This is a genomic window from Neokomagataea anthophila (genome assembly GCF_018122595.1).
GTDB lineage: Bacteria > Pseudomonadota > Alphaproteobacteria > Acetobacterales > Acetobacteraceae > Gluconobacter > Gluconobacter anthophilus.
In genome coordinates, this window is record NZ_JAGRQH010000003.1 from 57,672 (window position 1) to 409,568 (window position 351,897).

General features: G+C 50.4%; 337 protein-coding genes, 10 tRNA genes and 1 pseudogene (1 of these 348 cut by a window edge). 144 read left to right on the forward strand and 204 right to left on the reverse strand.

All coding sequences use genetic code 11. The annotated features are described in order from the left end of the window. The 30 genes from KB213_RS05465 to KB213_RS05610 all read right to left on the reverse strand — a co-directional run. Nucleotides 1-497, reverse strand: partial view of a Mu-like prophage major head subunit gpT family protein gene (locus KB213_RS05465; RefSeq protein ID WP_211681077.1) — the 5' portion only. Its footprint begins 439 nt before the window's first position; 497 of the gene's 936 nt are visible here — the first part of the coding sequence; its start codon is at nt 495-497; the stop codon falls past the left edge of the window. A gap of 2 nt (nt 498-499) precedes the next feature. Further along, on the reverse strand, nt 500-946 hold the full coding sequence (locus tag KB213_RS05470) for a hypothetical protein (RefSeq protein WP_211681079.1): 447 nt from the start codon (nt 944-946) through the stop codon (nt 500-502). Beyond that, nucleotides 946-1,914, reverse strand: a complete 969-nt coding sequence (locus KB213_RS05475) for a phage protease (RefSeq protein ID WP_211681081.1) — start codon at nt 1,912-1,914, stop codon at nt 946-948. The genes KB213_RS05470 and KB213_RS05475 overlap by 1 nt, the downstream gene beginning before the upstream one ends. A 188-nt stretch (nt 1,915-2,102) precedes the next feature. Continuing rightward, on the reverse strand, nt 2,103-2,612 hold the full coding sequence (locus KB213_RS05480) for a phage virion morphogenesis protein (RefSeq protein WP_211681083.1): 510 nt from the start codon (nt 2,610-2,612) through the stop codon (nt 2,103-2,105). Between the two features lie 141 nt (nt 2,613-2,753). Beyond that, on the reverse strand, nt 2,754-3,968 hold the full coding sequence (locus KB213_RS05485) for a phage head morphogenesis protein (RefSeq protein ID WP_346266672.1): 1,215 nt from the start codon (nt 3,966-3,968) through the stop codon (nt 2,754-2,756). Continuing rightward, complete coding sequence (locus KB213_RS05490; protein ID WP_249110288.1) at nt 3,961-5,712, reverse strand: DUF935 domain-containing protein; 1,752 nt, start codon at nt 5,710-5,712, stop codon at nt 3,961-3,963. The genes KB213_RS05485 and KB213_RS05490 overlap by 8 nt, the downstream gene beginning before the upstream one ends. Continuing rightward, nucleotides 5,709-5,933 (reverse strand): hypothetical protein, encoded by a 225-nt coding sequence (locus KB213_RS05495; RefSeq protein WP_211681087.1) that lies wholly within the window; start codon nt 5,931-5,933, stop codon nt 5,709-5,711. The genes KB213_RS05490 and KB213_RS05495 overlap by 4 nt, the downstream gene beginning before the upstream one ends. After that, nucleotides 5,930-6,160 (reverse strand): hypothetical protein, encoded by a 231-nt coding sequence (locus KB213_RS05500; RefSeq protein ID WP_211681089.1) that lies wholly within the window; start codon nt 6,158-6,160, stop codon nt 5,930-5,932. Before KB213_RS05500 ends, KB213_RS05495 begins: the two co-directional genes overlap by 4 nt. Beyond that, nucleotides 6,157-7,770: a hypothetical protein gene (locus KB213_RS05505; RefSeq protein ID WP_249110289.1), complete on the reverse strand. Its 1,614-nt coding sequence runs from the start codon at nt 7,768-7,770 to the stop codon at nt 6,157-6,159. Before KB213_RS05505 ends, KB213_RS05500 begins: the two co-directional genes overlap by 4 nt. Next, nucleotides 7,767-8,318, reverse strand: coding sequence for a DUF3486 family protein (locus KB213_RS05510; RefSeq protein ID WP_211681091.1), 552 nt, complete (start codon nt 8,316-8,318; stop codon nt 7,767-7,769). Before KB213_RS05510 ends, KB213_RS05505 begins: the two co-directional genes overlap by 4 nt. Beyond that, nucleotides 8,318-8,629: a hypothetical protein gene (locus KB213_RS05515; protein WP_211681093.1), complete on the reverse strand. Its 312-nt coding sequence runs from the start codon at nt 8,627-8,629 to the stop codon at nt 8,318-8,320. The genes KB213_RS05510 and KB213_RS05515 overlap by 1 nt, the downstream gene beginning before the upstream one ends. Before the next feature lie 126 nt (nt 8,630-8,755). Beyond that, nucleotides 8,756-9,040 (reverse strand): hypothetical protein, encoded by a 285-nt coding sequence (locus KB213_RS05520; protein WP_211681095.1) that lies wholly within the window; start codon nt 9,038-9,040, stop codon nt 8,756-8,758. Further along, nucleotides 9,040-9,393 (reverse strand): hypothetical protein, encoded by a 354-nt coding sequence (locus KB213_RS05525; protein WP_211681097.1) that lies wholly within the window; start codon nt 9,391-9,393, stop codon nt 9,040-9,042. The genes KB213_RS05520 and KB213_RS05525 overlap by 1 nt, the downstream gene beginning before the upstream one ends. Nucleotides 9,394-9,469: 76 nt before the next feature. Next, nucleotides 9,470-10,171 carry a glycosyl hydrolase 108 family protein gene (locus KB213_RS05530; protein WP_211681099.1) on the reverse strand — a complete coding sequence of 234 codons (702 nt, stop codon included), beginning with the start codon at nt 10,169-10,171 and terminating at the stop codon, nt 9,470-9,472. A 62-nt stretch (nt 10,172-10,233) separates the two neighbouring features. After that, entirely contained in the window at nt 10,234-10,620 is a 387-nt protein-coding gene (locus KB213_RS13100; RefSeq protein WP_211681102.1) for a helix-turn-helix domain-containing protein, read from the reverse strand. A gap of 84 nt (nt 10,621-10,704) precedes the next feature. Further along, nucleotides 10,705-10,974 carry a hypothetical protein gene (locus tag KB213_RS05540; protein WP_211681104.1) on the reverse strand — a complete coding sequence of 90 codons (270 nt, stop codon included), beginning with the start codon at nt 10,972-10,974 and terminating at the stop codon, nt 10,705-10,707. Beyond that, nucleotides 10,956-11,339 carry a regulatory protein GemA gene (locus KB213_RS05545; RefSeq protein WP_211681106.1) on the reverse strand — a complete coding sequence of 128 codons (384 nt, stop codon included), beginning with the start codon at nt 11,337-11,339 and terminating at the stop codon, nt 10,956-10,958. The genes KB213_RS05540 and KB213_RS05545 overlap by 19 nt, the downstream gene beginning before the upstream one ends. Before the next feature lie 7 nt (nt 11,340-11,346). After that, nucleotides 11,347-11,952: a DUF3164 family protein gene (locus KB213_RS05550; RefSeq protein ID WP_211681108.1), complete on the reverse strand. Its 606-nt coding sequence runs from the start codon at nt 11,950-11,952 to the stop codon at nt 11,347-11,349. A gap of 9 nt (nt 11,953-11,961) precedes the next feature. Further along, nucleotides 11,962-12,240, reverse strand: a complete 279-nt coding sequence (locus tag KB213_RS05555) for a hypothetical protein (protein ID WP_211681110.1) — start codon at nt 12,238-12,240, stop codon at nt 11,962-11,964. Beyond that, a complete protein-coding gene (locus KB213_RS05560; protein ID WP_211681112.1) occupies nt 12,237-12,797 on the reverse strand; it encodes a hypothetical protein in 561 nt (186 codons plus the stop codon). The genes KB213_RS05555 and KB213_RS05560 overlap by 4 nt, the downstream gene beginning before the upstream one ends. Further along, entirely contained in the window at nt 12,794-13,057 is a 264-nt protein-coding gene (locus tag KB213_RS05565; protein WP_211681114.1) for a hypothetical protein, read from the reverse strand. Before KB213_RS05565 ends, KB213_RS05560 begins: the two co-directional genes overlap by 4 nt. After that, a complete protein-coding gene (locus tag KB213_RS12825; protein ID WP_211681116.1) occupies nt 13,045-13,719 on the reverse strand; it encodes a transposase in 675 nt (224 codons plus the stop codon). The genes KB213_RS05565 and KB213_RS12825 overlap by 13 nt, the downstream gene beginning before the upstream one ends. Beyond that, complete coding sequence (locus tag KB213_RS05575) at nt 13,716-13,925, reverse strand: hypothetical protein (RefSeq protein ID WP_211681117.1); 210 nt, start codon at nt 13,923-13,925, stop codon at nt 13,716-13,718. Before KB213_RS05575 ends, KB213_RS12825 begins: the two co-directional genes overlap by 4 nt. Nucleotides 13,926-13,929: 4 nt before the next feature. Beyond that, nucleotides 13,930-14,922 carry an AAA family ATPase gene (locus KB213_RS05580; protein ID WP_211681119.1) on the reverse strand — a complete coding sequence of 331 codons (993 nt, stop codon included), beginning with the start codon at nt 14,920-14,922 and terminating at the stop codon, nt 13,930-13,932. Between the two features lie 63 nt (nt 14,923-14,985). After that, entirely contained in the window at nt 14,986-16,947 is a 1,962-nt protein-coding gene (locus KB213_RS05585; protein ID WP_211681121.1) for a transposase domain-containing protein, read from the reverse strand. Then, entirely contained in the window at nt 16,937-17,098 is a 162-nt protein-coding gene (locus KB213_RS05590; RefSeq protein WP_211681123.1) for a hypothetical protein, read from the reverse strand. Before KB213_RS05590 ends, KB213_RS05585 begins: the two co-directional genes overlap by 11 nt. After that, a complete protein-coding gene (locus tag KB213_RS05595; protein WP_211681125.1) occupies nt 17,095-17,547 on the reverse strand; it encodes a hypothetical protein in 453 nt (150 codons plus the stop codon). The genes KB213_RS05590 and KB213_RS05595 overlap by 4 nt, the downstream gene beginning before the upstream one ends. Next, on the reverse strand, nt 17,544-17,810 hold the full coding sequence (locus KB213_RS05600; protein WP_211681127.1) for a helix-turn-helix domain-containing protein: 267 nt from the start codon (nt 17,808-17,810) through the stop codon (nt 17,544-17,546). Before KB213_RS05600 ends, KB213_RS05595 begins: the two co-directional genes overlap by 4 nt. Beyond that, a complete protein-coding gene (locus KB213_RS05605) occupies nt 17,807-18,697 on the reverse strand; it encodes a ParB N-terminal domain-containing protein (RefSeq protein WP_211681129.1) in 891 nt (296 codons plus the stop codon). The genes KB213_RS05600 and KB213_RS05605 overlap by 4 nt, the downstream gene beginning before the upstream one ends. Further along, on the reverse strand, nt 18,694-18,999 hold the full coding sequence (locus tag KB213_RS05610; RefSeq protein ID WP_211681131.1) for a helix-turn-helix domain-containing protein: 306 nt from the start codon (nt 18,997-18,999) through the stop codon (nt 18,694-18,696). The genes KB213_RS05605 and KB213_RS05610 overlap by 4 nt, the downstream gene beginning before the upstream one ends. Before the next feature lie 251 nt (nt 19,000-19,250). On the opposite strand from KB213_RS05610, the gene KB213_RS05615 reads away from it, so the two are divergent. The 7 genes from KB213_RS05615 (at nt 19,251) to parC (ending at nt 29,618) form a co-directional block, all read left to right on the forward strand. Next, nucleotides 19,251-19,982: a LexA family transcriptional regulator gene (locus KB213_RS05615; protein WP_211681133.1), complete on the forward strand. Its 732-nt coding sequence runs from the start codon at nt 19,251-19,253 to the stop codon at nt 19,980-19,982. A gap of 15 nt (nt 19,983-19,997) precedes the next feature. Continuing rightward, on the forward strand, nt 19,998-20,561 hold the full coding sequence (locus KB213_RS05620) for a hypothetical protein (protein ID WP_211681135.1): 564 nt from the start codon (nt 19,998-20,000) through the stop codon (nt 20,559-20,561). A 382-nt stretch (nt 20,562-20,943) separates the two neighbouring features. Continuing rightward, a complete protein-coding gene (gene dnaE / locus KB213_RS05625) occupies nt 20,944-24,366 on the forward strand; it encodes a DNA polymerase III subunit alpha (RefSeq protein WP_211681137.1) in 3,423 nt (1,140 codons plus the stop codon). Between the two features lie 202 nt (nt 24,367-24,568). Next, nucleotides 24,569-25,357 carry a 30S ribosomal protein S2 gene (gene rpsB / locus KB213_RS05630; protein ID WP_068170722.1) on the forward strand — a complete coding sequence of 263 codons (789 nt, stop codon included), beginning with the start codon at nt 24,569-24,571 and terminating at the stop codon, nt 25,355-25,357. Nucleotides 25,358-25,453: 96 nt separating this feature from the next. Then, nucleotides 25,454-26,359: a translation elongation factor Ts gene (gene tsf, locus KB213_RS05635; protein WP_211681139.1), complete on the forward strand. Its 906-nt coding sequence runs from the start codon at nt 25,454-25,456 to the stop codon at nt 26,357-26,359. Between the two features lie 119 nt (nt 26,360-26,478). Next, nucleotides 26,479-27,237, forward strand: a complete 759-nt coding sequence (gene recO, locus KB213_RS05640; protein ID WP_211681141.1) for a DNA repair protein RecO — start codon at nt 26,479-26,481, stop codon at nt 27,235-27,237. A 173-nt stretch (nt 27,238-27,410) separates the two neighbouring features. Further along, nucleotides 27,411-29,618, forward strand: coding sequence for a DNA topoisomerase IV subunit A (gene parC, locus KB213_RS05645; RefSeq protein WP_211681143.1), 2,208 nt, complete (start codon nt 27,411-27,413; stop codon nt 29,616-29,618). Nucleotides 29,619-29,951: 333 nt separating this feature from the next. Here the strand turns inward: parC and KB213_RS05650 are convergent, their stop codons facing one another. The 4 genes from KB213_RS05650 to KB213_RS05665 form a co-directional block, all read right to left on the reverse strand. Beyond that, entirely contained in the window at nt 29,952-30,965 is a 1,014-nt protein-coding gene (locus tag KB213_RS05650; RefSeq protein ID WP_211681145.1) for a hypothetical protein, read from the reverse strand. Further along, a complete protein-coding gene (locus tag KB213_RS05655; protein ID WP_346266673.1) occupies nt 30,962-31,888 on the reverse strand; it encodes an ABC transporter ATP-binding protein in 927 nt (308 codons plus the stop codon). The genes KB213_RS05650 and KB213_RS05655 overlap by 4 nt, the downstream gene beginning before the upstream one ends. Next, a complete protein-coding gene (locus KB213_RS05660) occupies nt 31,885-32,247 on the reverse strand; it encodes a GntR family transcriptional regulator (protein WP_211681147.1) in 363 nt (120 codons plus the stop codon). Before KB213_RS05660 ends, KB213_RS05655 begins: the two co-directional genes overlap by 4 nt. Before the next feature lie 616 nt (nt 32,248-32,863). Next, nucleotides 32,864-33,577 (reverse strand): arginyltransferase, encoded by a 714-nt coding sequence (locus tag KB213_RS05665; RefSeq protein WP_211681149.1) that lies wholly within the window; start codon nt 33,575-33,577, stop codon nt 32,864-32,866. 130 nt (nt 33,578-33,707) lie between these two features. Here KB213_RS05665 and cls point away from each other — a divergent pair, with 130 nt between their 5' ends. After that, nucleotides 33,708-35,132: a cardiolipin synthase gene (gene cls / locus KB213_RS05670; RefSeq protein WP_211681151.1), complete on the forward strand. Its 1,425-nt coding sequence runs from the start codon at nt 33,708-33,710 to the stop codon at nt 35,130-35,132. Between the two features lie 124 nt (nt 35,133-35,256). Here the strand turns inward: cls and KB213_RS05675 are convergent, their stop codons facing one another. Both KB213_RS05675 and KB213_RS05680 read right to left on the reverse strand, forming a co-directional pair. Beyond that, nucleotides 35,257-35,892: an endonuclease/exonuclease/phosphatase family protein gene (locus tag KB213_RS05675; RefSeq protein ID WP_211681154.1), complete on the reverse strand. Its 636-nt coding sequence runs from the start codon at nt 35,890-35,892 to the stop codon at nt 35,257-35,259. Then, entirely contained in the window at nt 35,889-36,974 is a 1,086-nt protein-coding gene (locus KB213_RS05680; protein ID WP_211681156.1) for an AI-2E family transporter, read from the reverse strand. Before KB213_RS05680 ends, KB213_RS05675 begins: the two co-directional genes overlap by 4 nt. Nucleotides 36,975-37,122: 148 nt before the next feature. Here KB213_RS05680 and KB213_RS05685 point away from each other — a divergent pair, with 148 nt between their 5' ends. Both KB213_RS05685 and metC read left to right on the forward strand, forming a co-directional pair. Next, a complete protein-coding gene (locus KB213_RS05685) occupies nt 37,123-37,953 on the forward strand; it encodes a sulfurtransferase (RefSeq protein WP_211681158.1) in 831 nt (276 codons plus the stop codon). Beyond that, complete coding sequence (gene metC, locus KB213_RS05690) at nt 37,953-39,173, forward strand: cystathionine beta-lyase (RefSeq protein WP_211681160.1); 1,221 nt, start codon at nt 37,953-37,955, stop codon at nt 39,171-39,173. The genes KB213_RS05685 and metC overlap by 1 nt, the downstream gene beginning before the upstream one ends. Nucleotides 39,174-39,184: 11 nt before the next feature. Here the strand turns inward: metC and KB213_RS05695 are convergent, their stop codons facing one another. From KB213_RS05695 to KB213_RS05705, 3 genes are all read right to left on the reverse strand, one after another. Then, nucleotides 39,185-40,684 (reverse strand): YifB family Mg chelatase-like AAA ATPase, encoded by a 1,500-nt coding sequence (locus KB213_RS05695; RefSeq protein WP_211681162.1) that lies wholly within the window; start codon nt 40,682-40,684, stop codon nt 39,185-39,187. A gap of 36 nt (nt 40,685-40,720) precedes the next feature. Then, on the reverse strand, nt 40,721-41,968 hold the full coding sequence (gene serA / locus KB213_RS05700; RefSeq protein ID WP_211681164.1) for a phosphoglycerate dehydrogenase: 1,248 nt from the start codon (nt 41,966-41,968) through the stop codon (nt 40,721-40,723). Between the two features lie 104 nt (nt 41,969-42,072). Further along, entirely contained in the window at nt 42,073-42,885 is an 813-nt protein-coding gene (locus tag KB213_RS05705) for an inositol monophosphatase family protein (RefSeq protein ID WP_211681166.1), read from the reverse strand. A gap of 102 nt (nt 42,886-42,987) precedes the next feature. On the opposite strand from KB213_RS05705, the gene KB213_RS05710 reads away from it, so the two are divergent. From KB213_RS05710 to smpB, 4 genes are all read left to right on the forward strand, one after another. Next, nucleotides 42,988-43,722, forward strand: coding sequence for a 3-deoxy-manno-octulosonate cytidylyltransferase (locus KB213_RS05710; RefSeq protein WP_211681660.1), 735 nt, complete (start codon nt 42,988-42,990; stop codon nt 43,720-43,722). Further along, entirely contained in the window at nt 43,713-44,543 is an 831-nt protein-coding gene (locus tag KB213_RS05715; RefSeq protein WP_211681168.1) for a prephenate dehydratase, read from the forward strand. Before KB213_RS05710 ends, KB213_RS05715 begins: the two co-directional genes overlap by 10 nt. A gap of 72 nt (nt 44,544-44,615) precedes the next feature. Further along, nucleotides 44,616-45,494 carry a 4-hydroxy-tetrahydrodipicolinate synthase gene (dapA, locus tag KB213_RS05720; RefSeq protein WP_211681662.1) on the forward strand — a complete coding sequence of 293 codons (879 nt, stop codon included), beginning with the start codon at nt 44,616-44,618 and terminating at the stop codon, nt 45,492-45,494. Between the two features lie 4 nt (nt 45,495-45,498). Further along, nucleotides 45,499-45,993 carry an SsrA-binding protein SmpB gene (smpB, locus tag KB213_RS05725; protein ID WP_068170762.1) on the forward strand — a complete coding sequence of 165 codons (495 nt, stop codon included), beginning with the start codon at nt 45,499-45,501 and terminating at the stop codon, nt 45,991-45,993. A gap of 151 nt (nt 45,994-46,144) precedes the next feature. Here smpB and KB213_RS13005 read toward each other — a convergent pair whose 3' ends face one another. Further along, nucleotides 46,145-46,861: a cold-shock protein gene (locus KB213_RS13005; protein ID WP_068170765.1), complete on the reverse strand. Its 717-nt coding sequence runs from the start codon at nt 46,859-46,861 to the stop codon at nt 46,145-46,147. 302 nt (nt 46,862-47,163) lie between these two features. Here KB213_RS13005 and KB213_RS05735 point away from each other — a divergent pair, with 302 nt between their 5' ends. Next, nucleotides 47,164-48,186: a lipid A deacylase LpxR family protein gene (locus KB213_RS05735; protein ID WP_211681170.1), complete on the forward strand. Its 1,023-nt coding sequence runs from the start codon at nt 47,164-47,166 to the stop codon at nt 48,184-48,186. Nucleotides 48,187-48,230: 44 nt separating this feature from the next. On the opposite strand, the gene KB213_RS05740 is transcribed toward KB213_RS05735, so the two are convergent. Further along, nucleotides 48,231-49,814, reverse strand: a complete 1,584-nt coding sequence (locus KB213_RS05740) for a GGDEF domain-containing phosphodiesterase (protein ID WP_211681172.1) — start codon at nt 49,812-49,814, stop codon at nt 48,231-48,233. 71 nt (nt 49,815-49,885) lie between these two features. After that, nucleotides 49,886-51,982 carry an ATP-dependent DNA helicase RecG gene (gene recG, locus KB213_RS05745; RefSeq protein WP_346266674.1) on the reverse strand — a complete coding sequence of 699 codons (2,097 nt, stop codon included), beginning with the start codon at nt 51,980-51,982 and terminating at the stop codon, nt 49,886-49,888. 53 nt (nt 51,983-52,035) lie between these two features. On the opposite strand from recG, the gene mfd reads away from it, so the two are divergent. Continuing rightward, nucleotides 52,036-55,527, forward strand: coding sequence for a transcription-repair coupling factor (gene mfd / locus KB213_RS05750; protein WP_211681174.1), 3,492 nt, complete (start codon nt 52,036-52,038; stop codon nt 55,525-55,527). Nucleotides 55,528-55,603: 76 nt separating this feature from the next. Here the strand turns inward: mfd and KB213_RS05755 are convergent, their stop codons facing one another. Together KB213_RS05755 and KB213_RS05760 are read right to left on the reverse strand one after the other, a co-directional pair. Next, nucleotides 55,604-56,599 (reverse strand): pectinesterase family protein, encoded by a 996-nt coding sequence (locus KB213_RS05755; protein ID WP_211681176.1) that lies wholly within the window; start codon nt 56,597-56,599, stop codon nt 55,604-55,606. A gap of 9 nt (nt 56,600-56,608) precedes the next feature. Next, on the reverse strand, nt 56,609-57,463 hold the full coding sequence (locus tag KB213_RS05760; protein WP_211681178.1) for a DUF2125 domain-containing protein: 855 nt from the start codon (nt 57,461-57,463) through the stop codon (nt 56,609-56,611). Between the two features lie 95 nt (nt 57,464-57,558). Between KB213_RS05760 and KB213_RS05765 the strand changes: the two genes are divergently transcribed. Continuing rightward, nucleotides 57,559-58,380: a DUF1217 domain-containing protein gene (locus KB213_RS05765; RefSeq protein WP_211681180.1), complete on the forward strand. Its 822-nt coding sequence runs from the start codon at nt 57,559-57,561 to the stop codon at nt 58,378-58,380. Between the two features lie 96 nt (nt 58,381-58,476). Here the strand turns inward: KB213_RS05765 and KB213_RS05770 are convergent, their stop codons facing one another. The 3 genes from KB213_RS05770 to KB213_RS05780 form a co-directional block, all read right to left on the reverse strand. Beyond that, nucleotides 58,477-60,378 (reverse strand): cobaltochelatase CobT-related protein, encoded by a 1,902-nt coding sequence (locus KB213_RS05770; protein ID WP_346266675.1) that lies wholly within the window; start codon nt 60,376-60,378, stop codon nt 58,477-58,479. Between the two features lie 5 nt (nt 60,379-60,383). After that, nucleotides 60,384-61,400 carry an AAA family ATPase gene (locus KB213_RS05775; protein WP_211681182.1) on the reverse strand — a complete coding sequence of 339 codons (1,017 nt, stop codon included), beginning with the start codon at nt 61,398-61,400 and terminating at the stop codon, nt 60,384-60,386. Nucleotides 61,401-61,484: 84 nt separating this feature from the next. Further along, a complete protein-coding gene (locus tag KB213_RS05780) occupies nt 61,485-62,093 on the reverse strand; it encodes a DnaJ domain-containing protein (RefSeq protein WP_211681184.1) in 609 nt (202 codons plus the stop codon). A gap of 119 nt (nt 62,094-62,212) precedes the next feature. Between KB213_RS05780 and KB213_RS05785 the strand changes: the two genes are divergently transcribed. Continuing rightward, nucleotides 62,213-62,512: a BolA family protein gene (locus KB213_RS05785; protein WP_211681186.1), complete on the forward strand. Its 300-nt coding sequence runs from the start codon at nt 62,213-62,215 to the stop codon at nt 62,510-62,512. Further along, nucleotides 62,509-63,120: a LolA family protein gene (locus tag KB213_RS05790; RefSeq protein WP_249110292.1), complete on the forward strand. Its 612-nt coding sequence runs from the start codon at nt 62,509-62,511 to the stop codon at nt 63,118-63,120. The genes KB213_RS05785 and KB213_RS05790 overlap by 4 nt, the downstream gene beginning before the upstream one ends. On the opposite strand, the gene lipB is transcribed toward KB213_RS05790, so the two are convergent. Further along, complete coding sequence (gene lipB, locus KB213_RS05795) at nt 63,101-63,775, reverse strand: lipoyl(octanoyl) transferase LipB (RefSeq protein WP_211681188.1); 675 nt, start codon at nt 63,773-63,775, stop codon at nt 63,101-63,103. The genes KB213_RS05790 and lipB overlap by 20 nt on opposite strands. Nucleotides 63,776-63,859: 84 nt before the next feature. Between lipB and KB213_RS05800 the strand changes: the two genes are divergently transcribed. From KB213_RS05800 to KB213_RS05830, 7 genes are all read left to right on the forward strand, one after another. After that, nucleotides 63,860-63,946 (forward strand) — tRNA-Leu (locus KB213_RS05800). Between the two features lie 189 nt (nt 63,947-64,135). Next, nucleotides 64,136-65,008 carry a UTP--glucose-1-phosphate uridylyltransferase GalU gene (gene galU, locus KB213_RS05805; protein ID WP_211681190.1) on the forward strand — a complete coding sequence of 291 codons (873 nt, stop codon included), beginning with the start codon at nt 64,136-64,138 and terminating at the stop codon, nt 65,006-65,008. An 80-nt stretch (nt 65,009-65,088) separates the two neighbouring features. Continuing rightward, nucleotides 65,089-65,274, forward strand: coding sequence for a DUF3553 domain-containing protein (locus tag KB213_RS05810; RefSeq protein ID WP_211681192.1), 186 nt, complete (start codon nt 65,089-65,091; stop codon nt 65,272-65,274). A gap of 16 nt (nt 65,275-65,290) precedes the next feature. Then, nucleotides 65,291-66,052 carry a ComF family protein gene (locus tag KB213_RS05815; protein WP_211681668.1) on the forward strand — a complete coding sequence of 254 codons (762 nt, stop codon included), beginning with the start codon at nt 65,291-65,293 and terminating at the stop codon, nt 66,050-66,052. Between the two features lie 13 nt (nt 66,053-66,065). Beyond that, the gene (gene grxC / locus KB213_RS05820) at nt 66,066-66,326 is read left to right on the forward strand and encodes a glutaredoxin 3 (protein WP_211681194.1); all 261 of its coding nucleotides are present in this window, start codon (nt 66,066-66,068) and stop codon (nt 66,324-66,326) included. Next, on the forward strand, nt 66,323-66,802 hold the full coding sequence (locus KB213_RS05825; protein WP_249110294.1) for a DUF2147 domain-containing protein: 480 nt from the start codon (nt 66,323-66,325) through the stop codon (nt 66,800-66,802). Before grxC ends, KB213_RS05825 begins: the two co-directional genes overlap by 4 nt. Before the next feature lie 83 nt (nt 66,803-66,885). Beyond that, nucleotides 66,886-68,163 carry a lactonase family protein gene (locus KB213_RS05830; RefSeq protein ID WP_211681196.1) on the forward strand — a complete coding sequence of 426 codons (1,278 nt, stop codon included), beginning with the start codon at nt 66,886-66,888 and terminating at the stop codon, nt 68,161-68,163. A gap of 58 nt (nt 68,164-68,221) precedes the next feature. Here KB213_RS05830 and ubiG read toward each other — a convergent pair whose 3' ends face one another. After that, a complete protein-coding gene (gene ubiG / locus KB213_RS05835; RefSeq protein ID WP_211681198.1) occupies nt 68,222-68,989 on the reverse strand; it encodes a bifunctional 2-polyprenyl-6-hydroxyphenol methylase/3-demethylubiquinol 3-O-methyltransferase UbiG in 768 nt (255 codons plus the stop codon). Between the two features lie 176 nt (nt 68,990-69,165). Between ubiG and KB213_RS05840 the strand changes: the two genes are divergently transcribed. The 6 genes from KB213_RS05840 (at nt 69,166) to prfA (ending at nt 76,437) form a co-directional block, all read left to right on the forward strand. Further along, on the forward strand, nt 69,166-70,491 hold the full coding sequence (locus KB213_RS05840; RefSeq protein ID WP_211681200.1) for an aspartate kinase: 1,326 nt from the start codon (nt 69,166-69,168) through the stop codon (nt 70,489-70,491). Continuing rightward, entirely contained in the window at nt 70,488-71,528 is a 1,041-nt protein-coding gene (locus KB213_RS05845) for an NAD(P)H-dependent flavin oxidoreductase (RefSeq protein WP_211681202.1), read from the forward strand. The genes KB213_RS05840 and KB213_RS05845 overlap by 4 nt, the downstream gene beginning before the upstream one ends. Before the next feature lie 57 nt (nt 71,529-71,585). Next, on the forward strand, nt 71,586-72,875 hold the full coding sequence (locus tag KB213_RS05850; RefSeq protein ID WP_211681203.1) for a helix-turn-helix domain-containing protein: 1,290 nt from the start codon (nt 71,586-71,588) through the stop codon (nt 72,873-72,875). 99 nt (nt 72,876-72,974) lie between these two features. Next, complete coding sequence (gene ispG, locus KB213_RS05855; protein WP_211681205.1) at nt 72,975-74,120, forward strand: flavodoxin-dependent (E)-4-hydroxy-3-methylbut-2-enyl-diphosphate synthase; 1,146 nt, start codon at nt 72,975-72,977, stop codon at nt 74,118-74,120. A gap of 11 nt (nt 74,121-74,131) precedes the next feature. Continuing rightward, nucleotides 74,132-75,373, forward strand: a complete 1,242-nt coding sequence (gene hisS / locus KB213_RS05860) for a histidine--tRNA ligase (protein WP_211681207.1) — start codon at nt 74,132-74,134, stop codon at nt 75,371-75,373. Nucleotides 75,374-75,375: 2 nt separating this feature from the next. Continuing rightward, nucleotides 75,376-76,437: a peptide chain release factor 1 gene (prfA, locus tag KB213_RS05865; protein ID WP_068170824.1), complete on the forward strand. Its 1,062-nt coding sequence runs from the start codon at nt 75,376-75,378 to the stop codon at nt 76,435-76,437. Between the two features lie 2 nt (nt 76,438-76,439). Here prfA and KB213_RS05870 read toward each other — a convergent pair whose 3' ends face one another. Further along, nucleotides 76,440-76,892 carry a hypothetical protein gene (locus KB213_RS05870; RefSeq protein WP_249110296.1) on the reverse strand — a complete coding sequence of 151 codons (453 nt, stop codon included), beginning with the start codon at nt 76,890-76,892 and terminating at the stop codon, nt 76,440-76,442. A gap of 30 nt (nt 76,893-76,922) precedes the next feature. Between KB213_RS05870 and prmC the strand changes: the two genes are divergently transcribed. Then, nucleotides 76,923-77,783: a peptide chain release factor N(5)-glutamine methyltransferase gene (gene prmC / locus KB213_RS05875; RefSeq protein ID WP_346266676.1), complete on the forward strand. Its 861-nt coding sequence runs from the start codon at nt 76,923-76,925 to the stop codon at nt 77,781-77,783. 228 nt (nt 77,784-78,011) lie between these two features. Next, nucleotides 78,012-78,533 (forward strand): DUF4167 domain-containing protein, encoded by a 522-nt coding sequence (locus KB213_RS05880; protein WP_249110298.1) that lies wholly within the window; start codon nt 78,012-78,014, stop codon nt 78,531-78,533. Nucleotides 78,534-78,586: 53 nt separating this feature from the next. On the opposite strand, the gene KB213_RS05885 is transcribed toward KB213_RS05880, so the two are convergent. From KB213_RS05885 to KB213_RS05895, 3 genes are all read right to left on the reverse strand, one after another. After that, nucleotides 78,587-79,786, reverse strand: a complete 1,200-nt coding sequence (locus KB213_RS05885) for a glycosyltransferase (protein WP_211681211.1) — start codon at nt 79,784-79,786, stop codon at nt 78,587-78,589. Between the two features lie 24 nt (nt 79,787-79,810). Further along, nucleotides 79,811-80,680, reverse strand: coding sequence for a glycosyltransferase family 2 protein (locus tag KB213_RS05890; protein ID WP_211681213.1), 870 nt, complete (start codon nt 80,678-80,680; stop codon nt 79,811-79,813). A 36-nt stretch (nt 80,681-80,716) separates the two neighbouring features. Beyond that, nucleotides 80,717-80,791: transfer RNA gene (locus KB213_RS05895), tRNA-Met, on the reverse strand. A gap of 177 nt (nt 80,792-80,968) precedes the next feature. On the opposite strand from KB213_RS05895, the gene KB213_RS05900 reads away from it, so the two are divergent. After that, nucleotides 80,969-82,162, forward strand: a complete 1,194-nt coding sequence (locus KB213_RS05900; RefSeq protein ID WP_211681215.1) for a mechanosensitive ion channel family protein — start codon at nt 80,969-80,971, stop codon at nt 82,160-82,162. Between the two features lie 20 nt (nt 82,163-82,182). Here the strand turns inward: KB213_RS05900 and KB213_RS05905 are convergent, their stop codons facing one another. Together KB213_RS05905 and KB213_RS05910 are read right to left on the reverse strand one after the other, a co-directional pair. Next, nucleotides 82,183-83,652, reverse strand: a complete 1,470-nt coding sequence (locus tag KB213_RS05905; protein WP_211681217.1) for an APC family permease — start codon at nt 83,650-83,652, stop codon at nt 82,183-82,185. Between the two features lie 123 nt (nt 83,653-83,775). Then, complete coding sequence (locus KB213_RS05910) at nt 83,776-84,618, reverse strand: undecaprenyl-diphosphate phosphatase (RefSeq protein ID WP_211681219.1); 843 nt, start codon at nt 84,616-84,618, stop codon at nt 83,776-83,778. A gap of 183 nt (nt 84,619-84,801) precedes the next feature. Here KB213_RS05910 and KB213_RS05915 point away from each other — a divergent pair, with 183 nt between their 5' ends. Next, a complete protein-coding gene (locus KB213_RS05915; protein ID WP_211681221.1) occupies nt 84,802-85,266 on the forward strand; it encodes an MlaD family protein in 465 nt (154 codons plus the stop codon). 16 nt (nt 85,267-85,282) lie between these two features. Here KB213_RS05915 and KB213_RS05920 read toward each other — a convergent pair whose 3' ends face one another. Further along, a complete protein-coding gene (locus KB213_RS05920; protein ID WP_249110300.1) occupies nt 85,283-86,353 on the reverse strand; it encodes an ATP-grasp domain-containing protein in 1,071 nt (356 codons plus the stop codon). Between the two features lie 3 nt (nt 86,354-86,356). Further along, a complete protein-coding gene (locus KB213_RS05925) occupies nt 86,357-86,917 on the reverse strand; it encodes a DedA family protein (protein ID WP_211681223.1) in 561 nt (186 codons plus the stop codon). A 168-nt stretch (nt 86,918-87,085) separates the two neighbouring features. Between KB213_RS05925 and KB213_RS05930 the strand changes: the two genes are divergently transcribed. The 9 genes from KB213_RS05930 to KB213_RS05970 all read left to right on the forward strand — a co-directional run bounded on the left by KB213_RS05930 (nt 87,086) and on the right by KB213_RS05970 (nt 96,890). Continuing rightward, nucleotides 87,086-88,063, forward strand: a complete 978-nt coding sequence (locus KB213_RS05930; RefSeq protein ID WP_346266677.1) for a lytic murein transglycosylase — start codon at nt 87,086-87,088, stop codon at nt 88,061-88,063. 25 nt (nt 88,064-88,088) lie between these two features. Next, nucleotides 88,089-88,916, forward strand: coding sequence for a septal ring lytic transglycosylase RlpA family protein (locus tag KB213_RS05935; protein WP_211681225.1), 828 nt, complete (start codon nt 88,089-88,091; stop codon nt 88,914-88,916). A gap of 20 nt (nt 88,917-88,936) precedes the next feature. Next, nucleotides 88,937-90,220 (forward strand): D-alanyl-D-alanine carboxypeptidase family protein, encoded by a 1,284-nt coding sequence (locus tag KB213_RS05940; RefSeq protein ID WP_249110340.1) that lies wholly within the window; start codon nt 88,937-88,939, stop codon nt 90,218-90,220. Next, nucleotides 90,204-90,857 (forward strand): dTMP kinase, encoded by a 654-nt coding sequence (gene tmk / locus KB213_RS05945; protein WP_211681228.1) that lies wholly within the window; start codon nt 90,204-90,206, stop codon nt 90,855-90,857. The genes KB213_RS05940 and tmk overlap by 17 nt, the downstream gene beginning before the upstream one ends. After that, nucleotides 90,854-91,795: a DNA polymerase III subunit delta' gene (locus KB213_RS05950; protein ID WP_211681230.1), complete on the forward strand. Its 942-nt coding sequence runs from the start codon at nt 90,854-90,856 to the stop codon at nt 91,793-91,795. The genes tmk and KB213_RS05950 overlap by 4 nt, the downstream gene beginning before the upstream one ends. 49 nt (nt 91,796-91,844) lie before the next feature. After that, the gene (metG, locus tag KB213_RS05955) at nt 91,845-93,389 is read left to right on the forward strand and encodes a methionine--tRNA ligase (RefSeq protein ID WP_211681232.1); all 1,545 of its coding nucleotides are present in this window, start codon (nt 91,845-91,847) and stop codon (nt 93,387-93,389) included. Then, a complete protein-coding gene (locus KB213_RS05960; RefSeq protein ID WP_211681234.1) occupies nt 93,389-94,174 on the forward strand; it encodes a TatD family hydrolase in 786 nt (261 codons plus the stop codon). The genes metG and KB213_RS05960 overlap by 1 nt, the downstream gene beginning before the upstream one ends. After that, on the forward strand, nt 94,171-95,001 hold the full coding sequence (locus KB213_RS05965; RefSeq protein WP_211681236.1) for an MBL fold metallo-hydrolase: 831 nt from the start codon (nt 94,171-94,173) through the stop codon (nt 94,999-95,001). Before KB213_RS05960 ends, KB213_RS05965 begins: the two co-directional genes overlap by 4 nt. Before the next feature lie 488 nt (nt 95,002-95,489). Continuing rightward, nucleotides 95,490-96,890 carry a peptide MFS transporter gene (locus KB213_RS05970; protein ID WP_249110301.1) on the forward strand — a complete coding sequence of 467 codons (1,401 nt, stop codon included), beginning with the start codon at nt 95,490-95,492 and terminating at the stop codon, nt 96,888-96,890. 40 nt (nt 96,891-96,930) lie between these two features. Here the strand turns inward: KB213_RS05970 and KB213_RS05975 are convergent, their stop codons facing one another. The 16 genes from KB213_RS05975 to mutM all read right to left on the reverse strand — a co-directional run bounded on the left by KB213_RS05975 (nt 96,931) and on the right by mutM (nt 118,859). Next, on the reverse strand, nt 96,931-99,501 hold the full coding sequence (locus KB213_RS05975) for a cation:proton antiporter (protein ID WP_211681238.1): 2,571 nt from the start codon (nt 99,499-99,501) through the stop codon (nt 96,931-96,933). A 130-nt stretch (nt 99,502-99,631) separates the two neighbouring features. Beyond that, complete coding sequence (locus KB213_RS05980) at nt 99,632-100,252, reverse strand: thiamine phosphate synthase (RefSeq protein WP_211681240.1); 621 nt, start codon at nt 100,250-100,252, stop codon at nt 99,632-99,634. Next, complete coding sequence (locus KB213_RS05985; RefSeq protein ID WP_211681242.1) at nt 100,249-101,028, reverse strand: thiazole synthase; 780 nt, start codon at nt 101,026-101,028, stop codon at nt 100,249-100,251. The genes KB213_RS05980 and KB213_RS05985 overlap by 4 nt, the downstream gene beginning before the upstream one ends. Nucleotides 101,029-101,031: 3 nt before the next feature. Further along, nucleotides 101,032-101,229: a sulfur carrier protein ThiS gene (gene thiS / locus KB213_RS05990; protein ID WP_211681244.1), complete on the reverse strand. Its 198-nt coding sequence runs from the start codon at nt 101,227-101,229 to the stop codon at nt 101,032-101,034. Between the two features lie 25 nt (nt 101,230-101,254). Beyond that, on the reverse strand, nt 101,255-102,235 hold the full coding sequence (gene thiO / locus KB213_RS05995; RefSeq protein WP_211681246.1) for a glycine oxidase ThiO: 981 nt from the start codon (nt 102,233-102,235) through the stop codon (nt 101,255-101,257). 108 nt (nt 102,236-102,343) lie between these two features. Further along, complete coding sequence (locus KB213_RS06000; protein WP_211681248.1) at nt 102,344-103,897, reverse strand: hypothetical protein; 1,554 nt, start codon at nt 103,895-103,897, stop codon at nt 102,344-102,346. Then, the gene (locus tag KB213_RS06005; protein WP_211681250.1) at nt 103,894-106,863 is read right to left on the reverse strand and encodes an FAD-binding and (Fe-S)-binding domain-containing protein; all 2,970 of its coding nucleotides are present in this window, start codon (nt 106,861-106,863) and stop codon (nt 103,894-103,896) included. The genes KB213_RS06000 and KB213_RS06005 overlap by 4 nt, the downstream gene beginning before the upstream one ends. Nucleotides 106,864-106,929: 66 nt before the next feature. Continuing rightward, complete coding sequence (glmS, locus tag KB213_RS06010; protein WP_211681252.1) at nt 106,930-108,756, reverse strand: glutamine--fructose-6-phosphate transaminase (isomerizing); 1,827 nt, start codon at nt 108,754-108,756, stop codon at nt 106,930-106,932. Then, a complete protein-coding gene (glmU, locus tag KB213_RS06015; RefSeq protein ID WP_211681254.1) occupies nt 108,756-110,105 on the reverse strand; it encodes a bifunctional UDP-N-acetylglucosamine diphosphorylase/glucosamine-1-phosphate N-acetyltransferase GlmU in 1,350 nt (449 codons plus the stop codon). The genes glmS and glmU overlap by 1 nt, the downstream gene beginning before the upstream one ends. Before the next feature lie 108 nt (nt 110,106-110,213). After that, on the reverse strand, nt 110,214-111,029 hold the full coding sequence (locus KB213_RS06020) for a DUF3108 domain-containing protein (protein WP_211681256.1): 816 nt from the start codon (nt 111,027-111,029) through the stop codon (nt 110,214-110,216). Further along, nucleotides 111,022-113,466: a DNA topoisomerase (ATP-hydrolyzing) subunit B gene (gene gyrB / locus KB213_RS06025; RefSeq protein ID WP_211681258.1), complete on the reverse strand. Its 2,445-nt coding sequence runs from the start codon at nt 113,464-113,466 to the stop codon at nt 111,022-111,024. The genes KB213_RS06020 and gyrB overlap by 8 nt, the downstream gene beginning before the upstream one ends. A gap of 82 nt (nt 113,467-113,548) precedes the next feature. Next, nucleotides 113,549-114,652: a DNA replication/repair protein RecF gene (recF, locus tag KB213_RS06030; protein WP_211681260.1), complete on the reverse strand. Its 1,104-nt coding sequence runs from the start codon at nt 114,650-114,652 to the stop codon at nt 113,549-113,551. Nucleotides 114,653-114,661: 9 nt separating this feature from the next. Beyond that, on the reverse strand, nt 114,662-115,786 hold the full coding sequence (gene dnaN, locus KB213_RS06035) for a DNA polymerase III subunit beta (protein ID WP_068172581.1): 1,125 nt from the start codon (nt 115,784-115,786) through the stop codon (nt 114,662-114,664). Between the two features lie 108 nt (nt 115,787-115,894). Then, a complete protein-coding gene (dnaA, locus tag KB213_RS06040; RefSeq protein WP_408903729.1) occupies nt 115,895-117,310 on the reverse strand; it encodes a chromosomal replication initiator protein DnaA in 1,416 nt (471 codons plus the stop codon). A 340-nt stretch (nt 117,311-117,650) separates the two neighbouring features. Further along, nucleotides 117,651-117,920, reverse strand: coding sequence for a 30S ribosomal protein S20 (rpsT, locus tag KB213_RS06045; RefSeq protein ID WP_211681263.1), 270 nt, complete (start codon nt 117,918-117,920; stop codon nt 117,651-117,653). Between the two features lie 108 nt (nt 117,921-118,028). Continuing rightward, nucleotides 118,029-118,859 carry a bifunctional DNA-formamidopyrimidine glycosylase/DNA-(apurinic or apyrimidinic site) lyase gene (gene mutM, locus KB213_RS06050; RefSeq protein ID WP_211681266.1) on the reverse strand — a complete coding sequence of 277 codons (831 nt, stop codon included), beginning with the start codon at nt 118,857-118,859 and terminating at the stop codon, nt 118,029-118,031. Nucleotides 118,860-118,889: 30 nt separating this feature from the next. Here mutM and KB213_RS06055 point away from each other — a divergent pair, with 30 nt between their 5' ends. From KB213_RS06055 to KB213_RS06075, 5 genes are all read left to right on the forward strand, one after another. Further along, entirely contained in the window at nt 118,890-119,690 is an 801-nt protein-coding gene (locus tag KB213_RS06055; protein ID WP_211681268.1) for a class I SAM-dependent methyltransferase, read from the forward strand. 2 nt (nt 119,691-119,692) lie between these two features. Next, on the forward strand, nt 119,693-120,874 hold the full coding sequence (gene coaBC / locus KB213_RS06060; RefSeq protein WP_211681679.1) for a bifunctional phosphopantothenoylcysteine decarboxylase/phosphopantothenate--cysteine ligase CoaBC: 1,182 nt from the start codon (nt 119,693-119,695) through the stop codon (nt 120,872-120,874). 30 nt (nt 120,875-120,904) lie between these two features. Then, entirely contained in the window at nt 120,905-121,360 is a 456-nt protein-coding gene (gene dut, locus KB213_RS06065) for a dUTP diphosphatase (RefSeq protein ID WP_211681270.1), read from the forward strand. Nucleotides 121,361-121,495: 135 nt separating this feature from the next. Continuing rightward, nucleotides 121,496-123,142: an ABC transporter permease subunit gene (locus tag KB213_RS06070; RefSeq protein WP_211681272.1), complete on the forward strand. Its 1,647-nt coding sequence runs from the start codon at nt 121,496-121,498 to the stop codon at nt 123,140-123,142. Then, on the forward strand, nt 123,139-124,452 hold the full coding sequence (locus tag KB213_RS06075) for an ABC transporter ATP-binding protein (RefSeq protein ID WP_211681274.1): 1,314 nt from the start codon (nt 123,139-123,141) through the stop codon (nt 124,450-124,452). Before KB213_RS06070 ends, KB213_RS06075 begins: the two co-directional genes overlap by 4 nt. A gap of 125 nt (nt 124,453-124,577) precedes the next feature. Here KB213_RS06075 and msrA read toward each other — a convergent pair whose 3' ends face one another. Both msrA and KB213_RS06085 read right to left on the reverse strand, forming a co-directional pair. Beyond that, nucleotides 124,578-125,126, reverse strand: a complete 549-nt coding sequence (gene msrA / locus KB213_RS06080) for a peptide-methionine (S)-S-oxide reductase MsrA (RefSeq protein WP_211681276.1) — start codon at nt 125,124-125,126, stop codon at nt 124,578-124,580. An 80-nt stretch (nt 125,127-125,206) separates the two neighbouring features. Further along, a complete protein-coding gene (locus KB213_RS06085; protein WP_211681278.1) occupies nt 125,207-127,147 on the reverse strand; it encodes a CocE/NonD family hydrolase in 1,941 nt (646 codons plus the stop codon). Between the two features lie 154 nt (nt 127,148-127,301). Between KB213_RS06085 and ilvD the strand changes: the two genes are divergently transcribed. Then, the gene (ilvD, locus tag KB213_RS06090; protein WP_211681280.1) at nt 127,302-129,158 is read left to right on the forward strand and encodes a dihydroxy-acid dehydratase; all 1,857 of its coding nucleotides are present in this window, start codon (nt 127,302-127,304) and stop codon (nt 129,156-129,158) included. On the opposite strand, the gene KB213_RS06095 is transcribed toward ilvD, so the two are convergent. The 4 genes from KB213_RS06095 to KB213_RS06110 form a co-directional block, all read right to left on the reverse strand. Beyond that, on the reverse strand, nt 129,136-130,041 hold the full coding sequence (locus tag KB213_RS06095) for an alpha/beta fold hydrolase (protein WP_211681282.1): 906 nt from the start codon (nt 130,039-130,041) through the stop codon (nt 129,136-129,138). The two genes, ilvD and KB213_RS06095, sit on opposite strands and share 23 nt — an antisense overlap. 47 nt (nt 130,042-130,088) lie before the next feature. Next, nucleotides 130,089-132,755: a valine--tRNA ligase gene (locus KB213_RS06100; protein ID WP_211681283.1), complete on the reverse strand. Its 2,667-nt coding sequence runs from the start codon at nt 132,753-132,755 to the stop codon at nt 130,089-130,091. 104 nt (nt 132,756-132,859) lie between these two features. Continuing rightward, nucleotides 132,860-133,315 (reverse strand): DUF2497 domain-containing protein, encoded by a 456-nt coding sequence (locus tag KB213_RS06105; RefSeq protein WP_211681285.1) that lies wholly within the window; start codon nt 133,313-133,315, stop codon nt 132,860-132,862. A gap of 37 nt (nt 133,316-133,352) precedes the next feature. Next, nucleotides 133,353-134,750 (reverse strand): TolC family outer membrane protein, encoded by a 1,398-nt coding sequence (locus KB213_RS06110; RefSeq protein WP_249110344.1) that lies wholly within the window; start codon nt 134,748-134,750, stop codon nt 133,353-133,355. Nucleotides 134,751-134,965: 215 nt separating this feature from the next. Here KB213_RS06110 and KB213_RS06115 point away from each other — a divergent pair. Next, nucleotides 134,966-135,040, forward strand: a tRNA-Cys gene (locus tag KB213_RS06115). Between the two features lie 15 nt (nt 135,041-135,055). Here the strand turns inward: KB213_RS06115 and glk are convergent. Then, nucleotides 135,056-136,024, reverse strand: a complete 969-nt coding sequence (glk, locus tag KB213_RS06120; protein ID WP_211681289.1) for a glucokinase — start codon at nt 136,022-136,024, stop codon at nt 135,056-135,058. 86 nt (nt 136,025-136,110) lie between these two features. Then, on the reverse strand, nt 136,111-136,923 hold the full coding sequence (locus KB213_RS06125) for an SDR family NAD(P)-dependent oxidoreductase (protein ID WP_211681291.1): 813 nt from the start codon (nt 136,921-136,923) through the stop codon (nt 136,111-136,113). 121 nt (nt 136,924-137,044) lie between these two features. Between KB213_RS06125 and KB213_RS06130 the strand changes: the two genes are divergently transcribed. Next, entirely contained in the window at nt 137,045-138,232 is a 1,188-nt protein-coding gene (locus tag KB213_RS06130; RefSeq protein ID WP_249110302.1) for a hypothetical protein, read from the forward strand. Between the two features lie 67 nt (nt 138,233-138,299). Here KB213_RS06130 and thiL read toward each other — a convergent pair whose 3' ends face one another. Genes thiL through nrdR form a run of 3 tightly spaced genes read right to left on the reverse strand, consistent with a single transcriptional unit; the run spans nt 138,300 to nt 140,355 of the window. Further along, complete coding sequence (thiL, locus tag KB213_RS06135; RefSeq protein ID WP_211681683.1) at nt 138,300-139,244, reverse strand: thiamine-phosphate kinase; 945 nt, start codon at nt 139,242-139,244, stop codon at nt 138,300-138,302. 42 nt (nt 139,245-139,286) lie between these two features. Beyond that, complete coding sequence (gene nusB, locus KB213_RS06140) at nt 139,287-139,763, reverse strand: transcription antitermination factor NusB (protein ID WP_211681294.1); 477 nt, start codon at nt 139,761-139,763, stop codon at nt 139,287-139,289. A gap of 52 nt (nt 139,764-139,815) precedes the next feature. Further along, a complete protein-coding gene (gene nrdR, locus KB213_RS06145) occupies nt 139,816-140,355 on the reverse strand; it encodes a transcriptional regulator NrdR (protein ID WP_211681297.1) in 540 nt (179 codons plus the stop codon). 170 nt (nt 140,356-140,525) lie between these two features. On the opposite strand from nrdR, the gene KB213_RS06150 reads away from it, so the two are divergent. After that, nucleotides 140,526-140,924: a copper chaperone PCu(A)C gene (locus KB213_RS06150; RefSeq protein WP_211681299.1), complete on the forward strand. Its 399-nt coding sequence runs from the start codon at nt 140,526-140,528 to the stop codon at nt 140,922-140,924. Nucleotides 140,925-140,928: 4 nt separating this feature from the next. On the opposite strand, the gene recQ is transcribed toward KB213_RS06150, so the two are convergent. From recQ to KB213_RS06195, 9 genes are all read right to left on the reverse strand, one after another. Continuing rightward, nucleotides 140,929-142,746 (reverse strand): DNA helicase RecQ, encoded by a 1,818-nt coding sequence (gene recQ, locus KB213_RS06155; protein ID WP_211681300.1) that lies wholly within the window; start codon nt 142,744-142,746, stop codon nt 140,929-140,931. A 15-nt stretch (nt 142,747-142,761) separates the two neighbouring features. After that, nucleotides 142,762-143,181, reverse strand: coding sequence for an OmpA family protein (locus KB213_RS06160; RefSeq protein WP_211681302.1), 420 nt, complete (start codon nt 143,179-143,181; stop codon nt 142,762-142,764). A 75-nt stretch (nt 143,182-143,256) separates the two neighbouring features. Beyond that, nucleotides 143,257-144,912, reverse strand: coding sequence for a thiol reductant ABC exporter subunit CydC (gene cydC / locus KB213_RS06165; protein WP_211681304.1), 1,656 nt, complete (start codon nt 144,910-144,912; stop codon nt 143,257-143,259). Between the two features lie 8 nt (nt 144,913-144,920). Further along, nucleotides 144,921-146,606, reverse strand: coding sequence for a thiol reductant ABC exporter subunit CydD (gene cydD, locus KB213_RS06170; RefSeq protein WP_211681306.1), 1,686 nt, complete (start codon nt 146,604-146,606; stop codon nt 144,921-144,923). 310 nt (nt 146,607-146,916) lie between these two features. After that, the gene (locus tag KB213_RS06175) at nt 146,917-147,579 is read right to left on the reverse strand and encodes a sensor histidine kinase (protein WP_211681308.1); all 663 of its coding nucleotides are present in this window, start codon (nt 147,577-147,579) and stop codon (nt 146,917-146,919) included. 89 nt (nt 147,580-147,668) lie between these two features. Further along, entirely contained in the window at nt 147,669-148,385 is a 717-nt protein-coding gene (locus KB213_RS06180; protein ID WP_211681310.1) for a hypothetical protein, read from the reverse strand. Next, the gene (locus KB213_RS06185; RefSeq protein WP_346266681.1) at nt 148,369-148,494 is read right to left on the reverse strand and encodes a NepR family anti-sigma factor; all 126 of its coding nucleotides are present in this window, start codon (nt 148,492-148,494) and stop codon (nt 148,369-148,371) included. The genes KB213_RS06180 and KB213_RS06185 overlap by 17 nt, the downstream gene beginning before the upstream one ends. Before the next feature lie 277 nt (nt 148,495-148,771). Further along, nucleotides 148,772-149,338 carry a sigma-70 family RNA polymerase sigma factor gene (locus KB213_RS06190; protein ID WP_211681312.1) on the reverse strand — a complete coding sequence of 189 codons (567 nt, stop codon included), beginning with the start codon at nt 149,336-149,338 and terminating at the stop codon, nt 148,772-148,774. 83 nt (nt 149,339-149,421) lie between these two features. Continuing rightward, entirely contained in the window at nt 149,422-149,877 is a 456-nt protein-coding gene (locus tag KB213_RS06195; RefSeq protein ID WP_211681685.1) for a sigma-70 family RNA polymerase sigma factor, read from the reverse strand. Nucleotides 149,878-150,194: 317 nt separating this feature from the next. Here KB213_RS06195 and KB213_RS06200 point away from each other — a divergent pair, with 317 nt between their 5' ends. Together KB213_RS06200 and KB213_RS06205 are read left to right on the forward strand one after the other, a co-directional pair. After that, nucleotides 150,195-150,920, forward strand: coding sequence for a response regulator (locus KB213_RS06200; RefSeq protein ID WP_211681314.1), 726 nt, complete (start codon nt 150,195-150,197; stop codon nt 150,918-150,920). 57 nt (nt 150,921-150,977) lie between these two features. Beyond that, complete coding sequence (locus tag KB213_RS06205) at nt 150,978-152,789, forward strand: ABC-F family ATP-binding cassette domain-containing protein (RefSeq protein ID WP_211681316.1); 1,812 nt, start codon at nt 150,978-150,980, stop codon at nt 152,787-152,789. A 7-nt stretch (nt 152,790-152,796) separates the two neighbouring features. On the opposite strand, the gene KB213_RS06210 is transcribed toward KB213_RS06205, so the two are convergent. Further along, on the reverse strand, nt 152,797-153,780 hold the full coding sequence (locus tag KB213_RS06210) for a Gfo/Idh/MocA family protein (protein WP_211681318.1): 984 nt from the start codon (nt 153,778-153,780) through the stop codon (nt 152,797-152,799). Nucleotides 153,781-153,970: 190 nt separating this feature from the next. On the opposite strand from KB213_RS06210, the gene secD reads away from it, so the two are divergent. Both secD and secF read left to right on the forward strand, forming a co-directional pair. Next, nucleotides 153,971-155,512, forward strand: a complete 1,542-nt coding sequence (gene secD, locus KB213_RS06215; protein ID WP_211681687.1) for a protein translocase subunit SecD — start codon at nt 153,971-153,973, stop codon at nt 155,510-155,512. 5 nt (nt 155,513-155,517) lie between these two features. Further along, a complete protein-coding gene (gene secF / locus KB213_RS06220) occupies nt 155,518-156,450 on the forward strand; it encodes a protein translocase subunit SecF (RefSeq protein ID WP_211681320.1) in 933 nt (310 codons plus the stop codon). A gap of 107 nt (nt 156,451-156,557) precedes the next feature. Here the strand turns inward: secF and KB213_RS06225 are convergent, their stop codons facing one another. Both KB213_RS06225 and mscL read right to left on the reverse strand, forming a co-directional pair. Next, nucleotides 156,558-156,902 (reverse strand): hypothetical protein, encoded by a 345-nt coding sequence (locus KB213_RS06225; RefSeq protein ID WP_211681322.1) that lies wholly within the window; start codon nt 156,900-156,902, stop codon nt 156,558-156,560. A gap of 9 nt (nt 156,903-156,911) precedes the next feature. After that, the gene (gene mscL, locus KB213_RS06230; protein ID WP_211681324.1) at nt 156,912-157,364 is read right to left on the reverse strand and encodes a large-conductance mechanosensitive channel protein MscL; all 453 of its coding nucleotides are present in this window, start codon (nt 157,362-157,364) and stop codon (nt 156,912-156,914) included. A 203-nt stretch (nt 157,365-157,567) separates the two neighbouring features. Between mscL and rpmE the strand changes: the two genes are divergently transcribed. The 6 genes from rpmE (at nt 157,568) to KB213_RS06260 (ending at nt 161,191) form a co-directional block, all read left to right on the forward strand. Beyond that, nucleotides 157,568-157,792 carry a 50S ribosomal protein L31 gene (gene rpmE / locus KB213_RS06235; protein WP_068172002.1) on the forward strand — a complete coding sequence of 75 codons (225 nt, stop codon included), beginning with the start codon at nt 157,568-157,570 and terminating at the stop codon, nt 157,790-157,792. Between the two features lie 162 nt (nt 157,793-157,954). Beyond that, nucleotides 157,955-158,407 carry an Hsp20 family protein gene (locus KB213_RS06240; RefSeq protein ID WP_211681326.1) on the forward strand — a complete coding sequence of 151 codons (453 nt, stop codon included), beginning with the start codon at nt 157,955-157,957 and terminating at the stop codon, nt 158,405-158,407. A 191-nt stretch (nt 158,408-158,598) separates the two neighbouring features. After that, nucleotides 158,599-159,180: a DUF1013 domain-containing protein gene (locus tag KB213_RS06245; protein ID WP_211681328.1), complete on the forward strand. Its 582-nt coding sequence runs from the start codon at nt 158,599-158,601 to the stop codon at nt 159,178-159,180. Nucleotides 159,181-159,288: 108 nt separating this feature from the next. Further along, a complete protein-coding gene (locus tag KB213_RS06250) occupies nt 159,289-159,489 on the forward strand; it encodes a YdcH family protein (protein WP_211681330.1) in 201 nt (66 codons plus the stop codon). Between the two features lie 59 nt (nt 159,490-159,548). Then, entirely contained in the window at nt 159,549-160,073 is a 525-nt protein-coding gene (gene purE / locus KB213_RS06255; protein ID WP_211681332.1) for a 5-(carboxyamino)imidazole ribonucleotide mutase, read from the forward strand. Then, nucleotides 160,070-161,191: a 5-(carboxyamino)imidazole ribonucleotide synthase gene (locus KB213_RS06260; protein WP_211681334.1), complete on the forward strand. Its 1,122-nt coding sequence runs from the start codon at nt 160,070-160,072 to the stop codon at nt 161,189-161,191. Before purE ends, KB213_RS06260 begins: the two co-directional genes overlap by 4 nt. A 78-nt stretch (nt 161,192-161,269) precedes the next feature. Here the strand turns inward: KB213_RS06260 and radC are convergent, their stop codons facing one another. Next, complete coding sequence (gene radC / locus KB213_RS06265; protein ID WP_211681336.1) at nt 161,270-161,962, reverse strand: RadC family protein; 693 nt, start codon at nt 161,960-161,962, stop codon at nt 161,270-161,272. Between the two features lie 9 nt (nt 161,963-161,971). After that, nucleotides 161,972-162,664, reverse strand: coding sequence for a JAB domain-containing protein (locus KB213_RS06270; RefSeq protein WP_211681338.1), 693 nt, complete (start codon nt 162,662-162,664; stop codon nt 161,972-161,974). Nucleotides 162,665-162,691: 27 nt separating this feature from the next. On the opposite strand from KB213_RS06270, the gene KB213_RS06275 reads away from it, so the two are divergent. From KB213_RS06275 to KB213_RS06300, 6 genes are all read left to right on the forward strand, one after another. After that, nucleotides 162,692-164,929, forward strand: a complete 2,238-nt coding sequence (locus KB213_RS06275) for an ATP-dependent helicase (RefSeq protein ID WP_346266679.1) — start codon at nt 162,692-162,694, stop codon at nt 164,927-164,929. Then, a complete protein-coding gene (locus KB213_RS06280) occupies nt 164,929-165,831 on the forward strand; it encodes a 50S ribosomal protein L11 methyltransferase (RefSeq protein ID WP_211681688.1) in 903 nt (300 codons plus the stop codon). The genes KB213_RS06275 and KB213_RS06280 overlap by 1 nt, the downstream gene beginning before the upstream one ends. Further along, nucleotides 165,824-166,345, forward strand: a complete 522-nt coding sequence (locus KB213_RS06285) for a GNAT family N-acetyltransferase (RefSeq protein WP_211681342.1) — start codon at nt 165,824-165,826, stop codon at nt 166,343-166,345. The genes KB213_RS06280 and KB213_RS06285 overlap by 8 nt, the downstream gene beginning before the upstream one ends. Nucleotides 166,346-166,360: 15 nt before the next feature. Next, entirely contained in the window at nt 166,361-168,145 is a 1,785-nt protein-coding gene (locus KB213_RS06290; protein WP_211681691.1) for an aminopeptidase P family protein, read from the forward strand. 49 nt (nt 168,146-168,194) lie between these two features. Further along, entirely contained in the window at nt 168,195-168,950 is a 756-nt protein-coding gene (locus KB213_RS06295) for a transglycosylase SLT domain-containing protein (protein ID WP_211681343.1), read from the forward strand. A 61-nt stretch (nt 168,951-169,011) separates the two neighbouring features. Beyond that, nucleotides 169,012-169,341, forward strand: coding sequence for a DMT family transporter (locus KB213_RS06300; protein ID WP_267288063.1), 330 nt, complete (start codon nt 169,012-169,014; stop codon nt 169,339-169,341). A gap of 173 nt (nt 169,342-169,514) precedes the next feature. Here KB213_RS06300 and KB213_RS06305 read toward each other — a convergent pair. From KB213_RS06305 to gatC, 4 genes are all read right to left on the reverse strand, one after another. Beyond that, nucleotides 169,515-169,606: transfer RNA gene (locus KB213_RS06305), tRNA-Ser, on the reverse strand. Between the two features lie 93 nt (nt 169,607-169,699). Further along, on the reverse strand, nt 169,700-171,157 hold the full coding sequence (gene gatB / locus KB213_RS06310; protein WP_211681345.1) for an Asp-tRNA(Asn)/Glu-tRNA(Gln) amidotransferase subunit GatB: 1,458 nt from the start codon (nt 171,155-171,157) through the stop codon (nt 169,700-169,702). Next, complete coding sequence (gene gatA / locus KB213_RS06315) at nt 171,154-172,641, reverse strand: Asp-tRNA(Asn)/Glu-tRNA(Gln) amidotransferase subunit GatA (protein ID WP_211681347.1); 1,488 nt, start codon at nt 172,639-172,641, stop codon at nt 171,154-171,156. The genes gatB and gatA overlap by 4 nt, the downstream gene beginning before the upstream one ends. Next, nucleotides 172,641-172,928, reverse strand: a complete 288-nt coding sequence (gene gatC, locus KB213_RS06320; RefSeq protein WP_068172158.1) for an Asp-tRNA(Asn)/Glu-tRNA(Gln) amidotransferase subunit GatC — start codon at nt 172,926-172,928, stop codon at nt 172,641-172,643. Before gatC ends, gatA begins: the two co-directional genes overlap by 1 nt. A gap of 69 nt (nt 172,929-172,997) precedes the next feature. On the opposite strand from gatC, the gene ruvX reads away from it, so the two are divergent. Beyond that, the gene (ruvX, locus tag KB213_RS06325) at nt 172,998-173,474 is read left to right on the forward strand and encodes a Holliday junction resolvase RuvX (protein WP_068172035.1); all 477 of its coding nucleotides are present in this window, start codon (nt 172,998-173,000) and stop codon (nt 173,472-173,474) included. Nucleotides 173,475-173,496: 22 nt separating this feature from the next. On the opposite strand, the gene KB213_RS06330 is transcribed toward ruvX, so the two are convergent. Next, complete coding sequence (locus KB213_RS06330; protein ID WP_211681349.1) at nt 173,497-173,943, reverse strand: hypothetical protein; 447 nt, start codon at nt 173,941-173,943, stop codon at nt 173,497-173,499. Nucleotides 173,944-174,223: 280 nt separating this feature from the next. Between KB213_RS06330 and KB213_RS06335 the strand changes: the two genes are divergently transcribed. Beyond that, nucleotides 174,224-174,469, forward strand: a complete 246-nt coding sequence (locus KB213_RS06335) for a hypothetical protein (protein ID WP_068172160.1) — start codon at nt 174,224-174,226, stop codon at nt 174,467-174,469. A gap of 148 nt (nt 174,470-174,617) precedes the next feature. Here the strand turns inward: KB213_RS06335 and KB213_RS06340 are convergent. Then, a tRNA-Val gene (locus tag KB213_RS06340) sits at nt 174,618-174,692 on the reverse strand. 75 nt (nt 174,693-174,767) lie between these two features. Between KB213_RS06340 and KB213_RS06345 the strand changes: the two genes are divergently transcribed. The 3 genes from KB213_RS06345 (at nt 174,768) to KB213_RS06355 (ending at nt 176,533) form a co-directional block, all read left to right on the forward strand. Further along, nucleotides 174,768-175,613 (forward strand): N-formylglutamate amidohydrolase, encoded by an 846-nt coding sequence (locus tag KB213_RS06345; RefSeq protein WP_211681351.1) that lies wholly within the window; start codon nt 174,768-174,770, stop codon nt 175,611-175,613. Nucleotides 175,614-175,622: 9 nt separating this feature from the next. Further along, nucleotides 175,623-176,225, forward strand: coding sequence for a nucleoside 2-deoxyribosyltransferase (locus KB213_RS06350; RefSeq protein WP_211681354.1), 603 nt, complete (start codon nt 175,623-175,625; stop codon nt 176,223-176,225). 140 nt (nt 176,226-176,365) lie between these two features. Next, complete coding sequence (locus KB213_RS06355) at nt 176,366-176,533, forward strand: hypothetical protein (protein WP_211681356.1); 168 nt, start codon at nt 176,366-176,368, stop codon at nt 176,531-176,533. A gap of 318 nt (nt 176,534-176,851) precedes the next feature. Here the strand turns inward: KB213_RS06355 and KB213_RS06360 are convergent. Further along, nucleotides 176,852-176,926: transfer RNA gene (locus tag KB213_RS06360), tRNA-Val, on the reverse strand. Nucleotides 176,927-177,054: 128 nt separating this feature from the next. Here KB213_RS06360 and KB213_RS06365 point away from each other — a divergent pair. Further along, nucleotides 177,055-177,975, forward strand: coding sequence for an acyltransferase family protein (locus KB213_RS06365; protein ID WP_211681358.1), 921 nt, complete (start codon nt 177,055-177,057; stop codon nt 177,973-177,975). Nucleotides 177,976-178,129: 154 nt separating this feature from the next. On the opposite strand, the gene KB213_RS06370 is transcribed toward KB213_RS06365, so the two are convergent. Together KB213_RS06370 and KB213_RS06375 are read right to left on the reverse strand one after the other, a co-directional pair. Further along, the gene (locus KB213_RS06370) at nt 178,130-180,004 is read right to left on the reverse strand and encodes a hypothetical protein (RefSeq protein WP_211681360.1); all 1,875 of its coding nucleotides are present in this window, start codon (nt 180,002-180,004) and stop codon (nt 178,130-178,132) included. 14 nt (nt 180,005-180,018) lie between these two features. Then, nucleotides 180,019-180,951: a mitochondrial fission ELM1 family protein gene (locus tag KB213_RS06375; protein ID WP_211681362.1), complete on the reverse strand. Its 933-nt coding sequence runs from the start codon at nt 180,949-180,951 to the stop codon at nt 180,019-180,021. On the opposite strand from KB213_RS06375, the gene KB213_RS06380 reads away from it, so the two are divergent. Genes KB213_RS06380 through KB213_RS06390 form a run of 3 tightly spaced genes read left to right on the forward strand, consistent with a single transcriptional unit; the run spans nt 180,950 to nt 184,452 of the window. Continuing rightward, nucleotides 180,950-182,197: a DEAD/DEAH box helicase gene (locus KB213_RS06380; RefSeq protein ID WP_249110303.1), complete on the forward strand. Its 1,248-nt coding sequence runs from the start codon at nt 180,950-180,952 to the stop codon at nt 182,195-182,197. The two genes, KB213_RS06375 and KB213_RS06380, sit on opposite strands and share 2 nt — an antisense overlap. Nucleotides 182,198-182,243: 46 nt before the next feature. Continuing rightward, entirely contained in the window at nt 182,244-183,431 is a 1,188-nt protein-coding gene (gene argE / locus KB213_RS06385; RefSeq protein WP_211681366.1) for an acetylornithine deacetylase, read from the forward strand. Then, a complete protein-coding gene (locus KB213_RS06390) occupies nt 183,421-184,452 on the forward strand; it encodes a M14 family metallopeptidase (RefSeq protein WP_211681368.1) in 1,032 nt (343 codons plus the stop codon). Before argE ends, KB213_RS06390 begins: the two co-directional genes overlap by 11 nt. 31 nt (nt 184,453-184,483) lie before the next feature. Here KB213_RS06390 and glyA read toward each other — a convergent pair whose 3' ends face one another. Further along, nucleotides 184,484-185,788, reverse strand: coding sequence for a serine hydroxymethyltransferase (gene glyA, locus KB213_RS06395; RefSeq protein WP_211681370.1), 1,305 nt, complete (start codon nt 185,786-185,788; stop codon nt 184,484-184,486). 128 nt (nt 185,789-185,916) lie between these two features. Here glyA and KB213_RS06400 point away from each other — a divergent pair, with 128 nt between their 5' ends. The 3 genes from KB213_RS06400 to KB213_RS06410 are packed head-to-tail and all read left to right on the forward strand — an operon-like array spanning nt 185,917 to nt 188,767. Beyond that, complete coding sequence (locus KB213_RS06400; protein ID WP_211681372.1) at nt 185,917-187,359, forward strand: APC family permease; 1,443 nt, start codon at nt 185,917-185,919, stop codon at nt 187,357-187,359. Nucleotides 187,360-187,374: 15 nt separating this feature from the next. Next, the gene (gene hemB, locus KB213_RS06405; protein WP_211681374.1) at nt 187,375-188,373 is read left to right on the forward strand and encodes a porphobilinogen synthase; all 999 of its coding nucleotides are present in this window, start codon (nt 187,375-187,377) and stop codon (nt 188,371-188,373) included. Between the two features lies 1 nt (nt 188,374). Then, a complete protein-coding gene (locus KB213_RS06410) occupies nt 188,375-188,767 on the forward strand; it encodes a YraN family protein (protein ID WP_211681376.1) in 393 nt (130 codons plus the stop codon). Nucleotides 188,768-188,813: 46 nt separating this feature from the next. Here the strand turns inward: KB213_RS06410 and KB213_RS06415 are convergent, their stop codons facing one another. The 9 genes from KB213_RS06415 to purB all read right to left on the reverse strand — a co-directional run bounded on the left by KB213_RS06415 (nt 188,814) and on the right by purB (nt 195,766). Continuing rightward, the gene (locus KB213_RS06415; protein ID WP_211681378.1) at nt 188,814-189,125 is read right to left on the reverse strand and encodes a hypothetical protein; all 312 of its coding nucleotides are present in this window, start codon (nt 189,123-189,125) and stop codon (nt 188,814-188,816) included. Between the two features lie 190 nt (nt 189,126-189,315). Then, nucleotides 189,316-189,651 (reverse strand): Grx4 family monothiol glutaredoxin, encoded by a 336-nt coding sequence (grxD, locus tag KB213_RS06420; protein ID WP_068172074.1) that lies wholly within the window; start codon nt 189,649-189,651, stop codon nt 189,316-189,318. 111 nt (nt 189,652-189,762) lie between these two features. Further along, nucleotides 189,763-189,996: a BolA/IbaG family iron-sulfur metabolism protein gene (locus KB213_RS06425; RefSeq protein ID WP_068172078.1), complete on the reverse strand. Its 234-nt coding sequence runs from the start codon at nt 189,994-189,996 to the stop codon at nt 189,763-189,765. A gap of 2 nt (nt 189,997-189,998) precedes the next feature. Continuing rightward, nucleotides 189,999-192,203, reverse strand: coding sequence for a phosphoribosylformylglycinamidine synthase subunit PurL (gene purL, locus KB213_RS06430; protein WP_068172080.1), 2,205 nt, complete (start codon nt 192,201-192,203; stop codon nt 189,999-190,001). Then, nucleotides 192,200-192,901, reverse strand: a complete 702-nt coding sequence (purQ, locus tag KB213_RS06435; RefSeq protein ID WP_068172081.1) for a phosphoribosylformylglycinamidine synthase subunit PurQ — start codon at nt 192,899-192,901, stop codon at nt 192,200-192,202. The genes purL and purQ overlap by 4 nt, the downstream gene beginning before the upstream one ends. Further along, complete coding sequence (locus KB213_RS06440; protein WP_068172083.1) at nt 192,898-193,284, reverse strand: Rap1a/Tai family immunity protein; 387 nt, start codon at nt 193,282-193,284, stop codon at nt 192,898-192,900. Before KB213_RS06440 ends, purQ begins: the two co-directional genes overlap by 4 nt. Further along, on the reverse strand, nt 193,281-193,523 hold the full coding sequence (gene purS, locus KB213_RS06445; protein WP_068172087.1) for a phosphoribosylformylglycinamidine synthase subunit PurS: 243 nt from the start codon (nt 193,521-193,523) through the stop codon (nt 193,281-193,283). Before purS ends, KB213_RS06440 begins: the two co-directional genes overlap by 4 nt. Next, entirely contained in the window at nt 193,520-194,284 is a 765-nt protein-coding gene (purC, locus tag KB213_RS06450; RefSeq protein WP_068172091.1) for a phosphoribosylaminoimidazolesuccinocarboxamide synthase, read from the reverse strand. The genes purS and purC overlap by 4 nt, the downstream gene beginning before the upstream one ends. 150 nt (nt 194,285-194,434) lie before the next feature. Next, complete coding sequence (gene purB / locus KB213_RS06455; RefSeq protein ID WP_068172094.1) at nt 194,435-195,766, reverse strand: adenylosuccinate lyase; 1,332 nt, start codon at nt 195,764-195,766, stop codon at nt 194,435-194,437. A gap of 105 nt (nt 195,767-195,871) precedes the next feature. On the opposite strand from purB, the gene KB213_RS06460 reads away from it, so the two are divergent. The 6 genes from KB213_RS06460 to KB213_RS06485 all read left to right on the forward strand — a co-directional run bounded on the left by KB213_RS06460 (nt 195,872) and on the right by KB213_RS06485 (nt 201,403). After that, nucleotides 195,872-196,468, forward strand: coding sequence for a YjbE family putative metal transport protein (locus tag KB213_RS06460; RefSeq protein ID WP_211681380.1), 597 nt, complete (start codon nt 195,872-195,874; stop codon nt 196,466-196,468). Further along, the gene (locus KB213_RS06465) at nt 196,455-198,347 is read left to right on the forward strand and encodes a lytic transglycosylase domain-containing protein (RefSeq protein WP_249110304.1); all 1,893 of its coding nucleotides are present in this window, start codon (nt 196,455-196,457) and stop codon (nt 198,345-198,347) included. Before KB213_RS06460 ends, KB213_RS06465 begins: the two co-directional genes overlap by 14 nt. Beyond that, entirely contained in the window at nt 198,340-198,825 is a 486-nt protein-coding gene (locus KB213_RS06470; RefSeq protein ID WP_211681382.1) for a CinA family protein, read from the forward strand. Before KB213_RS06465 ends, KB213_RS06470 begins: the two co-directional genes overlap by 8 nt. A 97-nt stretch (nt 198,826-198,922) precedes the next feature. After that, nucleotides 198,923-199,735: a MetQ/NlpA family ABC transporter substrate-binding protein gene (locus KB213_RS06475; protein WP_211681384.1), complete on the forward strand. Its 813-nt coding sequence runs from the start codon at nt 198,923-198,925 to the stop codon at nt 199,733-199,735. Further along, nucleotides 199,732-200,763 (forward strand): methionine ABC transporter ATP-binding protein, encoded by a 1,032-nt coding sequence (locus tag KB213_RS06480; RefSeq protein ID WP_211681386.1) that lies wholly within the window; start codon nt 199,732-199,734, stop codon nt 200,761-200,763. The genes KB213_RS06475 and KB213_RS06480 overlap by 4 nt, the downstream gene beginning before the upstream one ends. After that, on the forward strand, nt 200,744-201,403 hold the full coding sequence (locus KB213_RS06485; protein WP_211681389.1) for a methionine ABC transporter permease: 660 nt from the start codon (nt 200,744-200,746) through the stop codon (nt 201,401-201,403). The genes KB213_RS06480 and KB213_RS06485 overlap by 20 nt, the downstream gene beginning before the upstream one ends. A 49-nt stretch (nt 201,404-201,452) precedes the next feature. Here the strand turns inward: KB213_RS06485 and KB213_RS06490 are convergent, their stop codons facing one another. The 12 genes from KB213_RS06490 to KB213_RS06545 form a co-directional block, all read right to left on the reverse strand. Beyond that, nucleotides 201,453-201,707 carry a hypothetical protein gene (locus tag KB213_RS06490; RefSeq protein ID WP_211681390.1) on the reverse strand — a complete coding sequence of 85 codons (255 nt, stop codon included), beginning with the start codon at nt 201,705-201,707 and terminating at the stop codon, nt 201,453-201,455. Nucleotides 201,708-201,787: 80 nt separating this feature from the next. Continuing rightward, nucleotides 201,788-202,240, reverse strand: a complete 453-nt coding sequence (locus KB213_RS06495; protein WP_211681392.1) for a type II toxin-antitoxin system RatA family toxin — start codon at nt 202,238-202,240, stop codon at nt 201,788-201,790. Next, entirely contained in the window at nt 202,240-203,244 is a 1,005-nt protein-coding gene (lipA, locus tag KB213_RS06500) for a lipoyl synthase (protein WP_211681394.1), read from the reverse strand. Before lipA ends, KB213_RS06495 begins: the two co-directional genes overlap by 1 nt. Before the next feature lie 3 nt (nt 203,245-203,247). Further along, on the reverse strand, nt 203,248-204,654 hold the full coding sequence (lpdA, locus tag KB213_RS06505) for a dihydrolipoyl dehydrogenase (RefSeq protein ID WP_211681396.1): 1,407 nt from the start codon (nt 204,652-204,654) through the stop codon (nt 203,248-203,250). 3 nt (nt 204,655-204,657) lie between these two features. After that, nucleotides 204,658-205,887: a pyruvate dehydrogenase complex dihydrolipoamide acetyltransferase gene (locus KB213_RS06510; RefSeq protein WP_211681398.1), complete on the reverse strand. Its 1,230-nt coding sequence runs from the start codon at nt 205,885-205,887 to the stop codon at nt 204,658-204,660. 5 nt (nt 205,888-205,892) lie between these two features. Then, the gene (locus tag KB213_RS06515) at nt 205,893-207,263 is read right to left on the reverse strand and encodes a pyruvate dehydrogenase complex E1 component subunit beta (protein ID WP_211681400.1); all 1,371 of its coding nucleotides are present in this window, start codon (nt 207,261-207,263) and stop codon (nt 205,893-205,895) included. A gap of 3 nt (nt 207,264-207,266) precedes the next feature. Continuing rightward, entirely contained in the window at nt 207,267-208,271 is a 1,005-nt protein-coding gene (gene pdhA / locus KB213_RS06520; protein ID WP_211681402.1) for a pyruvate dehydrogenase (acetyl-transferring) E1 component subunit alpha, read from the reverse strand. Nucleotides 208,272-208,429: 158 nt separating this feature from the next. Beyond that, nucleotides 208,430-209,353, reverse strand: a complete 924-nt coding sequence (gene trpC / locus KB213_RS06525; protein WP_211681404.1) for an indole-3-glycerol phosphate synthase TrpC — start codon at nt 209,351-209,353, stop codon at nt 208,430-208,432. Then, nucleotides 209,350-210,444, reverse strand: coding sequence for an anthranilate phosphoribosyltransferase (trpD, locus tag KB213_RS06530; protein WP_211681406.1), 1,095 nt, complete (start codon nt 210,442-210,444; stop codon nt 209,350-209,352). Before trpD ends, trpC begins: the two co-directional genes overlap by 4 nt. Next, entirely contained in the window at nt 210,441-211,031 is a 591-nt protein-coding gene (locus KB213_RS06535) for an anthranilate synthase component II (protein ID WP_211681408.1), read from the reverse strand. Before KB213_RS06535 ends, trpD begins: the two co-directional genes overlap by 4 nt. 67 nt (nt 211,032-211,098) lie before the next feature. Continuing rightward, entirely contained in the window at nt 211,099-212,526 is a 1,428-nt protein-coding gene (gene trpE / locus KB213_RS06540; protein WP_211681410.1) for an anthranilate synthase component I, read from the reverse strand. Beyond that, complete coding sequence (locus KB213_RS06545; protein ID WP_211681412.1) at nt 212,523-214,451, reverse strand: peptidylprolyl isomerase; 1,929 nt, start codon at nt 214,449-214,451, stop codon at nt 212,523-212,525. The genes trpE and KB213_RS06545 overlap by 4 nt, the downstream gene beginning before the upstream one ends. Nucleotides 214,452-214,632: 181 nt before the next feature. On the opposite strand from KB213_RS06545, the gene tpiA reads away from it, so the two are divergent. From tpiA to kdsA, 4 genes are all read left to right on the forward strand, one after another. Beyond that, a complete protein-coding gene (gene tpiA / locus KB213_RS06550) occupies nt 214,633-215,433 on the forward strand; it encodes a triose-phosphate isomerase (protein WP_211681414.1) in 801 nt (266 codons plus the stop codon). Continuing rightward, on the forward strand, nt 215,430-215,750 hold the full coding sequence (gene secG, locus KB213_RS06555; RefSeq protein ID WP_211681416.1) for a preprotein translocase subunit SecG: 321 nt from the start codon (nt 215,430-215,432) through the stop codon (nt 215,748-215,750). Before tpiA ends, secG begins: the two co-directional genes overlap by 4 nt. A gap of 80 nt (nt 215,751-215,830) precedes the next feature. After that, the gene (locus KB213_RS06560; RefSeq protein WP_211681418.1) at nt 215,831-217,462 is read left to right on the forward strand and encodes a CTP synthase; all 1,632 of its coding nucleotides are present in this window, start codon (nt 215,831-215,833) and stop codon (nt 217,460-217,462) included. After that, nucleotides 217,459-218,277: a 3-deoxy-8-phosphooctulonate synthase gene (kdsA, locus tag KB213_RS06565; protein WP_211681420.1), complete on the forward strand. Its 819-nt coding sequence runs from the start codon at nt 217,459-217,461 to the stop codon at nt 218,275-218,277. The genes KB213_RS06560 and kdsA overlap by 4 nt, the downstream gene beginning before the upstream one ends. Nucleotides 218,278-218,306: 29 nt before the next feature. Here the strand turns inward: kdsA and KB213_RS06570 are convergent, their stop codons facing one another. Next, the gene (locus KB213_RS06570; protein ID WP_211681422.1) at nt 218,307-218,774 is read right to left on the reverse strand and encodes a DUF3429 domain-containing protein; all 468 of its coding nucleotides are present in this window, start codon (nt 218,772-218,774) and stop codon (nt 218,307-218,309) included. Nucleotides 218,775-218,874: 100 nt separating this feature from the next. Between KB213_RS06570 and eno the strand changes: the two genes are divergently transcribed. Together eno and KB213_RS06580 are read left to right on the forward strand one after the other, a co-directional pair. Continuing rightward, complete coding sequence (gene eno / locus KB213_RS06575) at nt 218,875-220,152, forward strand: phosphopyruvate hydratase (protein WP_211681424.1); 1,278 nt, start codon at nt 218,875-218,877, stop codon at nt 220,150-220,152. A gap of 143 nt (nt 220,153-220,295) precedes the next feature. Further along, nucleotides 220,296-220,625, forward strand: coding sequence for an FtsB family cell division protein (locus KB213_RS06580; RefSeq protein WP_211681426.1), 330 nt, complete (start codon nt 220,296-220,298; stop codon nt 220,623-220,625). A 62-nt stretch (nt 220,626-220,687) separates the two neighbouring features. Here the strand turns inward: KB213_RS06580 and rpmG are convergent, their stop codons facing one another. Next, on the reverse strand, nt 220,688-220,855 hold the full coding sequence (rpmG, locus tag KB213_RS06585) for a 50S ribosomal protein L33 (protein WP_084366875.1): 168 nt from the start codon (nt 220,853-220,855) through the stop codon (nt 220,688-220,690). Nucleotides 220,856-221,112: 257 nt separating this feature from the next. Here rpmG and lexA point away from each other — a divergent pair, with 257 nt between their 5' ends. Continuing rightward, nucleotides 221,113-221,820, forward strand: a complete 708-nt coding sequence (gene lexA, locus KB213_RS06590) for a transcriptional repressor LexA (RefSeq protein ID WP_211681429.1) — start codon at nt 221,113-221,115, stop codon at nt 221,818-221,820. Between the two features lie 49 nt (nt 221,821-221,869). On the opposite strand, the gene KB213_RS06595 is transcribed toward lexA, so the two are convergent. The 4 genes from KB213_RS06595 to KB213_RS06610 all read right to left on the reverse strand — a co-directional run bounded on the left by KB213_RS06595 (nt 221,870) and on the right by KB213_RS06610 (nt 226,428). After that, the gene (locus tag KB213_RS06595) at nt 221,870-222,442 is read right to left on the reverse strand and encodes a hypothetical protein (protein WP_211681430.1); all 573 of its coding nucleotides are present in this window, start codon (nt 222,440-222,442) and stop codon (nt 221,870-221,872) included. A 99-nt stretch (nt 222,443-222,541) separates the two neighbouring features. Beyond that, nucleotides 222,542-223,120, reverse strand: coding sequence for a CDP-diacylglycerol--glycerol-3-phosphate 3-phosphatidyltransferase (pgsA, locus tag KB213_RS06600; RefSeq protein WP_211681432.1), 579 nt, complete (start codon nt 223,118-223,120; stop codon nt 222,542-222,544). 90 nt (nt 223,121-223,210) lie between these two features. Continuing rightward, nucleotides 223,211-225,124, reverse strand: coding sequence for an excinuclease ABC subunit UvrC (gene uvrC, locus KB213_RS06605; protein ID WP_211681694.1), 1,914 nt, complete (start codon nt 225,122-225,124; stop codon nt 223,211-223,213). Nucleotides 225,125-225,411: 287 nt separating this feature from the next. After that, nucleotides 225,412-226,428, reverse strand: a complete 1,017-nt coding sequence (locus tag KB213_RS06610; RefSeq protein ID WP_211681434.1) for a dipeptidase — start codon at nt 226,426-226,428, stop codon at nt 225,412-225,414. Between the two features lie 88 nt (nt 226,429-226,516). Between KB213_RS06610 and KB213_RS06615 the strand changes: the two genes are divergently transcribed. Beyond that, nucleotides 226,517-227,317: an exodeoxyribonuclease III gene (locus KB213_RS06615; RefSeq protein WP_211681436.1), complete on the forward strand. Its 801-nt coding sequence runs from the start codon at nt 226,517-226,519 to the stop codon at nt 227,315-227,317. 9 nt (nt 227,318-227,326) lie between these two features. On the opposite strand, the gene KB213_RS06620 is transcribed toward KB213_RS06615, so the two are convergent. Further along, on the reverse strand, nt 227,327-228,052 hold the full coding sequence (locus KB213_RS06620; RefSeq protein WP_211681438.1) for a response regulator transcription factor: 726 nt from the start codon (nt 228,050-228,052) through the stop codon (nt 227,327-227,329). A gap of 156 nt (nt 228,053-228,208) precedes the next feature. Between KB213_RS06620 and KB213_RS06625 the strand changes: the two genes are divergently transcribed. Next, nucleotides 228,209-228,727: a L,D-transpeptidase family protein gene (locus tag KB213_RS06625; protein WP_211681440.1), complete on the forward strand. Its 519-nt coding sequence runs from the start codon at nt 228,209-228,211 to the stop codon at nt 228,725-228,727. On the opposite strand, the gene KB213_RS06630 is transcribed toward KB213_RS06625, so the two are convergent. Next, nucleotides 228,709-230,535, reverse strand: a complete 1,827-nt coding sequence (locus tag KB213_RS06630) for a cation:proton antiporter (protein WP_211681442.1) — start codon at nt 230,533-230,535, stop codon at nt 228,709-228,711. The two genes, KB213_RS06625 and KB213_RS06630, sit on opposite strands and share 19 nt — an antisense overlap. 102 nt (nt 230,536-230,637) lie before the next feature. Here KB213_RS06630 and KB213_RS06635 point away from each other — a divergent pair, with 102 nt between their 5' ends. Continuing rightward, nucleotides 230,638-231,135 carry a GNAT family N-acetyltransferase gene (locus tag KB213_RS06635; RefSeq protein ID WP_211681444.1) on the forward strand — a complete coding sequence of 166 codons (498 nt, stop codon included), beginning with the start codon at nt 230,638-230,640 and terminating at the stop codon, nt 231,133-231,135. On the opposite strand, the gene KB213_RS06640 is transcribed toward KB213_RS06635, so the two are convergent. Beyond that, nucleotides 231,095-232,411, reverse strand: a complete 1,317-nt coding sequence (locus KB213_RS06640) for an RsmB/NOP family class I SAM-dependent RNA methyltransferase (RefSeq protein WP_211681446.1) — start codon at nt 232,409-232,411, stop codon at nt 231,095-231,097. The two genes, KB213_RS06635 and KB213_RS06640, sit on opposite strands and share 41 nt — an antisense overlap. Nucleotides 232,412-232,468: 57 nt before the next feature. Beyond that, nucleotides 232,469-233,950: an IMP dehydrogenase gene (guaB, locus tag KB213_RS06645; protein WP_211681448.1), complete on the reverse strand. Its 1,482-nt coding sequence runs from the start codon at nt 233,948-233,950 to the stop codon at nt 232,469-232,471. 241 nt (nt 233,951-234,191) lie between these two features. On the opposite strand from guaB, the gene KB213_RS06650 reads away from it, so the two are divergent. Continuing rightward, entirely contained in the window at nt 234,192-235,895 is a 1,704-nt protein-coding gene (locus tag KB213_RS06650) for a tyrosine-type recombinase/integrase (RefSeq protein ID WP_211681450.1), read from the forward strand. A 34-nt stretch (nt 235,896-235,929) separates the two neighbouring features. Here the strand turns inward: KB213_RS06650 and KB213_RS06655 are convergent, their stop codons facing one another. Both KB213_RS06655 and KB213_RS06660 read right to left on the reverse strand, forming a co-directional pair. Then, nucleotides 235,930-236,616 carry a hypothetical protein gene (locus KB213_RS06655; RefSeq protein WP_211681452.1) on the reverse strand — a complete coding sequence of 229 codons (687 nt, stop codon included), beginning with the start codon at nt 236,614-236,616 and terminating at the stop codon, nt 235,930-235,932. Between the two features lie 76 nt (nt 236,617-236,692). Next, nucleotides 236,693-236,908, reverse strand: a complete 216-nt coding sequence (locus KB213_RS06660; protein WP_211681454.1) for a hypothetical protein — start codon at nt 236,906-236,908, stop codon at nt 236,693-236,695. Between the two features lie 186 nt (nt 236,909-237,094). On the opposite strand from KB213_RS06660, the gene KB213_RS06665 reads away from it, so the two are divergent. The 3 genes from KB213_RS06665 to KB213_RS06675 all read left to right on the forward strand — a co-directional run bounded on the left by KB213_RS06665 (nt 237,095) and on the right by KB213_RS06675 (nt 241,132). Continuing rightward, nucleotides 237,095-239,632, forward strand: coding sequence for a replication endonuclease (locus tag KB213_RS06665; protein WP_211681456.1), 2,538 nt, complete (start codon nt 237,095-237,097; stop codon nt 239,630-239,632). Nucleotides 239,633-240,005: 373 nt separating this feature from the next. Beyond that, on the forward strand, nt 240,006-240,395 hold the full coding sequence (locus tag KB213_RS06670; RefSeq protein ID WP_211681458.1) for a hypothetical protein: 390 nt from the start codon (nt 240,006-240,008) through the stop codon (nt 240,393-240,395). Nucleotides 240,396-240,460: 65 nt separating this feature from the next. Then, nucleotides 240,461-241,132 (forward strand): MucR family transcriptional regulator, encoded by a 672-nt coding sequence (locus KB213_RS06675; protein ID WP_211681460.1) that lies wholly within the window; start codon nt 240,461-240,463, stop codon nt 241,130-241,132. Between the two features lie 204 nt (nt 241,133-241,336). Here KB213_RS06675 and KB213_RS06680 read toward each other — a convergent pair whose 3' ends face one another. From KB213_RS06680 to KB213_RS06695, 4 genes are all read right to left on the reverse strand, one after another. After that, entirely contained in the window at nt 241,337-243,040 is a 1,704-nt protein-coding gene (locus KB213_RS06680; protein WP_211681463.1) for a DEAD/DEAH box helicase, read from the reverse strand. A gap of 63 nt (nt 243,041-243,103) precedes the next feature. Beyond that, nucleotides 243,104-243,439 (reverse strand): hypothetical protein, encoded by a 336-nt coding sequence (locus KB213_RS06685; protein WP_211681465.1) that lies wholly within the window; start codon nt 243,437-243,439, stop codon nt 243,104-243,106. 285 nt (nt 243,440-243,724) lie between these two features. Next, complete coding sequence (locus KB213_RS06690; protein ID WP_211681467.1) at nt 243,725-244,051, reverse strand: hypothetical protein; 327 nt, start codon at nt 244,049-244,051, stop codon at nt 243,725-243,727. A gap of 177 nt (nt 244,052-244,228) precedes the next feature. Further along, nucleotides 244,229-244,498 (reverse strand): hypothetical protein, encoded by a 270-nt coding sequence (locus KB213_RS06695; RefSeq protein ID WP_211681470.1) that lies wholly within the window; start codon nt 244,496-244,498, stop codon nt 244,229-244,231. Between the two features lie 157 nt (nt 244,499-244,655). On the opposite strand from KB213_RS06695, the gene KB213_RS06700 reads away from it, so the two are divergent. The 4 genes from KB213_RS06700 (at nt 244,656) to KB213_RS06715 (ending at nt 247,522) form a co-directional block, all read left to right on the forward strand. Continuing rightward, nucleotides 244,656-245,195 (forward strand): type II secretion system protein, encoded by a 540-nt coding sequence (locus KB213_RS06700; RefSeq protein WP_211681471.1) that lies wholly within the window; start codon nt 244,656-244,658, stop codon nt 245,193-245,195. A gap of 299 nt (nt 245,196-245,494) precedes the next feature. After that, nucleotides 245,495-245,809, forward strand: coding sequence for a MobC family plasmid mobilization relaxosome protein (locus tag KB213_RS06705; protein ID WP_211681473.1), 315 nt, complete (start codon nt 245,495-245,497; stop codon nt 245,807-245,809). 22 nt (nt 245,810-245,831) lie between these two features. Next, nucleotides 245,832-246,680, forward strand: a complete 849-nt coding sequence (locus KB213_RS06710; RefSeq protein WP_211681475.1) for a relaxase/mobilization nuclease domain-containing protein — start codon at nt 245,832-245,834, stop codon at nt 246,678-246,680. A gap of 107 nt (nt 246,681-246,787) precedes the next feature. Next, entirely contained in the window at nt 246,788-247,522 is a 735-nt protein-coding gene (locus KB213_RS06715) for a hypothetical protein (protein ID WP_211681477.1), read from the forward strand. 191 nt (nt 247,523-247,713) lie between these two features. Here the strand turns inward: KB213_RS06715 and KB213_RS06720 are convergent. Then, nucleotides 247,714-247,787: transfer RNA gene (locus tag KB213_RS06720), tRNA-Gln, on the reverse strand. A gap of 160 nt (nt 247,788-247,947) precedes the next feature. On the opposite strand from KB213_RS06720, the gene KB213_RS06725 reads away from it, so the two are divergent. Both KB213_RS06725 and KB213_RS06730 read left to right on the forward strand, forming a co-directional pair. After that, nucleotides 247,948-249,081: a Ppx/GppA phosphatase family protein gene (locus KB213_RS06725; RefSeq protein WP_211681696.1), complete on the forward strand. Its 1,134-nt coding sequence runs from the start codon at nt 247,948-247,950 to the stop codon at nt 249,079-249,081. Continuing rightward, nucleotides 249,078-249,878 carry an RlmE family RNA methyltransferase gene (locus KB213_RS06730; protein ID WP_211681479.1) on the forward strand — a complete coding sequence of 267 codons (801 nt, stop codon included), beginning with the start codon at nt 249,078-249,080 and terminating at the stop codon, nt 249,876-249,878. Before KB213_RS06725 ends, KB213_RS06730 begins: the two co-directional genes overlap by 4 nt. Nucleotides 249,879-249,934: 56 nt before the next feature. On the opposite strand, the gene KB213_RS06735 is transcribed toward KB213_RS06730, so the two are convergent. The 4 genes from KB213_RS06735 to hpnD all read right to left on the reverse strand — a co-directional run bounded on the left by KB213_RS06735 (nt 249,935) and on the right by hpnD (nt 254,878). Beyond that, nucleotides 249,935-250,573, reverse strand: a complete 639-nt coding sequence (locus tag KB213_RS06735; RefSeq protein ID WP_211681481.1) for a phosphorylase family protein — start codon at nt 250,571-250,573, stop codon at nt 249,935-249,937. Further along, nucleotides 250,573-252,534: a squalene--hopene cyclase gene (shc, locus tag KB213_RS06740; protein WP_211681698.1), complete on the reverse strand. Its 1,962-nt coding sequence runs from the start codon at nt 252,532-252,534 to the stop codon at nt 250,573-250,575. The genes KB213_RS06735 and shc overlap by 1 nt, the downstream gene beginning before the upstream one ends. 146 nt (nt 252,535-252,680) lie before the next feature. After that, nucleotides 252,681-253,979, reverse strand: a complete 1,299-nt coding sequence (gene hpnE, locus KB213_RS06745; RefSeq protein ID WP_211681483.1) for a hydroxysqualene dehydroxylase HpnE — start codon at nt 253,977-253,979, stop codon at nt 252,681-252,683. A 23-nt stretch (nt 253,980-254,002) separates the two neighbouring features. Then, nucleotides 254,003-254,878, reverse strand: coding sequence for a presqualene diphosphate synthase HpnD (gene hpnD, locus KB213_RS06750; protein WP_211681485.1), 876 nt, complete (start codon nt 254,876-254,878; stop codon nt 254,003-254,005). Nucleotides 254,879-255,138: 260 nt separating this feature from the next. Here hpnD and KB213_RS06755 point away from each other — a divergent pair, with 260 nt between their 5' ends. Further along, entirely contained in the window at nt 255,139-256,317 is a 1,179-nt protein-coding gene (locus KB213_RS06755; RefSeq protein ID WP_211681487.1) for a pyridoxal phosphate-dependent aminotransferase, read from the forward strand. 56 nt (nt 256,318-256,373) lie between these two features. Here KB213_RS06755 and KB213_RS06760 read toward each other — a convergent pair whose 3' ends face one another. The 3 genes from KB213_RS06760 to hpnA are packed head-to-tail and all read right to left on the reverse strand — an operon-like array spanning nt 256,374 to nt 259,365. Then, complete coding sequence (locus KB213_RS06760; RefSeq protein ID WP_211681489.1) at nt 256,374-257,228, reverse strand: squalene/phytoene synthase family protein; 855 nt, start codon at nt 257,226-257,228, stop codon at nt 256,374-256,376. Beyond that, the gene (locus KB213_RS06765) at nt 257,225-258,370 is read right to left on the reverse strand and encodes a glycosyltransferase (RefSeq protein ID WP_211681491.1); all 1,146 of its coding nucleotides are present in this window, start codon (nt 258,368-258,370) and stop codon (nt 257,225-257,227) included. Before KB213_RS06765 ends, KB213_RS06760 begins: the two co-directional genes overlap by 4 nt. Beyond that, nucleotides 258,370-259,365, reverse strand: coding sequence for a hopanoid-associated sugar epimerase (hpnA, locus tag KB213_RS06770; RefSeq protein ID WP_211681493.1), 996 nt, complete (start codon nt 259,363-259,365; stop codon nt 258,370-258,372). Before hpnA ends, KB213_RS06765 begins: the two co-directional genes overlap by 1 nt. A 166-nt stretch (nt 259,366-259,531) precedes the next feature. Here hpnA and KB213_RS06775 point away from each other — a divergent pair, with 166 nt between their 5' ends. Both KB213_RS06775 and KB213_RS06780 read left to right on the forward strand, forming a co-directional pair. Further along, nucleotides 259,532-260,554 (forward strand): lysylphosphatidylglycerol synthase domain-containing protein, encoded by a 1,023-nt coding sequence (locus KB213_RS06775; protein WP_211681495.1) that lies wholly within the window; start codon nt 259,532-259,534, stop codon nt 260,552-260,554. Between the two features lie 27 nt (nt 260,555-260,581). Continuing rightward, nucleotides 260,582-261,460 carry a prephenate dehydrogenase/arogenate dehydrogenase family protein gene (locus KB213_RS06780; protein ID WP_211681497.1) on the forward strand — a complete coding sequence of 293 codons (879 nt, stop codon included), beginning with the start codon at nt 260,582-260,584 and terminating at the stop codon, nt 261,458-261,460. Nucleotides 261,461-261,504: 44 nt separating this feature from the next. Here KB213_RS06780 and pyk read toward each other — a convergent pair whose 3' ends face one another. The 4 genes from pyk to KB213_RS06800 form a co-directional block, all read right to left on the reverse strand. After that, nucleotides 261,505-262,935 (reverse strand): pyruvate kinase, encoded by a 1,431-nt coding sequence (gene pyk / locus KB213_RS06785; protein WP_211681499.1) that lies wholly within the window; start codon nt 262,933-262,935, stop codon nt 261,505-261,507. Between the two features lie 26 nt (nt 262,936-262,961). Then, nucleotides 262,962-263,858: an SH3 domain-containing protein gene (locus KB213_RS06790; RefSeq protein WP_249110306.1), complete on the reverse strand. Its 897-nt coding sequence runs from the start codon at nt 263,856-263,858 to the stop codon at nt 262,962-262,964. Nucleotides 263,859-263,966: 108 nt separating this feature from the next. Next, complete coding sequence (locus KB213_RS06795; RefSeq protein WP_211681501.1) at nt 263,967-264,344, reverse strand: DsrE/DsrF/DrsH-like family protein; 378 nt, start codon at nt 264,342-264,344, stop codon at nt 263,967-263,969. Then, nucleotides 264,344-265,123: a HesA/MoeB/ThiF family protein gene (locus tag KB213_RS06800; protein WP_249110307.1), complete on the reverse strand. Its 780-nt coding sequence runs from the start codon at nt 265,121-265,123 to the stop codon at nt 264,344-264,346. The genes KB213_RS06795 and KB213_RS06800 overlap by 1 nt, the downstream gene beginning before the upstream one ends. Nucleotides 265,124-265,213: 90 nt before the next feature. On the opposite strand from KB213_RS06800, the gene KB213_RS06805 reads away from it, so the two are divergent. Beyond that, a complete protein-coding gene (locus KB213_RS06805; RefSeq protein WP_211681503.1) occupies nt 265,214-265,780 on the forward strand; it encodes a DUF2939 domain-containing protein in 567 nt (188 codons plus the stop codon). A gap of 7 nt (nt 265,781-265,787) precedes the next feature. On the opposite strand, the gene KB213_RS06810 is transcribed toward KB213_RS06805, so the two are convergent. Further along, nucleotides 265,788-266,012, reverse strand: coding sequence for a DUF3126 family protein (locus KB213_RS06810; RefSeq protein WP_068168502.1), 225 nt, complete (start codon nt 266,010-266,012; stop codon nt 265,788-265,790). Between the two features lie 268 nt (nt 266,013-266,280). Between KB213_RS06810 and KB213_RS06815 the strand changes: the two genes are divergently transcribed. Then, nucleotides 266,281-266,877, forward strand: a complete 597-nt coding sequence (locus tag KB213_RS06815; protein WP_211681506.1) for a hypothetical protein — start codon at nt 266,281-266,283, stop codon at nt 266,875-266,877. 42 nt (nt 266,878-266,919) lie between these two features. Here the strand turns inward: KB213_RS06815 and KB213_RS06820 are convergent, their stop codons facing one another. The 5 genes from KB213_RS06820 to KB213_RS06840 are packed head-to-tail and all read right to left on the reverse strand — an operon-like array spanning nt 266,920 to nt 273,797. Then, nucleotides 266,920-267,630 carry a pyridoxine 5'-phosphate synthase gene (locus tag KB213_RS06820; RefSeq protein WP_211681508.1) on the reverse strand — a complete coding sequence of 237 codons (711 nt, stop codon included), beginning with the start codon at nt 267,628-267,630 and terminating at the stop codon, nt 266,920-266,922. Next, entirely contained in the window at nt 267,627-268,628 is a 1,002-nt protein-coding gene (gene pdxA, locus KB213_RS06825) for a 4-hydroxythreonine-4-phosphate dehydrogenase PdxA (protein WP_211681510.1), read from the reverse strand. Before pdxA ends, KB213_RS06820 begins: the two co-directional genes overlap by 4 nt. After that, nucleotides 268,625-270,037, reverse strand: coding sequence for a M20/M25/M40 family metallo-hydrolase (locus KB213_RS06830; RefSeq protein ID WP_211681512.1), 1,413 nt, complete (start codon nt 270,035-270,037; stop codon nt 268,625-268,627). The genes pdxA and KB213_RS06830 overlap by 4 nt, the downstream gene beginning before the upstream one ends. 3 nt (nt 270,038-270,040) lie before the next feature. Next, the gene (locus KB213_RS06835; protein WP_211681514.1) at nt 270,041-273,235 is read right to left on the reverse strand and encodes a glycosyltransferase; all 3,195 of its coding nucleotides are present in this window, start codon (nt 273,233-273,235) and stop codon (nt 270,041-270,043) included. Nucleotides 273,236-273,287: 52 nt separating this feature from the next. Then, nucleotides 273,288-273,797 (reverse strand): protein-export chaperone SecB, encoded by a 510-nt coding sequence (locus tag KB213_RS06840; RefSeq protein WP_211681516.1) that lies wholly within the window; start codon nt 273,795-273,797, stop codon nt 273,288-273,290. Nucleotides 273,798-274,145: 348 nt separating this feature from the next. Between KB213_RS06840 and KB213_RS06845 the strand changes: the two genes are divergently transcribed. The 8 genes from KB213_RS06845 (at nt 274,146) to KB213_RS06880 (ending at nt 282,600) form a co-directional block, all read left to right on the forward strand. Beyond that, on the forward strand, nt 274,146-274,475 hold the full coding sequence (locus tag KB213_RS06845) for a lipopolysaccharide assembly protein LapA domain-containing protein (protein WP_211681518.1): 330 nt from the start codon (nt 274,146-274,148) through the stop codon (nt 274,473-274,475). Nucleotides 274,476-274,488: 13 nt separating this feature from the next. Further along, the gene (gene pyrF, locus KB213_RS06850; RefSeq protein ID WP_211681520.1) at nt 274,489-275,199 is read left to right on the forward strand and encodes an orotidine-5'-phosphate decarboxylase; all 711 of its coding nucleotides are present in this window, start codon (nt 274,489-274,491) and stop codon (nt 275,197-275,199) included. A gap of 13 nt (nt 275,200-275,212) precedes the next feature. Then, on the forward strand, nt 275,213-275,869 hold the full coding sequence (locus KB213_RS06855) for a phosphoribosylanthranilate isomerase (protein WP_211681522.1): 657 nt from the start codon (nt 275,213-275,215) through the stop codon (nt 275,867-275,869). 18 nt (nt 275,870-275,887) lie between these two features. Further along, nucleotides 275,888-275,978: transfer RNA gene (locus KB213_RS06860), tRNA-Ser, on the forward strand. A gap of 181 nt (nt 275,979-276,159) precedes the next feature. Then, entirely contained in the window at nt 276,160-276,795 is a 636-nt protein-coding gene (locus KB213_RS06865) for a sugar dehydrogenase complex small subunit (RefSeq protein ID WP_211681524.1), read from the forward strand. Between the two features lie 4 nt (nt 276,796-276,799). Next, the gene (locus KB213_RS06870; protein WP_211681526.1) at nt 276,800-278,461 is read left to right on the forward strand and encodes a GMC family oxidoreductase; all 1,662 of its coding nucleotides are present in this window, start codon (nt 276,800-276,802) and stop codon (nt 278,459-278,461) included. A 42-nt stretch (nt 278,462-278,503) separates the two neighbouring features. Further along, a complete protein-coding gene (locus KB213_RS06875; RefSeq protein WP_282958317.1) occupies nt 278,504-279,880 on the forward strand; it encodes a cytochrome c in 1,377 nt (458 codons plus the stop codon). Nucleotides 279,881-279,966: 86 nt separating this feature from the next. Continuing rightward, complete coding sequence (locus tag KB213_RS06880; protein ID WP_211681530.1) at nt 279,967-282,600, forward strand: M1 family metallopeptidase; 2,634 nt, start codon at nt 279,967-279,969, stop codon at nt 282,598-282,600. Nucleotides 282,601-282,859: 259 nt separating this feature from the next. Here the strand turns inward: KB213_RS06880 and KB213_RS06885 are convergent, their stop codons facing one another. From KB213_RS06885 to KB213_RS06955, 15 genes and pseudogenes are all read right to left on the reverse strand, one after another. Further along, nucleotides 282,860-283,918, reverse strand: a complete 1,059-nt coding sequence (locus tag KB213_RS06885; RefSeq protein WP_211681532.1) for a pepsin/retropepsin-like aspartic protease family protein — start codon at nt 283,916-283,918, stop codon at nt 282,860-282,862. Nucleotides 283,919-284,201: 283 nt separating this feature from the next. Further along, nucleotides 284,202-284,739 (reverse strand): annotated as a pseudogene (locus tag KB213_RS06890) (IS6 family transposase); the annotation flags it as partial. 258 nt (nt 284,740-284,997) lie between these two features. Then, nucleotides 284,998-285,924 carry a 2-hydroxyacid dehydrogenase gene (locus KB213_RS06895; RefSeq protein ID WP_211681534.1) on the reverse strand — a complete coding sequence of 309 codons (927 nt, stop codon included), beginning with the start codon at nt 285,922-285,924 and terminating at the stop codon, nt 284,998-285,000. Between the two features lie 11 nt (nt 285,925-285,935). After that, nucleotides 285,936-286,811, reverse strand: coding sequence for a GNAT family N-acetyltransferase (locus tag KB213_RS06900; protein WP_211681536.1), 876 nt, complete (start codon nt 286,809-286,811; stop codon nt 285,936-285,938). After that, the gene (locus KB213_RS06905) at nt 286,808-287,311 is read right to left on the reverse strand and encodes an Lrp/AsnC family transcriptional regulator (RefSeq protein ID WP_211681538.1); all 504 of its coding nucleotides are present in this window, start codon (nt 287,309-287,311) and stop codon (nt 286,808-286,810) included. Before KB213_RS06905 ends, KB213_RS06900 begins: the two co-directional genes overlap by 4 nt. A gap of 31 nt (nt 287,312-287,342) precedes the next feature. Beyond that, nucleotides 287,343-288,797 carry an NAD-dependent succinate-semialdehyde dehydrogenase gene (locus tag KB213_RS06910; protein WP_211681540.1) on the reverse strand — a complete coding sequence of 485 codons (1,455 nt, stop codon included), beginning with the start codon at nt 288,795-288,797 and terminating at the stop codon, nt 287,343-287,345. Next, complete coding sequence (locus KB213_RS06915) at nt 288,794-290,617, reverse strand: ABC transporter ATP-binding protein (protein ID WP_211681542.1); 1,824 nt, start codon at nt 290,615-290,617, stop codon at nt 288,794-288,796. The genes KB213_RS06910 and KB213_RS06915 overlap by 4 nt, the downstream gene beginning before the upstream one ends. Before the next feature lie 2 nt (nt 290,618-290,619). Continuing rightward, complete coding sequence (locus KB213_RS06920; protein ID WP_211681544.1) at nt 290,620-291,426, reverse strand: ABC transporter permease; 807 nt, start codon at nt 291,424-291,426, stop codon at nt 290,620-290,622. Next, nucleotides 291,423-292,379, reverse strand: a complete 957-nt coding sequence (locus tag KB213_RS06925; protein WP_211681546.1) for an ABC transporter permease — start codon at nt 292,377-292,379, stop codon at nt 291,423-291,425. Before KB213_RS06925 ends, KB213_RS06920 begins: the two co-directional genes overlap by 4 nt. After that, the gene (locus KB213_RS06930) at nt 292,376-293,920 is read right to left on the reverse strand and encodes an ABC transporter substrate-binding protein (RefSeq protein ID WP_211681547.1); all 1,545 of its coding nucleotides are present in this window, start codon (nt 293,918-293,920) and stop codon (nt 292,376-292,378) included. Before KB213_RS06930 ends, KB213_RS06925 begins: the two co-directional genes overlap by 4 nt. A gap of 232 nt (nt 293,921-294,152) precedes the next feature. After that, nucleotides 294,153-294,872: an HAD-IA family hydrolase gene (locus KB213_RS06935; protein ID WP_211681549.1), complete on the reverse strand. Its 720-nt coding sequence runs from the start codon at nt 294,870-294,872 to the stop codon at nt 294,153-294,155. 20 nt (nt 294,873-294,892) lie between these two features. Further along, nucleotides 294,893-297,376: a TonB-dependent receptor gene (locus tag KB213_RS06940; RefSeq protein WP_249110309.1), complete on the reverse strand. Its 2,484-nt coding sequence runs from the start codon at nt 297,374-297,376 to the stop codon at nt 294,893-294,895. Nucleotides 297,377-297,549: 173 nt separating this feature from the next. Then, entirely contained in the window at nt 297,550-298,623 is a 1,074-nt protein-coding gene (locus tag KB213_RS06945; protein WP_211681551.1) for a tartrate dehydrogenase, read from the reverse strand. Between the two features lie 11 nt (nt 298,624-298,634). Beyond that, on the reverse strand, nt 298,635-299,774 hold the full coding sequence (locus KB213_RS06950; protein WP_211681554.1) for an amidohydrolase: 1,140 nt from the start codon (nt 299,772-299,774) through the stop codon (nt 298,635-298,637). A 3-nt stretch (nt 299,775-299,777) separates the two neighbouring features. Then, nucleotides 299,778-301,259 carry an aldehyde dehydrogenase family protein gene (locus KB213_RS06955; protein ID WP_211681556.1) on the reverse strand — a complete coding sequence of 494 codons (1,482 nt, stop codon included), beginning with the start codon at nt 301,257-301,259 and terminating at the stop codon, nt 299,778-299,780. A 212-nt stretch (nt 301,260-301,471) separates the two neighbouring features. Here KB213_RS06955 and KB213_RS06960 point away from each other — a divergent pair, with 212 nt between their 5' ends. The 3 genes from KB213_RS06960 to KB213_RS06970 are packed head-to-tail and all read left to right on the forward strand — an operon-like array spanning nt 301,472 to nt 305,508. Then, a complete protein-coding gene (locus KB213_RS06960) occupies nt 301,472-302,854 on the forward strand; it encodes an aminotransferase class III-fold pyridoxal phosphate-dependent enzyme (protein ID WP_211681558.1) in 1,383 nt (460 codons plus the stop codon). Nucleotides 302,855-302,888: 34 nt separating this feature from the next. Further along, nucleotides 302,889-304,220, forward strand: coding sequence for an MFS transporter (locus tag KB213_RS06965; protein ID WP_211681560.1), 1,332 nt, complete (start codon nt 302,889-302,891; stop codon nt 304,218-304,220). A 13-nt stretch (nt 304,221-304,233) separates the two neighbouring features. Next, a complete protein-coding gene (locus KB213_RS06970) occupies nt 304,234-305,508 on the forward strand; it encodes an NAD(P)/FAD-dependent oxidoreductase (protein ID WP_211681562.1) in 1,275 nt (424 codons plus the stop codon). 51 nt (nt 305,509-305,559) lie between these two features. Here the strand turns inward: KB213_RS06970 and KB213_RS06975 are convergent, their stop codons facing one another. Next, nucleotides 305,560-306,225 carry a haloacid dehalogenase type II gene (locus tag KB213_RS06975; protein ID WP_211681564.1) on the reverse strand — a complete coding sequence of 222 codons (666 nt, stop codon included), beginning with the start codon at nt 306,223-306,225 and terminating at the stop codon, nt 305,560-305,562. A gap of 217 nt (nt 306,226-306,442) precedes the next feature. Here KB213_RS06975 and KB213_RS06980 point away from each other — a divergent pair, with 217 nt between their 5' ends. The 3 genes from KB213_RS06980 (at nt 306,443) to KB213_RS06990 (ending at nt 308,759) form a co-directional block, all read left to right on the forward strand. After that, complete coding sequence (locus tag KB213_RS06980; RefSeq protein WP_211681566.1) at nt 306,443-306,796, forward strand: cupin domain-containing protein; 354 nt, start codon at nt 306,443-306,445, stop codon at nt 306,794-306,796. A 130-nt stretch (nt 306,797-306,926) separates the two neighbouring features. Next, entirely contained in the window at nt 306,927-308,252 is a 1,326-nt protein-coding gene (locus KB213_RS06985; protein WP_211681568.1) for an NAD(P)/FAD-dependent oxidoreductase, read from the forward strand. A 258-nt stretch (nt 308,253-308,510) separates the two neighbouring features. Beyond that, entirely contained in the window at nt 308,511-308,759 is a 249-nt protein-coding gene (locus KB213_RS06990; RefSeq protein ID WP_211681570.1) for a hypothetical protein, read from the forward strand. A gap of 92 nt (nt 308,760-308,851) precedes the next feature. Here KB213_RS06990 and KB213_RS06995 read toward each other — a convergent pair. The 8 genes from KB213_RS06995 to hisB all read right to left on the reverse strand — a co-directional run bounded on the left by KB213_RS06995 (nt 308,852) and on the right by hisB (nt 313,399). Then, nucleotides 308,852-308,927: transfer RNA gene (locus KB213_RS06995), tRNA-Glu, on the reverse strand. 48 nt (nt 308,928-308,975) lie between these two features. Continuing rightward, the gene (locus KB213_RS07000) at nt 308,976-309,341 is read right to left on the reverse strand and encodes a histidine triad nucleotide-binding protein (protein WP_211681572.1); all 366 of its coding nucleotides are present in this window, start codon (nt 309,339-309,341) and stop codon (nt 308,976-308,978) included. An 11-nt stretch (nt 309,342-309,352) separates the two neighbouring features. Further along, complete coding sequence (locus KB213_RS07005; protein ID WP_211681574.1) at nt 309,353-309,718, reverse strand: phosphoribosyl-ATP diphosphatase; 366 nt, start codon at nt 309,716-309,718, stop codon at nt 309,353-309,355. Between the two features lie 4 nt (nt 309,719-309,722). Then, on the reverse strand, nt 309,723-310,484 hold the full coding sequence (gene hisF / locus KB213_RS07010; protein WP_211681576.1) for an imidazole glycerol phosphate synthase subunit HisF: 762 nt from the start codon (nt 310,482-310,484) through the stop codon (nt 309,723-309,725). Continuing rightward, nucleotides 310,478-311,809 (reverse strand): 1-(5-phosphoribosyl)-5-[(5-phosphoribosylamino)methylideneamino]imidazole-4-carboxamide isomerase, encoded by a 1,332-nt coding sequence (gene hisA, locus KB213_RS07015; RefSeq protein WP_211681578.1) that lies wholly within the window; start codon nt 311,807-311,809, stop codon nt 310,478-310,480. Before hisA ends, hisF begins: the two co-directional genes overlap by 7 nt. Then, a complete protein-coding gene (hisH, locus tag KB213_RS07020; RefSeq protein ID WP_211681579.1) occupies nt 311,797-312,435 on the reverse strand; it encodes an imidazole glycerol phosphate synthase subunit HisH in 639 nt (212 codons plus the stop codon). Before hisH ends, hisA begins: the two co-directional genes overlap by 13 nt. Beyond that, nucleotides 312,420-312,761, reverse strand: a complete 342-nt coding sequence (locus KB213_RS07025; RefSeq protein WP_211681581.1) for a hypothetical protein — start codon at nt 312,759-312,761, stop codon at nt 312,420-312,422. The genes hisH and KB213_RS07025 overlap by 16 nt, the downstream gene beginning before the upstream one ends. Before the next feature lie 41 nt (nt 312,762-312,802). After that, nucleotides 312,803-313,399 (reverse strand): imidazoleglycerol-phosphate dehydratase HisB, encoded by a 597-nt coding sequence (gene hisB / locus KB213_RS07030; protein WP_211681583.1) that lies wholly within the window; start codon nt 313,397-313,399, stop codon nt 312,803-312,805. 98 nt (nt 313,400-313,497) lie between these two features. Here hisB and KB213_RS07035 point away from each other — a divergent pair, with 98 nt between their 5' ends. Genes KB213_RS07035 through KB213_RS07045 form a run of 3 tightly spaced genes read left to right on the forward strand, consistent with a single transcriptional unit; the run spans nt 313,498 to nt 316,320 of the window. Further along, a complete protein-coding gene (locus KB213_RS07035; protein WP_249110311.1) occupies nt 313,498-314,094 on the forward strand; it encodes a nitroreductase family protein in 597 nt (198 codons plus the stop codon). Nucleotides 314,095-314,097: 3 nt separating this feature from the next. Beyond that, nucleotides 314,098-315,282, forward strand: a complete 1,185-nt coding sequence (gene ubiM, locus KB213_RS07040; RefSeq protein WP_211681587.1) for a 5-demethoxyubiquinol-8 5-hydroxylase UbiM — start codon at nt 314,098-314,100, stop codon at nt 315,280-315,282. Nucleotides 315,283-315,309: 27 nt separating this feature from the next. Then, nucleotides 315,310-316,320: a zinc-binding alcohol dehydrogenase family protein gene (locus tag KB213_RS07045; protein ID WP_211681589.1), complete on the forward strand. Its 1,011-nt coding sequence runs from the start codon at nt 315,310-315,312 to the stop codon at nt 316,318-316,320. On the opposite strand, the gene KB213_RS07050 is transcribed toward KB213_RS07045, so the two are convergent. The 9 genes from KB213_RS07050 to KB213_RS07090 all read right to left on the reverse strand — a co-directional run bounded on the left by KB213_RS07050 (nt 316,307) and on the right by KB213_RS07090 (nt 323,987). Next, complete coding sequence (locus tag KB213_RS07050) at nt 316,307-317,737, reverse strand: glycosyltransferase family 2 protein (RefSeq protein WP_211681591.1); 1,431 nt, start codon at nt 317,735-317,737, stop codon at nt 316,307-316,309. The two genes, KB213_RS07045 and KB213_RS07050, sit on opposite strands and share 14 nt — an antisense overlap. A 35-nt stretch (nt 317,738-317,772) precedes the next feature. Then, nucleotides 317,773-319,227 (reverse strand): peptide MFS transporter, encoded by a 1,455-nt coding sequence (locus KB213_RS07055; RefSeq protein WP_211681593.1) that lies wholly within the window; start codon nt 319,225-319,227, stop codon nt 317,773-317,775. A 91-nt stretch (nt 319,228-319,318) separates the two neighbouring features. Beyond that, a complete protein-coding gene (locus tag KB213_RS07060; protein ID WP_211681596.1) occupies nt 319,319-320,200 on the reverse strand; it encodes a DnaJ C-terminal domain-containing protein in 882 nt (293 codons plus the stop codon). Next, nucleotides 320,197-320,364: a hypothetical protein gene (locus KB213_RS07065; protein ID WP_211681714.1), complete on the reverse strand. Its 168-nt coding sequence runs from the start codon at nt 320,362-320,364 to the stop codon at nt 320,197-320,199. The genes KB213_RS07060 and KB213_RS07065 overlap by 4 nt, the downstream gene beginning before the upstream one ends. Before the next feature lie 79 nt (nt 320,365-320,443). After that, the gene (locus tag KB213_RS07070; protein ID WP_211681598.1) at nt 320,444-321,949 is read right to left on the reverse strand and encodes an efflux transporter outer membrane subunit; all 1,506 of its coding nucleotides are present in this window, start codon (nt 321,947-321,949) and stop codon (nt 320,444-320,446) included. Nucleotide 321,950: 1 nt separating this feature from the next. After that, nucleotides 321,951-322,862: an efflux RND transporter periplasmic adaptor subunit gene (locus tag KB213_RS07075; RefSeq protein ID WP_211681599.1), complete on the reverse strand. Its 912-nt coding sequence runs from the start codon at nt 322,860-322,862 to the stop codon at nt 321,951-321,953. Nucleotides 322,863-322,935: 73 nt separating this feature from the next. After that, the gene (locus KB213_RS07080; RefSeq protein ID WP_211681601.1) at nt 322,936-323,130 is read right to left on the reverse strand and encodes a DUF1656 domain-containing protein; all 195 of its coding nucleotides are present in this window, start codon (nt 323,128-323,130) and stop codon (nt 322,936-322,938) included. Nucleotides 323,131-323,191: 61 nt separating this feature from the next. After that, nucleotides 323,192-323,626 (reverse strand): hypothetical protein, encoded by a 435-nt coding sequence (locus tag KB213_RS07085; RefSeq protein ID WP_211681603.1) that lies wholly within the window; start codon nt 323,624-323,626, stop codon nt 323,192-323,194. Between the two features lie 82 nt (nt 323,627-323,708). Then, nucleotides 323,709-323,987, reverse strand: a complete 279-nt coding sequence (locus KB213_RS07090) for a hypothetical protein (protein WP_211681604.1) — start codon at nt 323,985-323,987, stop codon at nt 323,709-323,711. 77 nt (nt 323,988-324,064) lie between these two features. Here KB213_RS07090 and KB213_RS07095 point away from each other — a divergent pair, with 77 nt between their 5' ends. The 7 genes from KB213_RS07095 to KB213_RS07125 all read left to right on the forward strand — a co-directional run bounded on the left by KB213_RS07095 (nt 324,065) and on the right by KB213_RS07125 (nt 328,536). Further along, nucleotides 324,065-325,210 carry an ABC transporter ATP-binding protein gene (locus KB213_RS07095; RefSeq protein WP_249110313.1) on the forward strand — a complete coding sequence of 382 codons (1,146 nt, stop codon included), beginning with the start codon at nt 324,065-324,067 and terminating at the stop codon, nt 325,208-325,210. 124 nt (nt 325,211-325,334) lie between these two features. After that, a complete protein-coding gene (locus KB213_RS07100; protein WP_211681606.1) occupies nt 325,335-326,372 on the forward strand; it encodes an extracellular solute-binding protein in 1,038 nt (345 codons plus the stop codon). Continuing rightward, a complete protein-coding gene (locus KB213_RS07105; RefSeq protein WP_211681716.1) occupies nt 326,369-326,785 on the forward strand; it encodes a hypothetical protein in 417 nt (138 codons plus the stop codon). The genes KB213_RS07100 and KB213_RS07105 overlap by 4 nt, the downstream gene beginning before the upstream one ends. Next, on the forward strand, nt 326,779-327,261 hold the full coding sequence (locus KB213_RS07110; protein WP_282958318.1) for a YcgN family cysteine cluster protein: 483 nt from the start codon (nt 326,779-326,781) through the stop codon (nt 327,259-327,261). Before KB213_RS07105 ends, KB213_RS07110 begins: the two co-directional genes overlap by 7 nt. Further along, nucleotides 327,222-327,959 carry a M48 family metallopeptidase gene (locus KB213_RS07115; RefSeq protein ID WP_249110314.1) on the forward strand — a complete coding sequence of 246 codons (738 nt, stop codon included), beginning with the start codon at nt 327,222-327,224 and terminating at the stop codon, nt 327,957-327,959. The genes KB213_RS07110 and KB213_RS07115 overlap by 40 nt, the downstream gene beginning before the upstream one ends. An 8-nt stretch (nt 327,960-327,967) precedes the next feature. Then, nucleotides 327,968-328,053: transfer RNA gene (locus KB213_RS07120), tRNA-Leu, on the forward strand. Nucleotides 328,054-328,146: 93 nt separating this feature from the next. Beyond that, nucleotides 328,147-328,536 carry a DUF6538 domain-containing protein gene (locus tag KB213_RS07125; protein ID WP_211681612.1) on the forward strand — a complete coding sequence of 130 codons (390 nt, stop codon included), beginning with the start codon at nt 328,147-328,149 and terminating at the stop codon, nt 328,534-328,536. A 195-nt stretch (nt 328,537-328,731) separates the two neighbouring features. Here the strand turns inward: KB213_RS07125 and KB213_RS07130 are convergent, their stop codons facing one another. The 8 genes from KB213_RS07130 to KB213_RS07165 all read right to left on the reverse strand — a co-directional run bounded on the left by KB213_RS07130 (nt 328,732) and on the right by KB213_RS07165 (nt 343,567). After that, nucleotides 328,732-330,681, reverse strand: a complete 1,950-nt coding sequence (locus tag KB213_RS07130; RefSeq protein WP_211681614.1) for a glycosyltransferase — start codon at nt 330,679-330,681, stop codon at nt 328,732-328,734. A 105-nt stretch (nt 330,682-330,786) separates the two neighbouring features. After that, on the reverse strand, nt 330,787-332,325 hold the full coding sequence (locus KB213_RS07135; protein WP_211681616.1) for a Hint domain-containing protein: 1,539 nt from the start codon (nt 332,323-332,325) through the stop codon (nt 330,787-330,789). Nucleotides 332,326-332,671: 346 nt separating this feature from the next. Continuing rightward, nucleotides 332,672-335,110: an FtsX-like permease family protein gene (locus KB213_RS07140; protein ID WP_249110316.1), complete on the reverse strand. Its 2,439-nt coding sequence runs from the start codon at nt 335,108-335,110 to the stop codon at nt 332,672-332,674. A gap of 97 nt (nt 335,111-335,207) precedes the next feature. Then, entirely contained in the window at nt 335,208-337,658 is a 2,451-nt protein-coding gene (locus KB213_RS07145; protein WP_249110348.1) for an FtsX-like permease family protein, read from the reverse strand. Between the two features lie 12 nt (nt 337,659-337,670). After that, entirely contained in the window at nt 337,671-339,071 is a 1,401-nt protein-coding gene (locus tag KB213_RS07150; protein ID WP_211681620.1) for a TolC family outer membrane protein, read from the reverse strand. A 5-nt stretch (nt 339,072-339,076) separates the two neighbouring features. Beyond that, nucleotides 339,077-341,533 carry an ABC transporter permease gene (locus tag KB213_RS07155; RefSeq protein WP_211681623.1) on the reverse strand — a complete coding sequence of 819 codons (2,457 nt, stop codon included), beginning with the start codon at nt 341,531-341,533 and terminating at the stop codon, nt 339,077-339,079. Nucleotides 341,534-341,546: 13 nt separating this feature from the next. Next, a complete protein-coding gene (locus tag KB213_RS07160; protein WP_211681625.1) occupies nt 341,547-342,230 on the reverse strand; it encodes an ABC transporter ATP-binding protein in 684 nt (227 codons plus the stop codon). A gap of 17 nt (nt 342,231-342,247) precedes the next feature. After that, a complete protein-coding gene (locus tag KB213_RS07165; protein WP_249110318.1) occupies nt 342,248-343,567 on the reverse strand; it encodes an efflux RND transporter periplasmic adaptor subunit in 1,320 nt (439 codons plus the stop codon). Between the two features lie 158 nt (nt 343,568-343,725). Between KB213_RS07165 and KB213_RS07170 the strand changes: the two genes are divergently transcribed. The 7 genes from KB213_RS07170 to KB213_RS07200 all read left to right on the forward strand — a co-directional run bounded on the left by KB213_RS07170 (nt 343,726) and on the right by KB213_RS07200 (nt 351,835). Beyond that, the gene (locus KB213_RS07170; RefSeq protein ID WP_211681627.1) at nt 343,726-344,922 is read left to right on the forward strand and encodes a sigma-54-dependent transcriptional regulator; all 1,197 of its coding nucleotides are present in this window, start codon (nt 343,726-343,728) and stop codon (nt 344,920-344,922) included. Continuing rightward, nucleotides 344,923-346,134, forward strand: a complete 1,212-nt coding sequence (locus tag KB213_RS07175; protein WP_211681629.1) for a sensor histidine kinase — start codon at nt 344,923-344,925, stop codon at nt 346,132-346,134. Between the two features lie 334 nt (nt 346,135-346,468). Further along, nucleotides 346,469-347,452, forward strand: coding sequence for a putative oxygenase MesX (locus KB213_RS07180; protein ID WP_211681632.1), 984 nt, complete (start codon nt 346,469-346,471; stop codon nt 347,450-347,452). Nucleotides 347,453-347,479: 27 nt separating this feature from the next. Continuing rightward, nucleotides 347,480-348,508, forward strand: a complete 1,029-nt coding sequence (locus KB213_RS07185; RefSeq protein WP_211681633.1) for a methionine synthase — start codon at nt 347,480-347,482, stop codon at nt 348,506-348,508. Between the two features lie 207 nt (nt 348,509-348,715). Beyond that, nucleotides 348,716-349,609 carry a LysR family transcriptional regulator gene (locus tag KB213_RS07190; RefSeq protein ID WP_211681635.1) on the forward strand — a complete coding sequence of 298 codons (894 nt, stop codon included), beginning with the start codon at nt 348,716-348,718 and terminating at the stop codon, nt 349,607-349,609. Between the two features lie 105 nt (nt 349,610-349,714). Next, nucleotides 349,715-350,686: an AraC-like ligand-binding domain-containing protein gene (locus tag KB213_RS07195; RefSeq protein ID WP_211681638.1), complete on the forward strand. Its 972-nt coding sequence runs from the start codon at nt 349,715-349,717 to the stop codon at nt 350,684-350,686. Between the two features lie 120 nt (nt 350,687-350,806). Next, nucleotides 350,807-351,835, forward strand: a complete 1,029-nt coding sequence (locus KB213_RS07200) for a carbon-nitrogen hydrolase family protein (protein WP_211681640.1) — start codon at nt 350,807-350,809, stop codon at nt 351,833-351,835. The last annotated feature ends 62 nt before the right edge of the window (nt 351,836-351,897 follow it).

Sequence of the window (351,897 nt, forward strand, 5' to 3'; positions counted from 1 at the left end):
CCCGCTGTTTCCGCTCCTTGAGGCGTGCTGATATTGGCGTAGCTGGTCGGTTTCCCATTCGCATCTGCCGTCAGATGATCCGTATCGAAATAATTCTGGCCATCCCAACACTTGGTAGTCGTGCCAGACTTGAGCAGTTTGAAAACCAATTCATCTGGGAACGCGCCAGCATTCACACCGAGTTGCTGCACACCAATATTGAAAATACCAAATTGGTCATCTTCAATATCATCGCGATCAATCGAAACGGTCAGCTCGAAGGTCTTATTAGCGATAGAGAAGCCACCCGTACTCAGACTATGGATCACACGATCACCAAGCCATTCCCGTAAACCTGGAATTTCATTGAGCTTTGGATAGAAGTTTTCCCGCGTCGTCGAATTGATCGTCATAGCGATCGTATCGAACATGGACGGAGCCGTTTGCAGAAACTGATTGAATTGGGTGCGCACACCCACATCCAACGTTTGCATAAAGGCAGATGAAATTTCAGCCATAATCAGATCTCCACGTACGGCGTGCCGTCAACGTCAAGGCCAGCAAAGACCCCAACCTGTAGGCGCGCTGTACCGCCTGACGGTGTTTGTGTGAGGGATACGGTCTGGTCATCGACCGCATAAACAGGCTGGCCCTTGTTGGCCCAGCTCGGCGCAGTATCAAACGGCAAAGCAAAACATCCTGTTTCGCATTCCACTGCCGTGGAACTGCCCACAAAATCCCCTGTGACCAGTCCGCCAGACGCCGGTAATTGTTGATGCTTGGCAATGCCGAGAATGGCGACAGGCGCAAAGAGCGGACTTTGTATCCCTGCGGGGACGAGCGTGCCATCAGCGCAAACAGCCGCAATTGATCCACGAAACAAGGCAGCGCCAGCGGCAACAGGTCCCGCGAACATGGCTCGGCGCGGGCCCATTTTGCGCAATAAGGTACGGTCAGCGGTCAGCATCAGACAGCTCCTCGCATTTTTTGCATGGCCTCAACGGACACACCGAGTTGCGCAGCGATAAACGCATCATGCCCATCCACAGAGCCCGCGTGCGGTGTGCGTGTATGCATCTCGATCTTGCCGCCCATCTTTGGCAGGCCAGAGATGATTTCCTCTGCTGCTTCCGGGTCTTGCATATGCAGATGCACTAAACGTTCGCGCATTTTGTCGGTGATGATCCGCCCCTCCGTTGAGGCGTCTTTCACAGCTTGTTCCGCTGCATGCCGCGCGGCTTGCTGACCCAGAACCTTCACTTGCTCTTGAAGCGCTGTGATCTGCTGCTGCGCGTGGGTTTCGACAGTTTCCGTGCGCGCACGCAGTCCTGTCACAATCGCTTCGACAGACGGCGATCCCTTCAAACCCGCCAGCGTGACAGCCTGCGTATGTAAGCTGAGGGCATCACGCGCCCGCTCCAAAGCCGTTTCAATCTCGCTCTGCGTAGACGTGATCGGGAGGCCAAGCCTCCGCGCGATGTCAGAGGGGTCCATCCCAATCTCCTGTGTATGTAGATGAGTCAGTGTTAGATTTGGCAAATTGGTCAAACTGGCCCGCGCAATACGCGTCACCTGCGCACCTTGGGCCGCAAAGGCCGGGGAGACACCGCGATACGCTTTGTCGCTCATCAGCGCACGGCCGGTTTTGGTCCAGTCCACACGCCCCCAAATGCCATCCTCTCGGGACTGCATCTCCACGATCCAACCAACAGCAGGCGCACTCCCACCTTTAAGAGCCGCTTTGTCGGTCGCATGATTTTCATCGAGAACAAGCTTGCCCGCTTGCATCGAATGCGTGATCACCTGATCCGCATTCGCCACCGTGTACGGACCACGTTGATCGACCCCACGGAACACACCTGCCGGAAGCAGGTGGATCCATTCAGGAACGTCATTGCTCTCCGGGAGCGCTGTATGGAAATGCAGATATGTCATTAAGGACACTCTGCACGGTCTCAACCATGAGCTTCAGAGGGGCAAACACTCCCCCCATATTTTCCCGCACAGAACGCTCAGTACCGACGTGGCACGTCCGGACATGCCGCAGCATTCCAAAATGCGCCACAGACCCGTCTTAAACCGTCTTAAACGCGTCTTAAAATTACCCTAGCACCCGTAGGAGACTATTTCGACTTAATAGCCCGTTCCAAAAACCCTTCCAACTCTACAACCACGTCCTCACGGTCCTGAGGCGTAAATGCGAGATAGGGGCGGGCAGGAACAAAAACACTATCCACGTGAAAGAGGCGTCCACCCATCTCAAAAGATAATTGCCGTTTATTCTTAGGCTGAATCACCGCACCAAACTGGTGCACACGCGCATACACCTTATTTGACCCCCAGCGTAGAACGTTGCCCGTCGCCTTAGCGGTCAACGACCCATACAGGCCATTTTGAAAATTAGGGCCGCGCAATATGCCTGGCCCTTCCTTCGTCAAAGCATAAACCGGGTTAAGCGGCGCAAATGCGCTGCCATCCGGCTGAACCTGTCGGCGGATACGATCACGGGTGGAATTCAGCACAATATGACCAACAGCCTGTAATACAGCTTGCGGATCCCGCCCAATATCCGCCACGCTCTTTAGAGACTGACGCATAGGGTCAAAACTTCCCGTTAGGGTGATACTCGCCATGCTTGATTTCCCCCCTATAACTTCGCTATTGAAATATACGCGACGCACGGTGACACGGTGATTAATCTACCGGCCGTAGGACCGGCCTTTTAGGCCGGGTTCGTTATGTGGGTTGAGTGGTAGGCCCACCCGTGCGTCGTATTAATCCTTTTCCGGTAGATCTTCACGCACCCCTAACAATGGACTTCGTTGCCGGAACAAGCGTTTTAATTCCTGCATTCGCAGACGTTGAAACGACACAATGTAATTATGCAAACGGTCATGCGTTCGCTTGACGATAATGCTGTACGTTTTTCCTTTGTAGTCCGACAGTAGTTTAAGGTGCCGCTCCGTATTCCCCTGGAATACAATGCTTGGTTTATTCACCAGCTGAGGCAATACAGGGTACAAACCATCCATATCCGAATGCTTTTCGGGATTCTTACCCAGCATATCACGCGATAAAAGAACATCAGGCGTCTCTGAGCCTAGAAGGGTCTGTACATTCTGCGGCAACGTAGCCGCCGTGACCTCTCCCTGCGCCTCCGGCTTCAACAACTGTATAATATCCTCAGCCTGCTGCTTCTCGCGCACCGCAGCTGGCACATGATGCACAGGCGTCGATCCAATATGGGTTCGTGGTTCCAATTTGGGCTGCACCGTCGCTTTTGCTGCCTGATGATCCTGCCACGCCTTACCGGGGTTATACGCAAAGGACGGATCAATCCCTTTCGGCACCATCTCCGTCTTGCCCGTCGCAGGGTTTTTCCATGGACGAAGATCTAACGGCGGCGCATCCGTAATCTGCCACTTATTGCGCCGCATATCAGAGCGCGTTACAGGCTCGACAGTGCAATGGCAGCGCCACCCATTCGGCGGGAAATGCGTGTTCCACCATGGGTCATCATTCGCCAACACCAAACCATCCCACGCCACATGTTCCGCACGCGGATGCGGGCACGCATGATGAATATACCGCCACGCGGGGAAAATATCGCGTGCTTCCGGCGTGGCCATCTGAGCATACTGCCCTGCGGCATAAGCCGTAGAGAGGTTGGTGTCGTAAATAATCTTCGCGCGCCAACCCGCATCACCGCCATGGTCCCAACCATGCTTTTTGACAATTTGGTCAAACGACTTTTGGAAATCTTTGAGAGTCGTACCATCCGTAATGGCACTGTTCACCGCGGCTTTTAAATCACGCAACAGAGCATCGGACGTTGCACCCGCAACGGCAAAGCCGCGTGAATGCGCCTCATTCATCACCTCGCCATAACGCTCCGTCGACACAAGCCCCTTTTGCCGGAAAAACGCAATCGCCTCACTCGGGGCTAACAGCGCGGCCTCCAGCAAAGCATGATCAAATTTATCAGTCACGACGTGTCATTCGTCCGCTCGTCATTTGTCCAAGCATCTGTGCTTGCCCTGCTAACTGTGAAATCGCAATCCCTTGCGCCATAGCCTCCGCAAAAGCATCGTCAGGAAGGTTCAATCGCCTCAAGCGGCGTTCCAAATCGTCAAAACTACTTGCTCTCTCAACAGCGTCACGCGCTGCGGCCGTTATTGCCCTCAGCCCTGAAGCTGCATCACGGGCCAAACGTTGTGTCATGAGTGCAACCAATTCTGGCCCCTCCGCCTGAACGTGCTGCTCCAGTAACTGCCCCAACTGCACATGCAGCGCCGTCTGCTCGGCTTGTCCTTCCCCCATAACCTGCGGCTGTTGCTGCGCTGAAGATGGTTGTTTCACGCTCGGCGGCACAACACTGCCCGGGCTGATCTTGGCTGGTTTCACAGTCGGCGGCACATCTTGCGGTGGTTCGACTGGCTGTGCAGCCGCCGTTTGGCCGACCACTACATCGCCTTCCTCCGGTGGTGTGAGAGCGTAACGATCATACAGATCCTGCGCCCGCACTTTCCATCCCTGCGGCCCCGCATATTGGATCGCTTGCATCAGCTCCTGCAAAGTCGGCTCATCAGGACGGCCAATGGCCACAATGGGGTACTGCGCCTGTGGCCCAAAGCTGAAATCCACCATCGGCTGCACGATCTGCTGACAAATCGTATGGGACAATAGCAGCGCATCCGCCCGCTCAATATCCTCCTGCACCAGCCGGTGCGTCTTGCTGGAGGCATGCGCCCCTTGATGACTATCCGCTGTGCCCGTCTGGCCAAGCACGGCTTTAGAGATCTGATCATCAAACCAACGAATGCGTGAGAGATGCAATTCATGCGATCCCGCACCACCTTTGGGCTCAATGAAATTGACCTCCATGCCCTTTGGAATAATGGCGGCACAAGAGCCTGCAATATCCGTCACAGCCTGCCACAGCACATCACGGTCTTCTTCTGAACTCTCCGGCCCATAAGTGCCAATCCGCATTGGCAGCCCATAATTCTGCACGAAGATGGACCAATCCCGCAGCGTGAACATCTTAAACATCACCGCCCATGCCACCGCGCGGGTCAAACCACTTTGGATCGTTAGGCCAGACCAGCTCGGGTGCTTATGGATGACGAATTTTTGGGCCACCATATCGTCAAACCCAAAGAGGGGTGGCCCACCCGGAATGCCCGGAACCTGACTGGCCCCATCCTCAGAGCGCAGCATGATCGTCTCACCATCCTGATAGCTCACCTCAAACCAGCGCTGCGGCTTAAACAACAAATCACGAGGGCGATTATTACCGGGCGCTAATGCCCAGTCGATCTCCATGACCGAAAAGCCCTTGCCAATCGCGTCGAGCATATCGAACAAGCTATGCCGCAGCAGACCCGTATTGACCCAATCACGGACAAAATCCGCGATCTTCTGACCGCGTTTGCTTTCATCTCCCGGCGTCACCGTAATCGGCAATTGTGACACGCTGCGCTTACGCGTCCCCAACACCCCGAGATAATGTAGGTCGCGTCGTTCAATCTCGGCTGCAATTAAGTGCCAGGCCAAACTGTCGCCCATATCCGCAGCACGCATTAAGCCGCCGAGTGACGCCGGGTTCAGCCCCGCAATGGGCGTACTGACCGCGGCTGGACGCATCCCAACCATCGTCGCCGGGGCTGCCGGCCGCTGGAGTGCTGCTGACGGGAATGGTCGCCCATTCTGATCCAAAAGTGCCATTGTCATTCTCTTCCCCGGCATCCGCGCGCCCACGCACGATACCCAGCATCTTCCTGCACAGCACGGGTTATAAATGGGCTTTTAGACGCCTCTAAATCCCGCATAAGAGCGCGTTGATCATCACGCGACCACGGCACCACCACCGGACATACGCTGTATTGTGATCGGGGCGCACACGCGCTCAAAAAGGTCATGGCGAGCAACAGCAGTACAGCAGAGCGCATCAAAACGTTCCATCCTGCAAAATCGTGTTCAGAGCCGTTTGCGTCGGGGCCGTCATCGCCTGCGTTTGATCCAATGCGGCCTGTTCATGCTGCGCATTTTGTGCCTCAAGCTTCTGAACAAGAGCTTCATGCTCAGCCTGCGCACGCATCGCCAAACGCGCTATCCAAATCAACATACCGCTGGCCAGCACAACAAAGCTGAGCAGAACGTAAATCACCACATCATTCATGACAGGCCTCCTCGCAGTCCAAAACTGTCTAGCCCCGTTCCACGCCGAGAGCGCTCATGAGCAATTTCGTCTTGCACACCCCATCCATGCACAGCGGGCGTACCATCCGCAGTTGCATAGGGAGAGCGCGCCGCACGGTAACCATACTCCTCCGGCTCCGCGCGACTGGCCGCATAGGCCATCGCAGCGGCGATCGCCGCATCACCATGACGCTTTCCTGTCTTATCTTCCGACCGTGTCTCTGGGATACGCGCAACGCCCCGGACGATCTTGAGAGAACGTAGGTCATCTTGCGTGTCACTATCGGCAGGGACCAAAAGCATCCCATCTTCAAAGGCTGCTTTGAAGGGCGGCATATTGTCACGGTACCACCCCTCCGTCAGCATCACGGCTTCCACGCGTGAGCCGTATCGCTGCACGGTGACTTCCGCCAACCACTGGCCGTTCCCACGCGCATCCAATTTAGCAGCTCGGAACCTCGGCAACCTGTCCAGGACAAACCAGAGGATCTGCTTTTGCTGTTCAAACGGGACATTGCGCAACTCCACCGTAAAGGGCGTCTTGCGGGTAAGGTTGGCGAGGATGGTTAAAGGCCAAAGAACGGTCAAATCACCGCTGCGCCCAAAATCTTCACCCAACACATGGGCCAACTTCGGGTCTAATTGGTCCAAAAGCGGGAGAAGTTCTGTGGAGCAGAAGTGAAGACACTCCCGTTTCCGCACATCCTCCGGCAAGAGCGCGAATGTGTTATCGCATGCCCAACGAACAACGTGTGCATCAGGCGTCTGGCATTTCTCAATTAATGCCAAAGAGAGGAATGCACCGGTGGAGGGGTTGGGAATACAAAAAAGCTCTTCGTCGGCATTATCTCCATATTGACGAACGATCTTCGCGCGCCATTCCCGCTCACCTTCTGCTGTCCACGTTTCGCCTTTTTTGAGGCAAATACGCTTGTACAACCCATCGGCAAGAGCATCGTCGAACGTGGTGCGGATCAGTTTATAGTCAGGCTTCTTACCCGCGCGGATGTCCTGACATAATTCATTGAACGGGTTAGCATCACCATTATGGCTAGAGATAATCACAATTTTACCGCCCCAAATAAGCAGGGCGAACGCAGCTTTTAGTACTGCTGCCAAATCGTCAATGAAGGCAGCTTCGTCAATAATGACCAAGCCTTGTTTTGATCGAAAAGCACGCGCAACGGACGGAAGGCCGAGCACCTCATGACGTGAGGCAAAATCGATCCGAAAGACTTTCATATCTTTGTCGGGATCGGTGAAAATATCTTCTTGTAGGTCTGATGCTGCAATCTCAATGAGCCGCGCATGATCGCCCGTATCGGACACGAACTGACGCGTCATGTCCTTTTCAAAACCCATATAGAAGACGTCCATACCGCCTTCAGTCGCCTTCAGAGAAGCGACCAGCACAGCAACCCAGCTAATGCCCCACGACGCACCAATACGACGTGATTTTTCCCAGACCACAACATCATGTTCCAGAATGACATCATTGGCATCCTGCTGATATTTCAACAGGGCATAATGACCGTCATCTTGTGCATTATCCCATACATCCGGGAGAAGGGCTTCGGCGTGGTCGGTCATTTCATCCCCAGTACGCGCTTGCGGATAATGGCTTGTGACTCTGCTGTAAGACCCTTTTCCTTGATGACTTGTTTGAGGCGCTGTTCCTGTTCAGCCTTGATCCGCGCTTCAACACGCGCTTCAACCTTCGCAATGAAATCAGCATCCGTTTTGCTGGATCGCGTCAGATGGTCCAGCGCCTTTGCCAGCATCATGATCGCTTGGGGGTCTTTTTTGATCTCCAAAATAGCCTGATCATCGCCAATAAACAGCTTCATCATAAAGGTATGCATAAGCTGGATATTCGCCTGAACGACCCGGCTTTCCGGTTCATCGCCCAACTGACGGACAAGCATCTCCGCAATTTCTTTGCTCTGGCGGACGTCTCGCCCGACTTCCTCCATCGTCTTGATATGACGACCGAGCGCCGACCGGCTGATGTCAGCACTGTGCAGCTCACGCATCGCGGCCAAAATTTCATCAATCGTGTGACCGGCACCGCGCAAGTTCGCAATCTCGTCTCGAACTTCTTGCGGCAACTTATCAATAGACGATGGGCGCTCAGCCATTACAGAGGTTTCCTCTCCGCAACGCCCAGAACAGTGCGTTCATTATCGCGGCATTGCAGCCCTTCAACCGTCAGGGTCGCCACCAATAAATGACGCGCAGGACCCAAGACATGACGGCTCAACACCACACAGCCTTCACGCTCTAAATGCTCGAGGTCATTGCGCACATCCTCGACAGCAGCAGGACGCCCCATCGCACGCAGGGACATACGAATAATATCTTCATTTAATGAACGATCGTTCATCTGCGCGATAGCATCCAAAACCCACCACCGGCGATCCTCAATCAATCGCTGCCGCACCGCATTCATAACCGGCCCTCCCGGGTCACATGGCAGTCAATGGACTGCTCGGGCACATCGCAGCTCATAAAGATCAGCCCAAGCATAAAGCCTGCGATCATCGCGAGGACGATGCACTCAAAGCGGTCATCATTATCATTCACGTGCCATGTGCCCTTTGATAATTACGTGCAGCAATTCCGTCATATTTTTGACGTCCGTTTGAATGCTGCTTAACTTATGATCGAAATGCGCATCGCGCGCCGCTGCTGCAGCCTGTGCTGCTTCAAGTGCACTCAGGCGCTTGCCATGCCCCATATGCCGCAACCACACGATCGCCACGACCGCTGTGACAATCGCGCAGGCCAAAACCAACACGATTGCCAGCGGCAATGGAACAACCACGCTCGCGACCGAATATGGGTCGGTCGCGCCCGGCATCAGCCGCTCGTCACAGGTGTTTTGGGCTGCACCACAATAGCGGCCAGATCACCAACTGCCGCTTTAATGTGGGTTTCAATGACATCAATGGATGGAATGGACACACCCGCAGCTGATGCCAGCGTCTGGAACGTGCTAATCGCTTCGGACACAAGTGGGTTCGTACGGTCATAGACATCAATCAGATCACGGACATGATCCAAGCCTTGATTCACGGTCACGACCGCAGAGCTTACCGCTTGCTGCGCAATAGTTTCATACCGCGTGCCACGCCCCGAAATGAGCGAGGCGAGAAACGGTGTTGCCATTGTCAGTGCGGGCGTAATCAAGCCCTTCCAATTAAAACTAGGCATGATGGCCTCCCTTTATGCGCCGCGTTCTCGCGCCATGCGTAAAAGCTCCAGCGCGCCCGCTGAAACCGAGCAAACCTCACATCTCTGGCGCGGCAACAACACGCAAAGCCAGCGCAAGGCGCTCCGCTAAACGCTCTAACCAGCCGCGCCCGAAATACGTGAATTTTTGAAAGGATCGGTACGCAGCCTCTTGGCGGCTCGCTAAAGCGTACACAATCAAGCGATGGCGTTGCCCCATCTGTTCAACAGTCTGAAGCGTTTCAATCCCCAACACGCCATCTGGGGTGACGCCTACATCACGCTGCAACGCGGTCCGATACGACCCCGTTACTGCGCCAGCGATTACCGAGAGTGGTGCCGTCTCCAACGCATGCAATGTCTGTGGCCCAATATCTCCGTCAATATCAGACGGCACAAAGCCAATGATTTGCTGAAGTTGTTTGGCAGAGCGCGCGATCCCGGCATTGAAGGCGAAGTCACACAGCATCACATCAATGCCAGACGGCAAATGCGCACCATTGATTGCCCGCCAATACAGAGCGGCATAGATAGCGCTAAATGTTTCGGCCGAAATAGCCTGCATTATTTTAGGCGTGATTAAATGCGGGTCACCAACCCAGCGGCCCATCACGGGCGCTGAAATACCGCGCATCGTACCCACTAAACGGCCACAGCCTACGGCACCTAAGGTCCAATTGCCCGGATCATCCCGTAGACATTGGTAAAGCCCCTCGCGTGAGGCCGTAAACTGCGTGATGGTGGAGAAATTGCTCTGCATGCAAAAACAGTACCGCAGAGCCAAAAGAAGCTTCAGGGAGGGATATACTCCCCCATGATGGCTTACCCAAACAATGCAAGCTGACGTGCATCCTGCTGGGACTGCTCACGCGTCGCTGTAATGCCGCGCGTCCGTCCCCCTATTATCCGAATAATTGTCGAACGAGAACACCCCGCCCGTGCAGCAATATCATTGAGCGACAAACCCTGACTATACAGGATCAAAGCACGCCATTCGCGACAGACCGGCACCTCAAAATGTTCACCACCGACGCGTTCGCTCAACGCTTCTGCAATGGCTTCGCCATGCACCGCTTCGAGACGGGAACCGTGCCACCGGCGCGGCACCCATAAACGCCGCCCACCAGCGCTCTCCACGAAGGACAACGCCACATGCTCTCCCACGACGTCAACAAGCCATGCAATCGTTGGCGGCGGACAAATAGCCACGATTGAAACCCCCTGTATTTCTGCGAAATTCTCTCTCTTCTTCTAGCATAAAGCACAGGAAGTTCAGACAAAAAAAGAGCCCCGCTAGTGGGGCTCTTTCTCGGCAAATAAAACGTCTTCCAAAAGACTTCGATGCTCTAAAATAGCATCATGCCCAATATCGTTGGCATCAATCATGCCATCAATATGGTGTGCTAGCCATCCCAATCGGCTTTCCACATCATGACGGTTTTCACCGCAGGACATGCCACCTGATTTAAGCGCTTGCGCCACTTTACCACGCAGCTCAATCAACACGGCCTCAAGGCTAACCAATCTCTGGCGCTCGGCATCCGTCACAAACGCTTCTCCCATGCTTTAAGCGCTTCGATCACGACACCAGCTTGCGGCGCTGTCAAGAAGTTCGGATCATCAACACCCACCATACGCTTCACAAAAGCCCGCAGGCTCTCGCGTGATCCCCCAGACCGTAAAGACGGACCCAACTCTGTCCAAAGTGCAAACACCTTCCGAACCTGCGGGTTATGCGCGGTCGGACGGGTACGAAACCCGTCCTTCCGAAACTGCTCCAAGACCCGGTCCATCTCAGCAACGCTCATCTCCTTGGCCGAACGCTTGCCGGTTTTACGCTCCAACCGATCCCGATAAACATCATCATCCAAACCAAGCTTCTTCTGCGCAATACGCAGCTTGGCATAGCGAGTGTTTCGCGCGTCCATCACACCCTCACAACGACGAAAAGTTGAGATCAATTTGCTGCCACGCGTCACGTGGCGTCTCACGCCGGTAAAAGCGCACATACCGCTTACTGCCTGCTTTCACGACCGCATCCGCAATTGCCTCACGCGCTAACGGCCATTTCGGGTGCTGTAAATTCAAACGCCGCAAACCCAGAACACGCTCTGTCGAAATCCGATTAGTTTTCTCGTTACGCGCAAATGCGGCTTCGACAAGCGCTCGCAAATCATCGGATGCATCGCCACACAGATCATCCAGAATTTCAGACATCAAAGCCCGGGCGGCATCAATAGCCGCCGTCACCGTTTGATAATCGGAAATAATCACATGCACACGCCGTGTCGTATCCAGATTTTCAACGGTCACACCGCCTCGGGTACCCCCCAAACGCGCACCATAACTCTCCAAAACCAAATCAATATATGCATCAATCCGCGCAAAATAATTCAGCTTTTGCTCCCGTACGAGCGCCCGGAATGATTCCGCATCAGCAACCAGTTCATTGGCTGTGTCATGCGCGAGCAAAATACGTGGGTCCAACCGTGTTTCCGGTGTTTTAGACCCATCCCAACGTTCAATCATGCGTGTCATCATCGTATCCCCTCAATTCACATCAATCTTCGGGCGGTTCAGCCCACGGTCCACACACCCAATCAACACCGCCGTCAGCGCCGCCTGCGCCACAGCCCACATCCGCTTTTCATTGTCTTCCGACAAAACAAGCGCCTGATGATTTTCAACTTCGGCCAAGTGCAGCCGAGCAACAGCGATTTCACCTTCCACAGAAAGATGCGCGCTACGCTGCAAATGCTCGGTCAAATCGTTCTCCATCGCTTTGAACAGCCCCTGAAGGTGCTCGGGCGCAATCACCAGCTTTCTCATGCGATAGGCCCTTTGCCATGTCCGTTTCGGGGCCGTGACGGCATGTTGCACTCCCACACTGGCAAGGTGCCATTCACAGCCTGACGCAGCGCGGCTTCCAATGCGGCATTGTGCTGCTCCAGCCGCAAAACCTTGCGAGACTTTTCCTCCAAATCCCGCGCCAACTCCTGCGCCTGCTCAAAATTAATCAGAAAAGCCCCACGGCTACGCACCGCCTGCGCATCACGCTGCAATTCCGTTGAAACCGGATCATAAACCCGCGCGACCTCGTCCAGAGCATCCGTGTCCATGTCCTGCACCAGCTCCGCATAGACATCTCGCACCAGCCGGTCATGCGGAAGCCGCGCCAAAAACCGCACCGCAATCCGGCACATCTCAGCATCCATGATACCATCGGGTGCCACCCGACTAACACCGTCTAGGCATTGCTCCACCGTCAACTGGTCACCGCAGCGCGTGAACAAATTAACCAAGGCCGACTGCATCAGCGGCAGCCGCTGCATGTCAAAATTCATTGTTTGAGACGCGGCGTCGCGCAGCAAAAGAACAGCCGTCATGATGCATCCTTCAGGGCAAGCACAGCGCCCAATGTGAGATTTGTTGGATAATAGGCCACGGCACCGATGATGATGCTTTGGCCTTTTGAGGGGGCTTCAATCGGGTTCAATGCACGCATACGCTGGCACCACCCCACGGTATGAGACGCCTCTAACTGCCGGAAATAGATCGTCAAAACCTTCTGAGCATATTCCGCCGTCGTGCCATGCTGACCCGCAAGCTCCACGCCCAGTTGCTTGATGGATTTCACACCGCACATGGCATGTCCTCCACCGGTGCAAGAATGGGGAAACACCCTTTCGCGGCGTAAGTCCGCCCCGTGCGGTGGGACAACAACACAACGTCATCAATAACGAGCGTCATGCGGCCATCAGAGGGCTCTAAGAGGTTGCTTAAAACCTGATCCAAAACCCCCGCGACAGCCCATTGCCGAAAGCGGTGAAACAGCCGCGCGGACTTCCCGTAACAAGCGGGGGCACGCCCCCATGCAATCCCGGATCGGAGCACATGAACAATGCCACTCATCACGGCCCGGTCATCTTTACGCACCTCCCCAGAATACTGGGGAAAGCACATAGAAATACGGTGCATCTGCGCATCTGAAAGCCAGAAAGGCTCCACCGTTTTCGTTTCCGCCTGGCGCAGTCCTAAAGGCTCACACAACAGCCCTTCAGCCAGCCCCGCACCCTTCGGCGTCAGGGCAAAAAGCCCTTCCGCCACCGGATAGAAAAAGCCGTCCGTATGCATGGACCGCACAACACTGCCATGCGCCTGAACGTCCACCGTGCCGTCTTCCGCAACGTACCACCGTAAAGGACAGCTACCGGAATTCAGCCGAAACGCACCGTATTCTCGCCCTAACCACAGCACGGCACGGAGTGAAAAACTCATTTTTTTAAGGCGATCCAGATTATGGCTCACGACCATTCTCCTTCCAGAGCTTCAATCACACTTTCCACCGTCAAAGACGGCTCAACACCCATCAGAAAATCCCGAATAACCTCACGCGCTTCTGGGCCAATATTGACGGATGTGCTGCGCTGATCCGTCGTTTCATGGAACAATTCTGAAATCTCATCGGCCTCATGCGCCCGCTGGACCACGTCCTGATTTTTCACTTTTGCCATGAAATTATTCGCCTCTCTTGAAAGACGGGAGCTCGGCCCCGGTCAGGTCTTTCCACGTCTTTTCGATATGAATGTCTTCCAGCGCATCATCGCCCGCCAGCATGAAGGCATGGCGCAAGGTCTTATTCATCACACGCAGCCCACCGGGCTGCCCCGCAATCCATCGGCACGTCTTGCGCAAATCGTTGGCGTCAATGCCCCACGCATCCAGCATTAAATTCATATCGCTAATCTGCGGGCGCGCACGGTTCTTGCGCTTACCAATGCGCGAGAAAATCTGCGCATGAGACGTTGTGCGTCCAAGGCCTTCAATCCGGCCCTTCAGCGGCTCATTGCCCATAAAAACAATGCCAATCTCCGCGCGATCATTAATGGTGCGCAAAAGATCAATGGCCTCAGTCGTAAAGTTCTGGGCCTCATCAATAATCAACAAACCCTGCGTATCGCGCACCCGGTTCAAGATGGATGCCATCATCCGCGTGCCGCGTTTTTCCGTGGCATCCACCAGTTCCGCCAACTCGCGCAAAACAGCCGACGGGGACCGCATCGACGTATCCGCCGTCAAAATCCAGACATTGCTGTTCTCGCGCTGATACGCCTTGGCAGACATCGTTTTGCCCACACCCGCATTACCCGTGATCAAGCCAATATCCGGCGCGGCCTGTGCGTAGGAAAACACACTAAAAAAGATCGTCGCAGATGGCGTCATGATAAAGTCTGGCGTACGCGGCATTTGTTTGCGCACCCGCGTTTTCACATTGCAGGAGGCCAGCCACTTTTCAGCCTTCTCATCCACATTGGCGACCACACCGGCATAGGTTCCCGCCAACCACGCATGCAGCGTTCCTTTCGCAATGCCAGATGCCGCCGCAGCTTGCGTAACCGTCAAACCCTGGACTTGCATCTCAGAGCGAAACCGCCCAACAACTCCCGAAAATTGGACATTATTCACCTGTTCGTCGCCCAATGAGGCGGCGCTAATAAGCGTCTCAGACATGGTTTATTCTTTCTTTACTTCACAAGCCGAAGGCAAAACCTTCGGGAAACAGTCATCACAAAATCAAAAATAGTTGCGCAGCTGCATAACCTCGGCCATTTCTTCAGCCTCGCGCTCACATTCCTCATCATTGTCAAAATCAACGGCTAGAGCATTTGCGCCTGAAACAAGCGGGCGTGGTCTTAATGGCCGCACAATCTTGGCCTCCAATGGGGTTTCGTCATGCGTCGGTAAATCGGCAAAGACACGCGCCAATTCGTCTTGGCTCAACCGCACCGCAGCCTCACGCTGTGCCTTGGCAGCATTACTATAAGCCTTGTAAGCACGTGCATGGCGCTGCGCAGCCGCCTTATCCGCAAACCCAACCTTTTCACGGCATGCTGCCGCCCCCAGATACGTCCCATCCATCCGATAGACATGAACATCCTGCTGGAGGTTCTCCGGGTCGAGCCGTACCACGACTTTCTCCCCAGGGTACTGATTGAGGAAGTCAGCCCAAAAGCGATTACCTTCAATCTCAATCACACCATCACGTTTGCTGATCGTGACGGATTCCGCAGGCATCAACCATAAGCGCCGTTGCTCATCTGTGGCTTTGGTGATCGGTGCCCGCGCATAAGAAGCCTCAAACACCTGATCAAACGAATACTTGCCCTGGCACACATCAGACCTGCGCCCAATCCGTGCATTATGCTCGGCAATACCCTGCGCCACGACTTCAATAAACACATCGAGCGGCACCGCCGTTGACCCGTAATTCTCAGGCTTGGCATCAACCTTATGCCCAGTATACGCCCCTGCAAAACGCGGATGCTTGGCCAAATCCTGTGCAAAATCACGCCATGCACGCTCAATCGGCTTTGAACGCCCGCTATAAGGTTTAACGAACCGAACATCCACACCAAGCTGCGGAAGAATACCCAACGGTTCTTCGTCTCGCACCTTAAAGCGGTAACGGTTCGGCACACCGCCCGTCAGCCACTTAGAGGAGAAGTTCCGACCATTATCGAAATAGCAATATTTCGGTATGCCATAGCGTTCCACCAAATCCCCAAAAGCCAGCCGGACGGCTTCCTTATTTTCGGAAAGATCAATCCGCCAAGAGAGGATTTTCCCAGAAAAAATATCCTGAAATCCAATCATCACCGGGCGCACAATCCGTTCTTCTGCGCCAACAGGCCACTTCACGAACACATCCCATTTATGACCATCTGCATTCACCGCTTCGAGCGCATCAAACACCGTATGATCACGCTTCTGCGCCGGATACATCTGTTTGAGCTTCTCTTCGCCTTCACGGGCCGCCACAAGAAGCTCGGCCGGATACTTCTTCATACGCCGAAACAAAGATTTGCTTGACGGCAAGGTCCAGCCACGCTGCTCCGCCACCTGTTGAAGCCTCCGATAACAGGCTTCAAACCCTGGGCGCTCCAGCCGCAGATAATCTGCCGCAAGAATGTTCCACGCCTCACTAGGGCACTCCGCAACATCACCAGCCCGCGCCCCATAATGCGGCGCTAATCCAGCCAGCCAGTCGCAACGGTTTAACCCGCGCACATCTCGGTACCAGTTATTGATGGTGTTACGGCCTACCTTCTGCTCATGCGCTACAATGGTCAGCGCCGTCGTTTTGCGCGTTCCACTCGCCACTAAACCTTCCACCGCATGAAGCGCTCTTAAAGCCTTCCGAGCCCGCTCTTTAAGGGTGTCTGGTAGCGCATCATATTTGCGCCACAAGTCTTCTCGCTCACGCTGGTCAGAGGCCTCCGCAGCCAACGCTGGATCATCCGTGCGCTGCACATGAAGCTCCAACGCCACCCGAGCCTGAAAGGGCAGGTGATAAGGCGTAAACTCAAAGCCCCCACCGCGCCCCTGTCGCTTGCGCCATGTCTGACCTTCTTGCTCGGGGAGCATCCATTGATCGTGTTCAACACGGAGTTGAATGGCGCGTGCCGTTGCTGGCATTCCCGGCAAGTTCATCGCGGCCAATTCAGCAGGCGAAAACCATTTCTGCTCATGCATCATCCCGCTCCTTGAACGTATTCAAGTGATGCTCCCGCGCATTCCACAATGCGCGTTCAAAACGCTCAGCGAAATTCTCGGGCGTCAAAACAGGGATATTACCCACCAATTTAACGGGCTTTTTCTCTTGCTGTTCTTGAATATCATTCATCACCAACGCCCTCCACGAACGGCACCACGCAAAACCCGTTCTTGTTTGGAGAGGTTTCGTTTATGCTCCTGCACTGCGGCCAGTTCGATCATGGGCAGGTAGCGCCGGTCGATCACACTCCATCCGTGATCGGCCACCACAAACTCCGCCAAACGACGGTCACCTGTCGCGGCAAGCAGCGCATGGAACCGCACCGCTGAAATCTCATGCGTATCCCGCGCTACAGATGCATAAGCATTGAGGATGTTGAGGCTGATCTTCCGCTCCAAATGCTGGCTCATACGCTCAGCCACTTCAGCGCGCGTATAACCACAACTGTCCAACGTCACCGAAATTGCCCGAGACAGACGCCCACCGTAAGAATTGGCCCGGATCAATTGCGGGTCATACGCCACCACCGTTTCCGGCGGCGCCCATGCCAACAAATCGAGTTGCTCACCTGATCGGATCATGCGCCGCACTCCCGCACAGATGCATCCACTTGAAAGATCTCAGCGCAAACATGCGTGGAGATATCAAGCGCCCAAAGTACGTCCATCAGAACCGGCCAGATCGGCATATAGGAGCCAAGCTCCATCCCCGCGATATTATCAACGGTGAGGCCGGTTTCCTGTGCCAGACGGTCCTGCGTCCAATCTTCCGCCAAACGTTCTCGCCGGATAATCGCACCAATCCGCTCAGCTATACGGCCATGAAAAGCAGTCATATCGCTCATGCCGCAGCCCTCTCAGCTAAACCCGGTAAACGCGGCGCAAAGTCATCAGCGATACGCAAACGCTCATGCTCAGACGCACCATCCCATGCTGCAGAAACCGCAACAGAGGGCATCTGTGCCGCTGCATAACGCACGATATCTTCTTGCTCACGCGGGTCAGACTTCCGCCAAAAGGCAAGGAACTTCTCCAGCCGCTCCGGTGCTTGCGGCTTAGGGCGGTTCTCAATCTGCCGCACAATCTCCGCAACGTTCTTCACACCCGGCCATTGCGCCACAAACGCCGCAACCTTGCGCTGCATATCCGGCGTCAATTTGCCCAACGCCATCAGCTGCGCACCAGATTCCGCAAGCCATGTTCCTGTCAGGCTCTTCCGCACTTCACCATCAATCTGACCATGCATTTGCACAGCGGTTTCAATGGTTCGGCGCGACAAACCCAGCTTCTCAGCCGTCGCCTCAGAGAAGGCTGGGATCAAACCGCAAAGCTCTGCGTTTTGATCGGACTTACGGTCACCACCCTGTTTTGTCTCAGGGTGCAGCGCCTCATAAGCCTCTTTGCGCCGCGCCAAAAACGTTGCCCGGTCCAGCGGCGTCAACTCACGGCGGATCAGGTTTTCGTCAATTTCCAGCAACTGCGCTTCAACGTCCGTTGCCTTCATCACCGTGGCAACCGCCACCTCTTTACCGGCCACTTGCAGCGCCGCCATACGGTGGCCACCAGCAATCAACGCATAGCGCTCACTACGCCCAATCTTACGCACCCAAACTGGCGTACTCTGACCACTCTCCGCAATAGACGCAGCCAAAAACTCAACCCAAGCCGGGTCTACAGAACGCAGCCGCTCACCAACCTCAATCTGCGCCAACGGAATCTCAACCACGTTCATGCCGCCACTCCGTTTCTACGGTGATCGGACGAGATGGACGCGCTAGTGATTCGCTCAACACGCAACGAAAGAGGCTCCCCGTTATGATCAAAGCGATCCGGCCAAACATCCTGCGGCGCACGCCCCAACTCTTCCGCAATCGCCCGCTCAACCGGCACCGAATATCCCGGTGTAGCAAGGGCTTGTGTCACGACATTTGGGTTGCGTCCCAAGTGCCGTGAGAGTGCCGTCAGCGTTCCCCATTTTTTACGTAAAGAGGCTTTAATATCCTCAACGTGCATTCCTGATGGCTTTCGTGCCATAAGTGAACCTCCTCAACTCGGGGCGGTGGCAGCCGCCCCCTTTTTTCATTCCTCAACCGTAGTTTTCACTCATAGAGCTAAACCGTAGGGAACAACGTGAGAATACACTTTTGTGGAAGTTTTCAAACTGAAAAATGTAAGTTCGCAGTTAATTTTCTGTATTATGCTGTGGATAAGCGATCACCTGCAGCGCAAATCCTACAGAAAACTGTGTGTAAAAATACACTTTTGCGTATTTCGCAGTTACCCTTATGAACTGCGAAGCTGAAATGAGAACTGAGCGCCTTAAGCAGGCCATTAAAGCTGCTGGGGGCAATGATACCGTTGCGGCTCGTGCTGGGATTGGCACTACTACGGTCAGCGGGTATCAAAATGGAAAAGAGTGGAAGCTTGCCAATGTCGAAAAATTAGCTTCTGCCTGTAACGTCTCTTTACAGTGGCTATTATTTGGCGACGTTGGTGGAATGCGAGAAAATACTCTTGATGCCAATCCAAATATACCAAAAGTTAATAATAACGATGCCAGCATATCAGGGGCAGTCAAAACTATACCCGGATATAATATCGAAATGTCAGCAGGATACGGATTTTTACCAGATACCTCTATTGAGGAAGTATCATTCTCTCTAAGTACATCAGCGTTTCCACCTGAGCTATTATTGCCTAACCGTAAACTAATAGGGGTGCGGGCTAAGGGTGACAGCATGGAGCCTTACATCTGCTCCGGTGACGTCATAGTCCTAGACCTAAACGACAAAGAACTTTTCACCGGCGGCGTCTTCGCCCTCCGTATAGGTGAGCAGCTGCTAGTGAAACGCCTTATTGTGAAAATTAATGGCAACATAAGCGTAGTAAGTGACAACCCTCGCTACCCCGCCGAAGAACTAAGCGCTGCAGAACTCCGTCAAATGTCAGAAGACAGCGGCTCCCCAATGTCAATAATTGGCCGAGTAGTCTGGCGCATGGGAATGACAATCTCATAATAGAAGGGGATATTTATGAAAAAGCGATATATCATTCTCAGTGTTGTACTGATTCTCATCGGTTACTCAGCCTGGACCGGATATTCCAACAATAAATCTGTCAATATTGATGGCTCTATCGCTGATTTATCCCCCGTAAATCTTGCGACATCCGCTCACTATTCTGGTGTTCCTAAAAACAAATTACCCGCCGTCCAAGCAGCCATAAAGGCTTTTCTAGAAGCATGCCCGCGGCTTGAAAAAACAACACAAAACGGAGAAAAATTAGCCATTTATTGGTACGGAGAACCACCACCACTGAAAGGTTGGGAAGCCACGGGCGCCCATCTTGATGTAGAAATGGAAATCACATCTGAGAGTCTAAAAAGACTTCCCCACGGCTTAAGAGACCCTCAATGGGGCGGTCATGTAGAGTTGGGCCTAACGTCATTCCCTAATCCTGGTGCATTCATGCGCACACCGCTTCCTGAATGGCTTTGTGGATTAGAAATCCCGTACGCAGTCCTCAGCTCAGCTCAACGCGACTGGCCAGATCAAATGATCTTTGTGCCTATTAGTATACAAAAACACTCGTTCTAAAATGGTTTTAAACGTCTCTAAATGCCCTCTAATATCTTTCTAAGATACGTCTCAATTAGATGTGCAACAATTCCAAATTATATGTCCATTATTGAGATTTTACCAAAAAGTTCCAGACTGACTATACCGCTAATTATGGCTTATGGATAATTAGGCCGCCCGAAAGAAAATTCGCAAAATAAAGCCATTCTCCATCCCACGAGGTCCCGTATCAGCCCATTAAATCCCGGTTCCGATACAGTTCCATTCTTACTGTCCCCTTACAGCCCTAGTGGATAAGAGTTTTTTTGATTCTTTTTTGCAAAAAAGAATAACCAACCCTTTACAGCAAGCACTTCATTAACGGCTGCATAGAAGCGGATGTGCGTGCTAGAGAAGCAGCATGTCCCATGCTGATTTTGTTCATCTCCGTAATCACTCGGCTTACTCTTTAAGTCAGGGTGCTATTCGTATTCCGGACCTTGTTGGTTTGGCAGTAGAAAATGCTATGCCGGCCGTGGCGCTGACGGATAGTGGCAATCTTTTTGGGGCTTTAGAGTTCTCCCTGACGGCACAGGGCAAGAATGTGCAGCCTATTGTGGGATGTCAGCTATCGCTGCCGCCACGGAGTACGAAGCCGGGTGCGCCGTCTGAGCCTTTGGTGGTGTTGGCGCGGAATGAGGTTGGGCTGGCCAATCTGCAGATTCTATCATCGCATGGTTTTTTGAATGGTGACCCGGGTGATCCGACGGTTGCTGTTGATGTGTTGGGGCAGCATGCGGATGGGCTGTTTTTGCTGACGGGTGGTAAGCGTGGCCCGTTGAACCGCATGCTGGAGGATGAGCAGAGGGAAGAAGCTGAGGCACTTCTGCAGAAATTAGTCACTTTTTTCCCGGAGAATATCGCGGTTGAATTGAACCGTTATGGCGAACCGGGTGAGGCGGCGATTGAGGATGTTCTTGTAGCAATGGCGGACCGGCATCATGTGCCGCTTGTTGCGACGAATGAGTGTTTCTTTCCTAACCCGAAGATGCATGAAGCCCATGATGCGTTGATTTGTATTGCGCAGGGTCGGACGATGGCAGAGACGGATCGGTGGCATGTCTCGCCCGAAGCGTGGTTTAAAACGCCGGCTCAGATGCGGGCGTTGTTTCACGATTTGCCTGAAGCCTGCGACAATACGCTGATCATTGCGCAAAAATGCGCCATTGCGGCAACGACGCGTAAGCCTTTGCTTCCAGTGTGCTCGAAAGTCCGTGAGGGGACCACGGAAGAAGAAACTTTGGGCGCTATGGCGCGCGAAGGGTTGGACGCACGTTTCGAGGCGATGACCCTTAGCGATGAGGAAAAGCAGACATATCGGGATCGTTTGCAAGTTGAACTGGATATTATCGCAGGGATGGGTTTCCCGGGTTATTTCTTGATCGTTGCGGACTTTATTCAGTGGGCGAAAGCGCATGATATTCCTGTGGGGCCTGGGCGTGGTTCGGGTGCAGGGTCATTGGTGGCGTATGCGCTGACGATTACGGATATTGATCCGCTGCCATTTGGATTGCTGTTTGAGCGGTTTTTGAATCCTGAACGTGTATCAATGCCTGACTTTGATATCGATTTTTGTCAGGATCGGCGTGACGAAGTTATCCGGTATGTGCGCGAGGAATATGGCGGAAGCCGGGTTGCGCAGATTATTACGTTTGGAAAGCTGCAAGCAAAAGCGGCGGTGCGGGATGTTGGGCGTGTGCTGGGCTTGCCGTATGGGATGGTGAACCGCGTTGCGGAACTGATCCCGAATAACCCGGCTAAGCCTGTGACCTTGGCGCAGGCTATTGAGGGCGAAACGCGCTTACAGGAAATGCGCGATAGTGATGAAGCGCTACGCCGTTTGTTGGAGATCGCGCAGCAGCTTGAAGGGTTGTATCGTCACGCATCAACGCATGCTGCGGGCGTGGTGATTGGTGATCGTGAACTGGTCGAACTCGTACCGTTGTACCGAGACCCGAAGAGCGACATGCTGGTGACGCAGTTCAACATGAAGTTTGTTGAGCAAGCTGGGTTGGTGAAGTTCGACTTCTTGGGTTTGACCACGCTGACGATTCTGAAGAGGGGGGTAGACTTCCTTAAAGAACAAGGTGTTACGGTTGATCTCTCACGTATTCCTTTGGATGATAAAAAGACTTTTGAGATGCTCGCACGCGGTGATGCGGCGGGTGTATTCCAATTTGAAGGCGCGGGCATGCGTGACATGCTCAAACAGATGGCTGCCAGCCGTTTGGAAGATTTGATTGCGGGTGTGTCGCTCTATCGACCGGGGCCGATGGCCAACATCCCGGATTATTGCCGTCGTAAACATGGGGAGGCATGGGAGCCGCCGCATGAAGAGATCCGCGATATCTTGTCTGAGACCTATGGCATCATGGTCTATCAAGAACAGGTGATGCAGATTGCGCAGCGCATGGCTGGGTATAGCCTCGGCGGTGCGGATTTGCTGCGTCGTGCGATGGGTAAGAAAATTGCTTCTGAGATGGAGAAGCAGCGCGCGATCTTTACGGAAGGTGCGACGAAGCGGGGTATTACACCAGAGAAGGCGACGGAGGTTTTTGACCTCATGGCGCGCTTTGCGGATTATGGTTTTAATAAATCCCATGCGGCGGCTTATGCCTTGGTTTCGTACCAGACCGCATGGATGAAGGCGAACCACCCGGTGGCTTTCTTGGCCGGTTGTATGTCTCTGGCGCGTGAAAAAACGGAAAAATTGGCGGCTTTGTGCCAAGAGGCGCGCCGCATGAAAATCAAAGTTTTGCCGGTTGATATCAACCGATCTTTAGCTGACTTTTCGATTGAGACTTTAGAGGACGGGACGCAGGGTATTCGTTATGCGCTGTCTGCGGTGAAGCGTGTTGGCGCTGCGGCGATGGATGCTCTGGTGGCATCACGCGGGGATAAGCCGTTTATTGATATGACGGACTTTGCAGAGCGTGCAGATCCGGCGAGTATCAATAAAATACAATTAGAAAGTCTTGCAAAAGCAGGGGCTTTCGACAGTATCCTTAAAGAAAGACATACGGTTTTTGCGAGTGCGGAAACCATTTTGCGCCGGGCTCAAGCGAAGGCTCAGGAACAGAAAATGGGTCAAGCGGGCCTTTTTGGGGGGGCTGGTCAGGACCGTGAAATTCTTAAGTTAAAAGAGGGTCAAGCATGGCCTGATTTTGAGCGCTTGTCGTTGGAGGCGGCTGCGGTGGGCTTCCATATGAGTGCGCACCCGCTGGATGCGTATCGTACGGTTTTGCGGCGCTTGGGGGTTACGCCAGCGAGTGGCCTAGAGGCCGCGGCTAAAACGGGTAGCACGCGTGTGAAAATAGCCGGATGTGTGATTGATAAAAAGGAGCGCCCAACCCGGACAGGGAAGAAAATGGCGTGGGTCAATTTATCGGACAGCACGGGGACATGTGAGGCAACGCTATTTTCTGAGACGTTGGTCTCGTGCCGAGAGCTTCTCGTGGCAGGGCAGGCTGTGCTGGTGAATGCTGAGTTGAAGCTGGATGGCGATGCGCTGAGAATTACGGCCCAGAGTGTTGTTGATCTGGAGCAGGCGGCGGCTGAAGAGCGTGGGGAAATTCGGGTATGGCTGCAAGAGCCTAAGACCTTGCCGGCTTTGTCTGCCATGCTGGATGACATGCGGGGGGGGCGCGGCCGTATTACGCTTTTGCCGTCTTTGGCGGAAACGAGGGATGTCGAAATCGCGTTGCCGGGGACGTATAAAGTGACGCCTCGTTTGGCGGAACGTCTGAGGACGATACGTGGGGTTGAGCGCGCAGAGCAGGTTTGATGGCAATCCGATGAAGACTGCCGAATCATACTTGCAAAAGCGCGGCGTTTCAGCCATACCGCAGGCGTCCGCGTACCTTGGTTTTTATCAAGGCGGTGGGCAATTCGCACGCATGGCTGGGGCGTTTACCCAAACGTTCTTCTGGTGTTCCTGAGGGGACCACGCCGTGCGGAGGCTAAACCAGAGGCAAGGAATTCGATTCATGGCAGCGCCTGAATTCACCATGCGTCAGCTGCTCGAAGCTGGCGTTCACTTCGGTCACCATACACGTCGCTGGAACCCAGCGATGGCTCCATACCTGTTCGGTGTCCGTAACCAAGTTCACATCATTGATCTGCAGCAGACAGTTCCTCTGCTCGATCGTGCACTGAAGCAAGTTCGTGATACCGTTGCAAACGGTGGCCGCGTTCTGTTCGTTGGTACGAAGCGCGCTGCTGCTGAGCACGTTGCTGAAGCTGCAACGCGTTGCGGTCAGTACTACGTCAACCACCGTTGGCTCGGCGGCATGCTGACGAACTGGAAGACCATCACGGGTTCCATCAAGCGTCTGCGTCAAATCGACGAAATGCTGAGCGGCGACACGGCTGGTCTGACGAAGAAAGAAGTGCTTGACATCACGCGTGATCGTGAAAAGCTTGAGCGTTCGCTGGGCGGCATCAAGGAGATGGGTGGTCTTCCAGACCTGATCTTCGTGATCGACACGAACAAGGAAAAGCTGGCCGTTGAAGAAGCTAACAAGCTGGGTATCCCGGTTATTGGCGTTCTGGACAGCAACTCCAACCCGGCTGGCGTAACGTTCCCGGTACCGGGCAACGATGACGCTATCCGTGCAATCACCCTGTATTGTGATCTGGTGTCTGCTGCAGTTCTGGACGGTATTTCCGCTGAGCTGGCTGCTTCCGGTCATGACATTGGTGCAGAAGAAGAACTGCCAGCTGAAACAGTTGTCGCTGAGACGGCTGCTGAAGGCGAGCAGGCTTCCGCGAACTGAAACGGTGTGTCGCCTCTGCAAAGAGACGATAGCTGAACCAGTCATGCGGCCGGGCGAGTGCGTCCGGCCGCATTAATTTTTTGAGGGATGAGAGATATGGCAGAGATCACAGCAGCCCTAGTCCGCGAACTGCGCGAAAAGACCGGCGCAGGCATGATGGATTGCAAAAAGGCTCTTAAAGAAGCCGCTGGTGACATGGAAGCCGCTGTTGACTGGCTTCGTAAGAAGGGCCTCTCTCAGGCTGCTAAGAAGTCTGGCCGTACGGCAGCTGAAGGCCTGGTAGGCGTTGCGTCTGAAAAGAACCGCGCTGCTATGGTTGAAGTGAACGCTGAGACGGACTTTGTTGGCCGTAACGAAGCGTTCCAACTGCTGGTGGAGCAGGTTGCACACGTAGCGCTGAAGGTTGGTGACGACCTCGAAGCGATCAAGGCGGCTACGGTTCCTTCAGGCCGTACGGTTGCTGACGAACTGACACATCTGATCGCAACGATCGGTGAAAACATGTCACTGCGTCGCGCTAAGGTTCTGACGGTTTCTAGCGGCGTTGTTGCTAGCTACGTTCATGGTGCGCTGCGTCCGGGCATCGGCAAGATCGGTGTTCTGGCTGCTCTGGAAGCGGAATCTGAAAACGACGCTCTGCTGACGCTGGGCCGTCAAATCGGTATGCATGCTGCTGCAACGCGTCCGGCTGCTCTGGATGTTTCCAGCGTTGATGCGGACGCTCTTGAGCGTGAGCGCGCTGTTCTCGTTGAGCAAGCTCGTGCATCTGGCAAGCCAGAAGCAATCATCGACAAGATGGTTGATGGCCGTATCCGCAAGTTCTACGAAGAAGTTGTTCTTCTGGAGCAAGTTTGGGTGCATGACGGTGAAAGCCGCGTTGCTAAGGTTGTTGAGAAGGCTGGCGCTAAGCTGGTTGCTTTCGAGCGCTTCCACCTTGGTGAAGGCATCGAAAAGGAAGAAAGCGACTTTGCTGCTGAAGTGGCTGCTGCTGCTGGCAACTAAAGGCGTATTTTGTCTGCCCGATCATGATGTATCGGGCAGAACGAAGGCTTATTCTTCGTGTATGCTGAAGACTCCCACATGGTATTCATGTGGGAGTTTTTTTTATGGAGTGACGGCGTGTGAAGGAATGGCAGGAAGCGGGTTTGGTGCTCTCTGTATGTCCTTATGGGGAGGGGAGCATTTTGGTTCATCTCTTCACGGAAGAACACGGCGTGGTGCACGGCATTGTGCGTGGTGGTGGTGCGCGCCGACATGCGGCAACGTGGCAGGTTGGTAATCTGGTCATGGTGCAGTGGAAGGCCCGATTATCGGGGCAATTGGGGTCTGTTACCGGTGAGTTGGTGCAGAGTGTTGCGGCGCGCTGTTTGGATTATCCGGTGGCGCTGTCCATGCTGAGCAGTGCGTGTGCTGTTGCGGATGGTGCATTGCCGCAGGATGAGGCGCATCCTGAAGTGTTTATGCGTTTGGTGCGTTTATTAACGTTGATTGGTGTTGCGCCGGAACCGCCGCCTATGGCCGCTTACTTGCGGTGGGAAGCGTGTCTCTTATCCGCTTTGGGTTATGGCTTGGATCTACGGGTCTGTGCGGTGACGGGCGCGTGTGAGGGGTTGCAATATGTTTCTCCCAAAACCGGGCGTGCTGTCTCGGTCGAGGGGGCGGGTGAGTGGCGTGATCGTTTGTTGCCGTTGCCGTCTTTATTTTTGGAGGAAGATGTTGAAGCGACGCGTGATGAATGGTGCGATGGAATTGATCTGACAGGGTATTTTTTAGAACGCTGGGTGTTTGGGGTACGGCATAAGGGTATGCCGTTAGCGCGGGGGTATTTGAGGGAACGTTTATCGGTTCCGCTCAGCAGTATGGACGATGATGCGGAATGAGATGGCCGTATTTATGGTTGGAATGTGTTATCGGGCAGTGTGAAATAGCGGAAAAAAGTGGATGTTTTCTTTTTTCTGCGTTGGCAGGTCGATAAAGTACGCTAAGGCGTTTTGAGAGTGCTGGACAGACGGGCGGTGCAGTGTCTAAGTCCTGCGCAAACGAAGGAGTGGGCATGGGCACGGATCTGGCTGGTCATATTGAAGATACGCGTTTCGCTGAGGCTTTGAGCGAGCGTTATATTGCGTATGCCATGTCCACTATCATGTCCCGATCGCTGCCGGATGTGCGCGATGGGTTGAAGCCGGTACATCGGCGCTTGCTGTATGCCATGCAGCAATTGAAGCTTGATCCATCTTCGGGTTTTAAGAAATGCGCCCGTGTTGTTGGTGACGTCATTGGTAAGTTTCACCCGCATGGTGATGCTTCGGTTTATGATGCATTGGTGCGCCTCGCGCAGGATTTTGCGGTGCGTTATCCGTTGGTAGAGGGGCAAGGCAATTTTGGTTCCGTTGACGGTGATGGTGCGGCGGCCATGCGTTATACGGAAAGCCGCCTGACGGAAGTTGCATGGACGCTGCTGGATGGCTTGGCCGATGATGCCGTGGACTTCCGGGCGACGTATGACAACGAAGATCATGAGCCAGTTGTGCTCTCTGGCACGTTTCCGAATTTGCTGGCGAATGGGGCTGCTGGTATTGCCGTAGGGATGGCGACGAGTATTCCGCCCCACAATGCTGCGGAAGTCTGCCGTGCTGCGAAGCTTTTGATTGAAAAGCCTGATGCTGAGGTGGCCGAACTGGTTGGGCTGATGCCGGGGCCAGACTTTCCGACGGGTGGTATTCTGGTGGAAGATCAGGATGCGATTATCCGGGCGTATGAGACGGGTCGTGGTAGTTTTCGTACGCGGGCGCGCTGGGATGTGGAGCAAGGGCGCTTTGGTACGTGGACGATTGTGGTTACGGAAATTCCGTATCAGGTGCAGAAATCACGCCTTATTGAGCAAATCGCGCAGCAGATGGATGAGAAGAAGCTGCCATTATTGGGTGATGTGCGTGATGAGAGCACGACGGAAATACGTCTGGTTTTAGAACCGAAGAATAAGACGGTTGACCCTGATTTGTTGATGGAGACGCTGTTTCGCAATACGGCGTTAGAAAACCGTTTTAGCCTGAATATGAATGTGTTGGGTGGCGATCGTGTGCCGGGGGTTTTGTCCCTCAAGCAGGTTCTGCGCGCGTGGCTAGATCATGTGCATGAGGTTTTGGTCCGGCGTTCTAATCATCGCTTGGCGGCAGTTTTGCGCCGCTTGGAGATTTTGGAAGGGTTCCTTGCGGTTTATTTGAATCTGGATGAGGTGATCCGGATTATCCGTGAGGAAGATCATCCTAAGGCTGCGTTGATGGAGACGTTTAGTCTGAGCGATATTCAGGCTGAATCTGTTTTGAATATGCGTTTGCGGTCCCTGCGACGTTTGGAAGAAATGGAGATCCGCAAAGAGCGGGACAAGCTTGATGATGAACGGCGCTCACTGGAAACTTTATTGGGGTCAGAAAAACGCCGTTGGACCCGTATTGGTCGTGATCTAGACGCAACGATTAAGAAGTTTGGTGCGGGGGCTTTAGGGGACCGGCGTACGACGATTTCTGAACCGCCAAAAGCAATTGATTTGTCGGTTGCGTTTGAGGTGGATCGTGAACCCTTGACGGTTTTGCTCTCCCGTGAGGGATGGATACGGGCGATGAAGGGCCATAACCTTGATCCGGCGGGGCATCGCTTTAAAGAAGGTGATGATGCTGGCGTCAGTGTGGAATGTCAGAGTACGGAGCGGCTGTGTTTGGTCGCGTCTGGTGGCAAGGCTTTCACGTTGAAAGTGGCAGATTTGCCGCGTGGGCGCGGGTTTGGTCAGCCCGTACGGACGCTTTTGGATATTCCGCAAGAAGATCGCATTATTGCGATGTTTGCGGTGCGTGACGATGGCAAGCGTTTGATTGCGTCCGCGCATGGGCGCGGCATGATCGTGGCAGATAGCACGATGGTGGCCGAAAAACGAACGGGCAAACAGGTCTTTAACATTAAGCCCGGTGAGGCTGTATTTGCGTGTATGGAGGCCGTCGGCACGCATGTTTTGACGTTGGGTGAGAACAAGCGTGCGCTGATTTTCCCGATGGAACAACTGCCTGAGATGAGCCGTGGCGCAGGTGTTGCTCTTCAGAAGTTGGGTGAATTTACGCTCCGCGATATTCGGACGTTCACCATGGCTGATGGGCTGGTTTGGCAAGAGGGGCAGCGTGCTCGGAGTGCCGCTGATTTATCTGCATGGGAAGCGCGGCGTGGTGCGCTGGGTAAAGCGGCTTCTCAGTGGATGTTGCGGAAGGGGTAAAGTAGGGTCTCGTGCGAGGTCGGTCAGCAGTGAGTGATGGTTCCTCGTGCTGCTCATGATGAGTACGGTATGCGGGCAATACGGTGAGGCTCCAAGTTTAGCTCTTCTTTTTTTACGCTACTTGTGAGTGTAGGCAGTTTTGGCCTGCGCGCTTTGCAGGGGGCACGTGTTTTCTAGAAAACACGGCCCATGAGTTTGTGCTTTACACGATGTAGGCTGCTTGTTGCCGATGTTGTGTGGGGATTTGCAGTTGGAGCTTTGTCGACATGAGGTTGTTATCAACCATGTTAAAATGTGCCAACTGAAATCACCCACTTTATTAGCGGTTAAATATCAAAGGGGGCCTGCTCGCCGCCGCAGATACCCTGCGGCTACCAGTGCGACAACTCCGATAGCAAACCCAGCGAGTGTTTCACCTGAATGTGCCTGCAACGCGCTCCAGAATGAAATATTGGCTTTCATTTGAGGCGGTAATTGCTCTCCTTGTGCTGAGAAGGACGGAATATGGTGCAGGCCCTGCCAAAGGTGGGCCAAGACATACTCGCCAATCCATTGACTTTTTACGTGCTTCCAGATCGCTGTAATGCCTCGATATGTACCATTTTCAATGGCCTCTATCGTCGTAAGAATACCGATAACGACTGTAGCCCATAGGAGCGGATAAGAGCGCATAATCCCTGACCATAGAAGGAGTAGTGCCCAGATCGGAAACCACCACAAAATGAGCAGCATTCCTCCCAGCGGTACTGCCGTCAGGCAGAACCAGAGAAACGCAAAGAGATTTTCCCATGAAGCGAAGCGCAGGCCTATTATGCTATTCGGTATAATAAAATCGCCGATTATGATCCCGCTGGACAATGCAATTAGTGCCCATTGAGCGCACCAAGTGGTGAGTGGAATACCCACACTGCAAAAGAGTATCCGAGCTAGAACGACGGCGCTTTCGGGCACGGGTAAAGATTTCCAGAAGAGGATTGTTTGGTCTCGCCTGTCGCGCAAGAAGGCGGAAGAGGCATACAAACCCGTTACGATTAGTCCGGCAACGGGAGCGATGCCTGTGGAGAGCAGTCCAATCACTGCAATTGCGGCAGCTTTGCCTTCAAGGCTATTATCTTCGTTGGGGTTGAAACCTATTCTTTGGGCATTGATTGAGAAATTTGTCGCATGCACGGTAATCGGATGCCCGGCAGCGAGTGCCCAGAATGTGTGAACAATCTCCATAATAACCATGATTGCGACTGGGGCGAGTGTCAGCACCACGGGCGTCATCCATAGCCCGCGATATTGTTGAAACTCTTTGCGGAGTTCGCAGAATACTTGCCGCGAAAATAATTGAATCCCGCTCATTGTCCGCTCTCCTTTTGGGTGTGTCCCCACTCGCCTACACCAGTCATTTCTGGTCGTGCTGTTTCCATCAGTCGAACCAGCACATCTGCTAGTCTTGGGCTGCGCACTTCACCTAAAATGCGGATCATATCTGCTGTGACGCCGGGTGACTTTGTGAGATCGAAGAGAAACTGTGCTTGCCCAAGTGAGCGCCACTCCGCAATTGGGCCGAGCCTGCGTGCCTCTGTCTCCCGCTCTGGTATGGCTCTGAGCTCGAAAAACCGTGTCTCCAGTGCGTCTATGGCTTCCTGAAAAACAACTTTGCCTTCAGACAACACCACGACATCCGTGAGAATATGCTCGATTTCCTCAACCTGATGTGTGCTGACGAGAATAGTCCGTTCTTCAGAAGCGAACTCCTCAAGCAGGGTCCGGTAGAAGGTTGTGCGAAACACCAAATCGAGGCCAAGTGTCGGCTCATCGAGAACAAGAAGACGCGCATCGATAGCGAGAACAACTGCTAGATGGAGCTGTACAACCATGCCTTTCGACATGTGTTGAACCTTCATCTTTCGTCCGACTGTTGTGCGTGCGAGAAACCGTTCTGCTTTTGCGCGGTCGAAGCGTGGATGAATGCCTTCAACGTAGTCGAGAACCTGTGTTGCGGTCATCCAGCGGGGGAGAATGGCCGTGTCGGCGATGAATGTTACATCTTCCATCATCGCTCCGCGCTGTACCCATGGATCAAGTCCATTGACGCGCAAGTGACCTTCAGCCCCGGCTAGACCAACAATAGCGCGCAGGAGTGTTGTTTTGCCTGAGCCATTGGCACCGACAAGCCCGACAATGCGCCCTGCTGGTATAGCAAGATCAACCCCGTTAATCCCGCGCTTGCCCTTGTAGCGCCGCGTGACGCCTTTTGCGTCGATGCACAATTCCGTCACGATATTTTCCTTTCCATAGCCAGAAGCTCCGCGGGGTCCAGTTCGAGCCTACGGATTGTCTCCAGTGTTTCAGGCCATTGTGTTGTCAGAAAAGTCTCTCGCTCTCGTGCGATTAGCTGCGCGCGCGCGCCCTCAAGTACGAACATGCCAAGCCCTCGTCGTTTCTCTACGAGGCCGTCATCGAGCAATGCGTGGAGCGCTTTCATCACGGTCATTGGGTTTACTTGGCAATCAGCAGCGACTTGCCGAACGGAGGGGAGTGCCTCGCCTTCCTTGATCGCACCGTCAAGCATCGCCCGCATGATCCTATCGCGGATCTGGACATAGATCGGTACCGATTCATCCCATACCTCATTCATTCTCACCCCCTTCAAAACAGCCAGTTACTTGGCTGTGTAGTGTTATATATGTGTAGTACACCATATCTGTAAAGCACGACTCGCTTTTTATCATTCAGGAATGAGAAGCAATCTGGGGGCATGTTTCCATGATTGGCGGAGCGAACCGCAGAGCTTTTTGTAATGAGCGGTTTTTGGGCACTATTGATTGAGGCAGTCCGTCCGAAGGCTCAGGCACCCGCCGCGCGGTCTTTGGCGCTATCAGAATGGGACGAAAGGGCGGTCTATTCCGGCGGAATTTGGTCTAACCCTTTATTCGATGGACGCAGGCAGGTGTTAGGCGGGTTTTCTTCGTACGGGTGCAGGGATCAGGGGCTTGTTTTGGGTAGGGTTTTCCGCGGCTGAACGGGTATTCGGGCGTATCACAAGGCGACGGGAGTGGCACAAAAGGAGTGTTGGCTGCACGAAGGGGTGTAAATGGGTTGAACAGTCCATATATGCGCCCGGATAACGTCTTGTCGTTTTTTACGCCCTCTGTAGTTGCTACTGGCGTTTATTGGGACCGCCTTTTCCATGTGGGTATTCGGGTGGGTTCAAAGGCTGTATCCAGTGAGGGTTACTGGTAAAGACCGTGCCATTATGGTGGCGAAAGTGCCTCCCAGTGTCCGTTATGAAACACTTCGGCGGGTTGGAAGCGCGCTTTATAGGCCATTTTTGCGCTGCCCGGCACGTAATAGCCGAGGTATAGCTGTGAGAGGCCGATAGCACGGGTGTGTTGAATGAGCCAGAGTATGGAATATGTACCCCAAGAATGCGTTTGGGGGGCGGGTTCATAGAACGTGTAAACGGCTGAAAGTCCGTCGGATAGGACATCAATCAGGCTAACGCAGACGAGTGTATCCGTGTCGTCCCGGAACTCAACGACATAGGTGGTGATGGGGGTATGCGCGATCATTGCCGCGTAATCATCCCATGACATGGTGACCATTTCGCCTTCAGCGTGGCGGGCGTTTTGATAGCGCTGGAAGAGGATGAATTGTTCTTCCGTTGGTAGTGGTGCATGGAGTGTGGCGTGGAGATTTGGATGGCGACGCCAGACGCGCTGCTGAGTGCGGGAAGGTTGGAAGTCAGCCACGGGTAAGCGTAATGACATGCAGGCGCGGCATGTGGCGCAGGCAGGTGTGTAAGCCATGGAGTGGCTGCGCCGAAAGCCAGCTTGGGCTAGGCGGTCATGAATAATATCTGCGTCTGGGCCGCCTAACGCGGTGATGAGCTTACGTTCTAAACGTTCGGGCAGGTACGGGCATGGCGCAGGGTCAGTTGTATAAAAGAGCTGCGGCCTGTGTTGCACCGTTTGATCTGTCCTGCTGCTAATGGAGTGTCATACTAGCGTAATATTATTAGTCGTGCATCCTTGTTCTGAGTGATGCGCTTTTACATAATCATCTACTTGAGACCTGAGCCGAAGAAATGGAGCCTGCATGAACCACTGGGGTGTGTTGCTGGAGTGGTTAGGGCATTTTTATGCTGTTCTACGGTGGGTTCTGCCATTGGGTGTGACGTTGCATGCCTTAAGGCGCAAGCAGGACACGGCGGCGTGTACCGGGTGGATTGGCGTGTGTTGGATTGCGCCTGTCATTGGCACGGTCTTGTATATGATGTTCGGCATTAACCGGGTGCAGCGCCGAGCGCGGCGTTTGGTGGATGAGCATGCATGGGCAGGGCGTGAAACGCTCGCACAGTACCGGCATGTGGCGCAGGGGAATATGGCGCATTTGGCGCGGATGCTGGGCCGTTTAACGGAGCGTCCGTTGATGCGTGGGAATGTTTTGCGCGTTTTGCATGATGGGGATCAGGCTTACCCTGTGATGTTAGAGGCGATTAAGAACGCGCAATCTTCTGTGGTGTTATGCTCGTATATTTTTCGTGATGATACGATTGGCCGTGATTTTGTTGCCGCCCTAATTGATGCCAAGGCACGTGGTGTTGTGATTCGGGTTTTGGTAGATGGTATTGGGAGTGGTTATTTTCATTGCGGTGTAGCGCGGTCATTACGCCGGGCGGGCATACCGTGTAGCCGGTTTATGCATTCTGTTTGGCCGTGGCGTATGCCGTTCATTAACCTGCGGAACCACCGTAAAATTCTGATTATTGATGGCCGTTATGGTTTTATGGGCGGGCTGAATATCGGTGTGGAAAATATACTGAGCCTGAAGGCTAAACTCCCTGTAGCGGATACGCATTTTGCTGTGCAGGGCCCTGTGGTTAGGCAATTGGCTGAGGCTTTTGCGCGGGATTGGTCGTTTACGACCGGAGAAGAATTGCAAGGTGAGGCTTATTTCCCATTGGTGACTCCTCAAGGGGATATGCCAATGCGGGTGGTGACATCTGGCCCGGATGCTGATCTTGAGAAGATTGAATATGGCATGCTGCAGGCCATTACTTTGGCAAGGCGCAGTGTGCGGTTAATGACGCCATATTTTGTGCCAGATGATCGGTTCTCAACGGTTCTGACACTGGCGGCGTTGCGTGGGGTTCAGGTCGATGTGGTGGTGCCGCGCAGCAGTAATCATGCGTTGATTGATTATGCACGTGATGCCAGCGTACGACCATTTTTAGACGCAGGGTGCCGGATTTGGATGGCGGCTCCGCCATTTAATCATTCTAAATTAATGGTTGTGGACGAGGAATGGAGTTTTGTTGGGAGCACAAATTTGGATGTGCGTTCCTTACGTCTAAATTTTGAGATTAATCTTGAAGTCTATGATGAGGGGGTAGCACAGGGCTTGGCGCAGTTCATTGATAGCCGCCCACGCCAGCGTTTGACGCATCATGATGTGGATCGGCGGCCATTATGGATGCAGTTACGGAACTCTGCCTTGCGGTTATTGATGCCTTATTTGTGAGAGTGTTCTGCTTTTTCTGAAGAAAAAAACGTCTGAAGGTTGGGGCAGAAAGTGTTGAGTATGCATGTCCCATTTCGGTGCGTTGAGGCGTTCTGTTTTATTCGCCCCCACAGTGTTCAAACATTTACGCGTGTTGGCGCAGGGTGAGGCAGATAGGGCGGTGATCGGACCCGAAGCGCGGGAGTGTTTTGGCTTCGATACGTGAAAACCCTTTGGCGAGGCAGCGGTCTAAGCGTAGGGGCAGTCTGTTGAGCATATGATGGGTACGTTCTCTGGGGCCGATATCTTGGAAGCCGGGAAGGAAAACCGGTCCGACAATATTGAAGTCACCGATGATGAGGGCGTGTTTAGGAAGAATGTCGGCTGTTGTTTTGAGTTGGCGGCGGTTTAAGATTTGGCCGTGAGAGAGATGAACATTTGCAATTGAAAATGTTTTAAAATCAATAACTTGTGCATTTCTGCGTACAATGACGCCACGTGGTAAGCGGTATAATGTAGGTTTGGTATGGACGGGCAGTCGGCTCCAATAAGCAGTGCCGTGGGCGCGGCCGGGTAAAGGTGTACGGTCGTAAGTGCCGCCGAGTTCATGTGGGAGGATATCTAATTCTGGGCGGGCTTCTTGAAAGGTGACGATATCGGGGTTTTCAGCCCGGATAAGGGTGAGAATATCTGTGAGGGTGGCGCCGTTAGTGTGCAGGAGGTTCCAGCTTAGGATTTTGATGACGTTGCCTGATGTCAGTGAAGAGACCGGGGAAATCATAATGGGGTATCCGTTGGTCGTTCAGGAATGAAAGCTAAGCGTGGGCTGGCAGATGCAGGATGGGCAAAGCGGCTGATGAGGGTGTATCCGACGGCAAGGAGAACAGGGCCTAGGAAAATCCCTAAACCACCCAAGGCGATAACGCCTCCCAGCACGCCTATGACGGTTAAAAGATAAGGGAGTTGTGCGCCACGGGCAATGAAGGCGGGGCGGATAAGGTGGTCCGCACCGGAAATGATGAGCACGCCCCAAGCCATGAGAAAAATACCGTCACCGAAGTGATGGGTTGCCATCAGCCATAGTGAGGCTGGAACCCATATAATGGGTGCACCTACGGGGAAAACAGCAATAAATGCTGCAATACCGCCAAGCAGTACGGGAGCGGGCACGCCGCAGATCATAAAGCCAATACCGGTGAGAATACCTTGTATAATGGCGGTGCCCAACACGCCGTAGACTGTACCGCGAATAGTACGGCCGATCATAGAAATGAGATGGGGCGCGGCTAATGGGCCAGCGATGCGGTAGGTGAGTGCCGATATGGTATGACCCAGCGCATCACCGCTGAGCCATAGGAAAAATGCAATAAAGAGCGCCATGACCAGTTCGACGAGGCCACTTGTGAGTTTAACCAGAATATCGAGCGTAATATGCGCAATTTGTCCAAAATAGGGACGCAGGAGTTCGCTCATAGCGCCGACGTCATGGTTCAATCGTGTCCAGATCTCGGTGAGGCGAGGCCCTATAATCGGTGTGTGCGTGACCCAGCGGGGCGGTGGACTGGCGGAGGCTGTATTGCGTAAAAAATGATCTAACTCGCCTATGAGAGAGGGTAAATCATTTAGACCCGCAGATGTTAGGATCGCGAGGGGGACGATAATGGCGACGGCACTGAGGGCCATCATGGTGATGGATGCAATCACTGGGCGGACATGGCTACATAAGCGCCGGTATACGGGCCAAGTGGTAAAGGTCAGAATGGCAGCCCACAAAATGGCCGAAAGAAAGGGCCATAAAATGATGCCGCAGCCATAGGCGATACCGACGATCACAAAGGCCAGAATGATCCGCTCAGTTTTCATGCGTGGTCTGGCCTTGTGGTGCAGAAGGATGGGCGGCGTATATGTTCATATGCGAAGTGTGCCATGCTCTTGTGTTTCGTGCATCCCTTGACCCCGTGATCATTATGCAGGTCAGATACAGTATTTTGTGAACGTAAGAGAGCGTATTATGTCGCACTGCATTGTGATTCAGCCGGATGAACTGCCTGATGAGTACGTGGCGCTGGATGCCAGTGTGTTGTTGCCGGGGCAAATGGGTGATCTGGATGCTGATTTTCGTAAATCAGCTTTACCGGGGGCGCGGCGGTTTGACATAGGGGTGTTTTCTGACCCGGAGAGCGCTTTGCCGCATACAGTACCGAGTGCAGCACGTTTTGCGGCGCTTATGGGCGCTTTAGGAATCGACGCAACGACGACACTGGTTTTCTATGACCGTTCGGGGTGTGTTGGTGCCGCACGTGGTTGGTGGCTGACACAGCTTTTTGGGCATCAGGGACCTGTCTATGTGCTGGATGGTGGCTTGGAGCTATGGCGTGCTGAAGGTGGTGTGCCAGAGCCGGGCGTGACGCGGTCTCCGGTGGTAACGTACCGGATCTGCCCGAATTATCGCTTTTTAGTGGGGAGCGGTGATGTTTTGGCGGCTTTGGAGGCGCCGGAGCATTTTAGTGTGGTGGATGTGCGGGCTTCTGGGCGCTTCCGTGGTGTGCAGGCTGAGCCACGGCCGGGCATGCGATCGGGTCATATGCCCGGTTCGATCAATATTGAGTGGCAATACTTCTTTGATTCATCAGGGTGTTTTGTTGAGCCTGAGCGCTTGCGTGAGGTCCTTGCTCCCGTAGGTGATAAGGCCATTATTGCCAGTTGTGGGTCTGGGCTAACAGCATCCACATTGGTGCTGGCTGCTCACGTGGCTGGGTTAGGGCCAGCAGCATTATATGATGGATCATGGGCAGAATGGGGCAGCAATACGACGTTGCCTGTTGTGAAGGACGAAGATTAATGGATCACGCTCTGGAAAAAAGTCTGACCGCAGGCTGGCATAAAATGGCAACGACGCTTGTGCAAGGCGGGCGTGCTGCAGTTGAAGAAGGCGGAACGCTGGTCAACCTGCCTGTTGAGCGTGGTTCGACGGTTTTGTTCCCCAGTATTGAAGCAATGAACCGTCAAGATGGGCGCAGCCATGCCCATAAAGCGGTGTATGGTGCCATGGGAAATCCGACCCAGCATGAGTTGGAACAATTTATTGCTGTGCTTGAAGGTGGCAGCCATACGCAGATTGTTAATTCAGGATTGAGTGCGTGTACGACGCCTCTGCTCGCCTTTTTAGGGCAGGGTGATCACCTTTTGCTGCCAGATTCTGTTTATGGTCCAACGCGCCGTTTTGCGGAGACGATGTTACGGCGGTTAGGGGTACAGACGAGCTATTATCCGCCCATGGCGTCTCGTGACGTGGTGGAAGGGTTTCTGCAAAGCAATACGCGCATTGTGTTTGCGGAAAGCCCGGGGAGCCACACGTTTGAAGTGCAGGATGTGCCCATGCTGGCGGATGTGGCGCACCAGGCTGGGGCGTTATGCTTTCTCGATAACACATGGGGTTTTGGTATTTTTCAGCCCTTTGAACATGGTGTGGATGTGTCCATTCAGGCGTTGTCCAAATATCCAAGCGGGCATGCAGATGTGATTATGGGCTCCATCACGGTGAATGATGCGGCGCATTGGAAGGTCTTACGGGATGCATCCATTCAGTTAGGGCAATGTGCAAGCCCGGATGATTGCTGGTTGGTGTTGCGCGGGTTGCGGACGATTGGTGTGCGCATGGCGCATCAGAGCCAGAATGCGTATGCGCTGGCGGTGTGGTTAAAAACGCGCTCTGAAGTGGAGCGTGTGTTGCATCCGGCCTTTGAAGATTGCCCGGGCCATGATTTTTGGAAGCGAGATTTCCAAGGGGCAAATGGGCTTTTTGGGGTGCAGTTGAAGGCGGATATTTCGGTGCAAGCCGCTGAGACTATGCTGGATGGATTGCGCCATTTTGGTATTGGTGCGTCTTGGGGCGGGTATGAAAGTCTTGTTCTGCCGACGACAGGACATATTCGGCGTAGCGCGGAGGCAGGACCAACGGCACCAACATTCCGCGTGCATGTTGGGCTGGAAAGTTTGGAAGATTTGAAGATTGATCTTTCACGCGGGCTGGATAGTCTCGCATATCACGCAGCGGAGTAAGGTGATGTTCATCAGCGCCGTCTGAAGCTGAGGGCTTCGGTGACATGATGGCGCTGGACTTCAGTCGTGCCTTCTAAATCCGCAATGGTGCGGCTGACGCGCATGAGGCGTGTCATGCCGCGATTGGAGAGCTTAAGCCTTAGGGCTGCGTGTTCGATGACAGAACGGGCATCATCATCCATCATGAACAAATCTGGATTTGTATGTGCGTTCGCAGCACCTTGGCGGGCGTATTGTTGATGGCGGGCGGTGATGACGCGGGCACGAATGGCTGCGCTGTTCTCGCCGCTGGGTGCGCGGGTCATGAGGTTGGGTGGTAGCGGATCTATCGTGACGTAGAGGTCAATGCGGTCCAGCATAGGGCCAGAGATACGTCCTGCGTAATCATCGCCGCAGCGCGGGGCTTTGCGGCAATTTTGTTCGGGGTCGCCTAAATGGCCGCAGCGGCATGGGTTCATAGCGGCGATCAACTGAAAACGTGCAGGGTATGTTGTGTGCCGGGCGACGCGTGAGATGGTGACATTGCCCGTTTCGAGTGGTTGGCGCAGGGCCTCAAGGCTGTTGCGGGCAAATTCTGGGAGTTCGTCTAAGAACAGAACACCGTGATGGGCCAAACTGACTTCGCCGGGGCGTGCTTTGGCGCCGCCACCGATAAGAGCGGCCAGGCTCGCGCTGTGATGTGGTGCACGGTAAGGTGGCCTGACAATCAGGTGTCCATTCTCCAGCATACCGGAAATGCTGTGGATACGGCTGGCCTCAAGGGTTTCTTCGGCGGTGAGGTCTGGAAGAATGCTGGGGAGACGTGAGGCCAGCATGGATTTTCCGCCGCCGGGCGGCCCATTTAAGAGTGCCGAATGTCCGCCAGCGGCAGCAATTTCAAGAGCACGTCGGCCAATGGTCATGCCTTTGATATCGGCGAAGTCAGGGCCGTATTCTTTCGGGTGATGCTCAGGGGCGGTTGTGGTGGATAAAATTTGCTCCCCACGGAAATGTGCCATCAGGGCTATGAGCGTTTCGGGTGCGAGGACATCATGAGCGTAATTTGTCCAGCGTGCTTCGCGTTCTTGGGAGGCCGGGCAGATGAGGCCGAGTTCTTGTTCTGCGGCACCAAGGGATGCGGAAAGGACGCCATGCACGGGGTTGAGGCGGCCATCTAAGGAGAGTTCGCCTAAAGCAGCATATTCAGAGAGAGCTTCAACATCTAAAATCCCCATGGCGATGAGCAGGCCTAGGGCGATCGGAAGATCAAAATGTGCGCCTTCTTTGAGTAAATCTGCGGGCGTGAGGTTGATCAGAATACGTTTGGGCGGCAGGGTGAGGCCCATGGCTGTAAGAGCAGCTTTAACGCGCTCTTTTGCTTCGCCAACAGCTTTATCCGCCAAGCCAACAAGTAAAAAAGCCGGTAAGCCGCTGGATATTTGCACTTCGACCGTAACGGGTATGGCCTCAATGCCGGAAAAGGCAAAGCTCTGAACGCGGGCGAGGGTTGGGTGCAGTGCGGCCGATGTCATGGTGGCTACTATGCGGTAGCCACCATGAGGAAAGTGTTAACGCTGGTAGATCAAGCGTGCGCGCAATGTGCCGTCAAGTGCGCGGAGGCCATCAAGCAATTGGTGGTCTTGATCATGCCCTGCTGATTCGGCTTCAACGACGACGTAACCCAACTCACCATCTGTTTGCAGATATTGTGCGGTGATGTTGGTGTCTGCTGCGGCAAAGAGCTCGTTGATTTGGCGCATGATACCGGGGCGGTTCGCATGCAGATGCATGAAGCGCGTACCGCGTGGGCGCTCTGGTAGTTGCACACCGGGGAAGTTTACGGCGCCAATGGTGGAGCCTACATCGGAGTAATCGGCCAGTTTAACGGCGACTTCTACGCCAATGCGCTCTTGTGCTTCCATTGTGGAGCCGCCGATATGCGGCGTGAGTAGGACGTTTTCCAGCCCTTGAAGTGGTGATGTGAAGCGTTCGCTTGAGCCTTTTGGTTCAACGGGGAACACGTCAATGGCTGCGCCCATCAAGTGTCCGTCTTTCAGGGCTGCGGCGAGGGCATCAAGGTCCACGACCTTACCGCGTGCGTTATTGATAAGGATGCTGTTGGGCTTCATGGCCCGGATTTCAGCTTCACCAATGAGATTGTTGGTTTCCGGTGTTTGGGGGACGTGCAGCGTCACAACATCGGACTGGCCCAGAAGTTCTTCTAAGGTTGGTACAGCAACGGCATTGCCGTGCGGAAGGCATGGAACGGTGTCATAATAAATGACGCGCATACCGAAGGCTTCGGCCAGTACGGAAAGCTGTGAGCCGATGGAACCGTATCCGACGATACCAAGAGTTTTGCCGCGTACTTCCCATGCATTGGCCGCAGATTTTTCCCAGCCGCCATCATGACAGGCGACGGAGCGTGATGGAATGCGGCGCATGAGCATGACCACTTCGCCCATGACCAATTCGGCAACGGAGCGTGTGTTGCTGTAAGGCGCATTGAAGACGGGAATACCAGCTTCACGTGCGGCGGTTAGGTCGACTTGATTGGTCCCGATGCAGAAGCAACCGATGGCCATCAGGCGGTCTGCTGATTCGATGACTTCGCGCGTGAGCTGGGTGCGGCTACGAATGCCGACCATGTGCACACCGCGCAGCGCGTCTTTCAGGGCGTCGCCTTCAAGGGCACCTTTGAGGCGGGTGACTTGAGCATAACCCTGTGCGGCAAGATGCGAGACGGCGCTGTCATGGACGCCTTCGAGCAAGAGGATGTTGATTTTGTTCTTGGCAAGGGAAAGCTGGTTGTCCATCGCGCTGCTCCGGTCCGTCTGTCATCATACGCCAGCCTGCACGCGTTCGTCCGGGCGGCGGGGGGATCCTGCCTAACGTATTGTGGCAGGATCGGAAAGGTCTGTTAGGTGGTGGGGGATAGGACAGAAATCAACTGTGGCACTAATGCCGGGTTCCCGCAGGCCAGAACTGTTCCATCACTTTCGAGGCGTAAGGGCGCGCCTTGCCAATCAGAGATATGGCCACCTGCACCTTGAATAATAGGCACTAAGGCGCCCCAGTCCCAAGGTTTCATGGTGCATTCTGCGATGACATCAATTTGGCCGAGAGCAAGGAGGCCGTAAGAATAACAGTCTCCGCCCCATGACGTTCGTAATGTTTGCGCCTGAAGTGCTTTGAAGCGTGGCGTATGCTCTGGGGTAAGCATTTCTGGGGATGTGCAGGATAATTCGGCCTGGTTGAGCGCGGGGCAAGCGCGTGTGCCAGCTTTGCCGGGAATGGATGCTGCGGTGAAGGTGGTTGGGCGGCCCTCAACGCCGAGCCAGCGTTCATTGGTAATGGGTTGGTCAATCAGCCCTAAGACCGGGCGGCCTTGGTAGAAAAGCGAGACAAGAATGCCGAAAGTAGGACGGCCTGTAAGGAAGGCGCGGGTGCCGTCAATGGGGTCCAGTACCCAAAGCCAGTCGCCGTCATGCCCGCTTTGGCCGGCTTCTTCACCGAGAATACCGTGATCAGGGAGGTGCTGTTCTAAAATATCACGCATGGCGCGTTCGGCAGCACGGTCTGCGATGGTGACCGGACTGTCATCCGATTTGGCATCGGCTTGAATAGAGGTGCGGAAATGAGGACGGATGACAGTACGGGCAGCATCCGCACAGGCATGGGCAACCTGAATGATGGTATCCGTGACGAGGGGGGATGTGTGTTGTGCAGTCATATTGTCTTACATACCTAATAATAGGGGTTTGATGTCAAAAAATCCCGAGAAGGGGGCTGGCTGTGATTGACGGGGCCGCGGGTGAGCGGCATCACAGAGAGTATGAAGCCGATTATTGTTATCCCCGCCAGACTTGCCTCCACGCGCCTTCCGCGCAAGCCCCTTGCTGAGATTGGTGGGCGTACCATGATCGAGCAGGTTGCTCTAAGAGCGCTGGAGGCTGATTTGGGGCGCGTGGTTGTCGCGGCCGGTGATCAGGAGATTATAGATGCTGTTGCGCATCTTAATGGGGTTGAAGCTGTTTTGACGGCGCCTGATCTGCCAAGTGGTTCTGATCGTGTGCATGCTGCTTTGCAGCGTATTGATCCGGCGGGTGAGCATGATGTGGTGGTGAATTTTCAGGGCGATCTGCCTTCTATGGACCCGCAGGCGCTGCGTGCTGTGTTGGCACCGGTGGAGGGCGGGGTTTTTGATATTGGTACGTTGGTTGCGCCTATTCATACGGATGAGGAGTTATGTGCCTCACAGATTGTGAAGGTGGCTTGTACGTTTGATGATCACCCTGTGGCGCGTGGGGTTTATTTCTCACGTCTTCCGGTGCCGTCAGGTGCGGGGCAGCATTGGCATCATATCGGTATTTATGCTTGGTGCCGTCAGGCGCTAGAGCGCTTTGTCACCTTGCCTCCTTCTGGGTTGGAGCGGCGGGAAAGTCTTGAGCAATTACGTGCACTTGAAAACGGTATGAGTATTGGGTGCGTGCGTATTGCGGAGGCACCGCGTGGTGTTGATACGGCAGATGATTTGGCCTTTGTACGAAAGGCATTCACGTGCCCATAATTGCTTTCCAAGGGCGTCCCGGCGCTTATTCTGATCTTGTTTGCCGTCAGGCGCGTCCTGAGTGGGAAACGTTGCCGTGCCCAAGTTTCTCTGCGGCGATTGAGGCGGTACATGATGGCCGTGCCGATGAGGCCCTCTTAGCGTGTGAAAATTCGCTTGCGGGGCGTGTGCCAGAAATTCATGCTCTTTTGCCTGACGCTGGGCTGCATATCGTTGGTGAACATTTTCATCGGGTTGAACATTGTTTGTTGGTTGTGCCGGGTACGCCGATAGACGCAATCCGTGCGGTGCATACGCATCCGGTTGCGTTGGGACAAATTCGCAATCTTCTTGCAGAGTTAGGCGTTGAGGGTGTGCCGCAGTTTGATACGGCAGGCGCGGCCGAGATGGTGGCACAATGGCAACGGCCGGGGGATGCCGCGGTGGCGTCGTCCTTGGCTGGGGAGCTAAATGGGCTGGAAATCCTCAGGCGAAATGTTGAGGATGCCGCGCATAATACAACACGATTTTACCGCGTGGCGCCGCAGCCGGACTGGCCAGATCCGTCTCATGACGGTACGTTGACAACCTTGCTTATGCGGGTTGGCAATAAGCCGGGAGCGTTGTATGCCGCCCTCGGCGGGTTTGCACGATACGGTGTGAATATGACGCGCCTTGAAAGCTATATGCTGGGTGGCTCTTTTGCGGCAACGCAGTTCTTGATGGATATTGAAGGGCATCCAGAGCAGGACAATGTGCGTTTGGCACTCCAAGAGCTGACACAAGTCAGTGATGATCTGAAGCTACTCGGTGTATATCCGCGCAGTTTGGCCCGCGTGTAGGGGTACAATTATCATCGTTATGGTGGTGGTTGGTTAAGGATGAACAGGAACGAGAAGATGGTAGGCACGCGCATGGTTCGTGGAGCGCTGACGGCTTTAATAACGCCGATGCAGACAGATGGCGCTGTTGATTATACGGCTTTTGCGCGGCTGATAGAGCGTCAGGTCAAAGGCAAAGCGGCGGGTGTTATTCCGGCGGGTACGACGGGTGAAAGCCCAACTTTGTCACATGATGAGCACCGTCAGGTTGTGGCGCGTTGTGTGGAAGTGGCGAATGGCCGTATTCCTGTGATGGCTGGTGCTGGATCAAACAGTACGTCTGAAGCGGTCGAGATGGCGCGTCATGCACATTCTGTCGGTGCAGATAGTGTGCTGGTGGTGGTGCCGTATTATAATAAGCCAACTCAAGAGGGCTTGTACCGCCATTTTATGGCAGTTGCAGATGCAACGCCTTTGCCTTTGTATTTGTACTGTATTCCGGGTCGTTCCATTGTTGATATTGCGCCAGACACGATGGCGCGTTTGGCTCAGCATCCTAATATTGTGGGTACAAAAGATGCGACGGCTAATATGGCGCGTCCCATTGCGGTGCGTCGTGCGATTAATAAGCCGTTTAATCAGCTTTCAGGCGATGATAATTCGACCTTGGCCTTTATGGCGGCTGGCGGTGATGGCTGCATCAGTGTGACCTCTAATGTCGTGCCTGAGTTGTGTGCTGAACTGTTTACAGCATGGGATGAAGGGCGCATTGCGGATGCTATTGCGCTGCAAGACCGGTTGACACCACTGCATGATGCTCTCTTTGCGGAGAGTAATCCGGGACCGGTGAAATATGCACTGTCACGGCTTGGCTTGTGTACGCCAACATTGCGTTTACCATTGGTTGAACCAACAGAAGCAACGCAGCGTGTGGTGGATAATGCTTTACGCTCTCTTGGATTGATTGACTGAGTTTATGGCGGCACCCAAAAAAAAGAGCGGTATGATTTCCCACGGGATTGCCGCGCAGAACAAAAAGGGTCGTTTCAACTATACGATTCTGGAAACGGTTGAGGCTGGATTGGTGCTGAAAGGGCCGGAGGTTAAGAGCCTCCGCCTAGGGCGCGCGACCATTACCGAAGCTTATGCCGGTGAGCGTGATGGTGAAATATGGCTCTATAATTCGTATATACCCGAGTATCAGGGGGGCGTTTTATCGCGCTTTGATACGCGTGCTCCGCGTAAGTTGTTGATGAGCAAAAAGCAGATCAACCATTTTGTGGGAGCCGTGAGTCGCTCAGGGGCATCGTTAGTGCCGTTGGACATTCACTTTAATGCACGTGGTGTTGCGAAGGTGACGTTAGGTTTGGGACAGGGACGCAAAAAGGAAGACAAGCGTCACGCCATTGCAGAACGTGATTGGCAGCGTGATAAAGCGCGCTTGATGCGCAGCAAAGGTCGTGACTTCTAAGTCTCTAAACATTTCTTGTATGCAGAATGTGAGAAATGTTTCCCTAGTGGGTTTTGAGTATTTCAATTAGGCCATAAAAAAACGCCGCATCCTTTTGAAAAGGGCGGCGTTTTTTTTTGCGTATTGGGAGGCCGAAGCCTCCCAAACGGGATTAGTCAGCGTCGATAACAGCTGCTTCTGGACCCTTCTGGCCCTGAACAACCTTCACGTTGATCGTCTGACCTTCGTTCAGCGTCTGAAGCTGTGAGCGCTCCAGAGCGGAAGCGTGAACGAAGATGTCCTTGCCGCCGCTTTCTGGCGTGATGAAGCCGAAGCCCTTCGTTGCATTGTACCACTTTACAATGCCGCGGGTTTCTTCAGCCATGGACAGGTCAGGAGCAGGGCGACCCGGACGTGCAGATGGAGCACCGAAGCGTGGTGCTGCACCCATAGGCGCACGTGGGCGTGGTGCTTCTGCTGTGCTTTCGTCAACGGAAACCACTTCAGCAACCTGACGGCCCTTAGGACCTTGGCCGATGCGCACAACAACTGTCGCGCCTGGGTTTACGCTGCTGTAGCCAGCGTTGCTCAGTGCATTTGCATGCAAGAAGATGTCGCCTGAGCCGTCAGACAGTTCAACAAAGCCGAAGCCCTTTTCTGTGTTGAACCACTTTACGCTGGAGCTGATTTCCGGGCCTGATGCTGCAACGAAGCTGTTGCCACCACGACGGGGGGCGCCATAGCCACCACCACCGGCGCTACCACCACCGAATCCACCACGGTCGCTGTAGCTAGGACGGTCATTGTAGGACGGTTGGGAGCCGAAGTCCCCGTCAAACCCGCCGCGGCGAGGGGAATTGAAGCTGCGGTCGGTTCTGTTGTTTCTCAACGGTCTAATCCCGAGATAGGGGTGCCTCGGTGGGGAGTTTCCCGCCGGGACTTGTCAATTTCAAACGAGTGAAGCGCGCGTTTTTGCGTCTTCGCTTATAGCTGTAGCATGATTTTTTTGATGTCTGCCACAGGGAAGTGCATTCTTCGGGGGGAGATAAACATTTTTTTTAGTTCATGTGTAAAATCTAAGCTGGGCTAGGCGTCTGGTTATGGACGTGAGATACCTCATTTTAAGTATACTCTGATGCGCTATCTTAAGTGTCTTTATTGGGTATTGAGGAAACAGGAGTAGGGATATCAATGAAACGACAAAGCCGCCTCTTTTTTGGCTTATCTGCTCTCGCTTTTGGTGTGAGTGTTGGGCTGGTTGATGTCCCGAAGGTGCATGCTACACCGCTCCAAGACCCGTATGGGACATGGACGATTCAAGGTGAGAATGATGCGGTCTCAACGTTCAAGGGAACGTCGGATCAGTATTACACTTCCGGCCTGCGGATTAATTGGACATCTGGTACGGATAACCTGCCGAAGCCGATTGCGAATCTGAATCACTTCCTGATGGGAGATGGGGTGCAGCGTATCAGCATTGGTTTGCAGCAACTGATTTTCACTCCTCATGCGACACAATTGGCGCAGCCGCCTCAGAGTGACCGTCCGTATGCTGGGCTTTTGCTTGGAACGGTGAACCTGATTAATGACACGGATCTGTCACGCTCTGTTGTGGGCGTACAATTCGGTGCCATGGGGCCTGCTGGTTTGGGGCGGCAGGTGCAAAACGGATTCCACAACTTGATTAGCGATACGCCGAATCAGGGTTGGTCTCATCAGTTGGCGAATCAGCCGGTCTTTCAGGTGCAGGCTGGGCGAATCTGGCGTTTGCCGATTGCGTCCTTATATGGGGTTGGTGCCGATATTTTGCCTGCCGTTTCGGGGGCTGCTGGGGATTATCGGACTTATGCGGATGTCGCGACGACGTTCCGTATCGGTCAGGGGCTTGATAGCGATTTTGGCAATGCCACGATTGGGCCGGGCTTAGATGGTACCGATGCCTTCCGTGCGACGCGCCCATTAGCATGGTATGTTTATGGTGGTGTTGAAGGTCAGGCGGTTGGGTATGACTCAACTTTGGAAGGCAGCACGTTCCGTCCGAATGCACCGCACGTCGATAAGATGTGGGATGTTGGTGAGATCCATGCGGGTGTGGCGGTGATGTGGCATGGTGTCCGCATGTCTTACAGTCAGAATTGGCAGTCAGCTCAGTTCAAAACCCAACGTAGTGGCATGTTTAACTATGGCTCCGTGAAGCTGTCTGTGAAATTCTAAAAATGAAATAGGCACTACAGCGTTTGGCGCGCTGTAGTGCTTTTTTATGTGAGAATGGCAGGAGGGCCGAAGAGGAAGCCCTGCGCCTCCAGGCAGCCGTGACTGTCTAAAAAGGAAAATTGGCGTTCTGTCTCCACGCCTTTGGCGCAGATGCTGAGGTTAAGCGTTTGACCTAGGCGCAAAATACAACGCATGACGTCATCGGCCCGGTCATCCTCATGGAGACGTTCGACAAAAATACGGTCGAGTTTGAGCTGATCGATGGGGTAGGTTCGCAGGCGTTCTAAAGACGCCGTGCCACTGCCAAAATCATCGATTGCGATACGTACGCCTAAAGCACGGACGCGGGCCAGTTCACGGAAGATAATGTGATCAGGCGCGAAAGTTGTGCGCTCTGATATTTCGATTTGGAGTCTATCGGGCGCGAGGCCGGTTTCTTCCAGCACGGTACGGACAGCGTGACAGAGACGTTCATTCACAATCCAAGTGGGCGATATATTAACGCAGACGCGATGTGTGTTGTTCCATTTTTGACCGACGGTACAGGCTTCGCGTAGGGCCCAACAATCAAGTTGTTCAATAAGGCCATTTTTTTCTGCATTTTGAATGAAAAGAAGCGGTGAGACTTCGCCGAAATGCGGACGCTCCCAGCGTAGCAAGGCTTCTTGGGCAATAATTTTATGCGTTCTGAGGTCGATAATCGGCATCCAACGCAAAAACAAAGCATTGCTGGTAATGGCGTGTGAAAGGTCTTGTTCGAGCGTTTGGGATGCGTGGTAGTGCTGGGTTTGCTCTTGGGTTGCGCGCGTATCATGGCCGCCGCCGGTTGTTTGAGCGGTGGTGAGGGCGGCCGTTGTGGATAAAAGTAAAGAATCCGTTGTGTTGCCGTCCTCGGGGAAAATGCTCCACCCCATTGAAAGAGTGAAACTGATTGAGTGCTCATCAATGGTGATAGGGGTGGTGGTGAGGTTTTGAACAGCATTTACTAAATGCTGAGTGCCGATGGCAGATGTTCCCGTTGGGGTGATGATCATAAATTGTCCGCCCCCGAACCCACCGAAAAAACTGTTGGGGGGGAGTAATTTTTGGGTGCGACAGATCAGCGTATTGAGCACTTTATCTGCAATATCCCAGCCATGATTTTGATTGATATGGCGCAGCTGATCAACGGCGAGGAGAATAGTGCCAAAATGATTTTTGCGCGTTTGGTATGAGATTTGCTCGATCTGTTCCGAGAGAGCCGCATGGCTGGCAGATCGGTTAGCAAAAAGTGGCTGACGGTGAGCCGAGGGAGAACGAAGCAGATGTATCAGATCATTGAGCATCGCTTGTATATGCGCGGTCAAAGATGGGTCAGGGTTTTGGCGTATGACAATACGTTCGCAGCGCTCAGGACTGATGGAAACAAGCGTTATGTCAGCTTCTTGTGCGAGGGTGTCGGGCTCAATGGAAAAGCGTGACAGTCGTGTTTGGAACTCAAAAGAAGCATTGGGGTGTGGGGTGATACGCGCGGAGGAAATGTCCAAGCGTGGGTAAAGAATGGCGCATTCGGTCGTTTGCGCAATGGTACTGACGAGGCGCAGCAGTGAAAGGTGAAATTGTCGGTCTTGCTCGGTACGGAAACTCATTAGTGGCTCCAAAAGGGGCTGCGTCCCTCATAGCAGTCATGGTGAGGGGGTGTGGTGTTTGTTGATGATCGTTAGCCTGAAATAAGAAGTCGCTCTGGTTTGTCGCGTTTGAAGAAACGTAGAAGCGTTTGGAGCGCAGGTCCACGGCCCTTTTCAAGGTTGGGATTGCGCGTCACTTCGCGCTCGCTGTCTTGGCGCATAGCATGAGCGAGCGGGGCGATGCGGCGGCCATGCGCTAATCGGAGGCCCGGCAGGCCAGATTGCCGGTGTCCGGCGAGGTCACCGCCGCCCCGTAGTCGGTAATCTTCATCTGCGATGACAAAGCCGTCTGTTGTATCGCGCATGAGGCTGAGGCGTTGCTGGGCGCTGGATGAGAGCTCATCATCATGCAGAAGCAAGCAGAAAGACTGCTTTGCGCCACGTCCGACACGCCCACGCAATTGGTGTAATTGTGCGAGGCCGAAGCGTTCAGCATGTTCAATGACCATGATGGAGGCATTCGGGATATCGACGCCCACTTCAATAACGGTAGTGGCGACGAGCAGGCGCGTTTGACCTGTGCGGAAAGCATCAAGTGCGGCTTGGCGGATTGTGATGTCTTGTCGGCCATGGGCAAGGCCGATGACGTCTTGGCCAAAAATATCACACAACATGGCCCATCGTTCTTCGGCCGCAGCGGCGGATGCTGTTTCGCTGTTTTCAATGAGTGGGCAGACCCAGAAAATTTGTGCATTAGCGGCAAGGGCGCGTTTTACAGCATTGATAATATCGCCCAGTGCACTCATGCGGTGCAACGTTGAACGAATAGGTTGTCGGCCTTTTGGTTTGCTGTCCAGCTTGCTTACGCTCATTTCACCCCATTCCATAAGTTGTAATGTTCGGGGGATGGGGGTGGCGGTCATGACGAGGATGTCGGTGGCGTGGCCCTTATTGCTTAGCGCCATACGTTGTTCGACGCCAAAGCGGTGCTGTTCATCAATGACGGCAAGGCCGAGATTGGCGAAGAGTACGTTTTCTTGGAACAGGGCGTGGGTACCGATGATCAGTTTGGCCTCACCGCTAGCAATGGCAGAGAGTACCTGTTTACGGGCGCTGCCTTGGACGTTGCCGCTGAGATAGATGCAGGGTGCAGGGCAGAGGTGAGAGATGGTTTCGTAATGTTGGCGGGCGAGAATCTCGGTGGGAGCCATGAGAGCAGCTTGCGCGCCGGATTCAACCGCTTGCAGCATGGCGTGCATAGCCACGAAGGTTTTACCTGCGCCGACATCTCCTTGTAGGAGACGCATCATCGGGGTGGGGTTAGCCATGTCTTGGGTAATGTCGGCAATAGCGTTGCGCTGCGCCTCTGTGGGCTGATGGCCGAACTTCTCTTGTAATTGCTTTTGTAGGATTCCCGTGCCGGGGCGGCTTTGTCCGGGGCGTGCTTTGGCTTGGTGGCGGGCGAGCGCGATGCAGAGTTGATCGGCGAGGATTTCATCCGCAGCGAGGCGGGTACGGGCGCGCTCTAGGGTTGCATGCCAGAGGATGGGGTCTGCATCAGGGGCTTTGTTGGGGGCTTGAAGTGTGTGCAGAGCTTCTGTGAAGGATGGCCAGCGCCGCCGAGCGACGAGCGTAGGGTCATGCCATTCCGGAATGTCCGATAAAAGCGCGAGCGCAGCTCGCATTGCTTTGGCAACGGTGCCTTGGAACAAGCCTGCGGTGAGGGGCCAGACAGGCTCTAATGTGGGGATGCGCCAGTGTTCTTCAGGTGTGACGAGGTGATCAGGTGGTGTCAGGGTGAGCTGGTTATTGAAAACACTGACACGGCCTGAGGTGAGGAGTTCTGTACCCGGAGTGCATTTTGGGATGCTGCGTTTTTGGAAGAAAACGAGGTCTAATGTGCCGGTATCATCTGTGGTGTGCAGGACCGTGGGTTGGCCCGGCCGCGCTGGATCCCGACGGGAGGTGACACGGATTTTGGTGGTGATGACGGAGCCGAGTTCACGGGTTGCTGCTTCGGCGAGTGTAATGGGCGTACCCCGGTCAATGATGCGTTCAGGCACGGTGAATAGTAGGTCTAAAACGCGTGGGCCGGTGGCAATTTTTTCGAGTAGTTTGCTGTGACGTGGCCCAATACCCGGGAGGCTGTCGAGGGGGGCATCTAATGCTGGGATCGCGTCGCGTGTCACGGGAATGTCTGGGCCTTCAGAAGATGAGAGCGCTGGTATAGAGTAGGATCAGCATGGAACAAAACGAAACCAAGAATCGCGAAACCGCTGCCGCATTCGGCCCGGTTGTGTGGGGTGTGCCAGATGGGAGCGTGGCGTTTTTGCTGCGTCAGCGTCTGGCTGAGCATGAAGGGCCTTTGCTGCATGTGGCGCGCGATGATGCGTCCGTAGCGGCTTTAGCGGATATGCTGGCGTGGTTGATGCCAGAGGTGGAGGTACTGAAGCTGCCCGCTTGGGACTGTCTGCCTTATGACCGTGTGTCCCCCAATCCTGCGATTGTTGCGGAGCGAGTTGGTACGTTGTGCCGTTTGCTGGAGCCGACGAAAGCCCGGCGTATTGTGCTGACAACGGTACATGCTATGGTGCAGCGTATGCCGCCCAAGGCCGCTTTCGCGGGGCAGTCGATCAATGTGGCAGAAGGCGAAAGCCTTGATCAGGGGTTATTGATCGAACTCTTGGTGGCGAGTGGTTATACTCGGACAGATACCGTGATGGAGCCCGGCGAGTTTGCAACACGTGGCGGTATTTTTGATCTCTTCCCGTCTGGCGCGTCTGAGCCAGTGCGGTTGGATTTGTTCGGTGATGAAGTTGAGAATATCCGCAATTTTGATGTGGGTACCCAGCGTTCAACTCAGACGTTAAAGCGTTTTGTTCTGCGTCCGGTTTCTGAGTTTGCGCTCACAGCGGAGAATATCAGTCATTTCCGTACGGGGTGGCGGGATAGTTTTGGCAGTGGTGCCGCGAGTGATGTTGTGTATGCCCATGTATCGGAAGGGCGGCGGCATCCGGGGCTAGAGCATTATTTGCCGCTTTTCTACGATACGCATGATCAGCATATGGCCACGGTATTGGATTATGTGCCGGGTGCGGCGGTCAGTTTTGAAGCGCAGACGCCGGATGTGCTGCGGGCGCGGTTCGAGATGATCACGGATCACTATGAAGCGCGTCGTGTCCCAGTGCGTGAGGGAGAAACGCCGTATCGCGCGCTGCCACCGCATCGTTTGTATCTGAACCAGCATGGTTGGGATGCGATGCTGTCCGGTGTGCCAGCCGTGATGCTCAATAGTTTTGCAAAGCCGGATCTTGGTACGGGTGTTGATGCTGGGGGGCGGCCTGGTGCGTTATTTGCACGGGCGAAAGATGGTTCGCGTGAGGGTGTTTTTGAAGCCTTTGGTCAGCAGGTCAAGGACTGGGCAGAGCAAGGGCGACGCACTTACGTCACGGCATGGAGCCGTGGATCACGGGACCGTATCGCGCATTTGCTGAAAGAGCATGGCGTTGCCGTTGCGGAGTATGAAGACTGGCCATCAGCGGCATCTTTGCCCAAAGGCACGGTTGGTCTGTTGGTGTTGGGGCTAGAGCGCGGGTTTGTTCTGGACCGGCTGTGTTTCGTGTCCGAGCAAGATTTGCTGGGAGAACGCATTGCACGTCCGCCGCGCCGGAAGAAGCGTGGTGAGCAGTTTATCTCTCAGATTGGAGAGATTGCTGAGGGTGACCTTGTTGTTCACCATGAGTACGGCATTGGGCGTTATGCGGGGCTTGAGACGGTTACGGAAGGCCGTGTCGCGCATGATTACCTCTCCATTTCGTATGATGGTGAGCAGCGGCTCTTATTGCCTGTTGAGAATATTGATTTGCTGAGCCGCTTTGGTTCTGAGCAGACAGGTGTGCAGCTTGATCGCCTTGGCGGGACATCGTGGCAGGACCGTAAGGCCAAGATGAAATCCCGCATCCGTGTGATGGCGGGTGAGTTGATCCGCACGGCTGCGGCACGTGCCTTACGTGAGGCACCAACTTTAGCCCCAGCGGAAGGGCTGTGGGATGAGTTTTGTGCACGTTTCCCTTATGTGGAAACAGAAGATCAGTCCCGCGCGATTGCGGATGTTCTAGAAGATATGAGCGCTGGGCGGCCGATGGACCGTTTGGTGTGTGGTGATGTTGGCTTCGGTAAGACCGAGGTTGCCTTGCGTGCGGCCTTTGTCGCGGCTTTGTCTGGAATGCAAGTTGCTGTTGTTGTGCCGACAACGCTTCTGGCACGCCAACACTTCCGCGGTTTCAGTGCTCGTTTTGAGGGGCTTCCAGTCCGTATTGCGCAGCTTTCTCGTCTGGTGACAGCGAAGGAAGCGACGAAGATTCGTGAAGACTTAGCGGCAGGGCAAATTGATATCGTCGTGGGGACGCATGCGCTCCTTGCCAAGACGGTGGGTTTTGACCGGCTTGGTTTGTTGATCATTGATGAAGAACAGCATTTTGGTGTCTCCCATAAGGAAAAACTCAAAGCTCTGCGGGAAGATGTTCACGTTCTGACACTCTCTGCAACGCCGTTGCCACGGACGTTGCAGCTTTCTTTGTCTGGTGTGCGTGAGATGAGTTTGATCGCTACGCCGCCGACAGATCGTTTGGCTGTACGGACGTTCATTACGCCGTTTGATAGCGTGATGATCCGTGAGGCGATTCAGCGTGAGCGGTTCCGTGGTGGGCAGGTATTCTGCGTCTTGCCACGCTTGGCAGATCTGGACCGTATGGCGGAGCGTCTGGCTGAGATCGTGCCGGATGCGAAAGTGGCGCAAGCCCATGGTCGTTTGACGCCAACGGAGCTTGAGCGGGTCATGACGGAATTTGCAGATGGCCGTTATGATATTTTGCTCTCCACAAATATCGTGGAAAGTGGGCTCGATATGCCCAGCGTGAATACGATTATTATTCATCGTGCTGATATGTTTGGTCTTGGGCAGTTGTATCAGCTGCGCGGGCGTGTTGGGCGTGGAAAGCAACGTGGTTATGCGTATTTGACTTGGCCACAGACGAATTCTCTTTCGGCCGCGTCTCAAAAGCGTTTGGAGATTATGCAAACGCTTGATTCTCTGGGGGCAGGTTTCACTTTAGCTTCGCATGATTTGGATCTGCGAGGGGCAGGGAACCTGTTAGGGGATGAGCAGTCCGGGCATATTAAAGAAGTCGGGATTGAGTTGTACCAGCAGATGCTGGAAGATGCGGTCTTGGATATGCGCCGAGAGCGTGGACGCCGGGCGGAAGAAGATGATACAGACTGGACGCCGCATATTATTCTTGGCTTGCCCGTGCTGATTCCAGAAACATACGTGAAAGACCTGCCCGTACGGTTGGGGCTGTATCGTCGTATCGCTGCATTGCAGAACGAAGATGAAGTTGAAGCAATGCGCGCGGAGCTGATTGATCGCTTCGGTAAAATGCCGGGTGAAGTCGGGAATCTTCTGGATGTAGTTCTGATTAAGCGTGCGTGCCGTGAGGCCGGGGTTGAGCGTTTGGAGACGGGGCCTAAGGGCATGGTCTTACAGTTCCGCCGTAACCGCTTCCGTAATCCAACAGGGCTTTTGGACTGGGTGGCACGCAAGAAGGATGCTGGGGTGAAAATACGCCCGGATCAGAAGCTGGCCGTTATCCGTGAGATGACGAATGCTAAGCGTATTGGTTACGCGAAGCAGGTAACTGGTGTTTTGTGTAAATTGGTACGTAAGGCCGGCTAGAGAAGGTGTTCCGTCGGGGGGAGGTAGGTGCCGTTTGCATGTGGGGCTGCCTCCTGCCGGCAAAGAGATTCAAACCCTAGAACGAACCGGATAGAGAGGGAGCGTCAGAGAAAAAATTCTTTGGCTCGGCCAGTTTTGTCAAATCTTCTAGTGGTAGATGTAACAGGTAAGGCTCTTCCCAGTGCGTATTGGGCTGAGGGTTTGTTAGGCTGGCAATAAGGTAATGGGCTGTTGTAAGGTGGCTCTGCCCTTGCCATTCGGTAAATCCTGACGGAACAACACGCGGATCCAGTGTGCAGTCGATATAGGCTACGCTGGCGTAATCCCGCCATGGGCGCCCCAGGCTGATATGCTGCACGGCGGGATCTGCTTGGGTTGAGCAGTTATGGAAGACATAGCCGCTTAAATGTTCTGGAAATGTTCTTCCTTGGGCCGTGATGGTAACGGTTGGGCGTGCTATGCCATGCAGAATGCAGTGCTCGAAATACGCACGAGCATCACCGAAAATAAAATCCACGGCACCGTCTATGACATCATCTTGGTAATATTGTCGGGCAGGGCTGCATGAACTGTGCAGATTGCATCCGTGGCTGCCCGCAAAGAGTGTGTCTTGATAGCTGACTAAATGCAGAGAAAGAAAAGATTGACGATCACCTGTGGCTGATAACGCGACGGCTTGTGCCCCTTGAGTAATATCCGGGTGATCATCGTGAAAACGGTTGGTAATTGTGAGGTTGCTGAGTGTGATCTTGTCTGCTTCTGCAAAAACAGTGGCGGAGTGTGATGTCCCGCCGGTTTGATCAGCACTTTGACTGCTTTCAATACGCACGTCAGCGGGGGTACTGCCTTCTCCCTGCACCTGTAAGCCGGGGGTGCTGATATGGATGACTTCATGGTACAGGCCCGGCGCGATGAGAATAGTCGCATTTTCGGGAGCCGCGTCTAGAGCATCTTGAATATGTGTGTAGGGCTGCCCGGCACCGACATGGAGTATCGGACTTGCACAGAATGCGAGCGGTACGCTGTGACACGACAAGAGCGCGATACCGAGCAGGGCAGCTTTATGCGTCATGAGGGTTCGTTAATGTGTTGGCAGGGGTAGGGGAACATTATTAATTGTGGCCACTCCATTATGCAGACCAATGTCCCATTCAGTGGTGTTGCCATTGGCGCGCCCCATTAGGCGAGCGATGGTGAGGGCCGTTGTAACGCGTGCAGGTGCTGTTTGCCGGAGTTGCCCCAGCAGGTCATCAACATTGGTCAGGCTGATATGTAGGTCCACAGTCGAGGCAAGGGGATTAGTGGCCGTTTGGACCGTGCCCGTCCCGGTGAGAGCATTGGTCCCATTCGTCGCATGGAGGCTGTTAATGGTGATGAACGGGGTGGAGGTATGGCTTTGGATACTCAGATCAGTGGTGAGTTGTGAAGGTATAAGGGTAGTGGTGGAATCTTTGACGCCTTCTAGTGCAATTTGCGCATGAATGTTCTTGTTACGTTCGCTTTCGGTGAGTGTTAGATCGTTGATGTTGATCGTGTGGTGCGCGTTGGTGATGAGCGTGTTGTGCCAATGTACGCTGAGTGAGCCATGTGGGGGTGGTAGATTAAGATGGCATGATGCGCTGGGCTTGCCTTGGACCAGGCTTAAAGCGGCAAAAGCTGTCGCTGCGTTGAGCGTTTCTAGCTCTGCGGAAGAAAAGGTATTGTCCGTGTCATTAACGCGCACGGGCCCTGTCGTGAGGGTAGCGCCGGTTCCTGTGAGAGAGGCATGGAGAGATGAGGCTGTAAAACCATGCGCGCTGCGTTGTGGAGCCTCCAAATGATACGTGAAGCATGTATCTGGTAAGGACGGCAGTGTTTCAGCATGAAGATGTGGCATGCCTATGGCTGCGGTTAAGCTTAAAGCGCTGCATAGAAGGGTAGCGGTATAGCGTGGCATAAGGGCTCACTTTTGCGGAGGTAATGTATCATTAGGATTATCTTAGGAATTGGGCTGTAGGAAGGCAGAAGAGTTTGTTTTGCCGATGAGGTCGTATGTCTGTTTCATTGCCGACGATGGCCGCAGTCCCGCAATATTTGTCGATTGTGAAGGATGAACAAAAATCCGTTCAACAATGGACCAAGACGAGCCCGCAAACACAGCAGACATTGCAAGCCTTTCAGAAAACAGCGGCGCAGATCACAACACCAGATCAGCTGTTGAAAAACTATCGCGCGCTCTCTGTTGTGTTGGGGGCCTATGGGATGTCCTCTTCTATGGGGCAGACCGCTTTATTGCGTCAGCTCATGACGCAAGACCCAACAGCGACGACCTCCCTTGCTTCACGAGGCGGAAATGCTGCTTGGAAAGCTTTTGCAAAAGATTTTTCAAATTGGAGTAGCTCTCCTTTAGCATCCTCTACAGTGCTCTCTAAAATATCTCAGAATTATCTAACGAATAGTTATGAAAACACGGTACAGACGCAAACGCCGGGCTTAGGGAACGCCTTGTATTTTACCCGTATGGTGACGAATGATACGAAGCTGGTGAATCTTATGGCAGATCCAAAGCTCCTTAAGGTTGCTGTCACTGTTGCGGGTTTTGACCCTACGCAATTTGGGGCTTTGGATTTTCCTGAGCAGCAGCGCCTTTTAGGGAGTAAGTTGGATTTAAAGCAGCTTGCTACGCCGCAGGGTGTTCAGAAGTTTGCTCAGCGTTATCTGGCTTTGTTGCAAATTCACCCGGAGAAAACATCTACCCCAGCGAGTATGTTGACCCTGTATGGCGCTAGTGGTGGGCAAAACGGAATTTTATCGCTGTTTGGGGTGGATGATGGGAATTCATCTACATCATCGTTGTATTCGGCATTGTTGTGAATGTCTCTTTGGCCCCGAGACTGAATTGACCAGCGTATGCCGGGAGCAGAGGAGACGCTGGGAAACGCCACAACACATTTCCCAGAGATAAAAATATTAACGTGTTCTGCTCCGCGCTGGGCGGAAGAGCTCGCTCAATTGTGCCATCATTGTACCCCCCAGTTGTTCGGCGGATGTGATGGTCACACTATCCCTGTAATAACGCGTGACGTCATGACCAATACCGATGGCCAGTAATTCTGTCCGCACGTCATTTTCAATATGGGCGATCACTGAGCGTAGATGCTCTTCCAGATAGTCATGTGGGTTGGCTGAGAAGGTGCTGTCATCCACGGGAGCACCATCTGAGATCACCATCAAGATACGGCGTTTTTCGGCACGGCGGCGTAAGCGCTGCCACGCCCAGAGGAGTGCTTCTCCGTCGATATTTTCTTTTAAGAGACCATCGCGCAACATAAGCCCCAGGTTTCGCCGGGCGCGACGCCATGGTGTGTCCGCGTCTTTGTAGATGATGTGGCGCAGATCATTCAGGCGGCCGGGCTGTGGTGGGCGGCCTTGGCGGATCCATGCTTCACGACTTTTACCGCCTTTCCACTGACGAGTGGTGAAGCCAAGCACTTCCACCTTCACACCACAGCGCTCCAACGTCCGTGCTAAAATGTCACCACAAATGGCGGCTGTGCCGATGGGGCGACCACGCATGGAACCAGAATTGTCAATCAAGAGTGTGACGACGGTGTCTTGGAACTCCATCTCTGTTTCGAATTTATATGACAGAGGGAGCGTAGGGTTCGTGACCACACGGGCAAGGCGCCCAGCGTCAATCATGCCCTCTTCTTGATCAAACTCCCAGCGGCGCTGTTGTTGTGCCATAAGGCGGCGTTGCAAGCGGTGCGCTAGGCGAGAAATCACACCTTGGAGTTGGACGAGTTGCTGATCCAGTTGCTGGCGAAGTCGGTCTAGCTCAGCAGGGTCACACAGATCGGATGCGCTGACTTCTTCATCATATTCTGTGGTGAAAGCGGTATACCGCGCGGGTGCAGTTGCACTTTCTGAAGCAGCTTCGTCTTTTGCTTGATCAGAGGGGCCTGCAGCTTCTTCTGCTCCGTTTTCAGGAGCATCCAGCATGTCAGATGTCTCAGCATCGCCATCATGGCCGCTCTCACCAGCGTCGTTGGAGGAGCTATCTTCTTCGTCTTCCTCCTGCATATCATCGCCTGATTCGGCGGCTTCACTTTGCTCTACGGGCGCGGCTTCGTCATCACTCTCGGGTGTGTCTTCAGTGGCATTGTCGTCAGAGCTGGTTTCGTCTTCTTCTTCAGCAGCATCTGTGAGTGAACATGCGCCTAAAAATCGTGTGCATGCTTGAGCAAAAGCGCGCTGGTCGTTTTGAGACGCCGCCATGTCGGCTAAGGCTTGGTGCGCTTTTGGGGAGAGATAATCGCGCCATGCCTCAAGGGCAGGCCCGGCTTCAGCAGGCGCTTTTTGGCCCGATATTGCTTCGCGTGCGAGAAGATTAAGTGCGACGGATGCTGGCATGTCTTCACGCTGCACCATGCGCGCACAACCATTATCCCGGCACTCTAGCGCCGTACGAAGGTTCAAATTCGCACGGACGCCATCCATATGGCGTGACCCATAAATCTCACACCGTGCTTGCTCAATGGCTTCAAATGCTGTGCGGGCTTCGGGTTCAGGTGGGTGAGTGGTGAGGTGGTCACGGTGGTGGCGCAGTCGTAGAGCGGCTGCATCAGCAGCCCCGCGGATACGATCGCGCTCCATGGTAGAGGGGGTAGAAGACAGGCCGGGAAGTTGGACTGTATCTACGCTGGCGTCTTTGTCCCGTCGTGGTGCCTTGGTGGACGAGGCATCCATGAAGTCAACATTTTGGTCAGGGGCGTTGCCCATGGCTCGTAAGGTCGCCACAGTTGCCCGGCGAAACTCTTCATCCGGGCTATGTGGGGCGGAACGGTTTGTGGCTGATTTCAGCGCAGACACAAGAGTTACTCCACGGGAGATGCGTTGAAGCAGCGTTGGTAATATTCGCTGACAATGCCGCGCTCGGCTTCATCACATTTGTTGAGGAAGGTGAGGCGGAACGCAAAAGCCAGATCGTTGAATAGGCGTTCATTTTCGGCCCATGCGATGACGCTACGGGGTGACATGACGGTTGAAATATCGCCAGCGGTGAAGCCCGCGCGCGTGAGGTTTGCAAGGGCTACCATACGTTCAACACGAGAAATGGCGTCACGATCATCACTCTGAATTTTCAGCTTGCCTGTAATGATGCTGACTTCTTGTTCCAACGGAAGGTAATTCAGGGTTGCGACGATGTTCCAGCGGTCCATCTGTGCTTGGTTGATTTGCTGCGTGCCGTGATACAGCCCTGTTGTATCCCCAAGGCCGACTGTATTGGCCGTGGCAAACAGGCGGAACGATGGGTGAGGGCGGATAACGCGGTTTTGGTCCAGAAGGGTTAAATGTCCTTCAGCTTCCAAGACGCGTTGAATAACGAACATGACGTCGGGGCGGCCTGCGTCATACTCATCAAAAATTAAGGCGCAAGGGTGCTGTAGGCACCATGGCAGCAGTCCCTCACGGAACTCGGTGACTTGCTTACCATCACGCAGGACGATGGCGTCTTTGCCGATCAGATCAATACGTGAGATGTGGCTGTCAAGATTGATGCGGACGCATGGCCAGTTGAGACGCGCGGCAATTTGCTCAATATGTGAGGACTTACCCGTGCCGTGAAAGCCTTGAACGAGAACGCGGCGATTATGTGCAAAGCCCGCGAGGACGGCGCGTGTTGTGTCCTCATCAAATTGATATGATTCATCAATTGTGGGGACGTGTTCGGTCCGAATTGAGTAAGCTGGGACTTGTATGTCTGTTGTGATGCCGAAGACTTCTGCGGAAGACACCAAGCGGTCCGGTTCACCGAGCACATGCGTTGGGATAGCGGTGTTTTCAGCGGTGGTGACGGTTTCCGGTGCGTCGATCGTCGCGAAATCATTCATGGTAGGTCGGACTCTCTGGAGGGAACGATAAAAGGATGATGCCGCTAAGATGGGTCAGAATGCCCCGCACTTCTAGTCGTAAACTTAGGAAATGGTTTCAGCTTCGCGTGTGAAGTGCGTTTTTAGAGCGGTATACGCGCTACCAATGGCTTTGAAATGTTCTTCGGCCTCTGGTGCTGGGTTTGTATCGGGGTGAAATTGTCGCGCCAATGTACGGTAACGGGTTTTGACCTCATCGAAGCTGATAGGCCATGTTAGGTTGAGGGTTGCGAGAGGTTGTTGAAGCTCTGGCGGTATAGTTTTCTGGGGCGGGGTGCGTGCCCGGTCTTTTGCTGATTGTGCACGTGAACGTCGGCTGGCACCCAGAATATCGAGCGGGTCCAGAATATCATCTTCATTGAACTCGGCCTTGTTTGCGGTGCCGCTGCCCAGTTTCCATGAGGGGCGCTGCCATGACGTATCCGCCCGAAGATGTGCTTCAATTTGGCCGGGGGTCATGCCACGATAAAAATCCCAGCGGGCATTATAGGCGCGTACATGCTCCAAACAGAACCAATAATAAGAGCGTAGTGCGTCCCGTCCGCGTGGTGCACGATAACCGGCAGGGGCATCACAGCCGGGGTGGTCGCACACTTGCTGTGGTGCGTCAGGGTCCGGATCAAAAGCTCTATGTTTGGTTGTTTTACGATTCATGGGATCTGATATGGGGAAAGGGTGCTGTAGGGTGCAAGCGGGTGTGTCGCTTTTATGACGAAGAGATATGCTGGTTTGAAGCTAATCCGCAGGGTTATTGAAGAGGAAAGCGTATAATCATGACACAAAATTTGTCCCGCCGGGAACGGATTATTGCGATTTTGACCCATGAACTGGCGCCTTCGGCTTTGGAAGTGCAGGATGATAGTGCGCGTCATGCAGGTCATGTAGGAGCTAAAGCTTTAGCAGATTCAGGCGTCCATGGTGAAACGCACTTCAATGTTGCTGTGACGAGTGCTCAGTTTGATGGGTTAAACCGTGTGGCCCGCCATCGCTTGGTACAGAATTTGCTGTCGGCTGAGTTTGAGACTGGCTTACATGCTTTGTCGTTGGTTTTGCATGGAGAGCAGGCATCATGATGCGCTTAACGTGCCGTGCTGTATTGATGGCTGCGATGTTGAGTATGGCGGGATGTGCAACGCATGGGCTGGATCGTCTAACGCCTGCCCAAAGGCATGATGCAGAGCGTGTTGAGGCATATCTCAATCATCTTCAGGGTATGACGGCACAATTCTCACAGCAAGGCCCGGATACGATGCGCGGGGCAGGGAGTTTTGCCTATATTCCGGGGCATTTACGTTTGAATTATATGCTACCGCACCCCATGCAGCTTATCGCGGGTGATGGGCATCTTGTATTGGATGATCCTGCGAGTGGGGCTGTGACGCATATATCTTTGCGGCGCAATCCGTTGGGTTTGTTGTTGCGTTATCCAGTGCGCTTCTCAGGTGATATTGAAGTCACGGATGTACACCATGAAGGCGCTGTTTTGGCTCTATCACTGGCAGAAGCAGATAATCCTTCGCAGGGGTTGCTAACGCTGGATTTTGTTGATCAAGCTGGCAGTTTATCTTTGATTGGTTTGCAGGGCGTTGATGCGCGGCAGCATAATTTTAGTGTTGCTCTGTCGTCTGTTGTCGAGAAAGCAACACCTGATCCATCTTTATTCAAACTTCCTGTGGAATAGACCCAAAACAGCCCGGCCATGCCATTTTAAGGGCGTGGTCGAGGTCTTGCATCGTGATGTCGGGAGAGAAGCGTTTTAGGCTTGTGACGCCAAACTCCCGAATGCCGCAGGGGACGATACCGTCAAAATCTTCCAATGCTGGGTCGAGGTTTATGGAAACCCCATGCCAACTGACCCAACGACTGATACGGATGCCTAATGCGGCAATTTTGGCTTCCTGTTGTGTAATAGGGTCGATTGTCCAAAGACCAATGCGCCCTTCGCGGGTGAAGGCCGTGACGCCGAGTAGGGCCAGTGAGGCTTTTAGCCATTGTTCGAGGGTGGCGACATAGGCTCTGAGGTCGCGTGGTGGTACGATGCCGTTCTGCTGTGTGAGATCAAGCATAATATAGACAAGTCGTTGACCCGGACCATGATAGGTCCACTGTCCGCCGCGTCCGGCATCATATGTTGGGAAGTTGTGTGGGTTATAGAGATCTTCTGCGCGTGCAGATGTTCCGGCAGTGAAAATTGGCGGATGTTCTACCATCCAGACCATTGGGGTGTCTGTTTGGGCGTGGATGTTGCGGGTGCGTGTCTCCATTAAGGTCATTGCGTCTGGGTATGGTGTGAGCCCCTTAGACGTTTTCCATAAAATTTCAGAAGTTTTTTGCATTTCTGTTGTTGCTCTCGTGTCTATGTTCGGCTATAGCCCCTCTCACCGGACGGTCATGCACTAAGCAGGGTCGTTTGTCACGGGGCGGCCGTGGCGGAATGGTAGACGCGCAAGCTTGAGGTGCTTGTGGGGGATAACCCCGTGGAAGTTCGAGTCTTCTCGGCCGCACCATCACTCTTTCCATTGAGTGATGAAAAAAATCAAAATCAAAATTTAGTGTCTTTTCCCCGAAAGGGGAGCATTATTCTCTGTCCTAGTATTGCCAGAGTTCTCTTGCACTATTATGCCAATTAGAGATGGCCTCCGCGTTATTTGTTGTAGCGTGCGGGTGTTTTTTCTTTGGTTGACGTGCGAGGTTTTGTGATCAAGCCACTAAAAAAAGCAGTTCTTCCTGTAGCAGGTCTGGGAACGCGCTTTCTTCCAGCTACTAAAGCAATGCCCAAAGAGATGTTGCCGGTCGTTGATAAGCCGCTCATTCAATATGCTATTGATGAAGCACGTGCTGCAGGGATCGAAGAGTTTTGCCTTGTTACAGGTCGTGGTAAAGATAGTCTGATTGACTATTTCGATATTGCGTATGAACTTCAGGCTACTTTGAAAGAACGTGGCAAGATTTCTGCGCTTGAGGCGCTGGCACCAAGCAGCATGGAGCCAGGGTCGTTTGTGGCAGTTCGTCAGCAAGAGCCTTTGGGGCTGGGGCACGCTATTTGGTGTGCTCGCTCTTTCATCGGTGATGATCCTTTTGCCATTTTGTTGCCTGACGACATCGTTAAGAGCGAGAAGAGCTGCGTAGCGCAGTTGGTCGAAGCGTATAATCAAACTGGTGGCAATGTTGTTGCTGTTAGTGAAGTGCCGCGTGAGCAGACAAACCGCTATGGTATTCTGGATGTCGGCGCTGATGATGGTAGATTGGTTGAGGTGAAGGGCTTGGTTGAGAAACCAAAGCCAGAAGATGCACCATCTAACTTGTCCATTATTGGCCGTTATGTGCTGACGGCAGATGTAATGAAGCATCTTTCTAAGCTTGAGCGCGGCGCTGGCAATGAAGTGCAACTAACGGATGCTATGGCGAAAACAATTGGTGACGTTCCGTTCCACGGTTTGCGCTATGAAGGCACACGCTACGATTGTGGTGACAAGGCCGGTTTCTTAGAAGCGCAAATAGCGTTCTCTATTGAGCGTCCGGATCTTGGGGATGCTGTTAAAGAGTTCCTGAAGAAATATACCGCATAATATTTGGTCATATGATGATGAAAAAGGTGGTTTCCTCTTATTGGGAACCACCTTTTTCTTATTTGGGGGAAGATGTGGCTATGATCGGTAAAGTGTACCAGTCATTTTTAGAGCCGGGTCAAATGGTCAAACATCCGGATTACCCAGAATGGGGCTGGGGACAGGTCCAATCAGCTGTTGCTGAGCGTGTAACAGTGACGTTTGAGCATCAAGGCAAAGTCTTAATTGACGCAACGCGTGTGCATTTGGATGCTGTTGAACCCTAAAATTTTTTCCAGCGCTATGGCGTTTAGGCAGAGAGTAAGTCGTGCGTGTTTGGATGTTTTATGTCCACCATGCTGTGATCTGTGCGGCGCGGATGTAGGGGGTACGGGCGGGTTTTGTGCAGAGTGTTTTGCTAAAATACGCCCAATTATAAAGCCATTTTGTGAACGGTGCGGTGTTCCTTTGGCTGCTCAGAGTTTTGCGAATAAGAGCGGTATGTGCGTAGCATGTACCAGTGTGGCTCCGCCGTGGAACCGTACGCGAGCAGCATTTGTGTATGATGACTGGTCGCGCCAGCTTATTTTGCCCTTAAAATATGCGGATAGAACAGAAAATGCGCGCATTTTAGCGCGAGAGATGTGGCGTTCTGGCCAAGAGATTATACAGGATGCTGCGTTTTTGCTGCCCGTACCTATGTATAAACGAAAACTGCGTCAGAGACGGTATAATCAGGCTGCGCTTTTATCGCGGTTCCTGTCGAAAAAGAGCGGTGTGCCGTCCGTGCCCATGGCATTAAAGCGTATTCGGAATACGCAGCCTTTGGCCCGTTTAGGGAGCCGTGAGCGTGCTTTGGAAATAGAAGGCTCTATTGTGGTTTCACCGCGTTATGTGGAGCGGTTAAGGGGGCATCCCGTTGTTGTGATTGATGATGTGCTGACAACAGGTGCTACAGTAAGCGCCTGCACCCAGGCTTTGCTGTTGGCGGGGGTCAGTCGTGTTGATCTGTTGGTTGCGGCCCGGGCAGGAAACATGGAAGAAGATAGGCAGAATGTGACATAAGTGTTGAGAGATTATGCCTAAGATTGAAATTTATACGCAGCCTTACTGCCCGTTCTGTGTACAGGCAGTTGCTTTGTTGAATGCCAAGGGGGCGGCATTTCAGGAAATCAATGCTCCTCACGGAACGCCTGAGCGTGCAGAATCGATTGAGCGTTCAGGGCGGCGGACGGTGCCGCAAATTTTTGTAGATGGCCAAGCTCTTGGCGGGTGTGATGATTTGTTGGCGCTAGAGCGTTCAGGGCGTTTGGATGCTCTGTTAGGGCTGACGGCATGAGATTAATGCGCGCTTTTCGGGGAGTGTTGGCGGGTGCGCTGGCACTCCTTTCGGTTGAGGGGGGCGCATATGCTGCGTCTCCTGCGCCGACGCCTGTAGGGGTGGAGGGGCTGTGGCTGTCCCAAGATAAAGATGGGATTTTTGAGATAAAACCGTGCAGCGGTGGTTTGTGCGGTTGGCTCATAGGGTTGGATTATACGGATCACGTGCCGCGGGATGTGACGGGACGTTCTGAATGCCATCTGATGATGATGACCGATTTTGTGCCGTTAGATGAGCAAAAATGGCAAGGCCATATTTTGGACCCACGCACAGGGCATACTTATCAGGCACGTATTTGGAATGAGGGAACTCAGGTCCTCAAGTTAAGAGGCTTTGTTTTAGGGGTGCCCTTATTGGGGGAGACGCAAACATGGACGCGCTATGAGGGGCCTGCTGTAGACACAGAATGTCATATGGCAAAAATGTCTCAATAATATATAATTTTTTAAAATTCAGTGCTTGTGCCATGATGTGGAAGCTTTGGCAGAGCTCATGATGAAAAGGAGCACAGTTCTCTATGCGTAACCCTGTCTCTCGCCGCGAATTTGCGTTTGGTATTGCGGCTGGTACGGCTGCGATTGGTTTGACAGGTACTGTTTGTGCTGCCGATAACACGGCAACAGAAACAACGCCTGTTCCGCCACCACCGCCAAAACCGGTGTCAAAAACGATTTGTTTTGTTGGTGGTTATACCAAGCATGGGCCACCGGGTGGCGCAGGAAATGGGCAGGGGATTGCTGTCTTTGAGATGGACCGTGCTACGGGGGCATTGGTTCCTGTGACGACGTTCACAGACATTGCTAGTCCTTCTTTTATCACGCTTTCTGCTGATCATCGTTATTTGTATGCGCTGAGTGAAATCAGTGATTATGACAAAAACGGGAACGGCTCTCTTACGGCCTTTGAAGTGAACCAGCAGACGGGGTCTTTGCGTAAAATTAACAGCGTTAGTTCGTGTGGTTCTGTACCCGCTCATTTGAGTGTTCATCATTCAGGGCGCTACGTGTTGGTAGCGAATTATATGGGTGGTTCTGTTGCTGTTTTTCCGATTCGCCCGGATGGCTCCTTAGGAGCAGCTACGGATGTAGTGCATAATTCAGGCCCCCGTCAGCCTGATCGTGCTGCAGACAATCCACAGGGTAATTTTGCTGTCTCTGACCACTCAGGAGCGCACCCGCATATGATTCGGTCTGATCCGTCCGGCCGGTTTGTGCTGGTGGATGATGCCGGTCTGGATCGGGTGTATGTGTGGACGTTGAATTTAACGACAGGGAAATTAGAGCCAGCAAAAACCCCATATTACGATATGGAGCCCGGCTCAGCTCCGCGCCATTTTGAGTTCAATCATACAGGGCGGATTGTTTATAATCTGTGTGAACAAGACTCAAAAATTGTTGTTTCTACCTTTGATCCGGAAACAGGGTCTCTGAATAATATTCAGACGGTGAGCACGGTGACATCTCATTTCCGTGGTTCAACGTTGGCGGCAGAAATTCTAATTTCTGCGAGCGGTAAGTATGTTTACGCTTCTAACCGCTTGGGTGATTCTTTGGCTGTATTTGCCATTGGTGATGATGGTACGCTGACGCTGCAAGATGAGGTGTGGATGCATGCCGATTACGGGCGTGCGATGATGTTTGATCCATCAGGAACATTCTTGTTCTGCGCAAATCAGCGTTCTGATGCGGTGACAGCATTTAAAGTTGATAAAGATACTGGGCAATTGGCATTCACCAATCATTTCACGCCGATTGGTAGCCCAACGACGTTTGCGTTTATGGATACGAAAGTCTGATTGTATCAGCGGTCTAATGATGAAAAAGGCGCCCTGTTTGTGGCGCCTTTTTTTGTATTTAGTCCTTGGTGAAGATCGTGATGTAATTAATGCCTGTATCGCGCGTGGTACGCCATTTAGGAGGGATATAGGACATACCGGCGAGATCAGTCATGCGTAGGCCGGCATTGCGCCCCATGCGCGCTAATTCTTCGGGTTTAATGAATTTTTTCCAATCATGTGTGCCGATTGGGAGAAGGCGTAAGAGATATTCTGCGCCGAATTTGGCGAAAGCGTATGAGCGGGCTGTACGGTTGAGCGTGGAGACCGCAATCATCCCGCCGGGAAGCGTAAGATCAGCCAAAAGCTTTAGAAAGGCTTGTGGATCTGTGACGTGCTCAATGACTTCAAGGGCAGAAATAACATCAAATTTTTGTCCTTCTTCCACAAGGGTTTCGGCGCTGCCATTGCGGTAAGAAAGGGCAGCAGCACTCTCAGGTAAAGGGTGTTCTGTGAGGTGTGCTTTAGCGGCTTCGATGCCTGCGGTGCTGGCATCCAGGCCGAGAGTGTTAAAGCCGAGTTTTGCAAAAGCTTCACTAGCCAGACCCGCGCCACATCCGATGTCTAGAAGAGACAAGCATGCGCCACGTGCTGTTTGCAGTGGGGTGATACGTTCTGCGACCCATTCCGTGCGAAGGGGGTTCATGGCGTGGAGGGGGGCCATGGGGCCTCGGGGGTTCCACCAGTCATGGGCGAGCGCGCTAAAATGCGCAATTTCATCTTCTGAAACGGAGTACTGGGTGGGTTTTGAGGTAACTGTAGAGGAAAAATCGTTCTCAGAAGCCATGGGAATGATCCTTATTGGCCGAAGTCTGGCCGAGATTGGCTGGACGCAGCGGGACGAGAGAGGTATGTGGACCGGCGGGTTTGTTGAAGAAAACCATCTGGATTATTTCAGCATGTTCTTTCCGATGCCAGACCCGCGCGCGCAATGCCAGACCATGACCTGGAGTTCTGAACGCGATGTCCAAGACTGACACGCCTGTTTTCGTTTCTCATACTGATACGATGTCCCCCTCGATTAAAAGCGGCGAGGCGATGGGTAAACGCAAAACAATCGTCATGAAATTTGGCGGTACGTCAGTTGGCACTATTGAACGCATTCGTGTTGTGGCGGAGCGTGTGAAGGCTGAGGTTGAGCGCGGGCATCGGGTTGCTGTTGTCGTATCAGCTATGTCCGGCGTGACCAATCGTATGGTTGGTTATTGTGCCGAACTCGACACAATGGCAGATCCGCGTGAGTATGATGCAGTGGTTGCGTCAGGTGAGCAAGTGACAAGCGGTCTTGTCGCCATTGCTTTGCAAAAGATCGGCGTGCCTGCACGTTCTTTTCAAGGATGGCAAATTCCTCTCAAAACCGATGAGGCGCATGGTAAAGCATCCATCGAAGGGGTTGACGGTGCTGCGTTGGAGCACAGCCTGTCAGAGAATATTGTGCCCGTAATTGCTGGGTTCCAAGGTATCGGCCCGGATCATCGTATTGCGACGTTGGGGCGCGGTGGGTCTGACACTTCAGCGGTTGCTGTTGCTGCGGCTATTCGTGCAGATCGTTGCGATATTTATACCGATGTTGACGGTATTTATACGACAGACCCGCGCATTGTGCAGCGTGCGAAGCGTCTGGACCGTATTACCTATGAAGAAATGCTCGAATTGGCTTCCGTTGGAGCCAAGGTGTTGCAGACCCGTAGTGTTGGGCTTGCAATGCGTGAAAATGTACGTGTGCGTGTCCTCTCATCATTTGCGGAAACAGATGATGAGAGTGGATCGTTAGTGGTGAATGAGGACGAACTGATGGAAAAGGAACTCGTAGCGGGTATCGCTTACTCGCGTGATGAAGCGAAGATTTCGGTTCGTCGTATCCCTGACCGGCCTGGTATTGCAGCGGCAATTTTCGGCCCCCTCGCGGCGGCGAATATTAATGTTGATATGATTGTGCAGAGCATCGGTGCGGATAGCCTGAACAATATGACCTTTACGGTCGGCCTCAGCGATGAAGAGGCGGCGCGTGCCGTGCTTGAACAACAGCGCTCTGAAATTGAGTGGGGTGAAATTCAAGCATCGCGCAATGTAACAAAAATTAGTGTTGTTGGCGTTGGGATGCGTTCCAATGCTGGCCTTGCGGCAACAATGTTCCGCACGCTTGCGGAGCGTGGGATCAATGTTCAGGTCATTTCGACCAGCGAAATTAAAATCTCAGTTCTTATTGATGCAGAATATACAGAATTGGCCATGCGCGCATTGCACACGGCTTATGGACTGGACAAAAAAGAGGAACCTAAGACGTGAATGCCACAAGTAACGCCCGTGAGACGCTGCAAAAACTCTGGCAGCCCGGCTGCGATTTCTTAGGCAGTGATGTCGCCATTCTCGGCGGTGCGATGTCTTGGGTGAGTGAGCGCAACCTTGTTTCAGCAATTTCAAATGCGGGCGGTTTTGGTGTGATTGCGTGTGGCGCAATGACACCAGAGCGTCTTGAAGAAGAAATTGTTGCAACGCAGGCGCTGACGAAGCGTCCCTTCGGTGTGAACCTTATCACCATGCATCCTGACTTGGAGCGTCTGGTTGATGTGTGTTTGGCGCATGGGGTAACGCATATTATCTTAGCTGGTGGTGTGCCAAGCAGCGCTATTATCCGCCGTGTGCGCGATGGCGGGGCGCGTGCCGTTGGGTTTGCTCCGGCTTTGGCGCTGGGTAAGCGTTTGGTCAAAATGGGTATTGAAGCTCTGGTGATCGAAGGGTCTGAGGCTGGTGGACATATTGGTCCTGTCTCTTTGACGGTTCTGGCACAAGAAATTTTGCCGCATATGCGTGATGTTCCCGTGTTTGTTGCAGGCGGTTTGGGCCGTGGTGATGCGGTGGTGTCTTATCTGGAGCAGGGGGCTTCAGGTGCACAGTTGGGTACGCTTTTTGCTGCGTCTCAAGAGAGCATTGCTCATGAAAACTTCAAGAAATCATTCTTGCGCGCTAATGCGCGTGATGCTTTGACCTCTGTGCAGTTGGATGAGCAGTTCCCCGTTATTCCTGTACGTGGTTTGGCGAATGCTGGGACGCGTGAGTTCTTGAAGCATCAGGCTGAAGCGATTCGTGCTTTCCAAAGCGGTGAGAAGAGCAAAGAAGACGCACAGCTATCGATCGAGCATTTCTGGGCCGGTGCATTGCGCCGCGCAGTAGTTGATGGTGATGTTGAAAACGGTTCTGTGATGGCAGGTCAGTCAGTCGGTATGGTGAAGGAAATTCGCCCGGTTGCTGATATCATTGCGGGCTTGGTTGATCAGGCGGTTGAAGCGATTGAAAAACGCGAGCAACGTATCCACGTTTCTTAAGTCCGTTACCGTTTGATGTCCTCGGTTTGATAACCTTGTTTGAACAGGTTTATGCCCATGCCCACTCCCTCCTTTGATCGTATGCCGCTTCGTTCTGACCAGCCGAGTGTTGGTGCGGTGTTGCGTCATCGCCGTGAGGAGTTGGAGTGGCAAATCGAGGATGTGGCGCAGTGGCTGCGTATTCGGGCGCGGCTGCTGGTTGCGTTAGAGGCAGATGATTTTGCCTCGTTGCCTGGTGAAGCCTATGCTGTTGGTTTTGTGCGTGCTTATGCACAAGCGATGCAGCTTGATGCTGCGGATTTAGTGGCGCGTTTTCAGCGAGACTACCGGCGTGTTGCAGGTACGAAGACAGAGCTGGTTTTCCCTCAGGCTCAGGGGGAGCGAGGTCTCCCTGTTGGCTTGTTGATCGGGGCTGGGTTTGTCTTGGTCGCGATGGCTTATGCAGGGTGGTATCACTTCTCATCACATGATGAACCGATTGCAAAGCAGGTCCCTTCTTTGGCGGCATTGATGCCGAACTCGCCCCATTCTGTCATGACGTCACCGCAAGTTGCGTCCGTTATGCCCGGACAAGCCCCGGCAGAAGAAAAGCAGATGCTGGCTGCCGTGCCGCCTGCGCAAGGTGCGCAGCCGGCGCCAGTGGCGGTGCCCCCTGTGAATGAGGCATCGCCCGCCATGCATGAGAGTAATGCGCCAACGGCTGTGCAAGCTGCGCCTATACCAGAAAAGCCTGAAGAGGCCCCGTCTTCAGAGAGTGTTTCCTCGGAGAACACAGCGCCAGAAACATTGACGCCTGACCAAGAAAAAACGGATATAAAAGCGCCGTTAGCAGCAGTGAATACCGTTTCGGAAGGGCAAATTGCTGTGCATGCGATTGCGCCTGTTTGGGTACAAGTTACAGATCATACGGGGCATGTCCTAGTGTCACGTGTTTTGCCGCAGGGTGAAACGTGGGTTGGTGATGCGGCCGGCAGTCCTTATCGTGTGTCAGTAGGCAATGCTGGTGGCGTTGTGTTTATGACGCATGACGTGGTGAGTGCTCCTTTGGGGCGTAATGGGGCGGTGCGCCGTAATATATCCGTCACGACAGATGCGGTGCAGCAAGGTGCTTTTGGGCATGGTGCATTGCCTGTTGCCGCGCCAGAAGACAGTGGTGGAGATAAGGCTCTTCCAGTGGAAGCTGAGCCAGCATCGCATGGGCCTACAACGGTGAAAACGTCACATACAGCGCCGTTAGTGAAGAAGGCTCCCGTACACGAGCCGAGACAAGATGTGACAACAGATGAACTCAATGCGCGTCAACTAACGGGGCAATCACCGAGCGGTGATGCGTCATTAGGCCATTGATCTGGAATAAATCATCATCCGCCTCTAAAATGGCAGGACGATTAAAGACAACGCAGAACCTGACAGGCCCGGTCTGGTCCGGGCACGAAGAGGATTAACATGAGCAGCTACCGTCCGTATCAGTACATTGAGCGTCGTAAGTCGCGTCAGATCCACGTTGGTAAGGTTGCCGTGGGTGGTGATGCGCCGATTTCTGTACAGACGATGACCAATACGCTGACATCTGATGCACAAGCGACGATTGAACAAATTCGTCGTGCGGAGTTGGCGGGTGTCGATATTGTTCGTGTTTCGTGCCCAGATGAAGCCAGCACGGCCGCCTTGAAAGAGATCGTGCATGAAGTGAATGTGCCGATCGTTGCAGATATTCACTTCCACTATAAGCGTGCTCTTGAGGCTGCGCGGAATGGTGCGGCGTGTTTACGTATTAATCCGGGCAATATCGGTAGTGCCGAGCGTGTGCGTGAAGTGGTGAACGCAGCCCGTGAGCATAATTGTTCGATCCGTATTGGTGTGAATGCGGGCTCTTTGGAGCGTCATTTGCTGGAAAAATATGGTGAGCCTAACCCTGAAGCGCTGGTTGAGAGTGCGTTAGAGCACGCCAAAATCCTTCAGGATCATGACTTCCATGAGTTCAAGATCAGCGTTAAGGCGTCTGACGTGTTCATGGCGGTTGCTGCGTATCAGCAACTGGCAGATTGCTGTGACCATCCGTTGCATATTGGTATTACGGAAGCAGGCTCTAAGCGTGCAGGTACGGTGAAGTCTTCGATCGGCTTGGGTAATCTGCTCTGGGCTGGCGTAGGTGACACGATGCGTGTCTCTCTGTCCGCTGCGCCGGAAGAAGAAGTGTTGGTGGGCTGGGATATTTTGAAATCCCTTGGCCTGCGTCATCGTGGTGTAAAAATTATCTCATGCCCGTCTTGTGCGCGTCAGGGCTTTAATGTGGTTGAAACGGTGCAGACGCTGGAAGACCGTTTGCAGCATATTAAGACACCTTTGACGTTGTCGATTATCGGCTGTGTTGTGAACGGTCCGGGTGAAGCGTTGATGACGGATCTGGGTGTTACAGGCGGCGGTCAAGGCCGTCACATGGTGTACTCAGCCGGTAAGCAAGATCATACGATGCCCGCAAAAGATATGATTGAGCATATCGTTGAGCTGGTTGAGAACAAGGTTGCGGCTATTGAAGCCGGCAAGCTTGAAGCCACAACGGCTAAGCAGATGGACCCGGCGAGCGCATAATGGCTGGTGGTATGACAGGATTACAACCGCCACGCGGGACGCATGATCTGATTGGTGAGACGATGCGGCGGCATCGTCATGTGGTACAAACGGCAGCAAAAGTGCTCGGGACTTATGGGTTCGAGGAGTGGAGCACGCCGATTTTTGAGGATACACGCGTTTTTGCGCGGACATTGGGCGAGGCGTCTGATGTTGTATCCAAAGAAATGTACAGCTTTGAAGACCGTGGGGGGGATAGCATCACGCTGCGCCCGGAAAACACGGCGTCAATCTGTCGTGCGCTGGTGACAAATGGTCTGACGCAGTCTTTGCCGCAAAAAGCATGGTATAACGGGCCGATGTTCCGTTATGAGCGGCCGCAGAAAGGGCGTTACCGGCAGTTCCATCAAATCGGTGCGGAACTCATTGGTGCTGATGGCCCGCTGCGCGATGCTGAAGTCATTGCTATGGCGTTTGATGTTTTGAAGGCATTGGGGCTGGCCGATGATGTTGTACTGGAACTGAATACGCTTGGTGATGTTGCCTCGCGTCAGGCTTGGCGTGATGCATTGGTTGCGTATTTCCGACAGCATGTTGATGCATTATCCGATGATAGCCGGACGCGTTTGGATGTGAATCCATTGCGGATTTTGGACAGTAAAGCGGCTCAAGACCGTGCATTACTGGACGACGCTCCACGATTTGCGGATTACTTGAATGAGGAATCTCAGCGTTTTTGGGATGAGTTGCGCGCTCACCTAGACGCGTTTGGTGTACCCTTCACAGAAAACCCGCGTATTGTGCGTGGTCTGGATTACTATTCCCATACCGCTTTTGAATTTGTAACGACCAAGCTTGGTGCACAGGGTACTGTGCTGGCTGGTGGCCGTTATGAAGGGCTTGTGGCGCAAATGGGTGGGCCGGAAACCCCAGCGATTGGTTGGGCTGGCGGCATTGAGCGTTTAGCGCTGCTGTTGGATGATGTGCCTTCCGTTCCCGCAGGTGTTGCCATCGTGCCTATGGGCGATGCCGCTGTGCAAAAAGCAGCATCTTTGGTGCGCGCTTTGCGTCAGGCAGGGCAGAGGGCTGAGATTGAAACACGTGGCAATATGAAAAAGCGTATGGAGCGTGTGGTAAAATCTGGTGCATCTCATGCTGTTGTGCTGGGTGATGACGAAGTTGCGCGGGGTGTTGTGCAATTGCGTGACCTGACGGCGCGTGAGCAGCGCGAAGTTGCTTTTGATGACGTTGTACAGAGCCTGACTGGAGCCTAATTGTGGCTGTTGATGACAGACTCGAGCGGATTGTCGCTCGGTCCGAGGAACTGCAAGCTCTGATGGCCTCGGGAGAGGCAACGGGAGAGGCGTTTACGCGTCTTTCCCGTGAATATGCTGAATTGGAGCCTGTTGTGGCGTCCATTCAAGCGTATCAGGCGGCTGTGGAACAAAAAGAGGGGGCGGAAGCTCTTCTGGATGATCCGGAGATGCGTGAGCTTGCGCGTGCCGAGTTAGACGAATTGCACGAAACTCTACCCGCGTTAGAGCATTCTCTACGTTTAGCGCTTCTTCCGAAAGATGAAGCGGATGAGCGGAGTGCTATTCTGGAAATTCGTCCGGCTGCTGGTGGTGATGAGGCGGGTCTTTTCGCAGCAGAAATGTTCGATGCGTATCGTCGTTTTTCAGAGCGCAATGGCTGGCGCTTTGAGGTGATGGAATACGCGGAGAGTGAGGTTGCGGGCCTGAAAGAAGGGATGGCAACCATCTCTGGGCGTTCTGTTTTTGCGCGTTTGAAGTATGAATCAGGCGTGCATCGTGTGCAGCGTGTGCCGGCGACGGAAAGCCAAGGGCGTATTCATACATCGACCATTACCGTTGCGGTTCTGCCGGAAGCTGAAGAAGTTGATGTGACGATCAATGATGATGATCTGCGCATTGATGTTTACCGTGCATCGGGTGCGGGTGGTCAGCACGTGAACAAGACCGAAAGTGCTGTGCGTATCACGCATATGCCGAGTGGTATTGTCGTGGCGATGCAGGAAGAAAAAAGTCAGCATAAGAACCGTGCAAAAGCGATGAAGATTTTGCGTGCACGGCTCTATGAAGCGCAGCGTGCTGCGGCCCATGCGGAACGTGCACAAGATCGGCGTTCTCAGGTCGGGACGGGAGATCGTTCCGAGCGTATTCGGACGTATAACTTCCCACAGGGCCGGGTGACGGAGCACCGTATTAACTTAACGCTGTACAAGATTGATCGGGTTATGGCGGGTGAGTTTGATGAGGTGATTGACGCCTTAACACGTGAAGAACAGACGGCGCTTTTGGCCGATCAGGGCTATTAAGTTTAGCTGTTGGGCAATGCGCAGACGAGTGCCGGGCCGCGATGATGTGTTGCGGTCATGGCATCGTCGTAATCGACGAGGAAAAAGTCGGTGAAGTGTTGTGTCCCGACGGCTTCAAGAAGGTGGCCTTCCGGGTGGTGTAAAGTCCCGGCACTGCTGACGGTATGTGTTTCGGGGTGGCCGTTATGGAGAATGGTAATTTCTCCGCAGAGTGCGTAGTTCATGCTTGTGCGCCCTAAGGGCATGGTAATCGTCTGTGTTTCGTCTGTGTGTGATAGGTTGAGGCGAAACGTTGCGACGAGTTTTCCTCCTAGATATAGGCGCGATATTTCAGAAATTTCCTCTGGTGCTTTGGTGTCATGAACCTGAAAATTGGGTGCTGTCTGTGCGTTCAGTGGTGATACGATGCCGCCAAGAAGCATTAAGAACGGGAAGAGGGTGGTACGGTGCGTCATGGGCATCATCCTAGCAAGGTTATGAGTACAGTGATTTCAAAAAACACTTTATTGCAAGATGCTTCTCATCGCCTTGAGGGTGCAGGTATCGAAGACGGGCGCTTTGAGGCGCGGCATTTATTATGCTGGGCGCTGGAATGTGATTTAACCGGTTTGTTTATGTGCACGGATGTTCCGCCGGATGTGCACGCGCGTTTTGAGAGTGCGCTTCAGAGGCGGTTGGCGCGTGAGCCTTTGGCTTTTATTACGGGTGAGACGGGATTTTGGACGTTGGATTTGTATACGAGTCCGGCGACTTTAATCCCGCGTGGTGATAGTGAAGCATTAATTGAAGCTCTGTTAGCGCAGTCTTTGCCGCGTGATCGTGCCCTAAAAATATTAGATTTAGGCACTGGTACGGGATGTTTGCTTCTTTCAGCGTTGAGTGAGTTCCCGCATGCGTGGGGCCTAGGGGTGGATTTGGCCCCTGAAGCTGCACATTTGGCGCGGCGGAATGCGGAACGGAACGGTTTGGCGCAGCGTAGTGCTTTTATGGCGGGAGACTGGGTTTCTGCGCTGTCTGGGCAGTTTGATGTGATTTTTAGTAACCCACCTTATATTGAAAGCGATGATATTGCGGCCTTGATGCCAGAAGTTGCGCAATATGAACCGCGCCGCGCTCTTGATGGCGGTCAGGATGGTTTGGATGCTTATCGATGGCTGTGCCGCGTTTTGCCGATGCTCTTGGTTGAGCAGGGGGTAGTGATTTTTGAAATGGGCATTGGGCAGATTGATGCAGTTTCGTCCTTTGCTGCACGGCATGGTCTGCAAGAAATCGCACGTCATAATGATTTAGGGGGCATTGAGCGGGCACTTGTCCTGCAATTTAACGGGAAAAGCGTTGGCGCGTAGAGGGTTTTCTGATAGTGTACGGAAGTACCGAGGGTTTAGGATGCTATTTTTAAAATAGGCTCCATTCCGTCGGCTTCTCCTGTCGCCCGTCATTTGGTTTGACCGGCGGTGAATGGACCGGCCAGTTTTATCTGGCCACAGCAAGACAGACATACGTCTTTTCGGCAACGGCGGCATTGCTTTGTATACAAAGTGGTGACTGCCCACAGGAAAGTGCATCACAGTTCGATGAATATGAAGCGTATGAGAGGCCGGCACCATCGTTCGGGCGGCGGCGGAGCCTCCCGCAACAATGGGAATGCCCAGACCCCCTTAAATCGCAACCATGTGTTCGAGAGCAATGGCCCGGATCTTCGGGTGCGTGGCACGGCACAGCAGCTTTTTGAAAAATATCTTCAGCTTGGTCGTGATGCGACGGGAACGGGTGACCGTATTCTGGCTGAGGCATATTTCCAGCATGCGGAACATTATTTCCGTATTCTGAATGCGATGAATCAAGCCGCGCAGCAGAGCCAGCAAGAGCGCAATGAGCGTCAGCAGCAGCGTCAACGTGCGTATGAAGAGCGCCGTGAGATGTCTATGCGTGACCGTGACATGCGTCATGATGATGAGCAGCCAAGCCAGCAGCATCATGGTGAAGGCGAGCAGCAACATTATGCGCCTCAACAGCAGCATCATTACCAAGAGCAGCGTGCGCAACGAAATGATGGGCATACCTCAGAGCGCGAGATGCAGGCACCTGCTGAGTAATCTGTGTTTGTTTAGCGAATATTGAAAAAACCGGCTGTAACAGGCCGGTTTTTTTATGTTTGGTGGTAGGGTTTTGGTCTTAGGGCGAGCGTTTGAAGTAGACCCGTAAGAGTAGCGCGTAAAACATCAGGGCTATGAGACTGAGCAATCATTGCGAGGCCCTGTTGTGAGGTTTCATGCCAGCTAACGTCATCTGTAAGTAGTGATAAGCATAGTTGGACGAAATCTTCTGTTGTTTTGGCGATGCAGTATTGTGTGAGGTGGGAAGGAAAATTCATACCTTCAGCAGCAATCTCCGTCATAACGCAGGGGATGCCAGCTGCGAGGCTGGAAACAACTTTGCCTTTTGCGCCGGCACCAAAGCGTAACGGCGCTACAGTAAGCCGTAGGGTACTCAATGCAGTATCGAGATCTGGAATATGACCGTGTATTTTGAGGTTGGGTGAGGTGTGTGTGTAGAGGTCGGTTGGTGGATTTTCTCCAATGATGTGAAAAATGAGGTCGGGGTACTGTGTGTGTAAAGTGGGCCAGATATTTGTAAGGAAAAATATAACGGCGTCTGCATTGGGGCGGTGAGAGAAATTGCCAATAAAACCGATGTCTTTTCGGTTGTTGAGTGATGTTGGGGGTGGTTTAGGGCGTGTCAGAGGGATGTAATGGATGCGCGCTTGTGGTGCGAGGTTTTGAGCAATGGTGACTTCGTGCTGTGAGAAAAAGAGAGTGGCATCACAGAGTTGAAGAAGTTGGGTTTCGTGCTTTTTCGTTGCATCTGGGGTGAGGGTTTGTGCGGCTTTGGGGGATGTTAGAACTTCGCGTTCTTCGCGCAGAAAATGCAGATCATGCGGCAGGAAAATAAATTTTGCATGCGCTAAATGGGTTTTGAGTGTTTCAAAGAAAGCACCACCGCAGCAACTGCGGGCAATGATGCAGGCGGAGGCATTACGTAGTTCTGTAAGGCTTTCTTGAATGCCAGAATGTTCTGTCGGCGGGGAAGTGCCGGAGGGCGAAAAGCAGCGTATTCCGCGAGATGTTAAGGGGGTATCTGGGGTGGTATTGCGTTGTTCTGGGGATTGAAAAAAGCGGCCTAAGGCTAAGAAGCTGACCTTAAAACCCAATGAGGTCAGGCTATCGATGATCGCTAATGTTTCGACTGAGCCAGCATCGTGGAGGGGGCGTGGGAAGTCACAGTCGACAAATACAATATGCTGCTGGGATGGGAGTGAAAAGATTTTTTGAAAAAGACGGTGCAGCATGGTGGCCCTATGCGAAGGGTAAATTTAAAGAGCGCCTAAAAAACGTTCAGGCACATGCCACAGTGCCTCTCCGCTAATATGGAGGTCAAGCCGGTACCGTTCATGATGGCGAGACAAGGTGCTGTCGGTTACGGCGTTTAAGTACTGGCGGAGTTGTGGGGCATCGAGGGTGAGTGCGCAGGGTATGATCGGAAGGCCGGCCATGGAGCGCAGCATATTTTCCCAATCCTGGTCTTGTAAGCGTTGATGTTGTCCGGCGTGTTCGGAGCACCAAGCTTGTGTGCGTGTGCGGTGTAAGCGCTCAAGCCCGGCGTGGAGGTCGGCATAGCGTGTGTGGAAAAGGAATAGTGGAGCATTGAATTGTGGGGCTGCTTCTGCATGGCAGTGAAAGCCGGGCGCCCATGTGATGGGAGCGCGGATGAGAACAGGCTTGCACATGGCACTGGAAAAGCGGGCGTGGCGCCGTTGAGGTAAAAGCGGATGGATGTTGTTTAGAGGTTTTTCATGCTCTGGGCGATGAATGAGATCTAAACCAATGGCGGTGACAACGGGGCATGTATTGGTTTGAGCAAACTGTGTCAGCGATGGATGTCGGGCTGGGTCTGCGACTAATAACTCATCCACATCAACGTAAATGACGCTTTCGTACCAAGAGAGAAGGCTGGCACAGAATTGGTTGATGAAGTCCGTACGTTTTTCATCATCTTGGGGAGAGCGTGGGATGCGGATGTGGTTGAAGTTGCTGATATGATCGGTTGAACCATCATCAGAGCCGTGGTCGATAATATAGCAGGCGGAGGGCCCAACATCGTCCCCGTAATGACGGCACCATACCGGAAGGTGGTGCGGTTCATTATAAACCATGGTGACGATGGCAAGTGGTGCTCTCGACATTGCGGTCCATGATTGAATATAATTTGGGGAGAGGAATGGTAGCGGTGGACGGATTTGAACCGCCGACCAAGGGATTATGATTCCCCTGCTCTACCGCTGAGCTACACCGCCATTCCATGAAAGCCAGCTTGTGACCGGCTTCGAGGCGGGTTTCTAAGGGGTTCGAGGATTTATGTCAACGGAGATATTGCAGGAAAATGCATTTTTTTGGTCGTATTTTCCTAATGACTACTGTCTGATAGAAGCGCAGTCTTTCTCTCCCTCTCGTCTCTAGGAGCTTTACGCCCCGTGACGCAGCATTTTGTCAGCGCACTTTTCACTATTCGCTCGTATTTTTTCTGGCTTCCGCCAGCGCTTGTTTCGGTTTTGATGCTGGCGCTGGTGGGGGGATTGGCGTTTTATGCCGGGAATGTGGTGACCTCTGTGTTACTGCGTATTCCTGGGCCGAAAAGTGCCGAGTTGATCCGTAAGATTGTTGGGGCGTTGCGCCGGCCGACCCGTATTATTACGGCGCTTGTCGGTATGATGACGACCTTACCAACGGTTTCGGGATTTTCCGAAAGTAGTGCGGAGAATATTGGTCTCTTTTTCCAGTTTGTTCTGGTGCTCACCCTGGGATATGGCGTGATTATTGCGTTCCGCTTGATGACGGAAGCGTATTTGACGCGTATCTCGTCGCGTGAGCAGACGGACGACATCACCATTAGGACACATCAAACGCAGATTCGGGTTTTACGGCGTTTGATCGAAATTTTGGTAGGTATTGTTACGGTTGCATCGGCTTTGATGCTGTTTCCTTCCGTGAAGCAATATGGCGTGTCTTTGTTCGCGTCTGCAGGGGCCGCGTCTCTTGTTGTTGGTTTGTCAGCGCGTGGATTGCTGACAAACCTGATTGCCGGCGTACAAATTGCCATTACGCAGCCTATCCGTATGGAAGATTTGGTCATCATTAATGGTGACTGGTGTTGGGTGGAAGAAATTAACGCGACTTATGTTGTGCTCCGCGTATGGGACTGGCGCCGTCATATTGTGCCGATTTCTTACTTTTTGGAAAATCAGTTTGAAAACTGGACGCATAATTCAGCGGCTATTATTGGCGTTGTGTTTTTGTGGTTGGATTATGAAGCGCCGATGGACCGCATTCGCACCATGCTGGGAGAGGTGATCAAAACATGTCCCTTATGGGATGGAAAAGTGTTTGATGTGCAGGTCGCGGATTGTAACGAGAAAACGATGTCGATCCGTATTATCGCGAGTGCTCGTAACGCGTTGCAAAGCTGGGATTTGCGGTGTGATATTCGTGAGAAGATTATTGCACGGATTAAAGAAGAATGCCCTGAGGCACTTCCACGTATGCGTTATGCCATGATGCCGCCATCCCCAACAGGAGAAGGCATGATGGATAGTATGATTTCTCCGCCTATCGCACGGCCACCCTCTGGTAGTTATATGGGGCCAACGGGCCAGTCTGCTGGCTCATAAAGCCAGCAGAAACAGGTTGTTTATTGATGCGGGATGTCACGCATGGTGGAGTTGTGGCGTCCGTAGTGACGGTATGTGAGAGCGCCGAGCAGTACATATCCACCTAATAAGCCGAGCGGGACAGGGTTGCCGTGCAGAGTAGCGCGGAGGAGGTCTGCAACGAGCGGGCCGGTCATGATGAGGCTAAAGAGGATGCCGAGGGATGGTACAGTCCCGATCCAAAGGCCTTTAATGGTGATCCCGCCGAGGGGGACGCTGAAAGGGCGTTCGATGTCTGGGCGTGTGTTGCGTTGCCAAATGACGGTGAAGCACACAATGCCGAAGGCGGCTGCGGTTCCTATGGAGACAAGGTCGCTAATGATATCAATCGGCATTGTTGCTGTCATAATAGCGACGATGACACCAAGAATGATGGAGCCGTAGGCTGGGGTGCGATAGCGCGGGCTAACACGGCTAAAGATTTTGGGAATCAGGCCATCACGTCCCATGGTGAGCAGGATGCGTGATTGCGCATAAAGCATACCCATAAGAACGGAACAGAGGCCAACTGTAGCGCCGATATTAATAAAGAAAGAAAGCCATGGTGTGTGCATGGCTCGTACGGCAATGGCCAAGGGGTCTGCCACATCAAGTTGTTGGTATGGAACAACGCCGATCAAGACGAAGGCGACCACAACGTAAATGACGGTACAAATCAGCAGGCTGCCGATAATGCCGATGGGGACGTCTCGCGTTGGGTTTTTTGCTTCGGCAGAGGCTGTGGAGACGGCTTCAAATCCGACATAAGCGAAGAAAATGACGGAAGACGCGCGGAAGATGCCGGGCACACCAAAATGAAACCCGCCTGCATAGGCTGGGAAGAAGGGGTGCAGATTAGCGGGGTTGATCCATCGTATGCCCAGTAGGACAAAAACAAGCAAAACGCCGACTTTGAGTGCGACGATCAGCGTATTGACCCGCGAGGATTCTTCAACGCCGCGTGCGAGTAGGAGGCTGATCAGGATAACCGCGACAAACCCGATGAGGTCCGCCTGCCAGCCAGCCGCGATTAATGTGCCGTCAGAGCCCGGTACTGGTTGCAATGTTGCGTGGCTGAGATAGGCGGGAATATGCAGGCCGGTGAGGTCGAGTAAGGATGTCATATATCCAGACAGACCCGCGGCAACAGCCGTACAGGAAATGCCATATTCTAGTAGTAAGAGCCATCCGACGACCCACGCTGCTTTTTCGCCCATGGTGATATAAGCGTAGGAATATGCTGAGCCGGAGACGGGCAATGTTGAGGCGAGTTCGCCATAGGCCAAAGCGGTAAAGAGGCATGCAAGGGCGGCAATGACGAATGACACCATGACGGATGGGCCAGCAAATTCTGCAGAGGCCGTTCCTATGGTGACGTAGATCCCGGCACCAATGACGGAACCGATTCCGAGCATGACAAGTTGTGTAGCGGTGAGGCTGCGTTTCAGGCCATGCGTGTTGTTTTCACGCATGATCTGCTCGAGGGTTTTGCGTCTGGCTGTGGAAGGAGCCACACCGTTGGATTTTAAGCTGGAATGTATCGGTTCTGACATGATGTGTTCAATGTGCCGAGAAAGGCGCCTCCTGGGAAGGGTTTAAAGAGCGATCAGAATAACAGCGAGAACGCCGAAAGCGATGCAATAAAATCCGAATGGTGTAAGGGACCAGCGGTCATGGTTATGGAACAGGCGTAGCATAGCACGTGAGCAGATCCATGCAGTGATGGCTGCGACGATAGCGCCGATAATGCATTGTTGGATGAGGTCATGGCTCAGTGCGATATGCCGTGATTGCCATGCTTGATGGACAGTGGCTGCAAGAACAACAGGCTGGGCCATAAGGAGAGAGAAGCGCGCAGCAGATCCATGGTTAAGGCCGCGAGATAAGCCGCCAGCCATGGTTGCGCCAGAACGGGAAATGCCGGGGAAAAAGGCAAGGCACTGCGTTAAACCGATGGTGATGGCGTCTTTGACGTTGAGGTCGGCCAGATTGCGTGGTGGTGCGTTTTTCTTTGCTCGGTTGAGCAGGTCTGTTCCAATGAGCAGGAGACCATTGACCACTAGAAAACCAGCAGCAGCGAGTGGGGCGCCAAAAATGGCACGCAGGCGATGCTCAAACCCAGCACCAATGAGGATAGCGGGAATGGTGGCAATGACCAGAAAGACTAAGATTCGAATGGAATCTTCTTGCTGCTGAGCGCCGAGCCGTCCGACGGCACCGCGGAGAAGATGCTTCCAATCCTGCCAGAATACGCTGGCTAATCCCAATAGGGTGCCGAGGTGCAGCATGGTGAGGAAGGGCAGGAAAAACGGAGCGTGTTCATCCAGCGGCCAGTGAAGAATAGCCGGAAGTAAGACGGCATGCCCGAGGCTGCTGATCGGAAAGGGCTCAGTAATACCTTGTATGGCCGCAAGGATAATTGCTTGAAGCAGGGTCATAGAGATTCCTGATGCAGGAAGGCTACCGTTTCTGGCGGCTCTGTGCTTGATAGCAGATGAAGAGCCGCTGTTTGCCTTATGGGGACGAGGCGCGCAACCTTTAGCACGTTTATGAGTGTACGGAACGTTCTTACCGTGATGGTGGTACGTGACGTTCGAGCAAGATTTGGGAGCAACGAGGCCATGGCAGGAAAGACGCAAAAACGCGGGAGTGCGGTTCTGGCAAGTAGCGTTGTCATTGCGGCGGCAGGTGGCTTCTTATTTTATAGTGCTGCGCTGTATCGTGGCCCTGTTGACCATGGCAACGTTTTGCATGCTCATTTTAATTCAGCCAATGGGCTGCATGTCGGTGCAGATGTTGATCTGGCTGGGGTTGCGGTGGGACGTGTTCAGGCGATTCGATTGGACCCTGTGAGCCAAATGGCAGATGTGACGTTTACGGTGGATGCGGCGTTGTCTTTGCCTCGGGATACGGCAGCGGGTATTGGTGCTCCGTCTATGACGTCAGATAATGCATTACAGTTGAAGCCCGGTCATGGTGCGAAAACATTGGAAGCAGGCGGGCTTATTCAGGATACGCAGGACCAACTTTCGTTAGAGCAGCAAGTCAGTAATTATATTTTTGGCGGCGGTGGTCTTGGTCAATAATGACCGTCTGATGCTGTTAATCATTGATGGGATAAGAGGCTAAAAGGCGGCGTTGGCGTAGCCATGCGCGTAGCATGGCAAAGGGGCTGGATGGCTTCCATCCACGTTTGCGGTTATGTGCGCCGATGCGAAATGCTGCACCATAATGTGCAATTTGGGCGGCATAAGCTTCGCGTAGGCTGGTCGTTGGGTCCCATATATGGATCGCTTCTGCGCCTAAGCCATTGATTTCAATAATGCGGAGGTTTTCGCCTCTTTTTAGTGCCTCAATAGAGGGCACTTTGGCGTCAATACGGCCGAAATGGAAATCAGGCACATCTTGCAGCAAGGTGTCGAGTGCATTGGTTAGTTCTGGGGTGATGTCTTTGTGGCCATTATGGAACACAGAGCCTTTGCAATGATTGCCTGCGAAAACGAGCGTGAAGTGTTCGTCTTTTTCTAAAATTCTATTTGCATTTTTGCCTAATCGCTTGAGGTAGATGTGCGCGGTATCGTTGAGCGCCGTATTTTTGTGCAGTAATTCAGCGATGCTAGAGTGTCCGTCTCCTGTTAGTGCGGGAGAGGTTTTGTAAGTGAGCGATGAGATGTGCCCTTTAGGGGCATCAGGCGGGCGAATATAGAACACGCCAACTTCAATAGGGTCTGCAATTAATTCTTGGACCATAAGGTCAATATGATCGGGGTAAAGGGGCAGAATTGTCCGTAGTTCGTCAGCAGATGAGGCACATTTCACCCCTGTGCCATTACAGCCAATATCTGGCTTGATCACGACAGGAAATGACAGACCTAGTTTGGCGATGAGTTGTGTTGCGTGGCGATATGCGTGCGGGCCAGACGGAAAGACGGCGTAAGGCGCAATGGCACGAGAGGCATGTGGGCCAGCCATGTTAAGAATGGCCGATTTACTTTCACCGCAGAGGCCGCCAGTTTCGATGCGTGGGTTGGCCGCGGTTGCAATGCCGAGGTGACGGTAGCGCAGCCCCATGAGGATCCAGTAAAAGACAATAGGTGTATAGAGGACGACATTGGTAGAGAGACCGATGCGCGATAACATTTTTTGTGTTGTAGGGCGTTTCAAAATAGACATTTTTTAAGGCTCGGTTCTTTGTAATCGGGCAATGAGGCGGCCCATGAAGGCAATGGTGAGAACAAGCCCAATTAACCCAACCCATCGCCATTGGGACTGGAAGCTGAGCAGCCATGTCCCGATGGAGCGTGACGCTTCGAACAAAAGCGTTGTCCAAACCATGGTTGCGCCGATCACGGTGATGGCAAAGGGGATGAATGGGGCACCGAAGTAGCCACAGGCGGTATAAAGCGGCAGGCGTGCTCCGGGTATAAAGCGAGAAAGGGCGACGGCCCGGATAGTATTGCGGGCGAACCAGCTTTGTGTGTGGGGAGAAAGGCGTAAAAAGCGCCGTAACCATGGCCAGCGCGCACCTGCGGCGCCAAGGCCGTAAAGCCCTAAATCACCGACGGATACGCCGATCCAGAGGGCGATAAGGGCAAGATGTGTATTTACGGCGCCTAGCCGCGTTGCGAGGGCTGTCATGACGGTTGCGGCATCTTCCAGCACAAAGGTTGCGCCGATAATGGACGCCGCTTTTACCCATTGAGATTGGGTTGCTAGGAGCGTGACAAAATCGCTCATTTGTTAGGTTGGTATGAAGGAAGGGAAGGTCATGCGGCTCCGGTGTCGCATGGTCCGGCTCTGACCGCAAATGTCCTTTTTAAGATGCAGCTTTAAGAAGGCTGGTACGATATAGTTGAGGTTGCTAGCATTACTTTGTCATCCCGCCCTGCTGGAGTTATGATTTTCGTGCTGAAGAGACGTTCTGTGATTATGTCTGGTGCTGCGGCATTGGGGGCTGTTGGGTTGGTCCGCTCAGCGCAGGGAGCGGATTATGGGGCTTTTTTGTCTGGGGTCCGGGCAGAAGCGCTAGCGATGGGATTATCGCCCTCGATTGTGAGCCGTGCTTTGGCGCAGACGCAGCAACCGAATCCTAAAGTCTTAAAGCTCGACCATCATCAGCCTGAGTTTACCCTGACATGGGCGCAGTATCGTGACCGTGTTTTGCCTGTAACGCGCTTTGACAAAGGGCGTGATTTATACGGGCAGGTTGGTGAAACTCTGTCTCCCATTAGTGCTCGGTTTGGGTGTGATGATCGGGTTGTAATGGGGATATGGGGCATCGAATCGGGGTTCGGCGCACATACGGGGACATTCTCGGTGATTGATGCGTTGGCAACGCTGGCGTTTGATGGGCGGCGGTCAGCTTTCTTCCGTGGAGAGTTGCTCAAAGCCCTACAGATTTTGAATGCGGGTGATATTGCGCCGGAAGCAATGCTTGGTGGGTATGCGGGCGCTATGGGGCAGGCGCAGTTCATGCCAAGTGCGTATTTGCGTTATGCGGCCGATGGTGATGGAGACGGGCGACGTAATATATGGACGTCTGAGCCAGATGTTTTTGCATCAATTGCTAATTATATGGGGCGCTGTGGCTGGGTGCCGGATGAGCCATGGGGGCAAGAAGTTACCCTAGTGGAAACGATTCCGGCAGCGGATATGGGGCGACAAAATACGCGTAGCCTAGGAGAGTGGATGATGCGGGGGGTACGCCGCAAAGATGGTGACCCATTCTCGCGTGTGGATGTGCGAGGCGCGTTGCTACAGCCTGATGGTCTAGGGACGCAGGCTTTTATGGTTTACCATAATTTCAACGTGATCCGCCGGTATAATCCCTCTGATTTTTATGCGTTAGCTGTTGGTTTGTTAGGGTCTGGCATTGCGTCTTAAAGCTTGGTGTGGGGTTGTTTTCTGCATGACAGTGGCGGGCTGTCATCGTGTGGCTGCTCCCGAGAAAACGCTGATTGCGCATCCGCATTATGTGATGAGTGCGCCGTGGCAGGCTGGGGGGCATTGGTTTTATCCCTCAGAGCGTTATGACGTACAGACGACAGGTCTGGCGACGATTGAGGGTTCGGCGCCTATAACGGGTTTGACGGCAGATGGTGAAATCTGGCGTTCCGACGGTATGATGGGGGCGATGCAGGATGTACAACTCCCAGTGATCGTGACCGTACGTAATATGTTGAATGGACGTACCGTTCGTGTGCGTATTAATGACCGGGGGCCAGCGCGTGTTGGGCGTTTGATTAGTCTGACGCCACGTGTGGCCTCTTTATTAGATATGCAGGGCGATACACCCGTTGCTGTCACCGAGGATGAAACCACAACGCGGGTTCTAGATGCTGCGTTGGGTGGGCCGACTTTGGATGTGCAGGCAGCGCCTCTTGCTGGTGTGCGAGCAGAATCTTTGGATGGAAAAAGCGATAGTCATATTTATGGCTCCGCGCTGGAAAGCAAAGATTCAACGGTGCCAACGGCGACGGAAGACCTGCCGCAGCAATGGGCGCAATCTACGCTGGGGCCAACAGATATTTTTGTCGAGTTGGGACGCTTCCAAAGCCAGAATGCAGCGCGCATGGTTGTGCAGCGTTGCGGAGGGCGTGTGCTGCATGTGGCAGCGCGTGATGGTTTGGTGTGGAATGTGCGTTCAGGGCCGTATATTACGCCGCAATCTGCGGATAAGGCACTGGACCAAAGCCTCTCTTGCGGGGTAGAGGGCGCACGGATCGTTATAGAATGAAACACCGGGTAAAGAACCAAATGGATATCCGGCAGATGATGAGACAGGGTGGACATAACGTGCAGACAAGACGTTCCTTAATTGCCGGCGTTGCCGGTTTTGCTGCCTGCACGTCTTTGACGGCACCTATGGTGGCTCTGGCACGGCCACATCGCCATGCAGCAGTACCAAGGCATGCTGCTGAGCCTCAGGATGAAAGCGGCCCAGATGGTGTGTCTATGGCATCTCCGGCCAATACGCCGTTAGGGCCTGTCGATACCTTAGCACGTTGGGCGTATATTTTTGATTATACGACTGGCGCTGTGCTGATGGATAAGGCGTCAAATGAGCGTATGCCGCCTTCATCGCTGACGAAGATGATGACGGCGTATATCGTATTCGGGATGCTTGCATCTGGGCGTCTGCGGTTGGATCAGCAATTGCCTGTGAGTGAGAAGGCTTGGCGCACGCAAGGCTCTAAAATGTTTGTGCCATTGGGGCAGACGGTGAGTGTTGAAGACCTGATCCAAGGTATGGTCATTCAGTCTGGTAATGATGCGTGTATCGTTTTGGCAGAAGGCGTGGCTGGTTCGGAAGAGCGCTTTGTCGCATTGATGAATGAAGAAGCGTCTAAGATTGGATTGACGAATTCTCATTTTATGAATGTGACGGGGCTACCGAGTGAAGGGCATTATATGTCCGCGCATGATGTGGCGATGGTTGCGGGTCATTTGGTGCGTGATTATCCGCAATATTATCATTTCTTCGGTGAGCCAGAGTTTACGTTTAATAAAATTCGTCAAGGAAACCGTAACGTTTTGGTGGCTAAGGGCCTCGCCGATGGTTTGAAGACGGGCCATACGGATGCTGGTGGTTTTGGTCTTTGCGCTAGTGCGGATCGTAATGGAAATCGTATCATTATGGTGATTAATGGTACGTCTTCGAGCAATGAGCGTGCGCATGAGGGGGAGCGTTTGTTTGCGTGGGCTTTTGCCAATTTTGAGAATGTAACGTTGTTCCGCCGTGGGCAATTGGTTGATCAGGCGCCTGTCTGGATGGGCGAACATCGCACCGTTTCTCTTGTTGCACCGTCAGATATTACAATGACATTGCCTTTGGGCTGGCAGCAACGCTCTCAAGTGAGCGTTGATTATGCGTCTCCGATCATGGCGCCTGTGGTGCAAGGGCAGAGCTATGGGGCACTAGTCTTCTCTGCGCCGGGTATGCCGGATACGCGTCTGCCATTGGAAGCCGGAGAAACTGTAGCAAAACTGGGCATTGTTGGTCGTGCTATGGCGCGGTTAGGTCATGGGCCAGCCAATTAAGATGTCTGGATTATTTGTTACGTTAGAAGGTGGTGAAGGGGCAGGGAAGTCGACGCAGGCGCGTCGGCTCTCTGCTGCGTTGCAAGAGCATGGTTATGAAACGCTTCTGACGCGTGAGCCGGGCGGCACGCCGGGAGCTGAAGCGCTGCGTAATGTATTGCTGCATGGTGAAGCCTCTTTGTCATGGCGTGCAGAGATTTTGACACTTCTGGCGGCGCGGTGTGATCATTTGGATACCGCAATTAAACCTGCTCTGGAGCGTGGTGCGATTGTGATTTGTGATCGTTTCCATGATTCGACCTTGGCGTATCAAGGGTACGGTGTGGGTGAGGCGGCGCCTGAGCGATTGGCTTTTATTCAAGAGGCACGACGTTTTGTCGCATGTGATCCAGACGTAACGCTGCTGCTGGATTTGCCGCGGGATGTAGCGCGTTCGCGTTTGCAGGCTCGTGGTGGAACGGGGGATCGTTATGAGGACCAGCACGATGCGTTTCATGAGCGTGTGAGTGAGGGTTTTGCGTATGTTGCGCAGGCGGAGCCTGAGCGTGTGCGGAGGATTGACGCTGAAGCTGCGCCAGATTGTGTGACGCAACGGCTGGTGTCTGCCGTGTTGAGTGCGTTGTCGCAGCGTTCATGACTGGAGACGCTGCGCTTTTGGATCCACGTCATGTCTCGTGTGTTTATGGGCATGATGTTGCGTGTGCCGCGTTTCAGGAGGCTCTGAAGGCAGGGCGCTTACACCATGCATGGTTGCTACATGGTCCCACAGGGATTGGGAAAGCGACTTTAGCGTTTCATTTGGCGCGTATTTTGCTGAAGGGGGAAAACCTCGATAGCCCTGCTGGACGGCGCATTTCCGCGGGAACACATGGCGATCTTTTGGTGATTGCGCGGGCTAAGGATGAGAAGCGCGGGCGGTTACGGTCAGAGATTACAGCAGCAGATGTTCGGCCAGTGCAGGATTTTTTGCACCACACGGCAACGGAAGGTGGCTGGCGTGTTGTTATTGTGGATGGCGCTGAATTTCTAAATCGTTTTGCAGCGAATGCGTTGCTGAAAATTTTGGAAGAACCACCTCAGAATACGGTTTTGTTCTTAACCAGTGCGGCGCCTGGGGCATTATTGCCGACAATTCGAAGCCGCTGTCGCCTTCTGGCTTTGGCCCCTTTGGGGGATGTTGATATGCGACGTGTTCTGCCGGATTTAACGGCGGAGCAGATGGCGCGGGCTCAGGGAGCGCCGGGGCGTGCTCTTTTTCTGGCAACGGATAAAGATGGCGCAATTGCAGATTTGTCAAAAAAAATACTGCAAGGTCAAAGTCTTAATACAGATCTCTTAACACAAATTGAGCGAGCTGTTCGTGATGCTGACGGTTTCGCATTGTTGTGTGATTTGCTAGGCGAGGGATTAGCAGATCAGGCGCGCCATGCGGCACGTCAAGGCGAGGTGTTTCAGGCTGAAGTATTGGCGCGGCATTTTACGGAATGTGAGGCGTTGAGACGAGAGACGGAACAGATGAACCTTGATAAGGTGCAGGCGATCCGCCAAGTGGTTCAGATCCTCGCGGGAAACTAGGGTTGGTTTCGCGCGTGTAGACAGAAAGATAATGGCAAGACGAATGAATATGACGCGGCGCTTCACGGTTACGACACCAATTTTTTACGTTAATGGCGCGCCGCATATTGGGCATGCCTATACCTCAATTGCTGCGGATGTTTTGGCGCGCTTTCACCGCTTGAAGGGGCATGATGTTTTATTCGTGAGCGGCACGGATGAGCACGGCCAGAAAGTAGCGCAAACAGCAGAGGCGCAGGGCATGGATGCCCAGTCTTATGCTGATGGTGTGTCTGCATCGTTTCGCCAGATGCAAGATGATATGGCGGTTTCAAGCGATCTTTTCATTCGGACAACGTCAGACGCGCATAAACGCGCTGCGACGGCCCTGTGGGAGCGGGTAGCCGCGAATGGTCATATTTATCTGGGCGCGTATGAGGGCTGGTATTCTACCCGTGATGAAGCCTTCATCGTGGAAGACGAACTGGTTAAAAAGCCGGATGGCACGATGGTGGCACCGTCTGGTGCACCTGTTGAGCGCGTCAAGGAGCCTTCTTACTTCTTCTGCCTGTCTGACTTTGAAGACCGTTTGCTGAAATTGTATGAAGAACAGCCTGACTTTATTGGTCCACATGGGCCGAAGCGTGAGATTGTTAGTTTTGTAAAGCAAGGTCTGCGTGATCTGTCGGTATCACGGACCAGCTTTGACTGGGGCGTACCTGTTCCGGGTGATCCGAAGCATGTGATGTATGTATGGTTCGACGCATTGGCGAACTATCTGACAGCAACGGGCTTCCCTGATGCCGATGCAGACCGGGCAGGGTATTGGCCTGCGGATCTGCACATTGTTGGGAAAGAAATTGCACGTTTCCATTGTGTGTACTGGCCTGCTTTCTTGATGGCTGCTGGTTTGCCCTTGCCAAAGCGCGTGTTTGCCCATGGCTGGTGGACCGTTGAAGGCGAAAAGATGAGCAAGTCTTTGGGCAATGCTCTGGACCCGAAGGCGCTGGCTGATGAGTTTGGGTTGGATGCGTTGCGCTTCTTCCTGATGCGTGAAGTACCGTTTGGTGGTGATTCTAATTTTAGCCGCCGTTCGATGATCACGCGGACCAATGTCGAATTGGCAAATGATTTAGGAAATCTTTGTCAGCGCACATTGAGCCAAGTTGCACGTAATTTGGGTGGCATTTTGCCACAACAAGGAGCGCGCACGGAAGATGATGACGCTATTTTAGCGGTGGCTTCTGCGCTGCCAGAAGTGGTTTCGGAGCAAATAGAGCGTCTGGCACTGAATGAAGCTCTGGAAGAAATTTGGAAGCTCATCCGTGCCGCGAACTCTTATATTGACCGTCAGGCACCATGGGCGCTGAAAAAGACGGATACGGACCGTATGGCAGATGTGCTGCGCGTGTTGGTGGACGTGATCCGGACCATTGCAACACTGTTGCAGCCTTATATGCCAACGACGATGGACCGTATGTTGACGCAGCTTGGTGTGACGGAAGGGGAGCGTACAATTGAAGCGCTGGCGACTGCTTTGCCGGCGGGCCGTGAGTTGCCAAAACCACAAGGGTTGTTCCCGCGTTTTGTTGAGGCTGAAGGCAAGGATTCCTGATGACGGGTTTGATCGACACACATTGCCATTTGGACCGTCTTACGGATGTGGATGGAGCGTTGAATCTAGCCCGAGAGCATGGTCTCTCGGGTATGATTACGATTGGGACACGTTTTTCGGAGGCGTCAAAGCAAATTGGTCTGGTTGCGTATGATCGGCCTGATCTGCGGGTATGGTGTGCGATTGGTACGCATCCGGACCACGTCCTGGAAGAGCCGGAAGTCACGGTTGCCGACATCGTGGCGCGGACGAATGAGCCCGGTGTAGTTGCGATTGGGGAATCTGGTCTCGATTATTTCCATGGTGAAGAGGCTGTGCGGCCTGCGCAAGCGGCCTCTTTTCGGACGCATATTGCGGCAGCACGAGAAACAGGGCTGCCGCTTGTGATCCATACGCGTCAAGCAGATGATGACACGATTGCGATTTTGGAAGACGAAAGCGGGAAGGGAGCGTTTCCGTTTCTCATCCATTGTTTTGCCTCAGGGCCGAAATTGGCGCGGGCAGCTGTGGCCTTGGGAGGATATGTCAGCTTCTCCGGCTTGCTGACGTTTCCTAAATGCGTTGAAATTCGTGAAGCAGCGCGTGAAGTGCCAGAAGATCGGCTCTTGGTGGAAACGGATAGTCCTTTTTTGGCGCCTGTGCCGAAGCGTGGGAAGCCCAATACGCCGGGTTATGTGAAATATACAGCCGAATGCCTTGCGCGTGAGCGTGGGGTGTCGTTGGATGAGATCACAGCACTAACAACGGCAAATGCACGTCGTTTATTCCGGAGGATAGCCCCGTGAAGATTACGGTTCTCGGTTGTGGTGGCTCAGCAGGTGTTCCCATGCTTGGTGGTGTGGAGGGCTCCTTGACAGGGTTATGGGGGCGCTGTGATCCTCAAAACCCACGCAATCGTAGAACACGGTCTTCTATCGTTATTGAAGGGGATGAGCCGTATTATCCAGACACGATGGATGGTGCCGGTGAGGGGGGCTTTCGTCTCTTGGTGGATTCAGGGCCGGACTTTAGAAGTCAGATGCTGGATCATGGGTTGAGTCGTATTGATGCTGTGTTGTTTACGCATCCTCATAGCGATCATACGAGTGGCTTGGATGAGTTGCGTTCTATCAACCGTGTTTTGAAGGCCGCTTTGCCGCTTTATGCGCGGCAAGATGTGCTGGATGAACTCAAGCAGCGCTTTGAATATGCATTCACGCCATGGACTGGGCCCGGATACTTCCGGCCGGTTTTTGATGAGCATTTGGTGCATGCGGGGGATACGCTCTTTCTGCCGGGGCTTCAGGCGAAATTGTTTGAGCAACGTCATGGTAAGATCACGACTGTTGGTATGCGTTTAGGGGACTTCGCTTATTGTACAGATGTCGAAACCCTTTCAGAAGATGCACTGATTGCGCTGGAAGGGGTTGATACCTGGCTTGTCGATTGTTTTCAGTACAAAGAGCATCCGGCCCATGGTTGGTTAGAGCGTGTTTTGGAATGGCGTGAGCGTATTGGTGCGCGGCGTACAATTTTGACACATATGGGCCCGGAGATGGATTACGAGACGTTGTGTCGTGATCTCCCGCAGGGTGTTGAGCCTGCTTATGATGGTATGGTGATTACACTCTAAATGGCTAAGGAATTGGTGTGTTTTTGTGAGAAAATGGCTGATTTCTCATATTCAAGTTGGCATAATATATATTATGCGACAAACCTCGATCTGAAAAATATACCCTTTCCTCGGTGTATTCCATTATCTCTGTCCGTGCATACGCTGGTTATAGCTGCAACGGATATTCGTTTTGATCGTATGGCTTCAAAACTGAGCTGTTTATTGGCTTGGTTTGATGGGAATGTCTGATTAATGGCAATTTGCCATAGGTTCTTTGTGGGGCGAATTCGTACTTTAGGACAAAATGCCACAACGCTATCAATGGCAAAATGCCATTGGATAATTTATGGCATTTTGCCACTCTCGTAAAAGTGACTTGTGGCATTTTGTCCTAATTGGTGCGTGTGGCATTTTGCCATTCATCTCCCCTCCCTCTTTACCTCTCTGCAGGTTCCACCTACGGACATGCTCTGCATGTTTTATCCCTGCTGGACCGAGGAACTCCCTTGAGCGAATTACCAATTGAAGGTGTGACGGCAGAACGCCGCGCTGCACCTATGATGACGACTGGCCCGCAATTGTTTGGCCATCCATTGGGTTTGTGGTTTTTGATTGCTACAGAAGTCTGCGTTGCGTTTTCGCAGTATGGGTTGCAGTCCATCTTTGTGTTGTATTTGACCAACGCATTGTTGCAGCCCGGTCACATTGAGCATGTGGTTGGTTTTGGTGCTTTGGCGGCCTGCGTGAAAGCTATTTACGCACCAATTGGCACGAAAGCGATGGCTGCGGGTATTACGGGCCTTTTCCTAACGCTGATTTTCGCTGTTCCTTTGTTAGGTGGCATTGTTGCGGATCGGCTATTGGGACGAACGCGGACGATTATTCTGGGTGTGGTTTTGCTCACCTGCGGGCATTTACTCATGTCCTTTGAGTGGAGCTTTGTGTTTGCACTGATTTGCTTGATTGCGGGATTCGGTGCTGCCGGTGGTATGAAAGCGCAAATTGGTGGGCTGTATGCGGTTGAGGACCCTCGGCGTTCAGAAGCGTATCAGTATTTTCAACTTCTCTTTCAGACGGCCCCTATTGTCTCCCCTCTTATCTGCGGGGCTTTGGCCGCACGTGCTTGGCACTGGGGTTTCTTAGCCGCAGGTTTGGGAATGTTGGTAGGCATGGTGATTTATCTGGCTGGCCTGAAGTGGCTACCGACTGAAGCGCCGCTCAAAGAGCGTAAAACAATACGCGTAGCTTTGACCCGACAAGAGCGCCGTTCGGCGATTGGGTTAGTTTTGATTCTGCCAGTTTTAGCTTTGGCCGCCCTGCCCAACCAGGAAATTTTTGATGGGTACATGCTCTGGGCGCAGGAGCATTATCAACTCAAGCTGTTTGGTTGGGATTTTCCGGTCAGTAGTCTTATTTCTTTAGATGCCGTGATTAGCACGTTAACGGCCATATGGGTGCTGGCTTTCTGGCGTTGGTATGCACGTTTTTGGAAAGATCCGGCTGAGATTACCAAGGTGGCGATTGGTACAATTATCGCAGGGTTTGGTCCTTTATGTCTTATCGTGGGGGAAGTTTTTTCACCGGGTATGCATGCGATGAGTCCGCTTTGGGGAATTGCGTTCCATACGTTTAATGATATTGGCTTTGGCATGAATTACGCGATTGGGATGGCGATGTTCTCACGCGTTGCGCCAGCGAGCTTGAACACTATTTTGGTCGCCGCTTTTGTGCTTCATCTTGCTGTGGCGAATTTGATTGTTGGTAAGCTTTCCACGTTGATTGACCGTATTCCAGATTTAACGTTCTGGTGGTTACACACGGGGGCGGCATTTGCCGGGGGAGCTGTGCTGCTTCTATGTGCGATTTTCTTTAAGGATGTCTTTGATCCGACAGGAAAAGACGCTTAAGCTAGTGAAAACCCCGCTCCTCATCGAGCGGGGTTTTTTATTATGGTTTGGGGTGAATTAGGTGCTTAAGATCTTGGGTCGGTGCTAGTCGGCTTCCCTCTTCTCTATGCACGACATATGCTTCCAACGTGCCGTCAGAACGCATACTGCTCCGCATTAGAACGGTACGGCGTACGATAGGATAGTGACGGACTATTTTTTCAAAAATGGGGCGTGGGATCGCTAACAGATGCCCAAACTGTAGGGAGCGTACAGTGCCGGGAATACGGCTGTCTTCCAGAACAGAGGTTGCGCCGATAAGGTCGCCGCTGCCGAAGAGAATATCTTGTTCCCCCAAATGCGCTTCTGCCAAACCCGCCACTTGCGCGTAAACTACTTTTGGGTGCTGGCCGCGGCGAAAGAGAACCTCTCCGGGGGAAACAAATTGGAGAGAGACGCGTCTGGAGAGCTTGTGTAAGACAGCATCAGGCACGCCGTTAAAGGCGGCAAAGGCTCGAAGGCGCTGTTCAATCCCGCTCTTTAGGTTAAAGCGTAGAGGCGTATTGAGGCGTTCGCGGCGTGTTTCGATATCGCGGTGGAGTTCTCGGTGAACTTCTTCTGAAATAAGATTATCCGATGCGAGTGCACCGTATTCTTCATCTTCAAGGCGTAGTGCAATCTGCCGCAAAATGCGGCTTTCGAGTGCTTCTGAATAGCCTGAATAATGCAGTCTCAGGGTTTCGAGTGCATCATCGAGGAGTTTACGCTGGCGCCCCAAGACTTCCGAGACGATTTCGGTGATACGTGGCCCTAAGGTAGGTTCTAAGCGTTGGCGCACGAAGCGTTGTAAGGAAAGCGAGACGAGATGTGCAATAATGAGCATCTCAAAGCGCTCCATCATGCAGGCGATGAGCGGTTGATCAATATGTAAATGGCTATGCAGTGCTTGTGCGATGCGAAAGCGCAATGTGGGTTTGAGGCGTTTTTTCAGTGCACGGACATAGCCATAGCGCCCTTCTAAATGTGCGCCATCAGCCATAGATTCCGCCGTGCGGAGTAGTGTTTCCATCACGCGGCGTGAGAGACCCTGAATACGAAAGAGGTCTAACAGTAAGGAGCGCTCTTGGTTGGCAAGGGTGATGAGCGCGATGTTAACACGCGCGCGGTCTCCCAGAACCGTTTCGAAATTATTGGCTGCCCTCTCCCGTTCAGCACGTTTTTCGATACGGCTGATAACGCCATTACGGGTTTTTTCGCTAAAGCCTAATTCGTCAGATATTTGGCGTGTGCGTTGCGCGACGGTCCCAAGGCCGATGGCGAGAATTTGTTGTCGGATGGCTTGGTCAACGGGTGAAAGCTGATCGAGCTTTAAGAAGAGGACTAAAGAACGCAGAGTTGTTCCGTTGACCAGCAGTGTGATGAGGACAAAGCCGGTCGCGATGATCCCGATGAAGTGAGCGACAGGGCTAGAAACGCTTTGGTTTTCGGTAACAGCCAGTGCCAAAGCGAGGGTAATTGCGCCACGTAGTCCCCCCCAGACCATGGTGAGTTTAAAGGGGGTTGGTACGGCTGGGGAAAGTTTGGTGATTGCCAAGAGTGGAAGCATACCGAAGACGACCGCACCACGCGCGAGCAGTCCGGCAACAGAGGCGATGAGGATTAAGACGCAATCCCAGCGCGTCATGCCGATCATGAGGCGTGGCACCAGCATGGCTGCGAGTAAAAACACGAGGGAGCCAGCCCAGTAGACCAGTTGCTCCCACATTTCATTCAGTGAGCGCCATACTTGTGGGCGGAATGTTGACGGGCCGTAAGCGGAAATGGTCAAGCCTGCTGCCGCTGTTGCGACAACGCCGGAAAAACCGAGGAGCTCATCACACAGAATATAGACTGTATAAGGTAAGGCCAGAGTCAGGGTGATTTCAGCCGCAGCGGAGCCGCCGAGGCCTGCAATGAGCAAAAGGGTCAGGCGGGCAAGGCAAATGCCGACAATAATGGCACCACCAAAAGCGGTTAAGAACTCAAGAGCGGCATCGCCCAGTTGGATATGATGATGTGCCGTTTCTGCTGTAAGAAGAATGGTAAAAATGGCGATAGCGGCAGCATCATTCAGGAGGGCTTCTCCCTCGACCAAACGTGTGAGGCGAGATGCTGCGCCGATTTCGCGGAAGATGCCAGCCACGGCAGAAGGGTCTGTCGTCGCGACGATGGAGCCGAGGAGTAAGCAAACAACTAAACTTTGCCCCGCGAATGGGTAAAGCGCGAGGCCGATTGTTGCTGTGGAGACAATGACAGCTACGACGGCCAGAAGCAGGACGGTAGCTGTTTCTTGTGCAAGACGCCGGACATCAATGCCCATCGCGCCGTGAAAGACGAGAATGGGTAAGAAAATCAGCAGAAAGGCTTCACTATTGATGGGAAAATAGATGAGGGCTTCGGCTGCACCATCCAGCAAATCGGTTGCCGATGAGCGAATGATGAGAGAAGCCGCGCCACCTAAGATAATCCCAGCCAGCGCGAGGAGAACAGCCTCAGAAATGACGAGTTTTTTCGCCAAAGGTTGAATGAGGCTGACAATCGTGAGCAGGAACGCGAGCGCGAGAAGAATGGCTGCGAGCCCGGTCACCATCATAATGTTATTCTCTCCGCCTCTGTGTGAATATGCCTTACACCCTACTGGGCCCCGGTATGGCGGGGAAGTCTTGTTTGCAGGAGATCACGTCAATTCCGGGGCAAGACTGTGTTAGAATGTGTATGTGTGTTTAAAGTGCTTCATCTGCTACCTTTAACCAACGCTGAACCTGGGTTTCGGGTTCATCATGGCGGATAAAATTACTGACAGCTGAAACGCTATGGGCACCGGCTTGTAAGCACTGTGGCATGCGTTCCAGTGTAATACCGCCAATGGCCACCAATGGAGTTTTGTCACAGAGCTTACGCCATTCAGTTAATTTGGCGACGCCTTGTGGGCCAAAGGCCATTTTTTTCAGTTTCGTTTCCCAGATTGGGCCCAGTGCAACGTAATCAGGCTTGCAAGCTAAGGCACGTTCTAATTCGGGATAAGAATGGGTCGAGAGGCCAAAAGCGATATTGGCAGCGCGAATAGCGTCAAGATCAGCGGTATCAAGGTCTTCTTGGCCGAGATGGACCCATGGGTAACCGAGTTCGAGGGCGAGTTCCCAGTAGTCGTTTAACACGAGTGTGACGTTATGGCGGGCCGCAAGGGTCAGGCCTTCTTCGGCTTGTGCGCGAAGGTCTTCAGCTGAAAGATCTTTCAGCCGTAATTGGATAAACCGTGCGCCAGCACCTCCTAGCCGTTCAACCCAACGTGGATGGTCGACAATAGGGTAAATGCGTGATGGTAAGGTAGAAGAGGTATTCATTCGACAGCAAGCCCCCGGGCAAGACCAAGTGTTGGGGTGGATGGAACGGCCATATCGCGTTCTTCAATTGGTTGTGCAGCATAGCCTGCTAAACCAGCATCACAAGCAAGGCGGAAAGCCTCGCCCATGCGTACGGGGTCTCCCGCTTTTGCGACGGCTGTATTGATGAGAACAGCATCAAAACCGAGTTCAAACGCCATAGTAGCATGTGAAGGACGGCCAATCCCTGCATCAATGACCATGGGAATAGTGGGGAAATGTGCTCGTAAGGCTCTAAGGCCGAAAATGTTATTGAGGCCGCGTCCCGAACCGATGGGGGCACCCCATGGCATGAGTACTTCGGCACCTGCCTTCAACAGGCGTTCGGCTGTGACGAGGTCTTCTGTGGTGTAGGGAAAGACTTTGAAGCCATCTTCTGTAAGGATGCGTGTGGCTTCGACAAGACCAAAAACATCAGGCTGGAGTAAATCCCCCTGCCCGATGACTTCGAGTTTTACCCAGTCGGTTCCAAAAATCTCACGTGCCATATGTGCTGTTGTGACCGCTTCACGGACACCGTGGCAGCCTGCTGTATTCGGAAGGATATGGACACCGAGGCTCTTTACGAGAGACCAGAAGGCCTGTCCCGCTTGGGCACCAGCGGCTTCGCGGCGCAAAGATACAGTGACGACGGAGGCTTTTGAGGCTTCGACAGACTGTGCCAGCAATGCGGGGCTGTCATACTGCGCTGTGCCTAGCATGAGGCGTGAGGAGAGTTGTGTTCCGTAAAATTCCATGTCTCAGCCTCCCTGCATTGGCGCGAGAACCTCGAGGGAGGCCCCTTCCGTAATGGTCACGGTATCACGTTGGCTGGCGGGTATGAAGGTGCCGTTCAGTGCGGTGGCAATACGTGCGCCGCCATAGCCAAGTTCGTTCAGGATGGTCGCGAGAGTGGTGTTTGTAACCTCACGCTGCTCATCATTGACCAAGATACGCATAATGAAAAACTCTCCTCAGGCCGTATTATGCGGCAGTATCGAAGACAATATCACAGATTTGTTGCGCCCGATGGGGGGATAAAAGAAAGCCATGGCGATACATGCCGTTTAGAGCAATATGGCGTCCATTATGACGGATACGAGGGACGTTATCGTCAAAAGCGGGGCGACGGCCTGCATTGGCTTCAAGGATTTCTGCATCTGCAAAAGCGGGGTGCAAAGTATAAGCGGCATTGAGGAGGTCCGTGATCGAACGGACGGTCATGCCTCGGTTATCATCGCTTTCAATCATGGTTGCTCCAACCATAAAGACTTTGTCTTCACGCGGTACAATATAGATGGGGATACGTGGGTGCAGCATGCGGACTGGGCGGTGTAGCGTTACGTCGAGGCATCGTAGTAGCAGCATTTCACCACGGACGCAGCGTAGGCGCGCTTTCAGATCTGGATCATAGTCCTGAGCATCAATACCGGTGCAATCAATGATCCAGTCGAAATGTGTATTGTCCGGCTCTGGGCCGTTGAGAACGAGGGTGTGCCCTTGTGTGGTGAGGCGCTCGGCTAATGTGGTTAGTGCCTTGCGGGCATCCACATGGGCTTCAGAGGGAAAGTATAAAGCGCGTTCGAAACGTCCTGTCAGGTCAGGCTCTAATGCGGCGATGCGTGGGCCTTGGATGGTTTCAAAATGGCTGGTTCTGCGCCCAAAACGTGCGAGTTCTGGTGTATCCCGTGCGGGGGCGACGACGAGGCTTCCGTTATGGGTTGTGCTGGGGACATGGGCGCTCCACCAAGCAATGGAGTTGGCGCTATCACGCGTGACTTCTTCTGGCGCGGCCTCTGCTTCGCACCATGGGGTGAGCATCCCGCCGGCCTGCCATGATGCCCCTGCCCCAATCCGTCCTGCTCGATCGTAAAGAGTAATATCTGCACCGCGATCTGCGAGAGAGACAGCGGTGACGAGACCGGCAACACCGGCACCACGAATGAGAATTCTGGGCTTTGTCATAAGGTGCACTCCTTAATGCAGGATTGCGCGCTGCTTCATCAAACAGGCCGCAAGGGCGTTCTGACACTGGGTTGTAGGATGGTCAGGAGCGCAATCCTAGTGCAACATTTAGTGAGGCTTTGGGAGTGAATGTGTGTTGGGGTAGATCAAAATATCATAACGCCCAATTTTGTATGTCTCGGATGGTTCACCAAAACTATGCAAAATATCGGTTTTTGAGAAGGTCTCTTCAGGTTGAGGCAAAAGAACAAAGAAGCGTTTTTTGGTTAATGTGTTCCAGTCAAAGCTCGGTTGGATATGAAAGAAAGGATGAATATTGCCTTGTGCGTCATGCATACCGGGCATAACCTGAATACGTTGCAAAGAAGCCGCTTGGATATTCAAAGAACTCCACCATGATCCAATGCCGATAGAAAGATCATGTTGATCGAGGAAGTGATAGAGCGCTCCGTCTTCTGCAGATAAAATGCCTGTGGAATGGTGCGGGAGATCATGTTTATCCGCCTGAATGGTCGTGTAGAGTACCAGTAAAGCGAGGCTGATAGCGTATCGGTGCCGTGCCCAGTGGAGTGCTATAAGGCATGAAAGAGCAGCCCATGCGGGGAATAGGTAACGCGCTGTAGCGATGGGGTTTCCATCAAGTTCGATGCGGTTGCTGAATGCTAGAGCGCAGAGGTTTAAGCCGGTGAAAAGGGTTAAAAGCAGTGTGAAATTGGCTGTACGAGTATGCCACCATGTACGTGTTGTATAGCCAAGGGCAATGATGCCTAAAAGAACAAGTCCGATCCGCAGAATTTCTGGTAATGAGGCGTTGATCAGGCGTCCGGATGGGTCTGCACCGAAGACCAAAAGTAGGTCATGTACGGTGGTGCCGATATTATGTCCTAACTGTTCCCATGTGCTGAAACGACTTTCCATCGCTTCTGTTTGAAAGCCACCTTGTGCAGTGTTGAGAGCCACAAGCCCTTTGCCGCCTATTGCGGCGATAATGGTGCCGATAATGACACGTAGTCTTTGTTTATGGGGTGTTTGAGCGCATAATAGAGTGCAGCCTAAGATCGCCCCTGTTGCGGTGTAATCCATTAAGGGATCACCAATCGTGCCCAGAAGAATCATCAGGGCACAGAGGTATAATGGGTGTTTTTTTTGCGTTTTTAGGGCGTAATCTGCCCAGTGCAAGGCCCATAGACCATAGATGACGGTGCCGACATGAATGGCGGAAAGCGTGATAAAATACGCCATAGGCGAACGCATGAGCGGAAATGCGAGGCAAGGGAGTAGCAGTATCGCAGCGCCAAGTCGTTGACCCAATGTGGAGAGGCGCTTGAGGGTTATATAAAACGCCGAGAGGACCAGTCCAGTCCAGAGGATTGCGGGCTGTAGCATCATGAGCACCGGGCTTTGCTCAGGATGTCCTAAAAGATGCCACACCCCAGCGAGTAAGGCGGATAATGCGATATCGGAAGTCCAGAAGTCTGGTGGGGTGAGCATCCAGCCATGCAAACGCCAATTGCCGTGTAGAACGGCGAGGCCCGCTTCAAAATATCCAGCTTGATCCGATGTTTTGGGCCATAAGCTACTGATATGCAGTGCGAGGGCGAGATACAGTAACGCGAGGACAAAGCAGAGAGCTGTAATGAGTGTTTTTATACGCGATGTCATGCGGAGCGTGTTTCCGTATTGTGGAGTGCCTGTGTCAGCCATTCAATCGGGTGCAGAGGGCGGGTGCCTGTATAACGCTTCGTCTGGCAACGGCAGGAATATCCTGTAGCAAGAACAGGTTTTTCCATATGTTGTGCCCAGTTTTGGTGAAAGATTTTGTGAGAGAGGGCTGCGTTTTCGGCTTCATGACCAAAGAGGCCCGCCATCCCACAGCACCCTGCTTTGCCTGCCGTAGCAGACAGTCCGAAGAACGCTAGAACAAAGCTCCAATCCGCAGCGCTTTGTGGACGAGCTCCTTGCTCTGTGCAGTGCGGAAGGATGGTGGCGCTCTCTTGCGGGAAGGTTGTTTGAGGCGTGATATCTTTGTTCTCAATGGCGTTGCGTAAAAACGCTTCCAGTGGAATGACCTCTGGAATTGGGGCAATATTTTTCAGATGCGTGTACTCTTGTGTGAACATTAGGCCTGTAGCAGCATCCACTGAAATGATTGGTGTACCGGCTTGGCTGAGTCGGTGAAGGCTGGTTACTGCGCGCTCTGCTGTTTTGGTAAAGCCATGCGTAAAGCCGCGTACGTGGCGTGCTTTTCCATTGTTTAGGACCGGTGAGAGGCGCACGTCAAAGCCGAGGGTGGAAAGTGTAGAATACGCGGCTTCTAAAACGCTGCCATCAAAGCTTCCGGTGAAGGAATCTTGTAGGATGATCACGGCCCGTGGATTGGCTGCGGCTTTTTTGAGCCAATGCGTTGTGACACGTTTATAACGAAAGCGTCGGGTTGGCCTGAGAGAGGGTAGATCAACGAGGCCTATTTTTTTAATAAGTGTTTTAGAAACAATATTTTGCAGGCCTATATTGGCAAGCGGTGCCGCTATGCGTGCAAGTTGAAGTAAAGGTTCTAGCGCATAGATTACGTGGTCGCGGAGTGTACGGGCATGTGCGGCATAATAAGCATGCAAAAAGCGCGAGCGCATCGAAGGAATGTCCACTTTAATAGGGCATTGTGTGGCGCAGGCTTTGCAGGACAGGCACGTATCAAGAGCTGATTTTACCTCTTCCGTGAGGCGCGGCAGTAAAACACGATCTGGTGCATGATCGGGTAGTGAACGTAAGCGGGCCCAACTGCGTAGCAACGTGGCTCGCCCTTTGGGGGATTGTAGTTTGTCCCCCGTCGCTTTGTAGGACGGACACATGGCTTGGTCTGGCTCTTGGTTAAAGCATGCTCCGTTTCCATTACAACTGACGGCCGCACCGTAACGGCGACGAGCAGCGGGCGTCAGGTCAGCATCAAAGGTACCTTTGAAGGGCACGGCATCGATACGCTCTACGGGATATTTTTCGCCAGAACGGGCAAGTTTCCCTCGGTTAAAAAGACCTTCAGGATCAAAGGCTTGTTTGATGTCGCATAAGGCATTGTAGAGTGTTTCACCGAAGTAGAGCGGTGAAAATTCTCCGCGATAGCCACGGCCGTGCTCGCCCCAGATCAGGCCCCCATAACGGTGCGTTAGAGCGACGACATCATCGGAAATATGCCGAATGAGCTTGCGGTCACGTTCGCTCGTCATGTCCATATAGGGGCGGACATGGAGGCAGCCGACATCCGCATGGCCAAACATGCCGTAGACTAGGCCGTGTCGGTCTAAAATTTCACGGAACTCAGAGACGAATGCGGGCAGGTTTTCTGGAGGAACGGCTGTATCTTCTACAAATGCAATACCTTGTTTGTGGCCTTCTGGTCGTCCCAGAAGACCAACAGATTTTTCGCGCAATGTCCATAATTGGCCAATAATAGTTGGGTCAGAAACTGTTTTAAAATCAATGATATCGTCGTGTGACTTCTCAAGGAGAGAGAGTACTTTTAGGCGCTGATTTTCGAGCGTTTCAGCATCGTCACCAACAAATTCAACAAAACTCATCCCTTTGACCGGTCGTCCTGCCTGTGTGCCGAGAACGGCCTCTAAGGTAGACCATATGACGTCTTGGGACGCACGTGCGAGAACCTTATCGTCCAGCACTTCGATGGCAGCGGGTTCGGCGTCTAAAAGTGTTTGAACATTTTGCAGGGCATCTTGAAAATGGCCATAGCGAATGACCAATAAGGTGCGAAGCTTAGGGAGGCGTTTAACGCGAAGGGTGGCTTTTTTTGTGAGGGCTAAAGTGCCTTCAGATCCCGCCAATAAGCGGATCAGGTTTAAGCCGCCCTGCCCGTCTGTAAGCTGTGTTAGATTATATCCTGTTAAGCCACGGTTCATATCCGGGAAGATACGCTGGATTTCAGCAGCATGTTCTGTGACAACGTGTTGCACCGTACGGTATGCAGCCCCAGCGCGATTTGTCTTAGTCGATAAGGTTTTGACGTCTTGTGGTGACTGGGCGCTGATGGTGAGGTCTGAACCATCAGAGAGTGTGACATCGAGAGATTGGATATAATCTGATGTGCGCCCGTAAATGCGGGAGCCTTTACCTGAGGCATCTGTAGCAATCATGCCGCCGAGCGTGGCGCGTGTCGCTGTAGAGACTGTGGGAGGGAAGAAGAAGCCGTGTGGCCGCAAAAAAGCGTTGAGCCGCGCTAAGATGACACCGGGTTCAACAGTGACAGTTTCGGTTTGCGCGTCAAAATGAATAATGGATGTGAGGTGCCGCGCAACATCGACCACGACCCCGGGCGTTAAAGATTGGCCATTTGTACCCGTGCCGCCCCCACGAATAGTCAGGGTCAGGTCAACCCCGTGAGCGGCTTTAACGGCCCGGTTAAGGTCATCTGTTGTCTTGGGGTAGATAACAGCCAGAGGCAGTCTTTGATAAATGCTGTTATCGGTTGAACCGACTAAGCGGGCGGCAATGCTGTCTGTAATCTCACCGGTAAACCCCTGCGCTTCGAGGGCAGATTTATACGCGTTCCAGCGGTTTAAATCGTCAGAGGCAAGTGTGAGCCGGCTGGTATTGTTTGAGAGATAGGACGCATCACCCATCGTAGTTCCCCCGAGGCGGATCGTTGAAACCCGCCCAGGTGGTGTACGGTCGGGTTTCAATCTTAATTATTCGACCGTAACAGACTTGGCTAGGTTGCGCGGTTGATCGACATCTGTGCCTTTAAGTAGCGCGACTTCATACGCCAACATTTGCACAGGGATAGCATAAAGAATGGGGATTACGAACGGATCAACATCAGGGAGGATAACAATATGTTCTGCTATGCCTTCAAGTTGTTGTGCCCCCTTTTTATCCGTGAACGCTAAGACACGTGCGCCACGGGCTTTTGCTTCTTGAAGGTTTGAAGCTGTTTTGTCGAACAAGATACCCGATGGTGCAATAGCGACGACGGGGACCGTACGATCAATCAAGCTAATCGGGCCATGCTTAAGTTCACCAGCTGGGTACGCCTCAGCATGGATGTAGCTGATTTCCTTTAATTTTAACGCCCCTTCATGTGCGATAGGCGTACAAATGCCGCGCCCCAAATACAGAACATCTCGTGCTTCAGCGACGATACGTGCCATATCTCGGATGGCATCTCCCCGTGTGAGAGCCTCTGCTGCACGTGAAGGAAGGTCGAGCAGGCTAGAGGTTAAGCTCTCTTCGCGTTTGGCATCAATCACGCCTCTGGCGCGTGCGAATTCAATAGAAAGAGCTGCAAGAACAGAGAGTTGTGCAGTAAATGCTTTAGTGGATGCGACGGAGATTTCTGGTCCTGCTACCATGCCGAGGACAAGGTCACTTTCACGTCCCATGGTGGAATGTTCGACATTCAACACGGAAACGATCTTTTGTCCGGCATCTTTCAGGCGGCGTAGGACACCTAAAGTATCGGCTGTTTCGCCAGATTGGGAGATGAAAAGCGCAACACCATCTTCAGCCAAAGGTAAATCGCGGTAACGCAGCTCAGATGCTACATCAATATCCACGGGTAAGCGGGCTAAAGATTCCAGCCAATAACGCCCGACCATACCGGCATAAAAGGCAGAGCCGCAGGCTGAGATGGTGAGGCGTGGAACGTGCGCTGGATCGAATGGTAAGGATGGTAGAGCAATAGTTTTGGCAGCGGGATCTGTGACACGCTGCAATGTCTGCCCGATCGCCACGGGATGCTCGTGTAGTTCTTTCTCCATATAATGACGGTAGCCGTCTTTACCGACTTGCCCTGCCATGAAGGCCACGTTGTGCACGGGGCGCGTGATCACATCGCCTTCAGCATTATACAGTGTCACATCATCGGGGGTGAGAACGCACCAGTCTCCATCTTCGAGGTAGCTAATACGGCTGGCGAGTGGTGCTAGAGCCAGACTATCGGAGCCAAGGAAGGTTTCACCATCGCCATAGCCGACGCCTAAAGGAGCACCGTGTTTGGCACCAATGAGCAGGCCATCATGATCTTTAAAAATCATGGCGAGCGCATAAGCACCTTCTAGCCGCTTGAGGGTCGCAAAAGCGGCATCACGAGGGGCTAAACCATTTTGCAGATAATGATCGACCAGATGCACAACGGTTTCGGTGTCTGTGTCGGATAAAAAGACGCGCCCTTCGGCCTCAAGTTCGGCTTTGAGTTCGGCAAAGTTCTCAATAATGCCGTTATGTACGACAGCCACGCGGTCCGTTGCGTGTGGGTGTGCATTATTGGTGGTCGGAGCGCCGTGGGTCGCCCAACGCGTGTGGCCAATGCCGGTAATGCCTTGTAGTGGCGTTTCCTCAAGCACTGTTCCCAGATTGTCGAGCTTTCCGGCCGCACGGCGGCGGTCAATCAGGCCGTCATCATTGAGTACGGCAATGCCTGCTGAGTCGTAACCACGATACTCAAGACGGCGGAGTGCTTCAAAAACGATTGGAGTAGCTGGCTTATGCCCGACAACACCGCAGATACCGCACATCAGCCCTGCTCCTTCTTTTTACGTAAAGCGGCCATGGTTTCGCGGCCGCGTTCTGGTTTTTCGGACTGGCGTGCACGGCCGAAAGCCATAGCGCCAGAGGTCACGTCATCTGTAATGACACTGCCGGCGGCAATAAGCGCTTCGTCACCGATGGAAACGGGAGCAACGAGAATGGCATTTGAACCAATAAAACCGCGTGCACCAATGGTTGTACGATGTTTGAAAACGCCATCATAATTGCAGGTAATCGTCCCTGCCCCGATATTTGTCGCGTTTCCGATGCTGGCATCACCCAGATAGGTCAAGTGATTGGCTTTAGCGCCAGCGCCAAGCGTTACGTTTTTCAGCTCAACAAAGTTGCCAACATGGCTGCCTGCTTCGCAGAGTGTGCCGGGGCGTAGGCGTGCATAGGGACCGATGGTTGCGCTGTCTTCGACCGTACAACTTTCAAGATGCGAGAACGCCCGGATCACAACATTCGAGCGGATTGTAACACTGGGGCCGAAAAAGACGTTTGGCTCAATAACGACATCGGATTCAATGACGGTGTCAGCACTGAAAAAGACCGTTTCCGGGGCGACGAGTGTGACGCCATTTGCCATGGCCTCTGCACGCAGGCGTTGCTGCACGCTGTGCTCGACGCGTGCGAGTTCTGCGCGGGAATTAACGCCCGCGAGTTCGGCTTCATCTGCGACAACGCAGCTGACAGTACCTTCGGCAGCCGCAAGCGCTACAACATCGGTGAGGTAATACTCATTCTGGGCATTGTTGTTGTTAATACGCCCCAGCCAACGCCGCAGGTCTGTTGCGGAGGCACAGAAAGCGCCGGCATTGCACAGGCCAATGCTGCGTTCTTCGTCTGTTGCATCTTTATATTCGACAATGCGTTGAACAGAGCCATTCTCTTCGATCACACGACCATAACGTGCGGGGTCGGTTGGGCGCATGCCCAGCATGGCGAGTGCTGCGCCACCATCTTGGCGTGCTTTAAAGAGGCGGTGTAGTGTAGTGCTGGAGATTAACGGATTATCGGCATTGAGGATAATGACATCCCCATCACCGAATAAAGGTTCCGCTACTTGTGCGGCATGGCCTGTACCCAGACGCTCGGTCTGCGTGACGGTTGCGTGGGGATGAACGGCTTTTTCAAGCGCGGGCATATCAGGGCCAACGACGACGACAACATGATCTGCAACCTGCTGTACGGTATCAATCAAATGATTGATCATCGGACGGTTCGCAAGGCGGTGAAGTGCCTTCGGAAGGCGTGACTTCATCCGTGTTCCGAGACCCGCAGCGAGAATGATGGCTGTCAGGGGGCGTGTTTGGGAGGGGGGCGTGCTGCTCATGTTCTCATCCGGGTATCCAACCTCTTGCCTGACGTCAATTTCTTGAACGTCATTTGGCTATCACTTCAGGTTGCCGATTGTTGCATGGTGTTGAAGGGTGCGAGGGTCTTAGTGCGTGATGGGTGTCTGTAGAACGAGACTGATATGGCCAAGTTTCGGGTGCTCAAACTCAACACGCACTGGCAGGAGGCCAAATCCTTGGACATTTTTGAACCAAACAGCCCCAGGTTGGGGGGATGCCATTTTGGCGCGGTTGGGTGAATCTTTAATAAAACCAGCGACTTGCTGACCAACAAAGTCACATCGCAAGGCTGCACCCGTCTCCAACTGATCATGGTCTGTAGGGACGTTATCGGCCACAGGTCCGTGGACAGTAATATGCGTCAGACGTGCACCATCAAAGACATTGGCTGAACCGTTGCATTGTCCTGTATTACGCATCGTTTGGAGTAAACGAACCATACCGCTGAACGTATCAATGGTTCCTGGCAGTGTGCTGCTTGGTACGGGGTCACGGTCAGTTTCAGGAGGTGTATGTACTGTGACTGTGGGCGTGTTGTTTTGATAGTCCAGATGGACGTGACGCTGAGCGCCGCGTGAGAGGCCTGCACTATCATAGAGAATAGGTGCAACAGTATTGCCCGGCCCGAAATGCCCTTCCATCCGGGCGGTCACATCCATACGTACAAACCACCCAATCATACCGATTGAGCGAATATGTGCGTTGCCACCATAGCCCCAAGGCTGGGTGGCAAAAGAAACATCTGCATTTAAGGCATGCAGGTCGTGAACATAAGCGGCAAAGCTTTCATGCGCAGAAACCGGCCCAGAAATAGGAGTGGAATCTTGCGCCCAGACTGTGCTGGTGAATGCTGAAAGTGAGACCGCAGCTGCGATCACATGCCGCCATGTTCGATTAGACATCAAGATTTGCAACCTTCAGAGCATTTCCGACGATGAAGTCTCTACGCGGTTCTACCACATCGCCCATCAGGGTGGAGAAAACCTGCCCCGCTTCTTCAACGTCACCGATCTTCACTTGCAGCAAGGTGCGGGTCGCTGGGTCAAGTGTGGTGTGCCACAATTGCTCGTCATTCATTTCACCCAAGCCTTTGAAGCGGTTAATGGCTAGTCCCTTCCGGCCTTGGGTCAGGATGCGCTCCATAATAGCGGCTGGGCCAAAGAGTTCATGCGCGTGTGGGTCGAGTGTCAGGGTGACCGGGCCACTGAAGTCGCGCGCTAAGCGTGGACCTTCGGCCGTGAGCCAGCGTGCCTCTGCGGAGCGTAGAATGGCGCTGTCCAAACGGTAGATTTCGTTGATACCGCGGATAGAGCGGGCACATTCAATGCCGTTTTCAGAGGCAGAGACTTTCCAGCCCCGTTCGTTTTCTGGGGATGCGTTGTCCAAGCGTTGTTGGAAATCCGCAATGTGTTCGGCAGATGCGCTGATATTGGCATCCAGAACGCGAGCAATGGCGGCCTGCTCCAAAATCCAGACGGGAATTTTGGTGGCAATACGATTGAGATTACGTGCTGCATGATTGAAGAAGGCGACTTCATCTTGCAGCGCCTCACCTGTGAAATGACGGTCATCGGCAAAGCGCAGGGAAGCATTGGCCAGGGCTTTATCCAGAAGATACTGCTCCAGAGCGGCATCGTCCTTGAGGTAGCGTTCTTCTTGGCCGCGCTTCGCACGATAGAGTGGAGGCTGCGCGATGTAGAGATAGCCGTTTTCGATGAGTTCCGGCATTTGGCGGAAGAAGAAGGTTAGCAGAAGTGTACGGATATGTGAGCCGTCCACGTCAGCGTCAGTCATGATGACAATCTTGTGGTAGCGTAGCTTCTCGGCAGAGAAACCGCCTTGATCGACTTCCCCACGACCAATGCCGGTGCCAAGTGCCGTGATAAGCGTCCCGATTTCAGCGGAACCCAACATACGGTCAAAGCGTGCGCGTTCGACGTTCAGGATTTTACCACGTAAAGGCAAGATGGCCTGGAAACGACGGTCACGGCCCTGCTTTGCAGTACCGCCTGCGGAGTCACCCTCAACGATAAAGATTTCAGCTTTAGACGCATCGCGTTCCTGGCAGTCTGCGAGTTTGCCCGGTAGAGAAGAAACATCCAGCACGCCTTTGCGCCGTGTTAATTCACGGGCGCGGCGTGCCGCTTCACGGGCGGAGGCTGCATCAAGAATTTTGCTGACGATTGCCTTGGCTTCTTTGGGGTGCGTCTCAAACCAATGTGCGATTGCATCTGCGGCGGCAGCTTGCACAACGGGTTGTACCTCAGAGGAAACCAGCTTGTCTTTTGTTTGTGATGAGAATTTGGGGTCAGGCACTTTCACGGACAGAACGGCCGTCATGCCTTCGCGCATGTCCTCACCCGTGAGCGAGCCTGCTTCTTTCTTGGAATGTGCTTCAACATATTTACCAACAACACGGGTCAACGCCTGGCGGAAACCTGCCAAATGTGTGCCGCCATCCCGCTGGGGAATGTTGTTGGTAAAGCACAGCATTGTCTCGTGGTAGGTATCGTTCCAGCTGAGAGCAAACTCAACACGAATGCCGCTTTCGGCATTGTCTGCGTCCCCGGTGATCGGTGGAGTGACAATGGATGTTTTGGAAGAGTCGAGCCATTCTGCGAAAGCGCTGAGGCCACCTTCGTAGAAGAAACGTGTTTCGGTCGTCTCGCTATGGCGTTCATCGCGCAGGATGATTTCCATGCCAGAATTCAGGAAGGCAAGTTCGCGGACGCGCCGTTCGAGAATGCTGAAATCAAAGTCTACTTTTGTGAAGGTACCGCGGCTTGGTTTGAAGGTCACCAACGTGCCGCGAGGTTCATCTGACGGGCCAATGATCCGCAGCGCTTCATCACGCTCACCATGTTGGAAGCGGATGAAATGTTCTTGTCCATTACGCCAGATGCGCACTTCCATCCATTCGGACAGAGCGTTCACCACAGCGGCACCCACGCCGTGAAGGCCGCCGGATACTTTATACGAGTTCTGGTTAAACTTGCCACCGGCATGAAGTTTGGTCAGCACGACTTCTGCTGCGCTGACACCTTCTTCTGAGTGCATATCCGTTGGAATGCCACGGCCGTCATCACGGACGGAGATGGAACCATCGCCGTTGAGTGTCAGTGTGCAGCTTGTAGCGAAACCAGCTTGGGCTTCATCAACAGCGTTGTCGATGATTTCAAACACCATGTGGTGCAGGCCTGAGCCGTCATCCGTATCGCCAATATACATGCCGGGGCGTTTACGGACGGCGTCTAGCCCTTTGAGTACCGAGATTGATGAGGCACCGTAGTCGTCTTTCTCCGCGCCTGTGTTTTCCGGCTGGTTCTGGCTGTCTGACATGCGCGGGGTGGTCTCCGTAACTCACTGTAAATCTTGTGAGACAGTATAGCCGTTCCCCCCGATCTAGGCCAGAGCATCCGTGTCAGCTGGGGAGAACTAGGCCGTCTTTCACGGATAAAAATGCAGCATGATCATGAAGGGGGCCGAAAGAATGATGGTCTGTGCCGGTCATAAGGACCAGTGACTGGCGGTGTTTTAGGGTTTCTAACAATGCATTGCGGCGTATTTCGTCTAAATGGACTAAGGGTTCATCAAGTAATAAGGCCGGGGCTTGGCCGCGTAGGCTGGCGATAAGATCGGCATGCGCCAGAATAATGCCTGTGAGCAGTGCGCGTTGTTGACCGCTGCTAGAGAGGTGAGCGGGTCGTGCTGTGGCTTTGTCGGAAAGTAATAAATCGGCACGATGTGCGCCATGTGAGGTTAAGCGTTGCTCACGGTCTGTTATGCGAGATGCTTTAAGCTGTGCGCGCAGTGTTTCCTCGACCTTTAAGGCTGGGGCTATTTTGAGGTGTTGAGCAATACGGCAATCAAGGCCGAGGTAGCATTCTGGGAAGGCTGTATGAGAATTGCTTTGGGCATTCATATGCTCAATGAGGGCTAAACGGGACGCTGTTGCGGCTGTTGCATGTCTGGCGATGGAATCTTCAATCGCGTTGAGCCAGAGATCTGCGTGTGGTTGCTCTTGCAGGACGCGATTGCGGCTGGAGACAGAGCGATCATGTGCGGTGATTTCGCGGGCATGATCAGGTGTCAGGGCAATGACCAAACGATCAAGAAAACGTCGCCGGCCGCTCGCTCCTTCTTGGAAAAGCCGATCCATTTGTGGAGTGAGCCATACGCAGCTGAAATACGGTGCGATAGCGGTTTGGGAGCGTACGGGGCGACCATCAATGTGGAAGTTGCGCCGCTGCTCGCTTTGTTTGGCGCCGGTGCCGATGCGGATTTGCTCGTTATGACTGCCGCTGAGTATTGCGGCGATACCCCACTCCTGAGCGTGTGTACGGCAGAGTTGTGGGAGCGGTGAGCCGCGTAATCCGCGGCCTGGTGACAGGAGCGATACAGCTTCCAGAAGATTGGTTTTCCCTGCCCCATTAGGGCCGGTGAAGACCGTAATGGGGTGAGATGGTGTCCAGTTTGCGCGTGTGTAGTTGCGAAAATCTGTCAGCGTGAGGCGTAGTAATTCCAATGCAGGTTTTTACACCCGCATCGGCATCAGAACGTAGAGCGCTGCTGGGAAGCCTGTGTCCCGTACCAAGGTTGGGGCAGAGCTATCCGCAAATGCGAATTCAACTTCAACGTCAATTTGATCTGTAATATCGGTCAAGTAACGTGCTTGGAAGCCGATCTCAATGGGTGGCGCGTCGTAGGTGACGGTGTTCTCATCCAACTCTTCCTGAGCCACGCCTTGATCAGGGCTGATGGCTGAGAGTGTCAGCAAGTTGGTGGTGAGAGAGATTTTGATAGGGCGTGAGCGCTCAGTGCTGATGGCGGCAACGCGTGCGACAGAAGCTGCAAAATCTTTCTTGCCGACGCGGAGCAGACGGTCATTCCCTTTCGGGATAACGCGCTCATATTCTGGGAAGGTGCCGTCGATCAGCTTGGATGTCAGTAGAACAGGCCCCGCCCCGAACTGAATGCGCGTGTCAGACAGGGAGATTTCAATATCGGCAGCGCCTTCATCCAGCAACTTACGCAGCTCATTGATGGTTTTGCGCGGGATAATAACGCCCGGCATGGATTGCGCACCTTCAGGAACATCGGCTTCCACGCGTGCAAGGCGGTGCCCATCTGTAGCAACGGCGCGTAATGTGGCTGTGGGGCCTGTACCAGCGACGTGGACGTAGATACCGTTCAGGTAGTAGCGCGTTTCTTCTGTGGAGATCGCAAATTTTGTGCGGTCAATCAGGCCTTTAAGCGTTGCCGCAGGGATGACAAAGCGGTGCGGCAGATCACCTGCAACCATAGCTGGGAAGTCATCAACGGGCAGAACGTTCAAGCTCGTTGCAAAGCGGCCAGCGCGCAGCCCCAGCGGAGCATCACTTTCGGGGTGGCTGAACTCGATGGCTACACCGTCTGGCAGTTTACGGACGATTTCGAACAGCACTGATGCCGGTACGGTAGTGGAGCCGGGTGTTGGCCCTTCTGCGGCGACTTCTTCAACGACCGCAATTTCCATATCGGTTGCTGTCAGGCGCAGCGTCCCATCGGCAAAACTCAGAAGAACGTTTGCCAAAATGGGAATGGTATTCCGCTTTTCTGCAACGCCATGAATATGAGCGAGAGCACGTTGCAAGAGAGTGCGGTCAACCGTGAATTTCATTGTCTTTTTCCAGTGGATCAGCGGAAGGTCCAGAATGCCTTCTGTCTAGCAGAACGGCTAGCGCTGGGAAAGAGAGGCCGGGCTGGAATTGCCCGGCTCTATAAGTGCTTAGCCTTCAAGCATACGGCGCAGAAGTTCAACATCTTCTGCGAATGAAGGGTCTTGTTCCATTAATTCAGCAACACGATTGACGGCGTGCATGACGGTCGTATGGTCGCGATTACCAAATTTACGGCCAATTTCAGGCAATGAACGGCTGGTGAGTTGTTTGGCTAAGAACATGGCCACCTGACGTGGTCGTGCAACGGCGCGTGCGCGGCGTGCGGAGGACATGTCCGTTAGGCGGATATTCCAGTGTTCAGCAACCTTGCGTTGGATTTCTTCAATCGTGACGCGGCGGTCATGCGCTTTCAGCATGTCCTTGAGGACATCCTGAGTGCTGTCGAGCGTGACTGGACGCCCAACCAAGTCGGCGTGTGCGATAAGGCGGTTTAAGGCCCCTTCGAGTTCGCGGACGTTGGTTGTGATTTTGTGCGCTAGATATTCCAAAACCTTGGCCGGTACTGTGGTGCCGGAGGCTTTGGCTTTGGCTTCCAAAATCGAAATGCGCAGCTCAAATGTGGTGGCGTGAATATCGGCCACCATACCGCAGCCGAGGCGGGTTCTTAGGCGATCTTCTAAGCCAGACAGATCAGACGGGCTTTTGTCCGCGCTGACAATGATCTGCCGACCTGCATCAACCAAGGCATTGAACGTATGGAAGAATTCTTCCTGCGTGTTGTCTTTGCCAATGAGGAACTGAAGATCATCAATCATGAGGACATCCACAGAGCGCAACTGCTCTTTGAATTCCATTGTCGATTGTGAACGGATCGCCGCGATGAAGCGGTACATAAACTTCTCAGCTGACATATAGGCCACTGAGACATTGCCGGTTTTGGTAAGCTCAGAGCCGATGGCATGCATGAGATGTGTTTTACCGAGGCCAACGCCACCATACAGGAATAATGGGTTAAACCCGGGGCTGGATGGTTTTTCGGCCACACGGCGTGCACAGGCGTAAGCAAACTCATTTGGCTTACCAACGACAAAACTATCGAAGGTAAAACGAGCATCTAATGGAGCAGCAAGATCGCTACGGACTTCTGGTGGAACGTCAGAGGTGCCCTGCTCTCCTGCTGGTGCAGCGCTATCGGTGCTGGGAGTAGGTTGTGCGTCAGAGGTGCTCTCAGCCATGCCGCGGCGTACGAGAAGCTCAATGTGCTGCACCTTTGGATATTCTGTGCGCCACAGAGACTTCAAGCGCTCTTCGTATTGGCTGCGAACCCAGTCACGCAAAAAGCGTGAGGGGAGAAAAAGGGTAAGTTCGTCGTCTTCAAGTGGTCCGAGAACGATTTGGCGTAGCCATGTGCCGTATTCGACCTCACCGACTTCACTCTTCAGTTTGTCGCGGACAATGTGCCAAGCGGCTTCAAGAGCGTGGTCGAAGGAGGCATTGGCGTCCAGATATTGTGCGTTTTCCACCATGATCCCTCCTTTCATTCTATGACCGTAGTTTTAAGACGGCGTCGTGCAGTGCTCAACGCCTGTGGCGTAGGAGCAGGAATTTATAACTGTGTTATGCGGGGCGCTTTTTAATACGGAGTGTGGCCTAGTGTTGTTGGGTCACGATATTCCGTGCGCTGATCTACTGATTCGTATCCCTTCAGGGTATGCCTGATGATGGAGCGAAGCAAGCATGAAGAGCGGGTTCAATACGCTATTCTGATAATGTGATCACAAGCCGCAAAAGCTAAAAAATTCCAAAAAAAGAACGCGCCCCCATACAGGGACGCGTCTTCCACATCAGGTCCTGCCTGAAAGCTTAGGCTGTTGCCAGAGCCTTGATGCGTGCTGACAAGCGGGAGAGCTTGCGGCTGATGGTGTTCTTAGCCACTACGCCCTTGCCTGCTGCACGCTGCATTTCTGGCTGTGCTGCGCGGAATGCTTCTGCAGCTGCGGTTTTGTCGCCGCTCAGGATTGCGCTTTCGACTTTCTTAACGAAGGTACGCATACGGGAAACGCGAGCAACGTTACGAACGCGGCGCTTTTCGTTTTGACGGATGCGCTTACGGGCTGAAGCTGTATTTGCCATGGATCTTTCGGTTTCGGTTCTAAGGTGTCTCAGAAAATGATTGGCGGGGTCTACTCCGCCTAGCGAGATACGTCAAGTATTTTACACAGATTGCTGTGGATAAGCTGGTTATTTTTGACAGGATGGGCAGTAGAAGGTGGATCGCCCCGACTGAACGAGCCGCGCTATGGGTGTTGTGCTACAACTGCGACATGGCTCATTTTCACGGCCATAGACGTGGTGCAGGTCTTGATATCCGCCACGTGTTCCGTCGGCTTGAACATAATCCCGCAAAGAAGAGCCGCCGGATGCAATAGCCGCATCTAAAATTATACGAATGTTATGTGCGAGTGATTCGGCTTCTGTCTCTGTAAGGCTGCCCGCTGTACGAGTGGGGTGGATTCGAGATTGGAAGAGTGCTTCGCAGACATAAATATTTCCCAAGCCCGCAATAAAGCGCTGATCAAGGAGCGCTGTTTTGATGGGGGTGCGTTTTTTGAGAAAAACGTCTTGGAGATACCGTCCGGTTAGAGCGTCTGAGAGAGGTTCTATGCCCAGTTTATGCAGGAGCATGTGCTGCTCTTCATCTGCTGTTGGGACAAGGTCAATAGCGCCGAAACGTCGTGGGTCCACGAATCCGATACGAGTGCCGCCATCACTTTCAATGACAACATGTTCATGGCGCGGTGGTGCTGTATTTTGTCCCCTCACCCCAATAAGCATGCGGCCTGACATGCCAAGGTGAAATAAAACGCTCCAATTATTTTCGAGGCGCATGAGAATATATTTCGCGCGTCGATGAAACGAAATGACCGTTTGATGGAGCATTTCTTGCTGAAGATTGGCAGGAAACGGCCATCTAAGGTCGTGGCGATTGAGGGTAACCTGCGCGATGCGCTGCCCCTCTAGGGCGGTGCGCAAACCACGCATGACGGTTTCAACTTCGGGAAGCTCTGGCATGATGGCTCACAACGCTATATCGATTGCTTCATGACCGATAGAGCCCATGACGCTGCTGCGTTCACTTCTGCTGCTGATCCGAGCTTCGATCATGCGGAAGATACCACTGATTTTGGCTATCGTAGCGTGCCGCGCGCGCAGAAAAAGACGATGGTTCGTGAAGTGTTTGAAAGTGTTGCCGGTAAATATGATGTCATGAATGATGTCATGTCACTTGGTATTCACCGTGTTTGGAAACGTATTCTCATTAGCCAACTGAACCCACGTCCGGGTTTGAAGTTGTTGGATTTGGCTGGTGGTACGGGTGATATTACGTTTGGCTGGGCGCGTGCTGGCGGTGGCCCTGCTATTTTGTCTGACATTAATCCTGCCATGCTGGATGTGGGCCGTGATCGCGCCATCAAAGCGGGCCTGATTGGTCAAGTGGAATGCTGTGTTGTTGATGCGGAATCCATCCCCCTCCCCGACCGTTCCGTAGACCGCGTTACGATGGCATTCGGCTTGCGTAACTGTACGGATAAAAACGCCGTTCTGCGTGAGGTGCGTCGCGTATTGAAGCCGGGTGGCCGTTTCTTCTGCTTGGAGTTCTCACGTGTTGAGGTCGCCGCTTTGGCGCCGATTTATGACGCGTGGTCGTTCAAGGTTTTGCCCCGTATGGGCAAAGTGGTGGCCGGTGATGCCGAGAGCTATCAGTATCTGGCGGAAAGCATTCGCATGTTCCCAGATCAAGAGACGCTTGCGCAGATGATGCGTGACGCGGGGCTTGAGCAGGTCAAATATCAAAACCTTTCTGGTGGTATTGCCGCCATTCACTCAGGTTGGCGTCTGTAATGATGAAACGTGTACTGCTGATCGTTGGGGGGGGGATTGCCGCGTATAAGGCGCTGGATGTTATCCGCCTCTTGCGTGCGGAGGGCGTATCCGTCCGACCGGTTATGACCAGCAGTGCAAAAGAATTTGTTACACCATTGAGCTTAGAAGCGTTGGCGGGAGAGCGTGTGCATGATGTGCTCTTTGCGCCAACGCAGGAAAGTGAAATTGGGCATATTCGCCTTGCCCGTGATGCGGACGTGGTTTTGGTGTGTCCGGCTTCGGCGAATCTTATGGCGCGTATGGCGCATGGGTTGGCTGATGATTTGGCCACCACATTGCTACTGGCGACGACAGTACCGATTGTCGTGGCTCCTGCAATGAATGTACGCATGTGGGAGCATGCTGCAACGCAAGCAAATATCGCGCAGCTTATAGAGCGTGGCGTGCAGTTTGTCGGTCCAGATAACGGCAGCATGGCATGTGGCGAAGTGGGTATGGGGCGTTTGAGCGCGCCAGAGGCTATTTGTCGCGCTGTATTGGCCGTTATGAAACGAGATAACGCTTTGCAGGGAAAGCGTGTTTTGGTCACGGCAGGGCCAACACGGGAGCCTCTGGATCCGGTCCGTTTTTTATCGAACCATTCATCGGGTAAGCAAGGTTATGCCATTGCTGAGGCATTAGTTGCACGTGGTGCGGATGTTGTGTTGGTGAGTGGCCCTGTTTCCTTGCCAGCGCCGCGTGGTGTGACCCGTATATCGGTTGAAACGGCGGATGAGATGTTGAGTGCCTGTACTCACAATCTCTCGGTGGATGCGGCAATTTGTACGGCTGCGGTGAGTGATTGGCGAGCAAAAGCAGCGGCAGATCAAAAGATTAAGAAGACTGGTGCCCCGCCGGTCCTAGAACTTTCTGAAAATCCGGATATTTTGGCCAGTATATGCCGTCATGAGCAGCGCCCTGCTTTGGTCGTGGGCTTTGCCGCGGAGACAGAAACCGTCTTGCAGCACGCTACGGCAAAGCGTCTTCGTAAGGGGTGTGATTGGCTCGTGGCAAATGATGTTAGCACGGGCGTGTTCGGTGCGGACCATAACCGCGTGACGTTGTTGACTGCGCGTGGTGCCGCAGAATGGCCGCAAATGAGCAAGCGCGCCGTTGGTGAGCGTCTTGCGGAAGAGATTGTGCAGTTCTTCAACCTTCCATAGCGGTGCCACTTCAGGATAAAAGGTTGGATTATGACTTCAGAACCAATTGATGTTGCGATCACACGCCTCCCCCATGCGGAAGGCTTGCCGTTGCCCTCTTATGCCACGCAGGGTGCTGCGGGCTTTGACTTTTTAGCGGCCGTTCATGAGCCACTGACGATTGAACCGGGCGCACGTGTCCTCGTGCCTACGGGGCTTTGTATGGCGCTACCCGCTGGATATGAATTACAGATCCGCCCACGTTCTGGCTTGGCGTTAAAGCATGGCATTACGCTGCCGAACACACCGGGTACCATTGATGAAGACTACCGTGGTGAAGTGCGGGTAATCGTCATGAATGCTGGCGCGGAACCATTTGTTGTTGAACGCGGCATGCGGATCGCTCAAGGTGTTTTAGCGCCTGTTGTGCGGTTGCGTTGGCAAGCGGTTGAGACGCTGGACGAAACAACACGTGGCACGGGTGGTTTTGGCAGTACTGGTCAGTAATACGTAGGCCAAGAGCATAAGGTAATAACAAGGCAGAGTGATGGATCAACCCGTTGTCATGTTAACGGTGTATAAGAGGCCCTATCGGGTTGGTCATTGCCCTGCTGTGCGCGTTCAAAATCAAGGATGCGGGTCATGGCGGTAACGTCTCTGACGTTGCCTCTGCGTGTTTTGCGCCGTTGGCAACAACGCACGAGTGCGCTGGAACTGGCCCTCCTCGTTCTCATGGTTGCGTTGGCGCTTGCTTTAACGCCTGAGCATGTGAGGCCGGTTCATTTTGCTGGATATGTCTCAGATACGGGGACGTTAGGGCGTAATATTGGTCTGACATTGCTGCGCGTAGTCGCGGTGTTTGTCTTTGGTATTCTTCTGTCCCTGCTGCTTTCAGGCTTAGCGTGTCGTTTCCGTTGGTTTCGACGGATATTGATACCGTTTTTGTCTGTGGCGCGGGCGGTGCCGGGCCTTGGCCTGATTGGGCTCATGGCGTTTGTTTTGCCATCGGGTTGGGCAATTATTACGGTTGCTGTTTTTAATATGCTCTGGCGCGTGACAACGGCGATTATGGATGGGACGGACAACGTCCCACCAGCACTGGATACCGTGGCGCGTGGCCTTGCCATGACGGCGTGGCAGCGTTTCTGGCGGGTGAGCTTTCCGGTTTCTATTCCTTTAGCGGCTGATTTGTTTTCGCGTTCTGTGCCCGGTGTGTGGTTTCGCCTTTTGGGAGCCGAGGCAGGTCTCTGCTTTATCGCCGGTGGGCGTGGAAATGGTGTTGGTGCTTACGCTTTAGAGCAGGTTTTGGCCGGGCGGTGGAGCGCGTTGCTGTGTGCTCTTTTAGGCTGTGTCGGGCTTATTATCCTCATTCAACAGATATGTGTTGCTCCATTGTTAGGATGGGCTGAGCGCTACCGTTTGGGTACCGGGCGTGTTGAGGTAGCAGCATCGCCACGGTCTTGGCTGCTCCGCTTGTGGCGGAATAGGCCGTTTCTTAGTCAGTTGAGCGAGGCGGTGCACGAGAGCGTGGCTGCTGTTGGAAACTGGCGTTTGGGTGGGGTATCGCGTGAGCGTAATGTTGAAATGCGGATTGATCGGCAGCATTTCCGTGCCGTGCTGCCAGGTTTAGCCGTCGCGTTTTTTGGCGCAGTTCTCCTGCGGCATGTGCCGTCTCTCCCTGTACGTGTTGCTGTTATGGAAATGGGGCTGACCTTTATTCATGTATCTGTAGCCCTAGTATTGTGCTTGATGGTCTGGCTGCCAGTGGGGCTTGTGGTTGCATCTTACCGCTTGAAAAATGGTCGTATTGAGCGGATGGTGATGAACAGTTTGGTCTTGTTCCCTGTTATTTTATTATATCCGTTTTTTGATCTTTTGGGGCTGACAAACCCCATTTTGCTTTTGTGCTTGGGAGGCTTGGGCCTTTATGGGCGTACGGTTTTAGATGCGGTACGGGCTATTCCAGCGCCTTTGGTGCAAACGGCACAAGGGTTAGGTGTTAAAGGTTTGCTGTTGTGGAAACGCTTGGTCCTTCCAGCAACGGTGGCGGATATTGCTGGTGGTCTTTTGCTCGCGGTGGCGCCGCTGTGGAACGCTGTCATTGTTGCGGAATCCTTGGCATCATCAGGGCATGGGTTGGGTCGTGCATTGGTTGCGGCTGTATTGGTCGGTGACCTTCATGCGCAGATCTTATTTTTAATGTTGCTGACTTTGCTCTCTATGCTGTTTGATCGTCTGATCCTTCAGCCCCTCGCGGTATATGCCGCTCAGAAATATGCGTTCCGATGATCCAGCCACTTCTTCGCCTCCATGAATGCAGCCAAACCTATGACAAAGACAGCGCGACAGAGCTTGTTGTGTTGGACCAAGTCAGTTTTGAAGTGCGGGAGGCTGAAATTGTTGGGCTTCTAGGGCGATCTGGGTCTGGAAAGTCGTCTCTGTTCAAGATTATGAGCGGACAGATGGCGCCAGCGAAAGGCGAGGTTTTTTGGCGTGGTGTGCAAGCCAAGGGTCCCTTGCAGGATGTGGCAACGGTTTTTCAGTCTGGTGCATTATTCCCGTGGCTAACCTTGCGTCAAAACGTTGAATTGGGGTTAGAGGCGCGTCGTGTCCCGCGCGTACAGCGTGAAGATTATACGGATGATGCGCTCGAAGTGATGGGGCTTGAAGGGTATGAAAATGCATATCCTAAAGAGCTGTCAGATGCCGTAGGGCAGCGTGTATCGTTTGCTAGGGCTTTAGCGCTTAGGCCAGAGGTGCTGCTCTTAGATGAGCCGTTTTCTGAATTGGATATGCTCAGCGCCGAAAATTTGCGTACTGATTTGATTGAGTTATGGTCTGAGCGGCGCTTACCGTCTTTGCGTGCAATGGTGCTGGCCACGCACGGTATTGAAGAAGCGGTTTTGATGTGTGACCGGATTTTGATTTTCTCGTCTAGTCCGGGGAAAGTGACGCATGAAATAGCGGTTCCCTTCCCGCACCCACGGAATCGTGAAGATGCCGATTTTCGTTTATTCGTGGACCAAATTTATAGCCTGATGACCCGTCGTGCGCCGATTGTATCAGAGGTGGATAATGCTCCGGCACATACCGCTGCACCGGCTCCTTCTGTGCAGATTGTTTTACCTGATTTGCCGGTTGAGGTGTTGGTGGGGCTTATGGAGGTGTTGGGGGCGGACCCGCTTTTTGGGCGTGCTGATTTGCCAGAGTTAGCCAAGCGCTTGCAGATGACCTTGGATGAGTTGTTAGCGCTAGGTGAGTCGTTGCAGCGTTTAGAGTTGGCTGAGTTAGAAGATGGGGACATCCTGTTAACGGATGGTGGTCGTGCCTTTGTAGAAGGTGATGGTGATGCACGCCGCGATACAATGCGGACGGCTCTTTTGCATCATATCCCGTTGTTACGCTCTATTCGTTCAACCTTAGATGAGCGCCCGGCTCATACTGTAGATGCGGCGCGTTTCCGTAAGGAGTTGGAAGAAGCGATGTCTCCCGATTATGCTCGCCAAACGCTTAGCACAGCGATCGGGTGGGCACGTTATGCTGAGCTTCTGGATTATGATGAAGAGGCGGATCGGTTCTATCTTGATGATGAAGAATAGCTGCCACAACAGCATGTTGTGGATGTTTCTCTAGAACTGATCGTGTTTGTGCTCTGAAGGTACTGACCTTTCACGCTGTCGGTGATGCGTGAAAGGTGCTTTCGTTGGAGTTGAGCAATTCCGCGTTATGCGGGGTCTGGGCTTTTTAAGCGGTCACGGTAGAGCTTCCGCGCTTTTGCGACTTTGGGTGCCACGACGGCAGCGCAATAAGCTGTTTGTGGGTTGCGGGCAAAGTAATCGAGATGTTTGGCTTCAGCGGGCCAAAAGGTTGCGGCATTTTCAATAGAGGTCACGATATCGTTGGGCCATAGGCCCTGCTGAGTGATCTCGTTCAGTACCTCGTATGCGGTTTGTTTTTGTTCTTCTGTGCCGAAAATGACGGAACGATATTGTGTACCGACGTCATTGCCCTGTCGGTTGAGTTGCGTGGGATCATGCGTTGTAAAAAATACGCGCAGGATATCATGCAAAGAGATTTCTGCCGGGTCAAAGAGGACATTTACAACTTCTGCATGGCCGGTTTGGCCTGTGCATACGGCCTCATAGCTGGGGTTCGGCACGTCGCCACCCGCATAGCCCGGATTGGCAGAAATGACGCCGCGTAGGCTAGTATAGACGGCTTCCACACACCAAAAGCAGCCAGCACCAAGGAGAATAGAAGACGTCTCAGCCATTGTTTATGCACCTCATCTAGAAGGGTAAGGCCTTGCATATAGGAAGACCTTACCAAGCTTACACCCTTTTATAGGGTAAATTAATGAATCACGGGTAACCACACAGCACTGGCATGGTCCCCACCACGGTACAGTGTTTGTGTTGCGGCTTTGTAGTCTTTGGGTTGCGCGTTGAAGATGTTGGGGACGAAAGTTTGTGGGTTACGGTCATAAAGTGGGAACCAGCTAGACTGTACCTGCACCATAATACGGTGCCCTTTATGGAAGATGTGATTTACCGCAGGAAGTGTGAAGCGATAATTTTCAATACGTCCAGTTGGGATGGCAGAAGGCTGGCTGAAGCTTTGGCGATAGCGGCCACGGAAAATATCCATCGAAATGGGGAGTTCATAGCCTCCCATCTCAGGGCGATCTGGTGTGTGTGCAGGTAGCACATCAATAATTTTCACGACGAAATCGGCATCTGTGCCTGTGCTTGAAGCATAGAGATCTGCTGTTGGTACGCCCGAAACCTGTACATCTGCATCAAGAACAGGAGTTTCGTAAGTGAGAACATCCGGCCGAGATTCTGCAAAGCGTTGGTCCTGAAGCAACCATGTCTTCCACCGTGGGTCCTCTCCCATAACGTAAGGGCGCGGTAAGAATGGCACGGGATGTTCTGGGTCAGAGATGTAGCTGTCTGAGCCGGGCAAGGTCCGTGCAAATGACAGGCTGTGCTCTGGCTGTAGATATAGGCGTGTGCCGTATTGTGGGCAGGTTGTGCCGCATTCAGGAAGCCAGTTCCGGAAATGGTTCCAGTGGTTTTCACCAGTATTGTAGATAATGGCTTCATCCAGCTTAGGGTCGGGGCCATTTTTGAGGTAGTGGTCAAAGAAGGGCCGCATGACGTTTGCGCGGTACCATAGCGCGGTATCGCCGTCGAAATGCAGTGGGCCAAGTGTAGAGCCATCATAATTGACGCCACTATGACGCCATGGCCCCATGACGAGTACATTAGGCACGACCGGATGTGTGGCCTTGAGTGCTAGCCATGAATGAATGGCCCCCCACATGTCTTCCTGATCCCATAGGCCTTGTTCCCAAATGGTGGGGACCTTGAGAGGGTTCTGCGCTATGAGTTTATCAAGCGCCTGATCTTGCCAGAAAGCATCATAGGCAGGATGTGCTTTTACACGTTGCCAGAATGGGAAATGATCAAGCCCAACGCGCGTGGCGAAATGTCCCGTTGAGCCGTCTTTCAGAAACTCCGTGTAATCATCAGATTCTGTACGCGGAATGGATGGACCCGAACCAGGAACGCTCATTTGCATGGTGAAATAATCTAAGCTGGCTTGTCGGAAGGCACCGTAGTGGAACCAATCATCTCCCATCCAGCCATCAACCATAGGGCTCTCTGGCGCCGCTACTTTGAGCGCGGGATGCGGATGTAATAAAGCCATGACCACGGTCCACCCTTCATAGGAAGAGCCGGTCATGCCAACCTTGCCGTTGCTTTCTTTGACGTTTTTAACCAGCCAATCAATCGTATCCCAAGCATCGGTCGTGTCATCGGTCTTGGTAGGATTCAACGGTCCGATGGGTGGGCGTGTCATGATATATGCGCCTTCAGAGCCATATTTGCCCCGAATATCTTGAAACACGCGGATATAGCCCTCCTCTACGAAAACCCCATCACCTTGTGGGCAGAGAGCGCGCATTGTAGGGGCATTTGGCGTGCGGTTTAGGCGACTAGACGCGTCATATGGCGTACGCGTGAGTAGGATTGGTGCGTTTTTGGCACCTTTTGGAATGACGATGACAGTGTGCAGTTTAATCCCATCACGCATGGGAATCATAATGTCGCGGCGAATATAGTCTTGGCCATCGGTTGGTAAGGTAGCGTGAGGGGTAATATCATTCCCTGTTTGAACCATGTCAGGAGTAACTGGCGCAGAAGGTGCGGCGTGTAGGGTTGAAAGTGCCGTTCCAGATAGGCAGGCAAGGGCAATGGTAGCGCATAGGCGTGATAGTGAGCGCGTCATATATAGGGTCACTCCGTATAAAATCGCGTGATTCTGCGTCTATCATTTCGTTACGGCAAGGGGTTTTGCGAAAGCTTTGCATTTCTTTCGCGGGCTGGCGTCTTAGCGTTTGTTTCGCTATGGAATGGGGCAATTATTGTTAGGAAAGTCTTTCATGCCTGCTTATCGTTCCCGTACCACGACACATGGCCGTAACATGGCGGGTGCCCGTGCCCTCTGGCGGGCTACTGGCATGCAGGATGGGGATTTTGGTAAACCCATCATCGCTATCGCCAATTCGTTTACGCAGTTTGTTCCGGGTCATGTCCATTTGAAGGATATGGGGTCTTTGGTGGCATCTGCTGTGGAAGAAGCCGGCGGTGTGGCGAAAGAATTTAATACCATTGCCGTGGATGATGGGATCGCAATGGGTCATGGGGGAATGTTGTATTCCCTGCCCTCCCGCGAACTGATTGCTGATTCTGTTGAGTATATGGTGAATGCGCATTGTGCTGATGCGATTGTGTGCATCAGTAACTGTGACAAGATCACGCCGGGCATGTTGATGGCGTCTTTGCGCCTGAATGTCCCGGTTATTTTCGTGTCTGGTGGGCCGATGGAAGCAGGCAAGCTGAATGGTCCTTCCATTAACCGTAAGCTGGACCTTGTGGATTCTATGGTAGCAGCCGCGAACCCGAATGTGACGGATGAAGAATCTGCCGCTATTGAGCGTTCTGCCTGCCCGACATGTGGTTCATGCTCCGGGATGTTCACGGCTAACTCCATGAACTGCCTGACGGAAGCCTTGGGTTTGTCGCTGCCGGGTAATGGTTCATTGTTGGCGACCCATTCTGACCGTCGTGAGTTGTTCTTGCGTGCAGGTCGTGAGATTGTTGGTTTGGCACGGCGCTATTATGAGCAAGATGATGCGCGGGTCCTTCCTCGCTCTATCGCAACGCGTGCGGCGTTTGAAAATGCCATGACGCTCGATATTGCTATGGGTGGCTCTACCAACACGGTTTTGCACCTTTTGGCTGCCGCCCGTGAAGGCGAAGTTGATTTCCATATGCAGGATATTGACCGCTTATCACGGCGCGTTCCGAACTTATGTAAGGTCGCTCCTGCACGGAATGATGTGCATATGGAAGATGTTCACCGTGCCGGTGGTATCCCCGCTATTTTAGGTGAGTTGGATCGTGCAGGTTTGCTGCATACGGATGTGAACACCGTTCATGCTCCGACGATGGCTGATGCTCTGGCGAAATGGGATATTATTCATGGCGATGAAGAAGCACGGCATATGTTCAGCGCTGCGCCGGGCGGTGTAAGGACTGTTCATGCCTTCTCGCAATCAAGCCGCTACAACGCACTTGATCTGGATCGTGAGGAAGGCGTGCTGCGTGATCGTGCCCATGCTTTCTCGCAAGATGGTGGATTGGCCGTTTTGTATGGCAATTTGGCGGAAGACGGCGCGATTGTGAAAACGGCAGGTGTGGCGGAACATATTCTGACGTTCACGGGGACAGCGCGCGTTTTTGAAAGCCAAGATGATGCCGTTAGTGGCATTTTGGGTGGAAAAATCGCTGCGGGTGATGTGGTCGTGATCCGCTATGAAGGCCCTAAAGGCGGCCCCGGTATGCAAGAAATGCTGTATCCAACCAGTTACTTGAAGTCTAAGGGCCTTGCTGAAAGCTGTGCTCTGGTGACGGATGGACGCTTCTCAGGCGGTAGCTCTGGCTTGTCCATTGGGCATGTTTCTCCGGAAGCGGCCGAAGGTGGCTTGATTGGATTGGTGGAAGATGGTGATCCGATCGTGATCGACATTCCGAACCGCGTGATGAAGCTGGATGTGCCAGATGCTGAGATCTTAGCGCGTCGTGATGCGATGAAAGCACGCGGTGATGCAGCATGGACGCCTAACCGTGAACGTGTTGTGTCCCGTGCACTGCAAGCGTACGCGGCAATGACGACGAGTGCCGCAAATGGTGCTGTGCGTGATTTGTCTCAGATTATTGTAAAGACCCGCGGTTAATCAGGGTTTCAACGGTTCGCTCTAATATGGGCGAACCGAGTATAAGCGCATCGTCATGGCCAATACCGGGTACAATGACGATGTGCCAGCCAAAAGTTGTTTTGAGACGTTGCGCCTCATTTTGCCCGGCATTGTAAGTATTGATGCCGCGTTGAAGGCGGTTTGTCCCCTCGCCTTCAATATCGGCTTGAGCATCTCCGCTGAATGATGCGCTCTTTGTGTCTTTGCTGCCCAATAGAAAAATGACAGGACGAGCAAGATAAGCGTTTAAAGCTTTAGACGCATCATCTTTGTTCCATGACCCTGCAAAACCATACGGCATAGCGATGTTGATTGTTGGCTCTACGGTACTGCCCGGATTCATTAAAATAATACCGCGCTCAGCGCCTATTGTGTAGGCGGCTACACGATTGAGAAATTGAGCGCCAGCGGAATGACCGATCAGAATGATGGGTAAGTCTTGCTTGGCAAAGTGCTGTGTCCATTGCTCCAATGGAACGATGAGGCGTGTTGCGGAGGGTTGCGTCGTATTTTCGGGGAAGCCGCCGCGCTGGTAAGCTCTTGGTGGATAGGTTTTTAGCGGAAAATAAGGCGCTACGATGAGGCTGCAACTTTGCTGCGCAAGCGGGATACTCTCATCACGAAATGCACGATAATCACGGTTTTTAGAGGCAAGTACGATGAGAAGAGCGCGTGGTGTGCAACCTGATGGGATGTAATATGCAACATCAAGAGTATGGCTAGGAAGTATTGCTTTGGTCGTACCCTCTTCCGCTGCGTAAAGCGGCGGAAGATAGGTTCCGACGATCATCAATAGTCCGGTCACCCCCTTCGTGATCCAATGCTGTGTGCGGCGAATACAGGAAGCAGGTGGCTGAACCATGATATATCCTCAGTGCATGAGGGTGGCGGGCTGGGCCTGAAGTGTTGTTATGCCAATCGTGAGTGAGCGGCCTGCAAGCGTGTGAGGTCGCTGCTGAAGCTTTCAAGACGTTGACGGTTTTCATCAACGACTTCCGGCTTGGCACGGGCGATAAAGTCAGCGTTGCCTAGCTTGCGTTCTACCTTGGTGATTTCACCTTCGATGCGCTTGATTTCTTTCGCAAGGCGCGCGCGCTCGGCGTCCAGATCAATCAAACCGCCAAGAGGTAGGAAGATGGTCGCTTCATCCAGCACGATTTGCGCGGCATGGCGTGGGGTTTCGCCCTCAAGCACGGATACGCTTTCCACACGTGCCATGCGGCCAAGGGCTTCATTCCAGCGCTGTGCGCGGGCAAGGTTTTCAGCTGTGGCATCCCGCAGAAGGATTGGTGCTTTTTGTGCGGGGGGCACGTTCATTTCAGCGCGAACTGTACGGATTTCGCTGATCAGACGGATGAGCCAGTTGACTTCTGCGCGGCTCTCTTCGGCCCCCTCAAGGGCAACAGGTGTGGGCCATGGCATGGTTTCAAACGCGCCTGCATAGCCAAGTTCTTCCCACAGTGTCGCAGTCGCGAATGGGATGACCGGCTGCATCATGCGCAAGATCAGGCCGAGAACATAGGCGCTGACCTTACGGATTTCATCACTTTCAGCGCTGTCTTCAGCCAAAAGAGGCTTCGCCAACTCAACGAACCAGTCACAAAAACGCGTCCAGACAAAGCGATAACAGCTGCCAGCATAGTCATCGAAACGATAAGCTTCGAGAGCACGGTTGGCTTCGGTAATAGCGTCATTCGCTTCGGACAAAATCCAGCGGCCGAGGCTGCTTTGTACGGTGGTCGGAGCAAAACCCTCAACAGGTTTTGCGCCATTCATTTCGAGGAAACGAGCAGCGTTCCACAGCTTGGTGATGAAGCCGCGATGCTCCTCAACCTTCTTTTTACCGAGCTTAATGTCACGGCCCGGCCCAGTGCCCGCACAAATGGCGAGGCGCGTTGCATCGGCACCATATTCTTCGATCAGTTCGAGGGGATCAATGCCGTTCCCTTTGGACTTGGACATTTTTTGCCCCTTCTCATCACGGACAAGGCCGTGAATGAGAATGGTCTGGAACGGCACATCCTTCATGAAGTGCAGGCCCATCATCATCATCCGGGCAACCCAGAAGAAAATGATGTCAAAGCCGGTGACAAGAACGCTGGTTGGGTAATAACGGGCCAGAGATTCTGTGTTTTCGGGCCAGCCGAGTGTGGTGAAAGGCCACAAAGCAGAACTGAACCATGTGTCCAGAACGTCCTCATCCTGCGTGATGGTAACGCCCTCACCGGCTTTTGCTTGGGCTTCTTCTGCTGTTTCGGCCACGATGATGTCACCGTTATCGGTGTACCATGCTGGAATACGGTGACCCCACCAAAGCTGGCGAGAGATGCACCATGGCTGAATGTCACGCATCCACGCGAAAAACGTATTTTGCCATTGGCGTGGCTCGAAGGCGACCTTCCCGCTTTCTACGGCGTCAATCGCAGGGCCAGCGAGCGTTTTTGCATCGCAATACCACTGCCATGTCAGGCGTGGTTCTACGATGGCACCGCCACGCTCTGCGTAAGGCACTTGCAGCTTGTGAGGTTCAATTTTTTCGAGCCAGCCAAGCGCTTCGAGCTCGGCAACAATGCGCTTACGTCCCTCTTCCCGGCTGACGCCCTGAAGGGCTTCCACAAACGCGATAGAGGATAGGTTATCGACGTCGCGCAGTTCTGAGCGGACTTCGTCAATGCACAGACGAGCAGATTCGTCTAAAATCGTAGGTGAAGGCAAATCATGACGTTTGCCGACTTCAAAGTCGTTAAAGTCATGAGCTGGTGTGATTTTAACCGCACCCGTTCCCTTTTCTGGGTCTGAGTACTCATCCGCGACGATGGGGATACGGCGGCCTGTGAGCGGAAGCGTAACATGTTGGCCAATATAGTCTGCGTAGCGCTCATCTTCTGGATGAACGGCAACGGCAGAATCCGCGAGCATGGTTTCAGGGCGTGTCGTTGCAACGGTGATGGTGCGGCCATCATCCAGTGGGTAACGGACGTACCACATGGAACCTTTGGTCTCGCGGTTCTCAACCTCAAGGTCAGAAATCGCGGATCGGAAATTGGGGTCCCAATTGACTAAGCGACGGTCACGGTAAATCAGTCCTTCGCTGTGAAGGGTGACGAACACTTTACGGACAGCCTGTGACAAGCCCTCATCCATCGTAAAGCGCTCACGCTCCCAATCAGCAGATGCGCCGAGTTTGCGGAGTTGCTGGATGATGGTGCCGCCGGACTCTTCTTTCCAGTCCCAAACGCGTTTGACGAATGCGTCACGCCCCAAAGCGGTACGGCTGATATTTTGTTGATCGAGCGCACGCTCAACCACCATTTGGGTGGCGATACCAGCGTGATCAGTACCCGGCTGCCACAGCGTGTTGAACCCGGTGCCGCGCTTCCAGCGAATAAGAATATCTTGGAGGGTAAAGGTTAATGCATGCCCAAGGTGGAGTGTGCCTGTGACGTTTGGCGGTGGGAACATGATCGAGAAAGCATCACCAGGTGCTTTCGGGTCAGCATGGAAGACCCCGCTTTTCTCCCAGCGGTCATAGAGGCTGGTTTCGTGGTTGGCTGGAGAAAAACTTTTATCGAGCATGATCGTCCGTTGTCGTGTTGAGTAACGCTAAGAAAGCGGAAGCACTTATCGCTGTTGGGCCATAAGGTCGATACCTTAAAGGCATAACCTGATGGATTAAGGTATCAGACTTTAGGGCGCAGACGTGCAATTTCAGCGCGCACCATATCTTCCACCATGGAGGGTAAGTGCGTGTCGAGCCATGTCCGCACCATTTCACGGACTTCGCCGCGTACGATATCTTCTACTGTGAGGGAGCCTTGAGAGGAAATCGGCATGTCTTTGGGTATGGCGGACGCAGAAGCTTGCGCAAACTGCCCTTTGAGGTCGTTGAAAGAGCGTTCAACGGCATCGGATGTCAGTTTGCCCATCATGCTGTCATGGTCATCATGTATGAAAGAAGTATCCATTTCATTCTCTTTATGCGTAGCAGGCTCTAGGTGTTCAGTTGCGGGTGGATGGATCATCATAGATTGATCCAAAAGCAGCTCATCATTCACGGTATCGCTCATTGTTTTGTGGTCTTTAGACGTTCTGTCGTCATGCAGGATCTTGCGAATAGTGTGGAGAACATCATCCATAATTGTGACCCTGCATGGTTAGGCGCGATCCGTTTTGTTAGCGCCCTGGCTGGTTTTGTGCGTAGTCTGAAATACCCCAAAGACGATTTTTTACCGCATTATAATAGGCTTTTTCGTCATAAAGGGGGACGCCAATTTTTAAGTCTGCAGCAGTCAGGCGACCGATAGCCGCGGCTACAGAATAAGATGACGTTACGAGCGTGGAGAGGTCCTGAACAAGGGCTTGTTGAGCAACAAGGAGTGTCTGCTGTTGCTGCAAGACGGCAAGCGTACTCGTTGTGCCTAACAGAGCCTGGCGTTCAACCCCACCCAGAGCAATAAGATTAGCTGAGATAGCGACGCGGTCTGCTTGTACGGCAGCTTGGAGGGATGTCATTTGCTGCCAACTAGATGCTGCTTTTTGCAGTGCTGAGCGGCGCTGTACGTCAACTTCACGGTGGGCTGCTTGAGCTTGTTGACGGGCACTACGGATGGCTGAGTACTCAGACCCACCTTGGTAAATGGGGATCTGGAACATGATCATCCCCGCTTTATTATCCATTGTGGAATTTGCGTAGGCTTGATTGCGGCTATGTTGGTACAAAAGCTGCGCCGAAACTTTCGGCATAATGGCAGACATTTGGACGGAGACATTATCCTTTTGGTTTGCTTCTACGAAGAGTGAGGAAATGACGTCAGGGTTGTTCTCAGCAGCAATCTGAAGGGCTGTTTGCTCTGTTTTAACCGGGAGATTAAGGGGTTGAGGTGGGAGCAAGTTAGGTGGAGCGGCAATACCAACGATTTGAAGGTAAACAGCTTGTGCGCTTTGAAGGGTGCCCTCTGCTTGTCGTGTTGCGGCATTGGCACTGGCAAGAGCGGCTTCTGCTTGAGCGACGTCGGTGCGTGTAATTTCACCGATATGGAAGCGCTCTTCTGTAGCGTTTAGCTGTTGTTCAAGAACGCGTTGATTGTTTGTTGCGAGTTGCAGAAGCTGTTCATCTTTAATGACGTCAACATAAGCTTCAACCACACTCATGAAGACTTGCTGTTCTGTACTGATTAAATGCGCGCGCTCAGCCAAAACTTGGTTTGTTGCGGCGTGTGTGCTCGCGACGGTTTTACCGCCTTGGTAGAGAGGTTGGTTAATCGTAACACCGCCGGAGAAACCGGGTGTATTATAAGTGCTAGAGCTACCGGTCATGAGGCCTTGGGGCCCGTAGGCCGTATGCCCGTCATAATGTGTAAGCTGCGCCGTACCTTGAATCGTAGGCCGCCAACCCGCGAGAGCTGTTGGTACGCGCTCATCCGTAGCCCGCAAACGTGCGCGCTCTTCTTTTAAGGTTGGATTGGTCAAATATGCTGTAGCGAGAGCATCTTGCAGCGTATGCGGCACAAATGTCGGAGATCCACTGCCGTCATAATTTTGCGCTAATGCCGTGCCGCTCAGTAGCATCATAGCACTGCAGCTAAAGCCCAGTTGGGCAAACACTGCTTTCTTACGGAGAAACTCTGAGCTCATGAAAACTCCTCACGACATTATATGCGTTACATGCAGTGCTGAAATGGTTCAGGCACCATAGCCTGTGTGACGCAGAAAGAAAAATTTGTTCTTTCTTGCATGTAGGGTCTTGACCAAACGGTGCTGAAAGAGGATACAGCACGGGTCTCCGAGGTCCGGTGGCAGAATGGCTTATGCAGCGGACTGCAAATCCGCGAATGTGGGTTCAATTCCCGCCCGGACCTCCAAGACACCTCCCCTATTTACGAATAAGCTTCAGCATATGCTGCCGCTGCGCCGAAGAGGCCTGGTTGGGGATGTGTGATGATCTTTACAGGGATCTCGCTCATCATGGCTTCAAAGCGGCCTTTAGCGACAAAGCGTTCTGCAAAGCCGGATGTGCCAAGAATATTGGCCAAGCGCAGGCCAAGCCCACCTGCAATCACAACGCCGCGTGCGCCATGTGCGAGTGCGAGGTCACCTGAGACAGCGCCAAGGCTCAGGCAGAAACGTTCCAGCGCGGCAGCGGCAATCGTGTCTGAACCTTCCATTGCGTTTTGCCAGAGCGTACGGTTATCCCGCAGTGTAATCGGGAGGCCTTGCTGTTCAGCAATGGCTTCATAAAGATTGCTCAGACCCGGCCCTGATACGATTCGCTCAGCGGAGACACGGCGAAAGCGACGACGTAATGTTTTGAGGATACTGTCTTCTACGTCATCAAGTGGTGGGTAGTCTAAATGTCCACCTTCTGTCTCCATAACGAAGTATCGGTCATCACGACGTAAAACACATGCGGCACCGAGACCAGTTCCCGGTCCTACAATGCTAATGGTCCCTTGCGTTGGCAGATCGACTTCCGGGCCACACAAGTGCTGCATATAGGTGGAATCAACTTGTGCAACGGCATGGCCGACTGCGCCAAAGTCATTCACCAGTACGAAGTTATCGAGATGAAGGCGGGTTTTGAGTTGGCTCGGTTGGATGATCCACGGATTGTTGGTCATCTTTAAGATTTCACCAGCAATCGGACAGGCTACCGCGATACCTGCTTCACGCGGCAAGGGGCGAGCGATTTGACGGCTAAAAGACTCCCATGCGAGGGCTAGGCTTGCATGTTCAGCGCATTTTAAAGTGACTTCCTTTTCCAAGGTAACCACTTTTCCTTCGGCGACGGTCGCAATAGCAAAGCGTGCATGCGTACCGCCAATGTCGACTGTGACGATTTCCTTCATGAAACCGCTCCTCATCTCAAATCAATCCGATCCCTATTAAAAGGGAGCACTGCCAGCAGTTGCGCACGACTCCGCCGCCGTCAAGGTCATGTGTCATTGCTTTTAGAATTACGTGGAGTCTGTTTCACGGTGGAAAGCCTTAAAAGACGGTGAACAATTGGACGTGGTAAATGGCTTTCTAGAAAGGCGAAGACGGCAAATGGCCATGGAAAAATGAGATGTGCTTTCTTGCGCATAATGGCGCGTTTAATTTTCTGTGCTGCTTTTTGTGGTGTGACCAAAAATGGTAGATGACCGCTCAGGCGTTGGCTCATAGGTGTATCCACATAGCCGGGAGAGATTAGCGTTACGGAGACATGGTGCGGTGCCATAGCGGCGTGCAATGCTGTACTGAAGCGCGCAAGCCCGGCTTTAGAGCCGCTATAGGCTGTTGACATAGGAAGATCATGAAAAGCGGCGACAGATCCTAAAAGAGCGATTTCGCCTCCCTGGCGTTGTGCCATACGGTTTGCCATTTCAGTGGCGAGTGTGGCGGGGGTTGTGAAATTGACCAAGCATAGCTCTTTGACGAGAGAGGGCTCTTCGGTCAGTGCATTTTCTTTGCGAATATCGCCCAACCCGGCAGCGAGAATAAGGCGTGTGATCGGTGTTTGGGTATCGTTGGCGCGCAGTTGCTCTAATGCGGCCTCTGTCTCTGTCAGGTCAAGACTGTGGCATTCTGTGGTAGCACCTCGCTGAGCGGCCTTCTGTGCGACCTGAGCGAGGCGGCTTTGGCTCCGCCCCCACAAAATCATATGGGTTCCGGGCCGAGCATATTGTAAGGCGAGAGCTTCTCCGATGCCGCTGGAAGCGCCAGTGATAAGGGTTGTTTCAGAGGGAAAACGGGGTGTTTGTTGCATTGAGAAGCAAAACTTCATGGCTAAAGAGAAGAAAGAAGATAGAAACTTATAGCCTTGCTGTGCAAAAAAGCCCGATCTTTTGTGCCATTATGGCCGTGTTTGACTGAGTATAAGGTTTTTCATGACGTCTGTGCCCTCGCCTGCTTCGCCTCCGGATAGTCTCGTTATTCGTCCTGTGGTGAATAAGCGCCATATCCAAACATTTATTACTCTGCCGCGGCGCTTATATGCGGGCATGGCCGGCTATGTTGCTCCGTTGGATATGGAGCAAAATGATTTATTAAATCCACGTAAATCCGCTGTTTTTCGGCATGCGCGTATTCGGTATTTTTTAGCCTGGCGTGGCAAAACCCCAGTGGGGCGTATTGCGGCGATTGTCGATCATCGTGCGCTTGAGCATTGGGGGCAGGCTGTTGGGTCTTTTGGTGCCCTTGATTGTGTTCCTGAGCAGGCGGTCGTGACAGCCCTGTTAGGGGCAGCAAAAGCATGGCTTACTCAGCAGGGTATGCAGACCATGCGTGGTCCTGTGACGTTGAGCGGTAATGGTGAGTCTGGCCTTATGATTGAAGGCCAAGACCAGGCTGTCATGGTAGGTATGCCTTGGCACCCCGCAGCTTTAGGGAAGTTGTTTGAAGCCGCAGGCTTGGTGAAGACGGAAGATTTGTTGAGCTACCGTTTGGAGCTGGATGAACATACGGAAGAAAAATTTCGTGTTCCGGGTGATTTAAAAATTGGTGAAGGCCGTTTAGGGGCTATCTCTGTTGCGCGGTTATCGCGCAGTCAGATTGCATCACAAGGCGAGGTTTTGCGTCAGCTTTATAATGATGCATGGGAGAAAAAATATAATTTTGTCCCTCTGCAAGATTATGAAATGGCGGCCATGATTGCGCAGCTTAAGCTGGTGTTAAAGCCTGAACATTATGTACAAATTGACCAAGATGGTGTGCCTGTGGCGATGGCGCTTGTGGTCCCTAATATCTTTGATATTGCGGGAGATATGAATGGTTCGCCTTCCCCGTTGGGTTGGGTTCGCTTGGGGACACGTTTGCTGCAACATCGCTTCCAGTCGGCACGTGTTATTTTGCTTGGGGTTACACGGCGCTTGCAGGGTACGATGTTGGGAGCTTTGCTGCCATCTTTGGCCATTGCAGAGCTACTCCGCCGTCGGCACACCCTGCCCTATCGCTGGGTCGAGCTTGGCTGGATTCAGGAAAGTGATACCGGCATGAAAAATCTGGCGGAAGCAATTGTCCCGGAGCCGTATAAGCGGCACCGTTTATACGAAATGTCGTTACAGCAGGCTGATTAATGACCGGACTGGTGCTGTCTGAGCTTGTTCTTGTGTCTGGCTCAGACTGGCAGCAGTGTATGGGCGCTTAGAAATGCTGCCAACCAGCTTTCTCAAACGTGATGGTCTGGCCCGTAGCATCATGGATGTGTACGCCTTGCCCGTTATGAGCAGTGCCGATACGCGTTATAGGGATATTATGAACGGCACATATTTGCTGCAATGCGTCAGAATGTTCGGCGGGCACGCAGAGTAAGAGTTCGTAATCATCCCCTCCGCTGAGGCGACGTTTGAGATATGTCGGGCCTAGGGCTGCAGCGGCAGGGGATATTGGCACAAGATCTGCGTTGATGCGCAGCATGACGCCTGATGCACGGGCAATATGGGCGCAATCCTGCACCAGCCCGTCAGAGATATCCATAGCCGCGCTGGCAATGCCGCCAAGGGGTAAATGAACGCGGGGTAAGGGCAAGTGGTAACGTGCGCTTAATGCACCGTCAGGGTCGGTAATCTTGCCTTGCAGCGCCAGAAGGCCGAGGGTTGCATCCCCGATTGTACCCGTTACCCAGACATCATCTCCCGGTCTGGCACCGTTGCGGCGTAACGCCAGATGAGGATGTACGCCTCCATAAATGGTAGCGTTGAGAACTAATGGTCCGTTAATAGAGGTTGTGTCCCCTCCTAGGAGTGGGATGCCATAATGTTTTTGGTCTTCGGCTAAGCCTCCACAAAATGCGGTGAACCATGCCTCCGAAAAAGAGCGGTCACGAGGTAATGTGAGGTTTAGGGTATAACCAAGGGGTGTTGCCCCCATTGCTGCGAGATCTGATAAATTGCAGCGAAGAAGTTTCCGGCCGAGTGTTCCTACCGGATCATCTGGTAGGAAGTGCACATTCTCAACCATTGTATCGGTTGAAATGGCAATAACTTGCTCTGGAGGGGGCGTGAGGAGAGCGCAGTCATCGCTGAGGTCCAACGCGGCATCCCCCGCAAGTGGACGGAAATGACGTTCGATAACGTCAAACTCTCCCATGCTCACGCGGGGTACCTCCAGAGTTGTTCAATAGGGTGTTGTTTATTCAGGCGTAGATGTTTTCTTGCGGCTTACGGCATCGAGGAGACCATTCACCATGCGCGGTTCATCGCCTGAGAAGAAGCCGTGAGCAACATCCATATATTCGTTAATGACGATACGTTCAGCCGTGTCCGTCTTAAGAATTTCGTAGGTACCTGCCCGTAGGAGTGCACGGAGAACGGGGTCAAGACGGGTGATCTGCCATGTTGAGGGCAGTGCCGCAACGATGATTGTGTCAATTTCGTCTTGGTTCCACGTCGTTTTGCGGACGATGTCTTGAAACAGTTTCAGGTCAGCGTCGGGGATATGGCCATCTTCAAAAGACGCTGCTGGCGTGATCTGGCGGTGACGGATGAATTGGTCAACGACTGTTTCGGCATTATCTCCAGATTGCTCACACTGGAATAAGGCTTGAACAGCAGCAACGCGGGCAATGGTGCGGCTGCGGCGTGTCGGGTTTTCAGATGGGGTCGTCATAGTGTCTCCTCACTGGGCCTGTCTGGCCCGTGTCGTCTTTAGTCTGAACAGTTTATGGCGTTTCGTTTTTTGAGCGCCGTTCTTTTGCTGGGGGCGCTTGTACAGCATGTTTTGGTGTTCGTAGAAGTTCTTCTGCGCTGGGGAGTGGGTTCATATCGGCTAAAATCTTTGAAAACGCCTCGACCTCTCGAAAATCACGATAAACACTAGCGAAGCGGACATACGCTACGTCATCGACCGCACGCAATGCGTCCATCGCAAGTTCACCAATCCTTTGAGAGGACACTTCGGTCTCGCCAGAGGCTTCAAGCAGCCGAACTAGTCGAGTGACGAGTTGCTCTTGCTGCTCTTCTTCTACCGGGCGCTTACGGAGTGCGACGCGAATCGAACGTGCTAACTTGTCACGGTCAAAGGGAGCACGGCGGCCATCCGCTTTTAGGACGGATAATTCGCGCAACTGGATACGCTCAATCGTTGTGAAACGCAGTTGGCAGCCAGAGCAGACGCGTCTTCTGCGAATGGCGGTGCCGTCTTCACAGGCGCGACTGTCCTTAACCTGAGTGTCTTCATGTCCACAGAATGGGCAGTGCATGATCGATCCTGTGCGTGCGGCCTTGTTTGCCCTCTTAAAGCGGTTCACTCTAGAGTAAGAATGAATTTGCTCCCTAACGGGATTTTACGAGGGTGTTCCCATTGATTAAAAGTCTGATACGTCGTGATCGGTTCTGTGTATGGGGCGTTTGCTTGGCTTTGGCTAGTGCTATGACCATAGCTAAAGCAGAACCTGTAGCACAGAATAGCGCACATATCGTGGTTTCGAATGGCACTTTGTTGCCGTTGCCATTGAGTTCAAGCCGTGCGGCAGGTTTTTTTTCGCTGACGAATAATGATGCAACCGATCATTTGTTGAAGGGGATTACATCCCCTTTTTGCGCTTCGATCATGGCGCATCATACGAAGCAAGAGCAAACGGTTGCGACAAATGATTTGTTCACGCATCTCGCATTGCAGCATAATGCGACCATGGTTTTCCCGCGTGATGGGTATCATTTAGTATGTTTGGGGCTGCATCGTTCTTTGCAACCCGGCGATAAAGTGCCGTTCACTTTCTTGTTTCTGGATAGTCCAGATGTGACGGTGAATTTCACGGTTGTTCGGTAAAATTTTATGCGGTTTTTGCGCTTGCAAGAGTGGCTAAGACCGCATCCCCGTAGCGCTCTAATTTCGAGCCACCGACCCCTTTGATCTGTGCGAGTTCTCTCCGGTCTTGCGGTAGAGCGAGAGCAATGTCTTTTAAGGTGGTGTCATGAAAAATGACATAGGGTGGAATTTCTTGTTCGCGTGCTTCGGCCAAGCGCCATTGGCGTAAGGCCGAAAATATGTCGCGTGCATGGTCAGGCAGAGTATCCGCCACGGGTTCGCTTGCCCCTTGGCTGAGGGCACGTTTTTGATCTTGGCGTAAGCGTATCTTCTCTTCTCCGCGCAAGATTGGGCGTGCGATGTCTTTTGTAAGGGCTAAAGCGCCGTGTTCTCCATGAATATGGATGGCACCGCGCGCAATAAGCTGCCGGATCACGGCGCGCCACCATGTTTCGCTATGCTCTTTGCCAATCCCAAAAACGCTTAAGGTATTAAACGCATTGCGCTCAATGGTTTCATTCGTTTTGCCGCGGAGCACATTGGCAATTTGCACAGCACCAAAGCGTTGGTCAGTGCGATAAATCGCTGAGAGAACTTTTTGTGCTGCCTGTGTACCGTCAAAGGTTGAAACAGGGTCGATGCAGTTATCGCAATGGCCGCAGGGTTCAGGCAAATGTTCATCAAAACATGCTAGAAGAGCACGTGTACGACAGCCTGTGGTTTCTGTGAGCGCAATCATGCTTTCAAGGCGGGCGCGCATAATGCGCTTTTCATGGTCGGGGGCATTAGACTGATCAAGCCAGTGCCGTGCCCGGGCCATATCTTCACCGCCGTACAGAAGTAACGTGTCGGAGCGTTCACCATCACGTCCAGCACGGCCAATCTGTTGATAATACGCCTCAGGAGAGGACGGCATATCAAGATGTATCACGCAGCGCACATCTGGGCGGTCGATCCCCATGCCAAAAGCAATTGTCGCAACAATGACCATATCTTCGCCTGATCGAAAGCGGTGCAGTGCGGCACGCTTTTCAATGGCGGAGAGGCCAGCATGGAATGGAAGGGCTGTTAACCCTCGGTCCCGCAAGGTTTTGGCAACACGCTCTGTTCTGTTTCGGCTTCCGCAATAGACGATGGATGCGCCGTGCTTATGGTTGTCGAGTGCTTCAAGAAGTTGTTTGGTCTCCCCGCCTTTGGGCTGTGCTTCCACAAAAAGATTAGGTCGATGAAAGCTTGCCAACAGTATTTTGGCGTTGGGCATTCCGAGCACATTGAGGAGGTCATCGCGTGTACGTGGGTCTGCCGTTGCGGTTAACGCCATGCGGGGGACGTTGGGGAAAAGATCTGGGAGTGAGGCTAAACCACGGTATTCAGGCCGAAATTCATGCCCCCATGCGGAGACGCAATGGGCTTCATCAATTGCGATGAGGGAAATGTGATAGCGCGCGAGAAAAGCGCTGGTCGCAGGTTGTAATAAGCGCTCTGGAGAGATGTAGAGGATGTCGATTTGCCCCGAACGCAAATCGTGATGCAACTGCTCTCGTTCTTGTTGTTCAAGCTCTGAATGGAGGGCCGCCGCACGAACGCCGACTTGGCGTAGGCCAGCGACTTGATCATCCATCAATGCAATTAGTGGGGATACAACGATCCCCATACCAGGTCGGCAGAGCGCGGGAACCTGATAACAGAGGCTTTTCCCGCCTCCTGTTGGCATAAGGACGAGGACGTCCCCACCATCCATGACGGTTTGTACCGCCTCACCTTGTAGGCCACGAAAGCCTGTAAATCCAAAGATGTCTTTGAGAATAGTCTCAGGAGTTTGAGGAGAAACGGTATCCGTCACAGAGTGTCCCGGAGGTTAGAGGCCGGGAATGATGGTGATGGACACGCGGCGATAAGCAACGTGTGAAGCATCAACATCAGTGTCCGGCTCAGGTGTTAACGTAATTTTGGAAGCGTCAACGCCATCGGCTGTTAATTCAGCCGCAACGCTCTTCGCGCGGTCACGAGCAAGCTGTTTAAGTGTATCTGGGTCACCTGATAGACCAGCAGAGCCAGCAACGCGGACGCTTAGCGCATGCTCTTTTTGTGCAGTATGCGCTGCTTTGGCGACAATCTCTTTCGCTGTTTGGTTCATGACCGCGTCGTCACGGTCAAAGAATACCACGTAGCTGTCCCGGTCGGTGGAGGAGCAAGCGCCAAGGGTTGCGGTAAGTGCCAAGGCTGGCAAAACGCTGCGAGCCAGAAAACGGCGAGAAGACAAGAAAGTACGGACCATGATCATGTGCCTCATGTTGAGGGTGGTGTGTAATACCATCGTGCAGGCTCTTCGTGCCTTTTCCCTGCGTGCGGGTCAACTAGCTTGAGAGATGATCTTTCCGTTCTCGAGTGTCCAGATACGGTCCAATTGCTCAACGCCGATAAGGCGATGGGCAATGAGGATCATGCTGCGCTGCTCATCAAGTGTGTTGAGGGTTTGCAGAAAAGCGCGTTCTGTATCTGCGTCTAGACCGGATGCGGGTTCATCAAGGATGAGAATGGGAGCATCGGAGAGGAGGACGCGTGCTAAAGCGATGCGACGCCCCTGCCCGCCGGAGAGTTTTGAGCCGCTTTCACCGATCCATGTATCGAGCCCATCGGGCAGATTGCGGATTGTCGTGGCGATTTGAGCCTGTTCGAGAGCGTTCCATAGTGCATTGTCATCGACATCCGTCCTGCCGAGGAGAAGGTTCCCGCGGACTGTATCGTCAAACAAATGGCTTGCTTGTGAAAGCCATGCAATTTGACTGCGAATGGCGTCGTCCGGGATATCAGCGATATCTGTACCGCCAAGCAGAATATGGCCAGATGTCGGGTGTGCAACTTTGAGCAGAAGGGCTGCAAGGCTAGATTTTCCGCTCCCTGAAGGGGCAATCAGTGCAATACGCTCACCATGTCGTAAGGTAGCATGTGCGTTATCAAGAATCAGTGGCCCCTGCTCTGTCCAGCGGAATGAGAGTGATTGGAGTGTTAGGTCCCGGCCTGCTGGAAGCTGCTTTGTGGCGTGGTTGGGTATATGGCTCTGCTTTGTAACATTGATAATACGATCAGCGGCATGAATGACTTTGCCCGTGAGTAAACCCGCTTTAGACAGACCACTGATGTTTTCAAAAGCTGTCAGTGCGACAAATAATCCCGTAACTGCGAGGATTGGGGCATGACTGCTTGGGAAGATCAAACCTGTTAAGACGCACAGCGTGATTCCAATGCCGACTTGCCCGAGCAGTCGGGCAAAGCCTTGCATGAGTGCCATGCGTAGGTGGAGAGCGTCTTGGTGTTTAATCAGTATTTCTTGGCTTTGTGTGACGCGACTGGTCAGGATATCTTCTGCCCCGAATGCTCGTGCTTCACGTAGGCCTGTAGTGAGATCAAGCGCAGCGACACGCAGGTTTGACTCGGCTTTTAAAATATCCGGTCCAAGGGTTCGTGCCTGTTTGCTGGCCAGAAATGGCAGCACAAATGCCATGATAGCGAAGATACTGCTCATGATGATGCCAGCTGTCATGCTGGCACGGCACCAAACATAGGCTGTGAGTGGTAGTGTTAAAGCTGCTGAAGCCAACGGTACGATAATGCGGAGATAGAGATTGTCGAGTGTTTGAACATCGCCGACTAAACGTGAAAGCACATCACCAGAGCGTTGGAAGCCTAGACCTGCAGCGGCCCCTTTGGCCAGGCGTTGGAAAAACCAGACGCGTAGATCTGCCAAAGCTTTGAACATGGCGTTATGGGTGCTGTAACGATCTGCGTAGCGTAGGATAATCTGAGATGTCCCCGCAATTTGTAGGAGAAGCGTTCCAGCACTGACGCCAATGGCTGCGGCGGTTATGCGTTGACCGGCTTTTCCCATCATAATGAGGCCAGCACAAACGGCGAGTTCTGAAAGGATCAGCCCAAGAATGAGGCGACCATAATGAGGCCGCCATAGGCGGATGATGCGCAGCAATGATGCTGAAGAATGAGATGACATTGTGCGCCTTACGCCCTTTCCGCCTTAGTGAGCAATGATGTGTTTTTTGTAAGAAAGAGGTGTTTGTCGGAGACGTTTTTCGCTTGTTCTGAGTGTGTTGACATAATGACGGTACGCTGCGCGATGAGTTTTTTGAGGCTTTGGAGGATGTCTAATTCGGTTGTTGGATCAAGGTGCGCGGTTGGTTCATCGAGTAAGAGAATAGGCGCATTTTTGAGGTAAGCACGTGCAATGGCAATACGCTGTGCCTGTCCACCAGAAAGACCAAAACCGCCCTCTCCAATCAGGGTCTCAAGGCCATGCGGCAGTGAGGAGAGGTAGTGATCTACGGCAGAAAGGCGTAAAGCCTCTTGGAGTTCATCTTCAGTAGCCTCTGGTCGTGCAAATAAAATATTTTCACGAATACTGCCTGCGAAAAGAATAGGTTTTTGTCCAATCCACGCGATGATGTTTGATATATTCCGCGGTGGAATGGTGTTAATATCCTGATCGTTCAGCAGGATGCGCCCAGAGTTTGGTTTAATAAAGCCGAGTATTAGCTCGATGAGTGTTGATTTTCCGGCGCCACTTTCACCGTTTAGTATGAGAGTTTCTCCAGGTTGAAGCGTAACGTTTAGGTCAGTGAAGACTGGCGTACGCGCTTCGTTCCACGAGAAGCTGACATGCTCAATCGTGAGCGTGTAATGTTGAGCGGGGTCGAGGGGCTGTATATCGGGAGAAGAAGAGCTTTCGATTTCGGAGAGTTCTGCCATACCCTCTGCTGCTGCTGTTGCGTGCGCTCGGTCCTGATATGCAGCAGAAAGTGTACGGAAAGGCGCAAAGGCTTCAGGCACCATGAGGATAGCAAAAAGCGCTTTTGTAACTGAATCTGTTGCACTTAGGGGGGAAAGTGTATGGATTTGGGTGATAACGATTAGGATGAGAGCCACGACCATTGCGACATCAGTTGTCGCAGAGGCAAGGAACGCAATGCGGAGGACTTTCATCGTACGGCTTCGTAAATCATGAGCGCTTTGTGCAAGTGCCGCGGCTTCTCTCTCAGTCGCACCGGATAAGACGATTGTGGCGATGCCTTTGATGCGATCAAGAAAGCGCGTTTGTAAGCGCGTCATAGCCAAAAATTGACGCCGTGATGCAATACCGGTTGCGATCCCAAAAACCGCTTGGAAAATCGGCAATGATAGACAGCACAAGGCTAGAACGAGGCCGGCACGGTGGTTTTCGATACAAACAACGAAAACAACGATCCATTGCAAAATGAGCCATAATGCGGATGCTGGGACCCAACGGCTGAAATATCCATCTAACGCTTGAATGCGGTCTACAATCAGGCTCGCAATAGTGCCGCTATGCTGTGTGCGTAAGATTGCTGGCCCGGAGAGAGTAATGCGTTGCAAAACGTCACGCAGTAAACGGCGCCGCGCGGTTGTTCCAGCACGCATGGCAGCAATTTCTTGTAAAATTGCTAAAAGAGTGCGGAGGATGGCTAAAGCAAAATAGGCCTCTACCCAAGGGAGGGTGCCCTCAAGAGGCTGTGTCAGCGTGATGGAAATGACGTGCGCCAGTGCCCATCCCTGCCCGATCGCTATAAAGGTCGCTACAATGCCAAGGCCAGTGCAGACTGCTGTTTGGACGCGGTTTGCTTTTCCCTGCGCCTTTGTCCAGCGTTTCGTGATGGATTTATCGCCGCTCATAATTCCTGTGCATATAGGCTTCTGCCCTCAAAGGTGACAGCTTATTTTTAATTATGAAGATTTTTTTTGTTTGATCCATATCTTTGGGGTGGGTGTTGATTGTTGAGGGCGCGCAATGTCGTTGTGGATGGTGGAGGCTCAATGGGGGCCAAGACGAATGTTAGTCGGTAAGTTGTTCCTTCATCTTGTTCTACAGTGAATTCTGCATGTAGTTGCCGTGCGAAGCCGCGAATGAGCTGTCGTCCGATACCATCTAGGCGGTGGGTAGATAATTTTTCAGTTGAGCGCCCTGCTCCGGTATCTTTAAGGGTCAATGTGACGATTTGGTCTGGCTTGATCGGTTTTCACGCTTGAATGAAATAAAAATATTGCCTGTGTTTTTGTCGGGAAAAGCATGCCGCAAAGAATTGCTGAGAGCTTCAGTGATAATAAGTGTTATGGGGGATGCTTGAGAAGTTGGTATAAGTAAATTGTCGATGTCATGATGTATTTTTATATTATATTTTTTTGATATGTTTGAGGGGGTAAAAATATTGTTAATTATTTCTGGTATAAAAATAATGGCTTGTAAATGATTGTTTTCGATATTTTCATATAAGTGGTGATGCATAGAGGATATGGCGCGCACTCTGTCGCGTACTAAGCGAAACTCTTCTTGAGCTTCTGACGATTTAACGCGGTTTGCATGTAAATTTAATAAAGAGGCTATCACTTGTAGATTATTTTTAACTCTGTGATGAATTTCATGAATGAGGTGTTCTTGTTGTTGGATTGATTGCTTGAGCTCTTGTTCTCTTTTGTTAAGGTGGCGCGTGGCTCTTAGGAAAGAGCGTTCTAATTGTTTTATTTCAAGGGGGATATTTTTATTCTTATCCAGTGTAAAAATATGTCCTGTTTGCCATTCAGAAACGGAATGAGTTAATTTTTTTAGTGGAGTGATAAGGAAGTCTCTAGAAAAGGCTATTCCGATCATGAGTTCTATGAATATGGTTGTTAATATAACTCCTGCATTAAATATTAAATAGTTTTTATAATTTATATATTGATAAGATTTATTTTTTATCAAAACAACCCAATATAATTTTGTTTCTTTTTTATTGATATAGTTTTTTGGTTAAATTCTATTTCATCATATATTATATCATTATCTATATCATTAGATATGCGAGAGGCTATTTGTGGTGTAATATTTTGACTAATTTTTATAGGGTTTATTTTTGAGGCGATTTGATAAGAAATATTATTATTTTTGTATAAAAAATCACCGATATCTAATCTTAGGAAGATTTTTTTATTTTTATGCAGAATAAATATTTTCGTATTTTCCTGTATTATTTTAAGAAAATCACCCTGATTGAGGTATAGTTTTATATTATCCAAGCATGAATTTTGATAATCAAGATTATTAATGATAATTATGCAATATTTTTTATTCTCAATTTCATTAAGAAAATCACTAATATTATATATTTGTGATGGATCCATTGTTTTTTGATTAAAAAAATCTGATATTTTTTCAACATCAATTATTGAGCTGTGAATTTTTTCAAATATTTCGTCTGATTTTTTTTTGGATTCAATTGATGATTCATATTTATTTTGCTTGTAATAATTAATTTCTATCAATACAGAAATAAATGAGCTCGGAAAAGTGCTTAGTATTATTAATAATATTATTCTGGATTTAAACGTTTTCAAAATACGAAATGGGTACAGATTGGAAAAATACTTTAAATTAATTCCAGTCTTATTGGGGGTGTCTTTAACGATTTCGGTCATCTTCGATTAATTTAAGTAAATCCTCAGGGATAGGTTCATGAGCGATATCGTCGAAAAGCTTATGAAGGCCGCGACTTAGCCAAATGCCAAAAGGGGTTTCATCGTGCATTATGGATGTCTCCAGTGCGGCGTCTTTTGTGTCCTGTTTATGTTTTTCGCTGCCGTTCATAGTCTTTAAAGTGGCCTTTCCTACGGTGTTATGAACGGTGCATTCACTGGAGAATAAACAGATGAGTTAAGCTTTGGTTGCACAAAAGCTCTAAAAAAGAGATAACTCGTTGTATATATTTCATTATATTACCAAGTGAATAACAGAAAATGTTTTTTTGGTCTATCTGAACATTAATTAATAAAAATGAAGCCTGTATTTAATTTTTTGAATTTTTTCAAAAGAAACTTTCTATATCTTGTGAGTTCGCATTATTTTTCAAACTTTCTCGTAATGCTTGTACTTTTATACGAAGTTTATCGTTGCTAGGAAGGTCGCCACTCATCCATGCTTCGAGTTGTCGGCGGGCACGAAATACCCGGCTTTTGGCAGTGCCAACGGCGCAGTTGGTCGCTTCAGCTAGATCCTCATAGCTCATGCCATGAATGACGACCATTATGAGTGCCTCGCGTTGGTCGGGTGGTAGGTGTGTGAGTGCTAATGACAGATCCTTTAGGGCAAGCGTGTCTTCGTGAGTGGCTGAACTTGCGAATGTTGCGGCGGGAACGTCTTCAATGTCGGTGGTATCACGGCGTTTACGTAAATCTGAAATGAAGCGATTGCGAAGAATGCGATGTATCCAGGCCGAAAAGTTCGTTCCAGGAATGAAGCTATGTTGAGCCGCCAAGGCATTGCATATTGCATCTTGAACAAGGTCTTCTGCTGCCGCACGGTTACGCGTTAGAGCAAAGGCTTGTACGCGCAGCTTGGGTATGATTTTTATCACTTGGTCGTGGAACGTCATGATGTGTCTCCCGGATGCATGGCAGCTTTCATGAGATGAATGAACCAAGAGAAGAGATCGTTGCATTGAGAAGGGTTTTATTTTTAGATTTTTTCTTTGAGGTCATTTAATAGACTACGTGCTCTTGATACGCGTGCCTTTATGGTTCCTGCTGGGGTATTGCAGATTGCACCGGCTTCATCGTAACTTAATTCTTGTGCTCCAACGAGTATGAGAGCTTCTCGTAAAATATCAGGTAATTGCCACAAGAGTTCATCTAGTTCGCGGATTGTATCTTGTGCTGTGTGCGGGGTGCTTTGTTCTTCATGCGCCGGAGGCGTGGAGCTTAATTGTTTTAGAACTTCGCATTCTTTATTATTGCGACGGTATTGTTCGTAAAAAATATTGCGTTGAATCGTGAATAGCCAGGCTTTGAGTGACGTGCCTGGAGTGTATTGTGAGCGGGCTGCGAGTGCACGTGTTACGGTGTCTTGTACAAGGTCATCTGCTGCTGCTGGGGTACGGGTTAAAAAACGCGAAAAAGCACGTAAATGAGGCAGTGTTTTTACAAGATTTTGATGAAAATGGGCGTTTTCAGAGTGCTCTGAAGGTGTGGTTTGGTTATTAGGGTTTTGTGATTTTGGAATATTATCCAAAAAATATTCCTTTTTTGTAAAAAATATCTAATGAGTGTGAAATATAGAATATCATAACGAGCTTTCTCTTTGATTTCGGTTCCTTTTTATTCGTATAGGCCAATAAGATTTTTGATGCTACGATAAGAGTTGTTAAAGACATTAAATGTGCATTTTTTAGAAGGTAGCGCTTCAATTGTGTGGGCGTTAATTTTTAATTCGCGCAAGGAGAGACGATCATAATGCCATCTGCTTCGCGTCAGGATTTAATTGCCGCCCTACCCTATGCGCGTCGTTATGCACGAGCCTTGACGGGGACCCAAAAATCCGGTGATGCGTTGGTTGCATGTGTTCTACGGGACCTTACAGATGGTCTCGATGAGACTTTGTCGGTGCGGGGAAACCTTTACCGGTATTTAACCATGGCGTTTGATAATACAATTGAACAAAGCCTGACTTTAGAGCAGCGTGCTTTGCTGTTGCTGACCTTTTTGGAAGGTCAATCTTTCCCAATGGCAGCGCGGATTTTAAAGTTGGATGATGATTATGCTTCTGGCGTTCTAGAAGCCGCGCGTGAAATTTTAGAAAATAATACGCGCACCAGCGTTCTGATTATTGAAGACGAGCCTATTATAGCCATGGATATTCAGGGCTTGGTGGAGCAATGTGGGCATCATGTTGTTGGTGTGGCGCATAATGAATCAGAAGCTATTCGCATTGCTGCTGAAACTAAGCCTGGGCTGATTTTGGCAGACATCAATCTTGGGATTGGCGGGGATGGCCTACACGCTATCAGCCGTATTTTGGAAGCTCACAAAACGCCTGTTATTTTTGTGACCGCGTATCCCGAGCGTCTTTTGACCGGAGAATCGCAAGAGCCGTCTTTCGTTATTTCAAAGCCTTTTGAGCCAATGGCTCTGTCTGTTGCGACATATCAGGCGATAATGGGAAGTTCTCTGGTTGTTTGATTGTTTCCTGCGAGATCGCTCTTGCAGGAAAATGGGTGCTGATACACATAGGTTTTCATGTCAGCACCAATTCTTCATCTTCAAAATATTACGTTTACATTGGGCGGTCGCCCTCTCCTCGATGGCGCTGAGTTAAGCGTTACGCCGGGTGAGCGTGTGTGTTTGGTCGGGCGTAATGGCTCGGGTAAATCGACGCTCCTGAAAATGGCTTCAGGGGATTTGCAGCCTGATAGCGGCACAGTGTTTATTCAGCCGGGCGTTAAGGTACATTACCTCGCTCAAGAGCCTGATTTCAGTGCTTTTAAGACAACGTTCGATTGTGTTGCAGCGAATCTAGATGAGACTGAGACGTATCGTGCCCGCGCGATGTTAGTGGAACTCGGTCTTACTGGTGATGAAGCTTGTGACAGCTTGTCAGGGGGGGAAGTGCGCCGGTGCGCATTGGCGCGTGCTTTGGCGGAAGAACCTGATCTTTTGTTATTGGATGAACCGACCAACCATTTGGACCTTCCAACCATTTCATGGTTGGAGCGAGAGCTCTCAGCTTCACGTTGTGCCATGATCGTGATTAGCCATGACCGTCGCTTATTAGAGACGTTGTCGCGTAGTGTGGTGTGGTTGGAGCGAGGGCAAACGCGCCGTTTGGATCAAGGTTTTGCACGTTATGAAGAGTGGCGTGAAGAGGTTTTGGAGCAAGAAGAGCAAGACGCTCATAAGCTGGATCGTGAGATTGCGCGTGAAGAGCACTGGATGCGCTATGGCGTGACAGCACGCCGGAAGCGTAATGTCCGGCGCGTGGCTGAACTTGCGGCATTGCGTGAGAAGCGGCGTGATGTTTCCTCGCGCGGGAATGGCACTCTGCGTATGGATGCGAGCGAAGCCGATGCAGGCGGGAAGATCGCTGTTTCCGTTGAGGGGCTGACATGGCGCTATGACGAGCGTGTACTGGTCGATAATCTTGATTTACGTTTAATGCGTGGAGACCGTTTGGGGCTGGTCGGAGCGAATGGTGCCGGGAAAACCACACTGATCCGTCTCTTAACGGGGCGCGTGTCTCCGCAAGAGGGTACGGTATGGATTGGACCGTCGATTTCCATGGTGACGTTGGATCAGCAGCGTGAAGCGCTTGATCCGAAGATGACCTTGGCAGATACATTGACCGGTGGGCATGGCGAAATCGTGCAGGTGGGCGATGAGCGCCGGCATGTTATTGGTTATATGAAAGACTTTTTGTTTCGTCCGGAACAAGCACGCACACCCGTTGGAAAATTGTCGGGTGGAGAGCGTGGACGCCTTGCGTTGGCGTGCGCTTTGGCTAAGCCTTCTAACTTGATGGTGTTGGACGAACCAACCAACGATCTTGATCTTGAGACGCTGGATCTTTTGCAGGATATGCTCACGGATTATGCCGGTACGGTTCTGCTTGTGAGCCATGATCGTGACTTTTTAGATCGTGTGGCGGGTTCTGTTCTGGTTGCTGAAGGCGATGGCCGCTGGATTGAATATGCCGGTGGTTATTCTGATATGTTGGCGCAGCGTGGTGGCAAAGCTCCATCAGGACGCGAGCAACCTTTGGGTGATACGGCTGATATAACGCCGAAAAAAGCTGTAAAAACAGAAAAGAAGCAAGTTAAGCTTAGTTATAAAGATAAGCGGGCCTTGGAATTGTTGCCGGGACAGATGGCCAAGCTTGAGGCTGAGGCAACATCTTTACGTGAGGCTTTGGCGGACCCCACTTTATATGGGCGGGATCCAAAGATGTTTGAGAAGGCGACAGCTCGTCTTCAAGCGGCTGAAGATGAGTTAGCTACAGCTGAAGAGCAATGGCTGGAGCTGGAAATGAAAAAAGAAGAGCTTGAAGCCGGTTGAACCGGCTTCACAGCTTGATGAGGCCAGAAGCCTCCATCACTTGGCGGGCTTGCGTGATGCTTTCTGTAACGCGCAAGGCTGCATCAAGTGCGCGGATCCCCGCTTGAGCATCCACGAGAACAGGGGCGCCATCTAAGCATGATGCTGCAAAAGCGTCATGTTCAGCGGCAAGATTGTCATGGTCGCGCCATGAGATGCCCTCTCTGCGATAACCCCCTGTGCCGGGCAGTGGCAATCCGCGTTCTTTGCTGATGAAGCTGAGTTTTCGCTCCATGAAATCAGCAGATAAATATCCCTCTTGTGAGAAGATACGCATACGGCGTTCTGTCTTGAGAGAGATGCGGCTGGCTGTGATGGTGGCTACGCAGCCATTTTCGAATCGTACGCGTGCATTCGCAATATCTTCATGTGGGCTCGATACGGCCGCGCCGATGGCATCAATGCTTTCAATAGGGCTATCAACGATGGCGAGGACGAGATCTAGGTCATGGATCATGAGATCTAAAATGACCGAAACATCTGTGCCACGTGGTTTATAAGGAGCGATGCGGGTTGCTTCGATATAAAGAGGTGCCGTAATTCGCTCGGTAATAGCGCGGTGCTCAGCGGAATAGCGCAGCAAATGACCGACTTGTAAGATTTTTTGATTACGTTCGGCGCATTCGGCGAGCTTATGTGCTTCTTCACGCGTGGCCGCGATGGGTTTTTCGACTAGTACGTGCTTTCCAGCATCTAACGCTTGAGAGGCAAGCGTATAGTGATATTCTGCAGGGGCCGCGACAATGACGGCATCAACGCGCATTAAAAGGTCATCAAGGCTGGTTGCGGGGCTGCATCCAGCCTCTCCTGCAACAAGAGCTGCGCGTGCAGGGTCTGGATCATAAAGCCCAATAAGCTCTTCGCGCGGGTTGGCGGCAGCTTTAAGGGCATGAAAACGCCCAAAGTGCCCTGCTCCAATGATGCCGACCCGCAGCTGTCGTTTTGTGTTCATGCCTACTCTCATCATGCACAATACGACTAACAGTCGTAGAGGCTTCCGTATAGCACAAGGGCTGACAAGCGTGCAGAAAGGTTGCATCGTGTTGTGAGAATAGGCATGGTCCCGGCCATGTGCTGGTGGCTTTGCTGCCGATTTTGATCTGTTGACCTAATTCAAGCCGAGGGCGCCCCGTTCCGTCATGATGTATTATAGTCGGCTCAGATTGCTTGGCGTCGCAGGCGTTTGCCTGCTGGGCGTTTTGCTCTGTCTGCCCAATTTCCTAAAAGCACCTTCCTCATCCCTGCCCTGGCGGCAAATCCATCTTGGGTTGGACTTGAAGGGTGGTTCGTATCTTTTACTTCAGTTGGATCTGAAGTCTTTAGAGCATGATCGTCTTTTAAGCCTGCAAGATCAGGCGCGTCAGGCGTTGTTGGATCATGGGCTTGGATACCGTGATTTTGTTCGTGATGATGCGACGCAACGTCTGAGTTTCACGCTGCGTAGTGATGCGGAGCGTGATTCTGTTCTGTCGACATTGCGTGCTGTACCCACAGCTGTACCGAATGAATTTCAGGTTACAGCGGCAGGTGAACGTATTGATCTGGTTTTGCAGCATGACGCGATGTTGGCCCGCGCACGGGATGCTGTGGCGCAGTCTATTGAGATTGTACGTCGCCGTATTGATGCGACGGGTGCCATTGATCCGAGCATTGCCCGTGAAGGCGATGACCGTATTGTGGTGGAGTTGCCGGGTGTCTCTGATCCGGAGCGAATTAAGACGCTGCTAGGTACGACCGCGCGTTTGACCTTCCGTCTGCTTGCGCCGAACCCGACGGCTGCGTCCCCCGGTTCAACAATGCTGGAAGATATCAGCACGCACACGCAGCTTGCTGTGCAAGACCATGTGGATGTGGATGGCACGGATCTGACCAATGCAGGTGCTGTGATTGATCAACAATCTGGCGGTTGGGCGGTGACGTTCCAACTTAACAGCACCGGGGCAAGTGCCTTCGGGAATGTGACGCGTGCGAATGTTGGTCGTCGTTTTGCGATTGTGTTGGATAACAAAGTTATCGAAGCGCCGAACATTATTAACCCGATTACGGCGGGTAGTGGTCAGATCACAGGCGGTTTTGATGCGCGCAGTGCATCCGATTTGGCTCTTTTACTGCGTGCGGGCGCCCTGCCCGCTCCGTTAGCTGTGATTGAGCAGCGTAGTATTGGACCAAGCCTTGGCGCCGCCTCAATTCATGCGGGCGTTATTAGTCTCGCGGCTGGGTTTGTGCTCGTTGTCGCGTTTATGGTTTTGTTCTATGCGCGCTTTGGCCTTTATGCAGATATTGCCCTGCTGGCGAACTTAGTTTTGATGGTTGGTATCTTGTCTCTGTTCCAAGCGACATTGACCTTGCCGGGTATGGCGGGGATGCTGTTGACCCTTGGTATGGCAGTTGATGCTAATATCTTGATCAATGAGCGTATTCGGGAAGAAGTGCAGCGTGGGCGTGGTGTTCTCCAAGCTTTGCAAGCGGGCTTTGACCGTGCCACGGGGACCATTATTGACAGTAACGCAACGGCATTCCTTGCCCACGTCATGCTGTTTGTATTTGGTACGGGGCCGGTGAAGAACTTTGCTCTGACCATTACCATTGGTATTGCCACGACGTTGTTTACAACCCTGGTCCTGTCTCGGTTGTTAATCGTGCGGTGGTATGCCGTGACCCGCCCCTCTAAGCTTCCGGTTTGAACGCCATGCTCTCTCGTCCTCTTTTTCGATTTGTTCGTGACGGCCAGCGCATTGCGTTTATGCGAGGACGTCATATGGGGTTGGTCGTTTCGGCTGTTTTGTCCGCGGCGTCCTTGTTGCTGTTTTTTCAGCCCGGTTTGAAGCTGGGTTTGGATTTTCGCGGCGGTATTGTGGTGGAGGCGCAAACTGCGGCTCCAGCGAATATCAATCAGTTGCGCTCGGCTTTGGATCAGGCGGGCATCCATCCCGATGCAGTGCAATCTTTTGGTTCGGATCGTGATGTGCGTATCTCGGTTAGTGCGCCTGAAGGCGCAGATCGTGAAGCGCGCACTCAGCAAATCGTTGACCGCGTTAAGAACACTCTGGCCAAGGCTGCACCGGGTACGCAAATTCAGCGTGCTGATGCTGTCGGGGCGTCTGTGTCCCATGAGTTGTTCCGCAATGGGCTCCTGGCGCTAGGTTTAAGCTTGGGGATGATCCTTGTTTATATCTGGGTGCGTTTTGAGCGAGAATTTGCGATCAGCGCCGTCCTTACTCTGGTGTTGGATCTGACTAAAACGATCGGTTTTCTGGCCATTACACGTTTTGAGTTTGATCTAGTGATGGTCGCAGCACTGCTGACCATTCTTGGTTACTCCACCAATGATAAGGTGGTTGTGTATGACCGTATCCGTGAAAACCTACGGAAATATCGAACCATGCCGTTGCGTGAGGTCTTGGACCTGTCCATCAACGAAACGCTGAACCGTACGCTTGGGACGTCTATGACTGTCTTTCTGGCGGCCCTGCCCTTGGCTCTGTTTGGTGGAAGTACGTTGACGGGTTTTGCAACCGTGATGTTGTTCGGCATCGTTGTCGGCACGTCATCATCTATTTTTATTGCAGCACCACTCTTGTTGCTTTTGGGTAAGAAGCGCCTACGCCCATCCGGTGAGTGAATGGATTAGTCTCTGACGTGACCGGGTGGAAAAGCCACTTCTCCGTGTAGGAGGGTGGCTTTTTTTATTGTGTGATGAGGGGATTCGGCCTTTGTGTCGAAATGTTATTATCGTTCAATATAAGATAATAAATCCGATAAGGCTTTGGTGGCCTGAATATCATTGGTGTTTGGCGCAGAGTCATGGTGTTGAAGGTGCTTCTTGAGAGCATTTTCAACAGTTTGTCGAGCCGTATGGTCCAAAGCAATGACGTGATCTAGGTCATTGGAGTGGAGTGTGCCTGTTATGAAGGCGCCGCGCGCAATGCCGTGAATAATTAAATATGTATAAAGTGGGGCATTGGGGGATGCGATGACTGGCTTAGGCTGGAGAGTGGCGCAGCCTAGAGAAGAAATCAGAAGCAGTGCTGCCGCAAGGTGTGTAACCTTGCGGCAGAAAAGTGCTAAGCGCATTGAAAGTTCTTAGCGGCTTGCAAGCAGGTCACGAATTTCTGTCAACAGAACTTCTTCTTTGCTTGGTGCTGGCGGAGCGGCTGGAGCTGCTTCCTTCTTGCGGTAAAGCTTACCAACAAGGCGCACGACCCAGAAAATGAAGAAGGCTACGATGACGAACTGAATAACGGCGTTCAAGAAAACACCAATGTTCAGCGTAACGGCGCCAGCTTTTTGTGCTTCAGCCAAGGTCGCCAGATGTGGGCCCTTCAGCGTGATGAACAAGTTGGTGAAGTCAACACCGTTGGTCGCAAGGCCGATCAGAGGTGTGATGATGTCTTTAACAGCGCTGGTAACGATTGCTGTGAAGGCAGCGCCGATGACAACACCGACAGCGAGGTCAAGGACATTGCCGCGCAGAAGGAATTTTTGGAAGTCAGCAACCCAACCTGGGGTGTGGACTACGCCTTTGGAATCACTCAAGGTAATCTCCTAAAAAAACATGGGTGTTCTTACTTCAACGATAACGGGGGCGAGAGGTTTCCGAGGGATTTGCAGGAAACGTTCGATAATTAAGACAAAAAACGCTAAAAAGTCTTCTTTCATCTCGCGCTTAATTCCGTTATATGGCCCCAATTAAGTCGCCCCGGTCGGTATCGGGGCATTGCGTTATGGAGTGAAGAACCATGAAGTCCGATATCCACCCCGATTACCACGAAATCACCGTCATCCAAACAGATGGCACCGAATACAAGACCCGTTCTTGCTACGGCAAGCCAGGCGCAACGCTGCGTCTCGACGTTGACCCGAAGTCACATCCGGCTTGGACGGGTGTTCAGCGTATGCTCGACACCGGAGGCCAGGTTGCTAAGTTCAACAAGCGCTTCGCTGGTATCGGCACGCGTAAGTAATAAGCTCCTGAGCTTTTCGATCGCCCCTCTTGTAGGGGCGATTTTTTTGCCTATCTGAGTCGTAATCCTGATGCCGTTGATGGGTCAGGGGTCGGTTGCTCCATATCGTGTCGCCATTTGGGACAAAGATTGGGAGATTAAGCCTGCCAGATAGGAGGTTCTATGAGTTACGATTTTTCGCCTCTGCTGAGGAGTGCGATTGGTTTTGAGCGTTTTGCACATTTAGCTGCAACGGCACATGCCAAAGAAGCGGTCAACTATCCACCATATAATATCGAAAAAATTGGCTCCACCGATTATGCTGTGACAATGGCTATTGCGGGGTTTGACGCACAAAATATTCATGTAATTCATGAAAATGGTGTGTTGATTATACGCGGTCGCATTGCAGAGAATGAGCGTACGCGGGAGCTTGTACATAGGGGGATTGCAACGCGTCCTTTTGAAAAGCGTTTTGCATTAGCTGATTATAGTGAAGTGACGCAGGCTCATTTGGCGAATGGCATATTGTCCGTGACTGTAAAGCAGGTTTTGCCAGATGATCGATGCACTAAGGTGATCCCGGTCATGACAGAATGTAGCAGCAACGCTGAGAGCCTTCCCTATCAAGGGTAAAAATGCGTGGTAACACGCTTATATGCGGGTTAATACTTGACCTATGGGGTGGTGCTGCCCCATAGGAAGAGCACTATCGCTGTGCATCCTGCAGGTGCCGCGACTATGTTCCCGAGCGGTTCTGCCCTCTGGGTCTTCCGCTAGGTGCCTGCGTTTGCTGGCACTTTAGCGCCCCTGAAGGAACGCACATTATGACCCTTCCCTTGATGCCAAAAGCGACCGCTGTGTGGTTGATCGAAAAAACTGGCCTGACATTTGTTCAGATTGCTGAATTTTGTGGCATGCACCCGCTGGAAGTTCAGGCTATTGCGGATGGTGAAGTGGCCGCGGGCATTAATGGTTATGACCCGGTACAAAACCATCAAGTCACGGCTCTTGAAATCAAGCGCTGTGAATCAAACCCAGATGCACGCTTGAAGATTTCATCCGCCGCAAGTCCGGTTAAGCGCCGTGCAAAAGGTGCACGCTATACCCCTGTCGCGAAGCGTAATGACCGTCCAGATGCGATTGCATTTGTGCTGCGCCAGTTCCCACAATTGGCTGAAACGCAGATTGTTAAGCTGTTGGGTACGACCAAAGATACCATTATCAAGGTTCGTGACCGTCAGCATTGGAATAGCCCCAATATTAAGCCGCGCGACCCCGTGATTCTCGGTCTTTGCACACAGACGGATCTTAACGCTGCTGTTGCGGCGGCTAATGATCGTTTGGCTCGTGAAGGTCAAGCATTGCCTGTTGTTGATGCGTTCCCTGTGCGTGGCGACGAAGACTGAATTTTGTGATTGACGGGGCTGTGTATTACATGGCTCCGTTATGATTATTCTGAATATGGGTTGTGTCTCATCGTTCATGGTAAGATGAAACGGTAGGAGAGCATGCAGATGATCACTGATGACAGTTTGATGTTGCGCCGTTTGCATGAATTGCGCAGTGAGCATCGTGACCTAAACACTGTTATTGGGCGTTTGATCAGCCATCCCCTGAATCAGCTCCAAATTCTTCGTCTTAAAAAGCGCAAATTGCAGCTTAAAGATGAGATTTCGAGGATTGAGACGCGCCTTATTCCGGACGATATTGCCTAGCGTTTTCGTTTAGGTCATCACCCTTCCCTTTTGTTCATAAGAAAAGTTTGTTCCTGAGCATGAGCCAGACTCTTAACCAGACCGAAACGCTTGTCTCTGATGCGCCTGTGCGTGTTGGTGTCATTATGGGAAGCCAGTCTGACTGGGAAACCATGCGGCATGCTTGTGATGTGTTAGAGGCACTCGGCATTGCGCATGAGCGCCGGATTGTTTCTGCACATCGTACGCCGGACCGGTTGGCGGACTATGCCCGGACCGCACGGGATCGTGGCTTGCATGTTGTGATTGCGGGGGCTGGTGGTGCGGCTCACCTGCCCGGTATGTGTGCGGCGTGGACGAGCCTGCCTGTACTGGGTGTGCCTGTTGAAAGCCATGCATTGCGCGGGCAAGATAGCTTGCTGTCGATCGTGCAAATGCCCGGTGGCGTACCAGTCGGAACGCTTGCTATTGGTAAGGCTGGTGCCAAGAATGCTGGGTTGTTGGCCGCTTCAATCTTGTCTTTGGCTGACCCAGAATTGGCTGCACGTTTGGATGCGTGGCGTGGCACGCAGACGGCATCTGTTGGGGATGTGCCAGTCGAATGATCGATCAACACGCGGTTTTCGCTCCCGGCAGTACGATTGGTATTATTGGTGGCGGCCAGTTGGGCCGGATGTCTGCTATGGCAGCAGCACGTTTGGGGTATCGGGTTCATATTCTGAATACTGCTGCGACAAGCCCTGCCATTGAAGTCTCGGCCTCAGCGACGGTCGGTTCTTATGATGACCCGGAAGCTTTGAAGGCATTCGCGGAAAAATGCGATGTCGTGACGTTTGAGTTTGAGAATGTTAGCGCTGAAGGCTTGGCGCTTTTGGAGCGTTACAGGCCCGTACGGCCAGCGGGTGCGATTTTACAGGTTAGCCAAGACCGTATTTTGGAAAAAACCCGTTTAACGCAGGCGGGTGTGTCGTTGGCCCCTTGGCGTGCGGTACACGGCCCGGACGATCTTGCGTCTTTGCATGATTTTGGTTTCCCACTCATTTTGAAAACAACGCGTTTTGGCTATGATGGGAAGGGACAATTTCGGGTTGCTGATGCTGCGGAATTGGATGCCCTTCAGGACTTGCCTTACCCGCTTGTTGCAGAAAAGCGTATCGATTTTGCACGTGAATTAAGTGTCATGGTTGCGCGTGGTTTGGATGGTCAAACACGTTGTTTCGACACAGTAGAAAACCGTCATCGTGACGGTATTTTGGACATTACCTTAGCACCGGCACCGATTGCGCCGGCTTTGGCGCAAGAAGCACAATCTATGGCTGTGCGTATTGCAGAAGAGCTTGAGCTAGTGGGTCTGATGGGTGTGGAAATGTTCCATGCGGCAGATGGCTCTTTACTGGTTAATGAGATTGCGCCGCGCCCTCATAATTCGGGCCATTGGACGATGAATGCATGTCTGGTGGATCAGTTTGAAATGCATATCCGTGCGGTAACGGGGTTGCCACTTCCCTCTGCCACCCGCCACTCTGATGCTGTGATGCATAATTTGATCGGCCCGGATGATATGGCGCGTGTCCCCGCTATTTTAGCTGCGGATGATATGGCGTTGCATCTTTATGGAAAAAATGATGCTCGTCCGGGACGAAAGATGGGGCATGTGAATAGTATTTTCCCCAAAGGAGCGCTTCCGGGTGAATTGGCATTAAATCATCTTTTGCCACGTTAGAAGATCCGCACTGGATTGGACGATGTTCCAATCTGGATGGCTCTGAGTGGGGTAAGGCTTGCTCAGAGCCTAATTGTTTTAGAAGAGTTTTTTCTTCTTAAAGCTTACATGCTGACCGTTACCAATAATCAGATGATCAATGAGTTGAGTGCCCACCGTGTCTAGGGCCGCTTGCACGTGTTGGGTCATGATAATATCTGCCTCGGAAGGAGTCGGGTCTCCGCTAGGGTGGTTGTGGACTAAGATCACGCCCGTGGCATCGAGTTCCATTGCGCGGCGTGCCACTTCACGAGGGTAAACCGGGGTGTGGTTTACGGTGCCGCGTGCTTGGGCTTCATCTTTAATAAGTGAATGTTTTTCATTTAAAAACAAAACACGAAATTGCTCAATATTTTCACGTGCAAGGCGTGACGTAAGGTAATCGAGAAGTTTCTCTTCATTATTGAGCAAATCTTCTGACGGCAAACGAGCATGATTATAGCGCAGAGAGGCTTCTTTCAGGACGTTCAGCATCGGAATGATATGTGTTCCGATATTGTCGAGACTGCTCAGTTCGTTGGGTGAAGCAGAAAGAATATTTGCTAAAGAAGTGTAACGTTCCACGAGAATGTCACTCAGGGCTGTTTGATCACGGCCCGTTATAATGGCCATGATCAGATGAATGAGTTCATGATCCGTTAAATGCCGCCCTCTGCCCGTTATCAGGGCTTGTTCAGGTGTAAGTGGCGGTGTGGTGGCGTCTAGGGATGTTTTAAGAGCAGCTGTGGTCATGGTGTTGATCTAAAATCGCCCTTCTTGGCGCATGCTGTGCGGCATAGGGTCATGGTCTGAGATTAAAATATCATGAACAGAAATTGAGAGATATTGTGCGGATGCACTCAGGGTGCGGGCTATTGTGTTGAGCGTTTTGGGGGCGTCTGATGGGTGAACGAAAAGTCCAATCAGCGCTGTGGCGTGGAGTGTAAGAGCACGGCGAAAAATGCCCCGGTGGCGGGCTATCATGTCATTCTCTGTTGGAGCAACCTCATCTGCGAGGAGGCGGTTGCGGTTATCGAGGTATAAAACCCTAAATTGATTATGGGCCGCTCCTTGCAGTGCCGTTTGCAGATAGGCGCTGAGTTGCGCCCAGTCACCAAGGGTGATGGATAGTTTTTCCTCAGCTCGTGCAAGGCGCTCTGCCCCGATGGCTGGAAGGCGTAAAGCGCGAATGCTGGCGTCATTTAAGCCAGATGTACGTAAAGCGGCTGTTGGTGCGCGGAACACGTCAATCAATGAACCATATTGGGCGAGTAAGCCCTTGGCGATGGGTTTGGTGTCTCGGCGCGGGATGCCTAAGAACAGTAGCATTTCGAGCAGTTCATAGTCGGCGAGCGTATCTGCACCGCTATTGAGGACGCGCGCGCGCATACGTGCACGATGCCCTTGTGGGCCTGTGCCACGATTAAGCGGCACCGTAGGATAAGTGTTGGCCATAGAGCCATCACACTCTATATTGGAACTGTGCCGCAAGACCTTTCTTCCCCTCGCCCTGATTATCTCACGCGCCTCAACCCAGAGCAGCGCCGTGCCATTGAGACGACCGAAGGGCCGCTCCTTATTCTGGCTGGTGCCGGAACGGGAAAGACGCGTGTTCTGACGACGCGTTTTGCGCATATTTTGCTGACGGGGCGTGCCTATCCACGGCAGATTTTGGCCGTGACCTTCACGAACAAGGCTGCGCGTGAAATGCGTGAGCGTGTTGGTGTATTGTTGGGGGAACCTGCCGAGGGGCTTTGGCTTGGCACGTTTCATGCTATCTGTGCCCGGATGCTGCGCCGTCATGCGGAATATGTGGGGCTCAAGAGTGGCTTTAATATTATTGATACGGATGACCAGATCCGTCTGCTGAAGCAGATTATGGAGCCGTATAAAATTGATACGAAGCGTTGGCCTGCCAACCAATTGATGGGAATTATCCAACGTTGGAAGGACCGTGGCCTTACGCCGGATCGTGTCGGTACAGCAGATGACACCGATTTTGCGAATGGACATGCGCGTACGATTTACCAAGCGTATCAAGAGCGTTTGATCGCTTTAAATGCGTGTGATTTTGGTGATCTAATGCTGCATATGGTGGAAATTTTGCGTAGCCAGCCGAGCGTTCTGGAGCAGTACCATCGTATGTTCCGTTATATTTTGGTAGATGAGTATCAAGATACAAATACCATTCAGTATCTGTGGCTTAGGCTATTAGCGAAACGTGGTGATGGCGTGTCGAACATCGCGTGCGTTGGGGATGATGATCAGTCGATTTACTCGTGGCGCGGAGCTGAGGTGGAGAATATTCTCCGCTTTGAACGCGATTTTCCGGGGGCTGAGATCGTCCGGTTAGAACAGAATTATCGTTCGACAGAGCAGATATTGGCCGCAGCTTCAGGTCTCATTGCTCATAATGATGGCCGTTTGGGGAAAACGCTCCGTAGCGGCAAAGAAGATGCAGCGGGCGAGAAGGTTCGGATTATTGGGGCTTCCGATTCTGAAGAAGAAGCCAGTGTCGCGGCCAAAATGATTGAACGGTTGCGACGCGAGGGGCACCAACTGTCCGAAATTGCGATTTTAATGCGTGCTGGTTTCCAGACCCGGCCATTTGAAGAGCGGCTTTTGTCGTTGGGTGTGCCGTATCGTATCGTTGGTGGTTTGCGCTTTTATGAGCGTGCTGAGATTAGAGACTGCTTGGCGTATATGCGCGCCCTCACCCAGCCCTCCGATGATTTGGCTTTTGAGCGTATTGTGAACACTCCTAAGCGCGGTGTGGGGGCTGTGGCTCTTCAAAAGCTACGTCAGCATGCCATGAGCGGTGTGGGATCATTGCAGCATGCTGTTCAAGAGCGTCTTGCTACTGGTATTTTGAAAGGGAAGTCTGGCCTCGCTTTGAAAGAGCTGATGGATGCGTTCGAGCGGGCAAAGAATGCTCTTGAAACGGAAGGGCATGTTGTCGCCGTTGAACAATTGTTGGAAGATGCCGGTTATCTTCAGATGTGGCGGGATGATCGTTCAATTGAAGCACCTGGCCGACTGGATAATATTCGTGAGCTTCTACGCGCTATAGGTGATTTCGCGACGCTTGAAGCCTTTCTCGAACACGTGGCGCTTGTCATGGATATAGAGAATGAAGCCTCTGAGCAGGACCGGGTTAGCCTTATGACCATTCACGGGGCTAAGGGGTTAGAGTTTGACACAGTCTTCTTGCCGGGTTGGGAAGAAGGTGTGTTTCCATCACAGCGTTCGTTGGATGAAGGCGGCAATAACGCGCTCGAGGAAGAGCGGCGCTTGGCTTATGTGGCATTAACACGTGCGCGTTTACGGGCGATTGTGATGCACGCTGCGCGCCGACGGATTTTTGCAAACTGGCAATCCTCTATTCCAAGCCGCTTTATTGACGAAATCCCTGCGCGTTATGTACAGCACTCGGGCTATCAGGCGGGGCGTGGCCATGATACAGGGCATGACCGTTTTGCAGGAGGGGCTTCAGTGTTTGCGTCTGGTCCTCTTGTTGCGCAGCGTTCATCGACGGCGCGGCCAGCACGCCCATCAGCTGGGGCGCTAGCAGCAGCGCGTATGCCCGCAGGAACGTCAGTCTTTCACACAAAATTTGGTGAAGGTGTGGTGCTTGCTGTGGATGGTGAGCGGTTAGAAATTAATTTTGAGAATGGTGGAGTGCGGCGCGTTATGGCCAATTTTGTGGAGATCTGCTCATGATGGCCCCTCGGAGCATTGGCCGGCGTCATGCGACGCAGTTGGAAACGATTTCCATTACTGTTTTGGAAGAGCATGTTCCGTTGTTTGAGCAGGCTTTGGCTTGCGCATGTGAAACAGTGGGGATGTTTGAAGCGGATGATGAGCAAAAATATTGGCGCCTTGAAGGGGTCAAAGATATTGGACATCGTGAAGATGAACTGGAGAATGCACTCGCTGTTGCGCGCGTTTTAACGGGCACGGATGCTCCTCTTCTGCGTGAAGAAACCGAAGCAGAAGGTTGGTTGGCACGAACGTATGAGTCTTTTCCTCAGCAAGATGTCGGGAAGCGCTTTGCTATTCGTGGTACGCATCTGCATGGTGCGCCTGATCGTTCACGTTTGACGATTACGCTTGATGCTGGGATTGCTTTTGGTTCAGGTGAGCATGGTTCGACCCGTGGGTGCTTGCGTGCTTTAGAGCGTATTGCGTACCGTAAGCCACAGCGTATTTTAGATATGGGTTGCGGCTCGGGCATTCTGGCGATGGCGGCAGCAAAGATTTTGCATAAGCCAGTCTTGGCGGTGGATATCGAGCCTTGGTCGGTTCGTACGGCTGAAATGAATGCACAGATGAATGGCTTAAGTCATTTGTTAGATTGCCGTTTTGGGAATGGTTGGCTGACGCCATCTGTCCGGCGCGGTACGTATGACTTAGTGTTTGCGAATATCTTGGCGCGCCCGTTATGTCGGATGGCCCCTTCCCTTGCGAAGCGCTTAGCTCCTGGTGGGACGGCGATTTTGGCAGGCTTGTTGGTAACACAAGCGCGTATGGTTTTAGCGGCGCATAGAGCGCAAGGTCTCGTTTTGGAAGCGATGCTCCGTGAGGGTGACTGGGCAACGTTGATTGTCCGTAAGCGTGGCTGATCGCAGCATTACAGTGCGTGCTGCGCATGACGGTGATCTTGAGGTTATTCTTGAGATCACCAATCATGCTATTTTACACACAGACGCATTGTGGCTCGATACGCCGTTGACCTTGGCGCAGCGGCGCACGTGGATGGAGCAGCGTTTGTCTGCGGGGCACCCGGTTTTGGTGGCATGTGGCGCGAATGATGTGCCGCTGGGGTTTGCCTCTTATGGTGCATTCCGCCCCTTTGAGGGATATGCTCATACGGTAGAGCACTCTGTGTATGTCTCTCCGGATCATCAAGGGCGTGGTATTGGAGCGTCTTTACTTTCAGCGCTGATTGATCATGCGCGGTTAAGGAAGATGCGCGTTATGGTAGCAGGAATTACTGCGGGAAACCGAGCGTCAGAGGCGTTGCATCATCGGTTTGGCTTCCAAAAATCTGGGATTTTACCACAAGTGGGCTATAAGCAAGGGCGCTGGTTGGACCTGCTTTTCATGACACTGTGCCTGAATACACAAAACGACTGATTGAAAGTTTTAATGATGACGTTTGCGCTCTCTCCGTCTGAACGTATTGCTGCTGTTCGTGCTGCTTGCAGTGCGGCCAGTGTTGATGGGTTTATTTTGCCACGTGGTGACGAATTTCTTGGTGAGTATGTTGCGCCATATGCTGAGCGTTTGGCGTGGCTGAGCGGTTTTACGGGGAGTGCGGGACTGGCAATCGTATTGCCGGGGAAAGCGGGGTTGTTTTCGGATGGTCGCTATACCGTGCAAATGGAGCAACAGGCACAGCATGATGTGTGGAGCCGGTGCCATATCATTGAGCACCCCCCTGCTGCTTGGCTTGCAGAGCATGCACAAGGTCTGTGCGTTGGGTACGATCCGAAATTAGTAAGCCGTGCCATGCTGAATGCGTGGACGACGCCTGGTGTGACCTTTGTGCCTTTGGCGAGTAATCCGGTTGATCAAGCTTGGGCCGATCAACCACAAGCTCCGCAAAGTGTAGTCTTTCCGCAATCTGATGCGGATGCAGGGCAGAGTTCTGAAGAGAAGCGTCATCAGATTGCCGCGCAATTGCAAAAAGATGGCCATGACGCTGTGATTCTAGCGGATTGTACGTCTCTTGCGTGGCTGCTGAATATCCGTGGTGATGATGTACCTCTGACGCCCGTGGCACAGGGTTATGCAGTGTTACGGTCAGATGCGCATGTAGAGTTGTTTATTGCGCCAGAACGCTTGGAAGCAGGTTTGGCGCAAGCGTTGGGGGATGAAGTTTCTGTACGCTCCCCAAAAGAATTGGCCATGAGCCTTGCTGAGCTTGGTGGTAATGTGGTCCGGATTGATCCCGCGACAACGCCGGTATGGTTTGAAACCGTTCTGGTGGCACATGGTGCTGAGATTGATCATGCGTCAGACCCTTGTACTTTGCCAAAAGCGATTAAAAACAGTGTTGAACAAGAAGGTTCACGTCGCGCTCATGCGCTAGACGCGATTGCTGTGACACGCTTTTTGTATTCGTTAACGCAGTCTGCTGCAGGTAAGCACGAAACGGAACTGTCGGATCGTTTGAATAGTTTTCGTGAGCAGCATGCCGATTATCGTGGGCAGAGTTTTGATGCGATCTCAGCATCTGGGCCGAATGCAGCTTTCCCGCATTATAAGGCGGAAGTAGGGCGTGATAGCGTTTTACCGGCTAATAGTGTGTATCTCATTGATAGTGGTGGGCAATACCCGTTTGGTACGACGGATATTACGCGTACTGTATGGATCGGCCCTGAGCGCCCTTCGGATGCCGCGAAAGAAGCATTTACGCGCGTTTTGAAGGGAAATATTGCCCTGAGTTTGGCTCGTTTTCCAACGGGAACACCGGGTTATCGTTTGGACGCTCTTGCACGAGCATCCTTGTGGGATATTGGGCTGGATTATGACCATGGCACGGGCCATGGAATTGGTAATTATTTATCGGTTCATGAAGGGCCGCAGAATATTTCGCCCGCGCCGCGTCCAACGGGTTTGGTGAACGGTATGATTGTTTCCAATGAACCGGGTTATTATGAACAAGGCGCATTTGGTATTCGGATTGAAAACCTTTTGCTGGTGAAGGATGTACAGCTTTCTGCAAAGGCGAAGCGCCCATTCTCAGAGTTTGAAGTTCTAACTTATGTGCCGATTGACCGTGCGTTGATTGAGTCCTCTTTGCTTGATGACCGTGAGCAAGCTTGGTTGAATGCATATCATCAAGAGGTTCTTAAACGTGTGGGCCCATCTCTTGATGGAGATGAGCGTGCATGGTTAGAAGTCGCTTGTCAGCCAGTTAAAGCCGGATAACACAGCCCTATTAGGGGTTTCTTAAGGAAGATTGTGGAGATTAAGGCGCATGACATGGCGCTTTGTCTCTACGATCTTTTTTTGTATGAACGTCCCTGCCCTTGCATATGGTGGGGATGAGACCGCGTGCCAGATTGCAGTGCAGCATGTGGAACATGAATCTGCGCTTCCGTTCGGGCTGTTAGGGGCTATTAGTACAGTTGAAAGTGGTCGCCATTTGACCAAAGAGATGCCGCGTATAGCGTGGCCATGGACGGTGAATGCTGAGGGAAAGGGCTATTTCTTTCCAAGTAAACAAAAAGCGATTGAGGCTGTTTTAGCCTTTCAACAACGCGGCCTGCATTCCATTGATGTGGGGTGTATGCAGATTAATTTGCATCATCATGCTGAGGCATTTTCATCATTAGAGCAGGCATTTGACCCTGTGGAAAATGCACGTTACGCAGCCCATTTTCTTAAAGAGCTCAATAGTCAGCATCGTGGGTGGTTTGCAGCTACAGCCGCTTATCATTCTCTCACCCCGGGTTTGGGACAAGACTATGCCCGACATGTCTTTGCGGCATGGAAGGGCGGAGATGATTCGTATCATCCTCCTGATTTTCTGCCTCAGGCCATTATGACATCAAGCGGGCCACGGGTGTTTATGCCTTTATTTGCGGCTCAACGGCCGCTTGTACGGCAGGTACTGCCCGCTTTCCCGCTTTCTCATAACAGTATGATCGGAAGTGCCTCTGGGCTTGCGGAGAACACGGGGCGTAATTTGGCATCTTATCGTCGGGCGCCAACACGTTTATGGCGCCAATAACGACGGAATCTTGTAAGGAGAATTGCGTTTAAGGTGTATTGCCTTCTGGCAGGAGGAACTCGTGACGTATTTTTATCTTATGATTGCCATTGTTGCTGAAACAATCGCGACTTCTTTGCTGAAGCAAAGTGAAGGCTTTACGCGTCTTGTCCCGACGCTCCTAATGGGCTGTGGTTATATTGTTGCTTTTTATGCGCTGTCGCTGGCGTTAAAAGACATTCCCACCGGGGTGGCGTATGCAATTTGGTCTGGTATTGGTATTGTTTTGATTTCTGCCGTGGCTTGGGTTTTCCAAGGTCAGAAACTCGATATTCCCGCCATGATCGGTATGGCATTTATTATCGCCGGCGTGGTGATCATGAATGTGTTTTCAAAAACGGCAAGCCACTAAGAGTATAGCTCATGTGCTACGGTGCTTCAAAAGTATTGTAGGGGATAATCTCCCGACAGTAACTGTTAAGCGCCGTTCAAACATTACACCATCATGGTGTTGTACAAAGTCACAGTGAATAATGAGTGACTCTTATATAGGATAAATGATTTTTTATTGGGAAAATAAGTAAGTGGCGGAGGGGATGGGATTCGAACCCACGATACGAATTTCTCCGTATAACGGATTAGCAATCCGCCGCCTTCAGCCTCTCGGCCACCCCTCCGCAGGAAACGCTGTTTTTATGCAGCGTTTGCAGGAGTGTTACTAGGGGGAAATTCCTTGCAGGTCAAACCCCCTAGAGCACTTTTTTTTAAATTTATGCGTCTAACAACTTACGTAGAACGTCATTGACCATTGCGGGGTTTGCTTTCCCCTTCATAGCCTTCATGGATTGACCAACGAAGAAGCCAAAGAGCTTGTCCTTGCCGCTCTTATATTGCTCAACCTTATCAGCATTTGCTTCTAAGATGGCATTGATAGCCGCTTCAATTGCGCCCGTATCTGTAACCTGACGCAAGCCTTTACGCTCGACAATGGCGCTGGCGGAATCACCCGTCTCGACCATGTCTTCCAGCACTTCTTTCGCGATCTTACCGTTAATGGTTGAATCGGAAATCAGGCCGAGCAGCTCACGCAGACCTTCAGCGCTGACGGGGCTGTCTTCAATGGTGCGGCCTGTACGGTTCAGCGCGCCGAAGAAGTCACCCAAGATCCAGTTGGTGGCCAAGCGTGCATCGGCACCCTTCGCTACGGTCTCATAAAAATCCGCAACAGCTTGCTCAGCTGTCAGAACGCCGGATTCATAACGTGAGATGCCGTATTCTTTTTCCAGACGGGCGCGCTTGTCTTCCGGTAGCTCTGGCAGAGCAGCCTTTAGCTCATCCACCCAAGATTGTTCAATTTCAAGCGGCAGCAGGTCTGGGTCAGGGAAGTAGCGGTAGTCATGCGCGTCTTCCTTGCTGCGGAGGGAGCGCGTTTCTAAGCGGATATGGTCAAACAGGCGGGTTTCCTGATCAACTTCACCACCATTTTCCCAGATTTCAACCTGACGGCGCGCTTCAACTTCGATGGACTGCATCACGTAGCGAATAGAATTGACGTTCTTAATTTCGCAGCGTGTACGGAAGCCTTCTTCACCGGGGCGACGCACGGAAACGTTCACGTCGGCGCGCATGGAGCCTTCTTCCATGTTGCCGTCACAGGTGCCGATGTAACGCAGAATTTGGCGCAGCTTACGCAGGTAAGCGCCGGCTTCCTCTGGGCAGCGAATGTCTGGCTCGCTCACGATTTCCATCAGAGCCACACCGGCACGGTTGAGGTCAATGAAAGAGCGTGTCGGGTCCTGATCGTGGATCGATTTGCCAGCATCTTGCTCCAGATGTAGGCGTGTTACGCCGATTTCGCGCGTGCTGCCGTCGGGTAGATCTACAACGACCACGCCCTTCCCGACGATCGGATGCGCAAACTGACTGATCTGATACCCAGTTGGAAGGTCAGCGTAGAAGTAATTTTTACGGTCAAAGCGGCTGAACAAATTGATTTCAGCATTCAGGCCAAGACCCGTACGAACAGCTTGCGCAACGCATTCAGCGTTTAGCACCGGCAACATGCCGGGGAAGCCAGCATCCACAAGGCTAACATGCGTGTTTGGCTCGCCGCCATAGGTGGCGGATGCCCCGGAGAACAGCTTGGCTTGGCTAATAACCTGTGCGTGGACTTCAAGGCCGACAACAATTTCCCAATCGCCGGTGTTGCCAGTGATAACGGTGCTCATGCTGGGTTCCCTGCGTGAATGGTTGGTCGGTGCGTGAAGGAAGCTGCTTGTTCCAGCACATGGCCTGCGGCAATCAGCGTTTCTTCATCAAAGAATTTGCCGATGAGTTGCAGGCCTAGTGGTAGTCCCTGCCCGTCCAGCCCTGCCGGAACGGAGAGAGCAGGCACACCCGCCATGCTGGCTGGAACTGTGAAGACGTCGTTGAGATACATCTGAACAGGGTCGGATGGCTTCTCGTTGAGGGCGAAGGCGCTGGATGGTGCTGTTGGCGTCAGCAGAACATCCACATCTTCATAGGCTTTTAGGAAGTCTTGCTGGATCAGCGTACGGACCTTCTGAGCGCGCAGGTAGTATGCGTCATAATATCCTGATGATAGAACATGCGTACCAAGGAGAATACGGCGCTTTACTTCTTCACCAAAGCCGGCAGCACGGCTTGCTTCGTACATAGCATCGAGTGAATCTGCCTTCACACGTGCGCCGAAACGGAGGCCGTCATAGCGGGCAAGGTTGGATGATGCCTCTGCAAGAGCGGCGATATAATAGGTTGGCAGGCCGTATTTGGTGTGCGGCAGAGAGACTTCTTTGATCTCTGCACCTGCTTCACGCAGCCAGTTGATGCCTTGTTGCCACAATGCTTCAATTTCGGCAGGCATGCCGTCTGCATGATATTCCTTCGGAATGCCCACGCGCAGCCCTTTGACGCCACGGTTCAATGCGGCTTCATAATTGGGGACAGGTGTATCAACACTTGTGGAATCACGCTGGTCGAAACCCGCCATAGAGCGCAGAAGAATAGCGCAATCCTGAAGGTTGCGTGCCATCGGGCCTGCTTGGTCAAGTGAGCTTGCGAAGGCGATTGTGCCGAAACGTGAGCAACGGCCATAGGTTGGCTTAATGCCTGCAATACCCGTATATGCTGCGGGCTGACGGATGGAGCCGCCCGTATCAGTGCCTGTTGCGCCAAGCACGAGGCCAGCCGCTACCGCAGCGGCAGAACCGCCGGATGACCCGCCAGGAACGAGGTTCTCATCAGAGCCTTTGCGCTTCCAAGGGTTGATAGCCGGGCCGAATGCAGAATTCAGATTGCCAGAACCCATAGCAAATTCGTCGAGGTTCAACTTGCCGAGGAACACGGCGCCATCACGCAGCAGGTTGCCGGTGACGGTGCTTTCATAAGGCGGCACGAAATCACGCAGAATGTTGCTGGCTGCCGTGGTGCGTGTGCCGTTGGTGCAGAACAGGTCTTTAATGCCCAAGGGCAGACCGCAAAGCTCCCCGCCCTCACCTTTTGCTAGCGTTGCATCAGCGGCATCAGCGGCTTTGAGCGCGCTTTCTGGCGTGGTGGTGATGAAGCTATTGAGCGTACCATCAAGGCGCTCAATGGCAGACAAATGGGCTTCGGTCAGTTCGCGTGCGGATACTTTGCGCGCGCGCAGGGCATCACGTGCGGAAGCAAGTGTGTAATCAAACGGAGTAGACATTATTCAACGACCTTAGGCACGGTGAAATACGGACCTTCACGGTCGGGGGCGTTGGATAGGACGTCATCAGGGCGTTCACCATCCGTAATGCGGTCTTCACGAAGGCGCGGCTTCGCAAGACCTGTGCCGATCATCGGCGGAACGTCCGTGACGTCCAGTTCATTAAGTTGCTCAACCCAGTCGATGATGGAGCCCATATCTTTTTGCAGGGCTTCCACTTCAGCGGGAGCAAGACCAATACGTGCCAGTCTGGCAGTGCGTAAAACCGTTTTCGCGTCGAGCGACATGAAGATTCCTGAGTGAAAGGAAATTAAAGAGTGGCTTTTCAGCCTCAGGATAGATCATAACGCCGTGTTATGTCCCTGTTCAATCCACAAGACTTACGTATCAGCTTAAAGGCTGGTCAACGCGTGCTCGGAATCGATCCCGGAGCACGTACAATCGGCCTCGCATTGACCGACGTGTCTTTAATGCTGGCCTCTCCTTTTGCTTCTTTGAAGCGCCGGAAACTTGGCGAAAATGCTAAGGAAATTGCCGATATTATTGCCCGCCAAGATATTGGTGGCTTGGTTGTCGGTCTGCCATTAGGGCTGGATGGAAGTTTTGGTCCGGCGGCACGGGCAGCATCCGATTGGACAGAGGCATTGTCAGAGCGCGTTGGGGTGCCGGCCTGCGTGTGGGATGAGCGGCTCTCATCCAGTGCGGTGAATCGCTTTTTGATCAGTGAAGCTGATATGACTCGCGCACGCCGTGCGGAAGTCGTCGATAAAATGGCAGCAAGTTATATGCTGCAAGGGTGGCTGGAGGCCTCTGAGCCGCCAGCCGATTACTAAAAATTTGAAGTGATGGGTGGGTTTACCACCCATACCCTCCAAAACCTGGGCCAAAGCCAGGTCCCATACCAAAGCCGGGCCCCCATCCGCCCCATGCGCCCCAATTCCAGTTGGCGTCATTATATTCTTGGGCAGTCATTTGCTGTTCATCAGCAAGGTTTTGTTGCTGTTGATACTGTTGGTAGCGACCATAGGCGTCTTGTGAGCCGACATAGAGGCAATCACAGACTGTTGGGTCAGAATATACATAATTGACCGTGTCGCCGCTGATACGGCGCAGGAACCGGTGCGATGGAAGGCGCTTGAGCATGCTGAGACGCTCTGGTGTGTTTGCAGGTTTGGCGACGAAACCTGCTGCGGCGAGATGGTCTTCTTTGTCACTGACCATTTGTTGTGTCGATTCGCACGCAGTGAGAGCAAGAAAGCTCGTCAGGACAAGTGCGGCGGTAGCTTTTGCTTTGATGGACATAAAAGTCTCCTCGCCAGACGTCTTAGTAGGACAACGGAGACAACTATAGTCCAGTTTCTGTGGAAGGTTGGTGACAAAAAATTTAAGTTTCTTGTGCTCTTGTTTGCACGTCTGAAATGCATAAAAAATTGGAAAAGAAAAATTTAATGACATTTTTGGGGCGGGGTGAAGATTTTTGCCCAGAAGAGAGCCGTTTTTTGAAAAATGCCCTGACAAGGGGTGATTGACTTTTAGTGGTAAGCTAGGCCTCATCATCTCAGTTTTAGAAAGGGCTATGATCATGGCTGAAGAAGAAGTTGCAGGTTACCTGATCCGTCGTGAACTCGAAAACGGTGACGAAGAGTTCTGGAATGTTGATAACGGCTGGGTTTCTGATCCAGGTGAATCTGAGCTGTATGAAGAGGAAGACGCAGCTTCCGCTCAAGCAGATGAGCTTCGCGCAAAAGATACGCTCGTCGTGACGGTTGAAGAAGTTTACTTCGACGATGAAGAGTATGTCGACGAAGATCACGACGACGAAGCCTGATTTAGGCCCCTCGCCTGTAATGACAGCGTGCTGTCTTATGGGCGAGGATATTTTGAATGGCTTTTTAAGCGCGTAACGCTGAAACGAAAATTCAACATTTTCGTTTTTAATTACTGATTTATTTTTTTTGATTGAGGACCGAGCCGGGTGGTGGGCGCAACAGGGATTGAACCTGTGACCCCTACCATGTCAAGGTAGTGCTCTACCGCTGAGCTATGCGCCCTCCGGCTCGGTGAGGTGGTGTTTAGCTGTATTCGTGGGGGGTGACAACCCCTTAAAAATAAAAAATTATCATTGAATGCGATTTTCTTCTCCCCCCTCCTTTGTGTCGGTCGAAAAACCTCGATTTTCTGCCGTTAAACCACTTTTGGTGTCCTCCCCACATTCTGGTCGTTGTTATCCAGAGCCTTTTTTAGTGTCCTCCTGTTTGTCTGAGGCCTCTTTGCGGCGCACAGAAGATCGTCTGATGGACTGGTTTTGTGATGGATTATCCGAAGAGGGTGTAACGGTAATTAAAACGTCCTTGCCCCGTGTTTGGTGCGATGTGAACCGGGGTTGCGCTGAAGTTGATGAGCGTATGTTTCGCCCGCCTCCTATAGGCCGTAGTTTTGAGCGTACAGATAAAGTCCGTGCGGGGTTTGGGGTTATTCCGCGTCTCGCTTCGCACTCAATACCAATTTATACGCATTGTTTGCCGCTGGAGGAGTTGGATCAAAGACTCTCCGCTGGGTGGTTTCCTTATCATGCGGCTGTAGAGCGTGAACTGGCGTGTTTGTCCCATCAATACAGCCGGGGCGTTGTGTTATTAGATATGCACTCTATGCCCCCTCTCCCAATTTCTGCGCCGTGCGATATTGTTTTGGGAGACCTTCATGGGCGTTCGTGTGATTTTGAGATCATGGCCGCTGTACGAGGATTTTTTCAAAAACGTGGTTATGCCGTACGGCTTAATGCTCCTTATGCAGGAGGATATATTACTCAGCATTATGGTCGACCGACGAAAGGCCAGCACGCATTGCAAGTTGAAATAAATCGTTCCTGCTATTTGAATATGAATACTTATGAGTTGTCTAAAAATGCAGAGCTCGTAAAGCGTGATATACGTGATATGATATGCTTTGTAGCGGATGAGATAATGAAATAGGACTTTTGCATGACGCGGATAGAGAAAAAAAATCCCAAGGTCTATTTGGCAGGAGACCTCGTTTTTCGTCCGGATGCATTATCTATTTTTCGACAATTAAAGCTGATTTGTGCGGATTACGGGCTGGTTGGTGTTGCACCTTTTGATGGACAAGAAGAAGCGCGCCACCTCCCTCCCGGGCGAGAAACAATTTTGGCGTTTGTGCGTGCGGACCGGGACCTTATGGATGAGTGCGATGCGGGGCTTTTTTGCGTTGATCCATTTCGGCGTAGCGCAGATATGGATCCGGGAACTGCTGTTGAAATTGGCTATATGCACGCGCAAAGAAAGCCGCTGGAGGCATATACGGTTGATAGGCGTTCGTATCCACAAAAAGTGGAGGATTATTGGGGGAGCGTTTTCAAAGCCCCTCTGCGGCCTAGGATAGAGAGTGACGCGCCTAGCTCAGGTGCGATGGAAGACCCTGATGGTATGCTCGTCCATTCTGAGGGGATGCTGCAAAATGGTATGGTTGATGGGTTTATTATGTTTTCTGGTGGGAAGATTTCGAGTGCCGATGATTTTTTCGACGCATTTCGTTTGGCGGCGCAGCGTTTAGCAGGGCGCTGTTAGTGATAGGAAGTGAGAGGAGACTATACCGAAGAAGCCTCCTCTTTTCATATGGTTTATGACGGAAGGTATCGAGTGGACACGGCGCCGGAGATGAAGGCTTGTTCTGATGTGCATGAATCTAAAAGATAAGTTTTCCCACTATGGCCATCGTCATGTTCAATCACGATAAGGCTGCTGGATTTTATAAAGATTTCGTTTCCAGAGAATTTGTTATTCTCGATGGAATTTCCGCTTCCGCCCGCTTGTATGCGGATACCACAGGGTGGTTTGGTCTCGACTGCAGGATAAGCCCAGATAAAGTTATCTGAAATCATTTGAAGTAATAGAATTAATATTGGAAATATTTTCTTTTAATGCTGGAGATAACTTCGAAAAAGAATAAGGAAATTCTTGATTTTCTGTTAAATTATTATGATTGCTCATCATTTATCTCCAGATAAATTTTTTATAAATATCGTTATAGAGCGCGATTTAATTTTAGATAAATTCGCCATAACATCACATGTTAACGTTATGTTGGGCTGTTCGGTTTTTTATGGAGTGTATTGAATTATATGATAAAAATACATTTGTAGTGGATTAATTCAATAAATAATTGAATTTAAAAGATATTTTTGGGGGTCGAATGGTGGGCGCAACAGGGATTGAACCTGTGACCCCTGCCGTGTGAAGGCAGTGCTCTACCGCTGAGCTATGCGCCCATTCGTTGCTGGGCGTTCTATCAGGGTGACTCTTCTGTGACAAGGGGCTTTTTTGCCTTGATAGAGTCTTATTAAGGCCATGAAAGTCCTGACGATGCTTATCGCCTTCACAGAAAAGAGAGCGGTAAATGGCACGAAATGCTGGTTTAGACTGTATGCGCGGAGCCGCTGTCTTATTCGTTTTGGGAAACCATATTGGTATTCGTATGCCATTGAGCCATACAGCTCTTGTGGATATTTTCCCAAAATGGTTTTTATCGGGGTTAAATTATAACGGTACAGAAGCCGTGTATGTTTTTTTCGTTTTGTCAGGCTTCTTGATTACCTCACGTTTATGCGAAAAATATGGATCTTTAGATGCGTTAAAGCCATGGCAATTTATTGCTGGTCGCGCTCGGAGAATATTCCCTTGTCTTTTGTTTTTATTGTTTATTTTGTTGGTATTGAATGCATTTCATGTGGATGATTATATGTTCGTAAAATCGGGGCAGACAGCGATTGGAGCAACTGCCGCAGCTTTGGGATTGTACTTCAATGTTTGGCAAGCACAGCATGGCTGGAGTGTCGCTAGCTGGACGGTTTTATGGTCCCTCTCCATTGAAGAGCTTTTTTATCTAGGTTTTCCGTTGATATGCCGCATGGGGCGTTGGGTTCGGTGGGTATGCTGTGGCGTCTTGGTAGTGGTGGGACAAATCATGATTACCCACTCGTATAATGATGAGATATGGCAAGATGAAAATACACTGACAGGTATGGGGTGTATTTCTCTCGGTGTTGTTTGTGCGTTGATAGCGCCGCACTTACGAGAAAAACGTTTTGTTTTTATTATGCCTCTTTTGGCAGCAATGTTTATGCTGCCGGATATGTTTTTCATGCATTTTTGGTGGGATGTCTTAGGGCGTTTATGGCTTAACCTCTTTGTTGTTGGTGCAGCTTGTTTGGTGTTGTTCTGTGCACTTAAAGCAGAAACCCCTCTTCCCGGCCTGTATTGGTTAAGACGTATTGGACAATTATCTTACGAGATTTATTTCATATGTTTGTCGTGCTGAGTGTTGTGCACATATGGAATGGATCAACCCGATTAAGTTGGGTCCTCTATCCGGTTATTATTTTAATGGTATGGGGGTTGGGTGAAGCCATCCACCGTGGGATGGGTGTTTTGGACAGTCGATTATGGGGTCGACTGTCCAGAAAACTGGGTGTTTAGAAACCGAACATATGGTCTAGGGAGAACCCACCATCTGGGTTCTCTAGGCCATGATAGCCGAACAGACGGCAGGTTAAGTCGCGGATAAGAACATATCCCCCCACTCCCGCGTGTTCGAGATGCGCGCCATCAAAGAGTTCATGCGGGCGTACCATATAGGAACCTGAAGGCGGGATCGTGATGGTTGTTTCGGCAATCAGATGCCCGTCTGCACTGTGCAGTAGTAATGTCGTGCTGGAATCATGTGTTCCTTCCACCGAGGCAGGATGGATAAGGCAGCAGAAGCTTTGAAGTGCATCATGTCCAAGCTTTAGAAAGAGGCGTGTTGTCAGTCCCGGTGGTGGGCCGGCATAAGATTGCGGCTCTGAGCGCCATGTCATTAATGTGTTGAAGATATGCGCACCAAAGCTGGTTTCTGCCGCGTGGCCCGTATTGCGGCTGCGATACCGCATTAGGCCGTGTAGCCAGCCATCAGCTTCCCCACCATCACGGAAATCATAGACAAGGTCCGCATGCCCCGCCCGGTCTGTTAAGTCATGCAAAGCAATGGCTGTTTGATGGTTACGTGGCAGATTTCCCAAAAAGTGAGAGCCAACAGGTGTTCCGTTCTCATCAAAAATATCTAAGCGCACAGGTTGAGATTGCAGCGCCTCAGACATCGGCGTGGGTTGCACGAAGCTTGTATAGTGTTTGGGGTCTAAAATTGGGAATGGGAGCAAAAACCCTCGGCCTAGTGACTTAGGGAAAGCACGAATTGCGGGGTCAGGTTGAATATTATCCCGTTCAACATTCAGGTGAGCGATACGGGTACGGTTTCCTTCGCGAATTTCGTAGCGTGGGCGTACCAGATGGCGTTTGGGACGCATTTCAAGTTGAGCGGGCCACTGAACATCTGGAAATAAGGCACCAATATCAACAGCGACTGTTTCAAAGGGGCCAATGGTACGATCAACGCTGCGATGGTCCTCTTTCCCCATTGTGTTGAAAGTGATTTCGCCTGCCGGAATGGTTGTTCCGTGGCTGTTTTGCACCCAGACGGTAATGGTTTCATGAGGGGCTGGTGCCGGAAGGGTGGCAAAACGAACCGATGGCCAGGCATTGGCATCATGCGTGACGGAGAGGCTGGGGTTTTCGCCTTTGCCAAAAATATCGAGGGCATATTTAACGACGTCATGCCCGCGTGCACCGAGAACATGAATGAACAGTTGCCCTGTAAAAGCTGGTAGGTCGAAGCGTTCGCGGATCTCTGAACTGTCAATGATAATACCAGAATTTGCCTTTTCAATAGGCATTTCCCATTCTGCAATGACAGTGCCGCCTTCATTAAAGAGGCGCATCCAGTAACGCAGATTTTCGCTTTGATAATTGGACCAGTAATTTGCTGTGACAATGCGTGTTGAGAATGAAGCATCGTCACGAAAAAACGCAAAATTCGTGGCAAAGTTGAGTTTATCCAAATACGGACGGCCACGCACAATCATAGAGTCTGGCAAGCGCGCAGGTGCAAGCGTCTCAAGCTCTTTGCCGTGCAGAAGGTCTTTCAGTCGCCCCCGCATTTTGGCGTCATCAAAAGAAAGAGCCAGTACACAATCTGCCTCAATATCGGGTAGATCGACGAGTGCATGGTAAGACCCGCCAAACCCGTCATTTTTACCGACTTGCTCAGTATCATGCGTCAGGACGAATGTTGGTTTTAAGCCGGGATAAAGTGCTGTGAGTGTCTGGACGGTGTCATCGGGGTCGTAAACAGCAATTTTACGCTCTGAAAGGCGCTGCTCCATGGCGCTCAGAGCTGTGGCAGCGACTGGATGTGCCAGAGCTTTGTATAGAACATTGCCGCCTTTGGGGCCGAATGTACGAATATCGAGCATGAAGGTAGAGCCTTTCAGAGCTTCAAACGTCGGCGCATTTCTCTCGCGATGTCCGGCGTGTCGTCAAGCGGACGCACAGTCCATGACGTATGTTCTATTGAAAACGGGCGGATGCGATCATCTTTTTCGAGGGCGGCGATAAATTGCCCAATGCGCTGTGACCGTCCGGGTAACGGCAAAATCATGACAGGTGCAGGCGTTGCCACCGCTTCAGAAATCATAGAGACACTATCAGTTGTTACAGCGATCATATCAGCACAAGCGAGCATTCCCATATAGGGGTTAGCGTCCCCTTCCCCAGTTTCTAACCGAATGCCGTGGGGTGTTAAGTGTTCACGTAATACCGTGATGACATCAGCGCCGGTGCGGCGTGAAGGTGTGACGATAGTTTGCATGTTGTGGTGCTGAGTATAGGCGATGATCGTGTCTGCCATATGTGCCGCTTCGCGCGGTCCAAGAGTAAAACGTCCGTTCGCACCACCAATCATGACAGCCAATAAGGGGCGATGATCACGCCGTAAATGACTGTGCCATTGCTGGCGGGCACTCTCTAGTTTTTGTGGTGTGACCGGGTGGAGTGCATTGCGGGAGATCAAAATATTTTCTCCTGCGATACCATCATGCGGGTTTGCAATGATGACGTCAAAGCGTTTGAACTGTCTGCGTGGGTTTTGGATTTGTACAATCGGCAGATGATATTTACGCGCTAGTGCGCGCCCAATGATCCCGCCTGTTCCCCCTACCCCGATTAAAACGTTGGTTTGTGGGGGGAGAGCAATAGGCTCAATGCACGATAAGGGGCGCAGCCAAAAACGCGAAGAGAGGTTGCTCCAAAAGGGGCGTGCGTGGACTGGACAAAAATGGGCTTCCCACCCGGCTGTTTCCGCCAAGCCGAGGCCTTGTGTCCGCATTCCGGCAAAATCTTCGGCGATGATGGTGGCCGTCATGACCCCTCCGTTATTTTTCTTTCGTCAACAAGCACTGCCGAATTGCCTGCAAGGGGCGTCTTTTGGCAAGATGCACACCATGACAATCTCAAACGTATCTTCTCCGTCTGTTTCTTTTGAAGGCTTAGGTCTTGCGCCTGCTCTTTTGGCCGCTCTTGAATCTGCCGGGCATAAGCGGCCGAGCCTTATTCAGGCGCGGGCTATCCCACCTCTGTTGAAGGGGAAGGATGTTCTTATCGCGTCACAAACAGGGAGTGGAAAGACCGCTGCTTTTGTACTGCCTTTGCTGCAAGCATTGGCGCGACGAAAGGAAGAAGGTTTAGAAACGCAAGGCCCGTGGGCTTTGATCTTGGAGCCAACACGTGAATTGGCCGCGCAAGCAGCATCTGTCTGTCGTCAACTAGGGCGCCGTTTACCCTTGAAAACACGCGTGATCTGTGGGGGTACTCCGCGTGATCAGCAATTGCGTGGCTTGGCGGATGGTGTGGACATCATCGTTGCAACGCATGGGCGGTTGCTTGACCTTGTCGTGCAAGGTGATCTGGTCATTGATCAGATTGGGTATCTTGTTTTGGATGAAGCTGATCGTCTTCTGGATGATGAATTTACCGATTCTATGACGGCTTTAAGCACGCATTTCCCCGATATTCAGCCACAAACAGTTTTTTGTTCTGCTACCTTGCCTGCTCCGGTTATGGATCTTGCTAAGCGTGTGACACAGGACCCTGTACGTATTGAGCTTGAGACAGAAGACGCAGCGCCGCAGCGAATCCGTCAGCGCGCTATGTTCGTACTCAAAGATGATAAAGTCCCCACCATTAAGCATGTGCTGAACCATTTTACCGGTCGTACCATGGTGTTTGTGCAAACTAAGCAAGGGGCTGAGACATTGGGGCGTTCTTTGTCTCGTAGTGGAGTGTCTGTGGAGACGCTGCACGGGGATCGTACGCAAGGTGCCCGTGCCCGTGCATTGACTCGCTTCCGTGAGGGGCAAGTGCAGGTTCTGGTCACAACCGATATCGCTGCACGAGGAATTGATATTCCGGATGTAGAATGTGTGATCAATGCGGATATGCCATCAAGCGTACCTGCTTATATTCATCGTATTGGCCGTACCGCCCGTGCGGGAAAGCGGGGCATTGCGTTATCCTTGCTTGACCCACAAGAGCGGCATCTGCTGCGTGACGTTGAGAAAGAAACAGGCCAGCGTGTACGGATTGTGACTGAAGAAACACTGGACCGTTAAAAAATAGAGGTATGCGGATCATGTTAAGCATGTTGAGAATAACATTATGAGTGATCCCCATACCGTTCCCCCTCAATCGGCTGATATTTTGGCTGCTCTTGTGGCGTTTGATACGACAAGCGCTAAGAGCAATGCACCAATCATCACATGGATTGAGCAATATTTATCTGCGCATGGTGTGCCCTCGACCCGCTATCCCGGCCCAGAAGGGGCTGTAGAAAAATGGAATCTTCATGCCGTTATCGGCCCTGACCGTGCAGGCGGTCTAGCTTTTTCTGGTCATGTGGATTGTGTCCCGGTTGAGGGGCAGGAATGGTCATCAGACCCTTTTATCCTTCGTGAAGACGGAGATCGGCTTTATGGGCGCGGTGCTGCGGATATGAAGGGGTTTGTTGCTTGTATGCTGGCGGCTGTTCCAGATTTAAAAGCATATGCAGCCAATGACCCTATCCATCTGTTGTTTACATGTGATGAAGAGATCACATGTGATGGTGCGCGTTATCTTATGGCTGATTTGCGTGCCGCAGACAGAATGCCTGATCGGTGCATTGTGGGGGAGCCGAGCCTTTTAGCCCCGATTATTGCGCATAAGGGGCGTTTTGCTGTCCGTGTAACGTTTCAAGGGCTGCCGGGGCACTCGTCTAACCCTGAAGCCGGGCGCAATGCTTTGCATGCTATGGGGCGTGCTATTGCTTTCTGTGCCGATGAAGCGGATCGCTTGGCTCAAGACGGGCATCGTGTTGCAGGTTTTGAGCCGCCTTATACGACTATGCAGGTCGGGGTTGCGTCTGGTGGATCTATTTTAAATATCATCCCAGAACATGCCTCCTTTGAAGTTGAGTGGCGGAATGTGCCAGGAGATGACGGCCCAGCCATGTTTAAGGCGCTGCAAGATAGGTTGTCCCCTTTGGAGCAGGTTTTAAAGCTTGGGAACTCTCAAGGCGGCATTACGTATGAACAACTCTGTGATTTGCCGCCCCTTGCTTTGTCTAGGGAGCATGGTTTGACCTTGAAGACACAGCGTATCACAGGGAGGAATACGGCGGGTCATGTGTCTTATGGGACGGAAGCCGGTATCTATCAGCGTGCGGGAATGGACAGTATTGTGTGTGGGCCAGGTGATATTGCACAGGCGCACCGTCCCGATGAGTTTGTGACCAGGGATCAGTTAGCGCGTTGTGACCGTATGATACGCGATTTTGCAAGGCGAGGCATTGAGGAGCATGAGCTGTAAGGCCGGTTTACGCCACCATCCTATTCGCCTTCGTAAAGCAGGATTAAGCGAAGAGCTGTTCCCGCAGCGTGCCTCTATTCCGTCCGTCGTTCTGTTGCCTCCTGATTTAAGCGCATGGAGTGTCACGAATACGGATGTTCCGGGGGTGATTACCTTTGAAGCACATGCCCCCGGCCCGGACTTTGTTATCACCGGGTTATTGCATGGTAATGAGTTTGCTAGTGGACATGTTTTAGAGCGTTTGAGGCGCACCCCCCCTATTCTAACCTCGGGGCGTTTAACGCTTATTTTGGCGAACCTGGAGGCGTTTAAGTGCTTTCATGTGCGTCAGCCTCTCGCGGCGCGCTACCTTGAAGAAGATATGAACCGGGTTTGGAGCACACACCGTTTGCGCGGGAGTGAAACAAGTCATGAATTACGTCGTGCCCGAGAGATAGAACCCTTTATCCGCCGGGCGGATCTTTTATTGGACTTACATTCTACCCTATGGCCCTCAGAGCCATTTTTTATTGCTCCGCATGTCAAACGCTCCGTAGATTTTGCGGCTGGCCTAGCCTCTGCGGAGGGCCTTCCATCCGCTGTTGTCTCAGATTTGGGGCATCAAGGTGGTGCGCGTTTGATTGAATATGATCGTTTTGCAGCAACGGTAGGCGCTGGGCGTGGATGTCTATTGGAAGCGGGTCAGCATTGGCTACCAGAAACGCTCCAGATTATGGAGCAGACGGTTGAAGTCTTTTTGCAGAACATAGAAGGGTTGCATTTACATGCACAGACGGGTGGCCCTCAGCAAGCTGCACATTCTTTTTTTGTAACAGACAATGTCGTAGCGCGCAGCGCCGACTTTGCTTTTACCCAATTATGGGAGGGCGGGACAACCATTCCTCATGCAGGGACCGTAATAGCCCATGATGGGCGGGACGTTATTTGTACCCCGTATGATGATTGCATTTTGATTGTACCCAACCATAGGCCCCGTTTTGGGCAACTTGCGGTACGACTGGCGCGCCGTACCGCTTGGTAGGGTGTATAAATACGCCCCTACCATAATATTCTTAGGCTGATGCGCGGGTGTAAATTGGGAAGCGGCCGCATAGAGCCTTCACTTCTTCGTGCACGCGGGCAGCTACAGCCTCAGCATTATCTTCTTCCAATGCTGCGGACAGCACTTCGTCGATCATGCGGCCAATGGTGCGGAATTCTTCTTCACCAAAGCCGCGTGACGTGGCCGCTGGGCTGCCCAAACGGATGCCAGACGTGACGAATGGCTTTTCTGGGTCGAATGGGATAGCGTTTTTATTGGCCGTAATCCCAGCTTTTTCCAGAATGTTTTCTGCCAGCTTACCCGTCACTTTTTTAGGGCGCAGGTCTACCAGAACTAGGTGGCTGTCTGTGCCGCCGGTGATGATGTTAAAGCCACGCTTTTGTAGTTCATCTGCTAGGGCACGAGCATTGGCTAGAACGCGTGTTTGATAATCCTTGAACGATTCGCTCAATGCTTCACCAAACGCCACGGCCTTACCCGCGATGACATGCATCAGTGGGCCGCCTTGCAGACCTGGGAAAACAGCAGAGTTTACTTTTTTTGCAAGCTCTGGGCTGTTGGTCAGAATAATGCCACCGCGTGGGCCGCGGAGGGTTTTATGCGTCGTGGACGTGACGATGTCAGCATAAGGCACGGGGTTTGGGTACAGACCAGCAGCGACCAAGCCTGCGAAATGTGCCATGTCGACCATCAGGAACGCACCAACTTCATCTGCAATTTTGCGGAAGCGTGCGAAGTCAATAACGCGCGGATAAGCCGAGCTGCCTGCTACGATGATCGTAGGCTTATGCTCGCGTGCCAGCGTTTCCATTTCCTCATAGTCGATGAGGCCATCTTCAGCGCGTACACCGTATTGAACAGCATTAAACCACTTGCCGGAGTAGTTTGGTGCTGCGCCGTGCGTCAGATGACCACCAGCAGCCAAACTCAGGCCAAGAATCGTATCGCCAGGCTTTGCCAGTGCCATGAAGGCAGCTTGGTTAGCATTGGCACCTGAGTGAGGTTGTACGTTTGCGAACTCAGCGCCAAAAATTTTGGTCAGACGTTCAATAGCAAGGCGCTCAACCCGGTCTACATCTACGCAACCGCCATAGTAGCGCTTGCCCGGAAGGCCTTCAGCATACTTGTTGGTGAGGACAGAGCCTTGCGCTTCCATGACGGCAAATGACGTCATATTTTCAGAAGCAATGAGTTCAATCCCGTCCTGCTGGCGGACGAGTTCATCGTTTAAAATGGCTGCAACATCGGCATCAACTTCCTTCAAAGGGGCTTGAAAGAAGGAATTATGTGCGGACTGGCTGGCATGTTCTGACATGGTGGTCCATTCTCCATCAAAGCTGATGGCTCGTCACTATCGCAGAATGGACGGGTCCGCAAAAATATTCGCCGGGTAAATGAAGATATCTGTTCTTTTTTGCCCCACATTGTCGTCAGGAAACACACATGTCTTCTCCGCTGTGGCGGACAAAGCCCATTCAGTCCGATTTTTCATCTTCCTCTGGCCTGAAACGAGTCCTAGGGCGCTGGCAGCTCATAGCGCTGGGTGTCGGGGTTACAATCGGCGCGGGTTTGTTCTCGTTAACGGGCGTCGCTGCTGGGCAAAATGCGGGCCCCGGCGTCACGCTCTCTTATATCATTGCTGCGATTACCTGTGGCTTTGCCGGACTTTGCTACGGCGAATTGGCGAGCATGATGCCGTCTGGCGGGTCTGCTTATACCTACTCTTACGCGGCATTCGGTGAGATTATCGCCTGGATGATCGGCTGGGATCTGGTGCTGGAATATACCATCGGGGCAGCTGCCGTAGCATCCAGTTGGTCGGGTTATATGACGTCCCTTCTCTCAGACTGGGGCATACAGATTGATCCGCGCTTGCTTGCGCCACCAATGACGCCTGTTCATTTGACGGATGGTACGGTCGTGCCGGCATGGTTTAACGCGCCAGCAGTTTTTATTTTGATCATTGTGACAGCGCTTTTGATGCGCGGCATGAGCGAATCAACAAAGATCAATAACGTTGTGGTCTTCTTGAAAATCGCTGTGATCACATTGGTGACCATAGCGTGCGCAAAGTACATTAACGTTTCAAATTACCATCCATTTGTGCCTCAGAATCAGGGTGAGTTTGGCCACTTTGGTTTTTCTGGTGTTATGCGCGCCGCTGGTATGGCGTTCTTTGCTTATATTGGCTTTGATATTATTTCCACCACGGCGCAGGACAGCAAAAACCCGGCAAAAGATTTGCCTGTGGCAATGATCGCAACACTTGTGATCTGTGCGCTTGTATATGCGGGTTTTTCTTTGGTGCTCACAGGGGTGGTGAATTATCAAGAGCTCGCAAATGACCCGAGCCCTGTAGCGACTGTGGTGAACACGGCACATGCGGCATGGCTGCATAATTTTGTAAAAATGGGCATTGCGGCAGGTTATATCTCTGTTCTGTTTGGTTTGCTCTTAGGGCAAGCTCGGGTGTTTTTGGTGATGTCCCAAGATGGGTTGCTGCCAAAAGTATTCTCAAAGTTGAATCCCAAAACCCGCACGCCTTGGACATCACACGCTATGTTCTGTGTGATCACCAGTATTTTCGCGGCCGTTCTGCCGATTGGTGAACTGGGTAGCATGACATCCATCGGGACAATCTTTGCATTTATTTTGGTGTGCATAGGCGTGCCAGTTTTGCGTCTTCGTGCGCCGGATGCAGAGCGTCGTTTTAAGGTTCCGGGCGGAGTAATTATTCCCGTTCTGGGGGTCGTTTTCTGTGGGGTGTCCATGGCATCTTTGGATAAAATGACATGGGTTCGCCTGCTGATATGGCTGGCTTTGGGTTTGGTAGTCTATGCGTGTTACGGGAAGAAGCGTAGTGCTCTTTCCTCAGTTGATAAATAGGAGCATCGTTGCGTCATGTCTTATGGAAGCTTTCCCCTCTCCCGAGCACGCCGTAATCGGCATGACGCTTTCACTCGTACTCTGGTGCGCGAGCATACGTTATTGCCTGATCATTTGATCTGGCCTGTTTTTGTGTGTGAGGGCACACAACAACGACAAGCGGTCGCTTCGATGCCGGGGGTTATTCGGGTTAGTCTTGATGTGTTGGTAGAGCATGTGCGGCCCGCGGTTGAGTTGGGTATTCCAGCTATTGCTCTCTTTCCCATTACACCAACAGAATTGCGCGATGCTCGTGGAACTGAAGCGCTGAACCCTGAAAATCTAATGTGTCGTGCATCACGGTGTCTGAAAGAGGCTTTCCCTGATCTTGGGATTATTGGGGATGTTGCGCTGGATCCATATACTGATCATGGACATGATGGGATCATTGAGAATGGTCGTGTTCTGAATGATATTTCGGTTGAGATTTTAGCGGCTCAGGCACTAAATCAGGCACGCGCAGGTAATGATATTGTTGCTCCATCGGATATGATGGATGGTCGTGTCCGTAAAATTAGAGAAACGCTTGATGATGATGGGATGCAAGATACGCGTATTATGGCGTATTCTGCAAAATATGCTTCGGCGTATTATGGACCGTTTCGTGATGCGCTCGGTTCTGGCGGTCTGCTGACAGGCGATAAAAAGACCTATCAGATGGACCCTGCCAACTCGGATGAAGCCCTTATAGAAGTCGCGCGTGACCTTGAAGAAGGCGCAGATATGGTCATGGTCAAGCCGGGTATGCCCTATCTGGATATTATTCGCCGTGTGCGTGATGAGTTCAAGGTGCCCACCTTCGCGTACCAAGTATCGGGTGAATACGCGATGATGGCAGCAGCTTTCCAAAATGGGTGGTTGGATCGGGATCAGACGATTATGGAAAGCCTTCTGGCATTCCGTCGCGCTGGTTGTAATGCAGTCTTGACGTATTTTGCGTTAGACGCCGCGCGGATTCTGCGGTCACGCCTGTAAAATGAGTATACCGCCTCCTTTGCTGCAGCGTCGTTCCTCACAAGGGTTACGATCTTATCGCTCCGGCTTAGAGGCGGAAGCGTTGGTTGCAGCACGTTTACAAGAAGCAGGATATGTTGTGCTCGCAGAGCGGTTAAAAACCCCTTTTGGTGAGATTGACCTGCTCATTTGTACGGATGAATGCTTGGTTGTAGTTGAGGTGAAACGTCGGCGCTGTTTAAAGGCTGGCGCGGAAGCATTAAGCGAAAAGCAGAGAACACGTCTGATCGCGGCATTTGATTTTATTTGGGCGACAAAAGAAGAATGGCGCAGATCGGAGACACGCTTTGATTGTGTCTTTGTCGATTATGCTGGGACCATGAAGCGTATTAAAAACGCTTTTCGCCAAGAGTAGTCGCGGCGAGATAAAACATATCTCGCCATTAAGACGGTAAGTCGTCTTACGTGCGGCGGTGTTTTGCTGCGTGGTGGTGTGTAGCGACGGAAACATGCGTTCTATAAGAAACGGAGCGGATCATAGCCGTGGAGCGGTGTGCATTCATGGCGAGTGCCGTTGCATGAGTATCATGGCGGTGGCGGATGATATGCATCACGGGACGGTGATAAACAGGAACAGCCGTCAAAGCGCCAAGCGTCAGTCGGCTAGCTTCATAATCCGTGATTGCGGGCCGTGCGATGGCATGCCCTGCCCCAAGAGAAACGGCAACCCCTGATAGGCCGCTGATCATGACTTTGAAAACGCTTCGCGCCATTAGAAAATATCCGTACCTGCTGATAGGTATGACCGTAAGCTGTTATAGGCGCGGACGGCAAGCCCGATAGTGGTATATTCAAAAAAAATCAAGATCCTGCCATGTTTGGTAACAACATGGCAGGAATGTGGCGTGCACAAAGCTGGATAAAACCCAGATAGTAAGCAGGTATTAACCTGCTTCTACGGATTTATGCATTAGCAATAGCAATGCCTTTTTCAGACATCAGCGTTTCAAGCTCACCATTTTGGTACATGTCAGTCACAATATCACAACCGCCGATGAACTCACCTTTGACATAAAGCTGAGGAACGGTTGGCCATTGTGAAAAATCCTTGATCCCCTGACGGATTTCGGGGCTTTCAAGCACGTTGCATGTTTCAAACGTCACACCCAGATGGGAGAGAATTTGAACAACACGTGCAGAGAAACCGCATTGTGGGAAAAGCTTATCGCCCTTCATGAACAGCATGACAGGGTTAGTATCGATCAGGTTCTGAATGTGCTGAAACACGGTCTCAGGCATGGGATATTCCTTATTGTGTAGGGCGGAAACAGTTTCCGCCCTACGGCTGGATCTCATCACTAAGGTGCTTGCTCAGTGCAGGAACTTCAAGAGGTGGCTCAAGCGTCTCTTTTATTCAGGCACAATCGTGCGTAGCGCCATCGCATGCAGTTCAGTGCCCATACGGGTACCAAATGCGTCATAGACGAGCTTGTGTTGACGAATGCGCGGCAAACCACGGAATGCTTCGCTGGTCACAGCGCAGGCATAATGGTCACCATCCCCAGCTAGATCTTCGATTTCAATCTTGGCATCGGGCAGTGCTTCACGAATCGTACGTTCGATTTCCTGTGCGGTCATCGGCATAATTAGGAATCCTGCCCCATGAGCGCTGGAAGGAATGCTGCATTCAAATCACGCAGGCGCGTTGCTTCAACGGAAATACCATCGGCCATATTCAGTGCTGTGCCACCGGAGTGACCTAAGTGACGTGCTGGCACGCCTGCTTTTTCAGCAGCTGAGATGAATGATGCAGCATTATCAGTCGCGACAACATAGCATGCTTGATCTTCACCGAACCAGAAGGCTTGGTGAGGCAAGCTCGCTGGGTGTTCGGCCAAGGAGCAGCCAACGCCACTCGCCATCACCATTTCTGCCAGCGTGATGAGCAGGCCGCCATCAGCAATGTCGTGACAAGCAGACACAGTGCCGTTTTGAATCTGGCTACGGACGAAATCACCGTTGCGGCGTTCAGCGACCAAATCAATACGTGGCGGAGCGCCCTCTTCACGGTGGCAAATTTCACGCAGCCAGAGTGACTGACCAAGTTCACCACGGATTTCACCAATCAGTACCAGCTCCTTTTGGTCTGGCATGGCCAGGCCGACGGATTTGGAAACGTCTTGGAAAACCCCCAAAGCGCCAATCGCTGGGGTAGGAAGAATGGCTTGCGGTAGACCTGTCGGAGAACGTGTTTCGTTATATAGAGACACGTTGCCGCTCACGACTGGGAAGTCGAGCGCACGGCATGCTTCACCCATACCCTTAATCGCTTCAGCGAACTGAGCCATGATTTCTGGGCGTTCTGGGTTGCCGAAGTTAAGGTTGTCCGTCACGGCGAGAGGTGTTGCGCCCGTTGCCGTGATGTTGCGCCATGCTTCAACAACGGCTTGTGCGCCACCTGCATGAGGGTCAGCTTGGCAGTAACGTGGCGTACAATCGGTTGTCAGCGCTAAGCCAAGTTTGGTGTCCTCAACGCGCACAATCGCAGCATCAGCTCCACCGGGGCGCTGAACCGTTTGACCGCCAACAAGGCTGTCATACTGGTTCCAGATCCATGCGCGTGATGCGAGGTCTGGTGATGCGATAAGCGTGAGCAGTGCATGTTCAATGCCAACCGGATCAGCCGGTGGTTGAATATGACGTGGTGCTTCGAGTGGTGCACGTGGGCGGTCGTAGATTGGTGCTTCTTCAGCCAGCGGCGCTAGCGGAATATCAGCTTCTACGGCACCATTATGCTTGACGGTAATGTTGCCCGTATCGGTCAGGTGCCCAATAACCGCGAAGTCCAGTTCCCACTTTTCGAAGATAGCGCGCGCTTCTTCGGTGCGTTCTGGCTTGAGCACCATGAGCATACGCTCTTGGCTCTCAGACAGCATCATTTCATATGCCGTCATGTTCGGTTCGCGTTGTGGTACAGCATCAAGGTTCAACTCAATGCCAACGCCACCCTTCCCGGCCATTTCCACGGAAGAAGAGGTCAGACCAGCGGCACCCATATCCTGAATAGCAACGATTGCATCCGTTGCCATTAGTTCAAGGCAAGCTTCAATCAGAAGCTTTTCGATGAACGGGTCACCGACTTGAACGGTTGGGCGCTTGGACGCTGCTTCATCATCAAACTCGGCAGAAGACATGGTAGCGCCATGAATGCCATCACGCCCAGTTTTGGAGCCGACGTAAACAACCGGGTTACCAACACCAGCCGCGGCAGACAGGAAGATCTTGTCTTGTTTCGCAATGCCAACTGTCATGGCATTAACGAGCGGGTTGCCGTCATATGCCTTATGGAAGTTAACTTCGCCACCAACGGTTGGGACGCCAACGCAGTTGCCGTAACCACCAATACCGCGCACGACGCCGTCAACGATGCGACGCGTACCGGGGTTTTTTGCATCACCAAAACGCAGTGCGTTCAGGTTAGCAACGGGACGCGCGCCCATGGTGAAGACGTCACGCAAAATGCCGCCAACGCCGGTGGCTGCACCTTGGTAAGGCTCGATAAAGGATGGGTGGTTATGGCTTTCCATCTTAAAGACGGCCGCCAAACCTTCACCAATATCAACCACACCAGCATTCTCGCCGGGGCCATGAATGACCCAAGGAGCCTTAGTCGGCAGTGTCTTCAGGTGAAGACGTGATGATTTGTAAGAGCAGTGCTCGGACCACATGACCGAGAATACACCGAGCTCAGTAAAGCTCGGGGTGCGGCCCATAATGGTGAGAACTTTATCATATTCTACGCTGGTCAGCCCGAAGGACTGGGCGAGAGTGGCATCAACCTTCACGCTCATCCGACAAGTGCCTCCACAAGCCCGCGGAATAGAGGCACGCCATCCGTGCCACCAATCGCTGGGTCAGTCAGGTTTTCAGGGTGCGGCATCAGGCCACAAACACGGCCATTTTCGCTCAGAATGCCCGCAATGGCACGGTCGCTACCGTTAGGGTTGGCAGAAACATTATCTGCCGCCACCGTGCCATTGGCTGTGGCGTAGCGGAAGGCAACACGGCCTTCCCCTTCAAGACGATCGAGCGTGTCTTGAGAGGCGGTGTAGTTACCGTCTCCGTGCGCCATAGGTGAACGGAACACATCGCCCGCTTTCCATCCGCGTGTGAATGGAGATGTCGCGTTCTCAACCTTCAGGTGGCAATCTTGCGACAGGAAGCGCAGGCCTGCATTACGCAGAAGCGCACCCGGCAGAAGGTGAGATTCCGTTAGGATTTGGAAGCCGTTGCACACACCGAGAATGTGGCCACCGCGCTCAGCGAACGCTTTGACATCTGCCATGATGGGCGAATGTGCGGCCATCGCGCCACTACGCAGATAGTCACCAAAGCTAAAGCCACCGGGGAGAACGACGAGATCAAGGTCACCCAAAGATGTTTCTTGATGCCAGATCATACGCGGAGCATGGCCAGAAATCAGCTTGAGCGCCTGTGCCATGTCGCGCTCCCGGTTTGTCCCGGGGAATACGACGATACCCGCTTTCATTTTTTGTCCTCCGTCGCGCCGTGGCAAGGGTAGGCTTCGTGCAGAGCCCGATAAACGCCTTTGCCCGCTGACTGTGTCAGAGCATCGTCATGACGGTGCAACCATGACACAACGCTCTCGCGCAGATGTGCTGTTGTTTCGCTGTCGGGCACGCAGAATGCAACAGGCGCATTGCCGTCATTCGCATGCTCGTCATATTTTTTGGACCAGACTTCGCTGTCTGTCACACCGGCAAGGTATGCGTCACACAGAGGCGCTGAACGTGCATTGGTGCACATAGAGCCCAGCATACGGCCGCTTACCTTGGATACACGTTGTGCGTGCGCAGTAGTGCCGAGTGTCAGAAGCGATGCTGCCGCAGTGAGGGCAAGCAGCGTCTTCATGCAGCCACCTCAACAGAAAAGTCTTCGATGACTTCATTAGCCAGCAGAGCGCGCGCCATAGCTGCACCTTGCTCTAATGCTGTAGCTTTATCCGTTGCTGGAACGTCCAGATCAACCACACGGCTTACGCGGACTTCACCAAGGCCTTTGAAGCCCAATGTGTCCAGAGCGTGGCCAATAGCCTTACCCTGTGGGTCAAGAACGCCTTCCTTCAGGGATACGAAAACACGGATTTTCATTGAACTGCCTCCGGACCCTTGAGGTCACCATTTCCAGCCTCCGGCAGAATGCCGAGGCGACGTGCTACTTCTTGATACGCTTCCCCTACTTTGCCGAGGTCACGGCGGAAGCGATCTTTGTCCATGCGCTCACTGGTCTTTGTATCCCAAAGACGGCAGTTATCGGGTGAGATTTCATCGGCGAGGATGATGCGCATCTCCTCACCTTCCCACACGCGACCGAATTCGAGCTTGAAATCAACCAGCGTAATGCCTGCACCAGAGAACATACCCATCAGGAAGTCATTGGTGCGCAGTGCTAGAGCGTTCATTTCATCAAGGTCCTGCGGAGCAGCCCAGTTGAACGCAGCAATGTGCTCTTCTGACACCATAGGGTCATTCAGCGAGTCATTTTTGTAGTAGTACTCGATGATGGTGCGTGGCAGGCGTGTGCCCTCTTCGAGGCCGAGACGCTTGGCAATAGAGCCAGCAGCTACGTTACGCACAACAACTTCGAGGGGAATGATCTCTGCTTCGCGGATCAATTGCTCACGCATATTGAGGCGACGCAGGAAGTGGGTTGGAATATTGATGTCGTGCAGATGCTGCATCAGATATTCGCTGATGCGGTTATTCAGCACGCCCTTCCCGGTAATGATGCCGTTTTTCTCACCGTTACCGGCGGTGACATCATCTTTGAAATACTGGACGAGCGTTCCCGGTTCAGGGCCTTCAAACAGGACCTTGGCTTTGCCTTCGTAGATCTGGCGGCGGCGGGCCATTGGCTATCCTTGTTGCAATGTATCGGGCCCTGTCACCACTCTGAACGACTGATGCAGGCCCGATGTGTCAAGCGGAGTATTCCGCTCCCATAGCATCACAGCGCGTGAACTGCGAGGGGCGGATGAGAGAAGCATCCCCCCTGTGGTTTTTTAGCCGAAAACGCGCGTGAAAATACGGTCAACCTTGGCCAGGTGCTGTGCCGGGTCAAAGGCTTTGTCGAGCACGGATGCGTCGATACGGTCTTTGACTTCTGGGTCAGCATCAAGGTTTTCACGGAAGCTGCGGCCATCTGGTTGGTTAAGGCGCGTCCATGTCGCCATCGCATTGCGCTGTACGATTTTGTACGCATCTTCACGGGAGATGCCTGCACGGGCCAATGCCAGCAGAACTTCACCAGAGTGTACGACGCCGCCAAGGCTTTCCATGTTGGCAATCATTTGCTCAGGATAGACGACCAGCTTCTCCATCATGCTGGCCATGCGGATCAGCGCGAAGTCGAGGCCGATGGTCGCATCAGGGCAGATGTTACGTTCAACGGAGGAATGGCTGATATCCCGCTCATGCCATAGCGCAACATTTTCCAACGCAGGCACAACATGCGAACGGATAAGACGCGCCAAGCCTGTCAGATTTTCAGACAGAACGGGGTTACGCTTATGCGGCATGGCGGAGCTGCCTTTTTGCCCCTTGTGGAAGAACTCTTCTGCTTCACGCACTTCTGAGCGTTGCAGATGACGAACTTCTACGGACAAGCGCTCAATGCTGCTCGCGATAACGCCGAGAGCACAGAAGAAAGCTGCATGGCGGTCACGCGGAATAACCTGCGTAGACACGCTTTCGGCTTCAAGGCCGAGCTTTGCCGCAACATATTCTTCAATCGCTGGGTCAATATGTGCGTATGTGCCAACAGCACCTGAAATGGCGCATACGGCAATTTCTTTGCGCGCTTGCACCAGACGCTCACGGCCACGCGCGAATTCTGCATAATGTCCAGCAAGCTTCAGGCCGAAGCTGGTGGGTTCAGCGTGAATCGCGTGGCTTCGGCCAATGGTAACCGTGTTTTTGTGTTCATAAGCGCGGGTTTTCAGCGCTTCCAAAGCACGGTCCATATCCTCAAGAAGAAGATCAGCGGCTTGTGTCAATTGAACAGATAAGCAGGTGTCCAAAACGTCAGAAGACGTCATGCCTAGATGGACAAAGCGGCTTTCTGGGCCAACTTTTTCTGCCAGCCATGTAAGGAACGCAATGACGTCATGGCGCGTTTCTGCTTCGATTTCATCGATGCGTGCGAGATCAGCGTCAGAGAAAGCAGCAAGTGCGGCGTCGCCCTTTTCACGGATAACGCGGGCGGCTTCTGCGGGGATCGCGCCCTGCTCGGCCATAGCTTCGCATGCAAGGGCTTCGATTTCGAACCAGATGCGGTAGCGGTTGGCGGGGGACCAGATGGCGGTCATCTGAGGGCGGCTATAGCGGGGGACCATGCGAACTCCGAAAAGCGTGTGGGTCACGACCTTAAGGTCTTTACGGGGGTTGCTTAGACCAAATACGAGAACATTGCACGGATCGCTTTTAGGAAAGCACAACCTTTGTCACCCGATTCTATCCTCCATACCCTTTTTGCTCTTGCTCAGGTCACGCTGATTGATATCACGCTGGCTGGTGATAACGCTGTCGTCATTGGCCTTGCAGTGCGTCAACTCGCAGGGAAAGACCGGACGCGCGCCATCTTTGCGGGGACATTTTTATCGGCAGTTTTGCGCATTGTATTGGCGCTGGTGGCTGCAAAACTTTTATCCATCATTGGCCTCACCCTTGCAGGAGGCTTATTATTGCTCTGGGTCTGTGCACGCATGTTTCATGAATTGCGCCACGAGCAAACGGGGCCAAATGTGGAGGCCCCTTCCCGCTTAAGTACTGCTATTTTGCGTATTATTGCCGCTGATTTATCCATGAGTGTGGATAACGTTTTAGCGGTTGCTGGCGCTTCAGTCGGGCATCCGTGGGTGTTGGTCTTTGGTCTGATAGCATCTGTTCTTATGATGGCTCTTGCGGCTTCGTTGATTGCACGGCTTTTGGAGCGTTACCGTTGGATTGCATGGATTGGGCTGGCCATTGTTCTGTTCGTGTCTATTGAGCTGATTCTTAAAGGTGGCGGCGAGGTCTGGCAGCATGTTGTTTACTAATCGGATGACAACTCTTCGGCGTGCTGCTCTGTTATGCATGGCCGCAGGTTGCTTAAGTTTGCACGGGGTTTTAGAGCACGTTGACGCTGCACCCCTCTCTGCCCGATTACAGGAGTGGTTAACGCTCACGGGAACAGATGGCGCTACATATCCTGCGGAGCGTTATGCTGCGTTCTTGAAAAATGGACCCATTTGGCCTGAGCATAGTCGTCTCATGTGGCGTTATCAGACGGCACTATCTCAAGAAACAGATGCCGCACAGCTGCAGGCTTTATGTTCAGGGCTGCCTTTGAGCCTGCCGGGAGCTGTTTTGAATTGTGCGTCGTACCTTCCGCATGTTGACCAGTTAGCGCGCACATTATGGCGTGATGGTGCGGGGGATGGGCTGGAGGAGGCTGCATTAGAGCAGCGCTTTGGTAATGTTTTTACAGCGAATGATCAGTGGCAACGGTTTGAAAGTTTAGCCGGTTCTGGACGCTTGACGGCAGCACGTCATCAGCTGGTGCGTCTTACATTGGCGCAGAAACCGTTAGCTTTGGCGCATTTAGCCTTACATACCTCTTCGGCAGATGCTGACGCGGCTTTTGCATCGCTCCCCGAGCAGCAAAAAAATGATCCTGTAGTGCTGCGTGAATACATGCATTTTCTAAGGCGCGCAGAACGCCTCGATGATGTTCTAGCGTTATGGGATACGCGCGGTGCAGCAGCGCAACGTCACGCTCCCTCCGCCATATGGACGAATGAACGTCTTACATTGGCGCGGACATTTCTGCTGTTCGGACGGAATGATGATGCGGCCCGATTAGCACGGGATGTGACTTTGCCGTTGGGCGATACTGCACGGCTTGAAGCAGAAGAGCTGTCTGGATTTATCGCCTTACGCGTGTTGGGTACACCTCAAGAGGCGCTGGCACATTTTAGTACACTTCATGATGCACAAGCTTTACGTTTTCGTGCATCGGGTTGGTATTGGTCTGGTCGGAGTTATGCGGCTCTTGGTGAGGATAACCAAGCACGCCAAGCATATCGTGCAGCGTCACGTTACCCGACAATGCTGCATGGGCAATTAGCGTTGGCCGCGCTGACCGACCAGAGTGCTTTATTAAACGGCGAAACGGGCACGGTCGGGTTTCAGCAAGCGCTACACGATGCACTTTCTGGCCAGATACAGCCCTCTCCTGCCCGTTTAACACGTTCTGACCTCATCGAAGCGGCACAGAGTTTGGCGGAGATTGGGGATTACGATCATGCGCGTCTTTTTTTGCTGCTTCTGCAAACGGTGAACCCATCTCCTGAGGGACAAAAGGCTGTCGCAGATTTATCATTGGCCTTGCATGTTCCCGCCGGTGCAGTTGCTGCGTCACATAGTTTGGCGCGGTTAGGGTATAGTTTGTATCCGCAGGGGTACCCTAATCCGTGGCCAGTTGATGCTGATTTGCCTGAGGGTATTATTTTGGGAGTTGCGCGGCAGGAAAGTGCATTTAATCCTGATGCGTTGAGTGCTGCGCATGCTGTGGGGTTGTTGCAACTTTTACCCGGTGCCGCGCGTGATGTTGTGCGGCGTGCACATTTGCATGGCTACGATGTCTCCGCGGGAGGTTTGAAAGACCCGCATACCAATTTGATTGTGGGTAGTGCGTATATTCGTCAGCTTTTAGAGCGTTTTGATCATGTTATTCCTTATGCGCTGGCGTCTTATAATGCGGGACCGCATCGAGTGGATCTTTGGTTAAAGGCGAACCCACCGGTGGCGCAATTGAATGATGAGACATTGTTGGATTGGATCGAGCGTTTGCCTTATCGAGAAACGCGTTTGTATGTATTAAACATCGAGGCCAATATCACGCTCTACTCTGTTGAGAGTGCATTTCATGAGTAATGCTGATCTTTTTTCACTTTCCAGGAAAGTGATATCATTTTTACAAGATCAGGGCGAAAAAATTATCACGGTTGAAAGCTGTACAGGAGGCATGATTGCGGCGTCTTTGACCGATATTGCCGGCTCCTCGGCCGTAGTAGAAGGCGGTTTGGTTACATATTCGAATACTCTGAAGCAGGTCTTGGTGGGGGTCAGCGGGGCCACTTTAGAGCATTATGGCGCGGTGAGTGAGCAAACAGCACAAGAAATGGCAGAGGGGGCATTATATGCCGTGCCTACGGCCACATTGGCTTTGTCTGTAACTGGCATCGCAGGGCCCGGTGGTGGCTCAGCGTATAAACCTGTCGGAACGGTTTGCTTTGCTCTTGCGGCTAAGGGGAAAGAGACTCGTGTGCAACGTTGCTTTTTTTCTGGGGACCGTCGTGCGATCCGCCATTCGAGCGTATGTCACGCTTTGCAGATGTTATTATCACTCTAGAAAAATTGTGTATTGCATAGACATTTTGCACAAATGACATTATCCATTCGTCAATTCGTTTATTTAATTTCTTGATACTGTGCTTAAGGAGGTCACTATGTTGTCTCGTCGTCGTACTTTGTCAGCCTTTGCGGCTTTTGCTGGGGCTGCATCCTTGTCACGTGTGCGTGCAGCAGATGCTGCTTTAACGCGTGTACGTGTTGGTATCATGTCTGGCGAAGATGAGGATGTGTGGCGTGTTGTGGCAGCTAATGCCCGTAAAAGCGGCCTGAATGTCGAAGTGGTGACATTCTCAGACTACAACCTTCCGGATGAAGCTTTGGCAGAACATGAGTTGGATGCAAATGCTTTCCAGCATGGGCCATTTTTAAAGGCACAAGTGGAAGCACATGGTTTCCACATTACGCCAGTGGGAGACATGTATGTCTCACCGATTGGCCTGTATTCATCAAAATGGTCTTCTGTTGCTGCTTTGCCGAAGGGCGCAACGATTGGCGTGCCGAACGACCCAAGCAATGAAGGGCGTGCACTTTTGTTGCTACAGGCTCAGGGCTTGATCAAGGTCTCACCGTCTGCCGGGCTACTGCCAACAACGTTGGATATTACGGAGAACCCACGTGATTTGAACGTGAAAGAGCTCGATGCCGGTGTGGTGGGGCGCACATTGTCAGATCTGGATGCGGCGGTTGTGAACACGGACTGGGCACAAAAAGCTGGGATTGACGTTGTGCGTCAGCGCATTGCGCAAGAAGCTTTGCAGCATAATGCTTACACAAACTTTATCTCGGTAAATGATGAGAATGTGCATGCTGCATGGGTGAAGCCGTTAGTCGCTGCATATCAACAGCCGAATGTTCGTCAGGCTCTGCTAGATGTATATCACGGCTCAACGCTTCCGGCGTGGCAATGAACGTTCTCAATGTTGTTGACCTGCAGCATAGTTTTGCAGGCACCCCTGTTCTGAAAGATATTTCTTTCCAGGTACAGAAAGGTGAGATCGTCGGACTTATCGGGCCGTCAGGAGCTGGAAAGTCAACATTACTGCGTGCGCTGTGTGGTTTGGAAAAGCCTGATTCTGGAAATATTATACTTCAGAATCAGGATATTACATCACTTTCTGAACGTGATTTGCGTAAAGCTCGGCAAGGTATCGGTTTGGTTTTTCAACATTTTAATTTGTTGGAAACCCGAACCGTCACGCAAAATGTGGCTCTTCCGCTGAAGATTGCAGGCTGGTCTGCCCAAAAACGCCAAGCGCGTGTTGCTGAGTTATTAGATCTGGTTGGGCTGTCAGAGCATCATTCCAAATACCCTGCACAGCTTTCTGGTGGGCAGAAACAACGTGTGGGTATTGCCCGTGCGCTTGCTAATGATCCGTCTTTGTTGTTGTGCGATGAAGCGACCTCTGCCTTAGACCCGCAAAGTACGACAACGGTTCTGGATCTGCTGAGCGACATTAACCGCACACTGGGTTTGACGATTATTCTCATTACACATGAGATGGAGGTTATCCGCCGTTTTGCGCAGCGTGTTCTGGTCTTGGAGCAAGGAGCACTGGTGCATGATGGCGGAATGTTGGACCTGTTGACGCGGTCTCACAATCCGCCGGCTATTCAGGCACTGTTAAATGAAACCCGCCCTACTCTGCCGCCTCAATTGCAAGACGCATTAACGCAAGAAGCGCACGTTGACTGGAGTGTGGTTATACGTGTGGTGCTGGTGGGAGCGTCGGCTCAGACGGCATTTCTGTCGGAGCTTACTGAGAATTTTTCTGCTCAGGCCGTTTTGGTCGCCGGTGGCGCTTCTATGTGTGCAGGAGTAGAAACGGTAGATATGATCCTGACGCTTAATGTACCTTTGACGGATAACATCTCACGTTATTTGTCGGAGAAGACACAACTCACGGAGGTTTTGGGTTATGTCCCGGGTCATCATTAATCTTGTTCTTCAGGCCACTGAGCAAACTTTAATAATGGTGCTGGCTGCAGGCGCAATATCATTATTGGTGGGCTTGCCTTTGGCTGTGATGGTCTTTTCAGCGAGCCGTAAAGAACTCTACGGAAGCCCGTGGATCGCGCGCCCACTTAGTTTATTAATTGATGCGTTACGGGCGGTGCCGTTTATCATTTTGTTGGTAATTTTACTGCCCGTCACACGTTGGATTGTTGGTACGTCTTTAGGAACGGCAGCAGCAATTGTACCACTATCGATTGCCGCAATTCCATATTACGCGCGTATTGCGGAAATTGCTTTGCGTGGCGTTGATACGGGTTTGATAGAGGCTGTTCAGGTTATGGGCGGCTCACGTTGGATGGTGATTTGCTATGGTGTGATACCAGAAGCGATGCCGAGTTTGATTAGTGGTTTGACGGTCACGCTCATCACCTTAACGGGGGCCTCTGCGATGGCTGGCGCTATCGGTGCCGGTGGTTTGGGAGACCTGGCCATACGTTATGGATATCAAAGGTTTAATACCCAAGTGATGGTTGCTGTTGTTATCGTGCTGATTGCTTTGGTTGGCTTAATCCAAGCCATAGGGAACTTTGCCGCGCGGCGCGCTGCACCGCAACACGGTTAAAGTTTTATACCCCCTCACTTTTTATGAGGGGGTATAAAATCTCAAAAAATTACTGACCGCTGACAGGCGCTGGTGCGGTAGGAGCTTGTACAGGAGCTGCAACTGGCGTTTGTGCTTTTTGCAGTGAGCCGCTGTTCAGGGCGTCTGTTGCGGAAGATTCTGCTGATGCTTGCGGTGCAGCCTTTGCAGCAACCTTGCTGGATTTTTTATGATGATGGTGACCGTGATGCTTTGCAAAAGCTGGTGTTGTTGAAGAAACAGCAGCCGTCAGAGCCAGTGCAGCGAAAAAAGCTTTTTTCATCATGACCTAATCCTTCTCTTGAAACGTTTTTTGTTCCTCAAACTCAACGTACAGAAGATTAGGTGGTTTTTAAAAAACAAAAATTAACGCTTCTTTTCCACTTGGTTGGTCCCGTAAATATCACGAGCACGTTTAATGAAGGCTGAGACCATGAGACGAACACCTTCATTAAAGACAACGCCCATCGCATTCTGAAGCAATCGGGACTTAAACTCAAAGTCCACGAAGAAGTCGACCAAGCAACCGCGGGGATCTGTTGTAAATGTCCAGACGTTATTTAAATAGCGGAAAGGGCCTTTTTCATAGCGTACATGAATACGCAAAGGCCGATCCAAGGTGACTCTGCTTGTAAAGCTTTCGCGAAAAGGTCCAAAGCCGACTGTTAAGTCAGCAACAAGCTCTGTTTCTGTATGACTTTTGACAACAGCTTTAACGCACCACGGCAGAAACTGTGGATACTTCCCGACATCAGCGACAAGATCAAAAAGCTGTTCTGGCGTGTAAGCAATGAGGCGCTGCTCGGCATGAGTCGGCATCAGGTGATGTCTTTCAGTCGGCTGTTTCGGGCGGCGCGTAATTGCGCAAAGTCACTATCAGCATGGTAAGAAGAGCGTGTTAAGGGGGAAGCACTGACCTGTAAAAAACCTTTGACGCGGGCCGTTTTGGCATAGCTTTCAAAAGATTCTGGCGTAACGAACTCAGCCACCGCAGCATGTTTTGGGGTAGGCTGAAGGTACTGCCCTAATGTCAAAAAGTCGACATCGGCCACTCGGAAATCATCCATCACCTGCCACACTTCCAAGCGTTCTTCTCCCAATCCCAGCATAAGCCCAGATTTTGTGAAAATCGAAGGGTCTAAGCGTTTAACACCGTCTAACAAACGGAGCGATTGATAGTAGCGCGCCCCGGGGCGAATTGTCGGGTATAAACGTGGCACGGTCTCGATATTGTGATTGAACACATCGGGGCGTGCTTCCACAACAATTTCCAGGGCTCCATCTTTACGCATGAAATCTGGAGTTAGGATTTCGATCGTCGTGCTGGGGGATGCGTCACGAATAGCATTGATAACACGGGCGAAATGGCGTGCCCCGCCATCAGCCAAGTCATCACGGTCAACAGATGTAATGACCACATGACGTAAGCCTAGTTTTGCTACCGCATCTGCGACGCGCCTTGGTTCATCATCATCTAATGCTTTTGGTAAGCCTGTGGTGACGTTACAAAACGCACAGGCACGCGTGCAAATTTCCCCCATGATCATCATGGTGGCATGACGTTGAGACCAGCATTCCCCGATATTCGGGCACGCGGCTTCCTCACAGACGGTCACAAGATTGCTGTCACGCATCAGCTTCCGTGTTTCATGGTACACGGGATGGTTCGGTGCTTTTACCCGTATCCATGCAGGTTTGCGCTGGATTGGGTTATCAGGCCGATGCGCCTTCTCCGGGTGACGGAGCCCCGTTTTGGGCTCCGTCACTGCCGGAGGTGCAATGCCAGTAGACTGGCGGTGGTCTATCGTAATGCGTTGAGACATGCGTTAGATATGCAACGCGCCGTCAAAGGCTGACAAGGTTGCCTCATGCATTGTTTCAGAAATTGTTGGATGCGGGAAAACCGTTTCCATCAACTCTGCTTCGGTCAGTTCACCAGTCCGGGCAATGACATAGCCTTGGATCATCTCTGTCACTTCAGCGCCAATCATATGAGCGCCCAGTAGCTCACCTGTCTTTGCATCAAAAACAGTTTTAACCAGCCCTTCTGTTTCACCCATTGCAACAGCTTTGCCGTTACCAATGAATGGGAAGCGACCTACGCGTACTTTGTGACCGGCAGCGATGGCTTTTTCTTCACTCAAACCAACAGAGGCGATCTGTGGGCGGGAATAGGTGCAGCCTGGAACATTGAGAGCATGCAATGGCTCAGGAGAGCGGCCAGCAATTTTTTCAACGCAAATAATGCCTTCATGGGATGCTTTATGCGCAAGCCATGGAGCACCAGCAACATCGCCAATGGCATAAATGCCGGTCTCACCTGTGCGGCAGAATTCATCAGTAATGATGTGCGTACGATCGACCTGAACCTTGGTGCCTTCAAGGCCAAGGTCTTCGACGTTGCCAACAATCCCGACAGCACAGATGACGCGGTCAACGGTGAGATCAACCTTACCAGCGGCGCTTTCGATCGTGGTGGATACTTCATTCTCGCCACGATTAAGCGGCCCGACTTTTGCGCCGGTGATGATTTTCATCCCCTGCTTTTCAAAAGATTTACGAGCAGCAGCGCTGATTTCTGGATCTTCGGCAATCAAAATACGATCAGCGACTTCAGCAATGGTAACGTCACAGCCCATATTGCGATAAAAAGATGCAAACTCGACACCAATTGCACCAGAGCCAATAACCAAAAGACGCTTAGGTAGCTCTTTTGGGGTCATGGCTTCACGAGCGCTCCAGATCAGCTTGCCATCTGTTTCCAAGCCGGGAAGTTGACGTGCTCTTGCGCCTGTAGCGAGGATGACATGTGGCGCCTTGAGCGTCGCAACAGCATTGCCGTCTTTTGTAACGTCTACGCGATGTGCTTCGCCTTCTCGGCCATTGAGTTTTGCAAAGCCATCATATGTTGGGACCTTGGCTTTCTTGAGCAAATGCCCAATGCCTCGCCCCATTTGACGTGCAATACCACGCGAACGACCGACGATTTTGTCGAGGTCGAACGCAATATTGTCGGCTGAAAACCCAAATGCACTGAGGTTATGCAGTTGGTGATGGATTTCAGAAGAGCGCAGCAGCGCCTTTGTGGGAATACAACCCCAGTTCAGGCAGATGCCGCCCAGATGCGTGCTCTCAACGACAGCAACACGCAGCCCGAGCTGACTGGCGCGCAGCGCGGCAACATATCCGCCCGGGCCGCCGCCGATCACGATCAGATCAAAAAGTTCAGACATGGATCAGACCACCAGAGTGTAAGGATTATGAATAATGTCACGCAGCGTGTTGAGCCACTGGGCTCCCAAAGCGCCGTCAATAGCGCGATGGTCAACAGACAGCGTGGCCGTCATCACAGTTGCAATAGCCAGTTGACCATCCCGCACAACAGGGCGCTTCTCGCCAGAAGCAATTGCTAAAATGGCAGCCTGTGGTGGGTTGATAATCGCGCTGAAATCACGAACGCCAAACATACCCATATTTGAAATCGAGAAGGTTCCACCTTGGAACTCTTCTGGCTTCAGTTTGTTTGCCCGTGCGCGTTTTGCAAGGTCTTTGGCTTCTGCGCTGATTGTGCGCAGAGATTTCGTATCCGCATTACGGATGATCGGCGTGATTAAGCCATCAGGGATAGAAACAGCCATAGAGATATCGACATTGTCGAAATGTAGCGTTTCAGCGTCTGTAAATTGAACGTTCAGACCGGGGGTCTTTTTCAGAGCAAGAGCAACAGCCTTGATCATCATATCATTCACAGAGATTTTGAACGCACCATCATGAGCCGCGCCGTTCAGCTTCGAGCGTAAGGCGAGCAAGGCGTCTAGTTCAATGTCTACTGAAACATAGAAGTGCGGAACTTGCGTTTTTGATTCCGTCAGACGACGCGCAATAACTTTACGCATGGTTGAGTTCGGAACACGCTGCACATCGCTGTTTGTTTGCGCAGCGGGCGTAACGTCAACGGCAGGGGACACGGCTGGTTTAGCCGCACCGTGCTCAACATCGCGCTTCAGAATACGACCATTTGGTCCCGTACCCTTCAAGCTGTTCAGTGCAATGCCCTGCTCATGGGCTAAACGCCGTGCGAGCGGAGAAACGAAAATGCGCTCAGCACTTGCGGGTTCCGTTGCCGGAGTTGCTTTTGGTGTTGATTCAGCTTTTTTCTCAGGCGCGGAAGGTGCCGGTGTAGGAGCAGCATTCTGTGATGCGGGGGCATCAGGAACGCTTTCACCGTCTTCAACCAGCACAGCGATTGGAGCATTCACCGCGACATTTTCTTGTCCCTCAGGCACAAAAATGCGGCCGAGAATACCTTCATCAACAGCTTCGACTTCCATAGTTGCTTTATCGGTTTCGATCTCAGCAATTACTTCGCCCGATGTAATGGTATCGCCTTCTGCTTTTAGCCAGCGTGCGAGCTTACCTTCGGTCATGGTCGGCGACAGGGCCGGCATCAAAATCTCAATGGCCATAACGATCAGTCCCGGAACAGCTTGCGTACAGCATCCACAACCCAGTCGGGCTTAGGAAGTGCCAGTTTTTCGAGGTTCGCTGCGTAAGGCAACGGAATATCGAGCCCACAGACGCGCGCGGGTGGTGCATCAAGCCAATCAAAAGCTTGTTCAACAGCAACCGTGCATATCTCAGAACCGATACCAGCAACGGGCCACCCTTCCTCAACAGAGACGATACGGTTCGTCTTCTTCACGCTGTTGATGATGGTTTCCGTATCTAGAGGACGGATGGTGCGCAGATTGATAACTTCTGCTTCAATCCCCTCCTCTGCCAGCTTAGCGGCGGCTTCTAATGCAACGCCGACCATGATCGAGAACGCAACGAGGGTAACGTCTTTGCCTTCACGCTCAATTTTAGCTTTGCCGATAGGAACGATGAAATCTTCATCTTCTGGGCACGGAAATTTTTGCCCGTAGAGGATTTCGTTCTCTAAAACCACAACCGGGTTCGGATCACGGATCGCCGCACGCAATAGGCCTTTTGCGTCAGCAGAAGACCAAGGTGCCACGACTTTGAGGCCGGGAATATGCGCATACCAGCTGGCAAAACATTGTGAATGTTGTGCACCTACGCGGGCAGCGGCACCGTTTGGTCCACGGAACACGATGGGGCACCCCATCTGACCGCCGGACATATAAAGCGTTTTGGCCGCGGAGTTGATGATATGATCAACCGCTTGTAGGGCGAAGTTCATGGTCATGAACTCCACGATAGGCTTTAGACCTGTTAGAGCGGCACCAACAGCCATGCCTGCAAAGCCGTGTTCGGTAATAGGCGTATCAATAACGCGCTTTTCACCGAACTCGTCCAGCAAGCCTTGGCTGACTTTATATGCGCCTTGATACTGGGCGACTTCTTCGCCGAGTAGAAACACATCTTCATCGCGTCGCAGTTCTGCGGCCATGGCGTCACGAAGTGCTTCACGAACGGTAATATCCCGTGTCGGGCCCCATTCTTTTTCGGCTTCGATGGCTTTTGCAACGGGTGCAACTGCAACGGGAGCATCTGCTGTTGGTGCGTTATGAGAAGATGCACTAGCAGATGATGCACTTGACCCGTTCAATAGAGCGTCTGCGGCAGATGCATCTTCACCGTCTTCTAGCAGCACGGCAATCGGCGTGTTTACAGCAACATTTTCAGTGCCTGCATCGACGATGATTTTACCGAAAATGCCGTCTTCTGTCGCTTCGACTTCCATGGTTGCTTTATCGGTTTCGATTTCAGCAATCACGTCCCCCGACTGTACAGCGTCACCGGGGTTACGTGTCCAACGAGCGATGGTGCCTTCTGTCATGGTGGGAGACAGTGCGGGCATCAGAATCAGAGATGCCATGGATTAGCCCTCCACCAGAATATCAGTCCACAGCTCGGAAGGGTCCGGCTCTGGGCAGGTCTTTGCGTAGTCAACGGCATCTGCAACGACGGCTTTAACGTCATCATCAATGCTTTTCAGTTCAGCCGGGTCGATGCCCCATTTTGCCATTTCAGCTTTGAGCGTTTCGATCGGATCACGCGTACGGCGCATCTCTTCGACTTCGTCTCGTGCACGATACTTGGCTGGGTCAGACATGGAATGCCCACGGTAGCGGTAGGTTTCCATCTCCAGAAGATATGGGCCCTTCCCTGCGCGGCAATGTGCGATGGCTTCTTGTGCGGCTTGGTGCACAGCAAGAACATCCATACCATCAACCTTGCGGCCCGGAATATTCCATGGTGCGCCGTTGCGTGACAAATCTTTGGATGCCGAAGCGCGCTCAATGGATGTGCCCATGCCGTAGCGATTGTTTTCAATCACATAAACGCATGGCAGCTTATGCAGGGCTGCAAGGTTAAAGCTTTCAAATACCTGTCCTTGGGAGGATGCGCCTTCCCCAAAGTACACGATGGCAACTTCATCTGTGCCACGGTATTTGTTAGCGAAAGCGAGGCCTGTGCCAAGTGCAACCTGCGCACCGACGATCCCGTGGCCACCATAGAACTCCTTTTCACGGGAGAACATGTGCATTGAGCCGCCTTTGCCGCGGGAGTACCCCCCTTCACGCCCGGTCAACTCGGCCATAACGCCGCGTGGGGTCATACCCGCAACAAGCATCTGTCCATGATCACGGTATGACGTGATGGACTTATCGCCCTGCTTCATATGCAGGCCTAGACCAACGACTACGGCTTCTTGACCAATATACAGGTGGCAGAAACCACCGATCAGGCCCATCCCGTAAAGCTGACCAGCCTTTTCTTCAAAACGGCGCACAAGGAGCATGTCCTTGTAGGCCCGCTTCATCGTCTCCGGCGGCAGCGCCGGACCATTCCCTTTGACAGGAACGGACGCCGTTTCGTTCATGGCGGTCTCCTGAAAAAATAGATTTCATCACAAACGATCAGTCTGTGACGTCAATTGATGGTGTTATTACCGGGAGTTTGCCCAGAACACCAGCACCGGAAGCCCTAACAAAAGATGTTTCGCTTCCGAGTGGTGTTTAAACACTATGATTTTGTGGGTTACGCATACCCTAAAAGGCGTCGTGCCGCTATGCCGGGATCGTCTTCACGCAGGAGGCTTTCACCAACAAGGACCGCACTCGCACCAACCTCACCGACCCGTATAACGTCATCTTGGGTACGAATGCCACTTTCAGATATGACAAGTCTATCTGGTGGGACCAGTGGTGCCAATTGGCGAGTGGTTTCGATGTCTGTTTTGAGGGTGCGTAGGTTACGGTTATTAATACCGATGAGAGACGTGTCGAGCGCAAGGGCACGGTTTAATTCGTCTTCATCATGCACTTCGACGAGAACATCCATATCGAGACCGCGTGCCGTTTCGATGAGTTCAACGGTTTGGTCCTCGCTGAGAGCCGCGAGAATTAACAAAATGCAGTCTGCGCCAATCAGGCGGCTTTCGTGCACTTGCCAAGGATCAAGGATAAAATCTTTCCGAAGAATGGGTAGGCTGCATGCTTCGCGTACAACACGAATATCATCCGTATTGCCGTGGAAGCAGGAGCCTTCTGTCAAGACAGACAAGCAAGTAGCGCCAGCATTAGCATAAGCACGCGCGATGCCTGCGGGGTCATAATCCGGGCGTAAAATGCCAGCAGATGGTGACGCCTTTTTGATTTCCGCAATCAACCCAACGTTTTTATCGGCGGTCAGGTGCTTTAATGCTTTGCCGAAGCCGCGTGTGGGGGTGGAGACTTCGCGGGCGCGGGCAGTAATTTCTTTGAGCGACATGCTTTGTGAGCGCTGCTCAACATCCAGCCTGGTGCGTGCGCAAATGCGCTGTAAGACGTCCCCTTTGTCCTGAATATCCGTCTTCGGGTTTTGGATGGGCTCCATAGTGGTTGCAGGAATGTCAGTATCCGGGAACTGATCCGGACCTTCAGGAGCGTAGGTTTTAGCCATGCGGCTCAGGGGGAATGTCATGATAGTTCCACATTCTTTGTAAAAGGCGCGACAGAGCGAATTCCAGCAGGAGATATTGCACGCTCTAGGGCCGCGTTGGCAGAACCATTATCGATGGCCTGCGCTGCACGTTTTATGTTGTTGGCAAAAGCTCGTTCGTCAAAACACTTATCCTGTATCACGGATCCATGTCCAGCGACGTGAAGGGCTGCTGCTGTGTTTAACAAAACGGTGTCTCGGTATGCTCCTTGTTGGCCATTGAGCATGGCTTTCAGAGAGCGGGCATTTTCAGCTGGTGTGCCGCCTCGCAAATCGGCAATGGGGCGTGATGGTAAGCCTACGTCATGGGCGTGGAAGGCAAAACGGTTTCGCTCGCCTTGCTCAAAGCGGAAAATATGATTGAGGCCGGACAAAGTAAGCTCGTCACTACCACCTTCATCGGTTTCGCTGTGGATAGTCCATGTGTAGACGCTGCCCAACTGATGAAGAACAGTTCCAAGAAGCTCCAGCCAGCGAATGTCAAAAACACCCAATAACTGCCGTTTTACACATGCTGGGTTACATAAAGGGCCGACGAGATTGAAAAGCGTTCGAAAACCTAAAGCTTTCCGCACAGGGGCAGCATGACGTAAGGCCGGGTGATGATATGGTGCGGCCAAAAACACGAGACCATCATGTTGTAAGCGCTGGCTAAGGACAGTCGGGTCTTGATCAATGCTGACGCCTAACTGTTCTAGGACATCAGTGGCACCTGAGCGTGACGACAGCGCTCTGTTACCGTGTTTGGCAACAGGAACCTCCATCCCAGCGAGGACAAAGGCAACAGCCGTCGAAACATTCAACGTATTTAAGCCGTCACCACCTGTGCCGCAGACATCAATTGTATCTTCTGGTGCATTGGGTACCGTATGCATATGCTGCCGAACAGCACGCACGGCACCTATCAGATCATGCTCAGTTTCACCACGAAGATGGAGTGCCGTGAGAAATGCAGAAAGTTGGATGGGGTCTGCAGTGCCAAGCATGACATCTTGGATGGCGTTTTCAGCATCCTGAGACGACAAAGCTTGGCCTTTGACCAGTTTTCGTAAACTGTTAGAAAGTTGTGTCATGCGGGTTCAGGAACCGTGATGCCTGCACATTCTAAGAAGTTAGCGAACAGGTCTTTCCCGCCAACAGAGGCGATGCTTTCTGGGTGGAATTGCACGCCATGAATTTCATAATCGCGGTGGCGAACTCCCATAATGACCCCATCTTGGGTCTTGGCATTCACACGCAGAACTTCGGGAATGCTGTCGGGGGCCAAGGTCAAGCTATGGTAGCGCACAACATCAACAGGGTTTGGTAAACCTGCAAACACACCCGTGTTATCATGCTCTACAGGGCTAATTTTACCATGCATGGGCACAGGTGCCCGTACAACGGTAGCACCAAAGACTTGACCAATAGCCTGATGCCCTAAGCACACTCCTAAGATAGGAATATGGCCAGCGGCAGCTTTGATCAGGTCACAACAGATGCCCGCGTCATCAGGAGCGCATGGGCCAGGCGATAAAACAATTGCCTGCGGCTTAAGAGCAAGCGCGTCTTCTACGCTGAGCGCATCATTACGCCGTACATCACAGTGCACCCCTAGCGCACCAAAATGATGCACAATGTTGAAGGTGAAGCTGTCATAATTGTCGATCAAGAGGATCATGGCCTGAGGTGGCTTTCACATGCTGTCACGTCACATCTAACTTTCATACATACATCATTCGTATATGTTAAATTTGATGTGTGGCATTTTCGATAGCAAGCTCTGCTGCCTTTAAGACGGCACGGGCTTTGGCTTTTGTTTCAAGAAACTCTGCGTGGGGGTCACTGTCCGCGACAACGCCGCATCCCGCTTGAACATGCAGCTTGCCGTTATGGACTAACCCCATGCGCAGGCCGATACATGTATCCATTTGCCCATCTGCTCCGAAGTAGCCGATGCAGCCAGCATAGGGGCCGCGTCGGGTTGGTTCGAGCTCGTCAATGATTTCCATCGCCCGGATTTTTGGTGCTCCCGTGAGAGTTCCTGCCGGGAAGGCTGCAATAAGCGCATCTTTGGCGGTCTTGCCTTCTGCAATAGTGCCGGTGACCGTTGAGGAAATATGCATCACATGGCTGTAACGCTCCACAACGAATTGATCTGGTACACGCACAGACCCTGATTGTGCGACCCGGCCAACATCATTGCGTCCAAGGTCAATGAGCATCAGATGTTCCGCACGTTCTTTTTGGTCCGCGAGGAGTTCTTCTTCGAGTGCGATATCTTCGGCGTGAGAAGCGCCGCGTGGGCGGGTGCCAGCAAGGGGGCGCACTGTGACGGTTTCGTCACGTAGGCGGACCAGAATTTCTGGGGATGAACCGACTAAGGCATATTCATCCATTTCCAATAAGAAGAGGAAAGGCGCTGGGTTAATGCGGCGCAAGCTACGATACAGCTCAAGTGGTGGCAGTGGGAAGTCGGTCGTGAAACGTTGGCTGGGCACAATTTGGAATGCATCGCCTGCTGCAATGTATTCTTGTGCTGTGCGTACGCTGTTTTCAAATGCTTCTTGCGTCATGTTACTAACGGGCGGCGCAAGCTTTGTCCCGGCAGGAAGATGTGGTGTTGTGTAGCCTAGGGGAGAGTTGAGTGCCGTGCGAGCTTCACTCAACAGGTTTTGAGCTGCCTCTTCTGTCATGCCTCCTCGAAGAGGTACGGCTAATGTGAGCTCATCTCTTACAGCATCAAAAACAGCGAAAAGGCTTGGTCGGATCATGATGCCTTCTGAAAGGCCTAGATCATCCTGAGGCGCATGAGGCAGGTTCTCCATGTGTCGGACCATATCATAGCCTAACACACCAAAGACGCCGCCAATCATAGGAGGAAGGTTGTCGGGGAGTTCCAGAGCGCTCTCTTCCACTAATGTATCGAGTGTATCGAGTGGGTTCCCGGAGAGTGGTGCTCCATCAAGTGTGGCGATGCCGTGACGGCATCGCCACACCCAATCAGGGCGAAGAGCAATAACCGTGTAACGTCCGCGTGAGGCCCCTCCTTCCACGCTTTCAAACAGCATACGAAAGGGGCTGTCAGAGAGATGGGCCAGTTTCAGATAGGCTGATACTGGCGTTAAGAGATCGGCTGCCTCAACGGAAAAGAGGACGTTCACGGCTTCGGTCATTGTGCGTTATTGCTCTGTGCAGACGTTACAACTTGATTGAAGAGAGGCATGTTGAGATGGGTCATCGGCCATTGCTTCTCAAGCGCCGTGCTAATGGCGTCTGGGATATCCATCTGTAAGGACTGGGTATATTGCCCCTCAACGCCATGCTGGATGGTCGTACGGTCTGCTGGTGCAGACGCTTCGATACCGTCCAGTGTTACCAGCCAAAAAGCATCATCACTTTGGTACATGGCACTTTCATGCGGCTTCAACGTGAAGAGATTGCGCGTGACGATGCTTGGGAGGCGGCTGTCAGGCTTGGCGCGGGATACATCAACATTCTGCCATAGATCATTGGCTTCGGGTTGACCGGACACGGCGACTGAAAGCCCGCTCTTTTTTGCTTGCGTGTAAAGAGCTGTTGCGCGCAGATCCGCCAAATGCTTGGCTTGGTCTTCTGCCCATGCTGCGGCGACGGCACTGCGGACATTATCGAAAGGTTGCACATTGCCGGGGCGAATGCTGTCGACAATAAGTGCATAAGCGGCATTATCGGGGCCTGAGACAATATGGGGCGCAGCAAGGGCTTTTTGCGCGAATGCCTGCTGGATAATTGCAGTCCGCAATTGTGGGCCGCCTGGGATAGGCGCGGGCACGCCTTCTGGTGTCATACCTTGCGCGTCCAGTGTGCCGGCAATGGGAGCTGCGCCAAGGTCGCTTGGGATTTTCTCAAGATCACTTGAACCGGCAATGGCATCTTGAAAACGATGCAGGCGTGCTTGCAGGGCTTCAGGTGCCTGCTGTTGTTGTACGTCATGGCGCAGTTGATCTTTAACTTGCGCAAAGTCGGTGTGATGTGGCGCAATAATGTCGGTGACTTTAAAGATAACCCAGCCAAATGCCGTGTGCACCGGGCCTTGTACTGTTTGAGACGGAGCAGCGAAGGCGGCTTGTGCTAGTTCGGCATTGGGGAGGTCACTTTTGCGCGCTTTTTCAGGTGTTGCTGGGATGGCGGATGGGTTGGCTTTGACCAGCGCATCCCATGACGTACCATTTTTCCAGCTATTCGCCGCGTCTTGTGCTTTCGCTTGATCCGTAAAGGACAAAACTTGCAGCGAGCGCGTTTCCGGCAAATTATAGATACGAGCCTGCATATCATACAATTTATGTAGAATGTCGTCTGAGACTTCGATGGTGCTTGCAACCGTCTCAGGCGTCATGAGGACTGCTTTAATGTGGCGGAACTCAGGTGTTTTGAAGAGGTCCGGGTGATTGTCGTAGAAGCGGCGAAGCTGCTCTTCACTTGGCGTGTTCGTTGCTTTATGCGCGGAAAACGGAATGCGCAGCACGCTTAGGCGGTGTGTGTCGCTTTCAAAATCGATCAAAAGGTTGGTCAAAATAGAAGACGCATGTGCTGATGCGCCAATGCCTTGCAGCAATGAGCGGCTGATGATGTCTTCACGCACCAATTCGATCAAGCGCTTTTCAGTTAAACCCATACGCTCGATTCGTTGATTCATTAAAGAGCGGTCAAATTGCCCTGCCGCATTATGGAATGCGGGAATGCTGAATATCTCATCGCGGATCATGCCGTCTGGAACAGACATGCCTGCATGTTCTGCTGCGAGTTGTGTTTCTTGTTGAATAACAAGGCTACGCAAAATCTCGCGTGCGATTTGCTGTCGCGCTGCCGCTGGCAGATGCGCAACATCCTGATAACCTAGCCGTTGTGCTGCGTTTGGAAGTTGTGTTTCCAAAGCACGCGCGAAGGTTTCGGCTGAAATTTCACGATCCCCGACCTTCGCAATCGTATTGGGAGAGGCAGAGTTGCTGCTGTTGAACACATCCCCTACCCCCCAGCCAATGAAGGCGAGGAAAATGAGGAAAGCGGCCGCGCGACCGGCCCAGGAATCAACAAAGAGGTGGCGAAGTGTGGTAATCATGGGGTCAGAATGGATCCGGCTGTCGTAACGTCGGGATGGTATGTTGGCAAAGCTGCCTTTAAAGAACCAGCGGGCACCATAATGTCGTGAACCCGGCTTGACCAGAACAAGCGTAGGTTCGACGTTAGTTCAAGTATTTTGGTACAGGTTTTTAAGGTCAGAGTCCTGACGCGGAGAAGGCATGAACGAATCGCCGAAGCTCATTATCGGCAATTGGAAGATGAATGGGCTACGAGCAAGCGCGCATCAGTTGACGTGCGATGTGCTCCAGAGAGCTCGTGCTTTGCCGAACGATGTACGTTTGGTCATTTGTCCCCCTTTTACGCAAATTGAGCGTACCAGCCGTATTTTGCGCGCCCGTAATGTCGGAGAGACGATTTTAGTGGGCGGGCAAGATTGTCATATGTCCCATAATGGCGCGCATACAGGAGACATCTCTGCTGAGATGCTTGCAGATCTTGGGGCACGTTATGTGATTTTGGGGCATTCTGAGCGTCGGCAAGCGCATGGTGAAACGGATGCGCTTATTCGTCTCAAGGTGCGTGCAGCCATGGATGCAGGGCTTCGGCCTGTGGTGTGCATTGGGGAAACGATGCATGAGCGCCAGGAAGGGCGTGCGGCATCCGTCCTAGCCAGTCAAATTGATGGATCATTGACCAGCGACTTTGAAGGTGTGCTCGCATATGAGCCTATTTGGGCTATTGGTAGCGGCGTGACACCCTCACGGGATGAGTTGGAGCGTACGCTGTATCTTTTGAGTGGTTTGCTGCGCTCTCGGCTTAAGAAGGATGACATTCGCGTGCCAATCCTGTATGGCGGCTCTGTTACGCCTGATCAGGCGCATGCCATTTTGTCCATTCGTTCAATTGGTGGCGTTTTGGTTGGGAACGCTAGTCTTGATGCGCTGCGCTTTACGCAGATTGCTGAGGCTGCATCCTTACAACTCTCTTCTCAACCTCTCTCTGGACCTTATAACTCATGACCACTGCACTTCTCGTTATTAATCTGCTGGTTGCATTGGCCTTGATTGGTACAATCCTCATTCAGCGCAGTGAAGGTGGCGGTTTGGGAATTGGTAGCAGCCAAGGCATGGGTTCGTTCATGACAGGGCGTGGTACGGCAACTCTTCTGACGCGTGCGACCTCCATCTTGGCTGGCATTTTTATGGTGCTGTGTTTGGTGCTGGCTTTGTTGAACCGCGGTGCCTCTTCCGGCGTTGGCGGGCATGATATTTTGGCACAGCCAGCAACCCAGTCCGCGCCACAAGCGCCTGCGACTGGTACTTCGGGAACACACTAACAAAAAAAGGGAGGAGATGCGTCCAAGATCGTGAATGGACGCTTCCCCTTCCCCCCATCTTCAGTGTATGAAGAACGCCCATGACGCGCTTTGTATTCATCACCGGCGGTGTGGTTTCCTCTCTTGGTAAGGGCATTGCTTCAGCAGCCCTTGCAGCCCTCCTTCAAGCACGCGGCTATAAAGTCCGTATGCGTAAGTTGGACCCCTATCTCAACGTCGATCCGGGCACCATGAGCCCGTATCAGCATGGCGAGGTTTTCATCACCGACGATGGTGCTGAAACAGATCTCGACCTTGGTCATTATGAGCGCTTTACCGGCGTTCATGCGCGCCGTGCTGATAACGCGACAACGGGACGCATCTATTCAGATGTGATCGCGCGTGAGCGCCGTGGGGATTATTTGGGTGGGACCGTTCAGGTTATCCCGCACATCACAGATGCAATTAAAGATGTAGTTGTCGCCGGGACGGACGAATATGATTTCGTTCTTGTCGAAATTGGCGGTACCGTAGGCGACATCGAAAGCTTGCCGTTCTTGGAGGCTATTCGCCAACTGCGTAATGATCTTGGTCATGACCAGACCATGTGCGTGCATTTGACGCTTCTTCCTTATATCCCGTCAGCGGGTGAACTGAAGACGAAGCCAACCCAGCATTCCGTAAAGGAATTGCAGAATGTTGGTATTCAGCCTCAAGTTCTTCTGTGCCGTTCAGATCGTCCAATCCCGGATAATGAGCGTCAGAAAATTGCGAATTTCTGTAACGTTCGTCCGCAGGCCGTTATTGCAGCTTTGGACGTAGATACGATTTACGCTTGCCCAATTTCGTACCATCGTGAAGGTATGGATAGTGAGGTTCTGCGCTATTTCGGCTTGCCTCATGAAGGTTCACCCGACCTGTCTCGTTGGGAAAAGATTGTTCACGCTATTCGTGAGCCTGAAGGCGAAGTGCGGGTTGCGGTTATTGGTAAGTACACAGCCCTTCTTGATAGCTATAAGTCCTTGGCTGAAGCGCTGTTGCACGGCGGTATCGCCAATAATGTACGCGTAAAGCTTGAGTGGATTGAATCTGAAGAGTTCGAAAAAACCGGTGACGTGTCTGAGCGTCTACAGGGTGTCGATGCTATTCTGGTTCCTGGTGGCTTTGGCGAGCGTGGTGCGGAAGGCAAGATTCTTGCTGTTCGCTATGCACGTGAAAACGGCATTCCATTCTTGGGTATCTGTTTTGGTATGCAGATGGCTGTCATTGAGTGTGCTCGTTCCTTGGCAGGTCTGCCTAAAGCCTCTTCCACCGAGTTCGGCCCAACATCCGAGCCGCTTGTTGGGCTGATGACAGAGTGGGCTCGTGGCAATGAGTTATTGCGTCGTCGTGAAGGCGGTGATTTGGGCGGTACTATGCGTCTTGGCGCATATGCTGCAAAGCTCGCAGAAGGTTCGCGCGTGGCGCAGGTGTATGGCCGTACGGAAGTGCGTGAGCGTCACCGTCACCGCTGGGAAGTGAACCTGAATTACCGTGATCGTTTGGAAGCTACAGGTCTGCGGTTCTCTGGGATGTCGCCGGATGGCGTGTTACCAGAGGTTGTGGAATACCCAGACCATCCATTCTTCATCGGTGTGCAATACCATCCGGAGCTGATGTCTAAGCCATTTGATCCGCACCCATTATTTGCGGGTTTCATTAAAGCAGCTCAAAAGCGGCAGACGGCACAGTGAGTATTACGGTTAAGGGGCTGACAATTGGCCCCAAAGCACCGTTCGCATTGATTGCGGGACCATGCCAGATTGAGTCCCGTGAACATGCGTTGGAAATGGCGGAGGCTCTGCACAGTCTGTGTGCGGAGCTTGGTATCGGGCTGATTTATAAAAGCAGCTATGATAAGGCCAATCGTAGTTCGGTTAGCGCTGCGCGCGGCATTGGCATGGATGTCGGGCTGGATATTCTGGCTGAGGTGCGCTCACGCTTTGATATTCCGGTCCTGACGGATGTGCATACTGCGGAGCAATGTGCAGTCGCAGCTGAAGTTGTGGATGTGCTGCAAATTCCTGCGTTTTTGTGCCGTCAGACAGATCTTCTGTTGGCTGCGGGGAAAACTGGCAAGGCGATTAACGTCAAAAAAGGTCAGTTTCTTGCGCCGTGGGACATGGAAAATGTGGCAAAGAAAATTGCTTCAACCGGCAATGAGCGCATTATGCTTTGCGATCGTGGAACAAGCTTTGGTTACAATACGCTTGTAAGTGATTTTCGTGGTTTGCCGATTATGGCGCAAACTGGTTATCCGGTTGTATTCGATGCAACGCACTCTGTTCAACAGCCGGGTGGCTTGGGTGCTTCCACGGGTGGGCAGCGCGAGTTTGTGGAACCATTAGCGCGTGCAGCGTTGGCGATTGGCGTTTCAGCGGTCTTTATCGAAACTCATCAAGATCCTGACCGCGCACCGAGTGATGGCCCAACGATGGTTCCATTGTCTGAGATGCGTGGTTTGTTAACGCGCCTTAAAGCAATTGACGCGTTGAACAAATCTTTTTGAAGTAACGTATTGTTGGGAATCTGTACCGTTCAGGTTCCCAATAGTGCTATTATCAAGCTGGCAACGGCTCCGATGGTAAGTGCTGGGCGCAGTCGTATGTAGCCTTGTGGTACAGCCCCTCTTTTCCATCCTATTTTCTCAACACTATAAGCTGCCACGAATCCTAATATCTCGGTTGTTAGGCCGGACCTAAGGTTGATGACCATACCGATATAGAGCGACAGCCATGCTAAAACAGCAGGGCATACGCCGAATATTAGTCTCCATCTATCAAGGTCTGAGGTTGTGCGATTGGAGATAATATCGGGTCTCTCCATCGCGAGGCCCCAGTGCACAGCGCCAAGAAATGAGAGAACGCACGCTCCGTAGGCGAGTAGTGCCATCATGAGGTGTGGTTGTGGGGCGAAGAGATGGCCAATGAAAATGCTGCCTCCCAAGAAGGCAAAAGGCACGAGTCCTACAAAGCTCAGTAGGAATATTAAAAACGGTAAACGCATCTACGAGATTGACCTCCGGTCCTGATTTTGAGACGACTACTTTCCGTTCCGTCTGGGTTCGAGCCGATCCCGGCTCACACTTTTTACGAGGAGAGCCCCCATGAGCGCTATTGTCGATATCATTGCCCGCGAGATTCTGGATAGTCGCGGCAATCCAACCGTTGAGGTTGAAGTAGAACTTTCCTCTGGAGCCCGTGGTCGTGCTGCTGTTCCGTCAGGCGCTTCAACAGGTGCGCATGAAGCTGTTGAACTGCGTGACGGAGATAAGTCCCGTTTTAATGGTAAGGGCGTACAGAAGGCCTGTGGTTTCGTAGAGAGTGAAATTCTCGAAGTTCTGCAAGGTGCTGAATCTGAAGATCAAATCGCAATTGATAATGCGATGATTGAACTTGATGGCACCCCGAATAAGTCTCGCCTTGGTGCGAATGCTATTTTGGGTGTTTCTTTGGCGGTCGCAAAGGCAACGGCTGAAGAGCTCGAACTGCCATTGTATCGTTATGTTGGCGGTGTGTTCGCGCATACTCTTCCCGTTCCGATGATGAACATCGTGAATGGTGGTGAGCATGCTGATAACCCCATCGACATCCAAGAATTCATGATCCAGCCGGTCGGCGCTTCAACGATTGCTGAAGCTGTTCGTATGGGGTCAGAGATTTTTACGGCTCTGAAAAAAGGTCTTTCTGCTGCAGGTCACAACACCAACGTTGGTGATGAAGGTGGTTTTGCGCCGAACCTACAATCTGCAGAAGAAGCTCTGGGCTTTATTTCAAAGTCTGTTGAAGCTGCCGGTTACCGCCCGGGTGAAGATGTCACCTTCGCACTGGATTGTGCTTCTACGGAATTTTATCGTGATGGTCAGTACAATCTGAAGGGTGAAGGTAAGACCTTCGATTCAGACGGTATGATTTCTTATCTTGATGATCTGACGCGTAAGTTCCCTATCGTTTCCATCGAAGACGGCTTGGCTGAAGATGATTGGGAAGGTTGGGCAGAGCTGACGAAGCGTCTGGGCGGTCGTGTGCAGTTGGTTGGTGATGATTTGTTTGTCACGAACCCGGAGCGTCTGCGTCGTGGTATCGCTGCAGGAACAGGCAATGCTCTGCTTGTTAAGGTTAACCAGATTGGCACTTTGACGGAAACGCTGGAAGCCGTTGAGACGGCGCATAAAGCGGGTTACCGTTGCGTTATGAGCCATCGTTCAGGTGAGACGGAAGATGCTGTAATTGCAGATCTTGCTGTTGCCACGAACTGCGCGCAGATCAAGACAGGTTCCCTGTCACGTTCTGACCGTACGGCGAAGTACAACCAATTGATCCGTATTGAGCAGCAGCTTGGTAGTGCGGCTCGCTATGCAGGCCGTAGCATTTTGAAGGCATAACATCAGAAGCAAACGTTAGCTTGCACTGATGAAGTGTTTTTTGGGGCACCCATAGCGTAATGCTATGGGTGTTTCTATTTGTAGCATAAGGTCGATTTGTTATAGTCTACGCATTAAGCGTAGCGACGAGCGAGGGTGATCGGGTGCAGGCGGTAAAGATATTGCGTAGAGGCTTTAAGGCTATTGCGGCCCCTACCCTCTTTATTGGGCTTACTGCCTATTTTGGGTGGAATGCGTTACACGGCGATCATGGCATTCGTGCGTATCAAGAACAAACCCAACTCAAGCAAGAAGCGCTTTTGGCGGAGCAAAACGCACAGGCAGAGCAACTCATGTGGCGACGGCGGGTCGCTGCTTTAAAAGAGCATGCTCTTGATGCGGATATGTTGGATGAGCGTTCTCGTGCGATGCTTAATTTAACACGGAATGGCGATATTGTTATTCCGTATGGACCAAATGATAAATTGTTCTAGGCGTGTGCTCACAAAAAAAGCGGCTCTTCTGAGCCGCTTTTTTTGTGGATTCGAAAATCAGATTACTTGATTTTCGCTTCACGGAACGTCACGTGCTTACGGACTACTGGGTCGTACTTGCGCACTTCCATCTTGCCGGTTGCAGAACGAGCGTTCTTCTTGGTTACGTAGAAGTATCCCGTTTCTGCGGAAGAGACGAGACGAATTTGAATGACGTTAGTCTTTGCCATGTTACCCTCGGACAAAAGCCGCTTTTAGTGTCGCCCGCCGAAAGTGGAACGACGATTCAGCAGAATTCCGCGCAACATGCGTATTTTGGACCTGAAGGTCAAGAGTTTCCTGCGATATATTCCCAAAAAAGAGGTTTCTAATTTTATCAGAGCTTCCGGATGCGAGCTTGTCTTTCAAGGCTTGCGGTGGGGTATTTGAGAACTTATGATGAACGTTAAGTCGTTTTTTTTGTTATACCCTTCGGAACGCTTTCAAGATGCTTACGCCAAAACAGTACCAACTTCTTTTGTATATTGATAAGCATCTGAAGCAGACAGGGTATTCTCCATCCTTTGATGAGATGAAGGATGCTCTTTCGCTACGTTCCAAGTCGGGTATTCATCGTTTAATTTCTGCTTTGGAAGACCGAGGCTTCCTCAAACGGCACCATCATCGTGCGCGCGCTCTTGAGGTGCTGCGAGTGCCAATGCTTGAGGGGGTTCCATTAGGGGCACCGTTAGAGGTGGAGAAAAAAGCGTCGAACACGAATGTGCTGCAAGGCGTTTTTTCTGAGCCGCAGCGTGCTCATGAGTTGCCTGCTATGGTAGCATTGCCTGTGTTAGGGCGTATTGCGGCGGGCCTGCCTATGGAAGCTATTGAACATGCTGATCATAGTGTTGATGTGCCGCTTTCTATGCTCTCTTCGGGCAAGCACTATGCTCTCATTGTTTCCGGTGATTCTATGATTGATGCAGGTATCCATGATGGGGATACGGCTATTATTCAAGAATGTCGGTCTGTTGAGAACGGCCAAATAGCGGTAGCGCTCGTTGACAATCAAGAGGTGACGTTAAAAACATTTCGCCGCTACGGCCGCTCTGTGGCGTTGGAGCCTGCGAATTCAGCATATGATGTACAAATTTTTTCAGAAGAGCGTGTGTGCATACAAGGGCGTCTTAAGACAATAGTACGTCACTATTCTTAAGGAAGGGATGCTCCATAGGGGTGCACATTGTGAACCCCTATGGTTGTTTTTATCGTGTAGAATCTTTGATGGTGCGCGTAGAGCCATCGCTATTAATGATGGTACTGGTGCCATTCCCGTTTGGAATGGTGATGCTTCGGCTAGAACTATGTTTTAAATAGTTTTTTGCAGCATCAGGCACGCTGGTGGGAAGAACAGGTAAGTGGCTCTGATCAGCGGAGACGCCGTCATGAATGGATGCATTTTCGCCGATAGACAAAGAGCTCCCAGATTTAATTTGGGTGCCTAATGAGTGGTCCGATGGTAACGTTGCAGCATTGAAGCTGTCGTCACCTAGATATGTTTTGGGATTTGCTAACGTACGGTTGAAGTTGCTATTGGGGTTGGCCGCATCTTGTAGGGTTGGTAGTGGGCGCGGTGCTGCTGGCCAGATGTTGCCCACGGTTGGTAAAAGTGCTGGAGGCGTAACGCTTTCACCGCGAACCCTTAATAGGTTTTCGCTATTTCCTTGAGGCTGATTGGGGTTGTAGCCCGGCCAAAAAAGAGTGTCGTGAAAATACTTTCCCAATCCTGAGCAGCCACTCAGGACAAGAGGGACTGCTAATAAAGCAGCTCTACGCATGTTCTACTCCCAAGCAGTACATCATCTTTGTTAGCGCGTTGCTCGAGGAATTTCTATATCTCACGCGAGCTTAATGTAAAGAATACGCAACTGACCCAATTATATGGGTTTTTTTTGCATATGTGTAAATGCCGCCTTAGCGTATCCGTATCCGCTTAATACCGTTGGTATGATTGAAAGCCATAACAGGGTGCCACCAATGCCGCTGGCATTGAGGTTCTGTAAACCAATAAGTCTGGCGGTATCATTGCCGGCAAGAAGGAAGCCTATTGAGACCATTTGTATGCCGGTTTTCCATTTAGCGAGGCGCGTTGAAGGAAGTTTTCCACCTTTGCTGGCAACATATTCGCGCAAGCCGCTAACGGTAATCTCACGGAGAAGGATTATGATTGCGGCGAAGAGGGAATAACACGGCAGTGCATTAATGCCCGCGAGAGCGAGTAAAAGCGCTCCAACAAGCAATTTATCCGCAATAGGGTCCATCATGCGACCAAGCTCTGAATGCTGTTGCCAACGCCGAGCGAGCGCACCATCAAGATAATCGGTAATACACGCAAGGGTATAAACGATTAAGGCCGCAAGGTGACCAACTGCCGTGTTGAGCATAAGCAACGCAACAAGGGCAGGAATGGAGGCAATACGCAAAAGCGTGAGGACGTTTGGCAGATCTGTCAGCATCAGAAGGTAAGTGTAGAGAAAATTTTCAGCGGATGATACGCGATAACTGCGACAACCATGTGAAATTTTATACTATTTTTCTGTACAGCCTTAGAAAGCTTCTGGGTGGAAATGCGCATGAACCGTCTCTGCTGTAACGCGATTGATACCCGGAACGGATAAGAGCGCTTCAAGGCTGGCCTGCCGTACGTCACGTGCGGAGCCAAAGTGATGCAAAAGAATTTTTTTGCGTGCGGGGCCCACTCCTGGGATGTCATCCAGAGATGAAGACGTAAGCTTTTTAGAGCGTCCGCTCCTATGTGTTGTAATAGCAAAGCGGTGGGCTTCATCACGTAGGCGTTGCAGATAATAGAGCACTGGGTCACGCTCTGGGAGTTGGAATGGAGGTTTGTGGGACGTAAAAAACCATTCACGCCCAGCATTGCGGTCTACACCTTTAGCGATTCCTACGATGGGAATATCGGTTACGCCGAGTTCCGTAAGAATACGCTGCACCGCGTTAAACTGTCCCTGCCCGCCATCAATCAATAAGAGGTCTGGCTTATCCGTAATGGAAGCAGGTTGAGTTTCTGAAGGGGTTCGCTTGAAGCGGCGTTCCATAACTTCGCGCATCATGCCGAAGTCATCTCCGGGGGCTATATCGCTTCGAATTGAGTATTTGCGGTAGGCACGTTTCTCAAACCCATCAGGCCCACCGACGACCATCACACCATACGGCGCCTGCCCCATGATGTGTGAGTTATCGTATGTTTCGATGCGCTGCGGGACGGTTGGCAAGTCAAAAGCTTTAGCGACGCCTTCAAGGAGCTGACGTTGTCCGGTGCTTTCTGCTAATTTGCGTTCGAGTGCTTCACGTGCATTTAGGATGGCGTGATCTAGAATATCTTTCTTCTGTCCGCGCTGAGGTAAAGTAATCTGAATTTTTTTCGTGCTTTTTGATGATAGTGCGGCTGCTAAAAGATCTTGTTCTTCCAAAGGTTCATTAATGAGAAGTGAGGGTGGCGGGGGTTTGTTATCGTAGAATTGCAGTAAAAAAGCACTGAGTACGGCAGATGGCGTTTCGTCTGCATCATGTGATGGGTAAAATGCTCTATTGCCGTTATTGCGCCCTCCACGGATGAAAAAGACTTGAATGCAGCTGCGTCCTGCTGCCTGCCAAAGTGCGATAACATCAGTATCAGGTAATGCGGTAGGGTTGATGACATCTGAATGTTGAGTGCCGGTGAAACCACGAATGCGGTCTCTTAATGAAGCGGCACGTTCAAACTCAAGATTAGCTGAAGCTTCTTCCATCTCTCTAATGAGTTTGTCGTGCAGTTCTGTATTTTTCCCAGATAAAAATAATTTGGCTTGCTCTAATAGGTCAGCATAATTTTCTTTAGAGATACGGTCGACGCATGGCGCTGAGCAGCGTTTGATTTGATGTAAAAGGCATGGGCGTGTTCGGCTAGAGAGAATGGCGTCTGAGCATGAACGTAGAAGGAAATTTCTTTGCAGGACGTTTAATGTTTGGTTGACCGCCCAAGCGGAAGCAAATGGTCCCCAATAGCTGGCTCCTTTGATGGGCTTTCCGCGTTGTTTGGTTACTTGTGCGAAGGGGTGCCCTTCTGTGAGGACAAGCCAAGGCAGGCTCTTATCGTCACGCAGTAAGATATTGAAGCGAGGCTTCATGCGTTTGATATAATTTGCTTCGAGTAAAAGCGCGTCTGCTTCACTGGAAGTAATCACAATTTCCATGCTGTGCGTCAGAGATACCATGCGGCGCAAGCGCTCTGGTAACTGTTGTAGGCGTAGATAAGAGGATACGCGGTTTTTAAGATTTAATGCTTTGCCGACATAGAGCACCTCCCCTTTGTCGCCCAGCATACGATAGACGCCAGGGTTATGCGGGATTGTCCTTAATGCAGCGCGGATAGCATCGGCCCCAATTGGTGAAGGCGTGACGGAAGTTGCCTGTTCGGTGCTTTTCTGGATGGGGGAAGAAGATGCTGATGTGTCATTCATGATGGGGTTATAGTCATCCACTGATCCTGTGGACAAGTCTGTGGGTTGAGGTGTGACAGAATCATGAAGGCCTTGATCTTCCAGACTTGCTTTCAGATTGCCTATTTTTTAGGCATAAAGCATAAGTTATTGAAAATAAAGGTGTTTTGTTTTCGTTCTCTTTCTCTGTGCTCTAGAGGGCTTTCATATGAATTAAATTTACATCTGCACCAGAATGGTCGTGGACAAATGGTTTTGTTTGTGGCAAGAGACGCCGATTTTTATCGACGCCCTCGCAAAAATGGACCTTATTTCACAGGGTGTTTTGCATATGTTTCAGCGCTCTGAAGCACCCTAAGCATGTTGCCTCCCCAAACAGCGTTAAGCTCATCGTTTACGAAACCAGCTTTTACGAGTGCTTGGGTCACGTTATGCGTTTTAGAAGCGTCCTCCCATCCTTGTATGCCGCCTCCCCCATCAAAGTCAGATGATATTCCGACGTGCCGGACGCCGATCTTATCCGCAACATAACGAACATGCTGCACAAGATCATTGAGTGTACCGCCACCACCTTTGCGTAAGAAACTGCTCATGGCTGTGATTTGTATAACGCCGCCCGTATCCCGCAGACGTAAAAGTTGTTCGTCATCAAGGTTGCGAGGGTGGTCACATAATGCGCGAGCGCATGAATGGCTGGCAACAATTGGAGTTTTAGAAATTTCTGTTGCTTGCATCATCGTTGAGCGCGCCGCATGGGATACATCAATCACAACACCATGATCGTTCATGGCTGAGATTGCTTGACGTCCGAGCGGAGATAGGCCGCCATGACGGGTCGGTAAATCACCTAAATCAGCGCGTGCGATGGCCGCATCAGCCAGAGCATTATGCCCATTATGGGTTAGGGTAATATACCGAACGCCAAAATTATTTACGAAAAAACCAACATTTTCAGGGTTTTCGCCGAGAGCATAACCATTCTCGATGACTGGGACGACGGCAAGGGCACCTTCTTTTTTGGCTTGAATAATACTGTCTGCCGTACGGCAGATACGTAGAGGAGTGGATGGGCTTGCTTGTTGTGGGAGGGATGTGATTACGGACAGCATGTCCTGGGCACGCTGAAAGGCTTCAGCGTGCCCTGTATCGCTCAGTGGGCCTTGGGGGATATAGGCAGCAAGACATACACTGTGCAGGCCACCTTGGCGCGCCTTATGGTAGTCCACTTTGCGCGTTGTTTCAGGGTTCATCATATCGCCCTGATCTGGCCAAGGAATGTCGATATGCGTATCGAAGGTGAGAAATGGGCTGATTGCTGCTGTCATAAGACCTTAGTGTGGGGATTGTTGCCATTTCTGCAAGAGGGTGATCAGTTCTCGTCATACATATTATAGTGAAAAGGCCATTGCGCACATGCGTCTGATTACCTGGAATATTAATTCATTACGTCTTCGCTTGCCCTTGCTGCAAAGGCTGACGCATGACGAGCAGCCAGACGTGATCTGCCTGCAAGAAACGAAAGTGCCAGACCCTTTGTTCCCCGCGGAGCAATTGCGGGAGATGGGATGGAAGCATCATGTGTATTGGGGAATGAAGGGCTATAATGGCGTTGCTATTCTCTCACGCTATCCGTTAGAGGCAGTACAATCCGCGCCCGACTGGTGTGGGCGTAGTGACAGCCGGCACGTCGCGGCATGGGTTCATCTGCCAGCCGGTCGTGTATTGGTGCATAATTTTTATGTTCCCGCAGGTGGTGACGTACCTGATGCGGTGGAGAACGAGAAATTTGCGCATAAGCTTGCATTTTTAGAAGAGGCTCGTGCTTTTTTTGCGCAGAGGTCTTTTAAAAATAGTATCTTGGTTGGAGATCTTAATATTGCACCATGTGAGCATGATGTGTGGAGCCACAAGCAGCTTTTAAAAATTGTTAGCCATACGCCTGTTGAGGTGGAAGCTTTGAATGCTTGGCACAATACTGGGTTCGTTGATGCAATGCGCCATCTCATTCCAGAACCAGAAAAGCTTTATACATGGTGGTCTTATCGCAACCGGGATTGGAAAAAATCTAATCGTGGGCGGCGTCTTGACCATGTTTGGGTTAGCCCAGATCTTTTGCCGGGTGTGACGGCCTGTCGCGTTTTAAAAGATGCTCGTGATTGGGAAGGTCCATCTGACCACGTACCAGTCGTGATGGACCTTGCAGTGCCCGTTTAAGGCGTTGTTTTATGCGGCCCCATTGCCGGTGATACGGGCAGTGGGGTCAAGGCGATAACCACCGTTTTCGGTCAAAAGAATAGATGCTTTTGCTGGATTGATCTCAATTTTTTGGCGCAAACGATAGATATGCGTTTCTAGCGTATGTGTTGTAACGGCTGCGTTATAGCCCCAGACTTCATTGAGCAGAAGTTGACGCGAAACAGCGCGTTGGCCTGCACGATAAAGGTATTTGAGGATTGCAGCTTCTTTTTCTGTCAAACGGATGCGGCGGTTGCGCGCTGTTTCGATCAGAAGCTTCGCAGAAGGGCGAAAAGCGTAGGGACCAATTTCAAAAATAGCGTCTTCACTATTTTCGAAAATACGCAGCTGAGCACGAAGACGTGCAAGAAGTTCAGCAACGCGAAATGGCTTTGCAACGTAGTCATTGGCGCCGGCATCCAACCCGCGGACGACGTCGCTTTCGGCATCAGAGCCGGTCAGCATAATAATCGGCATTGTGACGCCTTTACGGCGTAACTCAGCGCAAAAATCACGGCCATCCCCATCTGGGAGGGTGATATCAAGAAGCATCGCGTCAAAACGTGCGCCGGGAGCTTCGAGAAGTTCACGAGCAGATTTGAGATCTGCGGCCTCTACGGGTTCAAGTTCGCCGCCGTGTTTCAGTTGTTCTGTTAATAAGCGGCGGAGCGTATCATCATCGTCAATAACGAGAATGGGGCGGGAAGATGTCATGATAGCCTGTCTTCGTCCTATTTTGATCGGGTATCCTGTCCCGTCCGAAAGTTGCGTCATTACCGACAAAGGCCGTGGCGCTACTTGTGCAAAAGAGTCAAGACACATCCTCGTGCATCGACTATGGCAATTTTGCTTCAGAAAGGGAATATCCAGATGATTAAAGCAAATTTGATCTTTCGAGATGGTGAACCTTTTGTACAGGCAGGTGGCCTGTACTATCGCGCCCGGATAGGTGGCGGGGGAATACGGCAAAATAAGGTCGAAGGGGATCAAGCAACGCCTGTTGGGACACTTTTATTACGAAAAATATTTTACCGTGCAGATCGAGTGCAGCGTCCGCAATCGGGTGCAGGTCTATTAATAGAGCCACTTTCTCCCCGGGATGGTTGGTGTGACGATGCCAATCATTCGGACTATAATCGGCAGGTTCTTTTACCCCATGAAGCCTCGTGTGAGACGCTTTGGCGTACTGACCATGCGTACGACATTTGTGTGGTGCTGGGGTGGAATGACCAGCCCCCAGTCCCAGGAAAAGGCTCTGCAATTTTTTTACACCTTCCTCCAACCAAAGGTTATACGGAAGGGTGCATAGCTTTAGAGGAAGCTGGTTTAAGGGAACTTCTGGCCCAAGGACTGGTTTCTATAACGGTGCCTCAACCTTCAATGGGTTGAGGTTCTGGCGGGGTCATGAAAACGAGCAGATCCCCTTCGACGGGTGTTGCGGGGGTCTGATCTTCAGCAGATAAAATGAAGATGCCAGTTTTACGGCGAATAAACATAAGGTCGAGCCGGTTTTCTCGTTTACCAAATGTTTCGCTCTCCTCTTCTGTGGCGGGCTGTGCGGAAAACCGCCAGCCTTGCCCGAAGAGTGATTCAAAGAGCATGAAGTTCCACGCGGGCTCCCCTAGGACTTTGCCGCGGGCGTCTCGTGATAGGCCATGATACAAGTCTAGGCGGGCGACGCCAGGGCTGATTTGGAAGACACGTTCACGTCCCAATGCAGGAGCAAGATGCCCACAAATCATGCCATTATAGATACCGTCAGCTGTCGTGCTGATGAGATAATCTGCTGGACGTTCTTCGAGGGCTTCTTGTCCGTGGCGGGATAAGAGCTCAGCCCGTAAAACCGATATTTTTTGACGTGCTGCCGGCATAAGGGCGTTAGCACGACTATCGACCATCAAAATGGGTACAGAGGCTGCTTTTAAGGTTGCTGCGAGGTTTATGGACCATGCGCTGGCCCCCACGATGGCAAGAGCAGGTTCGCTGGAAAAAGACAGTTTCATGCTACGCGCTAAGGGGCGTAAGGAGAAACCGTGTAAAAGCATGGTGACAGCAATGACGCCAAAGACGGCGGGCATAATCAAGTCTGCTGAGTGATATCCTGAATCGTGCAGGCGAATCCCGGATGCGCCGGCAACTGCGGCCGCAACAATACCTCGGGGAGCGATCCAGCCGACAAAAACACGCTCACGCCATGTCATGTCGGACCCTAGAGTGGCTAAGAAGATACCAAGTGGCCGTACCGCAAAAAGAACAACGAAGGTGAGCGCCATAATGGGTATGGAAAGATGAGCGAGTGCACCACGCTGTAAGTCTGCGGTGAGCAGGATAAAGAGGACCGAGACAACGAGCACGACCAGAGACTCTTTATTGCGTCTCAGCTCTGCTATGCCGGGAATATGAAGGTTGGTCAGGGCCATACCAAACACGGTGACGGCAATTAACCCAGCTCCTTCCATTTCTGTATTGCAGGCTGAGAAGATGACGAGTGCAAGGCTAAGCAGTGCAGGCATCTTCAAGATTTCAGGCATAAGATCGCGTACAAAGAGCGTACGGATCATATAAGCTGGTGCAATACCTGCAGCGATCGAAAGGGCCGTAGCAGATAAGAGGTCCGGTAAGGTGTGGGTGAAGAAAACGCTTGTATGCACATCAACATGCAGCATGAGGAGTTGCAAAACGACGGCAGCCAGAATGGCTCCAAGGGGGTCATTAACGATCGCTTCCCACCGGAGGAAAGCGGCAAGTCTTGGTTTAAGTTTGGCACTGCGAAGCAATGGAAGAATGACCGTAGGGCCGGTTACAACGATGATTGCCCCAAAAAGCAGCGATGTACCCCATTCAAGATGCGCTACAAAATGAGCTGCGAGTGATCCAAGTACCCAATTAATGGGGAGTGCGACCAGAGTGAGGCGCATGACCCCTTCCCCAGCATCTCTTAACTGCCGGATATCGAGGGCCATCCCCCCCTCAAACACCACAATAGCCACTAGCAATGAAACAAGCGGACGGAAGACCCATCCCATGCTCTCTGATGGGTGCAAAAGGCCGAGGCCGGGACCGACAATCAAGCCGATTGTAAAAAGCAGGACAATGGCTGGTAGGCGGAGCTTCCATGCGACCCATTGCGCTAAAATTCCGGCGCCAAAGGTTAAGGCAATGCCTATGAAAATATCATACGGTAAATTGGGAGGCATAATGGCTGTTGGGTCCGTTCGTTACACGCGATCGCTGTGAACGAATATATCGAAAGAGAAGCGCGTTGCCTAATTATGCGCTTATCTCATAAGGTGAGCCTTATGATTATTCGCCCTGCCCGTTCTTTTGATCGTGACGAAATTTGGCAATGTTTGGCTCCGGTTATACGGAGCGGTGATACTTATGCACTGCCTAAACATTGGTCACAACGCCAAGTTTTGTCGTATTGGATGCAAGAAGAACACCGAGTTTATGTAGCGGAAACAGCCGATCATCATATTGTTGGTACGTTTTATATACGCGCCAATCAGAAAGGTGCCGGGGCACATACGGCGAATGCAGGCTTTGTCGCGCGGCTAGGTTATGGGGCTGGTCGGTTAATGGCGGAGCATGCTTTGACAGAAGCTGCGTCCCTTGGGTATCGGGCGATGCAGTTCAATTTTGTAGTGAGTACCAATGAGCGAGCCATAGAGCTATGGCGTCACCTTGGTTTTGAGGCCGTTGGGCGCGTGCCTGAAGCGTTCGACCACCCCACGCATGGGATGGTCGATGCTCTGATTATGTGGCGTCGTCTTTCTTCTCCGCCACACGTTCCATAACGCATGCGAAGAAGCCATCGGTACCGTCTTGGTGCGGTGTAAGGGCAAAAGATCCGCGCTGACGTAACTTCTCAGGAAGGGTTTCTGGCATTTCCTCTCCTGTAAGGAGGCGGTAATCCGTACGGCGTTTTAAGAAGGCTGCGATTTGTACGGCATTTTCCTGTGCCAAGAGAGAGCATGTTGCATAAATCATGCGTCCACCTGGCTTCACTAGAGAGGCTGCTCGGTCCAGAATCTCGGCCTGTTTAACCAGAAGTTCTTCAATATCCGTTTGTGTCAGGCGCAGGCGTGCATCGGGGTTACGGCGCCATGTGCCGGTACCTGAGCATGGAGCATCGACCAGTACGCGATCAAAGCTGCCGGCACGGCGTTTTGCCCATTTGTCACCGCTAATGAGTAAGTGACGTTCGACATTATGAACGCCAGCACGGCGTAAACGTTTGACGGCACCTTCTAGGCGCTTTTCATGAACATCACAGGCAACAATATGGCCGCGATTATCCATCGTCATTGCAAGAGCGAGCGTCTTTCCGCCGGCACCAGCGCAATAATCAAGCACACGATGCTCAGATTTTGCATCCGCTGCTAGGACGACCAACTGAGAGCCTTCATCTTGAATTTCGACCAGCCCGTCACGGAAGGCTTGTGCTGCCGTAACCGGTTGGCGGCCGTCAAGGCGCATGCCCCAAGGTGATAAAGCTGTGGGTTCGGCTTTTAATGATTCATTGCGAAGGGCTTTAATGGCAGCCTCACGCGTGCCTTTGAGCAGGTTCACGCGCAGATCAAGCGTCGGAGCTTCTAGCAATGCAAGCATTTCTGCTTCGAGGCGGTCCCCAAATGTTTCGAGTAAGATTGGTTCAATCCAATCTGGATACTCTAAGCGTACAGCACGGGGCTGCTTCGGGCTTGAAAGTGAGCGCCCTTCTAGCTTTTTTAAGGCAATATCTTCGCGTGATGTGAGAGGCGATGGTGCGTAACGATCTGTGCCAAACAACGCACGGACATTGTCCATGCTCTCTCCACCCAGAAGCAAACTGGCAGCACTGAGCAGGCGTGGCGAAATCGCGCCGCTGAGATCAGAAAAATGCCAGTGTAGACGACGCCAGCTTCTCAACACATCCCATACGATGGCTGAAATAGCGCGTCGGTCACCGCCGCCGATGTAACGGCGTTCACGGAAAAAAGCATTTGCCGTCGCATCTGCAGGACGGCGGGGGGCGTTCTGGATCGCACAAAGCAGATCAATCGCGCCAGAAAGGCGGGCTGCAGGGGTCATGTCGACCCCCTAACCCGTTTCTGGCGGAATAGCGAGAGGCAGAAGCCTCTCTAACGATTAATCCCGGCGATAATTTGGGGATTCACGTGTGATCGTGACATCATGGACATGGCTTTCGCGCAAACCGGCATTGGTGATGCGGCGGAAGCGTGCCCGTGTCTGAAGGTCTGGAACGGTCGCTGAGCCGGTATAGCCCATGCCCGCTTTAAGGCCACCAACGAGTTGATGTACGACAGGAGCCATCCCTCCCTTGTAAGCAACTTGGCCTTCGATGCCTTCTGGAACCAATTTTAACGTATCGCGCACTTCTGCTTGGAAGTAACGATCTGCGGAGCCACGTGCCATTGCACCCAAAGAGCCCATGCCACGGTAAGCTTTATAAGCACGACCTTGATACAAGAAAGTTTCGCCAGGGCTTTCGTCTGTACCGGCCAGCAAAGAACCGACCATGACAACATCTGCGCCAGCGCCAATCGCCTTCACGATATCGCCAGACGTCCGTAGGCCACCGTCAGCAATGGCAGAGATGCCGTGTTCATGGCAGGCTGCTGCTGTTTCCATAACAGCGGAGAATTGAGGCACGCCAACGCCTGCAACAACACGCGTTGTGCAGATGGAGCCTGGCCCAATGCCGATTTTTACACAGTCTACGCCAGCGGCAATAAGCGCGCGTGCTGCTTCAGGTGTTGCGACGTTACCAGCGATAATTTGAATAGCTGGATCACGGGCCTTTAGTTTTTCCACTGTTTCCAGAACGCCGCGTGAGTGACCATGTGCGGTATCAACAACCAGCACGTCAACGCCAGCAGCTATGAGCGCTTCTGCGCGTTGCAGGCCATCTTGGCCAACGCCGATTGCAGCAGCACAACGGAGGCGGCCTTGGTCATCTTTAATGGCCAAAGGATGCGTAATCGCTTTGTCCATGTCCTTGACGGTGATCAAACCAACGCAGCGCTCAGAATCATCAACAACGAGCAATTTTTCAATGCGGTGACGATGAAGAAGTGCGCGTGCTTCCGCTGGGGCTGCACCATTCTTAACGGTCACAAGGTTTTCATGCGTCATAAGGTCACGGACACGGGTATTGGGGTCCGTATTGAAGCGCATGTCGCGGCTGGTGAGAATGCCAAGCAGGCGCCCGCTGCCCTCTTCTACAACGGGAAGGCCTGAAACGCCGTGGCGCGCTTTCAGTGCTTCAACATCAGAAAACGTTTGATCTGGGCCAACCGTGATGGGGTTTACCACCATGCCAGATTCAAAGCGCTTCACGCGGCGAACCTGCTCGGCCTGCTCTTCGATAGAGAGATTTTTGTGAATAACGCCCATGCCGCCCTGCTGAGCCATAGCAATCGCCATTGCGTCTTCTGTGACGGTATCCATGGCGGAGGACATGAGGGGGATGTTGAGTTCGATTGTACGCGTCAGGCGTGTACGCGTATTGGCTTGCGCTGGCAGAACGGATGATTCGGCTGGTTCAACCAGAACGTCATCATAAGCCAGTGCTTCACGGATACGATCGTGAAGAGAAGAAGTGGTCATGCCCGCATACCCCGTTTTTTCGGGCGCTATTGCGCCGAAGTATTCAGTGCCGGGCGTGCCAAAAGCCGCCTCGGCCGTTGGCGGGTCTTCATAGCCATTTTTGGCAGACACAGGAAGTGTTTTTTTAGCACTTCGTGATTTAATATTTTTGCGAAAATTGGCTGGGAGACCTGGACCCCGAGTATTTTTCGTCTTCTAAGCCATTGTTTTAATTGTCTTTTTATTTTGACCGATTCGGGTTTTGGGCGAGTTTGCTACAAACTTTGCTACAAAAGGTCAATCGAGAATGCTCATAAAACGACCATCTGGCTACACTTTTAGACGTACCATTCCGCTACAGTACCGCGATATTTTAGGACAATCCGAGATATGGTTGGCATTAGGAACATCTCGAAGGGTTGAAGCGAATGCACAAGCAGGAGCATTATATTCACACCTCGAAAACCTGTTTTTACAAATCAAGGGAGGCAAAAAATTGTCTGAAAAGTTCACCTTAAAAAAATATTTATTAGAGCGAGTAAAAGAACACCCGAGCGATTTCGAGGGTGATAATTGGTTGGATGTCGTAAACAAACGTATAAATAGCAGGAGCAAACATTTAGAAGGTGCTCCGCAGAAAATTATTGACCAATTTCTAACAATGATTAACACCCGTCAAACTCATATGACGGAAGAATTAAACAAATTAATTCAAGAACTTAATCAAGCAAAATTAGAAGGAAACAAGGAACGTGAGGCACAGCTAAATCAAAACCTCGCGCTCGCTTTATCTGCCCTTAATAACGCTATGAACACACAAACACAGCCAATAAGCCCCCTGCCCCAACCCGCTCCTATTGTTCAGGCCGAACCGTGCAATTTTTTAGAAATAAGCAAAGAATATATTGAGAAAAGACGCCCTAACATTGGAATAGAAACGATTGAACAGCTTGTTAAGGCTTGCGGATTGTTCGCTAAGTTTATGGACGAACGCCAGAACCTTACGGATTACACACGAAGAGATGCTGTCAAGTTCATTGATTTAATTAGACAATTGCCAAAAACTTATGGGAAGTCATCGAAAGACGCTGGAAAAACACTCGATAAAATTATCGAGGACGCGACCAAGAAAGACCCCGAATACCTTACTATTTCAGAGGATGTAATAAAAAGACACGCCGGAAACGTGGGAAAAGTTTGGGCCTACGCTGTTAGTGTTGGATACATTCAAAAACACGAAAGCAACGATATATGGACAGGCCATATATATGAATCAATAAGAGAAAAAACAACAAAACGAAGACCATACAAACCCCACGAATTACAAGCACTTATGTCAACAAAATGGGGGAGCAGAATAAACGTAAATACGGCTCGGCAAATCATTGCAATTGGTTCATATACAGGTATGAGAGTAGAAGAGATTTGCAGGTTACGACCGAAAGATATTGAAAAAATAGACGATATTTTATGCTTCCATCTTCAAATACACGAAGCCGAAAACGACCAAACATTTTGGGACCCTAAAACAGAAGCAGGAGAGCGAATTATCCCGCTTCACTCATACTTAAAATCAAAACAATTAGGATTTTTAGACAGAGTGAAAAACTGCGAAAAAACAAAAAGAACCTATATTTTTTATGATGTTCCTTATGACAAAAATAGAGAAAAAAAAGGAGCAGGATTCTCTAAAAGATTCAGTGCATTCAAACAAAAATCGGGATTACCTTCTGACATATGTTTCCATAGCTTCAGACATTTAGTTCGTACAAAATTAGGAAACAGAGACGGACTTAATGACAGAAACCTATATCCTACGGAATGGATTGACCAGATTTTGGGACATGAAACGCCGGGAATGGGGGCAAGATATTCACGAGAAGGCACAAACCCAAAAAACTTATTAAAGGTTATCAACACCTTAAAGTATGAAAACTGGGAACCTCATTTAATTTTATGTCGATAAAAAAAAGGGGGCCAAATGGTCCCCTAGTCCTTGTTTACTTAGGAAAAATAGATCTTACTATTTCCAAATCAGCTTTAAACTTTTCCATTGAAGCCAAGACTCTTACATTTTCAGAAGGGTTATCTCCTTGGCCTTTTTTTAATTGTGCAATAAGGGGAATATTACGTGTAAGAAAATCTTCCTTTATATGTTTTAATACATTATCATTTAATTTTAAGTTTAAAAAAATATAATACAAATCATTTTCTATATAATTAGTATTTTCAATTATATATGCCAACTGACTTATTCCTTCAAAATAATATATAATACAAAGTACATCATATTGAGCATGTTTTGCTTTTTCGTTATTTGTTTCAATAAAGTATATGAATTGATTCATTTTGGAAAAAATTCCATTTAGCTTAAGGCAAATCTCATGGAGTATTTGTGAATAAACTTCAATTTCTGATATTTTTGTACTATTTTTCACAACAGCATTAGATTTTTTTGCAATTTTCGATGTTTTTCTTGCCGTATACATAATGGCAAGTAATGTATACATAGAAATAAAAGATTGAAACCAATTAGAATAATCGCCTATCCATTCGTGACCATGGTAAGGCATATAAAGAAAATATCTTCGCCACAAATAAAATATCGTTATTCCCAAGGGAAGCAAGCAAGCAAGAACTAAAACAATCTTTTCAAGAATATTTAAACGATTTAACATTTCTCTCATTAGAAAACCCTTATCCAGACTGGTGAATCTGAATAAAGGTTCCAACTTTCAAGGCGTTAACACAACCCCTCTTTTCTCAAAATCGGTTAAGACGACCTGCTTCTTTTGCACGAGCGAAAACAAATAATGGGTCCGCCTTGCATCGTGCAATCATCTTATCCCTTTCAACAGGGTCAGATATTTCTTTCGCCATAAACTCTTCGAATGTTTCTGGACGAGGACGACTTGCTAATTCTTTAGCCCTAATTGCTTTTATCTGTTGTTTTGTTCTCTTTCTTCTCTTGTTATTCATATTAATGACTCCTTTTAATGTGATAATTATACAACACCTTTACGAATAATACAAATAAATTATATAAAAAACAAAAAAAAATCCACATAGCGAGGAACTATGTGGATTTATGTGATATACTAATCACAGCAACACAATCATTATAACACATATTTATAAGGATTTTATATAAACGAGGGTAATTAAATGAAAAATAAAGAATATTATGCACAAAACGCTACTTTTAAAATGCAAAAAGAACCAATGATCGGTTCATCTGCTTATTTAGAATTAATGGAAAATGAACACCTTGCGGAGGGTATATATAACGAAGGAGAGTTTGCACAGATAATTCCTTCGGATGAATATTTTATCGCGTTGCAAATCATTAACACCCGTAATTTAAACTTATTAACAAAATCATTAATCGATAGACCGCAAAATCTGGTAGATTTAGCATTCTGCGTGAAGCATAAGAACCAAGAATTACGAGCATTCGAAAACAGCAAAACAATTGCTTGGAAATACCTGTTAAGGCTTGATAGTTTTCTATGCAACTTCGAAAAATTATCAGAAAGTGATAAAACGATTATTGATTTAATCGAAGAAAAATTAAACGAAATCAATGATCTAAATGAATATCAAACAATTAAAAGGGCTGAACAATTTTTGGGGCTTTCAACGTTTGCGGGTGAAGCAATTGCTAAATTATCTAAAACAAAATTAAAAACTATTACGAAACATATAGAAAGAATTAGGGATTATACAATCGATAATATGCCGGAACCTCATGAAAAATATGGACATAGTTTTACGAAATTAAACAAATATTATAAATCATTAATCAAACAACATAATTATATATTACATCACTACAAAGAAATTAAAAGATTCGTTGAAAAAGGTGAGGAAAAAATAGGAGATTTTGTTGATTTTCACGAAAAAGCGGGGACGTTAGGTGTTGTTTCAGGTGGAGAAGATAACATAAAAATTGCAACAGATTCAATCATTTACAAAAATCAGTTAGCATTCAAAATAGAAACACATGAACAAGAAAGATTAACACCCGAACAAGTATCAAAAGGCTTGCGTATATCTGATAGGAACATTATTTCCCGACAGCTTAGGGCAATCGGACGACAAGGAATGGCGGATTTAGCATCGTGCCTTGGTTTGGTTTCAGGAAAACCCGGAAATAATAACCATCATTGTCATGTATTTGTATCCAAAAATAAAAAACAGGTACTTACAAATGGAAAAAAATGGGCACAAGCCGTAGGCGTTAGAAGGCAGTCTTTAAAGAATGAAGCTGGAAACCTTTGGAATGTGATACAAAACAAGCAAAAACAAGGACTTGCAAGCATGTATTCTATTGTTAAAGGATATGAGGATCACGCAAACGAGATTGGTTATGCTTGTTTTTTTGGTACTTTAACCCTTCCGGGAGAATATCATCCCGCTCCAAAAAGCATGGGCTATGAAAAAAATGAGGCTTGGGATTATTTACTTCACAATCTTAAACAATCTCGAATCGAATTATCCGAAAAGTTTAGGTATTTGCGTTCAAGAATAATAAAAAGCAAGGATTTAAAAGGATTTTTTGGGCTAAAAACGTTTGAGTTTCATAAAGACGGATGCCCTCACCTGCATTTTATGTTGTGGCTCCCGCCATTTTATAAAGATAAAAAAACGGGGGAGCAAAGAGAGACAAAGGAATTATTAAAGCATCACGTAGAAGCGTTAGCACCCGGACACGGACACGACATTCGCGTAATAGCAAAAGAGCCAGAAAATGATGGAGATGATGAAGAAAATGAGCAAATAAGAGCAACACCAACATCTTATATAATGAAATATATAACAAAGGGATTAGAGTTTATCGATCCAGAAGATATGCAGGACGATGGAGAATATACAAAATATAGGGCCATGCTTTCGGCTTGCGGGGGTAGAGCATTCTCATTTGTGGGCTGTCGCGGAATTAGAACCCTCTGGAACAGGTTGTATAATGCAAATGATGCAGAGTTTTCTAATCAGTCAAAGGAATGGAAAGAGATACATTACAACGTAAAAATGTCGAAAATATTATGGAACAGTGCAAAAACAGCAGATAATACAGACGAGGACAGCGATAAAAACGAGTTAAAACTCGCAAGCCGTAGGCACAGCCTTCAAGCTTTACGCTTGTTAAACGTATTTCCTGATACACAAAACGACTATAAAATAATTCCTTCATATAAGATGGAAGATAATAGATTTTTAGAAGAAACAAAGAAACATAAGGGATGGACGTTAATAACAGAAACTGGAGAAGATTCTTTCTTTTCTCTGAAAAAGTTTGACGATATTGAACTGTTTTCAACGTGTGACGAAGATAAAAAAGATATCACGGGGTTACGTTCACTTGCAAAACGCAAAGAGATTTTGGGAAGAGTTGGATTAGTTAAAGATAGACTTACAACCCAAGATATTAGTAATTTGTTCGGTATTTACGATAAAAACGTTAATCTTTTACATAATGTTATGATTGAAAAAGTTGAAATAGAGAAGGAAATATATAGAAAAAATGTAAACGTATTTGATGATATTAATAGAGAGGTTGCACTTAATTATACATATCCAAGAACGGAGCCGTTGGCTCCTTTCACAGAGGAAGAAATAAGGAAGCAACAAAGAGCAGATGCGGAAAATATGGCAATTATGAGCCTTCGAGCGTTAAGAGAAGACTATTTTAAGCAGTATTAACCTGAAAAATTACTCTTAAAGCATTGAAAACAATAACAAAAAAGAAGCACACGGGAGAGATGTATCTATCACAGATGGCCTATGGCCAGCCTACGGCGCTCGCTCTGTTCGGATGTCGTAATTTGCTGGATATACTTCTTTGCAATGAAGCGGAGCGGGTGATAATTGGCTGTTTTCTGCGATATAATACCCTTCTTGTTTCAGTTCGTCCCCCGATGCTTGCCCCCCGACCTGGGGAGCTTCGCGGGTTATTTGGGTTAAATATTAAGCCCTCTGGGCCACCCAACCCTGCCGGGTTGGGGCTTCGTCGATAGCAATAACTATTATTTATAAATATGTGATATTATTTAATACAAATAGGAGAATACAAACAATGAAACCCGATATCGCTTTTGCTTCACTTTTTATAAGTAAAATAATTATGGAATTGTTAATAGATTGCATAGATGAACATAACAGAGATAACTACGCAGACATAACAGCCAATGAAGTATTAGAAAACTTCACGAATAATAATATATCTTTAAAATATATAAAAAACGATAACACAAGATTTTTAACAGAGATGCTTTATCTATCAAAAAGAAAAATTATTATACAAAATATTGTCGAAATAGGAAAAATATTACAATCATCTAAGGTAAATAACAGATATGATAAAAATGAGTTCGAAAGATTATTTAATATAAAACTTAATCGAATGCTCGAAATCGAAGCAAATGCAAAAATCGCACAGCAAAAAAGTCTTTTAGGATTAATATAAATATAGACATATAGAAAAAAACTCGATAAAATCGGGGTAATCTTTTATGTTTTGGAGTTAATAATATGTATTTTGGCGATTTCAAACCCCCTCAAAAAGAACAAAACGACAAGCTAACCGACGCAGAACTCACGCGGTTGGCGACTGAATTAGTATCAAACTATACAAAAACCCGCCCCCTTGAACCCCACGACTTTTTTAGGTTCTTTCAAGAGGTTAAAAAGATGTTAGCAAGTGGACAAACTGTTGAGTTAACACAACAAGCACCGAAACAAATAGAAGCATCTGCACCAGAACCAGCAGAAAAACCTAAATCACAAAAGCCCAAAGAACCGAAACCAGAAGCACCGAAACAAGGATACGATATTAAAAACCATAAAATCGATGCACACGGTTTCAGAATTATCACGACAAAAAACGGCGAGAAATCAGCGAAAAAGATAATCGATTGGGACAAAACAACACCAGCCATCCCAGTTTCAGAGAGTGTATTTGATGATAAAATTATTTGTTTAGAAGATGGCGTCGAAAAAGTAATGTTAAAGCGTTATTTATGGACAGAGTACGGACTAACACCGCAAGAATACCGCGAACGCTGGAACCTCCCCGCAAATTATCCGATGGCTACAAAAAATAACTCCGACAAAAAGAAAGAGACAGCTACAAAGTCAGGCTTCGGCAGAAATAAAGAAGAAACAGCAGAAGAACAAACCGACGAAACAAACACGGAAGCCTAAAAATTAGGGGGCCAATCGGTCCCCTTTTCCTTTATTTATCCCCCATTATATCCATTAATTTTTTGTTCGAGACGTTCTGTTTTAGCATTGCTAAAAGCTTCTTACGACGCTCGTAATACCTTTTACTTTTTTCCGCTTGGGTTAGAATGCGCTCGGGGTATATACGCCCCCCGATGCGTGGCTTCACTATTTTACTCATAATTTTTACTCCATCGTTTCGTCTATAATTTTCTGTTTTTTGGCTATTTTCTGCGCCATATCCGCATCGAACGAACCTTCAAGCAAGAGATGCTGGACGAAGACGGTGCTATCCTGCCCTATGCGGTGAGCGCGGTCTTCGGCTTGGCTCATCTTCGCGGGTGTCCAATCGATTTCACAGAATACGACGCGGTTAGCGCGAGTAAGCGTCAGACCTTCGGAGCAAGCGTGAATGCTTCCGACAAAGATTTTATATCGTTCGTCATTTTGAAAGCTATCAACAATATCTTGTCGATTCTCCTTGTCTGTTGACCCATCAATTTTTAACACCCCTAAATCCTTTAACCCCTCACATAAACCCGCGATTATTTCTTTGTGATGTGCAAAAACGATAACTTTTTGGTCAGGTTCTTCGTCGATTATATCTTTAATTATTTGAATGCATTGCGGAAGCTTGGCTATAGCCGTATCTTTTCTTAATTTTGCTATTTCACCGAGTAAAACACTACCAACATTGCTTTTCAGATTCTTAACTTGCTCCTCATATTCTGCCGTTGTCGTATCCTTCTTATTCTTTTCTAACTCCTCTAATTGTTTCTTGTATGCTTCATATTCTTTTTTGTGCTTTTGCTCTGCTTTGAGTGCGTCTTTTTCTTGTTTTGTCGTCACGGGCAGTTCAATAACTTGCCTAATTTTCTTCGGTAATTCCTTTAATACGTCATTTTTTACACGTCTAATCATAATAGATGATCTCAATTTTTCATTAAGTTCATCTAAGTTAGAAGCACCTGAAAAATCCCACCCGTATCTACTTTCGAATGCATCACAATATTTTTTCGCAAAATACATAAAATCAGGAAAGATATTAGGAGCCAAGCTATTACAAATAGGCCACAATTCTAACGGTCTATTCATAAGAGGCGTACCAGTCATATATATACGACGTTTTGCGGGAATTCCCCCTTTTCCACCTTTACCCAAGATGTTTTTTGTACGTTTAGACTTTGCATTTTTGACGTAATGACATTCATCTAAAATTAATAAATCAAAACTCATATTTTTTATTTGCTTATTGATTTCATTATCACGACTGAAAACGTCATAAGTCGTTATCAAAATATCTGAATCATCAATTTTCTTCGTCGTTGCAAAGCCGACAGATAAATCACGACTACCAAACTTTTGAATCTCATTAGCCCAGTTTTTTGACAAAGAAGCCGTGCAGATAATCAAGACTTTTTGAACGTCTGAACCATTAATCGCACCGATAGCCTGGGCTGTTTTCCCGAGGCCCATTTCATCACCGATTAATATATTCGGACGCTGTAAAGCTTGCTCAATGCCTGCAAGCTGATACGGCAGGAATGCGAAATCCTGGCCACACGGTACGGTAAAGCCTTCGGATGGTACAACCGAGCGAGAAAGCGCGACAGCCCGCTCTATAGCTAATTTTTCAGCTTCTATGCGTGCGTTGTATTCGATGACGGCTTCTTGCAGTTCAGTGCGGAATGCATCATCGACTAAACCTTCAGCCAGTTCCGGTTCGCATTCGTCTAACAATTTTATAACTTTAGACGGATTGTATGTTTGCCATCTTTTAAAAATGCTACTCCAAACGAACCCGCATTCTTTTATATCATCTTTTTCGCTGTAATCGGAGATTACAAAATAACGTGTTCTATCGTTATATATTTCTTTATCTATAATCATTTCCCTTTTCCCTGTTTAAATGGCTTATTTTTTTTAACGGGAAATAAGCAAAACCCGTAGTCTTTAACTAAAATAACCAAACTCTTTATATTCTTCGTATTCTTCTTTATTAAGTGGCTTGTTAAAATAATCCTTAGATATCCAAAAAACAAAATTATCTAAATCGGAAAAATCAAGCCAGACGACCATATATTTTCCGTCATCATTCAAATGAACCCACTTCGCAATGGCTTCACTATAATTAAAACTTTTAAACTCGTAAAAATAAAGATCATTGCAAAGTAAATCAGCAATCGTTTCAGAATGAACAACCGTACTTAAAAAATCATAATAATCCTTGAATGCTTTTTTTTCGAAATCTTCTCTATCTTTTTCTTTAATAACCTTAATTTTAGCCATGATATTCTCTCCTTTTTTTTACATCATGTTTTTCTGTTTGAGTTTTTTAAGGGGAACCCTAACCCCTTGTAATTAATCTTAAAAATTAAAAGCGTATGTCATAAATGTATCTAAAACGGGCCTAATTTTTGGCCAATCTTTTGAATCACATACGAACATATTATCCCACCCACACACAGCATATATCTCGTTATCTTCTTCATAAAACCTTATTTTTATCTTTTCGCTGTTTTTATTAAATCCGAGAATTATCTCATCTATATAATCGTGCATTTTCTTTTTTCCTTAATTAAAATAACCGTACTTCTTATATTCGTTATAATCTTCTTGATAAAACGGCTTATTGTGTAAATCTCTTGAAACCCAGAAAACGAAATTATCTATATCGGAAAAATCAAGCCAAACGACTATATATTTACCATAATCGTTTAAATAGACCCACTTTTTGACGCATTCTTTATAATCGTAATCGGTTTCAAACTCGAACAAATAATTATTATTAAAGAGCAAATCGTCTAACTTATCAATATCAACAACAGTGTTTAAAAAATAATCCAAAGCTTTATCTGCTTTTTTCTCAAAACCCTTTTTATCTTCTTCTTTAATTACCATGACCGTAATCTCCTTTTTAAATCATGCAAAACCAATCCTTCATCCCTTAAATTAAAAAAACTATTCCTTGGCTTCTGTTCTTATAATAGCACAACTTTAAGGAATGTCAAGTAAAAAATGTAAAATAGTGAAAAAATCTTATAATATAAGCATTTTCGCACTTTTGTATATACATTTTTATCGGTTTTTGATGATTTCTTCGTGGTATGAGCGATATAAAGGGGATAATTTTTTATATAACCCCTCTCTTTCAATGATTATCTTGTTTAATTCGCTTAATTTTTTATAACTTTCGTCCCACTTTAACGAATCATGAGCCGTAAAACACTGGAATACTGCCAATTTTTCGCAATACTCATTATTCTTTTCTGAAAATCTTATATAATTTAATCCATCATAATCTAATTCATCGAATCCTGGCGGGTTTATCTCTGTTAAGTCTGTCATCACTGTAATCTCCTTTTGTATATATGCTTGGTGATTCCTTAAAATTACATCACCATAATAACAAATATATACAAAAATTACTTATGAAAGATATATCCCCATTTTTATTAATAAAAATCGATACAATTAAGGAGAGATTACAAAAAGGAGATTTAATATGTATTACTCAAATCAATTCGCCAGAGGTGTGACATTAATAGAAGCATTATTAGTGTTGGGAATTATGGCTATATTAATAGGTATGGTTATGACGTTTTACGCAATGACAACAGAAAAAACGAAAAATAATCAACTAATTCAAGAAGCAGACAAATTAATCTTTATCACAAGACAATTATCGGAATCACAACAGAACTTTACAGGTTTTAACGGTCAGGTTATGGCGAAAACGGGATATGTAGAAAACAGATATATAAACAAGAATGGTGATTTAATTGACCCGTATGGAGGAAAAATTGACGTTATACCGTTTAATTATCAGAAAAATGGAATACCGATTTACTTAGCATTCAACTTCTACGGACTAAGCAAAACCGCTTGTGTACTTTTAGGGACGCAAGATTTCGGGGGTGAAGCACAATCAATGACGGTTACGAACATGCGTGAAGATTCACCAGATGGCTTCAAGCCTATAATCGTAGTGATGAACTGCGACAATTCAAACGATAACTATGTAAATATCAGATTACAACAATAAAAAAGCTTCCGTAAATTAATACGGAAGCTAACCAAGATATAAAAAACATTTAGAACAGCATACCGAAAAGGAGATAACGGCTTTTATATAATAGCATAGTTTTCTCCTTTTTTTATGCGATTTTAACAAATAAAAGAAATATGCAGAATATCGACTATAATAAATTAGGGGACCATTCAAATACATATATTTGAGATAGCCGGTCATTCCTTCGCGGTCCGTTGGACCAGCTACGGAGACCTTTTTAAATATATTTTTGAGTGCCTACGGACTGCAAAAAAAAAGAGGAGATTTTTAATATGTCTTGGAAACAAATAAAAACAAGAATGCCAAACGCTTATGCTGATGAACTAACAAAATATGCAAAACAAAAAAGTATGCCAGTCAGTGAGGTGGTTAGGTTAGCAATTTGGCAATACATTCACTGCGAGCAAACAACAGGACCAGAATTGAATGCAATTAAACGCGAATTAAACGGAATAGGTAATAATATCAATCAGTTAGCACGACATGCAAACACAACTGGACATATAGAATATTTGGCGAATTTGAAGGAAGAAATATTATATATACGCGAAGATTTGCACAAAACTTTAAAAAGAACTTGGCATTAACATTTAAAAAAAGGAGATTAAAATGAGCATTATAATAAAAGCTACACGCATAAAAACGAAGTCAGGACCAAGAAATATAACTAATCATTTGCTTGATAAACATCACGAAAACGAAGCTATCGAGGTGATACAAGGGGACCGCCAAAGAATGATTGACGCCTTTGATTTGGCCCGTAATAAGCCAAAAACCGCGACTTATGCACTTCGCCACTTCGTTTTATCGTCAACCGAAAAAATGACCGAGGAACAAGTAATGGAAACGGTCAAAGCACTTGCAGACGAGTTCGGTTTCGATGAAGCCGAGGCCACGATAGTAAGACATAAAAAAGAGCGAAACGATAAAGACGTTAGTGACGAGCATTATCACATAACCGTTCCCGAGATTTTGGAAAACGGAAGGATAATGAGCAACAAGAAAAACTATCAACGACATGAAAAAATATGTCGTCAGTTAGAAGCACGTTTCGAGTTTAGTCATTTAGCAGGACGCCATAACCAAGCCGTGGCTTATGCACTTGAAGATTTAGACCCGGAAACGGCAGAAATCTGCGAAAAATTAGCACAGGAACCGCTCCCTAAATCCAAATATACAGCGTCAAAATATCAAGAAGCCAAACGAAAAGACATAGACATTAAAACACTGTCAAAAGATGCAAGAAGCAGATGCAACGGAGCGAGTGATTACAAAGATATTGTGGACCGTCTCGGAATGATTGACCTCAAAATTATTGAGGGGAACAAGCTACGAAAAGACGGAACAAAAACACCCGTAATTGCAACGACTGACGGCTTTGTCATTGGCTCTGCTGGTTCTGTTTTGAAGCTTAATAAAGAACAAATAGAGAACATAACGAAAGGATTGACGCCCTGAAATCTGCAAACACTCCGCAGGATTCCGTAACCCCTTGGGAGAAGGCTTGTGCAGATTGGAAAAAAATCACGGAGGAACGATTAGCCGTTTTGGATGGTGTGATAAATATGCCACACCCTCATATCGTGGAAAATGGAGATTACAAAACGAGAGGTGAACGCATTCAACAGCTTCTCACAGACGAACGTCGAAAAATGAGAAAGCTTCGTGAGAAACACACGGGACTAAAAAACGAAAGAGATGAACTGCGAGAAGGTGCGAAGTTCTGGAACAACAACGGGAGCAAAGCAGACGAGAAAACAGAGGAGATGCAAGAGTTGTTCGAAAAAATAATGAGGCTTGCGGTCTATATGGCTCAAAGAGTTCTGCACGCTTTAGGGGTTGTGAAAAATCCGCCAGATGCTCGCCAGATTTTAACGAATGCACAACGAAAAGACATTGAAGAACATTACAAGACCGACGAACTAAGCCGAGCAATGGCAGGGATTGAGAGCAAGCAGAAGGAAGGAATATACAACGCTGTCAGGCAGAGAATGGAGGCGGAACAGCTTATGTTGCTCAAATGGGAAAGCAGACCAGAGAAGCAAGAAGCCGAAGCAGAGACCCGAAAAATTAACGTGTTCTCGGACTTATCTAAAAAGCACCTATCAGAACAAGCACAGGAAGCCGTACAGGGGCTTATAGAGCGAAATGACATAAATGGGGTGTTAAAGCGATTAGCACACGAGAACATGCTTAAAATGCAAGAGGCGAAGGCCAAGGATGCAAAGCAAGAGCAGGAAGCAACACAGGAACAGGGGAAGCCAGCAAAGCGCACCCCCGCCACGTTTGGATTAGGCTAAAATCGCCTAACCCAAGCCATCCCCCCTTCGTTCGTTCCGAACGTGGCCGGATACGTTGATAAAGAAAACAGGCTCCCGAATCATGGGGGCTATTTTTTTGTTTTGGATTTCGCTAATCTGCTCCGAAGCTTGCTACGAAGCTCGGATTTTTGGGTTTGCTAACCCATTGAAAATAAACACAATTATAGCGTTGGCTGGGAGACCTGGATTCGAACCAGGGCTGACCGGGTCAGAGCCGGTAGTTCTACCGCTAAACTATCTCCCAAGCGGTGTGGTGGCTTTTAGCGATGGTGACTTAAATGTGCAAGATACTTTTTTCATTTTTTAGAAGAAAAAATAATCCCCTTGCAGGAAAAGCATATTAGGCGTCATGTTAGAATAATAAACAGCCATAGTGGTTTTTATCGGGGGCCAACGTAATGTCGATGCCAGAACGGGAAGCAGAAATGATGGGGTGCGCGCAGCGGCGCGGTATGCCCGGTCGTTATGCTGGGCCGTTTTTTGCAGCGATTGACCTTGGTACAAATAATTGCCGCTTGATGATTGCCGCTCGTACCTCTTCTGGCTTTCGTGTCGTTGATAGTTTTAATCGCTGCGTAGGGCTTGGTGAAGGCCTTAAAGTGAGTGGGCGGTTAGCCGAAGATGCTATGAATCGCACTATGGATGCTCTACGCATTTGTGCTGAGCGTTTACACCAATGGCCTCTGACCGAAATTCGTGCTGTTGCAACAGAGGCTTGCCGTCGTGCTGGAAATGGACGTGACTTTCTCGCACGCGTTTTCCGCGAAACGGGTTTGAAGATTGATATTATTAGCGCCCGTGAGGAAGCTGAGCTTGCGGTAGAGAGTTGCTCTGCCCTTTTCAATCAATCAGCAGCCCCACAAAACGCTGAGCGTGGAGTGCTGTTTGATATTGGTGGCGGCTCTACAGAAATTGCTTGGGTACGCCTTGATCAGCAACGTAATGAGCACACGTTAATTGGCACAACGAGCTTACCGCTTGGGGTCATTTCTCTTGAGGAAACATTTGGGCGTGGTCATGGTGCATCTTATGATGACATGGTTAATCATGTCTGTGAGCAATTAGCTCCCTTTGAATCGATACACAGAATATACCGTGAAGTCCTTCAAGGACGCACACGCCTCATTGGTACGTCTGGTACTGTTACGACGCTGGCTGGAGTGGCACTTGCCCTGCCCCGTTATAATCGTGCGATGATTGATGGTGCGACCCTGCCGGGTGAAAGCATGTGTGAAGCTATTCGGACCTTGCGGGATATCGGGCCTCAGGGTTTGATGGAACACCCATGTGTGGGACCTGATCGGTCGCGTTATGTGTTGCCTGGTTGCGCAATTTTTGAAGCAATTTATCAAATGTGGCCGATTCAGCAGGTTACCATTGCGGATCGGGGCCTTCGTGATGGTATGTTGGCGCGAATGGCGCGTGATCATGCGCTGTATTCTGCATCGGTTCGTCGCCGCACGGGGGCGTCGAGCTTCGCCAAGCCCTACCCGGCAACCCATGGTGCCGATTTTTTGAATAATTATGTGACGTTATGAAACCACCTCGTTCTCCCTCAGGCCCTCGCAAGAAAAAAGAAGCTCCTAAACGTGTTCCGGGGAAGGCACTGAAAAGTGCTGCTGCGCCGGGTGTAGCGTCTTCCACCGAAGATGGTGCAACCGTTAAAACGGCACGTAATAAGAGCATATTTCTACGCACAGCACGCGGTCGTACCACAGCTCAGCAACGCTGGTTGAATCGTCAGCTGAATGATCCGTACGTGGCGGCCGCTCGTAAACAAGGATGGCGTTCGCGCGCCGCTTTTAAGTTGATCGAACTGGACGACCGTTTTTCCTTAATTAAACCCGGCGTTAAGGTGATTGATCTCGGCGCAGCACCGGGCGGATGGACGCAGGTTGCTGTGAAGCGCGGCGCGGAGAATATTGCTGGCGTTGATCTTCTGCCTGTTGACCCAGTGGCTGGTGCAACAATTATTGAAGGTGACTTCACGGATCCGGATATGCCAGATCGCTTGAAAGATATTTTAGGTGGTCCGGCTGATATTGTGATGTCAGACATGGCTCCCAATACCACAGGGCACGCAGCTACCGATCACGTGCGCATTATGGGGCTAGCGGAAGGCGCTCTTGATTTTGCACTCCAAGTGCTAGCTGAGGGCGGCAGCTTTGTTGCCAAGGTCTTCCAGGGCGGGTCCGAGAAGCAGATGCTTGATTCTATGAAAAATGCTTTTGCTACCGTACGACATGTTAAACCCCCTGCTTCACGCAAAGAATCAAGTGAGCTCTACGTCGTAGCAACCGGCTTCCGGCCGGAACGCCTTAAAGACGAAGGTTAAGCACGATCCACCTCTTCCAACTTGAAATGATTTTTGTTGGAAGAGGTGGTTTTCTTTTAAACGTCTAAAGGCGGTGGGTTTGCCGCTAAGAAATCTACAATTTCTTTTTGTGCCAGAGAAACATCGCGGCCCAATGCTATGAGAGCAGGAATTTGCTGAGGTGCGGTCACAAGAGACTTTAAAAGGCCAAGAATATAGACTTGCCCATCACGCATTCCGTCTATGGCGGCGGGTGGCAAGTCTCGCTCGGCATCATCACAAATGACGCGCAATACGGCAAATGGTAGCCCTGACTGGGCAACGTAACCGCTTTCCATGTCAACGGCGAGGCATTGGCTAGAGGCTGCTGCGTAGTATTTGTCCTCTTGCGTGGCAACGAGAACATCACTGTGCAGTAGGCCGCCACGTAGAAGACGTTCAGCACCAAAATGCTGACTAAGAGTTTCATCGCAGTCGATACGCTCATTATCGAGCATAACATGATCTGCAGATAAGACGGTGCCAGGTGCTAAATCCGGTTGCAGCCCCCCAGCACAGCCGAAAGACAAGAGATGTGTACACCCAAGATCCACAAGGCGCTGCGTTTCACGCTCTGCCCGTATAGGGTCAGCGTAGCTGAGAGCGATCGGGACATCGGGCAGGAAGCGGCGGATAATTCGCGCTTCCTGACGTAAACCAGTGAGAACACCAAGCATCAGAAACCAACCTCCACACGACCACTATTGCTGTCACCAAGATTACGGTAACGTGCAAGAGCGGTTAAAGGGAAGAACTGTTTGTAGCCGTGGTAGCGCAGATAAAAAACTTTAGGAAAGCCGACTGCATTATAGGGCTCTTCATGCCATTCGCCCTTTTCATCTTGGGCCTGCGTTAAGAATTGCACCCCACGTTGAACGGCATCACTATTACGCTCCCCAACAGCCATGAGACCCAAAACGGCCCATGCTGTTTGAGATGGTAGGCTTTCCTTATATTGGCCTGGCTCAGCACCTTCATAAGATGCGCAATCTTCGCCCCAGCCACCATCTTCGCGCTGCATGCGTTTCAACCATGCAATTGCGCGTTGGATCATAGGGTCTTCATGTGGGACGCCTGCGATGTTGAGGGCACATAATACAGACCATGTTCCATAAATATAGTTTGTACCCCAGCGCCCGAACCAACTGCCATCGCTCTCTTGCTCATTGCGTAAATACGTTAAGGCGCGCTCAATCGTAGGGCGATCTTCTGCGTGATCTAGTTGCGCCAAGAAAGAAATACACCGCGCTGAGACGTCTGCCGTCGGAGGGTCTAACAAGGCTCCGTGATCTGAAAATGGAATATGGTTGAGCAGATCAAGATCATTATCGATGTCAAATGCGCCCCATCCACCATTGGTACTTTGCATACCAATAATCCATTCACGTGCGCGTTCAATTGCTTCGTGGTTCCTCTCGGGGTCAACACGATGCAAGAGCATGCCAACGACGGCTGTATCGTCGACATCAGGATAGTAGTCATTTTCGTATTGAAAAGCCCAACCGCCAGGGCGAAGATCTGGCGACGTATTAATTGTCCAATCGCCTTTAACGTCTAAAATCTGGCGGTCACGGAGCCATGCCGCGCTGCGACGTAATGATGCCATTGTTTCTTCGCGCTGAGTTGCACGAGGGCCGGAAGCAGCTTCCATCATGGCGAGGCCAGATAGCCCCGTGTCCCAAACAGGTGAGACACAAGGTTGGCAATAAATTTCGCCATTCTTTTCAACCAATAAATCCTGAATGGACTGCCATGCCGTGACCACACGCGGGTCTTCATCTGCAACGCCGAGGGCACGGTACATCATCACGACATTGGCCATGGCAGGATAAATTGCTCCAAGCCCCCCCTCGCTGAGGCGCGGTTCAATGAAATCAATGGCAGCTTTGATAGCTTTGTCGTGGATTTTACGTGGAATACGGGGAACGATCGGGCGCAACGCCGTATCAAGATGCTTGAAAAAGCGACCCCATTGTGAGCGAAATGGTCCTTGGATCCAGTCCTTTACGTCTTCTGGTGGCTGAACGAAAAGTTCTTGGACGTGAATGTTTCGTGGGTTAATGGCGCACGGACGCAGTGCTGCTAAGACCAAGAGGGGCGCAACAACTGTGCGTGACCAGTAAGACATATTCCACATGGAAAAGAATGCCTTACGCGGTAGTAGCATTAGCTCAACAGGCATAACGGGCGTTGCATGCCAAGGCACTTCGCCAAAAAGTGCCAGTTGAAAACGTGTGAAGACATTACTATGCGCGGCGCCGCCATGATCTAAAATGGCTTCACGTGCACGCGTCATATGAGGAGCGTTGATGTCATCCCCGATGGCTTTTAAGGCAAAATAGGCTTTAACACTGGCGGAAAGATCAAAGCCGCCATCGTGGTAAAGGGGCCATCCACCATGCTGGCCCTGAATGCGCCGTAGGTACGCGCCTATTTTCGTCTGACGCTCTACGTCGATGCGGTCTAGGTAGTGTTCCAGCAGAATGTATTCTGCTGGGATGGTTGCATCTGCTTCCAGTTCGAAAACCCAATGTCCATCCGCTTTTTGGCGTCCACCAAGTGCCTTATGGGCGCCTTCAATGGCCCGCTCGACCGCCGCGTTATCGGTCTTCGCGTCGTTCGTTTTTTCGCGCACCATAGTCTCGCTCACTAGACACTTCCTCCCTTTATTTTGGGGCATTGTTCATTGTGCAGCACTGGATAACGTGCGGCACTCTTGGTTGGCCATAAGGCTAAAAACGGTAATTATACCCTGCGTCACAGAGTTTGTCATCATAGAGTCATCTATGTGACTGGGGAGCGAAACCCTGCCACAGACACAGCAGCTAGACCGGACTGAATGGCCCCTTCAATGGTGGAAGGCAGTTCCGTTTGTGTCCAGTCACCCGCCAAAACAAGATTATTCAGGCCGGTGATACTTTTCCCTTCTTTTGCGAGAGGACGTTTTTTGTCCTGCTCTGGCGTTGCGGCAAAGGTTGCACGTTTTTCTCTCAAGAGACGTGCGGGAGGCATGGCAACAGGGAGTGGAGTTGGCAGTACGGGGTCAAGCGCACGACGCACCTCAGACCAGATAGTCGCCAGCATTTCGCTGGAATCACGCTTGGCATATCGGTTTGCCGCACTGACGGTTACAGACAGAACATTTCCTTTGAGGAAGAGCCATTCAGAGACCCCTCCCACTAACCCGATAAAGCGGGCTTGATTGACCACACCGCGCGCTGTGACATTTTCTGGTAAACGGAAATGGGCATTGGCGATGCTTTCGAAAGCATCAGGTACGGTTAATGATGGCAGTAAATTTTTTGCAACGGGTGCTGTTACGGCCAATATAACGTGGTCACCTTCCTCTACAGTGACGGTCCCAGTGGATGTTTCAAAAGACGTTATTCGTCCATGACTTTGGTTCAGACTGGTAACGCGTGTACCGCAATGAATTTGAGCGTGATAGCGCTTTAAATATTCTATTGCAGGGTCAACCAAGCTTTCCGAAAGGCCTATTTTAGGAAAGCGGGGTAAGCAAGCATTGCCGCCGCGTGCTAGTGATTTTTGGACAATATTACCCAGCAGTCGGGCGCTTCCTGTTTCTAGGTCTGTATTGAGTGCAGAAATTGCAAAAGGCACTAATAATTTACGGCTTAGAGCCCCCTCGCCCAAGCAAGAGGCAACCGTTGTTTCGGCTTTAGCGCGTACAAGTTTCAGGAGAGCACCTAGCTCTTTCAGCTTCATTCCCGGGACGCGGCGCCCTCCCGGCAAAACCCAAAAGGGAATTTTCCCGCGTGAAAGGCGTAATGTCCATCCGCGGTGTTCGGTAAGATCAAAAAAGGGAAAAATGGGTGCGTCAGGACCCGTAATGGTATCACGGGCGCCTATTATGTCGAGATAACGGAAGGTGAAGGCGTTGGCGGAAAGGAGAAGATGATTTCCGTTATCAATAATGGCGTCGAGCGAACGATCATAGAAAGAGCGTGCACGTCCACCGCAAGCAGGTCCTGCTTCATAGATGGCTACTTGCGCTTGTGCGGCCAGCTCGACAGCTGCTGAAAGGCCAGCGAGGCCACCACCGATAATATGAACACGACTCATAGAACAATAATGCCTGCTACTTATTACTTTACATACGCGACCAAAGCGCGGGTGGCTCGCCATGCTTTGGAAACGCTTAATGCTTGATCGGGATTTTTCCAGCCACGTTTGAGTAGTGCGGATAAGACGGGCTCATAAGACGCCGCCATCATGCGTGCGGGGCGCATGGCTGCTGCTTTACAACTGCGCATGGCCTGTTGTGCATCACGGAAGTGATCTTGTGCTCTGCGTGCCATGACACGACAAACGGGGTCTAGGCCGTGGGCATAGAGCGTCTCAGACGGGATAATTGGTACGTTAAATCGTTCCAGAAGTTCAGTAGGAAGATAAAGACGTCCACGTTGTGCGTCTTCACTGAGGTCTCGTAGAATGTTGGTGATTTGTAAGGCACGGCCCAGATGGTAAGCAACTTTACGCGCGTCCTGTGAAGCATCACCAAAAACGCATACTGACAGACGCCCCACGGCTGAAGCAACGCGGTCACAATATAGGTCCAGCGTTTTCTCGTCAGGTGCAACGATTGGGACCCCGCAATCCATGATCATACCATCAATGACATCATGAAAATCCTGTGCTTTGAGGGCAAATCGTACGATTGTGGCAACAAGGACCCGATCTAAAGCGTTGCGCGCCTCTCCTTCGAAGAGATATTCGATACGTTTATGCCATTCGGCAAGGGATTGCGCGGGGTCAGCTACCCCTGCATCGCCATCAGCAATATCATCGACTTCTCGACAAAAAGCGTAAACGGCGAACATACCTTGACGGCGTGCTGTGGGTAAAACCTTCATCCCGCGCCCAAAAGAGGTTCCAGAGCGGGTAACAATACTAGCAACATGGTTGAGGTCAGCCTGAGCACAAGGGAGGCCGGGTGCGGCGTATAATCCACCAAAAACCATGTTTGTTTTCTCCTCAGGCAATAAGAGAATGTCTCATAGCGTTAAACGTAAGGGAGACAAAGGGCGCTTTAAGCGAATGGGTATAAACTCCACTCAACACTGATGTAAAAACATCACAAAGTCTGCTTGATGTTTTTATTGAAAAACAGGTGTTGGAACAAAAAATATTTTCCCCGATCAAAAACTGTAAAAAGGGGCTTTTCAAGTGGTTTCGTTTCGATATTAATATGTTTCGATATTTCTTCAAACGCGGAGCAAACATGTCTGACACCCTATCAAAAGAAGGTCGTGAAGACCTCCTTTCCCGTGGTTACTCTCGCCGCAATTTGGGCCGCGTCGCTGCTGTTCTAGGGGCAGGCATGGCTTTTAAAGCCACTCTGCGAAATGCACATGCTCGTGCAATGACCGCAATACCAACTGGTGTCGATGTGACAAAGTTGGTGCGTATTGGCAGTAATGAATGTTGGACAGGCCCCTTTCCTGCCGCTGCTAAATTAGGGGCTGAAGCTGTATTTCATGGCAACCGGTACGACCCGACCGGTACAATGCGTACAAATTTGATTAAGACATTTTCGGCAACTGAAAATATGCCGGAAGACACGATTATGCCATGGGGCGGATCCTCTGACCCTTTATGCCGTACCATCGTGACGTTTTGTTCGCCAACACGTGGATTAGTGACGGCAGATCCTAGCTACGAAGCTGGTTGGGTTACGGCAGAATGGTTGAAAATTCCTTTAACAAAAGTGCCTCTAGACGCACAAAATGGTTATAAAACCGATGTTCGGGCAATGCTGAAGGCCAATCCGAATGCTGGCGTTTATTATGTTTGTAGCCCGAACAACCCAACTGGCACGGTTACGCCATTAGAAGATATTGCATGGTTGGTAGAAAACAAACCAAAAGACGCGATAGTTCTGGTGGATGAAGCGTATATTCACTTCTCCGATTCCCCAAGCGCTCTGTCTTTGGTACGTGCAGGTAAAGATGTCGTTGTACTTCGTACGTTCTCGAAAATGTTTGCTATGGCTGGTTTGCGCCTTGGCTTGAGTATTACGCGTCCAGACTTGCATCAGAAAATGATGCGTTATGACGGTGAAAATCAGAGCTACATGCTGCCAATTCCTGCTGTAGCGTGTGGTACTAAGAGCTTAACAATGCATGCAGATATTGCTGAGCGTAAGCGTGAAATGATTGCTGCACGTAATATGACGTTTGCGCATTTGCAAAAGCGCGGAATACGTTACATTCCGTCTGATGCCAACATGTTCGTGATTGATTGGCAGCGCCCTGCGGCCCCAATTAAAGACGCTTTCTTAAAAGAAAAGATCTTAATTGGCCGCTCATGGCCGGTATGGCCGAATGCATCTCGTATTACAGTTGGCTCTATGGCTGAGATGAAAGCCTTCTGCGCGGCTTTGGACCGTATTGTAACGTAAAAGAATGTTTATTTCTGCGCGCACGGAGAACAGTGCGCGCAGAAGACGGTTTATGATTAAATATGCCGGATGCTATACAAAAGTGCCTGCAAACCATTGATTTTACTAAGCGAAACACGCTCAGCAATGGGATCGTTTTTGCGTAAATTTTGCGCAAGACTATGTGATAGATGAACAATAACCGCAGCTTCCATACGCATCCGCCGGTCTTGCACGAGTTGTGGTAATATTCGTGCCTCACGATTTAAGGCATCTACACCATCGAGCATACGGTCAAAAACGCGCCGTATCCCTGGCTTGCTGCGGGCAAGGCGTAAGTCGTGAACCGTACATTTTTCTTCTTCCAGCCAAGGAAGCGGAACGTAGCATCGATCCAAAGTTTTCAAATCATTCGTTACATCCTGCAAGTGGTTCAGAACTTGCAGAGCACTGCTTAACGCATCTCCGGCTGCAAAAGCATCTTGAGATTCACCATGCAGGTGGAGCAAGAAGCGGCCGACGGGATTAGCGGAGTACGTGCAGTAATGCAGTAATTCGTCCCAACTTTGATAGCGCGTTTTTTCAGCATCTATACAGAAAGCTTCCGTAAGGTCTGTGGCGACTTCAAGAGGAATTTCACGCTCTAAAAGGGCCGCACGTAACTTAACGGCAGTCTGAGCGTCTGCACGAAGGGGGGCTTCAATTTCACCGCGTATAACGGAAGCCATTCCGCGTAAACGTGCGATCTTTTCGGAGGAGTTCAGTTCTGCTGTGTCCACCATATCGTCGGTGACGCGGGCAAAATTATAATATGTATGCACAATTGGACGGTGCTGCTTGGCAATTAGAAAAGAGCCAACGGGGAAGTTTTCATCCCCCTTCCCTTTTGTGGATGTGACGTCTTTTTCGCCCCAAATAGTATCTTGGCTCATGCTGCATCATCCTTATACGCACGGTCTTTCCACTGAACGCCAGTGCCTTTGTGGTGGTTAATAGCGGAGCCAATGGTGGCTGCCATGTAGAAGGCAGCTACGAGTGGCAATGGCAGAGCACGCCAGAGCGGAAGCTCAAAACGGCGTAAAGTTGGAATAAATGTTGCACATGAGATGAGGTAAGTGAGGACCCCAATTTTGCGGGTTTTACCTTTTGCAAACAGGGCATAAAAAATTGGGAGAAGCCATACGAAGCCCATCCCAATAATAGTGCCTATGAGCAGTAAAGGAGAGTATCGCAATTGCACATAGGCTGTGCGTGCAATCATCTTCCAAACATCATGGGCGCCCTGATAAGGGCGGATAGACCATGCTTGAGCGCTATGTCCAAGATATAGTCGCCCACCGCTGCGTTTTACATGGGCTGCGAGTGTGCAGTCATCAATCAGCGCGCCTTTGAGGGTTTCGATGCCGCCAATACGTTCTAAGGCGCGGCGACGCAGCAAAATAGTGCCGCCGGCTGCGCCTGCAACCCGTGAAGATGGGTTGGCTGTACGAGAAAACGGATACAGCATGGCAAAGAAATAGACGAAAGCTGGCACAAGAAAACGCTCGGCTTGGCTTTCACAATTTAGAGCGACCATTTCTGAAACAAGGTCAAGATTATCTTCCCGAGCTTTTGAAACCAAGCTGGAGACGTGCGTGCGGGTGTGAAGAATATCGGCATCAGTGAGTAGAATATATCCATGTTGCCCGACTTTGGTCAGTGCATGTTGTACGCCTTGATGCACAGCCCATAACTTACCACTCCAACCTGTGGGGCGGTCCTCCCCTGTGAGGACTGTGAGTCGGTTTTTAGGATCTGGAACGGACCGGGCTAAATCACCCGTACCGTCGGTGCTATTATCGTCAACGAGAATGACTGATAAGGTGCCATCATAGTCTTGTGCCAAGAGAGACTTAAGGCAGGCTTTAACAGATTCAGCTTCATCCCGTGCAGGTATAACGATAGCCACATCAGGGGCCGAGGGGGGGGTATCACGTGGTTCTAATAAAGGACCACTCTGCCAGAAACGACCGTGAAACAAGCTAAGATAGACCCAAGCACCAAGGCTTGTAAGAGCAGATCCAGTACGTAGCATTATTGGACACGCCCATTTAAACGAAACCACGAAACGGCATCAGTCACAGCATCACGTGCTGGACGAGGAGCGTAACCAAGCTCGCGCTGAGCTTTGAGTGAGGAAAAATACATTAATTTACGAGACATAGCGAGGGTTTCACGCGTAACGCGGGGTTCAATTTTAAAGCCTCGGGCGAGCCATTCTGAGACGAGCGCTACAGGATAGATCCAAGACTGACGTAATTTAATACGGGGCGGTTTGACGCAGGCGACTTCACTGACAAGATGAAACAAATCCCCCAAGGACATGTTTTCGCCCCCGAGAATGTATTTCTCGCCAATTTTTCCGCGTTCAAGCGCAAGGGCATGGCCTTCAGCAACGTCATCAACATGCACGATATTCAAACCCGTTTCGACATAAGCGGGCATCTTGGCGGACGCGCATTCCAAGATCATTTGTCCTGTAGGAGTTGGCTTAATATCGCGTGGCCCGACAGGTGTAGAAGGATTTACAATTACTGCTGGCAAGTTGTGTGATTGAATAAGGCCTAAAACCACCTGCTCAGCGCGATATTTTGATAGTTTATAGGTGCCAATGACTTTGTCTTCGCTGATAGGCGTTGTCTCATCCGCAGCAACGCCATCAGAGCGTAGTCCAAGAGCCGCGACAGACGAGCAATAAACAATGCGCTCCACTCCAGCTTCATGCGCCGCCAGCATTAAATTGCGTGTGCCATCAACATTTGCACGCATCATAACGGCGGGATCAGGCACCCACAGGCGATAATCCGCAGCAACGTGGAAAACATAGCGTACATTTTCCATAATGCGTTTCAGACTGATCGGGTCAGAAAAATCTGCCACGACGATATCAGCATCAAGCTCAGCAATATTCGTACGATCTGATGTGGGCCGCACCATAAGGCGAAGTTTGTGCCCGCGTTCTTGTAGTGTGCGCGCGACAGCAGAGCCTACGAATCCGGTCGCGCCTGTTATGAGCGTAATGTCTTTCATGCGTCGTAGCGCTCCTTAAAATCGTATAACACCATGCCGAAAATGATCAGTACGGTAAAAGCTTTCTTATCATACTGATCCATGATCGATGGGGAAAGCACCTGTAAGGCTGGAATAATTGGGAGCGGTAGGCTAGAGCGGTGGCAAACGATTTGCGACGAAAGCCTTGAAAAAAACACTCCCCATCTTTTTGACCTGCTTCGGCTTGGTTCTCTTCACGATTATCGCGGCACGCGCGGGCATCCACCCAGTCCTTCAAGCCCTTGGAAAAGTAGGGCTTGGTGGCTTTTTGTTGGTGGTTGGATATCAACTTTTGGTTGATATTGGTCTTGGCCTCGCATGGAAAGGATCTGTTCCTCAGATTGGCACTGTGCGTCTCATTGGTGCTCGTTTGGCGCGTGACGCAGCCGCGACCTGCCTGCCCTTTTCTCAGCTTGGTGGTATTGCCATTGGTGTCCGCGCGACCTTGGCGGGGCGTAATCCGGTTAGCCGTGATGGTACCCCTCTGCGTTGGCCGGAAGGTGTTGCATCAAACCTCGTTGATATTACGACAGAAGTGTTGGGGCAGATTGCTTTTGTGCTGCTCGCCGTCTTGTGCCTTGTGGGGCATGACGGTGCTGCACGCTTTATATGGCCTCTTTCCATTGGCATGGTGCTTTTGAGCTTAGGTATTGCTGCGTTTATCTGGACACAACTACGGGGTGGTACGGTCTTACAACGCAGTGCGCAATTTCTTGGGCGTCATATTGCTGCGGGGTGGAGTGAAAATCTCATTGATGACACGGCTCTCTTTCAAGAGAGGCTAGAAAGTCTTTGGGGGCGTGCTGATCGTATTGCTCTTGGGGCATTCTCGCATTTCATGTGTTGGATTGCAGGGGCTGGTTTGACATGGCTCGCGCTCTCTTTATTGGGCGCACATACGGGATTTATGTCTGCCCTGGCGATTGAGGGTGTTGTTTGTGGGGTCATGTCTGCCGGATTTTTAGTGCCTGCAGCCTTGGGAGTACAAGAAGCTGCTTACGTTGCTTTAGGTATGATGTTTGGAATTGATTCCGAAATTGCGCTGAGCCTTTCTTTATTGCGGCGTGGTCGGGATTTGATGATCGGTATTCCTGTGCTGTTGTATTGGCAGTTTGTTGAAGTGCGCCGTCTGCGTTTGCAGGTATCAGAACCATCGATAAACGGGTAAGGCCCGCCATTTTTGGGACCTCAGAACATGCCCCTTTTTAAAAATCTTATGGTTGTGGGTCCTGGCCTCATTGGTTCGTCTATTTTGCGACGTGCCCGGGGGGATGGACAATTAGCAGAACGTTTGATTGTTATGGATCGGGATATTGCCGTGCTGAAACGCGTGCAAGAGCTCGGTTTGGCCGATCATATCACACTTGACCCAGCCGATGCTGCTCAGGCTGATTGTGTTATTCTATCCGTTCCCGTTCGAGCGATTGAACCTGTCGCACGCTCTTTGGCTCCTTACTTACAGCCAGGTACTATTTTGACGGATGTTGCTTCTGTACGCGGTGAGTTAGGGGCAATTATTCCATCTTTTCTACCTGATGGCGTAGAGTACGTTCCTTCTCATCCTATGGCTGGCACAGAGTTTTCTGGGCCAGATGCAGGCTTTGCGGAGTTATTTGAAGGGCGATGGGCGTTATTGATCCCTTCGTTAGACGCTCCTGAATGGGCCTGTACAAAAATACAACATTTTTGGGAGAGCTGTGGAGCACGAACAAAAGTGCTAACGGCTGAAGATCATGATCGTATTTGTGCGATGGTAAGCCACCTTCCCCACTTATTGGCTTTTACGATTTGTGATACGGCTGACAATCTTTCTGCTGAAATGCGCTCTGCGGTGCTCGACTATGCAGCATCTGGCTTCCGTGATTTCACGCGTATAGCGGCGTCCGACCCTATCATGTGGCGGGATATTTTTAGCGCAAATCGGGATGTACTTTTAGAAACATTAGAGCGCTTCATCCAAGACACACAATCAATGGCTGATGCTATCCGTCGTGGGGATGATGAGGCGATTACGGCGAAGATTAACCGTGGGCGTCGTATACGCCGGACGTTGATCCATAACAAACAGGCTTAAACCACCCACAGTTTTGAAGCTGCGGGTGGTTTAACAAGAAGCAGTTAGGCTTTGATAACGCGCAGTGTATTGGTGCTGCCGGAGTGGCCATATGGCAGGCCTGCCAACACTAGTACATGATCACCCTTTACACAGAACCCGTTTGATAGGGCGAGTTCTGCTGCTGGAACAGCCAAGTCTTCAATACCATGCGCTTGGCGGTCACGTTCGACAACATGCGGGAATGTACCCCAAACCACACAGAGGCGGCGGGCGACCGTCAGATCTGGTGTGAGAACCAAGATCGGGCTTGCGGGGCGTTCACGTGCCATAATCAATGCACCGCGTCCGCTACGGGTATGTGCTGCGATAGCCTTCGTGTGGAGTTCACGGCTGACCTGCCATGCTGCCTGCACGATGGCCCCTTGGATTGTGCCTTCAGACTTCGGACGTGCATTATCAATACGATGACGCCATTCTTTGTCCTGCTCTACGCGGGCAACGATACGTGCCATGATGGAGACCGCTTCAAGGGGATATTTACCAGCAGCACTTTCTGCGGAAAGCATTACGGCATCCGCGCCATCATACACAGCATTGGATACGTCAGACACTTCTGCACGTGTTGGCGTTGGGCTTTCGATCATGCTTTCCAGCATTTGCGTTGCCACGATGACGGGGCGGCCAAGTTCACGTGCTAACGTGATGATGCGCTTTTGAGCGACAGGTACTTCTTCAGGTGGCAGTTCAACGCCAAGGTCACCACGAGCAACCATCAAACCATCTGATTCACGGACGATTGGTTCCAGTGCATCCATCGCTTGTGGCTTTTCAAGCTTGGTGATGATCCATGCACGGCCATCAGCAATTTTCTTTGCTTCTGCTACGTCTTCGGGGCGCTGAACGAAGGACAGAGCCACAAAATCAACGCCAAGAGAAAGAGCAAAGTCAAAATCTTTGCGATCTTTTTCGGTAAGCGCTGGAATGGGCAGAGCAACGTCAGGAACATTAACGCCCTTACGTTCGGAAAGCTTACCACCGACGATCACTTCCGTGATCAATGCGTCATCATGCTTTTCGATAACGCGGATTTTCAGCTTCCCATCATCCAGCAAAAGATTGCTGCCGACTTCTGCTGCTGAAATAATTTCAGGATGTGGCAGGTTAACGCGTTCAATCGTGCCGGGCGTTTTATCAAGGTCAAGGCGGAAGCGCTGACCTTCTTTCAAGAAGACTGGGCCATTCTCAAAAACGCCTACGCGTAATTTAGGGCCTTGCAAGTCTGCGAGAATAGCGAGTGGGCGGCCGAGTTTTTCTTCAGCGGCACGAATGGCAGCGTGGCGTTCACCATGATCAGCATGGGCACCATGCGAGAAATTGAGGCGGAAAACGTTAACACCCGCCTGAGCGAGCGAAAGGATCATTTCAGGCGAGGACGAAGCCGGGCCAAGTGTTGCGACGATCCTTGTGCGGCGATGATGTAAACTGGATGTCATCTCTGGGCGTCCTCGTGCTTATACATTCAATTGGACTGTATCGTCTCTCCGGGGAGAAGTCCCCAGAGGGAACGCCGTGGCAACCATCCTGCGTATCCTTTAACGACAACATGGCACCACTGCGTGGCGGTTGGGCAGGTTCTAATATTACCTACCGTGCCTGGTTTCAGCACCGCGACGACATCACTGTCATCATCGGCACGGCTCATAAGGAGAGCACCGTCTTTCTGTAACCGGGCATCATTCTGATTGGTGACGTAGCCGAGCACACGTGCATCTGCACGGCCGACATGGTCTCCTTCTCGTTCACTCGCTTCATTTGGCTGGGCTGTATTGCCCTGCGTCGAAAGTCCGGGAATGACGAATGTTCTGCTACCAAACAATGTGGCTTGGTGAACCCAGCCTTTTACACCGTCTGAATCTTCAATGAGGCGCCAAACATCGAACTCACGTTCGATCTCAACAGGTAGGCCTCGGCGATGATAAACCCAATCGATGGGATAACGATCGCCCGGCCCTCTCCGGAGATAGACCTTATCGGCACGCAAAGCGGCAAAGCGTGGAAGAGGTAAGCCGGTGTTACTTCCCTTATCATCGCTGGGTTGAGATAGGTCTGGCGTGGCTTGTGGTTGGTCTGGTGTACTGGCGCCTGCTGTATCTGAATGCACTAGCGCTGCGGTTGCCGCGCCAGTTGCGGCAGCCGCAGCAACTGGTTTCGTCAGTGCGGTGTGAGCGCGTTGATGATGCTTATGATGTTTTGTGCCATCTGTTACGGCGTGAATATGCGTAGCAGATGGTACTGCACCGTCAGATGTTAGGGGTTTATGGTGATGATGCCGATGATGGGCAGCATGGGCTTGTGATGTAAAAACAAGACCCGCGAGGCCAGCCATGAGCAGGCTGCGTGTGGTAGTGGTCTTCATCAAGGTTACCGTCATCTCCATGACCCGCATCCCTGCCAATCCTTCAGCGTTTCGGCAAGACACCAAATTGTGCAACAGCATTGTTAAAAGTGAATACCAGAAAAAAACCTATACGACGATCATAGAATTATCGCCAATTTCAGCCAAAAAACGTATCATGCCACTTGCTTCTGTGCCCTCAATCAAATCTTCCGGCGTTATTTGGGCCAGTGCCATACCGGCTTCACAGGCCAAAAAGACTCCGCCCATTTCTAAGCATGCGTCGCGTAATTCTTGTAAACTGGCTACATTGCGATCGATCAATACATGGTCTGGAATGATATTGATCAAATTTGACCACTTATGCGTTAATGAAAAAACACTCAAACCACCTGCGAATAGTGTCACTGGGCGACCAATAGATAAAGCGCTAGCGGCGAGAACAAAGGCATAATGAGCCCGTTGCCATGAGTTATCTGCCAGGCTGATATAAAGAGGTTTTGACATTATTTCAGTGCCGCTTGGTTATTTTCAGAATGTGCTGAGCAATCCGGGCTGCGTGTGAGCTCAAAACGACGGAACCTATTTTGAAGTGCATCCCATGAGGTCACAACGGTGTGTGCTGGCGTATTTGAGGTCAGTTGCATGATTTCCCTCAAGGTTTCTACGGCCATCAGGCTACCGATGACACTCGTCGCAGGCCCTAAAACTCCGGCACGTGAGCAGTTAAGTGTTTCGTTTTCATCGGCATCGGGGAAAAGGCAGCGGTAACAGGGCCCTTGATACTGCGGGCGGAACGTGGCCACCTGCCCACTTAAACCTTGTACAGCACCTGATACGAACGTTTTACCGTGGCGCACACAGGCATCTGATATGGCAAAACGGGTACGAAAATTATCGGTTCCATCGCAAATAAGATCATAAGAAGGCACAAGTTGCTCTAAAACATCCGTTGTTGCACGCATTGCGTGTGTTTCTATGCGGATATGTGGGTTTAGGGCTGTGAGCTTTTTTTGAGCGATATCGGTTTTGAGAGAGCCAATCGACGACGTATCATACAAAATCTGTCGTTGAAGGTTGCTAAGATCAATATGATCATCATCAACAAGGCCAATACGACCAATACCGGATGCTGCAAGCTGTTGGGCTAAAGGAGCGCCAAGTCCACCAAGACCGATGATCAAAACAGAAGCATCACGGCAACGTGACTGCCCTATGGCACCGATATTGGGAACGAGAATGTGGCGCGCATAACGTTCTAGTTCGACATCTGTAAAATTTAACATGATGTCCTCAAGATAGTAGCTGACTTATGGCAGAGAAACGGGCTATTTTGATATAAAATCATAATGATTTTTGACCCTGCGGAGACAGCCATGAGTGTTGCCCTTGCTCCGTTCTTTGCGAACAAACGGATATCCGTCAAGCGCATTTGGTCATTGAAAAAACGCATAGCTATGATCTGCGTAATGTTATCACTGGCAGCCTATGCTGTCTCTCCATTGATAACGCTATGGATGTTGCAGGACGCGATCCTGCGGCATGATGCTCAATGTTTACAGCGGCATGTTGACTGGAGCGCCCTCTCCTATTCACTACGTGATACGTTAAGCGACCAACAAAATTCGCCAGAAGACGATGATCTGCCAAGTTTTGGTCATTCTTTTGCAACGGCAGCAGCAGCTCATGTGATCGAAAAATCTTTAACGCCGTTGGTACTTCTTGCGGTGATTGAACAAGGTGCTCCTTTCCTTAAGGAAAGGCATGATGAAGGCACCTGCTTTCCATGGCGTTTGCTCAGTCTTCGTTTTGTTGGGATACGTCATTTTAATGTGATGTTTAAGCCTGATGTACAGACAACGTACACACTACATCTGACTTTTGAGCATTGGGGTTGGAAAGTGACCGGTATCGACCTGCCGCATAATTTGCGGCAGGCGTGACGCTGCCTTAGGCTGGCGGCAGGTCTTCTTCCAAGAGTGTCATATGAATGGCGTAAGAGATTTCGCCTTCATCTTCGTCGCGATGGACGGTGCCAATAACCTCACCAGCGACAGAAATCTCAACACTCATCCCCTTACGAGCGGGCTTATTGACCGTTAATTTGGGAGAGCCCAGAAGGCGTTGCAGTGTGGTCTGGAGGCGTGTCACCTCAGATGCAGTGAGTTCAGCCATGATTGCTCCTGTACGTGGTCACGTCTCACTATCAAAAGTCAGAGCGCGTCTATGAAAAATGGCAGAAGGACAGTTTATAAAAGTCCCTCTTGTTGAGGTGGTCGTACGCCATGTAGCCCAAGCAGTGGGGTTAGGGGAACCGTCAATCTTTCTTGAACCTCTGCGCCTGTCATATGTTAAGCTCTTTGGTACTGTGATCATGAGCTTGCGCCTAAGTGGAGCTTATGTGTCGGTTCGTTGTGAAATTTTTACGTGTTCAGGAGAGATAATGCGTCAGGCTCCATTTTTTACCATGACTGCGCTTGCTGCGTTGGTTGGGCTGTCTGGGTGTGGGTATTTTGATTCACGAAATGCACATAAAGCACAGCTCGAAATGGTTGGCATGACCAGCTATGACCTTCAGGCGTGCGCAGGTCTGCCAGGTAGCACAAAGAAGCTCAACGATACGACAGAAATCTGGCAATATGATGGGACACAGCCTATCCCAACGCTTTCAGACTCTGGGTTCATTCCGGCGCAATCAATGATCAAAATGTATCAATCGGCTTTTGGTGGTGGTGGTACATCATGTCGAATGGTTTTGCGTCTTGATCATGATCGCGTTTCTGAGGTGCATTATACGGGCAATGATGATGAATATATCGGCCAAGATGGTATTTGCTCGATCATAACTCGTGGTTGTGCGCGGCAGCGTGAATCAACGATGCGTCGTGTTGATGCAGGGCCATTTGGGCCAGTTTCAGCCTTCCACCCCCCGGCTACACCGCCACAAAGCACGAGTGCAACATATTCAAACCAGTCCGGGGCTTTTGTGCCTAAGTTTTCGGACGATAAAACCAAGCCTCTGATTCAACCGGCGAAATAAGACTGCATAGCGGCCTTTTGGTATAAAAGGCCGCTTATGTTCTTATTCGGAGAGAACTGGGTTCATGAGTGCTTTCATATGTCGGATAGCACCGCCAAGCCCCTCAAAAACAGATTGCCCAATCAGAAAATGTCCGATGTTAAGCTCCCTCAGTCCGGGGAGTGTACGGATGGGCTGCACATTATCGTATGTAAGGCCATGCCCTGCATGAAGTTCTATTCCGCATTCATTAACGAGATCTGCGGCGTTAAAAAGGCGCTCTAACTCCCCTGCACCACCATGGGCATATGCACCAGTATGTAGCTCAACAACTGGTACGCCGAGTTGTGCCGATGCGCGGATTTGGTTTTCATCGGGGTCAATAAATAACGATACCCGTATGCCCGCCTCTTTTAAGCGCGTGATCATAGGCTCTAGCATGACGCGCTGGCCCACGACATTAAGCCCGCCTTCAGTGGTGACCTCTTCGCGTTTTTCTGGGACAAGACAGCACGCGTGTGGTCGGAGCGCGCAAGCGAGAGTGATCATTTCTTCTGTCGCGGCCATTTCAAAGTTTAATGGCGCCGGCAGTGCGCGCAAGCGCATCATATCTGCATCTCTAATGTGGCGGCGGTCCTCACGCAGATGCGCTGTAATTCCATCCGCACCATTTTGGAGCGCTGTTTGTGCAGCGCTTACGGGATCAGGGTGCTCTCCACCACGCGCGTTTCGGATAGTAGCAACATGATCCACATTAACACCAAGGCGTATCATACGGCGTTACCTTTCCTATGTTGTACCATTGTTGATGCTGTACGAATGGCTGCGATAAGGCTACGTGCATCTGCTGCTCTCACAGTGCGATCAAGAGGACGTGCAATATCAAAAGCTGTACCGTGATCGGGCGACGTTCGAACAATGGGTAAGCCAAGTGTAATGTTTACACCTTGCGCCATATCCAATGTTTTTAGCGGTATGAGGCCTTGGTCATGGTACATACAGATTGCGGCATCGTAGCGTGTGCGTGCTGTGGCGCTGAACATTGTATCCGGTGGGTATGGCCCCTGTGCGTCAATGCCCTGCGCACGCAGAATATCAATCGCAGGAGTTATGATAGTTTGCTCTTCATCTCCCATCAGACCGGCTTCTCCTGCATGTGGATTAAGGCCGGCGATTGCTAGGCGGGGATGATGAATTCCGAAATCACGGATCAGTGCATGGTGCGTGATACGGGTAACATTTACAATGCGCTCTGTAGTGAGGGTTTGAATTGCGGTTTGTAGTGAGACATGAATTGTGACGGGTATTACCCTGAGTTCAGGTGATGCCAACATCATAATTTCATGTCCCGGCGCAGAACATATTTCTGCCAAGAACTCCGTGTGCCCAGGGTGTGGAAAACCGCTCTGAGCCAAAATATGCTTGGCAATAGGGTTTGTAACGACACCTGCAGCTTCCCCAGAAAGAGAAAGCTGAGCAGCATTTTGAATGCTACTGATAATGGTTTCAGCGTTACAAGCGCTTGGTTTTCCCGGTTCTACGGGGGCTGAGCAGAGTGTGGGGAGTACTGGCAAGGCGTGTGAAAAGACACGCCTTGCTTCTGCGGGTGAGCTGATCATTTCCGTGGGAATAACATTGTTTAATAAGGCTGGATCACCCAACCAAAAAAAACAATGTTCACTCAGTCTGAGTGCTTCCCATGCAGATACGGTTAGCTCAGGCCCTATGCCTGCAGGGTCCCCTAACGTTAAAGCAAGAGGTCGCGTCGTCATGAGAGCTCAGCAAAACGTGCGAGAAGACGTGCCCATGACCGTGTGCCTTTATGAAATGAGTCGAGACCGTATTGCTCATTGGGTGAATGGATACGATCATCTGATTGGGCGAAGCCGATTAAGAGGGTATCCAGCCCGAGTGCTTCGTGTACTTCTCCAGCGACAGGGATAGAGCCGCCAGAGCCGACAGTCGCCGCAGGTACGTTCCATTCATCCGTCAGAGCTTCCAAAGCAGGTTTTAGGAATGTACTTTTTTCAGAGACTGCAAAGCCCGTGGAGCCACCATGTGATGTGAAAGTGACTTTTGCGTCTTTTGGTAAGCGTGCTTGGACGAATTTTCTAAAAATATCACGCAGACGTTCTGGATCTTGACCAGGCACCAAGCGGAAAGATACTTTTGCCATGGCTACTGCGGGAAGCACTGTTTTGAAGCCCTCCCCTTCATAACCACCGGAAATACCGTTGATTTCGCAACTGGGGCGGCACCATGTTTGCTCGACGGCTGTATAGCCCTTCTCACCTGCGGCCATTGATAAGCCGGCCTCTTCTAGGAGCGCTGAATCATCTGGGAAAATCTGTTTCCAGCGCGCTCGTACCTCTTCTGAGGGGTCACAAACACCATCATAGAAACCGGGCAGCGTTACACTACCGTCATCCGCACGCAAATCAGCTAGAATTTGGCACAAAACAGCAATGGGGTTGGCCGCAGCATTACCGTAGATGCCTGAGTGCAAATCATGACTAGCACATTCAATACGGATTTCTTCTGCCATTAAGCCGCGAAGCGATGTTGTAATACCTGGTGTTTTTCGGTCTGCCATAGCTGTATCACAGACGAGAACGACATCAGCTTTCAGGTCATCAGCATGTTTTTTGAGGAATGGCAGGAGGTTGGCCCCTCCACATTCTTCTTCACCTTCTAAAAGTACGCTTACTGTGATGGGCAGTTCGCCATGAATCGCTTTCCATGCACGGCAGGCTTCCAGAAAGGTCATGACCTGACCTTTATCGTCACTGGCCCCGCGCGCGACGAGGACCTTGCGGCCGGAAGCTTCTTCTACGATGCGCGGTTCAAATGCAGGGGCGTTCCAGAGATGGTCTGGGTCTGTTGGTTGAACATCATAATGACCGTAGAATAACACATGCGGCTTATTAGAATGTTTTGGAGCATGGCCTACAACCATAGGGTGACCGGGAGCGGCCCATTGCACTTCGTGCAGTGCGGCATCCATTCCCAAATCTGTGAGCGTGTCTTTTAGCCAGTTTGCAGCATGGCGACAATCTTCTGCATGGTTAGGCTGAGTGGACACGCTTGGAATACGCAAAAGAGTGCACAGCCGTTCAATGGATTGGTCCAGCGTATCATCGATATGAGCCAATACAGAAGGTAAAACTGTGGAAGAAGACATGAATTAACGGTCCTGATTAGGAAGAGAAATGCCCAAACGAGGGGTGAAAGCGCCTGCCGCTGGTGCATCCTCCTCCTCATCATCATCTGTGTTGAGAGATAAGGCTTCAGAGGCATCCGCAGTGGTCGTGTGCGGTTGAAGGCGCAGTGGTGCGGGTTTGAATATAACAGAATGTGCTGATTGGCTAATCAGGCGTGGCGCAATATCGGGAACGGGTATGGGGCTACGGCCTGATGCCATGTCCATAATGGTGTTCAACGCATCCATAAACTGTTTTTGCGCTTCTGGGTTATGGACCGCTTGAAACGCTCGAGTTGCGTATTCTGTCCAAATATTTTCGTTTTGATAAAGGGCTATAATGGCATCAGCAAAACGCTGTGGGTCACAAAAGCCGCCTGATTGTGTTTCTACGCCATCTTGCCAGCCGATTTGCTGAAGGACTGTGTCTGTAAGAACGGCTGGAAGGCCATGTGCGGCTGCATCTAAAACTTCGTGTGGTACAATACTGGAAACACGAGTTGGATCTATCAAGAGCCGTCGTGAACGTAAGAGCGCTTCACGATCTACGAAATCAGGCAGTCCTTCAACTCGGCTCGAAGAAATATAATCCGTAAGATCAACGCCTTCACCGTAGTGGCCAGCCAAAAGGATGGTGACATCTTTGGGTAAAGCTTGCTCCAAAAGAGGCAGGACGTCGTGCATGAACCAATTTAAGCCATCATGTACAGCATCTCCTGTATTATGAATAGGCAAGAGGAAGAGAAGCCCAGACCGCGCGTGGAAGTCAGGGTACGCTGTGGGTGTAATAGGGGCGCGGTTTGGTAAGGTTACAATATTACCGTACCCTAATTGACGTAGATCTTCTGCTTCTTCAGCATAACTGGCCACCAATGCTTGACAGGCCCACGTTGCTTCCACTTCGCGTTCGAGGTCATCGAATTTGGCTTCTTTATCGTCAACGGCGCCAACGCGGCGTCGCATATAGGGTTCTGCTGCGCCGCTGCCATTGAGGTCAAAAATGAAGCCTAAGTCGGGTAACGATTGTGCGTGTTCAATAAGAATGTTGGAAACCCGGTGTAAGACAGGGCTTCTATTAATCCAGACGTAATCAAAAGAGCCTGCACGGGACGCAATGAAAGAGCCGAGTTCAGAGAGGTCCATGTCCTCCATAATCTCAACTTCAGGGGGAAAGTTAAGTGCCCGAGCGACCAAATCGGGAATATCACCAAAGAGTGGATAGAGCACTACATGGTGACCGGAGGCGTTTAGTCCTGAAATGATATCAAAGTAGCGAAGATACGGTGTTCCTAATTCTGGTCTTGGAATACGATCACAAATGAACAGGACGGTCGGCGTGCCGGTGGCGAGGCGGGCTCGCTCGGGAGATGTTCCAGCAATAGAAGAGCGTGAGAGCAAAGGAGCATAGCGACGCCGTAACCATGTACGATTGCGCAGGTCGAACTCAGGATTAATACTTTCAACCTGTGGATTGCGACTTAGGAATGCAGGGTCATAAATAATGCGCCCATTGGCCTGCCTCATAGCTAAGCAGAGCGACAGAATATGTGCATTATAACCTACAATTGGTGCATCAGGCTGTGCATGATCTAAAAATTTTGTGCGGCGGCATAATAGAGGACCAACGGTGATCGCATCAACATAGCGACGAAACGCAACTGTTGGCTCATTCGCCCGCAGTCCTTGTCCATAGGGCAAATAAGAGCCGTCACGCCAGATAATAGTTCCGGCCTCCAGTATAGAGGCGTTGTATCCTAGTGATTGGCCGCCAGCCATCCACACATCTGAGGCACGGAAAAGTGATGCCATTCCCTTTAGGGCAAGGGGAAAGAGTTCAGCGCCTGGAGGGGCAAGCAACACTACTGGAGAAGATGCTAACGAAACGCCATGATATAAGCGTTGGAAAGCATTTTCAGATGGAGGGCGGCGGACAACTTTTATGCCATGTATTAATCGATGGATATTGTTGGTTTCATCAATTGAGTCACCATCAACAAGAATGACTTCAATGGCGCCATTTGTGTTTGCATGAAGCGTAGTGAGTGTGGAGAGCGTTTCACGGAATTGATTACACGTTGAAATGACAGCAGTGAGTGCTGGTTTCGGCCCGGGTTTAAACGTTAACGGGGAGCGTACAATCGATGGAATTAGGGTCTCAGGGCGTCGTAGCCCGAGGTGTTGGTATTGCTGCGGCGCAGCAGATTCCGTCGTGCTCTGTGCTATAGGTGCGCTTTGATTTTGGACCCATAATATAAATAAGTCACGACTAGCAGAGGTCCGTAGGCGTCTTTGGATACCGGGTTCCTGAGAAAATACGGCTAAATCAACGCCATCTTTAGGAATGCGGAGTTCGCGTATACCAAAGCGTAAAAAATGTTCGTAGGTGTTGCGGAAGCCGCCGCCTTTTACAATGGCAGCGACATCTGGGTAGCGTCGTGCGTAATCCGCTTCACTAAACCACGGATTAGGATCAAAAGCTTCGGGGTCACCATTTGTGAGATAATGATGTAGGGGATTGAGATAAATTTTATGCTCAATAGCATCCGTTACATTCGGGTATCGTTCAATGTACCAATCAGGGTCAAAGTACCATGAGCATCTGCGTTTTCCCGCTGCTGGTGTCTCAATGAATTGACTGAAAGCGCTACGGTCAAAATCGTATCTGTGTCCTTTAGGAATGCTGGCTGCTCTAAAAATGGCAGGATCAAAAAGAGGGTGTGGTTTACGTTCCTCACGATCCCCTACAGATAGATAGTGGTCATAACCATTACAGAACCCTTGTTCGCCTAATATGTGCTGGCTAATATCGGGGTTATGTAAAAAATATCCTTTTTCTGAGAATAGCCAGTGTGGAGAGCGGCTTAAGAAGCCGCTTTCACAATAATGCAGGAAACCACAGTCAAAAATCCCGAGCTGCACGCCTTCACGTATGTCCGGGTTTTCTTTGAGGTACCATTCTTCGTCAAAAAAAGGATTGGGAGACAGGCCAAGTTTCGCACCTTTTTCGAGCCAGTGCTTTTCTAGTGCTTCGTCACTAAGGTCTACCTCACCTTCTCCCTTATTTTCGAGAAGGAGGTGTTTGTACTGGGTGCCATACCATGTCGCATCAAATTTACCCCATAATGGAGGCCGCTTCCGTGAGAAAGCAGGAGAAGCGAGGATATAATCCTGAAGGCTCATAATGATTGACCCCTACATGGCAGACAAGAAGGAGAGATAATAATGCGCAGTCTTAGGCGCGGCGTGTTTTCCAAAGAACTTCAAAATCAATGGGTTGTAGATTAAGTGTCGGGAAACCGGCTTCACGAATGGTATTCAGGAGCACTGTACGCGCAGCGGGGAATAGATGATGCGGGGCATCAACAAGCAAGGCTTGCTCTGCCTGTGTCCGCTCCATGGATGTATTAAAACCAAACAGGCCTGCGTACGACATGGCAATATCATAAACGAGTTCTGGACTGGGGTCTGTTTCACTCGGTGCTGTTCGCATTCCTTGGGCACGAATGACAAGACTTACCTCAAAGCCGCTTTGTTCATCTGACACCTGGCGCGCTGTAACATCTACAATGAGGCCTAGGTGCAGTTGAGGAGGAAGTCCTTGAAAAACAGCAGGTGTATTATGAATGTCAATGCTGAGGCGTTGAAGGTACTGCGAGCCTATAATGAGGACATTTTTGAGAGATGATAAGGGCGCTTTCTGTTGGGCGCCAGGCAATGTATCGCTGTAAGCATGTTCGTTCATCTTTAAAGCTCTACCTTCTTATACGGCTCAAAAAATATTCTGACACTTCTATCTTGAGATAGGACTGCCTTCTGTGAGCAACTTTTCTCTCTATGTTATTCTCATGAAGTTCTCATTTTGACTAGCCGAACTTCGCTGTATTGCTCCAATGTCATGATATCTTTTTTCTACTATCGTGTGGAACTTTAGCTGTGATCCCACTGCGACACGGAGATATTTTTAGCATCATGCTTCCAGCATTGACGCAACATCTATGTTTTTGAGGCTTTTATGCCATATGCTCAGAATGATGTGTGATCATACATTCTGGTTGCCCTTTGATCCGTTCACGGGATAGGACGTTACGCTATGCTCAGAATTCTTCTTCTCATCATTTTTCTTGCTCCATTGGTTATCTTCGCATTGAGTAACCCAATGGAGCAAGATATCTGGTTTTTCTTCCTAGGGTGGAAGTTGGCCATTGGTACGCTTGCATTGGGCGTTGGCCTTTTGGGTGTTTTTATTGGTTTTGTTGTCGGCTGGATTGGCGAATTACGGCAGCGCTCCCGTGCACGGAGATCTGAACAGCAGGTACGTTCTCTTGAAGGTCAATTAATTGAGTTGCACCAGCGACTGGACCGCTTGCAACAAAATCCTGCATCCCCCGCCTCCTCGTCTACCCCTACTGCTAAAAGCTGAGTTGTAGAAAATCATGTCTCACAAAACACGCCTTATTGCTGCTCTAGACACGCAAAGTATTCAGCAGGCTAATAATTGGGCTCATCAACTTTCAAGGCATGTCGATGCATTAAAATTGGGGCTAGAATTTACGTACGCTTGTGGCTTTGAGGCTGTTAAGGAATTTTCGCAAAAGCATCCATTGTTTTTGGACCTCAAGCTCCATGATATTCCCAATACAGTTGCGGGTGGTTTGTCCTCTTTGGGACAAATTCATCCTAAACTGTTAACTATTCATGCGTCTGGTGGGCGCGCCATGATTGAACGTGCGCGAGAAGCACTGGAAATCGCTTATCCTAATAGTTCAGAGCGCCCAATTCTTCTGGCTGTGACGGTATTAACGAGCATGGATGAAAACGCTCTGCATGAAATTGGTGTCGTGGGCTCTGTTGACGATCAGGTTCTTCGCTTAGGCAAAATGGCAATTTCTTCAGGTGCGGATGGTCTAGTCTGTTCTTCCAAGGAGATTACACTTTTGCGGCAAGCGTTGGGTCATAAACCAACATTAGTTGTGCCGGGTATTCGTCCAGCAGGTTCTGCCTCTGATGATCAGAAAAGGATTATGACACCGACGGATGCTGCACGTGCAGGCGCGGACTGGATTGTTGTGGGGCGCCCCATTACCCGATCTGAAAACCCTACAGCAGCAGCCCGTGCCATTCAGGATGAGCTACAGTCAGCGTAAAGGGTAAGATGTGATGGTGGGCATAAAAATTTGTGGCGTCCGTGATATATCAACGGTTCAGCTTTGTATGGAGTTGAAAGTTGATTGGATTGGTCTTGTTTTTTATGCTCCCTCACCTCGTTATATTTCTATAAAAGAATTGCAAGATATTGCAGATTTATACGCGGATAAATCTTTAAAAAGACCAAAATTGGTTGGATTATTTGTTAAAGCAAATGATCAAGAAATTGCTCAGGTTTTAAATATAATTGATCTTGATATTTTACAAATTTATGATAGCGCAGAGCGCGCACAGGATATTCAAAGTCAATTTAACCGCTGTGTGTGGCACTCTAGAGGGGTGGCGTATGCGAGCGATTTGCCCACTGACATGGCGTGTAATGGTTTTGTTATTGAAGCGAAGACATTATCTTCTGATTCATTGCCCGGAGGCATAGGGCGGAGCTTTGATTGGAGTATAACCCAAGGGTGGGTTGCGCCTGGCTTCTGGATGTTAGCAGGCGGCTTAACGCCAGATAATGTGGCAATAGCAATTCAGGAAAGCTCGGCCTCTGCTGTGGATGTCTCATCGGGTGTTGAAGAACGTATAGGCTATAAGTCTCACGATTTAATCAAAAAATTTGTTAAAAATGCCCGAAAGCCTCTTGCAGAGGAAAGGAACCCGCGCTAAAAGCCAACTCGCTCGACAGGAGAGATGGCCGAGCGGCTTAAGGCGCACGCTTGGAAAGCGTGTGTACGTTAATAGCGTACCGTGGGTTCGAATCCCACTCTCTCCGCCAGAAAATTACCATTAAAATACAGATATAGAGAAAACATTACCGTATGAAGTATTGCGCGTTTTAATTGTATAGTGTCTATATATAATGGAATTAAAATTTATTTGATTAATATTTGTTTTTATTTTTTTACGGAAAATATAAATATATGTATTACCTATCAATGTTTTAGGTATTTTGCGTGATGGTAGGTAAAGTAAATTTATCATTGTCTGAAGAGCAATTTGTGCCGAGGCGGCGCGTTCTTCAAATAATGGGAGCAGCTATTGCAACTGCCCTATTAAGTAATATCGCGCCAGTACACGCAAACGAGGCATTGGAAGATCAATTTTTTCAAATTTCCAAAAAAACAACCGGCCATGCAAATCTTGATCCAATAATAGCGCGTCGCCTATTAAGTGCTTTAAGAACTGTATTTCCATCTTATGATGAGAAAATTAGTCAACTGGCCAAACATATAACAGACGATGACACTCCTGAAGATATTTTAACAAAAGCCAATACATGCGGGCAAAGTGATACCGTACATAATTTAATTGCGGCATGGTATATCGGCACGGCTACACGCCATATGAATGCTCCTGTGATCGCATATTATAATGCGCTGATGTACCAACCGACACGTGATGCTTTGCCGGTGCCAACATACTGCTTTGCGGAGCCCGGGTGGTGGGCACAGGACCCGCCACCGCTTGGTATATCCGTACAATCGCCGAAAAATATCTCCCCCCCTGCGCCGCCGCCAGTCGCTGTGGAGACCAAACCGCCACCTACGACGTCACTTAAACCGCATCTGCCGACATCTCACGGAAGGCACTAAGACCATGGCATCGTTCCCAGTTTTTCAAGAAAACGGCGATCTTTCGGCAGATGTGATAGTGATTGGTTCTGGCGTTGTGGGGGCAATGATTGCCCATCAACTTGCTGCGTCTGGACGTTCGGTTGTAATTTTGGAAGCAGGCCGTCGTTTTCAACGCTCTGAATTTGTTGAACGTTGGCGGAATATGGCGTTTTATAATCGTGTGCATAATGATTTTCAGGGATTATACCCGCAATCTCATTTAGCTCCCGCTCCGCTTTATTTTCCTAAAAATAATTATGTTGGTTTGAATGGTCCCAATGGAGCGGCCTATCAACAAGGGTATTTGCGCACAGTCGGAGGCACAACGTGGCATTGGGCGGCATCATGCTGGCGGCATCTCCCTGTCGATTTCCGTATGAAAACAACCTATGGCGTGGGCCGTGATTGGCCGATTTCATATGATGATTTAGAACCATATTATTGCCGAACAGAAGAAGAGATGGGGGTTTCTGGGCCCCATGATGTGTCACTGCAGTCCCCTGCGGAGCGTTCACGTCCTTATCCACGTGATATGATACCGTTTGGTTATGCGGATCGTCGCGTTGCAGAAATTGTGAACCCTCACGGTTTTCAGCTTGTTCCTATTCCTCAGGGACGCAGTGTTACTCCTTATGATGAGAGACCAGCATGTTGCGGCAATAATAATTGTCAACCAATATGCCCGATTGGTGCAATGTATAATGGTATACAACATATTGAAAAAGCTGAATCTTCTGGTGCGGTTACGTTAGATCAGTCTGTTGTTTATAAGTTTGATACGGATGAGAATAATCGCATTGTGGCTGTGCACTGGTTTGATGCAGAGCGTAAAAGTCATAAGGCGACAGCTCGAGTTTTTGTGGCTGCGTGTAATGGGATTGAGACTCCTCGTTTAATGTTGCTTGCAGCGAATGAGCGAAATCCTAACGGTCTGGCGAATTCATCTGATCAGGTCGGTCGTAATATGATGGACCACTCAGGTGTACACGCTACGTTTTTGGCAAATGAGCCTTTGTGGTTTGGCCGTGGACCTGCTCAATCAAGCTGCATTGTAGGTGCACGGAATGGAGAGTTTCGTGCAAAATATTCAGCTAACAAAATGATTCTGAACAATATTAGCCGCGTTGGCCCTGCCACTGAGCAGGCACTTGAGCTTGGTTTGGTTGGACAGGCTTTGGATGATGAAATTCGTCGACGCGCGGCGCGTGGCGTCGATTTGTCTATTAGTCTTGAGCCCTTACCAGATCCAAATAATCGTTTAACTCTTAGTTCTAGCCGTAAAGATCCTTTAGGGTTGGCCTGTCCGGATATTTATTATGATGTAGGTGACTACGTTCGCAACGGTACAGAAGCTGTAAAAGAGCAAGTGTCACAAATTGCAGGCCTTCTCGGTGGAACAGAGTTAAAAATCACGACAGATTATAACGCCAATAATCATATTATGGGTGGTTGTATTATGGGGGATAGCCCTACGAACTCTGTTGTCGATTCATGGTGCCGCACGCATGACCACAATAATTTATGGCTACCCGGAGGAGCGGCTATGTGCTCGGCCAGTGTGGTAAACACAACGCTAAGCATGGCAGCGCTTGGTCTACGTGCAGCTGATTCTATTCAGCACGCCCTTAAAATTGGAGAAGTGTGAGTGATGAAGCACCTTATCTTCTCTACCGCTGCTGTATGCACAATGGCATTGGCATCGCCTATTGTTGCCTCAGATAGCGCACAAATAGCTCGTGGGCGTTACTTGGCAATAGCAGCGGATTGTGCGGCTTGTCATACAGAGCCAAAAAATGGGCTCCCTTATGCTGGTGGATATGGCATTGCCTCTCCTCTGGGGAAGATATATTCCACAAATATTACGCCATCAAAAAAATATGGAATTGGCAATTATACTGAAGATCAATTCAAAAAAGTTTTACGAAATGGCATTCGTTCTGATGGCGGGTATTTGTATCCAGCCATGCCTTATACGTCTTATGCGCGTTTAACAGACCGTGATATTCAAGATCTCTACGCTTATTTTATGAATGGCGTATTGCCTATTGATAAAGCTGCGCCCTTAACTAACCTCCCTTTTCCTTTTAATATACGAATATCTATGTGGGGTTGGGACCTGTTTTTTGCCAATGCAAAACCATTTGTGCCAGACCCTATGCATTCTGTCATAGTGAATCGTGGTGCTTATCTTGCTCTGGCGCTGGGGCATTGCGATACCTGCCATACACCGCGAAATGCTTTAATGGCCGAAATGCCAAGCCAATCAATGGGAGGGGCAGCATTATCATCGTGGTACGCCCCCAATATTACCTCTTCTCATACGGCAGGTATTGGTGATTGGAGCGCACACGATATCGCTCTTTATCTAAGAACAGGGGATATTCCTGGTAAAGCACAAGCTGCAGGCCCTATGGCGGAAGCCATTGAACACAGCTTTCAATATCTCAGCGCATCGGACATTGACGCGTTAGTGGCTTACATACGGCAAATTCCAGCCAATGATCATACGGGCCCCATTAATTCACGACAACAGGCTGCGCGAGATAGCTATGGCCATATTTCATATGAAGATTCAACACTACGCGGAGCACTCTTGGAGAGTATTAACCGGGGGGAAGTTCTTTATGATGGTGCTTGCGCTTCATGCCATCAACCTACCGGACAAGGTAGTAAAGACGGTTACTACCCTCAGCTTTTTCATAATACGGCCACTGGCTCCGTGGAGCCCAGTGATTTAGTTGCGACCGTTCTGAATGGTGTTGACCGCACTATTGGCGAGAAACATTATTTTATGCCGGGATTTTCAAAAGGATCCTATGCTGAGCATTTATCCGACGCCGATATTGCAGATGTTTCGAACTATGTTTTTTCCCGTTTCGGGAACCCAGACATACAAATTACAGAGCATGACGTAACACGCATCCGTTGTGGAGGAGCCAAACCTTTTCTGGCTGAAATAGGGCCGTATATCACCCCTACCCTACTTGCAGCAGGTTTTCTGCTGCTGGTTTCATTTATTCTTGTAATACGTAAAAGGCTCTTACGAAAGGCAACTCTTTTCTGAGGATAAGCATTGTGTCATTTTCACTTTCGTAATGATATGGAACATGGTTTCCATTCTCTTCATTTTTATAAAGAAGGTTATTTCTGATGATGCGTCGTTTCCTCTTTTTGAGTACGCTACTTGCAGGCTTACCGTTCAGCTCTGTAGCTCATGCGGAAGAAGCCTTTTCCTTTGCAAAAACACCAGGACAACTTCCTAAAAATATTATACCAGAATCTTATGAAATAGACCTTCAAACTGACCTCCAAAAACTTACCATGAGTGGTCAAGAAAAAATTGTATTAGATGTAATTAATGAAACGCCTGATATTGTATTAAATCAAGCGGGATTAAAATTGGAAAAAGCCATTTTTGATGGTTCTATTGCAGCCTCAGTTACGCAGAATGACAATGCTGAAACAGCGACACTTCATTTGAAAAAACCCTTAACAACAGGCAAGCATACAGTTGTTATTCATTATACAGGACCCATTTTAGAGACACCAAACGGCATTTATATTAATGATTATCATACAGCATCAGGTCAAAAACGGCGTATGCTCGTAACGCAATTTGAAGTTGCTGATGCTCGTCGTATGTTTCCAGGCTGGGATGAGCCCGTTTTTAAAGCAACCTATCAGTTGAATGTGACACTCCCTGCTGCGGATGTTGCTGTCAGCAACATGCCTATCCGTGAATCTAAAATATTGAAAAATGGTGAGAAGCGCATCTCTTTTGAAACAACACCAAAAATGTCGACCTATCTGTTAGCTTTAGTGGCCGGAGATATGGGGTCTATTCATGGTAAGGCCGATAATACCCCACTGGGAGTTTACGCTCCCGCTGGTTTAGAAGAGCAAGGCCGTTTTGCACTCAACGCTGCAGAACATATTTTACCTTATTATAATAGTTATTTTGGAGTGAAGTACCCACTTCCCAAAATGGATATGCTTGCCATTCCAGGAAACTACCAGGCCGGCGCTATGGAGAATTGGGGAGCCTTAACATACATTGATAATGCACTTTTGTTTGATACTAAAAATAGTACGCCTCGCACGCGTGAGTTAATTTATGAGGTTGTTGCTCATGAAATGGCTCACCAATGGTCGGGCGATTTAGTAACGATGGGATGGTGGAACAATATTTGGCTCAATGAGGGCTTTGCTTCATGGATGGAGATCAAAGCGACAGATAAGATGAATCCACAGTGGGACATCTGGCCGCGCCAACACTCAACACGTGAAGGAACGATGGGCATTGATGCGCTGGCAACAACGCATCCTATCCAACAAACTATCCGCAATGTCAGCGAAGCGAATGCTGCATTTGACGGTATTAGCTACGGGAAAGGTGAGCTCGTCATTCGTATGCTCGAAGGATGGCTTGGCGAAGATCGTTTCCGTGACGGGATGCGTGCCTATATGAAAGCGCATGCTTATAATAGCGCAACAAGTCAAGATTTGTGGAACGCTTTGTCAGCAACATCTGGGCAGGATGTTGGCGCAGTTGCACGGAGCTTCACAGAGCAGCCAGGGGTTCCGTTAGTTCATGTTTCTTCTTCCTGTACCCATGGAGTGGGTCATTATACGTTAACGCAGAGCCGTTTCACCATTCACGATCCACATGCTGCGCCGCTCACATGGTCTATTCCTGTAGTAGCCGGCGCACCGTCACTCAAAAACACCTCTTTAGTTCTGAGAGAAGCACCAGAAACGATAGACCTGCCAGCCTGTAATGCGCCGGTAAAGCTCAACTTAGGAGAAAGTGGCTATTACCGTGTACAATATGATGATTCTTCATTGAAATCTTTAACACGGGCGGTAACACAGTTTTCTGCCGTTGATCGAGCTAATCTGTTGGGAGATCAATACGCCCTTTTCCGTGCAGGAAAATCGCCTTTAAGTGTATCTTTAGACCTGATTACTCAATTATCTAAGGGGAACGAACAAGACATTGCTGTATTAGATGAAGTGATTGGTATACTAGAAGCCATCGACGGACGCGAAGATGGAAACCCTGATCAAGAGGCATTTCATCATTATGCAGTGGGTATTTTGCAACCAATTTTTGCCCGTTTGGGTTGGGATGCAAAGCCTAATGAAAATGTTTTGGATACCATGCTACGCCCCACTGTAATTATGACATTGGGAGAGTTTGAAGATCCGAGCGTTCTCGCTGAAGCAGGCCATCGTTTCGCGATATGGAAAAAAAACCCATCTTCGTTACCTGCTGATTTGGTGGGTCTCGTCACTTACCTAGCTATGAAACACTCTTCTGCAGAGGATTGGGATTTTATGGCAAAGAACGTACGAGATACCCAAGCAACGGAGCTAAAGCTGCGCTTATTCTCGGCGATTGCTAATGCGCGCACCCCTGATTTGATCCGTAAAAATGTCTCCCTTGCTTATAGTGGTGCTATTCCTAATGGTCGTGTTGCGATGGCGCTATCAATGATTGCTGGAGAAAGTAAAAATCCAGATTTAGTGTGGAAACTCGTGAAAGAAAATGAAACCGAAATCCGTACCCATTTAGCGCCATGGGCTCAGGATGATTTCTTGCCTTCGATTGCAGCTCAATCGAATACACCTTCCGTAATTTCTGCGTTACAGGATGACTCGTCATTCAACAAAACAAACGGGGCTAAATTAGCGATAAAAAAAGCTATGAATGCTGTTCAGGTTCGTTTGGAAGAGGTGAAAAATACACAAAATCAACTGCATAATTGGTTAAAAACTCATTAATTATAAAGTGGAGCAGTATTAAATACTGCTCCACAAAAAGTATTAATTTTAGATATTTTTAACATGTGACATATATAAAATACTACATATATATTTATGAGTATTCTGGTTGTGGTCGATAAATTTGTATTTTATACAGTGGGTGCAATGTATATATATCCACTGATCGCAGCTTACATATTTCAATTGTAGAATCATCCCCCCCCCCGAAAAAAGAAGCGTTCTACAGACATTCACTCTACGCGTACGTAAATAATTTCTATTTACGCTCTATTACACCTTGTGATTCATGCACCGATGCAAAGCCTTGGTGCGATTCATCGAAATGCAGGTGTAAAATGGGCGCGTCGTTCCGAAGATCAGTGGGTTGAAAGATAAGTCGGCCGTGTGGAAAATCGAGTAGTGCTACCATTCCCGAGAAGAAATTTTCTCCTAAAGCACCACCACGTATATTATTTTGTACAATAAAATCAAAATCGCGGAGAATATCTCCCCCGAGATTAATTTCCTTAAATTGGTGCTTTGCTCCGATTGTTATTGCCTCGTATTGTGTTGTCACACGGGGGTCTTGAGCTAGCATTTCATCAGAAACTCCGGCGTCATAGGCAGCGGACCGTGGCAATACGCTTGTTTTAAGATCGGGGTCGAGTTGTAGTCGTTCTGACGCGCCATTAATCACTACTGGGATACCGCCGTCGCTATCCATTGGGACCTCGTAAACGGTGCCGGAGAAGATCGAAGCCGGCGTTTCGCTGCATCCGTTCCGGCTATGCCAACGAAACAGTGCAAGCTTTTTATGTGGCACATCGAACAGAACTTCCACATGCTCAAGGAGGTCGCGCCCGATAAGACCTACGACTGGAAGCCCTCCTGCACTGTGCGTTGCATCTCCATCCAACAGTGATGCTGGCACTTCAGGTAAGGAGACCTCACCAATTTGAAGGTTATCGATTTTAGTTCGTTCGGTAACGGTGATATTACCATCCTGCGCACGCATCTGTTGCGTCGGTCCCGGAGGAAACCATATCGCACCAGTGTCTCGGACAAAAACGTGTTGCAGGGCCGGGCTGACGAACATCGCAGCGAGCGAAGTTCCGACCATTACTGGGATGATAGGACTGTCTCCATCTCCTCCCATAAGAGGTACAACCGTAGCCCCCTCTATACATGAAGAAGTCGAGGGCGCAGCATGTCCAGGTGTCGTGGCAAACAGGGTGATGATGCTTAATAATACGCAAATAGGAGACCATGTTGCCTTGTTCCCATCTGGATTTTTCTTAACTGAACCCCAGAAGATAGACATTATGGCGAAGCTCATGAAATAATAATCTTGCTGCTACGGAATGTCAGACTTACCACAGCAAAGCGTGCCACATATGCCCGATGGATCACAATCAGTATTGTCTTACTAGTTCGAATTATATGCTGCATGATCTCCGCCCTATCGAGTTGGCTTATTATTGTTGATTCCAGAAAAATCGCTTTCACGGTGAAATAGAACGCCCGTGGATGCAGATATATACGTTTGCATGCCCATCGGATTTGTTGCCAATTTAGATTGGAACGGCAGGTTTTCGATTCCTGCCTTTTTTCAAGGCTCACATGACCTCGAAGCTTTTAATAGTCGTATAGGCCGTTTTTAGGCTTTTGAAGCCATGAACCGGTTTGATCAGTTGTTTCAGTTTGCTGTGATCGGCTTCAATCACGTTGCTCAGATACTCTACCTAGCGGTGTTTTCACCGTATCGAGAGGTTTACCGTTTTTTGAGTTCGTTGATTGCATTACCTTAAGTTGGGGCTTTGTCCGTGTTGATCGTCTCGGGCTTCTCTTGGTCCTTCAGGCCGTTCAAGGTCTTGCCGGAAAACGTTTGGCAGTCTTAGTGTGCTGGGTCGGTGAGAGATAGAAATCAATCGTATCACCACCTTGGACGACAGCCCGATACAGATATGCCCAATTTCCTTTGACCTTAATATAAGCCTCGTCAATACGCCAGCTATTGGAAAACCACGGACGTTTCCAATACCAGAGTAAACGCTTTTCCATATCGAGTGCATAGCGCTAGACCCAGTGGTAAATCGCTGAATGATCAACTCTCACGCCCCGCTCAGTCAATATGGTTTCAAGATCGTGATAGCTGATCACAACATGACGCCTCTTAAAACCAATAGGGGGCTTCAGGAAGCTTCTAAAACTTTGTAACAGGACCTTTGAGGTCAACGGGTCCTGGAAAAGGGACAAGCTGAACTCTTCCAGTGCCAAGAGGGGATCATGGGGGAAGTGTGTCTGATCGAAAGACCATTCAGCGCCTAAACTGTTTAAAAATCAAAACAAACGAGATCCACGCGACCAAAATCTAAGTCTGCAACAGTAGCCGTACTGTTTTTCAATCCCTTTAACTTAATACCCTGAGATTTTATCAATCTCTCCGAGCATATTTAGACCCTTTTCATACCGCATAATATTGTTGAAAATCATTTCTCCACCTGTTTCAACACGCGAAGAACTTGCGATATGCGGCGTTAAAAAAATTAAGGGATGTTCCCAAAAAGGGTGCCGATCAGGAAGTGGTTCAGGGTCTGTGACATCAAGAACAGCTTGACTTAATTGCCCTTCATCCAATGCCTGAATTAAGTCATCCTGCACAAGATGCCCACCTCTACCACAATTTATAAGGCATGCCCCCTTGGGAAGCTTTGCAAAGAGTTCCCGATTAAGTACGCCTCTTGTGGCATCCGTCAGAGGCATTAGACAAATAAGTACATTCGTAGATACAAGAAAGTCATCCAATTCATCTGGCCCGGCATAACTTTTAATGCCTGGAATATTATGTCGACTTCGGCTCCAGCCATTGCAGACATATCCAAACTGCGCCAGCTTTTCTAATACAGGTATTCCCAATGCTCCCATGCCCATAACACCAACCCGAAATAAGCCGGAAGATACGTTTGGTGCTCCCTGCCACACTTGCTTTCTCTGCTGGCGGGCATAGTGAAACATATTTCGATGATACGAAAGAACAGCCCATAGAACGTATTCTATCATCCCTTCTGCTAATCCTGGCTCCATCATACGAACAACCCGGACACCCCTGGGTACCGCGGCGAGATTCAACTGGTCTACTCCTGCCCCCACAGAGAAAAGGATTTCCAAATTCGGAAAAAGCTCTGCTAAATTTTCTGGGGGCTGCCATGCGGCAATATAGCGGACTTTTTGCGGATCGCCCGTTTCTGGCCAAGTATAAAATGGTAACTCAGGCAATTCACGGGCAAACATAGGTTTCCATAAGCGTGCACGCTCTTCAGTAGACTTTAGAACAAACGACATAACCGCAATCCTTAACCGAGAGCTTGACTAGAAAGGGCAAAGTATTGTGGGCTCTTGTCAGAGATCACAACAGGTTCAGTCGACATGGTATTAACCACATCCACCCGGATGAGACCCATGTCATCCAGCCAGGCTGAGAGACCAGATGAAAGCGTCGTATCAATCCTGATAAACTCCCCGCCGTAAGTGCCAATCCAGTGCGAAATGAGCGCCTTCGCTTGTTCGACCGTTTCTGCCACAACAGGCCCAATCAGCCATCCCCACCCAAACCGACGGCAAAATGAGTATCCCCGGATACCCTCCTCCATATCGATCACAACACCTTTGGCATTCTGTACGAACCCTTCGATAAGAGCCGACCGATCCATACCTGTCGCAGCCCGGTCCAATATCACGAGATCCTCATGATCATACTGAACAATGGGGCGCATTCGTTGTCCGGCATCGAGGGCAATGATGGGAGAAGACACACCATTGCCTTGGCGCTGCTCAACAATTCCCGTTGGGACAAAGCCTAATTTTTCATACAAAGGCTGCCCTGCCGGGGTAGCGTTAAGAGAAATTGAACGACCGGGTAAAAGCCTACGGACTGTCGTCAGCAGATTGGTGCCAATCCCATGGCCTTGCCACGCTCCATTAACGATGATCAATCCGACTGACGCGTGACACTCCCCAAAAGTCCACCACATGATGGTGCCAATAATGTCCCCATTTTCCAGCGTAGCCACCAAACCATGGCCAAGACGCAGCATGAAGTCCCAGTCCTCAAGGCGATGCGGCCATCCCAATATTTTTGAAAGACCTGATGATGCTATGAGATCTGCTTCTGTCATTTCACGTAGGCTAATAGCCGTTGACTCACCCGCGCGCGCATTTTCCGAAGTCATATTGAACGCTCCGTATTTTTCGTAAGATTTTCAATCAAGAATGCAGGCTTTAGAATAGGGGATTTTATAACAATGTAACTAAAGTATTTTTCAATACCAATATTCTGATCAAGAAGCCCCTCTATTGTATTTTGATAGTGATCTATATTCCTGACCATGAATTTTAGAAGGTAATCATAGCCACCACTAATGAGGTGGGCTTCCACTAAAGATTCCACTTTCTGCATTGCCGTCTCAAAGCGGAAAAAATCATCCCTCCTATGATCCGACAAAGTCACTTCCGTGAAAACCGTCATAACGCTCGAAATTTTCTGCAACGCAATCTGTGCGCCATATCCAACGATATAACCCGCAGCTTCTAACCGTTTAACGCGGATCAGGCACGGACTAGCAGACAGCCCAACACGATTTGCCAACTCTACGTTGGTCAGTCGGCCGTTTTTCTGCAACTGAGCCAGAATTTTAAGATCAATACGATCTAGCTTTGGCGCGATTGCCATCTTTAAGTTACTCCTTCTTATGTGGGCACAATCACGCTACAGGCAATCCAATGTGGAAGCTCTTTACTTCCAAGAACTCTTCAAGTCCCAGTGCTCCACCTTCGCGACCAAGCCCTGATTGCTTGATGCCCCCAAAAGGTGCGGAAACCATAGAAACTGACCCAGTATTCAGGCCCACCATCCCAAAATCCAGAGCCTCACCAACACGCCATCCTCTTGAAATATCGTTGGTAAAGAAATAGCTCGCAAGTCCGAATGGCGTCGCATTGGCCTGCTTTACGGCGTCATATTCATCGTCAAAGCGAAACACAGGCAAAACCGGTCCAAAAGTTTCTTCTCTCGCAATCCGCATATCAGCAGTGACATCGGCTAATAGCACAGGAGAGGCAAAACGCCCCTTAATCTCTAAAGGCTTACCGATAATGCGAGCTCCTTTTGCCAAAGCATCGTCCACATGCTCTTTCACTTTAACAACGGCAGATTCGTTGATCAGAGGTCCAACTTGTACCTGTGGATCAAAGCCATCACCCATTTTCAAGCTTGCCACTTCTTCAGCGAGTTTCTGCAAAAATTGATCATGAATACCGGATTGAACGTAGATACGGTTTGCGCACACGCAAGTCTGTCCAGCATTACGGAATTTACTCACCATTGTTCCCGACACCGCGACTGAAAGGTCAGCATCATCAAACACGATCAAGGGCGCATTTCCGCCCAACTCAAGGCTGAGTTTCTTGATAGTGTCCGCAGACTGCCGCATCAGCAATTCTCCCACTTTCGTGGAACCAGTAAAGGAAAGCTTCCGCACAACAGGGCTGGATGTCAGTTCTGGGCCGATCTCCTGTGCATAACCCGTCACGACAGACAGTAGTCCTTTCGGAAGGCCTGCGCGTTCCGCCAGAACAGCAAGAGCCAAAGCCGAATATGGTGTTAATTCCGATGGCTTGAGCACCATACTGCATCCCGCAGCAAGGGCTGGTGCGCATTTGCGCGTAATCATGGCGAGAGGGAAGTTCCAAGGCGTTATGGCGGCCGTTACCCCCACAGGCTCTTTCAGAATAATAACCCGCCGATCTGCCGTCGGAGCCAACGCTCCCCCCTGCACATGTTCGGCCTCAGCGGCGAACCATTTGAGGAAAGACGCCGCATAAACCACTTCGCCCTTGGCTTCCGCAAGTGGCTTGCCTTGTTCAAGGGTCATAATCTGGGCCAAATCGTCTGTGTGGTCCAACATTAATTGGTGCCACGCCATTAACAGGCCGCCACGTTCTGCCGCAGAGCTACGGCGCCATGTTGCTTGTGCCAGCCGGGCGCTTTCAATGGCTGCGTGCGTTTCTGCCGCTGTACATGCAGGAATAGTACCAATCATCTCCCCTGTTGAGGGGTTATCCACCGTCAGACTTTTGCCGCTCACGGATGTTTTCCAGTCTCCTCCGAGAAAGGCTGTCTGGCGAAAAAGATCTGGATCGTTCAAGGAAAACGTCATGTCAAAGACTCCGGGCGTTGAAATGCAGGAAGGTGGCACAGAACTCTGGGACCATGCGGAACGCTGAATGCTGCGGGAGGAACTCTGTCACAAAGGCCGCCAACACGATCAGGGCAGCGCGCAAGGAAAGCGCATAACTCAGAGGCAGACGATGTGGGATCAAAGGTCATCTCTGGCAGTGCTTCTGCCATGCGCCGTGTCCGTGTTGCCTCAAGCCAATTTGTATCCATAAGAGGAACGGAACCATGCAACAGCCGCGTATAAGGGTGATGAATGCCTACCCCTAAAGCGTCAGCTGTTCCTACTTCTACAACCTGTCCCGCATACAAAACGGCCACGCGATCACAGATAGACTGAAGAGCATGCAGGTCATGGGTGATAAAAATAAACGCTAGCCCAAGATCATGCTGCAACTCTTTCATCAGATCCAGAATGGCGGCTGCAACGACCGTATCTAGAGCCGCTGTGATCTCGTCACACAGTACAATCTGCGGGGCCGCCGCTAATGCGCGTGCAAAGTTAATTCTCTGTTTCTGGCCACCAGAGAGCTCAGACGGAAACCGGGCAGCTAGAGAGGGCAAAAGGCGAACCATATCCAATAATTCATTCACACGGCGTGTAGCGGCTTCTCCCCGTAAACCTCCATAGAACCTGACAACACGTTCAAGAGTTTTACCAATCGGTTTTGCAGGGTTCAGGACGCTGTCGGCATTTTGAGCTACAAGTTGCAAGTGGCGGCGTTGTTCTGCCGTCCGCGCTCTCACATCACCAGAAAGCGACACCCCATTAAGAAGGAGTTCTCCCGCAGCCCAAGGCTGCAGCCCGGCAATAGCGCGTGCGAGAGTACTTTTCCCACAGCCTGACTCACCAATCACACCTAGCATGCCACCTTTTGGCACACTGAAATTGGCATGATTGACAACCACTTTCTCCAGCGAACCCGTACGTATGGACCGACCATAACCCACCACTAAGTCGCGGACCTCTAGCAGATTACTTCGTTCTGCCCCCTCAGCGTCCTTTGTCTGCCTAGAACGAGGTTCTGCAGCAGCAAGAAGCGCCTGGCTATACGGATCTTCAGGCTGAAAGAGTATCTTTGAAACCGTACCAGCCTCCTGAATAGCTCCATCTTTCAGGACCACTGCGTGATCAGCAATCTGTGCCACAACTGACAGGTCATGCGTCACATACACCCCCGTGACACTCCGCTCGGCGAGCACTGTTTTAAATGCCGCAAGCACTTCAATCTGAGTTGTGACATCAAGCGCTGTTGTCGGTTCGTCGAAAACGATAACCTCGGGGTCCGTAATCAAAGCCATAGCCGCCATCAAACGTTGCAACTGACCGCCCGATAGTTCACTCGGATATTTCTCTCCGATCGTTTCCGGATCAGGAAGCGCCAAAGCCCGAAATAAAGTGATAGCCCGGGCCTCCAGATCTTTTCTCGGAAGAATACGATGCACCAATGCCGTCTCAACCACCTGCGGCATAATCGATAATGCCGGATTGAAAGCACTGCCCGCATTCTGCGCAACATAACTCACAACTCTTCCCCGCATGGAGCGACGCTCATGTGGGGTCAATGCCATCACATCATATCCTGCAACTCGGATCTCCCCCCCGGCAATACGGCACCCATTGCGGATATGACCGAGGAGCGAAAGTGCCACTGTAGTCTTTCCCGAACCAGACTCCCCGATGAGGGCCAACATTTCTCCACGTTGCACTGAAAAACTGACATTCTGCACAATTGGGAGTTCAGCTCCTTTCCCACGGCGTCCAACAATTTTAAGGTTTTTGACGTGAATAATAGCCGTCATATTCAACCCTTCCTACCATCGGAATCTAGCGCCATATTAATTCCAACCGTCAGCACCCCAATAATAAGAACGGGGCCGATCATGGCGGGCGAAGCATAGGCCACCCCAAGCATGTTCTCTCGGACCATAGAGCCCAAATCCACTCCCGGTGGCTGAACGCCAATTCCCAAAAAGCTAAGGTTACTGAGCAACAAAACTGAGTAGATAAATCTCAACCCCACATCAGCAATCATTGGACCGGCCATGTTGGGCAAAATTTCTTGAATGATAATGTACGTCATGCTCTCACCGCGCGCACGTGCTACAGTCACGAAATCAAGAAGCACGATCCTTTGAGCCAGCGCACGGCTCGTGCGGTAGGCCCCTGACATGTAAATAACTCCCATTGCTATAATCAGAGCCGCAGTTGATGTTCCGAACACAGCGATGATCAATAAAGCGAATAAAAGACTCGGAATTGAGAGAAATCCATCAGCAATTCGTCCCATGAGTGCTTCCACCCAAGGTTTAGACGTAACCGCTGCAATCCCCATAAACGTGCCGAGTGAGCAAGAAAGCAATGTGGACGCAAAACATAAAAAAACCGTGTGCCGGATTCCATCCAATAGCCGCGCGAACGTGTCGCGACCAAGGTAATCTGTCCCTAAAATATGCTCTGCTGATGGCGCTGAAAAAACAGGCTGGCTACCAATTCCTCCCGGCGCATAAGAGGAACACAAAGGCGCTATAAGAGCCAATAAGAGCCAGAACACAATCAGTAAGACAGCGCGGTCATGCTTACTACGCAACTTTCCAAACATGACAATCATGCTTTGCGCCCCCTTGGAAGAGACAAGATCGTCACAATATCTGCAAATGTCGTGAGCAAGAGATAAATCACACAGAAAACCAGCGCACACGCTTGTACCATAGGGACATCACGCGAACTCACGGCATCTACCATCAGGCCTGCAATTCCAGGGTATGTGAACACAACCTCAATCACCACAACTCCTCCCAGTAGGGAGGAAAGGCTGAGCGCCACAGCGTTTACAATGGGGCCAATCGCATTCGGAATAGCATGCACCAAAATCAGTCGTGCTGGGCCAACCCCCTTGAGAAGAGCCATTTCAATGTAAGCGGCCGATAACGTATCGGCCATCGCTGCACGTGTCATACGTACCATCTGCGCGAGGGTCACAAGCGCAAGACTGGCCACAGGCATGAAAAATGCCGTGAGAAACTGTCCCAGCGAATGAACACTGCTCACATCAGCTAAAGCAGGCAATAAATGCAAGCGTACCGCAAAAATATAAACAGCCATCGTCGCAATAACGAACTCAGGGACGGATACCATCCCCAATATTATTACTGAAACGATACGATCGTAAGCCGTATCTTTCCAAATCGCAGATGTCATGCCCAGAAAAAGTGAAACCGGCACAGAAACCGCAGCTGATGCACCCGCGAGAAGGAGTGAATTATATAGGCGCGGCCCAATAGACTTGGCAACGGACAAACCATTTAATAAGGAGTGACCAAAGTTCCCATGCAAAACACCCCAAAGCCATGACCAAAAGCGAAAGAAGGCAGGTTGATCAAGACCCATATCATGATGCAACGCAGCTACAGCCTCCGGTGTTGCCCCCTGCCCCAAAAGAGCATCCGCCGCATCGCCCGGTAGGATATTTGTAATAGAAAAAACCATTACGATCACAAAAATTAGCGATGCAGCCGCTGCAAGGAAACGTCGGCCGATCAGCGTTGGAATCGAACTGTTCAAGCCTTCCTCCCCCGAACGGTATTAAGCCAGACGGAACGGGCAAAATCATAGCCCATCAACTGCCCAGCTTGACTGGGACGAAGGCCGCAAACATACGGCGCATACGCATCTAAGCTATTCGTAAAGTTCGGGATACATACCCCTGAACTAGACGCAATAAGCTCCTGCATATCCCAGTAAATCTGACGCTTTATGGCCTCATTCCGTGTGGATTTTACGTCATCTAAAAGGCGGTCAAAATGCGGGTTGCACCACCGAGATTCATTCCAAGGTGATAGACTGGCAAAGCCAACTCCCAAGGTTAAACTCGGAGCCGGCCTGGGATTAATATTACCGAACCCTAAGGACGACTTCATCCAATATTGCGTCCAATACCCATCTGCGGGAACACGCTGCACGGCGACTTTCTGACCGATCTGGGAAGCCGCATACTGCAGAACAACCGCGATATCGACCGAAGCTAAAGCTGCTGGAGAACAGACCAACGGAAGAGTCTCGTCCCAAAAACCACTCCGCTTTAGTAGAAATTGCGCCTTATCTGGATCATGCGCGCGTGGAGTTATTTGATGGTTGAAATACGGACTTTCCGGTGGAATGGGCTGATCATTACCTATCCGTGAAAAACCTAAAAAAACAGACTGCCGAATCTGTTCACGATTAAGAAGAAGCTTGATACCTTCGACAAAATCTGACGAGCGACCGTACCGCTGATCGAGCCGAATAGACAAATCCGTATAGGTCCCCACGGGACTTTCGATAACGCCAAACCCCCCGTCCTTCAGCATTGGAACGAGGCGCGGGTTCGCCGTTGCAATTAAATCTACATCACCAGACATCAGCGCATTGTGCCGTGCCATCTCATCGGGAATGGCAATTAATTCAACGCTATCGAGATAAGGACTTTCTCCCCAAAACTCTGGGTTATTCGAAGCCAGAACCCGAATACCTGGTGTAAATTCCTTGCAACAAAACGGTCCTGTCCCATTCGCAGTACTGAAGTTTACCGTTCCCGCTTTGATAATGGCAAAATTACTGATTCCCAAAATAGCCGGGAAATCAGAATTGGGGGCATTAAGAACAATTTCTACCGAAAGAGGAGCTACGGCCCGCACAGACTGTATCGTCTTAGCAAGCGCATATTGTTGTGAGCTGACTCTTGGATCTTGATGTCTCAAGAGCGAAAAAACCACATCCTCCGCCGCCAGAATCGTTCCATCATGAAATAGAACATTGCGGCGTAAACGGACATGCCATACTAGAAAATCATCACTTTCCAACGCTTCAGCAAGCGCTAGCCGTGGATTGAGCGTGTCATCCAACGAAACCAAACCGTCATAAAATAAATGCCCACGGATGTAGTCCGTGGCCATGGACTGACGAGCTGGATCAAGTGTTTCCGCAGCAGATCCGACGGCTCCGGCAACTTTCAAATGTCCACCAGAAATAGGAGCAGCTTTTCCCTGCTCCATTACCATTCCTGACACTAAAAGCCCAGACGCCTTCAGAACAGTGCGCCGATCGAGGGGAGGTGCCGACCGCATTTTCGTTCCTCAAAAAACGAAGTGCATGAGGAGGCGAGCACGCGTAACAGCCAAACAGAACGTCCGATCAAAAGAAGTCATTTACGCCCTCGATATTGTCCTACAAGCCAGATGAAATACCAACTTCATTTCGATATAAACACAAAATAACTGGGTTTTTGATGCAAAATATCTCTCTACGCAGAGAAATATGCTGAATGATTTTCTCTGCGCAGCAGATTCGGTGGCGTAATCAAGAAACTATAATAAGTTCACCACAGTCAGCGGCATCGGCTAACTCCGCAAGGCTCAGATAATGATAATCTGGTACTGTAAGCTCTTGAACGGCAACAGTTCCCCCAAAACCGCCCCCGACAGCTTTTCGACGTTCTATCCAGCACACAGTATAACCTAATTTTCGCGCAATTCCGATGTCGTGGAACTGACTTTGAGCGACATGCAGCACATCGTCCTTGGTGTAACCCTCTAGAGCAAGCTGATCCAGAACATAGGTGAAGTAGTCCGGGTCAGGTTTCTCACTTCCACTGTCGTCTACTGTGAATCCCTTAAAAAAAGGGGCTTCAAGCGTCTTGTCCATGCTATCAAATGCCCATCTACGGGCATTGGTCATAGCTACCAAGTGAAAATGCTTTTGTAACCTTTTCAAGGCCTTTACACTGTCACTGAAACTGGGCCAAGACACGGCACTCTCAACAAAAACTTTCTCCTCCCCATGACCTGTCGGGAGGTTAAATTTTTCTGCTAAACTTAAATAGATCGGCGCCAAATCTTCCGGGAACAGCAACTTGTCTGAGCGGTTCCGTAATACACGATACTCGGTCAGAAACGCTTCAAAATCGAGCGTATTATTAGCTGCCCCAAGAACTTTACTGAGGGCATTTTTCATGCCCTGCTCAAAGTCAATGAGTGTTCCGACCACATCGAATGTCAGAATTTTAGGCTTGCGTGTCATAGCCAGTAAGCTCCCTACCTTTAAAAACCAGCCGTGAAAGAGAGAACGCCCGCGAAGCCGCCCCCAACAAAATACGTCGGTGAACTTCCTGCAATCATGCTGCCATAAACACCTTTTGTTGGATTGGCATTCATACTAAGACCACTGACCCCAGAGAGAAACCCATTGTTACCAATGTTCATTAGATTAAATTGAATTTGAGGATGCTTTAGATACAAATAATTCCGAAATCGGTATCCAAAATTAATATTAAATGTCTCAAAGGATGGAATGCTTTGATCATTAATAAATGTTGAATACTGCTTACTGACATAATTCATATTAAAGGCACCAAAAATACTACCATCATCATAGGATAAGCCAACAGCAACGGTGAACTTTGGACTTTTTACTGCCACTTTTCCTGCGGACTGGATGTAATCATTGCCAACTTTTAGATTATTATCCGTTGTCGCGTGCAAATATTGTGCGGAAACATACGGGCTGAAATGGTGCCAAGGCCGCACCCCCAACTCAACTTGAGCGCCGCGTGCTGTCTGCCCGCCACCGTTGATCGATTCTGTAACAGGGGTCCCGCTTGCATACGTCGTTGTATTGATCTGGCGGTTCGTAAAATTATAATTGAACAGCGCCAAAGCTACACTGACAAGACCCGTGTGACGGTAGCCAATTTCTTCACCAATTGCGTATTCGGATTTAGGATTAACCGTATGAGATCGCGTCTGTGAACCACTAGAAATACTGTAACGATCTGCATATGACATGATAGAGGCTGGCATACGAAAAGATGTCGTGCCGTTGATATACATTTGGTCATTGGGAGTTATTTTATAACTCATAGAAATCTGAGGCTGGGGCGCTGCTTCACTCTGTCCATTTCTATAATTCGCTCCCGGAATATTTTGGGTTAATGTGCGGGTTATCATAGTTTCTTTAAATCCCGCTGTTAGTATGAGACGGTCATTCAAAGCCTTATAAGTATCATTGATAAATAAGGAGTTCGTCTGCTGAATCAGGTGAATATTATATTGAGAAAGGAGTGATCCATCTTGAGTTCTGATCGCCCATTGTCCAGACATACTCGACACCTGCCCGTCTGGACCTAAGGCTTCGTAGAGAGATGGCTCAGCTTGATCAAAATAAGAGTACCAATAACCAACAGCCAGAGAGTTTCCTCCTCTTTTCCATGTAATATTTGTATTAATTCCACTATAATAAAGTTTGTATTTATCAATCGAAATTGCCGAAAAATAGCTATCATTTTTCGCGCCGGTATTCTGCAGAATACCGGCTCTTTGATTTCCGTAATAGCTTTCAGTACTTGAAATTACTGTGCCGCCATTATCATAACCGGTAGCATAGCTAAAATATGGTGTTGTATTAAGGCTAAAACCATGCCCAAAATTCAGATGAACTGGCGTACCAAGAATAAGAGTACGATGTAAATTCTCTTGAAGCTTATAATAATCTGAACTTCCTTTTATATATTTATCAGCATAGTTATAATTAACGCCATAATTTTCCCATAAGGACTTCGTGGGTGCACGCAAATAGTATTGAAGTGGGTCATTATATGACAATACGAAGGAATATTTATTTCCATCCCCCCATTCTTTCATAAATTTTCCGTCCACATGATAGCGCCGTGTCTGGCCAACACCACGCCATTCATCCGCCGTTCTCGCCGAAAAAGACAGAAACCCACGAATACCCGTATGACCAATATCTCCGGTATCCAAACGGATAAATTCCCGCTTCAAGCTAAATGAGCCATAGGAAAAATTGGCCAAACCACCGAATTTATGTGACGGATCACGTAGACTTTCCGTTAACTCTCCACCCACAGCATTATACAAGGGTGACGTGATATCCGGAGACCCTTGCGTTAGCGTAATATTCTGGATGTTTTCATTATCTGCCGTAGAAGATGTGTATGGTAGAAGGTAGACGGGAGCGGCAGCCGGAATCCCTTCGTAAAGATATCCAATTTCCGTTTGATCAAGGCCACGTACACTGAGGCCTTGTTGATCATCATTCGTTCCCAGAGGATCATTACCAGAATAAACAACACCGGGAAGGTTAGCGATCATCGATACAGGATTCGCAGTTGGGCTCTGCTTCGCAATAAAATCACGTGTAATCCCACTGCGGGATTTTGCCACAGTTTGCGGCGGCATAAGTCCCCCTCCAGGCGTCGTATTCGTTACGCCCGTAGCAGAAGGCGCATCCCTGTGAACCACCATATTTTCTGTCGCGTGAGCTTCGACATCATGATGCATAGATGCAGAACTGGCTTGAGCGTTAATCGGCTTAAAAACGTGCGGCACCGCTATTTTAGCATGATGTGCCTGCCGCTGATGCGTAACCTCGGCAGCACCAGCACCTTGAATGGAGAGCCACGTTGAGAGCGTGAGTGCAACCAGACGCCCCTGCTTCTTACGGGCTTGGGAAAAAAGCTGATGCCTACAACATTGAAGAACGAACATTTGCGCTGAATCTGACATGCCTGTTCCCATCAGTAGCCGGTTCTCCGCAAGCATGCGGAGAACCATATTTACATTTTTTCTGCCAGACAATTCGTTGCATATTCAGTACAGTTCATTCTCCCGTTTCTATGTCTCACTCGGTATATTGTTTCGTTATTATAATGTTTTTCCCATCTTTTCCTTAGGAGATATTAGATGCCCGTAGCTAATGCATTAGCAATTGCGCTCCCTACATCAGAGGTGGCGTCTTTCCCCCCCATATCTGGTGTTCGAGGGGTATTTTTCTGAGACAAAACATCCGTCATCGCCTTTAGGATAAGCGCTGCGGCCTCGTATTCTCCAAGATGGTCCAACATCATGGATGCTGACCAGATCTGGCCAATCGGATTCGCAATATTCTGCCCAAAAATATCTGGGGCTGACCCATGCACGGGTTCAAACATGGAGGGATATTTTTTCTCTGGATTAATATTGGCTGATGGGGCAACCGCTATAGTTCCGGTCATGCCCGGACCCAGATCAGACAAAATATCACCAAATAAATTACTGCCGACTACAATATCAAAACGCTCCGGAGACATCACAAAACGAGCTGCGAGAATATCAATATGGTATTGGTCCATCTGGACATCTGGATATTCGGCTCCAATAGCCGCAAATCGCTCGTCCCAATAAGGCATCGAATGATACAGGCCATTTGACTTCGTAGCAGACGTCACATGAGGGCGCGCCATTTTCCGTGCCAACTCAAAGGCGTAGCGCAAAATACGATCGGTACCGAGCTTCGTAAAGACGGCGCTCTGAACAACTCCTTCGGCAGCCGTCCCCTCAGCAAACCGCCCACCAACCTGAGAATATTCTCCTTCAATGTTTTCCCGCACGATCCAAAAATCGACATCCCCCGGTTTTTTATTTGCCAATGGGCAAGGAATGCCCGGTAATAGCCGCACAGGGCGCAAATTCACATACTGATCAAACTCCCTTCGGATCTTAAGAAGAAGCCCCCACAGTGACAAATGATCTGGAACTCCCGGATAACCGACAGCCCCCAAAAGAATGGCATCATTCTGCGCTAACTGGCTCATGCCGTCTTCAGGCATCATCTGACCGGTCTTGAGCCAAGTCTCACAGCTCCAGTCAAAATGGGTATACTCAAACCCGATCCCACACACGCGCCCGACAGTATCGAGCACCTTGATGGCTTCCGGCATCACCTCTTTGCCAATGCCATCACCGGGGAGAATTGCTATCTTGTGAATCGTCATCGTCACCTATCCTAATGAATACGCAGACATGCATGGGCGAGCGCCACCCAATACGCGATGCCTTGCGAAATAATCGTGTCGTCAAAGTCATAATCAGGAGCATGCAAGGGCGCTGAAGCCCCATTACCAAGCATGACAAATGCACCCGGTCTTTTTTCGAGCATGAAACCAAAATCTTCAGAGGCCATACTCGGTGTCATATCCGAAACAACTTTACCTTCCTCCCCGACAACCTGCCTCATCGCAGCAAGAGCCTGTGCGGTTTCGTCTGTTGTATTCACGGTTACGGGGTAAGGCTGATGAAAATGTACTGAAATAGTAACATTATGTGCTTGCGCTAGCCCTATGGCCAAACGGGTCATCCCTGCTTTCAACGCTTCGAGTACTTGTGCATCCAAAGCACGGATCGTACCGCCCAACGTGGCGGTTTCAGGCAAAATGTTATCCGCCACGCCTGAATGGAACGTACAAATGGACAAAACAGCGGGGACCAACGGATCCGAACGACGCGACACCAGTACTTGCGCTTCCTGAACAAACATTGTCCCAATTGTCAGTGCATCGCGCCCAAGATGAGGCTGCGCGGCATGTGAACCCTGCCCCTTTATTTCGACGATAAACCGCCAGCCACCTGCCATAATCGCTCCTGTACAGGTCGCCATAGACCCTACAGGAAGTCCAGGCCAATTATGCATCCCAAAGACACGTTCAGCGGGACATTGCTCTAACAAGCCCTCATCCAGCATCACTTTTGCCCCCGCCCCCCCTTCTTCCCCTGGCTGGAAAACAAAATGAACGGTCCCGCATTCCGGTGGGTTCATAGCTAATGCTGCAGCCGCTCCCAAAAGCATCGTGATATGGCCATCATGCCCACACGCATGCATCTGCCCAACATGACGCGAAACATGCGCATGATCGCCCCGCTCCTCAATCGGCAGAGCGTCCATGTCAGCGCGCAAAATGATAGATGGCCCAGAATTTTTCCCTTGGAGAGAAGCAATAACCCCCGTTTTGGCTAACCCTCTCGACGGACGATATCCTTGAGACATCAAAACATTTGCAATGATGTCAGACGTTCGAAACTCTTCAAACCTCAACTCTGGATGAGCATGGAGGTCTTTGCGCAAACTAATGAGATCTGCGAGGTCCATGGCTTAGCTCTCAAACGCCATAAGGACACTTTTATAGCGCAAATTTGCCTCTACAGCTTGCCGCCCAAGATCCTTGCCAATTCCTGAGCCGCCATACCCACCTGTGGGAATTACAAAGTCGGATGAACGGCCATACCGATTGACCCAGACCGTACCAGCCTTCAAATTGCGCACTGCACGCATGGCCCGCCCCAAATCAGTTGTATGGACACCCGCTGCCAACCCGTACGTCGCATGAGACGCTAAGGACAGCGCCTCTGCCTCATCCTCAAATGTTTGGACCGTTAAAACTGGCCCAAAAAGTTCATCTTTTACAGCCCGCATCTGCGGTGTAACATTCGAAAGAATGCACGGGGAGAGAAACGCACCTCCCGGTCCATCTAACCGTCTCATCGGCAAGAGTGCAGATGCACCTTCCTGCACACTACCCTGGATAGTCGTCTCAATAGATTTAGCCTGAAGTTGCGATATAATAGGAGAATATCGTGTCTCGGAATGTTCAAGCTTTCCGCTGGTTAGCCCTGCCGCCTTAGCAAGGACTTTCTCCATCAGGGCATCATGAACTCCCTTTTGAACGATCAGACGCGAGCCAGAAACACAGACCTGCCCCGCATTTCCGGTAAAAGCACGGAGAATACGGTCTGCAACAACATCTACGTTACGAATATCATCGAAAACGATCTGCGGACTTTTTCCACCCAACTCAAGTGTGACGGGTTTGGGGCCACTGTCAGCTGCCGCCTTCATGATCTGAATTCCCGTCCGTGTGGAGCCTGTAAATGTCAGCTTTCCACAAATTGGGTGTCGAGCCAGAGCATCTCCCGTAATCGGCCCCGTGCCCTGAACGACATTAAACAAGCCTGCAGGCACGCCAGCTTCAACGGCCAGTTCCGCCAGTCGAATAATTGAAAAGGGCGTCATTTCTGAGGGCTTGAGTACCACACCATTCCCCGCCACCAGTGCTGGAATGACTTTCCAACTCCCCATGACCAAAGGGAAATTCCACGGCGCAATTGCGCCAATGACCCCATATGGTTCAGCCAGAACCAAACCCAATAGATCATGCTGCGTAGCCGCCACCTCTCCACCCAGCTTATCGGCATATTCAGCGAAAAAACGAATCCCCTCAGCTGTAAAGGGAACATCCCAGGCCGTTGTCTCAGCAATTGGACGCGTCGAACACACCGTCTCCAGACGGGCCAGTTCGACCGCATTTTCTTCCACAAGCTCTGCCCATCGTCGTAAGACACGCCCCCGTTCCCGAGGAGCGCAACGCGCCCATCCGGAGCAGGTCTGTACATCTTGAGCGAGACAGACAGCATGATCTACCAGAGTTTCTCCAGCTTCCGGCAGATGACAGAGTAATCGACCATCTGAGGGAGCATGAACGGGAATACTCCCTTCACCTTTCAATAACTTTCCACCTACAAAATGTGCGTTTGGCAACACCACACAATTTGGGTCAAAGGTGATACTTGTCATCATTTCTTCCTGCACAGAACCATTGCGGCAATGGTATAATGTGCGCAGGTTGCTCACATGGGGCAAACGGCAAAACACCCCAGACACATATTTGAATATCCCTGCTATCTAGGCCGCACCTACAGCATTTTCTGCTCCGGAAGCCGTCTTTTCTTGCATTACATATTGCAGAGTTTGCGCAATGATCGGTGGTCAGGATTAGTGCAGGAAACATCATGGATACGCCACGTCTCGTCTCGCTTGACCGCGAACATCTCATTCATCCTGTCTCATCATGGCAGGGTCACGAAACCAGCGGTGCAACCATTCTCGAATCCGGTAAGGGTGTCTGGCTAACAGACAGCAAAGGAAACCGCCTTCTAGACGGGTTTTCTGGTCTGTGGTGCGTCAATACCGGTTATGGTTGCGAAAGCGTCATCGAAGCTGGCCGACGCCAACTTGAAAAACTGCCCTATGCTACCGGCTATTTCGGCTTTTCAAGTGAGCCCGCCATTGAACTCGCAGCACGGCTGACACAACATGCGCCGGGGCACCTTAATCATATCTATTTCTCCCTCGGCGGTTCCGATGCTGTAGACAGTACGCTCCGCTTCATCCGTTACTATCAACATGCTCGGGGCACCCCTGAAAAACGCCATATCATCGGCCTACAGAAGGGCTATCATGGCTCATCCTTTGTGGGCGCTGGCCTGACTGCACTCCCCGTCTTTCATCGTGACGCGGATGTACCGCTCCCATGGCAGCACCATATTCCAAGCCCTGATCCTTACCGTCACCCTGCGGGCCCCAATGCTGATGCCATCATTAATGCTTCCATACAGGCACTGCATGCGGAAATTGCAAAAATTGGTGGCCCACAGCATGTGGCGGCCTTCTATTGCGAACTTGTTCAAGGGTCTGGTGGCGTCATTGTTCCACCGAAAGGCTGGGCAACCGCCATGCAAGCCGCATGCCGTGCTCTAGATATCTTATTTGTCGTTGATGAAGTCATTACCGGTTTCGGACGAACTGGACCACTCTTTGCCTGTGCTCATGAAGATATCGAGCCAGACATGATGACAGTCGCTAAAGGCCTAACGGCTGGCTATGCCCCCATGGGAGGCGTATTCTTGTCTGACACGATCTACGAGACAATCCGCGACAAGACACCACCGGGCGTTTCCGTCGGACACGGCCAAACCTACAGTGCCCACCCGGTCAGTGCCGCTATCGGCCTCGCCGTTCTGGATTTGTATGAAGGCGGCCTACTTGAAAACGGAACCCATGTCGGTGCGCATCTTGCAACACGCCTACGTGAGTTTGACAACCACCCATTGGTCGGGACAACCCGATCTCTCGGTATGCTGGCCGGTATTGAGCTGGTCACGGACAAATCAGCCAAAACCAAACCAAATTCTCAGCTTGGTATTTCCAGTAAACTGAGCCGTTATGGCTATGAGCAAGGCATTCTCTTCCGAGCCTTTGGCGACGACGTCATCGGCCTTGCGCCGCCACTATGCAGCACAATTTCCGAAATAGACCAGCTCTGTGACGGCATTATCTCCGTACTGGACCGGGTCATAAAAGACCCAGCTATAGCCAACGCTTTGAACATCTGAATGAACTCTAAAAGGACGTGGAGGTTGCCCCATCATGATACCTGAACCTTCCTCCTCTGGACCTACGACACTGGATGATCTGCGACCAACGAACTTTCATGCAAAACTGGCGCTGATTTCTGCTGGTGGTCCGTTCTGTGACGGCTATATCCTTGGGATTGTCGGCATTGCTCTTCCTGCTATTGTGCGGGAACTCCATCTCACCGGAGGAGAAACAGGCCTCGTCGGTGCAGCGGCGCTTTTGGGGGTGTTGGTCGGTGGAATGCTCGGAGGCACAGTCTCAGACCGTCTTGGGCGGCGGCCTCTTTTTACACTCAATATTGCAGCTTTCTTAGTCCTCTCCCTGCTGCAAGGAGGATGTTCCAGCTTACCGTTTTTGGTCGGCCTCCGTTTTCTTCTTGGTGTTGCCGTCGGCTCAGATTACCCCATCGCAACATCTTACGTCACTGAGTTCATGCCGCGTAAACTCAGAGGTCCTGTGCTTTCCGGACTAATTTTGGCTTGGTGGGGCGGTTACACAACAAGCTATGCCGTGGGGTACGGATTATCCTTCTTTCCGGGTGTGCCGTGGCAGGTCATGCTCGCCTCTAGTGCGGTTCCATCACTGATACTCTTCTGCCTACGGCTGGGACTTCCTGAATCCCCTCGCTGGCTCATTCAGAACGGGCGTATCGAAGACGCTCGCAGCATTTTGCGCGACTATCTGAGGACAGACATCTTCCCTAAAGCCGAAAGTCAGGGGCCGTTGTCCCTTCTGCAAATTATTCAATCACCCTATCGGGGCACCGTTGTCTTTGTCAGCGCCTTCTGGATCCTACAAAGCGCTCCGGGGTTTGCTATTCATACGCTTCAGGCTCAACTTTTACGTCAGTATCATGTCCAAAATGCTTTATTAGGATCATTCTGTATTACAGGCCTGACCATTCTGGGCATCCTTCCTGTAACACTGGGACTGATCAACCTCATAGGACGGCGGCTATTATTAATTAGCACGTTTGCCATCAGCATGGCTGGCCTTTTGCTTCTTGGTATATCGCCTTACCCGAACAATTGGGTGATATTTTTAGGTTTTATTCTTTATTCGGTATCCGAAGCTGCCGGAAGCGGACTCCAATTCGTCTATCCGAATGAGTTGTTCCCAACGGCCATTCGCGCAAGTGCCGTCGGCATGGCCTGCTCGTTTAGCAGATTAGGTGCGGCCTTTGGAACATTCCTGCTGCCGCTGGGATATGACCGGTTGGGACTACAATCCATGATGCTTATAGCTGCGGGCTTCATGCTAGCAGGCCTCTTGATCAGCTATATATGGGCGCCAGAAACAAAAAATTCCTCTCTAGAATCACCTCCCTCCCCCTGCACCTCCTGACGGAGATCATATCATGAAACTTGTTCCTTACTGGCTGGACAATATTTCACCAGTATCCGGTACCGCTCTTACAGAGTTCCCAACGCAAGCCGATGTGGTGATCATCGGCGCTGGCTTTACGGGCCTTTCCGCCGCTCTGACTCTCGCCAAAGCGGGTAAAAGTGTTGTTGTGCTTGAGGCAGACCTAATTGCCAGCCATGCTTCTGGCCGAAATGGCGGACATATCAATAACGGGACGGCCGGCAATTTTCAGGCCATGATAAAGAAATACGGGCTGGAGCAAGCTGTTGCTTTGTACCGTTTTTTCGATGACGCGGTGGATACCGTTGAAAAGATCATTGCAACCCACAATATCCACTGTGATTTCCGCCGCTGCGGAAAGCTGAAAGTGGCTTGGACGCCTCAGCATCTGGCCAGCCTACGCGCAGACCAAGAGGCCGTTAAGCGTCATGTTGACCCAGAGACCAATTTCTTGGACCGTAACGCCGTTGCGGCTGAGATCGGTGGATCTACGACGTTTGAAGGCGGTATTTTGTATCGCAAAAGCGCACAGATGCATGTGGGAAAATTTGGACGTCATCTTGCGGCCCAAGCAATAAAAGCCGGCGCAAAAATTTTTGAGAACACGCCCATGATACGCCTTCGCCACACGGGTAGCGTGTTTGAAGTCTTTTCTTCTGTTGGCGTCATTCAGGCGCAAAATGTTTTGCTCGCAACAGGCACGAGCCGGAAAGCACCGAACTGGTTTCGCCGTCGCATCATGCCGGTGGGTAGCTTCATTGTTGCAACAGCCCCCATGCCGGAAGAATTATTCACACGCATTCTACCAGGGCGCAGGAATGTCGTCACAACCCGCAACATCCATAATTACTTCCGAACAACTGAAGACCGGCGTTTAATTTTTGGCGGACGGGCAAATTTCTCTCAGTCCAGTGAAAAATCGGACATCCAATCGGGGCAGATTTTACATGCCGCCCTCACCGAAATTTACCCTGAGCTTGAACAGACAAAAATTGACTATTGCTGGGGCGGTAACGTCGACATGAGCATCGATCGTTTACCTCATGCTGGTGAATGGAATGGCGTCACTTATGCCATGGGGTTGAGCGGGCACGGCGTTCAGATGTCCGTTCACCTTGGGCACCTTCTGGGCCTTAAGCTTTCCGGAGCACATGTGGATATTCCTGTCTGGAACCGCCCATGGCAACCCATACCTGCCTACGGAATTGCCACATATCTCATGCCCGTTGTTGGCGCCTATTACCGCGCCAAGGACAAATATTCCTAACTTAACAACCAACCCAGCAGGAAATTTTTTCTCTTGCTGGGTTGGTCTTACTCAAAGCCCAAAGACGCCAGGAAGCCCGCTGATATCCTTAATCTCTTCATACTCATAAAAGGGATTGGCGGGTTCATGACGGCGGTTGACCCAGACCTTGGACCGTATTCCCAGATCATAAGCCGTCATTAAGTCATAACGGAAAGACGACGAGACATGCGTGATCTCTTCGGGGCCACACCCCAGAACATCCAACATATATTCAAAGCCATTCATATGCGGCTTGTACGTTCCCGTTTCTTCCGCCGTAATGACTTTATAAAATGGTGCCCCCAATTTATCAACATTTGACATAATTTGGCTATTCATAGCGTTCGAAAGAATAACTAATGGAATGTCTTGAGCGATTTTTGCAAGCCCCGCAGGTACATCTGGGTGAGGACCCCATGTTGGAACTTCATTATAAATACGTAACGCATCCTCTGAACGAAACGGTACGCCATTCTTTTTACACGTGCGCTCCAAAGCATTATGCACCACCTCCGCATACGGCTTCCATGCACCGAGGACCTCATCCAAACGATACGCCGCAAAATTCTTAATGAAGCGCTGCATCGCTGGCTCGCTCAGGACATCACCGTAGATTCTACGGGCTGCTCCAGCCATATCGAAGAAGGTCAATGTGCCGTAGCAGTCAAAGGTAATGAACTTAGGACGGAAGGTCATATACGATTCCTTATGTGGCCATTACTATATGGCGTACTCGTTATGATGCCGCCTTCAGTTCAACAGTCGTTATCAGGTTTTCCCCATTCGGCGCAGGAAATATCATATTGATATGAAGATGCAGTACGCTGTGCTGTGCAAGCTTAAAAATCAGGATCAGAACCGGCACGGAACACGGCACATTGGGTCTCTAAATTTCTATTGTGTGAGCCTTTTCATGAACCTTCTTATTCCCATCTCGAAAGATCCAGACATTCTTCCACGCGACTCGATTGCTGAATTGAGCCGCCTCATTTCCGGAAACCCTACATTCAAAACATGGCCCCTAGACACGTCACGAAATGGCAATGTTCGCACTGGAGTTTGGCAAGCTACACCGGGAACAACCCAATCCATCAAAGGCGAAGCCTTTGAATTCTGTCATATCCTCGAAGGTCTTGTGAAAATTACAGAGAATGATGGAACATCATACATCTTCAAGGCGGGAGATAATTTCATCATGAAGCCCGGCTTCGAAGGAATATGGGAAACAATTGAAACCGTTAAAAAGATCTATGTCTTTGTAGAATGACCACGGGTCTTAACCCTGACTAAATCATCTCTACCCCTCGCAATACTCTGCCTCCCGTGACAAAGTTTGCGGCACCTCCTCCATCTGAATACCGTTACACTCTTCTTCCGCATACTGCACGGAGCCTCTCATGCCAGCCCCACTACACCTGATCCAAACTGACACCGATCTTCCAAAAGAAGCAGATGTTGTCGTTATCGGCGCTGGAATTGTAGGGGTTTCAGCGGCGTACTGGTTGGCTAGAGCAGGAATGAAGGTCGTACTGCTTGAAAAAGGCTCAATTGGCGCGGAGCAATCAAGCCGAAACTGGGGGTGGTGCCGCCAGCAAAACCGTGACGCCCGTGAATTGCCTCTATCCACGCGAAGCCTTGCTCTATGGGAAGAGATGACAGCTGATATTGGAGAAAGTCTTGGGTTCCGTCGCTGTGGGTTACTCTACTTGACGAACAACCAGGCTGAACTTGACGGATGGGCACGCTGGGGGAAGTTCGCCAGAAGTGAGGGTGTTGACACAAGAATGCTCAATGCAACCGAGGCCGCACAGCGCGGAAAGGCCACACAACAAAAATGGCTTGGCGGTGTCTGGTCCCCAACGGATGGTATTGCCGATCCAGCCCTTGCCGCTCCTATAATTGCAAGAGGCGTACGCAAACATGGTGGCCATGTCATTCAAAATTGTGCCGCGCGAGGCGTTGAATTATCAGGCGGCGCTGTTTGCGGCGTCGTGACAGAACGTGGAACCATTCGTACACCACAAATTGTGATGGCTGGCGGCGTATGGGCGCGTTCCTTTCTTCATCAGGTTGGTATCAAACTTCCTCAATCATCTGTCCGTTCGTCCATTCTTTCCGTCAAGCCGGGCGTGTCAGGCCTTCCCGATGCTCTCCATACTCAAGATGCCTCTATTACGAAGCGCGGAGATGGCGGTTATACTCTCGCCATCTCCGGGAATGGCCGCGTAGACCCGACCCCCGGAATGCTAAAAAATGCCGTCCAGTTCTTGCCTATGTTTGCACGACGCTGGCGTCAACTCTCCCCCGGGGATTTTCAAGCATGGAAATACGGTTTCGATACGAACAATACGTGGAAGTTGGACCAAGTAACCCCTATGGAAAAAACACGTATCCTTGCCCCTCGCCCAGTTGCAAAAACCATTCATGAAACTCTACGCAATGCTCAGTCTCTTCTACCACCCCTGAAAAATGCCCATATTCAAGCTGAGTGGGCTGGTTATATTGATAGCACTCCAGATGGTGTGCCGGTTATTGATCCAGAAAGTGGCGTTCCAGGTCTCTTCATCGCTGCCGGCTTTTCTGGGCACGGATTTGGCATTGGTCCCGGCGCAGGGCATCTCGTAGCTGATATATTATTGGGGCGGTCACCGATCACCGAAATAAAACAGTACAAAATTTCGCGTTTCAAAAAAATTGTCTGGGGGAAAGTATCCGACTTCTGAGAGGTGCTTTAAGTTGGCCTTGTTGCAAAGCGGATGTACTCACCTATGCCGGACGGAACGGTTATACGTTACCCAACCAGACACTCTACCTACTGTGGGGAATGATTGATCCCGGAAACTTCAATTCTATTCGCCTCGCGGCCTCCGCTCTTGGTTCTGTTTAGCTTGGCGTGAATCTCGCCATCGCAGACCAAGCATTGATCGGTTCAACATGGGATACGGCCTCCGGCTCGATGAGGGCGATCCAGCAGCCGGATCATGGGGCGGACATCGTCTTATACTTTGGGACTATGGACGGCTGCGATGATACAGACACTGTTGACCTGGGGCAAGGAGCAGAAAGCCACATGGCGCTGGCTGCGCTCTCAGTTTGAAGAAGCGCATGGGGTTTTGTGGCCTCAACCAGCGACGCCATTGCCGGGGTTCATATCCTCGTCGAGCATCGACAAGTTGAAGGCTGATAATGCGGGTTTTCTTGAGGGGAGTTCAATCTATTCAGAAGGATGAAACAAAAAATTTTAATGTCGATAACATTGCTTCGTGGTCCAACTGGACCTCCAAACGATCTGTAGATAATCTAAAAAATTCAACAAAATCAATGGTGTCCCGTACGGGATTCGAACCCGTGTTGCCGCCGTGAGAGGGCGGTGTCCTAGGCCTCTAGACGAACGGGACTAGAGTGGAGCGGTGTATACTGCTCTATTCCACTCCATGCAAGTTATTTTACAATTTTTTGAACAAAATAGGACCCAAAAGAGCGCCCCCAAGAAGATGGACATGAAAATGCGGGACTTCTTGTCCACCATTGGCTCCTACATTGCTTAGAATACGGCATCCATCTTCAGCGATACCCTGCTCTCTTGCAACATGTGAGACAGCTTTCCAAAAACCTGCCACCTCTTCAGATGAAGCCTGTGCACTAAAATCAATAATGGATTCATACTCGCCTTTTGGAATCACCAAAATATGTACGGGCGCATGAGGCGCTATATCATGAAAGGCAAGCGCATATTGATCATCATATACAGCCTTACAAGGGATCTCTCCACGCAAGATACGAGCAAAGATATTGTTTTTATCGTAAGCCATAAAAGGTAGCCTTAGTCCGGTTTCTTTTGAGAACGTGAAGCCTTTTCTACGATGCCACTCGTTCCTTCACGGCGTTTCAGCTCTCCCCACACGTCATCAAGAGAAACCCCACAATCCACCAGCATAACGATCAAATGGTAAAGAACGTCCGCACTTTCACTAATCAGCTCTTTTCGATTACCATTGACTGCTTCGATCAAGCACTCAACGGCCTCTTCCCCAAATTTTTGCGCAACTTTGTTACGACCACGCGCCATAAGGCGGGCTGAGTGGCTTAAGCTTGGGTCCGTACCGCGGCGCGACAAAACGGTTTCGTATAAACGATGCAGAATATGGTCCGAGGGCACGCTTTCTATTTTTTTATCTGCTTTTGCCATGACCTTATCTCCCTATCCGAACCGGCAATCCGGCTTCTTTCATCGTTTTTTTAACATCACCAACACTTAATTGGCCAAAATGGAATACACTTGCTGCTAATAGAGCGCTTGCTCCCGCATTTGCGCCATCGATAAAATGCTCGGCCGTCCCGACGCCACCTGAGGCTACAACAGGAACAGTCACCGCATCACAAACAGCGCGCAGCAAGTCCAAATCAAAACCGGATTTCGTACCGTCCCGATCCATACTCGTTAAAAGAATTTCTCCAGCACCGAGAGAAGCCATACGTTTAGCCCATTCGATGACATCCAACCTCGTGGGTTCTCTACCACCTTTTGCGTAGACCTCCCATCCGCCGTTCCCATTTGAACGCGCATCAATCGCGACAACGATACATTGGGAACCAAAACGCTCAGCAGCTTCTGCAATAAGATTAGGGTTACGAATAGCTGCTGAGTTCACTGCGCACTTATCAGCGCCAGACAGCAAAAGGCGCCGCATGTCATCACAACTGCGCACACCGCCACCAACCGTTAATGGCAAGCAAATTGCTTCTGCCGTTCTCCGGACAACATCTAGAATAGTATCACGGTTCTCAACACTGGCGGTGATGTCCAGAAAAGTCAGTTCATCAGCACCAGCAGCATCATATAATTTTGCCTGCTCAACCGGGTCCCCCGCATCCCGAAGAGAGACAAAGTTTACACCTTTAACAACCCGGCCATCTTTAACATCAAGACAAGGAATAACGCGGAGTTTTAACATGATTTAAACAGCTCCAACGCTTCATCCAATTGCACACGGCCATCGTATAAAGCACGCCCTACAATAGCACCAGAAATCCCCGGAACATCCTGTGCGACATCACGCAAGGCACGCAGATGATCCAAAGTCCCCACACCACCGCTAGCAATGACGGGGATCGATAGAGACTTTGCCATCGCGGCTGTTTGCTCAAGATCCAGCCCAGCCAACATGCCATCACGGCTAATTTCGGTAAAGATAACAGCGGAAACTCCGGCATCTTCCATCCGGAGAGCGAGGTCATTAGCCTCCAACTCAGAAACCTCAGCCCAGCCTTCAGTCGCAACCTTGCCGTGGCGCGCATCAATACCAGCAACGATCCTCCCAGGGAAAGCACGAGCAGCTTGGCGTACCAGCTCAGGATCTTTCACAGCAACAGACCCTAGAATGACGCGCTCAACCCCTGCAGACAACCAGCGTTCAATCGCTTCCATGTCGCGTATTCCACCCCCTAGCTGAACGGGAAGGTCCGTCGCACGGACAATATCTTCAATGGCTGAGTAGTTGACGGATCGCCCGGCAAAAGCCCCGTTCAGATCAACAACATGCAGATAATGGCAGCCCGCATCGGCAAAGGTTTTAGCTTGCGCACCAGGGTTATCTGAATAATGCGTAGCATCATCCATCTCGCCACGACGCAAGCGTACACAGGCACCATCCTTGAGATCAATTGCGGGGTAGAGCGTCAAGGGCTTACGAGGCGTCCCATGGGTTGCTCCAGTTTCTGGGGACATACGCCACTCTGCCGCTTCGTGATCATCAGCGAGGAGTTTGGAGAGAAAAATACCGCGCACTGTCTGGCCTCCGATCCGGGCATAGTAAGGATGTGTCCCCCATTGTTCGAAGCCAAACGAACGAAAGAGACGGATTGCACCACTGTGTGTTTCTCGAACATCACAATTAACCACTTTGCAACCAATGGCTTTGGCTCCTTGGAGCATTGTTGCCATCAGTGTTCTCCCCAACCCACGACCGCGAGCATAAGGAGCAATAAAAAATGCTGTCAGCGTAACTGTCGCTGCGTGAGCTTCATAGCTCGCTGGCGGACGAACGAGTTGCCCGGCACCACAAATAATACCATCTTCACGAATGACATAAAGATTGCGTTCTTGAACTAATGGCAAGCCTTCAAAATAACGTTTCAAAACGTCCCGACTAGGAGGGCGGACCCAGCCAAATCCGCCACCATCAAGGATACCTGCGAGGGTGGCTTCACACAGCATTTCCAAGTCATCTTCAGATAACCCTGAAGAGACGCGCTCACAAACAACCTTTACACGTCCCATTTAAGAAAATTACCCATGATCATCAGGCCAACATCTTGGCTTTTTTCCACGTGAAATTGTGTACCGCAACGATTTCCGCGTGCAACAATGGCTGGTACTTGCGCGCCATAATGACTGCTAGCGACCAAGTCGCTCGATACACCATTATGAAGAGCATATGAGTGAACAAAATATCCATGTTCTCCCGGTGTTAAGCCCTTTGTTAAATGATGCTGACCAGGTGTAAAATCGAGCGTATTCCACCCCATATGAGGTAAACGCAGCCCGCTATGTTCAGCCTCTTTCATTCGCTGAATAGAGCCTGAAATCCACCCCAAACCTTCTGTTCGGCCATACTCGACACCATATTCGCACATCAGTTGCATGCCAACACAAATGCCTAGGAAAGGCGTGCCAGCTGCCGTCGCCTGTTCAAGAAGGCCGCGCAATTCCGTTCCTAACCCCTTGGCGCAATCTGCCATGGCGCCTTGGCCCGGCAGAATCAAACGATCCGCGGCTAAGATTTCATCAGCATCACGTGAAATAACGACATCAGCGTTGAGATCAAAGCGTTTAGCAGCCTTGCGCGCGGCTTCAGCCGCAGATGCAAGGTTGCCTCCATTATAATCAATTACGACAACACGCATGGCAGCTCCGGTGGCGTATCAGTCAGGACCTGTCGGTCCAGAATACGCAGCAAGGCTTGATTATGATTGGGCGCAATAATCATGTCCCCCTCATAATGATTATACCCGGCCAGTTTTGTTAATTCCCACTGGCGTAACTCAGGAAAAAAAACGGCAAAGGTTAAATGATTGGCACAAAGCAAAAACCACATATATGGCGCAGGACAGAACCGCAACACAAGCAGGTCTATCGCTGCGGCAACAAGTGCACCCGCCCATGTGCCTAACCACAATAACCCAATGGGTCCTAAGACAAGAACACGACGAGCAACCCCCTGCTTAATCAATATAATCTCTGATTCAGGAGAGGTGAAAGCTCGGTATATTCTCACAGAACACCCTTTGTTGACGGAATAGAGCCTGCTGCTCGCGGATCACGCGCGATGGCCATCCGTAAAGCACGCGCCATTGCTTTAAACGTACTTTCCGCAATGTGATGGGCGTTTGTGCCTGATTTGGTGGTCAGGTGGAGTGCGATATGCGCTGACATAGCAAAAGCACGAAAAAACTCTTCAAAGAGCTCAGTATCCATCTCACCTATTTTTTCTCGCGTGAACGTCACATTCCACGCAAGATACGGGCGCCCGGATAAATCAACGACTGCCTCACATAAAGCTTCATCCAGCGGCACCAAAGCATGACCAAAACGCTCAATGCCTCGTTTGTCTCCCACGGCTTGGCGCAATACTTGTCCCAATACGATCCCGACATCTTCCACGGTGTGGTGGCCGTCAATATGCAAATCACCTTTTGCATGCACGGTCAGGTCTAGGCCGCCATGGCGCGCAAGAGCTGTCAGCATATGGTCAAAAAAACCAATGCCCGTCTGAATGTCCGAGCGCCCTTCCCCGTCTAGAGTAAGAGCAACAGAGATGTCGGTTTCGCTGGTCGCGCGCGCCAGCTGTGCGTGACGTGTAGTGTTCATAGGGTATCGTTACACTACCCGGGCAGTTATTTCCACGCTGTTCCTGCATGCAATCTTTCCTCTTGGCGGAATGCTCAGTCCGTTCCATATCTCTGTGTATGAGTCAGTCTGTTCTTGATGTCCTTCTCTCGCGCGCCTCAACTGATCAACTCGTTGAGCCCGCTCCTGCCGGTGACCAGCTTGCCCGCATCCTCTCAGCAGGGCTGCGTGCTCCTGATCATGGAAAGTTACGCCCTTGGCGCTACACTGTGATTACAGGGGAACATCGTGAAACTTTTTCTGAACAGTTTCACGATGCGTTACTGCGTCAATCCCCTGATATGCCTGAAGCAAACCGTCTCAAGCGTCGTGAGCGTATGCGCACAATGCCAGCCATTATTGCGCTTGGCTTTCATGTTCAACCAGACGCCAAAATTCCTGTCAGTGAACAGGAGATGGCTCTCGCTGCAGGTGCAATGAATGTTCTCAATGCTTTATACGTAGAAGGGTTTGGCGGCGTTTGGGTCACCGGGGCCTTCCAAAAAGACCGTGCTCTTTTGGAGAGCTTGGGCTTACCTGCACCACATCGGCTTGAAGGCCTATTGCTCGTTGGCACACCGTCAGGTCCGGTTCCAGCAAAACGTCGCCCGGATATTGAATCCTATATGGCCTTATGGCAGGGCAAGTCAGTCTCTTTTGCGGCGGATAAAGGCTAAAACATGCACTACGACGTCATCATCATCGGCGGTGGGCCTACGGGCTTAGCGTGCGGCATCTCATTGGCGCGTGATGGGCGGAAAGTCTGCATCCTTGAGCGCTCTCCAGAGAACGTCTTGGCAGAACCGCCATTTGATGGACGTGAAATTGCTTTAACGCACCACGCGGCACATTGGCTGAAAGAAGCAGGAGCATGGGATGAAATACCATCTAGCGCAATATGTCCTATGCATACAGCTCGCGTGGAAACAGGGAGCAGTCATTCTTTTCCCCTAATTTTTGATGCTCCCAAAGATGGCCCCAATGCTCTGGGTTATATGGTAGCAAACCATTTTATCCGCCAAGCACTCTATCGCGTTTCTTCACGTATGCCTCGCCTCACTGTGCAAGCCGGTGTTCATATTGAGCAGGCGACGCACAGTGAGCGCTCGGCTCGTGTGGTCCTAAAGAACAAAGAAACGTTAACTGCTGACTTAATTGTCGCTGCAGATGGCCGTTTCTCACGTATGCGCGAAGCCGCGGGAATTGGCGCTATCGTGGATGACTTTAAGCGTAGCATTCTTGTTTGCCGCGTCCGCCATCCAACGCCACACGACCATACCGCATTACAGTGGTTTGACTCCGGACAGACTATTGCCTTTTTGCCAATTGCACCAGACGATCAAGAAGAACATATTTCTTCCCTCGTTCTTACATTAGAGAATGAAGACATTGAACGTCTTTGTGCGTGTGACGAAGCGACCTTTAACGCCGAAATTACTCAACGCTCCGGTGGACGTTTGGGGGCTTTATCTTTGGATAGCAAGCGCTGTTCCTATCCCCTTAAAACTGTTTTTGCACACCGCTTCCGCGGACCACGCTTGGCTCTTATCGGAGACGCTGCGGTGGGGATGCACCCTATTACAGCGCATGGCTTTAACTTAGGCTTACGAGCGCAAGAAACTTTAGCACGGGCTATTGCCGATGGCCCTGGTGACGCTGGCGTAGCAAGTGTGTTGTCACGATATGAACGCCAACACCGACGCGCGACGCTGCCCCTTTATGCAGGGACGAATGCAATAGCCACGTTATACACACGCGATAGTAAACCTGCCATGGCCGTGCGCCGTCTAGGCCTCAACCTCGCAAACCATTTAATGCCCTTCAAAAAGGCTATTACTGGCATGTTGATGGATCACAAAAACTAAAGAGCTCCAAACAGAAAGACAATCATTATGAAAGCTTTTGGACATACGCGGGCAACACATTTGACAGATAAAGATGCGCTTGTAGAGCTGTCTATTCCTACGCCTGAGCCTGGTCTTCATGATGTTATTGTTGAGATTTCAGCGATATCCATTAATCCAGTAGATACTAAATTACGTCAAACAGCGCCATCTGATGGTCAAGCACGCATACTTGGCTACGACGCATGCGGGACAATTGTTGCCACGGGAGGGAATGTTTATAATTTTCGTTCGGGCGATCGCGTATTCTATGCAGGCAGTGCTGCGCGCTCAGGCAGCAATGCTCAGTACCAAGCCGTTGATGAACGTTTAATTGCCCATGCTCCTAAGTCATTAAATGATGGCGAAGCAGCGGCCATGCCTTTAACATCCATCACAGCATGGGAGTTGTTATTCGATCGTTTGCGCGTCCCTAATAGTAGTGTATTTTCTCAAGATAGCATTCTTATTATTGGTGGCGCCGGTGGCGTTGGCTCTATTCTTATTCAATTAGCACGTCGCCTAACAGGTTTACGCGTTATAGCAACAGCATCACGCCCAGAAACACATCAATGGTGCATTGAAATGGGCGCTCATCATGTGATTAATCATACACGCCCCCTGGATCAAGAATTGAAACGTATTGGGATTTCTGAGGTCCGGTATGTCGCCAGCCTTACGCAAACGGCAAAGCATAAGGATGCTATTTTGCAAATGCTTGCTCCACAAGGTTCTTTAGCTCTTATTGACGATCCTAGAAGTTTTGACATCATGCCATTCAAACGCAAATCTTTATCTATACATTGGGAGTTTATGTTTACTAGGCCGATATTTAATACTGTTGACATGGCCGCTCAGGGACAAATTTTATCTCAGGTTACCTCTTTAGTAGATGCCAGCTTATTGCGTACAACTTCGTACACAAGCCTTGGTTCAATAACACTAAATAATCTCCTCACAGCGCACAAACTACAAGAAAGTGGTTCCACTATAGGAAAAACCGTACTTAGTGGATTTTAAATCCTAATATTCCTTCGAACTCCTGCCGATCACTTAATGGAAGGTTCGGCAGGAGCAGAGGTAATAACAAGATAGTGTTTTTGAAATCACGACAAGATAGTCTTATTAAAGTTTCGAGTGTTATTTTTTCCGAAAGAGCATCCTGAAGGAGGATAAATATAGAAATATTTACAGATGTTTTGCTGTAATCTTCAAAAAAGAAGACCGATTCTTCAGCTAATTCATTGTGATTTATAAAAGATAATTTATTTTTTGGCGACATTTGTAAGTATTTTTTATTTATAATGCCCTGTAAATAAAATTCGTTTTTATTTTCTATAAAAACAACATTACACGGAATGAATGTTGTGCATAAATCATGAGTATTTATTGGTTTTATATTGCTATATTTATCAGAACAAAATAAATAAATGCAATCACCTAAAATGTCACCAGAATACAAAACAAATATTTTTTCATCAATTTTATCAAAAATATCCGATGAATTTAAATTTTTTACTTCAAGTATATTGAAATTAGTATTATTTATTTCTTTATTATTAACTTTATGGGTGTTATTTATTAATATATTGAGTGCGCGCGCATAAGATTGATTAATAGTATTATAATGCCACATATTAACATCAAAAAGGTACTTTTTAGGTTCTTGATTGTATAAATCATTCCAATCTGATTGATAAAAATTATAAGATTTTAATTCTATATCTTTTCTGCGCTTAGCTCTCTCAACGTAATGCTCCATACTGCGTATCTGATAATGTAGTATACGCCCTCCCTGCCAATTTGCAGGCTGAGACGTCACCCCTTTAAGATTCGACCACTCAATATCTTTACCTGATGCATCAACATACTTTCCTCTTCTTAGAGGAAAATAATGTACATTTTCCCATTCACCAGACCAGCTATCTATACGAAGAAATGTTTTAATATGCCTATTTATCATTTCGTCTGAGCGTGAATGATGATCAAAGGCATTCAAAATAGATGTGGATGGTTTTAATACATGGCCTGAGCTGCCATAATTACACCAATGGAATCCTACAGCTCCAATATTTTGAGATATTTTATCTAAATACTCAATTATTGATAGATCATTATCTAAGTATAAGAATTCATCCGCATCCAAAAAACCAACCCAATTATGAGTTTTTCTTAATTCTTTTAAAGCATATAAATAGGTATCTTTTTGACGGTTTATATGATTTCCGCTTCCCCCTTCAATTTTATATAGGCGAATATCGTGAGAACACGCAGCATCTGCGATAATTTTTTCTGTCCCATCAGAGGATCCGTCATCAAATATAACAAATGTCTGAACACCCAACCGAATATGCCACCCCAACCAACTTAGGAAATCTGTAATCTCATTACAGACGATAGTAACAACAGCAACGCGGGGCGGGGAGTATACTTGCATTAGATCAAAAACCTTATAAGGTACTTCTTTAAAGGCTAACCTTTTTTCTTAAAGAAGAACAACCCCAAACAACACATTAAGGTTCCTACAATACAAATCACAGCGGAAGACAGGCATAGCTCCCGGAAAAGACCAGCATATACAGCTGATCCTGTAATATGTTGTGATGGTGCCTCTGAAAAATTAGCAATAACACTACCAACATACATAGATACTCCCCATAATGCGTACACCGATCCACTCACTACCCCCCCAAAACGAGACGGTGTATACCGGGCTACAACAGCCAAACCTAGGCCGCCTGTTAATAATTCAGCCATAGACATAAAACCGTAGCCACCAACCATAACCCAAGGAGAGACATCCTCCTTCGCCGAAAGACTAAATTGCCACCACAACCAAAATGCACACGATAAAAATCCATATCCAATGAGCATTTTTTTTCCAATACTTGGATCTTTTCTGATTTTTCTCAGTAATTGGTAAGAAAGTGCTAAAATTGGACTTAAAATTAAAATCCAAATAGCATTTAATGATTGAAATTGTCCTGGCGTAAAATGCCAAAGCATTTTACCAAAAACTTTAAAATCTCCAGAAACATCTCTCATCGTATATAGAGTTAAGGATGTAATGCTTTGTTGATAATATGCGTAATAAAATGAACCCAAAATAGATAATAAATATCCCACAATGAGTCTGTTTCGCTCGAATTTAAATGATTTAAAATAAATATAAGACCACAATAAAATTATTAATATAATTGATAAAATAATTCCCTTCTCAGCAATCCATTCATTATTTATAATAAAATAACATAATATAGAAGATATAATAAAACCCCCAATTAATATGACATTGTTTTTGATGTTGTTTTTTACATTTTTTTTAAAAACATCGTTTAAATATTTTGATTTTATCAAATAATATGAAATTCCTATAAATAACCCCAATGCACACACTGAAAATGCCAACCTTGCTCCAAAAATATTTTGTAACCAAGGCATCAATAAAATTGATATAGTTGAACCTACATTAACAGACATATAATATAAAGTAAAAATGGTGTCTAATGATGATTTGTCGTCTTCATATATACCCCGAACAATATTTCCTGCATTGGGTTTAAAGAGACCATTACCTGCTGATATAAGGGATAAAGCCACACATAAATAAGTAATCGATTGCGGTAATATTGCTAAGGAAATATATCCCAACATCAGGCCGAATGCACCGCAGAGCATGGCTAGTCGTGCACCGATGAGTTTATCCCCAACAATGCCACCTAAGACAGGCATAATATACGTCAAAGCGGATGAGGCGCCCAGCAGCATATTCACACGGTGATCGGTGAGATGAAGCTGCTCCACCATAAAAATAGTGAGTACAGCCTGCATGCCATAAAAACCAAAACGTTCCCATAATTCGATGGCAAGTACGACTGAAAACCCGCGGCGTCGTTGTGCTGAGGTGGACGTTATTGTTGGCGTCAAGGCTCTGAAATCCTAAGCTAAAAATCAGATCTTACCTTGCGCCAAATATAACACTACGCACAAGCAACAAAAATGCTAAAGCGTTTTTGTTTTAAACTTCTGCAAGACTTTCTAGAAAAGGCTCTAACTCAGCTGCGAGCGTTCCGATCTGTACTTGCAGCGTTACCAAAAGGTCGCCTGCAGGGGCTTGGCGAGATGCTGCAATACCACGACCTCCCAAACGCAAGACTTTCCCACTATCTGAATGTTTGGGGATTTTTACCGTCACAGCTCCGGCGGGGGTATCAATAATGATTTTACCACCCAAAATAGCCGTTTTTAGCGGCACTTTCTGTGTCATCCGAATGTTACGTCCGGTCCTCGTAAAACGCGAATCATCTTTAACGGACACTGTGATTAGAGCATCCCCCGGAACCCCAGGCTGACCTGGCCGCATCGCCCGACCGGGGGCTCCCTTACCCCTTACGCGTAAAGTTTGACCATCTTCTAAGCCGGGGGGCACTTTGACTTCTGTATGCCCGCCCTCACCTAAAGCAAGATCAAGCGTTGTTCCCAAAACGGCTTGCACAAATGTGATAGTGACTTCATAGCGTCTATCAGACCCTTTTGATGTACGGCGTCCAGCTGTGCCGCCCGGTTGAAAATCACCACTGAAGCCTCCCCCGAACATATCCGAGAAAAAGGAACCTAGATCTTCTTGGTTGAAGCCTTGCCCTCCACCAAACCCGCCGGCGCCAAACGGACCACGCTCTTGACCGTCTGAGCCAATTTCACCTCGATCAAATTGCGCGCGCTTCTCCTTATCCCCAAGAATATTATAGGCCTGCCCGACAGCTTTGAATTTTTCTTCAGCCTCTGTATTATTCGGATTGTGATCTGGGTGATACTGTTTTGCGAGACGACGATACGCGCTACGAATATCTTTATCCGTTGCGCTTTTGCTTACCCCTAAGGTGGCATAAGGGTCCTTCATGGCGTTGTAACTCCTTCACAGGTATTATCGTCTAACAAATCAATCAGTACCGCTAATACAACATCACGCTGATACCCTGCGGCAAGAGCATCAGTAATCAAAGCCTCTATTTTTGGCTTTAAAAAATCTTCTACTGGGTGCCCATCACATTGACCGTTCATCATCGTACCTTAATATTATCTTAGAATAATCTGTGATGTTTAGAGCGCAGTTTCAATAGATTTGCATGATTTTTGTCACAGTTTAGCGTGAAAATGCACGAACTAAAGCGCTTTGCTGCTTCACATCAATAGGTAAATCACGCGATGCATAACCTTGCCATCCCGCACCGATTGCTGTGTATAATGTCACAGCATCACGTAAGCGTGCTGCCTGTGCAAGAGTACCCTGCTCTTCTGCTCTAAGAGCCAGGCGATTAGTGGATAAAACATCCAAAATACTCGTTAACCCAACAGCATAACGTTTCTGCGCTCTATCGCGCGCAACTTGAGAGGCATGAACAGCCTGTTCATAATGCTGAACAAGCTGTTCGTCTTGCTCCCAGTCACTTAAAGCGTCTTCTACCTCCTGAAACGCTTTTAATACTGTTTGTCGGTATGACAGGCGTGCGGCTTCAGCTTCAGCATGCGCTTGAGTAATGGCTGCATTATTGCGCCCACCATGCATTAATGGAACAGAAGCTAACATCATAACACTCCAACTCATGGCGCCCAGTTGAAACGCTTGATACATAGCAGAAGCATTTGGGTTGAATGTCATGGGAATGACAAAGCGTGGGTAGAGTTGAGCGACAGCAACGCCTACACGCGCTGTAGCAGCAGCATAACGCGCTTCTTGGGCTCGAATATCTGCACGCTGCGCTATAACTTCAGAAGGTAAAGCGGCTGGAAGCTCTGGCACAACAGGCATTGGGCGTCTTTTCTTCAAAGAAGCCTCTAATGAACCAGGCATTCGTCCTGTGAGTATAGCAATCGCATGAATAAGATGATCTTGCTCGGCGCGTAAAGGAGGGATGCGCGCTTCATCCATACGCTGGCTAGCCGTCACTTGCGCAACGTCTAAAGAATTTGCGAGACCTTTGGTATATAAACGTTGTGTTAATGTGAGAGTATCGGATGCAATCCCTATATCTCGCTCAACAACATCTAAACGTGTTTGCACGCCTCGCAACGCGACATAATCGGATGCTAATTCAGCGAGAATAGCAACAAGCAAAGCACGCTGCTCATCCACAGAGACGGTAATTTCTTGTGACTGTGCTTCAACTTGACGACTAATATGCCCGAAAAGATCAATTTCCCAACTTGCCCGTGCGCCATAGGTTAATACAGAAGCGTGAGGTTGATTGGCCGGATTTCCGGGGCGTAAAGGCCAATTGTCAACAGCAATAGAGTAACGATCATCCCCTCCCCCAGCAGTAGCGTCTAATTGTGGATACCATGCTGACGCGGCTTCACGCCGTAAAGCTTGCTCTACAATCACATGTTGAGCGGCAATCTGCAGATTATAGTTCCCTTTAATCGCACTCTGAACCAATTCATTTAAAGTAGGGTCCTTAAAAAGACGCCACCAATCTTTTAAGGCCGCTTCCGTGCGCGCTCGGTCTGCTGCGGTTATTGGTTTCGTTTGATCCGTAAAAGCCGCCGGTGGTGTAAAGTGGTCCGGTGTAAAATTAGGGCCGACGCGACACCCTCCGACACTCAGGAGAGTGATACAACCCAAAACGGTTAAACGATGAAAAGAGCGCATATTAGAGATGATTCTGCAGCCAAGTGGTCAAGCGGCCATGCATACCATGTGGAGTACTACCTATGGTAATCGTCCCAGTCATACCAGCCACCAACGTAACGCCACTTGGAACATGATCAAACTCTAGCCTGACAGGGATGCGTTGCGCGAGACGAACCCAAGTAAAAATTGGATTTACATCAGGTAACCCTAAATGGTCGGCCACACCATTTTCATCATTAATCCCCCGACCAATACTAACAACATGTGCGGTGGCAAGGTCATGATATCCCATGAGTTTAACAAGAGCATGGTCTCCTATACGAACACCATGCAGCTTTGTCTCTTCAAAATAACCATTAATCCAAAAAGAATGAGCATCAATAATTGCCATGCCCGATTGCCCTGCATGAGCATAATTACCAACACGCAGGTTGAGGTTGGTGACGTAACCATCTACCGCAGCATATACTGTAGAGCGCTGCAAGTTTAGCTCAGCTGTATCCAATGCAGCCTTCGCAGCATCAACATGACCTTTTTGTACATCCACACGGGCATTAAAATCTTCTTCTTCCTCTGCGGAGACAAGACCTCCTAAGCCATGACGTCGGCGCGCATCAGCCTCTCGTAGAGCGAGTTCTGCTTTAGCTTCAGCTAAACTTGCTCGTGCAGAAGCGATATCAATCCGAAACCGCAGCGGGTCCAGCACAAACAGCGGATCACCACGATGGACGTATTGGTTATCAATAACCGGGACAGCGACCACTGTTCCTGACACTTCAGGCGCAGCATTCACAACATAAACGCGTACGCGTCCATCACGTGTCCAAGGGGAAAGCTCGTAAATTTGCCACATCACCCGCCCAAGAATGAGTGCTGCGATAACGACAAGGAATGTTAATACAAAACTAGAAACACGACGGAGGCGGTGCATGGCCTCTTCATCCTAACGTAATCTTACAGGCCAGTACAAACTGGCTTGCGATGTAACCAAACTGTCTTAACCTTTATACGTACATCAGCAATAAGCACAACGTACAAACAAAGAAGGCGATTTCAAAAAGCGGAACATGCCAGAACCATGTTAAAAGGCCTGTCTTCCAAAGAATACGCCTGAAGACCAACGTGACGGCCAACGCGATTAGCGCGTATACCGAAATGGGGGCTACAAAGACCCCAAAAATATCGAATTCCGCTAACATGATTTTCTGCCTTGCCTAAGAGCACAAACAATTAAGGGGGCTAAAAAGCCCCCTTAATTGTTTAGCCTTTACGACGCAGAATTTTTTTAAACAGAGAGAACACCCCTCCCGCCGTACCGCGCCCGACAGGACCCAATAAAATTCCTGTCAGAGTGGAAAGCGCCACAGCTTGCTTCAACTCCATAAGCTTACGATCTCGGCGGATCCGCGCCTCAATTGTGACCATGTCTGGAATAGACCATGCCGCCAAAGCGCCGAACAACACAATGAAGAAGAGATCAAAACCTAAGACGCACAAAGCAGCTTTAACGTGGCTCAAACCCGCCACATCCAAGCACAGCGCCCACAACAGACCATGCAGGCCAATCACGAGAAAAAAGAGAAAGGTCAGCGCAACAATACCAAAGGCTGCACGTCGCGCGACACGCAAAGCTGTTCGTGAAAGGATTTGCCCCTGCGCAGAGAGGACTTCCTGACCAAGTTCGAGCGGTTTCATGAAGGGTTCACAACCTTTCCTGACAGGACGGGTAACGCTACCACGATCATCAGCGCAGAAAAGCCAAAAACAACAAGCGGCTTTACCGTGAAAAACGACCAGCAATAAAACCAACAGCAGCAGAAATTAAAACAGCTGCAATCGGCTGGGAGCGTACACGCGTCGATACATTTTCGAGTTCATAATCCTTGAATTTCCGTGCATTTGCAACGGCTGCATCGGTCTTATCCGCAGCTTTCAACAAATTGGGGGTCACGACTTCTTTTAAAAGCTGCTCGACCTGAGTACGTAAGCTATCAATTTGTGCTTGTGTTTCTTGGCGTACTTGTTCGACGTTTTGCTTGACGCGATCTTCGCTCATGTCCAAATCCTCACATGGGAGTGCCCCAGACGCGGCATTCTTCCTTATTATAACGCCTTATCTCCACGGGAAGTTTCATGGTCGCCCGCTCTCAGAATAACCACAGCCCCTCACCTACTTTGTTTTTTAAAGCTGAAAATCTACGTATTGGCCTTCAAGGCACGGTTTTTGACCTGGAGTTAGTAAAAGGTGAGACCTTAGTTCTCTTGGGGACCGATATGACAGCTTTAGCGCTTCTCCTGGATACGATAGCTGGCTTTCAACCCTGTATGGGCGGCAGTTTGATGGTAAACGCAGTAGATATTACCGACCTTCCACCCCAAAAACGCCGCGTTACATTAGTTAGTGAGCGCGACCCTCTTTTCCCTCATCTGACAGTTCACGAAAATATTTCTTTCGCGTGCCGCGCACAAGGGCAAGACAAAAAAACCGCATCAGCAAATGCTGCACACTTAGTATCTCTATTGGGACTTGATGATGCTGTCAGAACGTTACCTAAACATCTTTCTTTGGAGAAAAAAATACGCACCAAAATTGCACGTGCCTTGGCATGCAAAAGTGATATACTTCTCTTAGATGATCCGCTTTCCGGGCTAGATGTTCATGCAGCCCGCCGAATTGATGTACTGATTTCACGCTTACAACGTGCGCTTGGTTTAAGCATCATTCGTTCCGAAGAGCGTCAAGAGGCCGCATTACGCTCTGGTAGCGTGATCGCTCTTTTTGAAGAGCGTATTTTATTACAAGCAGACACCGCCGCTACATTATACGAACGCCCCATTAATGCGACCGTAGCAACATTATTTGGAGGGGCTAATGCGCTGGTTGGACAAATTATCGATGAATATGATGATGTTTATACTGTACACTTAGCATGTGGTGGAGTGGTCGAAGCGAGCGCCTCTCTGCATGAACACACTCACAATTTAAAGGTCGGGGATACTTGTATGGTTTGCGTCCGGCCGGATCGGATTTCTCCATTCTTTGGGCGCTCCTCTTTAGGAGGAGATGAAGGAGAGCCTTCTGTGCGCGGTATTCTTATGAAAAGCTTACACCTTGGTGACCATATTCGTATGACAATACGCTGCGAGAATGGTACAGAAATTGAAATCCACCGCCCACCTATTCAAGCGCAAAAAATTCCCAAAAACGGCACCCCTGCCGAGATCGCTTGGCCCGCAACACAAGCAACAGTCTTCCCGCTAGAGGTCGACCTGAACTAACATTACATGGTATATGCCCTCTAAGATGTACCATTTTTCATACAATGCTTTTTAGGTGAATGATTCTGCTACGCTTTTTCTCTCTTTATGCCCTACGCGGTTCTTATAAGGACATAAACACGCCATGATGTCGGCTGTGGTGAAAAAGTGTGTTGGACGTTTTTTGTCGCCCAGCCTGTGTGCTGCTCTAGTATGTACAGCATTGCCACCGCACGTTTTGGCTCATGGCATGAGCCATCACAAACGGCATTTTATCGTGGCACATAACCGTACTCGATTGCATACCCCCCAGATTACCAAGAGTGCTCAGCTGAGTATCGCCGTTCCAGAGGGAAGCTTGGTTGCGGACGCACTCCCGACAACGATTAACACTTATCCTATCCGAGAATGGGATGGGCAGGATGATACACTTCAAAAATTCTCTCAAATGTCTCCGGCACTTTGGGGCGCTTTATTAATCAATGGAAGCCAATTAGAAACGGGCTGTTTACAGCATTGGCTGCATTCCCTAGATGCACCTGCAAGTTGTGGGATTCCTGCAACTCCAGGAACGCTAGCGTTGGCTTGGGATCGCTCACGCTTAACAACTGCTCCTGATTGGCAAGATTTTTGGGACATCGCCCGTCAACCGGGGCGAAGAGGTCTCCATTTTAGCGCGCGAACCACTCTAGAAATTGCACTTCTTGCTGATGGCGTTGCTCCTGAAAACATCTATAGCACCCTTTCCACCCCAACAGGGGTAGAGCACGCTTTTCATAGATTAGATCTGTTGAGACCTTATATTATTTGGTGGCGAACACCCGACGATGCACGTCAAATTATGCAGCAAAGAAGCGCTTTAATGACCAGCGCTCCACTAGAAGAAATTTCTTTAGTTAACAAAAAGAAATCTTTAGCTTCAAATGTCTCTACATTTGAAGCTCAGACCAATCACCGCCTCATTACATCACTCTTTTGGGCAATACCTCAAAACGTACCTAACGATAAAACACTCAATCTTATTGCTGCACTTAAAAATATACAGAACACCTATCAAGATCGATTAAAAACAACAGAACCGTCGCAAAACCCCCTCAATATTGATGATGAGTTTTGGAAAATAAAAGGACCAGAATTGGAACAACGTTTTTTGGATTGGTTTGGCAGGAATACACCGCGATGATGAATTCTTTTTTTATTTTTTCTCTAATATTTATCTTGGGAGTTTTATTAGGTTGTTTTATTGAAACTGTTATTATTCGTTTCATTAAACCTTGGGTAATAAAAATTATAGGTTTGGCAATTGTATTTCCATGTACAATGATAGCGTTTTTTATATTTGTTTTTATACCCCATAAAGGAGGAGTTTTTTATAACCCTCTTACCCAAGGGTTGTTAAATTCACCTCTTATTATACTTCCTTGTGCTGCACGCTACTTATCACTTCCCTCTGGGTTTGTGCGATCTTCCGTAGGCTTAGGTGCTACACCCTCCTTACGTTTACAAAAATTATGGTTGCCACTCCTTGCCCTACCATTATTACTTTCGATAACTCTAACTACCTTCATATTAACCCTGTACAGAGCATTTTGGTGACCCATAGAACTGATTTTTGGCGGCACACACCCCTCACTCAAATGTCTACGGAAGAGTGGGAGTCTTTATGCGATGGTTGTGGCCGATGCTGCTTACATAAACTACGCGATGAAGATACAGATGAAATTGCGCATACCAATGTTGCTTGTCGATTATTGGATACGCAAACTTGCCTTTGTACAGACTACGCGAAACGGCATCGTAAAGTCCCAGATTGCGTCACGCTAACACCGAAATTACTCACCGATATCGACTGGCTTCCTCCCAGCTGTTCATACCAACTCGTTAAAAATGGCTATGATCTACCCGATTGGCACCCTCTTCGTTCAGGCAATAGAGAGGGTGTTCATAAAAGTGGCGCCTCTGCTTCCCAGCGCTGCATAAGTGAACGTCGCGCAGGCTTGTTAGAAGATCACATTGTTGAATGGCCAGGAGAATGGCCCGAAAATTCCCCCCCTCCGTCGCGCATAAAATAGTAGCGAGGCTTTTAGGGATGCTAACATCTTCTATCGTTCAGTTGCGTTCCTCAAAGCGTGCTCGCCGCATAACGTTGCGCGCAGATCCTTTATCTGGCTGTGTGATTGCGACTTACCCTGAAAAGATTCCACGCAAGCAGGCCCTTGATTTTATTCAACAACATGCTGACTGGATCGAAAAAGCACACGCTGCCCTACCCCCGCCCCCACATTTACGTGGAGGCGGCTCAGTGCTTTTTAATGGTGTTCCGACGCCTATTTTTCATACCCCCGAGTTACGTCAAGGGTGCATACTCAATCCTAACGGACTACATGTAAGTGGGAACGCAGAGCATACAGAGAGCCGCGTCCAACGCTTCTTGCGGGAAATGGCGAATAAACACTTGCCTGCAATGCTCCAAGAAGAGGCGCAGCGTATGAATGTTCAAGTCACCAAAATCGATATTCGCAACGTACGAAGCCGGTGGGGGAGTTGCAGCAGGACTGGACGTATCATGTTGAGTTGGCGGTTAATCATGTGCCCGCCCATAGTTCAGTCCTATATTATGGTCCACGAACTCGCCCACCTGCAACATTTTAATCACAGTCCTGCTTTTTGGAGCCATGTTGATCATTTTTTTTCAAAAGGACGCCCTGGAAGGCTTGCAGCCGAGCGCTGGTTGCGCCAAAACGGGCCTGCGCTTCTACGGATTCCGTAGAAGCCAGTGCGAGCTTGGCGGAATGGTAGACGCACAAGACTTAAAATCTTGAGTCCGAATGGGCGTGCGGGTTCGAGTCCCGCAGCTCGCACCACTTTAATTCATTGAAATCATTAGAGTTTTTCAGGTTTCCACGAACCCAAACTCGGTTTTGCTACACCGAGTTGCTACACTCAATGGCTTTTCAGTGATTATCAGACGCGAATCAGGATACTCATTCATACAGAAAGTCCCCCTTCCCTTACGTCCAGTTTTGGGAAAAGGTGAGATTTGGATAGCACTCGATACCAATAATAAATCTGTTGCAAAAAATCGCTCATGTGCAATTTATCAATTGACAAATAATTTATTTTCAGGACTGAAAATCGTGTCTAACGAAATTTCACAAGACGCTAATGACATAATCAGAGATGTCATTGACCATCGTTTTAAACCACTGTTCGATACAATTATCTCAACATACGAAACAGAACTGAAAAACCTTAAATCTCAATATCAAGTTATGAACGCTGAACACCTTCTGGAACGATTGCAAGTCGATGAGCAGTTTGCAACATTTACCAATGTTGCACGTTAAGACAATTTATGAATTTATATCTCAAATATAATACTCCTACATTTTATAAAAATTTAATCATTCATTAAACTATTAGTAATAGTATAATTATAGTCATGGATAAAAAAGGCAATATATTAATAATAAATACCGATTATTCGGTCCCCATAACCACAAAGAAATTAATATCAATTATCAATATATTGATATAATTTATTATCGATATACAGCCACCTTAATCGCTTCCTGTACGTTCTCTTTACTATAATTTTTTAAAATCATACTACTTCCCGCAGCAGAAGCTGCCTGCCACGCGGCCTCCGCATCATAAAGCGCCACAATACAATCCGAGAAGCGCGCGGCATCATCGCCAATATAGGCTTGCAACTCGGCAGGCAAAGATATCCCCTCTGCCGCACAAGACGTCATAACGCACGGAACACCTGCGGCCCAACTTTCCAGCACTTTGCCTTTCAAACCTGCCCCAAAACGTAACGGAGCCACGCTCAAACGAACTGTCCCCAAACACTCTTGAAGATCTGGTACATGCCCCACCGTTAAGACATGCTCTTGAGCAAGATCTTTAATGACCAAAGGCATATTGGCACCTGCCACAATGCACTGAACCTGCGGCAAAGACCGCCACACAAGAGGCATCACCTCCTGCACGAGCCAGCGCGCAGCATCTTGGTTCGGGAGGTGCGCATAATTACCAACAAATACAATCCCGTTTCGTTGCACGAATGCAGGACTATCGCTCCTTACAGACATAGCCCACGGAACCGTCTGAACAGAAATACCCGGCAATTCACGCCGTATGATGTCTTCCTCGACCGCAGAATGCGTTAACGTCACATCCGCGTGGGTCATCGCCCGAAATTCAAGGGATTTCAAACGCTTAGATTCATTCACCAATTCTGGTCTTTGTTGAATATGCGCTTGCCGCAAAACGCGTAAACAGTGCAAATCCGCAATGTTATACACAATGCGTGCTTTCCGGTTATGTGCACGTATTAATGGAAAATAGCGCGTCATCATCGCTTCGCGATGCACATAAATCACAGCGAAAGCTTCCGCCTGATGGCGCAAAATATCCTCCACCGAATAATAAAAAGGCGCCCCACAGACTGTAATCTCAGAGAGTCCCTCCAGCGTCTCGGACCCGCCCATCTGTTCACTAGCCACGAAGGAAACATCATACCCCAGCGCCACTAATGCTTTCATGTGTGATACAATAGCTTGGGACCCGGCATCTCTGTGAATATCCGGCCGCAACACATCGAGAACCAAGGCTCTCTTCTTCCGTTCTGGCAATGTTGCAGGAAGCCCTCTCCGTAGGCGTTGCTTTGCAAGCTCCTCTTCTTTTTTCCCACTCACCATTTGTGCGTGCGCCACACTCAAACGCTCAACTTGGTTCAAGAAAAATGTTACAACGCTCTTGCGGCGCGCCTCATCCACCGTATTTACAAGCTGAGATATCGTATGCTCAACAGAGCCATCAAACCCATCTGCGGCTTCGATCACCTGCGCTTCATCCAATAACGCCTGATCTCGCGCCCGCCTGACGGTAAGAACATGACGTTGAAAGGGTGATAAAGGTTCAGCAAACAAAACATGAAAGCCACATCGCTCTGGACGATTGATTAAGGCCACATCCGCCCGCAAACCATTAGCGACAGTCTGTGCAATTAAACGATCACGATCAAAAATATGCAGCGCAACAGCCTCTTCTGGCTGCTCTGGGGACCATACCCACCCCGAGATACGATCCCGAGATGCCTCATCAATAAACCCCTCCAACGGATCATCAGGAGGAACCATAGCTATAGTGAAAGGTGCTTCTGTGCCTGATGGCACCAACTGCCACGGCGAGTTTTGCAAGCCTTCATCCGTACGCACACAGCGCACTTCAATCATATTATGATATGACGACGTCAGTAGCGCTGGATAAATGAAGGTGAAGCCGACATCTCCACCGACATCACATCTCGGTTGATCGGCAGATATGTGCCCAACAACCCCACCGTTCACAAGAATAACAAGTTGTACGGGCTCAGGATCATGTAAATAACGCGCCCATCCTGCAATATGAGTATGCGTTACAACATCGACAAACCCTTCCACACATTGCGTGGACAGGTTCTGAGTTTGGTGTTTAGGCTGCAAAATAACTGTCTTTAAAAAATGAAATCAACATCACTACCAAGTAAATGCCACTCATCGTGCATAATTCAAGGTCCGAGAGAGCGTCCTCCCGGACCTTAATGACGCTTACGCAGCGGCGCTACGCATACCCCCTGCAACAACGGTTTTTGCTTGATCTAACGCATCATGCCGTTCCAGTTGGTCCAACACCCAAGGGGAATGCCCCAAGGCTGCCCCGCTTTGCACGCGGCGAACCTCAATGACATGCCGCTCATGCGCCGCCAGAGCCTGCGGCAAGACGAAGGTAAAACCGACATCACCGCCGACATCAGCTCGCGGCTGGTTGGCCGTGACCTGACCAACCACATGTCCATTGATTATGACGTCCAACGTCACCGCTTCAGCGTGGTCTAAAGACCGCGCCCAGCCCGCAACTGTGTCACGCGTGACCACATCGACAAAACCTTCAACATCTATCACGGAAACGACTGACCCATCACAAAGCGCAACCAGACGATCACGGATGACCTGAAGCTCCGCCCCTTCTTCCAGACGAGGTGCACAATAATGCGGCAGCCCCGCCTCAACCTCTGGATACAAAGCTTTATACTCATGCGCATTATGGAACATGCCGCGTGAATCATCATCGATGAAGGTTTCAGACGGTGCATCATTGGCAAAGATCACATCATGGCTTTCCAACTCAATATGGAAATACGCCACTTCATCCATGCCTTCCGCTTGCACAATGCTGCGGCCATTAACCAGCATCACAGCCGGAATAAGAGCACCATCGAGGAACATCGCATGCAAAGGTGATACGGATAGGTCCTGCGTTGGCAAACCACCACCAAGAGCCCCACGGCGGAAGGTCACCGGAAGAACATCTCGGTTCCCAGATGCAAACTGACCTGAATAGCTCCGACGACCAATCCAGCGAATAGCCCGCAAACCATTACTTTGCGTGTGTAACTGATCACCAATCTGCAAATGCTCAACCGGAACATCACCACCCGCCGTACGAATTAACGTACCACGGCAATAACACGGCGTACCTTCTTCAACGATCCATGCATCTTCATTTTGAACAATTTTAATATTTGATTTATTCGATGAGAGGGTGGAAGAAAATACCTGACCATAATAAGTTGCAAAGAATACTTTACCGTCTCCAACAGAAATATTGGTAAATCCTTCTCTTATGATTGCTCCAGGTTCTAGGTCTACATTTTCTATATCCGGCGCTTGATCATCAGGGTCTGATGTTGGGTACATAGTCAATGTACCTCCTGACGATATGGTCAAATTTTCTATTTTTGCTCCACTATAATATTCTTTTCCAAAATCCACCTCAATTGTTCCACCGCTCTTAACCGCAATATCTTCAGCAAAACTTTGGTGACCAACGTAAAGCAACCCTTTGTTATCAACAATAACGCCGTGAGCTTTAGCGCCTGTCCCTATAGCTAATTGAGAATCTTCTCCCGTGATGGTCGCATCATAAACGTTAACCACACCGTTATCGTAATATGGTAGCTCAGCTTCAGCGTTTTCATACCCACCCGCCTCAATGACATCTCCCGTTGACTGGCCATTAATATTTAACGTCTTCGTGTGACCATACGAGACAATATCACCAGTTCCATATTTTGAATTATCAGACATTATTCTACCCTTAGTAAAAATATAATTAACTCAAGATAGAACACAATATAATCTGCGAATATCCATATATTACAAAGAATATATATAAGGATTCCAAAATTTTATCCGCCCCAATTTAAAGGTATACATTATTTATTTAGAAATATAAAAACAAAAAATTATTAATAAAGTTAATTATAAAAATGTTTTTATAAAAGTCTCGCTATTATGAATATAAAAATGAATGCTTATTTTATAATCATTCATTTTTGAAAAACTCTCTATTAAATTTTTATAGACTAATTAATTTTAATATTAGCGTCGGTATAAACATAATCATATACTCGCTAAATATTATTGTTTTTATCTAACGCAAAACCTTAGCCGGCCCTTGTTTTACAGCGCGAAGCGTTTGCCCCAACACGGTTAAACTCGCAATACACAAGGCCCCCAGCGTGATGAGAATAAACGGCACAGGCGTCAGTGCGATACGGTTACTATAATCAGACAGCCAAGACCGCATAAAAAACCACGCCACAGGCCATGCAATAAACGCTGCCAACACAACAGGCTTCAAAAACTCGCGCAAAAACTGAAACAAAATATCCCTTGGCTGCGCACCCAAGACTTTGCGAATACCAATTTCCTGCCGCCTGCGGGATACGTAGAAAGAGGACAAACCATACAGCCCCAAACACGCAATCCCTATCGCCACCCCAGCGCCTAGAGCAAAGAGACTGCCACGGTGCTGCTCCGGCTCAGAATCAGCAGCATAAATATCAGAGAAGCTCTTCGCGCTAAACGCCGCATCCGGCGCAATGTCGTGCCACGCCGCCCGCAAACGATCCATCATCACGTTTTGAGGTGTGTGACTATACCGAATAATCGCTCCACATAACGTAATTGGTCGATTACTGCCATAATACAAAATAGGTCGCATACGCCCTTGAGACCCGTTGAAGCGAATATCATCCACCACACCGATAATATGGCTCTCCGCACCGTTTTGACCATTATAGACCGTATATATACTCGCCCCTATGGCCTTCTCCGGGGATGCGAACCCTAACTCCACCACTGCCTGACGTGACAGAATGGCATTCCGTTCAACTTCATCACCATCCTGACTGATGTAATCCATCCCATGCTGCGCATCAAAAAAACGCCCCGCAATCAAATGCGCACCTATCGCGTCAAAATACCCCGCCGTAGCACTGCCCCATCGCATATTATGCTTATCCGTATGCCCGACTAAATGAAAATCCATACCATCGACCGTATGATACGGATAAATATCGGAGCGCGTGGCAATCAATACACCCGGCACAGCAGACAAGCGCGTGATAATCTCTTTTTGTCGTGCCTTAAGGCTTTGATTCCAAAGAGAATCAATGACGATCAATCCATCCTGCCGCACTCCACGGTCCATATGTCGTATGTAAGACGCTTGGGAGAGCATCACCATCGTGCAAATCCCTAAGACCAGTGCAAAGCCAAACTGCCCAACCACTAACGCAGAGCGCACAGCACTTTCTAACCGTCCCCCTGAAGGCGTCTTACTGCTGGCCAGAATAATCGCCGGTCGATAGCCCGACAAAATAATCGCCGGATAAAACCCCGCCACACACGTCGTAACCGTAATAACTGCCCCCAATATCGGGAAAATAAACGGCCAATCCATCCATAAGCTCCAGCCACCCCACGCATTAACCCAGTGCAGCGCTATTTCGGTCAGGGCCGTGCTGATAAACACCGCAATCAACACCAAAACCAACGCTTCACACATAAATTGCGTCACTAACGCCACACGCGTTGCACCTAAAACCTTACGCATCGCCACTTCACGCGCCCGCAGGACTGAGCGGGACGTCGCCAAATTGACATAGTTAATCACCGCCGTCGCCAAGGCTGCGCAGCCAATCAGGCCCAATATATGGATCAAAGCTAGGCTATTCCCGCCCTCACCAATCTCCACATTATGGAAATGCACTTTCGGAAGCGGGACCAACTTCAATCCGCCATCACCAAACATCTCTTTAACCGCACCGAGCGTATCACTCCCCGGATGCCGCGCGGGGTAATGCTGCAAACCTTGGTCAATACGTGCCTGATCCTGCGGATGCGCCAGCCGAACCCAGATGGTTCCCCATTCCGAGCCCCAAGTCTTAAAGGGCCAGTACGAAAACCACTTGCTCGGCGTGAGTTCAACAATATCAAAATTCACCGTCCGATTGGCAGGCGGTTGCGCCAAAATACCCGTAACAACTGCATCCGCTTTATCATCATCAATATGTAACGTTTTCCCAAGTACGTCCGTCGTGCCAAAATATTTACGCGCCATATTCTGGGAAATCACCACCTTCTCCGGCCCGTCCAACGCCGTCGCCTTGTCTCCGGCCAATAACGTCAGGTCAAAAATGGAAAAGAAATCCTTATCCGTCATCGTGACCTGTTCTTGTCCAATGTCTTCCCCCGATCGCACCGTCAACGGAATCCGCATCACATATGTAGCGGCCTGAATTTCGGGGAAATCCTGCTTCAGAAACGGAAACGGAACAAAACTCACATTATCACTTTCTTCCGGTGCCTTGTGCGGCAGGCGTATCACTTCATCAACCTGATAAATCTGCCCCGCCCGTGGCAGCGTCGTGTCATAAGTCTCCTCATAATGCACGATCAGCGCCATCACGAGGAACACCGACACACCCAGCGCCAGCCCCAAAATATTGATCGCAGCATAAAGCTTTTGATGCGTTAAAGTCCGAAAAACACTTTTAAAAATTCCTGTAAACATTACGCTAAACATCGTTTTTTCTCCTCACCAACCTGCCGGATAGCAGGTCAGTTTCAAGACCAATCCCGGGGCCAAAAACAGCCCCCTCACATCATTCAAAAATGCCCCATTACCGCTGCAAAGCCACCGCAGGAGGCTGCCGGGACGCCCGCACAGCCTGCACCAGCACCGTGCCTCCTGCGATGATGAGCGCAATCGCCGTGACCAAAAGACATGGCCCCAATCCAAGCCCAACCCGCTCATTAAAGCCCGCAAGCCAGCGCCACATCACCAGCAACGACACAGGCCACGCCACAACACTCGCCAAGATGACCGGGCCAAGAAACTCCCGCCCAAGCAACATGAAAATATCCTTCTGCGCCGCGCCCAAAACCTTCCGAATACCGATCTCATGGGCACGGCGCGCCAACGTAAAGACAGAAAGCCCAAACAACCCAAGACAGGCGATCAGAATGGACACTCCAGCCCCCACCCCAAACAAGCGTGATAAATTGCCGCTCTCCCGATATTCCGTCGCCTCAACATCTGACACCAGCACAGGGTTAAACACATCATCAGGCCGCACACGGTGCCAGGCCGCCTGAACCCGCTCCCGCGCCTCCCCGGCTGTCACCCCATGAATCCGCACCTGCCACGCCATGTCACCACCCTGCGGATGCGTCGTGTGCAACCCGAAGAAAACAATCCCTTTCACCCCCTCAGACGGCCCATTCAAACGCAGATCCGCCACCACCCCGCTGATCGTCAAATCCACATTATCATCAGATTCATGGATCGTTTTGCCAACAGCATCTTCTGGCCGCGCAAACCCAAGCATTCGCGCCGCCTGCGCATTAATAACGATGTTCTCGCCAGAGCGCGCTGCTCCCTCCTCGGTGCCTTCCTTATTCGCCCCGGCAAAATCCATCGCCCGCGCCGGATCAAACCACCGCCCAGCCAGCATTTTTACCGCATAAAGCGCCTGATATTCCGGTGAAACATACCCCACATTAAGCAATTTTTTACCCACAGCACCCTGCCGCCCATACATCCGATTATAATTAAACTGATGCGGCCACAGGTTACTGCGCCCCACAGCAACCGCTCCTGGAACCGACGCAAAAGCCTGTTGTAACGCCGTCTCCCCGCCGATTTTGGGCGGATGCACCACCACAATTTCATCCGGATTAGCCTTCTGCGCGAGGGACTGCACATAAGCCGCCTGCTGCCCCATAATGAGCGCGCAAATCGCCAGTCCCGTCGCAAATGCAAACTGCGCCACAACAAGCCCGTTGCGCAGCCGTCCGGCCAATTTTCCACCAGAAGGCATCTTGCTTGATGCCAGAACAGACGCCGCCCGATAGCCCGACAAAATAAACGCCGGATACACCCCCGCCAGCAACCCCGCCAGCGCCGCAATACCCAGCCCCACAGGCACCGCAAACCACAGGTCAAACGCAATCTTCCAACCGCCCTGCGCATTGACGAACCGGAGCGAAACCTCCGCAATCGCCAACCCAAACAACCCAGCTATAAGCGCAATCCCAACCGCTTCCGCAATAAATTGCTGGATAAGCGCCCCACGTGTCGCGCCTAAAACCTTGCGCATCGCCACTTCACGCGCCCGCTCTCCAGCCCGGGCTGTGGCAAGATTAATGTAATTCACACCAGAAATAGCGAGCGCAGCGAGACCAATAAACGCCAGAATATAAACAAGTCTCTGGTCCTCACCACCTTCCCCGATCGTCGCATCGTAAAAATGCAGCGCCCCAAATGGTACAAGCTTCGGTGCACTCTTCCCAAACTCTGTCCTAATCATCTCCTCAGTGACCTCACCCCGATGTTTGAGCGGATAATTGTCCAGCCCTGCCTGAATACCCGCAAGAGCCCGCTTATCCGGAATACGGACATATATCTCGCCGGCTATCACGCCCCATTGCGTCATTTCAGAATGGCCTGTTAGCTTGGTGGCCCGCCGCACAACCCCGAACGTCACATCCGTATTCGGCGGCGGGTCCGCATAGACCAGCGTCACCGTGAAGGATGTCTTCGTATTCACATCCGTCAGCACCCGCCCCAGCGCCTGCTCTGTTCCAAAATACTTACGCGCGATTGAGGCCGGTATAGCCACCGACTCTGCCCGGTCCAACGCATGCGCCCGATCCCCAGCAATCACCCCCACTTTGAAGAAGGAAAAGAAATTCGGGTCCGCTATAACGCCGGCTTCTCGCTGAACATTGCCACTCAACCGCAATGTCATGTCTCGCCCGTCCCAAACGCGGACGACATCTTTAATGTCAGGGAAATCCTGCTTCAGGAACGGCGCACCGACAAAACTCGTCAACTTTGTCTCAAACGGTGCATTCCCCGGCAGGCGAAACGCCTCATCAGCACGATAAACATCACTCATACCGGGGTAAGACCCATTATAAGACAGCTGATACCGCACAGTCAGCGCCATCACGAGGAACACAGCCACACCCAGCGCCAGCCCCGCAATATTAATCGCGGCATAACGCTTTTGGTACGTCAGCGTACGATAAACACCCTTGAAAATTCCTGTAAACATGACGGTAAACATCACGCACTCTCCTCACCAACCGGCTTGATCAAGGGCAGAAATCGGCGCCTGCAACGGCTCCCAACCGCGCCGCCGCGCATGGCGAAACGCCTCTTCACCATGCGTGTCGTGGTTATTGGATAAAAGCTGCTGCGCTTGCAGACGTCCCATGGATGCCAAAAGATTTGCTTCCGCAACAATCGTGTCATGCCGGCTCGACGCTAACTCAACCTGAGCCGAACGTAAGTTCTGATCCGCATACAGCACATCGGTCGTACTGCGCAGACCATAGCCATATTCCAGCTGATAGCCCTTCAACGTCGTCTCACCCGAATGCACTTCCGCAGCCCCCGCCGAAATAGCTTGGAGGCCATTTTCAACCGCACTCCAACTCGCCGCGACATTCTGCAACACCGTACGCCGCGCTAACTCTACAGCATGACGCGCCTGCTCGTCCTTATCGCGCGCTTGCCGGATCTGCGAATTATACAAATCTCCATTATAGAGCGGCTGCACTAAGGACACCGTCCCCGACATCTGCTCACCATATAACCGCCCACGGAACGGAGACGCAGGCCCAGTCGTACCAAACATTCCTTGAGCCTGAATTTGCGGCCCCCACTGGGAACGCGCCGTGTCTATATCCGCCTCTGCCGCGAATTTATTCTCCTGAGACTGCGCCAGTTGCGGGTTCAACGCCAAAGCGTCCTTCAGCGCATGACCCAAATCCCTCGGCAGCCCCGGCAGACCATCAGGCATCGCCAAAACACCAGGTTCCACGCCAATAACTGTACGAAACAATGCTTCGGAAGACGCAAGAGTAGCGCGCGCTTGATTCAGGCCAACTTCTGCCGAATGCAACCGTGCCTGCGCTTGCTCAACATCCGTTTTCGTCACTTGCTCCGCCGGAATGCCGCCGAGATTATAACGTGATGTCGTCAGCTGAACCTGCCGTCGCAGCATCTCCAAATCAGCTTTACGAACGTCAAGAATAGCCCGGTCCCGCAGCACATCCATATAGGCCGTAATCGCACTGGTAAAAACCTGGTTTTCAGTCTGCTCAAGCGCATGAATTTCTGCCCGTGAACGCGCATCCGCTGCTTTCACTTGGTTCGCTACATGCCCAAACGAGTAAAGCGTCTGCCTAGCCTGAACATAACCTTCTGCGTAATTTGATGTGTAAGACCCCAAAGCATAAGCCCCGGTATAAGGGCCTTTCTGATAATTCGCATCCATATTGATGGTCACAGTCGGCCGCCATCCAGAGCGCGCCTGCGCAGAATTTTCCGTCACGGCACGCTGGTTCGCCCGCTCTCCCTGCAAGGTCGGGTTGCTCTTATACGCCATCTCCAACGCCTCATTCAGCGTCTGAGCCTGGAGAGGAGACACAGCACTCAAAAGCGCCAGAGAAAGAATGTAATGTGCTTTGCGCATAATAGTCACTCCGCCCTCAAAGCACGCGCAGGTTCAGCACGTGAGATACGGTAAGTCTGTCCAATAACCGTGAACGTCGCGATGATCACAGCGCCCAAGACTGCGATGATAAAATCACCAGCACTCAAGGCGATACGCTGGTCAAACCCCGACAACCAGCTGCGCATAATCACCCAAGCAATTGGGGTTGCGATGACACAGGCCAGCGCAACAGGCTTCAAAAACCCACGCAAAAGTAAGGCAATAACTTGCATGCCCGTCGCCCCAAGCGTTTTACGAATACCAATCTCATGCACACGCCGCGTCGCTGCAAAAGACGCCAGGCCATACAAACCAAGGCAAGCAATCATCAGCGCAACAACAGCCCCCGCCGTGAAGACTTCCCCCAAACGTTGATCATCCTCGTAATAACTGGAAAGACGCTCATTAATATCCGAAAAATCCGATGGAATATTCGGCGTTACTTTGTACCACGCTTTTTCCAAACGTGATTTCATCACAGCTTCAGAAACCCCGTGAAAACGAATAGCGGGTATTGGCAGATAAAGTGAATTATCCGAGAGTGGATTAAAAAATATTATGCTCGGATATACTGCCGCATGGGGCGACTCAAAGCGAATATCACGGATAACCCCAATAATGACGACATCACCGCCCCCGTCATTAATCGTTTTTCCAACCGCATCTTCCACATTATGAAAGCCGAATTTTAGTGCGGCGCTCGCATTCAGGATTGCGTTAGTGCGGCGCTGTCTTTTCCCATTCCCCGTAGGCAAGACATCTTCAAAATGCTCCAGATCAAACCACCGCCCCGCCATAAGTACAGGCTGATAAGTTTTTTGATAATCCGTGCTCACAGTATCTGTTAAAACATGAACCCGCACTGTTCCCGTAGGGGCATTATAGTCAAATGTCGTGCGTGACTTCCTATCAGGGTTGGGAGCCAAGAGCGCTAAAGTAGCAAAATCCACGCCCTGAACATTGCGTATTTCCCGCAATATATCTTTTTGCGTCTTTAGAGTATCCGCAGCAATCTGATGACCAATTAAAAGACCCTCTTTAGCAAAACCACGATTTGCATCACGCAGAAACTCTGTTTGATGATGAATAACCAACATACAAATCACTAAAGAAACAGCAATCGTGAACTGCCCAGCAGTCAAACTATTCCGCAAACGCTCCGCAAAACGCCCACCAGAGGCCATACGCGTCGCTGCAAAAATCAGAGATGGACGATAGCCAGACAAAACAACAGCCGGATAAATTCCACTCAAAACACTACAGGCCACAATAATAATCGGTAGAATTTTGCACACGAACCCATAGTCAATCGTTACGTTTTTACCCGTAATAAGCGCAATTTCGGGAACCAATATTTCACTCAATGCAAGGCCAATAAATGCCGAGAACACAACCAAACACGTCGCTTCCCCCATAAACTGTATAAAAAGAGCCTTACGGGTAGCACCAAAGGTTTTCCGCAAAGCAACCTCTCGCGCCCGCAAAGCAGAGCGTGCCGTTGCCAAATTCACCGTATTGACGCATGCCAACACCAAAGAAAGCGCAGCAATCAAGCCAATACTATTCACAACATTCTGGTTAATGGCATCTTGAGCGTATTGAAGATGCGCATCATAAAAATGCGTCTTATCTAGCCCCACCAAAGACAGCGCAAAGATTCTTTCGGGGTTAGGACCGATGGAGAAATCATCCGTCCCTGCAGCATGCTGCTTAATAAATTGCTCTAATTGCGCGTTAATGACGTTAATCTGAGACGGCTTATGCAGTTTTAAATAAATTGCCCCACAATCTCCGCCCCAATCAATATAGCAGTCCTGCTTTTCTTCATTTTTCGTAATCGGCATAAAAAAATCATACCGCGTCAAAAAATCAGGTTTACTCCGGTTTTTCAACACACCGCTAATCGTATGAGCATAGTTTTTCTCACCATGATTAAGCGTCACAACCCGCCCGAGCACATCAACTGTACCAAAAATTTTGCGCGCCGCACCTTCGGAGATAACCACACTATCCGGCTGGCTTAATGCTCCCTCCACACGGCCAGAACGCAGGGCAACACCAAAAACCTTAAAAAAATCCGGATCAACTGACCCTTCATCAAACTCTTCAAAATGGCCGTCTTTTTGAAGGCTAACCCCATTTTCTTCCAGCCGCGTACTGCTTTCAATTTCCGGGAAATCCTGCCGCAAAAACGGGACGGCCCGGAACGTACTTTCAGGATATTCTTTGGCCTCAACGCCCGGCATCATCCAATGTGCATCAACTCGCGCCACGCGCTGAATATCAGCCAAGTCCATATTAAAACTATACTCATACCGCACTAGTAGTACCAAAGTCAGAAAGACCCCGATCCCCAGCGCCAAGCCAAAAACATTCAACCCTACATAAAGCGGTTGTCGCTGCGCCTGTCGCGCTACGCTACGGATGATTGTGCCAAACATAATAACACCCTCCCTAGAGCGCGTTACGCACAGACACGACCACTTGTCCGTCCAGCATATCAATCCGGCGTTTCGCCAAATCCGCATGTGATGGAGAGTGTGTCACCATAATAATCGTCGCGCCGTCATCATTCAGGCGCTGGAGCATATCCATCACCTGTGCGCCATTTTCTGTATCCAAATTTCCAGTCGGCTCATCGGCAAGGATAAGGCGCGGCTTACCCACAATCGCCCGTGCAATCGCCGCACGCTGCTGTTGCCCACCTGAGAGCTGAGACGGATAATGCCGCGCCCGATGCGCAATCCCCACATGATCCATCGCCGCCGCAACACGCTCTTTACGCTCCGCTTTCGGAATTTTCCGATAAATCAAAGCGAGATCAATGTTTTCCTCAATCGTAAGCTCATCAATCAGATTAAAGCTCTGGAACACATAACCCAGATTCTCTCTCCGGAATTGTGCCAGCGTCACCTCACTCATCGCCGTAAGATCATGCTCCGCAAAGCGGTATTGCCCCGCCGTTGGCCGATCAATCGTCCCCAAAATATTTAAGAGCGTAGACTTCCCGCAGCCCGAAGGCCCCATAATGGCCACGAACTCACCCGCATCAATGCTGACATTGACATCATGCAGAGCCGTGGTTTCAACTTCATCAGAACGGTACAAGCGTTGGATATTTGAAAGCTGAATGAACATCGTATTATTCCTTATTTTTAATGAATTGAGAGATGATTGAAGTTTTTGTAGCTATTGTATGAGGACACGATCACATGATCCCCCTCATGCACGCCGCTGGTAATTTCCACTTGCTCTGGGTTCCGTCGACCAGACGTCACACTGACCCGCTCCGCACCACGGCCACCGGAATTTTCAACAAAGGCGGATGTACCTCCGCTGGCTTCCATCCACGCACCATTCGGCAAGACAAGCGCGGTATGCGTCTCACCCAAGGTCAAACGTACATCTACGCTCTCACCACGCCGCAAATCACCTGTTGGCGGCTTGTCAAACGTCAGTTCTGCACGGAACTGACCATTAGTAACCTGCGGATGTACCCGCGATACCGTCATAGGCACCGCAACATCTCCAAAACTCGCCGTAGCACGTTCCCCAACTGCCACACGTCCGAGGTAAAACTCATCAATATCCGCATCAAGCCGATATTGGCCCTCGCTATCAATCTGCGCGATTTTATCCCCTGCCTTCAAAGACTGCCCAGGTTGAAGCTCAAAATTGGTCACGCGCCCAGCCACTGGAGCGCGCAATATCAACGCATTCAAACTATCCCGCACAACCGATAAATTCGAACGTAAACGCTCCGCTTCCTGCGCAATTTCACGCTCCTGCCGAGAGAACACACTCAGATCCTGCGCCCGCGCGTCATTCAATCGCTTCAAGCGCTGTGCGTAATAATCGCTTTCATCACGGTAAGACTGCACATTCGCATCTGACTCAAACCCTTGCCCATGCAGCTGTTCACGAATGGACAATTCCCGCTGCGCTTTGAGCAGATTATACCGCGCCTCTGCCATTTGCGTTTCTTCTGCCGTACGGCTCTGTTGCAGCGCCAATTGCTGCGCACTCACCGAACCAAGCTGGCTGGCAATTTGCGCTTCGCGTGACGTAACATCCAGTTGAAGCTGCGGGTTCGTGAGCTTGGCCAGCACATCCCCCTCCTTCACCAAGGCCCCATCACGCGCGATCACCTGCAGGACCTCACCACCTTGCACGGCGTCGACAAAAGTCACATTCAACGGCGCAACCGTGGCCCGCACCGGAAGATAATCGAGAAACGGCGCAGACTTCACCATCGCCACTTGCAGTTGATCGCTCGATACGGACAGCGTGCCAGAGGCTGGAACCATCGCCCACACACCCCACCCCGCTAAAAGCACCGCAACCGGCCCACCATAGCGCACAGCATAACGCAACGCCTTTTTCCGGCGGGACGGCGCAACCGCTCGGTCCATCCCCGTTCCGGAAATGCTTTGGGCCGCTGCCACTTGTGCAGTGTTAAAAACAGGATGATCCATGGCACTGTTTCTCCTCATGACAAACAGTGTATGATAAAAATGTTCGTTTTTAACGCATTGAAAATAAACAGTATTTTTTAAATATCCACCCATACTTGTCCGAAAGCGAACATACTGTCCGGAACCGTACACCCCTCATAAGGCCGTCAACCCCCGAAATGAACACACTTCAAAACGAATCGCATAAAACCTTCACCGTGTTGTTCGTTGATGATGACCCGGATATCCTCTCAGCAGCGCGCCTCCTGCTCCGGCGGCATAGCATCACCATGCTGGAAGCACAGAACACACAAGAGGCCCTCATGCGCCTTGCGTCCCACACGATCGACCTCGTGCTGCTGGATTTGAACTACACAAAAGGTGCCCGATCCGGTGCAGAAGGCATTATCCTTCTTAAGGAAATACTGCTCTTGCGCCCAAACATGCCCGTTATTGTCGTCACCGGCCATAGCGGCATCACTATCGCCGTAGAAGCCATGCGCACAGGTGCCACAGATTTTGTAATGAAGCCATGGAACAATGGCCGCCTGATCGCCTTGCTACAAAAAAACCTCAACACACCCTCATCTACCCCTAACACGAATACGGAAGCCGTTTTTTTAGCCTCCTCTCCTGCGATGCAGGCCGTCTTAGCCAAAGCGGATAGATTAGCCCCCACATGGGCATCTCTCCTCATCTACGGGCCTCCTGCATCTGGAAAACTCTCCCTTGCCAAGCGCCTGCATGCCCTGTCACGCGATGAAAACCCTCCGTGCCTCATCTGTTCTGATGATAGCACCCCCCTGCCCAACCACGGCAAAACATGGCTCTGCCCACAAATAGAACAGCTCCCCCACGCCACACAGCGTCATTTGGCCGAACGCCTAGAAGAGCATGACGGGCCACGGCTCATTGCCCTGTCATCTCTAGACCTACTTGACCTCAAAAAAGCTCTTCTCCCACGCTTAATGCTTCATCTCGAAATGAACGCTCTCTATCTTCCCTCTCTCTCACAACGGCCAAAGGATATCGAAGCGTTAACGCTGCATTTTTTGCACTATTTCTCCACCCGGCACGCACTTCCCGCCCCGGCACTTTCGCCAGAACACTTAGCGCGCCTCCAAGCATCACCATGGCCACAAGGCATACGTTCTCTTCGAGCAATCATAGAACGTACCGTTCTCTCTGGGCACTGGGCAGAACCTACACTGCCTTCCAGTCCCCCCCTAACACGTAACGCCACATTGAAAGACACAGAGCGCTCTTTGGTTGAAGATGCCCTGCGCAAACATAGTTTTAACGTCTCACGCGCGGCTCAAGAGCTGGGGCTAACACGCCCTGCACTTTATCGCCGTATGGCCCGGTATGGCTTATAAATGAAGCACCAATTTCGCCTTACGGCACAACTCATCGCTCTGAGCGCAAGTACTGCTTTAGTGCTACCCGCATGGCACGCCCATTTTTATGCTTCATCCTGCCTGCTCGCAGGCCTCGCGCTTGCCTGCACCATCACTATTCTCTTAACCCAATATACCCTGCAACAACGCCCTACAAAACGGGTCGAACATTCGGTTGTGGCCCCTAAAGACCGCGAAACCATCCGTAATCGTGCGCTACTCAATCACGTTCCTGTCCCACTTTTATTTCGCACCATTGATGGTACATTACACACGGCCAATCGATCCGCTCGCCAGCTTTTTGGTACAGAAGGGCATTTACTCAACCCACCAAACACCTTGCTCTCAGCACTAGATACCCAACCATCTTCCCCAAACAGTAAAATCATACGCATCACCTCTAGCATGACAGGCATATCCCGCCTCTATACGCTCTCCATCAGTACGGGAAACCATGTTGGCGGTATCACCCATTATATTGCTCTGACAGATATTGAAGCTGGGTTAAACGCCGCCGAAGCTCAGGCCCTTCGCGATATGCTGCATATTCTGAGCCATGAAATTATGAACTCTTTGACGCCGATTGTTTCCCTCTCAGCCACAGCAAAAGAATTTTTTGACGAACCTTATTCCCCTGAAACACAAACCCTCATTGCCGACGCGATCTCAACCATAAAACGCCGCGCAGAAGGACTGGACAATTTTGTACAAGGCTACCGAAACCTCGCCCGCCTTCCAACCCCGCAACTCAAACCGCTTAACCTCGGTCAATTACTACAAGAAACAGCCAAAATTTTTGATGCACGTTGGCAAGGTCGCGTCTCACTTGAAGTCTCACTCCCTGTCATCTTGACCACCATTCAACTCGATCAAGCGCAAATGGAGCAAGCACTGCTCAACATCCTCAATAATGCGGCCGAAGCGACGTTAGAGCACGCGGAGCCTCGCGTTCATCTTTCGGCCGAAGCGACAACGAACTCTGCGCATATTTTCATACAAGACAATGGTCATGGTATCCCGCCCGAGCAAGAAGAAACGATCTTTCATCCCTTTGTTTCACTCAAACACGGAGGGAACGGCATAGGACTAACACTCGCCCGACAAATTATTTTGGGTCATGGTGGATCTCTTATTTTAGATAAAAAACATTATTCCAATAAATGGACCACGACATTCAAGGTTTCCATTTAAAGAATAAATAAAATTACGTACATAAGGGAAAATATTATATTTAATTAAATTAAAAACTTTATACAAAAAGTCCAAAATTTGGATATTATATACACATATAGAACCCCAAAAATTCACTCTACAATACAGGCAATTTGCGAGAAACAATCACGTTTTTAACTAAAAATTAAGCCCATAAATATGAATTAATTTCATAGTTTTATGAAAAAATATCATTTTTATTCATTTAACTCTTCGGGCATAAGGCATTTTAATACGTCGCCACATAAACGTTATGAACAATAAAATCCTATACAGATTATAGAGGGTTTTATTTAAAATAGGTAAAATAAAAATGCATAACCATTTTACGTTCAACATTAAAAAAACCTGTTTTAATGAAAATTATACTCCTTCAAATGATACACGCCTAACAACCAATTTTGCCAATCTAGCGCGCGGAAAACATCGGCGCGACAATCTACACAATGTCTTTCAAATGATTAATAACCGTTTCAACTCCCTCGCACATTGGGACAATCCACACGCAAATCGCTATTCTATCGATCTAGAGATCATTTCAATTGAAATGAATATTAATATTGATGGGAAACATGATGTTTTTCCACTGATAGAAATGTTAAATATTTCTATATTTGATAGAAATACAAATAGCATAATATCAGGAATATCTGGAAATAGTTTTTCTTCTTATGTTCGCGATTATGACTTCAGCGTACGACTTTTGAACCACAATAAAAATGGGGCGGAGTTTCAAGTTCCCGAACACTATGGTGACCTTCACGGACACCTATTCAAATCAGTTATTTATTCAGATGAGTACAAAGCTATTTTTAAGAAAAATCCTATTATATGCCTAAGCGTTTCCAGTAATAAAATTTATTATAAAACCAAAAATTACCATCCAATTTTAGGGGCCGAGTACGAGCAAAAAGAATTCTCATTAACCGATCAGTACTTTAAAAAAATGGGTATGAAAGTACGGTATTTTATGCCTCCCAATGCCAACGCTCCTCTAGCATTTTATTTTATCGATGATCTTCTGTCAGATTATTCCAACTTAGAACTGATCAGTACGATTAGTACGATGGAATCTTTTCAAAAAATTTATCGACCTGAAATATACAATGCGAATTCACCAGCCAAAGAACGATACCAACCCAGCTTAGAACATCAGGACTATTCGCTAACCCGTATTGTTTACGACCGTGAAGAGCGCAGTCACCTCGCTATCAAACAAGGGAAATTTACTGAAGAACGCTTTATCAAACCATACCAAGATACTCTTTGGAAATGGTTCACTAAATGCCCAGTCTAAGCCACTCAAAATACCAAGGATAAAACTATGAAAACATTACTCCCCACCTCAACCGCTGGTAGTTTGCCAAAACCTTCATGGCTAGCAAAACCTAAAACATTATGGTCACCCTGGAAACTACAAGGGGACGAACTCATTGAAGGCAAGCAAGATGCTTTACGCCTAACACTGGATGACCAGAACTATGGTGGTATTGATATCGTGAGCGATGGAGAACAAACGCGCCAACATTTTGTGACGACATTTATCGAACACCTAAGTGGTGTCGATTTTAAAAACCGTCAAACTATTAAAATTCGTAATCGTTACGATGCGAGCGTACCATCAGTCGTAGATGCCGTTTCACGTGAAAAACCGGTCTTTGTTGAAGATGCCAAGTTCTTACGTAAAATCACAAAAAAACCAATCAAATGGGCACTTCCAGGTCCCATGACCATGATCGACACACTCCATGACGGATACTATAAAAACCGTGAAAAACTAGCCTGGGAATTTGCTAATATTCTTAACCAAGAAGCCCGTGAACTTGAATCAGCTGGTGTTGACATTATCCAATTCGATGAGCCAGCCTTCAATGTTTTCTTTGATGAAGTAAATGACTGGGGAATTGCCACACTCGAAAAAGCCATTGAAGGCCTAAAATGTGAAACAGCCGTTCATATTTGCTATGGGTACGGTATTAAAGCGAATATTGACTGGAAAAATACTCTCGGCACAGAATGGAGACAGTATGAGGAAATATTCCCCAAATTGCAGAAATCAAACATTGATCTGATATCGCTAGAATGTCAAAATTCACGTGTTCCGATGGATCTCATTGAGCTCATTCGCGGGAAAAAAGTAATGATAGGCGCTATTGACGTAGCGAGTAATACCATAGAGACTCCCGAGGAAGTCGCCAGCACTCTACGCAAAGCTCTTCAGTTCGTTGCTGCGGACAAACTCTACCCGTCGACCAACTGCGGTATGGCCCCCCTATCTCGGCGTGTCGCCACAAAAAAATTACGCGCTCTAGGAGATGGAGCAGAAATAATCCGTCAAGAACTATCTACCTAAATTGTGTTCATAACAATCAAAAGCGTGGAGCGTTTCAAAAGTTCCACGCCAGATTTTTTTGGCGTTTTATTCTATAGAGTATTATACCCTATAAACACAAAAAATACCTTCATATTACTATAAAATGGTGATATTTTCATATGTTAATTGTTATCGAATTTTCATTTAGGTAGATATATAGATTTATTATATAAGATTGGAAGAGATATGACTGCTCTCGAACGTCACCACCTCATGATTATCCAAGCCGTTGCTCAGGAAGGTTCTCTTACGGCCGCAGGAATACGGTTGAACCTTACTCAACCAGCACTCAGCCATGCCATTCGCAAAATTGAAACTCAACTTGGTGTCAAGATATGGCGGCGTGAAGGGCGATCACTAGTATTGACACAAGCGGGGCATTGGCTTCTTTCCTTGGCCGATCGACTACTGCCACAATTCGCTCTAGCCGAAGAACGATTAGAGCAGTTTGCGAATGGCGAACGTGGCACACTCAATATTGGTATGGAATGTCACCCTTGCTATCAATGGTTACTCAATGTTGTTTCGCCTTACCTTGAACGTTGGCCGAAAGTGGATGTCGATGTACGACAAAAGTTTCAATTTGGTGGAATTGGTGCACTTATCAGTAACGAAATCGACATTCTCGTAACACCTGATCCACTGTACAAGCCTGGATTAATATTCACACCAGTATTTGATTACGAACTCGTTCTAGTTGTCGGCAAGACACATAGACTGTATGGTATTACGGATATTACACCAGAACACCTTAGAAATGAAACACTCATCACCTACCCTGTTTCTACAGAGAGACTGGATATCTATACCCAGTTTCTTCATCCCGCCGGCATCGCCCCAAGGCAACAAAAGCAGATTGAAACAACAGACATCATGCTGGTAATGGTAGCACATGGCCGAGGTGTTGCTGTTCTTCCCCGCTGGTTAGTAGACGAATATGCATCGCGTTTTGAGTTACATTCAATCAAAATTGGCAAATACGGAATTGCAAAACAAATTTTTCTTGGCCATCGTGAAGTGGATGAAGACCTACAATATCTCACTGATTTCATTAATTTTGCTGCTACCATTCATAAATAAATTAATACTTTTTTATGGCGTAAAAAATTACCATAAAGAAACTTTACAAAATCATATGGTCCATTTTCCTTAATGGTTCTCTCTCTGTATAGGACCCAGCGCCTTATGTCCTCCAGACTACAAACCTACGGCACCGAAGGGTTATCACAGCATGCCCAGAAAGAGTGCTGGCACGATATCATTACACGTTCATTTGTTCCGTTAGAGTGCTCTCTCAAAACAAATAATTTTCAGGGCCACATCACACGCCTTTCTCTTGATACCTGCAGCATTTCAAAGGTTTGCTCTAGCGCTCAGTCTGTTACACGGACTTCCAAACTTACACAAAAGGCAGAAAATTCTTACTACCTGCTAAGTCTTGGCATCAAAGGGCTGGGCGAAGTACAGCAAGATGGACGGCAAGCCATTTTAAAGCCCGGCACGTTTGCTTTGTATGACAGCCGACGGCCCTACACTTTAAATTTTGACCATAAATTTGAGCAAATTGTTTTCATGATGCCCAGCATCGCACTCAACTCATGCTTAGGATATGCTGAAAATCTTACAGCGACCACGATTGACACAACGAACCCTTTACATGAGATTACAGCTAATTTTCTTTCACAACTTTTAAATACTACCCAGGATCTACCCAGTATACTCGTGAACAGAATTGCTACACAAACAAGCGAAATCGTGGCGTCAATGCTCATCGCAACGATGGACCATTCACCAGCACAAACATCTCACCGCTTAGCAATGGGCTTACAACTACGCGCCGCTATTGAAAAGCAACTGCATGACCCAAAACTCAGCCGACAAAGTCTAGCGCAACAATTCCGAATTTCAACACGATATTTAGATGATCTTTTCTCTGATGAAGGAATTGGACCCGCAGAATATATTTTACAAAAGCGGCTCCAATGGGCACATAAAGCCTTATCGGATCCTGCTCGCAGCCGTTATCAAATCGGTGAAATCGCGCGTATGAGCGGTTTTATTAGCCAATCTCATTTCAGTCGTGTGTTTTCATCCACTTTCAAACAATCTCCACGAGAATACCGTCAACATTGCCTGATACAACACATTATCAAATAAACTTCTAAAGTCATATTTTTGTTCTTTCTTAGGCAAGACACATTTTGATTCCGATATAATGTCATAAGGGTTCAGGGCTACCGACTAGCCCGGCTAACCACCTTTGATCTGGAGCCAAACATGGGCCTCAAACACCCTAAATATAAAGTTGCTGTCATCCAGTCCGCTCCTGCGTTTCTTGATCTTGATGCCAGTATCGATAAGACAATTACACTCATTAAAGAAGCTGCCAATAATGGAGCGTCTTTAGTAGCATTTCCTGAAACTTTTATTCCTGGGTATCCTTGGCACATTTGGTTGGATAGCCCAGCATGGTCCATGGGAAAAGGTTACACATCTCGATATTTCGATAATTCTCTAGCTTACAACAGCCCAGAAGCAGACCGCTTGCGTGCCGCTGTAAAAGAAGTCGGCATCACAGCTGTTCTGGGCCTATCAGAGCGCTATGAAGGCTCACTCTACATCGCTCAGTGGATTTTAAACCCAGAGGGTGAAACCGTCTCAACACGCCGCAAGCTACGCGCCACCTTCTGTGAAAGAACAGTTTACGGCGAAGGGGATGGCAGTGACCTCGCAGTACATGACCTGCCCGGCCTCGGGCGTGTTGGAGCACTATGTTGCTGGGAACATCTTCAACCACTCAGCAAATACGCTATGTTCGCACAAAATGAACAGGTCCATATTGCAGCTTGGCCCAGCTTCTCAACTTATCAACCTACGGCCTATGCACTAGGCGGGGAAGTCAACACGGCTGCAGCGCGCATCTATGCTGTAGAGGGCGGATGTTTTGTTCTTTCCCCTTGCGCCACAGTCTCACAAGAAATGATTGATCAATTGTGCGACACGCCTAACAAACATGAACTTATCCAAACCGGTGGTGGATATGCTCGCATTTACGGCCCAGACGGACGGGATCTCGCTACTCCCCTTTCGCCTGAAGAAGAAGGCATTCTTTACGCTGACATCGACCTAGCCGCTATTCCAATGGCTAAAGCCGCAGCAGACCCTATCGGACATTATTCACGACCCGATGTCACGCGTTTGTTATTTAACCCCCATAAAGCGCAACGCATCGAATACGTTCAACAAGCTGACACTGAAATCCAAAATATTTCTCTAGTTACCGTACCCAACCGAGACGAAAGCTAATACATAATGACGTGCCCCCCAACGTGTTACCGCTGGAAAGTAGAGATTTCTCTTTTATGGTG

Coding starts and splice junctions, on each gene's coding strand:
- KB213_RS05470 (WP_211681079.1), bottom strand. CDS start 946: ATGCTGACCGCTGACCGTACCTTATTGCGCAAAATGGGCCCGCGCCGA.
- KB213_RS05475 (WP_211681081.1), bottom strand. CDS start 1,914: ATGACATATCTGCATTTCCATACAGCGCTCCCGGAGAGCAATGACGTT.
- KB213_RS05480 (WP_211681083.1), bottom strand. CDS start 2,612: ATGGCGAGTATCACCCTAACGGGAAGTTTTGACCCTATGCGTCAGTCT.
- KB213_RS05490 (WP_249110288.1), bottom strand. CDS start 5,712: ATGACAATGGCACTTTTGGATCAGAATGGGCGACCATTCCCGTCAGCA.
- KB213_RS05500 (WP_211681089.1), bottom strand. CDS start 6,160: ATGAATGATGTGGTGATTTACGTTCTGCTCAGCTTTGTTGTGCTGGCC.
- KB213_RS05505 (WP_249110289.1), bottom strand. CDS start 7,770: ATGACCGACCACGCCGAAGCCCTTCTCCCGGATGTATGGGATAATGCA.
- KB213_RS05510 (WP_211681091.1), bottom strand. CDS start 8,318: ATGGCTGAGCGCCCATCGTCTATTGATAAGTTGCCGCAAGAAGTTCGA.
- KB213_RS05515 (WP_211681093.1), bottom strand. CDS start 8,629: ATGAATGCGGTGCGGCAGCGATTGATTGAGGATCGCCGGTGGTGGGTT.
- KB213_RS05520 (WP_211681095.1), bottom strand. CDS start 9,040: ATGCCGGGCGCGACCGACCCATATTCGGTCGCGAGCGTGGTTGTTCCA.
- KB213_RS05525 (WP_211681097.1), bottom strand. CDS start 9,393: ATGCCTAGTTTTAATTGGAAGGGCTTGATTACGCCCGCACTGACAATG.
- KB213_RS05530 (WP_211681099.1), bottom strand. CDS start 10,171: ATGCAGAGCAATTTCTCCACCATCACGCAGTTTACGGCCTCACGCGAG.
- KB213_RS05540 (WP_211681104.1), bottom strand. CDS start 10,974: ATGGGAGAAGCGTTTGTGACGGATGCCGAGCGCCAGAGATTGGTTAGC.
- KB213_RS05545 (WP_211681106.1), bottom strand. CDS start 11,339: ATGGACGCGCGAAACACTCGCTATGCCAAGCTGCGTATTGCGCAGAAG.
- KB213_RS05550 (WP_211681108.1), bottom strand. CDS start 11,952: ATGATGACACGCATGATTGAACGTTGGGATGGGTCTAAAACACCGGAA.
- KB213_RS05555 (WP_211681110.1), bottom strand. CDS start 12,240: ATGAGAAAGCTGGTGATTGCGCCCGAGCACCTTCAGGGGCTGTTCAAA.
- KB213_RS05560 (WP_211681112.1), bottom strand. CDS start 12,797: ATGACGGCTGTTCTTTTGCTGCGCGACGCCGCGTCTCAAACAATGAAT.
- KB213_RS05565 (WP_211681114.1), bottom strand. CDS start 13,057: ATGTGCGGTGTGAAATCCATCAAGCAACTGGGCGTGGAGCTTGCGGGT.
- KB213_RS05575 (WP_211681117.1), bottom strand. CDS start 13,925: ATGGCAAAAGTGAAAAATCAGGACGTGGTCCAGCGGGCGCATGAGGCC.
- KB213_RS05580 (WP_211681119.1), bottom strand. CDS start 14,922: ATGTCTGAGACGCTTATTAGCGCCGCCTCATTGGGCGACGAACAGGTG.
- KB213_RS05585 (WP_211681121.1), bottom strand. CDS start 16,947: ATGATGCATGAGCAGAAATGGTTTTCGCCTGCTGAATTGGCCGCGATG.
- KB213_RS05595 (WP_211681125.1), bottom strand. CDS start 17,547: ATGATCCGATCAGGTGAGCAACTCGATTTGTTGGCATGGGCGCCGCCG.
- KB213_RS05600 (WP_211681127.1), bottom strand. CDS start 17,810: ATGAGCGATATGACTGCTTTTCATGGCCGTATAGCTGAGCGGATTGGT.
- KB213_RS05605 (WP_211681129.1), bottom strand. CDS start 18,697: ATGAACGTGGTTGAGATTCCGTTGGCGCAGATTGAGGTTGGTGAGCGG.
- KB213_RS05610 (WP_211681131.1), bottom strand. CDS start 18,999: ATGGCACGAAAGCCATCAGGAATGCACGTTGAGGATATTAAAGCCTCT.
- KB213_RS05615 (WP_211681133.1), top strand. CDS start 19,251: ATGAACTGCGAAGCTGAAATGAGAACTGAGCGCCTTAAGCAGGCCATT.
- KB213_RS05620 (WP_211681135.1), top strand. CDS start 19,998: ATGAAAAAGCGATATATCATTCTCAGTGTTGTACTGATTCTCATCGGT.
- dnaE (WP_211681137.1), top strand. CDS start 20,944: ATGTCCCATGCTGATTTTGTTCATCTCCGTAATCACTCGGCTTACTCT.
- rpsB (WP_068170722.1), top strand. CDS start 24,569: ATGGCAGCGCCTGAATTCACCATGCGTCAGCTGCTCGAAGCTGGCGTT.
- tsf (WP_211681139.1), top strand. CDS start 25,454: ATGGCAGAGATCACAGCAGCCCTAGTCCGCGAACTGCGCGAAAAGACC.
- parC (WP_211681143.1), top strand. CDS start 27,411: ATGGGCACGGATCTGGCTGGTCATATTGAAGATACGCGTTTCGCTGAG.
- KB213_RS05650 (WP_211681145.1), bottom strand. CDS start 30,965: ATGAGCGGGATTCAATTATTTTCGCGGCAAGTATTCTGCGAACTCCGC.
- KB213_RS05660 (WP_211681147.1), bottom strand. CDS start 32,247: ATGAATGAGGTATGGGATGAATCGGTACCGATCTATGTCCAGATCCGC.
- cls (WP_211681151.1), top strand. CDS start 33,708: ATGAACCACTGGGGTGTGTTGCTGGAGTGGTTAGGGCATTTTTATGCT.
- KB213_RS05675 (WP_211681154.1), bottom strand. CDS start 35,892: ATGATTTCCCCGGTCTCTTCACTGACATCAGGCAACGTCATCAAAATC.
- KB213_RS05680 (WP_211681156.1), bottom strand. CDS start 36,974: ATGAAAACTGAGCGGATCATTCTGGCCTTTGTGATCGTCGGTATCGCC.
- KB213_RS05685 (WP_211681158.1), top strand. CDS start 37,123: ATGTCGCACTGCATTGTGATTCAGCCGGATGAACTGCCTGATGAGTAC.
- metC (WP_211681160.1), top strand. CDS start 37,953: ATGGATCACGCTCTGGAAAAAAGTCTGACCGCAGGCTGGCATAAAATG.
- KB213_RS05695 (WP_211681162.1), bottom strand. CDS start 40,684: ATGACATCGGCCGCACTGCACCCAACCCTCGCCCGCGTTCAGAGCTTT.
- serA (WP_211681164.1), bottom strand. CDS start 41,968: ATGGACAACCAGCTTTCCCTTGCCAAGAACAAAATCAACATCCTCTTG.
- KB213_RS05705 (WP_211681166.1), bottom strand. CDS start 42,885: ATGACTGCACAACACACATCCCCCCTCGTCACGGATACCATCATTCAG.
- KB213_RS05710 (WP_211681660.1), top strand. CDS start 42,988: ATGAAGCCGATTATTGTTATCCCCGCCAGACTTGCCTCCACGCGCCTT.
- dapA (WP_211681662.1), top strand. CDS start 44,616: ATGGTTCGTGGAGCGCTGACGGCTTTAATAACGCCGATGCAGACAGAT.
- smpB (WP_068170762.1), top strand. CDS start 45,499: ATGGCGGCACCCAAAAAAAAGAGCGGTATGATTTCCCACGGGATTGCC.
- KB213_RS05735 (WP_211681170.1), top strand. CDS start 47,164: ATGAAACGACAAAGCCGCCTCTTTTTTGGCTTATCTGCTCTCGCTTTT.
- KB213_RS05740 (WP_211681172.1), bottom strand. CDS start 49,814: ATGAGTTTCCGTACCGAGCAAGACCGACAATTTCACCTTTCACTGCTG.
- mfd (WP_211681174.1), top strand. CDS start 52,036: ATGGAACAAAACGAAACCAAGAATCGCGAAACCGCTGCCGCATTCGGC.
- KB213_RS05755 (WP_211681176.1), bottom strand. CDS start 56,599: ATGACGCATAAAGCTGCCCTGCTCGGTATCGCGCTCTTGTCGTGTCAC.
- KB213_RS05760 (WP_211681178.1), bottom strand. CDS start 57,463: ATGCCACGCTATACCGCTACCCTTCTATGCAGCGCTTTAAGCTTAACC.
- KB213_RS05765 (WP_211681180.1), top strand. CDS start 57,559: ATGTCTGTTTCATTGCCGACGATGGCCGCAGTCCCGCAATATTTGTCG.
- KB213_RS05775 (WP_211681182.1), bottom strand. CDS start 61,400: ATGAATGATTTCGCGACGATCGACGCACCGGAAACCGTCACCACCGCT.
- KB213_RS05780 (WP_211681184.1), bottom strand. CDS start 62,093: ATGAATCGTAAAACAACCAAACATAGAGCTTTTGATCCGGACCCTGAC.
- KB213_RS05785 (WP_211681186.1), top strand. CDS start 62,213: ATGACACAAAATTTGTCCCGCCGGGAACGGATTATTGCGATTTTGACC.
- KB213_RS05790 (WP_249110292.1), top strand. CDS start 62,509: ATGATGCGCTTAACGTGCCGTGCTGTATTGATGGCTGCGATGTTGAGT.
- lipB (WP_211681188.1), bottom strand. CDS start 63,775: ATGCAAAAAACTTCTGAAATTTTATGGAAAACGTCTAAGGGGCTCACA.
- KB213_RS05810 (WP_211681192.1), top strand. CDS start 65,089: ATGATCGGTAAAGTGTACCAGTCATTTTTAGAGCCGGGTCAAATGGTC.
- KB213_RS05815 (WP_211681668.1), top strand. CDS start 65,291: ATGGCGTTTAGGCAGAGAGTAAGTCGTGCGTGTTTGGATGTTTTATGT.
- grxC (WP_211681194.1), top strand. CDS start 66,066: ATGCCTAAGATTGAAATTTATACGCAGCCTTACTGCCCGTTCTGTGTA.
- KB213_RS05825 (WP_249110294.1), top strand. CDS start 66,323: ATGAGATTAATGCGCGCTTTTCGGGGAGTGTTGGCGGGTGCGCTGGCA.
- KB213_RS05830 (WP_211681196.1), top strand. CDS start 66,886: ATGCGTAACCCTGTCTCTCGCCGCGAATTTGCGTTTGGTATTGCGGCT.
- ubiG (WP_211681198.1), bottom strand. CDS start 68,989: ATGGCTTCTGAGAACGATTTTTCCTCTACAGTTACCTCAAAACCCACC.
- KB213_RS05840 (WP_211681200.1), top strand. CDS start 69,166: ATGTCCAAGACTGACACGCCTGTTTTCGTTTCTCATACTGATACGATG.
- KB213_RS05850 (WP_211681203.1), top strand. CDS start 71,586: ATGCCCACTCCCTCCTTTGATCGTATGCCGCTTCGTTCTGACCAGCCG.
- ispG (WP_211681205.1), top strand. CDS start 72,975: ATGAGCAGCTACCGTCCGTATCAGTACATTGAGCGTCGTAAGTCGCGT.
- hisS (WP_211681207.1), top strand. CDS start 74,132: ATGACAGGATTACAACCGCCACGCGGGACGCATGATCTGATTGGTGAG.
- KB213_RS05870 (WP_249110296.1), bottom strand. CDS start 76,892: ATGACGCACCGTACCACCCTCTTCCCGTTCTTAATGCTTCTTGGCGGC.
- KB213_RS05880 (WP_249110298.1), top strand. CDS start 78,012: ATGAATATGAAGCGTATGAGAGGCCGGCACCATCGTTCGGGCGGCGGC.
- KB213_RS05885 (WP_211681211.1), bottom strand. CDS start 79,786: ATGCTGCACCGTCTTTTTCAAAAAATCTTTTCACTCCCATCCCAGCAG.
- KB213_RS05890 (WP_211681213.1), bottom strand. CDS start 80,680: ATGTCGAGAGCACCACTTGCCATCGTCACCATGGTTTATAATGAACCG.
- KB213_RS05905 (WP_211681217.1), bottom strand. CDS start 83,652: ATGCGTGAAAACAACACGCATGGCCTGAAACGCAGCCTCACCGCTACA.
- KB213_RS05910 (WP_211681219.1), bottom strand. CDS start 84,618: ATGACCCTGCTTCAAGCAATTATCCTTGCGGCCATACAAGGTATTACT.
- KB213_RS05915 (WP_211681221.1), top strand. CDS start 84,802: ATGGCAGGAAAGACGCAAAAACGCGGGAGTGCGGTTCTGGCAAGTAGC.
- KB213_RS05920 (WP_249110300.1), bottom strand. CDS start 86,353: ATGTCTATTTTGAAACGCCCTACAACACAAAAAATGTTATCGCGCATC.
- KB213_RS05925 (WP_211681223.1), bottom strand. CDS start 86,917: ATGAGCGATTTTGTCACGCTCCTAGCAACCCAATCTCAATGGGTAAAA.
- KB213_RS05935 (WP_211681225.1), top strand. CDS start 88,089: ATGACAGTGGCGGGCTGTCATCGTGTGGCTGCTCCCGAGAAAACGCTG.
- KB213_RS05940 (WP_249110340.1), top strand. CDS start 88,937: ATGGATATCCGGCAGATGATGAGACAGGGTGGACATAACGTGCAGACA.
- tmk (WP_211681228.1), top strand. CDS start 90,204: ATGGGCCAGCCAATTAAGATGTCTGGATTATTTGTTACGTTAGAAGGT.
- KB213_RS05950 (WP_211681230.1), top strand. CDS start 90,854: ATGACTGGAGACGCTGCGCTTTTGGATCCACGTCATGTCTCGTGTGTT.
- metG (WP_211681232.1), top strand. CDS start 91,845: ATGACGCGGCGCTTCACGGTTACGACACCAATTTTTTACGTTAATGGC.
- KB213_RS05960 (WP_211681234.1), top strand. CDS start 93,389: ATGACGGGTTTGATCGACACACATTGCCATTTGGACCGTCTTACGGAT.
- KB213_RS05975 (WP_211681238.1), bottom strand. CDS start 99,501: ATGATGGTGACCGGGCTCGCAGCCATTCTTCTCGCGCTCGCGTTCCTG.
- KB213_RS05980 (WP_211681240.1), bottom strand. CDS start 100,252: ATGAATACCTCTTCTACCTTACCATCACGCATTTACCCTATTGTCGAC.
- KB213_RS05985 (WP_211681242.1), bottom strand. CDS start 101,028: ATGGAATTTTACGGAACACAACTCTCCTCACGCCTCATGCTAGGCACA.
- thiS (WP_211681244.1), bottom strand. CDS start 101,229: ATGCGTATCTTGGTCAATGATGAGCAGCGTGAGGTTACAAACACCACT.
- thiO (WP_211681246.1), bottom strand. CDS start 102,235: ATGACAAAGCCCAGAATTCTCATTCGTGGTGCCGGTGTTGCCGGTCTC.
- KB213_RS06000 (WP_211681248.1), bottom strand. CDS start 103,897: ATGACATCGCGTATAAAAACACTCATTACAGCTCTCTGCTTTGTCCTC.
- KB213_RS06005 (WP_211681250.1), bottom strand. CDS start 106,863: ATGGGTGATGCGTCCTATCTCTCAAACAATACCAGCCGGCTCACACTT.
- glmS (WP_211681252.1), bottom strand. CDS start 108,756: ATGTGCGGTATCTGCGGTGTTGTCGGGCATAAGCCAGCTACTCCAATC.
- glmU (WP_211681254.1), bottom strand. CDS start 110,105: ATGAGCAGCACGCCCCCCTCCCAAACACGCCCCCTGACAGCCATCATT.
- KB213_RS06020 (WP_211681256.1), bottom strand. CDS start 111,029: ATGTCTAATCGAACATGGCGGCATGTGATCGCAGCTGCGGTCTCACTT.
- gyrB (WP_211681258.1), bottom strand. CDS start 113,466: ATGTCAGACAGCCAGAACCAGCCGGAAAACACAGGCGCGGAGAAAGAC.
- dnaN (WP_068172581.1), bottom strand. CDS start 115,786: ATGAAATTCACGGTTGACCGCACTCTCTTGCAACGTGCTCTCGCTCAT.
- rpsT (WP_211681263.1), bottom strand. CDS start 117,920: ATGGCAAATACAGCTTCAGCCCGTAAGCGCATCCGTCAAAACGAAAAG.
- mutM (WP_211681266.1), bottom strand. CDS start 118,859: ATGCCAGAGCTTCCCGAAGTTGAAACCGTCATGCGTGGTTTGCGCACC.
- KB213_RS06055 (WP_211681268.1), top strand. CDS start 118,890: ATGACCGATAGAGCCCATGACGCTGCTGCGTTCACTTCTGCTGCTGAT.
- coaBC (WP_211681679.1), top strand. CDS start 119,693: ATGAAACGTGTACTGCTGATCGTTGGGGGGGGGATTGCCGCGTATAAG.
- dut (WP_211681270.1), top strand. CDS start 120,905: ATGACTTCAGAACCAATTGATGTTGCGATCACACGCCTCCCCCATGCG.
- KB213_RS06070 (WP_211681272.1), top strand. CDS start 121,496: ATGGCGGTAACGTCTCTGACGTTGCCTCTGCGTGTTTTGCGCCGTTGG.
- KB213_RS06075 (WP_211681274.1), top strand. CDS start 123,139: ATGATCCAGCCACTTCTTCGCCTCCATGAATGCAGCCAAACCTATGAC.
- msrA (WP_211681276.1), bottom strand. CDS start 125,126: ATGGCTGAGACGTCTTCTATTCTCCTTGGTGCTGGCTGCTTTTGGTGT.
- KB213_RS06085 (WP_211681278.1), bottom strand. CDS start 127,147: ATGACGCGCTCACTATCACGCCTATGCGCTACCATTGCCCTTGCCTGC.
- ilvD (WP_211681280.1), top strand. CDS start 127,302: ATGCCTGCTTATCGTTCCCGTACCACGACACATGGCCGTAACATGGCG.
- KB213_RS06095 (WP_211681282.1), bottom strand. CDS start 130,041: ATGGTTCAGCCACCTGCTTCCTGTATTCGCCGCACACAGCATTGGATC.
- KB213_RS06100 (WP_211681283.1), bottom strand. CDS start 132,755: ATGCTCGATAAAAGTTTTTCTCCAGCCAACCACGAAACCAGCCTCTAT.
- KB213_RS06105 (WP_211681285.1), bottom strand. CDS start 133,315: ATGGATGATGTTCTCCACACTATTCGCAAGATCCTGCATGACGACAGA.
- KB213_RS06110 (WP_249110344.1), bottom strand. CDS start 134,750: ATGATGCTACTGAGCGGCACGGCATTAGCGCAAAATTATGACGGCAGT.
- glk (WP_211681289.1), bottom strand. CDS start 136,024: ATGAAGGAAATCGTCACAGTCGACATTGGCGGTACGCATGCACGCTTT.
- KB213_RS06125 (WP_211681291.1), bottom strand. CDS start 136,923: ATGCAACAAACACCCCGTTTTCCCTCTGAAACAACCCTTATCACTGGC.
- KB213_RS06130 (WP_249110302.1), top strand. CDS start 137,045: ATGACGTCTGTGCCCTCGCCTGCTTCGCCTCCGGATAGTCTCGTTATT.
- thiL (WP_211681683.1), bottom strand. CDS start 139,244: ATGGGAGAGTTTGACGTTATCGAACGTCATTTCCGTCCACTTGCGGGG.
- nusB (WP_211681294.1), bottom strand. CDS start 139,763: ATGACGACCCCATCTGAAAACCCGACACGCCGCAGCCGCACCATTGCC.
- nrdR (WP_211681297.1), bottom strand. CDS start 140,355: ATGCACTGCCCATTCTGTGGACATGAAGACACTCAGGTTAAGGACAGT.
- KB213_RS06150 (WP_211681299.1), top strand. CDS start 140,526: ATGACCATAGCTAAAGCAGAACCTGTAGCACAGAATAGCGCACATATC.
- KB213_RS06160 (WP_211681302.1), bottom strand. CDS start 143,181: ATGGTCCGTACTTTCTTGTCTTCTCGCCGTTTTCTGGCTCGCAGCGTT.
- cydC (WP_211681304.1), bottom strand. CDS start 144,912: ATGTCATCTCATTCTTCAGCATCATTGCTGCGCATCATCCGCCTATGG.
- cydD (WP_211681306.1), bottom strand. CDS start 146,606: ATGAGCGGCGATAAATCCATCACGAAACGCTGGACAAAGGCGCAGGGA.
- KB213_RS06175 (WP_211681308.1), bottom strand. CDS start 147,579: ATGATCGGAATAGCCTTTTCTAGAGACTTCCTTATCACTCCACTAAAA.
- KB213_RS06180 (WP_211681310.1), bottom strand. CDS start 148,385: ATGACCGAAATCGTTAAAGACACCCCCAATAAGACTGGAATTAATTTA.
- KB213_RS06185 (WP_346266681.1), bottom strand. CDS start 148,494: ATGCACGATGAAACCCCTTTTGGCATTTGGCTAAGTCGCGGCCTTCAT.
- KB213_RS06190 (WP_211681312.1), bottom strand. CDS start 149,338: ATGACGTTCCACGACCAAGTGATAAAAATCATACCCAAGCTGCGCGTA.
- KB213_RS06200 (WP_211681314.1), top strand. CDS start 150,195: ATGCCATCTGCTTCGCGTCAGGATTTAATTGCCGCCCTACCCTATGCG.
- KB213_RS06205 (WP_211681316.1), top strand. CDS start 150,978: ATGTCAGCACCAATTCTTCATCTTCAAAATATTACGTTTACATTGGGC.
- KB213_RS06210 (WP_211681318.1), bottom strand. CDS start 153,780: ATGAACACAAAACGACAGCTGCGGGTCGGCATCATTGGAGCAGGGCAC.
- secD (WP_211681687.1), top strand. CDS start 153,971: ATGTATTATAGTCGGCTCAGATTGCTTGGCGTCGCAGGCGTTTGCCTG.
- secF (WP_211681320.1), top strand. CDS start 155,518: ATGCTCTCTCGTCCTCTTTTTCGATTTGTTCGTGACGGCCAGCGCATT.
- KB213_RS06225 (WP_211681322.1), bottom strand. CDS start 156,902: ATGCGCTTAGCACTTTTCTGCCGCAAGGTTACACACCTTGCGGCAGCA.
- rpmE (WP_068172002.1), top strand. CDS start 157,568: ATGAAGTCCGATATCCACCCCGATTACCACGAAATCACCGTCATCCAA.
- KB213_RS06240 (WP_211681326.1), top strand. CDS start 157,955: ATGAGTTACGATTTTTCGCCTCTGCTGAGGAGTGCGATTGGTTTTGAG.
- KB213_RS06245 (WP_211681328.1), top strand. CDS start 158,599: ATGACCCTTCCCTTGATGCCAAAAGCGACCGCTGTGTGGTTGATCGAA.
- KB213_RS06250 (WP_211681330.1), top strand. CDS start 159,289: ATGATCACTGATGACAGTTTGATGTTGCGCCGTTTGCATGAATTGCGC.
- purE (WP_211681332.1), top strand. CDS start 159,549: ATGAGCCAGACTCTTAACCAGACCGAAACGCTTGTCTCTGATGCGCCT.
- KB213_RS06260 (WP_211681334.1), top strand. CDS start 160,070: ATGATCGATCAACACGCGGTTTTCGCTCCCGGCAGTACGATTGGTATT.
- radC (WP_211681336.1), bottom strand. CDS start 161,962: ATGACCACAGCTGCTCTTAAAACATCCCTAGACGCCACCACACCGCCA.
- KB213_RS06270 (WP_211681338.1), bottom strand. CDS start 162,664: ATGGCCAACACTTATCCTACGGTGCCGCTTAATCGTGGCACAGGCCCA.
- KB213_RS06280 (WP_211681688.1), top strand. CDS start 164,929: ATGGCCCCTCGGAGCATTGGCCGGCGTCATGCGACGCAGTTGGAAACG.
- KB213_RS06290 (WP_211681691.1), top strand. CDS start 166,361: ATGACGTTTGCGCTCTCTCCGTCTGAACGTATTGCTGCTGTTCGTGCT.
- KB213_RS06295 (WP_211681343.1), top strand. CDS start 168,195: ATGACATGGCGCTTTGTCTCTACGATCTTTTTTTGTATGAACGTCCCT.
- gatB (WP_211681345.1), bottom strand. CDS start 171,157: ATGAGCACCGTTATCACTGGCAACACCGGCGATTGGGAAATTGTTGTC.
- gatA (WP_211681347.1), bottom strand. CDS start 172,641: ATGTCTACTCCGTTTGATTACACACTTGCTTCCGCACGTGATGCCCTG.
- gatC (WP_068172158.1), bottom strand. CDS start 172,928: ATGTCGCTCGACGCGAAAACGGTTTTACGCACTGCCAGACTGGCACGT.
- ruvX (WP_068172035.1), top strand. CDS start 172,998: ATGTCCCTGTTCAATCCACAAGACTTACGTATCAGCTTAAAGGCTGGT.
- KB213_RS06330 (WP_211681349.1), bottom strand. CDS start 173,943: ATGTCCATCAAAGCAAAAGCTACCGCCGCACTTGTCCTGACGAGCTTT.
- KB213_RS06335 (WP_068172160.1), top strand. CDS start 174,224: ATGGCTGAAGAAGAAGTTGCAGGTTACCTGATCCGTCGTGAACTCGAA.
- KB213_RS06345 (WP_211681351.1), top strand. CDS start 174,768: ATGCGATTTTCTTCTCCCCCCTCCTTTGTGTCGGTCGAAAAACCTCGA.
- KB213_RS06350 (WP_211681354.1), top strand. CDS start 175,623: ATGACGCGGATAGAGAAAAAAAATCCCAAGGTCTATTTGGCAGGAGAC.
- KB213_RS06355 (WP_211681356.1), top strand. CDS start 176,366: ATGGCCATCGTCATGTTCAATCACGATAAGGCTGCTGGATTTTATAAA.
- KB213_RS06365 (WP_211681358.1), top strand. CDS start 177,055: ATGGCACGAAATGCTGGTTTAGACTGTATGCGCGGAGCCGCTGTCTTA.
- KB213_RS06370 (WP_211681360.1), bottom strand. CDS start 180,004: ATGCTCGATATTCGTACATTCGGCCCCAAAGGCGGCAATGTTCTATAC.
- KB213_RS06380 (WP_249110303.1), top strand. CDS start 180,950: ATGACCCCTCCGTTATTTTTCTTTCGTCAACAAGCACTGCCGAATTGC.
- KB213_RS06375 (WP_211681362.1), bottom strand. CDS start 180,951: ATGACGGCCACCATCATCGCCGAAGATTTTGCCGGAATGCGGACACAA.
- argE (WP_211681366.1), top strand. CDS start 182,244: ATGAGTGATCCCCATACCGTTCCCCCTCAATCGGCTGATATTTTGGCT.
- KB213_RS06390 (WP_211681368.1), top strand. CDS start 183,421: ATGAGCTGTAAGGCCGGTTTACGCCACCATCCTATTCGCCTTCGTAAA.
- glyA (WP_211681370.1), bottom strand. CDS start 185,788: ATGTCAGAACATGCCAGCCAGTCCGCACATAATTCCTTCTTTCAAGCC.
- KB213_RS06400 (WP_211681372.1), top strand. CDS start 185,917: ATGTCTTCTCCGCTGTGGCGGACAAAGCCCATTCAGTCCGATTTTTCA.
- hemB (WP_211681374.1), top strand. CDS start 187,375: ATGTCTTATGGAAGCTTTCCCCTCTCCCGAGCACGCCGTAATCGGCAT.
- KB213_RS06410 (WP_211681376.1), top strand. CDS start 188,375: ATGAGTATACCGCCTCCTTTGCTGCAGCGTCGTTCCTCACAAGGGTTA.
- KB213_RS06415 (WP_211681378.1), bottom strand. CDS start 189,125: ATGGCGCGAAGCGTTTTCAAAGTCATGATCAGCGGCCTATCAGGGGTT.
- grxD (WP_068172074.1), bottom strand. CDS start 189,651: ATGCCTGAGACCGTGTTTCAGCACATTCAGAACCTGATCGATACTAAC.
- KB213_RS06425 (WP_068172078.1), bottom strand. CDS start 189,996: ATGCCGATGACCGCACAGGAAATCGAACGTACGATTCGTGAAGCACTG.
- purL (WP_068172080.1), bottom strand. CDS start 192,203: ATGAGCGTGAAGGTTGATGCCACTCTCGCCCAGTCCTTCGGGCTGACC.
- purQ (WP_068172081.1), bottom strand. CDS start 192,901: ATGAAAGCGGGTATCGTCGTATTCCCCGGGACAAACCGGGAGCGCGAC.
- KB213_RS06440 (WP_068172083.1), bottom strand. CDS start 193,284: ATGAAGACGCTGCTTGCCCTCACTGCGGCAGCATCGCTTCTGACACTC.
- purS (WP_068172087.1), bottom strand. CDS start 193,523: ATGAAAATCCGTGTTTTCGTATCCCTGAAGGAAGGCGTTCTTGACCCA.
- purC (WP_068172091.1), bottom strand. CDS start 194,284: ATGGCCCGCCGCCGCCAGATCTACGAAGGCAAAGCCAAGGTCCTGTTT.
- purB (WP_068172094.1), bottom strand. CDS start 195,766: ATGGTCCCCCGCTATAGCCGCCCTCAGATGACCGCCATCTGGTCCCCC.
- KB213_RS06465 (WP_249110304.1), top strand. CDS start 196,455: ATGTTGTTTACTAATCGGATGACAACTCTTCGGCGTGCTGCTCTGTTA.
- KB213_RS06470 (WP_211681382.1), top strand. CDS start 198,340: ATGAGTAATGCTGATCTTTTTTCACTTTCCAGGAAAGTGATATCATTT.
- KB213_RS06475 (WP_211681384.1), top strand. CDS start 198,923: ATGTTGTCTCGTCGTCGTACTTTGTCAGCCTTTGCGGCTTTTGCTGGG.
- KB213_RS06480 (WP_211681386.1), top strand. CDS start 199,732: ATGAACGTTCTCAATGTTGTTGACCTGCAGCATAGTTTTGCAGGCACC.
- KB213_RS06485 (WP_211681389.1), top strand. CDS start 200,744: ATGTCCCGGGTCATCATTAATCTTGTTCTTCAGGCCACTGAGCAAACT.
- KB213_RS06490 (WP_211681390.1), bottom strand. CDS start 201,707: ATGATGAAAAAAGCTTTTTTCGCTGCACTGGCTCTGACGGCTGCTGTT.
- KB213_RS06495 (WP_211681392.1), bottom strand. CDS start 202,240: ATGCCGACTCATGCCGAGCAGCGCCTCATTGCTTACACGCCAGAACAG.
- lipA (WP_211681394.1), bottom strand. CDS start 203,244: ATGTCTCAACGCATTACGATAGACCACCGCCAGTCTACTGGCATTGCA.
- lpdA (WP_211681396.1), bottom strand. CDS start 204,654: ATGTCTGAACTTTTTGATCTGATCGTGATCGGCGGCGGCCCGGGCGGA.
- KB213_RS06510 (WP_211681398.1), bottom strand. CDS start 205,887: ATGGCCATTGAGATTTTGATGCCGGCCCTGTCGCCGACCATGACCGAA.
- KB213_RS06515 (WP_211681400.1), bottom strand. CDS start 207,263: ATGGCATCTCTGATTCTGATGCCCGCACTGTCTCCCACCATGACAGAA.
- pdhA (WP_211681402.1), bottom strand. CDS start 208,271: ATGAACGAAACGGCGTCCGTTCCTGTCAAAGGGAATGGTCCGGCGCTG.
- trpC (WP_211681404.1), bottom strand. CDS start 209,353: ATGACATTCCCCCTGAGCCGCATGGCTAAAACCTACGCTCCTGAAGGT.
- trpD (WP_211681406.1), bottom strand. CDS start 210,444: ATGACACAACTTTCTAACAGTTTACGAAAACTGGTCAAAGGCCAAGCT.
- KB213_RS06535 (WP_211681408.1), bottom strand. CDS start 211,031: ATGATCCTCTTGATCGACAATTATGACAGCTTCACCTTCAACATTGTG.
- trpE (WP_211681410.1), bottom strand. CDS start 212,526: ATGACCGAAGCCGTGAACGTCCTCTTTTCCGTTGAGGCAGCCGATCTC.
- KB213_RS06545 (WP_211681412.1), bottom strand. CDS start 214,451: ATGATTACCACACTTCGCCACCTCTTTGTTGATTCCTGGGCCGGTCGC.
- tpiA (WP_211681414.1), top strand. CDS start 214,633: ATGAACGAATCGCCGAAGCTCATTATCGGCAATTGGAAGATGAATGGG.
- secG (WP_211681416.1), top strand. CDS start 215,430: ATGACCACTGCACTTCTCGTTATTAATCTGCTGGTTGCATTGGCCTTG.
- KB213_RS06560 (WP_211681418.1), top strand. CDS start 215,831: ATGACGCGCTTTGTATTCATCACCGGCGGTGTGGTTTCCTCTCTTGGT.
- KB213_RS06570 (WP_211681422.1), bottom strand. CDS start 218,774: ATGCGTTTACCGTTTTTAATATTCCTACTGAGCTTTGTAGGACTCGTG.
- eno (WP_211681424.1), top strand. CDS start 218,875: ATGAGCGCTATTGTCGATATCATTGCCCGCGAGATTCTGGATAGTCGC.
- rpmG (WP_084366875.1), bottom strand. CDS start 220,855: ATGGCAAAGACTAACGTCATTCAAATTCGTCTCGTCTCTTCCGCAGAA.
- lexA (WP_211681429.1), top strand. CDS start 221,113: ATGCTTACGCCAAAACAGTACCAACTTCTTTTGTATATTGATAAGCAT.
- KB213_RS06595 (WP_211681430.1), bottom strand. CDS start 222,442: ATGCGTAGAGCTGCTTTATTAGCAGTCCCTCTTGTCCTGAGTGGCTGC.
- pgsA (WP_211681432.1), bottom strand. CDS start 223,120: ATGCTGACAGATCTGCCAAACGTCCTCACGCTTTTGCGTATTGCCTCC.
- uvrC (WP_211681694.1), bottom strand. CDS start 225,124: ATGAATGACACATCAGCATCTTCTTCCCCCATCCAGAAAAGCACCGAA.
- KB213_RS06610 (WP_211681434.1), bottom strand. CDS start 226,428: ATGACAGCAGCAATCAGCCCATTTCTCACCTTCGATACGCATATCGAC.
- KB213_RS06615 (WP_211681436.1), top strand. CDS start 226,517: ATGCGTCTGATTACCTGGAATATTAATTCATTACGTCTTCGCTTGCCC.
- KB213_RS06620 (WP_211681438.1), bottom strand. CDS start 228,052: ATGACATCTTCCCGCCCCATTCTCGTTATTGACGATGATGATACGCTC.
- KB213_RS06625 (WP_211681440.1), top strand. CDS start 228,209: ATGATTAAAGCAAATTTGATCTTTCGAGATGGTGAACCTTTTGTACAG.
- KB213_RS06630 (WP_211681442.1), bottom strand. CDS start 230,535: ATGCCTCCCAATTTACCGTATGATATTTTCATAGGCATTGCCTTAACC.
- KB213_RS06635 (WP_211681444.1), top strand. CDS start 230,638: ATGATTATTCGCCCTGCCCGTTCTTTTGATCGTGACGAAATTTGGCAA.
- KB213_RS06640 (WP_211681446.1), bottom strand. CDS start 232,411: ATGACCCCTGCAGCCCGCCTTTCTGGCGCGATTGATCTGCTTTGTGCG.
- guaB (WP_211681448.1), bottom strand. CDS start 233,950: ATGACCACTTCTTCTCTTCACGATCGTATCCGTGAAGCACTGGCTTAT.
- KB213_RS06655 (WP_211681452.1), bottom strand. CDS start 236,616: ATGAGAGAAATGTTAAATCGTTTAAATATTCTTGAAAAGATTGTTTTA.
- KB213_RS06660 (WP_211681454.1), bottom strand. CDS start 236,908: ATGAATAACAAGAGAAGAAAGAGAACAAAACAACAGATAAAAGCAATT.
- KB213_RS06665 (WP_211681456.1), top strand. CDS start 237,095: ATGAAAAATAAAGAATATTATGCACAAAACGCTACTTTTAAAATGCAA.
- KB213_RS06670 (WP_211681458.1), top strand. CDS start 240,006: ATGAAACCCGATATCGCTTTTGCTTCACTTTTTATAAGTAAAATAATT.
- KB213_RS06675 (WP_211681460.1), top strand. CDS start 240,461: ATGTATTTTGGCGATTTCAAACCCCCTCAAAAAGAACAAAACGACAAG.
- KB213_RS06680 (WP_211681463.1), bottom strand. CDS start 243,040: ATGATTATAGATAAAGAAATATATAACGATAGAACACGTTATTTTGTA.
- KB213_RS06685 (WP_211681465.1), bottom strand. CDS start 243,439: ATGGCTAAAATTAAGGTTATTAAAGAAAAAGATAGAGAAGATTTCGAA.
- KB213_RS06690 (WP_211681467.1), bottom strand. CDS start 244,051: ATGGTAATTAAAGAAGAAGATAAAAAGGGTTTTGAGAAAAAAGCAGAT.
- KB213_RS06695 (WP_211681470.1), bottom strand. CDS start 244,498: ATGACAGACTTAACAGAGATAAACCCGCCAGGATTCGATGAATTAGAT.
- KB213_RS06700 (WP_211681471.1), top strand. CDS start 244,656: ATGTATTACTCAAATCAATTCGCCAGAGGTGTGACATTAATAGAAGCA.
- KB213_RS06705 (WP_211681473.1), top strand. CDS start 245,495: ATGTCTTGGAAACAAATAAAAACAAGAATGCCAAACGCTTATGCTGAT.
- KB213_RS06710 (WP_211681475.1), top strand. CDS start 245,832: ATGAGCATTATAATAAAAGCTACACGCATAAAAACGAAGTCAGGACCA.
- KB213_RS06715 (WP_211681477.1), top strand. CDS start 246,788: ATGCCACACCCTCATATCGTGGAAAATGGAGATTACAAAACGAGAGGT.
- KB213_RS06725 (WP_211681696.1), top strand. CDS start 247,948: ATGCCAGAACGGGAAGCAGAAATGATGGGGTGCGCGCAGCGGCGCGGT.
- KB213_RS06730 (WP_211681479.1), top strand. CDS start 249,078: ATGAAACCACCTCGTTCTCCCTCAGGCCCTCGCAAGAAAAAAGAAGCT.
- KB213_RS06735 (WP_211681481.1), bottom strand. CDS start 250,573: ATGCTTGGTGTTCTCACTGGTTTACGTCAGGAAGCGCGAATTATCCGC.
- shc (WP_211681698.1), bottom strand. CDS start 252,534: ATGGTGCGCGAAAAAACGAACGACGCGAAGACCGATAACGCGGCGGTC.
- hpnE (WP_211681483.1), bottom strand. CDS start 253,979: ATGAGTCGTGTTCATATTATCGGTGGTGGCCTCGCTGGCCTTTCAGCA.
- hpnD (WP_211681485.1), bottom strand. CDS start 254,878: ATGGTTTTTGGTGGATTATACGCCGCACCCGGCCTCCCTTGTGCTCAG.
- KB213_RS06755 (WP_211681487.1), top strand. CDS start 255,139: ATGTCTGACACCCTATCAAAAGAAGGTCGTGAAGACCTCCTTTCCCGT.
- KB213_RS06760 (WP_211681489.1), bottom strand. CDS start 257,228: ATGAGCCAAGATACTATTTGGGGCGAAAAAGACGTCACATCCACAAAA.
- KB213_RS06765 (WP_211681491.1), bottom strand. CDS start 258,370: ATGCTACGTACTGGATCTGCTCTTACAAGCCTTGGTGCTTGGGTCTAT.
- hpnA (WP_211681493.1), bottom strand. CDS start 259,365: ATGAAAGACATTACGCTCATAACAGGCGCGACCGGATTCGTAGGCTCT.
- KB213_RS06780 (WP_211681497.1), top strand. CDS start 260,582: ATGCCCCTTTTTAAAAATCTTATGGTTGTGGGTCCTGGCCTCATTGGT.
- pyk (WP_211681499.1), bottom strand. CDS start 262,935: ATGACATCCAGTTTACATCATCGCCGCACAAGGATCGTCGCAACACTT.
- KB213_RS06790 (WP_249110306.1), bottom strand. CDS start 263,858: ATGAAGACCACTACCACACGCAGCCTGCTCATGGCTGGCCTCGCGGGT.
- KB213_RS06795 (WP_211681501.1), bottom strand. CDS start 264,344: ATGTCAAAACCTCTTTATATCAGCCTGGCAGATAACTCATGGCAACGG.
- KB213_RS06800 (WP_249110307.1), bottom strand. CDS start 265,123: ATGTTAAATTTTACAGATGTCGAACTAGAACGTTATGCGCGCCACATT.
- KB213_RS06805 (WP_211681503.1), top strand. CDS start 265,214: ATGAGTGTTGCCCTTGCTCCGTTCTTTGCGAACAAACGGATATCCGTC.
- KB213_RS06810 (WP_068168502.1), bottom strand. CDS start 266,012: ATGGCTGAACTCACTGCATCTGAGGTGACACGCCTCCAGACCACACTG.
- KB213_RS06815 (WP_211681506.1), top strand. CDS start 266,281: ATGCGTCAGGCTCCATTTTTTACCATGACTGCGCTTGCTGCGTTGGTT.
- KB213_RS06820 (WP_211681508.1), bottom strand. CDS start 267,630: ATGATACGCCTTGGTGTTAATGTGGATCATGTTGCTACTATCCGAAAC.
- pdxA (WP_211681510.1), bottom strand. CDS start 268,628: ATGACGACGCGACCTCTTGCTTTAACGTTAGGGGACCCTGCAGGCATA.
- KB213_RS06830 (WP_211681512.1), bottom strand. CDS start 270,037: ATGTCTTCTTCCACAGTTTTACCTTCTGTATTGGCTCATATCGATGAT.
- KB213_RS06835 (WP_211681514.1), bottom strand. CDS start 273,235: ATGAGCCTTCAGGATTATATCCTCGCTTCTCCTGCTTTCTCACGGAAG.
- KB213_RS06840 (WP_211681516.1), bottom strand. CDS start 273,797: ATGAACGAACATGCTTACAGCGATACATTGCCTGGCGCCCAACAGAAA.
- KB213_RS06845 (WP_211681518.1), top strand. CDS start 274,146: ATGCTCAGAATTCTTCTTCTCATCATTTTTCTTGCTCCATTGGTTATC.
- pyrF (WP_211681520.1), top strand. CDS start 274,489: ATGTCTCACAAAACACGCCTTATTGCTGCTCTAGACACGCAAAGTATT.
- KB213_RS06855 (WP_211681522.1), top strand. CDS start 275,213: ATGGTGGGCATAAAAATTTGTGGCGTCCGTGATATATCAACGGTTCAG.
- KB213_RS06865 (WP_211681524.1), top strand. CDS start 276,160: ATGGTAGGTAAAGTAAATTTATCATTGTCTGAAGAGCAATTTGTGCCG.
- KB213_RS06870 (WP_211681526.1), top strand. CDS start 276,800: ATGGCATCGTTCCCAGTTTTTCAAGAAAACGGCGATCTTTCGGCAGAT.
- KB213_RS06875 (WP_282958317.1), top strand. CDS start 278,504: ATGGCATTGGCATCGCCTATTGTTGCCTCAGATAGCGCACAAATAGCT.
- KB213_RS06880 (WP_211681530.1), top strand. CDS start 279,967: ATGATGCGTCGTTTCCTCTTTTTGAGTACGCTACTTGCAGGCTTACCG.
- KB213_RS06885 (WP_211681532.1), bottom strand. CDS start 283,918: ATGAGCTTCGCCATAATGTCTATCTTCTGGGGTTCAGTTAAGAAAAAT.
- KB213_RS06895 (WP_211681534.1), bottom strand. CDS start 285,924: ATGTCGTTTGTTCTAAAGTCTACTGAAGAGCGTGCACGCTTATGGAAA.
- KB213_RS06900 (WP_211681536.1), bottom strand. CDS start 286,811: ATGACTTCGGAAAATGCGCGCGCGGGTGAGTCAACGGCTATTAGCCTA.
- KB213_RS06905 (WP_211681538.1), bottom strand. CDS start 287,311: ATGGCAATCGCGCCAAAGCTAGATCGTATTGATCTTAAAATTCTGGCT.
- KB213_RS06910 (WP_211681540.1), bottom strand. CDS start 288,797: ATGACGTTTTCCTTGAACGATCCAGATCTTTTTCGCCAGACAGCCTTT.
- KB213_RS06915 (WP_211681542.1), bottom strand. CDS start 290,617: ATGACGGCTATTATTCACGTCAAAAACCTTAAAATTGTTGGACGCCGT.
- KB213_RS06920 (WP_211681544.1), bottom strand. CDS start 291,426: ATGATTGTCATGTTTGGAAAGTTGCGTAGTAAGCATGACCGCGCTGTC.
- KB213_RS06930 (WP_211681547.1), bottom strand. CDS start 293,920: ATGCGGTCGGCACCTCCCCTCGATCGGCGCACTGTTCTGAAGGCGTCT.
- KB213_RS06935 (WP_211681549.1), bottom strand. CDS start 294,872: ATGACACGCAAGCCTAAAATTCTGACATTCGATGTGGTCGGAACACTC.
- KB213_RS06940 (WP_249110309.1), bottom strand. CDS start 297,376: ATGTCAGATTCAGCGCAAATGTTCGTTCTTCAATGTTGTAGGCATCAG.
- KB213_RS06945 (WP_211681551.1), bottom strand. CDS start 298,623: ATGACGATTCACAAGATAGCAATTCTCCCCGGTGATGGCATTGGCAAA.
- KB213_RS06950 (WP_211681554.1), bottom strand. CDS start 299,774: ATGGACCTCGCAGATCTCATTAGTTTGCGCAAAGACCTCCATGCTCAT.
- KB213_RS06955 (WP_211681556.1), bottom strand. CDS start 301,259: ATGATGACAAGTATCACCTTTGACCCAAATTGTGTGGTGTTGCCAAAC.
- KB213_RS06960 (WP_211681558.1), top strand. CDS start 301,472: ATGGATACGCCACGTCTCGTCTCGCTTGACCGCGAACATCTCATTCAT.
- KB213_RS06965 (WP_211681560.1), top strand. CDS start 302,889: ATGATACCTGAACCTTCCTCCTCTGGACCTACGACACTGGATGATCTG.
- KB213_RS06970 (WP_211681562.1), top strand. CDS start 304,234: ATGAAACTTGTTCCTTACTGGCTGGACAATATTTCACCAGTATCCGGT.
- KB213_RS06975 (WP_211681564.1), bottom strand. CDS start 306,225: ATGACCTTCCGTCCTAAGTTCATTACCTTTGACTGCTACGGCACATTG.
- KB213_RS06980 (WP_211681566.1), top strand. CDS start 306,443: ATGAACCTTCTTATTCCCATCTCGAAAGATCCAGACATTCTTCCACGC.
- KB213_RS06985 (WP_211681568.1), top strand. CDS start 306,927: ATGCCAGCCCCACTACACCTGATCCAAACTGACACCGATCTTCCAAAA.
- KB213_RS06990 (WP_211681570.1), top strand. CDS start 308,511: ATGGGGCGGACATCGTCTTATACTTTGGGACTATGGACGGCTGCGATG.
- KB213_RS07000 (WP_211681572.1), bottom strand. CDS start 309,341: ATGGCTTACGATAAAAACAATATCTTTGCTCGTATCTTGCGTGGAGAG.
- KB213_RS07005 (WP_211681574.1), bottom strand. CDS start 309,718: ATGGCAAAAGCAGATAAAAAAATAGAAAGCGTGCCCTCGGACCATATT.
- hisF (WP_211681576.1), bottom strand. CDS start 310,484: ATGTTAAAACTCCGCGTTATTCCTTGTCTTGATGTTAAAGATGGCCGG.
- hisA (WP_211681578.1), bottom strand. CDS start 311,809: ATGGGACGTGTAAAGGTTGTTTGTGAGCGCGTCTCTTCAGGGTTATCT.
- hisH (WP_211681579.1), bottom strand. CDS start 312,435: ATGCGTGTTGTCGTAATTGATTATAATGGAGGCAACCTTGCATCTGCG.
- hisB (WP_211681583.1), bottom strand. CDS start 313,399: ATGAACACTACACGTCACGCACAGCTGGCGCGCGCGACCAGCGAAACC.
- KB213_RS07035 (WP_249110311.1), top strand. CDS start 313,498: ATGAGTCAGTCTGTTCTTGATGTCCTTCTCTCGCGCGCCTCAACTGAT.
- ubiM (WP_211681587.1), top strand. CDS start 314,098: ATGCACTACGACGTCATCATCATCGGCGGTGGGCCTACGGGCTTAGCG.
- KB213_RS07045 (WP_211681589.1), top strand. CDS start 315,310: ATGAAAGCTTTTGGACATACGCGGGCAACACATTTGACAGATAAAGAT.
- KB213_RS07050 (WP_211681591.1), bottom strand. CDS start 317,737: ATGCAAGTATACTCCCCGCCCCGCGTTGCTGTTGTTACTATCGTCTGT.
- KB213_RS07060 (WP_211681596.1), bottom strand. CDS start 320,200: ATGAAGGACCCTTATGCCACCTTAGGGGTAAGCAAAAGCGCAACGGAT.
- KB213_RS07065 (WP_211681714.1), bottom strand. CDS start 320,364: ATGATGAACGGTCAATGTGATGGGCACCCAGTAGAAGATTTTTTAAAG.
- KB213_RS07070 (WP_211681598.1), bottom strand. CDS start 321,949: ATGCGCTCTTTTCATCGTTTAACCGTTTTGGGTTGTATCACTCTCCTG.
- KB213_RS07075 (WP_211681599.1), bottom strand. CDS start 322,862: ATGCACCGCCTCCGTCGTGTTTCTAGTTTTGTATTAACATTCCTTGTC.
- KB213_RS07080 (WP_211681601.1), bottom strand. CDS start 323,130: ATGTTAGCGGAATTCGATATTTTTGGGGTCTTTGTAGCCCCCATTTCG.
- KB213_RS07085 (WP_211681603.1), bottom strand. CDS start 323,626: ATGAAACCGCTCGAACTTGGTCAGGAAGTCCTCTCTGCGCAGGGGCAA.
- KB213_RS07090 (WP_211681604.1), bottom strand. CDS start 323,987: ATGAGCGAAGATCGCGTCAAGCAAAACGTCGAACAAGTACGCCAAGAA.
- KB213_RS07095 (WP_249110313.1), top strand. CDS start 324,065: ATGGTCGCCCGCTCTCAGAATAACCACAGCCCCTCACCTACTTTGTTT.
- KB213_RS07100 (WP_211681606.1), top strand. CDS start 325,335: ATGATGTCGGCTGTGGTGAAAAAGTGTGTTGGACGTTTTTTGTCGCCC.
- KB213_RS07105 (WP_211681716.1), top strand. CDS start 326,369: ATGATGAATTCTTTTTTTATTTTTTCTCTAATATTTATCTTGGGAGTT.
- KB213_RS07115 (WP_249110314.1), top strand. CDS start 327,222: ATGGCCCGAAAATTCCCCCCCTCCGTCGCGCATAAAATAGTAGCGAGG.
- KB213_RS07135 (WP_211681616.1), bottom strand. CDS start 332,325: ATGTCTGATAATTCAAAATATGGAACTGGTGATATTGTCTCGTATGGT.
- KB213_RS07140 (WP_249110316.1), bottom strand. CDS start 335,110: ATGTTTAGCGTAATGTTTACAGGAATTTTTAAAAGTGTTTTTCGGACT.
- KB213_RS07145 (WP_249110348.1), bottom strand. CDS start 337,658: ATGTTTACCGTCATGTTTACAGGAATTTTCAAGGGTGTTTATCGTACG.
- KB213_RS07150 (WP_211681620.1), bottom strand. CDS start 339,071: ATGCGCAAAGCACATTACATTCTTTCTCTGGCGCTTTTGAGTGCTGTG.
- KB213_RS07155 (WP_211681623.1), bottom strand. CDS start 341,533: ATGTTTGGCACAATCATCCGTAGCGTAGCGCGACAGGCGCAGCGACAA.
- KB213_RS07160 (WP_211681625.1), bottom strand. CDS start 342,230: ATGTTCATTCAGCTTTCAAATATCCAACGCTTGTACCGTTCTGATGAA.
- KB213_RS07165 (WP_249110318.1), bottom strand. CDS start 343,567: ATGGATCATCCTGTTTTTAACACTGCACAAGTGGCAGCGGCCCAAAGC.
- KB213_RS07170 (WP_211681627.1), top strand. CDS start 343,726: ATGAACACACTTCAAAACGAATCGCATAAAACCTTCACCGTGTTGTTC.
- KB213_RS07175 (WP_211681629.1), top strand. CDS start 344,923: ATGAAGCACCAATTTCGCCTTACGGCACAACTCATCGCTCTGAGCGCA.
- KB213_RS07180 (WP_211681632.1), top strand. CDS start 346,469: ATGCATAACCATTTTACGTTCAACATTAAAAAAACCTGTTTTAATGAA.
- KB213_RS07185 (WP_211681633.1), top strand. CDS start 347,480: ATGAAAACATTACTCCCCACCTCAACCGCTGGTAGTTTGCCAAAACCT.
- KB213_RS07190 (WP_211681635.1), top strand. CDS start 348,716: ATGACTGCTCTCGAACGTCACCACCTCATGATTATCCAAGCCGTTGCT.
- KB213_RS07195 (WP_211681638.1), top strand. CDS start 349,715: ATGTCCTCCAGACTACAAACCTACGGCACCGAAGGGTTATCACAGCAT.
- KB213_RS07200 (WP_211681640.1), top strand. CDS start 350,807: ATGGGCCTCAAACACCCTAAATATAAAGTTGCTGTCATCCAGTCCGCT.